Source organism: Aeromonas sp. FDAARGOS 1414, assembly GCF_019047065.1.
Classification (GTDB): Bacteria; Pseudomonadota; Gammaproteobacteria; order Enterobacterales; family Aeromonadaceae; genus Aeromonas; species Aeromonas veronii_A.
The window spans coordinates 1,896,433-2,357,805 of record NZ_CP077210.1; the positions used below are offsets into that span (position 1 = coordinate 1,896,433).

Annotated in this window: 399 protein-coding genes, 5 tRNA genes, 1 other RNA gene, 1 pseudogene and 3 riboswitches (2 of these 409 cut by a window edge); of the genes and pseudogenes, 171 read left to right on the forward strand and 235 right to left on the reverse strand. The window is 58.4% G+C overall.

What is annotated here, in order from left to right:
• The 11 genes from I6L44_RS08330 to I6L44_RS08380 all read right to left on the reverse strand — a co-directional run.
• Window positions 1–141, reverse strand: the 5' end (the start) of a protein-coding gene (locus I6L44_RS08330) for a methyltransferase domain-containing protein (protein WP_216953983.1). Its footprint begins 1,023 nt before the window's first position; 141 of the gene's 1,164 nt are visible here — the first part of the coding sequence; the start codon lies at window positions 139–141; the stop codon falls past the left edge of the window.
• Window positions 142–155: 14 nt separating this feature from the next.
• On the reverse strand, window positions 156–1,778 hold the full coding sequence (locus tag I6L44_RS08335; RefSeq protein ID WP_216953985.1) for a glycosyltransferase: 1,623 nt from the start codon (window positions 1,776–1,778) through the stop codon (window positions 156–158).
• Window positions 1,779–1,797: 19 nt separating this feature from the next.
• The gene (locus I6L44_RS08340; RefSeq protein WP_216953987.1) at window positions 1,798–4,158 is read right to left on the reverse strand and encodes an HAD family hydrolase; all 2,361 of its coding nucleotides are present in this window, start codon (window positions 4,156–4,158) and stop codon (window positions 1,798–1,800) included.
• Between the two features lie 112 nt (window positions 4,159–4,270).
• The gene (gene glf / locus I6L44_RS08345; protein WP_216953989.1) at window positions 4,271–5,452 is read right to left on the reverse strand and encodes a UDP-galactopyranose mutase; all 1,182 of its coding nucleotides are present in this window, start codon (window positions 5,450–5,452) and stop codon (window positions 4,271–4,273) included.
• On the reverse strand, window positions 5,449–6,420 hold the full coding sequence (locus I6L44_RS08350) for a glycosyltransferase (protein ID WP_227340783.1): 972 nt from the start codon (window positions 6,418–6,420) through the stop codon (window positions 5,449–5,451). Before I6L44_RS08350 ends, glf begins: the two co-directional genes overlap by 4 nt.
• 169 nt (window positions 6,421–6,589) lie before the next feature.
• Window positions 6,590–7,795: an acyl-CoA reductase gene (locus I6L44_RS08355; protein ID WP_216953991.1), complete on the reverse strand. Its 1,206-nt coding sequence runs from the start codon at window positions 7,793–7,795 to the stop codon at window positions 6,590–6,592.
• On the reverse strand, window positions 7,774–8,829 hold the full coding sequence (locus I6L44_RS08360) for an acyl-protein synthetase (RefSeq protein ID WP_216953993.1): 1,056 nt from the start codon (window positions 8,827–8,829) through the stop codon (window positions 7,774–7,776). The genes I6L44_RS08355 and I6L44_RS08360 overlap by 22 nt, the downstream gene beginning before the upstream one ends.
• Window positions 8,826–10,184 (reverse strand): AMP-binding protein, encoded by a 1,359-nt coding sequence (locus I6L44_RS08365; RefSeq protein WP_216953994.1) that lies wholly within the window; start codon window positions 10,182–10,184, stop codon window positions 8,826–8,828. Before I6L44_RS08365 ends, I6L44_RS08360 begins: the two co-directional genes overlap by 4 nt.
• Window positions 10,181–10,930, reverse strand: coding sequence for an SDR family NAD(P)-dependent oxidoreductase (locus I6L44_RS08370; RefSeq protein WP_216953996.1), 750 nt, complete (start codon window positions 10,928–10,930; stop codon window positions 10,181–10,183). Before I6L44_RS08370 ends, I6L44_RS08365 begins: the two co-directional genes overlap by 4 nt.
• Complete coding sequence (locus tag I6L44_RS08375; protein WP_139459750.1) at window positions 10,930–11,163, reverse strand: acyl carrier protein; 234 nt, start codon at window positions 11,161–11,163, stop codon at window positions 10,930–10,932. Before I6L44_RS08375 ends, I6L44_RS08370 begins: the two co-directional genes overlap by 1 nt.
• Window positions 11,160–11,696 carry a GNAT family N-acetyltransferase gene (locus I6L44_RS08380; protein WP_216953998.1) on the reverse strand — a complete coding sequence of 179 codons (537 nt, stop codon included), beginning with the start codon at window positions 11,694–11,696 and terminating at the stop codon, window positions 11,160–11,162. Before I6L44_RS08380 ends, I6L44_RS08375 begins: the two co-directional genes overlap by 4 nt.
• 173 nt (window positions 11,697–11,869) lie before the next feature.
• Here I6L44_RS08380 and pseF point away from each other — a divergent pair, with 173 nt between their 5' ends.
• The 6 genes from pseF to I6L44_RS08410 are packed head-to-tail and all read left to right on the forward strand — an operon-like array spanning window position 11,870 to window position 17,155.
• Window positions 11,870–12,565: a pseudaminic acid cytidylyltransferase gene (gene pseF, locus I6L44_RS08385; protein ID WP_216954001.1), complete on the forward strand. Its 696-nt coding sequence runs from the start codon at window positions 11,870–11,872 to the stop codon at window positions 12,563–12,565.
• Window positions 12,555–13,811 (forward strand): UDP-2,4-diacetamido-2,4,6-trideoxy-beta-L-altropyranose hydrolase, encoded by a 1,257-nt coding sequence (pseG, locus tag I6L44_RS08390; protein ID WP_216954003.1) that lies wholly within the window; start codon window positions 12,555–12,557, stop codon window positions 13,809–13,811. The genes pseF and pseG overlap by 11 nt, the downstream gene beginning before the upstream one ends.
• A 6-nt stretch (window positions 13,812–13,817) precedes the next feature.
• A complete protein-coding gene (gene pseI / locus I6L44_RS08395; RefSeq protein ID WP_216954005.1) occupies window positions 13,818–14,864 on the forward strand; it encodes a pseudaminic acid synthase in 1,047 nt (348 codons plus the stop codon).
• A complete protein-coding gene (locus I6L44_RS08400; protein WP_216954007.1) occupies window positions 14,857–16,152 on the forward strand; it encodes a motility associated factor glycosyltransferase family protein in 1,296 nt (431 codons plus the stop codon). Before pseI ends, I6L44_RS08400 begins: the two co-directional genes overlap by 8 nt.
• A complete protein-coding gene (locus tag I6L44_RS08405; RefSeq protein WP_010635733.1) occupies window positions 16,149–16,409 on the forward strand; it encodes a hypothetical protein in 261 nt (86 codons plus the stop codon). Before I6L44_RS08400 ends, I6L44_RS08405 begins: the two co-directional genes overlap by 4 nt.
• Window positions 16,409–17,155: a class I SAM-dependent methyltransferase gene (locus I6L44_RS08410; RefSeq protein ID WP_129503719.1), complete on the forward strand. Its 747-nt coding sequence runs from the start codon at window positions 16,409–16,411 to the stop codon at window positions 17,153–17,155. The genes I6L44_RS08405 and I6L44_RS08410 overlap by 1 nt, the downstream gene beginning before the upstream one ends.
• Here I6L44_RS08410 and I6L44_RS08415 read toward each other — a convergent pair.
• The 12 genes from I6L44_RS08415 to flaA all read right to left on the reverse strand — a co-directional run bounded on the left by I6L44_RS08415 (window position 17,137) and on the right by flaA (window position 28,738).
• Entirely contained in the window at window positions 17,137–18,498 is a 1,362-nt protein-coding gene (locus tag I6L44_RS08415) for a DUF4910 domain-containing protein (RefSeq protein ID WP_216954009.1), read from the reverse strand. The two genes, I6L44_RS08410 and I6L44_RS08415, sit on opposite strands and share 19 nt — an antisense overlap.
• Entirely contained in the window at window positions 18,495–18,899 is a 405-nt protein-coding gene (locus I6L44_RS08420) for a VOC family protein (protein WP_216954011.1), read from the reverse strand. Before I6L44_RS08420 ends, I6L44_RS08415 begins: the two co-directional genes overlap by 4 nt.
• Window positions 18,896–19,591: an AAC(3) family N-acetyltransferase gene (locus I6L44_RS08425; RefSeq protein WP_216954014.1), complete on the reverse strand. Its 696-nt coding sequence runs from the start codon at window positions 19,589–19,591 to the stop codon at window positions 18,896–18,898. Before I6L44_RS08425 ends, I6L44_RS08420 begins: the two co-directional genes overlap by 4 nt.
• Window positions 19,592–19,647: 56 nt before the next feature.
• On the reverse strand, window positions 19,648–19,881 hold the full coding sequence (locus I6L44_RS08430; RefSeq protein ID WP_216954016.1) for an acyl carrier protein: 234 nt from the start codon (window positions 19,879–19,881) through the stop codon (window positions 19,648–19,650).
• Window positions 19,874–21,493: an HAD family hydrolase gene (locus I6L44_RS08435; RefSeq protein WP_216954018.1), complete on the reverse strand. Its 1,620-nt coding sequence runs from the start codon at window positions 21,491–21,493 to the stop codon at window positions 19,874–19,876. Before I6L44_RS08435 ends, I6L44_RS08430 begins: the two co-directional genes overlap by 8 nt.
• An 85-nt stretch (window positions 21,494–21,578) precedes the next feature.
• Window positions 21,579–23,663 carry a 6-hydroxymethylpterin diphosphokinase MptE-like protein gene (locus tag I6L44_RS08440; protein WP_216954020.1) on the reverse strand — a complete coding sequence of 695 codons (2,085 nt, stop codon included), beginning with the start codon at window positions 23,661–23,663 and terminating at the stop codon, window positions 21,579–21,581.
• 6 nt (window positions 23,664–23,669) lie between these two features.
• A complete protein-coding gene (locus tag I6L44_RS08445; protein WP_129503714.1) occupies window positions 23,670–23,978 on the reverse strand; it encodes a hypothetical protein in 309 nt (102 codons plus the stop codon).
• Window positions 23,975–24,397, reverse strand: a complete 423-nt coding sequence (gene fliS / locus I6L44_RS08450) for a flagellar export chaperone FliS (protein WP_005346697.1) — start codon at window positions 24,395–24,397, stop codon at window positions 23,975–23,977. Before fliS ends, I6L44_RS08445 begins: the two co-directional genes overlap by 4 nt.
• Before the next feature lie 25 nt (window positions 24,398–24,422).
• Window positions 24,423–25,841 (reverse strand): flagellar filament capping protein FliD, encoded by a 1,419-nt coding sequence (fliD, locus tag I6L44_RS08455; protein ID WP_216954022.1) that lies wholly within the window; start codon window positions 25,839–25,841, stop codon window positions 24,423–24,425.
• A gap of 26 nt (window positions 25,842–25,867) precedes the next feature.
• A complete protein-coding gene (locus I6L44_RS08460; protein WP_129503712.1) occupies window positions 25,868–26,308 on the reverse strand; it encodes a flagellar protein FlaG in 441 nt (146 codons plus the stop codon).
• 33 nt (window positions 26,309–26,341) lie between these two features.
• Entirely contained in the window at window positions 26,342–27,247 is a 906-nt protein-coding gene (gene flaB / locus I6L44_RS08465) for a flagellin B (RefSeq protein ID WP_129503711.1), read from the reverse strand.
• A 579-nt stretch (window positions 27,248–27,826) separates the two neighbouring features.
• Window positions 27,827–28,738: a flagellin A gene (gene flaA, locus I6L44_RS08470; protein ID WP_129503710.1), complete on the reverse strand. Its 912-nt coding sequence runs from the start codon at window positions 28,736–28,738 to the stop codon at window positions 27,827–27,829.
• A gap of 382 nt (window positions 28,739–29,120) precedes the next feature.
• On the opposite strand from flaA, the gene I6L44_RS08475 reads away from it, so the two are divergent.
• Both I6L44_RS08475 and I6L44_RS08480 read left to right on the forward strand, forming a co-directional pair.
• Entirely contained in the window at window positions 29,121–29,753 is a 633-nt protein-coding gene (locus I6L44_RS08475) for a trimeric intracellular cation channel family protein (RefSeq protein WP_129503709.1), read from the forward strand.
• Between the two features lie 99 nt (window positions 29,754–29,852).
• Window positions 29,853–30,245, forward strand: coding sequence for a hypothetical protein (locus I6L44_RS08480; RefSeq protein WP_042053183.1), 393 nt, complete (start codon window positions 29,853–29,855; stop codon window positions 30,243–30,245).
• A gap of 72 nt (window positions 30,246–30,317) precedes the next feature.
• Here I6L44_RS08480 and thiI read toward each other — a convergent pair whose 3' ends face one another.
• Window positions 30,318–31,766 carry a tRNA uracil 4-sulfurtransferase ThiI gene (gene thiI / locus I6L44_RS08485; RefSeq protein WP_216954024.1) on the reverse strand — a complete coding sequence of 483 codons (1,449 nt, stop codon included), beginning with the start codon at window positions 31,764–31,766 and terminating at the stop codon, window positions 30,318–30,320.
• Between the two features lie 178 nt (window positions 31,767–31,944).
• Between thiI and I6L44_RS08490 the strand changes: the two genes are divergently transcribed.
• Window positions 31,945–32,910, forward strand: a complete 966-nt coding sequence (locus I6L44_RS08490) for a hypothetical protein (RefSeq protein WP_216954026.1) — start codon at window positions 31,945–31,947, stop codon at window positions 32,908–32,910.
• A gap of 425 nt (window positions 32,911–33,335) precedes the next feature.
• On the opposite strand, the gene pbpC is transcribed toward I6L44_RS08490, so the two are convergent.
• From pbpC to I6L44_RS08510, 4 genes are all read right to left on the reverse strand, one after another.
• Window positions 33,336–35,681, reverse strand: a complete 2,346-nt coding sequence (gene pbpC / locus I6L44_RS08495; RefSeq protein ID WP_254204293.1) for a penicillin-binding protein 1C — start codon at window positions 35,679–35,681, stop codon at window positions 33,336–33,338.
• 52 nt (window positions 35,682–35,733) lie between these two features.
• Window positions 35,734–40,617 carry an alpha-2-macroglobulin gene (locus I6L44_RS08500; RefSeq protein ID WP_254204276.1) on the reverse strand — a complete coding sequence of 1,628 codons (4,884 nt, stop codon included), beginning with the start codon at window positions 40,615–40,617 and terminating at the stop codon, window positions 35,734–35,736.
• 165 nt (window positions 40,618–40,782) lie between these two features.
• Window positions 40,783–41,442: a DedA family protein gene (locus I6L44_RS08505; RefSeq protein WP_005353037.1), complete on the reverse strand. Its 660-nt coding sequence runs from the start codon at window positions 41,440–41,442 to the stop codon at window positions 40,783–40,785.
• A gap of 214 nt (window positions 41,443–41,656) precedes the next feature.
• Complete coding sequence (locus I6L44_RS08510) at window positions 41,657–43,345, reverse strand: FAD-dependent oxidoreductase (protein WP_005344666.1); 1,689 nt, start codon at window positions 43,343–43,345, stop codon at window positions 41,657–41,659.
• 135 nt (window positions 43,346–43,480) lie between these two features.
• Here I6L44_RS08510 and I6L44_RS08515 point away from each other — a divergent pair, with 135 nt between their 5' ends.
• The 3 genes from I6L44_RS08515 to I6L44_RS08525 all read left to right on the forward strand — a co-directional run bounded on the left by I6L44_RS08515 (window position 43,481) and on the right by I6L44_RS08525 (window position 48,010).
• Window positions 43,481–46,417 carry an EAL domain-containing protein gene (locus tag I6L44_RS08515; RefSeq protein WP_216954029.1) on the forward strand — a complete coding sequence of 979 codons (2,937 nt, stop codon included), beginning with the start codon at window positions 43,481–43,483 and terminating at the stop codon, window positions 46,415–46,417.
• Window positions 46,418–46,482: 65 nt separating this feature from the next.
• The gene (gene pflA / locus I6L44_RS08520) at window positions 46,483–47,280 is read left to right on the forward strand and encodes a pyruvate formate lyase 1-activating protein (protein ID WP_005333994.1); all 798 of its coding nucleotides are present in this window, start codon (window positions 46,483–46,485) and stop codon (window positions 47,278–47,280) included.
• 88 nt (window positions 47,281–47,368) lie between these two features.
• Entirely contained in the window at window positions 47,369–48,010 is a 642-nt protein-coding gene (locus I6L44_RS08525) for an energy-coupling factor ABC transporter permease (protein ID WP_216954030.1), read from the forward strand.
• A gap of 84 nt (window positions 48,011–48,094) precedes the next feature.
• On the opposite strand, the gene I6L44_RS08530 is transcribed toward I6L44_RS08525, so the two are convergent.
• Window positions 48,095–49,387: an NAD(P)/FAD-dependent oxidoreductase gene (locus I6L44_RS08530; RefSeq protein WP_216954031.1), complete on the reverse strand. Its 1,293-nt coding sequence runs from the start codon at window positions 49,385–49,387 to the stop codon at window positions 48,095–48,097.
• A gap of 74 nt (window positions 49,388–49,461) precedes the next feature.
• Window positions 49,462–50,001, reverse strand: a complete 540-nt coding sequence (gene ycfP / locus I6L44_RS08535; RefSeq protein WP_005334000.1) for an alpha/beta hydrolase YcfP — start codon at window positions 49,999–50,001, stop codon at window positions 49,462–49,464.
• Between the two features lie 504 nt (window positions 50,002–50,505).
• Here ycfP and I6L44_RS08540 point away from each other — a divergent pair.
• Window positions 50,506–51,912: a nucleobase:cation symporter-2 family protein gene (locus tag I6L44_RS08540; protein WP_216954032.1), complete on the forward strand. Its 1,407-nt coding sequence runs from the start codon at window positions 50,506–50,508 to the stop codon at window positions 51,910–51,912.
• Window positions 51,913–51,975: 63 nt separating this feature from the next.
• Here the strand turns inward: I6L44_RS08540 and I6L44_RS08545 are convergent, their stop codons facing one another.
• The 3 genes from I6L44_RS08545 to I6L44_RS08555 form a co-directional block, all read right to left on the reverse strand.
• The gene (locus tag I6L44_RS08545; RefSeq protein ID WP_216954033.1) at window positions 51,976–53,772 is read right to left on the reverse strand and encodes a M3 family oligoendopeptidase; all 1,797 of its coding nucleotides are present in this window, start codon (window positions 53,770–53,772) and stop codon (window positions 51,976–51,978) included.
• 122 nt (window positions 53,773–53,894) lie between these two features.
• Complete coding sequence (locus tag I6L44_RS08550; RefSeq protein ID WP_216954034.1) at window positions 53,895–54,815, reverse strand: DUF808 domain-containing protein; 921 nt, start codon at window positions 54,813–54,815, stop codon at window positions 53,895–53,897.
• A gap of 1 nt (window position 54,816) precedes the next feature.
• Window positions 54,817–54,957 (reverse strand): hypothetical protein, encoded by a 141-nt coding sequence (locus I6L44_RS08555; RefSeq protein WP_167572119.1) that lies wholly within the window; start codon window positions 54,955–54,957, stop codon window positions 54,817–54,819.
• A 252-nt stretch (window positions 54,958–55,209) separates the two neighbouring features.
• Between I6L44_RS08555 and I6L44_RS08560 the strand changes: the two genes are divergently transcribed.
• Complete coding sequence (locus I6L44_RS08560) at window positions 55,210–55,812, forward strand: DUF924 family protein (protein WP_128814757.1); 603 nt, start codon at window positions 55,210–55,212, stop codon at window positions 55,810–55,812.
• Window positions 55,813–55,879: 67 nt separating this feature from the next.
• Here I6L44_RS08560 and I6L44_RS08565 read toward each other — a convergent pair whose 3' ends face one another.
• The 6 genes from I6L44_RS08565 to I6L44_RS08590 all read right to left on the reverse strand — a co-directional run bounded on the left by I6L44_RS08565 (window position 55,880) and on the right by I6L44_RS08590 (window position 62,277).
• A complete protein-coding gene (locus I6L44_RS08565; RefSeq protein WP_216954035.1) occupies window positions 55,880–57,499 on the reverse strand; it encodes a methyl-accepting chemotaxis protein in 1,620 nt (539 codons plus the stop codon).
• Window positions 57,500–57,603: 104 nt separating this feature from the next.
• Window positions 57,604–58,863 carry a dicarboxylate/amino acid:cation symporter gene (locus tag I6L44_RS08570; protein ID WP_005334018.1) on the reverse strand — a complete coding sequence of 420 codons (1,260 nt, stop codon included), beginning with the start codon at window positions 58,861–58,863 and terminating at the stop codon, window positions 57,604–57,606.
• A 204-nt stretch (window positions 58,864–59,067) separates the two neighbouring features.
• Window positions 59,068–59,499: a hypothetical protein gene (locus I6L44_RS08575; RefSeq protein ID WP_216954397.1), complete on the reverse strand. Its 432-nt coding sequence runs from the start codon at window positions 59,497–59,499 to the stop codon at window positions 59,068–59,070.
• Window positions 59,500–59,681: 182 nt separating this feature from the next.
• The gene (locus I6L44_RS08580; protein WP_216951944.1) at window positions 59,682–60,644 is read right to left on the reverse strand and encodes an IS1595 family transposase; all 963 of its coding nucleotides are present in this window, start codon (window positions 60,642–60,644) and stop codon (window positions 59,682–59,684) included.
• Window positions 60,645–60,744: 100 nt separating this feature from the next.
• Window positions 60,745–60,821 (reverse strand) — tRNA-Pro (locus I6L44_RS08585).
• A gap of 112 nt (window positions 60,822–60,933) precedes the next feature.
• Window positions 60,934–62,277, reverse strand: a complete 1,344-nt coding sequence (locus I6L44_RS08590; RefSeq protein WP_129503690.1) for a dihydroorotase — start codon at window positions 62,275–62,277, stop codon at window positions 60,934–60,936.
• A gap of 81 nt (window positions 62,278–62,358) precedes the next feature.
• On the opposite strand from I6L44_RS08590, the gene I6L44_RS08595 reads away from it, so the two are divergent.
• Complete coding sequence (locus I6L44_RS08595; RefSeq protein WP_167558073.1) at window positions 62,359–63,234, forward strand: 6-carboxytetrahydropterin synthase; 876 nt, start codon at window positions 62,359–62,361, stop codon at window positions 63,232–63,234.
• A gap of 69 nt (window positions 63,235–63,303) precedes the next feature.
• On the opposite strand, the gene I6L44_RS08600 is transcribed toward I6L44_RS08595, so the two are convergent.
• Window positions 63,304–65,316, reverse strand: a complete 2,013-nt coding sequence (locus I6L44_RS08600) for a methyl-accepting chemotaxis protein (RefSeq protein ID WP_167558072.1) — start codon at window positions 65,314–65,316, stop codon at window positions 63,304–63,306.
• A 249-nt stretch (window positions 65,317–65,565) separates the two neighbouring features.
• Here I6L44_RS08600 and hinT point away from each other — a divergent pair, with 249 nt between their 5' ends.
• The 12 genes from hinT to tyrA all read left to right on the forward strand — a co-directional run bounded on the left by hinT (window position 65,566) and on the right by tyrA (window position 77,973).
• Window positions 65,566–65,916, forward strand: a complete 351-nt coding sequence (gene hinT, locus I6L44_RS08605; RefSeq protein WP_167558071.1) for a purine nucleoside phosphoramidase — start codon at window positions 65,566–65,568, stop codon at window positions 65,914–65,916.
• Window positions 65,916–67,352 (forward strand): COG3014 family protein, encoded by a 1,437-nt coding sequence (locus tag I6L44_RS08610; protein ID WP_216954036.1) that lies wholly within the window; start codon window positions 65,916–65,918, stop codon window positions 67,350–67,352. The genes hinT and I6L44_RS08610 overlap by 1 nt, the downstream gene beginning before the upstream one ends.
• Before the next feature lie 82 nt (window positions 67,353–67,434).
• The gene (locus I6L44_RS08615) at window positions 67,435–67,833 is read left to right on the forward strand and encodes a YcfL family protein (protein ID WP_005334038.1); all 399 of its coding nucleotides are present in this window, start codon (window positions 67,435–67,437) and stop codon (window positions 67,831–67,833) included.
• Window positions 67,833–68,429: a penicillin-binding protein activator LpoB gene (gene lpoB / locus I6L44_RS08620; protein ID WP_005334041.1), complete on the forward strand. Its 597-nt coding sequence runs from the start codon at window positions 67,833–67,835 to the stop codon at window positions 68,427–68,429. Before I6L44_RS08615 ends, lpoB begins: the two co-directional genes overlap by 1 nt.
• A gap of 10 nt (window positions 68,430–68,439) precedes the next feature.
• Window positions 68,440–69,264 (forward strand): phosphotransferase, encoded by an 825-nt coding sequence (locus I6L44_RS08625; RefSeq protein ID WP_254204278.1) that lies wholly within the window; start codon window positions 68,440–68,442, stop codon window positions 69,262–69,264.
• Between the two features lie 3 nt (window positions 69,265–69,267).
• A complete protein-coding gene (locus tag I6L44_RS08630) occupies window positions 69,268–70,125 on the forward strand; it encodes a DUF6279 family lipoprotein (RefSeq protein WP_005361577.1) in 858 nt (285 codons plus the stop codon).
• A 95-nt stretch (window positions 70,126–70,220) separates the two neighbouring features.
• Window positions 70,221–70,655: a hypothetical protein gene (locus I6L44_RS08635; RefSeq protein WP_216954042.1), complete on the forward strand. Its 435-nt coding sequence runs from the start codon at window positions 70,221–70,223 to the stop codon at window positions 70,653–70,655.
• 158 nt (window positions 70,656–70,813) lie between these two features.
• A complete protein-coding gene (gene secD / locus I6L44_RS08640; protein ID WP_216954044.1) occupies window positions 70,814–72,616 on the forward strand; it encodes a protein translocase subunit SecD in 1,803 nt (600 codons plus the stop codon).
• Between the two features lie 150 nt (window positions 72,617–72,766).
• Window positions 72,767–73,684, forward strand: coding sequence for a protein translocase subunit SecF (gene secF / locus I6L44_RS08645; RefSeq protein ID WP_216954046.1), 918 nt, complete (start codon window positions 72,767–72,769; stop codon window positions 73,682–73,684).
• Window positions 73,685–73,973: 289 nt separating this feature from the next.
• Window positions 73,974–75,290, forward strand: coding sequence for a glucose-1-phosphate adenylyltransferase (gene glgC / locus I6L44_RS08650; RefSeq protein ID WP_216954048.1), 1,317 nt, complete (start codon window positions 73,974–73,976; stop codon window positions 75,288–75,290).
• A gap of 346 nt (window positions 75,291–75,636) precedes the next feature.
• Window positions 75,637–76,710: a 3-deoxy-7-phosphoheptulonate synthase gene (locus tag I6L44_RS08655; RefSeq protein WP_088869704.1), complete on the forward strand. Its 1,074-nt coding sequence runs from the start codon at window positions 75,637–75,639 to the stop codon at window positions 76,708–76,710.
• A 135-nt stretch (window positions 76,711–76,845) separates the two neighbouring features.
• Complete coding sequence (gene tyrA / locus I6L44_RS08660; protein ID WP_088869705.1) at window positions 76,846–77,973, forward strand: bifunctional chorismate mutase/prephenate dehydrogenase; 1,128 nt, start codon at window positions 76,846–76,848, stop codon at window positions 77,971–77,973.
• Window positions 77,974–78,605: 632 nt separating this feature from the next.
• Here the strand turns inward: tyrA and I6L44_RS08665 are convergent.
• Window positions 78,606–79,655: a porin gene (locus I6L44_RS08665; RefSeq protein ID WP_088869706.1), complete on the reverse strand. Its 1,050-nt coding sequence runs from the start codon at window positions 79,653–79,655 to the stop codon at window positions 78,606–78,608.
• A 395-nt stretch (window positions 79,656–80,050) separates the two neighbouring features.
• Here I6L44_RS08665 and dinG point away from each other — a divergent pair, with 395 nt between their 5' ends.
• The 3 genes from dinG (at window position 80,051) to I6L44_RS08680 (ending at window position 83,921) form a co-directional block, all read left to right on the forward strand.
• Window positions 80,051–82,123 (forward strand): ATP-dependent DNA helicase DinG, encoded by a 2,073-nt coding sequence (gene dinG, locus I6L44_RS08670; protein ID WP_216954050.1) that lies wholly within the window; start codon window positions 80,051–80,053, stop codon window positions 82,121–82,123.
• Window positions 82,124–82,265: 142 nt separating this feature from the next.
• On the forward strand, window positions 82,266–82,925 hold the full coding sequence (locus I6L44_RS08675) for a DUF2057 domain-containing protein (RefSeq protein WP_216954052.1): 660 nt from the start codon (window positions 82,266–82,268) through the stop codon (window positions 82,923–82,925).
• Between the two features lie 99 nt (window positions 82,926–83,024).
• On the forward strand, window positions 83,025–83,921 hold the full coding sequence (locus I6L44_RS08680; RefSeq protein WP_216954054.1) for a histone deacetylase: 897 nt from the start codon (window positions 83,025–83,027) through the stop codon (window positions 83,919–83,921).
• A 158-nt stretch (window positions 83,922–84,079) separates the two neighbouring features.
• Here I6L44_RS08680 and ylqF read toward each other — a convergent pair whose 3' ends face one another.
• The gene (gene ylqF, locus I6L44_RS08685) at window positions 84,080–85,030 is read right to left on the reverse strand and encodes a ribosome biogenesis GTPase YlqF (RefSeq protein ID WP_005334061.1); all 951 of its coding nucleotides are present in this window, start codon (window positions 85,028–85,030) and stop codon (window positions 84,080–84,082) included.
• A 323-nt stretch (window positions 85,031–85,353) separates the two neighbouring features.
• On the opposite strand from ylqF, the gene I6L44_RS08690 reads away from it, so the two are divergent.
• The 8 genes from I6L44_RS08690 (at window position 85,354) to I6L44_RS08725 (ending at window position 94,031) form a co-directional block, all read left to right on the forward strand.
• Window positions 85,354–86,751, forward strand: a complete 1,398-nt coding sequence (locus I6L44_RS08690) for an alkaline phosphatase (RefSeq protein ID WP_216954057.1) — start codon at window positions 85,354–85,356, stop codon at window positions 86,749–86,751.
• Between the two features lie 11 nt (window positions 86,752–86,762).
• Window positions 86,763–88,154 (forward strand): alkaline phosphatase, encoded by a 1,392-nt coding sequence (locus I6L44_RS08695; protein ID WP_216954059.1) that lies wholly within the window; start codon window positions 86,763–86,765, stop codon window positions 88,152–88,154.
• 72 nt (window positions 88,155–88,226) lie between these two features.
• Window positions 88,227–88,913 carry a hypothetical protein gene (locus I6L44_RS08700; RefSeq protein ID WP_005344606.1) on the forward strand — a complete coding sequence of 229 codons (687 nt, stop codon included), beginning with the start codon at window positions 88,227–88,229 and terminating at the stop codon, window positions 88,911–88,913.
• Window positions 88,914–88,995: 82 nt separating this feature from the next.
• Window positions 88,996–89,733, forward strand: coding sequence for an ABC transporter substrate-binding protein (locus I6L44_RS08705; protein WP_216954061.1), 738 nt, complete (start codon window positions 88,996–88,998; stop codon window positions 89,731–89,733).
• A 246-nt stretch (window positions 89,734–89,979) separates the two neighbouring features.
• Window positions 89,980–90,375, forward strand: a complete 396-nt coding sequence (gene rnk / locus I6L44_RS08710) for a nucleoside diphosphate kinase regulator (protein ID WP_005334070.1) — start codon at window positions 89,980–89,982, stop codon at window positions 90,373–90,375.
• A gap of 192 nt (window positions 90,376–90,567) precedes the next feature.
• Window positions 90,568–91,158, forward strand: coding sequence for a transcriptional regulator UhpA (gene uhpA / locus I6L44_RS08715; RefSeq protein WP_216954063.1), 591 nt, complete (start codon window positions 90,568–90,570; stop codon window positions 91,156–91,158).
• On the forward strand, window positions 91,155–92,675 hold the full coding sequence (gene uhpB / locus I6L44_RS08720) for a signal transduction histidine-protein kinase/phosphatase UhpB (RefSeq protein ID WP_019445271.1): 1,521 nt from the start codon (window positions 91,155–91,157) through the stop codon (window positions 92,673–92,675). The genes uhpA and uhpB overlap by 4 nt, the downstream gene beginning before the upstream one ends.
• A 21-nt stretch (window positions 92,676–92,696) precedes the next feature.
• On the forward strand, window positions 92,697–94,031 hold the full coding sequence (locus I6L44_RS08725) for an MFS transporter (protein WP_216954065.1): 1,335 nt from the start codon (window positions 92,697–92,699) through the stop codon (window positions 94,029–94,031).
• Window positions 94,032–94,049: 18 nt separating this feature from the next.
• Here I6L44_RS08725 and I6L44_RS08730 read toward each other — a convergent pair whose 3' ends face one another.
• Entirely contained in the window at window positions 94,050–95,186 is a 1,137-nt protein-coding gene (locus I6L44_RS08730) for a GGDEF domain-containing protein (protein ID WP_216954067.1), read from the reverse strand.
• A gap of 499 nt (window positions 95,187–95,685) precedes the next feature.
• On the opposite strand from I6L44_RS08730, the gene I6L44_RS08735 reads away from it, so the two are divergent.
• The 5 genes from I6L44_RS08735 (at window position 95,686) to I6L44_RS08745 (ending at window position 98,481) form a co-directional block, all read left to right on the forward strand.
• Complete coding sequence (locus I6L44_RS08735; protein WP_041209881.1) at window positions 95,686–96,486, forward strand: transporter substrate-binding domain-containing protein; 801 nt, start codon at window positions 95,686–95,688, stop codon at window positions 96,484–96,486.
• Between the two features lie 96 nt (window positions 96,487–96,582).
• Window positions 96,583–97,542 carry an amino acid ABC transporter permease gene (locus I6L44_RS08740; protein WP_216954069.1) on the forward strand — a complete coding sequence of 320 codons (960 nt, stop codon included), beginning with the start codon at window positions 96,583–96,585 and terminating at the stop codon, window positions 97,540–97,542.
• Entirely contained in the window at window positions 97,526–97,648 is a 123-nt protein-coding gene (locus tag I6L44_RS20570) for a hypothetical protein (RefSeq protein ID WP_265328643.1), read from the forward strand. The genes I6L44_RS08740 and I6L44_RS20570 overlap by 17 nt, the downstream gene beginning before the upstream one ends.
• Window positions 97,632–97,754 carry a hypothetical protein gene (locus I6L44_RS20575; RefSeq protein WP_265177235.1) on the forward strand — a complete coding sequence of 41 codons (123 nt, stop codon included), beginning with the start codon at window positions 97,632–97,634 and terminating at the stop codon, window positions 97,752–97,754. Before I6L44_RS20570 ends, I6L44_RS20575 begins: the two co-directional genes overlap by 17 nt.
• Window positions 97,738–98,481: an amino acid ABC transporter ATP-binding protein gene (locus I6L44_RS08745; RefSeq protein ID WP_254204279.1), complete on the forward strand. Its 744-nt coding sequence runs from the start codon at window positions 97,738–97,740 to the stop codon at window positions 98,479–98,481. The genes I6L44_RS20575 and I6L44_RS08745 overlap by 17 nt, the downstream gene beginning before the upstream one ends.
• Before the next feature lie 130 nt (window positions 98,482–98,611).
• Here the strand turns inward: I6L44_RS08745 and I6L44_RS08750 are convergent, their stop codons facing one another.
• Window positions 98,612–99,403 (reverse strand): ABC transporter substrate-binding protein, encoded by a 792-nt coding sequence (locus I6L44_RS08750; RefSeq protein ID WP_216954071.1) that lies wholly within the window; start codon window positions 99,401–99,403, stop codon window positions 98,612–98,614.
• Between the two features lie 168 nt (window positions 99,404–99,571).
• Between I6L44_RS08750 and I6L44_RS08755 the strand changes: the two genes are divergently transcribed.
• Window positions 99,572–100,411 carry a sterol desaturase family protein gene (locus tag I6L44_RS08755; protein ID WP_216954072.1) on the forward strand — a complete coding sequence of 280 codons (840 nt, stop codon included), beginning with the start codon at window positions 99,572–99,574 and terminating at the stop codon, window positions 100,409–100,411.
• Between the two features lie 83 nt (window positions 100,412–100,494).
• Here the strand turns inward: I6L44_RS08755 and I6L44_RS08760 are convergent, their stop codons facing one another.
• The 9 genes from I6L44_RS08760 to tadA form a co-directional block, all read right to left on the reverse strand.
• Window positions 100,495–101,910, reverse strand: coding sequence for a basic amino acid/polyamine antiporter (locus tag I6L44_RS08760; protein ID WP_216954074.1), 1,416 nt, complete (start codon window positions 101,908–101,910; stop codon window positions 100,495–100,497).
• Between the two features lie 9 nt (window positions 101,911–101,919).
• Window positions 101,920–102,822: a homocysteine S-methyltransferase family protein gene (locus tag I6L44_RS08765; protein ID WP_216954076.1), complete on the reverse strand. Its 903-nt coding sequence runs from the start codon at window positions 102,820–102,822 to the stop codon at window positions 101,920–101,922.
• Window positions 102,823–103,115: 293 nt separating this feature from the next.
• Window positions 103,116–103,658 carry a hypothetical protein gene (locus tag I6L44_RS08770; protein ID WP_069555291.1) on the reverse strand — a complete coding sequence of 181 codons (543 nt, stop codon included), beginning with the start codon at window positions 103,656–103,658 and terminating at the stop codon, window positions 103,116–103,118.
• 19 nt (window positions 103,659–103,677) lie between these two features.
• A complete protein-coding gene (locus I6L44_RS08775; protein ID WP_216954078.1) occupies window positions 103,678–104,997 on the reverse strand; it encodes a hemolysin family protein in 1,320 nt (439 codons plus the stop codon).
• A 190-nt stretch (window positions 104,998–105,187) separates the two neighbouring features.
• The gene (gene phoU / locus I6L44_RS08780) at window positions 105,188–105,898 is read right to left on the reverse strand and encodes a phosphate signaling complex protein PhoU (protein ID WP_005334097.1); all 711 of its coding nucleotides are present in this window, start codon (window positions 105,896–105,898) and stop codon (window positions 105,188–105,190) included.
• A 107-nt stretch (window positions 105,899–106,005) separates the two neighbouring features.
• The gene (gene pstB / locus I6L44_RS08785; protein ID WP_216954080.1) at window positions 106,006–106,824 is read right to left on the reverse strand and encodes a phosphate ABC transporter ATP-binding protein PstB; all 819 of its coding nucleotides are present in this window, start codon (window positions 106,822–106,824) and stop codon (window positions 106,006–106,008) included.
• Window positions 106,825–106,934: 110 nt separating this feature from the next.
• Window positions 106,935–108,584: a phosphate ABC transporter permease PstA gene (gene pstA, locus I6L44_RS08790; protein WP_042012620.1), complete on the reverse strand. Its 1,650-nt coding sequence runs from the start codon at window positions 108,582–108,584 to the stop codon at window positions 106,935–106,937.
• Between the two features lie 32 nt (window positions 108,585–108,616).
• Window positions 108,617–110,854 carry an ABC transporter permease subunit gene (locus tag I6L44_RS08795; RefSeq protein WP_216954083.1) on the reverse strand — a complete coding sequence of 746 codons (2,238 nt, stop codon included), beginning with the start codon at window positions 110,852–110,854 and terminating at the stop codon, window positions 108,617–108,619.
• A gap of 204 nt (window positions 110,855–111,058) precedes the next feature.
• Window positions 111,059–111,610 carry a tRNA adenosine(34) deaminase TadA gene (gene tadA / locus I6L44_RS08800; protein ID WP_216954085.1) on the reverse strand — a complete coding sequence of 184 codons (552 nt, stop codon included), beginning with the start codon at window positions 111,608–111,610 and terminating at the stop codon, window positions 111,059–111,061.
• 255 nt (window positions 111,611–111,865) lie between these two features.
• Between tadA and I6L44_RS08805 the strand changes: the two genes are divergently transcribed.
• The 4 genes from I6L44_RS08805 to aceA all read left to right on the forward strand — a co-directional run bounded on the left by I6L44_RS08805 (window position 111,866) and on the right by aceA (window position 115,989).
• Window positions 111,866–111,942: transfer RNA gene (locus I6L44_RS08805), tRNA-Pro, on the forward strand.
• Between the two features lie 223 nt (window positions 111,943–112,165).
• Entirely contained in the window at window positions 112,166–112,306 is a 141-nt protein-coding gene (locus I6L44_RS08810) for a hypothetical protein (protein ID WP_216954087.1), read from the forward strand.
• Between the two features lie 688 nt (window positions 112,307–112,994).
• Window positions 112,995–114,602 carry a malate synthase A gene (gene aceB, locus I6L44_RS08815; RefSeq protein WP_216954089.1) on the forward strand — a complete coding sequence of 536 codons (1,608 nt, stop codon included), beginning with the start codon at window positions 112,995–112,997 and terminating at the stop codon, window positions 114,600–114,602.
• A 73-nt stretch (window positions 114,603–114,675) separates the two neighbouring features.
• Window positions 114,676–115,989: an isocitrate lyase gene (gene aceA / locus I6L44_RS08820; RefSeq protein ID WP_005344572.1), complete on the forward strand. Its 1,314-nt coding sequence runs from the start codon at window positions 114,676–114,678 to the stop codon at window positions 115,987–115,989.
• 105 nt (window positions 115,990–116,094) lie between these two features.
• Here aceA and hda read toward each other — a convergent pair whose 3' ends face one another.
• The 3 genes from hda to upp all read right to left on the reverse strand — a co-directional run bounded on the left by hda (window position 116,095) and on the right by upp (window position 118,695).
• The gene (gene hda / locus I6L44_RS08825) at window positions 116,095–116,796 is read right to left on the reverse strand and encodes a DnaA inactivator Hda (RefSeq protein WP_013723920.1); all 702 of its coding nucleotides are present in this window, start codon (window positions 116,794–116,796) and stop codon (window positions 116,095–116,097) included.
• A 102-nt stretch (window positions 116,797–116,898) separates the two neighbouring features.
• A complete protein-coding gene (locus tag I6L44_RS08830; RefSeq protein WP_216954091.1) occupies window positions 116,899–117,918 on the reverse strand; it encodes a DUF2066 domain-containing protein in 1,020 nt (339 codons plus the stop codon).
• 150 nt (window positions 117,919–118,068) lie between these two features.
• Entirely contained in the window at window positions 118,069–118,695 is a 627-nt protein-coding gene (upp, locus tag I6L44_RS08835; protein WP_005334115.1) for a uracil phosphoribosyltransferase, read from the reverse strand.
• A gap of 176 nt (window positions 118,696–118,871) precedes the next feature.
• On the opposite strand from upp, the gene purM reads away from it, so the two are divergent.
• On the forward strand, window positions 118,872–119,909 hold the full coding sequence (gene purM / locus I6L44_RS08840) for a phosphoribosylformylglycinamidine cyclo-ligase (protein WP_042080181.1): 1,038 nt from the start codon (window positions 118,872–118,874) through the stop codon (window positions 119,907–119,909).
• The gene (purN, locus tag I6L44_RS08845; RefSeq protein ID WP_216954093.1) at window positions 119,906–120,544 is read left to right on the forward strand and encodes a phosphoribosylglycinamide formyltransferase; all 639 of its coding nucleotides are present in this window, start codon (window positions 119,906–119,908) and stop codon (window positions 120,542–120,544) included. Before purM ends, purN begins: the two co-directional genes overlap by 4 nt.
• Before the next feature lie 238 nt (window positions 120,545–120,782).
• On the opposite strand, the gene I6L44_RS08850 is transcribed toward purN, so the two are convergent.
• The 5 genes from I6L44_RS08850 to I6L44_RS08870 all read right to left on the reverse strand — a co-directional run bounded on the left by I6L44_RS08850 (window position 120,783) and on the right by I6L44_RS08870 (window position 126,815).
• Window positions 120,783–121,544 (reverse strand): Nif3-like dinuclear metal center hexameric protein, encoded by a 762-nt coding sequence (locus I6L44_RS08850; RefSeq protein ID WP_216954095.1) that lies wholly within the window; start codon window positions 121,542–121,544, stop codon window positions 120,783–120,785.
• A gap of 141 nt (window positions 121,545–121,685) precedes the next feature.
• The gene (locus I6L44_RS08855; protein ID WP_216954096.1) at window positions 121,686–123,029 is read right to left on the reverse strand and encodes a sigma-54 dependent transcriptional regulator; all 1,344 of its coding nucleotides are present in this window, start codon (window positions 123,027–123,029) and stop codon (window positions 121,686–121,688) included.
• Window positions 123,030–123,105: 76 nt separating this feature from the next.
• Window positions 123,106–124,140 (reverse strand): PAS domain-containing sensor histidine kinase, encoded by a 1,035-nt coding sequence (locus I6L44_RS08860; RefSeq protein ID WP_216954098.1) that lies wholly within the window; start codon window positions 124,138–124,140, stop codon window positions 123,106–123,108.
• 106 nt (window positions 124,141–124,246) lie between these two features.
• Window positions 124,247–125,668, reverse strand: coding sequence for a sigma-54 dependent transcriptional regulator (locus tag I6L44_RS08865; protein ID WP_216954401.1), 1,422 nt, complete (start codon window positions 125,666–125,668; stop codon window positions 124,247–124,249).
• A 268-nt stretch (window positions 125,669–125,936) separates the two neighbouring features.
• Window positions 125,937–126,815 carry a DUF2726 domain-containing protein gene (locus tag I6L44_RS08870; protein ID WP_216954100.1) on the reverse strand — a complete coding sequence of 293 codons (879 nt, stop codon included), beginning with the start codon at window positions 126,813–126,815 and terminating at the stop codon, window positions 125,937–125,939.
• A gap of 197 nt (window positions 126,816–127,012) precedes the next feature.
• Here I6L44_RS08870 and I6L44_RS08875 point away from each other — a divergent pair, with 197 nt between their 5' ends.
• The 3 genes from I6L44_RS08875 to ppx all read left to right on the forward strand — a co-directional run bounded on the left by I6L44_RS08875 (window position 127,013) and on the right by ppx (window position 131,152).
• Window positions 127,013–127,528, forward strand: a complete 516-nt coding sequence (locus tag I6L44_RS08875) for a glycine cleavage system protein R (protein ID WP_139463284.1) — start codon at window positions 127,013–127,015, stop codon at window positions 127,526–127,528.
• A gap of 74 nt (window positions 127,529–127,602) precedes the next feature.
• Window positions 127,603–129,672 (forward strand): polyphosphate kinase 1, encoded by a 2,070-nt coding sequence (gene ppk1 / locus I6L44_RS08880; protein WP_005350671.1) that lies wholly within the window; start codon window positions 127,603–127,605, stop codon window positions 129,670–129,672.
• Window positions 129,662–131,152 (forward strand): exopolyphosphatase, encoded by a 1,491-nt coding sequence (gene ppx, locus I6L44_RS08885; protein WP_139444045.1) that lies wholly within the window; start codon window positions 129,662–129,664, stop codon window positions 131,150–131,152. The genes ppk1 and ppx overlap by 11 nt, the downstream gene beginning before the upstream one ends.
• A 62-nt stretch (window positions 131,153–131,214) precedes the next feature.
• Here ppx and mgtE (I6L44_RS08890) read toward each other — a convergent pair whose 3' ends face one another.
• The 14 genes from mgtE (I6L44_RS08890) to I6L44_RS08955 form a co-directional block, all read right to left on the reverse strand.
• Window positions 131,215–132,558, reverse strand: a complete 1,344-nt coding sequence (mgtE, locus tag I6L44_RS08890; protein ID WP_216954102.1) for a magnesium transporter — start codon at window positions 132,556–132,558, stop codon at window positions 131,215–131,217.
• 120 nt (window positions 132,559–132,678) lie between these two features.
• Window positions 132,679–132,848, reverse strand: a riboswitch (M-box (ykoK) riboswitch).
• A gap of 176 nt (window positions 132,849–133,024) precedes the next feature.
• The gene (flgL, locus tag I6L44_RS08895) at window positions 133,025–134,233 is read right to left on the reverse strand and encodes a flagellar hook-associated protein FlgL (RefSeq protein ID WP_216954104.1); all 1,209 of its coding nucleotides are present in this window, start codon (window positions 134,231–134,233) and stop codon (window positions 133,025–133,027) included.
• Window positions 134,234–134,237: 4 nt separating this feature from the next.
• The gene (locus tag I6L44_RS08900; RefSeq protein ID WP_216954106.1) at window positions 134,238–136,241 is read right to left on the reverse strand and encodes a flagellar basal body rod C-terminal domain-containing protein; all 2,004 of its coding nucleotides are present in this window, start codon (window positions 136,239–136,241) and stop codon (window positions 134,238–134,240) included.
• Between the two features lie 3 nt (window positions 136,242–136,244).
• Window positions 136,245–137,318, reverse strand: coding sequence for a flagellar assembly peptidoglycan hydrolase FlgJ (flgJ, locus tag I6L44_RS08905; RefSeq protein ID WP_216954107.1), 1,074 nt, complete (start codon window positions 137,316–137,318; stop codon window positions 136,245–136,247).
• Window positions 137,319–137,361: 43 nt separating this feature from the next.
• Window positions 137,362–138,459, reverse strand: coding sequence for a flagellar basal body P-ring protein FlgI (locus I6L44_RS08910; protein WP_216954108.1), 1,098 nt, complete (start codon window positions 138,457–138,459; stop codon window positions 137,362–137,364).
• Window positions 138,460–138,467: 8 nt separating this feature from the next.
• Window positions 138,468–139,139: a flagellar basal body L-ring protein FlgH gene (gene flgH, locus I6L44_RS08915; RefSeq protein ID WP_216954403.1), complete on the reverse strand. Its 672-nt coding sequence runs from the start codon at window positions 139,137–139,139 to the stop codon at window positions 138,468–138,470.
• A gap of 14 nt (window positions 139,140–139,153) precedes the next feature.
• A complete protein-coding gene (gene flgG, locus I6L44_RS08920) occupies window positions 139,154–139,942 on the reverse strand; it encodes a flagellar basal-body rod protein FlgG (RefSeq protein WP_216954109.1) in 789 nt (262 codons plus the stop codon).
• Between the two features lie 14 nt (window positions 139,943–139,956).
• Window positions 139,957–140,703: a flagellar basal-body rod protein FlgF gene (gene flgF, locus I6L44_RS08925; RefSeq protein ID WP_005344530.1), complete on the reverse strand. Its 747-nt coding sequence runs from the start codon at window positions 140,701–140,703 to the stop codon at window positions 139,957–139,959.
• A gap of 137 nt (window positions 140,704–140,840) precedes the next feature.
• Entirely contained in the window at window positions 140,841–142,199 is a 1,359-nt protein-coding gene (gene flgE, locus I6L44_RS08930) for a flagellar hook protein FlgE (protein ID WP_216954110.1), read from the reverse strand.
• A 10-nt stretch (window positions 142,200–142,209) separates the two neighbouring features.
• Window positions 142,210–142,950 carry a flagellar hook assembly protein FlgD gene (locus tag I6L44_RS08935; protein ID WP_216954111.1) on the reverse strand — a complete coding sequence of 247 codons (741 nt, stop codon included), beginning with the start codon at window positions 142,948–142,950 and terminating at the stop codon, window positions 142,210–142,212.
• Window positions 142,951–142,965: 15 nt separating this feature from the next.
• Window positions 142,966–143,385 carry a flagellar basal body rod protein FlgC gene (flgC, locus tag I6L44_RS08940; RefSeq protein WP_005350658.1) on the reverse strand — a complete coding sequence of 140 codons (420 nt, stop codon included), beginning with the start codon at window positions 143,383–143,385 and terminating at the stop codon, window positions 142,966–142,968.
• Complete coding sequence (gene flgB / locus I6L44_RS08945) at window positions 143,385–143,783, reverse strand: flagellar basal body rod protein FlgB (protein WP_005344526.1); 399 nt, start codon at window positions 143,781–143,783, stop codon at window positions 143,385–143,387. The genes flgC and flgB overlap by 1 nt, the downstream gene beginning before the upstream one ends.
• A 260-nt stretch (window positions 143,784–144,043) precedes the next feature.
• Complete coding sequence (locus I6L44_RS08950; RefSeq protein ID WP_005344525.1) at window positions 144,044–144,868, reverse strand: protein-glutamate O-methyltransferase CheR; 825 nt, start codon at window positions 144,866–144,868, stop codon at window positions 144,044–144,046.
• 19 nt (window positions 144,869–144,887) lie between these two features.
• Window positions 144,888–145,799: a chemotaxis protein CheV gene (locus I6L44_RS08955; RefSeq protein ID WP_005344523.1), complete on the reverse strand. Its 912-nt coding sequence runs from the start codon at window positions 145,797–145,799 to the stop codon at window positions 144,888–144,890.
• Window positions 145,800–145,943: 144 nt separating this feature from the next.
• On the opposite strand from I6L44_RS08955, the gene flgA reads away from it, so the two are divergent.
• The 3 genes from flgA (at window position 145,944) to I6L44_RS08970 (ending at window position 147,453) form a co-directional block, all read left to right on the forward strand.
• Window positions 145,944–146,627 carry a flagellar basal body P-ring formation chaperone FlgA gene (gene flgA / locus I6L44_RS08960; protein ID WP_216954405.1) on the forward strand — a complete coding sequence of 228 codons (684 nt, stop codon included), beginning with the start codon at window positions 145,944–145,946 and terminating at the stop codon, window positions 146,625–146,627.
• Between the two features lie 92 nt (window positions 146,628–146,719).
• Window positions 146,720–147,040, forward strand: a complete 321-nt coding sequence (gene flgM / locus I6L44_RS08965) for a flagellar biosynthesis anti-sigma factor FlgM (protein WP_005344518.1) — start codon at window positions 146,720–146,722, stop codon at window positions 147,038–147,040.
• The gene (locus tag I6L44_RS08970) at window positions 147,037–147,453 is read left to right on the forward strand and encodes a flagella synthesis protein FlgN (RefSeq protein WP_040066163.1); all 417 of its coding nucleotides are present in this window, start codon (window positions 147,037–147,039) and stop codon (window positions 147,451–147,453) included. Before flgM ends, I6L44_RS08970 begins: the two co-directional genes overlap by 4 nt.
• A 36-nt stretch (window positions 147,454–147,489) precedes the next feature.
• Here I6L44_RS08970 and yfcE read toward each other — a convergent pair whose 3' ends face one another.
• Entirely contained in the window at window positions 147,490–148,032 is a 543-nt protein-coding gene (gene yfcE / locus I6L44_RS08975) for a phosphodiesterase (RefSeq protein ID WP_216954112.1), read from the reverse strand.
• Between the two features lie 10 nt (window positions 148,033–148,042).
• Complete coding sequence (locus I6L44_RS08980) at window positions 148,043–149,680, reverse strand: peptide ABC transporter substrate-binding protein (RefSeq protein ID WP_216954114.1); 1,638 nt, start codon at window positions 149,678–149,680, stop codon at window positions 148,043–148,045.
• Between the two features lie 156 nt (window positions 149,681–149,836).
• On the opposite strand from I6L44_RS08980, the gene I6L44_RS08985 reads away from it, so the two are divergent.
• A complete protein-coding gene (locus tag I6L44_RS08985; RefSeq protein WP_216954115.1) occupies window positions 149,837–150,736 on the forward strand; it encodes a DMT family transporter in 900 nt (299 codons plus the stop codon).
• Between the two features lie 19 nt (window positions 150,737–150,755).
• On the opposite strand, the gene rsuA is transcribed toward I6L44_RS08985, so the two are convergent.
• Window positions 150,756–151,448: a 16S rRNA pseudouridine(516) synthase RsuA gene (gene rsuA, locus I6L44_RS08990; protein ID WP_100646293.1), complete on the reverse strand. Its 693-nt coding sequence runs from the start codon at window positions 151,446–151,448 to the stop codon at window positions 150,756–150,758.
• Window positions 151,449–151,616: 168 nt separating this feature from the next.
• Between rsuA and I6L44_RS08995 the strand changes: the two genes are divergently transcribed.
• A complete protein-coding gene (locus tag I6L44_RS08995; RefSeq protein WP_216954117.1) occupies window positions 151,617–152,816 on the forward strand; it encodes an HD-GYP domain-containing protein in 1,200 nt (399 codons plus the stop codon).
• An 8-nt stretch (window positions 152,817–152,824) separates the two neighbouring features.
• Here the strand turns inward: I6L44_RS08995 and I6L44_RS09000 are convergent, their stop codons facing one another.
• Entirely contained in the window at window positions 152,825–153,004 is a 180-nt protein-coding gene (locus I6L44_RS09000) for a hypothetical protein (RefSeq protein ID WP_216954119.1), read from the reverse strand.
• A 125-nt stretch (window positions 153,005–153,129) separates the two neighbouring features.
• Entirely contained in the window at window positions 153,130–153,783 is a 654-nt protein-coding gene (gene fsa, locus I6L44_RS09005; protein WP_216954121.1) for a fructose-6-phosphate aldolase, read from the reverse strand.
• A 128-nt stretch (window positions 153,784–153,911) separates the two neighbouring features.
• Here fsa and I6L44_RS09010 point away from each other — a divergent pair, with 128 nt between their 5' ends.
• From I6L44_RS09010 to I6L44_RS09030, 5 genes are all read left to right on the forward strand, one after another.
• A complete protein-coding gene (locus tag I6L44_RS09010) occupies window positions 153,912–154,808 on the forward strand; it encodes a glycyl-radical enzyme activating protein (RefSeq protein ID WP_216954122.1) in 897 nt (298 codons plus the stop codon).
• Between the two features lie 4 nt (window positions 154,809–154,812).
• A complete protein-coding gene (locus I6L44_RS09015) occupies window positions 154,813–157,245 on the forward strand; it encodes a formate C-acetyltransferase/glycerol dehydratase family glycyl radical enzyme (RefSeq protein ID WP_216954123.1) in 2,433 nt (810 codons plus the stop codon).
• Between the two features lie 94 nt (window positions 157,246–157,339).
• Window positions 157,340–158,086 (forward strand): DNA-binding transcriptional regulator YciT, encoded by a 747-nt coding sequence (locus I6L44_RS09020; protein WP_216954124.1) that lies wholly within the window; start codon window positions 157,340–157,342, stop codon window positions 158,084–158,086.
• Between the two features lie 126 nt (window positions 158,087–158,212).
• Complete coding sequence (locus I6L44_RS09025) at window positions 158,213–159,106, forward strand: EamA family transporter (protein WP_216954125.1); 894 nt, start codon at window positions 158,213–158,215, stop codon at window positions 159,104–159,106.
• 129 nt (window positions 159,107–159,235) lie between these two features.
• Window positions 159,236–161,086 carry an extracellular solute-binding protein gene (locus tag I6L44_RS09030; protein WP_216954126.1) on the forward strand — a complete coding sequence of 617 codons (1,851 nt, stop codon included), beginning with the start codon at window positions 159,236–159,238 and terminating at the stop codon, window positions 161,084–161,086.
• 94 nt (window positions 161,087–161,180) lie between these two features.
• On the opposite strand, the gene I6L44_RS09035 is transcribed toward I6L44_RS09030, so the two are convergent.
• Complete coding sequence (locus I6L44_RS09035; protein ID WP_005334204.1) at window positions 161,181–161,573, reverse strand: DUF2750 domain-containing protein; 393 nt, start codon at window positions 161,571–161,573, stop codon at window positions 161,181–161,183.
• Window positions 161,574–161,732: 159 nt separating this feature from the next.
• Window positions 161,733–162,281, reverse strand: a complete 549-nt coding sequence (locus tag I6L44_RS09040; RefSeq protein WP_216954128.1) for a hypothetical protein — start codon at window positions 162,279–162,281, stop codon at window positions 161,733–161,735.
• Window positions 162,282–162,526: 245 nt separating this feature from the next.
• On the opposite strand from I6L44_RS09040, the gene I6L44_RS09045 reads away from it, so the two are divergent.
• Window positions 162,527–162,775 (forward strand): TIGR02647 family protein, encoded by a 249-nt coding sequence (locus I6L44_RS09045; protein WP_005334209.1) that lies wholly within the window; start codon window positions 162,527–162,529, stop codon window positions 162,773–162,775.
• Here I6L44_RS09045 and I6L44_RS09050 read toward each other — a convergent pair.
• From I6L44_RS09050 to I6L44_RS09100, 11 genes are all read right to left on the reverse strand, one after another.
• Entirely contained in the window at window positions 162,762–163,067 is a 306-nt protein-coding gene (locus tag I6L44_RS09050; RefSeq protein WP_021231075.1) for a hypothetical protein, read from the reverse strand. The two genes, I6L44_RS09045 and I6L44_RS09050, sit on opposite strands and share 14 nt — an antisense overlap.
• Before the next feature lie 90 nt (window positions 163,068–163,157).
• A complete protein-coding gene (locus I6L44_RS09055) occupies window positions 163,158–163,367 on the reverse strand; it encodes a cold-shock protein (RefSeq protein WP_005302803.1) in 210 nt (69 codons plus the stop codon).
• 208 nt (window positions 163,368–163,575) lie between these two features.
• Complete coding sequence (locus I6L44_RS09060) at window positions 163,576–164,676, reverse strand: dihydrolipoamide acetyltransferase family protein (protein WP_005359484.1); 1,101 nt, start codon at window positions 164,674–164,676, stop codon at window positions 163,576–163,578.
• Entirely contained in the window at window positions 164,673–165,659 is a 987-nt protein-coding gene (locus I6L44_RS09065; RefSeq protein WP_201903690.1) for an alpha-ketoacid dehydrogenase subunit beta, read from the reverse strand. Before I6L44_RS09065 ends, I6L44_RS09060 begins: the two co-directional genes overlap by 4 nt.
• Complete coding sequence (gene pdhA / locus I6L44_RS09070; RefSeq protein WP_216954130.1) at window positions 165,652–166,740, reverse strand: pyruvate dehydrogenase (acetyl-transferring) E1 component subunit alpha; 1,089 nt, start codon at window positions 166,738–166,740, stop codon at window positions 165,652–165,654. The genes I6L44_RS09065 and pdhA overlap by 8 nt, the downstream gene beginning before the upstream one ends.
• Before the next feature lie 286 nt (window positions 166,741–167,026).
• Window positions 167,027–167,896, reverse strand: coding sequence for a hypothetical protein (locus I6L44_RS09075; RefSeq protein ID WP_216954133.1), 870 nt, complete (start codon window positions 167,894–167,896; stop codon window positions 167,027–167,029).
• A complete protein-coding gene (locus tag I6L44_RS09080; protein ID WP_216954135.1) occupies window positions 167,893–171,882 on the reverse strand; it encodes a non-ribosomal peptide synthetase in 3,990 nt (1,329 codons plus the stop codon). The genes I6L44_RS09075 and I6L44_RS09080 overlap by 4 nt, the downstream gene beginning before the upstream one ends.
• A 125-nt stretch (window positions 171,883–172,007) precedes the next feature.
• Window positions 172,008–172,769, reverse strand: a complete 762-nt coding sequence (gene dhbA, locus I6L44_RS09085) for a 2,3-dihydro-2,3-dihydroxybenzoate dehydrogenase (protein WP_216954137.1) — start codon at window positions 172,767–172,769, stop codon at window positions 172,008–172,010.
• On the reverse strand, window positions 172,766–173,698 hold the full coding sequence (locus tag I6L44_RS09090) for an isochorismatase family protein (RefSeq protein ID WP_216954139.1): 933 nt from the start codon (window positions 173,696–173,698) through the stop codon (window positions 172,766–172,768). Before I6L44_RS09090 ends, dhbA begins: the two co-directional genes overlap by 4 nt.
• Window positions 173,695–175,341 (reverse strand): (2,3-dihydroxybenzoyl)adenylate synthase, encoded by a 1,647-nt coding sequence (locus I6L44_RS09095; RefSeq protein ID WP_216954141.1) that lies wholly within the window; start codon window positions 175,339–175,341, stop codon window positions 173,695–173,697. The genes I6L44_RS09090 and I6L44_RS09095 overlap by 4 nt, the downstream gene beginning before the upstream one ends.
• Window positions 175,338–176,486, reverse strand: coding sequence for an isochorismate synthase (locus tag I6L44_RS09100; protein ID WP_216954143.1), 1,149 nt, complete (start codon window positions 176,484–176,486; stop codon window positions 175,338–175,340). Before I6L44_RS09100 ends, I6L44_RS09095 begins: the two co-directional genes overlap by 4 nt.
• A 266-nt stretch (window positions 176,487–176,752) precedes the next feature.
• Here I6L44_RS09100 and I6L44_RS09105 point away from each other — a divergent pair, with 266 nt between their 5' ends.
• Entirely contained in the window at window positions 176,753–178,705 is a 1,953-nt protein-coding gene (locus tag I6L44_RS09105; protein ID WP_216954145.1) for a TonB-dependent receptor, read from the forward strand.
• Between the two features lie 125 nt (window positions 178,706–178,830).
• Complete coding sequence (locus I6L44_RS09110) at window positions 178,831–179,895, forward strand: 3-deoxy-7-phosphoheptulonate synthase (protein ID WP_216954147.1); 1,065 nt, start codon at window positions 178,831–178,833, stop codon at window positions 179,893–179,895.
• A 77-nt stretch (window positions 179,896–179,972) separates the two neighbouring features.
• Here the strand turns inward: I6L44_RS09110 and I6L44_RS09115 are convergent, their stop codons facing one another.
• From I6L44_RS09115 to I6L44_RS09125, 3 genes are all read right to left on the reverse strand, one after another.
• Entirely contained in the window at window positions 179,973–180,971 is a 999-nt protein-coding gene (locus tag I6L44_RS09115) for a LacI family DNA-binding transcriptional regulator (protein ID WP_005350588.1), read from the reverse strand.
• Window positions 180,972–181,148: 177 nt separating this feature from the next.
• Window positions 181,149–183,050, reverse strand: coding sequence for a transglycosylase SLT domain-containing protein (locus tag I6L44_RS09120; RefSeq protein ID WP_216954150.1), 1,902 nt, complete (start codon window positions 183,048–183,050; stop codon window positions 181,149–181,151).
• A gap of 99 nt (window positions 183,051–183,149) precedes the next feature.
• The gene (locus I6L44_RS09125) at window positions 183,150–185,654 is read right to left on the reverse strand and encodes a bifunctional diguanylate cyclase/phosphodiesterase (protein ID WP_040066125.1); all 2,505 of its coding nucleotides are present in this window, start codon (window positions 185,652–185,654) and stop codon (window positions 183,150–183,152) included.
• Window positions 185,655–186,022: 368 nt separating this feature from the next.
• Here I6L44_RS09125 and raiA point away from each other — a divergent pair, with 368 nt between their 5' ends.
• Window positions 186,023–186,361, forward strand: coding sequence for a ribosome-associated translation inhibitor RaiA (raiA, locus tag I6L44_RS09130; protein WP_005334257.1), 339 nt, complete (start codon window positions 186,023–186,025; stop codon window positions 186,359–186,361).
• Between the two features lie 110 nt (window positions 186,362–186,471).
• Here raiA and I6L44_RS09135 read toward each other — a convergent pair whose 3' ends face one another.
• Window positions 186,472–186,981: a VC2046/SO_2500 family protein gene (locus I6L44_RS09135; RefSeq protein ID WP_204483842.1), complete on the reverse strand. Its 510-nt coding sequence runs from the start codon at window positions 186,979–186,981 to the stop codon at window positions 186,472–186,474.
• 124 nt (window positions 186,982–187,105) lie between these two features.
• On the opposite strand from I6L44_RS09135, the gene I6L44_RS09140 reads away from it, so the two are divergent.
• Window positions 187,106–187,190 (forward strand) — tRNA-Tyr (locus I6L44_RS09140).
• Between the two features lie 34 nt (window positions 187,191–187,224).
• Window positions 187,225–187,309, forward strand: a tRNA-Tyr gene (locus I6L44_RS09145).
• Between the two features lie 171 nt (window positions 187,310–187,480).
• Here the strand turns inward: I6L44_RS09145 and I6L44_RS09150 are convergent.
• Both I6L44_RS09150 and I6L44_RS09155 read right to left on the reverse strand, forming a co-directional pair.
• Complete coding sequence (locus tag I6L44_RS09150) at window positions 187,481–191,281, reverse strand: translocation/assembly module TamB domain-containing protein (protein ID WP_216954151.1); 3,801 nt, start codon at window positions 191,279–191,281, stop codon at window positions 187,481–187,483.
• Between the two features lie 61 nt (window positions 191,282–191,342).
• Window positions 191,343–193,118: an autotransporter assembly complex family protein gene (locus I6L44_RS09155; protein ID WP_005334265.1), complete on the reverse strand. Its 1,776-nt coding sequence runs from the start codon at window positions 193,116–193,118 to the stop codon at window positions 191,343–191,345.
• A 514-nt stretch (window positions 193,119–193,632) separates the two neighbouring features.
• On the opposite strand from I6L44_RS09155, the gene I6L44_RS09160 reads away from it, so the two are divergent.
• The 10 genes from I6L44_RS09160 (at window position 193,633) to mltB (ending at window position 203,488) form a co-directional block, all read left to right on the forward strand.
• Window positions 193,633–194,007 carry a hypothetical protein gene (locus I6L44_RS09160; protein WP_139747493.1) on the forward strand — a complete coding sequence of 125 codons (375 nt, stop codon included), beginning with the start codon at window positions 193,633–193,635 and terminating at the stop codon, window positions 194,005–194,007.
• Window positions 194,008–194,138: 131 nt separating this feature from the next.
• A complete protein-coding gene (locus I6L44_RS09165; protein ID WP_033136755.1) occupies window positions 194,139–194,417 on the forward strand; it encodes a peptidylprolyl isomerase in 279 nt (92 codons plus the stop codon).
• Window positions 194,418–194,595: 178 nt separating this feature from the next.
• Complete coding sequence (locus tag I6L44_RS09170) at window positions 194,596–195,270, forward strand: DUF1499 domain-containing protein (RefSeq protein ID WP_139406362.1); 675 nt, start codon at window positions 194,596–194,598, stop codon at window positions 195,268–195,270.
• Between the two features lie 25 nt (window positions 195,271–195,295).
• Window positions 195,296–195,877: a carboxymuconolactone decarboxylase family protein gene (locus I6L44_RS09175; protein ID WP_005344442.1), complete on the forward strand. Its 582-nt coding sequence runs from the start codon at window positions 195,296–195,298 to the stop codon at window positions 195,875–195,877.
• Entirely contained in the window at window positions 195,877–198,030 is a 2,154-nt protein-coding gene (locus I6L44_RS09180) for an FAD-dependent oxidoreductase (protein WP_216954152.1), read from the forward strand. The genes I6L44_RS09175 and I6L44_RS09180 overlap by 1 nt, the downstream gene beginning before the upstream one ends.
• 17 nt (window positions 198,031–198,047) lie before the next feature.
• The gene (locus I6L44_RS09185) at window positions 198,048–199,247 is read left to right on the forward strand and encodes an ABC transporter substrate-binding protein (RefSeq protein WP_216954153.1); all 1,200 of its coding nucleotides are present in this window, start codon (window positions 198,048–198,050) and stop codon (window positions 199,245–199,247) included.
• Window positions 199,248–199,324: 77 nt separating this feature from the next.
• The gene (locus I6L44_RS09190; protein ID WP_216954154.1) at window positions 199,325–200,959 is read left to right on the forward strand and encodes an ABC transporter permease; all 1,635 of its coding nucleotides are present in this window, start codon (window positions 199,325–199,327) and stop codon (window positions 200,957–200,959) included.
• A 23-nt stretch (window positions 200,960–200,982) separates the two neighbouring features.
• Window positions 200,983–201,633 carry an ATP-binding cassette domain-containing protein gene (locus tag I6L44_RS09195; RefSeq protein WP_216954155.1) on the forward strand — a complete coding sequence of 217 codons (651 nt, stop codon included), beginning with the start codon at window positions 200,983–200,985 and terminating at the stop codon, window positions 201,631–201,633.
• Between the two features lie 16 nt (window positions 201,634–201,649).
• A complete protein-coding gene (locus I6L44_RS09200; RefSeq protein WP_216954156.1) occupies window positions 201,650–202,264 on the forward strand; it encodes a CDP-alcohol phosphatidyltransferase family protein in 615 nt (204 codons plus the stop codon).
• 132 nt (window positions 202,265–202,396) lie between these two features.
• Window positions 202,397–203,488, forward strand: coding sequence for a lytic murein transglycosylase B (gene mltB / locus I6L44_RS09205; RefSeq protein ID WP_058058116.1), 1,092 nt, complete (start codon window positions 202,397–202,399; stop codon window positions 203,486–203,488).
• Between the two features lie 48 nt (window positions 203,489–203,536).
• Here mltB and I6L44_RS09210 read toward each other — a convergent pair whose 3' ends face one another.
• Complete coding sequence (locus I6L44_RS09210) at window positions 203,537–204,019, reverse strand: MarR family winged helix-turn-helix transcriptional regulator (protein ID WP_123173377.1); 483 nt, start codon at window positions 204,017–204,019, stop codon at window positions 203,537–203,539.
• A 95-nt stretch (window positions 204,020–204,114) separates the two neighbouring features.
• Here I6L44_RS09210 and I6L44_RS09215 point away from each other — a divergent pair, with 95 nt between their 5' ends.
• Complete coding sequence (locus tag I6L44_RS09215; protein ID WP_127006826.1) at window positions 204,115–204,996, forward strand: DMT family transporter; 882 nt, start codon at window positions 204,115–204,117, stop codon at window positions 204,994–204,996.
• A gap of 86 nt (window positions 204,997–205,082) precedes the next feature.
• Here the strand turns inward: I6L44_RS09215 and pgm are convergent, their stop codons facing one another.
• Both pgm and seqA read right to left on the reverse strand, forming a co-directional pair.
• Entirely contained in the window at window positions 205,083–206,732 is a 1,650-nt protein-coding gene (pgm, locus tag I6L44_RS09220; protein WP_216954158.1) for a phosphoglucomutase (alpha-D-glucose-1,6-bisphosphate-dependent), read from the reverse strand.
• Window positions 206,733–206,790: 58 nt separating this feature from the next.
• Window positions 206,791–207,300: a replication initiation negative regulator SeqA gene (gene seqA / locus I6L44_RS09225; protein ID WP_216954159.1), complete on the reverse strand. Its 510-nt coding sequence runs from the start codon at window positions 207,298–207,300 to the stop codon at window positions 206,791–206,793.
• 274 nt (window positions 207,301–207,574) lie between these two features.
• Here seqA and I6L44_RS09230 point away from each other — a divergent pair, with 274 nt between their 5' ends.
• The 4 genes from I6L44_RS09230 to fldA are packed head-to-tail and all read left to right on the forward strand — an operon-like array spanning window position 207,575 to window position 209,515.
• The gene (locus tag I6L44_RS09230) at window positions 207,575–208,357 is read left to right on the forward strand and encodes an alpha/beta fold hydrolase (RefSeq protein WP_254204280.1); all 783 of its coding nucleotides are present in this window, start codon (window positions 207,575–207,577) and stop codon (window positions 208,355–208,357) included.
• Between the two features lie 55 nt (window positions 208,358–208,412).
• Complete coding sequence (locus I6L44_RS09235; protein WP_005334296.1) at window positions 208,413–208,634, forward strand: DUF2788 domain-containing protein; 222 nt, start codon at window positions 208,413–208,415, stop codon at window positions 208,632–208,634.
• Window positions 208,635–208,654: 20 nt separating this feature from the next.
• The gene (gene ybfE / locus I6L44_RS09240) at window positions 208,655–208,951 is read left to right on the forward strand and encodes a LexA regulated protein (protein WP_005334297.1); all 297 of its coding nucleotides are present in this window, start codon (window positions 208,655–208,657) and stop codon (window positions 208,949–208,951) included.
• A gap of 39 nt (window positions 208,952–208,990) precedes the next feature.
• Complete coding sequence (gene fldA, locus I6L44_RS09245) at window positions 208,991–209,515, forward strand: flavodoxin FldA (protein WP_005334298.1); 525 nt, start codon at window positions 208,991–208,993, stop codon at window positions 209,513–209,515.
• Between the two features lie 90 nt (window positions 209,516–209,605).
• Here fldA and I6L44_RS09250 read toward each other — a convergent pair whose 3' ends face one another.
• Window positions 209,606–210,079 carry a DUF4442 domain-containing protein gene (locus I6L44_RS09250; protein WP_005334300.1) on the reverse strand — a complete coding sequence of 158 codons (474 nt, stop codon included), beginning with the start codon at window positions 210,077–210,079 and terminating at the stop codon, window positions 209,606–209,608.
• 241 nt (window positions 210,080–210,320) lie between these two features.
• Between I6L44_RS09250 and fur the strand changes: the two genes are divergently transcribed.
• Window positions 210,321–210,749 carry a ferric iron uptake transcriptional regulator gene (gene fur, locus I6L44_RS09255; protein WP_005334301.1) on the forward strand — a complete coding sequence of 143 codons (429 nt, stop codon included), beginning with the start codon at window positions 210,321–210,323 and terminating at the stop codon, window positions 210,747–210,749.
• A gap of 114 nt (window positions 210,750–210,863) precedes the next feature.
• On the opposite strand, the gene glnS is transcribed toward fur, so the two are convergent.
• The 3 genes from glnS to nagE all read right to left on the reverse strand — a co-directional run bounded on the left by glnS (window position 210,864) and on the right by nagE (window position 217,144).
• Window positions 210,864–212,525, reverse strand: a complete 1,662-nt coding sequence (glnS, locus tag I6L44_RS09260) for a glutamine--tRNA ligase (protein WP_005334302.1) — start codon at window positions 212,523–212,525, stop codon at window positions 210,864–210,866.
• A 355-nt stretch (window positions 212,526–212,880) separates the two neighbouring features.
• Window positions 212,881–215,544 (reverse strand): beta-N-acetylhexosaminidase, encoded by a 2,664-nt coding sequence (locus I6L44_RS09265; RefSeq protein ID WP_042055544.1) that lies wholly within the window; start codon window positions 215,542–215,544, stop codon window positions 212,881–212,883.
• 121 nt (window positions 215,545–215,665) lie between these two features.
• Window positions 215,666–217,144: an N-acetylglucosamine-specific PTS transporter subunit IIBC gene (gene nagE / locus I6L44_RS09270; protein ID WP_043818489.1), complete on the reverse strand. Its 1,479-nt coding sequence runs from the start codon at window positions 217,142–217,144 to the stop codon at window positions 215,666–215,668.
• Window positions 217,145–217,417: 273 nt separating this feature from the next.
• On the opposite strand from nagE, the gene nagB reads away from it, so the two are divergent.
• Genes nagB through I6L44_RS09285 form a run of 3 tightly spaced genes read left to right on the forward strand, consistent with a single transcriptional unit; the run spans window position 217,418 to window position 220,592 of the window.
• Window positions 217,418–218,218 carry a glucosamine-6-phosphate deaminase gene (nagB, locus tag I6L44_RS09275; protein WP_005334308.1) on the forward strand — a complete coding sequence of 267 codons (801 nt, stop codon included), beginning with the start codon at window positions 217,418–217,420 and terminating at the stop codon, window positions 218,216–218,218.
• A gap of 9 nt (window positions 218,219–218,227) precedes the next feature.
• The gene (nagA, locus tag I6L44_RS09280; RefSeq protein ID WP_216954161.1) at window positions 218,228–219,373 is read left to right on the forward strand and encodes an N-acetylglucosamine-6-phosphate deacetylase; all 1,146 of its coding nucleotides are present in this window, start codon (window positions 218,228–218,230) and stop codon (window positions 219,371–219,373) included.
• Between the two features lie 4 nt (window positions 219,374–219,377).
• Window positions 219,378–220,592, forward strand: coding sequence for an ROK family protein (locus I6L44_RS09285; protein WP_216954163.1), 1,215 nt, complete (start codon window positions 219,378–219,380; stop codon window positions 220,590–220,592).
• Between the two features lie 71 nt (window positions 220,593–220,663).
• Here I6L44_RS09285 and I6L44_RS09290 read toward each other — a convergent pair whose 3' ends face one another.
• Complete coding sequence (locus tag I6L44_RS09290; RefSeq protein ID WP_216954166.1) at window positions 220,664–222,280, reverse strand: phosphoethanolamine transferase; 1,617 nt, start codon at window positions 222,278–222,280, stop codon at window positions 220,664–220,666.
• 230 nt (window positions 222,281–222,510) lie between these two features.
• On the opposite strand from I6L44_RS09290, the gene I6L44_RS09295 reads away from it, so the two are divergent.
• The 9 genes from I6L44_RS09295 to I6L44_RS09335 all read left to right on the forward strand — a co-directional run bounded on the left by I6L44_RS09295 (window position 222,511) and on the right by I6L44_RS09335 (window position 233,456).
• A complete protein-coding gene (locus tag I6L44_RS09295) occupies window positions 222,511–223,746 on the forward strand; it encodes an HD-GYP domain-containing protein (RefSeq protein ID WP_216954168.1) in 1,236 nt (411 codons plus the stop codon).
• Between the two features lie 353 nt (window positions 223,747–224,099).
• Window positions 224,100–225,770, forward strand: coding sequence for a sensor histidine kinase (locus tag I6L44_RS09300; protein WP_216954170.1), 1,671 nt, complete (start codon window positions 224,100–224,102; stop codon window positions 225,768–225,770).
• Window positions 225,767–226,471 carry a two-component system response regulator BtsR gene (btsR, locus tag I6L44_RS09305; protein ID WP_216954173.1) on the forward strand — a complete coding sequence of 235 codons (705 nt, stop codon included), beginning with the start codon at window positions 225,767–225,769 and terminating at the stop codon, window positions 226,469–226,471. Before I6L44_RS09300 ends, btsR begins: the two co-directional genes overlap by 4 nt.
• Window positions 226,472–226,611: 140 nt before the next feature.
• Window positions 226,612–228,033: a carbon starvation protein A gene (locus I6L44_RS09310; protein ID WP_216954174.1), complete on the forward strand. Its 1,422-nt coding sequence runs from the start codon at window positions 226,612–226,614 to the stop codon at window positions 228,031–228,033.
• A gap of 223 nt (window positions 228,034–228,256) precedes the next feature.
• Window positions 228,257–228,595, forward strand: coding sequence for a DUF3302 domain-containing protein (locus I6L44_RS09315; RefSeq protein ID WP_005337862.1), 339 nt, complete (start codon window positions 228,257–228,259; stop codon window positions 228,593–228,595).
• A 3-nt stretch (window positions 228,596–228,598) separates the two neighbouring features.
• Window positions 228,599–229,636: an HlyD family secretion protein gene (locus I6L44_RS09320; RefSeq protein ID WP_216954176.1), complete on the forward strand. Its 1,038-nt coding sequence runs from the start codon at window positions 228,599–228,601 to the stop codon at window positions 229,634–229,636.
• A gap of 115 nt (window positions 229,637–229,751) precedes the next feature.
• Window positions 229,752–231,512 (forward strand): DEAD/DEAH box helicase, encoded by a 1,761-nt coding sequence (locus I6L44_RS09325; RefSeq protein ID WP_216954178.1) that lies wholly within the window; start codon window positions 229,752–229,754, stop codon window positions 231,510–231,512.
• Window positions 231,513–231,625: 113 nt separating this feature from the next.
• On the forward strand, window positions 231,626–233,065 hold the full coding sequence (gene dacB / locus I6L44_RS09330) for a D-alanyl-D-alanine carboxypeptidase/D-alanyl-D-alanine-endopeptidase (RefSeq protein WP_005350510.1): 1,440 nt from the start codon (window positions 231,626–231,628) through the stop codon (window positions 233,063–233,065).
• A 127-nt stretch (window positions 233,066–233,192) separates the two neighbouring features.
• Window positions 233,193–233,456, forward strand: coding sequence for a GrxA family glutaredoxin (locus tag I6L44_RS09335; RefSeq protein WP_005337870.1), 264 nt, complete (start codon window positions 233,193–233,195; stop codon window positions 233,454–233,456).
• 105 nt (window positions 233,457–233,561) lie between these two features.
• On the opposite strand, the gene I6L44_RS09340 is transcribed toward I6L44_RS09335, so the two are convergent.
• Entirely contained in the window at window positions 233,562–234,407 is an 846-nt protein-coding gene (locus I6L44_RS09340) for an endonuclease/exonuclease/phosphatase family protein (protein ID WP_005337873.1), read from the reverse strand.
• 107 nt (window positions 234,408–234,514) lie between these two features.
• Here I6L44_RS09340 and I6L44_RS09345 point away from each other — a divergent pair, with 107 nt between their 5' ends.
• Window positions 234,515–234,739: a hypothetical protein gene (locus tag I6L44_RS09345; protein WP_216954179.1), complete on the forward strand. Its 225-nt coding sequence runs from the start codon at window positions 234,515–234,517 to the stop codon at window positions 234,737–234,739.
• On the opposite strand, the gene yciA is transcribed toward I6L44_RS09345, so the two are convergent.
• From yciA to I6L44_RS09380, 7 genes are all read right to left on the reverse strand, one after another.
• Entirely contained in the window at window positions 234,740–235,144 is a 405-nt protein-coding gene (gene yciA, locus I6L44_RS09350; protein WP_033113469.1) for an acyl-CoA thioester hydrolase YciA, read from the reverse strand. It lies immediately after the preceding gene.
• Between the two features lie 59 nt (window positions 235,145–235,203).
• Window positions 235,204–236,052, reverse strand: coding sequence for an NAD-dependent epimerase/dehydratase family protein (locus tag I6L44_RS09355; protein WP_216954180.1), 849 nt, complete (start codon window positions 236,050–236,052; stop codon window positions 235,204–235,206).
• A gap of 243 nt (window positions 236,053–236,295) precedes the next feature.
• On the reverse strand, window positions 236,296–236,919 hold the full coding sequence (locus tag I6L44_RS09360; protein ID WP_216954181.1) for a hypothetical protein: 624 nt from the start codon (window positions 236,917–236,919) through the stop codon (window positions 236,296–236,298).
• Between the two features lie 30 nt (window positions 236,920–236,949).
• Window positions 236,950–237,573: a hypothetical protein gene (locus I6L44_RS09365; protein WP_019445436.1), complete on the reverse strand. Its 624-nt coding sequence runs from the start codon at window positions 237,571–237,573 to the stop codon at window positions 236,950–236,952.
• 313 nt (window positions 237,574–237,886) lie between these two features.
• On the reverse strand, window positions 237,887–241,462 hold the full coding sequence (nifJ, locus tag I6L44_RS09370) for a pyruvate:ferredoxin (flavodoxin) oxidoreductase (protein ID WP_216954182.1): 3,576 nt from the start codon (window positions 241,460–241,462) through the stop codon (window positions 237,887–237,889).
• The gene (locus I6L44_RS09375; protein ID WP_216954183.1) at window positions 241,459–243,105 is read right to left on the reverse strand and encodes an NAD(P)-binding protein; all 1,647 of its coding nucleotides are present in this window, start codon (window positions 243,103–243,105) and stop codon (window positions 241,459–241,461) included. Before I6L44_RS09375 ends, nifJ begins: the two co-directional genes overlap by 4 nt.
• Before the next feature lie 176 nt (window positions 243,106–243,281).
• Complete coding sequence (locus I6L44_RS09380) at window positions 243,282–244,034, reverse strand: ABC transporter substrate-binding protein (protein ID WP_216954185.1); 753 nt, start codon at window positions 244,032–244,034, stop codon at window positions 243,282–243,284.
• A gap of 125 nt (window positions 244,035–244,159) precedes the next feature.
• On the opposite strand from I6L44_RS09380, the gene I6L44_RS09385 reads away from it, so the two are divergent.
• Both I6L44_RS09385 and I6L44_RS09390 read left to right on the forward strand, forming a co-directional pair.
• Window positions 244,160–245,962 (forward strand): MOSC N-terminal beta barrel domain-containing protein, encoded by a 1,803-nt coding sequence (locus tag I6L44_RS09385; protein WP_216954187.1) that lies wholly within the window; start codon window positions 244,160–244,162, stop codon window positions 245,960–245,962.
• Window positions 245,963–246,186: 224 nt separating this feature from the next.
• Complete coding sequence (locus I6L44_RS09390; RefSeq protein ID WP_216954189.1) at window positions 246,187–247,899, forward strand: methyl-accepting chemotaxis protein; 1,713 nt, start codon at window positions 246,187–246,189, stop codon at window positions 247,897–247,899.
• Window positions 247,900–247,974: 75 nt separating this feature from the next.
• Here I6L44_RS09390 and htpX read toward each other — a convergent pair whose 3' ends face one another.
• From htpX to bioB, 5 genes are all read right to left on the reverse strand, one after another.
• A complete protein-coding gene (htpX, locus tag I6L44_RS09395; protein ID WP_069527876.1) occupies window positions 247,975–248,847 on the reverse strand; it encodes a protease HtpX in 873 nt (290 codons plus the stop codon).
• Window positions 248,848–248,957: 110 nt separating this feature from the next.
• Window positions 248,958–249,635, reverse strand: a complete 678-nt coding sequence (gene bioD, locus I6L44_RS09400) for a dethiobiotin synthase (RefSeq protein WP_216954191.1) — start codon at window positions 249,633–249,635, stop codon at window positions 248,958–248,960.
• 59 nt (window positions 249,636–249,694) lie between these two features.
• Window positions 249,695–250,510 carry a malonyl-ACP O-methyltransferase BioC gene (gene bioC / locus I6L44_RS09405; protein WP_216954194.1) on the reverse strand — a complete coding sequence of 272 codons (816 nt, stop codon included), beginning with the start codon at window positions 250,508–250,510 and terminating at the stop codon, window positions 249,695–249,697.
• Window positions 250,503–251,699, reverse strand: coding sequence for an 8-amino-7-oxononanoate synthase (gene bioF, locus I6L44_RS09410; RefSeq protein ID WP_216954196.1), 1,197 nt, complete (start codon window positions 251,697–251,699; stop codon window positions 250,503–250,505). Before bioF ends, bioC begins: the two co-directional genes overlap by 8 nt.
• Window positions 251,696–252,784, reverse strand: a complete 1,089-nt coding sequence (bioB, locus tag I6L44_RS09415) for a biotin synthase BioB (RefSeq protein ID WP_216954198.1) — start codon at window positions 252,782–252,784, stop codon at window positions 251,696–251,698. The genes bioF and bioB overlap by 4 nt, the downstream gene beginning before the upstream one ends.
• 208 nt (window positions 252,785–252,992) lie before the next feature.
• Here bioB and bioA point away from each other — a divergent pair, with 208 nt between their 5' ends.
• Both bioA and I6L44_RS09425 read left to right on the forward strand, forming a co-directional pair.
• Window positions 252,993–254,267 (forward strand): adenosylmethionine--8-amino-7-oxononanoate transaminase, encoded by a 1,275-nt coding sequence (gene bioA / locus I6L44_RS09420; protein ID WP_216954200.1) that lies wholly within the window; start codon window positions 252,993–252,995, stop codon window positions 254,265–254,267.
• A gap of 176 nt (window positions 254,268–254,443) precedes the next feature.
• Window positions 254,444–255,256, forward strand: coding sequence for a HAMP domain-containing protein (locus I6L44_RS09425; RefSeq protein ID WP_005350472.1), 813 nt, complete (start codon window positions 254,444–254,446; stop codon window positions 255,254–255,256).
• 9 nt (window positions 255,257–255,265) lie between these two features.
• Here I6L44_RS09425 and I6L44_RS09430 read toward each other — a convergent pair whose 3' ends face one another.
• A complete protein-coding gene (locus I6L44_RS09430; protein ID WP_005359354.1) occupies window positions 255,266–255,610 on the reverse strand; it encodes a hypothetical protein in 345 nt (114 codons plus the stop codon).
• 200 nt (window positions 255,611–255,810) lie between these two features.
• On the opposite strand from I6L44_RS09430, the gene asnS reads away from it, so the two are divergent.
• The 4 genes from asnS (at window position 255,811) to I6L44_RS09450 (ending at window position 260,625) form a co-directional block, all read left to right on the forward strand.
• On the forward strand, window positions 255,811–257,211 hold the full coding sequence (gene asnS / locus I6L44_RS09435) for an asparagine--tRNA ligase (protein ID WP_216954202.1): 1,401 nt from the start codon (window positions 255,811–255,813) through the stop codon (window positions 257,209–257,211).
• Between the two features lie 110 nt (window positions 257,212–257,321).
• Window positions 257,322–258,077 carry an ABC transporter substrate-binding protein gene (locus tag I6L44_RS09440; RefSeq protein ID WP_216954204.1) on the forward strand — a complete coding sequence of 252 codons (756 nt, stop codon included), beginning with the start codon at window positions 257,322–257,324 and terminating at the stop codon, window positions 258,075–258,077.
• A gap of 374 nt (window positions 258,078–258,451) precedes the next feature.
• Window positions 258,452–259,795: an anaerobic C4-dicarboxylate transporter gene (locus I6L44_RS09445; protein WP_005337916.1), complete on the forward strand. Its 1,344-nt coding sequence runs from the start codon at window positions 258,452–258,454 to the stop codon at window positions 259,793–259,795.
• Window positions 259,796–259,968: 173 nt separating this feature from the next.
• Complete coding sequence (locus I6L44_RS09450; RefSeq protein WP_216954205.1) at window positions 259,969–260,625, forward strand: adenine nucleotide alpha hydrolase; 657 nt, start codon at window positions 259,969–259,971, stop codon at window positions 260,623–260,625.
• Between the two features lie 140 nt (window positions 260,626–260,765).
• On the opposite strand, the gene I6L44_RS09455 is transcribed toward I6L44_RS09450, so the two are convergent.
• Both I6L44_RS09455 and dcuC read right to left on the reverse strand, forming a co-directional pair.
• The gene (locus tag I6L44_RS09455) at window positions 260,766–261,905 is read right to left on the reverse strand and encodes a M20 family metallopeptidase (RefSeq protein ID WP_216954207.1); all 1,140 of its coding nucleotides are present in this window, start codon (window positions 261,903–261,905) and stop codon (window positions 260,766–260,768) included.
• An 84-nt stretch (window positions 261,906–261,989) separates the two neighbouring features.
• Complete coding sequence (gene dcuC / locus I6L44_RS09460; RefSeq protein ID WP_216954209.1) at window positions 261,990–263,366, reverse strand: C4-dicarboxylate transporter DcuC; 1,377 nt, start codon at window positions 263,364–263,366, stop codon at window positions 261,990–261,992.
• Window positions 263,367–263,651: 285 nt separating this feature from the next.
• On the opposite strand from dcuC, the gene I6L44_RS09465 reads away from it, so the two are divergent.
• The 8 genes from I6L44_RS09465 to I6L44_RS09500 all read left to right on the forward strand — a co-directional run bounded on the left by I6L44_RS09465 (window position 263,652) and on the right by I6L44_RS09500 (window position 271,128).
• The gene (locus I6L44_RS09465) at window positions 263,652–263,966 is read left to right on the forward strand and encodes a hypothetical protein (RefSeq protein WP_216954211.1); all 315 of its coding nucleotides are present in this window, start codon (window positions 263,652–263,654) and stop codon (window positions 263,964–263,966) included.
• A 318-nt stretch (window positions 263,967–264,284) separates the two neighbouring features.
• Window positions 264,285–264,635 carry an ArsC family reductase gene (locus I6L44_RS09470; RefSeq protein WP_005337930.1) on the forward strand — a complete coding sequence of 117 codons (351 nt, stop codon included), beginning with the start codon at window positions 264,285–264,287 and terminating at the stop codon, window positions 264,633–264,635.
• 19 nt (window positions 264,636–264,654) lie between these two features.
• Entirely contained in the window at window positions 264,655–265,782 is a 1,128-nt protein-coding gene (gene dapE, locus I6L44_RS09475) for a succinyl-diaminopimelate desuccinylase (RefSeq protein ID WP_216954214.1), read from the forward strand.
• The gene (locus tag I6L44_RS09480; protein WP_216954216.1) at window positions 265,779–266,468 is read left to right on the forward strand and encodes a M15 family metallopeptidase; all 690 of its coding nucleotides are present in this window, start codon (window positions 265,779–265,781) and stop codon (window positions 266,466–266,468) included. The genes dapE and I6L44_RS09480 overlap by 4 nt, the downstream gene beginning before the upstream one ends.
• Window positions 266,465–266,611 carry a hypothetical protein gene (locus tag I6L44_RS09485; protein WP_005337933.1) on the forward strand — a complete coding sequence of 49 codons (147 nt, stop codon included), beginning with the start codon at window positions 266,465–266,467 and terminating at the stop codon, window positions 266,609–266,611. The genes I6L44_RS09480 and I6L44_RS09485 overlap by 4 nt, the downstream gene beginning before the upstream one ends.
• Before the next feature lie 280 nt (window positions 266,612–266,891).
• Complete coding sequence (locus tag I6L44_RS09490) at window positions 266,892–268,619, forward strand: potassium/proton antiporter (protein ID WP_005359340.1); 1,728 nt, start codon at window positions 266,892–266,894, stop codon at window positions 268,617–268,619.
• Window positions 268,620–268,662: 43 nt separating this feature from the next.
• A complete protein-coding gene (locus I6L44_RS09495) occupies window positions 268,663–269,766 on the forward strand; it encodes a beta-N-acetylglucosaminidase domain-containing protein (RefSeq protein WP_216954218.1) in 1,104 nt (367 codons plus the stop codon).
• Between the two features lie 153 nt (window positions 269,767–269,919).
• Window positions 269,920–271,128, forward strand: coding sequence for a sodium:proton antiporter (locus I6L44_RS09500; RefSeq protein ID WP_216954221.1), 1,209 nt, complete (start codon window positions 269,920–269,922; stop codon window positions 271,126–271,128).
• Window positions 271,129–271,201: 73 nt separating this feature from the next.
• Here I6L44_RS09500 and I6L44_RS09505 read toward each other — a convergent pair whose 3' ends face one another.
• Window positions 271,202–271,834, reverse strand: a complete 633-nt coding sequence (locus I6L44_RS09505) for a LysE family translocator (RefSeq protein WP_216954223.1) — start codon at window positions 271,832–271,834, stop codon at window positions 271,202–271,204.
• A 232-nt stretch (window positions 271,835–272,066) separates the two neighbouring features.
• On the opposite strand from I6L44_RS09505, the gene I6L44_RS09510 reads away from it, so the two are divergent.
• From I6L44_RS09510 to I6L44_RS09520, 3 genes are all read left to right on the forward strand, one after another.
• Entirely contained in the window at window positions 272,067–273,689 is a 1,623-nt protein-coding gene (locus tag I6L44_RS09510; protein WP_216954225.1) for a methyl-accepting chemotaxis protein, read from the forward strand.
• A 175-nt stretch (window positions 273,690–273,864) separates the two neighbouring features.
• On the forward strand, window positions 273,865–274,395 hold the full coding sequence (locus I6L44_RS09515) for a DUF1523 family protein (RefSeq protein WP_005337948.1): 531 nt from the start codon (window positions 273,865–273,867) through the stop codon (window positions 274,393–274,395).
• A complete protein-coding gene (locus I6L44_RS09520; RefSeq protein WP_204827381.1) occupies window positions 274,395–274,688 on the forward strand; it encodes a helix-turn-helix domain-containing protein in 294 nt (97 codons plus the stop codon). The genes I6L44_RS09515 and I6L44_RS09520 overlap by 1 nt, the downstream gene beginning before the upstream one ends.
• A 186-nt stretch (window positions 274,689–274,874) precedes the next feature.
• Here the strand turns inward: I6L44_RS09520 and I6L44_RS09525 are convergent, their stop codons facing one another.
• Both I6L44_RS09525 and rihA read right to left on the reverse strand, forming a co-directional pair.
• Window positions 274,875–275,342 (reverse strand): hypothetical protein, encoded by a 468-nt coding sequence (locus I6L44_RS09525; protein ID WP_005337958.1) that lies wholly within the window; start codon window positions 275,340–275,342, stop codon window positions 274,875–274,877.
• Window positions 275,343–275,375: 33 nt separating this feature from the next.
• Window positions 275,376–276,311 (reverse strand): pyrimidine-specific ribonucleoside hydrolase RihA, encoded by a 936-nt coding sequence (gene rihA / locus I6L44_RS09530; protein WP_216954227.1) that lies wholly within the window; start codon window positions 276,309–276,311, stop codon window positions 275,376–275,378.
• 222 nt (window positions 276,312–276,533) lie between these two features.
• Here rihA and I6L44_RS09535 point away from each other — a divergent pair, with 222 nt between their 5' ends.
• Complete coding sequence (locus I6L44_RS09535; RefSeq protein WP_216954229.1) at window positions 276,534–277,262, forward strand: RluA family pseudouridine synthase; 729 nt, start codon at window positions 276,534–276,536, stop codon at window positions 277,260–277,262.
• Window positions 277,263–277,402: 140 nt separating this feature from the next.
• On the opposite strand, the gene udp is transcribed toward I6L44_RS09535, so the two are convergent.
• Window positions 277,403–278,158 (reverse strand): uridine phosphorylase, encoded by a 756-nt coding sequence (udp, locus tag I6L44_RS09540; RefSeq protein WP_005337975.1) that lies wholly within the window; start codon window positions 278,156–278,158, stop codon window positions 277,403–277,405.
• Between the two features lie 381 nt (window positions 278,159–278,539).
• Between udp and yiaY the strand changes: the two genes are divergently transcribed.
• From yiaY to I6L44_RS09555, 3 genes are all read left to right on the forward strand, one after another.
• Window positions 278,540–279,691, forward strand: coding sequence for an L-threonine dehydrogenase (gene yiaY / locus I6L44_RS09545; RefSeq protein ID WP_216954231.1), 1,152 nt, complete (start codon window positions 278,540–278,542; stop codon window positions 279,689–279,691).
• Window positions 279,692–279,828: 137 nt separating this feature from the next.
• Window positions 279,829–280,167, forward strand: coding sequence for an outer membrane protein assembly factor BamE (bamE, locus tag I6L44_RS09550; protein WP_216954232.1), 339 nt, complete (start codon window positions 279,829–279,831; stop codon window positions 280,165–280,167).
• Window positions 280,168–280,338: 171 nt separating this feature from the next.
• On the forward strand, window positions 280,339–280,968 hold the full coding sequence (locus I6L44_RS09555; RefSeq protein ID WP_216954234.1) for an NAD(P)H-binding protein: 630 nt from the start codon (window positions 280,339–280,341) through the stop codon (window positions 280,966–280,968).
• A gap of 146 nt (window positions 280,969–281,114) precedes the next feature.
• On the opposite strand, the gene I6L44_RS09560 is transcribed toward I6L44_RS09555, so the two are convergent.
• Window positions 281,115–282,809 (reverse strand): pyridoxal-dependent decarboxylase, encoded by a 1,695-nt coding sequence (locus I6L44_RS09560; protein WP_216954236.1) that lies wholly within the window; start codon window positions 282,807–282,809, stop codon window positions 281,115–281,117.
• A 218-nt stretch (window positions 282,810–283,027) separates the two neighbouring features.
• The gene (locus I6L44_RS09565) at window positions 283,028–284,044 is read right to left on the reverse strand and encodes a lipoate--protein ligase A (protein WP_216954238.1); all 1,017 of its coding nucleotides are present in this window, start codon (window positions 284,042–284,044) and stop codon (window positions 283,028–283,030) included.
• 430 nt (window positions 284,045–284,474) lie between these two features.
• Here I6L44_RS09565 and I6L44_RS09570 point away from each other — a divergent pair, with 430 nt between their 5' ends.
• The gene (locus tag I6L44_RS09570) at window positions 284,475–286,937 is read left to right on the forward strand and encodes a diguanylate cyclase (RefSeq protein ID WP_216954240.1); all 2,463 of its coding nucleotides are present in this window, start codon (window positions 284,475–284,477) and stop codon (window positions 286,935–286,937) included.
• Window positions 286,938–286,988: 51 nt separating this feature from the next.
• Here the strand turns inward: I6L44_RS09570 and I6L44_RS09575 are convergent, their stop codons facing one another.
• The 9 genes from I6L44_RS09575 to I6L44_RS09615 are packed head-to-tail and all read right to left on the reverse strand — an operon-like array spanning window position 286,989 to window position 296,702.
• Entirely contained in the window at window positions 286,989–288,188 is a 1,200-nt protein-coding gene (locus I6L44_RS09575; protein WP_216954242.1) for an ABC transporter permease, read from the reverse strand.
• On the reverse strand, window positions 288,188–289,402 hold the full coding sequence (locus I6L44_RS09580; RefSeq protein WP_216954244.1) for an ABC transporter permease: 1,215 nt from the start codon (window positions 289,400–289,402) through the stop codon (window positions 288,188–288,190). Before I6L44_RS09580 ends, I6L44_RS09575 begins: the two co-directional genes overlap by 1 nt.
• Entirely contained in the window at window positions 289,403–290,092 is a 690-nt protein-coding gene (locus I6L44_RS09585) for an ABC transporter ATP-binding protein (RefSeq protein WP_160881862.1), read from the reverse strand.
• Complete coding sequence (locus I6L44_RS09590; RefSeq protein WP_160881861.1) at window positions 290,085–291,224, reverse strand: efflux RND transporter periplasmic adaptor subunit; 1,140 nt, start codon at window positions 291,222–291,224, stop codon at window positions 290,085–290,087. Before I6L44_RS09590 ends, I6L44_RS09585 begins: the two co-directional genes overlap by 8 nt.
• Window positions 291,225–291,251: 27 nt before the next feature.
• Window positions 291,252–294,416 (reverse strand): efflux RND transporter permease subunit, encoded by a 3,165-nt coding sequence (locus tag I6L44_RS09595; RefSeq protein WP_216954246.1) that lies wholly within the window; start codon window positions 294,414–294,416, stop codon window positions 291,252–291,254.
• Window positions 294,409–295,449 (reverse strand): efflux RND transporter periplasmic adaptor subunit, encoded by a 1,041-nt coding sequence (locus tag I6L44_RS09600; RefSeq protein WP_216954409.1) that lies wholly within the window; start codon window positions 295,447–295,449, stop codon window positions 294,409–294,411. The genes I6L44_RS09595 and I6L44_RS09600 overlap by 8 nt, the downstream gene beginning before the upstream one ends.
• A gap of 41 nt (window positions 295,450–295,490) precedes the next feature.
• A complete protein-coding gene (locus tag I6L44_RS09605; protein ID WP_163128095.1) occupies window positions 295,491–295,961 on the reverse strand; it encodes a YeeE/YedE family protein in 471 nt (156 codons plus the stop codon).
• A 13-nt stretch (window positions 295,962–295,974) separates the two neighbouring features.
• Window positions 295,975–296,388 (reverse strand): YeeE/YedE family protein, encoded by a 414-nt coding sequence (locus I6L44_RS09610; protein ID WP_216954248.1) that lies wholly within the window; start codon window positions 296,386–296,388, stop codon window positions 295,975–295,977.
• Window positions 296,388–296,702 carry a helix-turn-helix transcriptional regulator gene (locus I6L44_RS09615; protein ID WP_182927555.1) on the reverse strand — a complete coding sequence of 105 codons (315 nt, stop codon included), beginning with the start codon at window positions 296,700–296,702 and terminating at the stop codon, window positions 296,388–296,390. Before I6L44_RS09615 ends, I6L44_RS09610 begins: the two co-directional genes overlap by 1 nt.
• Window positions 296,703–296,790: 88 nt before the next feature.
• On the opposite strand from I6L44_RS09615, the gene I6L44_RS09620 reads away from it, so the two are divergent.
• The 3 genes from I6L44_RS09620 (at window position 296,791) to I6L44_RS09630 (ending at window position 298,760) form a co-directional block, all read left to right on the forward strand.
• Window positions 296,791–296,976: a DUF2892 domain-containing protein gene (locus tag I6L44_RS09620; protein ID WP_201990468.1), complete on the forward strand. Its 186-nt coding sequence runs from the start codon at window positions 296,791–296,793 to the stop codon at window positions 296,974–296,976.
• A 422-nt stretch (window positions 296,977–297,398) separates the two neighbouring features.
• The gene (locus I6L44_RS09625; protein ID WP_201990470.1) at window positions 297,399–297,803 is read left to right on the forward strand and encodes a hypothetical protein; all 405 of its coding nucleotides are present in this window, start codon (window positions 297,399–297,401) and stop codon (window positions 297,801–297,803) included.
• A gap of 228 nt (window positions 297,804–298,031) precedes the next feature.
• Complete coding sequence (locus tag I6L44_RS09630) at window positions 298,032–298,760, forward strand: MgtC/SapB family protein (protein ID WP_201990472.1); 729 nt, start codon at window positions 298,032–298,034, stop codon at window positions 298,758–298,760.
• Window positions 298,761–298,851: 91 nt separating this feature from the next.
• On the opposite strand, the gene I6L44_RS09635 is transcribed toward I6L44_RS09630, so the two are convergent.
• The 5 genes from I6L44_RS09635 to I6L44_RS09655 all read right to left on the reverse strand — a co-directional run bounded on the left by I6L44_RS09635 (window position 298,852) and on the right by I6L44_RS09655 (window position 305,330).
• On the reverse strand, window positions 298,852–299,862 hold the full coding sequence (locus tag I6L44_RS09635) for a LacI family DNA-binding transcriptional regulator (RefSeq protein ID WP_201974204.1): 1,011 nt from the start codon (window positions 299,860–299,862) through the stop codon (window positions 298,852–298,854).
• A gap of 27 nt (window positions 299,863–299,889) precedes the next feature.
• Window positions 299,890–301,305 carry a sucrose-6-phosphate hydrolase gene (locus I6L44_RS09640; RefSeq protein WP_216954250.1) on the reverse strand — a complete coding sequence of 472 codons (1,416 nt, stop codon included), beginning with the start codon at window positions 301,303–301,305 and terminating at the stop codon, window positions 299,890–299,892.
• Window positions 301,305–302,669, reverse strand: a complete 1,365-nt coding sequence (locus I6L44_RS09645; RefSeq protein WP_216954251.1) for a sucrose-specific PTS transporter subunit IIBC — start codon at window positions 302,667–302,669, stop codon at window positions 301,305–301,307. The genes I6L44_RS09640 and I6L44_RS09645 overlap by 1 nt, the downstream gene beginning before the upstream one ends.
• A gap of 83 nt (window positions 302,670–302,752) precedes the next feature.
• Complete coding sequence (locus I6L44_RS09650; RefSeq protein ID WP_216954253.1) at window positions 302,753–303,709, reverse strand: aminoimidazole riboside kinase; 957 nt, start codon at window positions 303,707–303,709, stop codon at window positions 302,753–302,755.
• 115 nt (window positions 303,710–303,824) lie between these two features.
• Window positions 303,825–305,330 (reverse strand): carbohydrate porin, encoded by a 1,506-nt coding sequence (locus I6L44_RS09655; protein WP_216954255.1) that lies wholly within the window; start codon window positions 305,328–305,330, stop codon window positions 303,825–303,827.
• A 1,192-nt stretch (window positions 305,331–306,522) separates the two neighbouring features.
• Between I6L44_RS09655 and mgtE (I6L44_RS09660) the strand changes: the two genes are divergently transcribed.
• A complete protein-coding gene (gene mgtE / locus I6L44_RS09660) occupies window positions 306,523–307,902 on the forward strand; it encodes a magnesium transporter (RefSeq protein ID WP_216954257.1) in 1,380 nt (459 codons plus the stop codon).
• A gap of 117 nt (window positions 307,903–308,019) precedes the next feature.
• Here mgtE (I6L44_RS09660) and dnaJ read toward each other — a convergent pair whose 3' ends face one another.
• From dnaJ to grpE, 3 genes are all read right to left on the reverse strand, one after another.
• Window positions 308,020–309,162, reverse strand: a complete 1,143-nt coding sequence (gene dnaJ / locus I6L44_RS09665) for a molecular chaperone DnaJ (RefSeq protein WP_216954258.1) — start codon at window positions 309,160–309,162, stop codon at window positions 308,020–308,022.
• A 101-nt stretch (window positions 309,163–309,263) separates the two neighbouring features.
• A complete protein-coding gene (gene dnaK / locus I6L44_RS09670; protein WP_005338034.1) occupies window positions 309,264–311,192 on the reverse strand; it encodes a molecular chaperone DnaK in 1,929 nt (642 codons plus the stop codon).
• Between the two features lie 298 nt (window positions 311,193–311,490).
• A complete protein-coding gene (gene grpE, locus I6L44_RS09675; protein WP_005338036.1) occupies window positions 311,491–312,066 on the reverse strand; it encodes a nucleotide exchange factor GrpE in 576 nt (191 codons plus the stop codon).
• A gap of 291 nt (window positions 312,067–312,357) precedes the next feature.
• Here grpE and nadK point away from each other — a divergent pair, with 291 nt between their 5' ends.
• From nadK to I6L44_RS09705, 6 genes are all read left to right on the forward strand, one after another.
• Window positions 312,358–313,242, forward strand: coding sequence for an NAD(+) kinase (gene nadK / locus I6L44_RS09680; protein ID WP_005338038.1), 885 nt, complete (start codon window positions 312,358–312,360; stop codon window positions 313,240–313,242).
• A gap of 251 nt (window positions 313,243–313,493) precedes the next feature.
• The gene (gene recN / locus I6L44_RS09685; protein WP_216954260.1) at window positions 313,494–315,158 is read left to right on the forward strand and encodes a DNA repair protein RecN; all 1,665 of its coding nucleotides are present in this window, start codon (window positions 313,494–313,496) and stop codon (window positions 315,156–315,158) included.
• Between the two features lie 328 nt (window positions 315,159–315,486).
• Entirely contained in the window at window positions 315,487–316,377 is an 891-nt protein-coding gene (locus I6L44_RS09690; protein WP_216954262.1) for a manganese-dependent inorganic pyrophosphatase, read from the forward strand.
• Window positions 316,378–316,626: 249 nt separating this feature from the next.
• A complete protein-coding gene (macA, locus tag I6L44_RS09695) occupies window positions 316,627–317,790 on the forward strand; it encodes a macrolide transporter subunit MacA (RefSeq protein WP_047439138.1) in 1,164 nt (387 codons plus the stop codon).
• The gene (locus I6L44_RS09700; RefSeq protein WP_216954264.1) at window positions 317,787–319,760 is read left to right on the forward strand and encodes a MacB family efflux pump subunit; all 1,974 of its coding nucleotides are present in this window, start codon (window positions 317,787–317,789) and stop codon (window positions 319,758–319,760) included. The genes macA and I6L44_RS09700 overlap by 4 nt, the downstream gene beginning before the upstream one ends.
• 2 nt (window positions 319,761–319,762) lie before the next feature.
• A complete protein-coding gene (locus tag I6L44_RS09705) occupies window positions 319,763–321,127 on the forward strand; it encodes an efflux transporter outer membrane subunit (protein WP_216954266.1) in 1,365 nt (454 codons plus the stop codon).
• 535 nt (window positions 321,128–321,662) lie between these two features.
• Here I6L44_RS09705 and I6L44_RS09710 read toward each other — a convergent pair.
• The 27 genes from I6L44_RS09710 to I6L44_RS09840 all read right to left on the reverse strand — a co-directional run bounded on the left by I6L44_RS09710 (window position 321,663) and on the right by I6L44_RS09840 (window position 355,174).
• On the reverse strand, window positions 321,663–322,073 hold the full coding sequence (locus I6L44_RS09710) for an H-NS family nucleoid-associated regulatory protein (RefSeq protein WP_216954269.1): 411 nt from the start codon (window positions 322,071–322,073) through the stop codon (window positions 321,663–321,665).
• 462 nt (window positions 322,074–322,535) lie between these two features.
• Window positions 322,536–324,263 carry a PglL family O-oligosaccharyltransferase gene (locus tag I6L44_RS09715; RefSeq protein ID WP_216954271.1) on the reverse strand — a complete coding sequence of 576 codons (1,728 nt, stop codon included), beginning with the start codon at window positions 324,261–324,263 and terminating at the stop codon, window positions 322,536–322,538.
• 17 nt (window positions 324,264–324,280) lie between these two features.
• Window positions 324,281–325,561, reverse strand: a complete 1,281-nt coding sequence (locus I6L44_RS09720; protein ID WP_216954273.1) for a sugar transferase — start codon at window positions 325,559–325,561, stop codon at window positions 324,281–324,283.
• An 18-nt stretch (window positions 325,562–325,579) separates the two neighbouring features.
• Complete coding sequence (locus I6L44_RS09725) at window positions 325,580–326,713, reverse strand: glycosyltransferase family 4 protein (protein WP_216954275.1); 1,134 nt, start codon at window positions 326,711–326,713, stop codon at window positions 325,580–325,582.
• Window positions 326,710–327,804, reverse strand: coding sequence for a glycosyltransferase (locus tag I6L44_RS09730; protein ID WP_254204281.1), 1,095 nt, complete (start codon window positions 327,802–327,804; stop codon window positions 326,710–326,712). The genes I6L44_RS09725 and I6L44_RS09730 overlap by 4 nt, the downstream gene beginning before the upstream one ends.
• Window position 327,805: 1 nt before the next feature.
• Window positions 327,806–328,573 (reverse strand): glycosyltransferase family 2 protein, encoded by a 768-nt coding sequence (locus I6L44_RS09735; RefSeq protein ID WP_254204282.1) that lies wholly within the window; start codon window positions 328,571–328,573, stop codon window positions 327,806–327,808.
• Window positions 328,574–328,581: 8 nt separating this feature from the next.
• Window positions 328,582–329,838: a lipopolysaccharide biosynthesis protein gene (locus I6L44_RS09740; RefSeq protein WP_216954278.1), complete on the reverse strand. Its 1,257-nt coding sequence runs from the start codon at window positions 329,836–329,838 to the stop codon at window positions 328,582–328,584.
• Window positions 329,839–329,868: 30 nt separating this feature from the next.
• The gene (locus I6L44_RS09745) at window positions 329,869–331,854 is read right to left on the reverse strand and encodes a nucleoside-diphosphate sugar epimerase/dehydratase (RefSeq protein ID WP_216954280.1); all 1,986 of its coding nucleotides are present in this window, start codon (window positions 331,852–331,854) and stop codon (window positions 329,869–329,871) included.
• The gene (locus I6L44_RS09750; RefSeq protein WP_216954282.1) at window positions 331,851–332,876 is read right to left on the reverse strand and encodes a glycosyltransferase family 4 protein; all 1,026 of its coding nucleotides are present in this window, start codon (window positions 332,874–332,876) and stop codon (window positions 331,851–331,853) included. The genes I6L44_RS09745 and I6L44_RS09750 overlap by 4 nt, the downstream gene beginning before the upstream one ends.
• Window positions 332,876–333,826, reverse strand: a complete 951-nt coding sequence (locus tag I6L44_RS09755; protein ID WP_216954413.1) for an SDR family oxidoreductase — start codon at window positions 333,824–333,826, stop codon at window positions 332,876–332,878. The genes I6L44_RS09750 and I6L44_RS09755 overlap by 1 nt, the downstream gene beginning before the upstream one ends.
• 19 nt (window positions 333,827–333,845) lie before the next feature.
• A complete protein-coding gene (locus tag I6L44_RS09760; protein WP_216954284.1) occupies window positions 333,846–334,970 on the reverse strand; it encodes a glycosyltransferase family 4 protein in 1,125 nt (374 codons plus the stop codon).
• Entirely contained in the window at window positions 334,948–335,436 is a 489-nt protein-coding gene (locus I6L44_RS09765) for a GDP-mannose mannosyl hydrolase (RefSeq protein WP_216954285.1), read from the reverse strand. The genes I6L44_RS09760 and I6L44_RS09765 overlap by 23 nt, the downstream gene beginning before the upstream one ends.
• 16 nt (window positions 335,437–335,452) lie before the next feature.
• On the reverse strand, window positions 335,453–336,103 hold the full coding sequence (locus tag I6L44_RS09770) for an acetyltransferase (protein ID WP_254204284.1): 651 nt from the start codon (window positions 336,101–336,103) through the stop codon (window positions 335,453–335,455).
• Entirely contained in the window at window positions 336,075–337,715 is a 1,641-nt protein-coding gene (locus tag I6L44_RS09775; protein WP_216954290.1) for a glycosyltransferase, read from the reverse strand. The genes I6L44_RS09770 and I6L44_RS09775 overlap by 29 nt, the downstream gene beginning before the upstream one ends.
• A complete protein-coding gene (locus I6L44_RS09780; RefSeq protein ID WP_216954292.1) occupies window positions 337,706–339,991 on the reverse strand; it encodes a glycosyltransferase in 2,286 nt (761 codons plus the stop codon). Before I6L44_RS09780 ends, I6L44_RS09775 begins: the two co-directional genes overlap by 10 nt.
• Window positions 339,988–340,746 carry an ABC transporter ATP-binding protein gene (locus I6L44_RS09785; RefSeq protein WP_108539993.1) on the reverse strand — a complete coding sequence of 253 codons (759 nt, stop codon included), beginning with the start codon at window positions 340,744–340,746 and terminating at the stop codon, window positions 339,988–339,990. Before I6L44_RS09785 ends, I6L44_RS09780 begins: the two co-directional genes overlap by 4 nt.
• The gene (locus I6L44_RS09790; RefSeq protein WP_108539995.1) at window positions 340,743–341,528 is read right to left on the reverse strand and encodes an ABC transporter permease; all 786 of its coding nucleotides are present in this window, start codon (window positions 341,526–341,528) and stop codon (window positions 340,743–340,745) included. Before I6L44_RS09790 ends, I6L44_RS09785 begins: the two co-directional genes overlap by 4 nt.
• A gap of 63 nt (window positions 341,529–341,591) precedes the next feature.
• Window positions 341,592–342,680 (reverse strand): DegT/DnrJ/EryC1/StrS aminotransferase family protein, encoded by a 1,089-nt coding sequence (locus I6L44_RS09795; protein ID WP_302055987.1) that lies wholly within the window; start codon window positions 342,678–342,680, stop codon window positions 341,592–341,594.
• A 2-nt stretch (window positions 342,681–342,682) separates the two neighbouring features.
• Window positions 342,683–343,804: a GDP-mannose 4,6-dehydratase gene (gene gmd / locus I6L44_RS09800; RefSeq protein ID WP_108540000.1), complete on the reverse strand. Its 1,122-nt coding sequence runs from the start codon at window positions 343,802–343,804 to the stop codon at window positions 342,683–342,685.
• A 14-nt stretch (window positions 343,805–343,818) separates the two neighbouring features.
• Window positions 343,819–345,228 carry a phosphomannomutase CpsG gene (locus tag I6L44_RS09805; protein WP_302055988.1) on the reverse strand — a complete coding sequence of 470 codons (1,410 nt, stop codon included), beginning with the start codon at window positions 345,226–345,228 and terminating at the stop codon, window positions 343,819–343,821.
• Window positions 345,209–346,606, reverse strand: coding sequence for a mannose-1-phosphate guanylyltransferase/mannose-6-phosphate isomerase (locus tag I6L44_RS09810; RefSeq protein ID WP_108540002.1), 1,398 nt, complete (start codon window positions 346,604–346,606; stop codon window positions 345,209–345,211). Before I6L44_RS09810 ends, I6L44_RS09805 begins: the two co-directional genes overlap by 20 nt.
• 38 nt (window positions 346,607–346,644) lie before the next feature.
• Window positions 346,645–347,190 (reverse strand): dTDP-4-dehydrorhamnose 3,5-epimerase, encoded by a 546-nt coding sequence (gene rfbC, locus I6L44_RS09815; RefSeq protein WP_216954296.1) that lies wholly within the window; start codon window positions 347,188–347,190, stop codon window positions 346,645–346,647.
• Window positions 347,191–347,252: 62 nt separating this feature from the next.
• On the reverse strand, window positions 347,253–348,131 hold the full coding sequence (rfbA, locus tag I6L44_RS09820) for a glucose-1-phosphate thymidylyltransferase RfbA (RefSeq protein ID WP_216954298.1): 879 nt from the start codon (window positions 348,129–348,131) through the stop codon (window positions 347,253–347,255).
• Window positions 348,132–348,230: 99 nt separating this feature from the next.
• On the reverse strand, window positions 348,231–349,118 hold the full coding sequence (gene rfbD / locus I6L44_RS09825; protein ID WP_216954300.1) for a dTDP-4-dehydrorhamnose reductase: 888 nt from the start codon (window positions 349,116–349,118) through the stop codon (window positions 348,231–348,233).
• Window positions 349,118–350,224 carry a dTDP-glucose 4,6-dehydratase gene (gene rfbB / locus I6L44_RS09830; protein ID WP_216954302.1) on the reverse strand — a complete coding sequence of 369 codons (1,107 nt, stop codon included), beginning with the start codon at window positions 350,222–350,224 and terminating at the stop codon, window positions 349,118–349,120. The genes rfbD and rfbB overlap by 1 nt, the downstream gene beginning before the upstream one ends.
• A 589-nt stretch (window positions 350,225–350,813) precedes the next feature.
• Window positions 350,814–353,963, reverse strand: a complete 3,150-nt coding sequence (locus tag I6L44_RS09835) for an efflux RND transporter permease subunit (RefSeq protein WP_216951697.1) — start codon at window positions 353,961–353,963, stop codon at window positions 350,814–350,816.
• 17 nt (window positions 353,964–353,980) lie between these two features.
• Window positions 353,981–355,174, reverse strand: coding sequence for an efflux RND transporter periplasmic adaptor subunit (locus tag I6L44_RS09840; RefSeq protein ID WP_021231193.1), 1,194 nt, complete (start codon window positions 355,172–355,174; stop codon window positions 353,981–353,983).
• 140 nt (window positions 355,175–355,314) lie between these two features.
• Here I6L44_RS09840 and I6L44_RS09845 point away from each other — a divergent pair, with 140 nt between their 5' ends.
• The 6 genes from I6L44_RS09845 (at window position 355,315) to I6L44_RS09870 (ending at window position 359,339) form a co-directional block, all read left to right on the forward strand.
• On the forward strand, window positions 355,315–355,953 hold the full coding sequence (locus tag I6L44_RS09845; RefSeq protein ID WP_216951698.1) for a TetR family transcriptional regulator: 639 nt from the start codon (window positions 355,315–355,317) through the stop codon (window positions 355,951–355,953).
• Between the two features lie 105 nt (window positions 355,954–356,058).
• Window positions 356,059–356,622, forward strand: a complete 564-nt coding sequence (locus I6L44_RS09850) for a hypothetical protein (protein WP_216951699.1) — start codon at window positions 356,059–356,061, stop codon at window positions 356,620–356,622.
• Between the two features lie 192 nt (window positions 356,623–356,814).
• Window positions 356,815–357,996: a dicarboxylate/amino acid:cation symporter gene (locus I6L44_RS09855; protein WP_216951700.1), complete on the forward strand. Its 1,182-nt coding sequence runs from the start codon at window positions 356,815–356,817 to the stop codon at window positions 357,994–357,996.
• Between the two features lie 223 nt (window positions 357,997–358,219).
• Window positions 358,220–358,534 carry a DUF134 domain-containing protein gene (locus tag I6L44_RS09860; protein ID WP_216951701.1) on the forward strand — a complete coding sequence of 105 codons (315 nt, stop codon included), beginning with the start codon at window positions 358,220–358,222 and terminating at the stop codon, window positions 358,532–358,534.
• The gene (locus tag I6L44_RS09865; protein ID WP_254204209.1) at window positions 358,515–359,111 is read left to right on the forward strand and encodes a NifB/NifX family molybdenum-iron cluster-binding protein; all 597 of its coding nucleotides are present in this window, start codon (window positions 358,515–358,517) and stop codon (window positions 359,109–359,111) included. The genes I6L44_RS09860 and I6L44_RS09865 overlap by 20 nt, the downstream gene beginning before the upstream one ends.
• A 42-nt stretch (window positions 359,112–359,153) precedes the next feature.
• Complete coding sequence (locus tag I6L44_RS09870; protein ID WP_005338109.1) at window positions 359,154–359,339, forward strand: hypothetical protein; 186 nt, start codon at window positions 359,154–359,156, stop codon at window positions 359,337–359,339.
• 163 nt (window positions 359,340–359,502) lie between these two features.
• Here the strand turns inward: I6L44_RS09870 and I6L44_RS09875 are convergent, their stop codons facing one another.
• Window positions 359,503–360,627: an HD domain-containing phosphohydrolase gene (locus I6L44_RS09875; RefSeq protein ID WP_216951702.1), complete on the reverse strand. Its 1,125-nt coding sequence runs from the start codon at window positions 360,625–360,627 to the stop codon at window positions 359,503–359,505.
• A 293-nt stretch (window positions 360,628–360,920) separates the two neighbouring features.
• Here I6L44_RS09875 and rimO point away from each other — a divergent pair, with 293 nt between their 5' ends.
• Both rimO and I6L44_RS09885 read left to right on the forward strand, forming a co-directional pair.
• Window positions 360,921–362,249 carry a 30S ribosomal protein S12 methylthiotransferase RimO gene (gene rimO, locus I6L44_RS09880; protein WP_216951703.1) on the forward strand — a complete coding sequence of 443 codons (1,329 nt, stop codon included), beginning with the start codon at window positions 360,921–360,923 and terminating at the stop codon, window positions 362,247–362,249.
• A gap of 163 nt (window positions 362,250–362,412) precedes the next feature.
• On the forward strand, window positions 362,413–363,090 hold the full coding sequence (locus I6L44_RS09885; protein WP_216951704.1) for a Crp/Fnr family transcriptional regulator: 678 nt from the start codon (window positions 362,413–362,415) through the stop codon (window positions 363,088–363,090).
• Window positions 363,091–363,187: 97 nt separating this feature from the next.
• On the opposite strand, the gene tsgA is transcribed toward I6L44_RS09885, so the two are convergent.
• The 4 genes from tsgA to I6L44_RS09905 form a co-directional block, all read right to left on the reverse strand.
• The gene (tsgA, locus tag I6L44_RS09890) at window positions 363,188–364,351 is read right to left on the reverse strand and encodes an MFS transporter TsgA (RefSeq protein WP_216951705.1); all 1,164 of its coding nucleotides are present in this window, start codon (window positions 364,349–364,351) and stop codon (window positions 363,188–363,190) included.
• 53 nt (window positions 364,352–364,404) lie between these two features.
• Window positions 364,405–365,106: a purine-nucleoside phosphorylase gene (gene deoD, locus I6L44_RS09895; protein WP_216951706.1), complete on the reverse strand. Its 702-nt coding sequence runs from the start codon at window positions 365,104–365,106 to the stop codon at window positions 364,405–364,407.
• A gap of 327 nt (window positions 365,107–365,433) precedes the next feature.
• Window positions 365,434–366,015, reverse strand: coding sequence for a DUF1349 domain-containing protein (locus I6L44_RS09900; RefSeq protein WP_216951707.1), 582 nt, complete (start codon window positions 366,013–366,015; stop codon window positions 365,434–365,436).
• A 365-nt stretch (window positions 366,016–366,380) separates the two neighbouring features.
• Window positions 366,381–366,470: transfer RNA gene (locus I6L44_RS09905), tRNA-Ser, on the reverse strand.
• A gap of 391 nt (window positions 366,471–366,861) precedes the next feature.
• Here I6L44_RS09905 and I6L44_RS09910 point away from each other — a divergent pair.
• Together I6L44_RS09910 and I6L44_RS09915 are read left to right on the forward strand one after the other, a co-directional pair.
• Complete coding sequence (locus I6L44_RS09910; RefSeq protein ID WP_216951708.1) at window positions 366,862–367,818, forward strand: L,D-transpeptidase family protein; 957 nt, start codon at window positions 366,862–366,864, stop codon at window positions 367,816–367,818.
• A 39-nt stretch (window positions 367,819–367,857) separates the two neighbouring features.
• Window positions 367,858–368,847 carry a DUF481 domain-containing protein gene (locus I6L44_RS09915; RefSeq protein WP_216951709.1) on the forward strand — a complete coding sequence of 330 codons (990 nt, stop codon included), beginning with the start codon at window positions 367,858–367,860 and terminating at the stop codon, window positions 368,845–368,847.
• Between the two features lie 66 nt (window positions 368,848–368,913).
• Here I6L44_RS09915 and I6L44_RS09920 read toward each other — a convergent pair whose 3' ends face one another.
• The 4 genes from I6L44_RS09920 to I6L44_RS09935 all read right to left on the reverse strand — a co-directional run bounded on the left by I6L44_RS09920 (window position 368,914) and on the right by I6L44_RS09935 (window position 373,153).
• The gene (locus I6L44_RS09920; RefSeq protein ID WP_204481267.1) at window positions 368,914–370,329 is read right to left on the reverse strand and encodes a DASS family sodium-coupled anion symporter; all 1,416 of its coding nucleotides are present in this window, start codon (window positions 370,327–370,329) and stop codon (window positions 368,914–368,916) included.
• Between the two features lie 245 nt (window positions 370,330–370,574).
• Window positions 370,575–371,300, reverse strand: a complete 726-nt coding sequence (locus I6L44_RS09925; protein WP_204483864.1) for a MaoC family dehydratase — start codon at window positions 371,298–371,300, stop codon at window positions 370,575–370,577.
• A 244-nt stretch (window positions 371,301–371,544) separates the two neighbouring features.
• Window positions 371,545–372,516 carry a 23S rRNA (adenine(1618)-N(6))-methyltransferase RlmF gene (rlmF, locus tag I6L44_RS09930; RefSeq protein WP_216951710.1) on the reverse strand — a complete coding sequence of 324 codons (972 nt, stop codon included), beginning with the start codon at window positions 372,514–372,516 and terminating at the stop codon, window positions 371,545–371,547.
• Between the two features lie 148 nt (window positions 372,517–372,664).
• The gene (locus I6L44_RS09935; RefSeq protein WP_216951711.1) at window positions 372,665–373,153 is read right to left on the reverse strand and encodes a C40 family peptidase; all 489 of its coding nucleotides are present in this window, start codon (window positions 373,151–373,153) and stop codon (window positions 372,665–372,667) included.
• Window positions 373,154–373,428: 275 nt separating this feature from the next.
• On the opposite strand from I6L44_RS09935, the gene I6L44_RS09940 reads away from it, so the two are divergent.
• The gene (locus I6L44_RS09940; RefSeq protein ID WP_216951712.1) at window positions 373,429–374,151 is read left to right on the forward strand and encodes a 4'-phosphopantetheinyl transferase superfamily protein; all 723 of its coding nucleotides are present in this window, start codon (window positions 373,429–373,431) and stop codon (window positions 374,149–374,151) included.
• On the forward strand, window positions 374,148–374,996 hold the full coding sequence (locus I6L44_RS09945; protein ID WP_216951713.1) for a tetratricopeptide repeat protein: 849 nt from the start codon (window positions 374,148–374,150) through the stop codon (window positions 374,994–374,996). Before I6L44_RS09940 ends, I6L44_RS09945 begins: the two co-directional genes overlap by 4 nt.
• A gap of 172 nt (window positions 374,997–375,168) precedes the next feature.
• Here the strand turns inward: I6L44_RS09945 and I6L44_RS09950 are convergent, their stop codons facing one another.
• Together I6L44_RS09950 and ribB are read right to left on the reverse strand one after the other, a co-directional pair.
• The gene (locus I6L44_RS09950) at window positions 375,169–375,411 is read right to left on the reverse strand and encodes an Lpp/OprI family alanine-zipper lipoprotein (protein ID WP_005334342.1); all 243 of its coding nucleotides are present in this window, start codon (window positions 375,409–375,411) and stop codon (window positions 375,169–375,171) included.
• A 225-nt stretch (window positions 375,412–375,636) separates the two neighbouring features.
• A complete protein-coding gene (gene ribB / locus I6L44_RS09955) occupies window positions 375,637–376,290 on the reverse strand; it encodes a 3,4-dihydroxy-2-butanone-4-phosphate synthase (RefSeq protein ID WP_040065398.1) in 654 nt (217 codons plus the stop codon).
• A gap of 104 nt (window positions 376,291–376,394) precedes the next feature.
• Window positions 376,395–376,551, reverse strand: a riboswitch (FMN riboswitch).
• Between the two features lie 258 nt (window positions 376,552–376,809).
• Here ribB and purU point away from each other — a divergent pair.
• Window positions 376,810–377,646, forward strand: coding sequence for a formyltetrahydrofolate deformylase (gene purU, locus I6L44_RS09960; protein WP_005361738.1), 837 nt, complete (start codon window positions 376,810–376,812; stop codon window positions 377,644–377,646).
• Between the two features lie 79 nt (window positions 377,647–377,725).
• On the opposite strand, the gene I6L44_RS09965 is transcribed toward purU, so the two are convergent.
• Window positions 377,726–378,988: a DUF945 family protein gene (locus I6L44_RS09965; protein ID WP_216951714.1), complete on the reverse strand. Its 1,263-nt coding sequence runs from the start codon at window positions 378,986–378,988 to the stop codon at window positions 377,726–377,728.
• A gap of 107 nt (window positions 378,989–379,095) precedes the next feature.
• A complete protein-coding gene (gene cls / locus I6L44_RS09970; protein WP_216951715.1) occupies window positions 379,096–380,577 on the reverse strand; it encodes a cardiolipin synthase in 1,482 nt (493 codons plus the stop codon).
• A 95-nt stretch (window positions 380,578–380,672) separates the two neighbouring features.
• Here cls and I6L44_RS09975 point away from each other — a divergent pair, with 95 nt between their 5' ends.
• Entirely contained in the window at window positions 380,673–381,215 is a 543-nt protein-coding gene (locus I6L44_RS09975; protein ID WP_005344183.1) for a DUF1439 domain-containing protein, read from the forward strand.
• Window positions 381,216–381,220: 5 nt separating this feature from the next.
• Here the strand turns inward: I6L44_RS09975 and I6L44_RS09980 are convergent, their stop codons facing one another.
• The gene (locus tag I6L44_RS09980; RefSeq protein ID WP_216954417.1) at window positions 381,221–381,661 is read right to left on the reverse strand and encodes a GNAT family N-acetyltransferase; all 441 of its coding nucleotides are present in this window, start codon (window positions 381,659–381,661) and stop codon (window positions 381,221–381,223) included.
• A gap of 337 nt (window positions 381,662–381,998) precedes the next feature.
• Here I6L44_RS09980 and I6L44_RS09985 point away from each other — a divergent pair, with 337 nt between their 5' ends.
• Complete coding sequence (locus I6L44_RS09985; protein WP_216954420.1) at window positions 381,999–382,736, forward strand: lytic transglycosylase domain-containing protein; 738 nt, start codon at window positions 381,999–382,001, stop codon at window positions 382,734–382,736.
• Between the two features lie 92 nt (window positions 382,737–382,828).
• Here I6L44_RS09985 and aqpZ read toward each other — a convergent pair whose 3' ends face one another.
• Together aqpZ and I6L44_RS09995 are read right to left on the reverse strand one after the other, a co-directional pair.
• Complete coding sequence (gene aqpZ, locus I6L44_RS09990; protein ID WP_005334357.1) at window positions 382,829–383,518, reverse strand: aquaporin Z; 690 nt, start codon at window positions 383,516–383,518, stop codon at window positions 382,829–382,831.
• A gap of 270 nt (window positions 383,519–383,788) precedes the next feature.
• Complete coding sequence (locus I6L44_RS09995) at window positions 383,789–384,001, reverse strand: DUF1653 domain-containing protein (protein ID WP_005334366.1); 213 nt, start codon at window positions 383,999–384,001, stop codon at window positions 383,789–383,791.
• Between the two features lie 381 nt (window positions 384,002–384,382).
• Between I6L44_RS09995 and I6L44_RS10000 the strand changes: the two genes are divergently transcribed.
• Window positions 384,383–385,597: a pyridoxal phosphate-dependent aminotransferase gene (locus I6L44_RS10000; protein ID WP_042058000.1), complete on the forward strand. Its 1,215-nt coding sequence runs from the start codon at window positions 384,383–384,385 to the stop codon at window positions 385,595–385,597.
• 63 nt (window positions 385,598–385,660) lie between these two features.
• Here I6L44_RS10000 and I6L44_RS10005 read toward each other — a convergent pair whose 3' ends face one another.
• The 6 genes from I6L44_RS10005 to I6L44_RS10030 form a co-directional block, all read right to left on the reverse strand.
• A complete protein-coding gene (locus I6L44_RS10005) occupies window positions 385,661–387,136 on the reverse strand; it encodes a YfcC family protein (RefSeq protein WP_216951716.1) in 1,476 nt (491 codons plus the stop codon).
• 162 nt (window positions 387,137–387,298) lie between these two features.
• A complete protein-coding gene (gene fabV / locus I6L44_RS10010) occupies window positions 387,299–388,492 on the reverse strand; it encodes an enoyl-ACP reductase FabV (protein ID WP_005361765.1) in 1,194 nt (397 codons plus the stop codon).
• 150 nt (window positions 388,493–388,642) lie between these two features.
• Window positions 388,643–389,230 carry a histidine phosphatase family protein gene (locus tag I6L44_RS10015; RefSeq protein ID WP_216951717.1) on the reverse strand — a complete coding sequence of 196 codons (588 nt, stop codon included), beginning with the start codon at window positions 389,228–389,230 and terminating at the stop codon, window positions 388,643–388,645.
• 154 nt (window positions 389,231–389,384) lie between these two features.
• A complete protein-coding gene (locus I6L44_RS10020; protein WP_216951718.1) occupies window positions 389,385–390,038 on the reverse strand; it encodes a transcriptional regulator in 654 nt (217 codons plus the stop codon).
• Window positions 390,039–390,096: 58 nt separating this feature from the next.
• A complete protein-coding gene (locus tag I6L44_RS10025; protein ID WP_005299458.1) occupies window positions 390,097–391,386 on the reverse strand; it encodes a serine dehydratase subunit alpha family protein in 1,290 nt (429 codons plus the stop codon).
• A 22-nt stretch (window positions 391,387–391,408) separates the two neighbouring features.
• On the reverse strand, window positions 391,409–391,792 hold the full coding sequence (locus tag I6L44_RS10030) for a Rid family detoxifying hydrolase (RefSeq protein WP_216951719.1): 384 nt from the start codon (window positions 391,790–391,792) through the stop codon (window positions 391,409–391,411).
• Window positions 391,793–392,043: 251 nt separating this feature from the next.
• On the opposite strand from I6L44_RS10030, the gene I6L44_RS10035 reads away from it, so the two are divergent.
• The 3 genes from I6L44_RS10035 (at window position 392,044) to I6L44_RS10045 (ending at window position 396,099) form a co-directional block, all read left to right on the forward strand.
• Window positions 392,044–393,339, forward strand: coding sequence for an amino acid permease (locus I6L44_RS10035; RefSeq protein WP_021229327.1), 1,296 nt, complete (start codon window positions 392,044–392,046; stop codon window positions 393,337–393,339).
• Between the two features lie 192 nt (window positions 393,340–393,531).
• Window positions 393,532–395,538: a methyl-accepting chemotaxis protein gene (locus I6L44_RS10040; protein ID WP_216951720.1), complete on the forward strand. Its 2,007-nt coding sequence runs from the start codon at window positions 393,532–393,534 to the stop codon at window positions 395,536–395,538.
• A 267-nt stretch (window positions 395,539–395,805) separates the two neighbouring features.
• Window positions 395,806–396,099 (forward strand): hypothetical protein, encoded by a 294-nt coding sequence (locus I6L44_RS10045; protein ID WP_088869480.1) that lies wholly within the window; start codon window positions 395,806–395,808, stop codon window positions 396,097–396,099.
• A 74-nt stretch (window positions 396,100–396,173) separates the two neighbouring features.
• Here I6L44_RS10045 and I6L44_RS10050 read toward each other — a convergent pair whose 3' ends face one another.
• Together I6L44_RS10050 and speA are read right to left on the reverse strand one after the other, a co-directional pair.
• A complete protein-coding gene (locus I6L44_RS10050) occupies window positions 396,174–396,362 on the reverse strand; it encodes a hypothetical protein (protein ID WP_005334402.1) in 189 nt (62 codons plus the stop codon).
• Window positions 396,363–396,632: 270 nt separating this feature from the next.
• Window positions 396,633–398,534 carry a biosynthetic arginine decarboxylase gene (gene speA / locus I6L44_RS10055; protein ID WP_005344160.1) on the reverse strand — a complete coding sequence of 634 codons (1,902 nt, stop codon included), beginning with the start codon at window positions 398,532–398,534 and terminating at the stop codon, window positions 396,633–396,635.
• A 1,014-nt stretch (window positions 398,535–399,548) separates the two neighbouring features.
• On the opposite strand from speA, the gene pepT reads away from it, so the two are divergent.
• Window positions 399,549–400,772, forward strand: coding sequence for a peptidase T (gene pepT / locus I6L44_RS10060; protein ID WP_216951721.1), 1,224 nt, complete (start codon window positions 399,549–399,551; stop codon window positions 400,770–400,772).
• Window positions 400,773–400,985: 213 nt separating this feature from the next.
• Complete coding sequence (locus tag I6L44_RS10065; RefSeq protein WP_216951722.1) at window positions 400,986–402,695, forward strand: lysophospholipid acyltransferase family protein; 1,710 nt, start codon at window positions 400,986–400,988, stop codon at window positions 402,693–402,695.
• Window positions 402,696–402,809: 114 nt separating this feature from the next.
• Here the strand turns inward: I6L44_RS10065 and I6L44_RS10070 are convergent, their stop codons facing one another.
• The 4 genes from I6L44_RS10070 to I6L44_RS10085 all read right to left on the reverse strand — a co-directional run bounded on the left by I6L44_RS10070 (window position 402,810) and on the right by I6L44_RS10085 (window position 405,800).
• Window positions 402,810–403,118, reverse strand: a complete 309-nt coding sequence (locus tag I6L44_RS10070) for a SelT/SelW/SelH family protein (RefSeq protein WP_005344153.1) — start codon at window positions 403,116–403,118, stop codon at window positions 402,810–402,812.
• A 77-nt stretch (window positions 403,119–403,195) separates the two neighbouring features.
• On the reverse strand, window positions 403,196–404,320 hold the full coding sequence (locus I6L44_RS10075; protein WP_216951723.1) for an adenosylhomocysteinase: 1,125 nt from the start codon (window positions 404,318–404,320) through the stop codon (window positions 403,196–403,198).
• Between the two features lie 182 nt (window positions 404,321–404,502).
• A complete protein-coding gene (locus I6L44_RS10080) occupies window positions 404,503–405,240 on the reverse strand; it encodes a hypothetical protein (RefSeq protein WP_216951724.1) in 738 nt (245 codons plus the stop codon).
• The gene (locus tag I6L44_RS10085) at window positions 405,240–405,800 is read right to left on the reverse strand and encodes a YceI family protein (RefSeq protein ID WP_216951725.1); all 561 of its coding nucleotides are present in this window, start codon (window positions 405,798–405,800) and stop codon (window positions 405,240–405,242) included. Before I6L44_RS10085 ends, I6L44_RS10080 begins: the two co-directional genes overlap by 1 nt.
• Window positions 405,801–405,909: 109 nt before the next feature.
• On the opposite strand from I6L44_RS10085, the gene I6L44_RS10090 reads away from it, so the two are divergent.
• Complete coding sequence (locus tag I6L44_RS10090) at window positions 405,910–406,812, forward strand: LysR family transcriptional regulator (protein ID WP_216951726.1); 903 nt, start codon at window positions 405,910–405,912, stop codon at window positions 406,810–406,812.
• Between the two features lie 42 nt (window positions 406,813–406,854).
• Here I6L44_RS10090 and I6L44_RS10095 read toward each other — a convergent pair whose 3' ends face one another.
• Window positions 406,855–407,283, reverse strand: a complete 429-nt coding sequence (locus I6L44_RS10095) for a hypothetical protein (protein WP_216951727.1) — start codon at window positions 407,281–407,283, stop codon at window positions 406,855–406,857.
• A gap of 67 nt (window positions 407,284–407,350) precedes the next feature.
• Here I6L44_RS10095 and I6L44_RS10100 point away from each other — a divergent pair, with 67 nt between their 5' ends.
• Window positions 407,351–409,081: a formate--tetrahydrofolate ligase gene (locus I6L44_RS10100; RefSeq protein WP_216951728.1), complete on the forward strand. Its 1,731-nt coding sequence runs from the start codon at window positions 407,351–407,353 to the stop codon at window positions 409,079–409,081.
• A gap of 72 nt (window positions 409,082–409,153) precedes the next feature.
• Here I6L44_RS10100 and I6L44_RS10105 read toward each other — a convergent pair whose 3' ends face one another.
• On the reverse strand, window positions 409,154–410,809 hold the full coding sequence (locus I6L44_RS10105) for a methyl-accepting chemotaxis protein (RefSeq protein WP_216951729.1): 1,656 nt from the start codon (window positions 410,807–410,809) through the stop codon (window positions 409,154–409,156).
• Window positions 410,810–411,220: 411 nt separating this feature from the next.
• Entirely contained in the window at window positions 411,221–411,877 is a 657-nt protein-coding gene (gene folE / locus I6L44_RS10110) for a GTP cyclohydrolase I FolE (protein WP_139407106.1), read from the reverse strand.
• Between the two features lie 309 nt (window positions 411,878–412,186).
• Between folE and moeA the strand changes: the two genes are divergently transcribed.
• Entirely contained in the window at window positions 412,187–413,413 is a 1,227-nt protein-coding gene (gene moeA / locus I6L44_RS10115; protein WP_302055841.1) for a molybdopterin molybdotransferase MoeA, read from the forward strand.
• Window positions 413,410–414,165 (forward strand): molybdopterin-synthase adenylyltransferase MoeB, encoded by a 756-nt coding sequence (moeB, locus tag I6L44_RS10120; RefSeq protein ID WP_216951731.1) that lies wholly within the window; start codon window positions 413,410–413,412, stop codon window positions 414,163–414,165. Before moeA ends, moeB begins: the two co-directional genes overlap by 4 nt.
• 70 nt (window positions 414,166–414,235) lie before the next feature.
• On the opposite strand, the gene I6L44_RS10125 is transcribed toward moeB, so the two are convergent.
• From I6L44_RS10125 to moaA, 16 genes are all read right to left on the reverse strand, one after another.
• Entirely contained in the window at window positions 414,236–415,012 is a 777-nt protein-coding gene (locus tag I6L44_RS10125; protein ID WP_202003239.1) for an alpha/beta fold hydrolase, read from the reverse strand.
• A gap of 91 nt (window positions 415,013–415,103) precedes the next feature.
• Window positions 415,104–416,204: a molybdenum ABC transporter ATP-binding protein gene (gene modC / locus I6L44_RS10130; protein ID WP_216951732.1), complete on the reverse strand. Its 1,101-nt coding sequence runs from the start codon at window positions 416,202–416,204 to the stop codon at window positions 415,104–415,106.
• Window positions 416,201–416,881 carry a molybdate ABC transporter permease subunit gene (modB, locus tag I6L44_RS10135; RefSeq protein WP_005334429.1) on the reverse strand — a complete coding sequence of 227 codons (681 nt, stop codon included), beginning with the start codon at window positions 416,879–416,881 and terminating at the stop codon, window positions 416,201–416,203. The genes modC and modB overlap by 4 nt, the downstream gene beginning before the upstream one ends.
• Window positions 416,882–416,992: 111 nt before the next feature.
• Window positions 416,993–417,721, reverse strand: coding sequence for a molybdate ABC transporter substrate-binding protein (modA, locus tag I6L44_RS10140; RefSeq protein ID WP_216951733.1), 729 nt, complete (start codon window positions 417,719–417,721; stop codon window positions 416,993–416,995).
• Window positions 417,722–417,808: 87 nt separating this feature from the next.
• Window positions 417,809–418,282: a molybdopterin synthase catalytic subunit MoaE gene (gene moaE, locus I6L44_RS10145; RefSeq protein WP_139407100.1), complete on the reverse strand. Its 474-nt coding sequence runs from the start codon at window positions 418,280–418,282 to the stop codon at window positions 417,809–417,811.
• Window positions 418,283–418,284: 2 nt separating this feature from the next.
• Window positions 418,285–418,530 (reverse strand): molybdopterin synthase sulfur carrier subunit, encoded by a 246-nt coding sequence (moaD, locus tag I6L44_RS10150; protein WP_005353453.1) that lies wholly within the window; start codon window positions 418,528–418,530, stop codon window positions 418,285–418,287.
• Window positions 418,527–419,051: a cyclic pyranopterin monophosphate synthase MoaC gene (gene moaC / locus I6L44_RS10155; RefSeq protein ID WP_144715204.1), complete on the reverse strand. Its 525-nt coding sequence runs from the start codon at window positions 419,049–419,051 to the stop codon at window positions 418,527–418,529. The genes moaD and moaC overlap by 4 nt, the downstream gene beginning before the upstream one ends.
• A gap of 9 nt (window positions 419,052–419,060) precedes the next feature.
• The gene (moaB, locus tag I6L44_RS10160) at window positions 419,061–419,567 is read right to left on the reverse strand and encodes a molybdenum cofactor biosynthesis protein B (protein WP_120415734.1); all 507 of its coding nucleotides are present in this window, start codon (window positions 419,565–419,567) and stop codon (window positions 419,061–419,063) included.
• 242 nt (window positions 419,568–419,809) lie between these two features.
• Window positions 419,810–420,400 (reverse strand): cytochrome c3 family protein, encoded by a 591-nt coding sequence (locus tag I6L44_RS10165; protein ID WP_005353459.1) that lies wholly within the window; start codon window positions 420,398–420,400, stop codon window positions 419,810–419,812.
• 11 nt (window positions 420,401–420,411) lie between these two features.
• Window positions 420,412–420,867, reverse strand: coding sequence for a nitrate reductase cytochrome c-type subunit (locus I6L44_RS10170; protein WP_005334452.1), 456 nt, complete (start codon window positions 420,865–420,867; stop codon window positions 420,412–420,414).
• Window positions 420,867–421,742 carry a quinol dehydrogenase ferredoxin subunit NapH gene (napH, locus tag I6L44_RS10175; RefSeq protein WP_216951734.1) on the reverse strand — a complete coding sequence of 292 codons (876 nt, stop codon included), beginning with the start codon at window positions 421,740–421,742 and terminating at the stop codon, window positions 420,867–420,869. Before napH ends, I6L44_RS10170 begins: the two co-directional genes overlap by 1 nt.
• Window positions 421,739–422,485, reverse strand: a complete 747-nt coding sequence (gene napG / locus I6L44_RS10180; protein WP_216951735.1) for a ferredoxin-type protein NapG — start codon at window positions 422,483–422,485, stop codon at window positions 421,739–421,741. The genes napH and napG overlap by 4 nt, the downstream gene beginning before the upstream one ends.
• 16 nt (window positions 422,486–422,501) lie before the next feature.
• Window positions 422,502–424,991, reverse strand: coding sequence for a nitrate reductase catalytic subunit NapA (gene napA / locus I6L44_RS10185; RefSeq protein ID WP_047438503.1), 2,490 nt, complete (start codon window positions 424,989–424,991; stop codon window positions 422,502–422,504).
• A gap of 101 nt (window positions 424,992–425,092) precedes the next feature.
• Window positions 425,093–425,347 carry a chaperone NapD gene (locus I6L44_RS10190; RefSeq protein WP_031227438.1) on the reverse strand — a complete coding sequence of 85 codons (255 nt, stop codon included), beginning with the start codon at window positions 425,345–425,347 and terminating at the stop codon, window positions 425,093–425,095.
• A 29-nt stretch (window positions 425,348–425,376) separates the two neighbouring features.
• Window positions 425,377–425,919, reverse strand: a complete 543-nt coding sequence (napF, locus tag I6L44_RS10195) for a ferredoxin-type protein NapF (RefSeq protein ID WP_139410607.1) — start codon at window positions 425,917–425,919, stop codon at window positions 425,377–425,379.
• 238 nt (window positions 425,920–426,157) lie between these two features.
• The gene (gene moaA / locus I6L44_RS10200; RefSeq protein ID WP_041202199.1) at window positions 426,158–427,153 is read right to left on the reverse strand and encodes a GTP 3',8-cyclase MoaA; all 996 of its coding nucleotides are present in this window, start codon (window positions 427,151–427,153) and stop codon (window positions 426,158–426,160) included.
• A riboswitch (molybdenum cofactor riboswitch) is annotated at window positions 427,141–427,281 on the reverse strand. Its footprint overlaps the gene before it by 13 nt.
• Window positions 427,282–427,359: 78 nt before the next feature.
• Here moaA and narQ point away from each other — a divergent pair.
• From narQ to I6L44_RS10215, 3 genes are all read left to right on the forward strand, one after another.
• Window positions 427,360–429,072: a nitrate/nitrite two-component system sensor histidine kinase NarQ gene (gene narQ, locus I6L44_RS10205; RefSeq protein ID WP_201937096.1), complete on the forward strand. Its 1,713-nt coding sequence runs from the start codon at window positions 427,360–427,362 to the stop codon at window positions 429,070–429,072.
• Window positions 429,072–429,710: a two-component system response regulator NarL gene (gene narL / locus I6L44_RS10210; protein ID WP_005334471.1), complete on the forward strand. Its 639-nt coding sequence runs from the start codon at window positions 429,072–429,074 to the stop codon at window positions 429,708–429,710. The genes narQ and narL overlap by 1 nt, the downstream gene beginning before the upstream one ends.
• A gap of 103 nt (window positions 429,711–429,813) precedes the next feature.
• On the forward strand, window positions 429,814–430,389 hold the full coding sequence (locus I6L44_RS10215) for an LON peptidase substrate-binding domain-containing protein (protein WP_005334473.1): 576 nt from the start codon (window positions 429,814–429,816) through the stop codon (window positions 430,387–430,389).
• 249 nt (window positions 430,390–430,638) lie between these two features.
• Here I6L44_RS10215 and I6L44_RS10220 read toward each other — a convergent pair whose 3' ends face one another.
• Window positions 430,639–432,735, reverse strand: a complete 2,097-nt coding sequence (locus I6L44_RS10220) for an ATP-binding protein (RefSeq protein WP_216951736.1) — start codon at window positions 432,733–432,735, stop codon at window positions 430,639–430,641.
• A 31-nt stretch (window positions 432,736–432,766) separates the two neighbouring features.
• Window positions 432,767–433,951 (reverse strand): FIST signal transduction protein, encoded by a 1,185-nt coding sequence (locus I6L44_RS10225; RefSeq protein ID WP_216951737.1) that lies wholly within the window; start codon window positions 433,949–433,951, stop codon window positions 432,767–432,769.
• A gap of 113 nt (window positions 433,952–434,064) precedes the next feature.
• Between I6L44_RS10225 and yvcK the strand changes: the two genes are divergently transcribed.
• Entirely contained in the window at window positions 434,065–434,979 is a 915-nt protein-coding gene (gene yvcK, locus I6L44_RS10230) for a uridine diphosphate-N-acetylglucosamine-binding protein YvcK (protein ID WP_216951738.1), read from the forward strand.
• Window positions 434,980–435,018: 39 nt separating this feature from the next.
• On the opposite strand, the gene I6L44_RS10235 is transcribed toward yvcK, so the two are convergent.
• From I6L44_RS10235 to lpcA, 3 genes are all read right to left on the reverse strand, one after another.
• Entirely contained in the window at window positions 435,019–435,354 is a 336-nt protein-coding gene (locus tag I6L44_RS10235; protein ID WP_005353511.1) for an Hpt domain-containing protein, read from the reverse strand.
• A gap of 291 nt (window positions 435,355–435,645) precedes the next feature.
• Window positions 435,646–436,455: a class II glutamine amidotransferase gene (locus I6L44_RS10240; protein ID WP_005353514.1), complete on the reverse strand. Its 810-nt coding sequence runs from the start codon at window positions 436,453–436,455 to the stop codon at window positions 435,646–435,648.
• Window positions 436,456–436,619: 164 nt separating this feature from the next.
• Complete coding sequence (gene lpcA, locus I6L44_RS10245) at window positions 436,620–437,198, reverse strand: D-sedoheptulose 7-phosphate isomerase (protein WP_005353517.1); 579 nt, start codon at window positions 437,196–437,198, stop codon at window positions 436,620–436,622.
• A gap of 254 nt (window positions 437,199–437,452) precedes the next feature.
• Here lpcA and fadE point away from each other — a divergent pair, with 254 nt between their 5' ends.
• Together fadE and I6L44_RS10255 are read left to right on the forward strand one after the other, a co-directional pair.
• Window positions 437,453–439,909, forward strand: a complete 2,457-nt coding sequence (gene fadE / locus I6L44_RS10250) for an acyl-CoA dehydrogenase FadE (protein ID WP_216951739.1) — start codon at window positions 437,453–437,455, stop codon at window positions 439,907–439,909.
• Window positions 439,910–440,088: 179 nt separating this feature from the next.
• Window positions 440,089–441,363, forward strand: coding sequence for an amidohydrolase (locus I6L44_RS10255; protein WP_216951740.1), 1,275 nt, complete (start codon window positions 440,089–440,091; stop codon window positions 441,361–441,363).
• Between the two features lie 81 nt (window positions 441,364–441,444).
• Here the strand turns inward: I6L44_RS10255 and I6L44_RS10260 are convergent, their stop codons facing one another.
• Both I6L44_RS10260 and I6L44_RS10265 read right to left on the reverse strand, forming a co-directional pair.
• Window positions 441,445–441,792: an RnfH family protein gene (locus I6L44_RS10260; protein WP_058059898.1), complete on the reverse strand. Its 348-nt coding sequence runs from the start codon at window positions 441,790–441,792 to the stop codon at window positions 441,445–441,447.
• Window positions 441,785–442,219: an SRPBCC family protein gene (locus I6L44_RS10265; RefSeq protein WP_005334496.1), complete on the reverse strand. Its 435-nt coding sequence runs from the start codon at window positions 442,217–442,219 to the stop codon at window positions 441,785–441,787. The genes I6L44_RS10260 and I6L44_RS10265 overlap by 8 nt, the downstream gene beginning before the upstream one ends.
• A gap of 169 nt (window positions 442,220–442,388) precedes the next feature.
• Here I6L44_RS10265 and smpB point away from each other — a divergent pair, with 169 nt between their 5' ends.
• The 6 genes and pseudogenes from smpB (at window position 442,389) to I6L44_RS10295 (ending at window position 448,076) form a co-directional block, all read left to right on the forward strand.
• Window positions 442,389–442,877 (forward strand): SsrA-binding protein SmpB, encoded by a 489-nt coding sequence (gene smpB, locus I6L44_RS10270; RefSeq protein ID WP_005334498.1) that lies wholly within the window; start codon window positions 442,389–442,391, stop codon window positions 442,875–442,877.
• A 166-nt stretch (window positions 442,878–443,043) separates the two neighbouring features.
• Window positions 443,044–443,403: a transfer-messenger RNA gene (gene ssrA, locus I6L44_RS10275) on the forward strand.
• 194 nt (window positions 443,404–443,597) lie between these two features.
• Window positions 443,598–444,891, forward strand: a pseudogene (locus I6L44_RS10280) (integrase domain-containing protein).
• Window positions 444,892–445,123: 232 nt separating this feature from the next.
• A complete protein-coding gene (locus tag I6L44_RS10285) occupies window positions 445,124–445,396 on the forward strand; it encodes an AlpA family transcriptional regulator (RefSeq protein ID WP_139460606.1) in 273 nt (90 codons plus the stop codon).
• A gap of 2 nt (window positions 445,397–445,398) precedes the next feature.
• Window positions 445,399–446,292, forward strand: a complete 894-nt coding sequence (locus I6L44_RS10290; protein ID WP_254204210.1) for a toprim domain-containing protein — start codon at window positions 445,399–445,401, stop codon at window positions 446,290–446,292.
• 80 nt (window positions 446,293–446,372) lie between these two features.
• Window positions 446,373–448,076, forward strand: coding sequence for a DUF927 domain-containing protein (locus I6L44_RS10295; protein ID WP_216951742.1), 1,704 nt, complete (start codon window positions 446,373–446,375; stop codon window positions 448,074–448,076).
• A gap of 42 nt (window positions 448,077–448,118) precedes the next feature.
• Here I6L44_RS10295 and I6L44_RS10300 read toward each other — a convergent pair whose 3' ends face one another.
• From I6L44_RS10300 to umuD, 3 genes are all read right to left on the reverse strand, one after another.
• Complete coding sequence (locus tag I6L44_RS10300) at window positions 448,119–448,625, reverse strand: hypothetical protein (protein WP_216951743.1); 507 nt, start codon at window positions 448,623–448,625, stop codon at window positions 448,119–448,121.
• Window positions 448,626–449,143: 518 nt separating this feature from the next.
• A complete protein-coding gene (gene umuC, locus I6L44_RS10305; RefSeq protein ID WP_216951744.1) occupies window positions 449,144–450,403 on the reverse strand; it encodes a translesion error-prone DNA polymerase V subunit UmuC in 1,260 nt (419 codons plus the stop codon).
• The gene (umuD, locus tag I6L44_RS10310; RefSeq protein ID WP_216951745.1) at window positions 450,384–450,827 is read right to left on the reverse strand and encodes a translesion error-prone DNA polymerase V autoproteolytic subunit; all 444 of its coding nucleotides are present in this window, start codon (window positions 450,825–450,827) and stop codon (window positions 450,384–450,386) included. The genes umuC and umuD overlap by 20 nt, the downstream gene beginning before the upstream one ends.
• Window positions 450,828–450,942: 115 nt before the next feature.
• On the opposite strand from umuD, the gene I6L44_RS10315 reads away from it, so the two are divergent.
• Both I6L44_RS10315 and I6L44_RS10320 read left to right on the forward strand, forming a co-directional pair.
• Window positions 450,943–451,131 carry a DUF3283 family protein gene (locus I6L44_RS10315; protein ID WP_216951746.1) on the forward strand — a complete coding sequence of 63 codons (189 nt, stop codon included), beginning with the start codon at window positions 450,943–450,945 and terminating at the stop codon, window positions 451,129–451,131.
• A gap of 170 nt (window positions 451,132–451,301) precedes the next feature.
• On the forward strand, window positions 451,302–451,586 hold the full coding sequence (locus tag I6L44_RS10320; RefSeq protein WP_141108826.1) for an acyl-CoA synthetase: 285 nt from the start codon (window positions 451,302–451,304) through the stop codon (window positions 451,584–451,586).
• 54 nt (window positions 451,587–451,640) lie between these two features.
• On the opposite strand, the gene I6L44_RS10325 is transcribed toward I6L44_RS10320, so the two are convergent.
• The 5 genes from I6L44_RS10325 to I6L44_RS10345 all read right to left on the reverse strand — a co-directional run.
• Window positions 451,641–454,739 (reverse strand): type I restriction endonuclease subunit R, encoded by a 3,099-nt coding sequence (locus I6L44_RS10325; RefSeq protein ID WP_216951747.1) that lies wholly within the window; start codon window positions 454,737–454,739, stop codon window positions 451,641–451,643.
• A gap of 33 nt (window positions 454,740–454,772) precedes the next feature.
• Window positions 454,773–455,987, reverse strand: coding sequence for an McrC family protein (locus I6L44_RS10330; protein WP_254204211.1), 1,215 nt, complete (start codon window positions 455,985–455,987; stop codon window positions 454,773–454,775).
• Between the two features lie 110 nt (window positions 455,988–456,097).
• Window positions 456,098–458,518: an AAA family ATPase gene (locus I6L44_RS10335; protein ID WP_216951748.1), complete on the reverse strand. Its 2,421-nt coding sequence runs from the start codon at window positions 458,516–458,518 to the stop codon at window positions 456,098–456,100.
• Complete coding sequence (locus I6L44_RS10340) at window positions 458,515–459,849, reverse strand: restriction endonuclease subunit S (RefSeq protein WP_216951749.1); 1,335 nt, start codon at window positions 459,847–459,849, stop codon at window positions 458,515–458,517. Before I6L44_RS10340 ends, I6L44_RS10335 begins: the two co-directional genes overlap by 4 nt.
• Window positions 459,839–461,373, reverse strand: partial view of a class I SAM-dependent DNA methyltransferase gene (locus I6L44_RS10345; protein WP_216951750.1) — the 3' portion only. It continues 316 nt past the right edge of the window; only the last 1,535 of its 1,851 coding nucleotides appear in the window; the start codon falls outside the window, past its right edge; it ends in the stop codon at window positions 459,839–459,841. Before I6L44_RS10345 ends, I6L44_RS10340 begins: the two co-directional genes overlap by 11 nt.

Sequence of the window (461,373 nt, forward strand, 5' to 3'; positions counted from 1 at the left end):
AGAGATAATAGGAAGCTCACCCTTAAACTGACCATGTAAATTTTCGTTATTATCAGCAATAGCCAATATTGAAAATCGTTTAGGAAGTCTTTTTATAAATGAATCACAAACTTCACCAGCACCGAACAAGATAACATCCATATTCCGTCTCCGATTTATTTTTTATTAGTCAGTGCCAGTGTTTTTTCAGCAAGTATACGTGGTGAATAATGCTCACTCATCTTTTCCACCAAACCAACTGATGTTTTCTCTCCACTTCCCATTAATAATGACACTATCTTTTCAACCATCAAACCCCATTCCCCATAGGGAATCAAGTCACAAGAAAACTCTGTCAGTACAGTTTCTCTATTTCCTGGAATATCTGTCGCTACAACAGGACAACCAAGTGCCTGTGCTTCCAAAATAACATTAGACATTCCCTCATGACTGGAGGTGGAAATGAGCAGGCTGGCACAACTTAACCATTCAAAAATATTATCTTTCACACCCACGACATGAATGTTATCGCGGCACGGCTGCTGCGCAATGCAAGCAAGGACCTCTGAGCGCAATGGTCCATCACCGATTAAAATTGCATGGGTTTGAGGAAGTTTGGCAATGACAGAAGCGACAACCTCTATAAAGCGACATGGGGACTTTTCCGGAGACAGTCGCATTATCCCCATCAATATTGGGGCCGATAAATGAATATCTAACTGCTGTAAAGGCTCTTGTCCCTCAACCCGCTTGGCCATGACCGCATTTTTCACTACGGGGATGCTCGATTCAGGCAAATTTAGCCAGCGAGCATACGACTGCGCCCCTGCCATGGAGTTAACACTCAAAACGATTCCTGGCAACTCGGTCATCAGACGATAGTAAGCTGCCAACCTCGACTCATCATAAACGGCCAGGTATTCAGGAAACTCTGAGGGTGCAACACTCCTTCCAGAGATAATGATCTGTTCTACTCCCGCGAAAATTGCGGCCATAGAAGCAATGACATTACCGTCTTCTAGATAGGCGATAACCAGTTTGGGCTGAACACGTTGCATATAGTCATAGGCAGTGAGAATGCCGTGAAGCAGTCCGGGCTCAAAGAAGGGTGCCAATTGATTAGCCAACTGGTAGCTATTTTCCTCCTGCTCCAAGTTCGGCCAGCACTCACGGGCAGAAGGCACGAAGTAGAGCTCTACACCATGAGTACGCAAAAGCGCCTCCCAGTGATTAACCTCCAACCCCTTATTCTTCACCGAGATCAAATGCACTTCCCATCCCTGCTGGCGCAATCCGATGGCCAGCAATACCATCTGCCGCTCAGCACCGCCTTTGACCAAGGAGTGGATATATAGCACGACACGCTGCACTACTTGGGGCAGCCGATGTGCTCGACGCTCGCGGATCAACCGCTCAAGCTTTTGCTGCAACATCGCCGATGGCTGGCAGGTTGCCTCAACATAGGGAGTGATATAGGGATAGTCGCCATAATGACCTAGTTGCTCGATAATCTGCCCACCGAATTGCTGTAAATCTGAAAAGATGACAATGACCACCTCCTCTACTGGGTAATTATTAAGCAGTTCTGGCCCTACAATCGGAATGCCACAGGCGAACTGACCGACTTGAGGACCGTTAAGACCATCGATGATGGCGACGAATGGATAAGGGGATTGGAGCACATGATAATAAAGATTTCCCGCCACCCCCCAGGCAATCGCCTTGCGTTTCCCGGACAGCAGTTCCTGATGCAATAACGCATCAAAAGGCAGGGCATGTTTCATCGACAGATCCAGCATGTGTCGGTTTCCTTGGAATTCAATTCAATGACAATATGGTCACATCTTGGCTGGATATAGTCGCAAAGATGTCTCGTTTTATTTCGTCCACAAAGGAGGCGGACGCGACAATCAGTACAGAACCAGATGGAATTGAGCACTCGGATAATGATATAACGTCATATCCCATCACTTGGTAGTGTCCAAAGTTGGCTTTTTTATCGATCACGGTACGGATACGGATGCTTTTTTTAATCAGTTCAGGTGCCAGACACTCAAAGAATTCTCCCGCCCCATACACTATGACTTCGGTGGCATGTTGACTTTGCATCAATTCCAGAAGTCTATCGATCGCTTGGGCATGCTTATAACGTGCATCGCGTAAGCCGACAAAATCCATCATCAAATCAGGATCCAGCCGACTCAGGGAACCTTGTGGCCAAGCCAACCAACGCTCACCATAAGACATGTTTTTACTGAACTTGCGATAGAAGGTTTCTATTCCTTCTGAGTGGATCCGCGCCAACCCGGAGGAATTAATAACCTTGTAACTACGCTCCGAGCCAAAGTTGTCTTCATGAACCAGATTACCAAGATAGTGCACCTCGCTCGATACCGGACACTCGACCAGACGCTCCATCATGCGTAAAAAAGAGATGCGCTCACTCAAATCGGATTCGGCGATGCCCAGCGACTGGTCCCATAACTGATAGGCATTAACTCCAGCCTCAAAACTCCGGATATTTTGCTGATGCTGGACACTGTAGCGAACCTCTGCCTGTCGCGGCACAACTTTCCCTTCCGCTGTGCGCCGATACCCCAGTGTGCTCCCTTCCAAACCAACGAGAACAATTTCAAAAATCTCTGGTGAACGGGCAATCTTCTTGATCCCCTTTATGGTATCGTTACGCACCGGAATAAAGGCACTGATCGGCGTGATAACGGAGTTTTTGCTGCCTCTATGGTTACAGTAGAGCAACAGACTGCTCATTGGCTGTTGCAACATGGCCTTGCTAATTTGAGAGGGAATCGTCCCACCGCCACCCAAGTCGACTAGCAGATAGGGAGCATCTCCCGTCAAGCCAACAAAATAATCTCGCATGTCCAGCCTGCTTTGCTGAATACTGCTCTTGATCTGCTCGATATTTTGCTCAAACACTTCAGCCATCAGTTGCAGACCACCTTGCCCATCGATGGCAATTTGATCCAAAAGCGCCAGTGGCGTGTCAAGAAAGGATGCCAACCTGACATCCTGAACACCAAATTCATTGAAAAAGTCACGAACGGTGTAATTGCGGCGCATCAAGGTCTGGGAAACAGCCTCTTCCACTTGGCTATCATCTATCGCGGGCAAATAGGTTGCCTTGCGTGAGGCATAACAGGTCTGACAGCGTATATCTGGGTACTGCTGTGATTGAAAATCGACCTGGCGGTTGATACAGGCAGCAAAGATCCCGCCCTCTCGCATCAGCGACAAAATGTTTTTTACCTGCAGTCGTTTGGCTGACTGCAGAACCCACTTGGCAAATGCCGTCAGGACGGGTCCAAGGATGAAGGCGCCATATGTGTAGAAAAATTGCTCCTCCTCGGAAAGCTGTTGTGGCATCGACAGGACGGCCAGCTTCCTGGCATGTTGCATGGTCGATGGCACATTTACCCGATAAACTTTCTCGTTTTCCAACACCTCAGACAGATTCTCTGGGATATCAAAATGCAATGAAGCCAAACCATGTTGCCGTGCCGACTGCACATCAGCCCTGGGATTGTCACCGATATGCAAAACTTGCTCTGGTTTCAGCTTTATCTGAGTAATTACATGGCTAAAGAGAGCGCCACTCTGCTTGGTCAACCCAACACTTGATGAAACAAACAGATAATTATAAGAAATTTCAGGGCATTTTTCTGAAATACAGTCGCGCAAAAAAACTTCTGGCAAATACATGTCGGAAATAAAAACAATCAGTTTATTTTTACGTTGTGCACGTACCAAAACCTCTTGAATAATCGGGTCTGGATAAAGAACTTCTCGTTCTACTTTCAGCTCTTCAACTTTAAGCACCGCCTTAATTTCATCACTAAAAGGCAGCTGTTCAAAAATATCGTCAAAACTAATTTCTTCACCTGAAATTAGTTTGCGAGCACGAGCTTCAGCCTCGAGGCGGCAAAATCTATAATCTTCTGCCTCAATTGGCAGATTAAGACCTCTATTTAGCAACCGTCTCGCTGCTTCCTCAAAAACCCACGAGGGTTCATCACATGCACGACGCAATAATGTATCAAAAACATCCAATGAAATATGTGTTATTTTATCAATGCAAAGATACTGATCAAGAGCAGTTAGAAACTGGCTATTTTCTAGTAAATCACGCAACTCGGGAGACATCACCGCATAATGACTCATATATACCTACACATGCATCAAAATAAAAGAAATCACATAAAAGCATTCACACTCAAAAACTCGAATACTTTTGCGGAATGAAAATATCTATCTCTGCAATAGATTATATTCATTACTTATTTAAAACGGCAAAACAGGCATCGGAAACCAATCGAGAGAAATTGTTCAGCGCGTTATCCACTGCATCATCCATATCGAAATAGCGATACTCGGCAAGGCGGCCCAAAGCAATCAGTTGCGGGAACTCGGCCAATTCATCGCGGCAAGTCTGATAATGCTGTTTGGCTGCATCGGTAAACAGCGGGTAGTAAGGCTCCAGCCCCTGCCCGGCCACATAGGTGCAGGGGTATTCATAAACGATGCTGGTGCCGGGATGTTGCTGCCCCGTCAGATGCTTGAATTCAGTGATGCGGGTATAGGCCTCTTCATTCGGATAATTGACCGTGGTCACCGGCTGAAATTGAGCTTGCGGCAGATGACAGTGCTCAAAGCGCAGTGAACGGTACGGCAAGCCGTCGTGCCCCGCCGGCATCAGCTGATCCAGCATCCCCGTATAGACCAAGGGCCCGGCAAAGGGCACGCCATCCAGCAGTATCCGTTTCTGTTGCCAATCCAGACAGACGCGGGACCCCATGGGAATGGATAGCCTCACCTCAATCAAGGGGTTCGCCAAGATGCGCTCGAACATGGCGGTATAACCCTGCGCGGGCACCGCCTGCCAGGGATCAATAAAGTAACGGTCATCACGATTGACGACAACCGGCACGCGCGCAGTGACCTCGGGCGAGACCTGCTCTGGCGATACACCCCACTGCTTGCTGGTGTAGTTGACGAAGGCTCGCTCATAGATGAACTGGGCCAGCTCAGCCAGCAGAGGCTCAGCTTCCTGCCGCAGTGCCATGATGGGCACTCTGGCCCCCTCACCAAATCTGGCCTGAAGGGCCTCAATCATGGCCGCTGCCTTCTCCGCCGGAAAGCAGCGTTCAATGCTGGTCAGGTTGAACGGGATGGGCACCAACTGACCATCTATCCGTGACAGCACGCGATGCTCATAAGACAACCACTCGGTGAACTGCGACAGGTAATCCCAGACTTCCTGCTTGTCGGTATGGAACAGGTGTGGCCCATAACGATGGATCAGCACGCCGTGCTCGTCATACGCGTCGAAGCAGTTACCCCCGAGATGATCGCGCTGTTCCAGCACCAGCACCTTCCAGCCAAGCTGGCTGGCCATTCGTTCAGCCATGACGGCACCCGAAAGCCCAGCGCCGATGACGATCGCCTGATAGCTCACGCTCTATCTCCAAACAGTTGCTGCATGACACGCGCGGGATGGGCCCGCTCTGCCCATGCCAACTGATGTCGTTCGTCGAAGAACCAACCCGGGGCTAGCCTTGCCACAGCATCGACCGACTGCTCGATAAGCTGAGTGAAGCGCACGACATCATCCTGCCGCAAAAAGTAGAGCGCGGCAGAGTAGTAGTGATGGGCACGCCCCTGAGCAATGATCACGGGATCAGCACCGAATGCCGCCGCATTGTCACAGGCACGCAGCAAATCGCGCAGCGACTGTTCACGACGTTCAGCCGATTTGCGGGTTTGCCCGCCAAAGCTCTGGGTATGGAAGCGATAGCGGCCCAATAATTCGGGGATAAAATCCAGCGTCCCCGGATTGTGGGAGAGGTTCAAGATATGCCAGGGATAATCGAGGATGATCTTGCACCCCTCATCGATAGCGTTCTCCATCCCTTCATAACGGCGAAACATAATGGAACTGGCATTGACGAACACCCCGAAGCGGATTAATGCCTCCCGCGTCATCACTAGTTCGAGATAGCGAGCATTGTAATAATCGCGGGTGAAGAGCTTGATCCGAGCATCGGTCTCATCATCAAACATCTCCGCTTCGTGGTAGCAAAGGGTGCAACCGGAATGCGCGTCCAGATAATCGGCCTGACGCTGCAGCTTGCCCGGCAGGGCCAGATCATCCCCGTCGACATAGGCGATATATTCGCCGTTCGCCTCTCTCAACAAGCGTTTCTGGGTTTTAGCCAACCCCATATTTTGCGCGTTCTGTAGTGCCCGTAGCCGAGGCCACTGTAACGCCAACCGCTGCATAATGGCCCAGGAGTCATCGCTCGAGCCGTCATCAATGGCGATCACCTCGAATTCGAAATTCGTTTTTTGTTCCAGCAGGCTAAGTAGGCAAGGTTCAATGAAGCGCCCGAGGTTGTATACCGGCACCAGTACGCTGATTTTCATAAGGAAACCCAGGGTTTGAGTAAAAAAGAAGCAAAACAAAGAAAATGGACAAGGCTACCGCACGGTCTCTGTCAACCTTTCCTGCCCTTCATCACAATAATTACTGCAAGAGCTGTGCCTGACCAAGCTAATTGATTGATATGACTTGATTTATGTGACCTGGCATCCACTATTCAATGCGGGCAAGCCGACGGCTGCAGGCGGCTAGCATGTCGATGCCGTCCCAGAGCCATTCGAATGCCAGCGCCTGTCCCGGACTTGCCACCCTATCGATACGACAACCTGGCGATACCAGGAGCGCATGCTCAAGCTGCGTTTTATCCGGGCCAGCCCAGACACAGGTCTGCATATCCCAAGGCTGTAGCAGCAACTCATCAAGGTTATCGGCAACAAATTCGGCGACTGTACCTCCTCCGATGTGTGCAAGCCGCAAAGAGGCGGTGGGAGTCAATAAGGTGACGCCAGAAAAGGTGTCCAGCTGCATCTGGCCATCATGGGCGACATTTTGTTGACTATTGATAAGGCGTTCCATCATCAGGGAGGGATTATCTGCAAATGGGGCGAAGATCCCTTCGAGCAGACGACGGCGCAACGTGCTGGCGGGAGTGCCCAACCAGCAAATCGTAGTGGGTGAGGCGCAGGCTTGTTGATTGAAACGGGTAAAGTCTTGTTGCAAAGCCGCGACCACTTGCCGCCACGCAGCAGCATCCAGGTTGGCGAGCCATTGGCTATCCAACACCGCCATGGAGCGGCGATCCGGAAACACGATTTCCTGAGCGCGGGGTGAGAGCGGAATAGTCCGTACCCGGCTGATGGTTTCATCACCTCCCCAGATAATGCGAAGCCGACACCGGGCCGACAGCCAGGCGGTGATGCCCTCGTCGTGGTCATAGCGGATAAAACGGGTACGGGAGGCAATCTCTTGCCACTCGGGCAGAGAGAAGAGCTCGTTCAGGATGGCCAGCATGGCCTCTTGCACCGGGTCGATGCGCGATGAGAGACGTACCACGGACCCATTGCCCATCAGCAGCGCCATGATCCAGGAGTAGAACGCGACGGTCGGCACGTTGGAGGGTACCAGATGAAAAACCATCCCCAAGGGTGCACGCCCTGCCATGCGTTTGCGCTGTACCTCAATCTGGCGCGGCCGCAACCAAAAGCCAAAGGCGGCCAGATCCGGGTTCTCTCGCCCCTCCTTCAGCAGACGTGCAGAGAGCGCAGCCACAAAATCGCAGATGACGGGCGCAAAGCTTGGCAGTGGGTGAGTGACAAAACCTTGCCAGCCGCTGACGGGAGCCGCGAAAGCAACCTCTGGCCCCGCTTGCCAGATGGCATCTTCTACATCTGATCGGCTCACTGGAAAGTGTCGCTGCATCCCCTCACCTCGGCGCCTTGCTGACGTCCTGATACCTGAAAATAACGGCCACGACGGCCGCAGGGGCAATCATCCTCCCCCAGCAGCACGCCGAGATCCTCGGTCAGCAGGCTGTGGCCAGGATAACTTTGGGGAATGGCAGAGATCACCTGCAGCAAGCCGGGTTGGCCGACCCCGAGCGGTCGATGAGTCAGCGGATCCCGCACCAGCAGATCGGCAAAGAGGGGAGCATGAAGATGGCCATGCTCACACTCGACAAATACCGACCCCACCTGCTCCACCATGCCATAGAAGTTGTGCACCCGACTCAACCCCAACTGTTCATGGCAGCGCAGCTTGAAGGCAGGATTATCTACCGCGAGGTGTTGCAGTTTTTTCCAGCCACCGCTGTGAAAAAGCGTGCCCTGCGTGAGCGGCAGTTGCAGACCGCGCTCACGCAGCGGCTCCAGCAAACATTGCCAGACCATGAAGGTGAAGCCGAACAACAGAACCGGCTGGCCCGCATATTTGTCACAAAAGGCCTCGATGACAGGCCAGTTGGGCCGCATCTGCTCATCGAGGGCATAAGTATGGTCACGGCCAAGGAAGGAGAGCCCCAGCGCACCGGCTCCCCGAGCGGAAAAACCGCTGCGGTTTTGAATCAGGGCGGGTTGCTCCACCAGCAGCATAGGCAGCCGTTGCTTACCGACGAACTCTTGCAGGATCTTCACCAGCACCTTGCTCTGCAACGCGGCTGTATCCCGATCCAGCACAATGCGTGACGGCGTCCCCGTGGTGCCCGACGAGGTGAGCACCTTGAATACTTCTTCTTGCGGCACGCTCTGCCATTGGGCCAATTTGAACAGACGGGCGGCCAGATAGGGAAGCTCTTGGTAGGTCGAGGCCTGACCCCAGCCAAACGCCGACAGAATATTGGCAAAAGCTGGACACCCCTGCCCATGCCGCTGCGTCAATTCATTCAGGCGAGCAAGGAGCAGCCCACTTTTTTCCTGTTGGGGCAGCCCAAAAACCGGCGCATCAAACAGCTTGTTCATAGTTGCTCCAGCTCTGTTAACAGGGCCGGATAATCAATCTTCATATTGCTGCGTCGTGGCAAATGGTGTTGGTAGATACGCACGCTTGATGGTGGCACCATCAGCCAGCGGGCCAGCTCCAGCTGTAGTGCGTCACAGGGGCACGCGTCTGCCTCGATGGCTACCAGCAGGCGATCATCGCAGCCGGTCGCGGCGCAGGAATAGCCCCTCCCCTGCAACCAGGCTTCCACTTCAGCCAAGCTTACCCGTTTGCCAAACAGCTTCAGGAAACGGTTGAGTCGCCCGGTCAGATAGAAGCGGCCTGCCTCATCACAACGAGCCAGATCGCCGGTAAAGAGCGCATCCATATCACGTCCCCGAACCAGATCTTCAGGGCGCTCGGCATAGCCAAGCATCACGTTTGGCCCTTGGTAAACCAGCTCCCCCTCCCCATCGGGAAAGCCGGGCTCATGACGCAGAGAGAGATGCCCGCCCGGTACGGCACGGCCGATGGCATCGGGGGCAATCATCACTTCATCGTGTGCCAACCAGGCGATGCGCGGTGCCGCTTCGGTCTGGCCATACATCACGAAAAAACGGCGTCTCAGTGCAGCGGCCTGCTCGGCAAACTGTTTTGCCAGTGCTGGCTCAAGCCGTCCTCCAGCCTGGGTCAGTGTCATCAGACTGGGATAACGCGCCCAGTCAAAACGCAAGCGGTTAAGCATTTGAAAGGTAAAGGGTACCCCCGCCACGCTGGTGACCTGATGGCGATTGACCTCATCCCAGAAGTGGCGCTCAAGGGGGCTGGCAGTGCATGAAACCAGAGAGGCACCAGCCAAAAGATGGCTGTTGAGCACCGACATACCGAAGGAGTAAAAAAGTGGCAATGAGGTGATGGCTCGCTCACGCCCGTTCAGCGCCAGATATTCGGCGATGGCCGCGGCATTGGCATCAAGATTGGTTCGCGACAATCGCACCCATTTGCAGGAGCCGGTACTGCCCGATGTCGGCAGCAGCATGGCCAGCTCAGGGTGAAGCGAGGGCGCATCGCCAAGATGCGCAACTGCCCCATCCTCCAATACCCGCAGACTGACACTAAAGCGCTGGCACTGCTCATGGTGCAACCGGGCATCCTGTGCAGGATCGGCCAGCATGATGGCGTGGCCATCACGCAGGGCCAGCAAGTAGTGAAGCAGATGCAGGGTGGATGTCACAAATGGCAGGTAGACCAAATGGCGACCGGCAGGATAGATGGTGGCCAACTGCGCCACACGCCGGGCCAGTTCACCATAACTGAGCCACCCCTCTTGCGGGTCTCGCCAGGCTGGCTCGTCGTTACTTTCAACCAGATGTGTCAACAAATCAGGCGGGTTCAAATCACCATCCCCCCATCGACCCCAATCACCTGCCCGGTCACATAACTCGACAAGTCGGATGCGAGAAACAGGGCCACCTTGGCCACATCATCTGGCGTGCCAATCCGCCCCATTGCGATGATGGCCACCCGCTCGGCAAACTTATCTTGCGGGATGGAGTGGGCCATATCGGTATCGATAAAACCGGGAGCAATCGCATTGACCCGGATCTGGCTGACGGCAAGCTCCTTGGCCAGTGACTGGGTAATACCGATCACCGCAGCCTTGCTGCCGGCATAGCAGCTGAGTCCGGCAGCCCCCACCTGCCCCATCAGGGAGGCGAGATTGATGATGCTGCCGCCACCACTGCGCTGCATCAGGCGGACTGCATACTGGCTGCAATAGATCACGCTAAAGGTATTGTTGCTGAATGTCTTTTGCAGATGGGCCTGGCTTGCCATCCCCAATAACGCCTCTTCCAGCATGCCGGCATTGTTGACCAACACGTCCAGCTGACGAGTCTGAGCAAACAGCTGCTGAAAAGCCTGCTTGACCGCCGACGGATCAGCCACATCAAAACAGAGAGGCTGGCAGGGCACGCCAAACTCTGAACCGAGCGCGGTCGCCAGCTGGCTCATCGCCACCTCATCACGGCCTCCCAGCCACAGTTCAGCCCCCTGAGAGGCAAACTGACGGGCAATGGCAAGGCCGATGCCACGCCCGGCACCGGTGATCAACACCCGTTTGCCTTGCAGCAGCCCCGTCATCAGAAAGCGATCCCGTACTTGGCCAGGATCTCGCGCGCCTTGCCGACCGAACTCATGTCGATAATGTCATCGGTGTCGAGCAATACACCGTAGTTATCCTCCAACTGGGCAATCAGCCCCATGTGGGCGACGGAATCCCACTGCGGGATGCTATTGTAGGCCAGCCCATCGCTGACGCTGCCGATATCGATACCCAGCGCCTCGGCAAAAACTTGTTCCAATGCGATTGTCATCTGAAAAATCTCCGTAGCCGCTCACGGGCGGCATAATAATTCGCCGGCAGCAGTTCCAATGCAAAAAATCCATTCTCTTGCCCAACTTGGCGGTAACCCAGTTGTTCATTCAAGCGCAGGGCAGAGCGATTGTTCTCCCGAACCAGAGTGCGAATACAACCGATGTGCAACTCATCAAAACCCTGATCAAGCTGAGATAAGGCAGCAGCGACAGCCAGCATGGGATGCCGCACGGTTGAGTTGCCCAGATAGAGCCCCGCATCGGCGATCGCCTGACCCAGCAGCTCGCCCTGAGACTCACCTTTCAGATTGACGTAGCCCGCTCGCACGTCTTTGCACCAGAGCACCCAGTGCTGCTGATCCCGCCGCTCACGGGTGGCGGTGAACCATTGGCGCTGTTGCCGTGGCGAAATACGCGTCTGGGATACCATCTGCATTCGCACCTCATCCTGATTGCGCCAACGCCGCAAAGCGGGAAGATCCCACGGCGCTATCGGGCGTAGCTCAACGCCATAACTCATCTTCAACGCCATACAGTTTCCATGACTTCCATGACCTGTCTCTCTTATCGACCACACGGCCGCCATTCCGTAGCAAAAATCGATAATACAAGCAGAAAAACCAGTATAATATCAAAAATAATCAAAGAGTTGTCATCGATTATCCTGGCTTTGGCCAGTCATTAATCCAGCAGAGAGAACCCATCATGGCCATCGCCATTATCCCGGCCCGGGGTGGCAGCAAACGCATTCCACGCAAGAATATCCGCCCCTTTTGTGGCCAGCCCATGCTCGCCTATGCCATCCAAGCAGCGCAACAATCAGGCTGTTTCAACAAGGTGGTGGTCTCCACCGATGATGAGGAGATTGCCGAAGTTGCTCGTCAACTGGGCGCGGAAGTACCATTTCTGCGGCCAGCCAACCTCGCCGATGATCACACAGGTACCACCCCTGTGGTGATCGACACCATCCAGCGGCTCGACCAGCTCGGCATCCAGGCAGAGCACTACTGCTGCATCTATGCCACGGTCCCGCTTATTCAAGCCGATGACTTGAAGGCCGCCCATCAGCGACTGATCGCAAGTAATGCTCCCTTTGTCTATACCGTGGCCGAGTTTGGCTTCCCTATTCAGCGCGCCGTGCGCATGGACGAGCAGGGCCGGGTCACCCCCTTCTGGCCGGAGCAGATGGCGAAACGCTCTCAGGATCTGGAGCCTGCCTATCAGGATGCCGGCCAGTTCTACTGGGGCAGCCGTGCGGCCTGGCTGGGAGGGATCAGCCCGGTAGGGGGAGAAGGGATTGGCCATATTCTGCCAAGACACAGGGTGGTCGACATCGACACGCCGGAAGATTGGCTCCTGGCCGAACTGCTCTATCAAGTGCTGGCCCAAGATGACGTTTAAGGTTGCCTTCCGGCTCGACGCCGGCACCGAGATTGGGCTGGGTCATCTGATGCGCTGTCTGGCCATCGCCGATCGGCTGAAAACGGCTGGCGCCGAGTGCCACTTCCTCTGCCATCAGCTACCTATGCACCTGTTGCCACTGCTGCACTCCCACCAGCATCACGCTCTCTGTGATCTGGACGATGCAGGCCCCTTGCCCACCTTGCGCCCGGAGTGGCTGGTGTGTGATCACTACCAGATTGATCGGCAAATCGAGCAGACACTGGCAAGTCACTGTGGTCAGTTGCTGGTGATCGACGATCTGGCCGATCGCCCTCATCATGGTCAGTTGCTGCTGGATCAGGGGCCACAGCGCAGCACAGCCGATTACCAGTCACTCGTCCCTGCCGACTGTCGGCTGCTGCTGGGCACCGACTATGCCCTGCTGCGCCCTGCCTATCGCCAGCTAGCACGCCAAAAGGCCAGCCGGTGGCGACATGGCCTCATCTGCTTTGGTGGTGCCGATCCGGCCGGAGCCTGCCTCATCACCCTCAATACGCTGGCTCGACTGCCATGGGCTAAAACCGTCAGCTGGACTCTGGTAGCCGGTGGGGCCAATCCTTTCTGGCCCGAGCTGCAACAAAGGGTTGCCGAACTGCCCGATCTGCCGCTCACCTTGCTGCGTCAGAGCGACCAGATGGCCGACCTGATGAGCCGACACGACTTCGCCATTGGCGCTGCGGGCGGCATGACCTGGGAGCGAGCCTGTCTCGGCCTGCCGACCCTGGCGGTGCCCATCGTCGACAACCAACAGTTTAACGATGAGGTGATCGCCCGCTTTCAGCTGGCAGAGCGGCTGACCCTGAGCGAACTGGATGAGCCTGAGCGGCTGATGCATGCCCTGCAACAACTTGAATTGCAAGCAGATGACTATCGCCGCCGTGGCCAGCTGCAGGTGGACGGGCTGGGGCTGGATCGGCTCACCGCCCGGTTGCTGCAACAATCGGATTATCAGCTGTTACCAGATGGCCAACTGTGGCAACTACGCCATGATGGCAAACTGCTGCTCACCCTGACGCTGGACGGTCAGCACCTGACATGGCAGGCCACCCGGTCACTTCAGCCCACGGAGTGGCAAGAGCTGGCACATCGCTTGCAGACAATTTTCTCCCAATTTCCCCTCTATCTTGCCGAGCCACCGCAGATAGCGCCCCCTGCCCCTTGGCAGCCGGCGCCGCAAGGCTGGCAACTTGGCACAGGAATCTGAACACAGATGCAAATCGCCCATCAATCCATCGGCCCGGCGCAGGCTCCCTACGTGATCGCCGAGCTATCGGCCAACCACAACGGCAACCTGGAGCGTGCACTGGCCATCATGACCGCCGCCAGGGAGGCCGGGGCCAGCGCCGTCAAGCTGCAAACCTACCGCCCGGATACCATCACCCTCAAAAGTGATCGACCGGAATTTCAGATCCACGGCGGTTTGTGGGATGGCCATAGCCTCTATGACCTTTATGAGTGGGCGCACACCCCCTGGGAGTGGCACCAGGCGCTGTTTGCCAAAGGGCGCGAGCTGGGGCTGACTGTCTTTAGCAGCCCGTTCGATTTCAGTGCGGTGGACTTGCTTGAATCACTGGACTGCCCGGCCTACAAGATCGCCTCCTTCGAGCTGGTGGATCTGCCCCTCATTCGCTACGCCGCCCAGACCGGCAAGCCGCTCATCATGTCCACCGGCATGGCGAACGAGGCCGAGATCGCCGCCGCGGTCGAGATGGCACTCAAACACGGCAACGGCCAGCTGGCCCTGCTGCACTGTGTCAGCGGTTACCCGGCCCCCGCCGCCGAATACAACCTGCGCACCATCCCTATGTTGCGTCAGCGCTTCGGGGTCGAGGTGGGGCTCTCCGATCACACCCTGGGATCGGCCACGGCCATCGCCGCCACTGCGCTCGGGGCGACCCTCATCGAGAAACACTTTACCCTGGCTCGCGCCGACGGCGGGCCGGATTGCGCCTTCTCCATGGAACCGGCCGAACTCACCGAGCTGGTAGCCTCGGTCAATACCGCTCATGCCGCCCTCGGGGTGGCCGATTACCAGCTCACCGCCAGTGAACAGGGCAACCGCGCTTTTCGCCGCTCCCTCTATCTGGTCAAGGAGATGGCCGCCGGTGAGGTGCTCACCGCAGCGCATATCAAGTCGGTGCGCCCCGCCCTCGGCCTGCCCCCGGCCGATTACGATCGGCTCATCGGCAAGCGGGTCAACCGCAGCCTGAGCGCTAACCAACCACTGAGCTGGGAGTGGATAGACAACGATGAGTGATGATCTCTTCAACCAGCACGGCAGGCTCATCAGCCAGCGCTGGCCCGCCCTCTGGCCCCGCCTGCTGGCACAAGACGTGGAAAGCCTGCCGGCCGAGCTGACCGAGGGGCTCGGCTCCACCCTCAGCCTCCACGGCATCCAGCTCACCAGCCGACACGATCGGGTGAAAGAGGCCGAGCTGCAGGCCGCCAGCCTGCCAGAGCAGCCAGTGCTGCACCTCTACGGTACCGGACTCGGCGATCTGCCGCGCGCCCTGCTGGGGCGCAGTGGCCTCAAGCGGCTGGAAGTGAAGATCATGAATGGCGCCCTGTTTGCCCTTGTACTGCGGCTGCTAGACCAGCAGGACTGGCTGACGGACCCCAGGGTCGAGCTGATGATGGCCGGCGACGAAGGGGAGGTGCGGCTGCCCTTCTTCGCCCTGCCGCCCGAGCTGCTGCTGGTGGAAGATGCTGCCGCCCGCATCCGCGACCGGCTGGTGAGTGAAATCGATTTGCCGTTCGCCCGGGCCAGGTTCGACGCCGAGCACCCCGACATCACCCGGCGGCTGGCGGAAAACCGCGATCTGCTGGCCGGCGACGGCGATGTGGCCTCCCTGTTCGGTCTGGCTCAGGGCAAGCAGGCGCTGATCGTGGCGAGTGGCCCAACCCTGCAGCACAACCTGGCCACCCTGCAGGCCCAGTTGCAGCGCCGTCGGCAGGACTATCTTCTGATTAGCGTCGATACCGCGCTGGCGTTTTTGCTCAGCCACGGTATCCGGCCCGACATCGTCGTCACCATAGATGACGCCATCCACGGCAACCGGCTGCCCGCCGCCCAGTCGGCCCAGACCACCCTGGTCTATTACCCCACGGTTCCCACGGCAGCCCTGCTGGCCTGGCAGGGGCCACGCATGACCGCCTACTCCCGCAGCCCCATGTATCAGCAGCTGCGACAGACGCTCCCCAAGGGCGTGCTGCACTCGGGCGGCAGCGTCATTCATCCCGCGGTGGATCTCGCCGTGCAGATGGGTTGCCGCCAGGTCATCCTGCTGGGCACTGACTTCGCCTTTCCCGGCGAGCTCACCCACTCGGGCTGGGCCGACGGTGCGCTCGGCCCCAGCGCCGCGCTGGCCCTCAGCTGGGCCCTCGACGGCCATGGCCGGCGGGTCAAGACCAATCCAAACTTTTCCGCCTACCGCACCGAGCTCGAGCGCTACATAGCGCTCCACACCGATGTGCAGTTCTGGAACTGCAGCCGGGAAGGGGCGGAAATCGCCGGCTGCCGCTATCACCCGGAGTACGTGCAATGAAAAACGGCCAGATCACCCGCCTCACCGCCCTGGCGCACCAGTTTCGGCTGGGGCAGTCGGTTGCAGCGAGTCAGGCATTGCCGGAACTGCTGCAAGAGGTGCTCACCGAGCAGGGCAACCTGCCACCCGGACTGGTAGCCGCACTGCTGCAGTGCCAGGAACGGCAGGACTGGCTAGGGCTGGCCGACTACCTCGAATATGAAGTGGTGCACTGCCTGTCGACCCCGGCCGGCGACACCACCACAGGAGACCACTGATGATCAAGGCCATTTCCAACGCCTCCGAGAAAGAGCTGTCACGTCGCCAGGCCTTCAGCGAGTTGCTGCACGCCAGCCCGCTGCCCGCAGCCGAGCTGCAGAACAACCTGGGCCTCTACCTCAAGCGCCAGTCGCTCTCCCGCATCCTGTTCATGCACGAGCTGTATCAGAAGATCGTGCCGGTCCACGGCGTCATCATGGATTTCGGTACCCGCTGGGGTCAAAACCTAGCGCTTTTCTCCTCGTTTCGCGGCATGTATGAACCCTACAACTACAACCGCAAGCTGGTGGGATTCGATACCTTCAGCGGCTTCCCTTCCCACGCTCCGCAGGATGGCAGCGACGCCGCCATCCAGCCGGGTGCCTACGGGGTGACGCCGGGCTATGAGCAGCATCTGGCCCAACTGCTCGCCGCCCATGAGGCGGAAAGCCCGCTGGAGCATATCGTCAAGCATGAGTTAGTGAAGGGGGATGTGACCGAGACGCTGCCAGCTTATCTGGCTCGCCAGCCGGAGACCATGGTTGCGCTGGCCTATTTTGACTTTGATCTTTACGAGCCGACCCGCCGCTGCCTCGAGCTCATCAAGCCGCACCTGACCAAGGGATCCGTGCTGGCATTCGATGAGCTCAACTGGCCCGCCTTTCCGGGGGAGACCCTGGCCCTCAAGGAGGTGTTGGGGCTGGATCGCTACGCCATCCGCCGCACTCCGCACAACCCAGGGCCAGCCTATCTGGTGATCGAGTAGTCCGGTTGCGGGCTGATGCGACGCAGCAGCCCGGCATCCAGCAGCATCCGCGCCAGCGGCTCCACCCGCCAGAACGGCGTCCCTATGGTCTCGGCAATCTCGAATAGAGTCAGCTTGCCGTCGCTGTAGGCCAGCAGATTCATCATCTCCCGCACCTGCCAGCCCGAATAGCGGGTCGACAAATCCGGGTAGAGCCCCCGCTTGCCGAGCTGGGGTTCGCCCAGCACAGTAACCTCGCAGCGCTCGTCCAGCTCCAGACACTCGATGGCACGGCGCAGCGCCATGAAGCCGCCCGCCAGACCGGCCGGTGTCACCAGCGAGAGGTCATCGAGCGAGGTGTGGTACTCGGCATAACAGCCGTATCGGCTGCGCATCACCGAGGTGACCGGCAGATCGATGCCGGGCGCGCACAGCTGCCGCTCGTTGGAGCCCCGCTCCAGGAAGCTGTAGGCTTTGTAGCCCGGCGCAAGATGACCCAGCACATGGCGACCGATGCGATCCGCCAACGTGTTGCCTTGGCGTGAGGGCAGGAAGGAGTAGCTGCGGTCATCGCCAAGACAGGTCAGGTTGAAGCCGGCCAGGGTGCGCTGCTTGAGCTGGTCCAGATGGCGGGAGAGATAGACGATGGCCCCCAGGGTTTCAGGCACCAGCATCAGCCGGTAGCTGTAGCGACGTGTGGGCAGTGACGCAAGCCAGGCCATCAGGAATACACCGACACAGGGGCCGGAAAGCTCGTTGTTGGCCATGGAGGGGTGACAGGTGTAGCTCGACAGCAAGATCTCCTGCTCGCTCTCCCCCGGCAGCACCCAGTCACCATAGGTGAGCGAGCCCGGTGCCAGGGTGGCATCGATCACCACCTGATATTCCCCCTCCGGCAGCGCCTCTCGCAGCCGATGGGGCAGACAGAAGCCCCAGCGGCGCTTGTAGTAGGAGGTCACATAGGGAATGGCGTCCGGCTGCTCGGGCAGAGAGTGAAGATGGGGCTGCAGCTCGGCCAGTGAGAGGGTGCAGCGCACCGGCTCCGAGTAACCGACCAGATGCAGGTTGTGGTCCTGGAAATCGACCACCCTGCGTCCATCCGGCCCCACTATGTAGGCCTCCCGCACGTTCCACTCGTCAGGCACTGTCCAGTCGAAGCACTCGGTGCCGCTGGCCACTTCATGGATCTGCAGCCCGGGCAGGCAGTGCTCGCGCCACAGGGCCAGCGACTGCCGAACCCCGTCCCCGGTCAGGCTGCGATTGAGCGGAAACAGCAGGGTGAGCAGCCGATGCAGTTGCTCACCGACTTGTGCCTGGTCGTCCCAGTCGGTGGGCAGATAGCCACTCTTGGGTGAAAAACTCATGGGGTGGATGCCTCGATCAATTCGACAATGTGGCCAAGGGGGCTCAGGAAAAACTGGACATGGGCGCCGCCAAAGGCGATGGCAGGCTGGCTGGGCCCTAGGGGAAGATGACGCTGGGCCCGCAGTTTTTCGGCAGCCATTGCCAGGTCTGCCACCTCATAAGCCAGATGATTGAGCAGGTTATGACGGGTACGTAGCGCCTGACTGACGGGGCTATCATCACTGGCCGGTGCAATCAGTTCATAGCAAATCCCCGCATCATCATAAGCAAAACAGATATGCACCCGCTGCAACGGATCGAGCACCGGCTCGCTAAAGCGGGAAAGCCCGAGGGTCTCGCCGCAATAACGTACGCCAAGATCCAGTTCGGCCACCACCAGTCCAATATGGTGCAGTTTCATCTCCCCTCCCTGATAAGCGCATGGGGGTGGACAGCGATCAGCTCTTTTGCCACCGCGACAAAGTCGGCGCAGCGAACTGCCCAGACAGGTAACCGGCCAAATAACCCCTGGTGCCATTTGTCCTGATTTTTAAGGGCTTCAACCAGACGGGAAAGATCTATCTCGCTGGCCAGATCGAGTCTTCGCACAAAGTAGTCACAATACCAGGGGCGCACCATTCCCTGCTCGCGGACATCCCCCTCAAAACGTTTCATAAAGCGATAATCGACACCTAGTTGCTGCTCGACATAGTGGGTGAAGGTAATGCGATCGGGATGACAGGCAAAACCGGCAATCCAGCCATCGTGAGCCGCCAACCAGGCGAAGGGGCTCTCTTCACCAAAGCAGTCATGACCCCCTGCTGCAACCACCTGGTCACGCCCCGCTCCCCATACCGCAACGCTGAAGATAGGATCGCGGGTCCGCGCAACCCCTGGCAGAGTGCGAAACTGCTCCGTCATCAACCCGACTTCACTGGGGGATGTCGCCCTGTCGAAACAGCTCTGGCGAGTCAGGCTATACGTGAATGTTGGCACCAGCAGAGTGCCCTCGTTTCCAAGCCACTCCTGCATTCCGAGCCAAAAAGCATGTATGCCGGCTTCATTGCCCCGTCCTGGAAACTGGGCCACAGCCATGGCGTCAGAGTGAACCATTATAGCGCTCCCTCGCGCGATCCCAAGGGAGCCAAGAACATGAGAGAGAGCTTCAATCACAGCACAAGACCACGCCGCAACAGCGCCTCACGAATATCCTGAAGCTGTTTCATCGTCGCCAGCTCTTCAGGCTCGAAGCGTACCGAGAACGTCTGTTCAACCAGTAACAGAAAATTGAAATGGCCGAGCGAATCCCATTCCGGAAAGGCCCCAAGTCCCAACTGATAGTCGTCTCGCGTGACGGTTGCAGAAGGAAACTGCTGTTCCAACAGAGTGAAGAGATCAGTCATGGTGATAAAACTCCAAAAAAGGCAAATTCAGCTGTTCGAGCGCCAGACTATGGTAATGCTCATGGGAAAAACGGGCGGGATCCGGATTATCACAGGGGGTCAACGGCAGGGATGCCAACCATGTCAGCGCAGGTTCATTACGAGCACAACGGTTCGAGCCAATAACCAAGCGCTCGATCCCCGCCTCGCGCAATGCAGCCGAAACTCTATCCAGTAACCAATATTCGAGCCCTCTGGACAACACTCTGCAACTCAGAGCCAGCGTATCGAGCAATGCCAGTTTGGGCGTGAGGTTTATGATCAGCACCAAGCCAACCAAACCATGATCGGCAAAGCGATCCTGCAACGACACTAGCCAGCACCAGCCAGACTGCGCCAGCCGTTTGAGCTCGCTCGCCTCATATCGCTGACAGGAGAGATTAAACTGGTTGGTTTTATGGATGATCTGCTCGGCACGAGCAAGGTTATCCACCGCCAACGGCTGTATCGCCGCACGCAACGACAAAGAGGCGAGAAAATGTTGTTCACTGCCAACCTCGCTACGTAACCGGGCGGCATCTGCCAATGCCAGATAGGAGGCCTGACGAAGAGCGTCATCACCACTGAAGATGCGGGAGAACCCCCCATAAGTGAGCAAGGTTGTAGGCCATGCCCAAATATCTGCTGGTGGTTCAATGACATCGACTTGTGGCAGGGCATGGCGAACTTCAGCCCTTTCCAGGGGGGAATCATCCCAGAAGACCAAGGCCTCAAGCCCCAGATTGAGGCTGGCGGCAATATGTCGCAAACCTTGAGATTTCGAGCCCCAACCAATGGCAGATGCTGCAATATTTCGCCTTTTGAGTCTCATGGCGCCATGCTGCTCAAACACCAGCCAAACATCTGCAGGCTCGTTTTTAGAGCACAATGCCAACAACACGCCGCGCTGATACCAGTAAAGCGCCGCATCCTGAAACGACTGATAGAGTTTGCCGAGACCGTCCTGACCAAGGTAAAGGCCAGTCAACCCCTCTTCACCCACTACCCCCCCCCACAGGGTATTGTCACAATCGAGCACCAGCACCTTGCGTATTGGCGCCTGATCAAGCATCCAACGCGCGGCAATCCAGTCGGCAAGGCTGGTCAAGCCGTGCATCGAGAGAGGACAAGAAAGAAGGTAACGATTACGCTCGTCCACACAATGGGCTCGCCCCTGCTCAGAGAGCCAGCGACCCAGCCCCAAATCCCTAATGTGGTGACGTGCAAGCGCTCGGGTAAAGCAGACATCCAGCTGCATCATCCAGGGATGAAGAGCGCTACTCACACCACCGCCTTGCAGTGAACAGGCACCAAGATAAAGATGAGGGAGCCCCCGCAGTGGCGAGAGCAATGCTTCCAACCAGGTGTCGATGGTCTCGGACAATGCGGGTTCAGCCAAGGTGTACCAATGCTTGCATTCGCTGTCGGTCAGCAGTTGCTCCCAAAACCAGAGCACCAGATGTCCGTCACAAGCGGCCATCGGCTGCCATTGACCTTGAGGGCAAAATTGCAACTGTGCATGTCGGGCCAAAGGAACCCATGCCACATTACCGGGCATGAGAAATGCGGTGGATGCCAGGGAAAGGGTGGCCATATATGCACCTGAAAGGATTAAATACTTCTATATCATACTGTTAGGGAATGGAGATGAACAGAGTCATCCCCATCCGATTCAAGGACTAGCGCTTGAACACATCCAGGCCGGTAAAATAGGTGGTATCATGGCCATCGAACGCATCGGCATACATCACTTTGCTGTCCTCGAAAAATAACTCCAGGATTGCCTGCGCCTCTTTTATCTTGACCGCCAGTACCTCGGGTTCTGCTGTCACCTGCGACATCATCAGGCTGATGATATTGGCGTAGAAATAGTTCATTGAACCGATCAAGACCCGATAGAGATGGGATTCGCGGCTCATCAACAGATAAAGCAGATAGTCGTGATGGCGTTGCATCATGGCCAATACCGCATTGTGTTCACAGGCTACCTGGCGCCAGTCATCGCGCAACTTGTCTACCAGCTCAACGAACAGCGGCACCTGCAATGCAGCAGCGAAATCAACGCTGCTCATGTCAAAGGACTGGAAACAAGTGGCCATCACTTCATCCATGAGCGGGATTTTGTCGAGTACCGGCCATTCAGGTTGCAACGATTCAACACGACGAGGGATTGCCCCTTCTATATAAGCGCCGTCACTACTGTTGACGCACTGCATCTCGGGATAATCACGCAATACACTGGCCATATTGTGAATGGCTAGCCCAAACAGATGATTGATACGCACTTCGTCGCCAAAGTTACCCGGAGCCGGGAAAGTATCCTTTAAATTTTCCTCGTATTTCGCCTCTTGCTTGTCGTTGTAATAGAGACTCAGGCTGGAGTGATGCTGTCCGGCTGTTTTATAGCCATTGTCGATACCAAACAAATACACCTGCTTGAAACCAAGCAAGGCCGCATAATTGAGGCCGGTATTGCCGACGAACGGGTTGGAAAATTCAATGGTATCGTACTCAAATGCCTGACCAAACGCGCTAATCAGCATGGAGAACATCGGCTCGTTGGGCTTGAACGCCAACCCTGTTTTACGAAAGAAGCGCTTGCATTCAGGGTGAATGACATCAACGCTCAGAAACACGGTGTCCTTTATAAAGTCATCGGCATTGAGAATGCTCAGAAAATCGGCTGAGCTCTTGGTGCGCTCCACTGCAACGTAGATATCCGGTTTTACGCCAACTTTGTAGAGTGCACTGACCGCAGTACCGCAGGCGATAATGATTGCCTGCTGCTGATGCTGCCGGATGAACTCGATGCTCTGATCCAGCGAGGGGCCATTGCCAACCACAAAGACAGGGATCTGCTCGAAGGCACGGCTATCGCGCCACCGTTTCAGAAAGGGGGTGCCGTCTTGCAGATGGGTGTGGCTATGGGCAAGTGCATAGATGTTGTCATCAAAGAACCCCCACCCCGTTTTGAGCAGATAGAACTCCCTTTCCACCTGTGTTATCAAGGCGTGCAGCTTGGGGGAATGGTAATGACAGAACGAGAAATAGCTTGCCGACCAGAATGCCCCCTTGCGATGCAGCGCCTCCATCATGTCAGCGACCAGCAATCGCTCGTCAACACCGATAAAGAGGTGCAGACTGATCGACTCCTCCTCCATGTAGGCGAGCAGCTGATGCCAATCAAAACAGAAGAGCGAGGCGTAAAACATGTCAAGATCAGGCTCGAAAGCAAACAGATTCTTGATCTTGCACTGTTCATACAAGCAACCGAGCTGGTAGCCCAAACCAATGCCATACATCAGTGCCAGAGGAATATCGGTATGTAATGCTGCCTTTAGACGCAACCCTTCCAGAGCTGAGTTCTCTTTTAATTTGGAGATTTCATTGTTGTATTTGATATGGATTTGGCCATCGATATACCACTGGGGCACAAAATCGATGCACTGCAAGACACTGTGTTCAATGACCTCGGCAATCTGCGACTGAACCTCGCTAAATGGATCATCCCCATAAAGCGAGATACCCTCATCGAGCCACAGAATATTGGGAACGCCGTTTTCATTACAGAAGAAACGAAAAGGCCTGGCAGGCTGGTACTCCTTGAAAAAGTCATGAATGGCGGGCATGTATTTGGCAAACGCAGCCATATTGAGTTCATAACGAACGGGGAGTACTTCCAGCATGGCGGCCTCCTGCTGCTTTTGCAGAGCCAGGCGTGCCAGTTCACTTTCTACATCATGAATCTTGTGATGGATATCCATGTCAGACTAACCTGCATTCAGCTTGTAAAGACCGGATGCACGTCCGGCCTGGGAGAATTGTCGTAATTGTGCTTCAGCCTGCTGCTTTTCCTGACCCACCCAATCATAAATAAGCTGGAACTGCATCAGTGCCTGCCGCTGTTCCACATTGAGAGTCTCTCCCCAAGGCAGTGACCCGAATACCTCTTCAAGAGCATGCAGATAAAGTTCAGCCAGCTGTTCTGCTGCAACCAGCTCACCTTGCACCAGTAGAGACTGCAACTGCTCGCCCTGTCTCATCAAGGCAGACACAGAAGTACTATTGACCTCATTCATGCCGGTCTGCCTACCTTTTGCTGTGCCAGCGCCTTGTCTCGCTCATCGACAGGGATGGCATCCCAGCCGCTCTTGACCGTCAGCATCAGGTTCATCACTTCATCAATGGCGCCTACATCCATGTCACGGCTGGCATCCATCATGCGCACTTTCATATAGTCATAAAGTGCGAACAGGTCTTCGGGGACCTTGCCATAAGAGAGATCAAGTGAATCTTGCAGACCATTGATAATGGCCAGCGTCTTGGAGATAGATTGAGACTTACCCTCGAAATCGCGACGCTCGACTGCACCGCGAGCCTGAGCGAGACGTTCGAGACACCCTTGCATCAATAACTGGATCACGCGATAGGGATCCGCCACTGCCAGCTCAGACTGCAAACTCTGGGTTGTATAGGCCTTGATCGTTTTTCGATACATACGAGACTCAGCTCCTGACTACAAATTAACTGGTTTTGTTGTTGGTATTGAGCAGGTTGAGATAGGAGGCAGATTTGTTCATCTTGGCCAGCAAGGTATCCAGACTGCCGTAGCGTGCCCTCAACGTCTCTTCATACTTGGTGAGCTGCGCCGCGACATCTGCTTGTTTGCGGTTGACATCACGCAGATCAGAATTGAGTGTCTCTTCCCGCTTGGCAAGCAGTCCCCCTGTCTTGGAGTAGGTCTCAAGCTGGCTGGCCAACTTGCCAGCAACACCGTCCTTGCCACCAAATACAGCCACTACCTGGTCGAAGTTCTTCTCGACCGCTTCATCGAATTTCGTCGAATCAAGTGAGAGCACTCCCTTGTTGTCCATCTTGACCCCCAACTGAAAGATGGTAGAGAAGGTCGAAGAGTTGTTAGAAGGCTCGGTGACCGTGCCACTCATCAGGTTGGTCACAGCCTTGGTCGTCGCATCCCCCGCCAGGGCTCCACCATCATTCTGGCTGACACCGGCCACGATAGAGCTGCGTTTGCCCAGATCGGTGCTCTTCTTCACCAGAGCGTTATAGCCATCGATGAAGCTCTGCACCATGGTCTTGATGCCAGCCTTGTCTGTCGTCACATCCACTCTGTTTGGCTTGTAAGTGGTCGTCACGGTACCATCACTCGGGTTCGTGGTAGTGGTGCTCTCCGACTCTTTCAACACCGTAATCTTGAGACCCACAATGGTGCCATCAAAGGTGTTGGTCGCACTGGTCAATTTATTGCCATCCACGCTTATCTCGGCATCACGGGCTTGTTGCTTCTGGGTCAGCTTGGAGATGAAATTGTCAGTCAGTTCAGGTGTACTGCCGGTTATCTGCAGATCTTTACCTGTTCCACTGACACCGGAGTCAATCACAAGGGCCGCCTTGCCATCGGAGGTATTCATGATATTGACGCTAAGACCAAAGTTGTCACTATCATTGTTGATCCGCTTGCGAATGGACTGGAGTGAATCCCCTGCTTTAACATCCACATCAAAGGTCTTGTCACCTGCCTTGAATGTCAGGGTGCCATCTTGAGTGATCATGGGCGTGGTAGAAGAGGCGAAACTACCTTCAAATTTGCTGGTCTTCGCCAATTTTTCGACACTGATGTCATATTGCCCGTTGGAAGCGCCACTCTTGCTCTCCACCTTGAGAACCGGATTATCTTTATCCTGGGTGATGTTTATCGCACGTTTGTTAAACGCGTCATCCTTTGACATAGCCTGCAGAGTGGTGACAAAAGTCGCGATCGCTGACTTCAGCTGGCCTACCCCTGAGAGAGTGATCTGGGCGTTGGTCTTTTTGGTGGTAATTGGCTGCAACAGCTGCGCCTTTTTGGCATCAACGCTTGCAGCGATGACAGACTCCAAGTCCAGTCCAGAGCCCGCACCAGCAGACGTAATAGTAGCCATACTCACTCTCCTCGCAAACGTAACTATTAAATCTCTTTATCAAGCAATAACCCGACTCGAGAGCCACCGCCAATCACATCACCTTCGCGCAGAGCCTGGATTCGTTTGCTGATAGCCAGCAACTCTTCGCTTGGTATCTGACGGATCATTGATTTGGTATCGGCATCCATAACCTTGATAACAACCTGCTCCAGTTCCTTTTCAACACTGAAATTGACGGTCCATCCTTGCAACTGACTGAACTCTTGCAAGTTTTGTACCCCTTTCTCAATTTCCTTGTCTGAAATCTTCGGCTTGCCAGCCCTCTCCTGCTCAGGCAGCCCCTGTTGCTTTTCCATGTCCTTTGCCGTCCCCCGCTGCTCTTCTGCTGTGCCAGATAGCACTTGAGCGGCCGACTGGCCGCTCTTGCTACTTGACTGAAGAGAAGAAGGAGTGACCGATGACGGAATTCCAATTTCATTGGCCATATCGTCGCTCCTTTTTTATCTCATCACAGCCTGTTAACCCAGCAGGGACAGGGCTGATTGCGGTCTTTGGTTGGCTTGAGCCAGGATGCTGGAAGCAGCCTGTTGCAGAATGTTCTGCTTGGTCAGATTAGCGGTCTCGGTTGCAAAGTCTGCGTCACGAATACGAGAACGTGCTGCGCTAAGGTTTTCAGAGACGTTGGACTGGTTGCGAATGGTGGAGTCAAACCGGTTCTGCACCGCACCCAGCTCTGCCCGCTTGCTGTCTACCGCCTTGATCATGAAATCAAGGTTGGCCATGGCCAGCTGGGCGGCGCTGGCAGAGCTGATGCTGCTGACGCTGGTAGAGGTTACTGCAGATGTTCCCTTGGTCACGGTATAGGGCTCGCCAGAGGCACTGGTAGCAACGGTCGCGCTTCCCTTGGTTGATGCCGCAATCCCACTGATGGTAAAGGCGGAAGTCATCTTGAAGGTGATAGTCTGACCAGCATCCGCCCCCACCTGGAACGACCCCTTGTAGTTGCCATCCAGCAGCTTCTGGCCACCGAAAGTGGTGTCGTTGGAGATACGGTTGATCTCTGTAGTCAGTTGGTCAAACTCTTGCTGCAATGCAGTACGGTCATCGGTGTTGTTGGAACCGTTAGCAGATTGCTGTGCCAGCGTGCGCATACGCTGCAGCATACTGGTCACTTCATCCATGGCCCCTTCAGCCGTTTGAGCAACCGAGATACCATCGTTGGCGTTGCGGTTACCTTGATCCAAACCGTTGATCTGGGAAGTCAAACGGTTGGAGATCTGCAAACCGGCAGCATCATCTTTGGCAGTGTTGATACGAAGTCCCGATGCCAGTCTGGTGTAAGAGGTATCCAGAGACTTGTTGGTATTCATCAGGTTACGCTGGGCGTTCAGTGATGAAGTATTCGTGTTGATATACATGGCCATAAAATATTCTCCCGAAGAACATGCGACTGCGGGTTGCGCCGTCAAAGCGGCGTCCCACCGTTAGAAGAACAGGTTGAACGAGCCTGAGTCTTCTGGCGGGTGTCTGTTTGAACGGACAGGTCACCCGCAGTAGTGCAAACGTTGGATTCCGAACACCCCTCGATTGCTTCACCTTGTTTAACGGCAGTGCAGAGGCAAGCTTTAGGAAAATTGTTGCCTAACGCGGCAATTTTTCTCCGGTACATGGCAAGGAAAGCGAGATGGCAAACATAGTGCAAGACGTAATAGAGGGGTTGCAGGATGGTGTGACAGGATTATTTTTGTGGCACGATTTGTGCTTAGGTTGGGTAGAGTGACGTCGATTTGACGACACAATAAAAAGAGGCCGGTAAACCGGCCTAAAGATGAGCATATGCTCAGGAGAATATGACCAAGCGTGACAGAACTGAACAGCTGGACAACACTTGGCATTACTAGTAGAGAATTATATCTCTCCCGATAGAACAGAGTGCGAACCGAACACCCCTTTGTTCCATCTCTTGACCAGGGCGGCCTGAACAACCGCCCTGTTTTCTTTTGTTAGCCTTGCAGCAGCGAAAGAGCTGACTGGGGGCGCTGGTTCGCCTGGGCCAGTATGGTTGATGCGGCCTGTTGCAAGATATTCTGCTTGGTCAGGTTTGCAGTCTCGGTGGCGAAGTCTGCATCACGGATACGTGAGCGTGCAGCACTAACGTTTTCGGAGACGTTCGCCTGGTTGCGAATGGTCGAGTCAAACCGGTTTTGTACCGCCCCCAGTTCAGCACGCTTGCTGTCCACCACCTTTATCATGTAATCCAGGTTGGCCATAGCCGACTGGGCCGAGCTTGCAGCTGTAATGGTCGACATACTGGTAGATGTGACCGGCGTTCCTGCTGTCTTCGTGATGTTATACGGCTCGCCCGAGGTCGTGGTTGCCACTGTCGCACTACCACTGGTGGCAGAGGCCATGCCCGAGATAGTAAAGGCGGTCGTCATCCGGAAGGTGATGGTCTGCCCTGCGTCTGCCCCCACCTGGAAGGTGCCCACATAGCCGCCATTAAGCAGGTTCTGACCACCAAACGTGGTATCTTTGGCTACCCGGTCAATTTCAGTCATCAACTGGGTATACTCTTGCTGCAGCGCGGTACGGTCATCTGTGTTGTTGGAGCCGTTGGCTGACTGTTGAGCCAGCGTACGCATCCGTTGCAGCATGGAAGTAATTTCATCCATTGCCCCTTCGGCAGTTTGGGCAACAGAGATACCGTCATTGGCATTACGGTTACCTTGATCCAGACCGTTGATCTGGGAGGTCAAACGGTTGGCAATTTGCAGGCCGGCGGCATCGTCTTTGGCGCTGTTGATACGCAGACCGGATGCCAGTCGAGTGTAGGATGTATCCAGTGATTTGGTCGTGTTCATCAGGTTACGCTGAGCGTTGAGTGATGAAACGTTAGTGTTGATATAAAGGCCCATGACTATTCTCCTAAGCTATTAAATTTACTCTTCTATTTGCTCTGGCTTTATTATTTTCTGTGCCCGATGCGTCTTATTTAACGGCCCGTTTTTCGATGTCTTTAGCATTTTTTTCAACGCTTCATCACGTTAACGCCGCTTACCCTATATATCGACAGGTCGGGGATAAACTTAAGGAAAAAAACGCCCACTAAAACGTGGCAGAAACTCATCGCGCCCCTCCTCCAACAAGGAGGTAAACAGGCACACTCGAGCCCCTCCTTGTCCATGATGCGAGAAAAAAGCGGTGTCGACTCTCAATTTTGTCGAGCACAGTTGGCGATTGGGCTCTCCAGCCCCTAAAATCGCGGCCCCATCAACAATTTGGCGTGAGTTGTTTTCCATGCAGACACTGGTTGAGCAGATTGTTTACATCAGCGATATGTTTGGTACTGCGGTATTCGCGTTTTCAGGGGTTCTGGTGGCGGGCCGGCTCAGAATGGACGGATTTGGCGTCATGGTTTTGGCGGCAGTCACCGCCATCGGCGGTGGTACCATCCGCGACATGATCCTGGGAGCAACCCCGGTGTTCTGGGTTCGCGATCCTCTCTATATCTGGGTGGTCATTGCAACGGCGCTGATCGGGATGTGGATGGTCAAACTGCCCCGCAGAATGCCCTGGTATGTACTGCCCGTCGCGGATGCCTTCGGGTTGGCCCTCTTTACGGTGATTGGGGCGCAAAAAGCCCTCAACTTCGGTACCCCGGGACTGATCGCTGTGCTGATGGGGACCATGACAGGGGTAGCAGGCGGCATGATCCGTGATGTACTGGCTAGGGAAGTGCCTATGGTGTTGCAAAAAGAGATCTATGCAACAGCCTGCATTTTGGGCGGAATCCTCTACACCCTGGCACTGGAGGCGAATATGGACAGAGTAACCGCCATGCTCATCTGTATGACAGCCGTGTTCGGTTTGCGGGTAGCTGCTATCTACTGGCACCTGTCGCTACCAACCTTCTCGCTGCAACGCAACTGAAAGCACACCCGCAGTGGAATATGGCTCTGTGGGTTGTGCGTTGAACCAAATGGGCTTTTCTGTTGTCATAGAAGCAGTCGTTGTTAGCCGGATATTCTCATGCACAAAATCGGTATGCTTACCACTCTCCTCCTTGCGAACGTGACAGCAGCACATGCCGAAGCACAAGCCGTTTTTGGACGACTGGCATCGGCGCCAGTGCAGCAGTTCAACCAGCAGATACGTCAGGCGAACGAGCTACATCAGAAATGGGTCAATGACTACCGTGAGGTAGCACTTCGTTTTGTCGGTCATAGCGACATCCCCAGTCGCATCCATGCACAGCAACTGGATAATGATCTGGTACTCTCGGTTGCCCTCGATGGCAGCAAGAACGACATGCTCTATATCCTGACTCTCTATCGCAGCGATAACCTTTGGCAAATGAGGGGAGCGGAAATGGGTTGGCGTTGCCTGGGGGAGCACTCCTTCACTCCCGTTCCCTGTCCATAAATCCAAGCTCCGAGCTATAAAACAAAAATCCGGCACATTGGCCGGATTTTTTATGGGAGATTGAGCGTCAAATTACGGACGGTAAACTTTGACGTTGGCAAAGCCTTTCTCTTTCAGGTAAAGCGCCTGCAGCTTGCTCATCACGCCGCGATCGCAGTAGAGCAGGTAGGTCTTCTCTTTGGGCAGATCGCCAAAGGCGGTGGCCAGCTTGAAGAAGGGGATATGCAGTACTTCACGACCTTCCACCACCAGCGGCTTCTCGTCGTGTTCGTCGGCAGAGCGGATATCCAGGATCACCTCGTCAGCGCCCAGCACCTGGGTGGTTTCCACCTCTTGCACTTCAGCGGCAGTCTCTTCACCGATACGACGGATATCGAGGTAACGGGCCTCGGAGACCACCTTGTCCAGAATGGAGAAGTCAAAATTGGCCTCTTCCTCTTCAATGCGGGAGAGCTCGGCCTTCACAGTCGGCTTTTTGGAGATGACGCCACAATACTCCGGCATGGTCTCGGCAAACTCCAGAGTGCCGATGCGGCGGGCTTCACTGATGATGTCCGGCTTGTCCCAGGTGATAAGCGGGCGCAGGATCACCTTGTCGGTGACCCGGTCGATCACGTTCAGGTTGGTGAGGGTCTGGCTGGAAACCTGGCCCACACACTCGCCGGTCACCAGCGCCGGGATCTGGAACTCGTCAGCCACTTTGGCAGCCGCACGCATCATCATCCGCTTGAGCACCACGCCCATTTGACCGTTGTCGATCTTATCGAGGATCTCGGCAACCACCGGCTCGAAGTCCACAGCGGTGAAACGTACCCGGTGGGAGGAGCCGAAACGGTTCCACAGGTGGTAGGCCACCTGCTTGACGCCGATTTCGTGGGCAGCACCGCCCAGATTGAAGAAGCAGTAGTGCACCCGGCAGCCGCGCTTGATGAACTGGAACGACGCCACGCCGGAGTCAAAACCGCCGGAGATGAGGCTCAGCACATCTTCCTGAGTCGCGATGGGCATGCCGCTCAGGCCCTGATGGATGGCGCTGACGATGAAGAGCTCTTCGCCGTCGATCTCGAGGTTGATCTTCACATCCGGGTTCTTGAGGCGCACACCGTTGCTTTCGCAGTGCTGGTTCAAACCACCGCCCACATAGCGCTCAATCTCGAGAGAGGAGAACTCGTGCTTGCCGTGGCGCTTGGCGCGCACGCAGAAGGTTTTGCCCTTGAGCTGGTCGCCCCACACGGCCTTCACCTGCTCGAAGATGTCGTGCAGGTCGGTAAACTTGCTGGCCTGCACCTCGAGAAAGGCCTGAATGCCGGGAATGCAGGCCAAAGCTTCGATGGCCTGCTCGCGGAACTGGTCATTGCGGGAGCTCACAATCAGCTTGTCCCAATCCATCCGTACGCGGGCATCGTCGTCGAAGCGGCGCAGGACGTTGCGGATATTGCCCTGCAGGATCTTGATAAAGCGCTGGCGAACCGACTTGCTCTTGATGGTGATTTCCGGGAACAGCTTGATAATGAACTTCATGGTAATGACTCGGGTGACCTTGATTTAAGGGCGCGAATTATATCAGAACTTTGTGGCCAGCGCCTACTGGATGAGCGTTTGCTCACATTCCCCCACGCAGTGTTTGCCGTGCAGCGCCAATCTTGCGTATATTCCCGACCCTGCACCCCGGCACCACTTCTGGCGACAGACTGATACGATGAAGACCTATATCTACTACCCCGGCATGGAAGTGCGGGATGAACTGTGGCTCAAGTTTGCCCTGCTCTATCTGGAGCGGCTCGCCTTTGTCTTCACCGTCAGCGAAAAGAGCGGTCTCACCACTCTGCAGCAAACCCTCGAGCAGGAGACCGATCTGCTGGCCGAGCGACCCGATGCCACCTTCTTTGCCACCATCACTCCACAACTCGAAAGCCAGTTAAGCGGTTTGCTTGCCCCCGATTTTGTCCGCCACAAGGTGTTTGGCAACAAGGAGCTGGTCACCCGCTGGCGTCAGGGGGCCAACCACGACTGCTTCTGCCCGGATCAGGCGGGACTGGAACGACTGCACGGCTTTTGCCTGACTCACGGCTTTGCGACCCGGGATGAAGGGGGGATCAGAATGGCGCGGCGCTTTGCCAATCTGCTCTCCATGCGTCTCGCCCGTGAGTGGGCACTCGCCAATGACGGGGCGCTTATTACCGATCACGACTATCTGGATCGCCTGCTCCATCTGCTCGAATCCCGCTACCACAATCGCGGCGGTCAGGATTGCTTCCACCTCGAGATCCCGTTGCAAGTCCCCACTCACCTCGGCGAGATCTCTTTCGCCGAGCTTATCGCCCTGCGCGGGCGCAGCGGCTTTCGCCAGCAGTTGGCCGAATTTCATCTGGCCCTCGACAACCTGCTCACCATGCTGGGGAGCGGCTATGCCGACCCGGCGGCCCTGACCCGTTTCGAGCAGGCCCGGCAAGGGCTCAATCAACTGCTCGGCCCCGAGACCATCAGCATGCCACTCACCACCCTCGTCAGCACCAGCCTGCCCGCCGTGGCGATGCTCCATCAGTTAAAGGCGAGCTATCCCGAAAGCGACCTCATCTTCCATCCCATCAAAAAGAGCCACTTTCATCAGCGCAAGAGCCAGCACTTCTTCACCCGGCTCGGTCATCTGCGCCAACCGGGCTGAATTGGCTGAATGAAAAAGGGGTTGGCATCTGCCAACCCCTCTCGTTTTCTGCAGCCTACCAATCATCACCCCGGTGATTGGCCCGCTCTTGTGCGTCACGGCGCGCTTCCATCGCCCTTTCACGGCGGATATTGGCAGGGGTACAGGCAAACTGTTTCTGATAACAACGTACAAAACTCTCGGAAGCGGGTTCGAAAGGTGAATAGAACCCGGTACGTTCAGGAGAAACATGGTGATCAGCATGATTGGTAGTGGCACAGCCCGAACTCATCAGCACCAGCAAGGGACACAGAACACGCAGCAAAAGAGAACTCCCGATTGAATTTGAATGAACTCGCAATTATTCAAAAATTCATTCACCCAATCAAATGTTGTTGCATTTCAAATGGTTAATTACATTCGCTCAATGGCTGTCGGCAAAACGCTCAACGGGTGATGGTGCCAGCATCACTGTCAGGATGCACCATGCGAAACTCGATGCGATCGCTGTTGCCCGCCTCGTCCACCACCACCAACTGATAACGACCCGCCACGCTCAGCACCTGATCGCCATCCCAACGCAGCCGCTGGCCGTTGAGAAACCAGGCCGGCTTGCCGACACCGCCCAGCACCTTGGGCTGCAACCGATAGCGCTGGCTGCGGATAAGGTTGCCCTCCCCCAGCGCCACGATACGAATGGGGGCCTGCAGCTCGGCGCTCTGCCCCTCCCCAGCACAACCACTTGCCAGCAGCGCCTGACGCCGCTCGCCGGGGGACCGCCACGGCTCCAGCGACAATGGCCAGAGGGCCCGAAAGCCGGATTGCGCCGCATCTTGGCAGCGGGCCAAGGTCGGCTTGCCCTCGGCGGTCAGTGCGACCTGGCGCAGCGGCGAGGGCCAATCCATGGGATCCGGCAAGGTGGGGGGATCGCGCCCTTCCAGCAACCAGGCGCTCTGGCGCTGCAAACAGGCCTCTGGCAAGGTCGCGCTCATTTTACGCCCCAGCGGCCAGCAGATCTCGGCTTCGCTCACCGTGTTGGGTTGTGTCGGCAAGGGGCTGTTGTCAGCCAGCCGTGAGTAGACCGAGAGCAGCAGCGGCACCGCTGCACTCTGGCCGTAAAAACCGGGCATGGGGGTGCCGTCGGGGCGCCCAAGCCAGACGCCGATGGTCCAGCGACCGGAGACCCCCATCGCCCAGCTGTCGCGATAGCCGTAGCTGGTACCGGTCTTCCAAGCCAGCCGGTTGACCCGGCCGGTCGCCTCACTGGCAAAAGGCTGATCCGCCCGCCCCTGTGCGCTCAATATTTGCCAGATGATCCAGGCCGCACCCGGACTCAGCAAGGGGCGCGACACCGCCTGCTGCCCCGCCAGCCAGACCGGCATCGCCACCTGCCCCTGCCGAGTCAGTGCGCTGTAGAGCGCCACCAACTGCTCGAGCCGAATGCCCGCTGCCCCCAGCGCAATAGCCGGATTGGGCTTGTCGGAAAGGGCCAGCCTCACCCCGGCATTGTCGAGACGGCTGACCAGTTTGTCCGGCCCCAGCGCCTCCAGCACCTGCACCACCGGTACATTGAGGGATTGCTGCAGCGCCTGAGCCAGCGTCACCGGTCCCTGAAAGGCGCCGGAAAAGTTGGCGGGGCGGTACTCCGAGCCCAGCCTCGGCGCATCGGAAAGCAGGGAGGCCGAGTGCACCAATCCTTCGTCCATGGCCAGACCGTAAATGAAGGGTTTCAGCGTAGAGCCGGGGGAGCGGATCGCCTGCACCATGTCGAGGTAACCGTGGCGGCGCAGGTTGCCATATTCGGCGCTGCCTACATAGGCGCGCACCGCCATGGTTTTGTTGTCTACCAAGAGCAACGCCGCTGAGGTCTGCTCGGGGAAACGGCGGATATAGCTTGCCACCCGTCCCTCCAGCCAGCGCTGCAGATCGCCGTCGATGGTGGTGTGCACCAGCGCCCCGGCCTGATTATCGGCGGCAAGGCGGGCAAAGAGCGGCGCCTCCATCGGCGTGAAGTGACCGCGGGCCAGCACCGGCTCGATACGCCCCTCCAGCCACACCTGCTCGGGCCAGACCCCCTGAGCCACCAGCCGCTGCATTACCTTGTCACGGGCGACGCGGGCCCGCTCGGGATGCCGGTCCGGCCGGTTGCGGCTGGGAGCCTGCGGCAGCACCGCCAACAGCGCTGCCTCGGCATAGGTCAGCTTGGTGGCGCTCTTGCCAAGGTAGGCAAAACTTGCCGCCTGCACCCCCTCCAGATTGCCGCCAAACGGCGCCCGATTGAGGTAGACGGTGAGCAGGGTGCGCTTGTCGTAGTGCCACTCCAGTTGCAGCGCACGGGCCATCTGACGCAGTTTGCCGGGCACGCTCCTGTGGTAGGGCTCGATAAGGCGCGCCACCTGCATGGTGAGGGTCGAGCCGCCCGACACAGCCCGCCCATAGCGCAGCCACTGCCAGACCCCGCGCACCATGGCCACCGGATTAACCCCGGGATGACGCCAGAAGTAGCGATCCTCGTAACCCAGCAACGCCTCGATATAGCGGGGGGAGACCTGCTCCAGGGTCACGGGGTAACGCCACACGCCGCTGGTATCGGCAAAGGCGCGCAGCGGCCGCCCCTTCATGTCGAGCACCACCCGTGCGTAGGCAGGGTCGAGCGGTGGCGGCGGGAAGAGTCGATCCAGCGCCAGCAATGACAGGAGCAGTGCTACAACGCCCAGCACCGAGCAACGCAGCCAGCGTGGCAGGCGACCAAGCCAGCGCCAGCCAGCGCGGCCACTGCGAACTAATTTCAGCCAGCCACGCTGCCAGAAAGTGAGCGGGCGAACCCGCTCAAGGGAGGGAATGTTACTCAGAGATGATCACCTCATGGATATCCTCACCCACGGCACGCAGCTCGGGGCGGTACATATCCTCCACCTGGGTCGGCGGCACCTGATAGCGACCCGGCGTCACCGCCCGCATCAGGTAGACCAGCTGCTGGTTGCTCCCCTCGCTCAGATCCAGCGCCGCCGTGTAGCGGTCATCGCGAAACTCCTGATGCTTGAGATAGTCGTTCCACTCGCTCTGCCACGCCGGTTTCCCCTCAATGGAGAGCTCTTCCAGCTTGATGCTGTTGCCAAGGGCCGGGTTCTCCAGCTCGAAGCCGGCGGGCACCATCTCCACCAGTAGGGCATCGGGCACCGCCGACTCACTGCTGACGTTGAGCCGCACCACCACCAGATCGCCGACCTTCACCTTGGCGGGATCAAACGGCTGACCGTCGCTGTTGAACCAGCTGCGGGTCACGCTTATCCCCTGACTCAACCGGATAGGAGCCTGCTCGGGATAGCCGATGAGGGTGCGCTGCACATAGAGGGATCCCTTGCCCTCGTTGGTAACGGCGCTGGCCGCCAGTGCCTCGGGGGCACCCAGTTGCAACGGGGCCGAACCGTTCAGGGATTCATTGCCAAGAGGGGAAGTCACCTTGGCCTGCCAGTCGACGGCCGGGTCGAAGCGGGCGAGTCGCAGCAGGGCGAGCCGCTCCTGAGTGCTGAGCCACTGACGATGGGCCAGGGTATCGGCCACCTTGGCACTGAGGGCCGGCCAGCGCTCCACAGCCAACTTGTGCTGGCGCAGCAAGGAGAACTCAAGAGCTTCATCGCGCAGCGGTGAGCCGTAATCACCCAGATAGTCATCACCGCGCTCGGTCGCCAATGCCCGGCTGAGGGCCTTGGCGGCGTTCTGCTCATCCCCCATGGCCGAGAGGGCCAGCGAGAGGTGCAAGAGCGGCAAACCGGAGCGGGCGTGATCGGCCTGCTGCTCCCAGATAAGACGCAGGGTAGCGAGCGGTGCCTTGCCCACCCGGGCCAGCACATAGGCGCTGTAAGCCTGATAGGCCAGCCGGCTGTGCTCGGGGGCACTGCTCCAACGCTCGCCGTACTGGCTGTCGGTGAGATAGCTTTGCAGCCGGTTCAGCGCCTGATTGAGCATCGCCTCCGGCACGGCATCGCCCGCCTCCTTGCGCGCCAGCAGGTAGTCGGCGGCATAAGCGGTGAGCCACTGCTCCTCGTCGGAGCGACCATCCCACAGACCAAAGCCGCCGCTGGGCAGTTGCAACCGCTGCAGCCGTTGCAGCAGGGCGCGTTGCACATCCGCCTCACTCGCCGCTTTCTTGTCCTCTGCGGGTTTGTTCCAGGCGACCCGCTCACCCGCCGTGGTCAGCAAATAGGGCCAGGCGCGAGAGAGAGTCTGCTCCAGACAGGCGTAGGGGTAGTCAGCCAGCGCCAGCCACTGGGCTGCCGGATCCCAGGGGGGAGTGCCGGAGAGGCTGAGCAGCCCCTGCAGATTGGCGCGATCCAGCCCGGCCAGCTCTGCTGGCGCAAAGCTCATCTGCTGGCCGGGGGCCAGCATCTGGTAGCGCTGGCGAGTCTCGGCCGGCCAGGGAGAACGCAGCGGCAAATACCAGTCGCGGCTGATGGCAAAATCCTTGCCGCTGGCCGCCAACTGCAGGCTCGCCACACCGCTCGCCCCGGTCACGGTGAGCGGCAGGGTCAACCACTGCTCTTCGCCATTTTTAAGGGAAAGGTTGCCGGGCAGCTCGCCGTTTGCTTTCAGCCCGCCATTGAGGGTCCAGGCAAGGGAGAGGCTCTGATCCTCGCCGCTCATGTTGCGCAGCTGCACCAGCGCCCGGGTCTCATCCCCTCTGGCGCCAAAGCGCGGCCAGCCGATCTCTGCCACCAGCGGCGCCACTACCTTGACGGCGCGCTCAGCCTCCCCGACTTGCTGTTCGTTCCAGGCCAGCGCCATCAGCGCCAGTTCGCCGTTGAAGTTGGGCAAATCGAGCGGGATCACCGCCTTGCCCTGCTGGTCAAAACTCACCTCGCCGCTCCACAGTGCGGCTATCTCGACCCGGCTCTCCAGCGCGCCACCCTTTTTCAGCGGCGCCCGATCGCCGCCGTAATTGAGGCGGGCCAGCTTGCCATCCTGCGGCGGGATCACCTGGCCGTAGTTGTCGAACAAATCTTGGGCGAAGCGCTTGCGGCCAAAGAAGATCTCGAACGGATCGAGGGGCTGGTAGTCGCTGATATTGAGCACGCCCCGATCCACCGCCGCCAGCACCACACGGCCTTGGCTATTGGGGGTGGAGGTGGCGGTTACTTCCAGTCGGGTGAGCGGCACCGCTTTATCAGGCGCGCTCAGGGTAAGCGGCAGACGGCGCGCTTCCCGATCCAGGGTGAGCGGCACCAGCCCGACCGAGCGCAGGCTCTGTCCCTGCTGGCTGCTGACCGGTTTGGAGGCGCTGTCTGGCGCGGCGATCTGGGCCGAGATATGCAGATCGTGGCGCTGCCACTCGGGACTGACCGGGATCTCGAACTCGCCGCGGGCATCCTTGGCATCGCCACCGGCCCCCTTGAGCTCGATACGCTGCCACCAGCGCAGGCCGTCGCCATCTTCCACCAGCAGCAAGCCCTTGCCGGGGCGCGGGGCTACCAGAGTCACTTTGGCCTTGTCGCCCGCCTGATAGGCGCGTTTGTCGAGAGTGATGGCAATCTTGTCAGGCCGTGCCTGCTCGCCACCACCGCCCCAGGCGTAACTGCCTATCTCCACCCGCAGGCTGGATTGATGGCCCTGACTGTTCTCAACCTCCAACCGATACCAGCCCGCCGCCAGTTGCAGCGTGAGCGGGGTCGGCCCCTTGCCATCCAGCTGCAGGGTCTGCTCCTGTTCCAGATAGGGCTGGCTGTTGAACTCGTACTTCCACCCCTCACCATCGGCGTAGTGCCAGTAGTAGTCGCGGTACTCGTTGATAAGGCGCACTTTCACCGCCCCCGCCACCGGTTGGCCCTTGTCATCGAGGTTGAGGATCTGGAAGGGGAGCGGCTTGCCCCCCTCTACCCGATCAGCCACGAAATCGGCCTTGAGTGCCGGCCACTGGCTGCCTGCAGGCCAGCCATACTGGGTGCGGCTGCGATTGACGGCGCGGCCACCGGGCTCGGCGAGCGACACTCGATAGGCCACCTCCAGCGGCCCGAGGGCGCGCACCCCATCGAGCTCATCAGCTAACGAAAAAGTCCCCTGCCCCTGCGCATCGAGGGTGAGATTGAGAGGTTCGAGATCCTTTGCCTGCTCGGCAAGCAGCACGTCACCCAGAGTGAACTCCTGCCACTGGGTAAAGGGCATGGTGGCGCGGCTAATCTTGACCTCAGCCTTGGCCTTGGTGGCACTGGCCGGCGCGCCGTAGAGATAGTCCCCCTGCAGCGGCAGAGTGAGGGCGGCGTCCAGACTCGTCACTTCCCCATCCGGCCCCTTGCCAAGCTGCAGTTTGAGCCGCTCCGGCAAAAACTCCTCCACCAAAAAGGGCCACTCGAAACGACTACCAGCGGCGGTCTTGAGGTTAATGGTCCAGCGCCCGAGCGGCGCATCGTCCGGCAGGCGCAGACCGTAGTGGGCCGCGCCAAGATTGTCCGGTAGCAGCCGCTTTTGTTCGAGCAGCTGACCATCCGGCTGTTTCACCTCCAGCTCCACTGCCATACCGGGCAGCAGCTGGCCATCCTGCCCCTTGAGCAGGATCTCGCTGTCGAGCCGCTCGCCGGGGCGATAAAGGTCGCGCCCGCTAAAGAGATACAACTGCTGGGCCTGCCAGGGCTGGGTGCCGAGATCGAAGGTGGAGAGATCGAGTGCAGCCCCATCGAGGCGCAGCACCGCCAGATGGTTGCCCTGTTCGGCCAGCAGCAGGCGAGCCCCCTGCACCTGATCGAAGCGACGATGGCCCTGCGGATCGGTGGTTTGCACCTGCAGCCGGTTGCCTTTCTCGTCGAGCAGGGAGAGCTGCACATCCTTGAGCGGGTCGGCGCTGGCCAGGGAGCTGACAAACACCTCCAGCTGATCGCGGTAACGGCGGGCACTGAGCCCCATGTCGCTCACCGCGAAATAGGTGGTCTCCTTGCGCCAATCGTAGTTGCCAAGGGGCGACATCACCGCAAAGTAGACGCCAGCCTCAGCCAGCTGCGGCTCCTTCACATTGATGAGGCGGGTCTCGCGCCGGTTGGCATCAAGCTCCAGCGCATAGCGGCCACTGAATACCCGCTTGGCCCGCTGGGTGATCTGCTCAAGCTCCCAGTTGCCCATGCCGGCACCGGGGCGATACTCGGCCAGGAAACGGGGCAGATATTCCGCATCGACCCGAAAGAAGTCGATATTGACCTCATCCACATTGACCGCACTGATGGGCAGGCGCAGCTCTTGGCGCAGCGGCAATACCATACCGCTGGCGGTAAAGGAGGCCCCCGCCTCCAGCGGCCGGGTCTTGAGGGTCCAGCTCTGAGGGGATGGGCCCAGCCCCGCCTTGAGGCTCACCTCGTAGCTTTTATCGGGCTGAACGTTCGGAAAATAGAGGGTGCGGCCATCTTCGGCGAGGATCCACTCCCCCTGCACCTGCTTGCCCCCCTCACTGACCCCGAGCCAGCTCTGCCAATTGGCCTTGGGCGCCAGGGGGCCGGAGAAGACCAGCGCCAGTGCCGGCGCATCGCGATATTGGCGGGCATTGGCCTGCACTACAGAAGTTGGCGCCCCGGCCTCCTGCTGGGCAGTCGATTCTGTGGTCGGTACTTGGCTGGTGGGTTTGTCAGGGCCGCAGCCAGACAGCAAACCGACTACCCCGCAAAGCAGCAGGGTTGACCAGCGGCGGCGCAAAGCGTCGGTTCCAGCGGTAGAGCGGTGAGAAGCAGAGGGAGAGTCGAAGAGGCGCATAGGTTCCATCCCGAGTTGGAGCGCTGCAAACGCAGCGTGGCTGGAAACAGGATAAGGCATCCTGCTCACCCGACACAAAGCTCATTACCCGAATGGACACAATTCCGCCCCCCAGCAGCACGAGAACCCCCTTGCCCACCGATCCAGTGCGGCAAGGGTTGTCATCTAGTCGTGGCTGGTCTCGTTTTTTGCTCCGCCTTTGAACCAGCGAAACAGGATGGCCATGACGGCCGCCAGAAACAGCACCAGCGAGGTAATCAGCAGGGCCCGGGTCAACAGTTCGCTGTGGTGGAGGAAGAAGGGGGTATTCATCGCCAGTTTGCCCACCAAACTGAGGCAGAGCGCCCACATAAAGGCACTGGCAAAGCTGGCTACGCACATCCGCAGCACGCTCAGGCGGCCAATCCCCATCAGCATGGGGGTCAGCACCCGCACAAACGGGATAAAACGGGAGGAGAACATCGCCAGAAAACCGTACTTTTTCAGCAGCCGGGTCGCCTTGGGCAGGCTGTCGGGAGGCAACATCCGTTCGATATGATCCATAAAGCGGGTGCGCTGCAGTGCCCGTCCCTGCCAGTAGGCGAGCACGGAACCTATGCCAGCAGCCAACGGCAGATAGACAAGAGTCACTTCGGGGCCAAACACCCCCATGCCCACCAACCCACCGGCCAGCAGTACCAGGCTGTCCCCCGGCAGGGGCAGGAAGACGAATGCGGACTCCAGCAGCAGTACCAGCATCAGGCAACTGATCAGCAGGGGTACCGCCTGCATCTGAACCAGGGCGTCAAAATCCTGATGCCAAATGGCCATCAGCATATCCAGCATGTCACTCTCCCTACTACACGGTTCATCATGAACGAGGCTGGGGTTATAGCACCCATCCCCTGAACAAAACGTTAATTTTGTCCGGCACAGGAAATAAAGTGTGTCGAAATATTGCTGCAATTAGGGAATGCAAGGAGGGCGAAAAGCAGAAACAAAAAGCCCCTCATCTTGCACGCACAAGGGAGAGGGGCAAACAGGCACAGAAATAAAACGGTTACTCGGCGGTGGCCATCTGCCAGGTTTTGAAGCCGCCGGAGAGATTCTTCACTTTAAAGCCGTGTTGGCTCAGCAGGCGACAGGCGACATGGCCGCGCAGCCCGACCTGACAGCTGATCAGCAGCTCTTTCTCTTTGGGCAACTCATGGAGGCGACCACGCAACTCGTCGAGGGGGATATGCAGCGCCCCCGGAATCCGCCCCAGCTTGTCGAGCTCCGGGCCATTGCGCACATCCACCACCAGCTGATGGGGGTTACGAGCCTGCACCTCGGCCACGTGGCAGAGCAGGGTGTCCCCTTTCAGATGGTTGCTTGCCACAAAGCCCGCCATGTTGATCACATCCTTGGCCGATCCAAAGGGCGGCGCATAGGTGAGCTCCAGATCCTGCAGGTCAAACACGGTGAGACCGGCGCGCTGGGCCACCGCCAGCACGTCGATGCGCTTGTCGATGCCATCCTTGCCGATGGCCTGGGCACCGTAAATCTTGCCATCCGGGGCAAACAGCAGCTTGAGGCTGACCGGATGGGCACCCGGGTAGTAACCGGCGTGGCTGCCCGGATGGACATAGACCTTCTCGAACGGCAATCCCAGTTGCACCAGTCGCTTCTCGTTGAGGCCAGTGCTGGCCACCGCCAGATCGAACAGCTTGCAGATGGCGGTCCCTTGGGTCTTCTTGTAGGTTTCGCTTCGGCCCAGCATATTGTCGGCGGCGATGCGCCCCTGCCGGTTGGCCGGGCCCGCCAGCGGGATCAGCACAGATTCGCCGGTGACGAAGTCAATCTCTTCCACCGCATCCCCCACCGCATAGATGAAGGGATCCGAGGTACGCATCCCGGCATCCACCTTGATGCCGCCCCGTGGCCCCAGCTCCAGCCCCGCCTTGGCGGCGAGCAGTGTTTCCGGCTTGACGCCGATGGCGAGGATCAAGAGACCGGTATCAAGATGGGAACCGTCATTGAGGGTCAGGCGCAGGCCACCGCTTTTGGCTGTCGGTACGGCGGAGGTCTTCTCGGCAGGCAGATCCAGACTCTCGATGGCGGTGAGGCCGGTGCGCAGGCGCAGGTCGATCCCCTCTTCCCGGATGCGGGCATGGAGCATGTTGGCCATCTCCTTGTCCACCGGTGCCATCACCTGATCGGCCAGCTCCAGCAGGGTGACATCCAGCTTGCGCTGGTGCAGTGCCTCCATCATCTCCAGCCCGATAAAGCCGCCGCCCACCACGGTAACGTGGCGCGGCTGATCGTGATGCAGAGCCGCCAGAATGCGATCCATGTCCGGGATGTTGCGCAGGGTATAGACATGGGGGCTGTCGATACCGGGGAAGGGAGGACGGATCGGCGCCGCCCCCGGGCTCAGCAGCAGCACATCGTAATGCTCGCGCTGCTCTTCACCGGTTTGCAGGTTGCGCACCAGCAAGGTCTTGCCCGCCTTGTCGATCTCAATCACATCGTGGAAGACCCGCACATCGACGTTGAAACGGCGCTTGAAACTCTGGGGAGTCTGCAGCAGCAAGGCATCCCGGTCGGGGATATCGCCCCCGATGTGATAGGGCAGACCGCAGTTGGCGAAGCTGACAAACTCGCCCCGCTCGAACATCACGATCTCTGCCTCTTCACTCAAACGACGAGCACGAGCCGCCGCCGATGCGCCCCCCGCGACACCACCGATAATCAGGATCCGTTTCATCTGCAAGACTCCTCATACATGATAATGGGCAATAAATTAGACCTTTCTAATTTAGAATTCAATGAAATTTTGTTTCACACCATTTTGCAGTATTCTTGCAACCCCGACGGTTGCTTAACAGGATGTTGTTTGTTCATGTCGTCTACCGCACTCAGTCATCTACCTCCTGCCCTCCAGACGCCGCTCTTTTTCCGTCTGGATCTGCGCAGTCAACGGCTGGTCGCCCTGACCGACGTGATGCAAACCCCGCTCTACTGGCTCGACGAGCCGCGTGCCCCCTGGCCTGCCCAGCTGCCCGATGCCCTGCGCCTGCCCATCGAACAACTGCTGGCCAACGGCCATGGCGGCAAGATCACCGTGCGCTTTGCCAGCCAGCTCTGGCACATCGCCCTCGCTCACGAGCAGGATGGCTTCTGGCTCATCTGTCTGCAGAACCTTCGCCAGGAGCCCATCGCCGATCTGGCATTGCAACTGCCGCGCCTCAGCCAGATGGCGAGCCAGCAACAGTATGCGCCCCTGCTCGAGGCCCTTAAAGAGAGCTTGGGGGCCGATCGGCTCATTCTCTGGCACTATCAGGCCAATGGCGATCTCGGCAGCGAGCAACTCACCCCGGTGTTCACCCTGGGGGTCGAGGCGCTCTACCCCATTCGCGGTGACAGCCGCTATATCCGCGCCCTGCGTACCCGCAAAGCGTTGAGCTTCTCGGAGGCCGCCCACCAGCCGATGCTGAGCAATCACCTCTATCTGACCAGTGCCGGTGTGCGCTCACGCCTCGATGGTGCCCTGCTGGAGCAGGACAAGCTGTTCGGGGTGCTGAGTCTGGAGTATCTCGATCCCACCCCGCTTAGCGAGGAGATGTTGCAACTAGTGCGCAGCAGCGCCCAGCTGCTCGGCCACTGGCAACCACAGTGCGAAGAGCAGGAGGGGGAAGCAAGTTTGCCTGCCGAGCTAAGCCAACTGACCGGTATGAGTTACTGCAAGACGCTGATCCGCTGGGCCATGAGCCTTAGTGGTGCCCGCGCCGGCTGGCTCGGCGAGTTCCAGCCCCGCGGTCAGGAGCTCTGGATCATTCCCCGCTGCGTATTTAACGGGGAGCTCTTCTCCACCCTCAAACCCATCCAGCTAGAGCAAGGTCCCGCTTTGGAGCTGTTCCAGCACGGTCAGGCCATCTATGTCGAAAACCTGGCACTGCGTTACCCCAAGGCAACCCGGCTGCTGGCCCTCAAGGCCGACATTTATATCGGTATCCCGCTTCATGACCAGCACGGTACCGTCATGGGGCAGATCACCCTGCTGCTCGACGCTCCGCTGAAAAAGCCCGAGCTCCTGCTGGCTCTGTTGAGCAGCCAGCACGAGCGGGCCGCCATCGAGCTGCAACGCCTCGCCGCCGACGACGCCCTGCGGCTGGCGGAAGTGGCCTTCAATACCCACGATGGACTGATCGTGATGGATCACAACGGCATCATCCTCAAGGTCAACCACTCCTTCAGCCGGATCACCGGCTTTGGCGAGGTAGAGGTGCTCGGCCACTCCATTCGCAAGCTGCGCCCCACCTACTTCGGTGATCACCTCAAGGAGGATGTCAGTCGCGCCGTCAACGAGCAGGCGTTCTGGCTCGGGGAAGAGCGCTGTCTGCACAAGGATGGGCACCTCTTTCCGGTGCGCTTGATGGTGAACGGTGTCAAGGATGAGCAGGGAGAACTGAGCCACTTTATCTGCAGCTTCTACGACATCACCCGGGAGAAGGAAGCAGCCAGACACATCGAGCAGCTCGCCTATTACGACGATCTCTGTGGCCTGCACAACCGACGCAGTCTCAACCATATTCTGCAGCAGACCCTGAGCGAGCCAAACAGCCAATGGGGCGCCCTGCTGCTGGTGGATCTGGACAACTTCAAGTCGATCAACGACTCTCTCGGCCACGCCTGCGGCGATCTACTGCTGCAGGCCGTGGTACAGCGTTTCAGGGATCTGCCCCAGGACAATCTGGTACAAGCGCGCATCTCTGGGGATGAATTTGCCCTGCTCTTTACCCAGCTCGGACAAGGGGAAGTCACAGCCAAAATACTGGCAGAGCACTTCGCCCGCGAGCTGATGGGGCTGTTTCGCACCCCGTTCGACATCGGCGATCACAAGCTGCACTGCAGCGCTTCGGTGGGGATCAGTCTCTTTTCCGGTAACGGAATGGATCACCTCACCCTGATGCAACAGGCCGACACCGCCACCCACATGGCCAAGCGGGCCGGTCAGGGCCACTACGTCTTCTTTACCGAGGCAATGGCCCAGCAGGAGAAGAACCGCCTGACCCTTACCAATGAGCTGCGCGATGCCCTGCGTCATCACGAGCTGCAGTTGCATTATCAACCACAATACCGGGTCGACAATGGTTCACTGTCGGGTATCGAGGCGCTGCTGCGCTGGCAGCGCAGCGACGGCACCATGGTGCCACCCGGGGAGTTTATTCCCATCGCCGAAGAGACCAGCCTGATCCTCGAGATCGGCTACTGGGTGATGAAGACCGCCTGCGCCCAGTACAGCTTCTGGCTCAACCGTGGCCTGCAGATCCCCCATCTGTCGGTCAACGTCAGTGCCCGCCAGTTCCACACCCAGGGCTTCGTACAACAAGTGGAGTACATTCTGCGCGACACCGGTGTGCCCCCTTCCCGCCTGCTGCTGGAGGTAACCGAATCGGTAGTCTTGGAGAATCGGCAGGAGAGTATTGCCAGAATGCGCCAGCTCAAGGAGCTCGGCATCCTCATCTCCATCGACGACTTCGGCACCGGCTACTCGTCGCTGGCTTACCTGCGGGATCTGCCCGCCGACGAGGTGAAACTGGACAGAAGCTTCATTCAGACCCTGGTGCACAGCGAACAGGACAGGGCTATCGTCAAGGCTATCCTCGATCTGGCCCAGGTATTCCGCTTTACCGTCACTGCCGAAGGGGTGGAAGAGGAGGCGCAACTGGCCATCCTCAAAACCTTGGGATGCCAGCATTATCAAGGGTATCTCACCAGTCGGCCGCTCACCGTCAAGGGGCTGGAGCAGCTGCTTGGCAGCCGGGCGGCGGACTAAAGGTGTAGGATCAATAGGGGTTTATGTAATAAAATAACGGCCTGCTCGAATCGTTGGAGTTGTTTATGTCTGTCATTAATCGGATCCCTGCCGTTGAAATCAGCCAGCCAGCCGGAGCTCACGGCACCGTTGGCCGGATCCATTCCGTCGAAACCTGCGGCACTGTCGATGGTCCGGGGATACGCTTTATCGTATTCATGCAAGGCTGCCTGATGCGCTGCAAGTACTGCCACAACCGTGATACCTGGGATACCGAGGGTGGTCGCGAAGTGACCGTACCGGAGTTGATGAGTGACATCACCAGCTATCGCCACTTCATGAATGCCTCCGGTGGCGGTGTGACAGCGTCCGGCGGTGAAGCCATGCTGCAACCGGCCTTCATTACCGAACTCTTTACCGCCTGCAAAGAGAAAGGGATCCACACCTGTCTCGACACCAACGGCTTCGTCCGTCATCTCGACGAACAGGTGGACAAGCTGCTCGACCAGACCGATCTGGTGCTGCTCGATATCAAACAGATCAATGACGAGAAACACATTCCGCTGACCCACGTCAGCAACAGATATACCCTGGAGTTTGCCCGCTATCTGGCGGCCAAAGGCAAGACCATGTGGATCCGCTACGTGGTGGTGCCGACCTGGAGCGACGACGACGAGAGCGCCGAAGGGCTGGGCCAGTTTATCGCCGAGCTGGGCGAGAGCGTGGAGAAGGTGGAGCTGCTCCCCTACCATGAGCTCGGCAAACACAAGTGGGATGTGCTGGGCGACCCGTACGAGCTGAGCGGGATCAAGCCCCCCAGCAAGGAGACCATGGAACGGGTCAAGGGCATCCTCGGCAAGTACCACAACAACGTCAAATATTGATGGTAAAAGCAGGCTGATTCGTCAGCCTGCTCTGCTATGGGGCGGTCGGGAAGGCCACCCTGACTTTACTGCATGAATGGACGACAAGATGAGTGAAGGACAACTCGCCGCCCTCCTGATCTGGCTGGTACTGCTGGCGTTCAGCCTGCGCAGCTCCCTGTGGCAGACCCTCCATGACAACCCCCTCTATCAGCACCTGTTGCTGGGGAGTGCCATCGCGCTGGTGCCGCTCTGGTATCTAAGGGCCGGTCTGCATGAGGGGCTGGAGGTCCATTTTCTCGGGCTCACCACCCTCACCCTGCTGCTGGGCTGGCGGCTGGCACTGCTCGCCCCCTGTCTGACCCTGCTGGTGCTCGGTTACTTCGGTGTCACCAATATGGCCGATTTTGGCTGGCAGGCACTGGTGGGCATCGCCCTGCCGGTGGCCACCAGCTGGCTGCTGTTTCTGGCCAGCTGGGCCTGGCTGCCACGCCATCTCTTTGTCTATATCTTCGTGGCCGCCTTTCTCGGCGGCGCCCTCACCATCTCGGTCAAGGTGGTAGCCAGTGCGTTGCTGATGGGGCTGAGTCACAGCTACCCCTGGCACACCATCACGGCGGATTACCTCTCCATCTGGCCACTGCTGCTGTTCCCCGAAGCCCTGCTCAACGGCATGGCGATGACGGTGCTGGCCATCTACCGCCCTCACTGGGTCAATACCTTCTTCGACCGCACCTATCTGGGCAAGTAACGCTCTCTTTCCTGATCTGCGCCCATAAAAAAGGAGAGGCCATCGCCTCTCCTTTTGGTATTCAACATGGTGCCAAATCCCGGCTTAGTGCAGCTTCAGGGTCGGGCGCAGTACCCGGTTGATGCGACCCACCAGCATGATGAGGCCGGTCTTGACGTAGCCGTGCAGGGCGATCTGATGCATCCGGTAGAGGGAGATGTAAACCAGACGGGCAATGTAGCCTTCCACCATCATGGATCCGCGCATCAGGTTACCCATCAGGCTGCCCACGGTGGAGAAGCGGCTGAGGGAGACCAGCGAACCGTGGTCGTGGTAGAGGTAGGGCTTCATCTCGCCGCCGTTCATCTTGGCCAGAATGTTCTTGAATGCCTGGCTGGCCATCTGGTGGGCAGACTGGGCGCGCGGCGGCACGAACTTGCCATCCGGCTGCGGGCAGGCGGCGCAGTCACCGATAACGAAGATGTTCTCGTCACGGGTGGTCTGCAGAGTCTCTTTCACCACCAGCTGGTTGATACGGTTGGTCTCAAGACCGGCGATATCCTTCATAAAGTCAGGCGCCTTGATACCGGCCGCCCACACCATCAGGTCAGCTTCAATCAGCTCGCCATCCTTGGTGTGCAGACCATCGGCGGTCGCCTCGGTGATCATGGTGGCGGTACGCACGTCCACACCCAGCTTGACCAGCTCCTGATGGGCGGCGCCGCTGATGCGCTCCGGCAGAGCCGGCAGAATGCGCGGGCCCGCTTCCACCAGCGTCACCTTCAGACTGTCGGTGGTGAGGTTCTTGAAGCCGTAGGCATAGAGCTGCTCGACCGCGTTGTAGAGCTCGGCAGAGAGCTCGACGCCGGTGGCGCCGCCGCCAACGATGGCAATCTTCACCTTGTCGCCCGGCTTATATTCGGTGGCGAACTGCAGGAAGCGGTTCATCATGCTGTTGTGGAAGCGGTGCGCTTGGGAGGGGCTATCCAGGAAGATGCAGTGATCCTTGATGCCCTTGGTGTTGAAGTCATTGGAGACAGAACCGATGGCCATCACCAGATAGTCGTAGGGCAGCTCGCGCTCGTTGACCACGATGTCGCCATTGTCGTCGTGGATCGGGGCCAGCACGATGCGTTTCTCGTCGCGCTTGATGTCGGTCAGGGTGCCGAGCTGGAAGTCGAAACCGTGGTTCTTGGCGTGAGACTGGTAGCTCAGGGCATCGATGCCCGCATCCATGGATCCAGTGGCTACTTCGTGCAGCAAGGGTTTCCACAGGTGGGTGCGGTTGCGATCGACCAGAGTGATCTTGGCCTTGTTCTTTTTGCCAAGCTTGCGACCCAGACTGGTAGCAAGCTCCAGGCCACCGGCGCCGCCGCCTACAACGACAATATTCATCATGATGATTTTCCTCGGTTCCTCAAAACGAAAGGGAGCCATTGGCTCCCTAAAACGAAATCGGTCGACGTGATGGATCAGGCTTCTTTGAAGGCCTTCATCCGCTGTAGATGATGCGAGATATTTTTGAACTTATGAGTCTCGCGCTCATCCCACACGATGTCGTAATAGTTCTTCAATTCACGTTCAGTGTCCCGATTATCGCGCACTTCATCCTGAACGGAAAGGATACACAGGCAGTTTCCTGAATTTTTCTTACGAAATTCAGTTACACACTTGGTACCGATATCGTCATATTCTTCCGGCCGGTCGATCTTGCCCTGCATGTTCTCTTCTGGGTGCAGGTTGGGGTTGAAGATCACCTGGCGAATGCCGCACAGAAAGCCGATCCGTTCGCTCCAGTAGCCACCAAGTCCGACACCGCAGATCAGTGGTTTGGGATCGGTACTCATATCGAGCTGTTTTTTCACTTCCTTGAGCAGATGGCTCATATCATGACGGGGGTGAACCGTGCTGTAGTGCACGAAACGCACATCATCATCAATAAACTGCAACTGCAGCACTTTCTCGTGATTGCCGGGGCTGGTGGCATCAAAGCCATGCAGATAGATGATCATGGATAAGACCTCAGGAACTGTGTCGGTTTTATCGAAACTACCCCAGCGGCTGCCCCGCGCGCCACCAAAACATCCAACTTTCTTGCTTTGGATCACGCCCCCGCCCCCGATTGCGCCTTGTGACCCGCGAGCGCTGTCACATGCAGGGGGGCGCATTGCGAGCAACGCTCTGGTGCCTGGCTATCAAAGTGAGATCGCCAGACCGATAATGATAAATCCCTTACCAATCTGAGATGCCCCACCTCCTTCCCCTGCCAACAGCCGGACACTTATCTGGCCGGTATGTGACTCATCCCGCAAAAACAAGGCGTTATCGCCAAACGTTTTCGCTCATGAGCGGCATTGTGCATGTTTTGTGCACTGACCCGTGCTGCACCGGATCCCTCTCACCACTGCAAAGGGATCTGGCACGTCAGTCAATACACGAGATCAATGACCGGGAAAGCTGCGGCTTTCACTATCTTGCCTGTAGCAGTTGCGCGGGCTTCAAGGAGTGATCTGTTCATGAACGAGACCAACCCCCCCTCCCCCCGACCGGGCACGCGCAAGCGCCCGGTGGATGAAGTGGAGCGCATGCTCCCCATGGGCCAACTCTTTACCTTGGGCCTGCAACATGTGCTGGTGATGTACGCCGGCGCCGTGGCGGTGCCGTTGGTGATCGGCGGCAGTCTGGGGCTGCCCAAGGAGCAGATCTCCTACCTTATCAGTTCGGATCTCTTCTGCTGCGGTATCGTCACCCTGTTGCAATGTGTCGGGATTGGCCGCTTTGCCGGGATCCGGCTGCCGGTCATCATGTCGGTCACCTTTGCCGCCGTGATGCCGATGCTGGCCATCGGAGCCAACCCGGATCTGGGGCTGACGGGCATCTTCGGCGCCACCATCGCCGCCGGTATCATCTCGACCCTGCTAGTGCCGCTGATAGGTCGGCTGATGCCGCTCTTCCCCACCGTAGTGACCGGGGTGGTTATCACCTCCATCGGGATCAGCATCATGCAGGTGGGGATCGACTGGATGGCGGGGGGCAAGGGCAATCCGGAATATGGCAGCCTGCGCTACATCGGCACCAGCTTTGTGGTGCTCGTCTTTATCCTGCTGGTGACCCGCTTCACCAAGGGCTTTTTCAGCAATATTTCGGTGCTGCTCGGGATCATCTTCGGCTTCGTGGTGGCCATCGCCATGGGCGAAGTGAGCCTCGACGGCCTCGGCGAGGCAGCCTGGTTTGCCCCCATAGTACCGTTCGCCTTTGGTTGGCCCACCTTCGATCCCATCTCCATCGCCACTCTGACGGTGATCATGCTCATCACCTTTATCGAATCCATGGGGATGTTTCTGGCCCTTGGCGACATCGTCGGCCATCCGGCCAGGCGCGGTGATATCGTGCGCGGGCTGCGGGTGGATGGCATAGGCACCATTATTGGTGGGATCTTCAACAGCTTCCCCCACACATCGTTCTCCCAGAATATCGGTCTGGTGAGCGTGACCGGAGTATCGAGTCGCTGGGTCTGCGTGATGTCGGGGGGGATCCTGCTTGCCTTTGGCCTCATCCCCAAGATGTCGGTGCTGGTCGCCTCCATCCCGCCCTTCGTGCTGGGGGGCGCCGGTATCGTCATGTTCGGCATGGTGCTGGCAACCGGCATTCGCATCCTGGCGCGCACCGATTACAACAGCAACCGTCACAACCTCTATATCGTCGCCATCAGTCTTGGAATTGGCATGATCCCGACGGTCTCCGGGAATTTTTTCCAGCAGCTTCCGGCGCAGCTACAACCGCTTTTTCATAGCGGTATTCTGTTGGCCACCATCAGCTCGGTGCTGCTCAACCTCTTCTTCAACGGCTATCAGCCAGATCTGACTCACCAGACCCGTCCACTGTTCGTTGGTCCCATCAAACCGCAACAAAAGCAGGCATAACAAACAGGCCCCCGGACAGCGAGACTGTCCGGGGGCCTGTTGTTCATATCACCGCTGACCCAATCAGGCAGGCAACTGCGTGAAGCGCTCTACCGCCTGCGCTACTTGTGCCAGACTCCCCTGCCAGAAGGCGGCCTCACGGATATCCTGCCCCAGATGCTTGGCTACCAGATCTTCGGCACTCATCCGGCCAGTATCGCGCAGCAAGGCGCGATACGCCTCGGCCACGCCCTCTTCCCCCGCCGCCTTGCGGCTCATCAACTGCTGATAGACCCCGAGGCTGAACAGATAACCGAACAGATAGGGGTAATTGTAAAAGCCCAGCCCCGCGATGGAGAAGTGCGCCTTGGCCGCCCAGAACATGGGATGATAGCGGGTCAGGCTCCCCTCATACCAACGCCCCCACGCCTCGTCAGTCAACGCCTTGAGTCGCTCTGCCGACACATAACCCTGCGCCCGCTCGGCCACCAGCGCCCGCTCGAAATCGAAGCGGGCCGGAATATTGACCAGGAAGGTGGCTGCGCCATCGGCCTCCGCCCAGGCGATGGCCAACTGCTCTTCGGGACTTTCTGCCTGCTCGAACAGGGCGCTGCGCACCAGGGTTTCGGCGAAGATGGAGGCCGTTTCGGCCAGCGTCATGGGATAGCTGCGCTGACTCATCGGCAGATCGCGGATCACCCAGTTGTGCCAGGCGTGACCCAGCTCATGGGCCAGAGTGATGACGTTGTCCATGGTGCCGGCATAGGTGACGAAGACCCGCGGCTCGACCGGTTCGGCAAACTTGGTGCAGTAGGCGCCGGTGCGGCGATTTGGCGTGGGCGCCGCATCAATCCACCCCCTCTCGGCCATCATGCGGGCAAATGCCCCCATCTCGGGATCGAAACGGCTAAAGGCATCGGCAATCAACTCGATCGCCTCATCAAAAGGAATGTCGCGGCTGCTGGAAGCAGGCGGCGGCGCAAAGAGATCCTCCGGCCCCAGATCGTCGAGACCAAGGCGCTCGGCCATCAGCTCCAGCGCCCGCTGGCCCAACCCACGGGCTCGCCAGGTTTCGCTCATCAGGGCATCGAGGGTGGCACGCTCGATATGGCTCTGGTGGCAGGAGAGATCCAGCTCATCGAGCAAACGGGTGTTGCCACGCTGACGGGCCAGCTCCAGCCGCCAGCCGTTGATGGCATTGAGGATGGCGGCGACCGTCTCCTGCTCATCTTCCCAGCCAGCACTGATGGCATCAAACGCCTCAAGGCGCAATGCCCGCACCGGGCTGGAGAGCAGATTGCTCGCCTCGGCCAGCCCCATCTCGCGGCCATCAATGGTTAACCGGATCTTGCCCACCAGATCGTTGTAGAGGTTGCCCCAGGCGTGCAGGCCATCGGTGCCCAGACCGATCACCAGTTGCTCCGCCTCCACCGGCAGGCGCTGATCCTGCAAACGACGCTCGTGGCGCAGGCGGTACGCCTCCTCACCGAGCAGCGGATCCACCATCAGCGCGGCGAATTCCTCTTCCGGCAACGCCAGCATCAGATCTTCCACCGGCGCGAGCGTCTTGAACAGATCGGCATTAAGGGCGCGGGCACGGGACGCCAGCTGTTTGGCCTGCGGATCCCGCGCATCCTGACTGCCACGGCAGGCGGCCAGAATGGCGACGTTCCAGCCGATATGGCGAATATCACGGGCGCGCAGCCGCACTTCCCGCAAGAAATCCTGCAGCGCTGCGTCATCGCCGCGCACCCCGTCCAGACCCGCCATATAGCTGGCCAGCTCTTCCAGCGCGTGGCGGGCGGCGCGCATGTCCGCTTCCAGCTCTGGGCTGTCGAGGCCCGGGTAGATATGGTCATTATTCCACTGTTGTTGATACATAACTTCTCGCAAAGGCCTTTCTCGGGAGGCGCAGCAGACCTGCGGGCAGCAAGTCCGACACCGGGCAGCCCGAAGGCCAAAAAATGAAGAGAGGAAAAAGAGAAAATGGCCCGCAAGCTCGCTTATCCCTTGGCCGGAGCAAGACGGCTCACCAGCGTCATCACGGCAACCAGCAGCAGGCCCGCCACCACACCGGCCACGGCGTTGAGCAGCGTCGGCGTCACCGCCGCCAGTACGGCCCCTACTGTGGGCAGGGTGGCGACAACAGCGGCTGCCCCTTTAATCAGGTGATGAGCAAAAGGCCAGCCATGCACCAGAATGCCACCACCCACCATAAACATGGCAATGGTGCCGACCAGTGCCAGCAGGTGCATCAGACGAGGCGCCGTCACCAACAGTCCCTGCCCCACAGCGCGGCGCAAGGCGCTGCCATCGGGCTTTTGCAGCAGATGCAGACCGATGTCATCGAGCTTGACGATCAGCCCCACCAACCCGTAGACCCCAATGGTCATCAGCAGGGCGATGCCCGCCACTACCGAGAGCTGCAGCGCGAGGCTTGCTCCCTGTACCGTGCCAAGGGCGATGACGATGATCTCGGCAGAGAGAATAAAATCGGTGCGGATCGCTCCCTTCACCTTCTGCTGCTCAAACGCCACCAGATCATCGGGAATGGGGGCTGTGTGTGCCTCACCCTCACTCACTTCATGGGGCAGGAACTTGTGGGCCAGCTTCTCGGCCCCCTCAAAGCAGAGGTAGGCACCTCCCAGCATCAAGAGCGGCGTGATAAGCCAGGGCACCAGGGCACTGATGGCGATGGCGGCGGGCACCAGAATCAGCTTGTTGCGAAATGACCCCTTGGCCACCGCCCACACCACCGGCAGCTCCCGCTCGGCACGCACTCCGGAAACCTGCTCCGCGTTGAGGGCGAGATCGTCGCCCAACACCCCGGCGGTCTTCTTCGCCGCCATCTTGGTCATCAGCGCCACGTCATCAAGCACGCTGGCGATATCATCGAGCAGGGCCAACAAACTGGTTCCAGCCATATCAAAGATCCCTTATATCAGTGAGAAACGTCTTCCCGAAAAATGTCTCGCGCTTGTTCACCACGAACTTGGTCATCAGCGCCACATCATCAAGCACGCTGGCGATATCATCGAGCAGGGCCAACAAACTGGTTCCGGCCATATCAAAGATTCCTTATATCAGTGAGAACAGCCCCCGGGAGAGAGGTTTACGTCCCGATAACCACCTGGGTCAACAGGACCACCTCATGGCGATCGCAGGCCATCATCGGCCGAGCCAAGAATTCGGCGCTCGCCATCAGGGGGTTACGTCTTTCGGGCAAAAGATGGCACAGTGTAACGAGAAGCCGCCGTTTCGGCAGCACCCCTGAGCCATTTGTTCCTGGTTCCCTCTGAATCACCTCAAGGAGTTCCCATGCAACCCTGGCAACCTCTGCTCGATCTCTGGTTTGGCGACGAGGCCGATGACGTCCTGCGGGCCACACGGCAAGCCCCGCTCTGGTGGGGAAAAAGCAGCGAAACGGATGCCCTGCTGGCCAGCCGCTTTGGCGAGCTGGCAGAGGCCGCAGCCAAGGGCAGTCTCGCCCACTGGGCCGATCTCCCCAGCGGTAGGCTGGCGCTGATCCTGCTGCTCGACCAGCTGCCCCGCAATATCCATCGCGGCACGCCTGCGGCCTTTGCCCAGGATCCGCTGGCCAGGGATCTCTGCCTGAAAGGGCTATCCATCGGGGCGGATAAATCCCTCTCACCACTGGAGCGGGTCTTCTTCTATCTGCCGCTGGAACATGCTGAATCCCGCGAACAGCAGGCCAGAAGTGTGGCCCTGTTCGAGGCACTGGCTGCCGAGCAGGCTGGCACACCGGCGCAGGCGACCTTTGCCGGATTTGCCGACTTTGCCCGTCGTCATCAGGTGATCATCGAACGCTTTGGCCGCTTCCCCCACCGCAACGACATACTCGGTCGCACCAGCACACCGGAAGAGGCGGCATTTTTGCAGCAACCGGGCTCAGGCTTCTAAGCAGGCCATATAAAAAATTCCCGCCAGCTAGTTGGCGGGGATAGCGTATGGATAACAACCGTCGGCATTACTGAATGCGATAGCGGGATATCTGCTGGTGGATGCTCTCGGTGGTGACATTGAGCTCCTCGGCGGCGGCTGAGGTCTCTTCCGCTGTGCTGCTGGTCTGCTGCACGACCTGAGCAATCTGCTCCACCTGATGAGCGATCGACTCGGCGGCAGAGCTCTGCTCGCGGATGGCATTGGTGATCTCGCCCACCTGCTCCATCACCCGGTGCGACGCACTGCGGATCTCGGCAATAATGGCGCCACTTTCTGTCGCCATGGTGACCCCCTGACTCACCTTCTCCTCCACCAGATGCATGCGGGAGACCGTATTGTTCGACTCCTGCTGAATCGCCTCTACGGTGGCGGAGATCTCCTGGGTGGATTGGGCTGTGCGCTCAGCCAGTTTGCGCACCTCATCCGCCACCACCGCAAAGCCACGGCCGGACTCCCCGGCCCTCGCCGCTTCAATGGCCGCGTTCAAGGCCAGCAAGTTGGTCTGCCCCGCCACATCACGGATAACGTTGACCACACCGCCAATGCGCGAAATGCCCTCACCCAGCGCAATGACCTCGGCCGAGGCCTGCCGAATGGAGTCGGCGATCTCGTTGATGGCATGAACGGTGCGCTCGATGGTCCGGCCTCCCTCGGTCGCAAGTTGCCCCGACTCATTGGTGATACGGCTCGTCTCCTGAGTACGCTGGGAGATATCTGTGATGCTGACCGTCATCTCTTCCACACCAGCGGCGATCAGACTGGTGGCATCATTGGCCTGATTAGCCGAGCTGGCCAGGTGCTGCGCTGCCTGAGAGAGGGATTCGGCAGTGCTCTTGATCTGCAAGCTGCCAACGGAAAATTCGGTAAATGTCTGTTGCAGCGTATCGAGCAGCCGGTTGACCGCATTGAGGGTCAGGCCAATCTCATCCTGCTGTTTCACGTCTGCTCTCAGGGTAAAGTTGAGGTCACGCTGGATCCGGGTCAGGGTATTCATGGCGGTGCGAAGGGGATTGGCCACCTGATTGAACAACCAGACAAACAGCCCCATCGTCAGCACAATGGTGCCACCGGCGATAAACAGCAGGGTTTGCAGGCTGTTGTCGTAGTTCTCCTGGCCCTGCTTCTTGAGCGCCAGTCCCAAATCCATATTGAAGTTGACGTGAAGCTCGATTGCCTTGGCAAACTGCTGGAACACTCTGGTGGCTTCTCCCGCCAGCATGTCTCGCGCTTCATCGTTCTTGTTTTGTCTGGAGAGCTGCAGAACCTTGTCTATCTCCTGATAATATTGCGCGACAATACGTTGATCATCGTCGGTCAGGCGCCGATCTTCATCATTGGAGAGCATCTCAGCTTTGTATTTGTCGAGCAGTGAAGTGATCTGTCCCTGTATCTCGGTGATACCCGTTTCGATCTGCTGCATCTTGCCGGTGTCGGTATTGAGCACATGTGTCTGCACCAGCGAGTGCAATTCATAGAAATCGGCCTGCACTTGCTTAATCAGCGAAATACTGGGCACCGTATTGTCCGTCACATAGCCTAAATCCCGGTTGGCCGAATCGAGGCGGTTGATACTGAACCAACTGAGAAAAATGAGCGTCAGCATCACCAGCAGCGCGATCAGTTGCAGTCGACGAGCAATATTCATAACCGTACACTCCAGATGAAAACTATCTAGCAGTGTAGACGAGCCATAAACAACAACGGCCCGCATTGGCGGGCCGTTGTTGTTTATTTTTCATGGCGTTGTGGTCAGGCTTTGGCTGGCTCACTCTCGCCCAGCGCGACGGTTTCACCCAGACTGTCTTCGGTCTTGGCAACCACACTGGCGGCGATGGCATTGCCCAGCACGTTGGTGGCAGAGCGGCCCATGTCGAGGAAGTGGTCGATCCCCAACAGCAGCAGGATACCGGCTTCCGGAATATGGAACTGATTCAGGGTGGCGGCAATCACCACCAGAGAGGCGCGCGGTACCCCGGCCATCCCCTTGGAGGTGACCATCAGCAGCAGCAGCATGGTGATCTGCTGGGCCATGGAGAGCTCGATGCCATACGCCTGGGCAATGAACATCACCGCGAAGGTGCAGTACATCATGGAGCCGTCGAGGTTGAAGGAGTAACCCATCGGCAGCACGAAGCTGGCGATGCGCTTGTCACAGCCGAACTTCTCCAGACGATCTAGGGTCTTCGGATAGGCCGCTTCGGAGCTGGCGGTCGAGAAGGCGAGCAGGATGGGTTCGCGGATCATCGCCAGCAGTTTGATGACGCGACCACGCAGGAAGACGCTGCCCATGGCGATCAGCAGCAGCCAGAGGCAGGCCAGCGCGATATAGAACTGGGCCATAAAGCTGCCGTAGGTAACCAGAATACCCAGCCCCTCTTTGGCTACCATGGCGGCGATGGCACCAAACACCGCGAATGGCGCAAAGTTCATCACGTAGCCGGTCACTTTCAGCATGATCTCGGCAGCGCTGGCCATCAGCACCACTACCGGCTTGGCCAGATCGCCGAGCGCAGCGGCGGCCAGACCGAAGAAGAGGGAGAAGACCACGATCTGCAGGATCTCGTTGGTGGCCATTGCCTCTACCACGCTTTTGGGGATGGCGTGGGTCACGAAATCTTTCAGGGTAATGGCACCGGCAGCAATGCCCGAGCTGGCGGTGTCATTGGGCAGGGAGAGCGAAAGCCCCACACCCGGCTGCATCAGGGTAACCATCACCAGACCCAGGCTCAGGGACATCAGAGAAGCCAGCATAAACCAGCCGAGGGTCTTGGCACCGATACGCCCCACGGTGCGGGTGTCGCCCATCTTGGCGATACCGACCACCAGGGTGGTGAAGACCAGGGGAGCGATGATCATCTTGATCAGTCGCAGGAAGATATCGGTCAGGATCGTGATGTTATTGGCAAAATCCGCAGCCTGATCTGCGGCAAACATGCGATAGCCCTGGCCGGTGAGGATGCCAAACATCATGGAGATGAGGATGGCGACCGTCAGTTTATTCATTTTCATGGGGGAGTCCCGGTTTTGATTGGTGCAAGCCGTAAACGGTGGCATGGGAGCCACAACAGTCCGTTTTTGTGATCCGAGCCGTTGATTCCTGGCGGCTGGTATGCTGGGAGAATGCCTAAAAGCAGGGGGTAAATCTAGAGGGTTTATCCAGAATTTTATGCTGCTATTAGGTGTATGTGATATAGATCTTGCAAAAAGCCAATATTAATCGCTGTTTATTTTTATTTCAGCGAGATATTTCGCGGAAAGACTTCGCTCATCAACCGCTTGTTGCAACAGCGTAAACGTGAGTAGCGCCGAGATGGTGTGCTGCACCTGCATCTGGGACATAAAGAGATCCGGTTCATCCTCGTCAAAGCCGAAGATCGGCCGTGATGGGGTCACCCTGACGGCATCGCGGTTAATGGTCAGCTCATCGACTTTGAGCCAGGAGTACCCCTCTGCCAGTGCCAGCTCCCCTGCCCGCTTGAGCACATATTTGCGGGCGGTCTCCCTGTCCACCAGATCGTTGCCGACAAACTCCAGCTGCCACTTGTCCGGGCCAAGCCGGGTCTGGGAAAAACCGGTCTGGCCGTTCCAGAATGACTTTTCACTCTCGTAAGGGGTGGCGCAGCCCACCAGCAGCAGGGTGAGCATCAGCAGACAACAGGGTTTAGATAGGGATGCAGACACGAGAGGCCTCGACAGGCAAATGAGCAACAGAGTTGTTACTACAACATAAAGCGCGGTGGCTGCACAATCTGCTCACGCCAACAGCGACCAGCGTGCACCACCACTGACTTCACGCCTCTAGGGCAAATAGCAGGCAAAAGAAAAGGCTATGTCCCAATTACGTGTTGCATGGGGCGCCCCAGGGCCTCATACAAACACACTTTGATATTTACGCCTTTTCCGTAACGCTCCAACATCCTGCGCCAACCCAGGTAGTTCTTCAGGTAGTGCGTCGCCACTCCATTAAATCGCTCCATCCACTCTTTCAACCGATGGTGATATCCGTTCACATGCTGGATGTGATACGCACCGACTACCCGTTCGCCTTGACGATTGCGCACCACCTGATGGGTTATACCCTGTTCCTTGCTGAAACAGGCATACACACCCGCCCCATCGCTACACAGCACCGCATCCGGTGACACCAACGGCTTCAACACCGCGATGACCGTCTCGGCATCTATTTTCTCCAACTGGAAATCCGCATGGTGGCCTGCACGCTCTTGTACCACCATCACCGGGATGTAATCTGGCCCGGTTCCACGAGTTCGACCTTTACCACCGCGATGACGTGGTGGACGCGGCAGTCCCCGCTGCCCCTTGAACGATTCAAGGAAGAAGGTCTCATCAACCTCAACGATGCCCTCTTCCCGGGTGGCCTGATGGGTTGCCATCGCGCGCAAGAAGCGGTGACGCCAGAGGAACGCGGTGTTCTTGCTGACCCCACAGCGCCGCGCAGCCTGGCGGACAGTCAGTCCTTCGATGAGGGCTTGCGCGTAGTCTTCCCAGCACTGTGCTTTACGCAATCTGGCCAAGGGCGTCTTGGTCAGAACGGTGCTGGTGCGCAGACACAGTTTGCAACGGTAGCGGCGCAGTCCCCGACTCCATCCCCAAGGCGCCAGCTGGGTAACATCGGCCTGACAATGGGGGCAGCCACTGCATGCCGGTAACTGAGTATTGAGCGAGGTAATGGTGTGGGGTGCAGTGAGCTCCTGCTGAGCAACACGGCGCTGGCGCAGGGTTAACTGGGGAAAAAGGGACAACAGGTGTTGAAAGGCTGGGGTATCCATGATGGTAGACCTCAAGGTGATGGCCTACTTCAAGATTAGCCTTTCAACACGTAGCCAAAGAAAAGGCCTTGTCGTTTGACAAGGCCTTTACCGGGGAATTTGGTCGGTGTGAGAGGATTCGAACCTCCGACCCTCTACACCCCATGCAGATGCGCTACCTGGCTGCGCTACACACCGACGGAGTCAGCTCGGCTGACGGGGGCAGAGTTTATGGAGATGACCCTGCCCTGTCAACAGGGAAACGCCGCCAATTCCTCGGCCACGGTGCGTTCGCCTGCTTTGCGAACAATCAGCGGTTAAAGGTCAGCCGCTTGCCCAGGATCTGGTCAGTCACCTGCCCGTTTTGCCAGGCGATCTGGCCGTTCACCAGCGTCATCTCCACCGTGCTGTGGAAGCGGTAGCCGTTGAAGGGCGACCAGCCACAGTGGTAGAGGATGTTGTCATCGTTGACCACATAGGGCTTGCCCAGATCCAGCAGCACCAGATCGGCGAAATACCCCTCGCGGATATAACCGCGATCCTGCACCTGGAAGCGCTCGGCTACCGCGTGGGAGGTCTTCTTGACGATAGTCTCCAGGGTAAACACGCCGTTGTGGTAGAGCTCCAGCAGCGCCTGCAAAGAGTGCTGCACCAGCGGCACACCGGACGGCGCCTTGAAGTAGCTGTTCTGCTTCTCTTCCCAGGTGTGGGGAGCGTGGTCGGTGGCGATGATATCAAGCACGTCGTTACGTACCGCATCCAGCAGCGCCTGCTGGTCGGCGGCACTCTTCACCGCAGGGTTGCACTTGATCAGGCTGCCCTGGGTCTCGTAATCGGCTTCATTGAAGAAGAGGTGGTGAACGCACACCTCGGCGGTGATGTTCTTGTCCTTCAGCTCGCTCAGGTCGTGGCTGGCGGTAAACAGCGACAGCTCCTTGGCCGAGGTCAGATGCAGCACGTGCAGCTTGGCACCGTACTGCTTGGCCAACGCCACCGCCATGCTGGAGGATTTGTAGCACGCTTCGTCGCTGCGAATGCGGCCGTGCTCGCCCATCGGCACATTCTCGCCCCACTTGGCCCGTGCCGCCTCTTCCGCCTTGGCGATGGTCGGGGTGTCTTCGCAGTGGGTCACGATCATCACCGGGCTCTCGCGGAAGATGGCCGCCAGGGTCTCCTGATTGTCCACCAGCATGTTGCCGGTCGAGGAGCCCATAAACACCTTGACCCCGCAGGACTGCTTGGGGTCGAGACGCTTGATCTCTGCAAGGTTGTCGTTGGTGGCGCCGAGATAGAAGCTGTAGTTGGCGACGGAGGAGTTGGCGGCGATCTGGTATTTGGCTTCGAGGGCGTCGAGGGTGGTGGTCTGGGGATTGACGTTGGGCATTTCCATGAAACTGGTGGTGCCACCGGCGACGGCGGCACGGGATTCGCTGGCAATAGTCCCCTTGTGGGTCAATCCCGGCTCCCGGAAGTGGACCTGATCATCGATCATTCCGGGGATGAGATGACGACCTGCGGCATCGATAACCAGCGCATCGGGCGCCTCGATATCCGGGGCAATGCGGGCAATCCGTTCCCCCTCGATCAACACATCGGAGGCATAGATGCGGCCTTCGTTGACCAGGGTGGCATTTTTGATAAGCAGTTTGTTCATGGGGGGGTTCCAGTTCCTTTGCCGATAATCGCGGGTCATAATAGCGCAAAACTGCCCTTTCTCTGTAGCAAGGCCTGACTGATGAAGTTATTTGTAAGAGATTTGACCGTGATCGACTCCAGCTACCTGTGCGAACGCCGCGGCATGGTGGGCGAGAGCTGGCTGGTAGATATCGAAATGAGCGGTGAGCTGAACGAAATGAGCATGCTGCTGGACTTTGGCCGGGTAAAGAAGCTGATCAAGTCGATCATCGATGAAGAGGTGGACCACAAGCTGCTGGTACCGACAGAGTGCCCGCTGATCCACGTCGAGACACTGGATGGCGACGAAAGCACAGTGGATCTGCTGCGCCAGGGGCGCTCCATCCATCTGCGCTGCCCATCCCAGGGCTTCGCCTTTATCCCGGCACCGCAAGTTGATAAAGAGTCGGTGACCCGCTACCTGCTGGCGGTACTGGCCAAACGGCTACCGGGCAATATCAAGGATCTCTCCCTGACCCTGCGTCAGGAGGCGATCACCGGTGCCTTCTACCACTACAGCCACGGCCTGAAAAAGCACGATGGCAACTGCCAGCGCATCGCCCACGGCCACCGCTCCCCCATCGAGATCCACGTCGATGGTGAGCGCGACCAGGAGCTTGAGTTCAACTGGGCCGAACGCTGGGGCGATATCTACCTCGGCACCGAAGAGGACAAGGTGGCACTGACCGAGCTCACCTTGAGCCCCCGCGCCAATGCCCAGCTTGGCGAGCATCACACCGGCTTCAAATATATGGCGCCCCAGGGGCTGTTCCAGCTGGCCATCCCCACCGCCGAGGTAGAGATGATCGACACCGACACCACGGTCGAGCTGCTGGCCTGCTACATCGCCCGCGAAGTGAAGAAGATGGTGGGCGACAAGTTCGTCAAGATTGTCGCTTATGAAGGGGTCGGCAAGGGCGCCATCGCCTACGCGTAATTCCTGCGTTGACTACCGCAATAACAAGGCCCCGCATCTGCGGGGCCTTGTTATTTCAACTCTCGACCATCAGGCGCTGAGGCGGAAGCGCTTGACCAGGCTCTCCTGCTGCTCGGCAAGGGAGTCCAGCTGCTGGCTGGTCTCGGCTACCCGCTCAATCCCCTGATAGTTGAGATCCGAGATATCGGAGATGCGGTTGAGGTTGGTGGCAATGTCGGCGCTGGTGGCCTGCTGCTGCTCAGCGGCAGAGGCGATCTGGCTCGACATGTCGCTGATCAGCACCACAATCCCCTGCACCTCCTCCATGGCGTTGTTGGCGTGGGAGCTCTGTTCGACGCAACTGTCCATCTCGCGGGAGCACTCCTGCATCACGGTTACCGCCTTGGCGACCCCCTGCTGCAGGTTCTCGATCATGGTCTGGATCTCGCTTGTGGACTGGGCGGTGCGGCCCGCCAGACTGCGCACCTCATCCGCCACCACCGCAAATCCGCGCCCCTGATCGCCGGCCCGCGCCGCCTCAATGGCCGCGTTGAGAGCCAACAGGTTGGTCTGCTCGGCAATGCCGCGAATGACATCGAGGATGTTGCCTATCTGGCTGCTCATGGCGCTCACATCACCAATCACCTTGCCGGTCTGTTGCAGCTTGCCCGCCAGCTGATGGGTGGTGGTGATATTGCCCGCCATCACCTTGCGTCCCATCTCGGAGGCCTTCTCCACATCCATCACTCGCTCCAGAGTCTGGTTGGCGGCCTGCGCCACTTCCCGCACCGATGCCTCCATCTGGGTCATGGCGGCGGCGACCGAGGCGGTCTCCTGCCGCTGTTTCTCCAGATCCGCCCGCACCGATTCGGTGGTGCGACGGTTGCCGTGGGCGGCATCGTTAAGCTGGGCCGATGCTTGTGAAAGCTGCGCCAGTACCTCCCCCATCTGGGCGATCAGCAGGTTGATCTGGCTGCCCAGCTGACCAAATTCATTCTTGCTCTGAAAACCGATGCGCTGAGTCATGTCACCCTGGGTTACTTCGGTCAGCACCAGCAGCAACTCCCTGAGCGGACGGCGAATGGCCTTGCCCAGGGTATAAGCCACCAGCATGGCAATCAGGATGGCGACTACGATGCTGGCTCCCTGAGTCAGGGTGCTCTGGCTCTGTGCGGCTTTGGCATGCTGAATGCTCTGGTTCATCAGTTGCTGGCTCTGAGAGGTGACCCGCTCAAGCCGATCCTGAATTGCCACGATGAGCGCACTCGCCTGCTTGCTCTTCTCCCGCATCTGCTCCTGCTGTTGCATCAGCGTCAGATACTGGGCGAGTACACCTTCATTACCGGTCGTATCGCGCACGAAACCGTGGACGTAGTGACCCATGTTGTTGTCGAAATCCTTGAGCTCACCCTGCAGATCCTTGATGGTGCTGTTGAACCCCTCCATCTGCATCCTGTTGCGCTTGAGCGCGGCTTCAATGGGGGCCGGAATGCTCTGATTGAGGGCATCCATGGTGGAGAGTTCGATAGCGGAGAGCTTGGTGGTCAGGGTCTCGGAGAGCATCTTGATGAAGCTGTCGTCGATGGTGATCATCATGTCCCCCAGACTCTTCTTGAACTGGGGCAAGCTGACCTGAAACTGCCCCTTGGCCAGATTGACCTTGTGCAATCGGGTGAGCAGCGCCTCGTGTTCGCCCGGCAGGGTATCGGTCAGTTGCAGGTAGCTGTCGACCTGCTGGCTCAGAGTGCCCATCTCCCCTTGCAGTTCGGGGTGGTGGGCGACCTGCTGGCGCAAGGCATCGAGGCTCTTGCCCACCGCGGCCTTGGCCTGTTTCAGTTCGGCCACTTCGGCAGGCAGCTGTTTGGGGTCCTGCTCGGTGAGCACATCCCCCAGCCACTTGTTGGCACTGAGCAGGGTGATCTGGGTCTGGCTGCTGGCAATCACCAGCGGCATAGACTGCCGGGTCACCTGTTCCAGCGCTCCCCCAAGAGTATTCTGACTACGAAATGTGAGTAGTGAACTGGCCACCATCACGGCCACCAGGATCGCGAAGCCAAGGTAGACTCGCTGCAAGATGGAGAGATCCGACATTGTTTGTTTCATTATTGTCCCGCTGTATATGCAAAAGTCCCTTGCCTGAGTACCCCGTCCTTTTGATACCCTGCAGACCCCTGAACAGGCGCTGCAGATGACGTCCCTCTGGCTATCGGTATTCTTAACAATAACTGAAGGGAATGGGACATCAGCTGTGTCAAATCTCGGCTTGTGTCACACTTGACGCGCTGCTCGCCTTCTTTCGGGAGCCGCTTGGGATGCAAGTTCAATTTTCTTTTTCATATAAGGGAGTTAGCCATGGCGCAAGAAACCATTTTCAGCAAAATCATCCGTAAAGAGATCCCTGCCGACATCCTTTATCAAGACGATCTGGTCACCGCATTCCGGGATATCCAGCCCAAGGCCAAGACCCATATCCTGATCATCCCGAATGTGCTGATCCCCACCGTCAATGACGTGGAAGCCGAACATGAACTGGCCCTTGGCCGGATGTTCACCGTGGCCCGCAAGCTGGCAAGCGATGCGGGCATCGCCGAAGATGGCTACCGCCTCATCATGAACTGCAACCGCCACGGCGGGCAGGAGGTCTACCACATCCACATGCATCTGGTCGGCGGCGAGCCGTTGGGACCGCTGCTCAGCCTGTAATGAATCGCAACGCATCAACCTGCCGCAGCGCCCTGTTGCTCTGCGGCGCCCTGCTGTTGCTGGGGGGCTGCGCCTCCCGCTGGCAAGACATGTTCGTCTCCTACTCCGATCAGATGGTGCCGCTGCGCAACCAGCTGCTGCTGGGCCATGCCGCCGAAGCGCTGCCCGAGGTGCGCGACTCCACCCTCGGCGATGACACCTTTATCCTCGATCGCCTTGAACAGGGGCGTATCGCCTGGCTGGCGGGTCAGGATGCGGGCAGCAAGCAGGCGTTCACCGCCGCCGACAGCCGCCTTCAGTGGGAAGACAATCAGGCCGAATACCGGCTGAGCCACGGTCTGGATCAGGTGGGCAGTCTGCTCACTAACGATCAGTCGATGGCCTATCGTACTCCCGATTACGAACGCACCATGCTGCATCACTATCTGGCACTCAACTATCTGCAACGGGGTGATGCCAATGGCGCCCTGGTGGAGGTGCGTCGGGCCAATCAGGTGCAGGAACAGGCCCTGAAACGGCGAGCCGATGAGGTGCGCAAAGCGAAGGATGAGAGCGAAGAGGCCGAAGCAGAAGGCGAGATGCGCCAGCTGATGTCGCGCGGCGCACCGGATCTCGACCGGTTGATCGGCAAGGTCAAGAACGGTTTTCAGAACGCCTACACCTTCTACTTTTCTGCCGTGCTTTATGAGGCGGCCGGGGATCTCAACGATGCCTGGGTCGACTATCAGCGCGGCTACCAGATAGCGCCGGACAACCGCAGCCTGCAAGATGCCTTGTTGCGTCTGGCGCGGCTGCGTGGCTCACCGGACGAGATCCGCGAGACCGAGAAAAAGATAGGCCGCAAAGCGCCGCCGCTTGCAAAAGATCAAGGCCAACTGGTGGTGCTGTTTGAAGATGGTTTGATCCCGGCACGGCGAGAACTGTTCCTGCCGCTCCCCATTTCCACCTCCCGCGGCGATTTTCGCACCTTTACCGTCGCCATCCCCTATTACGATAATCGGGCCAGCGACACCGGCCCGCTGACGGTGGAAGTCGGCAAGCGGGTCGAGCAGACCAGCGAGCTGGTCAGGCTGGAAGCGCTGGCCGCCAAAGATCTGCAAGAGCGGCTGCCCGGCATGCTGACCCGCCAGGCGCTGCGACTGGTGGCCAAGGAGCAGATGCGCCGCACCGCCGCCAAAGAGGGAGGGGATGTGGGCAATATTCTGGTGGGGATCTTCAACACCCTCTCCGAGCGGGCCGATACCCGCAGCTGGCTGACGCTGCCAGCTCAGGCATCGAGCTGGCAGGGAATGGTGCCGGCCGGTGACATCAATCTCACCCTGGGCGCGGGGGCGGCGCAGCGGCAATTGCCGCTCACCATCCACAAGGGACGCACCACCCTGGTCTGGGTACAGCGCCTCGGCGCCGGTCTGACCACCCGGGTGATGCCGCTCTGAGCAGATGGCGAAGATAGATGAGCAAGACAATTAACCGGGCAGGCTCACACGCGGCCCCACTCACCCGATTAAGGAGAGCAAGATGAAAGCATACGGGTTGGCCCTCGGGCTCGCGCTGCTGCTGACCGGCTGCGCCACCAACACCTCCGGCGTGGCGCTCTATGGCCCGGCGGGCGGTGCACCCACGCTGGAGCAGCATCAAAACGTCAACGTCACCCTGACCGAGCTGAGCCGCCGCCAGCAAAATGGCCTGCTGCAGGTCAATGTGGCCGCCGCCAGCACCCAGCGCGGCGATAACAAGCTGCAATATATCTTCTATTGGTATGATGAGGCCGGTCAGGAGGTCGCCAGCGATGGCCGCGGCTGGACCCCCATCAAGCTGCATGGCTATCAGACCCGCACCCTCTCGGCCCTGGCGCCCAGCCCGGCGGCGCAGGGTTACCGGATTTACGTACGCGAAGTGATTGAGGAATCCTACTGATGAAAATGAATCATGCCCTGCTGATATTGACCTCTGCATTGCTCTTGGGCGGCTGCTCCAGCACCACGGTCAGCTATGGCGATCCCACTGAAACCGAAACCGTCACCGTCGATTACGGCTCAAGCGATCTGCAAGCCATCGCCGACAAGATGGCGGACTCCATGCTGGCGTCGCCAGCCACCAGCGAGATCACCGCTGGCGGTCGTCCGGTGATGTTTATGGACTCTATCCGCAACAAGACCTCCGAGCACATCGATACCGAAGCGATCACCGATACCATCCGCACCAAGCTGCTGCGGGCCGGCAAATTCCGCTTCGTCGACATGAGCAAGGTGGCCGCCGTCAAGCAGCAGCTCGAATACCAGCAGAGCAGCGGCATGGTGGATCCTGCCTCCATGGTGCGGCTTGGCAAACAGACCGGTGCCCGCTACATGGTCTATGGCAACCTCGCCAGCATCGTCAAGGACAATGGCAAGGTGAAGGATGTCTACTACCAGATGACCATGAACCTGATGGATCTGCAAAACGGCGAACTGCTGTGGGCCGATCAGAAAGAGATCCGCAAACAGGCGAAGAAATCCACCTTTGGCTGGTAACAGGCTCCCGGTGACAGGCAACTGTGATCCGCTACTGGCCAGCCTGCCCGCCCCCTGGCGGGAGGGGCAGCTGGAACCACTCGGGTTAGGCCTGACCAACTGCAACTATCGACTGCGCCTCCCCTCGGGGCGCAGTTACTTTTTGCGTCAGGGCCACTCCGACCCGGTGCGCCTTGGTATCGACCGTCCCACCGAGTGGCAGCTTTATCAGGGGGCGATAGCCGAAGGACTAGCGCTGCCTTGCCACTATGGCGATCCCGCCAGCGGTCTGATGCTGCTCGAATGGTGCGATGAGCCAAACTGGGTGCACGCGGCGCCACCGGCAGTCGATCAGCCCCGTCTGCTAGCTGAGGTGCTGCGCAAGCTCCATCGCCTGCCGCTACCTGCGGTGGTGATGGCGGTGCGAGCCCACGCGGCGGGCTATCGCGCCCGACTGGCACACATCCCCTCCTGGCTGCCCGCCCTGGAGCGGAGCTTGCTCGTCAGCAGTGAGCCAAATGATTGCTGGCGCCCTTGCCACCATGATCTCAATCCGGCTAACTTGTTGGGAAGCAAACCCTGGGTCATCGACTGGGAGTATGGCGCGGCAGGTCACCCCGGCTTTGAGCTCGCCAGCATCCAGCGCACCCATGAGTGGCCCGCCGAGCGGCGCGACGAGCTGGAAGCGCACTATCTGCAGGCCGTGCCGCGCCACCAGTGGCCCGATTTTCAGAGCGAGGCATTTTTACCCTGGGTCGACTATATCGGCCTACTCTGGGCCCTGCTGATGGCAGAGCAACAGCCCTCACTCGACTATGACACCCTGATCGCCATCAACCGGCAACGACTGGAGTAACAGATGATAAACAAGGTGCGCTGGCACAAGCCGAAAACCTGGGGTCTGCTGCTGATCGGCCTGCTGCTGACCGGCTGCTCCACCCGAGTGATCTACTACTGGCTCGATACCGCCATCATCTGGCAGCTGGATGACTACTTTGCCCTCTCCTATTCGCAGAAGGATCTGCTCAGCCGCGAAGTGAAGGGGCTGATGGCCTGGCACCGCCAGCACGAGCTGCCGCGCTACGCCAGGGATCTCGATGCACTGGCCAAGGCGGTGGCCAGCCCCATGACGCCGGAGCAGATCTCGACCAACCTAGATGCGGTGCAGCAGAGTCTGACCCGCACGCTGGAAAACACTATCCCCCGCGCGGTCAGGCTGGCGCGCACCCTGACCGACGAGCAGGTGGCCCGCTTCATGACCGATCGGGTCAAGCGGCAACAGGAGCGGCAAAAGGACTTTGCCACTGAGCCCAAAGAGCAGATGCTGGCGGAGTTTCGCGACAAGATGAACAAGCGGCTCGAGTTCTGGATTGGTGAGGTGAAACCGGCACAGGCGCCACTGGTGGCCCAGTGGGCCGAATGGCAATACGAGCTGATGCCCCCCTGGCTCGAGTTTCAGGAGTCCTGGACCCAGGAGCTGGACAGGCTGATGAAGCAGCGCCAAAGTCCCGACTTTACCCGCGAGCTGACTGACCTGCTGGCCGAGGGGGATGGGCTGATGGATGGCCGCTTTACCGGCTATACCGAGCAGTCGCGCCAGCGTACCGTCAACTGGCTGAGCGCCATGAGCCAGTCGCTGGATATCTCCCAGCGGGCCCATCTCTACTCCCTGCTCAAGGGTTATGCACGCGACTTCAAGCAGATGAGCGGCAGCTGACGAGCGGCACCGAATGGTGCCATGTGCCCGGGGCAACCTTGTTCAAACCGGGCGCTTATGGTAGTTTGCCCTTCCTATTTATCGGGAATTAACTTTTGCGCCTTATCGACAAAGTAAAACTGGTGCTGGTAACTCTGGTTATCGCCCTCACCCTGCTTTGTTCCATCGCCCGAATGGAAGGCCCGCTGCTACCCGCATCTCCCCACAGTGAACAGCAGCAGACTCAGGTGTTCAATCAGCTTAGCGACAGCGATGATGGCATCATCAAGTTTGTCGGCAGCCATCAGAATCACCTGCTGCGTCTCGAACAATCCCTGCGCAGTGACAACCAGCCCAAGAGTGTGGTCTACGAGCTGATCCAGAGCTGGTCGGCCCAGGCCATCCTGCTGTTACTGCTCGGCTGGCTGATGCTGGCCCCCGAGCTCTATCACAAACAGAGTTTTCGCGATCGCTTCGGTGCGATCCATCGGCGCCATCTACATCGCCAACATCTGCAATACCGCTTCACCCAGAGCTATCTGAACGCCTAACCCCGGAGGGGCTGGCACATCCACTGTTTGCTCATCTCCTCTTCCTGACGGATCCGGCAACTGCCTGATCCGCATCTGATGCATCCCATTTTTTGCGCCTTGCCGAGCCTTGTTGCTATCGGCCCGGGCACCATTCTCCTGACAGAGGCTTGTTTGCCATGAGAAAGAGCAATCGCACCGTTCTCAACCACATGAGCAAGTGGCAGTACGCACTGCTGCTGTTGATGCTGTTGACCTTTACCTTTTACTCCCTGCCCACCTTTTTTGGTGAGCAGCCCTCCCTCGGCCTGCACGGACAGCAGCGCCTGACCCCCCAGCAACAGATGTTGCTGAGCGACAAGCACCTGACCCCGATCAAGGTCATTGAGCAACCTGAGCGGGTCGAGCTGGTCTTTGCCAGCCAGGGCGAGCAGCAGCGCGCAAAGCAGTTGCTGGAGCAGCAAGGGGTCGACAGTGCCGCCCTCACCCTGGAGTTTCACTCCAACGCGCCGACCTGGATCACCCGCCTCGGCGCCGATCCCATCAAGCTGGGACTGGACCTGCGTGGCGGCTCCCAGCTGCTTATCGGGGTGGACGTGGACTTTGTCATCGACAATCAGACCAAGAATCTGGTGGATACCCTGCGCACCCGCTTCCGTGAAGCCAACCTGCGCGGCGCCAGCGTCACGCGCAGCGCACAGGGCGCCGTAGCCGTCACCCTGCCGGAGGTGGCCGAACAGGAGAGCTGGCTCGCCATCATCAAGGAGAGTGCCGGTACCCGTCAGGATCAGTGGAAGCTGACCCGCTCCGGCAATGATCTGAAACTGGTGCTGAGCGAGGCGGAGCGTACCCTGCTGGTCAACAACGCCGTGACCCAGAACCTGTCGATCCTGAAAAAACGGATCAACGAGCTCGGCATCGTCGAGGCCTCGGTGGTGCGTCAGGGGCAGGATGGTATCCGTATCGAACTGCCCGGGGTACATAACCCCAAGCAGGCAAAAGAGGTGATCGGGGCCACCGCCTCGCTGGCCTTCTACGAGGCCAAAGCCGACAGCCACTTCTACATCGCCGATCGCAACGGTCAGGCCGTCGGCATGGCGCGCAAGCCGGTACTCACCGGCGAGCACATCGTCGATGCCCGCGCCAATATGGGCGAGATGGGCCAGCCCCAGGTCAATATCGTGCTTGACACCCTGGGTGGCAGCAAGATGAACCAGTTCAGCCGCCTGCATGTGGGCAAGCCGATGGCGACCGTCTTCACCGAGTACAAGACCAATGCCCAGGGCAAACTGCGCGCCCAGAGCGAGGTGATCAACGTCGCCACCATCCAGACCGCCCTTGGCAACCAGTTCCGCATCACCGGCATTGGCAGTCTGCCGGAAGCACAAGAGCTGGCCATGCTGCTGCGCGCCGGTGCCCTCACCGCCCCTCTCAAGATCCTGGAAGAACGCAGCATAGGCCCGACGCTGGGGATGCAGAATATCGAGGCGGGTTTCACCGCGCTGGCCTTCGGCATGGCAGGCATGATGCTGTTTATGATGGCCTGGTACCGCAAATTCGGCTGGGTTGCCATCACGGCGCTGGTCGCCAACCTGTTGATGCAGGTCGGCATGCTGGCAGTGCTGCCGGGCGCCGTGCTGACCCTGCCGGGGATCGCCGGTCTGGTGCTGACGGTGGGCATGGCGGTGGATACCCATGTGCTGATCTTCGAGCGGATCAGGGACCGTCTGCGAGAAGGGGGCTCACTGGCCAACGCCATCGACTTTGGCTATCGCTCGGCCTTCCACACCATTTTCGATGCCAACATCACCACCCTCATCTGCGCCGTGGTGCTCTACTCCATCGGCTCCGGGCCGCTGCAGGGCTTCTCCATCACCCTCATTCTGGGTCTGCTCTCCAGCATGATCACCGGGATCTGGGGAACGCGCGCCATCATCAATCCCCTGTGGGGACGCAGCAACGAGCGCACGCTGAAGGTGTAACGGGACAGCAATCCCTCTGATGAGCGGCTTTGGTTGCGCCATCGGCCATGGATATGGCCGGAGCGGCCAAAGCAGAACACTATTTCCCGGCGTGTCGCGACACGTCGTGATGGGCCAACAGCCTGATGCTGGCTGGCCAAGGAGAGAATTATGTTGAGAATGATCGTTGCCATGGGGCTGACCCGTTGGCGTTATATCGGCCTGTGGGCTTCCATCCTGCTGACCGTGGCCAGCGTCGCCATCTTGCTGGTGAACGGCCTGACACTGGGGCTCGATTTTACCGGCGGGATCCTGCTGGAGTTTCATATCCAGACCCTGAAAGAGGCCCATGAGCTCAATGCCATGCTGGTCTCCCCGCTGGCGGGAGCCGTTGAGCTGAGCTCGGCCGGTATTCCCGGCGAGTGGCTGATCAAGTTGCCTCCCCACGAACTGCCCTGGCCCGCGGCAGATCTCGCCACCATGCTGACCCAACAGCTGGGGATGCCGGTCGAGTTGCTGCGCACCACCATCGTCGGTCCTCAGGTGGGTGCCGAGCTGTTCCAGCAGGGTATGCTGGCCGTGCTGGTCGCTTCGCTGGCGATGTCGGCCTATCTGGCGTTTCGCTTCGAGTGGCGTCAGGCCATCGGCATCCTGCTCTCGGTGGTCCATGACGCTATCGTAGCGCTGGGGCTGCTGTCACTCTTTCAGATCGAATTCGATCTGAACATCATCGCCGGTCTGATGGCGGTGATCGGCTACTCCCTCAACGACAGCATCGTCATCTCGGACAGGTTGCGGGATCTGCTGAGCTCGCGTACCCAGATGGGCATCCACGAATGCTCCGATGTGGCCATCAGGGCAACCTTCAGTCGCACCATGATCACCTCGGGCACCACCCTGTTTACCGTGGGCGCGCTGCTGCTGTTTGGCGGTGACGCTCTCTACGGCTTCTCCTTCACCCTGTTTGCCGGGATCCTGGTAGGCACCGTCTCCTCTATTACCGTTGCCTCGACCGTGCAGGAGCTGCTGGGCCTCACCCCGCAGGCCTATCAGAAAAAGAGCGAGGAGCCAGTGACCAACGCAGCCTGACCCTTGCTATCCAGAGTCGGCTAATCGAGCCTCTACCAACTATGCCCTTGCCAACCATTGGCAGGGGCTTTTTCTACCCTCCCCCGCCAATCCCCGTCGCTCCTGTTACTGGCCAAGTCGCCTCAATTGACAACTGACCATATTGAAAGCAATGACGGATCAATCCGTCATTTTTAATAACAAAAAGGTCATTTTATTACGTCAAAAACCCTGAAATGTGACTGAAAGCACTTTCTTGAGGGTTCAAAGGAGGCAACATTGTAGTGATTTATCTACAAAGGGATATGAGATGTTGTTACAACCTGCCAATACAGCAAAAGCCAGACAGTTGCTGAACGAGACCATGGCTCTGGTACTCGCAGGAGGGCGGGGTAGTCGCCTCAAACAGTTAACCGACAACCGTGCCAAGCCTGCCGTCCATTTCGGCGGCAAATTCCGCATTATCGATTTCGTGCTCTCCAACTGCATCAACTCCGGCATTCGTCGGGTCGGTGTCGTGACCCAGTACAAATCCCACAGCCTGTTGCGCCATCTCCAGTCCGGCTGGTCTTTCCTGCGCTACCAGATGAACGAATTTATCGATCTGCTCCCTGCCCAGCAGCGAGTGGATGAGGTGAACTGGTATCGGGGTACCGCCGATGCGGTCTACCAGAATCTGGATATCATCCGCGATCACGCCCCCAAATATGTGGTGGTGCTGGCAGGCGATCACATCTACAAGATGGATTACGCCGCCATGCTGCTCGACCACGTCAATATGGGTGCCAAGGTGACTGTAGCCTGCATAGAGGTGCCACGCAGTGAAGCAAGCGCCTTCGGGGTAATGGCTGTGGATGATGATCGCAAGATCAACGCCTTCGTCGAAAAGCCCGCCAACCCGCCTGCCATGCCGGGCAAGGCCGACACCGCGCTGGCCTCCATGGGCGTCTATATCTTTGATGCCGAATATCTCTACCAACTGCTGGAAGAGGACATTGCCAACGCGCAGTCCCATCATGATTTCGGCATGGACGTGATCCCCCGCGTGGTGAAAGAGGGCACCGCATTCGCTCACCCGTTTGGCATGTCCTGTGTCGGTTGCTGTCCGGATCGCCGTCCCTACTGGCGCGACGTGGGCACCGTGGACTCCTTCTGGGAAGCCAACATGGATCTCGCCTCCGTCACGCCGGAGCTGGATATCTACGATCAGGAGTGGCCCATCTGGACCAGCCAGAACATGACCCCTCCCGCCAAGTTCGTGCAGGACAGAAACGGTCAGCACGGCATGACCATCAACTCGATGTTTTCGGGCGGCACCATCGTCAGCGGCTCCTTCATCCTGAGCTCGGTGCTCTTCACCAATGTACGGGTCGACTCCTTCTGCACTCTGGATCAAGCCGTGATCTTCCCGGGTGTGGAGATCGGTGCCGGCTGCCGGCTGCGTCGGGTAGTGATCGACAAGGGGTGCAAGCTGCCGGAAGGGATGGTGATCGGTGAGAACGCCGATGAAGATGCCCGCCGCTTCCACCGATCCGAACAGGGGATCGTACTGGTCACCAAGCCCATGCTGGATGCACTGGCAAAAACGGCGCGCAAGCAGGCTGTAGAGCAGGCCGTACCGGCATAACTCTCCGACCAGCACTGTTATCGCGACAAAAAACGGGAGCCCTTACAGGCTCCCGTTTTTTATAGCCACTTGCCCCCCGCCATTCGACCTCCCCTTTTTAGACTGTAAATATATAATTACAGCAGTAGCTTTTCATGGACAAATTTGGCAGTTAATCCAAACCTTTGGCGATGAGCAGTACTTTCATATTGCCAAAAGGCTATTAAATTCCATATTCACACTTGAAAGTTGGCATTTACTTGGTATTGTGATGGCCATTCGTAACGAAAGTGGTACTTTCGTAAACTTAAAATTACAGCTGGTGGTATCAAAACCAGTGTGCTGACTCTGACGAGGCGAAGAGGCTATGCAACGAGATCCCCTGAACAATATACATATCCAGTCCGAACAAGTGATGATCACGCCTGCCCAGCTCAAGGAGAAGTTACCCATCTCCGACAAGGCGCTGGCATTCGTGCAAGGGGCCCGCAATACCATCGCCGATATCATTCACCGCCGCGATCACCGGCTGCTGGTGATCTGTGGTCCCTGCTCCATCCACGACATGGACGCCGCCAAAGAGTACGCAACCAGACTCAAAGCGCTGCATGATGCCTATCAGGACTCTCTCTACATTGTCATGCGGGTCTACTTTGAGAAGCCGCGCACCACGGTCGGCTGGAAAGGCTTTATCAACGACCCCAATCTGGATGGCACCTTCGATGTGGAACTGGGGCTGCACCGTGCCCGCGAGCTGCTCTGCTGGCTGGCGGAGCTGGAGTTGCCGCTGGCCACAGAAGCGCTCGACCCCATCAGCCCGCAATACCTGGCCGAGCTCTTCTCCTGGTCAGCCATCGGCGCCCGCACCACCGAATCCCAGACCCACAGGGAGATGGCGTCCGGCCTCTCCATGCCGGTCGGCTTCAAGAACGGCACCGACGGCAACTTGGGGACTGCCATTAATGCGTTGCAGGCGGCCTCCTCCCCTCACGCCTTTATGGGGATCAACCAGCAGGGCCAAGTTGCGCTGCTGCAGACCCAGGGCAACCCGGATGGCCACGTGATCCTGCGCGGCGGCAAACATCCCAACTACGACTCGGTCAACGTGTCGCTGGCGGAAGAGGCGCTGGAGAAAGCGGGCCTGCTGCCGAGCCTTGTGGTGGATTGCAGCCACGGCAACTCCAGCAAGGATCACCGTTTGCAGCCCAAGGTGGCCGACAACGTCATCCACCAGATCCAGGAGGGCAACCGCTCCATCATCGGGGTGATGCTCGAATCCAACCTGTTCGAGGGAAGCCAGTCCAGCGAGCAGCCCAAGGAGCAGATGCGCTACGGGGTCTCCATCACCGATGCCTGCATCGACTGGGACACCACCGCTACCCTGCTGGCCCGCTGCCACAACCAGCTGGCTGACCCTCTCAAGGGCAGAACTGCACGGTAAGCCGTGGTATCTTGTCGTAACCTATTGAACAATCGAGGTATCACCGCTGGTGGCATCAAGCCGCTCACGCCGTGATACCTTGTTGCATCTTGAATTTCAGGGCGCCGCCACTCGCGGCGCCAGCAGGGACTGGATATGGCTGAAGAGTTGAATGTACTCAGGGACAAGATAGATGCGGTGGACAAGCAGCTGATCGATCTGCTGGCCGCCCGTCTGGCCCTGGTAGGAGAAGTGGGTGAAGTAAAGAGCCGCCACGGCCTGCCCATCTATGCACCGGATCGGGAGGCAAGCATGCTGGCCCGCCGCCGCGCCGAGGCCGAGCAGTTGGGGGTGCCCGGCGATCTCATCGAAGACGTGCTGCGCCGTGTGATGCGCGAATCTTATGCTAGCGAGAAAGATACAGGCTTCAAATGCATCAAGCCGAACCTTGGCAAGGTGGTCATCATCGGCGGTCAGGGCCAGCTTGGTCGGCTGTTTGGTCATATGTTCAGCCTCTCAGGCTATCGGGTCGAGACGCTGGAACAAGCCGACTGGCCGCGCGCTGACGAGATCCTCGCCGGAGCCGGTCTGGTGATGGTAGCGGTGCCCATCGATATCACCTGCCAGATCATCGATCGCCTCGGCAACCTGCCCGCTCACTGCCTGCTGGTGGATGTCACCAGCGTGAAGGCGGCGCCGCTCGAACATATGCTGGCGGTGCATCAGGGGCCGGTACTGGGACTGCACCCCATGTTCGGGCCGGATGTGGCGAGCCTCGCCAAGCAGGTGATTGTCTGCTGTCAGGGTCGTGACCCCGCCGCCAGCCAATGGCTACTGGATCAGATGACCATCTGGGGCGCCCGCTTGCAACAGGTGGAAGCCAAGGCCCACGATGAGGCGATGACCCTCATTCAGGCACTGCGTCACTTCGCCACCTTTGCCTATGGCTGGCACCTCTCCCAGGAGCAGGCCAATCTGGATCGCCTGCTGAGTTTGAGCTCCCCCATCTACCGGCTGGAGCTCGCCATGGTGGGGCGGCTGTTTGCCCAGGATCCCCACCTCTATGCCGACATCATTTTGTCGTCACCGCAGAATCTGGCGATGATCCGTCGCTACTACCAAAACTTCGGCGAAGCGCTGGGGCTGCTGGAGCGAGGAGACAGGGACGGTTTCATCAACGCATTCTCGCAAGTTTCCGGTTTCTTCGGCGAGCATGCCGACCAGTTCCTGCGTGAAAGCCGCATGCTGCTCGCCCAGGCCAACGACCACCGCCAACACGGCTGATCCTGCAAAAGCAGGAACGCTCATATCACCAAAAAGGGAAGATACTCAGGCATCTTCCCTTTTGTTTGTTACTAATTTCAACGCTAACTCAGTCGAGAGCGGCGACACACCAAGCACCTACCGCTGATTGGCCTCACAATCCCCTCCCCCTGTGCAGCATCACATCCACCATGTATGCCCCCTCAATATCCGCACAATCCGCGCAAATAGCACCGCCCCTTGCAAGGGCAGCCAGATTCTCACGGTCAAACCAAGCTGCTGCGAGCAACGACTGTATGACGTAAAGGAGAGCAGTGCCCTCCCCATCAAAGAGATAAGCAGGAAGCAGGAAGCAGGAAGCAGGAAGCAGGAAGCAGGAAGCAGGAAGCAGGAAGCAGGAAGCAGGAAGCAGGAAGCAGGAAGCAGGAAGCAGGAAGCAGGAAGCAGGAAGCAGGAAGCAGGAAGCAGGAAGCAGGAAGCAGGAGAGATTAACCGAGACAAATGGTTTGCCAAAGATCACTTAACACAGCAATCCGGCGATTTATCATGGCGCCAATCCGCTGTCGCCAAAAAAGAAAATGGCCGAGAAATTATCTCGGCCATTTGTAGCCTGGTCAAAGACTCAAGCCTGGATATTACTCTTGTTCAACTTATTAGAAGTTGTACTGCAGAGCAACAGTCCACTCGTCGTCATGCTTCTCGATACCCTGGATCTTGTACTCGGTGTAAGCTTTCAGCTTCGGAGTGAAAGCGTACTGAACACCCAGCAGGGTCTCGTCAACCAGATCCTTGTAAGTAGAACCGGCAGCTTGAGCGTTGGCCTTGCCTTCTTTGAAGTTGTAACCAGCCAGGAAGGTCCAAGCATCTACGTTGTAAGAAGCAGCCAGCTCGTAACCACGGCCGTCATCTTTCAGACCCAGGCTCTTGTTCTTCACTTCGCCTTCAGTGTATACACCGGCAAAATAGAAGCCATTGATAGCGTAGTGCGCGCCAATAGCCCACTCGTCTTTCTTACCAGTCTGACCATTAACTTTGTTTTGCAGGTCGGAGTAGGCATAACCGGCGTTGAAGCCCAGGCCGAAGTCAAAATCGTAACCGGCGGCAACGGCATAAGCTTTCTTACGCTTAACGTCGGAACCAAAGATGGCATCTTCTTTGACCTTCTGACCAACGTCAGTGATCTTGACCGCTACGTCGTCATTGGTTTGGTAGGAAACTTTACCTTTGAAACCACCGAAGGTGTTGGAGTAGATAACCTGGCCTTCCTGACGACCGTCATAGAAGTTACCCGCATCGCCCCACTCGTTGAAAATATCGGTCGGCTCGAGTACGTCGTAGAAAGCAGTGTCGGTCTGACCGAAGATGATTTTACCGTACTGGGTGCCGTCAAAGCCTGCATAGATATGACGAGCATCGAACTTGCTAGACTTACCGTCACTGCCCTTGTCGGAGTTTTCAGCAGCAACTTGCCACTCGGTCTTGGCGATACCGGACCAGGTGTTGTTCAGAGCAACTTTACCGGACCAGCCCAGACGGGAAGAACCAATCAGCTCGCCATCGGTATCATCGTGCTCACCGTAGTAGTTAGCCTGTACACGGCCGTATACGTCGAAAGTGGTACCGTCTTTGTCATAGATCACTGCGGCGTTAGCGGCGGATGCAAACAGAGCCGGAATAGCAATAGCCAGAATTGTCTTTTTCATAGTTTCCAATGCCTACTGTAATTAAACACTAAGTTGTTGTTATTCCCTGTGTTAGCGATGTTCTTTGCATCACTATGCCGCCGAGACTAGCACCGGATTTTTTGAACCGCAATGAAAAAACTTGGAACTTTTTACGCAAACCATAGTCATGGAGGCAAAAATGTGAGCCAAGTCTCACCTGACGGCAAGGTAAAAGGAAAACGTTTACAATGAATCCTGCTGATTATTTGGACTCAAATAGTCTATTTTGCATGCAAATAACGCTAACTACCTGATAAACAACCAAAGTGGTCTGATCAGCGTAAAACTGCCGTGATAATGGCTGTTGCCTCGACCTCACCGAGGGGTTGCGGGTATCCTTGTCCTTCTATTGACCCCTAACTGGCCTTCTCTTCATGCTCTCTACTCGCCTCAAAGCAACCATTCGTCAAACCTATCGCCAGATTTCGGATGGATTACCCGGTTTTGTGCCGCGCAAAGAGCAGAACTTTCTGGTGGCCGAGATAGCCAAAACCCTGACCGGCGAGTACGACAAACAACGCCGTATTCTGGTTGCCGAAGCGGGCACCGGTATCGGCAAATCCCTCTCCTATGCGCAGGGCGCCATTCCGGTGGCGCGACTCACCCAGAAGAAGCTAGTGATCTCCACCGCCACAGTGGCCCTGCAAGAGCAGCTGATCCACAAAGACCTTCCTTTTTACCACCGCCACAGCGAGCTTCCGTTTCGCTTTATGCTGGTCAAGGGGCGTCAACGCTACTGTTGCGAGCATCTGCTGGAGCAGGCAACCAGTGGCGCCGAGATGGCCAACTTCGAGCTCGACTTTGGCAGTTTGAGCAAATCCAAACCATCGGACAGCGACAAGGATCGCTACCAGGCGCTGTGGCAGGCCTACACCAATGGCAAGTGGGACGGGGATCGGGACAACTGGCCGGAGCCCATTCCCGACACTTGCTGGGATCGCATCGCCGCAGACCGCCACACCTGCAACAAGGCGCTGAGCCATCACCAGCACTGCCCCTTTCATCGCGCCCGCAACGACATGGAGAGCGCCGATGTGCTGGTCGTCAACCATGCGCTACTGCTCTCCGATCTCACCATGGGCGGCGGCATCATTCTGCCGCCCCCTGATGAGTGCATCTATGTGCTGGATGAGGCCCATCACCTGCCCACCATCGCCCGGGATCACGGCGCAGCGTCGGCCAGCGTCAAAGGCTCGCGTCGCTGGCTGGAGAAGCTGGTACAAAGTGCAGGCAAGCTGGCGCGGACTCTTAATAAGGAGAGCCTGCTCGACCCCCAACTCAAACTGCAGGATGCACTGGCCACCATCCAGCCCGATCTGAAGGCGGTCGAGCAGTGGCTCAGCGCCAACGATCGGCTGTTTGGCACGGAACCCCACTACCGCTTCGCCGAAGGGGTATTGCCGGATCCCCTGCCCATGCTGGCAGAGAATCTCAAGGAGTCGAGCAAGAAGGCTCTGCGGGCGCTGGATCGGATGCAAGGGGCCATAGGTGAAGCGCTGAAAGATGGCGAGATCCGCCGCAAGGAGGCCGAACCTCTGCTGGCAGAGAGCGGTTTTCATCTGCAACGGCTGGAGAGTTTCTGCGCCCTCTGGGAGATGCTGGGGCGCCATGTGCCGACCGGTAAAACCCCGCTCGCCCGCTGGATGGCCAAGAGCGATGACGGCGATATCTGGCTGCACGCCTCACCGATTGAGGTGGGCTATCTGCTGGAGGAGTGGCTCTGGTCGAAATGTCTGGGAGCCGTACTGGTCTCCGCGACCCTCACAGCACTCTCTTCCTTTAGTTATTTTCGCCATCAGGTGGGGCTCAAGGAGCACGACGGTACCCGCTATCTGCGCCTGCGCTCCCCCTTTGACTACCAGAAAGCCGAGCTCTATCTGCCCAAGATGGAGCACGAACCCAACTCACCAGCCTTTACCAATGAACTCATCAGCGTGCTGCCACGTATTCTGGCGGGCAAGGAGGCGAGTCTGGTGCTCTTCTCCTCCTACCGCCAGATGAATGAGGTGGCCGTTGGCTTGCGAGCCAAGGGACTGTCACTGCTGGTGCAGGGGGAAGCCTCCCGCAATGCCCTGCTCACCCTGCACAAGCAGAAATGCGATGGCGGTCAAGCCAGCATCCTGTTTGGTACCGGCAGCTTCTCGGAGGGGCTGGATCTGCCGGGTCACTACCTCACCAATCTGGTGATCACCAAACTCCCCTTTGCGGTGCCCAACTCACCGGTCGAGGAGGCTACCGCCGAGTGGGTGGAGCAGCGAGGAGGCAACCCCTTTCTGCAACTGACGGTGCCGGAGGCATCGCGCAAACTGATCCAGGCCTGTGGCCGCCTCATCCGCAAAGAGGCCGATCGGGGACGGGTCACCATTCTGGACCGGCGTCTACTGACCAAACGTTATGGCAAGGGGTTACTTGATGCCCTCCCCCCGTTTACACGGCGGTTCGAATAAATAAGCATGCCGTTATTGATAAATGAACTGACAACTGCACGAACATACACCTCCAGAAAGAGCCATTGCCGCAGTAGACCAAACCTGTAAAAATGAGCCCCTGTTTTCAGTGGGCAATCGCCTGACTGTTCAAGGAGATGAAATGAAACTGACTGTTCTGGTACCGGCGCTGGCTGGTCTGTTGTGGGCCGGTAGCGCCTTGGCTGATGCCAAACTGGAAGTATCCACCCCTTACATCGTGCAGTTGATTGATGGCCAATCCATCAACCCCCAGCTGCTCGACAAAACCAGCACCTTCCCCCTCTCTGCCGGCAAGCACCAGTTGGTCGTCGCCTTTGAAGGCAACTACTCCAGCCGTAACGAAATCAAGCTGGTGACCGCCGAGCCGCTGGTGCTGAACTTCACTGCAGCCGACAATCAGCAGCTGGTGCTGGACTATAAAAAGCCCCGCAATGAAGCAGAAGCCAAACAGTTCCTGAAAGATCAGAAAGTGGCGCTGAAAGACAAGGTCACAGGACAGCAAGTGAGCAGTGAACAGTTCGTAATGCCGAAAGTAGAGGGCTTCCAGCTGACCCGTGACTATCAGCAAGAGCTGATCAACATGGGCAAAGCTTTCAACCAGCCCAAAACCGTTGCCGTCTCCTCTGCTGCCGTGATGGCTGCCGCCAGCGCACCGGCCCAAGCCGCGCCCAGCAAGGCGCAAAGCAATCCGGAAGCCCTGACCCAACTGCAAAACTGGTACAACAAGGCCGATGCGGAAACCCGCAAAGCCTTCCAGATCTGGGTTATCCAGCAGCAGTAATCCGGAAACATCATCCTGACCCGTCGGGAATGACAAGGGGAGCTTGGCTCCCCTTTTTCATATCCAGGTTCATCTCTGCATCGATGGAACAATGCCCTGATGTCACTGCATATTTTCTATCACCCCCTCTACTCCTCCCTGACCCTGCCCGAACGCCATCGCTTCCCGCTGGCCAAGTATCAGGGGCTGTTTGAGCGCTTGCAGGTGCAGGGTTACCCCCTTGGCGAAGCGCCGTCGGCCACCCGGGAGCAAATCTGTCGCATTCACGATGCTGATTATGTCGCGGCGGCCCTGAGTGGCCAGCTTGAAGAGCGCGCCATCCGCAAGATCGGTTTTCCCTGGTCACCCATGCTGATGGAGCGCACCTTGCGCTCGGTGGGTGCCACTATTGCCGCCAGCCGCTATGCACTTGAGCAGGGCTGCGGCTTGCAGATCTCCGGTGGCTACCACCACGCCCACCGGGATCACGGCAGCGGTTTTTGTCTGTTCAACGATCTGGTGATTGCGGCCCAGGCTTGCCTCGACGAGGGGCGCTGTGAACAGGTGCTGATCGTCGATCTCGATGTGCATCAGGGAGATGGCAGTGCGGCCCTGTGCGCTGGACGGCGCGATATCATCACCCTCTCCCTCCATGGGGAGCATAACTTTCCCCATCACAAAGCCGCCTCTCACCTCGACTTTCCGCTGCCAAGCGGCATGACGGATGATGCCTATCTCACCACACTGCAACAGGCGCTATCACTGGCACTGCAGCTCTATTCGCCGGATCTCATCCTCTATCAGGCGGGCGTCGATGTGCATCATGCCGACGAGCTTGGTTATCTCTCCCTGAGCGATGAAGGGGTTCGCCTGCGCGATGCCATGGTGTTTGACTGTGCACTGCTGCACGGCGTGCCCATCGCGGCAGTGCCCGGTGGCGGCTATCGCCGCGACTGGCAACAGCTGATCCCGCTTCATATGTCGCTGTTTGAAATAGCGCGCCACCGTTTTGGCTGATGGCATGGCTTTATAGCGCGGACACCCCATCAGAGTCGGGCGGGCACTTCACCAGATAAAACAGAAGAGGCGACCCCTGGGGTCGCCTCTTCGTGTTTCGTCCTCTCGGTCACACAAGCTCGCTCGTTGTCAGGCAAGCTCGGGACGCCTGAGGATAACTATTTCTGACGCTTGCGGGCGTACTTGCGACGGGCGCGGGCCTGACGCTCCTCTTCCCGCTCGGCCTTCTCTTTGGCTTTTTGCTCGGCTTCTGCCGCGGCTTCGACAATCTCGACGCTCACCATCTCCGGCGTCTCCAGCGAGATGCGGCCAAGCAAGCCGGAGCGGAACTCGTTAATCAGGATCTCGGACGCCTTGTGCAGGTCGGCCAGCCCCCCTTTGCGCATAAACGCCCGCTGGCGGGCGATCATCTCTAGCAGCTCGATCTCGGTCTCGGGCAACTCGTCAATCTGGTAACGCGCCTTGATCCGCTCCGGATAGGCCTTGATGAAGTAATCGGCGGCGAACATGGCGATATCGGCATAGTCGAAAACCGTGTCCTTGATGGCCGCAGTGATGGCCAGACGATAACCGCAGGAGGGCGGATTGAGCTTGGGCCAGAGAAAACCCGGGGTATCGGTCAGGATAACGTTGTTATCCAGCTTGATCCGCTGCTGGGACTTGGTCACCCCCGCCTCGTTGCCGGTACGGGCGATGATGCGCCCCGCCAGGGTATTGATCAGAGTGGACTTGCCCACGTTGGGGATCCCCATGATCATAGCCCGCACGCCGCGCAGCTCAAAATTGCGCTCCGGCAGCATCTCATGGCAGAGGGTCAGCAGTTGCTTGATCTTCTCCGGCTCTTGTTGCGTCAGCGGCAGCGCCTTGATCCCCTTCTCTTTTTCCATGTGCGCCACCCACAGATCGGTGATCGCCGGATCGGCCAGGTCCGCCTTGTTCAGCACCTTGATCACCGGGGTATCACCACGCAGCTCGGGCACCAGCGGGTTTTCGCTGGAGAAGGGGATGCGGGCATCGAGCATCTCGATGATCACATCGACCTGGGGCATGACCTCGGCAATCTCTTTGCGGGCCTTGTGCATGTGACCGGGGAACCAGTTGATGGACATATCCGTTACTCTCTGTGGGGGCTGCGGGCGCGCGCATGGAACAACAGGCGCTCTGCCGCGGGCATCGAACGAAGGGGGCGCATTTTACCTGCTGCGGGCACATTTTGACAGGTCATTCTAGCCATCACTTCATCAAATCAGCAAACCGCCGAGGCGGAGCAACCTTGCCGGAAGCGACCGGACCAACTGGCTCAATTGATAGATAACACATTGATATAGTGTAACATTTTCATCACTTTTTCACACAACCGTCACCGATAGTCAGTAAAAGTGTCATCTGCCCCCTCTAGGCTGCGCTCAGGTTTTACAAGGAGCGAACCCCAATGAGAAAAATGGCAGGACTTGCAGTGATAATCGGCGCCGCCCTGGCTGCCGGCTGCAAATCAGACAATGACACGGTGGCGACCAAGCCCGCAACCCAACCCACCAACGTCATCTTCTTCCTCGGTGACGGCATGGGCCTCAACACCCTGACGGCCGCCCGCATCTATGGTGTCGGCGAAGAGGGTGATCTCACCATCGATACCCTGCCAGAGACGGCCTTTATCAAGACCTTCTCCCACGATGCCCAGGTCACTGACTCGGCCCCCTCCATGGCGGCCTACATGACCGGGGTCAAGAGCAACAACGGTGTCATCAGCATGGACGGCGACGCCACCTATGAAAGCGACTGCAGCAAGAGCGCCGGCAAGCCGGTGACGACCCTGCTGGAGCTGGCCAAAGCCGATGGCCGCGGTACCGGTGTGGTAACCAGTACCCGGGTGACCCACGCCACCCCGGCGGCTACCTATGCCCATATCTGCAACCGGGATCTGGAGGCTGATATCGCCGTCCAGCTGGTACCGGGCGGCAAAGGCTACAACAGCGCCCTCAAGGAGGGGCTGGATGTGGTGCTCGGTGGCGGCAGCAGTTTCTTCCTGCCCAAAGCCGACAAGGGCAAGCGGGAGGATGGCCGTAACCTCATCAGCGAAATGCAGGCCAAGGGCTACCAGTTTGCCAGCAATCTGGATGAGCTGAACAAGGCCGATGCGGGCAAACCGCTGCTGGGTCTGTTTGGTTCCAGCCACATGAAATATGACCTGGACCGCCCTGCCAGCGAGCCGTCACTGGCCCAGATGACCCTGGCCGCCATCAAGCAGCTCAAGGGCAAAGAGAAGGGTTACTTCCTGATGGTGGAAGGGGGCCGCATCGACCACGCACTGCACGACACCAACGCCAAGCGGGCGCTGCAGGACACCATCGCCTTCGACAACGCCATAAAAGCCGCCATCGACGAGGTGAAAAAGAGCGACCCCGAGCTGAAAAACACCCTGATCGTGGTCACCGCCGATCACGACCACACGCTAGTGCTCAACGGCTATGCCAAGCGCACCGGCAAGACCACCGCCGACAACCCCGGCGTACTCGGGCTGGTGAAGAACTACGAGACTGGCGAGCCAAGCAAGGATAGCGAGGGTATGCCCTACACCATCATCGGTTTTGGCAACGGCTACAACCGGGTGGACGGGCCACGCAGCAGCGTCGCACCACTCGACGATGCCACTGTCTCCGCCAATGACTACCACCAGGAAGTGGTGGTCAAGGTAGGCGAAATCGGCAACGAGACCCACGGCGGCACCGATGTCTTCCTCGGCGCCATCGGCAAGGGGGCTGACAGCTTCCATGGCTCACTCGATAACACCGCCGTGTTCGGCAAGATCAAGGCTGCGGCCAAGCTGTAAGGAGCACTTTCATGAGCAAACAGATGAACACATCCATCAAGCACACGCTGGTCTGCGCCGCCCTGTTCAGTGCGCTGGGTGCAACCTCCCAGGCACAGGCCGGTGATGCCAAAAACGTCATTCTCTTTATCGGTGATGGCATGGGCCCCACCGTGCTCACCGCCACCCGCCTGTTCAAGGTGGGAGAAGAGGGCAATCTGGAGATGATGAAACTGCCGCGCAGTGCCCGCATCAAGACCTTCTCCAACGATGCCCAGACCACCGACTCGGCCCCCTCCATGGCGGCCTACACCACCGGGGTCAAGATGAACAACGAGGTGATCGCCATGAGCAGCGATACCAAAGCCGTCGCCCCCGGCAAAGACGTCAATGGCAACAAAACCGTCAACAATTGCAGTAGCGATAACGGCAAGCCAGTGCCCACCATCCTGGAGCTAGCCAAGGCGGCAGGCAAATCGGTCGGGGCCGTCACTACCACCGAGCTGACCCACGCGACCCCGGCGGCTACCTACGCCCACATCTGCCATCGGGATGCCGCTTATGACATCGCCGCACAGGCCGTTCCGGGAGGAACTGGTTTCAACCAGGCGCTGGGGGATGGGGTCGATGTGCTGATGGGCGGTGGTGCCAACCACTGGACCCCCTACAGCGCCAGCAACAAGGGCGGTCGCAATGACAACCGCGACCTGACCGCCGAGATGAAGGCGCAGGGATACAGCTATGTCACCACCCAAAGTGAACTGGCCAAGCTCACCAGCGGCAAGGTGCTCGGTCTGTTCAGCAGCAAATCCCACTTGGACTACGAGCTGGATCGGATCGCCAAAGGGGCTGCCAATACCCAGCCTTCCCTCTCCGAAATGACCGCCAAGGCGATCGACCTGCTGAGCCAGAACAGCCAGGGTTACTTCCTGATGGTAGAGGGTGGCCGTATCGATCACGCCCTGCACGGCACCAATGCCAAGCGCTCACTCACCGACGCGGTGGCTCTGGATGAGGCGGTCAAGACGGCGCTGGGTAAAGTGGATCTCAACAATACCCTGATCGTGGTCACCGCCGACCATGACCACACCATGACCATTAACGGCTACTCCGCCAAGGGCAATCCGGTGCTGGATCTGGTGAAAAATGGCGACGGCTCGACCCAGAACGACGTGGATGGCAAGCCCTTCACCACCCTGGTGTTCGGTAACGGCCCCAACCGCCCCGATGTACGCCCCGTCCTCACCAGCGATCAGGTGATGGCTAATGACTATCTGCAGGAGACCGGCGTCAAACTGACATCGGAAACCCACGGCGGCGGCGATGTGATGCTGTTTGCCGATGGCGCCGGCAGCAACCGCTTCAAGGGCACGCTGGATAACACCAAGGTGTTTGGCAAACTGCGGGAGGCGCTCGGCCTGTAAGCAGCAGGGGCCCGGGTGCATCTGAGCAATCGACTCAGCGGCCCGGGCCCCGGCTCTTTCGAGCGACAGATGATGATGCGACTTTTGCTTTCGTTATGGCTGCTTGGCAGCACCTTCGCCTTCCCCCTGCATGCTGACGACACGCCCCCGGATCTCGCCGCCCGGATCAGCTATCACGACCGGAACACCGGCAGCGATGGCATCGCCAGAGAGAGTGTCTGGCAAGAGAAGTGGCTGCGCGTGGGCAATCAGGTGTGGAGCCAGCGGCTCATTCCCCTCCCCCTTGCCCGTGCCTATCACGCCACTCACGATGCCACGCCCGGCCACAAGCACTTTACCCACCAGATGGCAGCCCGCTGGGTCAGTCGCAGTGATGAAGGTGAGTTGCAACTGCGTTATGCCGACAGCTGGCACAACCAGCTGGTTGAGGTGCCGGTGGAAGAGTATGGCCAGGTGGCCTTCAAACCCGACTGGCCACGGATCCGCCATCTCGTCAACCCGGCGCTGATCGAGGGGATGACCCCGCTGGATGAGGCCGCCCCCGAGCAGGCCCGCTGGTATGAGAAGCGCGAAGGGCAGCAACGAACCCGGATTCTCTGGTCGAGTCAGTGGCAGCTCCCGCTGGTGGTCGAATCGGCCAGTCTCGACGGCTATCGCAGCTACCGGATGGAGGTGACCTTGCGCAAGCTGCCTGCTCAGCTCCCCTGGCAGCAACTCGCTGATTACGAAGTGCGCGATCTGCGCGATTTCTTCGACTGAGATCCCAACCCCTCAGCGAGCCCAACGACAACGCAGGCAGGAATGTTACACTCTGCATATTCGACTCTGGCTCACGACCTTGATGCGCGCTCTCTGCCTGCCCTTTTTTGCACTGCTGTTGTTGCTGGTACACACCGGTGCCCAGGCTATTGTGCTGGTGGCGGCCGAGCTGCCCCCTTACGTCATTCGCTCCTCTCACGGCAAACCAAGCGGTGTCGCCATCGAGATCATGGAAGAGGCCGCGCGACGCCTTAAAGAACCGCTCACCATCGAGTTGATGCCGCTGGCCCGAGCCCTCACCCAAACCGCCCATCGCAAGGATGTACTGCTGATACCGCCAGTACGCAGCTCTCAACGGGAGCATCTCTACTACTGGGTTTCCCCCATCCTTGATGAAGAGTTCCTCATTGTCAGCAATCGCCACAAGCATCCCACCCCGCTCATGATAAACGCGCTTCCTTCACTCAAGGTGGGCACCTTGCGTCACTCCTTCGGCCAGTATCTGCTAAAGCAGAGGCTGAATCTCGCCAGCCAAACCGTCGCCACCGAAGACCTCAATGCCCTCAAACTGCAACGAGGACGCATCGATGCCTGGGTCGCAGCCTGGAACGTCATCCTCTACAACCAGCAGACGGGCGGATTTTCCATCGATGAGATAGTAGAAGGCGAATCCTTGATGCGTACCCAGTTATTTATCGCGGCCAGCAAGGATTTTCCCTTCACCGAAGGGCGTCGCTGGCAAGCCGTGATTGACGAGATGCGCCATGATGGCACACTGGCGCGGATCATCCGTCAGTACAACTATCAGGTTCCTGAGTAGTCACTCAATCACGGTTGCCAAGGCCGGCCAGAATGGTTATGGTAGCCCCATGAAAATACTCGCTATTTCCTCGCATTTGCTCACACCCTGCTGAGCCCCCCGCCTCGCTCCTTCGGCCGCGAGTCGCTTGGGGGCATGGCATTTTCAATCGATTGAACCTGTTGAATCCATTTTTGTAACACTTTGCGTGATGGCCAACCTGCACCCGCCGGTATGGGCCTATCCGCTATTGATAAGGAATATCTTATGAAACAACCTCATCTGGTTATCTCCAGCCTTGATCTGGACCGTATCGAACAACTGCTCGGCAACCACCCGCAGCATCTGGCCCTGCAAGAGGAGCTGGACCGCGCCGAGATCCGCGAACCGGCCGACATGCCGCCGGACGTGGTCACCATGAACAGCAAGGTACGCTTCAAGATGCAGAGCAGCGGCAACGAGTTCTGCCTCACCCTGGTCTATCCGCGCGATGCCAAGGGCGACGAGAGCAACATCTCGGTACTGGCGCCGGTAGGCAGCGCCCTGCTCGGCCTGAAAGTGGGCGACAGCATCGCCTGGCCGGGCCCGGCCGGTCGCACCATCGAGGTCGAAATTCTGGAAGTGGTCTATCAGCCGGAGCGCGCCGGCGAGCTGCACCGCTGAGTCCCCCGGGCTGGTCATCCCCTGTTGATCAGCCCACTTGCTCGCCCTTGCCAGCTGATCCCGATCAAGCTTTGTTCACCTTGCCCCCCGGTTTTTAGCCCCTTTTCCTGCTGCTGCTTGAGCCTGACTCGGGGGGCAGGTATCTTGTTGGCCGCGTCATGGTCATGACGCACCGAATTTCAGGCTGACATCATGATAAAAATTGCCCTCATCGACGATCACCAGATCGTCCGATCCGGTTTTGCCCAACTGCTCAATCTGGAGCCAGACCTGCTGGTGGTCGCCGAATTCGGCTCCGCCAGCGACGCCCTTGCCGGCCTGCCCGGCAGCGGGGCGCGGGTCTGCGTCTGCGACATCTCGATGCCCGACCAATCGGGGCTGGATCTGCTCAAGCAGCTCCCCTCCGGTCTGGCCGTGGTGATGCTCTCGGTGCATGACAGCCCGGCCCTCATCGAGCAGGCACTGCAAACCGGCGCCAAGGGATTTCTCTCCAAGCGTTGCAGCCCGGACGAGCTGATCGCCGCCGTGCGCACCGCCGCCCAGGGGGGGTGTTATCTGACGCCGGACATCGCCCAGAAACTGGCCAGCAGCAGCCGGGATCCCCTCACCAATCGGGAGCGGGAGATTGCCCAGTTGCTGGCGCAAGGGCTGGAGGTGAAGGCCATCGCCGAGCAGCTCGGTCTCTCCCCCAAAACGGTCCACGTCCATCGCGCCAACCTGATGGACAAGCTCAAGGTCAGCAACAACGTCGAGCTGGCCCACCGCATGCTGGATAGCTGGTGATCTCCCGTTTTGCCAGCTATGTCGCCATCGCGCTGGCGGCCTGCTTCATCTTTGCCGCCGGCTGGTTTTGCCTCTGGAGCATCAGCCTGCATCTGGCGGGTGGCCCGGCGCTGGCGGTGCTGCTGTTCCCTTTCGGTCTGCGCCTCGGCTTGCTGCTGCAAAGCCCGGGCCACTACTGGCCGCCGCTGTTGCTGTGCGAAGGGCTGCTGCTCTACTGGCTCAATCTGGAGGTAGGGCTGCCCCACTGGCCTTGGCTGGTCGCGGGCAGTCTGCTGACCCTGCTACCGCTGCTGATTGCCCGTCGCCAACAGGTGCGCAACGACTGGCAGCAACTGTTGCTGCTGCTCGCCACCGTCACGGCGGCGGCGCTGCTGCAAGCCCTGCTCTGGCATCTGGCGGGGGAAGATGGCCTCTCGGCACTGCTGCTCAGCCTCACCGGCGGGCTGACGCTGACCTCCACCTGCATGCTGATCTGGCACTACCTCACTCGCGCCACCTGGGTGCCGCTGGGGCCTGCGTTGGTGGATCAGCCGGTGGAGTGGCGCTTTCGCCATCTGGTCTGGTATCTGCTGCTGTTCGTGCTGAGCCTCTGGCTGCAACTGGGGTTGCCCAACTCGCTGGTGCGCTTTACCCCGTTTTGTCTGGCCATCCCCATCATCGCCATGGCGTGGCGCTACGGCTGGCAGGGGGCGCTGCTCGCCACCCTGATGAACACTATCGCCCTGCTGGCGAGCCAAGCCTGGCATGACCACCCCCTCGATCTGCTGCTCTCCCTGCTGGCCCAGAGTCTCACTGGCCTGCTGCTGGGTGCCGGGATCCAGCGCCAGCGCGAACTCAATCAGGCGCTGACGCGCCAGCTCGCCCACAATCGCCAGCTCACCGAGCGGCTGCTGGAGACCGAGGAGAGCATCCGCAAGGAGGTGGCGCGCGAGCTGCACGACGACATCGGCCAGACCATCACAGCCATTCGTACCCAGGCAGGGATCGTGCGCCGCCTTGCCCCCGATAATGCCGGGGTGGGCCAGAGCAGCGCCCTGATAGACACACTATCGCTCGGGATCTATGACGCTGTGCGCGGTCTGCTCGGGCGGCTGCGCCCGCGCCAGCTCGACGACATGACGCTGGAACAGGCGGTACGGGCACTGCTCAGAGAGCTGGAGCTGGAGCGTCACGGCATCGTCACCCGTCTGGAGTGGCAGCTGGCAGATGGGGATCTCTCGGATGCCCAGCGGGTCACCCTGTTTCGGGTCTGTCAGGAGGGGCTCAACAACGTGGTCAAACATGCCAACGCCCACTCGGTCACCATTCGCGCCCGGGCCAGCGGCGAGCAGTTGCAACTGGTGCTGGAAGATGATGGCCGCGGTTTGCCGGAAAGCCGCCCGCAACAGGGCTATGGCCTGCTCGGCATTCGCGAGCGGGTACAAGCGCTCGGTGGCAGTCTGCAACTCTCCTGCATCCACGGCACCCAGCTGACGGTCAACCTGCCCAGTCGCAGACGGGAGGAGAGTCATGGCTAATCACTACCAGAGGGCCAGCCAGTGCTGAGTTTTATGAGAAGCGCGCCGCCCCGGCCCCTTATCCGGGATCAGGCCGAGATCGACGCCACCTATCGCCACTGGCGGCTGCACCTGCTGCTGACCATGTATCTGGGCTACGCGGTCTTCTACTTCACCCGCAAGAGCTTCAACTTCGCCATGCCGGACATGCTGGCGAGCGGCATGCTGGACAAGTCCGATATCGGCATGCTGTGGACTCTGTTCTACATCACCTACGGCTGCTCCAAGTTCTTCTCCGGCATCATCAGTGACCGCGCCAACCCGCGCTACTTTATGGGTGTCGGACTGATGGCCACCGGCGTTATCAACATACTGTTCGGCCTCTCGTCGGCACTCTGGATGTTTGCCGCCCTCTGGGTCGCCAACGCCTTCTTCCAGGGCTGGGGCTGGCCCCCCTGCTCCAAGCTGCTCACAAGCTGGTATTCGCGTACCGAGCGCGGCGTCTGGTGGTCGGCCTGGAACACCGCCCACAACGTCGGCGGCGCGCTCATTCCCCTTATCGTCAGCACCATCGCCCTGCAACATGGCTGGCGCTACGGCATGATAGTGCCCGGCCTTATCGCCATCGTGGCGGGTTTGTTCCTCTGCTGGCGGCTGCGGGATACCCCGAGCGCCATGGGGCTGCCGACAGTAGGCGAGTGGCGCAAGGACGCCATGGAGCTGGCCCAGCAGACCCAGGATGCGGGGCTCTCCCATCGCCAGATCTTGCGCAAATATGTGCTGGGCAACCCCTATATCTGGTTGCTCGCCTGCTGCTACGTGCTGGTCTATGTGGTGCGCACCGCCATCAACGACTGGGGCAATCTCTACATGACCGAGCAGCGCGGCTTCAATCTGATGAGCGCCAACTCGGCCATCTCCATGTTCGAGGTGGGGGGCTTTATCGGCGCGCTGGTGGCGGGCTGGGGATCGGACAAGCTGTTCAACGGCAACCGTGGCCCAATGAACCTCATCTTTGCGGTGGGGATCCTGCTGGCGGTGGGGTCACTCTGGCTGATGCCCTTCTTCAGCTATGTGATGCAGGCGGCCTGCTTCTTTACCATCGGCTTCTTCGTGTTTGGCCCCCAGATGCTGATCGGCATGGCGGCGGCGGAGTGCTCCCACAAAAACTCGGCGGGAGCGGCTACCGGCTTTGTCGGCCTGTTTGCCTACATGGGGGCGGCGCTGTCGGGCTATCCGCTGGCCAAGGTGATGGAGATCTGGCACTGGAACGGCTTCTTCGTGGTGATCTCGGTGGCGGCGGGCATCTCAGCCCTGCTGCTGCTCCCCTTTCTCAAGGCGCAGGCACCACGCCCCCAACCTGCCGACACGATGTGATACCGGACTGAGCGGGAGTTACGCCTCCCGGCCAGCCTGACAGACCCGATTCTTGCCCTGCCGCTTGGCGCAATAGAGCGCATGGTCGGCCTGAGTGAACAGAGGATCAAAGTACCACTCCCCGTGCCAGTGGGAGAGCCCCATGCTGACCGTGATGGAGAGGCCGCCCATGTTGCGGTTCGCGACCGCCTCCAGCAATCCCTCGCAGCGCTGCAGCGCCAGCACACCGGGCTGCGAGAAGAGCAGCACAAACTCCTCGCCACCGAAACGGCTGCACACCAAATCGGGCTGGCTACCCAGATAGGCGCCGAGCTCGGCCAGCACCCGATCACCCACCTCGTGGCCATACTGGTCATTGATCTGCTTGAAATCATCGATGTCGAGTACGGCCAGCGCGCCGCCGTCACCCAACTTTTGCTGCTTCAGCTGCTCCATAAAGCCGCGCCGGTTGAGCAGGCCGGTGAGAGGGTCGTGACTCGCCTGCTGGTGCAGCGCCAGCGCCCGGTACTGGGTACAGAGCAGCAGCACCCCGAAGGTGGAGAGATAGCTTCCCATCAGCATGGAGAGGAAGGGCAGCACATTGACCCCGCTCTTATCCATCAGCATCTGCACGTTGTCCTGCCACAGGAACCAGAGCCGCATCAGGTAGAAGGCGTAGAGCAGGATGTTGACCACGGTAAAGACCATCACCGCCGGCAAATAGTCGGGATAGCCGTGACGCCAGACCAGATAGACGATCACCGCCCCCAGCACCATGTAGCTCAGGCAAGCCAGCATCACCCTAGACTCCATCCCCCCCTTCACGATGCACCAGCTCAGGATAATCAGATAGATCAGCATAAAGAGCACACCGGCACGCCAGTTCGGCGGCTGGCCGAAAAAGCGCTGCAGCGCCAGCGGCATCAGCGCGATGCAGAGCGTGATCAGGGTGTTGGCCAGCCAGATGCCGGATGGGCTGGGGAAAAATGCCTGCAACGAGAATAGCGTCTGGGCCACCAGCGCACAGAGTGCAGACCACCACCAGTAACCGATACCGGGGATCTCCCTGTGGGTAGACCAGATGATGGAGAGGGTGATAAAGCCAAGACTGTAGCCACCCAGCGCCATCAGCATCAGGGTAAAAACGTCCAGTTTCAGCAGCAGTGAGAGCGCCATACAAGAACCAGTTTCAGAAGGTAACTGAGTATATGAGAAGCGTTTGCCAAGACCCAGAGGGGGCTGACTGTTTTCACTATAAAAACATATTGTTTACTGTCTTTGTGACCTGCTTGTCCTGTCGGGATCGCACCACCGCAGGTACAGATAAAGTCAGAGTACAAAACAAGTCACAAGCGAACCCCATCATATGTAACAAAAGGTATTGAACACAATTTGGGCTTGAACCGGCCACGTTAGATAGATATGTTGTTTTCGTGTGATTTTATGAGTGAAGCGGTGAGCAAAAAGCGCCTCTAACCTATTGAGTATTCTGACACAATTGGTTTTTGGTACATTTTTCGCTCAATTTCGATTCATAGCATCCCATATGGGGCTTTCCCCCGACCCAAGACATTCATCCTGTCTTGCCTGTTGCCGGATGCAGCAGTCTCTTGTGCCACGGAGTCGCACGGGATCAGGTTCAAGGCCGAACACAACATCGACAGAGACGTCACCCATGATCAAAAAACTGATTCTTTCTACCCTGCTCTTCTGCGGGCTGGCGACCGCCGCCCCCGCCACTACCCCCACCTCAACCCTGGATGCCGTGCTGGAGCGCGGTGTGCTGCGGGTTGGCTTCGATGCTGGCTATCAACCTTTCGAGATGACCAACAAACAGGGCCAGTACATCGGCTTTGACGTCGATCTCGCCAAGATGGTCGCCAAGGAGATGGGCGTGAAGGTCGAGTTCGTCAATACCGCGTGGGACGGCATCATTCCCGCGCTCCTGACCAACAAGTTCGACGTCATCATGGGCGGCATGACCGTCACTCCCCAGCGCAACCTGCGGGTCAACTTTGCCGATCCCTACATCGTGGTCGGCCAGACCATCGTTGTGCGCAAGGACAAGGCTGCCGAGATCAAATCCTTCACCGACCTCAACGATCCGAAATACAAGATTGCGGTCAAGCTCGGCACCACCGGCGAGCAGGCGGTCAAGCGCCTCATCCCGAAAGCCACCCTGCTGCAGTTTGAAACCCAGGATGACGCCAAGCTGGAGGTGATCAACGGCAAGGTCGATGCCTTCGTCTACGACCTGCCCTACAACGCCATCTTCGCCTCCCAGAACAAGGGCGCCGTGGTACACCTCGACAAGCCGTTCACCTTCGAGCCGCTGGCCTGGGCCATCCGCAAAGGAGATCAGGACACCCTCAACTGGTTCAACAACTACCTGCGCCAAATCAAGGGCGACGGCAGCTACGACCGCCTCTACAAGAAGTGGTTCGAATCCAACGCCTGGCTGAGTCAGCTCAAATAACCTCAAAAGGGGGCGCCTTGCCGCCCCCTCTCGCAACACCCCACACAATAACGAGAAGAGGTTGTGACTGTGCACACACCCAAACCGACAAGACAGATGGAAAAACAGCCCAATCAGCTGCTCTGGCATGGGGTTTTCCTGCTGATGCTGCTGGTGGCCGTGTTCGGCATCTACAAGGCGGTGCAATCCGTTGACTACACCTGGCGCTGGGAACGCATTCCCCAGTACATCGCCTATCAGGCCGAGCAGAAGAATTACGCCGAGTTTGACGGCACCGTTGTGGCTGGCACCACGGCCGCAGAGAAAGGCAAACTGTTCCTGCAAAACGATCTCGACCCCAACCAGCGCCAGCCCATCGCGACCAGCGGTGTGCAGGTCAGCGAAGGGGATACCGTCTTTCGTGGCGATGCCCTCGATATCCAGCTGAGCTGGACCGCCGGCCCCATCGCCTGGGGCGTCTGGGTCACCATCAAGCTCTCGCTGGTGGCAGGCATCTTCGCCATTTTGCTCGGCACCCTGGCCGGGCTGGCCCGACTCTCCCCCAACCCGGCCCTGCGCAATCTGGCCGTCACCTATGTGGAGCTCATTCGCGGCACCCCGCTGCTGGTGCAGATCTTCATCGTCTACTTCTTTATCGGCACAGTGCTGAACCTCGATCGCTTCACTGCCGGGGTCGCGGCACTGGCCGTCTTTACCGGCGCCTATGTGGCGGAGATCGTGCGCGCCGGCATCAGCTCCATTCACAAGGGGCAGATGGAGGCGGGTCGCAGTCTGGGCCTCACCTCGGCCCAGACCATGCGCTACGTCATCCTGCCGCAGGCGTTCAAGCGGGTACTGCCGCCGCTGGCGGGTCAGTTCATCAACCTGATCAAGGACTCCTCGCTGGTGTCGGTCATCTCCATCACCGATCTGACCAAGGCCGGTCGCGAGGTAGTCAGCTCCACCTTCAGTCCGTTCGAGGTATGGTTTACCGTCGCCTTGCTCTATCTGGTGCTGACCGGCACCCTCTCTTTCTTGGTACGCCGTCTCGAGGTGAAATATGCACGCAGCAACTGATCCCATCATCAAGGTGCCACAGGCATCGAGAAGTGCAGCCATCACCGCCCCCCTCTTCGCCTTCCCGGTTCGTTTTCTGGAGGTGAAATATGCACGCAGTAACTGATCCCATCATCAAGGTGCAACGGGCGTCGAGAAGTGCAGCCATCACCGGCACCCCCTTCGCCTTCCCGGTTCGTTTTCTGGAGGCGAAATATGCGCGCAGCAACTGATCCCATCATCAAAGCGACCGGTGTCGAGAAGTTTTACGGCAGCGAAGTGCATGCCCTGAAAAATGTCAGCACCGAGGTCGCCGAAGGGGAAGTGGTGGTGATCGTCGGCCCCAGTGGCTCGGGCAAGTCCACCTTCCTGCGCACCCTCAACCAGCTGGAGACCATCAACGACGGCAACATAGTAGTCGACGGCATCAGCCTGACCGAGCCGGGCGATGTCAACAAGCTGCGGGAAGAGGTGGGCATGGTGTTCCAGTCCTTCAACCTCTTTCCCCACCTGACGGTGCTGGATAATATCTGCCTCGCTCCGCAGAAGGTGCGTGGCCTGTCGCGCCGTGAGGCCGAAGACAGAGCCAAGGCGCTGCTGCTGAAAGTGGGGCTGTCGGTGAAAGCAGCCAGCTATCCCTCCCAACTCTCCGGTGGTCAGCAACAGCGGGTAGCCATTGCCCGGGCGCTCGCCATGCAGCCGCGCATCATGCTGTTTGACGAGCCCACCAGTGCGCTGGACCCCGAAATGGTGGGGGAAGTGCTGGATGTGATGAAGGGGCTGGCCCGCGAAGGGATGACCATGGTGGTGGTGACCCACGAGATGGGCTTTGCCCGGGAAGTGGCGGATCGGGTGCTCTTTATGGAGAGCGGTGAACTGCTGGTGGATGAGAAGCCAACGGAGTTTTTCGACAATCCCCCCTCCCCGCGCCTGCGCCAGTTCCTGAGTCAGGTGCTGTAAACGCAGACCCACAGCCAGTTAAAATGGCCAGTAAAAAAGTGAGAGGAACCATGGTTCCTCTCACTTTTTCTTTGCGGATCGGATGAAACAACACCCACTCGCTGCTGAAGCCGCTCCCGCGGTTACCGGCTCAGCGCGGGGACTTTCCCAGATAGCGCTCGACGATGGGCTTGATCCCGTCGCGCTTTTTGAGCTGATAGAGCCCCTTGTCAAACTGCTCGATAAAGCTCCCCTTGTAGGGAAAATTCCCTTTACGACTGTAACCGAGAAAACCCTGCTCCCGACTGAGCACGGGCCCCTGTTTGAGTAGCGAGATATCGGTCACCGCCAGCTGCTCCCCCTTGATCATGGCGAGCAGTTCATAGAGCAGAGAGAGGCGATCGTTGATGGTGCAATCCACCCGCCCCCGCACAATCTTGAGCAGGTTCTCCCGGTTGCTCTTCACCTCCTCCACATCGATTTTCTTCTCCTTCACCGCCTGCCAGAAGGCATCGCCGCCGACCGAAAAACCGGCGTTCATGCCAAAACGCAAACCTTGATAGTCGAGCGGAAACCTGGCCTGCGGGGTATTGGCCGCCACACTGGCGCCGCACATCACCACCAGCTCTTCATCCAGCATCGGCTGGGAGTAGGGCCACATCCAGGGGCGACTGTCGGGCTGGTAGTAAGGCGGAAAGATGGCGAAGGCGCTGCCCTGCTCCACCATGCTCAGACCGCGCCGCCACGGCATCGGCTTGAGCACCACCTCATAACCACTCATGGGGGTGGTCACCTCGCGGATAATATCGGCATAGATCCCCCTGACCTCCTCCCCCTCCTGCCAGGAGTAGGGGGGATAGTTGGCATCGGCCAAAATTTCAACACGGGTTTTGGCGTGCGCCATCATGCACAACCCCAGCAACAAGCAACACCAGACGCGCATAAGCCAGCACCTCCTGAAAAAGCCTGGATCAAGCATAGCCATCCGCCGCACCTTCCTCTGCTGGCGCGCCATATTTCATGCCATCTCTTCGTTGGCAGAAAAATGTTAATGAAATATTAAAACCATCCTTTATGCTGGAGAGCAATTGCTCTGAATGGATGGCCACATATGGATGTGCAACTGCTTCTGCTCTACCTCTCCCCGGTTTTTCTGGCCTTTATCGGCTGGGAGATGCTCTACCTGCGCAAACATGGCGCGGCCTTTCCCACCGCCACCTACCAGTGGCGGGATCTGTTCGCCAACGCCGCCCTGGCCCTGATGCATCAGGGTGGCGATGCGCTGGCGGCCATCGCCATTGCTTATCTGTATGACACCCTCTGGGGCTGGCGACTGTTCGATATCGAGCTGAATCTCTGGAGTGTGCTACTGCTGTTCCTGTTGCAGGATCTCTGTTACTGGCTGTTCCACTTCACCAGCCACCATGTTCGCTGGCTGTGGGCCTCCCACGTGGTGCACCACAGCTCGGAGCGGCTCAACCTCTCCACCGCTTTTCGCCAGAGCCTGATGTACCCGATCTCCGGCATGTGGCTGTTCTGGATCCCGATGATTGTCATCGGCTTCCCGCCTGAGGCGGTGGTCGCCACCGTGCTGCTCAGCCTGGGTTTTCAGTTTTTCGTCCACACTCAGGTGGTGGGCAAACTCGGCTGGCTTGAGTGGGTCTTCAACACCCCCTCCCACCACAGGGTGCATCACGCCAGCAACGCCAAGTACATAGACCGCAACTTCGCCGGGATGCTGATCATCTGGGATAGGCTGTTCGGCACCTTTGTCGAGGAGGATCCTGCCGAGCCATGCCGCTTCGGCATCACCAAGCCGATCCACAGCTTTAACCCCCTCACCCTCACCTTCCACGAGTGGCGCGACATGCTGCGCGACGCCCGTGGCCTACCCTGGCGACAAAAACTCGCGGTGCTGTTTGGCAAACCGGCCGGACCTGCCAGCCGCTGAGCCTTCGTCCCGGATAGCAAGTCCCTGATAACAAGAGAGCGCCACGGTGGCGCTCTCTTTTATGGTCAGTCACATCTTCGATATCAGAGATGGGCGAACGACCAGACGGCGGGGATCAGGCTCAGCAAGGTCACTCCGGCCAATAGCCGCTCGCGGCCACTCAGGCAAAGATCTGTGCCCAGCTGACGGCGGCTGTAGAGAAACAGCAGCAGACCCGGCCCGTAGAGCAACAACGACAGCAGCAGATACTCCACCCCGGCGGCATAGAGCAGCCAGAAGCCGTAACCGCTCGCCACCAGCGCCACCGCCCGCATCAGACCGCGGCCCTGCCCGCTCTCCCCCTTTCTGCTGAACGAGAGCTTGAGCAGAAACAGGCCGATCAGCAGGTAGGGCACCAAAATCATCGAGGTAGAGATAAGCAGCAGGCTGGTGTAGCCCTTGCCGAGCAGCCACACCAGCAGCAGGCAAGTCTGCACCGTCAGGCTGGTGAGCCAGAGCGAGGCGATAGGCGTCCCATTGCGGTTCTGGCGCCGGAAGATGGCGGGAAACGCACCGTGGCGGGCTGCGCTGAACGGCACCTCGGCCGAGAAGAGGGTCCAGCTCACGTAGGAGGCAAGCACCGAGACGATAAGGCCGACGCTGATGAGCAGCTTGCCCCAGGAGCCGGTCATCTGGGCCATCAGCCCTGCCATGGAGGGGTTGGGCAGCGCTGCGAGCTCGGGCCGACTCAATATTCCGAGCGCCAGCACCGAGATAAGCACATAGAGCAGCAGCGCCAATAGCACCCCAAGCACGGTGGCCGTGCCCACATCCCGCCGGTTTCTGGCGCGGGCCGACAACACCGCCGCCCCCTCGATGCCGGTAAAGACCCAGAGAGTGATCAGCATGGTGTTGCGTACCTGCTCGGAGACCGGCACAGCCAGGGTGCTGCCCTGCTGATCCGCCGCGAAGGTAACAGGGTCGAACCAGTAGCAAGCAAACAGAATAAACAGCAGCAGTGGCAGGCTCTTGGCCAGGGTCGCCACCAGATTGAACAGCGCCGCCTGCTGCACACCACGGGCCACCAGCAGATGCACCGCCCAGAGGATGCAGGACTCGCCGACAAACGCCGCCAGAGTGTTGCCGTCACCAAACCAGATCTGCTCCGGGGTATCGACAAAGCTGCCCAGCGCCGCAAAGGCGATCACCAGATAACCCACCACGCCGATGGTGGCGCAGAGCCAGTAGCCCCAGGCGGAGAAAAAGCCCACCAGATCGCCAAAACCGGCGCGGGCGTAGCTGTAGATGCCGCCGTCGAGATCCGGCCTTAACCGCGACAGATAGAGAAAACTCATGGCGAGCGCAAGGATGCCCACCCCCGTCACACCCCAGCCGATCAGTACAGCGCGCGCTCCCGCCACCTCGGCCATGTTCTGGGGCAGGCTAAAAATTCCCGCCCCCACCATGGAGCTGAACACCAGCGCGGTGAGTGACCAGAGCCCAATCTTGCTCTCTTTCATGGAAGCTCCTTAGCGCAACCGGCGGCTCAGCGCCTGAATATGCTCGGGGCCGATACCGCAGCAACCGCCGATCAAGTTCGCCCCGGCTGCGCGCCAGCGCTCAGCCCAGCCAAGGTAATCCAGCGGCCCCAGATCGGCACGGATCTCGTCCAGTCCGTCGTTGGCGGTGGCCTCTTTGGGCTGCGGCGGGAAGGCGTTGGCATAGGCACCGAGCCGGATGTCGATGCGACCCAGCGCCTGCAATCGGGCGCGAGCAACCTCGAGGGCCCCCTCGATCACCTCGGGCTGACAGCAGTTGAACAGGATGGCATCGACTCCAGCCGCCACCAGCGAGGTCACCGCATCGGCCACCCGTTCGCCGGAACGTAGTCGCGGCTCGTTGCTCGGCGCCTCATCTTCCAGCGTGAAGGAGACCCAGAACGGCTTGCCATCGTCAGGCAACAGCGCTTTCAGGGCCAGTGGCTCGGCAATCAGGCTCATGGTCTCGGCCAGCCAGATATCCACATGAGGGGATAGCGCCCGGATAAGCGGCGTGGCCAGCTCGTTCACCCGGTCCGCCTTGAACAGGTCGGCACGATAGGAGCCAAAGAGCGGCGGCAGAGAGCCCGCCACCTGCACGGCACCCTTCTGCTCGTCAGCCACTTCGCGGGCCAGTTGACCAGCAAGCGCTGCCAGCCCCTCCCCTTCGGCAAAGAAACGCTCATCGCCGATATGAAACGGCACCAGCGCATAGCTGTTGGTGGTTATGACCCTGGCCCCGCTCGCCACATAGGCCTGATGCACATCACGCACCGTCTCTGGCGCCTCCATCAAGGCCAGCGCCGACCACTCTGGTTGACGAAACGGTGCCCCCCGCCGTGCCAACTCGCGCCCCATGCCCCCATCCAGCACCCACAATTCCCTGGTTTCCATCTGTCGTGTCTCTTTGTTATGTGCGTTGTTTATTTGCGTATTTATCTGTTTGTTTTGTTGATCTGCGGTTTCGCATCGAATCGCTGCAGATCGTCCTGCTTCATCCTGGGAAGCCCTTTTATTATGCAGCCATAAAAACATATAGATGTTTAGATGGCCAAAACAAGATAAAACAAAGTGCCACGGGCGGCAATCAGTATCAGCAGAAATCAGCGTGCAAACGGCGAGGCAAACGCAGAAATGCAAGAGGCCACCCGAAGGTGGCCTCATCACAATCTTGATCCGCTGGCGACTTAACGCCCGGCCAGCACTCGCTTAATCTGTTTGACCCAGTCGGAGACCCGACCCTGCTGCGGCAAACCGCGCCAGATCTGCTCCCACTGGGCAGGGCTGAGCGGACGACCGAGGCGACGCTGTACGCCTGCATAGAGGTAGTCATGGGCCGTGGTGGCCGCATGCTCGGAGGTGAGGAATTTGGAGACCGGATCGGTCAACCGCACATCCCGCATGCCGAGCAGCGGATAGTCGTTGTGCACCGCCGCCAGCATGGTCTCGCGCATAGCCGACTCGATGTAGCCACGGGCAAACAGGGCGGTCACCGACTCCAGCGACCCCTGATCCGGGCCATGGTACTGCTCATCAAAGACCGGGCTCGGCTCGGCCATGCCGCTTTGCACCACCGCATCGGGATCCGGCTGCGGCACGACCACCGCGGGCTTGGGGGCAACCGGCTTGGCTGCCACTGTGGCTTTGCGCGGCGCGCTCTGGCTACAGGCACCCAGTGCCAGGGCGAGCGCGACACAGGCCAGCGCACGGGAATGAGACTGCATCTTCATGACTTTTATGTCGCTCCTTTTACGATTCCTGAGCTGGCTTCTCGGCCACCACCGGCTCGACCCGGGTAACCAGCAGCTGATCGATCTTGTAACTGTCGATATCCACCACTTCGAACTTGTAACCGGCGTATTTGACCGAGTCAGTGCGCTTGGGGATCTTGCGCAGCATATACATGATGAAACCGGCGATGGTCTCGTAGTTCTGATCGTCCGGAAACTCTTCTATATCGAAGGCGCGCATCACGTCGGAGATGGGGGTGACCCCGTCCACCAGCCAGGAGTTCTCGTCGCGCTGGACGATCTGCTCTTCCACCACGTGGGTCGCCCACTCGCCCATGACGGTGCTCATCAGGTCGTTCATGGTGACGATCCCCACCACCAGCGCGTACTCGTTCATCACCACGGCAAAGTCGCCACGATGATTTTTGAAGTACTCCATCGCCTCATAGAGGTTCAGGGTATCGGGAATGATGATGACGTTTTGTACCAGCGAGCCGCTGTTGAGATCGATGCTCTGGCCGCTGATGACGCGGATCAGCAGCTCCTTGGCATCGACAAAGCCCTTGATGCTGTCGAGGTTGTGGTCACAGACCAGAAACTTGTTGTGGGGGTGTTCGGCGATCTTCGCCTTGATGTCCTCTTCATCCTCTTGCAGGGTGAAGTAGATGAGGCTCTCTCGAGCCGTCATGGCGGAGGTGACGCAGAGTGACTGCAGTTCGAACACGTTCTCGATGAGTTGATGCTCCTCGCGCTGGATAACTCCAGCCTCGGCACCGGCATCCATTACCGCATAGATATCATCGGAGGTGATCTCGTCGTTGCGCTCTGTAGAAATGCGCATCAGGCGAAACAGGGTATTGGCCAGACCATTGAAAATCCATACCAGCGGCATCAGCAGGGTGACGAAGAAGAGCATGGGGCGCACCACCACCACGGCAATCTGCTCGGGCATGATCATGGCCAGACGCTTGGGCATCAGATCGGCGATCAGGATAAACATACCGGTGACGAACACGAAGGACGCACCAGAGCTGATCTCGCCAAGCCAGGGTCCCTGGTAGAACTGGGAGACAATCCCCTTGATGGCGGGGTTGAGGGCAGACTCACCCAGGATACCGCCCAGAATGGCGACGGTATTGAGGCCAATCTGCACCACGGTGAAAAAGTTGCCCGGCTGGGCCTGCAGGGCCAGCACCTTTTCGGCCTGGCGATTACCTTCATCCGCCATCACCTGCAATTTGATTTTGCGAGACGCGGCGAGAGAGATCTCGGAGAGGGAGAAGAACACACTGCCGCCAACCAGCAGCATTAAAAAGAACAAACTATCGGCAAAACTCATGATTAACCTATTGCTACACCCGCCTTAGCACAAGACGGCAAACTGGGCCCGGGAGACCGGACCGTGAGCCCATCCGGGACTCACACAGGGGGAGTATTCTATCAGAAAACAGCCAGTTGGGGGCTTTATCTTACTCCGACCAGTTATGCAACAAAAAAGGCGCTTCACGCGCCTTTTTATTCACTTCCGGTTAGCCCTTGCCCAGCAAGGTGCCCAGATCGTCCGCCTTGGTGTGGCGTACATCCTTGCCTTTCACGTAGTAGACGATGTACTCGCAGATGTGCTGGCAGCGATCGCCGACCCGCTCGATGGCACGTGCCGCCCACAGGACGTTGAGCACCTGGGGGATGGTGCGGGGATCTTCCATCATATAGGTCATCAGCTCGCGGATGATGGACTCGTACTCGCGGTCTACCTTGTCATCTTCCTTGTAGACCGCCAGCGCCGCATCCAGATCCATGCGGGCGAAAGCGTCGAGCACATCGTGCAGCATCTTGATGGTACGACGGCCCATGTTCTCCAGCGACACCAGCGGCGGCTGCGGCTTGTTGGCGTTGTCGGTCAGCATGCGGGCGATCTTGTCGGCCACGTCGCCAATGCGCTCCAGATCGGTGATGGTCTTGATGATGGCCATCACCAGTCGCAGGTCGGAGGCGGTCGGCTGACGCTTGGCGATGATGCGGGTGCACTCCTCGTCGATCGCCACTTCCATCGCGTTGACCTTGTGGTCGTTGGCCACGATCTTGCGCGCCGCATCGAGATCCTGATCGTGGATCGCCGCAATGGCGTCGGTGAGCTGCTGCTCTACCAGACCGCCCATCACCAGCACCTGATTGCGCACGCTCTCTAGCTCGGCATTGAATTGACCGGAGATGTGTTTATTGAGGTTCATATTGTCCATACAAATAATCCTTGATGCTCCGAGTATGCCTTAGCCGTTGAACTGACCGGTAATCTGTTTATTGATGCTCATCATGTTCATATCCATAACCCTTGTTCAACCACGCCTTAGCCATAGCGACCTGTGATGTAATCCTCGGTCTTCTTCTTGGCCGGTGTAGTGAAGATGGTGTTGGTATCCGAGTACTCGATAAGCTCGCCCATGTACATGAAGGCGGTCTGATCCGACACCCGCGCGGCCTGTTGCATGTTGTGGGTCACAATCACCACGGTGAACTGGCTCTTGAGCTCGTTGATCAACTCCTCGATGGTGAGGGTGGAGATGGGGTCGAGCGCCGAGGTCGGTTCATCGAGCAGCAACACTTCCGGCTCGATGGCGATGGCGCGGGCGATCACCAGACGCTGCTGCTGACCCCCGGAGAGACCGAAGGCGTTGTCGTGCAGACGATCCTTCACCTCGTCCCACAGGGCCGCACCGCGCAGGGAGCGCTCGGCGGCCTCATCCAGAGTGCGGCGATCGTTGATCCCCTGCAGGCGCAGACCATAGACCACGTTCTCGTAAATAGACTTGGGGAACGGGTTCGGGCGCTGGAACACCATGCCCACCTGACGGCGCAGGGCGGAGACATCCACGCTCTTGTCATAGATGTTGTGGCCGTGCAGCAGGATCTCCCCGTCGATGCGGCAGATCTCCACCAGATCGTTCATCCGGTTGATGCAGCGCAGCAGGGTCGATTTGCCACAGCCTGACGGGCCGATAAAGGCGGTCACCTGCCCTTTGGGGATCTTCATGTTGACGTTGAACAACGCCTGCTTGCTGCCGTAGTACAGGTTGAGATCCTTCACCTCCAGCGCGGTCTGCTCCGGGCTCAGGTTAAGCAGGTCCAGCGCGGTGTGCTGGGTAGACGTGGTCGTTACGTTGATCATCTGTTACCTCAAAATCTGTCGGTGGCGGCGGGCAATCTCATCGCCCGCGGCCGGAACGCTTGGCTGGCAGGGAACCCTGTCCCCTGCCCGTCTCTGTGGTGGCTGGCCTATCAATGTTCCAGCGAGCGGAATTTCTCGCGCAAGTGGTTACGAATACCGATAGCGGTCAGGTTCAGACCCACGATCACCGTCACCAGCAGGAAGGAGGTGGCATAGACCAGCGGGCGGGCCGCCTCGACGTTGGGGCTCTGGAAGCCGACGTCATAGATGTGGAAGCCCAGGTGCATGAACTTGCGCTCCACATGCAGATACGGGAAGTTGCCATCCATCGGCAGGGTCGGTGCCAGTTTCACCACCCCCACCAGCATCAGTGGCGCCACTTCACCGGCTGCACGGGCAATCGCCAGAATAAGGCCGGTCATGATGGCCGGGCTCGCCATCGGCAGCACGATGCGCCACAGGGTCTCGGCCTGGGTGGCGCCCAGTGCCAACGAGCCCTGACGGATGGTGCTCGGGATCCGCGCCAGCCCCTCTTCGGTGGAGACGATCACCACCGGCAGGGTCAGGATGGCCAGGGTCAGCGCCGACCAGATCACGCCAGGTGAACCAAAGGTCGGGCTCGGCAGCGCTTCCGGGTAGAACAGCTGATCCAGCGAGCCACCGAGCGTGTAGACGAAGAAGCCCAGACCAAACACGCCGTAGACGATGGAGGGCACGCCCGCCAGATTGATCACCGCGATGCGGATGATCTTGGTCAGGCTGTTCTTGCCTGCGTACTCGTGCAGGTAGACCGCCGCCACCACGCCGAGCGGGGTCACGATGATCGCCATCAGGAACACCATGAAGACGGTGCCGAAGATGGCCGGGAAGACGCCGCCCTCGGTGTTCGCCTCACGGGGATCGTCGGATACAAACTTGCCGATCTGGTGGAACCAGTGACCCACCTTGGCCAGCAGGCTCATGTCGTTGGGCCATACCACATCCAGTACCCTGGACATGGGCATGGTCACCAGCTCGCCACGCATATCCTTGACGGTGATGCTGTCCCGGTCAGCCTGACTGCGCAGTGAGAAGAGCTCTTTTTCCAGCACCTGATAACGATCGTTAAGGGCCTGACGTTCACGCTCCAGCTGAGCTTTCAGCTGATCGGTCAGCTTCTCTTCCAGCTCGGCCTTGCGCTCTTTCAGGCGCAGCCGCTCCAGCTGATAGTTGATGCTGCCGATGTCCCCTTTTTGCAGATCGTTGGCCTGTTCGGAGAGGGCATTGGCTCTCGCCAGCACCCGCTGCAGGGCAGGATGCAGATCCGAAGTCAGCTCGCGGCCATCCTCTTTTACCCCGACGATATAACCGTAGAAGTTACCGTTGGTGGCACGCTCAACCATGGCCAGCTCGGCTGGCTGGCTCTGGGACTTGATGTCCGTCTCCAGTACCCAGCGAAAATCGAGGTCGACGAACTCACGGTTGCCGGTCTTGACCAGATAGCGGGTCAGCAGCTCGCGCTCTTCCCCCTCCAGCGGCAGACCTGCGGCGCGCAGTCGCTCCACCGGCACCAGCTCGCGATCGTTGATCTCGCCGATCAGCACGCTCTTGTTGCCGCTGGCGTCCTCCAGCTGCCACTCATAGATGGGGTGCGGCCAGAAGTAGACCAGACCACGCCATCCGATCAGCAGCAGCAGACCCAGTACCGCCACCAGACTCAGGCTGACGGCTCCGCCGGTCATCCAGATCCAGGGGGCCCCTGATTTAAACCACTTACCCATTGTCGATTCCTTGTCCATTACAGAGCCGCCCCTCACATCGAGCTGTATTTTTCACGCAACCGCTGACGGACAAACTCGGCCAGGGTGTTGAACATAAAGGTGAACACAAACAGGACGAAGGCCGCGAGGAACAATACCCGATAGTGGGAGCTGCCCACTTCCGACTCCGGCATCTCCACCGCAATGTTGGCGGCCAGAGTACGCAGCCCCTGGAACATGGAGAAGTCCATGATGGGGGTGTTGCCGGTAGCCATCAGTACGATCATGGTTTCGCCCACGGCACGGCCAAGGCCCATCATCACCGCCGAGAAGATGCCCGGGCTGGCAGTGAGGATCACCACCCGGCTCAGGGTCTGCCACGGGGTAGCCCCCAACGCCAGCGAGCCCTGGGTCAGGTGCTTGGGCACCGAGAAGACCGCATCTTCGGCGATGGAGAAGATGGTGGGGATGACCGCAAAGCCCATGGCGATACCGACCACCAGCGAATTGCGCTGGTCAAACTTGATACCCATTTCGTGGGTCAGCCAGATGCGCGAATCACCGTGCATAAAGGCATTCTCGATGAGCGGGCTCAGGGCGAAGGCCCCCCAGCCAATCAGCAGCAGCACTGGAATAAGCAGGATGGCGTGCCATCCCTCCGGCAGCCAGGACTTGCCTCGCTCCGGCAGATAGTTCCAGATAAGCGCAGTCAGCAGCATCCCCATCGGCAGCAGCACCAGCAGCAGGATCACCCCGGGCAGCGCCCCCTCTATGATGGGTGCCAGCCACAGACCCGCCAGGAAACCCAGGATAACGGTCGGCAGCGCCGCCATGATCTCGACCGTCGGCTTGACGTATTTGCGCAGCCCCGCCGACATGAAGTAGGCGGTATAGATGGCACCGGCCACGCCGAGCGGCACCGCAAACACCATGGCGTAGAAAGATGCCTTCAGAGTACCGAATACCAGTGGCACCAGGCTCAGCTTGGCTTCAAAGTCGTTGCTGGCGGAGGTGGATTGCCACACATACTGGGGCTCCGGATACCCTTCATACCATACCTTTTGCCACAGGGCCGACCAGGTCACCTCGGGGTGATCGTTCTCCACCGAGAAAAGCTTGAAGGTCTCCCCTTGCTGCATCAGCAACAGGTTGTGACGGGGGGAGATGGCCAGGGCAGAGAGTTCACCCCCTTCCACCGTCTCGGTCAGCAGCTTGGTCTCGCCAGTGGCGTGGAAGAAGCTGATGATGCCGTCCTTGTCGGCACTGATGAAGGCTTTGCGATAGTGCTCGGGGGTCAGAAGATCCACCGCGCCATCGCCCTTGAAGTCACGGATCTGGGTGAACTGGCGTTTGCCATCTTTTGCCACTTCAAACCACTGGGAGATGATGCCGTTGTCGTTGCCCACCAGCAGGGAGGAGGCACCGGAGAGCAGCTCGACCCGGGTCACGTTGGCATCTGGCGCATTGATCTCCAGCACATTGCGCACGGATATATTGCTCAGGTCATGAATGTCATAGACAGAGAGACGATTGCCTTCCCGCACAAAGAGGATCCGCAGATTGGGGGTCAAAAGCATCTGATCCACATGGCGCGGCAGGGACGGAATGGTGTAGTTCTCACTGCTCCACTCAATCTCGCCGGAGAGGAAGTTCTCCTCACCGCTCATCACCATCAGTACGCCACGACCATCTTCGGTCACGGCGGCGGTCGCCATCTTGTCCTTGGTGGCCTCAAATACCATGGCACGCAGCGCTTTGCCCTGCGGATCGACCACTACCGGCTCCTCGCCAAAGGGATATTGCAGACTGGGTTCGATCACCCGCACATCGTTGGGATAGGAGACCTTGAACGCAGGCTGGACGACCTGCGCCTTGCCATCGGCGAAACCGTAGGCGATCAGCTTCTGACCAGGGGACGGTGGCGCCACCGCAGTGACATCACCGGTGACCTCAGCATGACCAAGGGATTGCCCGACCTTGATCTTGTCATCTCCCTGCACCGCGAAGAAGTTGACCAGTCCTTTATCGCTGAAGCGATAGCCGATCTCGTTCTGCTCTTCCACGCCGAGCCAGGCGGTCTTCCCTGCGGCAGGCAGGGTAAATGAGGCAGTTGGCTCCATGGAGGCGCCATTGAAGATGGGTTTCACCACATAGAGCAGATAAAAGAAGATAAGCAGCAGCGCCACCAGTACCAGGGCTCCGCCTGTGGTGACGCCATATTTGGCCAATTTATCCTTGATCCGGCGTTTTCTACTGCCCGCCATGACCAGGTTTAACGATTCCGATGACATGCAAGACCTCAATGTAAGCTAGGCTTGGCGGCATTATATGGCGGTTGCATGACAGTTTTGTTACATCGAGAGCGCTTTAACCGAGGTTGCTAGTGGAAAAATGGGCGGGGGTCCTTTCGAGGGAAAGTGAACACAATATATTGTTTATAAAGAGATATTTGTGAGAATAATCAGCAAGGGCAGCCTGTGCTGCCCCCAAATCATTCAGGAAAGGGCATCGTTTGATTGTTGCAGCGCCAGTTTGACCGCCTTTTTCTCGGCGCGGCGACGCTTGAAGAAGGCCGACAACTGGGTCGAGCAGGCATCGGCCAGCACACCGCCGGTCAGCTCGACACTGTGGTTGTGGCGCGGGTCCTGCAAGATCTCGAACACCGACCCCGCAGCACCGGTCTTGAGATCACGTGCGCCGTAAACCACCCGCTTGACCCGGCTATGGATCAGCGCACCGGCACACATGCAGCAGGGTTCCAGCGTCACATAAAGTGTGGTGTCGAGCAGGCGGTAGTTCGCAAGCTGCTGGCCCGCTGCCCGAATTGCCATCACCTCGGCATGGGCACAGGCATCGTGTTCGCTGATGGAGCGGTTCCACCCCTCGCCCACCACCTGACCATCCAGCACCAGAACGGCACCGACCGGGATCTCGCCAATCCCTTCGGCCCGGGCGGCCAATGCCATAGCATGGCGCATCCACTGTTCATCCTGCGCGGTCTGACTCGGAGCCTGACCCAGTGTTTCTGGGACCTCTGATGGTTTCACGCCCATCCCCTCTTTATATTGTTCAATTGTGCTTTTTACATTCCAGCTATCCATACCTGTCAGATGATTCCATAGATAGCAGGCATGATAGCTAGCGGTGACAGGGCAGCGATTATGCCAAATCTGCACGTCAGACCCAAGCCGCATCCCGACTGAGCAATAAAGAAGCAATCGGCATCTCTATGATAAAAAAGGAGTTGCACCCGTTTGGCCATGCTATTAGACTTCCTCCCCGTCAGCCGAGTCTGACTCCGTCGGTGTGTAGCGCAGCCAGGTAGCGCATCTGCATGGGGTGTAGAGGGTCGGAGGTTCGAATCCTCTCACACCGACCATTTTCCCCGAGAATAGCCCAGTCAAACGACTGGGCTATTTTTTTGCTTCCGATTTATCCTTCTGACGATGCCAGCCCACCAAGAACAAAAAACACCCAGAACCACTTGAATCTTTTTGCCGAACTCATTAAGATGCGCAACTTTCCGCCGGTAGACAACACAGGGAGGTGGAAACACGAGTGAAGGGATCACTGTCCGGCTTGCGTGCAACACAGGACCAGGCATGAACCAGAACACCAATTTCGCACCCGCTATTGCGCTTTATTCCGTTCCTCACGATACCCCTTGCCATACCGAAAACGAAGATGAACAGGTCATCCAGCTGGATGTAATCGATCTTGCCGAACCGGATGATGACTATTGAGCCCGGCCAGATGGCCGCTCAATCACCGGCGCATCGCCTGTTCAACGCACTCCGTTTCATACCCTTGGCGAGAAATCTGCAAAAAACGACAAACTGCTAATTTTATCAAGGATGGCAGTATTATTGACTGATGTATCTCCCCCTTCCCTCCCCGGCATTCCCCCCGACAACTGATACAAACCTACGTTATTGCGCTTCACTTTCCATCGTTGCAACCGCTGGTGCCAACAGAGCCCGCATCACCATACCAAGTTTAAAACGCACGTTCACCAATCAGGTATAGCAATAGCAAAATGTTCATTGCCATATTCAAACGCACTTTATACGGCTGTTTTGGCAAAGCCTGGAGTTAGGTCGGGATTTGTTTTTGCATTTGTAATTTTATTACGTAATAAGCTACAAAACGAGGGGCAGGGTAACGGCCCAAATTAGCCGTTGTCCGATGGGAAAAAGCAGGAGCATAACCATCTGCGTAGAGCTTTTATACCAATCCAATAAAGCAATAAAAAACATCAACTTAACCATATCGAAAAAACGGGCGTTTAAAAAAAACTGTTGACGTACTCAACAATATTTCGCACCTTATCAATCGTGTTACCCCGTTGTTGCGGGAACGTTTCAGGAACAGGGATTCGACTTTAGTCGTAGTTAATAAGTTCAAAATGTAATTCTCAAAGGAGTGAACCTTATGTCGGCACCGGCTCAGACCCACTGCAGCGCCCGCCTTCGCATCCAGGGCGAGATGCTACCCGAATACGCGCAAATTCTGACGCCGGACGCGGTGGCTCTGGTCTCCGAACTGGTGGAACGTTTTGCTCCCCAAAGAGGGGAATTGCTGAAACAACGTGTGGCACGCCAGGCCCGTATCGATGGCGGCGAGCTGCCGGACTTCCTGCCGGAAACCGCCCACATCCGTGAAGGTGACTGGACCATTCGCGGTATTCCCACCGACCTGCAAGACCGCCGTGTGGAGATCACCGGCCCGGTCGAGCGCAAGATGGTGATCAACGCCCTCAACGCCAACGTCAAGGTGTTCATGGCGGATTTCGAGGATTCACTGGCTCCCGCCTGGAATAAGGTGATCGAGGGCCAAATCAACCTGCGAGATGCGGTCAACGGCACCATCTCTTACACCAGTCCGGAAGGAAAGGCCTACACCCTGACCCACAATCCGGCGGTGCTCATCTGCCGGGTGCGCGGTCTGCACCTGCCGGAAAAACATGTCACCTTCGATGGCGAGCCGATCCCCGGTGGCCTGTTCGATTTTGCTCTCTACTTCCTGCACAACTATCAGGCGCTGCTGGCCAAAGGCTCGGGCCCCTACTTCTACGTGCCCAAGTTGCAGAGCCATCTGGAAGGGCGCTGGTGGAGCGAAGTGTTCGCCTGGACCGAGGACAAGTTCGGTCTGCCCCGTGGCACCATCAAGGCCACCGTGCTGATTGAAACCCTGCCAGCCGTATTCGAGATGGATGAGCTGCTCTATCAGATGAAGGATCACATCGTTGCGCTGAACTGCGGCCGCTGGGACTACATCTTCAGCTATATCAAAACCTTGAAGAACCATCCGGATCGGGTACTGCCTGATCGTCAGGTGGTGACCATGGACAAGCCGTTCCTCTCCGCCTACTCGCGGCTGCTGATCAAGACCTGTCACAAGCGGTGTGCGCTGGCGATGGGTGGCATGGCCGCCTTTATTCCGGCCAAGGACGCTGCCGCCAACGAGCAGGTCTTCGCCAAGGTCAAGGCCGACAAGGAGCGCGAAGCCAACAACGGCCACGACGGTACCTGGGTCGCCCACCCTGGCCTCGCTGATACCGCCATGGCGGTGTTCAACGCCACCATTAAGGCTGGCGCCAAGAACCAGATCGGCGTGCTGCGCGAGCAGGATGCCCCCATCACTGCCGCCGACCTGCTGGCACCCTGTGAGGGCGAGCGCACCGAAGCTGGCATGCGTACAAATATCCGGGTTGCCCTGCAATATCTGGAGGCCTGGATCAACGGCAACGGCTGCGTGCCCATCTACGGTCTGATGGAAGATGCCGCCACCGCCGAGATCTCCCGCACCTCCATCTGGCAGTGGATCCGCCACGGCAAGAGCCTGTCGAACGGCAAGGTGGTGACCAAGGAGCTGTTCCGCCAGATGCTGGCCGAGGAGCTGGAGGTGGTCAAAGCCGAGGTGGGCGCCGCGCGCTGGCAGGCAGGACGCTTTGCCGAGGCAAGCGAACTGATGGAAGAGATCACCTGCGCCGATACCCTGATCGATTTTCTGACGCTGCCCGGTTACGAGCGGCTCTGAATCACGGGCCCCGGGCGGGGCTCGCCAATAACAAGTCAATGGAAACGTGAAATCAATGAAAGAGGGAACTGATATGGCACTGACCCGTGAGCAACAGATCCAGGCTATCGAGAAAGACTGGGCGGAAAACCCCCGCTGGAAAGGGATCAAGCGCGGCTACAGCGCCGAAGATGTGGTGAACCTGCGCGGCAGCTTGCAGCCGGTGCACACCCTGGCTCAGCGCGGTGCCGACAAGCTGTGGGGCCTGATCCACGGCGACGCCAAGAAAGGCTACGTCAACTGCCTCGGCGCCCTGACCGGCGGTCAGGCGGTGCAGCAGGCCAAGGCGGGGATCGAGGCGATCTACCTCTCCGGCTGGCAGGTGGCGGCGGACAACAACTTGTCCTCCACCATGTATCCGGATCAGTCCCTCTACCCGGCTAACTCGGTGCCATCCGTGGTGGAGCGCATCAACAACTCCTTCGCCCGTGCCGACCAGATCCAGTGGGCCAACAAGGTTGGGCCGCAGGATGAGGGCTTTATCGACTACTTCTTGCCGATCGTGGCGGATGCGGAAGCCGGTTTCGGTGGCGTGCTGAACGCCTTCGAACTGATGAAGGGAATGATTGAAGCGGGCGCCGCTGGCGTGCACTTCGAAGATCAGCTCGCGTCCGTCAAGAAGTGCGGTCATATGGGCGGCAAGGTGCTGGTACCGACTCAGGAAGCGGTGCAGAAGCTGGTTGCCGCCCGTCTGGCAGCCGATGTATGTGGCACCACCACCCTGGTGATCGCCCGTACCGACGCCAACGCCGCTGACCTGTTGACCACCGACGCCGACCCGTACGATGCAGACTTCCTGACTGGTGAGCGCACTGCTGAAGGATTCTACAAGGTGCGTGCCGGTATCGATCAGGCCATCGCTCGCGGTCTGGCTTACGCCCCCTACGCCGACATGGTGTGGTGTGAAACCGCCAAGCCGGATCTGGACGAAGCGCGTAAATTTGCCGAAGCAATCAAGGCCAAGTTCCCGGATCGCATCCTGGCCTACAACTGCTCCCCGAGCTTCAACTGGAAGAAAAATCTGGACGATGCCACCATCGCCCGCTTCCAGCAGGAGCTCTCCGACATGGGCTACAAGTATCAGTTCATCACCCTCGCGGGTATCCACAACATGTGGTTCCACATGTACGAACTGGCCTACCAGTACGCCCGTGGCGAAGGGATGAAGCACTACGTCGAGATGGTGCAGGAGCCGGAATTTGCTGCCGCCAGCCGTGGCTACACCTTCGTGGCCCACCAGCAGGAGGTCGGTACCGGTTACTTCGACAAGGTGACTACCGTGATTCAGGGTGGCCAATCCTCGGTGACCGCACTGACCGGCTCTACCGAAGAAGATCAGTTCCACTGATAGACAGAGCCCCTTGAGATAGCAAAACCCCGGCCTGATGTCGGGGTTTCTTTTTATCTGCCATTCAAACGAAAGTCAGGCCACAACCGCACACCGCAGAGAGGATCAGAGCTCGAGGATCTCTTTGACAAAGGGAATGGTGAGCTTGCGCTTGGCGCGAAATGAGGCGTTGTCGAGCTGATTGAGAGTGGTGAGCAGGGTTCGCATATCGCGGGAGAGTCGGTTGAGCAGGAAGCGGCCCACATCGATGGGCAATTTGAAGCCCCGCAGCTCGGCACGCAGCTGCAGGGCACTGAGCTTGCCTTCATCATCCAGCTCTTCGAGATGGAAACTGACACCCCAGTCGAGGCGCGAAGCGAGATCCGGCAGTTGCAGTCCCAGTTTACGCGGTGCGCTGCAGCCGGTGACCACCAGCGTCCCCTCGCCCTTCTCCTGCCAGCGGTTGTAGAAATCGAACAGCGCCCGCTCCCACACGGCATTGCCGGCGATCGCCTCGAGGCTGTCGAGACAGACCAGCGGCAGGCTTTCGAGGGCATCGAGCATGCTGGGATCGAGCTGTTCAAACTGATCGAGGGAGAGATAGGCCGCCGCCGCATCGCGGGCATTGACCTCGGCACAGGTGGCATGGAGCAGATGAGAGCGTCCGGATCCCTTGGCTCCCCAGAAATAGAGGAAAGGCGATCCCTGACCGATGGCCGCATTCTTGAGGGCGGTGATCAGATGAGCATTGTTGCCGGGATAAAAACTGACGAAGGTTTCATCATCCGGTAGTTGTACGGCTAAAGACAGTTGGGCCGGTTGCTTCACTCGTTGGGCTTTGACTGTGACATTTGTGGCTAAGTGTATCATCGCAAAGGCAGATAGAGAACCGCCCGGACAAGCCGGGCGGTCTACAAAAGCCTTATAAAATCAGGGCTGCGACCATTGGTAACGCAAACCGCTGCCATTATCGTCAACCTTGCGCAAACGACTCTCAAGTTGCAGCGCCCGTACCAGCTCGGCCTGATCCCCTTGCAGGGTAAAGTTGAAGGTGACCTGGTCCCCCTCCAGCTTGCCGATCGCCACCTTGCTGACGTTGGCCATCCCCTGCAGCATCTTCTGCACGGCGATCATGCTGTCCACTTCGGAGAGGCCATCTACCACCAGGGTCTGGCTGGTTGCCGGACCCGAGATACGGGCACCGTAGTTTTTCACCAGCCAGGCCGCTAGGGTATCAGCAAACCCTTGCGCCACTTCGGCCTGAGTGCCGGTGCTATTGCCACGGGTCAGCTCGGCCACTTCACCGGCCGCCTTGGGGCCGTAGAGTCCCCAATCGATGCTCCACTTGTCACCTTCTGGTGTCAGCTTGCCCAGCACCACCATCTCGGCGCCATAGCGCTGGCTTGCCTGCAAAATCGGGTCGGCAAAGCGTCCCCAGACGTCGGTGGCACTGACCGCCATGTTGTCATCGAGATCCATCAGCGGAATGCTGATGGGCAGCCCCAACGTCTGGGCCTGCTCGCGCAAGGCTTGCGCCCAACCATCGCTGGATTGATCCGCCAGCAGGCGACGCTCCCCCTGATCCACCACCAGCCAGATCGCCATCTGGGGACGCGCCGGGCCAAGCAGGGCAAACTGGCTCTCGGAGACCAGGCTGTTAACCTTGTCACTCTTGAACTCGGCTTTCAGATACTTGACGGAGTCCTGATCCTGATAACCATAGCTTTTGACATAGTCGCCCGGGGCCGCCAGCGCCTTGACCACCACAGGTTGGGTGAGGATGTCGCGTTTGCCGGTGACCTTGATCAGCACCTGACCCAGTGCCTGCCCTTGAGCGGCCACCATGTCGCCACTGGTCGGGGCCTTGCCCTGATAGAGGTCGGTCACCTGAGCGGCCGAGGCCATGAATGACAAGCCGCAGCAGAGGGCGATCACAACACGTTTGAACATGAACAGAGTCTCGAAATGGGAGAGTGTGCTTATGGTAGCGGCAAGGCGCATCCTGCGGCAAGGCTGGCACAAGCGGCCACAAACAGCAGAGCCGGCGATGCGCCGGCTCCGATCACCCCTTCCACATGGGAAGCGGGTCAAGGCATAAACTTATTTGGTACCGAAGATCTTGTCGCCTGCATCGCCCAGACCCGGCACGATGTAGCCTTTCTCGTTCAGCCCCTGGTCGACAGAAGCGCAGTAGAGCTCTACGTCAGGGTGAGCCGCTTCCAGCGCCTTGATCCCTTCCGGCGCGGCAACCAGTACCAGCACCTTGATGGATTGGCAGCCTTTCTTCTTCAGCAGATCGATGGTGGCGATCATGGAGCCGCCGGTGGCCAGCATCGGATCGATGACCAGCGCCAGACGCTCTTCGATGTTGCTGACGATCTTCTCGAAATAGGGAACCGGTTGCAGGGTCTCTTCATCGCGGTAGATACCGACCACGCTGACGCGGGCGCTCGGCATGTGCTCCAGCACGCCATCCATCATGCCAAGGCCAGCACGCAGGATGGGTACGACGGTTACCTTCTTGCCTTTGATCTGGTCAACTTCTACTGGCCCATTCCAGCCATCGATGATAACCTTCTCGGTTTCGAAGTCAGAGGTCGCTTCATAGGTCAACAAACTGCCCACTTCTTTGGCCAGTTCACGGAAACGCTTGGTGCTGATATCGCCTTCACGCATCAGACCGATCTTGTGTTTGACCAGGGGGTGTTTGACTTCAACGACTTTCATTATTATCTCCTCTAACCTGCCGCAAAAAAATCGCGGAATCATACAACAAAAGCCACCGCTTGTAGAGCATTTCCGCGCAAAAACGCGCAAACGATTTCCTTTCTGGTTTTTCACCGCCACTGTTAGAATACGCCCCGAATTTTACCCTCCACTTCTTTACATGACGGGGAATACTCGTGACTGACAAAACCTCACTGAGCTACAAGGATGCTGGCGTAGATATCGATGCCGGCAATGCACTGGTTGAACGTATCAAGGGCGTGTCAAAGCGCACTCGTCGTCCTGAAGTCCTTGGTGGTCTTGGCGGCTTTGGGGCCTTGTGTCAAATCCCTGCGGGCTACAAGGAGCCGGTACTGGTCTCCGGTACCGATGGTGTGGGCACCAAGCTGCGGCTGGCCATCGACCTGAAGAAGCACGACACCGTGGGCATCGATCTGGTGGCCATGTGCGTCAATGACCTGATCGTACAGGGCGCCGAGCCGCTGTTCTTCCTCGACTACTATGCAACCGGCAAGCTGGACGTGGACACCGCAGCCGCGGTGGTCACCGGGATCGGTGCCGGTTGCGAGCAATCAGGCTGTGCCCTGGTGGGCGGCGAGACCGCCGAGATGCCGGGTATGTATGAAGGGGAAGACTACGACATCGCCGGTTTCTGCGTCGGTGTGGTGGAGAAGAGCGAAATCATCGACGGCAGCAAGGTCGGTGAAGGGGATGCCCTGATCGCGCTGGCTGCCAGCGGCCCTCACTCCAACGGCTTCTCCCTGATCCGTAAAATTCTGGAAGTCTCCAAAGCCGACGTGCATCAGCCGCTGGGTGACCGCACCCTCGCAGATGCCTTGCTGGAGCCGACCCGCATCTATGTGAAACCTGTGCTCAAGCTCATCAAGGAGTGCGAGATCCACGCCCTCTCCCACATCACCGGCGGTGGCTTCTGGGAGAATATCCCCCGCGTATTGCCTGCCAATACTCAAGCGGTGATCGACGAGCAGAGCTGGCAGTGGCCGGCGGTGTTCAGCTGGCTGCAGCAGGCTGGCAACGTCACCCGTCACGAGATGTATCGCACCTTCAACTGCGGTGTCGGCATGATCATCGCCCTGCCCGCCAACCAGCTGGAGAAGGCGCTGACCCTGCTCAAGGCAGAAGGCGAGAACGCATGGCACATCGGTCATATCGCCAAGGCAGCAGACGGTGAGGAGCAGGTCGTCATCAAATGATGCGGATCCTCGTCCTAATCTCTGGCAGCGGCAGCAACCTGCAGGCGATCCTCGACCACTGCGCCAGCGGCAAGATTGCCGGTGAAGTGGCCGGCGTTATCAGCAACAAGGCCGATGCCTATGGTCTGGTTCGCGCCAAAGAAGCTGGCGTGGCGACCTCCATTCTGGCCCAGCAGCAGTTTGCCAGCCGGGAGGAGTATGACGCCGCCCTGCTGGCGCTGATGGCAGACTATAAGCCGGATCTGGTGGTGCTGGCCGGGTTTATGCGGATATTGAGCGGCGATCTGGTGCGCCATTTCGCCGGCAGGATGATCAATATCCACCCCTCCCTGCTGCCCAAGTATCAGGGCTTGCACACCCACCAGCGCGCCATAGATGCCGGTGACAGTGAACACGGCGCCAGTGTCCACTTCGTGACCGAAGAGCTGGATGGTGGCCCGGTTATCCTGCAGGCCCGCGTGCCCATCTTTGAAGGGGACACGGCGGACGAGGTAGCGGCACGGGTACAGGCGCAGGAGCACAGCATCTACCCGCTGGTGGTGCGCTGGTTCTGCGAAGGCAGGCTGCAGATGGTGGACGGCGCTGTGCAACTGGATGGCGCCCTGCTGGGCCCCGCGGGTTACGCCTGCGAGTAAACAGACGTCTTGTCGAAATGTGAAAAAGGAGGCCGATGGCCTCCTTTTTATTTCCTGAATTTTCCCACCACAGGCACAGGCTTAACCTGTTCACGACCTGCAGCGAGAAACCGTCAACAAGGTTACAAGCTGCCCAGGAACCGGAGCGTATGGACATACCTGAGCACTTTTTGCTGTATACATAAGCGAGCAGCACATGAGCCTTGATCACGGTTTCGTAGCCAGATCGTGGACAGGTTTAGACCGGATTGTCGATATCAATAAAGGTGACATCCAGCCCGTGCACGGTCGCCAGCCACTCCCCCAGCGCCTTGACGCCGTAACGCTCGGTGGCGTGATGGCCCGCGGCGTAGAAGTGCATCCCCATCTCGCGAGCGGTGTGAATGGTCTGCTCGGAGGCTTCACCGGAGATAAAGGCATCGATGCCCTGCTCCGCCGCCAGATTGATGTAGCTCTGACCGCCACCGGTGCACCAGGCCACGGAACGGATAAGCTCGGGGCCGCTGTCGCCACAATAGAGTGGTTCGCGGCCAAGGCGTTCGGCAATCAGCTTGGCAAAGTCGGCGCCACTCATCGGCTCTTCCAGCTTGCCCACCATGGCGACACTCTTGCTGTTCCACGGCTCCAGACCGCGGCGTACCTTGATGTCGAGCAGCTTGGCTAGCTGGGCGTTGTTACCCACCTCGGGATGGACATCCAGCGGCAAATGGTAGGCAAACAGGTTGATATCGTGGGTCAGCAGGGTCTTGAGCCGACGCTGCTTCATGCCGGTGATCTGGGCCGGTTCACCGCTCCAGAAGTAACCGTGATGGACCAGGATGGCATCGGCTTCGGCAGCCACCGCCGCGTCGATAAGCGCCTGACTGGCGGTGACACCGGTCACTACCTTGCGAATACGTTCGCGCCCCTCCACTTGCAAGCCGTTGGGGCAGTAATCCTTGATAGAGTGCGGTTCGAGCAGATGGTTCAGTACGGTTTCGAGTTTTCGATGAGAGATCATAGGGGTCCCTTATTAAGGCTCGGTCCCCTGCTTTACCAATAAAAACAGGGCCCAGGCTCAAAGCGCCAAGGGCCCCATGATAATCGAGCCGGGCCGTCAAGACCATGACAGCCCCCACACAGTGCGGCTTCCCTACATGCCTCAGGCTGGCAGGTCGATCCCCGCCTCCCGCATCTGGGCCAGCTTGTAGCGCAGAGTGCGCGGGCTGATGCCGAGTCGGTCGGCCACCGCCTTGCGGCTGCCGTTACAATCTTGCAGGGTGTCGAGGATGATCTGGTGCTCCTGCTGCTTGAGCTCGCTGCCGAGGCGATCGCCGCCATAGCTGCGATCCACGCTGACAAACTCCATCTCCTGCTCGTCCAGCTCCTCCAGAATGAGGTGGTCACAATCAATGATCCCGTCGGGGCTGAGGATGAGGGCGCGCTGTACCACGTTATCCAGCTCCCGCACATTGCCGGGCCAGGGGTGGGCCAGCAACCGCTCCCGCGAGGCATCTGTCAACTGTGGTGTCGGCAGCCCCTGCTGACTGGCATGAAGTGCCAGCAGGTGCTCCGCCAGCGGCAGAATGTCGCCGGGCCGCTCACAGAGGGCAGACCAGCGCAGCGGAAAGACGTTGAGGCGATAGTAGAGATCTTCGCGGAATAGGCCATCCTGCACTGCTTTTTTCAAATCCCGGTTGCTGGTAGCGATGACCCGCACATCCAGCGGGATCATCTTGCGACTGCCGAGCCGCTCCACCTCTTTCTCCTGCAACACCCGCAGCAATTTGGCTTGCAGCCCCTGATCCATCTCGGTGATCTCGTCAAGCAGCAGGGTGCCCCCCTGCGCCTGCTCGAACTTGCCCGGGCACCCCTGTACCGCACCGGTGAAAGCCCCCTTCTCGTAGCCAAACAGGGTCGCCTCCAGCATGTTTTCCGGAATGGCGGCGCAGTTGATGGCGACGAAAGGCTGCTCGGCGCGGCTGGAGTTGTCGTGAATGTAACGGGCCAGCACCTCTTTACCCGTCCCGCTCGGGCCGGTCACCATCACGGTCGCTTCGCTTCTGGCCACCCGGGTCGCCAGCTGGAACAGCTCGGCAGTTTTGGGATCCCCGTAGACCACGGCACGTTTTTCCACCTTCTGAGCAGGCACATAGCGGCTGACCTGATTGAGCAGCACCTCCGGCGAAAAGGGCTTGGCCAGATAGTCGATGGCCCCTTCGCGCATGGCGCGCACCGCGCCGTCGATATTGGCGTAGGCGGTCATCAGCAACACAGGTATCTGCGGATATTGCTGGCGGATGGTAGCCAGCAGGGTGAGGCCGTCCATTCCCCCCATCTGGATATCGGAGATCACCATGTCAAACGGCTGACGGGAGAGGGCCAGCAGAGCACGCTCGCCGCTGTCCGCTTCGCGGCACTCATAACCGCCGAGCAAAAGGGTATCCACCAGCGCTTCGCGCAGGCCATTGTCATCTTCTACAACCAGGATCCGGGCCTGAGTCATGCTACACCTCCCACGACAGCCAACCTGGCCGCATTGATATGGCTCCCTCTCGGCAGGCACAGCTCCTTAACAAGGCTCATGCTGCACCTCCAAGTTGCACCTGCTGCTGATGCAGGGGGAACGACAGAGTAAAACAGGTGCCTTCACCGGGAACCGAGGCCACACCGACCTCCCCCTGATGGGCACGCACGACGGATTGCACCACCGCCAGCCCGAGGCCAGTGCCTTGGGAGCGGGTGGTAAAGAAGGGTTCGAATACCTGACCAAGCAGGTGAGAAGGGATCCCCTTGCCATTGTCGATGACACGCATCTCCACCCGGACACCACTGCGCACCGCGCTGACCAAGAGTGACGTGGCCCCCGCCTGCTGGGCATTGGCGATCAGGTTGTTGATGGCGCCCGCCAGTGCGCTGCTGTTGGCCAGCAGGCAGAGATCGGGCTCCGGCGCCTCTATGTGCAGTTCGCAGCCCTGTTGCTGACAGAAAGCCTCGGCACCAGCCTGCACTTCAGCCAGCAAGCCCTGTACCGAGATGGGGGTGACCACCTGATTGTCGCCATTGCGGGCAAACAGCAGGATGTCGTTGATCTGCTTCTCCAGATCCTGGAGGCGGGCCATCAGCTTTTGCTGAAACTGGCTGCGGGACTCCGGCTTGAGGGTACGGTTGGCCAGGTTGGCGGCATAGAGCATGGCGGCGGAGAGCGGAGTGCGGATCTGGTGGGCGAGCGAAGCCGCCATATTGCCCAGCGCCGACAGCCGCTTCATGTGGTTGATGCGATCCTGAAGCTTGCGGGTTTCAGTGAGGTCATTGATAAAGACCAGCTGGCCGCTCTGATCCGGCAGCGGCTGGGTAGAAAGCTGGACCCGTCGTCCATCGCGCAGGGAGATCTCGTGGCCATCATCCTCACGTGGTTCAAAACAGCGGGCAATGATGCGGCGCCAGAGCTCTCCTTCCAACGGCTCCCCCAGCAGGGAGATGGCTGCCGGATTCGCGCGGGTGACCACCCCAGCCCCGTCAAGCAGCAACACCCCGGTGGGGAGCGCCTTGAAGATGGCATAGAGCTGGCTCACTTCGTGGGACTGGAGTGGCATGTCCTGCTGCTGGATCGTCATAAACCTGACCTCAAACTGGCTATTGGGTCAGGTCATTCAATTTCCATGCCACTAAAATATGTTAATTAAAACAATAGATTGCATGTTAACGTCAAGGCTTTGACCCTTAAACGTCCTTGCTCATCCCGTACTTTTTCATCTTCTCTACCAGGGTGGTACGGCGCATGCCGAGCAGATCGGCGGCGCGGGCCACCACCCCGTCCTGCGACTCCAGCGCCTGGCGGATCAGCTCCACTTCAAGGTCGGCCAGCATCTCCTTGAGATTGACCCCCTCCTCCGGCAGTTGCATGGTGCGGGCAGAGGCGAGGGGGTGATCCAGCTCCGGCGGCTCCTGGAACACCGCCGCCAGCGCATCCCGCTCATCCATCTCGGTCAGCCGCTCATCCCGCGGCTCGCTCGGCAACAGACGATAACGACTCGGCAGATCCGCCACATCGACGATCTGTTGCGGGTAGAGGATAAGCAGCCGCTCCAGCAGGTTGGAAAGCTCGCGCACATTGCCCGGCCAGGGGTACTGCATCAGCGACTCCAGCGCCCGCTGGGTCAGACGGATCACACTGTGGTGCTGCTCCGCGTGACGGTTGAGCAACTCCTGCAGCAGCAGCGGAATGTCATCGATGCGATCCCGCAGTGGCGGGGTCTCAATGGGGAAGACGTTGAGGCGGTAGTAGAGATCTTCACGAAAACCCTGACTGCGGATCAATGCCTCCAGATCTCGATGGGTCGCCGCAATGATGCGCACATCGGCCTGAATGGGCTTGCCGCCACCGACCCTGTCGAACAGCCGCTCCTGCAATACCCGCAGCAGTTTGACCTGCATCGGCATCGGCATGTCGCCAATCTCGTCGAGGAACAGAGTGCCCCCCTGCGCCAGCTCGAAACGACCGCGACGAGCTGCGATGGCGCCGGTAAAGGCTCCCTTCTCGTGACCGAACAGTTCGCTCTCAAGCAACTCGGCAGGAATGGCACCACAGTTGATAGGCACAAAGGGGCCACTACTGCGGGCCGAGAGTTCGTGAATGGCACGGGCCACCACTTCTTTGCCGGTTCCCGATTCACCAAGGATCAGCACGTTGGCATCGGTCTCGGCCACCTGGCTGATGAGGCGGCGAACCTCCTGGATCCCCTTCCCTTTGCCCACCAGCAAACGCAGCAACGTCTGCCCCTTGTCGTGGGTCTGTTGACGGGGATGGAGAGAGACAAAAGCCTGACAGAAGTGCAGGTGACGAGTCAGCGACTCATAGGTAAAGGGGGCCTGGGCAACACCGATAAAGTTGCTGTTGGGCAGTTCCGCCTCAACCAGCGAGATAAAGGGGGTACGAGGGAAAGCGGCAAGTAACTCGGGCAAGGTGCGACCTGCCAGTTCACCCACCAGCACCCCTTGCAGTGGGCCAGAAGATTCGATGGCGACATCCAGGTCCCCTTCTGCGACATCCTGCCACAGGATCCCCATAAACGTGAGCACGGTTCCCAACTGCTGGCGCCGCTGCGCATCGGCATCAACAATCAACACGCCCATCTCCACCATATCCATCCCTCGCGATATCCTGAACTAACTTATTGTTTTATTTAGTAATAAAACAGCTACTGACTGTCTTTTTGCAGGCACACAAAGTGCCAAAAAACCGACACATTGTCAAAAATTGTCGTATTCAGGCTAAGTGTATCGATAGAAACGGGAGATTAGATAAATTTTGCCGAGGAATTTTCTGCATTGGCGCCGCTAGCAAACGCCGCCAATGGCGGAAAGAAAACTGCCCTCGTCAGAGGGCAGCATGCAGCACGGTCAGATGAACTCAGTGGCTGTGGTGGTGATGCGGCGCCGCATAACGACACTCGGGAAAACGACTACAGGCCAGGAAGAGTCGACCGGCGTGGGGGCCTTTTTTCGCCTCCCGCTCCACCAGCGGCGCATCGCAACGGGGGCAATGCTGCACCTCGAGCTCCTCGTCCTCCTCTACATCGGCGAACAGTCCATCGACCAGCTCACCCTCACTCTGTGGTGTATCCACCATCCCCTTGGCCCGGATGGCAGGTTCGTGGAGCGACGAGGGCGAGACAGCCTCGGCTTGGGCAGTGCGGCCACGCATCCCGGCACCGACATCCACGCCGTCCAGCAGCAGAGGGTTGAACGTCGGCTCGCGGCGCGCCCCGTGCGGCAAATCGTCAATCAAGGGTTCGCTGGTTTTGACCAGCAGCGGCAGGATCTGTTCGCGCAGCTCTTCCACCAGATAGCTGGCACTTGCCGGGATCTGCAGCAACGGCAGACCGGCGCTGTCGCAGGCGGTTTTCAGAAAGAGATCCCGCGCCTTGCGCTTCTGGTGACGATGGGAGCTGTCATCGAGTTCGATGGCGCAGATAAAGGAGAGATCCGCGGGGTGGCAAAGCAGATAGTCGAAATGCTTGGCGCTGATCTTGTTGAAGTACTGCTGCCATTTGCTTTTGCCGATCCCGGCCTGCGGCGTCAGCACATCGGCCACCCGCACCTTGGCAAAGACCCGGGCCTTGTCACCCACCGCCAGATCCAGCACCCCGAGAAAGGATCGTTCGGCGGGAGTGAACAGGGTCTCCTGCATATCATAGGGCAGGCGCTTTTGCTGTCTGCCTCTGCTCCAGAAGATCGCCAGCACAAGCAGCGCCAGCAACAGCAATCCCGATAGGACAAGGGTATTCATGAGAGCACGATCCAGTTCACAACACGAAAGGGGCCCCACTTTACCACAGCCGCTACCGGGCGATGCAGCAGACAAGCTTATGGGAAGTGTAAAAGTCCCTGCTTTTTATCTATTTGCTCATGGGCGGGGGTTCATATGGCCTGCTACAGCAGGCACAATGGAGAGCAAGAGAGAAATCCCATTTCAAGGAGAGCAGGATGCAAAAACAATTGGTGGTCACCGTGATCGGTGCAGACAAACCGGGGATCGTCGAGAGTCTGGCTGCTGTCATCAGCCGCGAGCAGGGCAACTGGCTGGGCAGCGCCATGAGCGAACTGGCGGGCCAGTTTGCCGGTATCCTTCATGTCTCTGTCCCCGATGAGCACTATCGCAGCCTGTGTGAAGCACTGGCCCTGCTACCGGGTCTGACCATCAGCTTTGCCGAAGGGACACCGACCACCGAGCCAGCCCATCAAGTCATGATGACAGTGACCGGCAACGACCGCCCCGGTATCGTCCACGAAGTAGCCAGCATCCTGCGCCAGCTCGAGATCAACGTGGCCGATCTCACCACCGGCTGTGAACCAGCCCCCCACTCCGGCGCCCCGCTCTTCTACGCCCATGCACTGGTTGCCCTGCCCGACGGGCTCGCGATGGATACGCTTATCACCGCGCTGGAATCCCTCTCCGACGATCTGGTGGTCGACATCGACGAAGGGTTCAGCGAGCAGTAACAATACTGTCATTTATTTGTCATATAGTAACGCCATAACTGCCGCGCAGACGCGACCTGAAACAGAGGCACAAGATGAGCACCGACAAGCAGTATGAAGAGAAAGAGCTGAGCTGGCTCTCATTCAATGAACGGGTGTTGCAAGAGGCAATGGACAAGACGGTGCCCCTCATCGAGCGGGTTCGTTTTCTGGGGATTTTCTCCTCCAACCAGGATGAGTTCTTCAAGGTACGGGTATCGGACGTCAAGCGTCGCATCCTCATCAATGAAGTACATGGTGGCGACGATGAAGCGAAAGTGCTGCTGCGCGCCATCCAGCAAAAAGTGATGGCGCTCGGTGAAGCGTTCGACAACACCTATAAAGAGCTGTTGATTGCGCTGGCCCGCCACAACATCTTTCTGGTCAACGAGAACCAGCTCTCCGATGCCATTCAGAAGTGGCTGCGGGTCTTCTTCAAGGAGAAGGTGCTGCGTCACATCATCCCGATCCTGCTCAACAAAGAGGTCAATCCGGTCAAATTCCTCAAGGATGAGTACACCTATCTGGCCATCGAGATGAAGAAGAACGGTCAGGTGATCCAGTACGCCCTGGTGGAAGTGCCGACCGACGACCTGCCCCGCTTCTTCCAGCTGCCGCCGGAAGGGACCCGCCGCAAGAAGCAGATCATCATTCTGGATAACGTCATCCGCTTCTGCCTCGACGAGATCTTCAAGGGCTTCTTCGACTACGACGAGATTGCCGCCTATGCGGTGAAGCTGACCCGGGATGCAGAATATGATCTCTCCGACCAGCTGGACTTGAGCCTGGTGGACAAGATGAGTGACGGCTTGAAGCAGCGCCTCACCGCCATGCCGGTGCGCTTCGTCTACGAGCGGGAGATGCCTGCTGCCATGATAAGCTTCCTCAAGCTCAAGCTGCAGATCAGCTCCTACGATGCCATCATGCCGGGCGGGCGTTACCACAACTTCAAGGATTTCATCGGCTTCCCCAACGTGGGCCGTGACTATCTGGAAAACCCCAAGCTGCCGGCCCTCGATTGCCGCGATTTTGACGGCTTCGTCAACGCCTTCGATGCGATTACCAAGCAGGATATCCTGCTCTACTACCCGTACCACAAGTTCCACCATTTCACCGAGCTGGTGCGCCAGGCGGCGTTCGATCCGGCGGTCAGCGCCATTCGCATCAACATTTATCGGGTGGCCAAGAAGTCGCGGATCATCCACTCCCTCATCGATGCCGCCAACAACGGCAAGAAGGTGACCGTGGTGGTCGAGTTGCGCGCCCGTTTCGACGAAGCGGCCAACATAGACTGGGCCAATATTCTCACCGATGCCGGGGTCAAGGTGGTGTTCGGGGTGCCGAGCCTCAAGATCCACTCCAAGCTCTGCCTCATCACCCGCCACGAAAATGGCGAGGCGGTGCGCTACGCCCATATCGGCACCGGGAACTTCAACGAGAAGACCGCCAAGATCTATACCGACTTCTCGCTGCTGACCCGCAATCCGGATATCACCGCCGAAGTGGAAGGGGTGTTTGAATACATCGAGTACCCCTATAAGCGTTACAAATTCAATCACCTGCTGGTCTCCCCCATTAACAGCCGCCGTCAGCTCTATCGCCTCATCGACAACGAGCTCTCCAACGCCAAGGCGGGCCAGCCGAGCGGCATCATCCTCAAGATCAACAATCTGGTGGACAAGGATCTCATCAACCGTCTCTATGCCGCCGGACAGGCGGGAGTACCGATCCAGATGATCATCCGTGGCATGTGCGCCCTGCGTCCGGGCGTACCGGGCCTAAGTGACAACATCAAGGTGATCAGCATCATCGACCGCTTCCTCGAGCACCCGCGGGTGATGGTGTTCCACAACAAGGGCAACCCCCAGCTCTATATCTCCAGCGCCGACTGGATGAGCCGCAATATCGACGGCCGTATTGAGGTGGGCACCCCCATTTATGACGAGCGGCTCAAGCAGCGCATCATGGATATTCTCGAGCTACAACTGAGTGATACCTGCAAGGCGCGGGTCATTGATGCCGACCAGCAGAACGAATATGTGAAGCGGGGCAACCGCCGCAAGATCCGCTCTCAGGTGGCGATTTACGACTATCTCAAACGTATCGAGTCAAACAATGGACAATAGTCTCTATGCCGCCGTGGATCTCGGCTCCAACAGTTTTCATATGGTGATCGCCCATCTGAGCGAAGGGCGTTTTCGCATCGTCGATCGCATCAAGGAGCGGGTGCGGCTGGCGGAAGGGATGGATGAGCAAAAGCGCATGAGCCCGGAGGCGATGGAACGCGGCCTCGCCTGCCTGTCGCTGTTTGCCGAGCGGCTCACCAACATCAAACCGGATCAGATCCGCATCGCCGGTACCTACACATTGCGCCGTGCCAGCAACGCGCGCGAATTTGTGAGTGAAGCAGCCAAGGTGCTCAACCACCCCATCGAGATCATCAGCGGGCAGGAAGAAGCACGGCTCATCTATCAGGGGGTTGCCCATACCCAGCATATCGAGGGCCAGGTACTGGTGATCGATATCGGCGGCGGCAGCACCGAACTCATCATCGGTGAAGGCTTTGAACACAAGGCCCTCACCAGTCGCAAGATGGGCTGCGTCAGCTTTACCCAAAGCTTCTTCGCCAGCGGCAAGCTGAGCGACAAACACTTCACCAATGCCGTGCTAGAGGCGCAGCACCAACTCGCCCCCATCGTCAACCAGTACCGCAAGCTGGGCTGGCAGAGCTGCCTTGGCAGCTCAGGCTCCATTCGTACCGTGCGCGACGTGCTGCAGGGGGAAGGGCTGACTGACGGCAGCATTACGCTGGAGGGGCTGGAGCGGCTCAAGGCGCTGATGATTGAGCGCAAGCGAGTGGATAACCTCAAACTGGTCGGGCTTACCGAGGAGCGTCAGGAGGTGTTTGCCGCTGCGGTCGCCATCCTGCTCGGGCTGTTTACCTCGCTGCCCATAGAGCGGCTCGACTACTCCGATGGTGCCCTGCGTGAAGGGTTGCTTTATGAATTCGAGGAACGCTTGCAGCACCACGATATTCGCGAGCGTACCGCGCAGGCGCTCGGCACCCACTACCGGATGGACCGCAAACAAGCAGCCCGGGTTGAGCAGAGCGTGCTGACCCTGTTTGATGCCCTGCAAGAGCCCTGGCAGATGGAGATTGAGCCCTATCGCGCCATCCTCGGCTGGGCAGCGCGGCTGCACGAAATCGGCCTAGCCATCAACTACAGCGGCATTCATCGCCACTCCGCCTATATCCTGCAACACACAGACCTGCCTGGCTTCAACCAGGACGATCAGGCCCTGCTGGCAGCGCTGGTACGCTTCCAGCGCAAGGGGCTCAAGCTCTCCGAGCTGCCTCCCCTGCCCAACCACGACATGCAAACGGTGCTGCGTTGCATCCGCATCTTGCGCCTCGCAGTCGCCGCTCACCACAAGCGCCAGGACAACCTGCTGCCTGAGTGGAAAGTCGCGGTACAAGGGGATCAGCTGGTCGTGACCCTGCCGATCGACTGGTGCGAGGAGAACCGTCTCCTGATGCAGAATCTGGAGAAGGAGCATCGTTATTGCCAGGAGCAGGGCTGGCCACTGTTGTTCCAGCTCGGCTAAACCGGAAAAAGATAAATGCAAAAGGCAGCCCAATGGCTGCCTTTTGCATCTCAATCTCCCGGTTACTGCAACTCGGGCAGCAACAGCTTGGCCATCTCGAAGTAGATGATAAGGCCGGTACCATCCACCAGCGTCGCGATGAAGGGTGCAGAGACCACCGCCGGATCGATGCGGAAACGACGCAGCACCATGGGAATAATGGATGCGACCGTGGCACTCCAGAGCACGATGGCGATGATGGTAAAGGTCACCACCATGCCAATCTGGGGACCGACGCCGAGACTCCATGCCCGTACCCAGGCCGCCATGGCAATGGCCCCCGAGATGAGCAGACCGGTGGAGAGCTCCTTTTTCAGCACGGTGCCGAGATTGCGCAGACTCACCTCCCCGACCGCCATGGCACGTACTATGGTGGTGGTGATCTGGGTGCCGCTGTTACCGCCAGTACCGATCAGGAGCGGAATGAAGAAGGCCAGCGCGATGGCGGCTTCCAGCTGCTCCTCGAATGCCCGCAGCACGGTGCCGGTGTAAGCTTCCGCCACGAACAGGATAAGCAGCCAGCCCACCCGTTTGCGCCACAACTGCCAGGGGGTCGCCTGCAAGTAAGGGGTATCGAGCGGTGATGAGCCACCCTGCATCTCGGCATCCTCGGTAGATTCAAGCTCCAGGATGTCGGCGGCATCATCGACGTGGAAAATACCGACCAGTCGCCCCTGGTCCTCGACCGGCAATACCGACAGGTCGCGGTCGATCAGCAGGCGCGCCGCCAGCTCCTGATCAGCCCGAGCGTTGATCCGCACCGTCTCCCGGTCCATCAGGTTAGCGACACTGGCCTCGGGGTCAGCAATCAGCAAGCTCTTGAGCGAGATACTCCCCTGTAGACGGCCATCCACGTTGACCACATAGATGTGGCGGAACAGCTGGGCATTGTCCCAGGCATCGTGGATCAGCTGCTTGGCCTTGCCGACGGAATCCTGTTCGCTCACTGCCAGATACTCGTGGCGCATATTGGCCCCGACGGACTCAGGCGGCCAATCCAGCAGTGAGTAGTAGATGGCCTGCGCCTGGGTCGGGAAGCGAGCCAGCAACATGGTGCGATCCTGACGACTCAGTTTGCGCAGGATAGCCACCATTTCGCGACGGGGAATAGCCTCCTGCAACACGCTGACGATGCTGCCATGGAGCCGCAGCAAAAGGCGACCGGCACTCTCTGCGGAGAGAGAAGCGATCAGTTCTGCCCCTTCTGACGCAGGCAAGGTGTCAAAGATGCAGTTGAGCTCTTCCGGACGCAGGGTCAGCAGCTGATCGGCGCGCTGAACCGGATCCAGATTGTGTTCCAGCCAGCCTTGCAGGCTGGCGAGATCGAGCAGTTGATGACGGTTGAGAATGGTGTGTGTTTTCTTCATCACAAAGAACCTCATGTGATTTCAGGCAAGCCTGAGCGCGAGCGGAGACCGTTCGCTGTCTGAAAGAAAACAGCAATTTGATTGACGAGTAATAGGCAGGAAATGACGCCGTTCGGCGTGTCATCATCCCCACGTACCAGCTTTAGCACTGCATAACGTATCCGGCATGCCGGAAGCCACTTGGGTTTACACCTTAATCCGATGAAAACTGTCCTGATCTTGGGCGTCTCTGGACGTCGTGAGATCAGTGGCCTGTGTTTATACAGGAGCCTCGCCTAACGAGATGCTGCAAATAATATGCACAACCCTCTGTTGTGCGGGCGGCATGATTATCCAATCCCGCAGGGAGGTCAACCCCGCCTCAACCAGGAAACAGGGTATGGCAACAGCTTGTTACAATTGTCGGAACATATCAGGGGAACTCTGCCGGGGATGCATAGCAAAAAGGCCCCCTAGGGGCCTTTTCTTAGCGAATATAGTCAAATAGCGTCAGACGACTTATTTTGCTGAACGAGAGCTGCGAGGCACTCAATGCCGCATCCTCTTTTGACAGTGCTGAAATTACCTCATAGAGATCGGCTTCCGACACCTTGGCTCTCGCCTCGGCATTGAGGGTGCTCAACCCCTCGTTGGAACCCATCACCTGCTCCAGACTGTTCATCCGGCCACCCAGTTCACCCAGCCCATGATCAATGTTCAAACGGGCATTTTTCATATGAACGGTGGCATCGGCCACTTTTTGCTCAAAACTCTCGGCTGAAATATTGGGATCACGCAGAGCCGTAATGAAGTCTGACATCCCGTTCAACACGTTGTCATTCTTGGGAGGATTGAGAGCAAACTGCTGTGCTGCACCACCTGCAGGCTGATCCAGTGTCAGTTCGAGACCATTGAACGGTATTTTGGTACCGGGAGTGTAATTACCTGTCTGCAGGGTATTGCCACCCGCATCCTTGATATCATAGGTATCGGGCGGGCCAATTGTGGTGGAGACTGTGTAGGTGTTGCTGGGCAGTGCCGGGTCGTAACTGGATTTATAGAAATTATCAAAATCCCCCTGATCCCCGACCCCTACCTTGATATTCGCACTGGTGGCACTGGCGGTTCTTCTGGTTGCTACGATTTCAAACAGATCCTGTCCGGAGTCATTGGCAGCAATTTGCACTGTGGGCGATACCTGAATATTTCGCTGGCCAGGATCTCCCTGATAAATGTATTTACCGTTGGCATCTTTCACATAGGGCTGGGTCTTGCTCTGATTGCCCCCGAAAATAAATTCACCCGATGAGTTCTTGCTGTTCATCAGGTCAAACATTTGCTGCTGCAACCCTTCCAGTTCACTGGCAATGGCCTTTCGGTCATCCAGGCTAATGGCACCATTATTGGATTTCTGGATCAGGGTCTGGGCACTGAGCATCGCAGTATTGAGAGAGTCCAATACCGTCTCTTCATGCCCCAGACTGTTCTGCAGCAAACTGCCATTCACCCCGTACTGTTTAAACAGTTCAATCTCTTTGGTCAGCGCCATCTTCTGGCTCATGCCTGCCGGATCCTCACCGGCGCTCTGAAACTTGTTGCCGGTTTGCAGCTGCTGATAGGCCTTGTCCAGTCGCTCGTTGGTATTGGTGAGGGAGTAAAGATTCCGATCGTAGATCATGTTTGTAGTGATGCGCATGACGTTACCTCACGGACGAAAGCAGTGTATCGAAGATGGTTTTGGCCGTACTGACCACCTGCGCGGATGCCGCGTAAGATTGCTGGAAACGGATCAGATTGGCCGCTTCCTCCTCCAGATTGACCCCGGAGACGCTCTCGTAGATCCCGGTACTCTGGATCAGCTTGGATTCATTAGCCTTGAGCAGGGTTTTTGCCTGACTGGTATTGTTACCCACTTCCATCACCAACCCGGAGTAAGCCTGGTTAAAGGTCATCTTGTCGTTGGTGGTACCACCATTGGTGCTTTTGCGTACCAGATCCTTGTTCTGCAACTCAGCCATTGCCAGACCATTGCTGTTATCAGCAAAACCATTGGTGTTGTAACTAAGCTGGAAGCTGTCGGTTTGTTCTACCGTGCCGGTAATGCTGAACTCGTAGCCCGGGCTCTGTTTCGGGTTGCTGTAGACCGCAGGCCCACCCGGAAAGGGGTTTACTATCGAGGCCATCAAATTCTGCCCTTTGCTGGCTGCCGGCGCGACACCGATCAAGGTAGTGCCATCACCGGCATACACCTCATAATTGCCGTTATTGCCGATCTTGACGATCTGGGGAGCGGCGGGATCCAGGCTGTTGGTACCAAAACCGGAACCCGTTCCGGTATTGAAGATGCCATCGAGCTTGATGTCTGCACTGCCGATGTTGTTGGTAGTCTTCTGTACTTTGAGAGGTGCAGCCAAGGCCAGGTCTTCCGGCCGGTTGATCTGCTGAGCCAGCCCGGCGGCAGCCCCCTTGGTTGGTTGCAGCAGCAGCTTGTCTCCTGCCGCTGGCGTACCGGTGAGATCGATCGAGATCCCGTGGCCAGCCAGTTCAAACGTTGCTGGCGGCGTGGTGCCCGTCGCCACAGAGGTGCGATTACCAGATTTGTCCAGCGAGAACACTTCATATCCGGTCGCACTGCTAAAGCGCACTTCATAGTCGAAGGGGGTTACAGAGCTTCCTTTGCCAGGTACAAAGCTGACATTCGCTCCGACCGACCCTGTGTTGTCGCCATAAGGCAATCCCTTGCTGGTTGGCAGGGTGAAAATATCGCTGCCCAACTCGTTGTCCAGATCCATCCCGAGACGGTTTTGCTGGTTCATGGCATCCGCCATCGCAACGGCCAGCTGGCCCAGTTCACGCTTGGTCGGCTCCAGGTCGGTACGCGCCTTGAACAGCCCTCCCATGGCCCCCCCGAAGGTATCGTGATCGATGAGAGCCTGATTGTCGCCAAGAGTCAGCTGCAACTCCTGATCACGGGAATCGGGATCGCCCGCCACCACCTTGAACTGGGCAACGCCCCCATCCAGGATCAGCGAATGACCAGTGCTCATATTGACCAATACGCTGCCGTTAGCCTGGGTTACGGTACGGATATCCATCTTCTCGGAGAGCTGCCTGATCGCCTCGTCACGCTGATCAAACAGCATCAGGTTCTCTTCGGGAGACCCCTGAGTACGGATGATCGCCTGGTTGAGATCATTGATGCTGGTGAGCAGACTGTTGACCTGCTTGGTCTCATCTTCAATACGGGTGTTGAGGGTATCGCTCTGCTTGTCGAGCTGGGCCGAGAGTGTGTGAAAGCGGTTCACCATACCGCTCAGCTCCGTCATCACTACCTTGCGGCCACCGATCTCGGCGGGTGATTCATTTGCCGAATGAAAGGACTTGAAATAAGAGGTGATGGTCTCCCCTACGCTATTGCTGCTGTCTCCCAGCAGGCGATCCACGCCGGCCAACTGCTCGTAATGAGTCAGGGATGCGTAAAAGGCAGAGGTATCGCGACGCACTTCTCCCTGCATATAGCTGTTGATTACCCGCTCGGTCCTGATGTCACCGGTGCCAAGACCGATGGCATTGGTAAACACCAGCGTACGCTCACGCACATAGCCCTGGCTATTGACGTTTACGATATTGTTACTGGTGCTCTGCAGCAGGCGCTGCTGTGCCAGCACGCCCGATGTACCAATTCCAAGCAGATCGCTTGCCATATGTTACAGCTCCATCTCGTTGTATCGGGCAATGGCATCACTGCGCAATACCTGTTTCAGTTTTCTGGCATAGTGCGGGTCAGTGGCATAACCCGCCTGTTGCAGCGCCTCGAAGTAGCGATCCGGACTGTCCACTCTGGCCAGGGCCCCCTTGTAGCGGGAACCGGAGGTGAGAAAGTCCACATAGTCGTTGAAGCTCTCTTCAAACGAGCCATAGGAACGAAACGCCGCTTTCTGGCGGGACGCCACTCCCTCTTCATATTCCAGGGTGCTGACTACCGCCTTGGGCCCTTCCCAGCGAGGATCGGCCTTGATGCCAAACAGGTTATGGGTCATCTGCCCTTCACCATCCTTGATCACCCGTTTGCCCCAGCCGCTCTCCAATGCCGCCTGAGCGACCAGTACCGCCGGGCTTAACCCCAACTTGTCGGCCGCTTTCTTGGCCAGCGGCATCAGGCGATTAACGAACTCTTCCGGCGTATCGAACTCTTTGCCCCCACTACTGGCGGCACTGCCCTCTTCGCTGGCCATGCGTCCCATGGGCGGAATGCTGCGGTGCGGTCGACGGGGCATAGTGAGTGCGTGGCTCTCCTTGACCCCCTCGGTCATCTCTTTTTCAGCAAAATCTTTGCCAACTTTTGATGCCGAGATCAAATCAGTGGCAGCCGTCTTGGGTGGCTCGTAGGGTTTATAGACCCGTTCCGTCCGTTGCGGCATCTTGAGCACCCGGCCATCCTGATGGACAAATGTCGCCGGTGAGAGCTGCCTGGCCACCATGTCAGCCAATCCAAGCCCCCCCTTGCTGGACATGTCTGCCACTCGCTGTTCATCCAGCATCCCTTCATAGAACTGGGTATAGCTGCTGTTCATAGGGTTGTCCTGAGTCAACACCCCGTTGGCCTGACGCATGCTCTGAAACAACATCTGGGTAAAGATTGACTCGAACTGGCGCGCAGCCCCCTGCAGTGCCTCGGCCTGTCCCTCTTTGCTGTGGCTCATCTGGCGCAGACGGTCCAGGTTCTTGATATCCTGCACCACCCCGAGATTCATGCCGCTGTTGGTGTCAAACTCCGCCATTTTGCTTACCTCATTGCCACCCGTGGCAATCACTTGCCGCCAGTTACAATATGACCAGTTGCCCCTCGATGGCACCTGCCTGCTGCAGCGCCTCAAGGATAGCCATCAAATCACCGGGGGCGACCCCGACCTGATTGACCGCACGGACCAGATCGTCCAGAGTCGCACCGGTATCAAACTTGAACATCCGCCCGGGCTCCTGCTGGACATTGATGGTCGAGTTGTTGGTGACCGTGGTCTCGCCCCCTGCCAGCGGGTTGGGTTGAGAGACCTGCTGGTTTTCGGCTATGGTCACCGTCAGGCCTCCGTGGCTGATGGCCGCCGGTTTGAGCTTCACCTGACTGCCGATAACTATGGTGCCGGTGCGGGAGTTGACGATGATCTTGGCCGCCTCGTTGGCCGGATCCACCTCCAGGTTCTCGATAGTCGCCAGATAGGAGACCCGTTGACCCGGATCTCGTGGGGCATAAACCTTGACCGAAGTGGCATCGAGTGCCTGCGCAGTATTGGGCCCCACCAGATCGTTGACCACATCGGCCAACCGACGCGCGGTGGTAAAATCGGGGCGATTGAGATTGAAGGTGATGGTGTCACCCTGGCTGAAGGCATTGGGCACCTCTCGCTCTACAGTGGCACCATTGGCAATGCGGCCGACGGTCGGAGTATTGACCACCACCTTGGAGCCATCAGCCCCCTCGGCACCCAACCCGCCGACCACCAGGCTGCCCTGCGCGACTGCATAGACCCGCCCATCCAGCCCTTTCAGGAAACTCTGCAGCAGCGTACCACCGCGCAGGCTCTTGGCCTCACCGATGGCAGAAACAGTGACGTCTATGGTCTGGCCCGGCTTGGCAAACGGCGGCAAATCCGCATGGATTGCCACCGGCGCCACATCCTTGATCTTGGGTTTGATGTTGTCCGGTACCTTGATACCAAAGTTGTTGAGCATGGTGCGGAAGGTCTGTTCGGTAAAGGCGTTGTTCTTCTCGCCGGTACCGGGTAGACCCACGACCAGACCGTAGCCAATCAACTGGTTGCTACGCACCCCCTCTACCGAGCTGATGTCCTTTATCCGGGCGGCATTAGCCATCCCCAAAGGCAGCAGACAGCAGAGCAGAGTAACCAAACGGAGTGACTTCATAACATCTCCTAGAGCGGCCACCAGGGACCATTGAAAAAGCTGGTAAGCCATCCCTGTTCCTGGGTATTGGCAAGATCGCCGGTACCACCATAGTAGATACGGGCATTCGCCACTTTCTGGGATGACACGCTGTTATCCGAGGTGACATCCTCCGGTCTAATCAGACCTGTGATACGGATATACTCATTGCCATTGTTGAGCATGATCCACTTCTCGCCCCGTACCAGCAGATTGCCATTGGGCAGTACCTTGGCCACACTGACCGAAATATTGCCCTGCAGGCTGTTGCTCTGATCCGCCTTGGCCTGCCCCTTGAAGGCACTGTTTTGAGCGATGGATGCGGAGAGATCATAGGGGCTGGCAGTGACAGGCACGCCCCCCAGCGTCACCGGATCCAGATTGAACTTGTTATCCTTGCCACTCTGGGTATTTGCCTTCTTCGAGGCGGAAGTGGACTCAGCCAGCTCGATGGTGATGATGTCACCCACCTTGTGCGCCTTGATATCCGAATAGATGCCATTAACCTGATCCGGCTGAAAAATAGCACCCGTCGGTCTCACCGAGACTGGCTCCGACTCCCCGTATACGGGGGAAAACTCGGGGTCATCAGGCCTGGGTGTATTGGGAGTACTGCTACACCCCCCCAACACCAGCAACCCCAGCATCCATACGCTTTTCATCATGGCTCTCCCCATTAGGTCCTCTGGATCAGGAAGGACATCATGCCATCCACCGCAGAGAGGACTTTAGAGTTCATCTCGTAGACCCGCTGAGCCTGGATCAGATTCACCAGCTCTTCGGTGACGTTAACGTTGGAGCTTTCCAGCATCCCTTGCTTCAAGACCCCCATGCCATCCGCCCCGGCAGTTCCCTGAATGGCTGCACCGCTGGACTGGGTTTCCAGAAACATGTTCTCACCCATCGGCTGCAGACCACTGGCATTGACAAAGTCTGACAGGGTGATCTGTCCGACCACTTGAGAAGCACCATCCCCCTTCAGCTGTACCGAGACCTGACCATCAGTGCCGACAGTGACACTCTGGGCATTTTCCGGGATCTGGATTTCTGGCTGCAGGGGATAACCGTTACCCGGCGTCACTATGGTGCCTTCGCTGTTAAGGGTGAATTGCCCATTACGGGTATAGGCCAGGCTGCCGTCGGGCAATTGAATTTCAAAGTAGCCACGGCCACTGATCATCAGATCCAGCGAATTATCCGTAGTCTGTACGTTGCCCTGACTGTGGTTTTTCTGGGTAGCCACCACCTTGGCGCCCGCGCCAAGCATCAAGCCGGAGGGCAACTCGGTATCCGCCGACGAACGGCCGCCGGGCTGATTGATGTTTTGATAGAGCAGATCCTCGAAAATGGCCCGCGATTTCTTGAAACCAACGGTGCTGGCGTTCGCCAGGTTGTTCGAGGTGACCGAAATATTGGTCTGCTGAGCATCCAACCCGGTCTTGCTGATCCAGAGTGCAGGATTCATAGGTAACTCCTTGATTAGCTGATACGCAGCAACTGGGTTTGGGCCTCGTCATTCTCTTCGGCCGTTTTCATCATCTTGACCTGGGTTTCAAACTGTCGTTGTAACCGGATCAGGTTGGTCATCTCATCCACCACATTGACATTGCTCCCCTCCAGGGAGCCGGCGATCAGGCCAACGTTGGCAGAGGCAGGCTCATTCTGGCCATCTTTGCGCCGAAAAAGCCCATCCTGGCCCTTCTCTACCGCATCGGCGGCCGGGTTAACCAGTTTGATCCGCTGAAAATCTTCCGACAAATTCGCGGCGGCCCCTTCAGGACGGCCACTGATGGTGCCATCCCGGTTAATCTCCAGCTTCTCCATCGGCATTGGCAGCACGATGGGTTGACCACCGTCATCCACGACGTTCAAGCCGGTAGAGGTCTGTAGGTTGCCAGTCGCATTGACCTGCAGATTTCCCATACGGGTATAGGCCTCCCCCCCCTTCGGATCTTGCACCGCAATCCAGCCGGGACCATCCACCGCCACGTCAAGATCCCTCCCCGTGGTCATCAACATGCCATGCTGCAGGTTCTGGCCGGGACGTTCCGTCATGGCAAATACCCGACTGGGCAGCCCCTCACCAAAGGCCTGCATGCTGCGGGCCTGCTCGAAATCGGATTTAAAGCCGGTGGTATTGGCATTGGCGAGGTTATTACCGCGAACAGCCAGGCTGTTCATGTTCTCTTTGGCCCCGGACATGGCGATATAAAGCAGGTGATCCATGGGATTCTCCGTCAAACAGATGACTCTGACAGCAGAACTGCAATTTGGATGCCAACAGAAGGGGAATGCCACACCATTCGACAGTAGAGAACGATAAAAAAACGGGGCACCCAAGGTGCCCCGTCGCCTGAGAGGAATTAACGGATCTGCAAGATGGTCTGCTGCAGCGAACTGTTGACCTCCAGAGAGCGGGAGTTCGCCTGGAAGTTACGCTGGGCAGTGATCAGATCAACCAGTTCGGAGGTCAAATCTACGTTGGATTGCTCCAGCGCCGACGATTTGATGGTACCGAAGGTGCCTGAATTGGGCGTTCCCGGCAAAGCATCGCCGGAGAGCAGGGATTGCCGCCAGGAAGTATCACCCACCTGGGTCAGCCCTTGCGAGTTGGCAAATTTGGCCATGGCCACCATGGCTACCTTGATGGTGGTGGCATTGCTGTAGGTTGCAGAGACAATCCCATCCGGCGTGATCTCGACCTTGGTCAAACGGCCGACAGTGGAACCATCCTGTGACAACTTGTTGACTTCAAACGGTGAGGCATATTGGGTCACAGTGCCGAAAGTGATATCTACCTGCTGGGTAGGATCCGCACCATTGGTAATAATTCCCGCTCCTGCTGCACCCAACGGCTCCGTTTGGATGTTTGCCGGTGTGGTCGGAGTAATCATTTTACCATCGGCCCCAAAGGTAATTCGGGCACCGGCAGGTGCAGGATTCAACCCTGTGGCCATTGTTGGCGTCACCCCTCCGACGATATCGACCGGCTTGTCACCTTGATAAAGATACATGCGCCAAGCTGTCGGGCTGGCTGGCTTGGTCAGGTCTGCTGGATCTGCTTCTTTGACAAAATACTGGGTGATAGTGTGAGGTTCACCGAGCGAGTCATAAATCACCACTGAGGTGGATGAGGAGTAGGTTTTGGAATCCTTAGGGTCAAAGGTGGAGGCATCCCCCGCACCATTACCTGCAGGCAGGGGCGATGCGGTGGAAGGCAAGTTGAAACTTGCATCAATCTTGCTGGTTTTGATCGGCTCACCCGCCCGATCAGGGATCTGGATCGGCTTGGTCGCATTGATACTGACCGCCTTGGGTGTGCCATCGGCGTTGATCTCGTAGCCTTGCAGATAGTGGCCCTGATTGTTGACCATATAGCTGTTTTCATTGAGCTTGAATGCACCGGCACGGGTGTAGGTGCGATCCAGGTTGGTCAAACCATCAGAGGTGACAAAGAAGCCGTTCCCCTGAATGGCCAAATCCAGCGCGTTATTGGTAAATTGCAGCGCACCCTGATGGAACTGCTGGGCAACAGCACCGGTCGCCACACCGTTACCGACCTGAGTCTTGGCATTGACAAAGATGGAGTTGGCGTAGACATCCGCAAACTCGGCACGGGACTCTTTAAAGCCCATTGTATTGACGTTCGCAATGTTGTTAGCGGTGACGTTCAAGTCTTTTTGTGCCGCGTTGACACCGCTCAAGGCATTGTTAAATGACATATCCAGCTCCTTAGATCGATGCTGTCGACGTGGTTTTTGACGGAGTAGCCGTCTGGTTTGGATTGGTGCCTGATATTTGCAGGACGGAACTCAGCAGGGTGCTCCCCAGTCCCTTCAAATTAAGCATTGTGGGATTTGTTGCATTCCCCAGGGCAACGCTGTCGACCTTGCCATAAGCGTATGTGGGAATAGTTTCTGCCTTGCCATCCACACTGCCACTGGCCTTGATCACGTATTTGCCTGGCTTGACCCGGTTGCCCGCCTTGTCAGTGCCATCCCAGGCGATCTCCACATTGCCCTTCTGTTCTCCTTCCAGGCTAAATTCCTTGATGACCTGACCCGCCTCGTCTTCAACGATAATCTTGACACCCGCGTATTGATTGGTCGTGCCAACCTGAACGACACCGGAAACAGGGCCCTCCTTGTCCAGATAGCCCACATTGCTGGGCAAGAGTACATTCTGGCCAACCAGAGAAGATGCTTGCAGAGCCTGGCTGGAGATCATCTGCTCATTGAGCTTGCCCATCTGGGTAGACAGACTGCTGATCCCCTCCGAGGTAGACATGGAAGCCATCTGGGAGAGCATCTGGGCATTGTCCACCGGCTTGAAGGGATCCTGATATGATAGTTGCATGGTCAGCAGTTTCATAAACGAAGCCTGATCCAGCTCTTTCTTCGGCGTCGTTGTGGTGCCTGTGGTCTGGGTCGTGGTACGGCCAATGCCGTTCACACTGTTTGTGGTGTCGACCATGTTGCATCCCTCCTATCAGGATTTGCCAAGCTGGAGCGTCTGCTGCAGCATCTTCTTGGCCGAATCTGCAACCTGTACATTGGTCTGGTAGCTGCGCGAGGCATTGATCATGTCAGCCATCTCTTCAACCATGTTGACGTTCGGTTTGAAGATAAAGCCATCCTTGTCCGCCATCGGATGGTTGGGGTTGTACTCCTTGAGCAGTGGAGCCTTGCTCTCGACAATGCCCTTCACCTCAACGCCGACCGATCCCTGCTTGTCTGACATGGCCTGATCGAGCTGAGCGGCAAAAACTGGCCGCCTGGCGTGGTAAGTGTTTTCCACGCTGGAGCTTACGCTGTCCGCGTTGGCCATGTTGCTGGCAACTGTATTGAGGCGCACGGACTGCGCACTCATGGCCGAGCCGGCAATATCAAAGACCTTGAACAAACTCATCACTGCTCTCCTTTCAGGGCTTTAAGCAGGCCACTGATCTTGCGATTCATAAATTCCAGGGAGGTTTGGTACTCCAGACTGTTGCGCAAGAACTCGCTCCGTTCCTGCTGCACATCCACCGTGTTGCCATCACCCGTATCAGGCTGCAACGGATTGCGGTATTGAACAGTACCGGGGGCATCCATATTCAAGGCAAAGTGCTTTTCACTGGTTGTTACCAGGCCAAAACCCTGTTTATGCTGGGCATCCTGCAATGCCTGTGCAAAGTTGATATCCCTTGCTTTGAAACCTGGCGTGTCCGCATTGGCAATATTGCTGGACAACACCTCGGCACGCTTGGCGCGAACACCCAGCGTGTATTGATGGATACCAAATGCCTTGTCGAATGAAAAAGCCATAGCACACCTCCTGCTTGGTATATTTTGCCTGCAAGAGATGTGCCAGACGATTTTCAAAATGCTGCGGGCCGTCGAGCCTAGCTATAAAAGCCTTTAAACGGAGTGCAAGGATCTGCTGCGCGATAGATAGGAACATGGTGCAATGCCATCACGAATGGAGCTATAAGAATGGAGCCATAAAGAGAGAAGGAGGCACTGTGCCTCCTTCTCTTATAACAATGTCACCAATCACAACTCATTGAATACCATGGGCTGCAACGTTATTTGACCTTGTAAACAATTCCGGGATTGCACCGAATCATCTCGAATCGGTCAGTCAAACCCGCCAGCGATTCCGACGCTCCCAGCATCAGGTATCCACCAGGATTGAGGCTGGATGCAAACTGGTTGAGGATTTTTGACTTCACTTCCGGTGCAAAGTAGATAAGCACGTTACGGCAAAAAATGATGTCAAATTTACCGAGCAGACTATAACTCTCCAGCAGATTGAGCGGCCGAAAGGTGGTCAATTTTCTGACTCGCTCTACCACCCGCATTTTGTTGTCACCATAGGGCTCAAAAAACATCTTCTTGCGCTCTGGCGACAATCCGCGTGCCAAAGCCAGACTGTCATATACCCCTTCCTTGCACTGATTCAGCATGGTAGTCGATATGTCTGTCCCGACAATCTGCACTCCACCGGGCAAGGTACCCGGCTTCTTCATCTGCTGCTCCAGCGCCGTCATGGCGATAGAATATGGCTCCTGTCCCGAAGATGAGGCAGCAGACCAAATCTTGACAGGGCGACCACTTTTGCCCAATTCAGGAAAAATCTTGTCGGTCAGCAGCTGGAACGGATATGTATCACGAAACCAGAGGGTCTCGTTAGTGGTCATCGCATCAACAACCGCCATTTTCAGGTCACGCTCTCGTACACTCATTGCACGGGTGACCAGTTCAGACAGACTCTCGATGCCAAACTGTGCCATCAAAGGTGAAAGACGGCTCTTCACCAGATACTGTTTGTTATCACCCAGCACGATCCCGCTCTGAACCGCAAGAAAGTTGCTGAACTGTTTGTATAAGTCATCCGAAAGTGTCTTCATGCAGCTGTTCTTCTTTAAATTAGAGTGCGTTTTGTACGGCTTTGGCCAATTCATCAGGCTGGAACTTGGCAATAAAGTTGTTTGCACCAACTTTTTGCACCATAGCCTGGTTAAATACACCACTGAGCGAGGTATGCAGAATAACATGCAAATCTTTGAGATTGGGATTATTCCGGATCTCGGCAGTGAATGTATAGCCATCCATCTCGGGCATTTCGATATCGGAAATCACCAGCGCAATCTGATCCTTGATAGGGCCATTTTTGGTCATCTCCAGCAGCATGTTCAATGCTTCGCGGCCATCTTTTGCCAGCACGCATTCAACTCCGATCGCCTCCAGCGCACGCTGTACCTGTTTGCGCGCAACCGAAGAGTCGTCAGCAACCAATACGGGACGTCCCAAGGTCGGATGCTCGACACTGGCCTCCACCAGCTCCTGGCTGACCTCAGTAGAAACCGGAGATATTTCGTTGAGAATACGTTCAACGTCGAGGATCTCGACCAACTCGCCATCAACCTCGGTAACCGCCGTCATATAGTTGATGCGACCAGCCCCCTTGGGGGGAGGAAGGATAGATTCCCAGTTCATATTGATGATGCGCTCGACCGAGTGCACCAAAAAACCCTGAATGGAGCGGTTGTACTCGGAGATGATAATGAAGCACTTGCTCAAATCTTCAATGGGGCGCTTGCCCATTGCCATGCTGAGATCGATGACCGAGATAGTCTGGCCACGAATATGAGCCACTCCGCGAATACAGGAGTTCAACTTGGGCATCACGGTCAAGGGGGGGCACTGCAACACTTCACGCACTTTGAATACGTTGATGCCAAATCTTTGACGTCCATTGAGACGAAACAACAACAATTCCAGCCGGTTTTGCCCCACTAGCTGGGTACGTTGGTTGACCGAGTCCAGGATACTGGCCATAAACACTCCCTAAAAACGCTTGGCATTAATCATGCATGCGTGATGGATTGCGTCAGACTATCGATGTGACAACAAACAGATTCTGAAGCAATCATAGTTAAATATGGTGATATGCGTGAACAACTTATCGACCGACGAGCGAAAATGATTAACCGACTTTTACTCATCAGCCTCTTTTTTGGCAGCATATCCTCGAGCCATGCCTCGGATGTCACAACCTATCTGAGAGAGCAGGCACAAGAGTTCGTTTATGGTCAACTCGATCTGCCGCTGGATGCCAGAGCAGAGGTCACTGCCGCGACCCTTGATGAGAGACTCCCGCTAACCCGTTGCGATGATCTGTTGACCATCAGCTTGCCAGCAAAAATGGAAATTCGTCGTAATACAACTGTTTACATGAAGTGTGAGGAAGAAAAACCCTGGGATGTCTACTTACCGGTAAGGGTCAGTATTCAAAAACCCTTTGTTACTGTCACCGACCCCATTGCCAAAGGGGATCTGCTGAATGAAAGCAAGCTGGTAGTGGCGTTTCAGGATCAAACCCTGATCCGTGGTGACTATCTGACCAACCCGGCCCCTTTGATTGGGGTACGCAGCAAGCGGGAGATCAAACCGGGACAGCCCATCCGCTTGAGCCAGGTTTGCGTGATATGTAAAGGGGATCAGGTCACCCTGACAGCCGAAAACAGCAACTTCCAGATCAAAACCATGGCCCGAGCCTTGCAAGATGGCAGTTTCGGAGAGATCATCAAACTCGTCAATATTCGCTCCGGCAAAACGGTGGAAGGTAAAGTCACAGCAGTCGGTGCCGCATCAGTCACTTTTTGATATCTGGAGCCTGACAATTTTTTTTCTAAAGTTTTGACCTGCCGCACCGATAAACAGGTAAGCAAATCTTAAAGCAGACGAAGGTAACTAAAATGGCCATCAACAATATCAACAACTTGGCGAATAATCGGTTGCAAAATACCGCTAATAGCCAAGGGACAGGCAGCAAGTCAGTCACCTCATCGCCCGAAAACAAAGCGACCACTGTCAAGCTGGACTCCGTCTCCTTGACCAGTGAGGCGCAACAATTGCAAAAAATGCAACAGAACCTCAATACCGCCTCAACCGGCAACGAGAGCAAGGTTGAACGACTGAAAAAAGCCGTCGCGAGTGGCGAATATCAGGTTAACAGCGACGCTGTAGCCAAGAAGATGTTCAGTTTCGAGGCCAATCTGGACAAAGTTCTGGGATGATGGACTTACCTTCGTTACTGCACACCCAAGATGATTACCTTAGCCAGATGCAAGGCATTCTGGAAGAGGAGTTCAGCTTGCTCGAGCAGCATCAGGCACTGGCCCTGCCTGCACTGACCGAGCGCAAACAGCAATTGCTTGCTGCGATAGAAACTCTGGACAAGACACTGGCAGAGATGCCGGAACTGGCACTGCAGCTAGCAGCCTATCCCGACGAGATGGCGCAGCTTCGTGCAAAACTGGATGCCTGCCAGGCACAAAATGATATCAACGGTCGCTTGCTTGAATTGAGCATCGTCTCCAACCGTCGTCTGGCAACCTTTCTGAGTCAGTTGCGTGATCGCAACAGCCTGACCTATGACGCCAAAGGCAATACTCGCTCTGGCACCCGCTCCTACGGTATCAAGGCCTGACATCTCTTATCAGGCCTTGCATTTTTGCTCTCCGTTTTAAAGCACCAGTCGCAACAACTCTCGCCCGTCCTCACACGCATTGACGCGCAGTACTCCGTCCTCATAGCTCCCGTAACTGGCAGGCAACTCGCCGCGCGGGAAACAGATTGACCCCGGGTTCATCAAGATCCGTTCCCCCTGCCACTCCAGCACCGGCACATGGGTGTGGCCGCTCAGGAACAGACTACCCGGCGGTAGCTGTACCTCGTCCGGGCGATAAAGATGGCCATGGCTGACAAACCAGCGCCGCTCATCGACCAGCAACTGGTTGTAGGGGGCTGTGATGGGAAAGCGCAACAGCATCTGATCCACTTCGGAATCGCAATTGCCCCGCACCGCGATGATCTGTGGCGCCAGCTCGTTGAGCCGATCGGCCACAGCGGCCGGGTTATATCCCTCCGGCAGAGGATTACGCGGGCCATGGTTGAGCAGATCGCCGAGCAGCAGATAGTGATCCGGCTGCCAGGGCTCAAGTTGGGTCAGCACCCGCTCCAGCGCAATGATGCTGCCGTGGAGGTCGGAAATGATGGCAAGTTTCATGAAATGCTCCTCACTGCGGGCTGAAATAGAGATCCTTGGTGGCAATCGTCCCTTTCAAATTCTGGCTGGGCAGTCCCCGCAGCGCGGGATCGACCAGTCTCATCTGATTGTAATGATACACGGGGAAGATCGGCGCCTCCTCAAGCAGCAACTGTTCGGCATGCCGGTAGAGTTCAACCCGGCTCGCGCTGTCCAGCGTATTGGCAGCCTGCTCCAGCAACAGATCAAAGTCGGGATTGCAGTAGCCGCTCTCGTTGCGCAGATCCTGACAACGGAAGCTGCCCAGCATGGCAGACGGCTCCACGTAATCGCCAAACAGGAAGCTTCTGGCCACCTGGAAATCACCGCTATCCTTGGCCACCTGATAGGCGCCCCACTCCAGACTGTTGAGGGTGACCTGCACCCCCAGCTTCTGCCACATGGCAGCAATGGCCATCGCCATCTGCTTGTGGGTGTCGGCGCTGTTGTAGGTAATGCTCAGCTTGAGTGGATTGGCACTGTTATACCCGGCCGCTGACAGCAACGCTGCCGCTTTGGCCTGGCGGGTTGGCATATCTTCAAGCGCCACAGGCAATATCACCCGGGGGTAACCCGGCATCTCCGGCAACAGCGACCATGCCGCCTGTTCATCCTGCCCGCTCACCGATCCAATGAGCTGCTGTCGATCAACCGCCATAGAGAGCGCCTGACGCACCCGCACATCCTGCAGTTCCGGGCGTTTCAGATTGAACGCATAGAGATAGGTGCCAAACAGCGGCAAGCCCCAGAGCCGCTCCGGAGATTCGCGCTTCATCTTCTGGTAATAGCCGAGGGAGACCTTGTTGGTGAGCTGTATTTCACCAGCCTCATAGCGCAGCCGTTCGGCATGTTGCGAAGTGATAGGCAGATAGGTGACCCGTCCGATACGGGTGTGAAGGTCATCCCAGTAGTGGATATTGCGTTCGGCTTCGAGTCTCTCGTTAGGCACCCAACTAGCCAAACGATACGCCCCATTGCTCACCAGCTTGCCGGGCTCGGTCCACTGTTTGCCAAACTGGGCTATCACCTGCCGATTGACCGGTACAAAGGGACGCTGACTTATTAGCTGCAAAAAATAAGGAACCGGCCGCTCCAGGGTGACTTTCAGGATCTGATCGCTTTGCGCTTCAATGCCAAGATTGCCGAGCTCCAGCGCACCAGCATAGATGGATTGCGCATTGTTGATCCCCGTCGCCAGCAGCAATCCGGCAGAAGGGGAGTTGATGGCCGGATCGAGCAGACGGCGCCAGGCATAGACGAAATCAGCGGCCACCAGCGGCTCGCCATTGGACCATTTCAGTTGAGGGCGCAGGAAGAATCGCCACTCCAGCCCATCTTCACTCACCTCCCAGCGCTGTGCCTGAGCGGGGACGATATGCCCCTGACCATCTTCGCTGACCAGCCCTTCAAACAGATCGACCAGCACGGCCTCCCCCGGGAAACCGGAGCGCACCAGGGCCGGATCCAGTGACTCCGGCTCGGCACCGTTGCCCTTGACCAGGGTTTGCCGATCGGCAAGCAGAGGCTGCTGCTCAACGGTGGTGGCATGGGCCAGGGGCCCAGCCAGCACGGCAAGCAATAGCGGGGAGAGCCAGCGTTGCGCCAGCTTGGGGAAGAAACCATACCTCATGACAAAACCTCGAATAAAACCACTGCAGGAGGGGAAGGCCGACGGCGCGCCTGATGAATGCCTGATGCCGCTCTTGTTATCCCCGAAAACGCCCCGTATTGTATCGGGCTTGCCCGGGAGATGGAGTCTTTCGGGTTAATTTTTTCAGGAGTTTTTATGGGTTATGAGTGGCTGGCACTCGCGTCGGCCAGTTTATGGGCAATTGCAGCGCTAATTTCGGTCAAACCGGCCCGTCATCTCGGCGCATTTGCCTACAGCCGCTGGCGCATGTTTCTGGTCAGCCTGATGCTCGGCACCATGAGTCTGCTCACCGGTGGCTGGCAAACCCTCACCGCAAGCGCCCTGCCCCTGCTCGCCATCTCGGGGCTGGTCGGCATCTTCGTGGGCGATACCGCGCTGTTTGCCTGCATGAACCGGCTGGGGCCAAGACGCAGTGCCCTGCTCTTCTCCTGCCATGCGCTGTTTTCCGCCCTGCTTGGGATCTGGCTCTTTAATGAACAGCTGACGGGCTGGCGACTGCTGGGGGCCGTGCTGGTCTTTGCCGGCGTGATGCTGGCGATCCTGTTTGGCAGACGCAGTAGCAGCAACGAGTGGGAGCAGATCCGTGGCAATCTGGCGCTGGGAATTGGCCTTGGCCTGACGGCGGCATTGTGTCAGAGCGTGGGAGCCATCATCGCCAAGCCGGTGATGATGAGTGGTGAGGTGGATGCGGTGAGTGCATCGGGTATCCGGATGGGCAGTGCCCTGCTGGCCCACTGCGTCCTTCGGCTGGGGCGTTTGCCACTGGCCATGCCGCTCAAACCGGTCAATCGCCATATCCTCGCCATGATTGCCACCAACGGTTTTCTGGCGATGGGGCTGGGGATGACGCTGATCCTGATGGCGCTGCGGCAGGGCGAGGTGGGCATGGTGGCCATTCTCTCCTCCACCACGCCGGTACTGCTGCTGCCGCTGTTGTGGTGGCACTCGGGGGAGCGGCCATCCATTGCCGCCTGGGCGGGGGCACTGATTGCCACCCTGGGCACAGCACTGGTGCTGGGTTTCAGCACTCACTGACCCCCGGCACCATCCCTGATCAAAACAGGGCTATCTCCTCAACGGTCAGCTCACGGTATTCACCGGGTGCCAGCTCCTCATCTAGCGTCAAGCCGCCCACCCGCTCGCGATGCAAGCCAACGACCTTGTTGCCGATGGAGGCAAACATCCGCTTGACCTGGTGGTACTTGCCTTCGTGAATGGTCAGGCGTGCCTCGCACTCGCCGAGAATTTCCAGCTGGGCAGGACGGGTTTTATCGGTCTCGTTACGCAGGTAGACCCCTTCGGCGAACAGCTCGATTGCATCCGGGCTCACCGGATCGGCCAGCCAGACGTGATAGGTCTTGGCACACTCGTGGCGCGGCGAGGTGATGCGGTGGGACCATTGACCGTCATCGGTCACCAGCACCAGACCCGTGGTATCGAGGTCGAGGCGACCCACTACATGCAGCTTGCCCATCGCCGGTTCATCCATCAGGAAGAAGACAGTCGGGTGATCCGGATCCTCGTTGGAGCAGACATACCCTTCCGGCTTGTGCAGCATGAAATAGCGGTTGCGCTGCTCCAGCGTCAGCAGCACGCCGTCAAACTCGATCTGGCTCTGCTCATTGATATGAAAGGCGGGCTGCTTGACCACAATGCCATCCACCATGACCTCACCCTGACGGATCAGTTTGCCTGCCAGCGAGCGGGTCAAATCGGAACAATCGCACAGAAATTTATCAAGCCGCATTCACAACCTCGGAGTCCAACAAGTAAAGGGGCGTCATTATATCGGGCGGGGGCGACAACGCCACTGTTAAGGGGTTGCCAATTATGACGAACTGGTCATCCGATGTTACACTTCTCCGGTGTGACCCATCCGAACGATACTCATAATAATAAGAGTCAGGAAGCCCTCATGAAGTCTCAAGCATCCTATCCCGTCATTCCCGTCAACCAGCTGAAACCCGGCATGTATGTCATTGCTATCGCCAGCCAGACAGGTGGGATGGAGATCGCCCAGATGGGCTTGGTGACCAGCGTGGCGCAAATTGCCAATCTGGTGCGTCAGGGGGTGCTCACGGTACGCATCGATCTGGCCCGCAGCAAGCTGGGCAGTGCCGAGAGTGACGCCGTTACCTCCCCCGATCTCAATGCCAACAGCGCCCAGGTAGGGCGCCGGGCCAGTGCCAACGGCGAAGGACGGGAGCTTAAAATCCGCCGCCTCTATCAGGAAGCGCGCGAGCTGCAAGGCAAGTTCATTCGTCACCTCAAAGCGGGTGAACCCATCGACATCACCCCGCTGGCCGAAGTCGCCGAAGAGATGGTGGACACCATGTTCACCCACGGCGATGCCATGCTCTGTCTGGCCCGTATTCGCGCCAAGGATGCCTACCTGATGGAGCACTCCATGAACGTGGCCATTCTGCTGGCCAACTTCGGCCGTTATCTGGGGCTGGAGCGCAGCGTGCTCAAGGAGTTGACTCTGGGAGGGCTGTTGCACGACGTGGGCAAGATCATGACGCCGGACGAGGTGCTCAACAAACCGGGCAAGCTGACCGACGAGGAGTTTGCCATCATGCGCCAGCATGTGGTGCATAGCTACGACATTCTCCGCAATACCCCCGGCATCACCCCAACCATGCTGGAAGTAGCCGCCAACCACCACGAGCGGCTCGATGGTACTGGCTACCCGCAGCGGCTGAAGGGGGATGAACTCTCCCTCTATACCCGCATGAGCGGTATTGTCGATGTCTATGACGCAGTAACTGCCGACAGAGTCTACAAGGCTGGCATGCAACCCACCCAGGCCTTTCGCATTCTGCTAAAGGGAGTCAACCAGCACTTCGATGCCGAACTGGTCACCAAGTTCATCAAATGCATGGGGGTCTATCCGGTGGGAACGCTGGTACAGCTTTCAAACCAGCGGTTGGCCATCGTGATGCAGCGCAACGAGCAGCAGCCGCTCAAGCCGGTGGTCAAGGTGATCTATCACGCTTCCCAGCGCCACTACCTCGATGTGCAGTGGCTGGATCTGGCCAGATCGAGTGTGAAGGAGAGCATCGAGTGCACGGTCGACCCCAAAGAGTTTGGCATCAACCTCACCAACTTCTTCTAACTCTGTCCTCACGACTGGCGCTGGCTATCGAGCCAGTGCCGGATCAGAAACTCCTCATCCAACGGCGAGAGATCGAAACGCAGGCTGGCCTCTTCGATGGCGGCGATATCGTACTGGTGGTGCTCACTGAGCCAGCGCACCGCACGTCGCAGATCTTCACCATGGGGGAGCAGCAGATGGTCGCTCATGGGATACCTCCGGTAGATCGCAAGGCAGCCAGCGCATCTGACTGCCTATTACAAATCTAGTCGGTCAATCCCAATCCCCTCCTGCGTCTCCTCACCCTCCCCCATCTGTCACTGCAATCAGGCAATCAGCGACCGAAGGCGCGCTGCCAATCCTGATCAAACTTCGTCAATGCCGCATCCACCGCCGGCACGTTCAGCAACTGCTCGGCCACATCGAGCGGCAATGTGATGGATTGGCAACCGGCCAGCAGGCAGTCGAGCGCCTGACGGGGAGTGCGGAATGACGCCGCCAGCACCTTGCTGTTCGGCGCGTGCAGCGCAAGCAGCTGTTGCAGCTCCTGCACGGTGGCGATGCCATCGCCGCCCTGAGCATCCAGCCGGTTAACGTAGGGCGCGACATATTCCGCCCCCGCCACCGCCGCCAGCCAGCCCTGCAGCGGTGTATAGATCGCCGTGCCCAGGGTCGGCACCCCGTTGGCCGTCAGGGTCTTGATGGCTGCCAATCCCTCTTCACATACCGGGATCTTGATCACTAGGTCGCGGTCCAGTTCACGCAGGGCGAACGCCTCGCGCACCATCTCGGTTTCAGTTTTGGCCATCACCTGGGCAAACAGGCGCGCCTTGGGCCCCAGCACATCGCGCAAGGCGGGCAGCAGCTCACAGAGCGGCAATCCCCCGGCGGCGGTAATGGAAGGATTGGTGGTGACACCGGCCAACGGCAGGATCCGTGACCAGCGACGCACTGCCGCCACATCGGCGGTATCGAGATACAGCTCCATCTCTAACTCCTTAACGGGATGTTCAATATGTCGCCATTCTAGCGAGAAAACATCTGCAAACAGCTTGATCGAAATCAAATCAACTTTCGAATGAAAGCAAATAGAATGCAAATACAAAAGGAGGCGGTATGATTTTCGACCTGCAACGATATTCAACTCACGATGGCCCCGGCATTCGCACCCTGGTGTTTCTCAAGGGGTGCTCGCTGGCCTGTCGCTGGTGTCAAAACCCGGAAAGCCGCTCTCCCAAGCCGGACATACTACTCGACCGGCGCCAGTGCATCGAGGGATGCCAGCTCTGCAGCCAGGCTTGTCCGGCAATCTTACGTGACAGCGAGGGCATCCAGCTCAGCCGTTCTGCCCTCAAGGCCGATGATATGGAACGGCTGCGCGGCCTCTGCCCAAGCGAAGCGCTGCAGGTGTGCGGCCGCGATGAAACCCTGGATACCCTGATGGACACCATCTTGCGGGATCGCCCCTTCTTCGAGCGCAGCGGCGGTGGCGTCACCCTCTCAGGTGGCGAACCGTTTATGCAGCCCGAATTTGCTGCCAACCTGCTGGCCCGCTGCAAGGCCGAAGGGCTGCACACCGCGGTCGAGAGCTGCCTGCATGTGCCCTGGCACCAGATTGAGCAAAGCCTTCCCTCACTGGATCTGCTGCTGGCGGACCTCAAACACGTGGATAAAGAACGTTTCTTCCACTGGACCCGCGGCAAGGTGGAGTTGCCCATCGCGAACCTCAAGCGCCTCGCCGAGCGCGGCGTGCCCATGCAGATCCGGGTGCCACTCATTCCCGGCTTCAATGCCGACCACGCATCGATCGAAGCCATCACCGACACCGCTGCCAGCCTCGGCACGGTGCAGGAGATCCACTTCCTCCCCTACCACACGCTGGGGATGGGCAAATATGCCCTGCTGGATCTGCCCTATCAGGCGCCTGAGACACCGTTTGACGACCCCGATTTACTCCACTTTGCCCACGCATACGCCCAACGTCAGGGGCTGACCCCTGTGACCAGAGGATAAGATCATGACCCAGCTCGACCTCAATACCCTGAGCCCGCGGATCCGCGCCCACAAAGAGAGCCTGATCCACATCGTTCAGCCGCCGGTCTGTACCGAGCGGGCCCGCCACTATACCGAGGCCTATCAGACTCATCTCGCCCGGCCGCTGCCGGTGCGCCGCGCCCTGGCTCTGGCCCATCACCTCAAGGAACGCACCATCTGGATCAAGCACGACGAGCTGATCGTCGGCAATCAGGCCAGTCAGGTACGGGCGGCGCCGCTCTTTCCCGAATACACGGTGAGCTGGATTGAGAAGGAGGTCGACGAGCTGGCAGATCGCCCCGGCGCCGGTTTTGCAGTCAGCGAAACCGACAAGGCGATCATCCACGCCCTCACCCCCTTCTGGCGCGGCCAGACGGTGCAGGATCGCTGCTTCGGCCTCTTTACCGACGAGCAGAAAGCGCTGCTGGAGAGCGGCATCATCAAGGCCGAGGGCAACATGACCTCGGGGGATGCCCACCTCGCGGTCAACTATGAGGAGCTGCTCACGCTGGGGCTCGATGGCTTCAAGGCCAAGGTGGCCGAGCGCCGCAGTCGGCTGGATTTGGCGGATTGGGCCGATCTGCAGCGCGAGCAGTTCCTGCACGCCGTCGCCATCACTCTGGATGCGGTCAGCGCTCACATCTCGCGCTACGCCGCACTTGCCCATGATATGGCAGCACAAGAATCTCGCCCCGAGCGCCGAAACGAGCTTGAGACCATCGCGCTCAACTGCGCCCACATCGCCCACCAGCCCCCCGAGACCTTCTGGCAGGCGCTGCAGCTCTGCTACTTTATCCAGCTCCTCCTGCAGATCGAATCCAACGGTCACTCGGTGTCGTTTGGCCGGATGGATCAGTACCTCTACCCCTGGTATCGCCGCGAGGTGGAATTGTCGGAATCCCTGCCTCGGACGCGCGCCATCGAGCTGCTGCAAGGGTGCTGGCTCAAGTTGCTGGAGGTGAACAAGATCCGCTCCGGCACCCACTCCAAGGCATCCGCCGGCAGCCCGCTCTATCAAAACGTCACCATCGGCGGCCAGAACTGGCGGGATGGCAGTGCCCATGACGCGGTCAACGGCCTCTCCTACGCGATTCTGGAGTCCTGCGGCCAGCTGAGATCCACCCAGCCCAACCTCTCGGTGCGCTACCATGCCGGGATGAGCGAGGATTTCCTCGATGCCTGCATTCAGGTGATCCGCTGCGGCTTTGGCATGCCCGCCTTCAACAACGACGAGGTGGTGATCCCCGAGTTCATCAAGCTCGGGGTGAGCGTGGAGGATGCCCACCACTACGCCGCTATCGGTTGCATCGAGACAGCCGTGCCCGGCAAGTGGGGCTATCGCTGCACCGGCATGAGCTTTATCAACTTCGCCCGCATCCTGCTGGCCTCCCTTGATGGCGGCCGCGATGCCACCACCGGCAAGGTATTCCTGCCCCAGCCCCAGTCGCTGCGAGACGGGAGCTTTGGCAACTTTGACGAGGTGATGGCCCGCTGGGACGAGCAGGTGCGCTACTTCACCCGCAAATCCATCGAGATCGATTGTGTGGTCGACAGCGTGCTGGAGGCTCAGGCCCACGACATCCTCTGCAGCGCCCTGGTGGATGACTGCATCGAGCGCGGCAAGACCATCAAGGAGGGGGGCGCCGTCTATGACTGGGTCTCAGGTCTGCAGGTGGGGATCGCCAACCTCGGCAACAGTCTGGCGGCCCTGAAGAAACTGGTGTTCGAACAGGGGATAGTGGATCAGCAAGAGCTGGCCGAAGCACTCGAGCAAGATTTTTCAGGACTGGCGGGGGAGCAGCTGCGCCAGCGCCTCACCAATGCAGCCCCCAAATATGGCAACGATCTGGACGAGGTTGACCTGCTGCTGGTGCAGGCTTACCAGAGCTACATCGACGAGCTTAAGGGGTTGCACAACACCCGCTTCGGCCGTGGCCCCATCGGCGGCACCTACTATGCCGGCACCTCCTCCATCTCGGCCAACGTCCCCTTCGGTGCCGCCACCATGGCCACCCCGGATGGCCGCCACGCCCGCACGCCGCTGGCGGAAGGGGCCAGCCCCTCGTCGGGTTCGGATCGTCTCGGCCCGACGGCGGTGTTCAACTCCATCGGCAAGCTGCCCACGGCGGCCATCCTCGGCGGGGTGCTGCTCAACCAGAAGCTGAGTCCGGCGAGCCTTGAGAACGAGCGGGACAAGGCCAAGCTGATGAGCCTGCTGCGCACCTTCTTCGAGGTGCACAAGGGGTGGCACGTGCAGTACAACATCGTCTCGCGGGAAACCCTGCTGGCAGCCAAGGCCAATCCGGATCAGTACCGGGATCTGGTGGTACGGGTGGCGGGCTATTCAGCCTTCTTCACCGCCTTATCCCCGGATGCGCAAGATGATATCATCGCCCGCACCGAGCACAGTCTCTGACGGGGCGCTCCCCATGGCGCCTGTGACGTCATATGATTGGCAAGCCACCCTCGGGTGGCTTTCCGCTATCCACCACCTTGCATGCGAGCGCACCATGAATCCACGCCACCAACTGATCCTCACTCTGGTCCATCAGGCTCGCAAGATGAGCGTGAGTGAACTCTCCCGACACACAGGTGTGTCTGAGGTGACGGTGCGCAACGACCTCACCGCGCTGGAGAAACAGGGACTGCTCAGACGGGTACACGGCTCGGCCATGGCGCTGGAGACCGATGACCCCGATGCCCGGATGAACATCAACTACCTGCTCAAGGAGCGCCTCGCCGAGCGGGCCGCCCAGCTGGTGGAAGATGGCGAAACGGTCTTTATCGAAGGGGGCAGTGCCAACGCCATGCTGGCGCGCCATCTGGCCCTGCACAAACGGGTCACCATCATCACCATCAGCAGCTATATCGCCCATCTGCTCAAAGATACCCCGGCTCAGGTGGTGCTGCTCGGCGGGCTGTTCCAGCATCAGAGCGAGAGCGTGGTGGGGCCGCTCACGCGCCTCTGCATCGAGCAGGTGCACTTCTCCAAGGCCTTTATCGGGGTCGACGGTTTTCATCCCGAGATGGGCTTTACCGGCCGCGACATGATGCGGGCCGACGTGGTCAACAGCGTGCTGGCCAAGGGGATGACCAATGTGGTGATCACCGACAGCAGCAAATTTGGCGCCATCCACCCGAGCCAGCTTGGCGCGCCGGGCCAGATCAACGTGCTGGTTACCGACGATGCCCTGCCCGCCCCCATGCGGGCCACCCTGGCCGCACGCGGCATCACAGTGCACTGCGTCTCTGCCTGAATCGCACCTGGCCCCCGTTGCCGGGTTGCTCCCCCGCCGGTCGGCTTGACGGCGCCCACCCTGGCGGGGGTATGCTCGTCCTCTTTTGGCCTCTCATGGCAGAGGCCACAGACCGAAGGACACCGCATGCACACCAAAGACAAGTTTCTGGCCGCTCTGGTCATCCTCTGCTGGGGGCTTAACTTCGTGGCCATCAAGTGGGGGCTGGAGGGGATCCCCCCACTGCTGCTGGGTGCGCTGCGCTTTATCGGCGTGGTCTTCCCCGCCATCTTGCTGGTACCCAAACCCGCCATGCCCTGGCGCTGGCTGCTGGCCTATGGCGGCGCCATCAGCCTCGGTCAATTCGCATTTTTGTTCAGTGCCATGAAATTCGGCATGCCCGCAGGTATGGCCTCGCTGGTGCTGCAATCCCAGGTGGTGTTCACCCTGCTTTTTGCAATGATCTGGCTGGGGGAGCGCTGGCAATCCCACCACTGGGTGGCGCTGCCCTTGGCGGGATTCGGCCTCTATCTCATCGCCACTCACGGTGAAGGCAACCTGACCTTGCTCGGGTTTATCCTGACGCTGTGTGCCGCCGCCTGTTGGGGCCTTGGCAACGTCATCAATCGCCAGATTGGTCTGCGCTACCAGACCACGCTGCCGAGCCTGATCGCCTGGGGCGGTCTGGTGCCCATCCTGCCATTTTTCGCCCTCTCCTGGCTGTTCGAAGGGCCGGAGCTGATGGCCAGCAGCCTGCGCGACTTCAGCTGGCAGGGATTGCTGTGCGTGCTCTATCTCTCGTATGTCGCGACCTGGCTGGGTTACGGCCTGTGGGGACGACTGCTGATGCGCTATCCGGTGGCGCAGGTGGCACCGCTCTCCCTGCTGATCCCCTGTGTCGGCATGGTCACGGCAGCGCTGCTGCTCGATGAACATCCAACACCCTTGCAGTGGCTGGGCTCAGCTCTGGTGCTGCTCGGCTTTGTGGTCCATCTGCTGGGTAGCCGACTGCGCTGGTTCAAACCACAGAGAGCGACATGATGAGCGCCTGCCCATTTACGCTATTTCATTGACCTGACAGGATAAAATTTTCATGATGAGCCAGTCCCCATCGGGACTGACATCACCAGTGCGTGATCTGCAGGAAGCAGACTTCAGGAGAGCAAGGACATGCCATCGACCACCGCCGCCGGGGGGCGCCGCCTCCCCCCTATCATTCGCGCCACCGCCATCACCCTGACCCTGTGCTGGAGCCCGTTTGGCTGGAGTGCCACACTGCCCGCTGACTTGAAGTGGGAGAGCAACAACCAGGACCCTCTCTATGCCGATCCGGCCGCCAAACGCGGCGGCACCTTTCGCACCTTTATGACCAGCTTCCCCCTGACCCTGCGCAAATATGGCCCCGACTCCAACGGCGGCTTTGCCGGTTACGTGCGGGAAACCAACCTGCCACTGCTGAGCACTCATCCCGTCACCGGCAACCCCATGCCGATGCTGGCAAACGAGTGGGCCTTCGGCGCCGACAACAAGACCCTCTATTTTCGCATCAATCCCAAGGCACGCTGGTCAGATGGCCAACCGGTCACCGCCGATGACTGGCTCTTTACCCTCAAGATGATGCGCAGCAAGGAGATCAACGACCCCTGGTACAACAACTACTACAGCACCCAGATAGCAGACATAACCAAGTTTGATGATCACACCCTGGCCATCACCAGCGGCACCGAAAAGAGCCGCCAGGATCTGCTCGAATCGCTGCCCATCAGCCCGGAGCCGAGCCACGCCATCAAGCTCACCGCCAACTGGGTCAAGGAGTACAACTGGAAGGTGTTGCCGGTCACCGGTCCCTATCAGATCGATCAGGTGAAAAAGGGCAAATCGGTCACCTTCAAGCGGATTGAAAACTGGTGGGGGGATGACGAGCGCTACTTCCAGCATCGCTTCAATCCTGCGCGGATCGAGATCAAGGTGCTCAGGGATCTGAACATCGCCTGGCAGCACTTCCTGCGCGGCGATCTCGACACCTTCCCGCTGGTGATGCCCAACTGGTGGCACGACAAGACCAAAACCGCGGAGTTCGAGAAGGGTTATATCACGCGTACCTGGTTCTACAACCAGACCCCGCAATCGCCAATGGGGCTCTATCTCAACACCGCCGATCCGCTGCTGAATAATCTCGATGTGCGGCTCGGGATCCAGCATGCCCTCAACCTCGACAAGATGCTCACCACCCTGCTGCGGGGGGATTACCAGCGACTCAACAGTTATGGCTCAGGTCAGGGTGAGTTTACCAACAGCGAGATCAAGGCCCGTCCGTTCGATCCCAAACTGGCACGGGAATACTTTGCCAAGGCAGGCTTTAACAAAGTGGGGCCGCAGGGGATTTTGCAAAACGACAAGGGGCAGTCACTGACCCTCGCCATCACCTACACCACCGCAGAGCACGCCCAGCGGCTCACGCTGTTGCGGGAAGAGGCCAAGAAGGCGGGGCTTAATCTGGAGCTCAACCTGATGGATGCCTCGGCCGGGTTCAAATCGATGCTGGAGAAAAAACACCAGAGCGCCTGGATGGCCTGGGCGGGTAGCCGCTATCCCGCCTATTGGGAGTTCTTCCACAAGGTCAACGCCAACAAACCCCAGACCAACAACATCATGAACATCGATGATGACGCCATCACGGCCTTGGTGGAGCAGTATGACAAGGAGTTCGACTTTACCAAAAAGGCGGCCCTGTCACGGCAGATCCAGCAGCGGCTCTATGAGCTGGCAAGCTTCGTCCCCGCCTATCAGGTGCCCTACACCCGGGAAGGCGCCTGGCGCTGGATAAAACTGCCAAAAGTACCTGCAACGCCCAAGAGCGAGCAGCTCTACTGGCCCCTCGGTGGCGACAACAGCGGTTACAGCTATGGCGGTCTGCTGTGGATCGATGAAGAGCTAAAAACCGAGACCAAGGCAGCCATCAAGAGCGGCAAGACCTTCCCGGCCGAGCCCATCATCGACACCACCTATCGCCAGCCCTGATAGCGACAACTCGTTTGGCAAACTGACCAAAAACAAAGACCCCGCCAGATAGCGGGGGCTTTGTTGGCAACCGGTGTTGCGAATCGAGCGGTGATCAGCCGCGTTTGGCCTGCTTCTCGGCAATGGCGTCAGCCACGTCGGCCGGCTCCAGCACGATCCCTTCCTGATCCGGGGTCGGGAACACGGCAACACACAGCTCGTCCTGCTCCATACCGTCAACCCAGCGCTCCAGCCATACCTTGAGGGTGATAGACTGCGGCTTGCAATCGGCCCACTCACCTTCGGCCCACGCCTTGGCGTACTCCGGGTGCGGCCATACCGGGATGCAATCTTCATCGTCGGTGGTCAGCATCATGACGCCATGCTCGTCAGTCAGGACGAACAGCTCTTCATGCTCGACCAGCTTGCTGATGAAGTGATCGTAACGGTAATCAGCGTTCAGTTGCAGCGCGGCATTGCGCTCGGTGTCGCTCAGTTCATAGCTCATTGGCCAAGTCTCTCTCTCGATAAAGGGCGCCATGTTCACATCTTGTCGTCAGCTTGTCCAGCTTGCAGCCCCTTGGCACCGGATGGGGAGGACAATGACGCAAATAAGGATAGAGCAGCCTCCTCGATAGCGAGACCGCCAGCCATCATATCGCCCCTTTTACAACGCAGGGGTGATCAGCTCCACATCAGGCTGCTCGCTCAGCTTTTGCCGCAGCCAGTAGGCGGACTCCACCTCGACAAAGCAGAGCAGATCCTGGCCATTGGCCGCCATCGCCATCAGCTGCTCAAAACGCAGCTGTTGCTGTTGCTCCCAGGCGGCAGCGAGTTTGGCACCGTGGGCCTCATCCACCACTTCGCGGCGCAACTCGAACAGGTTATCGGTGATCGGGCTGTTGATCTTGGCGGCGGTGTGCCAGTACATCAGCAGGTTATCCATCATCTCGCTGTCGTAGTTGGCCAGTGCATCCAGCTCGGGTGAATCACCGCTGTCGCTGGCGGCAAAATCACACCAGCCCGCATCGAGTGACGCCAGCTCATGAGCCCCCTTGGCATGCTTGCGTAACAGCGCAATGTCGGCCCCCTTGCGTGCAGGTAACCATACCTCGCCCTGATGGGCATCCAGCAGGGACGTCAACGAAGCAGCGGGGTAAACCGGAAAGCGGGTACAAAGTGAATGCAGCAGGGATACCAGAGTGATCTTGACCATGAGCGATACCTTGAACAGGGCGAACAGCCACCAATAGACCGTCCGATATAAAGAAGTGCCCTATCCTACCACGTTTGGTCCGGCTCGGCCCTTGACGAAGCTGTCAGCCAACCATCTGATTACGCCGAAAAAAACAGCATTTGAAACGCAGCATCCAGCCAAAGATCAATAATTTGAGCCAGCGCCCACTAAAGTGGATCCGGGGATGCTAGTTTGCATACATCTTTAGCGTAAGGAGTAAATCCATGATTGGGATCGACCAGGTTTCTAACGAATTCGTGAACGATTTGAAAATACTGGCATGCTTTGATCCGGCCAACATGAGCCTGGGGATTAAATTACGCAGCGATATGTCTGAAGAGTTGTGCCAGGCGGCAGCCCGTCTGCATCAACAGGGGCTCATCAGCGCAGAAGATGGCGGCTATCTCACCCCGTTTGGCATGACCATGGTTGAACACCTGCAACATCTGTTGGTCGCACTCAAACCGCTTTGACCGGCTGTGGTGCCCAGAGCGAAAAGTTGAGTAGCTCCCAGCGCTCCCCTTGGTGAAGATGACAGGCAAACAGCAAAGGACCTTCGGGTCCTTTTACTTTGCCATCCACCAGCCACTCCCCCTCCCTTTCAGGCACCAGTCGCGCATTCACCTCATCAGGTTGCAGCGCAGCGCCTATTCGGACCTGGACAAATTGCTGGCAGATCACCTGCGCTTCCATCGCGGATTGAACCGGTACCGGCGCATCGGACGTCGGAGTCAAGGTGGCAGCAAGCAGGAGCGATAGCAACATGATTCAGCACATGGGAGTCAGTAGCAGAAGCCAGATAAACAAAAAGCCGTGGCACCAGAGGTACCACGGCTTTCTTAAATTCTGTAAGAATTACAGAGCGGTTACGTTCTCAGCCTGCGGGCCTTTCTGACCTTGGGTCACAGAGAACTGTACGCGCTGACCTTCAGCCAGGGTACGGAAACCGTTACCTTGAATGGCGCTGAAGTGAACGAAAACGTCCGGGCCGTTTTCTTGCTGGATGAAGCCAAAACCTTTGGTTTCGTTGAAAAACTTAACGGTACCGGTGATCATGTTAGACATATCTTTTAAACCTGTATTCAAAATAATTACTTATGCTTTTCAGCGGGTAAAGCTCAAAAAACGGGATTAACTTATGAACAACAGGACAAGATGTGAAACATCGTATTCATTGACATAACTATCGCCCTTTCAAGCTGGTTTGGATTATACGTGGCTTTGTAGATTACGCAAACAAATTTGTGCCCTGCCAATGACAGGGCACAACCCCTTATAAGGTGGCTGCTTCCAACGCTTCGACCAGCGCTCTGAGAAAACGAGCCGCCTCCCCGCCAGTGCAGGCTCTGTGGTCAAATGTCATCGACAGCGGCAATGCCCTGACGGGACGCGCTTCACCATGGATGAACACCACTTTTTCGAACAGTTTGCCTGCCCCTATGATGGCCACCTGCGGCGGCGTGACGATGGGGCTGGCATAGCGGCCTGCGATGGCACCGAAGTTGGTGAGCGTAATGGTCGCCCCCTGCAACATCTCGCGGGGCACGGCGCGCGCCTTCACATCGGCGATCATCCGATCCAGCCCTTGCCGGATATCTGCCCCCTCCCGCTCGGCCACGTTCTCCATCACCGGCACATAGAGGCCATGCTTTGAATCCACCGCGATGGCCACATTGACCTCTTTGAACAGCCGCCGTGACAGGGTGTCGCCATCAAACCAGGCATTCATCGAGGGCTCGGCGCGGCACGCCACGCCAATGGCCTTGATAAGGCGCACCGTCACATCCTCATCAGGCCGCCAGTGACGCAAATCCACCTCGTCGGTGATGCTGACCGGCACCACAGTCTGATGAGAGAGCTCCATCGCCTTGGCCATGGCCCGCCGCGACCCTTTGAGGAATTCGTTGCCACTGCTCTGCTGGGCCTCGAATGCCTGCTGCACATCCAGCTCGGTCACCATGCCGCCGCTGCCACTCCCCTTGATCCGCTCGATATCCAGACCCAGTTTTTGTGCCAGCAGGCGCACGGCAGGCATGGCTTGCACCAGCGATCCCCCCGGGGCAATGGCCCCCACCACGAAGTGATCCTCGATATGTTGCTGATGGGCGCTCACCTTGCCCACCACGGTGCCATCATCTTCGCCCCCCTCGAACTCCACCAGCGGTGCACCGATATGGAGGATATCCCCCTCGGCGCCGCAGAGACGGGCAATCACCCCGGCTACCGGAGAGGGTACATCCACCAGCGCCTTGGCCGTTTCCACCGACAACAGCACCTGATCGACCGCAACGGTATCACCGGCACTCACCTTCCACTCGACGATCTCGGCTTCGGCCAACCCTTCACCCAGATCCGGTAATTTGAAAAATTTCATAGCCACTGGTTCTCCATCAGCTGGTGAGCGGCATCGGCGATATCCTGCTCGGTGATGAGGTAATACGCCTCGTTGCGATAGTAGGGGACGGCGGCATCCACGCCGGTCAGCCGCTTGGGCGGCGCCTTGAGGCTGGGAAGCGCCTGCTCGGTCACCCGCGCCACGATTTCGGCTCCGACCCCGAAGCTGCCACACGCCTCGTGTACCACCAGCAAGCGGCCAGTCTTGCGCACCGAAGTGAGAATGGTCTCAATATCCAGCGGCTTGATGGTGGCCAGATCCAGCACCTCGCACTGGATATCCTGCTCGGCCAGCAGATTCGCTGCCCGCATCACCTCCTGAATGCAGGCCCCCCAGGCCACTACCGTGATATCGCGGCCAGGGCGCAGGGTGAAGCAGACATCCAGCGGCAGGCCGACACCGTCATCCACCACCTCGGATTTCATCGAACGGTAGATGCGATCGGGTTCGAAAAACATCACCGGATCCGGATCGCGGATGGCCGAGAGCAGCAGGCCATAGGCGCGTCTCGGGCTGGAGGGGATCACTACCCGTAGCCCAGGGATATGGGCAAACAGCGCCTCGACGCTCTCGCTGTGATGTTCAGGCGAATGAATGCCCGCGCCATACGGGGAGCGATAGACAAGGGGACAGGAGAGGCGGCCACGGGTGCGGTTTCGCATCCGCGCCGCCTGACAGATGATCTGCTCCATCCCGGGGAAGATGAAGCCCTGAAACTGGAACTCAGCCACCGGCTTGAGCCCCTGGGTCGCCATGCCGACCGCCACCCCGGCGATCAATCCCTCGGCCAGCGGCGTGTCGATCACCCGCTTGAAACCGAACTTGTCGCGCAGCCCTACGGTGGCGCGAAACACCCCGCCGTTGACCCCCACATCCTCGCCCAGTACCACCACATCCGGGTCGTGCTCCATCTCGTAGTGAAGGGCCATGTTGACCGCTTCCAGCAAACTGATCTCACTCATGGCCAACCTCCTGCTTCATCCCCTTGGCAATCACTCGCTCGCGCTGGGGCAAGAGTTCGGCGGGCAGGCTGGCGTAGTGATAATCGAGCATCGCCTCCGGCGGCTGGGGCGCCATCGCCTCATAACGGGAGACCGCCTGTTCGACCTCTCGGGTAGCCTCCGCCAGCAGGCTCTGCTCCTGCTCTTCATCCCACCAGCCCTGGCTGTGCATAAACTGGCGCAGCCGCTTGACCGGCTCTTTCGCCCAGGCGGCCTCGACCTCGGCCCCATCGCGATAGCGAGTGGCATCGTCGGCCGTGGTGTGATCGCCGAGGCGATAACTGACCGCCTCGATCAGGGTCGGCCCCTTGCCGCTGCGGGCCCGTTCGACGGCACTGCGGGCGGCATCGTAGACCGCCACCACATCGTTGCCATCCATCTGCAGGCTGCGCACCCCGGCGCCAATCCCCTTCTGGGCCAGCGTAGGAGCGCTCGATTGCAGCTTGCGCGGCACCGAGATAGCCCACTGGTTGTTGTTGACGATGATGACCATGGGTAGGTGCCAGACCCCGGCGCAGTTGAGCCCCTCTAGAAAATCCCCCTTGGAGGTGCCGCCGTCGCCGATGGTGACTACGGCAACGCGCGGTTGATTACGCAGTTTGAAAGCCGAGGCAATACCGCAGGCGTGGGTGATCTGGGTGGCGATGGGGACGCAGATAGGGAGATCTTCAGAGGGAGTCCCATCGGGTTTGAGAAAATAACTCCCCCGCTCGTCACCGCCCCAATATTGCAGGTTCTTCTCCATCGGTACGCCCCGCACATAGAGGGTGGGCATGTCCCGATAGTAGGGAACGTAGACATCCTGCGGCTGCATGGCCAGACCAATGCCAATCCCCACGGCTTCTGCGCCGAGATGGGAGGGAAAAGTACCGAGTTTGCCGGTTCGTTGCAGCGCAATCGCTTTTTTGTCATAGCTGCGCACCATCACCATATTGCGGTAGAAGGTGTGCAGTATCGCCTTGTCCAGCCAGGTCGGTAAGGTGGCGACCGGGCACCCTTCCGCATCGAGGTAACGAAGGAAAGGGATGTCGACATGGGTCATAACTGGCTCCTTGCCGTTGTGAGCGTCACCGATGCTGGTGACACCTAGATGTAAATACCTTGTTAAATAAAAAGCAAAGGAATTTACTCAGGTAAGACCAGTAGAAACTTCTTTAAAGTAGCGAAGGAGCTGAATTTTCGGCGATGAGTGGCAAGGTATGCCGTAAATGGTGCAACTTTGCAGCGCTGAATGCAGGATGCAAAATGTGAAAAAGGGGAGCCTTGCTCCCCCATTGAGTTACTTCAGTTAGCTGTTACTTCTTGTCAGGTGTTACTCCAACCAGCAGCTACGCCAGCCACTGTTGCAGCTGGCGGGCCATGCCAACTGGCAGCAAGTGAGCGCGACTCAACAAGCGGCTGCGCCAGGGCTCGGCCAGCAAGGTCGGGCAAATTCGCATCTCCCGTCCCCGGTCAACCACGCGCACCAGCCTGTCGATAAGAGTCTCCAGCGGCGGATGCGCCGGCCAGTGGGGATAGAGGTCAGCAGTGGTGATATCGGCCAACTCGCACACCCGCTCCTCTTTCTCATCTCCCTTCCCAGCAACCATTGGCCCGGGGTGAAGGACATGCAGCCAACCCGGCCGTGCCACCTCCAGCAACTGGCCCAGCGTCGGCTGCGCAAAGTGGGGATCCCCTGCGACTTTGAGCAGATGGCGCGCCCCTGCCAGCACCACCACGCCGCGGGGGGGAAGTGCGAGAAGATAGTCGGCCAGCGCCTGATCCCGCCCCCTGTTGTGTAGCTGCCACCGCTCCGGAGTCAACTCTTGCCACTCGAATGAAGGCTCGCAGAGATGCACCCGCAGCCGCATATGTTCGGGGCGCACCAGATTGCTCTGGCGCAGAGTGGTGAAGAGAGCAGGAAACTCGGGGGCCATCCAGGCGGGAAAGGCGCAAGAGTCGAGCCAGACCGGATAGAGCCGGGCCAGCGTCAGCGGCTCACCCTGCCAGCTCTCCTGCCCCGTCAGCCAGGCATCGAGCAAGCTCTGATGGCGGCGGTTGCCGCACTCCAGCACCAGATCAGTCATGACACCCCAGAGCGCCGGATCACAGAGCCAGGCGTGCTGGCGCCGGATAAAATCCGGGTGCCAGTGCGGCTCCCCCAGCCCCACCAGCTTGCCCGCCAGCAAGGCTTCCCGGATAGCGGCAACCGGGGTCATGCGTCCCCCTCCTGCCGGATGTGCGGTTGTTGCCAGACCCCATCGGCCCGCGCACCAATAAGGACACCGACCTTCGCCAGCCAGTCGGGATGCACCATCTCCTGATGCAGGCAGGGGAAGCGCTCATAGCGGATTTCCCCTTTTGTCAGCGGCTCCCAGCCACGCCCATCCAGCCAGGGCTGGCGGGAAGCTGATGCTTCGATAAAGATCACCTCCCCGTGGTAGCAGTAGTCGACCGGCTCACGGATCAGCCGGTTGTTGTGGCCCACCAGCTCAATCATGGCGCTCACCACCTGCTCGTCGAGCATGGCCAGCGCACTCCCCTCTGCACCCAGTCGGGCCACCACTTCATCGCGAGTGAGGGAATCGAGCGCCTCGTCCGCCACCGCAATCCCCCCCATCCGCAGCAACGCATCGAGCATCCGCTGCTCGTCGGGCAACGGCTGGGTCTGCCACTGCTGACAAGGGTAGGCATCGAGCAGCAGCACCATGGCCACCTCTTGTCCCTGCTCTTGCAGCATGGCGGCCATCCGGTGCACCAGCATCCCCCCGAGCGACCAGCCGAGCAGCCAGTAGGGCCCCTCGTTGTGCTGACGACGCAGCTCGGTCACATAGTCGAGGGCCAACTCGTCGAAGCTGACGGGCAGCGGGGCATCCGGCTGACAGAGCGCCCGCGCCTGCAGGGCATAGACCGCCATGTCGGTCGGCAGATGGGGCACCAGTGGCGCATAACACCAGCCGAGCCCCCCTGCGGGGTGGACGCAAAAGAGGGTGGGACACGATGTGCCAGACTGCGCACCGGGCGCCCGCAAGGGCAACAGCATGGGCATGGCCTCCCGCTCGCCGCCAAGACGACGCGCCAGCTGGGCGGGGCTCGGCGCTTCGAACAGACTGGCCAAAGTGAGAGTCTGTCCGGTCGACTCTTCAATACGCACCACCAACTGCGCCGCCAGCAGGGAGTGGCCGCCGAGGGCAAAGAAGTTATCGTCGGCGCCGACCCGCGCCAGCCCCAGTATCTCGGCGAAGAGGCGACAGAGCCGCTCCTCCAGCAGGGTTTTCGGCAGCGACTGACCCACCGCCGACGCCATATCGGGCAGCGGCAACCCCTTGCGATCCAGCTTGCCATTGGGGGTAAGCGGCAGCTCAGCCAGGTTTACCAAGAACCCCGGTACCATGTAATCGGGCAAGGCAGCGCCAAGGGCGGGTGCCAGCTCGGCCAGCGTCAGATCTGTGCTATCTGCCGTCACCACATAGGCCACCAGACGGCGATCGCCGGGGGCAAATTCGGGGGCCAGCACCACCGCCTGCGCCACCCGGGGATGGCGCAGCAGCACCTGCTCGATCTCCTCCAGTTCGATGCGCTGGCCGCGGATCTTCACCTGAAAATCGAGGCGCCCCAGATACTCGATGGCGCCATCCTCGCGCCAGGCGGCCAGATCGCCGCTGCGATAGAGCCGTCCCGCTCCGAAGGGGTTGGCAATAAAGCGCTCGGCGGTGAGCTCGGGCTGGCCAAAGTAGCCCTCCGCCACCTGTACGCCGCCGATCCAGAGCTCGCCTGCCACACCGGGGGGCACCGGCTGCAACAAGGGGTCGAGAATGTGGATGCTGGTATTCCAGACCGGATAGCCGATGGGCACGCTGGTCACCACCTCGTCTGCCCGGCAGGGATACCAGGTGACATCCACCGCCGCCTCGGTCGGGCCATAGAGGTTGTGCAGGGGGGCTGAGAATGTCCCATACCAGCGCTGCACCAGATCCGCGGGCAGCGCCTCGCCGGAGCAAAATACCTGCCGCAGGGCGCGGCAACGCGCAGGCTCGGCTTGTGCGACGAAGATCTGCAGCATGGCGGGGACAAAGTGCAAGGTGGTGATCCCTGCCTGCTCAATCAGCTCGGCAAGGTAGGCGGGATCCTTCTGGCCGCCCGGTTTGGCGAGCACCAGCCGCGCCCCGGTCATAAAGGGCCAGAAAAACTCCCAGATGGAGACATCGAAACCGGCCGGGGTCTTTTGCAGCACCCGATCCGCCGGGCCGATGGGATACATGTGCTGCATCCAGAGCAGCCGGTTGACGATGGCGCCATGGCTCACCACCACCCCTTTTGGCCGACCGGTCGAGCCGGAAGTGTAGATGATGTAGGCCGCATCTTCCGGTTTGGGGGCTGGCAGATCACAAGGTGCTATCCCCGCCACGTCTATTGTCGCCAGCTGCTCTGCCACACCGGGGGCATCGAGGCAGACAAGTGGCGCAGCCACATCGAGCGGCATCTGAAGCGTACAACTGGTCAGCACCAGCGCAGGATCGCTGCTGGCGAGAATGTAGCTGATCCGCTCCGCCGGATAGTCCGGATCAACGGGCACGTAGACCGCTCCCACCGCCATGATGGCCTGCTGGGCGAGAATAAGCTCGGGAGAGCGCGGGATCACCACCGCCACCCGACAACCGGGGCCCACGCCCCTTCCCGCCAGATAGCTGGCCAACTGACGGGTACGCTGGCGCAGCTCGGCAACACTCCAGCGCTCGGCGCCACACTCCAGCGCGATGGCGCTCTGATCTGCCGCCGCCAGCCCCTCGGCCAGCAGTGCGCTCAGAGTGGTAGTCGGCAACGGATGGTCGGTTTGGTTCCAGCGCGTCAGCTCAACCTGCTCGCAGGGCAGCAGCAGCGGCAAACGCACCGCCAGGGCCTCGTCATCCGCCTCACTCCAGGCCGCCAGATAAGCTACCAGCCGGTCCAGATGACGTTCACTCTCCTGTTGGCTGAAGCGCCCCTGATGTGCTTCGAGGGTCAGGGTCATAGCGCCTGCCTCCTCGGCAAAGTAGAAGGCGCACTCCTCCACCGGCCCCGCCGCCAGCACCTGCACCTCGCCACGAACCAGGTTGTGCCCTTCACCAAAGCTGAGGGTACGGGCAAAGGGCATCAGGTTGACCTGAGGGCCAAACAGCGGCTGGCCCGGCTGACGCTGTTGCAACCACTCCTGACGGCAGCCCTGATGACGGCGCAGGGCGGCAAATTGCCGCTCGACCTGTGCCAGCAACTCCCCTACCCGGCTGGTGCCGCTCAGCTCGATGCGCAGGGGCACCACATTGACCTTCATGCAGGGGGTATCGGCCGCCGCTGAGCCCAGCCGCCCCATCAGCGGAATACCCAGCACCACCTCGCCAGCGCCGCTCATCCGCTGCACATAGCTGGCCACCGCCGCCAGCAGCAGGCTGTAGGGGTGACAGGCCGTGCGACTCGCCCGTGCCACCAATGCCTGCCACTGGCGGCCAGCAAGCCGCTGCTCAAGACGATATGTGGAGCCCGGCCCTTGCGCCGGACGGCGGGAGAGCGACGCCGGGTTCTCCACCCCGGCCAGCTGCTGCACGAAGAAATCGCGATCCCGCGCGGCGCGCGGCGAATCCTGATAGGCCGCCTCCTCGGCCAACAACTCCTGCTGAGTCGCATAACGGCAGGTGGCAGGCTGCTCGCCGGCGCAGAGCACCTCATAACAGCTCACCACCCGCTGGCAGAGCAAACTCAGGCCAAAGCCGTCGATGGCGATATGGTGCACGGCAATAAACCAGGCCCACCGCCCCTCGCCCAGGCGATAGAGGGTGGTGGCAAACAGCGGCCCCTCGGCCAGATTGAAGGGGACGGCCAACTGCGCACGCATCTCGGCCTGCGCAGCGGCGAGCGGGTCGGCTTCGCTGCGCAGATCCCGCTCTGCCAGCTGCCAGCAAGCCGGGTTGGCCACCATCTGCGGGCCATCGGCAGTAGCCACAAAAGCGCAGTGCAGACCGGGGATCTCGTCGATGGTCTGGCGCACCGCACGGGTGAAGTGATGGGGAGCCAGCGCCCCTTCCAGCAGCCAGTATTCGCCGGTATTGCAGGCGGGGCTCTGCGGGTATTTTTGCTGGGCAAACCAGATGCCCGCCTGAGCCGTGGTAAGCGGCCAGCGCGGCAGCTCACCACGCTGGTGGGTGGCGCGCATCGCCATTGTCTGTTCCATGGGAATGTCCTTGCGCAAACATCGAGCGGGCAGCGGCTTGCCCCTGCCCGCATAGCTGAAAAGCGAGGAGGCCAAGCCTCCTCCATAAAGAGAGTGTCACGTCTGCCAGATCGGCAGCGCGCGGGCTAGACCCCCAGGGTGGCACCGCCATCGACCACCAGATCCTGCAGGGTGATATGGCTCGCGGCATCGGAGGCGAGAAACAGCACGCAGGCAGCCACCTCGTCGGGGGTTCCCAATTTGCCAAGGGGGATCCCCAGCTTGAACTGCCCGGGCAGGCCCGCGATGGTGCGCTGCTCCCCTGCGCGCTGTTCCCCCTCCTGCCACATGCCGTACAGCATCGGGGTACGGGTCGAGCCCGGCGACACCAGATTGCAGCGCACCCCATAGGGGGCAAGCTCCAACCCAGCCGTTTGGGTGAGGCTGGTCAGCGCCGCCTTGGAGGCGCCATAGATTCCCATCCCCACTCGCGGTACCCGACCGGCATTGGAAGAGACATTGACGATGGCGCCCCTGCGCCGCCCCTGAAACCAGGGGGTCAGGGCCCGCATCAGGTAGAAGGGAGCGAAAGTGTTGATGGCGAAGGTGCGCTGCAAGAGGGCGTCATCCACCTCATCGAGCCTGCCGGTCGCCAGTACGCCCGCGACATTGACCAGCACATCGGGCCCCAGCCCCTCATCCAGCAGCTGTTCGCAGCATCGGGTCACGGCCTCGCTGTCGCTGACATCGATCACCACCCTCTTCACGTTGCCGGGCAGTGCCTCGGCCAGTTGCAGATCGAACGCCACCACGCTGGCCCCCGCCTCGGCAAAGGTGCGCGCCACCGCATGGCCAATTCCCTGTGCCGCACCGGTTACCCAGACGGTTCTGCCTTGCCACTCGCTCATGGGGTGCACTCCGGTTCGCTGACGTGCTCTTCGTTGACCTGATAAGCCTTGGCCTGACTGACATTAAGCTGACGGGAGAGGAGCGCCCACCAGTGAGCCAGGGTCGGCGTGCGGGCCAGCTCGGCCAGCTCCACCACCAGCCCCTGCTGACGCCACTCTTCCACCAGCCCCATCACCGCCAGCGAGTCGAGACCGTAGTCGAGCAGGTTGTCATCCTCGGTGGGCTGCTCATGCTGCATCTCGGCGGGCAGCCGCGCCAACACCTGAGCACGCAGCGACTCCCGAGTCAGGTGGCGTTTGCTGGCCGCCATCACCTCGGCCACGGTAATCACCCGACCGGCATTGCGGCTGACGTAGGAGAGCGCCAGCAGATGATCCTCGCGGGAGAAGTCGGCGATGGCATCAGCCACCAGGAAAGGGCGAATATCGCGCATAAAGGCATCGACCGCCGTCTGCATCACCCCGATATGGCCGTAGATGCCACAGATCACCAGCTGATCCCGCCCCCATCCGGCCATCAGCTCGGCCAGCGGTGAGCGGCAAAAAGCGCTGTAGCGCCACTTGGTCAGCACCGTATCCTGCGGCTCGGGCGCCAGCGCCGGGACGATGGGTTGGCGCTCCGGCGCCCGGGTCAACCCCGGCCCCCACATGTCGTTGAGCAGCGCCCGATCGGCCTGACTCTGCTCGGCGGGCTGGGCGGTATAGACCACCGGCATGCCAAGAATACGCGCCTGACGGATCAGGGTGGCGATATGGTCGATGACCTGATTGATCAGCGGATTGCCCGCCCCGTAGAAATCGACGAAATAGTGCTGCATATCGTGGACCAGCAAGGCGGCACGGCCCGGTTCGAAGGGCCAGTTCACCCGCCCGGTTGGCAGCTCCTCAGCGGTAGGCAGCGGGTAGGCGGCGAGGGATTGAATGGTCATGCACACTCCTTGGCGAGCTGCTCGCGCAGCGTCTGTTTGTCTATCTTGCCGACCGGGGTGTGGGGCAGTTGCTCCACCAGCACCAGGCGATCGGGCAGTTTGTAATCGGCCACCCCCTGCTCGCGCAGGAAACGGCGCAAGCGGGGCAGATTGAGGGGCTCGCGGCACATCAAAAAGGCGCAGCTGCGCTCCCCTAGCATGGGATCCGGCATGGCGACCAGCGCCGCCTGCCGCACCTCCGGGTGGGTCAGCAACAGCTCTTCAATCTCGAGGGCGTCGATCTTCTCCCCACCCCGGTTGATCTGATCCTTGTTGCGCCCCACCACTATCAGATGACCGCCGGGCAAGCGGCAGACCAGATCGCCGGTGCAGTAGAAACCGTCCCGGTCGAAGGCACGCTGATTGTGGGCATCGGCCTTGAAGTAACCGCGAAAGGTGTAGGGGCCACGCGTCCAGAGCTCGCCGCACTCGCCATCAGGCAAGGGGTGCCCGTCGCTGTCTCGCACCTCCACCTCGTCGCCCGGGCTCATCGGACGGCCCTGGGTATTGACGATGTGCCACTGGTCATCCTCGATGCGGGTGTAGTTGACCAGCCCCTCTGCCATGCCAAACACCTGCTGCAAACGGCAACCAAGGCGGCTCGCCACCGCCTCGGCATGAGCCGGGCTGAGGCGCGCACCGCCCACCTGCACACACTCCAGAGAGGTCTGCGGATAGTGGCTGGCCGCCTCCAGCCAAAGCGCCAGAGCCGGTGGCACCAGTGCCGCCCAGTTGACCTGATGGCGCTGCACCAGCGGCAGACAGGTTGCTGCGGAAGGATCCTTTGCCAGCACCACGCAGCCACCGCCATAAAACACTCCGAGTGCCCCGGGGGAGCTCAGGGGAAAGTTGTGGGGCGCCGGCAGGGCGCAGAGATAGATCACCCGCTCATCCCAACCACACACCGCCACGCTCTGGCGCACGCTGTAGCCATAGTCATCGTGGGTACGGGGGATCAGTTTGGGAGTGCCGGTGCTGCCGCCGGAGAGCTGGAAAAAGGCGACCTGATCGGCTGGGGTAGGAGTTGGCGCGATGGCCGTCAGCGGCGAACCATCAGCACGAGCCACGGTTTCAGGCTGAAGCCATGCAAATCCTGACAGAAGATCGGAGCCTTCAGCCTGCTCGAACAGCAGTGTCTGGCAGGGGGGATATACCAGCTCATCAAGGGCCGCGAGGCTCCCCGCTTCACCGGCAAAGCCGGGATGGGAGGGGCTGAGTACCAGCAAGGCGGGCTCAATCTGGCGGGCAAAGGCCACCAGCTCGCGCCGCTGATGGCTGTAGAGGGCATGCACCGCCACTACGCCGCAGCGGATCAGGGCAAACCAGCAGATATAGAACTCGGCGCAGTTGGGCAACTGCACCAGCGCGGTATCGCCGTGGCCCAGCCCGCGCGCCGCCAGCCGCGCCGCCAGCGCATCAACCTCACGCTTTAACCGGCCATAACTGAGGGTGCGCTCGCCACAGATCAGGGCCGTGCGCTCGGGATACCGTTCTGCAGATTCATCGAGCAGGGCGGTGAGCGGTTGTCCGCGCCACCACCCTTGTGCCCGGTAGTGGGCTGCCAGCTCGGCGGGCCAGGGGGTAAAGGGCACCAGCGGCTTCATGCGGTTACCTCCGGCTCCCGGCTTTCGAGGCCGAAGGCACGCAACATGGTGCCGAGCTTGGCGGCGGTCTCCTGCCACTCCGCTTCCGGCGAAGAGCCCACCACCACCCCGGCGCCAGCATAGAGCCGCAGCTGTCTGCCGGCAAGCACGCCACAGCGAATGGTGACTACCCACTCGCCATTGCCGTCGGCATCCATCCAACCAACGGCGCCGCAGTAGAAGCGGCGATCGTACCCCTCAAGCCGGGCGATGGCCTGACGCGCTGCCGAGAGCGGCGTGCCGCACACCGCCGGTGTCGGGTGCAGTGCCAGCGCCAGAGCCAGCACGGGAGAGGGTTCATGGAGCCGTCCGGCGATGCGGGTCGAGAGGTGCCACATGGTAGGAGTGGCGATCACCTGCGGCTCCAGAGGGACGTCCAGCTCGCGGCAGAAGGGAGCGAGGGCCGCAGCGACTGCATCGGCCACCAGCGCATGTTCATAGCGATCCTTCTGCGCCCCCAGCAGTTCGGCACTGGCCGCCTGTTGATCGGAAAACGCGTGGCGCGGACGGGAGCCCGCCAGCGGATTGCTCACCACCGCCATCTCGCTGCGCGATACCAGCAGCTCGGGGCTCGCACCAAGCAGGGTCTCCCCCTCCGGCAGCGGGATCTGGAACACATAGGCGCCCGGATTCTGGGCCAACAGAGAGCCATAGGCGTGTGCGGGGGAGGTCTGCTCTGCGCTTTGCACATCGATGGCGCGCGACAACACCACTTTCTCGAGCGGCCCCTCGCTGAACTGCTGCAACGCCGCCCGTACCGCCCCCTGATAGTGGGCAGAACCCGTTACTTCGCTCACCTCGCCATGGAGCTGGCAACAGCTGGCAGGCAACAGCGCATCCCTTGCGACCCACTGCGATTGCGCCGGGATCACCAGATGCCAGGGGGATTGGGTATCAAACGGAATGGCGCCGATGGCGATGGGATTGACCATCCCCTGCTGGCGCAACTGACGCAGATGGACGAGCAGCGTCTCCGGCGGGATGCCGGTAAAACTGTCGTGGATACCGGAGGCGACCAGTACCCTGTCACCGCTGGCAAAACAGCACACTTTATCCAACCCGACCGCTGTGGCGGGCCACTCTCCTTCCAGTGCATGGTCACACATGACGGTGCTACTCCTTGGAATGAATCACTGCCTGACACGACTTAAAGTGAGTCATTTGACTCACCAGATATCAGGGTGAACGGCATCCTAACAAGGAGCAAAAAAACGATCAATACAAATGAGAATCAATTTCATTAACTTCTTTTTAGTCAAAAGAGGGTGACGAACGAAACTGAGCTTCGCCGATAAAAAAGAGTTGCGATCGGAGCAAATTCAACTTGATAATGATAACGCTTATCATTTGTATATTATGGAAGATGTAAATAATGAAATCCTCAACCTCCCGTTTTATTGCTCCCAGCCTGCTGGCCACCACCATCGTCACTCTGCTGACCCAGCAAGCCATCGCCGCCAGTAACGCCCCTCAAGCCGATGAGGTGATCACCGTCACCACAACGGCGCACAATACCCGCTCGGCACCGGCCTCTATCTCTGTCATCACGGCCGAACAGATCGCCGCCGCGCCCGTCAATGACCTTGCCGACCTGCTGCGCCACGAAGTGGGCATTCAGGCTGAAGCGGACACCAATGGCCGCAGCGATATCGGTATTCGTGGCATGTCCGGCAAGTACACCCTGGTACTGGTGGATGGCAAACGCCTCTCCTCCTCCAATGCCCTGTGGCGCGGCGGCAACTTCGACAACACCCCGGTCCCCCTTGGCATGATCCAGCGGGTCGAGGTGATCCGTGGTCCCATGTCAGCACTTTACGGCTCCGATGCCATCGGTGGTGTCATCAATATCATCACCAAACAGCCGGGCAAAACCTGGCAAGGGGCGGCTGATGCCGACTTCAAGGCCATCGAGGGCAAGGATGGCGGCGATCAGCACAGGACCAACCTGGGCTTTAGCGGCCCGCTGACCGACAACCTGCTGATCCGGATGAACGGCGAGGTGTATGACCGTCAAGCCTGGACCCCCACCGAAGCTGCTGACGGCATCCCCCTTATCGAAGCCAAACAGACCCGCAACTTCGCCTCTACCCTGAGCTGGCTGGTGGATGAGCAACAACGCTTCGAGCTGGATTACCTCTACAACCAGGATGAGCGGCCTCTCGATATCTTCCGCAAAACCGGCAACAAGGTGCACAGCCGCCAGCAGCAAAACGATCGCAACCTGTTTGGTCTGACCCACAAGGGGGACTGGAGCTGGGGTGACACCACCGTCATGGCCAACTATGAAAGCTCCCAGATCGACGACTTCAACACCAGCTACTCGGCCCCGCAGCAGCGGGAGCTGGAAGAGAACACCCTGACCCTCAAGGGCTATACCAACCTGGCGCTGGCCAACCACTACCTGACCCTGGGTGGTGAATATCTGGACCGGGAGCTGGTGGATGCGGTGAGCTACAAGGATATCGGCGGCAAAGAGAGTCACTCTCAGGAGGCGCTGTTCGCCCAGGATGAAATTGGCCTGACCGACAGCCTGACCTTCACGCTGGGCGGCCGTTACGATCACCACGAGATCTACGGCAGCCACTTCACCCCGCGCGGCTATCTGGTCTATGAGATGAACGATGTGGTGACAGTGAAAGGCGGTGTCAGCCAGGCCTTCAAGGCACCGGCGCCGCACCAGTACTCCAACGATTACAGCATCGAGAGCTGCGGCGGCAGCTGCCGCATCTATGGCAGCGACAAGGTCAAGCCGGAAACCAGCACCAACTACGAGCTGGGTGTCATCGCAGGAGAAGGGATCTGGGAAACCAGCGCCACCCTCTTCTACTCCGACATCGACGACATGCTCACCTTCAAGCAGTTGCCGAACTCCACTGACCGCACCTGGTACAACCTGGAGAAGGCCACCACCAAGGGGCTGGAGCTGACCGGCAAGCTCGATCTGACCGACGATATCAACCTTGGCGCCAACTACACCTACCTCAAGGCGGAAGGCGATCAGGGTCAGGCTCTGCCCGAGCGGCCGGAGCACAAGGCCAACGCCAAGATCACCTGGCAGGCCACCGAGCGGGTAAATGCCTTTGTCGGCACCACCTACACCGGCACCCAGTTTGCCGAGCAGACCGTCAACAAGGTTGTCGTACTGCACAAACTGCCCAGCTATCAAACCTTCGATCTCGGCACCGGCTTCAAGGTCACCGAGAACTTTGACCTGCGACTGGGGATCAACAACCTGACCGACGTGCGCCTGCAAGAGAAAGACACCCTCTTCCAGAACGTCGAACCGGGTCGCAGCTACTACGTCAGCGGCTCAGCCCGCTTCTAAAGTAGCCAAGGCCGATATAACAGAGCGCGGGCTCATGCCCGCGCTCTGTTAACCAAGAGAATAAGGGGAAGATCCCCACTGGACAGCAAAGAGCATGCAGATTTCCATTTTCATCAGGATCGCTCATGTTCACCTCACTTCTGAATGCTTCACCCCTTGCCACCCTGCCCACCCCTGACGAGATGTTAAAGGCCAGACCCTGTCCGGCACGGCTCGCTCGCCAGATCGCACGCAGCCGCCAGCAAGCCCGCCATATTCTGCAGGGAGAGGATGATCGCCTGCTGCTGGTGATCGGCCCCTGCTCCATTCACGATCCGGCAGCCGCCCGCGACTATGGTGGCCGGCTGGCTGAACTACAGGGCCAATACGGGGAGCAGCTGCAACTGGTGATGCGTACCTATTTCGAAAAGCCGCGCACGACGCTCGGCTGGAAAGGATTTATCTTCGATCCCGACCTCGATGGCAGCGATCGGCTGGAAAGGGGCCTATCCCAGGCCCGAGAGTTACTGCTGGCCCTTGGACAGGAAGGGCTCGCCTGTGCCACCGAATTTCTCGATCTCACCAGCATGCTCTATCTGGGGGATCTCATCAGCTGGGGCGCTATCGGTGCCCGCACCACCGAATCCCAGCTCCACCGCCAACTGGCCTCGGCCCTCCCCTGCCCCATCGGTTTTAAAAACGGCACCGACGGCAATATCCGGATCGCGGTCGAGGCGATCCTCGCCAGCCGGGCAGCCCACCTCTATACCCAGCCTTCCGGTGATGGCCAGCTGGCACTGGTGCGCAGCCATGGCAACCCCGACTGTCATCTGATCCTGCGCGGTGGCCGCCAACCCAACTATCAGAGCAATCATGTTACAGAGGCTGGCGACTTGCTGCGCCAACATCATCTGTCACCCCGGCTGATGATCGATTGCAGCCACGGCAACAGCCAGAAACAACATGCCCGCCAGCTGCTGGTTGCCCGTGACATTGCCGACCAGCTGGGTGCTGGTAGCCATGCCATCGCCGCCATCATGGTGGAAAGTTTTATCTGCGAAGGGCGTCAGGAGATTGGCAGCAAACCGCTGCGCTACGGCCAGTCGATCACCGATAGCTGCATCGGCTGGGAACAGACAAGGCAACTGCTCGATATGGTGGCAGAAGGGGTTGAGGCGCGCCGTCAGCAGCGGATCGCCCTGGCGGGATAAATGGCGGATTAGAGAGATAATGCAGAAAAGAGTGTGGCCCCGATGGGGCCACCTTGTTGTTCGCTGTTTGACACTCGTCAGGCGACTGACTCCCGCTCCACCAGCTGGGCTTCAAACTTGAGCGCCAGGCCGTCCACCGGCTTGTGATCGAGCAGACGCAGCGCCAGCTCGGCAGCGCGGCTGCCCATCTCCTCGATGGGGTAGCGCACCGTGGTGAGCTTGGGATAGATGTAGCGGGCGTAGGGGATATCGTCGAACCCCACCACCGACACCTGCTGCGGGATCTTGTAACCCCGCTCCAGCAGGCAAGAGATCGCCCCCGCCACCATACCGTCGTTGAAACCGAGCACGGCCGTGAACTCGACACCACGGGCCAACAGTTCACTCATCGCCACATAGCCGCCATTTTCGTCGGCATAGGCGCGGCTGACGAGTGCAGGATCAAAGGCGATCCCGGCTCTGGCCAGAGTTTGGGTGTAACCGGCCATCCGCTGCTGACCATCGACAAACTCTTCATCATCGGAGGTGATAAAGGCGATGTTGCGATGACCGGCATCCAGCAAGTGCTGGCACGCGGTGGTGATCCCCGCCTGGTTATCGAGCCAGACGCAGCGATCTTCGGCGCCCGGCACCTGACGGTTGATGAAAACGATGGGGGTAGAGCCTGCCGCCAGCTCGCTCAGCTCCTCGTCCGGAAGCGCCTTGCTGTGGAGGATCAGCGCATCGCACTGGCGCTGCAGCAGCGCCTGAATGGCGTGACGCTCGCGCGCGATATCGTGGTTGCCAGACATGACGATGGTGAACTTGTTGGCCTGATCGACCATGGTTTCGATGCCACGCATCATCTGGGCAAAGAAGGGGCCGCCGCAGAGGTCGCCAACCAGCACGCCAATGCAGTTGGAACGCTTGCTGACCAGAGCCTGGGCAAAACTGTTGGGTCGAAAATTCAGTTCCTTCATGGCCGCCAGTACGGCCTCACGCTTTTCCGGTGCTACCTGTGCCGTGTTGTTGATAACCCGCGACACGGTGGAGATAGACACATTTGCCAGCTGAGAAACGTCTTTAATCGTTGCCACTATCCATTCCTTTATTGTGGGGGAACCTGTCGGTGCCGACGCCTGAGTATACCCTGCGGCCTGATGCAATTCCCGGAGCCAGGTCACCAGGCATGTTTCCTTTGGTAACAAAACCTTACCCGATGATACCCGGCAGCAGGGAAATTTGAAAACAGGGGCCGGCTGGCGGCCCCCGACTCAATAGGCGTGATTGAGCTCCCGCTCTGACATGAAGCGCAGCGGCTGCTGCAGCTTGTGCTGATAAATGAGATCGAACGACAACACGTTTTGCACGTAGTTGCGGGTCTCCTTGTAGGGGATGCTCTCGACCCACACGTCCATCGGCTTGTTGTCACTCTGCTCTCGCCAGCGTTTTACCCGTCCCGGCCCGGCGTTGTAGGCGGCAGCCGCCAAGATCCGGTTGCCGTCATAGACATCCAGCAAGCGCTTGAGATAGGCGCTCCCCAGACGAATATTCATCGTCGGATCAAACAGTTGCTGCTCGTTGCGATAGGGCACCCCCAGCTTGCCGGCAGTCTCTTTGGCAGTAGCAGGCATCAGCTGCATCAGACCGCGCGCCCCCACCGGCGACTGGGCCAGCGGATAGAGGGCGCTCTCCTGACGGGAAATGGCATAGAGCAAACTGGTGTTCATGGTGCGCTCTTGCGCCATCTGGGAGAAGGTGCGCTTGAGCGGCAGCGGGAAGCGCAGGTCGAGGGCATCCCACGCTTCGGCGCGAATGCTGGCGAGAATGGCCAGCTCGTGCCACCCCTGATTGAGGGCGATATGACCAAACTCGATGCGCTGGGCCACCGGATTGCGATCCATGTTGTGGATCCACTCCGAGCGGGCCGCCGCAATCTCGTTCATCGAGAGCAATTCGCGCACCCGCAACAGGAAGGGCCAGCGCTGGCTGGCCGTGCGCCAGTCCGGTACATGCTTGACGCTCTGGTTCTTGATGCGATAGGGCACGCCGGTGCGCTGGGCGGCCATAAAGCCGTAGAAACCGCGCAGGTTGGCGGTCTCCAGATAGAGATCCCGCGCCGGTTTTTGCTGCCCCTGCACCTCAAGGGAGCGCGCCATCCAGTAGCGCCAGCGATCCTCTTTCTGACGGGCCATCGGCATCATCTTCACCCAGCCGGAGAGGCCACGCCAATCCTGCTCCCAGATGGCCAGTCGCGCCCGCAGCTCGGTGATGTCGGGATCCGCCAGCTTTTTCACCGTGCTGTCGACCCAGCTACGCTGGGCAATGGAGCGATCCAGCAGCAGGCGGCGGGCAATGGCACGCTCTACCGGTTTCACCTCGGCCTGGGTCAGGCCGAAACGGCTGCGAAACAGCGCAAGCTGGCGCAGCACCGACTCCGGCTCCTGATTGGCATAGCGGGTCAAACCGAGGGAGAGCAGCTTGCGGGAATAGGGGTTGCTGCTGAAATAGGCCGGGTTCATCGCCTTGGCTGGCTGCTCGAACAGGGTCACCATCTGATCGCCATAGCTCTGCAAGCCGCTACCCAGGGTCGCGCCAAGGTGGCGGATCAGATTGGGGTTTTCCGCCTCGAACGCCAGCGTCATCCGCTGCCAGATCTTCTCCTGGGTACGCTGACCGGATGCCTGCCACAGCTGAAATAGCGGGGAGCAGGCATCGGGACGGGATTGACCGCTCATCCAGATCTTGCCCGCCCCCTGCAACGCCTCTTTCGGCTTGCCGGTGTAATAGAGCGCCTGATAGTGCATGCAGAGCAGGTCGGTGGAGCTCGGCTTGGCCGGATAGAAGCGCAGGAACTGCGACCACTGCTGGCTCTGGGCCAGATAGGTCAGATAACTGCGCTCCAGCCGGTTGGACTGGGGGGTATCCCCATGCTGGCGGATAAAACGGGTCACATCGTTGTAATCCGCCGCCCCAGGACGAAAGGCGAGCTGATAGTAATCGAGGTAAGGGAGCAGGGGGTAATGGGTCAAACGGGCACGAATTTGCTGGAAACGGGCCTGATCATTGGCCCGTACGGCGTCATACGCCTGACGGTAGAGCGTCTGGTCGGCAGTCTGCGCCATCAGGGTCGGCACGAACAGCACCGACAAAACAATTCCCCATACAGCTTTCACTGAACATCTCCATTGAGGGCAATACACCGCCCGGTGGCGGTGGGTCTACTGCCTCTCATTCTACCCGTTGCTGGGCAGCGCTACAGCGGGGAGCAGGGACTATTTTTCTGCCTCGCTCAGCTGCATTTCACGCAGTTGCTCAGGTCTGGTCAGCCGCTGTACATATTTCTCCAGATAGGGCACCGGCAGCGGCTTGGAGGCGAGATAGCCCTGATAGAAACTGCACCCCTGCGCCTTGAGAAACTCCAGTTGCTGACGGGACTCCACCCCTTCCGCCGTGACGTTGAACCCCATATGTCGCGCCATGGCGATCACCGCCTCGACGATGGCCATGTTGTCACCATCTTTCGGGATGTCCTGAATGAAGGAGCGGTCGATCTTGAGCTCATCGGCAGGCAGCCGCTTGAGGTAGCTCAGGGAGGAGTAACCGGCGCCAAAATCGTCGATGGCAAAGCTGATGCCGAGCTCTTTGAGCTCGGTCATCTTGCTGATGGTGTCCTCGGCGTGGCCCAGCACCACGGATTCGGTGATCTCCAGATTGAGGCAGGCCGGATCCATGCCGGTTTGCGCCAACACATCGTGTATCCGCTCGACAAAGTCGGTGGCATGGAACTGTTTGGCACTGACGTTGACCGAGATCTGCGGAATGTGGATGCCGTTCTCCTCCCACAGCACATACTGGGCGCACGCCTCGTGCAGCACCCAGTTGCCGATATCGACAATCAGATCGGTCTCCTCGGCGATGGGGATAAATTCTGCTGGCGAGACCAGCGAGCGACCGGCCGGCTGCCAGCGAATGAGCGCCTCGACACCAATGATATCGCCGCCATCGACCATATGCTGGGGCTGATAGTAGAGGGTCAGCTCTTGCTGGCTGAGAGCGTTGCGCAGTTCGTTGTGAATAAGCAGACGGCGATCCGCCTGCTGCTGCATCGAGGCATCGAAGAAGCGACGGGTCTTGCGGCCAGCGGACTTGGCCTGATACATGGCGGTATCTGCCTGCTTGAGCAGATCATCGACACCCTGCTCCCGATCCGGAAACAGGGTAATGCCGACACTGGCGCCGATGTGCAGCACTTGCCCCACATAGGTATATGGAGCGGCAATCTCGGTGATGAGCCGTTCGGCAATGATATCGGCCTGCATCTCCGCCTGGGGCGGGCTGGCCGAGAGCGATGGCAGCAGCAACACAAACTCGTCACCGCCGAGACGGGCCAGACAATCCCCCTGTCGCACCAGCCGTTTGAGACGGGCGGCGACCTCCTTGAGCAACCAGTCACCGGTGGCGTGGCCGAGGGAGTCGTTGATGGTCTTGAAGTGATCGAGATCGATAAAGAGCAGCGCGCCAATCAAGCCATCGCGGGTCGCCTCGTTGAAGGTCTGCACCAGAGTCTCGTGGAGCTGACGGCGATTGGGCAATCCGGTCAGCTCGTCGTAATAGGCGAGATCCTGAATGCGTCGCTCGGCCGCCTTGCGCTCGGAAATATCTTCAAAACAGATGACAAAGTGGCTGATCACCCCTTTTTCATCCTGCACCGGTGTCACTATCTCCCACTGGGGATAGGTGTGACCATCGACATGGCGACGCTGGGTCTCCCCCTGCCAGCGGCTGAGGGTATTGAGCTCGTAACCGAGCCCCCCCAGATTTGGCCAGAGATCCTCTTCCAGATGCAGGCCCAGCACCGACTGGCTGTCGAAGCCGGTGATCTGGCTGAAGGCGTTGTTGACCCGCAGGATCTTGAACCCCGGATCCGTGATGATGATCCCTTCGTGGGTCTCGAATGCAACGGCAGAGAGGCGCATCTGGGCATCGGATTGCAGACGCTCCAGCTCGGCCACCATCCGTACCGAGAAGGTATTGAGCACCGAGGTGAGATTGCTGGTATCTGCCGGGGCCGAATAGAGCAGCGCCAGATGGCCCAGAAGTTGGCCTCTGGCATCAAACAGCGGCTGACCATAATAAGTCTGCCCGGCCGCCAGCCAGGGTTGATACTCCTGCGACTCGTCGATCACCTCGAAACAGATGGCCCCTTGCTTGTAGAGCTCCTGACAGGGGGAGCCCGCCAGCGGGTAGTCCTTCTGCGCCAGCCCGTCGGCGGCCAGCACTTTGACCCGGTCGGCACCGCACAGCTCACCCACCCAGACCGCATCCACCTTGAGAATATGAGCCAGCTGGCTGACCAGGGTATTGAAGAAATCGAGCCCGGTTCGGGCAGAGAGCGCCTGCGCCAACTGGGTGAGCAGGGTGGTTTGCAGCAACGGCAAAGAGAGGTTGAGAGAGGATACTGCACTGTTAGCGGTATCAAGAGGGGCCAGCCAGCCACAGCAGATCTGCTGGGTGGGCACAAACTGGCCGCTCCAGAGCACATGGTTGAGCTGCCCCTGATCATCTTTCAGATGACCGATGAACTGTTCAGGCAGATGTGATTCATGAAGCCGGACAAGAAAGTCGGCAAAGCCTGCCTCATCTTCCGGTAACAGGCGAGCGGCCCAGGGATGATTGCCCTCCCCTTGCCACTGCTGGTAGGCCCCCTGATCAGAGAGACTCCACTGATCATGTTGCCGATCGAAAAACCACATGACTTGCGTGGCCTGCTGCTTCATTTACCACTCCAACACAACAACCAACCACGTTTGATGTCCAATCAGGCATAGCAACGCCCCCTGCATCCGCTCATCAGATCAGAGGTTGCGAGGGAAGAGTACAAACATGCGATATCAAGCAGTGGAAACCGGACATGAGGTCGACACGAAGTGCTGCCAAGAAGGGACAGAAACGATCCTATTCCCGTCATACTGCCTGCCAGTTTCATGGAGCTCAAGCTGTTTTTGGCACGAAACCGGAAAAGATCACAATTTATAAGTTGCTGAATAGCCAAGGGAATGTTATGTGACATAGATCACATTTCAATCTTTACCAATGAGTAATCTGAAGGTGAAGACACAAGCAAGACGACCCGAAGGGGGCCAATATGAAAATCGAAATTACCAGCAAAATCATCGACATCACCCCGGCTATCCGCGAGCGCATCGAATCCCGTTTTGAAAAGCTCGAACGTCTTCAGGTGCCTCTCATCACACCCCATGTGATTGTTTCCAAAGAGCGTCTGATGTTCACTGTCGAAGCCAGTGCTGGCATCCCCAACGGCAAACTGTTTGCCCAGGCAGAGCATGAGGATCTCTACGCCGCCATCAACGAACTGGGGCAAAAACTGGAGCGCCAACTCAACCGTCACACCGAAAAGCCAATTGCCCGTCGTGCCAATGCCGCGCTCAAAGAGCAGCCGCAACCGGATGAAGCTGACGCTTGATAGCATGCCGCAAGGCTAAAATTCTAAAGAGCATAAAGGCGGGGTCACCCGCCTTTTTGTTGCCTGTGATTTGCCGACAAGCATCGCGTTACACCAGTGAACAGGCACCATCAACTGAGCCAGTGCAACCGGGTATCCACCCCCTCTTGCAAACGATCGAGGATCGGCAGCAATACCAGCGGATCCTCCTGGCGTGGCATATCGGCCAGCTTTCCTTGCAACCGCTCCCGCGCCAGCGGTGACAGGTTGTCGTAGACAGCCTCATCCAGCAGCGGCTGTTTGACCGCCAGCGGCGGTGTTTGCAGCGCCAGCCAGAGCCGCACATCCACCATGCTTCCCCCCTGCTGCAGCCGCTCATTGATGGCACTGCAGTCACTCCCAGCCCCTTCAGCCACCAGCACCTCTGCCGGTCTCAGCGCAAAGTGCAGACGCCAGTCACGGCTCTGGGGAGTGGCCGCCGGTTTGGCATCAAACCAGGGCTGCTCCTCCACCGCGTCGGTCAGCAGGGCCAGATGCAACCGGAAATCCGCCCGATCCCCATGCTGCAGGTCACGGTTGAGGCGCTGCCCCAACTGGCCCTCATCAACGAGCAGGTGATTACGGATTGAACTGGGCAGCATGAGATAACTCTCGAAAATGGCGATTTCACTGGTTATCGGCCACAAATCCAATTCTTTTAATGGAAAAATCCTGCTTGGGGGTTCACAAAACCGGAAGATCTGTTAGTATGCGCCTCGCACTTGTGGAGGGGTTCCCGAGCGGCCAAAGGGATCAGACTGTAAATCTGACGGCTCTGCCTTCGAAGGTTCGAATCCTTCTCCCTCCACCATTTCAAGTGCGACAATTTGAAAGCAATACCCCGTGGAGGGGTTCCCGAGTGGCCAAAGGGATCAGACTGTAAATCTGACGGCTCTGCCTTCGAAGGTTCGAATCCTTCTCCCTCCACCATCATTCAGAAAACCCGGCTTGGCGCCGGGTTTTCGCATTTCTGGTCTGCCAAATCCGTTATTCCTCTGCACTCCCTTATCGCCGGTGCCTACTGCCGATCGCGCAATAAAAAAACGGGAGGCCTGCGCCTCCCGTTTTACTCTCATCTCTGCACTGTCATTCGGTGTCGCGTTACAGGGTAAAGCGATAGAAGATATCGACCGCCTGAGCCACCCCGCTCATCGCTTGCAGATAGAGCCGTGGCAATACCTCATAGCGCAGCTTGAATTCGGCGATGGGGCTGAAAACCCCGACCCCGTACTGGAACTGCAAGCCCGGCAGCAGATAGGCCGACAGAGTCACCTGGGTGTTGTCGCCACTGCCCGCGGTATCGAGGGAGACATCGCTCATCCCCAGCGACTCGCCGATGCTCGACACCACGCCGTTGGCCTGACTCACCGCGCCGGCTACCAGCAGGCCGTTGAAACCGCCATCCTCACCGCCAGTCTGCAACCCTTTGCCACGCAGCAGATAGGAGAGCTGTTCCGACTGCGCCATCTGCGGCTCGGAGTAGACAGTGATCTCAGGCTTGCTGGCAGGGCCTGTCACCCGCACCCCGACCGTCACCTGACCCTCGATGGTATCGGGATCCCGGTTGGCTTCGATGTTGAGGAACGGCCGATCCAGCGGACCGGAGAAGAGGATCCGCCCCTCCTTGATGATGAGGTTCTGACTATAGGCCTTGAAGCGGCCGTTGGTCAGCACCAGCTGGCCGTTGCCTGCCAGCGGTTTCTCGGGATCCTGACGGATATTGAGACCGCCAGAGACATCGGTCTTCAGTCCCATGGCATCAAGTTTCACATCGTTGCCAAGGCGGATCGCCACCTTCATCGCCAGCGGCAGACTTGCCTGCTTGGGGGCCGGGGGCAGATCGTCATAGACCACAGTCACATCGTCGGAGACCGCCACCGCCGAATCCGGCAGGCTCTTGACCAGAATGCGCGCCCAGGGAATATCCACCTGACCGGTAATCCGGGTCTCCTCCCCCAGCGACACCGCGATATCGGGCGAGACTCTGACCCGGCCCATGCCCGGATATTGCGCCTCCAGATCCTTGCCCTGAATGGTGAGGCTGCCGCTGACCGGCATCTTGGCCCAGCTGAGCCAGCCCCCCAGTGCCAGCGGCCCCTTGCCAACCAGCATGGAACCATCCAGCTCGGCCCGGTTGCCTTCGATCTTGAGTCGGGTCACCAGCTTAGTCAGGGTCACCATGTCGGAGTGGGTCTGTACCTCGCCATCGCTCAGATTGAGCTGGCCAAACAGCAGGGGCGCCGCCAGGGTGCCGTCGAAGCGGGCATCGGCGGAGATGATCCCTTGCAGGGAGCGCACCTCAGGGATGAGCGGCGCAAAGGTATTGAGCTTGAGATCGTCAAACTTGAGCTGACCACCTAGCAGACCGCGACCGGCGGGCTCCCTGATCAGCAGATCGGTATCGATATTGCCGATCTGTTTGGAGGCAAAATCGAGGCGGATCGCCGCCTGCTGCCGCTCGAAATCAAGAGCCAGCGCCAGCTGCTGATAGTCGGTCTTGAGGCCATCGGCCACAAAGGTACCCGGCGTGGTGCGCACCACCGCATGCAGGGTTGGCTGATTGCCACGCCAGCTGGCGCGGCCATCGGCCGAGAGCATCGCCTGCCAGCGGAAGTTGTCCGGCAACCAGGGGCGCAGCCGCTTGAGATCAAACTCGCTCAGGGCAAACTCCAGAGTGCCCTGGGCAGCGGAGACCTGACTCCCCTTGACGCAGAGGCTGGCCCCCTGGGAGCCGAGGCAGAGATCCCCCATCGCCAGCCGCTGACGCGGCAGATCGAGATCCAGTGCCCAGGGGGAGCTCAAGTCCCAACGGCGCAGCGGGGTTTTCAGCCGCAACTCGGAGAGCGCCCCGCGCCAGTGATCCCCCCGCACACCGCCACCCAGTTTGAGGTTGGCGGCAACAGGGTCACCCTTCATGGTCAGGGTCAACAGATGCTGACTGATATCGCCGCTGAGGTTCAAGGCCAGCTGGCTGAGCTTGGTATCCCCCTGTTTCAGCTGCGCCACCAACAACGCGAGCTCACCGGCCGGTTTGGCACCGATCGCCACATTGCCCTTGAGGCTAATACCCTTCAGGTCGGTGCCGGCATAGTAGAGCCGGTCGGAGGCCAGATCCGCATCGATTTTTGGCGTCTGCTGATTGCCACTGACTTTCACCTGTCCCTTGATATCCCCTTTCAGGCCAGGATAGATGCCCCCCAGCTGGGGAGCCTGCAGGTTGGCATCGAGCTTCCACTGGGCGCTGCTGATACTGCCCTTGGCCTGCAACTGGTTGGGGCCACTTTGCAGCGAGAGCGCCGGGATCTGCCACTCCATCTTGTCGTTACCGCTGAGCTCCCCCTTGAGGGCCAACGGATACTGGTTGAGCTTGCCATCCACCTTGAGCTTGGGCAGTTTCAGCTCCCAGTGGCCCGCCTCGTTCATCACGAAACGGCTCTCCAGCTCACCGGCCAGCGTCCCTTTCAGCTCGGGCAGCAGCTCGGCCGGATTGATCCCCTTGAACAGGGTGGTTCCCTGCCACTCGATCCCCTTGTTCCAGGCGAGCTTGCCATCGAGCTTCAGCTCCCCCTTGAGGGCGTTGAGCTGCAAGGCGATCTTGCTGAGCCGCTCCAGATCCCCCTTGCCGTCCAGCGCAAGCTTGAAGGGGGGGACATCGGTCCCCTTGCCGGAGGTATTGAGGGCAAACTGGTAGCCGGAGAGCTTGCCCTTGGCAGTCAGGCTCCCTTTGTCCAGCCGATAGCTCGGCTCATCTTTGGCTGGCTTGTGAAGAGGCCAACCGAGGCTCTTCCAGTCGAGGGCCAGATCAAAAGGGAGATCCGGGTCGAGGGCGGCCAGCGAGCCCTTGAGATTGGCGGCAACCGGCCCCTTGGCCGACAACGCCAACCCCAGCTTGCCAACCGAACCGTTCAGCGCCAGCGTGGCCTGCTCACCCTGCAGCTCGCCATCCAGCAGCCCCTTGCGGGCCTTGGCATCCAGCGTCACCGCCAGCGGGTAGTCGTCACTGAGCTGGATGTGTCCCTTGAGCGCCAGATCGGCCATGGCGTGGCGCAGCGAGAGCTCGCGCACCTCGATGCGATCGTCGGCAGCAGTGGCCGACAGCAGCAGCTTGTCGAGCCCTTCGATCAGCTCGCCCTGCTTATATTGCACCCGGGTCGCACTGACCCCTTCCAGCTGGATGGGGAAAGGAAGGTGAATGGCGGGCAGGAGAATGGGGGCTGCCTTTGTCGTGTTCGCAGCAGGCGTCCCTTTACCCTGTTTGGCTGTCTCGGCGCTGGCCTTGTCGTTGCGCGCCACCGCAGTTCCGGCTTGCTTCTCGTTAGCGGCCGGCTGTTTGGCAGATTTGGCTGTGCTGGCGGGTGCCACGTCATCCAGCGTCACCGTCAGGTTATCGAGCACCGGGCCGCGTACAATCAGCCCCTTGCGGTTGAGGGTGGCGCCGATATCGAGGGACCCCAGGATCACGGCCACACCGGGCACTGCCAGATCGAGATCCGTGACCTTGAGGCTGTCGACCTGGATCTTGAGTGGCAGCGGGCGCCAGACAAAGGGTTCGGAAGGCTCTTCCGGTGCGGGCTCGGAATCGGCTACCTTGACCACCGGATGGGTCACCGCCAGGGATTTTATCCAGAACTTGCCCTGCAGCAACTTGCCGAGATCCCAGTCGAGCACGGCGCGATCCACAGTGACATCCACCAGCTCATCCTGCCAACCCGCCCCTTCCAGAGTCCAGCCATAGCCAAGCTGACCGGCCACCAGCTCCCCCTTGAGAGAAGGCAGCGCTCCCTTGGCCTGTTGCCACAACCACTTGTTGCCCTGATGGGTAAAACCCAGCAGGCTGACGCCGATGAGCAGCAGGAACACCAGCCCCATCAGCCAGAGAAAAATACGTTTTAGCCAGATCACAATGCAGACCCCCGCGCAAGATACAGCCGCAGCGGCCAAAGAAAAAAGCGTTTAGACAACATCATAATTCAGGCCCCAATGCGAAATGCAGCCGCAAGGGCTTGTCCTCCTCCGATACCCCGACCGCCAGATCCAGCCTGACCTGACCTATGGGGGTGACCCAGCGCACACCGACGCCGGTACCTATTTTCCAGGGTTCGCTGTAATCGGTGGTGGAGGTGCCGCCATCCACAAACATGGCCCCCAGCCACTTCTCGCTGAAGCGGTAGTTGTATTCCAGACTGGCCACGCTGGTGTAGCGGCCACCAGTCAGCTTGCCATCCGGCCCGGTGGGGGAGATGCTCTCGTAACCAAAGCCGCGCACCGTCTGATCGCCACCGGTAAAGAAGCGCAAGGACGGCGGCACCAGCGAGAAGCTGTCACCTATGATGGCCCCCTGCTCGGCCCGCATCAGGAATCTGTGGTTATCGCCGAGGGTTCGCAGCCACTTGCTGCGCCCCCACACCCGCATAAAGCTGATGTCGGAGCCCCATCTGGGATCGGAGAACTCCAGCGTCAGCTGCTGGCGATCACCCCAGTCGGGCACCAGAGTACCGCGCACCCGCAGTCGGGACCAGGAGACCCCGGGGATCAGCAGCAAGCTGTTCCCCTCGTCGGCGCCCTGGGTATAGATCTCGTTCTCCAGCCGGATAAAGACGTCCCGATCCCAGCTCTCCGGCCGCCGCGTCCAGCGGTGCACACCGATGGTAGTGAGATCGGAGCGGGTATCGTTGTTGTCCTTGTACTGGTAGCCGGTCTGGATGGAGTAGTAGTCCCGCAGCGGGTTGCCCACCGGGATCTGATAGTCGAAGCTGAGCTCTGCCTCCGGCGCCGACACCTTGGCGGTGGCAAACAGACGGTGGCCGTAGCGGTTGACCCAGGGCTTCTCCCAGGTGGCACTCATCCGCGGCCCTACGTCGGTGGCATAACCGATACCGGTCTCGATTTCGTGATCGACCCGGTTATCCAGCGTCACCGCGATGGGCACCCGATAGTTGCTCGCCTCGCTTAATACCGGCTTGATATCGACCTGACGGAACAGCTTGGTGGAGGAGACATCCTGCGACATTTCGGCCAGCCGGATGGCGAGATAGGGGTCACCGCTCTTGATGTTGATAAGCGGGCGAATAAGGTGAAGCGCTTCGGGGGTGGCATCGTAGCGGATCTCGCCAAAACGGTAGCGATGGCCCGATTCGAACAGAATAAAGATCTCCGCCGTCCCCTTGTCCGGGAACACCTTGACCTGACTCTTGCTCAGCTTGGCATCAAAGTAACCGCGGGCCAGCCCGAGGCTGCCCAGATCCGCCTTGATGGATTCATATTTGGCGTGATTGAGGGGCTCACCTTCTTTGAGGGGCAACTTGTCCAGCAGGGCGCTGTAGAGCTCGTCGCTGCCCGCATCCCCCTCCAGCAGAATATCGAGGCGGGAGACGATGACCGGCTCCCCTTTGTCCACCTCAATCACCACTTTGGACGGAGTCTTCTTGTCGCGACTCAGGGTGATCTTCGGCTGGTAATAGCCATAAACCTGCAGCGCCTTTTGCACGCTCTCGGTGATTTTGGCGCGGGCCGGGCGGTATTGCCGCTCCTGATAGACCGGCAGGGCATTGAGATAGGCTTCAACGTTATCCTTGTTCTCCCCTTTCAACCCCTTGACCTGATAGGTGAGCTTGGCGGCAAACGCGGGCGAAGCCAGCAGCGACAGCAACAGGCCCACCCCCAGTACCCGCAGGCCGCGGCGAAACGCAGGGCCGGACAGTGAACGCCCTGCCAGCAGGGATGAAATGCATCCTGTCAAAGGTCAATATTCCTGAATCTGTGGTGAAGGAAACCAGCGCCCTTTCGGGCCAACCCCGAATGCGGCGCAGCACGGCATGCAGGGCATGGCCGTGACACAAAAATGCGCGCCAGAAAAATGGCGAACCTTATCCTAACATAGGCATCGGCCAGCGACAGCGCAGCACCATTGGCAAATTCGCCATATCTTTTAAGAGGTTGACCACAAATCACACATTTTGGTGACAATGACGCCGCCCGCTTTCCCGATGGAAGCGAATTGACCTGCCCTCAATAAGGCTCACCCCACCATCAGGCACCATTTGTCACCTCTCCTCCTCTCTTTGCAACCAGAAACCCACCACGACAGAGTTTGTCGGCATAGCCCCACCCTCACCGTTTAACCAGCCCGGCACACGCCAAAGCCCGCCGTAGCGGGTGATTAAGAATTGCTCGTTCAGCGCAATCGAATTATCCCGCTGCCTTTGCGAACGTCCCTCCCTCACACTTGAACCATCAACTGAAGGAGACACATCATGCATGCACGTAGCGAACAGATGGCTGACTATATTGCCGATCGTCTCGAGTTCATCACCTTCCTCGCCTGTTGCAGCGCCCTGCTGGCCCTGCTGACCGGCATGAGTGGCCAACAGGCGCTGGCCTTTACCGCCCTGAACCTGCCGTTTGGCCTCGGCATTTTGCTGGGGATGGCGATGCTGGCCCCCCTGCCCGTCCACTGGCGGCTGCCGGGGCTCACCTTGCTGCTGGCAGGTTGCGCTCTGATGACCCTGCAACTGGGGGGAGAGTGGCTCAATCCGCTGGCCATCTGGAGCCTCTACGCCCTGCTCGGGCTGGAGATCATCTGGCAAGCGCGTCCCCGCGCCATGCTGGCCACCCGCGCTCGCCAGTAACAGGGCTGACGAACGCCGGTAAATGGCGGGGTGATGGCTGACGCCGGTGGCAAATTGGGGTACTCTTGCGCCCCCATTTGCTACCACTCTTGGCGTTAACAACCTTCGCCATCACTCCCAGGAGCGCCCCGATGAAAAAAGCCTGTGCCCAGCACATTCTGGTCAAGACCGAAAAACAGTGTCTGGAGATCAAGGAGAAGATCGAGAAGGGAGCCGACTTCGGCCAGATGGCCAAGCGCTTCTCCACCTGCGCCTCTTCAAAACGCAGCGGCGATCTGGGGGAGTTCAATAAAGGGGATATGGTCAAGCCCTTCGACGATGCGGTATTCAAAGGCGAACTGCTCAAGGTGCTGGGGCCGGTGCGCACCAAGTTCGGTTTTCATCTGATCAAAGTGCTCTATCGCAACTAAGTCATCGCAACTGACCATTCTCTCGGTGAAGCTCCCGTCAGGCGGGCTTCACCTCCCTCTGCATTCCCTCGCAAAACTGGCCAAAACCACGCCAAACTCTCATCAATTTACTAACGTTATCAGGCAATTAAGTTTATCCTTCTCGGCATTGTCCACATTCGACGATGGATCCCGTGCTATGCCCCGCTCTTGCTTGTGGCCCCTGCTGGCCTGGTTACTCCCGCTCGCTGGCGCCCTCGGCAGCCGCTTTCATCTCTGGCCCTGGTGGATAGGTTTTGCGATCTGTCTCATCGGAGCCCTTGTCTCCCTGATCTTGCTGGTACGCCTGCCCTGGAGCCGCAACCGCTATGCCAGCGGCCTTGGCGCCTTGCCACTGCTGCTACCGCTGACCTTTGTGCTGCAGGCGCTGCGCATGCCGCTGATCAACGATGTGAGCACAGATCCCTACAATCCCCCCCAGCTACGCTGGGCGGCAGAGCTGAGAACGGCGCAGGATCTGCCAATAAATAGCGCACCGCTGAAAGCAGTTGAGGCAAAACCCGGTCCTCTCTTTACCAGGGCCTCTCCTGCCGAAGTGCTGATTGAAGCCAACGAGCTGATGCAGGAGCTGGGCTGGCAGATACGACCCAGCCCGGATGGCCTGGATGCAGTGGTCACCACCGGCTGGTTCGGCTTTCAGGATGATGTGGCGCTGCGGGTCTTTGCCGGCCCCAAAGAGACCCGCATCGATATGCGATCAGCCTCCCGTCAGGGGCAAAGCGATCTGGGCACCAACCGGGCGCGGATCGAGGATTTCCTGACCCGCCTGAACGAGCGGTTGGGCCAAGCCTACAAACCCAATTTGAAACCGTAAGAGTGAAACAACAAGAAGGTAACTGATGCGCGTTGAGGTCAAACCCGACCGGGAATATGCCTGGTTTATCCGCCCCTTTTTCTGGCTGCAAAAGCGCAACTATGGTCAGGTGCTTATTCCGGGCAAGTGCTGGGGCCGCTCGCCGCGCCTCTTTGCCGCCGTCGCCACCCTCTACGGGGTCATCAACCGCAAGCGCTCCCCCATCGATCCCGTGCTGCGCTCGCTGGTGACGGTGCGGGTCTCCCAGCTCAACTGGTGTCGTTTTTGCGTCGACATCAACGCCATGACCCTGGTAAAGAGAGCCGGCTCCAGCGAGAAGGTGGAGGCGCTGGCCAACTGGCGCGAAAGCTCCTTGTTTGACGAGCGGGAAAAAGCGGTGCTCGACTACACCGAAGCGATGACTGGCCTCGATGGGGTGAGCGATGAACAGGCGGCCCGCCTCAAGCCCTGGTTCGATGACGATGCCATGGTGGAGCTGACCGGCCTTATCGCCTTCCAGAACATGTCGGCCAAGTTCAACGCCGCCCTCGATATCGCACCGCAGGGCTTCTGCCAGCTGCCTGTGCAACCGGAACGCCCTGCCCAGCCAGACAGCAAGGACGCCTGATGAACCGGACCCGCCTGCTGCTTGCACTGGTGATGGGGAGCCTTATCGGCACCTTTTTTGCCCTCGATCTTGGCCGTTACCTCACTCTGGACGCCTTGCAGGCCCAGCAGGCGGCAGTGGCGCAATGGGTCGACAGTCACTTTGTCTCGGCCAGCCTGCTGTTCGTGCTTATCTATGTGCTGAGCACCGCCCTCTCCCTGCCCGGCGCCAGCCTGCTCACCCTGGGTGGTAGCGCAGTGTTCGGCGTCGCCTGGGGGCTGCTGCTGGTCTCCTTTGCCAGCACCATAGGCGCAACCCTGGCCTTTCTCAGCGCTCGTTTTCTGCTGCGCGACTGGGTCACCGCCCGCTTTGGCGACAAGCTGGCCACCTTTCAGTCCGGCATGGCGAAGGAGGGGGCCTTCTATCTGCTGAGCCTGCGCCTCATCCCCATCTTCCCCTTCTTTCTGGTCAATCTGCTGATGGGGCTCACCCCCATCAGAGTCAGCACCTACTACTGGGTCAGCCAGCTTGGCATGTTGCCCGGCACCTTCGTCTATGTGCTGGCGGGCAGCGAGCTTGGCCAGTTAACCAGCACCGGCAATATTCTCTCCCCCGGCCTGATGGTCGCGTTGACCCTGCTGGGGCTGATGCCCTGGCTGGTCAAGAAATTGACCGACAAGCTCGCGCTGCGCCGCTTGCTCTCCCCCTACCGCAAACCCGCTCGCTACGACTACAACCTGCTGGTGATCGGTGCCGGTGCAGGTGGGCTGGTCACCAGCTATATCGCGGCAGCGGTGAAGGCCAAGGTGGCGCTCATCGAGAAACACAAGATGGGGGGCGATTGCCTCAACAGCGGTTGCGTCCCCTCCAAGGCGCTGATCCGAAGCGCCCGCTTTGCCGCAGAGCAGCGTAAAGCCGACGAGCTGGGCTTTAGCCCAAGCCACTCCCGCGCCGATTTTACCGCCGTGATGGAGCGGGTAGCGGAGGTTATCAAGGAGGTCGAGCCACACGACTCCATCGAACGCTATCAGGGGCTTGGAGTGGAATGCATCGAAGGGGAGGCGCGGCTGGTCTCTCCCTGGGAGGTGGAGGTGAACGGCCAGCGCCTTGCCAGCCGCCATATCGTTATCGCCACTGGCGCTCGGCCGCTGGTGCCCAAGCTGCCGGGGCTGGATCAGGTGCCTTACCTCACCTCGGATAGCCTCTGGCAGCTGCGCACCCCGCCGCGCCGCCTGCTGGTGCTGGGCGGCGGCCCCATCGGCTGCGAGCTGGCCCAGAGCTTCGCCCTGCTCGGCATTCCCGTGACCTTGGTGGAACTCTCGGAGCAACTGCTGCCCCGCGAAGAGAGAGAGGTAGCCGACGCCCTTGCCGGGCAAATGAGCCGAGATGGTGTGCAGCTACTCACCGGCTGGCGCGCCGAACGAGCCGACTATCTGCCCGCAGCCAAGGGGGATCTCCCCATCCGGCTGCAACTGCGCCGGGGCGATGAGACACAAGTGGTGGAAGGGGATCAACTGCTGCTGGCACTGGGTCGGGTCGCCAACGTCAGCGGCTTCGGGCTCGAAGCGTTGGGGGTCGAGCTGGCCCCCCGCGGCACCCTAGCGGTCGATGGCTTCCTTGCCACCAACTTCCCCAGCATACTGGCAGTGGGAGACGTAGCGGGCCCTTACCAGTTCACCCACTTTGCCGCCCATCAGGCCTGGTATGCGGCGGTCAATGCCCTGTTTGGCCAGTTCAAGCGCTTTCGGGCCGACTATCGGGTCATTCCGGCGGCCACCTACACCACGCCGGAGATTGCCCGGGTCGGCCTCAATCGCAAGGAGGCCGAAGCGCAGAGGATCCCCTTCGAGGCGACCCGCTTCGAGCTGGCCGAGCTGGACAGAGCCATCGCCGATGGGGAGCGCCACGGTTTTGTCGAGGTGCTGACCGTGCCGGGCAAGGATACTATCCTTGGCGCCACCATAGTGGGCACTCACGCCGGTGAGCGGATCGCCGAGTTCGTGCTCGCCATGCGTCACCGCCTCGGCCTTGGCAAGATCCTCGGCACCATTCACGCCTATCCCACCCTGATGGAGGGGAACAAATATGTGGCGGGTGAATGGAAAAGGGCCCACCAGCCCACCCGGGTACTGGCGTTGCTGGCCCGTTATCACCGCTGGCGCCGTGGCGCCTGACAACCAGAGAAACGTTTATGCTCAAGCCATTCTCACAACTCAACTCACAGCTCAAACAGCGGCTAAATGTCCTGCTGTGCGCCCTGCCACTGCTGGCCAGCGGCTCGCTGTTGGCGGCCAATCCAGACGGCAACTGGCAACAGACCCTTGAGGAGGCGAAGGGACAGACCGTCTACTTCAACGCCTGGGGCGGCAGCCCGGAGATCAACGCCTATCTGGTGTGGGCCGGGCAGGAGCTGGCGCGCGACTATCAGGTCAAGCTGGTGCAGGTGAAGGTGGATGATATCGCCCAGAGCGTCAGTCAACTGCTGGCCAACAAGCTGGCAGGCAAGCAAGCTGGCGGGCCCATCGATCTGCTCTGGGTCAACGGCGAGAACTTCAAGGTGCTCAAGGAGCAGGGGCTGCTCGGCGCTCCCTTTACCTCCGAGCTGCCCAACATGGCACTGGTCGACAGCAGCCTGCCGGTGAGTGAGGACTTCACCCTGCCGGTGGAAGGGCTGGAAGCCCCCTGGGGCATCGGCCAGCTCAATCTGATGGTCGACACCGAAGAGGTCGCCAGCCCGCCCACCTCGGCATCAGCCCTGCTGGCGTGGGCCAAGGCTCATCCCGGCCGCTTCACCTATCCCAAGCCGCCCCAGTTCCATGGCTCCAGTTTTCTCAAGCAGATCCTGCTGGAATTGACGCCAGACCCCGCCCCCCTCTATCGGGAGGCGACTGAGAGCAACTTTGCCAAGCTCACCGCCCCGCTCTGGGCCTGGCTCGATGAGCTTCATCCGGCGCTCTGGCGCAAGGGCAAACTGTTCCCCACCAGCGCCGCTGAGACCCGCCAGCTGCTCGATGATGGCGAACTGGCCATGGCTATCAGCTTCAATCCAAAGGAGGCGCAAAGCGCCGCCCAGATTGGCGCCCTGCCCCCCAGTGTGGAGGCGATTGCCATGGAGAAAGGGGCGCTCACCAACAGCCATTTTCTCGCCATCCCCTTCAACGCCAGTGCCCGTGCGGGAGCTAAAGTGGTGGCCAACTTTCTGTTAAGTCCGGCGGCGCAGGCGCGCAAGGCCAATCCGGCATTCTGGGGTGATCCCAGCGTGCTGCGGGCCGATGCCCTGCCTGACTCCGCCAAAGGGCAACCGGCACTGCGCTTCAAAGCGGTAGCCGAGCCTCACCCCAGCTGGCAGCTCAAACTGGAAGCGGCCTGGGCCGAGCGTTACGGTCACTGATGAGTGCCGCTGGTCACCCGCTTTCCCGCTCCCGACCGTGGCGCCGGTTGACACGCCACCCCAGTATGAGTACGGGGATGGCGGTCATTTATCTGGCGCTCTTCGTTATCCCTCTGCTGGCAGGGCTATGGCAACTGCTGGCGGAGGGGATGGCCACCTCTCATCTCGCCTTGCTGCTCGCCCAGCCTGGCCTGTGGCACTCAGCAGCGCTGAGTCTGTGGATTGGCGCCGCCTCCACCCTTGGCAGCCTGCTGATGACAGCCCTGCTGCTGGCCCACAGCGACAGCCGGGCTTTCGGGCTGCTCCGCCGTCTGCTCTCGCCCATGCTGGCAATGCCCCACGTCGCCTTTGCCATCGGCTTTGCCTTTCTGCTCGCCCCCTCCGGCTGGCTGCTGCGGCTCCTCTCGCCAGCTCTGACCGGGTTTGATCTTCCCCCCGATTGGCAGACCATTCGCGACCCTTGGGGGCTCGGGCTGATTGCACTGCTCGTTTTCAAGGAGACCCCCTTTCTGCTACTGATGGCGATGGCCGCACAGCAACCCATCCAGCTGGCACGCCAGCAGTGGCTGGGGGCAAGCCTCGGTTTCAGTGTCCCCCAGATCTGGTGGCGTCTGCTGCTACCGGCACTCTGGCCCGCCCTGCGCCTGCCCATCTATGCGGTGGCGGCCTACGGAGTGGCGGTGGTGGATCTCGCCCAGCTGCTCGGGCCCGATGCCCCCGCCCCGCTGGCGGTGCGGTTGTGGCTCTGGTATCAGGACCCGGATCTGCTCTGGCGCGGAGCCACCGCCAGCGGCGCCCTGCTTTTGCTCGCCATCACGGCGTTGCTCATCGCTCTGCTCAGATTACTGGAGTGGCTTCATAAAGAGATGGGCAAAGGCTGCTGGCTCGATGGCAAACGGGCGGCGCCCCACTTCTTTGCCAACCGGCTCGCAGCAGGCTTTGCCTTCACCCTGATCACCCTCAATCTGGCGGTGCTGGCGGCGCTGCTGCTCTGGTCGCTGGCGCGCCGCTGGCCCTTTCCCGCCCTCTGGCCCAGCCAGTGGAGCAGTCATTACTGGCTGGATCTGCTGCCAACCCTGCTGCCACTGCTGGTAACCAGCGCACTGCTGGCGCTGGTGAGCGGCTTGTTGGCACTGATGATGGCGGTGTGCAGTCTGGAGGCGCAAGCCGGGCGCCGCCCCTGGCCGCTCTGGCTTATCTGCCTGCCGCTGTTGCTGCCGCAGGCAAGCCTGCTGTTTGGCATCCGGCTCGGGTTGGACTGGCTTGCGCATGACTCGATAAGCAGCGGCATTGGCTGGGGCTGGGTGCTCTGGAGCCAGCTGTTGTTTGTCTTTCCCTATGTCTATCTCTGCCTGCACGGCCCCTATCGCCAGTTCGACCCGCGGATCACCCAGAGCGCCCTGCTGCTGGGGGCCACACCGTGGCAAGCCTGGTGGCAGGTCAAAGCGCCGCTGCTGGCGCGCCCGCTGCTGTTTGCCTTCGGCGTCGGGGCGGCGGTGAGTCTGGCCCAGTATCTGCCAACCCTGTTGTTTGGGGCTGGCAGAGTGGTCACCATCACCACCGAAGCGGTGGCCATCGGCAGCGGCCTCAACCGGCGGCTGGCGGGGCTCTACGGCCTGCTGCAACTGCTGTTGCCACTCGTTATCTATCTGCTGGCGCTCTGGCTGCCGGCGCGGCTCAATCCGGCGCTCAAGGGGGGCGGCTCACGATGAACTCTCACGATGGAAACAACCATATGCTGAGCACCACGCCTCTTCGGCTTTACCTTGATGAAAATCTGCTGCTTTCACTCCCTGCCCTGCAAGTGGCCCCCGGCGAGGTATTGACCCTGATGGGACCAAGCGGCTGCGGTAAAAGCTCCCTGCTGGCGGGGCTCGCCGGGGTACTGCCCGGCGCGCTGGCAGGAAATGGCCCGATCCGGCTGGAGGGGAAGATAAGGCTCGGCGAGCGGCTACTCAACACCTTGCCTGCGCAAGCACGGCGCATCGGCATGCTGTTTCAGGATGACCTGCTGTTCGACCATCTGACGGTGGCGGAGAACCTGATGTTCGGCATGCCTGCGATCATCAAGGGAAAACGCGCGCGGCGGGAAAAGGCGTTGGCCGCATTGGCGCAGGTCGCACTGGCAGATCAGGCTGACAAGCTGCCGCCGCTGCTGTCAGGGGGGCAGCGGGCGCGGGTCAGCCTGCTGCGGGCACTGTTGGCGGAACCCGACGCCCTGCTACTGGACGAGCCCTTCTCCCGCCTCGACAAGCCGCTGCGGGCCGCCTTTCGCGAACTGGTGTTCGCGCAGATCAAGGCGCTGGCCATCCCTGCCATCCTGGTGACCCACGATGCGGAAGACGCGCCGGGCACCATACTCAACCTCACCGAATGCCACTGTTAACCGAGGAATGTTCACCTTGTTTGATCGCCATCTGATCCCCGTGATCCGCAGCCCCCTCACCCAGCTTGCCAAACCGCTCTGCCGTGCGGGGATCAGTGCCAATCAGGTGAGCCTCACCGGCTTTGCCATCGGCATGCTGGCGCTGCCGCTGCTGGCCTTTGGCGGCTATCAGTGGGCACTCGCGGCCATCCTGCTCAACCGGCTGCTGGACGGGCTCGATGGCGCCGTGGCGCGGGAAACCGGCATCACCGACTGCGGCGGCTTTCTCGACATCACGCTCGACTTTATCTTCTACGCCGCCGTGGTGCTGGGCTTTGCCCTCGCCGCCCCCGCCAATGCGCTGCCCGCCGCCACCCTGCTATTTGCCTTTATGGGTACCGGCTCGAGCTTTCTGGCGTTTGCTATCATGGCGGGCAAGCGGGGGATCGATAATCCGGTCTACCACCATAAATCTCTCTACTATCTGGGCGGCCTCACCGAGGGGAGCGAGACCATCGCGCTCTTTGTGCTGATGTGCCTGTGGCCCGCCGCCTTCGCCCCGCTCGCCTACGGCTTTGCCCTGCTCTGCGCCATCACCACCCTGACCCGGCTCTGGAGCGGTTACCACACCCTGCGTCCCCCCGAGCGCTAACCAGCACAGCCCTCACAGAAGGGCTAATCCATCGCACGATGAATTGGCGGCAAACAAGGCGCACGGAACACTTGCACGGGGATGGCAATGTTTTACCATGACGACACTTTTATCAGTCTCTTTGAGAACCCTATGCGTCGCCTTGCCTCTCTTCTCACTCTGTCGTTATTCCCCCTGCTCGGTGGCTGCAGCAGCGCCCCCGCGCCAAAGCCCGTGGTCGTCCCCCAGCCCAAGAGCGCCTTTATCAATCAAGCTCCATCGAGCAAACCCGTTTATACACAAGGGGTTAGCAAGGGGGACTTCGCCAATCGCCCCAACGTGGATCGGTTCGTCCAGAAAATGGTCGAGAAGCACGGTTTTGACAACGCCCAGCTGCATCAGGTGCTGGCACAGGCAGAGCGTTACGACTGGATCATCCGCCTGATGGATGCCCAGGCGCCGACTACCGCCAAGCCCACCGGCCCGACCGGCGCCTGGAACCGCTATCGCGCCAAGTTCATCACCCCGGACAACGTACAGAATGGCGTCAACTTCTGGCGTGAATACGCAAGCGAGCTGAACCGAGCGGAGCAGATCTACGGGGTGCCGCCGGAGATCATCGTCGGCATTATCGGGGTGGAGACCCGCTGGGGCCGGGTGATGGGCAAGACCCGCATTCTGGATGCGCTGGCCACTCTGGCATTTGATTATCCGCGCCGCGCCGAGTTCTTCACCAGCGAGCTGGAAGCCTTCCTGGTGATGACCCGCGACGAGGGGATGGATCCCACCGAACCCAAGGGCTCCTATGCGGGCGCCATGGGCTACGGCCAGTTTATGCCCTCCAGCTTCCAGCGCTATGCGGTGGACTTTGATGGCAACGGCCACACCAACCTGTGGGATCCGGTAGATGCCATCGGCAGCGTCGCCAACTACTTCAAGGCCCACGGCTGGGAGAAAGGCCAACCGGTGGCGGTGCGCGGTCAGGGCCAACTGCCCGGCTATGAGCATGGCTTCCAGACCCGCTACCCGGTGGCCTCCCTGCGCCGCGCAGGGCTCACCCCCACCAGCAGCCTGGGCAACCACAGCGAAGCGAGCCTGCTGCGCCTCGATGTCGGCACCGGCTACCAATACTGGTACGGCCTGCCCAACTTCTACACCATCACCCGCTACAACCACAGCACCCACTACGCCATGGCGGTGTGGCAGCTGGGGCTGGCGGTGAAAGAGGCCAAAGGCGGTTACTGAGTCAAGCACTGATTTGCCAACAAAAACGGGCCTGCTGGCCCGTTTTTGTTATTCGTTTTGCAGCAACCAGCGTTTGAGCAGTGCCGCTAACTGAGCCTGCTCCGCCTCGGTCAGTGGCGCCAGCAGGCGACGCTCGTTGGCCACGTGCAGCTCAACCGCTCGGTCGATAAGCGCTTTGCCCGATTCGGTGAGGCAGACCAGCAGGCTGCGCCGATCGCTGGGCGCCGCTTGCCGCTCTATCAGTCCCCGCTCGGCCAGCTTGTCGAGCCGGGCCGTCATGGCACCAGAACTCAACATGGCCGATTGGTAGAGCACTGTCGGCGTCAGTGGCTCACCCGACCGACGCAGGGTCGCCAAAATGTCGAAGTCCGTGCCAAGCAAGCCGCACTCCTTGAGCTCTTCACTCACCTCACGACCGGCAATTGCCGCCATCCTGGCTACCCGACCCAGCACCCCCATAGGAGAACAGTCGAGATCCGGTCGCTGCCGGGCCCACTGAGCCAGCAGCAGGTCTACATGATCTGATTCCATCGCCAACTACTTATCTTCATATCGAGATACTTGATGATAAATCAATTTGGCGCTAATTTATCTTCACTTGAAGATACTTTTCAAAGAGATAAATAATGCCAATGCTGATCGCCTTGCTGGCTCCACTGCTTTGGGGCAGCACCTATGCTGTCGTCAGCCTCTACCTGACTGACTACTCACCCTACTGGGTTGCCGTATGGCGAGCACTGCCTGCCGGGCTGCTCTTGTTACTGTTACATCCGCGCATGCCGCCTCTGCCCTGGGGCAAGCAGTTCCTGTTGGCGTTTTGCAACATTGCCGCCTTCTTCGCTTTGCTGTTTGTGGCGGCCTTCCGGCTGCCGGGGGCAGTAGCAGGTACACTTGGTGCCACCCTACCGCTGGTGCTGATGCTACTGGCCTGGTTGCAAGATGGCACACGACCAAGCCTGAAATGGCTACTGCTGGGATTGATGGGGCTGGCTGGGGTATTACTGTTGCTCAACCCCTCTGCCAATCTGGATCCTGTCGGAGTTGCATGCGCCATGCTGGCCACAGTGCTGATCGGCCAATCCAGCCGTTGGATGCGCCACTGGCCGGTAAACGATCTGCTGGCGCTGACCGCTTGGCAATTGCTGCTTGGGGGCTTGATGCTGATCCCGCTCGCCTGGTGGCTGGCTGGCCCAATGCCGTTGCCGGATCCGGCCAGTGCGCCGGGATTGCTCTGGTTGATCCTGCTCAACACCGCGCTGGGCTACTGGGCCTGGTTGTGGGGATTAAAGCACCACGGCCCGGAGGTGATGGGCATGCTGGCCCTCACCAATCCCATGATGGCTGTGTCGCTTGGGGTATTGATGGTGGGTGAAACCCTGGATGTCAGCCAGTGGATCGGCATCGGGGTGATCTTGCTCTCCCTGTTCCTGATGAAGCTGCCAGCACGCCCCTTTTTCAAACGTTGGCAAGCTCGCCGAGCGAGTACAGGGATCTGTAACGAGGCGTAAACACCAGAACACCTCAACCCGCGCATAAAAAAGAGGAGCCACTTCGGCTCCTCTTTTTTGTCAACGGTCAGCGACTGGAAGGTGGCTTATACACCTGCTTTGGCCAGCGCAGCAGAGACGATCTGCTGAGCCTCTTGCTGGATGAGGTCGAGGTGCGTGTCGCCCTTGAAGCTCTCCATGTAGATCTTGTAGATGGACTCAGTGCCAGAGGGGCGCGCCGCGAACCAGCCGTTCTCGGTCACCACCTTGAGGCCGCCGATGGCGGCATCGTTGCCCGGCGCCTTGGTCAGCTTGGCGATGATGGGCTCACCCGCCAAAGTTGAGGCTTCCACCAGAGCAGGATCCAGCTTGGAGAGCACCGCTTTCTGGGCACTGTTGGCCGGTGCGTCGATACGGCGGTAGCTGGAGCGGCCGAACTTGGCTTCCAGCGCGTCGTAGTGGGCCTGCGGATCCTTGCCGGTGACCGCCAGAATTTCCGCTGCCAGCAGCGCCAGAATGAAGCCATCCTTGTCGGTGGTCCAGACGGTGCCATCTTTGCGCAGGAAGGAGGCGCCCGCGCTCTCTTCACCACCAAAACCGAACTCGCCGCTGTAGAGGCCATCCACGAACCACTTGAAGCCGACCGGCACCTCTTTGAGGGTACGGCCAATCTCGCCGGCCACCCGGTCGATCATGGACGAGGAGACCAGCGTCTTGCCAACGGCCGCATCGGCAGACCAGCCGGTGCGATGGGTAAACAGATACTGGATTGCCACCGCCAGATAGTGGTTCGGGTTCATCAGGCCGGACTTGGTGACAATGCCGTGACGGTCGTAGTCAGGGTCGTTGCCAAGGGCGATGTCGAACTTGTCTTTGAGGGCAATCAGGCTCGCCATGGCGAACGGGCTGGAGCAGTCCATCCGGATCTTGCCGTCTTTATCCAGGGTCATGAAGGAGAAGGTCGGATCGACCTTGTAGTTCACCACCTCGATGTTCAGACCATAGGTCTTGGCGATGACGTCCCAGTAGGCGACGCCGGATCCGCCCAGCGGATCGACACCGATCTTGATGCCCGCGTTCTTGATGGCATCCATGTCCAGCACGTTCTTCAGATCATCCACATAGGGGGTGACATAGTCGTGCTCGACCACGAACGGGCTCTTGAGCGCCTCGGCGAACGGCATCCGTTTCACGCCAGCAAGACCCGCTTCCAGAATGGCGTTGGCACGGTCCTCCACCCACTTGGTGATCTCCCCTTCGGCAGGGCCACCGTGGGGCGGGTTGTACTTGAAGCCACCATCTTCCGGCGGGTTGTGGGACGGGGTGATCACCACACCGTCGGCGCGCGCGGCAGGCTTGCCCGCGTTATGGCGCAGGATGGCGTGAGAGATGACCGGGGTCGGGGTAAAACCGAGGCCAGCCTGAATGCGGGTCTCGACGCCGTTGGCCGCCAGCACTTCGACGGCGCTGGCAAAAGCGGATTCGGACAGGGCGTGGGTATCCATGCCGACAAACAGCGGGCCCGTAATGCCGGCTTGCTGGCGATACTCCACCAGCGCCTGGGTCACCGCCAGAATATGGGATTCGGTAAAGGCGCTGTGCAAGGCGCTGCCACGGTGGCCGGAGGTACCAAAGGCCACCCGCTGCTCGGGGCGGCTCATGTCCGGCTTGTTAAGGTAGTAGGCGCTGACCAGACGGGGAATATTGGTCAGGTCGCTTAAACGGGCCGGCTGACCGGCGTGGGAATGCTGAGCCATGGCGTTTTCCTTGCGTAATGGCGGCCTTGCCGGGCAAGGCCTGAGTCTTGAAGAATCGTTAAATTGCGCCACACACCTGCGCGATCACCTCTTCGCCATAGCCCATGCTGGCCATCAGCTGGGCCACCATATTCTGCTTGCGGCTGGTGTTGGTGTTGGTGATCACCCAGAACGGGGTCTCCGGTACCGGCTTGGGCTTGGTGGTGCTGCCACTGGCACGCAGAGCCTCGGGATCCTGCGAGAAATAGACGCGCTTGCGCCCCTTGATTTCGGTGGCCTGGGTAAAGCCTTCCGGGTTATCCCGGTAGAGGGTACTCAGCACCAGCATAAAGCGGTTGATGGACTTCTCTTCTTTTTGCAGTTCACCGGAATCGAGCAGGGCTTGCAGCCCTTGTCGGGTGGCTACCGCACTGGGCTGCGCGACGGTAACGGGCTCGGCAACCGGCACACCTTGGTGAGCAGGCTGTTCCAGCAGACGGCGCAGGATATCGGAGGCACTCTCACCAATGTGCCGGGTCTGGCTGGCGATATAGAAGTAGAGATCGTCATCAAGCTCGATGGTTTTCATAGGGATGCGCTGGACTCGTCGAAATTCGGATGCGGCGATTATACATAGGCAAACCCGACAGCCCAAGCAAGGGGCTGGCAGATGTACATGAATCTCATCGAGAATACGGCATAATAGCGGGCCAAGTGTGTGATCAGCCGCACTGATAGCCGATCCGGACAGGATTTTTTAGAAAAAAAACCACATAAAATCCCAATCCATTGGACGAAATCCTTTTCTTTCCAGTGCGTTAAATAAAACAGCGATACGCACCCACGACCGACAAGGTGTCATTTTGCAACAAAACAGCATATTGAACTTCAAGGAGCAGGGTCAGGGCCCGGCGGTCATTCTGATCCACGGCCTGTTTGGCAGCCTCGACAACCTCGGCCTGCTGGCCCGAGCCCTATGCGAACAGTACCGGGTCATCAGCGTCGATCTGCGCAACCACGGCGCCTCCTTTCATAGCAGCGAGATGAGCTATCCGGCACAAGCGGCCGATATCCTCACCCTGATGGATCGGCTGGAGATTGCCGAAGCGACCCTGATTGGCCACTCGATGGGCGGCAAGGTGGCGATGCAGGTCGCCAAGCTGGCGCCTGAGCGGGTGACCAAGCTGGTGGTGGCCGACATGGCGCCGGTCGCCTATCCCCACTCCCGCCACCAGAATGTGTTCGCCGGACTCAACGCCACACTGCGCACGCCGCCGCAAAGCCGCAGTAAAGCGGAAGCCATGCTGGCGCAGCACATCGAGATCGCCGGGGTACGCCAGTTCCTGCTCAAATCCTTCGCCAAAGGCGAGCATGGCTGGGGTTGGCGCTTCAATGTGCCCGCCCTTGAGCAAAACTACGCCAACATCATGGGCTGGCCAGCGGATAAACGCCGCTTCGAGGGGCCGGTGCTCTTTATCAAAGGGGGGGATTCTGACTATATGCAGCCCCAATACAGCGAGACGGCACTGGCCCAATTCCCGGCGGCAAAGGTGCGTGTCATCGCGGGTACCGGCCACTGGCTGCATGCGGAAAAACCGGCTCTGTTCAACAAATTGGTTGTGGATTTCCTGTCGACAGGCGGTTAACAGTTTCAAATCCTTTGTGATATAGTGCGCCCGTCATAAGGAGTGTGCGCAATCCATGCTAAGTGAACATATCGACCTGATCGAAAGTTTGGGCCTCAAGTTATTCTTTGTGGCCATTTTCATATTGATTGGCCTGGCCATTCAGGACGTGCTCAAGCGCGGCAACGTGCCCCGTTTCGGTCGTTTTATCGTCTGGTTGGTACTGTTTCTGGGTTGTGCGGGTTTTGTCGCCAAGGGGCTGATCGAACTGGGCTGGGAAGGCTCAGGACTCGGCTAACTTATTTTCATCTGTGATGTATGGCCAAACAGCAAACTGATCGAACAACACTGGATCTGTTCGCAAATGAGAAGCGCCCCGGCAGGCCAAAGACCAATCCACTCCCCCGCGAGACCCAGCTCAAGATCAACAAGCGTAACCAGCTTAAGCGCGATCGGGAAAATGGGCTGAAGCGGGTAGAGTTAAAGGTGGAGGCCGAGTTGCTGGAGCGCCTGAACCAACTTGCGTTACAACAGAACATCAGCCGAGCCGAGCTGATCCAATCTATCCTGAAACAACAGATTGAGTCCGCCTTTGCGGTGGACATTGCAGTCTGAGCGTTGAGCATTAACACCAAATACGGGTAACTAAACACTATGGCAAGTGTAGGTCTGTTTTTTGGCAGCGATACCGGTAACACCGAAGCTGTCGCCAAGATGATCCAGAAAGAGCTGGGCAAAAACCTGATTGAAGTCCGTGACATCGCCAAGAGCAGCAAGGCCGACATTGAGAGCTTTGATCTGCTGATGTTCGGCATCCCGACTTGGTACTACGGCGAAGCCCAGGCCGACTGGGACGACTTCTTCCCCGATCTGGGCGAAATCGACTTCACCAACAAGCTGGTCGCCATCTTCGGTTGCGGTGATCAGGAAGACTATTCCGAGTACTTCCTCGACGCCATGGGCACCCTGCGCGACATCGTCGAAGCAAAAGGCGCCATCATCATCGGTCACTGGCCGACTGCCGGCTACGAGTTCGAAGCCTCCAAGGCACTGGTCGATGACAAGCACTTTGTCGGTCTGGGTATCGATGAAGATCGCCAGCCGGAGCTGACCGCCGAGCGCGTCAAGGGCTGGTGCAAGCAGCTGCACGAAGAGATGTGCCTGGGCGAGCTGGAGTAATCCGCTTCCCCTCATACCTCTGACAACAAGGGCCCCGACGGGGCCCTTGTTGTATCTGCAAGTGGCGATGCTTGCCTTTATTCTCCCTTGTTATTCACCTCTGTGCTCCGGTTTGGCTCGCACATAGAGGGTGCGCTTGACCTGCGCCACCAGCTCGCCGCTCTTGTCCTGTACCGTGACCTCGAATTCGGGGAAGTGCTTGTTGCCACCTTCAGTCGCCGCCACGATTTCGGCCAGCTTGCCCTCGGTCAGGTTGAACTCGGCCACCAGCTTGCCCTTGCCCGGCTTGATATAGTTGATGCTGCCCGCCTTGTCCCAGACGTAGTAGCGATTCTTGAAGTAGCCCATCAGCATCAGAGGATAGATGGGGTCAGTCATGGCAAACATGCTGCCGCCAAACTGGGTGCGGTTGGCATTCTTGTTCCACCAGCGGGATTTCAGGGTAACCCGACAGTAGCGAAAGTCATCGCTCAGGGTCTCTATCTTGATACCGGCGCCCCAGAAAGGGGGCCAGGCGTTGAGTGCGCGGCGCACCCAGGCCGCATTGTCAAAAAGCCAATCCATGGATCTCATCCGACCAGAATATGAAAGTTACATCTTATCAACATCTGCCATGCCAGCAAGTCGGACGACACGATTGATTATTTCAATCCAACCGGCCATTTATGGCTAAACCCCTTGAATTGCTGGGTTTATTTTTAGGGAGGCTACGACCTATAATGACAGGCCAAGCGAGTTCAAGGTTGCCATTCCTGCGGCAGTCCATCAGAATAACCCCACCTTCGAGAATGCGAATAAGTAGAATATGGCAGACAACAACCAAGCGTTAAAAAAGGCCGGGCTCAAGATCACCTTGCCCCGGGTCAAAATCCTGGAAATCCTGCAACAGCCGGACTGCCAGCACACCAGCGCCGAAGATCTCTATAAACGACTGATCGACCTGGGTGAAGAGATTGGTCTCGCTACCGTCTATCGCGTTCTCAACCAGTTTGATGATGCCGGTATCGTTACCCGTCACCACTTCGAAGGTGGCAAGTCGGTATTCGAGCTGGCCACTCAGGAGCACCACGACCACCTGGTTTGCCTTGACTGCGGCAAGGTGATCGAGTTCTCCGACGAAGTGATCGAACAGCGCCAGCGCGAGATCGCCAAGAAATTCAATATCCGTCTCACCAACCACAGCCTCTACCTCTACGGTCACTGTGCAACAGGTGAGTGCAAGCACGACGAATAAGTCGCCCGTGACTTGCAGATAACGGACAATAAAAAGCCAGCATCAGCTGGCTTTTTATTGTCCGGCGCAGGCCGTTGGCATCGCACAGGGCAGGGTCTCCCCTGCCCCATCGGCTTAGCCTTCGACTTTGCCCCAGGAGTCACGCAGGGCAACGGTGCGGTTGAACACCAGATGCTCCGGGCTGGAGAGCTTGTTGTCGGCGCAGAAGTAACCTTCACGCTCGAACTGGTAAGCCTGCTCCGGCTTGGCGTTCTTCAGGGATGCCTCGACACGGGCCCCCTCGATGATCACCAGGGATTCCGGGTTCAGCGCAGCTTCAAAGTCATCCTCGGCGCCCGGGTTCGGCACCTTGAACAGACGGTCGTAAAGACGCACTTCCGCTGGCAGGGAGTGAGTGGCGCTGACCCAGTGGATCACCCCTTTCACCTTGCGGCCATCGGCCGGATCCTTGCCCAGAGTCTCGGGGTCGTAGGAGCAGTAGATGCAGGTGACCTTGCCATCGGCATCTTTCTCGATGCGCTCGGCCTTGATCACATAGGCATTGCGCAGACGCACTTCCTTGCCCAGCACCAGACGCTTGAACTGCTTGTTCGCCTCTTCTTTGAAGTCCGCTTCATCGATGAAGATCTCGCGTGTGAAGTTCAGCTCGCGGGTACCCATCTCGGCATTGCTCGGGTGGGCCGGGGCTGTCAGCACTTCGTCGGCAGCCAGGTTCTCGATGACCACTTTCACCGGATGCAGCACGGCCATGGCGCGCGGCGCATGCTCGTTGAGGTCTTCGCGGATGCAGGCTTCCAGCATGCTCATCTCGACGATGTTGTCCTGCTTGGTGACGCCGATGCGCTTGCAGAACTCGCGGATGGAGGCCGGGGTGTAACCACGACGACGCAGACCGGAGACGGTCAGCATGCGCGGGTCATCCCAACCATCGACGTGCTTCTCGGTCACCAGCAGGTTCAGCTTGCGCTTGGACATGACGGTGTATTCGAGGTTCAGACGAGAGAACTCGTACTGACGCGGATGGCAGTCGATGGTGATGTTGTCCAGCACCCAGTCGTACAGGCGACGGTTGTCCTGGAACTCCAGGGTACAGATGGAGTGGGTGATCCCTTCCAGCGCGTCCGAGATGCAGTGGGTGAAGTCATACATCGGGTAGATGCACCACTTGTCACCGGTCTGGTGGTGGTGGGCAAACTTGATGCGGTAGATAACCGGATCGCGCATCACCATGAAGGGGGATGCCATGTCGATCTTGGCGCGCAGGCAGGCGGTGCCTTCGGCGAACTCGCCGTTCTTCATCTTGGCAAACAGCGCCAGGTTCTCTTCCACGCTGCGATCTCGGAACGGGCTGTTCTTGCCAGCTTCAGTCAGGGTGCCACGGTACTCGCGCATCTGCTCGGGCGTCAGCTCGTCCACATAGGCCAGACCCTTTTCAATCAGCTCGATGGCGTAGCCGTGCAGCTTGTCGAAATAGTCGGAGGAGTAGCAGATCTCGCCGTTCCACTGGAAGCCGAGCCACTGTACGTCCTGCTTGATGGACTCTACGTACTCGATATCTTCCTTCACCGGGTTGGTGTCATCGAAACGCAGGTTGCACTGGCCCTGATAGTCGCGGGCGATGCCGAAGTTCAGGCAGATTGATTTGGCGTGGCCGATATGGAGATAACCGTTCGGCTCGGGCGGAAAACGGGTATGCACGCTGCTGTGCTTACCGCTGGCCAGATCTTCATCAATGATCTGACGAATAAAGTTAGTTGGGCTGTTCGCCTGACTCATGGCTCACCTCAAAAAAGCGTCACTGGCGGAAGTTGTGCCGGCTGGCACCCTCATCCCCCCGCCGTCAAGCCGGATATGATCCCTTATTACGGGCGCTGTCTCAACCTGAATTTGGCACTTCCGGGCCATTTCCCGGCCATTGCGCCGCTAAAAACGGCGTGGCTTGGCACATTGCACCCCAAATGCATAAAAAAGCCCCGCACTAGGCGGGGCTGAAAGTGATGAAAAACACAAAACAGACAATTACACACAACAAAGGCTCACACGCACAGTCAACCTTTCCCAAATCCGATGCGCCATCGCCCTTGGGAAAGGCGGGTCTTGCGACCCACCTCATGTTAACGGTTGACTGCTATCAGTTCAGTTCGGTGACGCGGCTGGTGCGCTTGCCATCGAAGCTGGTGGTACGCAGGTAGACCTTGCCATTCACGCTCGGCTTGGCCGCGGCGTCATAGGCACTCCAGTTGGTACCGTCCAGGCTGTACTGGATGGGCAGACCCGGCAGATCCACGTTCGCTTCCAGCACACCGTTCACTACCTTGGCACCCGGTACGGAGAGGCGGTATTCAACACCGGCCTGATCCAGTTTCGGCAACACGCGCTGACCCAGTACGTTGGCAAACTGGTTCCACTCTTTGTTGAGGGTGGCCTTGTTGACGAACTTGGTCTCGCCGGAGAACTCGCGGTTCTTCACGTAATCCAGCTCGAAGCCACCTTTGTGCCAGGCACGCTCGGCCACAGAGAAGATACGCGGGTAGACCATGTACTCGTACTGAGCATCGGTACGCACGGTTTCACTCCACTGCTGACCGGAGATCCCCTTGAACTTGACCGGATCCTGGTCACCCTTGGCCACGAAGGCGTTGCCGTCGCGGTCAACCGAAGTCTCGGCGTTCTGCGGCAGGTTTTCCGGGGCGAAGGCAAATACCTTGCGGGTGTCGTTGAAACGGGTTGCCCAGTAGTAGCCACGCTCAGCCGGGTGTACTTCGTTCGGGAAGTCGAAGTAGAGGTAATCCGGGTTGGACAGCACCACTTGGTAACCCTTGTGGGCCCACTTCATCGCTTCGTTGAAGCCACCCCAGTAGAGGGTTTCCCAGAAGTTGACACGGGTGTTGTCGGTGGCGAAATCCTTGGCACCGCTGGCGTACTTCAGACCATCTTCCCACGCCTGCAGGGTAGAGAAGCCGCGGTCTTTGACCATCTGGCCCACTTCCTTGGCGAAGTAAACCGGCAGCTCGCCCACTTCCTTGATCTTGCCTTCATCGATCATCTTCTGGCACATCGGGGACTTGCCAAACGGCTTGTCCTGCTTGCTGGAGTCGACGTTACCTTTCCAGGCGACCAGCTCTTCTTTCTTGGTGACGGCCGGATCCTGATAGCCACCGCCCTGCATGATGTTCTTCGCCTCATCACCACCGTAGTGCCATGCGGTCAGCGGCTGACCGGCGGCCTGGTGCATCTGGGCAACTTCATCCATTACCTTGGCCACGAAGGTGGCAGCACCCGGCTGGCAAGGGTTGATGAAGGACATCTTGTCGTAGAACTGGACCGAGGTGACGTTGGAGGTGTCAGCCGGATCAGTCAGACGGAACTGGTTGGCTTCCGCTTCTTTGCCTTCCGCCATCAGACGCTTGTAGCGCGCTTCCATGGATACCACGGCAGCACGGGCGTGGGCCGGCATGTTGATCTCGGGGATCACGGTCACACCGCGGGCCTTGGCATAACGCACCAGATCCACGTAGTCAGACTTGCTGTAGAAACCGGAACCCTGGTTGTCGCTGGTCGGGCCGGAACCCAGTTGCGGCATCAGGCACTTGGTTTCGGACTCGTCGTGGCAACGCTGGCTACCGACCTGGGTCAGCTCCGGCAGACCCGGGATCTCCAGACGCCAGCCTTCATCGTTGGTCAGGCCAAGGTGCAGCACGTTGAGCTTCATGGCAGACATCTGGTCAACCAGCTTCTTCATGGTATCCAGACTGCGGAAGTGGCGGGCCACGTCGGTCTGCATGCCACGGTATTCAAAGCGCGGCGCATCCTCGACGGTCATCGGGCTCACCAGCTTGTCATCAACACCCAGCAGGGAGATCAGGGATTGTGCACCCCAGAATGCCCCGTCGATGTCGCGCCCCTGGATCACTGTGCCCTTCTGACCGATGGTCATGTCATAGCCTTCAGCCTGCTTGAGCTTGCTGCCGAGCTTGATGGTCACCGGGTAGCCGGTGTCGGAGAGGGTAACACCCAGCTTGGTCAGTTGAGCCTTCAGGGCCTCGGCGCGATCGCTCGGCAAGTCCAGGGCATTTAGCTTGATGGTAGAGAAGTCAACCTGCGGACCAGCCTTGACCACTTGCTTCATCGGGGTCGGCAGGATCTGGTTGTCAATCTTGCCAGCCGGCAGCAGGGTGCTGGTCTGGTTGGCCGCGAAACGGGTTTCGCTGTTCATCAGGATGTTCTTGTCATCCTTGGTGCGCTTCCAGCCATCGGCCGGCATCGGCTTCTCGTAGGTGCTGGCATCATTGATGTTGCTCATGCTGGCCAGTACTTTCGGCTCGGCACCTTCGCTGGCGACATACCAGTTCGGCATGATGTCAGATTCGAACAGTACCCAGTATTCCACCACCAGCGGCACTTCGACCGTAGCATCCTTGGCAAAGCCCTGGAACTTCTCGGTTGGCGTCAAACGATAGAGATCGCCGGTCAGGTGAGTGATGGTGAACTGGTCGTTATCCACACGCTGGATACGACGGATGGAGGAGACGTAGATGCTCCAGTCTTTGGAGGTGACGTCCGCACCGGTATTGGTCAGGTGCAGCTTGGCAACGCCACAGCTCGCCCACTCGGAACCGAGTGCCTGGCAATCGAGGCCGGCACCGGCACCGTCGTTGGTGACCACTTCATACTTGACCACCAGGTTGTTGGCGAGGGAGTCGACCACAGCCTGCTTGGCGGCATCGGCTGCCTGGACCTGGCTGACAAAAACGGTAGACATGGCAATGGCTAACAGAGAATGTTTCAAGTTCATAACTGCTGCTCTCATTTGAAGTAAAGGTTGGATTTTCTTGGCTTTTTTATATGGGGCCCCTGAGCGGGGCCCTTAGTTATGTCAACAATGGACTTAGACTTGAGGTGAGCGAGTCGCTCGATTAACGCAGGGCTTTCATCTCACCGGCGATGATTTCGGCCAATGGGCCCAGAATCACCTGCAGGTTCTGCTCACCGAGTTTGACCACACCGGCCGCGCCCAGGGCTTTCAGCTTGCGCTCATCGACGATGCTGCGGTCTTTCAGAGTCAGACGCAGACGGGTGATGCAGGCATCGATGGAGACCAGGTTCTCTTGACCACCCAGCACTTCCAGGTATTGCTTGGCCAGCTCGGTACGGTTGGTAGATTGAGCGGCAGCCGGAGCAGTATCTTCGTCATCTTCACGACCCGGGGTTTTCAGGTTCAGCTTGGCAATCACTACGCGGAACACGGTGTAGTAGAGGCCGAAGAAGACCAGACCCTGAGGGATCAGCATGTACCAGTTGGTCGCCAGCGGGTTACGGCTGGAGAGCACCATATCCACCAGACCGGCACTGAAACCGAAACCGGCCATCCACTGCATGGAGGCAGCGATGAACACGGAGATACCGGTCAGTACGGCGTGGATGACATACAGTACCGGCGCCACGAACATGAAGGAGAACTCGAGCGGCTCGGTGACACCGGTGAAGAAGGAGGCAAAGGCAGCTGCGATCATGATGGAGGCAACTTTCTCTTTGTTCTCTTTCTTGGCGGAGTGGTAGATGGCCAGAGCGGCACCCGGCAGACCGAACATCATGATGGGGAAGAAGCCAGCCTGGTACATACCGACTACGCCTTTCACCTGATCCAGGCTCTTGCCAGCGGCCAGAGCGGCATCGATGGTAGCCTGACCACCCAGGAAGTTCGGGATGTCGTTGATACCGGCCACGTTGAACCAGAACACGGAGTTCAGGGCGTGGTGCAGACCGATCGGGATCAGCAGACGGTTGAAGAAGGCGTAGATACCGGCACCGGTAGAGCCCAGGCTCACGATGGACTCACCGAAGGAGACCAGACCACCGTAGATTGCCGGCCATACGGCCATCAGGATGAAGGATACGACGATCATCACCACGGAGGTTACGATCGGTACCAGACGACGACCGGAGAAGAAGGAGAGTGCCTTGTGCAGCTCGACGCTGCTGAAGCGGTTGTACAGCTCAGCGGCGATAACACCACACAGGATACCCACGAACTGGTTGCTGATCTTGGCAAACGCGGCAGGAACCTGCTCCACCGGGATGCTCTTGATCTGGGCCACAGCGCCCGGGCTCAGCAGGGTGGTAACGACCAGGAAGCCGACCAGACCTGCCAGAGCAGCAGAACCGTCTTTATCCTTGGACATACCGTAAGCGACACCGACTGCGAACAGTACGGACATGTTATCGATAATGGCTGCGCCCGCTTTAATCAGGAAGGCAGCCAGCGCACTGTCACCACCCCAACCATTCGGGTCAATCCAGTAGCCAACCCCCATCAGGATCGCTGCGGCAGGCAATACCGCTACCGGCACCATCAGGGCACGGCCGATCTTTTGCAAATAACCGAGAATGTTCACGGTTCCTCTCCTTAGTTAATGTTTTTCTAGAAATTAAGTGCTTATCACGTTTGACGCATAAGCCATCAAGGCTTGATTGGCAGTCTAGGGCTTTTATTTCGCTGCGCAAATTAATAAACCGATAATCGTGATCGTTATCACCCAAACAAGATAAAGGTGGTGGATAGATGTGGCTTAGTTCGCAATCTTTATTTACGCTATAAAACAACTTGAATCCGTCTTAGCCAATTGCCACCGCCAAACCGGTCGCAACCCGACACAGAGGTATCCCATATGCGCCTGATCCCGTTGAAATCTGCCAGCCAAGTAGGCCTGTGGTCTGCTCGTTACATCGTTGACCGCATCAACGCGTTCAAGCCAACCAGCGATCGCCCTTTCGTACTGGGCCTGCCCACCGGTGGCACGCCGCTCAATACCTACAAGCGCCTGATCGAGTTGCACAAAGCCGGTGAAGTGAGCTTCCAGAACGTGGTCACCTTCAACATGGACGAGTACGTCGGCCTGCCGGAAGATCACCCGGAGAGCTACCACAGCTTCATGCACAACAACTTCTTCAGTCACATCGACATTCGTCCCGAAAACATCAACATCCTCAACGGCAATGCCGAGGATCTGGTGGCCGAGTGCAAGCGCTACGAAGACAAGATCAAGTCCTACGGCAAGATCCACCTGTTTATGGGTGGTGTGGGCAACGACGGCCACATCGCGTTCAACGAGCCGGCCTCTTCCCTCTCTTCCCGCACCCGGGTCAAGACCCTGACCGAAGACACCCGCATCGCCAACTCCCGCTTCTTCGGTGGCGACATGGAGCAGGTGCCCAAGCTGGCCCTGACCGTGGGTGTCGGCACCCTGATGGATGCGGAAGAGATCATGATCTTGGTCACCGGTCACGGCAAGGCACTGGCCCTGCAGGCCGCAGTGGAAGGCAGCGTCAACCACATGTGGACCATCTCTACCCTGCAACTGCATCCGAAGGGAATGATGGTGTGCGACGAGCCCTCCACCATGGAGCTCAAGGTCAAGACCGTTCGCTACTTCCAGCAACTGGAAGCCGCCAACATCGGCCGTCTGTAAGGAGTCGTCATGTACGCATTGACCAACTGCACCCTCTACACCAGCAGCTGCGTGCTAACCGGTTACGGGGTGCTTATCGAGGGCGACAAGATTGTCGCCATCTCTCACCAGGCCGAACTGCCTGCGGGCATCGAGCAGATTGACCTCAAGGGCGCCAACCTGACCGCCGGTTTTATCGACGTGCAGCTCAACGGCTGTGGCGGGGTGATGTTCAACACCGACATCACGGTCGAGACCCTGGCAACCATGCAGGCGGCCAACCTCAAATCCGGTACCACCAGCTTCCTGCCGACCCTGATCACCAGTCCGGATGCCGACATGAAGCAGGCCGTTGCGGTGACCCGTGACTACATGGCTGCACACCCCAACGAGGTGCTGGGCGTCCATCTGGAAGGGCCTTACACCAACCTCAAGCGCAAGGGGATCCACCCTGCCGCGCAAATTCGTCAGCCAGCGGACGAGATGATCGACTTCTTCTGCGCCAACGCGGATGCCATCACCAAAATCACCCTGGCACCGGAACGCAACGAGCCGGCCCATATCCGCCGTCTGGTGGAAGCGGGCATTCTGGTCTCGGCCGGTCACACTGCCGCCAGTTACGATCAGGCCATGGCCGGGTTTGATAACGGTATTCGCTTTGCGACCCACCTCTACAACGCCATGACCCCGACCCTCAACGGTCGCGAGCCGGGCGTCGTAGGCGCCATCTACGATCGCAAGGATGTCTACGCGGGCATCATCGTCGATGGCCACCATGTGCACTGGGCCAACGTGCGTCTGGCTCACAAGGCGCTGGGGGAGCGACTGGTGCTGGTCACCGATGCCACCGCAGCAGCCGGAGCGCCGGAAGGCTTTGAGAAATTTGATTTTTGTGGCACCACCGTATTTTTACGCGATGGTCAGTGTGTCGACGAGAATGGTACACTCGGCGGTTCCTCCCTCACCATGATTGAGGGGGTGGAAAATCTGGTCAAGCAGGTCGGATTACCGCTCGATGAAGCACTGAGAATGGCCAGCCTCTACCCCGCTCGCGCCATTGGATGGGACTCACGTCTCGGTAGTATCCAGGTCGGTAAAGTAGCCAACCTCACTGTCTTCGATCAGGACTTCACGGTCCGTGGGACCGTGGTTAACGGACACTACACACAACAGTGACATCATGACTGGCGGACAAATAGCAAACGTAGATCTTATCAAGCAGGTCAACAGTGCAGCCGTGTATCGGCTCATCGACTTGCAAGGCCCCATCTCCCGGGTCAAGATTGCCGAGTTGAGTCAGCTGGCCCCGGCCAGCGTGACCAAAATAACCCGGCAACTGATCGAGCATGGCCTGATTAAGGAGACCTCTCCGCAAGCCTCAACCGGCGGGCGGCGTGCCATCTCCCTGACCACCATCAAACATCGCTTTCAGTTTGTCTCTGCCAAGCTGGGCCGCGGCTACCTGCAACTGAGTCTCTATGACCTCGATGGCAAGGAGCTCGACCAGCACGTCATTCAGGTGACCGAGATCGATCAGCAACCCGTGGTCGACATGCTACTGCGGGAGATTGGCGCCTTCATCGATGCCAACAGCGAACGCTGTCGCAACCTCATCAGCATCGCGCTGACCATGCCGGGTCTGGTCAACCCGGAATCCGGTATGGTCATCTACACCCCCAAGTACCAGATCCGCAATCTGGGGCTGGCGAAGCTGCTTGAGAACCACTTCAACCTTCCCTGCTACGTGGGTAACGACACCCGTTCCCTCGCGCTGGCCGAACACTTCTTCGGTGAGTCCCGCGACTGCATGGACTCCATTCTGGTGAGTGTTCACCAGGGGACGGGCTCGGGGATCATCACCAAGGGTCAGGTGTTCCTCGGTCAGAACCGCAACGTCGGCGAGATCGGCCATATCCAGGTCGAACCGCTCGGCAAGCGCTGCCACTGCGGCAACTTCGGCTGTCTCGAGACCATCGCCTCCAACGAGGCCATTGTCGACAAGGTGAAGGAGCTTATCAGCCGCGGTCACCAGAGCGTGCTGCAAGAGAAGCACATCACCATTCAGGAGGTGTGCAAGGCGGCGCTGGCGGGCGATGAACTGGCCCGCAGCGTCATCGAGAACGTGGGTGAGCATCTGGGACGGGCGGTGGCGATTACGGTCAACCTGTTCAACCCGCAGAAGGTGCTGATCGCCGGAGAAATCACCGCCGCCGAAGAGCTCCTCTTCCCGGCCATTCGTCGCTGTGTCGAGCATCAATCCCTGCCGAGCTTCCACCGTGGCCTGCCCATCGTGAAGGCCCGCTTCCAGAACCAGCCGACCTATGGCGGCTTTGCGCTGGTCAAGCGCGCCCTGCTGGAGGGAGATCTGCTGCAGATCATCATGGAGCAGAAGTAAGACACTGATCTTGCTAGATAACAAAACGGCAGCCAGTGGCTGCCGTTTTCTATTGTGTGCTTGCTAGCGGTTTAGCCCGCCCGACATGGCTTGAACAGATCCAGCTTGTTGTCGTAAACACTCGTCTGCACATCCATGATCCCCAGCATGGAGTGAAAGAGGTTGTCATGGGAGAAGCGCTGACTGCTCGCCTCCGCCGCCAGGCAACCCATATCAAGCTGGCGATCGGCCTGTAACTGGGGCGAGAACCAGGTCAGCAGCGGCACCCGGGTCTGATCATCCGGCGCAAACTTGTAGGGCGTGCCGTGCAGATAGAGCCCCATAGCCCCAAGGGATTCGCCGTGATCGGAGAGATAGACCAGTCCCACATCGTACTGGCTCTCCAGCGACTTGAGCTTGTCTATCAGCAGCCCCACCACCTTGTCGGTGTAGCGGATGGTGTTGTCATAGGTGTTGACCAGCTCTTCGTTGCTGCAGTTTTCGATGTCGCTGCGCGGGCAGTCGGGCACGAATACCCGATCAGTGGCAGGATAGCGGCGATAGTAGGTCGGGCCATGGCTACCCATCAGGTGAAAAGCCACCAGCTTGTTGCCCTTCATGCCGGCAATCTGCTGATCCAGCCCCTCCAGCAGCACCTCGTCATAGCAGGACTCCCCCTGACAGAGCGCAGGATAGGATTTGGGGAGGATCTCGATGGTCGGTACATTGCGGCACACCCCTTTGCAGCCGCCATCGTTCTCTTTCCACAGCACAGATACACCGGCATGTTGCAGCACATCGAGCAGGCCGTCACGGGAGCTGGCAAGCTGTTCATCGTAACCGCGGCGAGTGAGGTTGGAGAACATGCAGGGCACCGAGACCGCAGTGGCCGTACCGCAGGAACGCACATCTCTGAACGACACCACCCCCTGCTCTTTTGCCGTAAAGCTGTTGGTCGCCTTGCCATACCCGTTAAGGGAGTAGTTCTGGCTGCGCGCCGTCTCACCCACCACCAGGAACATCAAAGTCGGCTTGCTTCCCCGTGCCACCACCCTGGCATCTGTCCCCAAATACTGGTAGGGGATCGGCGTGGCAAACAGCACATCCCGCCCATACTTGTAGAGGCCGTGCACATAGTTGGCTGGCACAATCTCTTTGGCCAGCGACTTGTTGTTGCGCCCGACCGAGGCGTAATCCTGATAGTAAAGTGACGCGACGCCCCCGATAAACAGCAGAGAGATAGCCAGTGCCCCCGTCCGCAACGCCAACCCCTGATACCAGCGAGCCGGATAGCGGATCCGCAGTGACCAGAGCACCAGAACAGGCAGCAGCCCGGTCAGCAGAAACCAGAGCGCAACCGAACCATTCAAATAGGCCCCCGCCTCACCGCTGTTAGTCTCTACTATGTTCTGGATCATGCCGGCATCAAAGATGACGCCGTATTTGAGCATGGCGTAACTGACGATGGAGCCACTCAGGATCAGCACGGTAAAAAACGGCTTGAGCACAAACCGGAACGTGAAGGGAATAAACACTGTATTTAGCGCCGCAATCAGCACCAGCGGGATCGAAATGACAAATCCGGCTTTGACGTGACTCAGCTCACTGAGCGCCGTGTAAAAGTGCAACAGGATTGGCCAGTTGAGAACCAGCGCGAAAAAGAGAACAAGCAGCAGATTGGTCTGCAGCACACCGAGGGTTACACGCATAAACAACTCCTACATACCGGCCTGCAGCGCAGCGGGCCGGCCAAGCCAACAAAAACGACGGGGCCAGCGTAGGAAGTAAAACTTAAGCGCGAATTAAGAGGAGAAGCACGGCGCTCGTGCGCCCCATCACAGCACGGGGTGCTCCGTAGCCCCGAAATGGATTTTTAGTTGTCTATCCATCGGATTTTGCTAGCTTGTTGAGTAGGCATTCCAGAAATGCAGGTTAACCGATGGCACTGATCCAAGCCTCCATAGAACAGTTGCGGGTAGGCCACTATATCCATCTCCCCACCGGATGGACCAACCACCCGTTTATGTTCAATGCCTTCAAAATCAAAGATCAGCAGCAGCTGGATATCATCCGCCACCTTGATCTGAGCCTGATGATGGTGGATCCGGACAAGAGCGATCTGCCTATCGAGCCACTGTTGCGTGGCGATATCCCCGATGCCGGGCCCGATCTCGAAGAGCTGGAGTCCCTGATTGATGCCGGCCCGCCCCCTTTTGACGAAAAAGCCTTTCGCCGCTCCATGCGCGCCGCCGACAAGGCCTTTGGCCAGTCCATGAGCGAGCTGCGCGATGCGCTCGGGGCACTCAACCTCAAACCGGATGAAGGGCTGGCCAATACCGCCCAGATCGTCCGCAATGCCGCCTTCACCCTCAGTCAGCACGAGGGCCCCCTCGGGCTCCACCTGATCCGTAGTCCCCACACCGATGTCCTGCTGCAGCACAGTCTCAACGTGGCTTTCATTGCCATGTTGATGGCGCGCGAACTGGGGATGAATCCCATCGAGCTGGAAGAGACCGGGCTTGCGGGACTTATCCACGATATAGGTGAACTGAAAATTCCCAGCCAGATCACCCAAAAGCGTGGTGAGCTAAACAAGGCTGAGCAGAACTTCCTCAAGATGCATCCCCAGTACGGATTTGACATGCTGAACCAACTCAATGCCTTTGAGCCCAAAATTCGTCAGGTAGCCCATCTGCACCACGAACGGCTCGACGGTAGCGGTTATCCGCTGGGGATCAAGGGGGGGGAGATCCCGCCGCTGGCGCGGCTGATCGGACTGGTCGACTTCTACGACGAGCTGCTTCATCCCCGCAACAGCGGCACGCCGGCGGCACCGAGTCAGGCCATCAGCCAGCTCTACAAGTTATCCCAGAAGAAGTTCGACCAGAATCTGGTCAAGTTGCTGGTCAAGGTGCTGGGGGTCTACCCGCCGGGATCCCTGGTGAAACTCTCCGACGAGAGCATTGCGCTGGTACTCTCTACCGAACCCACCATGCCCCTCAAGCCGAAGATCCTGCCCTATATCAAGGCCCAGCGGCCGGAAGCGGTCGCCATGATCGATCTGCGGGAAGATGAACGCACCATCAGTGCCTTTATCAAACAGGAGGAGCTGGATGAGGGACAGCGGCAGTTCTTCAATCTGACCCGCCGCTTCTGTTACTACTTTGCATTCTGAGTTATCCCCAGAAGCTGGGGATAACTCATTGGACAAACCGGAATAATTGCACGAATCCCCACCAACAGGTTGCCATCTGACCATGTATAAAAAACGCCCAGCCAGGGGGCCGGGCGGAGCATGCCACTTCCATGTGGCGTATCCGACGGATACATTCATGCTCTATCCATCAATAGCAATCTGTCGCCTCTTACACAAATATCAATTTAACATGCTGATTTAATGTAGTTTTATCCATTTGTTCTGGCAAACTGGCGGTCCGTTGCGACCCGCAGGGCCAACCGAACAAGATCTTGATCACACTTATTCACGGGCTGGTTGTTTTTTAGGCTGGCTGATGAGGCGCGTTTTTTATGCAGTTGGTTCTCTCTTTGTTACAGCAGATGAGCGTCAGCCTGGTGATCGCCTATCTCTTCTCGAAAAGCCCGCTGCTTCGCCCGCTTGCCAACTATTCAGTGAGGATTCCTCACAAGGTACTGATATACATAATATTTTCATGTTTTTGCATCCTCGGAACCTATGTGGGCCTCGATATCGACGATGCCATCGCCAACACCCGGGCTGTCGGCGCCGTCTTGGGGGGATTATTGGGGGGACCGCTGGTGGGCTTTCTGGTGGGGCTGACCGGCGGTCTGCACCGCTATACGCTGGGGGGATTTACCGATCTCGCCTGCGCCATCTCCACCACCTGCGAGGGGTTGCTCGGGGGCATAGTGCACTGGCGACTGATGCGCTCGGGGCGAACGGATGCCCTGTTTGAACCACGCATCGCCTTCTTTACCACTCTCTATGCCGAGATCATGCAGATGGTCATCATCCTGCTGGTGGCGACCCCGTTCGACAAATCCCTGCTGTTGGTACGCACCATCGCCACCCCGATGATTCTGGCCAACTCCTGTGGCGCGGCGCTCTTTATCAGCATGATCCGCGACCAGCAGCGGATGTATGAGAAGTTCTCCCGGGTCTTCTCCGCCAAGGCGCTCAATATCGCCAACCGTACAGTGGGGATCATGAGTCAGGGCTTTACCCCACAGGCAAGCAACAAGATTGCCCGCATCATTCAGGAGGAGACCGGCGTTGGGGCGGTCGCCATCACGGACACCGAGCAGATCCTCGCCTTTATCGGCACCGGCGAAGATCACCATCTGCCGGGCACCCCCATCGCGTCAGCCATCACCATGCAGGCCATCGCCCAGAACAAGGTGCTGTTTGCCGATGGCAACAGCCAGCCCTATCGCTGCAGCCTCTCCTCCGCCTGCCAGCTGGGCTCGGTGCTGGTGATCCCGCTGCAGGGGGACAAGGGGGTGATCGGCACCATCAAGCTCTACGAGCCGAAGAAGCGGCTGTTTCTCAAGATCAACCACACCCTGGGGGAAGGGATTGCCAACCTGCTGTCACAGCAGTTGCTGGCCGGTCGGCTGGAGCAGCATCAGCGGCTGCTGGTGCAGTCCGAACTCAAGCTGATCCAAGCCCAGATCAACCCCCACTTTCTGTTCAACACCCTCAACACCATCAGTGCCATCACCCGGCGCGATCCGGACAAGGCGCGGGATCTGCTGCTGCATCTGTCGCTGTTCTTTCGCAAGAACCTCAAACGCCAAAGCGGCCTTGCGACTCTGCAGGAGGAGCAGGAGCACTGCCAATCCTATCTGGAGATCGAGCTGGCCCGTTTTGGCGATCGGCTGACGGTGATAAACGAGATCCCGCCCCATCTGGCCACACTGCGACTGCCCAGCTTCACCCTGCAACCGTTGATCGAGAATGCCATCAAGCACGGCATCTCGACTCTGCTGGAGCAGGGGCGCATTCGCCTCTGGACCGATGAGCATCCCACCAGCGTCACCATCCATGTGGAAGATAATGCAGGCACCTGGCAAGCACATCCCGCTGGCGACGGTCTGGGCATGACCATCGTAGACCGGCGACTGAAAAGCGCCTTTGGCGAGCGCTATGGCGTGACTATTGCGTGCGAGCCGGAACAGTGGACCCGGGTGTCGTTCACCATCCCCAAGGAGCAACCATGATCCGCACTCTGATAGTCGATGACGAACACTACGCCCGCGAAGAGCTGAGGCAGCAGCTGGCCTGCGATCCTGCCATCGAGATCGTGGGGGAAGCGGCCAACGCCATCGAGGCGCTGCCGCTTATTCAGCGCCTCAAGCCCGACGTGGTGTTCCTCGATATCCAGATGCCCAAGCTGAGCGGCATGGAGCTGGTCGCCATGCTCGACCCCCTGCCCCGCATCGTCTTTGTCACCGCCTTTGACGAATATGCCATTCAGGCCTTTGAAGAGAACGCCTTCGACTACCTGCTCAAGCCGGTGGAGCCTGCCCGGCTCGCCAAGACGCTGGCTCGCCTCAAGCAGGATATCTCCCCGCAGCCCATCGAGCGGCTGGCCCCCACCATCGCACACATTCCGGGCTATCTGCACAATCGGGTCAGGCTGCTGCCCATCGAGCAGGTGGAGTATGCCTTCTCCGATCTTGGCGGGGTCCATGTAGCTTGTCAGGGTGAGCTGTTCCACACCCAGCTCACCCTCAAATCGCTGGAAGAAAAGAGTCCGCTGCTGCGCTGCCACCGCCAGTATCTGGTCTCCCCCAACGCCATCTTCGAGATCCGGCTGCTGGATAACCAGCTGGCAGAGATTGTCACCCCGAGCGGCGCCCGGGTTCCGGTCAGTCGTCGCTATCTCAAGGAGCTCAAAGATCAACTGGGGCTGGACTGAGCCGCGGAGTGTGCGCCTGATCACAGCCGCCGACCGCTCGGCGCGCCAAAGCGCCGCTCGGGGAGTTTCACCTGCCAGTCAGGTGCAACCGTTTTAGACTCGCGCTGCACACTAAAAAATAACAATGCAGGAGCGTAGCAATGATCTGGTTCTTCCTCTGTGTCGGCTTACTTGTGGCCGGCTACTTCATATACGGCAAATTCATCGAACGGATATTCAGCCCGAAACCCGAGCTGAAAACCCCCGCCATCACCATGGCTGACGGGGTGGACTATGTCCCGATGTCGGACAAGAAAGTCTATCTGGTTCAACTGCTCAACATCGCAGGCGTTGGTCCCATCTTCGGCCCCATCCTGGGTGCCCTCTACGGCCCGGTCGCCATGCTCTGGATCGTCTTTGGCTGCATCTTCGCCGGTGCGGTTCACGACTACTTCTCCGGCATGCTGTCGGTACGCGCCAAGGGGGCCTCGGTGCCAACCGTGGTCGGTGAGCATCTGGGCACCGCCGCCAAGCACTTCATGAACCTGTTTGCCGTGGTGCTGCTGATGCTGGTGGGCGTGGTATTCGTGCTGAGCCCGGCAGGGCTGCTCGCCAACCTCACCTCCACCGATCTGGTCTACTGGATCGTGGCAATCTTTGCCTACTACATCCTCGCGACCATAGTCCCCATCGACAAGATCATCGGCCGCTTCTACCCCATCTTCGGCGCCCTGCTGGTCTTCATGTCGGTCGGCCTCATCGTTGGCCTGATCGCCTCCGGCAAAGGCTTCTACAACACCGGGATGGACTTCTCCAACCTGCACCCGACCGAACTGCCGCTCTGGCCGCTGCTGTTCATCACCATCGCCTGTGGCGCGGTATCAGGCTTCCACGCCACCCAGTCACCGCTGATGGCGCGCTGCATGCAGAACGAAAAATCCGGCCGCTTCATCTTCTACGGCGCAATGATCGGTGAAGGGATCATCGCCCTTATCTGGTGCACCCTGGGTCTCTCCTTCTACGACAGCACCGAAGCGCTCAACGCTACCATGGCCAACGGCGGCCCGGCAGCCGTGGTACACGAAGTCTCCACCAGCCTGCTCGGCACCGTGGGCGGCATTCTGGCCATCCTCGGCGTGGTGATCCTGCCCATCACCTCCGGTGACACCGCGTTTCGCAGTGCTCGCCTGATCGTGGCGGACTTCCTGAAGATGACCCAGAAGCCGCTGGCCAAGCGTCTGCTGATCGCCATCCCCATGTTTATCCTTGGCTTCATCATCTCCAAGGCTGAATTCGGGGTGATCTGGCGCTACTTTGGCTGGGCCAACCAGACCACCGCTGTCATCATGCTGTGGGCTGCGGCTGCCTACCTCATCAAAGAGGGCAAGCTGCACTGGGTCTGCACCATTCCCGCCATGTTCATGACTGCTGTCGTGATCACCTATCTGGCCAACGCCCCCATCGGGTTCGGGCTGGAGATGGGAACCTCCACCATCATCGGCCTGACGGCAACGGCGGCCATTACCGTGGCCTTCCTGATGAAGTTCCGCCAGCCCTTGGTCAGCAGTACCAGCGAAGGGTAAAACAGCAAAAAATTGCTGCGAAAGCAGCACAAAAAAGGCGCCTGATGGCGCCTTTTTTAATGACAAAAAGACTAATAAGACAACTGTCGAACGGCTTCAGCTTTAATACAGCGAATAGCTTTAAGATTCCGGGCAAACTGACGATAAATGTGTGATTCTTAATTGCTTTAGTGCTTGTTGGAACCAATGATTAAGCTGTGCGTCATGCCAGTGGAGGTTATAAATGGCCCTTGATTATTTTGCCCTTGGTCTGCTCGTCTTTGTCGGGCTGGTCATTTTTTATGGAGTCATCGTTATCCACGATATTCCTTACGAGATTGCCAAACATCGGAATCACCCTCATCAGGATGCCATTCACGTGGCAGGTTGGGTCAGCCTGTTTACCCTGCATGTGCTGTGGCCCTTCCTCTGGATCTGGGCAACCATCTATCGCCCCGATCGCGGCTGGGGCTTTAGCCAGCGGCTGCAAAAAGATGAAGAGGAGCTGGCGGCCCTCAAGCAGGAGTTGGCGGATCTGAAGAGCCGTATCAACACTATCGAACAGAGTGAGCAACAGGGATAAACCATGGACCTGCTACTGATCCTGACCTACACGGCGCTGTGTGTCGCCATATTCAAAATCTTCCGCATCCCGCTCAACAAGTGGACCGTCCCCACCGCAGCACTTGGTGGCGTGCTGCTCATCGGCACCCTGATCATGCTGATGAACTACAACCACCCCTACTCCGAGATGGCGCGCAACTACTACGTCTCCACCCCCATAGTGCCGCTGGTCAAGGGCCGGGTCGTTGAGGTTCCGGTGCAGGCCAATCAGCCGGTGAAGAAAGGAGATGTGCTGTTTCGCCTCGATGATGAGCCGTTCCGCCTCAAGGTGGATAGCCTCACCGCACGGGTCGAATCCAACCGCGAGCACCTCAAGTCCATCGAGGCGAGACTGCGCTCAGCCAAGCTGGATCGGGATCGCGCCAGCGACCTGATGCGCCGTGGCGTGGGCAAGCAGCGCGACCTCGACGTCACCCAGGCCAACGTGGACGATATCGTGGCCCAGATTGACCAGCAGAAAGCCACCCTGAACGATCTGCAAGCCCAGCTGATGGAAGCCAAGTACCAGCAGTCCCAAACCGTGGTCTATGCCCCGAGCGATGGTCATGTGGTGCAGCTGGCCCTGCGCCCCGGCATGATCGCCACCCCCTTCATGTATCGTCCGGTGATGACCTTCATCCACAAGGATGACACCGCCTACGTCGGCTGGTTCTGGCAGAACAGCATGCAGCGACTGGCGGTGGGCGATGAGGCCGAAGTGGTGATCGATGGCGTACCCGGCAAGATCTTCAAAGGCAAGGTAACCGCCGTGGTTCCGGCCATTGCCGCCGGTAACGTGCAGGCCAACGCCGGTCTGCTGGATCAAACCACTGCGGTGCGCCCGGGTCGTCTGCCGGTGGTTATCTCCATCACCGACCCCGAGTGGGCCAAGTATCAGGTAATAGCAGGCTCCAGCGGGCAGGCTGCCATCTATACCCACTACTTCCACCATGTATCTGTGATGCGCAAAGTACTGCTGCGCATGGCAAGCTGGATGAACTACATCTTCCCGTTCCATTGATCAGCACCCAAGCACCCTGCGGGCCGGCATCATGCCGGCCCGCTGTTTTTGTGACGGCAAGCACCCTATAATGGCGCCATCCTGCACCACCCCACATCGACACACCCAAGCCTGCATGTTCGTTCTCAGACCCTATCAGACCGATGCCGTCAACGCCGTGATCAGCCACTTTCGCAAACACCCGGATCCCGCCGTGGTAGTGCTGCCCACCGGTGCCGGCAAGAGTCTGGTGATCGCCGAGCTGGCCCGCAAGGCGCGCGGCCGGGTGCTGGTGCTGGCCCACGTCAAGGAGCTGGTGGAGCAGAACCATGCCAAGTACGAGGCGTGGGGGCTCAAGGCCGATATCTTCGCTGCCGGTCTGGATCGCAAGGAGGCGAGCGCCCAGGTGGTGTTCGGCTCGGTGCAGTCGGTTGCCCGCAATCTGGATGCATTTGACGGAGCGTTTTCGCTGCTGATCATCGATGAGTGCCATCGGGTCTCGCTCGATGATGACAGCCAGTACCATCAGGTTATCGACCACCTCAAGGCCGCCAATCCGGCCCTCAAGATCCTCGGTCTCACCGCCACTCCCTATCGGCTCGGGCTGGGCTGGATCTACCGGCGCCACTATCACGGCATGGTCAAGAGCCACGGCGAGCGGCTGTTTGGCGACTGCGTGTTCGAGCTGCCCTTGCGTTTTATGGTCAAAAACGGCTACCTGACCCCACCGCGCATGGTGGATGCTCCCATAGTCCACTACGACTTCAGCAAGCTGGTGGCGCGGGAGAACGGCCTCTTCAGCGAGGCGGATCTCAACGGCGAGCTCAAGCGCCAGCAGCGGGTCACCCCCCATATCCTGAGTCAGGTGCTGGAGTATGCTGCCGACCGGCAGGGGGTGATGATCTTTGCCGCCACCGTCGAGCACGCCCGCGAAATTCACGGCCTGCTTGGCGCCCGAGGCCAGCAGGCAGCTCTTATCACCGGCGAGACGCCGGGGCCGGAGCGCGATGCCCTCATCAGCGCCTTCAAGGCGCGGGAGCTCAAGTTTCTGGTCAACGTGGCGGTGCTCACCACCGGCTTCGATGCCCCCCATGTCGATCTTATCGTGATGCTGCGCCCCACCGAGTCGGTCTCGCTCTATCAGCAGATCGTCGGGCGGGGCCTGCGCCTCTCGCCGGGCAAGGAGGATTGTCTGGTGCTCGACTATGCGGGCAACAACTTCAACCTGTTCGCCCCCGAAGTGGGGGAGCCCCGCCCCCATGCCGGTACCGAGCCGGTACAGGTGCCCTGCCCCGCCTGCGGTTTTGCCAACACCTTCTGGGGCAAGACCGACGAGGATGGCAAGGTGATCGAGCACTACGGACGCCGCTGTCAGGGGCTGTTTGAAGATGACGAGGGCAACCGCGAAGAGTGTGACTACCGCTTTCGCGCCAAGATCTGCCCCGGCTGCGGTGCGGAGAATGACATCGCCGCCCGCAGCTGCCAGAGCTGCGATCAGCTGCTGGTGGACCCTGACGACAAGCTCAAAGAGGCGCTCAATCTCAAGGATTGCATGGTGATCCGCTGTGCGGGGCTAACCCTCACAGCCGGGCGCGGCAAACAGGGGGAGCGGCTGGAGGTGACCTACCACGATGAGGATGGGTTGACCCTCAGCGAATACTTCAGATTTCACTCCTCGGGCGCACGGCGCTTGTTTCAACAGCACTTTGTGCGTCATCATTGGCCCGCCCCGGGGCTGGAGCCCGAATTTGCCACCCTGGCGAGCGTGCTGGCCGCGCAAAGCCAGTTCCGTCATCCGGATTTTGTTATCGCCCGCAAATCGGGTCGCTTCTGGCAGATAAAAGAGAAAATTTTTGATTATGAGGGTCGCTATCGTACCGCCAACTCGATGGCATGATGGCGACCGGCATACATGGCATGAATTGCATTACCCCCGTCGATCCCGCATCGGCTGGTTGAATTATCAGGGTCGGCACCACTGCCGGGCCCTTCGTCACGTTAGAGGATGTTATGCAGCGGCTGTTGATTGGTTTTTGTGCTCTCTTTTCTTCTCTGGCGGCTCATGCCGCCCCGCTGACGCCCCCTCAGGGTGGCCAGTACGCCATCATGGTGCAGGGCAATAACGGCGTCGAGTTCGCCCGCCACGCGGATCAAATGATCGCTCCAGCTTCCACCATGAAGGTGCTCACCGCGCTGGCGGCCCGCCTCGAGCTGGGTGCCGACTTCCGCTTCGCCACCGACATTCAGGCCCAACCCGGTGCCAAACAGGGTGACACCATCAACGGCGATATCTGGATCAACTTCGTCGGCGACCCCACCCTCTCCCGCATGGATCTGCTCGCCCTGTTCAAACAGCTCGGCGTCACCAGCATCAAGGGCAACGTCTACGTCAACACCGGCGCCTACAACGGCTACGAGCGCGGCAACGGCTGGTCGTGGGGGGATCAGACCCTCTGCTTCGCCGCGCCCGTCTCCTCGGTCATCATCGACAAGAACTGCGCCTACGGCACCATCACTGCCACCCAGATTGGCAAACCGGCGGTCGGCAACGTGGCCACAGGCGTCCCCATCGGCATCGGTGCCGACAACGTGGAGGTGATGAGCTATGGCGACATGGCGCGCCAGTTCTGCGCACTGGAAGTGGACATGGCCAAGGGCAACTTCTACGAGCTCAAGGGCTGCATCACCCCGAACAAGGAGCCGCAGGGACTGCGTTTCGCCATTCACGACGTGGAAGCCTGGGGCTGGGACAACATCCGCTGGGCGATGAACCGGGCCGGTATCAAGCATGATGGCCTGCTGCGGGTCACCCACAAGGCCCCTGAAGGGGCAGAGACCCTCGGCACCCACTACTCGGTCTCCCTGCCGGTGATGCTCGCCAAGATGCTGAAGAAATCGGACAACCTCTATGCCGATACCTTCCTCAAAACCGTGGGCCGTCACTACTACAACAAGCCGGGCAGCTATCGCAGCGGCACCATGGCGGTGCGCGCCATCCTGACCAAGAACGGCATCGATCTGGGCAATGCCACTCTGGCTGACGGCTCCGGTCTCTCCGCTCACAATCTCATTAGCGCCCGTCAGATGATGTCGGTGCTGAACTTCATCCAGAAAAATGATGCCGAACTTGGCCTGATCAAGCTGCTGCCAAGCTCCCAGGTGGATGGCACCCTGGCGTGGCGCCGCAGCGTCACCGCTCCCATGATGAAGAACAAGGTCCACGCCAAGACCGGCACCATCACCGGCACCTCCAATCTGGTGGGCTTTATCGACACGGCAGGCGGCCAGCGCAAGGCGTTCGTGATGTTCCAGCGCGGCCTGTCCCAAGATCCGGCCACCCATGAGCGCTACCGCGCCAGCAAGGCGCCGTGGCCCTGGACTGTGTTCGAGAAGGGGGTGCTGGAGAGCATCTATCAGCAGCAGCCGATCCAGATCGCCGATGAGAGCTGAGCCAATAGGCCCACTCGAATCACGGTATCGATAATTTCGGCTTCAAGTCGCCACGAGGCAGGGCTATGCTGTTGCCTGTCTCATATCAACGGCCATACAAAAACGGCTTAAAAAACGGAGAGAAAATATGTTTGCAGTGATTTTTGGTCGCCCGGGTTGCCCCTACTGTGTCCGTGCCGTACAGATCGCCGAGCAGCTGACCGAACAGCGCGATGACTTCAAATTCCGCTACGTGGATATCCATGCCGAAGGCATCACCAAAGAAGATCTGGCCAAGAGCGCCGGCAAGCCGGTCAATACCGTGCCGCAGATCTTCCTGGATGAGCAGCACATCGGTGGCTGCACCGATTTCGAAGCCTACGCCAAAGCGAATCTGGGTCTCTACCAGTAATGTGCCTGCGGGTCATCCCGAGAGGGTTGACCGCCAGAGCGTAAAAAATCCGGCGCTATCAGGCGCCGGATTTTTTTATGGGCAACACGCGCACATCATCCCCGATCAGGGGGTCACCGACTGGGCGGCAAAGCGCGCAATGATGGGGTTGTGATCCGAGCTGTCGGTGGCCGGTGAACTCACCTCGACCAGATCCAGATTGCGGTAGTAGAGATGATCCAGTGGGCGACCGAAGGCGGTACGGCGCAGGTCAGGCACCGGCACGGCCTCTTGCAGACCCAGCTCGTCCACCAATTTATTCAGCCAGAACTGGCGCTTGTCGCTCCAGGTATTGAAATCACCGGCCAGGATCACCGGCCCCTGATGGCGGCGCACCAAGGCAGTCAAATCGTTGAGCTGCTCGCGGAAGGTAGCCATCCCCAGCTCGAAATTGACCGCATGGATATTGATGACCATAACGCCGTCAGGATCGCCCTGCAGCGGATAGAGGCTCACCAGCCCGGATTTGGGGATGCGCAGCAAGGGCTCGGGGGAGCGCACGCCACAGACGAACGCCTGCGGGGTCTTGGCCACCGTCATTACCCCGAACGACACGCCGCCCTGGGTGAAGGCTTGCAGCTGTTGCCACTGGAAATCACCGGCGCGCAGCCAGTCGAGCATATCGGGACGGGTAGCCGACTCTTGCAACAGCACCAGATCCTGCCCCTTGGCATAACTGTCCATCCCTTCACGCCAGTTCTTGCGCTGGCCCTTGTAGAGATTCCACACCGTCACCCCGAATTCACGGGGCAGCGCCGTGGTCGCCAACGCTACCAGCGGCGGACGTTGGCAGTCGAGTCCCGGCACAATCCCTTGAGCTGTGACCAGATGGTTCTGATCCGGCACCTCAAAACAGCCTACCAACCCCAGGGTCAGCAGGGAGGTGCCAAGAATGCGATAACTATTTTTCATTGGCTAACAACCGCCCGCCTTTGCTTTTTGTTGCGACCATCACAAACGTCATCCACGCCGACTAAGCTGATAGTCCCTGTTCCACCCAACCAGAAGGACGCTGTCTCATGGCAAAAGAACTTCGGTACAACGTGACGTTTTATGATCAACAAGGAAATTGTCATCAAGTGGAGCTGTCCACCGTCTATCAGATAAGACGGGACCCTCAATGCGATCTCTGCCTGTTTGACACCCTGCAATATGTGGGCTCGGAAGAGATGCTGGAACGCATGATACGGCAAAAAACCGGGTTTGAGCAGGAAATATCCATCATCAATGCCCGGCTGATTTAATCAGGCACTCACCGGAACCGGGCGGGATTTGCCATGTTCGTCGATGGCGACATAGGTGAAGATCCCCTCGGTCACACAGTAACGCTGGGCATCGTTTTCCCGCAGTACCGGCTTGACCCACACCTCCAGCTTGAGCTTCATGGAGCTGCGCCCGATCTTCATGCAGCGGCCGTAGCAGCAGACCACATCGCCCACCTTGACCGGACTGTGAAAGGTCATGCCTTCGACGGATACGGTACAAATACGTCCTTTTGCCAGCTCCTTGGCCATAATGCCCCCACCTATATCCATCTGGGACATGATCCAGCCACCAAAGATGTCGCCATTGGGGTTGGTATCGGCTGGCATTGCCAGGGTTCTCAGCAACAACTCCCCATCGGGGTGACGTTTTGTATCTACCATCATTACCGCCTCTCTCTCATGGATGGCGGCATGATAGGGGGCGATCACCCCCTTGGCAAACCTCAATTGCCCGAGGCGGCGAGCTCGGCAAACCAGTGGGCCGGATCGGGCCAGCGATAGTTGAATCCCATCTGCTGGCAAATCAGCTGACCGTCGATGGGCTGAAATTCACCGGCAGGCTCGATAAAGACCGGAACTGGCAGCCCCTGCTGACGCGCCGCAAAGGGGTAGAACTGCTCGCGGCGCGGATGCACCGGCGCGCTCAGGTTGAAAACATCCCCATCCTTGCCCCGCTCCAGCAGCAGCATGCAAGCCGCCACCACATCGTCCAGATGGACCAGATTGACCGACTGAGCGCCGCCATCCAGCGTTTTGCCCGCAAGGAAACGGCCGGGATGGCGATCCGGGCCATATAGGCCGGAGGGGCGCACTATCATCACCGTCTCGAAACCGGCCGCCAGCACCGCCTGCTCCGCCGCAAGCATCCGCTCGCCACGGGCATGGCGGGGTTGGGGCTGTTCACCTTCTTCTTGACCCGCACCCCATACCGAGGTGGCGCTGACAAACAGCACCCGCCGGGTGCCATTCGCTTTGGCAAGCTGACAGGCCTTTGCCACCGCTTGCGGATAGTCATCGGTCTTGCTGGGCGGTACGCAAATAACCAACGATTCGCAGGGGATGGGCCACGGCGCTTGTTGATCAGCAACGGGCATCCCGGCAGAGCCCATGTTGGCAGAGATGGTCAGCGGATGGGCAGCGATCCCCTCCCCCTGCAGACGGGCCGCCTTCTCGGCGCTGCTGACCGTCACCACCACCGGCTTGCCTGCCGCCAGCAGGGCCCGCGCCAGCGGCAGCCCGAGCCAACCCGCCCCCAGAATACCGATCGTCCCGGCGATATGTTGTTCTGTCATCGTCCCTTCTCCTGCTTGACGCTATTTGCCCCGCAGCTTACCTGCCTTGGTCGGAAAAGGAAGTCTTGGCCAACTCTCCTAGAGCCTACAGATAGACAAATGCCGCCAAGACGGCGGTATCTGTCTATCTGCTAACAACACCCAGATTCATATTTACCCCCACATCACTTCCCTCGCTCGGTCAGCCTGAGGGACAGAGAAAAGAGTAAAGGCTACAATCACAGAACTTAACTCAGAAAATTGTTAGAGATTATTTGATATCGGAGGCATACAAATTGCTCTTTTTTCTGCCAACTTCAATATTTCACGTTGCAGTGGCAGCCGACCAGATAATACAACAGACTGCATACAAGCTAAAATAGCCAGTCCATTTGCATTTTTTAGCACATCATGAATTAGCTTTACTGGATATCCTTCACTATGTCTTCGAATAGGATGGATACCTGCATGTACATAAGAGTTTAAAGCTTTCCATGAATGATCTTTGAAGCGAGAAAGAGCCTTGAATGCTTCTATAGGAGCATCCTTTGCTAGTGCATCCATCATTAGTGACATTTGTGGAATGTTTTTCGCTGCTTGTTCCGACTCTAAAGTCAATTCAACACTCAGCTTTGCTAACTGAGCATCTGAAGCGCTATATAGTAACCAAATGGAACGAACTATCGATTCAAATTGCGATCTATGAACGACAAGAGCAGAAGGTAAATAGCCAAGCTCTAAAGTTACTCTTATTGAATGCCAATGTTCCAATGATAAGCTACATGCCACATCACTAATCACAACGCGTGCTGAATTATCACAAAGCGGACAATTAATAACTTTATACAGCTCTTCCGACAATTTTGTCGACTGTGTAAATATATCCATATATTATTACTCTCCATTATTAACCTAACTCTAAAGATAGACAGCAGACATGCCAACAAATACAACCAAAACAAAATACTGAACAATTAGCATTACGCTCTGCCAAAAGTAATTTACAATCATCCTTTTATGATGAAAGTTCCGATTTTCTTTTGCCTTGCTCATTGATCTGCTCAACGCCAGCTTCATATACCATGGACATAAGTTTTGGAAAGATGAAATGCTTTTCATTAAGTCAAACTCAGATTTTATATCCAGACCATTTCTTTCTGCCATTTTCTCTATGTTTTGAACATGCTGCTCATAATTATCAATTATTGGAATCAAACGTTCTCTTACTTCGATTGAAGTAGAAATGCTAAGCGAACACAACATTGCGTAATATTTTTGAAACAATGAGAATAATAATGAGACAGCTAAACAAGAAAATAGGAACTTAAGTTCAGATTGCTCATAAAAATTAGCCATTTTATCGACATTAGTTACTGATAACCCTGCAACAGCCGCACTACCTGCCGCAGCCCAAGTTGATAATTTATCTATAATTGGACTTGTTGAGACTGTTGCCTCAGCCAAAGCACCTACTGAGTCATAATGAACATTCTCATCAGTGATTACTTTCCAATTTTCTAAAGACTTCTCGAACTCTGTCATTTACAGCACTCCTATTTATTATAAATGCCTATATCACACAAGATGAAATTCTTATATATTTTTCCAAGCTCGTTCTAAATCACCAACCACATCATTACCTAGTCTAACACCAAATTGTTAGTTAACTTGAACTTTCTTACATAGAGAATATGACCAACGTACCTTATTTACATATGAAATGTATGTCTTATTAACACCACACATTTATACATCTACAACAAATAAATATATGTGTAAAAATATATATTAACCTTGATAGCCAGATAAAAAGCGGGCCAATGGCCCGCTTGGTTATATTTCACTCACACAATCCTCACACCGGCGGATGGAAATGGCTGGCTTCGCGGGTGGCCATCTCCTCGTAGGTGGCCCACTTCTGCCACGCCACTTGTTGCGCCACCTGCATCAGCCGCTCGGCCTCCTCCGGATGGCTCTGGGCCAGCACCCGATAACGGGTCTCCTCCTGCCGATATTCAGCAAGGGGGATAGAGGGGCGCAGGCTGTCGAGGCTAAAGGGGTTCTGCCCCGCACTGCGCAATACCGGGTTGTAGCGCATCAGCGGCCAGTGACCGGAGGCCACGGCCCGTTTTTGCTGGGTCAGGCCAAACTCCATATCGATGCCGTGGGCGATGCAGTGGCTGTAGGCGATGATCAGCGACGGGCCCGGATAGGCTTCGGCCTCACGCAACGCTTGCAGCGCCTGCTGCGGGTTGGCACCAAAGGCGATGCGGGCAACATAGACGTTGCCGTAGGAGATGGCCTGCAACGCCACATCCTTCTTGGCCAGCGTCTTGCCTCCCGCCGCGAATTTGGCGACGGCACCGAGCGGGGTCGATTTCGACATCTGGCCGCCGGTGTTGGAGTAGACCTCGGTATCCATCACCAGCACGTTCACATCGCGCCCGGAGGCGAGCACATGATCGAGCCCCGCCGAGCCGATGTCATAGGCCCAGCCATCGCCGCCGATGATCCAGACCGAGCGGCGCACCAGCTGATCGATAAGCGACAGCAGCTCGCGGGCCTTGCCGGACTTTACCTCTTCCAGCCGCTCGCGCACTTGCGCGACCCGGGTGCGCTGGGCGCGGATCTCCGACTCCAGCCGCTGCGGGGCGCTAATCAGGGTATCGACCAGCTCGGCGCCCAGCTCCCCCTTCATCGCTTCGAGGGCTGCCACCGCCTGACCGTGATGCTGATCGGCGGTGAGACGAAAACCAAAGCCAAACTCGGCGTTGTCCTCGAACAGGGAGTTGGACCAGGCTGGCCCCTTCCCTTCGCCATTCTTGGCCCACGGCGTGGTCGGCAGGTTGCCACCATAGATGGAGGAGCAACCGGTAGCGTTGGCTACCAGCATGCGATCGCCAAACAGCTGGGTCAGCAGCTTGAGATAGGGGGTCTCGCCACAGCCGGCGCAGGCACCGGAGAACTCGAACAGGGGTTCGAGGAACTGGGCACCGCGCACCGTGGAGAAATCCACCCGCTCGCGGGCAGGCCACGGCAGACTCTCGAACCAGCGCAGCGCCTGTTTCTGGCCAGCCAGATGGGGCGCCTTGTCCATCATGGTGATGGCGCGCTCGCCCTCGTGTTCCTCATCGGCCCCGACCCGCACCGGACAGGCCTGCACGCACTGACCGCAGCCGGTGCAATCCTCCGGATAGAGTTGCAGGGTGTAGCGGCTGTCGGGGAAGCCCTTGGCGGTAACGGGCACCGACTGGGCTGCCTCGGGGGCGGTCGCCAGCCAGTCCTGATAGTAGAACTTGGCCCGCAGCGCCGCGTGGGGGCAGACAAAGACACAGTTGCCGCACTGGATGCAGATATCGGAGTGCCAGATCGGGATCTCGCGGGCGATATCCCGCTTCTCGAAGCGACTGGTGGCGGTGGGGTAAGTGCCATCCACCGGCAACATGGAGACCGGAATAAGATCGCCACGCCCCGCCAGCATCTCGCCGGTGACCCGCTGGACAAACTCGCTGCCACCCGGTGCCAGCGGTAGCGGATAGTCGCTGATCTGCTCCTCACCGGCCGGGATGGCCACCTGATGGAGATGAGCCAGAGTGTCATCCACCGCCGCGAAGTTGCGCTCAACCACTTCGGGCCCCTTGCGGGCATAACTCTTCTCGATGCTCTCCTTGATCAGCGCAATGGCCTCATCCCGCGGCAAGACTCCGGCCAGCGCGAAAAAGCAGGTCTGCATAATGGTGTTTATGCGATTGCCCATGCCGTTTTGCTCGGCCACCCGATCCCCATCGATGCAGTAGAGGCGGATATCGAGGGCGCGAATGCGGGCACGCAGCCGCTCGGGCAGCTGGCCCCACACCTTGTCAGCCTCGTAGGGGGCATTGAGCAGCAGGGTCGCCCCTTCGGCGGCGTGCTCCAGCAGATCGACCGATTCGACAAAGCCCCACTGATGGCAGCCGATAAAGCTCGCCTGCTCGATAAGCCAGGGGGCGTCGATGGGCTCGGGGCCAAAGCGCAGGTGGGAGACGGTGCGCGAGCCCGACTTTTTGGAGTCGTAGACGAAGTAGCCCTGGGCGTGGAAGCCCTCCAGCTCACCGATGATCTTGATGCTGTTCTTGTTGGCGCCCACCGTGCCGTCGGCACCGAGGCCGAAGAAGAGCGCCCGCACCCGGCTGGCAGGCTCCAGATCGCCGATGGGGTGCCAGGCCAGACTGAGGCCCGACACATCATCCACAATCCCCACCGTAAAGCGGGGGCGCGGCGCATCGGATGCCAACTCCTCGAACACCGCCGCGCACATGGCGGGGGTGAACTCTTTGGAAGAGAGGCCATAGCGACCGCCGCTCAGCCAGGGCAGCCGCTTGATAAGGCCGCGCTGCAAACCGTCGATAAGGGCGCTCTGCACATCCAGCAGCAGCGGCTCGCCGCCCGCCCCCGGCTCCTTGGTGCGATCCAGCACCGCCATGCGCCGCACGCTCTGCGGTAGCGCATCGAGCAGCGCCTGTACCGGGAAGGGGCGATAGAGGCGCACAACCAAGACCCCGGTCTTGCGATCCTGTTGATTGAGCCAATCCACAGTCGTGCGGGCGGTGGCCGCTCCCGAGCCCATCAGTACGATGACGTCGGTGGCATCGGGCGCGCCGTGGTACTCCACCAGCCGGTAGTGGCGGCCGGTCAGCTCGCCGAGATTGTCCATGCACTGCTGCACCCGCGCCGGTACCGCTTCGTAGAAGGGGTTGACGCTCTCGCGGGACTGGAAATAGGTATCCGGGTTCTGGGCGGTACCGCGCATCACCGGATGATCCGGGTTGAGGGCCCGCGCACGGTGGGCGCGTACCCAATCGTTGTCGATCAGCGCCCGGATCTCATCCCGATGCAGGGCGGTGATCTTGTTCACCTCGTGGGAGGTACGAAAGCCGTCGAAAAAGTGGATAAAGGGCACCCGGCACTGCAGGGTGACGCTGTGGGCGACCAAGGCCAGGTCCTGCGCCTCCTGCACCGAGCCGGAGGCGAGCATGGCAAAGCCGGTGCTGCGCGCCGCCATCACGTCCTGATGGTCACCAAAAATCGACAGCCCCTGCGCCGCCAGCGAGCGGGCCGCCACATGGAACACCGCCGAAGTCAATTCACCGGCGATCTTGTACATGTTGGGCAGCATCAGCATCAGCCCTTGACTGGCGGTGAAGGTGGTGGCGAGCGCCCCCGCCTGCAGGGCGCCGTGTACCGTGCCGGCCGCCCCCCCTTCACTCTGCATCTCCACCACGGTGGGGATGTTGCCCCACAGGTTGGTCTGCCCTTCTGCCGCCCAGGCATCGGCCAGTTCGGCCATAGTCGAGCTCGGGGTGATGGGGTAGATGGCACACACTTCACTCAGCTGGTACGCCACCCGAGCCGCGGCTTCGTTACCGTCGACCATGATCAATTCATGTTTCATAGGGACTCCTCCGGTTGGCGCAGCTCGATGGCGTGACAAGGGCACTGATCATGACAGGCACCGCAGCCGGTGCAGCGCTCCGCATCCACCTGATACCCCTTGCCCGGCCCCAGCTTGGCTATGGCCTGCTCGGGGCAACTGCCATAGCAGCCGTCGCACTCGAAGCAGTTGCCGCAGGAGTAGCAGCGCGCCGCCTCGTAGCGGGCGGCCACCTCATCCAGCCCGCCGATGATCTCGCCAAAGTCATCCCGCGCCCACGCCGGTTTGACCGGCTGACTGCTGGCCGGAGCGTGGGTCTGGAACCAGAGCTGCAACTGCTCTGGCCCCACCAGCGGGTAGGAGACCATCTTTTGGTAGTGGCGACCGCGCAGCCAGGCATCCATATGGCGCGCCGCCTTCTTGCCATGGCCGGTGGCGATGGTGACGGTGCGCTCGGAGGGCACCATGTCGCCGCCCGCAAACAGACCCGGCACATCCGTCATCAGGTTGCCAGCCACCTGTACGACCCCCTCCTTGTTGACCCGCACGCCGGGCATGCTCTCCAGCACAGAGAGATCGACCTCCTGACCGAGCGCCAGAATAAGGGAGTCCGCTTCGAGGGTTTCAAACTTGCCGGTGGGCACCGGCTTGCCATCGGCATCCAGCGCCATCACCTCCACCTCGATATTGGTGCTATCGAGCTGGCGGATGCTGCGCAGCCAGTTGATCTTGATCCCCTCCTCCTCGGCCTCGTCGGCTTCAAAGGCGTGAGCAGGCATATGGTCCCGGTCGCGGCGGTAGATGATCATTGCCTCTTCAACGCCCAAACGGCGGGCGGTACGGGCCGCATCCATGGCGGTATTGCCACCCCCATAAATCGCTACCCGCCGTCCCAGTTTGGGGGGCGGCAAGCCCTGCTCTTCGGCCAGACTGGCCTGCTCTAGGAAACTCACCGCATCGAGGATCTTGCCCGCTTCCCGGGCCGGAATATCGACCCGCTTGGCCAGATGGGCGCCGATGGCCATAAAGACGGCATCAAAGCCCCCCTCGTCGCGCTCGCGCAGCACATCCTCCACCTTGTGGTTGAGGGTCAGGGTGACACCAGCAGCCACGATGCGGGCCACCTCCCGATCCAGCACGTCGCGGGGCAGACGGTAGGCGGGAATGCCAAAGCGCAGCATGCCGCCAGCAAGCGGCCCCGCTTCGCGGATCTCCACCTGATGACCGAGCCGGTTGAGGTGCCAGGCGCAGGAGAGACCTGAGGGACCAGCGCCTATGACCAGCACCTTCTTGCCGCTGGCAGGGGCAGGTGGCGCAGGCTGCCAACCACGGGCCAGCGCTTCGTCGCCGAGGAAGCGTTCGATGGCGTGGATAGAGACGGATTCATCCACCTGACCGCGGTTGCAGGCGCTCTCGCAGGGGTGATAGCAGACCCGGCCATGGATGGCGGGCAAGGGGTTCTCTTCGATCAGGGTCTGCCAGGCCGCCTCAAAACGGCCGGCCTGCGCCAAAGAGAGCCAGGCCTGGATATTTTCTCCGGCCGGGCAGGCGTGATTGCAGGGTGGCAGGGCCGGCCGCCAAACGGGTAGCCGGGTACGCACCGGGCCTGTTCCCGTTTTCAGGGAGAGATCCGGCAATGGGGTCATGTCCAGTTGTTTGCTCATACATTGCTTTCTTCTTTTTGTGTGACAGGCCCCACCCGATGGCGCTTGATACCGTGTAGCCGAAGCGGACGGTGGCCGGATGGGGAAGAAGCGAAAGCGTTAGAAACTGGGAACTGAGTCGATAATGGCCGCTTTTTTGTACTGATTAGCGAATCAGGATCAAAAAATGTTGCACTTTATGGTTCATAGAGACCAGAACGTGACTCAAGTAACATCTTCTCCAGCTGACCGCTGGCTTTCAGTTTGGCGAGCCCCCGATTGAAGGTTTTGATCAGCTCGTCAGCGTTGGCACGCTTGCGGCTGATCAGCAGGTGGCCTTCAACTTTCATCACGGGTTTTGAATGGGTTGCAAAGAGATCGACCGTGCTGGCCGGGTAGAACTGACGCAGGGAGTAGTAGCCGACATCGATGTTCTCCAGGGTCAGGTCGGCGCGGCCGGAGAGCAGCAGATCAAAGCTCTGGCGCAGCCGGGTGACGAACTGCACCTGCAGCGGCACCTGCGCGATGGCTGCAAAAAAATCTGCATTGTAGGTATAGCCACTGACCGCAGCCAGCTTGCGATCCGCCAGATCCTGATAGCCACGCCATTCCAGCGGGTTTGATTTGAGATAGAACCAGACGTAGGTTTCGCTCAGGATGGGATCGCTGTAGAGATGGGTTTTGCGCCGCTCGCTCGACTCATACCAGTGGACAGTGCCATCCACCACTCCCTCCTCCGACAAGCGAAAGGCCCGCTTCCAGGGCAGAAACTGGAACTTGACGCTCACCCCTTCACTCCTGAATGCCTCGCTCACCACATGGGGGATAAGCCCCTGATATTTCAGCGTCTCGGAGCAGTAAGGGGGATACTCTCCCGTGGTCAGGGTCAGCTCCTGCGCCCAGAGCCCGTGGCAAAAAAGGCTCCCCGCCAGCAACCAGCTTATTTTCATCCCGATGCCCTCTTGTTCTCTTTTCCCAACTATAGACCGCCCCCTTGAAAGGATTGCCGGATCGCCGGGGAACCGTTATGTTCCCCTTTTTCTAGGCGATCGCGCCGCGTCACAAGGATATGAAGATGCCCAGGCTAGACAGCATTCACCTCTACCCCATCAAATCGACTGCAGGTATGCCGCTGGCTCGCGCCCGGGTGACCGAAGAGGGACTGGCAGGGGATCGCCGCTACATGGTGGTCAAACCGGACGGCACCTTTATCACCGCCCGTACCCATCCCCAGCTGCAACAGGTCGTGGCCACCCCCATCGAAGGAGGCTTGCAACTGCGCTATCCGGGCTTTGAACCGCTCACCCTGCAAGAGGCCGACTTCAGCTGCGCCCCGCAAGCTACCGGAGTCTGGAGCGACCGTTTCACCGCCCTGCACACCGACCCCAAAGCCGATGGGTGGCTGAGCCGGGTGGCAGGGGAAACGGTGCAACTGCTCTGGCTGGGTGAGACCTCTGATCGCTTTCGCGAGAAGACCGGCACCCGGGTCAGCTTTGCCGACGGTTATCCGCTGCTGCTGATAAGCCAGGCTTCCCTTGAGGATCTCAATCTGCGCTCCGATGCGCTGCACCAGATGAGCCAGTTCCGCACCAATCTGGTGGCAAGCAATACCCAGCCCTTCGAGGAGGACAGCTGGGTGCGCATCCGCATCGGCGAAGTGGAATTTAAAGTGGTCAAGCCCTGCAGCCGCTGCATCATGACCACGGTGGAAGCGGGCACCGATCGTTTCAACGCCCTGAAAGAGCCGCTGGCCACCCTTACCCGCTACCGCCGTGGCGAGGATGGCGAGGTCTACTTCGGCCAGAATCTGGTGGCGCTGAACGAGGGCTGGATTGAGGCAGGCAGCGAGATAGAAGTGCTGGAGCGCACCCGTCCGGTGGTCTATCCCGCCGCCGCGCCGAAGAAGCGGGAGCTGGTCTGCATGGCCCGCGAACCGCTGGCGCGGGCTCTGGAGACCTTCTGGTTCGAAGCAGCCGATGGCGAGCCGCTGCCCGACTACCTGCCGGGCCAGCATCTGCCCATCAGCCTCGATATCAAAAATGAACGGATCCAGCGGCGCTATACCCTGAGCTCCACGCCGGATCACCCGGAGCGTTACGGCATCAGCGTCAAGAAGGTGGAGGGTGGCCGCATCTCCCACTGGCTGCACCAGCAGTTGCAGGTGGGTGATCGGCTGCTGGCCGCCAACCCCGCTGGCGATTTTCACCTAGGCCGCGAGCGCAACCTCCTGTTGCTCTCCGCAGGCTCCGGCGTCACCCCCATGCTGGCGATAGCCCGCACCCTGGCGCTACGCGGGGAGCTGGAAGAGGTTCACTTTATGCACCTGTGCCGCAGTGAAGCGGACATTCCCGCCGCCAGCGAACTGTACGCCATGGCGCAGCAGGGCATGACCCTCACCATTATCCTGAGCCAGCCGGACAATCACTGGCAGGGGCTGCAAGGGCGACTCAATGATGAGCATCTGCGACTGGTCAAAGGGTTGGCCGAAAAAGAGGTCTTTATCTGCGGCCCCCACGGTTTTATGGCCGATGCTGCCGCCAAAGTTGCGGCCCTCGGCGTTCCGGCCGCACGGATCAAACAGGAGAGTTTTGGCGGCGCCATTCTCTCGGTGGCCCGCCCCCATCAGGCGGTACAACTGCGTATCGGCGCCCAAGCCTTTACCGGCAACAATCAGGGCACTGTGCTGGATCAGGCCAACAAGCAAGGCGTAGAGCTGCCCTGGAGCTGCCGCGCCGGGATCTGCGGCAGTTGCAAACAGACGCTGATCTCGGGCGAGGTGGATCACCCCGACGCCCCCGCCATCAGTGCCGCCGAGCGGGCAGAGGGCAAAATCCTCACCTGCTGCGCCGTACCGCTCACAGACATCGTCATCAAATAAGGTGATCGAGCCACGAAAAGGCTGGCTGGGCCCCGATCCTGGCCGACCTTTTCCCCCCTGTCGACCCGCGGTTCCTCCATTCTCGTCTCTTTCTCGCCCCGCCTGCGCAACCATGCCGACGATGACTTCTATACTCACAGCAATAACAACAAAACCCCTCCGACGTAGCGGCCTTTGCCGTCTGACCAAGGGGGTTACCCGGTGAGAATAAGGACGCTCAAACCATGGAACAGAACAAACCCGCCTTTCAACTCAACCTCTTGCTCTCCGTGATCACCCTGATCCTGCTGTCACTGGTGTTTTTCGCCTACAGCTGGGCGGGTAAACAACTGGAAGAGAGTTATCGACAACAATATCTCTCCTACCTGCTGGCCGACGAGCTGCGCCAATCCTCCGATGACCTGACCCGACTCGGTCGCACCTACGTCATCACCAAGGATCCAGCCTACGAGCAGCAGTACATGCGGATACTGGCCATTCGCAACGGCGAACAGCCGAGACCGGATGGCTACAACCGTATCTATTGGGATTTTGTCGCGGCCAACGGCCAGAATCCTCGCCCCGACAGCAATGTTCGCCGCGGCCTGATCGATCTGATGAAGGATGCCGGTTTCACCGATGCTGAACTCGCCAAGCTCAACGAGGCCAAGAACAACTCGGATGCACTGGTCAACACCGAGGTGGCTGCCTTCAAACTGGTGCAGCAGACGGACGGTGATCTGGCCGCCAACCAGCAGAAGGCCATCGCCATGATGCATGACAAGGCCTATCACCAGAACAAGGGTCGCATCATGTCACCCATCGACGATTTCTACGTGATGATGGAGGGACGCAACCAGGAGGCGGTCGAGAGTGCCACCGCCAATACCGACATGCTGCGCTACCTTTTTATCGCTCTGGGCCTGGTATTGATGTTCTTCCTCTGGCGCACCTATCGCTCCCTGCTCGATCTGGTGGGCACCTCGGTCGAACAGCTCAAGACCGATCTCCATCTGCTGGCGGAAGGGGATTTCTCCCGCCCCATCAAGGTGCCCCAAGGCTCGAAAGAGAGTCTTATCGGCCTGCTTGGCACCACACAGAGCACCCTCAAGGGGATCATCGGCAAGGTATCCCACTCCACCGAGGAGTTGTCCAATTCGGCCGACAGCATCGCCCAGATAGCGGAGCAGACCGCCCAGTTCGCCACCGATCAGCAAACCAGTACCCAGACCATGGCCGCCGCCATCGAAGAGCTGGTGGTGAGCATCAGCCACCTCTCCGACAATGCCAGCCATGCAGACGAGCTCAGCAAGGTCTCAGCCGACACGCTGGAGGAGGGCTCCGGGGTCATCAAGGAGACGCTTGGCAGTATCGAGAATATCTCCACCACGGTCGGTGAAGCAGCCAGCACCATCGCAGAACTCAACAGCCATACCCAGCAGATCTCGGAGATCATCGGCGTTATCCGCGGCATCGCCGATCAGACCAACCTGCTGGCCCTCAACGCGGCTATCGAGGCGGCGCGGGCCGGTGAGCAGGGACGTGGCTTTGCGGTGGTGGCCGACGAGGTGCGCAATCTGGCCAGCCGCTCGGCGGCCTCGACCCAGCAGATCACCGGGATGATCAGCAAGATCCAGAGCGGGGCGGATGCCTCTATCCGCAGCATGGAGAACACGGTCAACAACGTCTCCCGCGGTGTCACGCTGGCCAACCAGACCGGCGAGGCGATCGCCAGCATCCAGAGCCACGCCTCCAACCTCACCGGCCTGATGGGGGAGATCAGCCACACCCTGCGCGAGCAGTCCACCGCCGCCAACGAGGTGGTCTCTACCGTCGGCAACATCACCTCTCTCTCCGAGCAATCGGGGGATGCCGCCCGTCACGTATCTCAAGAGGCGGCCAAGCTCAAGCAGCTGTCACGGGTACTGCGCCAGGAGATGGGACACTTCAAGCTTTAAAGAACGCTGAAAAGCAAAACGGCTGCCCGAAGGCAGCCGTTTTTTATTCGGGGTATCCCCGTCATTCAGTATCTATCAACCACGCAGGGCGGCGATACGCTGCTCGATGGGCGGGTGGCTCATGAACAGCTCGCTCATGGAGCGCTTGCCGTTGATGCCAAAAGCCATCATGGAGCCTTCCAGCTGCGGCTCGGCACCGCGGGAGAGGCGCTCAAGGGCGGCAATCATCTTGTCGCGACCGGCCAGCTTGGCGGCACCGGCATCGGCACGGAACTCGCGCTGACGGCTGAACCACATGACGATGATGGAGGCCAGAATGCCGAACAACATCTCCAGCACAAACACGGTGATCATGTAGGCAAAACCACCGGTGCTGCTGCTCTCTTCCTCGTTGTTGGAACTGAAGAAGTTGCTGATGACGCCAGCCACGATGCGGGCGAAGAACATCACGAAGGTGTTCACCACCCCCTGGATCAGGGTCAGGGTCACCATGTCGCCGTTGGCAACGTGGCTCACCTCGTGGGCCAGTACCGCTTCCGCCTCGTCACGGCTCATGCTGTAGAGCAGGCCGGAGGAGACCGCCACCAGCGAATCATCTCGGCGGGCGCCGGTCGCAAAGGCGTTCATCTCGGGAGAGTCGTAGATCCCCACTTCCGGCATCTTGATACCCGCTTCGCGGGCCTGACGGGCAACAGTGCTCACCAGCCAGTGCTCGGTCTCGTTACGAGGTTGCTCGATGACCTGGACGCCATAGCTGCGCTTGGCCATCCACTTGGACATCAGCAAGGAGATAAAGGAACCCCCAAAACCGAACACGGCACAGAACATCAACAGCCCGGAAATGCTGGACTTGTTGATCCCCAGAACCGAGAACAGGATATTGAGTACCACCCCCAGCACCAGCATGACGGCCAGGTTGGTCACCAGGAATAGCATAATTCGCTTCATATAGACTCCTTGTGAGAATTAAAGACACGGAGATAGATCACTCGACCTCCCTATCTCCATGTTATGGATGAATTTTAGGGAGACTCGATGAATGTTCGCTGAATGTGACGTCACAAGAGCGGAGAGATATCAAGCCGCCCTTGCAAATCAGCCTCAAATGGATTGTTTATAAAGGGAATTTCCCCCAGAAACGGGGCCGGTAACATCCCCCTCAGGGTGTCCAGATTTTCCTGATAGTGGCTCATGGCACTGTGAAGGCGATTAATAACCCATCCCGCCACTGGCAACCGATCGTTGCGAATGGCAGCAAAGGTGAGCAGTGCATGGTTGAGACAGCCCAGTTTGGCCCCCACCACCAAAATCACCGGCATGTTCTCCTGCTTCACCCAATCCGACAGCAGATGCTTGCGATCCAGCGGCAGATACCAGCCCCCCGCCCCTTCCACTACTGCAAGCTCGGCCCCTGCCTGTTCAATCTTGCGCAGCCCCTCGCTCAGCCCCTGCATGGTAATGGGCTGGCGCGCCTCGCTGGCAGCGATATGGGGCGCAATCGGCGGCTCATAGGCAAAGGGATTGACCACCTCATAGGGCAACGGCAGACTCGCCGCCTCCTGCAACAGAACGGCATCCAGGTTGCGCAGCCCGTCCGGAGTGCGGGCACATCCGGCCGAGACCGGCTTGTAACCCGCGCACTTGATCCCCTGTGCGCTGAATTCACGCAACAGGGTACGCGCCACCAGCGTCTTGCCCACATCGGTATCGGTGCCGGTGATAAAGAATGATTTCATACGGTTCTCTCCTTGGCAGGGCCCATTGACTACCCTGCACACAATACGATTCCCGGCGCTCAACGAGGCTTGCTAAGACGGCCGAGGCACACCCGATAACTGGCGACCAGCCTGCCATCGGGCTGGCGAAACGCCTCATACGCCTGAGCCAGCTGCTGCAATCTGGCGCGACCGCTCAGACCGGCCGGGGCGGCACTCCCCTGATTGTCATTGATCTGATTGGCCCCAATACCCTTGAGATCGCGCAACAACTGCGGCAATTCAAGATAGGCGAGATCCCAGGTGATACAACGCAGCTCGGGAGCAGATACCCCGGCGCTAGCCAGCGCCTGCTCCAATTGTGGCAGGCTGAGGAAGCGATTGACATGGGCGCGACCATCAAGCCGCTGCCAGGCGGCTCGCAACTGCCAGAGCGACTCATCGAGCAGGGTCGAGAAAAAGATCTGGCCGCCCGGTTTGACCACCCGCAGCAGCTCGCCAAAAGCCTGGGCCGGACGCTCGCACCACTGCAGCGCCAGACTGGAGAAAACCCAGTCGAACGAGTTATCGGCGAAAGGAAGCTGCTCCGCATCGCCGCAGAGCAGGCGGGCGCCGCTGTCACGCAAGGCAGCCTGCGCCAGCATGCCGGGGGCGAGATCCAGCCCCACCAGCTGGTGACAACGGTTCGCCAGTTGGGGCAAGAAAAAGCCGGTGCCGCAGCCCAGATCCAGCCCGCTCACCGTCAGATCAGTGCCAACCGGCCTGCTCGGCATCCATTCCAACAGCGCCTGACCCACCTCCTGCTGAAAGCGGGCGTGGGCATCGTAATGACGAGCGGCGGCGCCGAAACGGCGAGCAAGCTGCGCCTTGTCGACCGTTTGAAAACGCTCAGTCATAGTGAGCCTCCCCAAGCGTTGTAACTGCAGGGCAGACCCCCAAGGCATCGAGCAAGCGATCCACATCCTGCTCGCGGTGAGCCGCGCTCAGGGTAATGCGCAGCCGGGCCGTACCGACTGGCACAGTAGGCGGGCGGATGGCGCTCACCCAGACGCCGCGCTCCCGCAGCCGTTCAGCCAGTTGCAGGGCAACACTGCTCTCCCCCACCAGCAGCGGCTGGATCGGGGTATCGCTCGCGCCAAGCTGCCAACCCTGATCCTTTGCCCCTTGCCGGAAGCGAGCGTTCAGCTGGCCAAGATGGGCGCGGGCATCCTCGGCGGCGCGCACCAGCTCGATACTCTTGCTGACTGCGCAAGCCTGCGCCGCCGGCATATGGGTGCTGTAGACATAGTGGCGGGCGAAGTTGACCAGATACTCTACCAGCTCACGACTGCCGCCGACAAAAGCACCGGCGACGCCAAGCGCCTTGCCAAAGGTGCCCATCTGGATGTGTACGCTGGCCGGGTTAACTCCCTGCGCCGCCAGGGTGCCGCGCCCCTCTGGCCCCAGCACGCCGAGACCATGGGCATCGTCGATCATCAGCCAGTTGCCGCTCCGGGCTGCCAATACCGCGAGTTCCCCCCAGGGGGCCTGATCCCCGTCCATGCTGAACACCCCTTCCGAAACAATCAGTCCGCGATTTGGCTCAAGCTGCCGTTCAAGGGCAGCCATATCGTTGTGACCAAAGCGCTTCATCTTGCAGGGGAGCTGGCTGCCCATCTCCTGCAGGGAGGCGTGGTTGAGTTTGTCCTGCCACAGCAGGTGTTCCTTGCCGAGCAGCGCTTTGAGCACCGCCTGATTGGCCGAAAAACCGCAGTTGAAGAGCAGCACCGCCTCCACCCCGAGCCACTCGGCCAGGGTCTCCTCAAGCTCTTGGTGGGCACGGCTGTAACCGGTCACCAGCGGCGAGGCGCCGGCGCCCGCGCCATAGCGCTCAATCCCCGCTTTGAAGGCAGTTTTGATGGCGGGATGATCCGCCAGACCCAGATAGTCGTTGGCGGAAAAGTTGAGGTAGTCGCGCCCCGCGACCCTGAGCCGCCCGCCACTCGCCCCATCGGTCGCGATGCGGTTGCGCAGCAGGCCCGCCTGCTCGCGCTTGGCCAGCGCTGCGCCCAATGCAAAAGGGCCTGTTACTGCTGGGCCAGTCATGACCGCGCAGTCTCTGCACGGGGGCGGGTAGCGTCATAAAACATCTCGGCAGGTTCGCTCTGGCGGCTCACCTCGGCCAGCAACTCCTCTTCTTGTACCTGATCCGGCTTCTGGGCCCGCTGGGCGGGACGAATGCCGAGCCGCTTGAACAGCTGCATATCGCTGTTTTCGTCCGGGTTGGGGGTGGTCAGCAGCTTGCAGCCATAGAAGATGGAGTTGGCCCCAGCCATAAAGCACATCGCCTGCATCTGCTCGTTCATCTTCTCCCGCCCGGCGGAGAGGCGTACATGGGAGGCCGGCATCATGATCCGCGCCACGGCGATGGTGCGGATAAATTCGAACGGATCGAGGTTCTCCTGATCCTCCAGCGGCGTCCCCTTCACCTTGACCAGCATGTTGATGGGCACACTCTCCGGGTGGCGCGGCAGGTTGGCCAGCGCCATCAAGAGGCCCGCCCGATCTTTCGCCTGCTCACCCATGCCGACGATGCCACCGGAGCAGACCTTCATGCCAGCACTGCGTACATGTTCCAGGGTATCGAGCCGGTCCTGATAGGTACGGGTCGAGATGATCTCGCCGTAAAACTCCGGCGAGGTGTCGAGGTTGTGGTTGTAGTAATCGAGCCCCGCAGCCCCCAGACGCGCCGCCTGATCGGCGGTGAGCATCCCCAGCGTCATGCAGGTCTCCATCCCCAGCCCGCGCACCTCCTCGATCATCCGGATGATGTAGGGCATGTCCTTCTCTTTGGGGTTGCGCCAGGCGGCCCCCATGCAGAAACGGGACGAGCCGTTGGCCTTGGCTTCGCGGGCCCGCTCCAGCACCTTCTCCACCTCCATCAGCCGTTCGGCCTCAAGGCCGGTGTGATAACGGGCACTCTGGGGGCAGTATTTGCAATCCTCCGGGCAGGCGCCGGTCTTGATGGAGAGCAGGGTGCTCACCTGCACTTCGTTCGGGTCAAAGTGGGCGCGGTGGACACTCTGGGCCTGAAACAGCAGATCGTTGAATGGCAGGGCAAACAGGGCCTGAACCTCGGCGAGGGTCCAGTCATGACGAAGGGCGTGACCGCCCGTGGTGAGAGCATTCATACATGGCTTCCGGTTGTTATTGGTGGGATCCTGCGCCCGCCATCCTTGCAAAAGGTTTTTGCAAGAGCGTGAGCGTAAAACCCGCCGCCGGGCCCGCGCGCTCAAGGTGATGCGCAGTGCCAAGTGGCTGAAATTGTTGGCTAGTGTAGAGAGCACGCGTAGACTGTCAACACCGACCAGATAAAACCAATTGACAACAGAACAACAAATGACCAACCAAGAATTCGACCTGCACCACATCTGGCACCCCTATACCTCCCTCACTCACCCCCTGCCCTGCTATGAAGTGGCCAGCGCCAAAGGGGTGACCATCACCCTCAGCGACGGCCGTGAACTGGTGGATGGCATGAGCTCCTGGTGGGCTTGCGTGCACGGCTATCAGGTGCCGGAACTGGACGCCGCCGCCACCGCCCAGCTCGGCAAGATGTCTCACGTGATGTTTGGCGGCCTAACCCACGCTCCGGCGGTCGAGCTCTGCCGCAAGCTGGTGGAGATCACTCCGAAGGGGCTTGATCGGGTCTTTCTGGCCGATTCCGGCTCGGTAGCGGTGGAAGTAGCACTCAAGATGGCGCAGCAATACTGGCACGCCAAGGGGACGCCCAGAGCCAAGTTTGTCGCCCTGCGCAGCGGCTATCACGGCGACACCTTTGGCGCCATGAGCGTCTGCGATCCCGATGGCGGCATGCATGAGCTCTACAAGGGATTCCTGCCGGAGCACCATTTTGTCGATGCGCCCAGCTGTCGCTTCCACGCCGAGTGGGACGAGCAGTGCGTGGTGGAGCTGGCCACACTCATGGCCGATAACCACGAGGAGATCGCCGCCATCGTGCTTGAGCCCATCGTGCAAGGCGCTGGCGGCATGCGCTTCTATCACCCCCGCTATCTGCAGTGGGTACGCGCCCTGTGCGACGAGTTCGGCGTGCTGCTGATTGCCGACGAGATTGCCACCGGCTTTGGCCGCACCGGCCAGCTGTTTGCCTGCGACTGGGCGGGGATCACCCCCGACATCATGTGTCTGGGCAAGGCGCTGACCGGCGGCTACCTCACCCTCTCGGCGACCCTGACCACCGAGCATGTCGCCCGCACCATCTGTGACGGCAAGGCGGGGGTCTTTATGCACGGCCCCACTTTTATGGGCAACCCGCTCGCCTGCGCGGTGGCCAACGCCTCCATCGAGTTGCTGCTGGCCTCACCGTGGCAGGAGCGGGTGCGCACCATCGAGCATCAGCTGCGAACAGAACTGGTAGAGCTGACCCTGCACCCGGCGGTCGCGGATGTGCGAGTGCTCGGCGCCATCGGGGTGGTGGAGATGAAAGAGCGGGTGGATGTAGCGCGCATCCAGCGCAAGTTTGTCGAACTGGGCGCCTGGATCCGCCCCTTTGGCAAGCTGGTCTACCTGATGCCCCCGTTCGTCATCACCCCTGAAGAGCTGCGGGTATTGACCGGCGCCATCCGTCAGGCCATTTCCGAAGGCGAGTTTTAAGGCATGCAGCGGGCGGCCATCGCAGCCGCCCGTTTGACTACCGGCATTTGATATATAAAGAGGGCAACTTTATCCACTTCAGTGCAGTTTCACTTGCCGTAATGTGAGCAAAACACCAGACCTGAGGCCCCAAGAGGGGTAAACTGCTGCGGTTTTACCATCAAGAAAGACTGCTCATGCGCCTCTCCATTGCTGCCAAAATCAACTTTTTCCTGCTCTTCATCTTCTCCATGGTACTGGTCTTCTCCGCAGCCTATCAGGCGGTGCGCGAGCGCGATCTCATCCTGACGCTCATCAAGGAGCAGAGCCGCGAGCAGACCGAAGCCTATTTCGACGGCCTCAACATGCTGATGCTGACCGGCAAGATGGATGCCCGCGATACCCTGCGCGGCAAGTTTCTCGACCACGCCCATGTGGAGGATGCACGCATCGTTCGTGGCGACGCGGTGAGCAAACAGTTCGGGCCGGGACGGGAGACAGAACAGGTAAAAGATGAGTTTGATGAGCTGGCACTGGCGGGCAAAGGGAGCCTGGAGGTGGTGCACAACGGCATGCACAGCCGTCTGGTGGTCACCCGACCGCTGCTGGCCAAGAAGGATTTTCGCGGCACCGACTGCACCAGCTGTCATCTGGTGCCGGAGAACACCGTGCTTGGTGCGGTGCGCTTTGACTACTCCCTCGATTCGCTGTTTACCCGGGTCGAGCAGAATATTCTCACCTCGGCGCTCATTCTCACCGGCATCTTCGGGATGGGACTGCTGCTGACCCTCTGGGTCATCCGCACCTGGATCGTGCGCCCTCTCAACCAGTTGACCCGCTCCATGGAAGAGGCCACCGACCTGCACGACTTCGGCCACCGGCTGGAGGGAGATGACGGCGACGAGATTGGCCGGGTGGCGGTGGCCTACAACCAGATGCTCGACAGTGTGGAGCGCCAGCTCGGCAAGCGCACCAAGGCCAGCAGGCAGGAGCCGGATCAGCCCCGCTGAGGCGGGCGCTTAACCGACGTAGTAGAAGAGCAAGCTGGCGATCAGCACCAATAGCAGGATGGCCAGATTGACATGCCGGGAGTCATCCTGACGGCGGCTGCGCTTGCGCTCCAGCAGCAACACCGCCAGCGTCAGGGCGCAGCAGCTCCAGAGCCCGTAGACCAGCCAGGGGGTAAGGGCCGGGTCCCAATAATCGCGCACCTCGATCCCGCCATAGACCAGAAAACCGTAGGCAATTTCGGGACGGGCATAGTGGTAAAGGGAGAGCAGCACGATAAAGCCGCCCCAGCAGAGCATCACCAGCCCCTGCAACACCCGTGTCAGCCAATCTGGCCCATGCCGCCGATCTTTCACCCACCTCTCCTGCGCCCGTGACACTCTTGTTGAGTGAACCATGCCGAAAACCCCACCAGAGTCCGACATTTTTGCTTGTTTATCAAACCCGCGCGGGTAAGATTGACGGCTTAGTCTGCCATGGTGGGCCATCTGTGCCCGGGCCAGACTCCCTAGTGTTGCAAATAGCGCTGCAAGAACAAGCTGGAGACAATATTTCGATGACGCACGCATCCGTAGTAGATGTGCTGGCCGGTAAGTATCCGGTCGGCACCACCCAAACTGTCAAAGGGTGGATCCGGACTCGCCGTGATTCCAAGGCGGGGATCTCATTTTTGGCCATTTCCGATGGCTCCTGTTTCCATCCGGTACAGGCAGTTGTCCCCAATACCTTGGCCAATTACGAGAATGAAGTGCTGCGTCTGACCACTGCCTGCTCCGTGGAAGTGACCGGCGTGGTTGCCGCCTCTCAGGGCAGCGGCCAGGCTTTCGAACTGCAGGCGACCGAGGTGAAGGTAGTCGGTTGGGTCGAAGATCCGGACACCTACCCGATGGCTGCCAAGCGCCACAGCATCGAATACCTGCGTGAACAGGCCCACCTGCGCCCGCGCACCAACATCGTTGGCGCCGTGACCCGCGTTCGTCACTGCCTGGCGCAAGCCATCCACCGCTTCTTCCACGAAGAGGGTTTCCTCTGGGTTGCGACCCCGCTCATCACCGCTTCTGACACCGAAGGTGCCGGCGAGATGTTCCGCGTCTCCACTCTGGATCTGGAAAACCTGCCGCGCACCGACGCCGGCAAGGTGGACTACAACGAAGATTTCTTTGGCAAAGAGGCTTTCCTGACCGTATCCGGCCAGCTGAACGCCGAAACCTATGCCTGCGCCCTCTCCAAGGTCTACACCTTCGGCCCGACCTTCCGCGCTGAAAACTCCAACACCAGCCGCCACCTGGCCGAGTTCTGGATGGTTGAGCCGGAAGTGGCCTTCAACGATCTGGAAGATAACGCCGCACTGGCCGAAGCCATGCTGAAGTATGTCTTCAACGCCGTACTGACCGAGCGTCGCGACGATCTGGAGTTCTTCGCCCAGCACGTGGACAAGGATGCCATCGGCCGTCTGGAGCGTTTCGTCTCCTCCGACTTCGCCCAGATCGACTACACCGACGCCATCGAAGTGCTGAAAAACTGCGGCAAAAAGTTCGAGTTCCCGGTCTCCTGGGGTATCGATCTCTCCTCCGAGCACGAGCGCTATCTGGCCGAGGAGCACTTCAAGTCTCCGGTGGTGGTAAAGAACTACCCGAAAGATATCAAGGCCTTCTACATGCGCCTCAACGACGACGGCAAGACCGTTGCCGCGATGGACGTACTGGCACCGGGCATCGGCGAGATCATCGGTGGTTCCCAGCGTGAAGAGCGTCTGGACGTGCTGGATGCCCGTCTGGCCGAGATGGGCCTGAACAAGGAAGATTACTGGTGGTATCGCGACCTGCGTCGCTACGGCACAGTCCCGCACTCCGGCTTCGGTCTGGGCTTCGAGCGTCTGGTGGTTTACGTGACCGGTATGGGCAACGTCCGCGACGTGATCCCGTTCCCGCGAACTCCGCGTACCGCCGAGTTCTGATCAGCGGCATATTGCCACTACATTGCAAAAGCCGTCCTCAGGGTCGGCTTTTTTATTACCCCCGTTATGGGTAATACTCAGAACCAATCGACACAAGGAATGGGTCGTTCATGGGATATCGTCGGCTTCTGACACTCTTGCTGCTCTGGCTCCCCCTGCAATTGCGGGCAGAACCCGTGCACCTGACCACCCTGGAGTGGCCCCCCTATACCAGCCAGCATCTCCCTGATGGTGGCCTTACCGGCCATATCGTCAAGCGTGCATTTGCCGAAGCGGGGCTGGAGGTTCAGTTTGACTTCTACCCCTGGCATCGAGCCATGTTGCTGGCATCCGATCCCGCCCAGCACTACAGCGGCTACTTCCCCAAATACTTCGCCGATGATCTGGATAAACGGTGGCATATTTCCACCAGCGTGGGCAGTAGTGTGCTGGGCATGGCGCAGCAAGCCGGCCCCCCTATCCACTGGCAGCGACTCGAAGATCTCGCTTCCTACCGGATTGGGGTCGTCGCAGGTTATATCAATACCCGTGAATTTGATGCCCTGATGGCCAGCAAGCTCCTCAACACCTTTGCCGTGGACGACGATCACCTCAACCTGCGAAAATTGCAGCGCGACCGGCTCGATCTGGCCGTGATCGACCGGGATGTTTTCTACTGGCTCACCTATCACGATGACAAACTCCACCCCGAACAGCTGCAGTTCAACCCGAAGATCCTCGGGTACAAGAGCCTGCACATCATGTTCCGTCCCGATCAACAGCAACTGCAACAGCGAGTGAACAATGCGCTAGCCAGACTCGATATCAAGCAGCTGAGCGAACAGTATCAGCGTCGCTATCTGCTATCAGCACCCGCCCCCCGATGAGCAGAGTCGCAGAACACCCCATTTGTCAAAAAAGATATCTTTAACCCGTGTTTTTACAGCCTCTTCTCCCCTGACCCGGGCCTTTTTCCACAACTTCCTTACCAACGCATTCCCCATCACAACGCCTCTGGTTGCACTCTGATGGGCTGGCCCCGAGTGATACCACTTGGTGACAAAAATGATGTTTTTGTTAGTACGTGGTTTTTAAGTGGTTTAATCAAAAATTCATCGAGTTATTGAAGTAACTCAATTTTTTCACTTTTTCAGGGGAGCAGAATAGCAACTAACCCTTTCGGGCTAAATAAAACAGACAATGACAATTCATGGTTCAGGCTACCCGCGGCAATATGGGTTGAATCACACGAGGTAACGGAATGATCTTGATGGAATTTTTAGTGGTACTCGGCTGCTTGCTGCTGGGTACCCGCTTTGGGGGCATGGGACTCGGTCTCATCAGTGGTATCGGTCTCTTCCTGCTGACCTTCGTCTTCGGCCTAGTGCCGGGCGAACCGCCTGTTCAGGTAATGCTGACCATTCTGGCGGTGATCGGCTGTGCCGCCACCCTGCAGACTGCCGGTGGCCTTAACCTGATGATGCAAGTGGCCGAGCGTCTGCTGCGCCGTCACCCGCAATACATCACTATCCTGGCGCCGCTCACCACCTGGACCCTCACCTTCCTGTGCGGTACCGGCCACGTGGTCTACACCATGTTCCCCATCATCGCTGACATCGCGCTGCAAAAGAACATCCGTCCCGAGCGCCCGATGGCTGTCGCCTCCGTTGCCTCCCAGATGGCCATCTGCGCCTCCCCGGTCTCCGTTGCTGTGGTCTCCATGGTCTCCATTCTGGCGGCTGGTCACGGTATCGGTCAGGCTTACGGCCTGCTCGACATCCTGATGATCGCCATCCCCTCCTCCCTGACCGGTGTCATCGTGGCAGCCCTGTGGAGCCTGCGTCGCGGCAAGGATCTGGACAAGGACGAAGAGTTCCAGGCCAAGATCAAAGACCCAGAGCAGCGCGCCTTCATCTACGGCGGTGGTGAAACCCTGCTCAACACCAAGTTCCCGAAAGAGGCCTACTGGTCTACCTGGATCTTCTTCGCCGCCATCGCCGCCGTGGTATTGCTCGGTGCCAACGAAGGTCTGCGTCCGGTGTTCACCATCAAGGACAAAACTGGCCCGCTCTCCATGAACCTGGTGATCCAGATGATGATGCTGATCGCCGGTGCCATCATACTGATGCGCTGCAAGGTCAAGCCGGGCGAGATCGCCAACGGTGCCGTCTTCAAGGCGGGTATGGTCGCCATCTTCTCCGTATTCGGGGTGGCATGGATGAGTGAGACCTTCTTCCAGGCTCACATGCCGCTGCTCAAAGAAACCCTGGCCCACGTGGTACAGGCCCAGCCCTGGACCTACGCCCTGGTGCTGTTCCTCATCTCCAAGCTGGTGAACAGCCAAGCCGCAGCCCTCACCGCTATCGCCCCCATGGGTCTGGCGCTGGGTGTCGAGCCCAAGCTGCTGATTGCCTTCCTGCCAGCGAGCTACGGCTACTTCGTGCTGCCGACCTACCCGAGCGATCTGGCCTGTATCGGTTTCGACCGCTCCGGCACCACCCGCATCGGCAAGTTCATCATCAACCACAGCTTCATCATTCCAGGGCTGATCGGGGTGGTGACCTCCTGCTCGCTGGGCTTTATCCTCACCAGCATCCTGCTCTAATCGCAGCGGTGTTTACCACGCTATTGCAATACAGGCCCCCGCTTCGGGGGCCTGCTTTTTTCCCGCTCTGTGACCCCAACCATTTCCCCGCCGCCATTTCCGGACACTATGCCTTTACCTCTGCCCCCGCCGCTGGGTAGCATGCCCCCTCGTTCACCACCGGAATCTCATCCATGTCTCGCGTCATCCTGCTCTGGAGCGGTGGCAAAGATGCCATGCTGGCTCTCTGTCATGCCCGTCAAGCGGGCCATCAGGTGGTGGCACTGGCCACCTTTGCGCCGCCAGAGCCCCGATTTCTCGCTCACCCCTTGCCGCTGGTGCGCCGTCAGGCGGAAGCCCTCGGGCTGCCCCATCTGCTGGTCACCATCGAAGCGCCGTTCGAGCAGAGCTATGAGACGGCGCTGAGCCACTTGCAGCAGGAGTGGAACCTCGACGGGGTAGTGACCGGCGATATCGACAGCGTGGGGGGCGCACCAAACTGGATCCGCGAACGCTGCCGCCCGCTCGGGCTCACCGTCCATACCCCGCTCTGGCAGCAATCTCGCCAAGCCTTGCTGGCGGATATGCTGGCCCGCGGCATCGTCGCCCACCTCTCCTGCATCGATACCCGGGTGCTGGCCCCCGAGTGGACTGGACGCCCCCTCGATGCCGCCACCCTCTGCGAGCTACAACAACTGGCCGAGCGCGAGGGCTTCGATGCCTGCGGCGAGCAGGGGGAGTACCACACCATGGTGACTGACGGCCCGGGCTTTGCCGCCCCGCTGCGCCTCGATGGCTGGCAGGTAGCACGGCAGGATCATCTGGCCTATCTGGCTGAGCCACAGGGGTAACGGCCTCAAGCCATCTGGCGCGCTCGTTCAGGGACGCGCGAAAAATCGAGATAAAAAAAGGGAGGCAACAGCCTCCCGTTTGGAGTGGAGCGGACCAATTTTGAGCGGGCCATGATGACCCGAACAAGGGATAAACCGGCTTATTTCGCCAGCTTGCCCAGCACCCGCTGCAGCAGGCGGATGCGCGGCTCGATGCTGTCCAGCAGCAGGAATTCCGCCTCCGAGTGAAAACCGCCCCCCATGGGGCCGAAACCATCGAGGGACGGCACCCCCGCGGCGGCGGTAAAGTTGGCATCCGAACCGCCACCGGCCTCCAGCCAGTTGAAGGAGATCCCCTCCTCTTTCGCAGCCGCCTCCACCAGCGCCATCACAGCTTCTGTATCGCCGCTCGGGCGCATCGCCGGCTTGAAGGTCTGGCGATCCACCTCGACCCGACAGCCCGCAAGGAAGGGGTTGTTGGCCATAAAGGTGAGCCGCTCGTGCACCGCAGCGGCCTCTTCGTTACTCCAGAAACGCAGATCGACGATTGCCTCGGCAAAGTCGGGCACCACGTTAACGCCGGTGCCGCCCTGTACCACGCCGACGTTCATGGTGGTGCCCGTGGTCATGTTGACCTGCTCGTTAATGGCCAGCACCCAATGAGCGAGTTCTGTGATGGCAGAGACCCCTTCGGTCAGAGCCGAACCGGCATGGGACGCCTTGCCGTGAAAGGTGATGCGGTACTTGGCATTGCCCTTGCGGGCGCTGATGAGATCCCCGTTGGGGCGCGCCGCTTCGGCCACCAGCACGCAGCCGCTCTGTTTGGCCTTCTCCACCAGCCAATCTTTCGACCAAGGGGAGCCAATCTCTTCGTCGCAGTTGCAGCAGACCAGCACCTTGAGCTTGGCCAGCTGCACCGGATCCATCTCTTTAAGTGCATACCAGATAGAGAGCAGGCCACTCTTCATGTCCGAGACACCGGGGCCAAAGGCTTGATTGCCTTCGATTTTCAACGGGCGCTTGGCCGCTGTTCCCTCGGGGAAGACGGTGTCCATGTGGCCCACCAGCATCACGTCGTAGTGAGCGGCACCCGGTGCATTGGTTGCCTCGAGGCAGGGGCCGCACTCGGCAGCAAACTGGTGGCGGGTCACCTGCCAGCCGATGGCCTCATATTTCTCGGTCATGATGTCGGCCACTTTGGCCACCCCGGCCGGGGTGCGAGTACCGCAATCGAGGTTGATGAGCGGGGCCAGATCTGCCAGGTAGGCATCCAGAGAAAAAGCGTTGCGAGAGTCTGTCATTGTCATCTCCTAGGACGGGAGGGCAGGCCTCCCGTCCGACAGCCGAGTGAAAGGGGCGGACAGCTCGTGCCGTCCGCCACCCGCTTACATAAACAGCAGATAGTTGAGGGTCAGCGCCGTCACCAGCGCCCCCGCCATCGGCACGCTGGTGCGTTTGACCACGGTAAAGGGCGACACCTTGGCAATCCCCGCACAAGCGATCAGCACCGCCGCGATGGGAGAGATGGTGCGGCCGATACTGGAAGCGAGCTGCATCGGCAGCAACATGGTCACCGCAGGCACGCCAAACTTGGCCGCCACCGCCGGTGCCAGGGTCGAGAAGCTCAGGAACGCCGCGTTGCCGGAGCCCATGATGACCGCCGCCACCATGATGAGGCCCACCATCACCAGGGTCATCAGGCCGCTGCCGATACCGGCATTGCTGGCAGAGTGCAGCAGGGTATCGATGGCGCCGATGGCCTTGAGAGATTCGGCAAACAGCTCGGCACAGACGATGAGCGCCACCACAGGGCCAAACACCTTGCCCATGCCATCGAGGAAGCTCGACAGCCCCGCGAATGCGGTTCGCACCGAGCGGCTACGCAGCAGCTCGCACAGCATGCCGATAAAGACCGACAGCAGCATGGCCACCTCCACGCTCATCTTGATGTCGCTCACCAGCAGCTTGGAGAAGGTCATCATCAGCACGAAGGGGATTATCGGCAGCAGGGCATACCAGGTGGGCGCCTGCACGCTCTCGGTGCCCTGCTCGTCCAGCTCGGCGTGATCGCCGCGATGGAGCGCAGGATCCCAGCCATCCTTGCGATCGCAGTGACGCTGCCAGAAGAAGTGCAGCACCATGGTCACCAGCAGCATGGGGGCCACCAGCCAGATCTGGTAGTCGACGAAATAGCTGGTCGGATCCATGCCGGATTGACCGGCGGAGAAGATGGCGTTGGTCTGGGTCGGGCCAATTTCAAACGCCTGGGAGGTGGCGATGACACCACAGGCGGAGGCCGGGCTGATGCCGAGGTTGCGCATCACCGGATACATGGTGACCATCAACAACAGGCCAAGGCCGGTGGCGGAGGTGACGAACAGGGAGACAAAGACCGCCACCAGATAACAGATGGCGAGCATCAGGTAGCTGGACTGGATGCCCGCCACCGGCTTGACCGCCACCCGCACCAGCGCCTGAGAGGCCCCGATATGGGACATGTAAGTGGCAAAACCCGCCACCGCCATGATGGTGAGGCCGAGGCCCGCCGCGCGGTAGGAGAAGATCCCCTTGAACACTTCGAACAGGTCGAACAGGGCGAAGCCGGTGCTCTTGTCAGCGGGGAGAATGGGGTGCAGCCCCAACCAGTAGGCCACTGCAAAAATGGCCATGCCCGCCAGCGCCAGCACCGCCTGCGGGTTGTAATCCTTGATGATGCCGTAGACCACGGCGACCAGAACGAGCAAGACGAATAAAAGTTCCAATATTCACTCCTGATAAATTTATCGAGGAGCGAAATCTAGTGATCTGACTACTGTTTGCCTTTGATCCCCATCAATAAAGGTGACGACATTGGGCTTTGACAGCACAATATGTTAGCAAAGTGCCAAATTTTCGTTTTTTCACCCACAGAAAAACCTTTACCATTCTCGGAAAGAGAATTGTCTGACGCGACTCCCCTCTTTTTTGCGTTGGATCAACATACGACAGCGCCGAAGTGGCGAAGATGCGCTTCGACATATAGCGACCATTTCGCGCCGGAGAGAGTTATGACAAGCCAAGCCACCGCAGGTGTCTCGACCTGCGACTACAAGCTGTGGGACATCCTCGTCGAGTCTGCAAAGGAACGCACTACCATTCGTTATTCCAAACTGGCCAAGCAGGCCGGGCTGGAGCAGTGCCAGGATGAACTGCGCACCCTGCTGCAACGCATCCGCATGTACTGCACCGAAAACAACCTGCCGATCCTCTCCGCCATCGTGGTGGACGACGTGGGCAAATACACTGGCCTCTCTTCCAGCCTGCCTGATGCACCCTGGGAACGGGCCCGGGTCTTTGACCATGAGTGGACCCCCCTGCACTGATTGAGGTACTTGATGATGCCGACCAAAACGCGCCCACTGGCGCGTTTTGGCTATCTGGCGTTTGCCCCCTTCTCTTTTTCTCCTGCAATAGTCGATCTTCTCCCGCAATACCCAACCCCATCGGGCACGCCAGCCCCACTGCTTCTGACTTTGTGCTCAAAATCGCCGTTCAGGTGTGACCAGTTCCGGTAAAACCCGCGAGCCGGACCATCGGCGTTGCCATGGGATTGCCACAATGCCAGAATCGGGCCCTTGCACTCTGTTGATTCGGATTTTCGGGCGCGGCCACGGCCAGCGCCCACAAGAGAAGGACTCCCCATGGCCATCACCCTCTATGGCATCAAGAACTGCGACACCATCAAGAAAGCCCGCAAGTGGCTGGATGAGGCCGGTATCGACTACCGCTTTCACGACCACCGCGCCGACGGCCTGAACCCGGACGATCTGGACAGCTGGCTGGCAAAACTCGGCTGGGAAGCCCTGCTCAACAGCCGCGGCACCACCTTCCGCGCCCTGCCGGATGAGGCCAAACAGGGGCTCGACACCGCCAAGGCGCGCGCCCTGCTGCTGGAACATCCGGCCATGATCAAGCGCCCGCTGCTCGACCGTGACGGCGAACTGACCCTGGGTTTCAAGGCTGATCACTACCAATCCCTCTTTTCCCGTTAAGGACAACTAAGGACAACTGATGTCGGATGTCATCGCACTGGCCAAGGATCTGATCCGCCGCCCCTCCGTTACCCCCCTCGATGAAGGGTGCCAGACCCTGATGGCGGAGCGCCTCGCCAAGCTCGGGTTTGTCATCGAGCCCATGGTGTTTGAGGACACCACCAACCTCTGGGCCCGTCGTGGCAGCGAGGGGCCACTGTTCTGCTTCGCCGGTCACACCGACGTGGTGCCCGCCGGGCCGCTGGACAAATGGCACACCCCGCCGTTCGAGCCGACCATCAAGGATGGCGTGCTCTACGGACGCGGCGCCGCCGACATGAAGGGCTCGCTGGCTGCCATGGTGGTGGCGGTAGAGCGCTTCGTGGCCGAGCATCCGGATCACACCGGGTCCATCGCCTTTCTCATCACCTCCGATGAGGAGGGGCCCTTTATCAATGGCACCACCCGGGTGATCGACACCCTGGAGGCCCGCAACGAGAAGATCCGCTGGTGCATCGTCGGCGAGCCCTCCTCTACCGCCGTGGTAGGGGATGTAGTGAAGAACGGCCGCCGCGGCTCCATCACCGGCGATCTGCTGGTACGCGGGGTGCAGGGCCATGTGGCTTATCCCCATCTGGCTGACAACCCGATCCACAAGGCGGCGCCAGCGCTGGCCGAACTTGCCGCCACCGTGTGGGATGAGGGCAACGCCTACTTCCCCCCCACCAGCTTCCAGATTGCCAACATCTCGGCCGGCACCGGCGCTTCCAACGTCATTCCGGGCGAATTGCAGGTGCAGTTTAACTTCCGCTTCAGCACCGAACTGACCGACCTGGATATCCGCGAGCGGGTCGAGGCGCTGCTGGATAAACATGGCCTCGATTATCAGCTGAGCTGGACCCTCTCCGGCCAACCTTTCCTCACCGATACCGGCGCGCTGCTTGATGCGGCCGTGGCGGCCATCGAGGCGGTGAACGGTCAGCGACCGGCCCTGCTCACCACTGGTGGCACCTCCGACGGGCGCTTTATCGCCCCCACCGGCGCCGAGGTGATTGAGCTCGGGCCGGTCAACGCCACCATTCACAAGGTGAACGAGTGCGTGAAGGCGGACGATCTGGATCTGCTGGCCGACATGTACCAAGGGGTGCTCGAGAGATTGCTGGCATGACGCAGGAACAACTGCTGGGGCTCGACGAGAGCCACCTTATTCTGGTGGGGCGCGGCCCCCATCGGCTGACCGCCGCCACCGCGGCGGCCTTCAACGACATGCAGGTGGCGGCCGCCTACGAGGGGTTCAACCTGCAGGCGGCCTCCAGCTGGCGCAGCTTCGAGCGCCAACTCGCCATCTGGAATGGCAAGTGGCGCGGCGAACGGCCACTGCTCGATGCCCACAGCCAGCCCATCGACGCCCTGCAACTGAGCGACGAGGAGCGCCTCCACGCTATCCTGCGCTGGAGCGCCCTGCCCGGCACCAGCCGTCACCACTGGGGGACCGATCTCGATATCTACGACCCGGACTGCCTGCCCGCCAATACCAAACTGGCACTGGAGCCGTGGGAGTATGAAGCCGGGGGCTGGTTTGCAGGCTTGAGCGAGTGGCTCAGCGACCATATGAGCGACTTCGGCTTCTTCCTCCCTTATGCCAAGCCGGTCGGGGCAGAGAGCGGGGTCGCCTACGAGCCCTGGCATATTAGCTTCTCGCTGGAGTCCGACGAGCAGCGACTTGATCCCGCGGCACTGGCGCTTTGCCTGCAACAGGCGGATATTGAAGGCAAGTCGACCATATTGGCCAACCTTGATGAAATTTTGGCCTGTTATGTCACCACCTGTCCTGACGAAAGGAAAATCCCATGAATCTCTGGCTGTGGATAGGGTTGCCGCTGCTGTTCCTGCTCGGGCTGTTTCTCAATGCCATCAAAGACATGAAACGGCTGGAGAAGCAGTTGCCCAACTACAAGGACAAGATCCGCGAAGTAAAGGATGACGAGGACGACTGAATCCCGCCCCCATCCCGTGGGGAGCGCCCTTGTGCTCCCCTCTCCCTCTGCTGTGCCGTTTCGCTTTTCCCCGCCCTCTCCTCCCTGCGCATCCTGAAATCGACGCTCCTTTGACTCCGCTTTCGTTAACCCCGTCACAGTCAGAATATGGCGCGGCCATGCTGAAAAAAGGGATGAAAAATGTAAGAAAGTGAAAATTGATGCACAAATAAGCCACACAAGGGGTGCCTAACTGCATATAATGTGCCTACTTTGCACATTACCAGGAAGGAGTTCGCCCTTGGATGCCGCTACCATCAACAGTTTCTTTTTTGTCGCTGCCCTGTTGGTGGGAGCCAGCGTACTGTTGAGCGCCCTCTCTTCCCGCCTCGGTATTCCCATTCTGGTTATCTTCCTCGCCGTCGGCATGCTGGCCGGTGAGGATGGCCCTGGTGGCATCCACTTCGCCGACTACTCCATCGCCTATCTGGTGGGCAACCTGGCGCTTGCCATCATTCTGCTCGACGGTGGCATGCGCACCCGGGTCTCCTCGTTTCGGGTTGCACTCTGGCCTGCCTTGTCGCTGGCGACAGTCGGGGTGGCTATCACCACCGGCCTGACGGGGCTTGCCGCAGCCTGGCTGTTTGACCTCAACCTGATGCAGGGGATGCTGATCGGCGCCATCGTCGGCTCCACCGATGCGGCAGCGGTTTTCTCCCTGCTTGGCGGGCGCAGCCTCAACGAGCGGGTGAGCGCGACGCTGGAGATAGAGTCGGGCAGCAACGATCCTATGGCAGTGTTTCTTACCGTCACCCTGATCGAGGTGCTCGCCACCGCCCAGCAAGGGCTGGATGGGGGCTTCCTGCTGCTGCAACTGGTCAAGCAGTTTGGTCTTGGCGCCGGGATCGGCCTTGGCGGCGGCTGGCTGCTGTGGCGCCTCATCAACACAGCCCGCTTGGCGCCGGGGCTCTATCCGCTGCTCACCGTCAGCGGCGGTCTGCTGATCTTCGCCCTCACCACGGCGGTCGGTGGCAGCGGCATTCTCGCCATCTATCTCACCGGTCTGTTGCTCGGTAACCTCGCCCTGCGCAGCCGCAGCACCACATTGTCGGTGCTGGACGGTCTGACCTGGCTCAGCCAAATCGGCATGTTTCTGGTGCTGGGGCTGCTTGCCTCCCCCCACAAGCTGCTGCCCATCGCCCTGCCCGCGCTGGCGCTGGCGATGTGGATGATCCTGTTTGCCCGCCCGGTGTCGGTCTGGATCGGGCTGCTACCGTTCAAGAACTTCGCCCCCCGCGAGCGCTGGTTTATCTCCTGGGTTGGCCTGCGCGGCGCCGTGCCCATCATTCTGGCGGTGTTCCCCATGATGGCGGGGCTGCCCAACGCCCAGCTCTACTTCAACGTCGCCTTCTTTGTAGTACTGGTCTCGCTGATTTTGCAGGGCAGCTCGCTACCGCTGGCCTCAAAACTGGCGCGGGTGGAGGTACCGGCACCGCCGTCGCCCATCAACCGCTCCGGGCTCGAAATCGATCTCGACAGCCAGTGGGAGACCTTCGTCTACCAGCTGGGGGAAGAGAAGTGGTGCATCGGCTCGCCACTGCGGGATCTGCAGATGCCCACCGGCACCCGGATCTGCGCCCTGTTTCGTGGCCGCGAGCTGCTCCACCCCTCGGGTAGTACCTGTCTGCAGGCCGATGACATCCTCTGCGTCATCGGTCACGAACGTGACCTCCCCGCCCTCGGTCAGCTCTTTAGTCAGGCACCGGAGCAAGATCTCGGCCCCCGCTTCTTCGGTGACTTCCTGCTGGAAGCGGCGGCACGGCTGGTGGATCTCGCCCCTCTTTACGGGCTGGATGTGAGCGAGGTGGCGGATCAGACACTGGGCGATTTTATTGCCAGTCAGTTGGGCGATAATCTGGTGGTCGGTGACAACATCGAATGGCAGGGCCTGATCTGGACCGTGGCCGAAATGGACGAGAGCGTGCCGAGCAAGATCGGGGTGCGCTTTCAGGAAGAGGACCCGGTCTGACTGACCGTCCCGTATCAAGTCCCCAGCAAGAAGGGAGAGAGTTATGCCATATCAAAGTTTGCTGTCCGGCCCCCTGCCCCCCGCTGCCAATCTGGGGGTCATTGAAGGCTTTTTTGGCAAGGGATGGAGCTGGCAGGCCCGCGCCCGCTACGCCCAGTGGCTGCCACGCCACGGTTACGGTTTCTATATCTATGCACCGAAAGAGGATGGCTATCTGCGCAAGCACTGGGCCCTCCCCTGGCCCGAGCAGCAGCTGGCGGATCTCGCCGAACTGGCGCGCCAGTGCCGCGCCAACGGCCTCGCCTTCGGGGTGGGCTTGAGCCCCATGGGGGCTCATCACGACTACGATCGCAAACGCTCGGCGCTGCTTGAGAAAGTGCGCCTCATCGACGAGATGCTGCAGCCTGACATTCTGGCAGTGCTGTTTGACGACATGAAGGGGGATACCCCGGATCTGGCGCACCATCAGCTCATCATCGCCCACGACATCGCGGCTCACAGCAAGGCGACCCGCCTCATCTTCTGCCCCAGCTACTACTCGACCGATCCGGTGCTGGAGAAGGTGTTTGGCGCCATGCCTCCCCACTATCTGGAGGAGCTTGGCGAGCGGCTCGATCGCCGTTTCGAGATCTTCTGGACCGGCCCCAAGGTCTGCTCCAGCGAATATCCGGCCAGCCACCTCAAGCAGGTGACCGAACTGCTCGGCCGCAAGCCCTTCCTGTGGGACAACTACCCGGTCAACGATGGCAGCAAGGCGAGCAGCTACCTGCACCTGCGCGCCTTCGAGAATCGCCCTGCCGAGCTGGCAGAGCTGGTCTCTGGCCACGCGGTCAACCCGATGAAACAGGCGGCGCTGTCGACCCTACCCCTCGCCACCCTGCCGATGAGCTACCGCCTCGGCAAGCAGTACGACCCCGACAAGGCGCAGCATGCCGCCCTCAACGCCACCTGCGGCCCACAGATCTCGGCGATGATCGAGGCCGACCTGCCGCTGTTTCAGGACATAGGGATGGCCCAGCTGACCCCTGAGCAGGTGGCCCATCTCAAGGCCCGCTACCTGCCGTTTCGTGACCAATCCTGCGTCGACGAAATCGTGCGCTGGCTGGATGGGGAGTATGTGTTCGACCCCGACTGCCTGACCGATTGATCTGCCTCGGCAGGCGTGATGGGCACAGCCACTCTGGACAAGGTGTGCGCACAGTTACGGCAACAAAGAGTTAATCACTGAGAATATCGGGCATAACCCGGGGCCAGGATGGCAGTTAAACAGCCCTGACAAGATGGTTTCAAGGGAGCTTGTATGGATACACATCTGCTTTACCAGAATCTGGCGGTGATCGCTGCCTTCTTGCTGATCTACAGCCTGATCGCGGGGCGCTTCGAATCAAAGCTGGTCAACGGCCCCCTGCTCTTTCTGCTGACCGGCTGGTTGCTGGGGCCTGGCGGGCTGGAGCTGCTCTCCCTCTCTATCGACAGCGCCGGCATCAAGCTGCTGGCCGAGCTGACTCTGGTTATCGTTCTGTTCAACGATGCCGCCAATACCAACTGGCAAGTATTGCTGGCCAACCGGCAGCTCCCCATCCGGCTGCTAATGATCGGCCTGCCACTGACGCTCATCGCCGGAGCCCTGTTTGGTCACTGGATCTTCCCCGACCTGCCACTGCTGGAGATGGCCATCCTCTCCACCATTCTTGCCCCCACGGATGCGGCGCTCGGCAAGGCGGTGGTGAGCAACCCGGCCGTACCGGCGCCACTGCGCGAAGGGCTCAATCAGGAGAGCGGCCTCAACGACGGCATCTGTGTGCCTGTGCTGCTTCTGCTGCTGGCCCTTATCGCCCCCACAGAGCAGCACGCAGGCACAGCCACGCTGGCCATCACCCTGATGCTGGAGGAGATCGGCATTGGCCTCCTGGTCGCTTTTGTACTGACCAGCCTAACCATACGGCTGCTGAAAATCTCCTATCTCAACGGCTGGCAACTGCCGCTCTGGCGCCAGCTCACCATGCCGGGACTGGCCCTGCTCTGCTTTGCGCTGGCCCAGAGTCTGGGGGGGAGCGGCTTTATCGCCGCCTTTGTCGGCGGTCTCTTTATCGGGCGCAGACTCGGTGAACACAAGCACGCCTATATGGACAGTTGCGAAGGCTACGGCGACCTGCTCTCCGTGGTGATCTGGATGGTGTTTGGCGCAACTCTGCTCCCCATGTTGTCGGAGCTGATGCACTGGCAATACTGGCTCTATGCCATTGCCAGCCTCACCCTGCTGCGGATGGTGCCGGTCTGGCTGAGCCTGCTCGGCTCCGGCCTCAAGCCAGAGCTCAAGCTCTTTATCGGCTGGTTCGGCCCGCGGGGCCTTGCCAGTATCGTCTTTGCAGTGATGGTGCTGCAAAACCAGCCAGCCCTGATTGGCCAGCGCCCCATCATCGCCACTGTGCTCTGCACCATCATATTGAGCGTGCTGCTGCATGGCATCACCGCCAACCCCTGGGTCACACGTTTCAAACCCCGCTGAACCACTTGGCACTCATAAAAAATGCCACCGACCGGTGGCATTTTTCTTGTCTGGTGGGGGTCACTAACAGCGCTTAACCAAGCGCCAGCCAGACTCCCACCCCCAGCATCAGAGTACCGGCGATGCGGTTCATCAGGGTGACGTTGCCGCTCTTGGCGAGGAAGTGGCGCAGAGTTCGGCCACCACTGGCGTAGAGCAGCAGGCAGGAGAATTCGATGACCAGAATAAGCGCCACCAGCGCAGTGATCTGCGGCACCATCGGCTTGCTGGCCGAAATGAACGGTGGCAGTAGGGAGATCATGAAGGCCCACCCCTTGGGGTTGGCAATGGCGGTGACGAAACCCTGCACCGCCAGTCCCATGGCGCTGGTCTGCTGACCGGACGAAAGATCCGCCGGAATGGCCATCTTCCCCTTGGCCTGCCACATCTGGATACCGAGCCAAACCAGATAGGCGCCCCCCACATATTTGAAGGCGGCAAAGATCCCCGGATAGTTGAGCATGATGGCAGCCACCCCGATCACCGACAGCACCGAGACCAACCCGACTCCGATCAGCTCCCCCCACATCATGTGCAGGGTACGGCGCACCCCCAGGCTCATCCCCAACGTCATCGACAGGGTCATGCACATGCCGGGGGTCACCGAGACAAAGAAAAAGGTCGGGATAAACAGAGCCAGAATGGCCGGATCGATCCAGCTGGACACTACACACCTCCATACGCCAAGAGCGGGGAATCACGAAAACGGGACAGGATTGACTCAATCCGGCCAGTTGTACCACATATTCAGGGGATCAAGCGTTCAATCATGCATATATGGCGCCTTTTTCACAAGGAAAAACCTTTTCTTCAGCAAATTTCAGCAATAAAAGCCTGTGACAGCTCCTGACGTAGGTGTGTAATATGTCGGCTCCTCCCATTTCGGATTAGAGCCATTTATGTCATTGAATAATCTATCAATACGTGTCCAGGTCCTGATACCGCTGCTGCTGGCCAGCCTGCTGATGATGGTGATGATTGCCATCAGTAAACAGGGGCTGGATGAAGCCATCAATGACATAGATGAGACGACCCAGAGCGTGGTCCAGCACAAGGACGATATTGCCAAACTGATCCACGCCACCTACCGGCTGCGCACCAGCGCCATCTATGGCCTCTACGATGCCAAGCTGTTTGCCGCACTACCTGCGAACCTCAACAGCGCCGAGCAGGAGATCAACACCATTCTCGGCCGTCTGGTGCTCCCCGGTGCCGAGCAGGATAACCGGCAGGTCGCTGCCGCCCTGCAGGCCTACCTCAGCCATACCCGCAGCAACATGCTGCCGCTGCTGGCGCAAAAACATCAGGGTGGCGGCGATCCGGTCGCCTACGAGGCGGCCCGCCTCCATTTCCGCGAGCTGGGTGAACAGCTGATCAAACAGATCGACAGCATGTCGGCCCACATCAACCAGCTGATCCAGCAAGAGCTGGCCGACGAGCAGGCTCACTACGACGCAACCCTGCTGCGTACCCTGCTGCTCACCGCCGGTACCCTACTGGCGGCGCTGATCTGTGGCTGGGTCCTCTCCGGTCGCATCGTCAGCCCCATCGGTCAGTTGCAAGAGGTGATGCACGCCGTGGCGCAAGGGCGCTTCAACGTGCGCGCCAAAGCGGATGGCAACAACGAGCTGACCCGTCTGGCCAAAGATATCAACCTCACTCTGGGGCAACTTGGTAGCACCATCGAGAACCTGACCGGGATCAGCAACAGCGTCGCCTCCGCCGCCACCGAGCTGGCCGCCGTGATGACCCAGGCTGAAGCCAACGCCCAGCAGCAGCACAGCGAGATCGAACAGGTCGCCTCCGCCGTGACCGAACTCTCCAGCACAGCAGACAACGTCAACCACAACGCCGCCATCGCCGACGAGCTGGCGCGGGATGCCAATGGCCGGGTCGAACAGGGGCTCGCCCTCTTTACCGAAAGCATCGCCGCCAACAGCCGGATGGCAGGCAGTCTGGAAGATGCTGCCGCCATCGTGGCTCAGCTCAAATCCCAGTCCGAGCAGATCGGCAAGGTAATTGAAGTGATCCAGGGGATCTCCGAGCAGACCAACCTGCTGGCGCTCAATGCCGCCATCGAAGCGGCCCGTGCCGGCGAAACGGGTCGTGGTTTTGCGGTGGTGGCCGACGAGGTGAGAATGCTGGCAGCCCGTACCCAGGACTCCACCAAGGAGATCCAGGCCATCATCGAGCGGCTGCAGAGCCAGTCCCAATCCGCCAACAACGGCGTGCAGGAGACCCTGGAGATCCTCGGTCATAACCAACGCCTGTCAGCTCAGGTGCAGGATCTGCTGAGTGGCATTACCGGTGCCGTACGCCAGATCAACGACGCCAACGCCCAGGTCGCCACCGCAGCCGAGGAGCAGTCCTGCGTCACTGCCGACATCAACCGCAACATCACCAATATTCACGAGATCGTGAGCCAGAGCTCCGCCGGCATCAGCCAGAGCGCCAGTGCCAGCAACGAACTCTCCCAGCTCGCCGAGCAGCAACGCAAGCAGCTGGCCCAATTCCAGCTGTAAGCGCACAAAGTGAACCAGACAAAAAGGCCCGCAAGGGCCTTTCTTGTTGATGGATCAATGGCTTTGTATCTGTTTTAAACGCCATTTTTTGGCTTGTGGCGCCATAAGGGGCTGGGCTGCCCTGTCAAATATCGGTATGGTAGAGGCACGTTACTCCCCCTCACGTGAGCACACCATGAGCCTGAGATTCAAGAAACCCGCTTTTATCGCCTTGGGGCTCATCGCCCTCATTTCCGCCGCCTGGCTCGACTACTACCTGCCGGAGCACACCATCGCTACCATCACCGGGGTCGAGGTGAAGCGCACCGACAAGGATGGCCCCATCAGCCAGAAAAACCCGGCTGACGGCCCCACCACCGACGTCTATTACATCTACACCGAGCGCCCCGGCGAGAAGATCCGGGTGTTTCGCAATGAAGATACCGAGTGGGGCTGGCCCTTCTACTTTAAGTTCAACGCCGCCGACGTCCAGGCCAAGGCCAAGTCGATGGAGTTCGAGAAACGCCTAGCCATCATCACCTCCTACGGCTGGCGCGTGAACATGTTCTCCATGTTCCCCAACGTCACCAAGATCGAGAGCACAGAGCCTGACGCCTCCACCTGGAGCTTCTTCCGCTGGTTCTGGTTCGGCCTCTGGGCACTGGTGATGGGCAAAGCCGCCATCGCAACCTGGCGCTACTTCGATCGTCTTGAGGATGAGATCTGATGGAGCCGAGCAAGACCCGCACCAGTTTCTACCGGCGGCTCTACGTGGCCTGGCTGATCAGCCAAGGCACGGATACGGTGCCCGCCATCATGGAGGCAACCGGCATGCCGCGCCGCACCGCGCAAGATACCCTGAGCGCGCTGGCCGAGCTCGACATCAGCTGCGCCTTCGAGCAGACCGAGGGGGCTCGCCACCTGCAGGGACACTACCGCATCAGCGACTGGGGCCCCATCAATCCGGCATGGATCAAGGCTCAACTGCCGCTTATCAAAGAGACGTTGAGCTATCCCTGAAATGATGTCGAGTCAGGCCTGCGACTGGGGAACCTATTGCAATCCGGCATGGATCAAGGCTCAACTGCCGCTTATCAAGGAGACGTTGAGCTATCCCTGATCAGGGCGCTAAGCAACAATAAAAAAGAGGGGCCAGCCGACAAGGCTGGCCCCTCTTTTTTCAGGCCGATGGCCTAACAGGTGGCTCTACTCGGGCATGGCCGAATCTTCAAGCTCCCCGTCTGACTCACCGCGGGTGCAGTCGATGATGGAGCGCTTGGGGTTGTTGGGATCGCGCAGCAATAGGGGCGCCAACCCCTCGTCATGCTTCTGCTCGTCACCAAACTCGCTGCCGTAGGCGTTGTGGGTCAACCGGCGGGCATTGGCGATGGGGGTATCGACAAAGAGGGCATGCACTTCGAAGCTGGAAGCGGGCACGATAAAACCGACCACCGGCAAGCCGTGCAGCTCCTCGTGCACCTTGTACCAGGCAAAGCCGTCGCTCACCTTGTAGGGGGTGTAGTTGGCCAATTGTAGATTGGCGGGCCTGCCCGTCTCATCCACATAGAGATCGGTAAATTCACAGGTCGCCAGCCCCTGCCACATCCGCTCGAATGGCGTCGCACAGCCTGTCAGTTGCAACCCGGCCAGCAGCACCAAGCCTCTCTTCCACATTCCCCGCCCCTTCTTGCAAAAATGAACCGGCGCTCAGTCAAACGCCCGCAGCCGCGTCACCAGCAGATCGATAAAGCCCGGACGATCCAGCCCCAACAATACCAGCGCATTGGCTGGCTTGCCGGTCAGACCATAACGATCCACCACCGTCATCCCCACGGTATGCTCCCCCCGGGTCTCGATATCGACCCGGCACTCGACCCCGTGAAACAACTCGGGAGCCAGCAACCAGGCAATGGTACAGGGGTCGTGGAGCGGCGCACCAGCAAATCCCCACTTGGGATCCCGATGGTAGATCATGAAAAAGTCGAGCAACCCGGCCACACACTGGGCCACCGGGTTGGTGATGGCGCGCACCCGTTCGATATCCTCATCCATCACCTGCGCCTCGTGGGTCACATCGAGGCCACACATGATGATGGGGATGCCCGACTTGAACACCATATCGGCCGCTTCCGGATCGACATAAATATTGAATTCCGCCGCCGGCGTCCAGTTGCCAGCCCCTGCGGCGCCCCCCATCAATACGATGCGGGCAATCTTGGGTTTGAGCTCGGGGTGTGCTGCCAGCAGCAGGGCGATATTGGTGAGCGGGCCGGTCGGCACCAGAGTCACAGGCTGCTGGCTCTCGCGCAGACATTTGGCCATCAGCTCGATCCCCGTCATCCTCTGCGGTGCAAAGGCGGGATCCGGCAACTTGGGGCCATCGAGGCCCGATTCGCCATGGACGTTGTCGGCGATAATCAACTCGCGGGCCAGCGGTTTCGGCGCCCCGGCCGCCACCGGAATATCGTCCCGCCCCAGCAAGGTGAGGATGCGCAGGGCATTGTTGAGGGTCTTGTCCGGTGTCTGGTTGCCCGCGCTGGTGGTAACTGCCAACACGTCAAGTTCAGGGCTGGCCAGCGCCAGAATCAGGGCGATGGCGTCGTCGTGGCCGGGATCACAATCGAGAATAACGGGCAGTGCCATGGGATGAGTCCTTACAACATAACAGGGAGCCATACCTTAACAAGCAAGCCTCGGATGAACTCGGGAAGGGGTCACAAAACGGGGCCTTGTTGCTGACCTGGGCGGTTTGCACGGCACGCAACCTCGCTCAACACGGCTCATTATCAAAAGGTTGCATGGCGTCATGCCGTTCATTTTCCGAGGCTGCGCACCACCCATTCGCCCGGCCGCGCCGGTTCGGGTATGATCGTCCCCCGTTTCCAGCCCGTGTGCCCTATGTCTGTTATCGTCGACACCTTTATCGCCCCGCCCTGCAGTGCCGCCATCGAGATCCTGTTTGAGGATGAGCATCTGCTGCTCATCAACAAGCCGAGCGGCCTGCTGAGCCTCTCGGGCAAAAATCCGCAGAACCTCGACTCGGTTCACTATCGACTGGTGCAGGATTTCCCCGGCTGCACCCTGGTGCATCGCCTAGATTTTGGCACCTCAGGCATCATGGTGGTCGCCAGAAAAAAGGCCATCAATGCCCTGCTCTGCCAGCAGTTCAGCCAGCGGGCGGTGAGCAAAGCCTACAGCGCCCTGCTCTGCGGTCATCTGATTGACGACGAAGGAGTTATCGACGCCCCTATCGCCAAGGATCCAGCCCTCTTTCCGCTGATGAAGATCTGCGCCGCCAGCGGCAAACCCGCCCGCTCCCGCTATCAAGTGATCGAGCGGCTGGAGCAGCAGATTCAGGGGCAGACCGTACCTTTGACCCTGGTACGACTGGTGCCGGAGACCGGCCGCACCCATCAGCTGCGCATCCACAGTCAGCTGCTGGGTCACCCCATCCTCGGCTGCGATCTCTATGGTGGCCTGCTGCCAGCCAGCTGCGAACAGGCGCCGCGGCTGATGCTGCACGCCAGCGAGCTGGATTTTACTCATCCGATGAGCGGCGAGCCGATGCAGATCCGCTGTGCGGCGCCTTTTTAGGGGCAATAGGTAGAGGCAGCCAGCGCAAGTGCGACGGGATCAGTGAAAGGCGTGACGGGAGAGGAAAAGCGGTAAACGGCGGATAAAGATAGGGGCCGCGCTTTCGCAACGGCCCCCACCCCCCACTCTTTGTGGTGCTATCAGATCAGCTTGCGGGCAGCGCCCAGTACGATCTTGATGGCATCAGATTCGGTCTTCGCCATGGTCTCGGCGTTCGGGATCTCTTGCTGGGTGCGGTTGACGATAACGCCAGCCACCATACCGGCACGCAGGCCCTGGCTGGAGCACATGGTCAGCAGGGTTGCAGATTCCATTTCATAGTTCAGCACGCCCATGGCTTGCCACTCTTTCATGGAACCCTGGAAACGGCTCACTACGCGGCCGGATACGGTATCGTAACGCTCCTGACCCGGGTAGAAGGTGTCAGAGGAGGCAGTCACACCGATGTGCAGCTTGGAGCCCATCTCTTTGGCGGTGTTGACCAGCGCGGTGGTGCAGTCGAAGTCGGCAACAGCCGGGAACTCCATCGGTGCGAAGTGCAGGCTGGCACCGTCGAGGCGCACGGAACCGGTGGTCACGATCACGTCACCCACGTTCAGGTGCGGCTGGATGGCGCCGGTGGTGCCGATACGCAGGAAGGTGCGGATGCCCAGCTGGGCCAGCTCTTCCACTGCAATGGAGGTGGACGGGCCACCGATACCGGTAGAGCAGATGATCACGGCCTTGCCGTCCATCTCGCCGCGCCAGGTAGTAAATTCACGATGGCTGGCCAGGTGCACCGGGTTATCCAACAGCTCTGCGATACGCTTCACGCGCTCGGGGTCACCGGGGACGATCGCCAGGGTGGCGCCTTGCAGATCCGCTTTCTTCAAACCCAAGTGAAATACATCAGACATATTGGACTCCTGGTTGCCCCCTGCCAGCATGGTCAGGGCACAAGTTAAGATGATTCTTTATGATACTTTCAAGCCTTTACCCCCTCTTCGGGGAGGCGCCAACTATGGTCGAAAGCGCTTTCCAATTCCTTGAAGCGCCTCACACTTCCACGCATTGACAGTGACAAACATTGCGCAAAACGTTTGCTAACTCAATGAAATAATTGACAAACGTTTTTCTGCAAATCGAGTCAGATGCGGGAAAGTCAAGCCTGGTTCAGCGCTTAATTAACGACTCGTGATCGACCCCGTAAAGTTGTAAACAAGATGCTTTTGTATCCCTTTCTAGATGGTAGCCTAGCTCTCAACTACCACTTAATGGCTAACTATAGGAAGTCCATCATGGCTACATTCAAATTCTATATTCCCGCAATCAACCTGATGGGTGCCGGCTGTCTGCAAGAGGCTGCCGCCGATATCAAGGGTTACGGCTATCGCAAGGCGCTGATCGTCACCGACAAAATCCTCAACCAGATCGGTGTGGTTGCCAAGCTCACCACCCTGCTGGCTGAACATGGCATTGAAAGCGCTGTTTTCGATGAGACCAAACCCAACCCCACCACCAGCAACGTCGAAGCGGGTCTGGCCATGATCAAGGCCAACGGCTGTGATTGCGTCATCTCGCTGGGTGGCGGCTCGCCTCACGACTGTGCCAAGGGCATCGCGCTGGTCGCCGCCAACGGTGGCAACATCAAGGATTACGAAGGGGTGGATCGCTCCGCCAAGCCGCAACTGCCGCTTGTCGCCATCAACACCACTGCCGGTACCGCCTCCGAGATGACCCGCTTCTGCATCATCACCGACGAAGCGCGCCACGTGAAAATGGCCATCATCGACAAGCACGTTACCCCGCTGATGTCAGTCAACGATCCCGAGCTAATGTTGGCCAAGCCGGCTGGTCTCACCGCCGCCACCGGCATGGATGCCCTGACCCACGCCATCGAAGCCTATGTCTCCACCATCGCCACCCCGGTGACCGATGCCAGCGCCGTGATGGCCATCGAGCTGATTGCCAAGCACCTGCGCACCGCAGTTCACCACGGCGATGACCTGCATGCCCGCGAGCAGATGGCCTACGCCCAGTTCCTGGCCGGCATGGCCTTCAACAACGCAAGCCTCGGCTATGTGCACGCCATGGCCCACCAGCTGGGCGGTTTCTATGACCTGCCCCATGGTGTCTGCAACGCCGTGCTGCTACCCCATGTTCAGGCGTTCAACGCCCAGGTGAGCGCGGCTCGTCTGAAGGATGTGGCCCGCTACATGGGGGTAGACGTGAGCGCCATGAGCGACGAACAGGGCGCCGCCGCTGCCATTGCCGCCATCAAGCAGCTGGCGCTGGATGTGAAGATCCCGGCCGGTCTGGAGCAACTCGGCGTCAAGGCCGATGACTTCGATACCCTGGCCAGCAACGCCCTGAAAGATGCCTGCGGCTTCACCAACCCGAAACAGGCGAGCCACGACGAGATCGTCGCCATCTTCCGCGCGGCGATGTAAAGGCCACCGGATTGCCAGAAAGGGTCGCAGTGCGGCCCTTTTTATTGGCTGATGGATCAATGGCTTTTTACTTCCGTGGAGGGAGTCGGTATGATTTGCCGAGCCAAAAAAGACTGTATGGATGATCTGAACTCGATATGCGGATGAAACACCTGATTGCCGCGGCTTTGACCGCCCTCACCCTCTCCGGTTGCAGCCTGGTCTATCGTATCGATATTCCCCAGGGCAACTATGTGGAACAAAAACAGGTCGACAAACTGCGCCAGGGGATGACCCGCGAGCAGGTCAGCTATGTGCTGGGGACCCCCATGCTGCGTGACAGCTTTGACCCCAACACCTGGTACTACCTCTATGAATTCCAGCCGGGCCACGGCGACAAGGAGCGCAAAGAGCTCACCGTCACCTTTGCCAATGACAGGCTTACCACAGTGACGGGTGACTTCCCGCTGCCAGCAGCTTTCAATACCCCGCTCTGATATCCCGCAAAACCGGCCTCGCGCCGGTTTTGTTTTATCCAGCCCCACGTAGTTCATCCTGCCCGACAACACTGAGTCATTTCTCCCCATTGCAGCTGCTCGCAAATTGCCTGATGCTGATGAGCAGCCACCATGGCATCAACACCATCGAATGACACAGGGAGAATCCCCATGAGCCGGATCCTGATTGCCGGAGCCAGCGGCCTGATCGGTCGCGAACTGGTGCAGCAACTGCCTGCCGAACATGAACTGACCCTGCTCTGTCGCAAGCCGGGCAAGGAGGCGCACCACTGGCTGCCGGTCAATTTTGATGATCTGGCCAGCGTCACCCTCTCCCGCCCGGTCGATATCGCCTTCTGTGCCCTCGGCACCACCCGCAAGGAGGCCGGTTCTGCCGAGGCGTTTCGCCGGGTCGATCTCGACTATGTGGTCGCCTTTGCCGAGCTGGCCCGGCGCCACGGTTGTCAGCGGTTGATCGTGGTCTCGAGCATGGGGGCCAACGCAAGATCCCCGGCCCTCTATCCGCGTACTAAGGGCGAGATGGAGCAGGCCCTGCTGACCCAATCCTGGCCACGGCTCGCCATCGTGCGGCCCGCCATGCTGCTCGGGGATCGCCAGCCACCGCGCCTCTCCGAGCAGATCTTTCAGACCATCTACCCGCTGTTTCGGCCGCTGCTGGTGGGCAAGCTCGCCCGCTGGCGCGCCATCGAGGCCCGTCAGGTGGCCCGCGCCATGATCGCCCTCTCGAAACTGCCCGCCGGGTGTGAGATTGTCGAGAACGAGCAACTGCTGGCCCTCTGAACCCGGCCTTTTCCACCGCTTTCGCATTCAGTCGTTAAAACAAAAGGGCAAACCAGCCGGCTTGCCCTTCTTTTATCTGTTGGCGTGATACACCCCGACCACCACTGGCCACTATTGGCCGCCATCGGTGGTCAGAACGAACGCCATCAACCGCGAATATGGTCGATAAAGGCGTCGATCTGCTCGCGAGTGCAAGCCGGATTCATAAAGACCGCTTTCTCTCCGGCGATATAGGAGTATTTCCCGCGGGCGTCATAGTCGGAGTGGGCCACCGCCTCCACCCAGTTGGTATAGAGACCCACCTTGCCGCGCCCCTTGAACAGGCTGCGGTGATAGTCGGTATTGCGCTGCAACCGCGCCTTGTAGGCAGGATCGCTGGAGCGGGCCAGCTCGAAGGCGAACTCGGCCTCCGGATCGCTCACCCACTCGGGGTTGTAGATCTTGAAGCCGACGCTCGGCCCCTGATTCTCCTGCGCCACCAGCTTGACGTTGCCAAGCTGGCTCAGGCGATAGCGGAAGTAGTTGGCATTTTGCAGGCAGTGGGCCAGCACGATGCGATACCCCTCGACCCCCATATAGTTGAGCGCCGCATAGGCACCAAACAGACCGCTCGCGCCGCGGGAACACTCGATGGTGGATTGCAGGTGGGTCTGGCCCTGAATGTCCCGCTCGAAGTAGGAGAAGTTCTCCGGGTCATTCTCCATCGCCTTGAGGGCATCCTGCTCCTTGATCATCACCAAGCTGGAGGTGTAGGGCACATAGCCCCACTTCTGGAAGTCGACAGTGAAGGAGTCGGCATATTTCAGCTCGGCAAAGCGTGCCACGTTGCGCTCGATCCCCGCCAGAGTCGCGCTGTTGATGGCGAGCGGGTTGGCGGCAAAGTCGTAACCCAAGAAGAAGATCATCGACCAGCCGATGGCGGCATCGACGTGGATATGGGGCTTGACCGCCACTTCAAACTGCTCGCAGAGGCGATTGCGCAGCTCAAACACGGGTTTCACCTGATCCACCCCGAAGGTGTCGGTGGTGCCCATGGTGAGCATGATGGTGGGCACCACGTGTTTCAGGGCAAAACAGGCGGTCAGGGTGCGCTCGAGATGGTCGAGATCGATGTCGTTGTTCTCGCCGACCTGAATGCGGATGGTCTTGTTCTCGATGTCGACCCCGAGCAGGGAGAGGTTGGTGATGTTGGAGTAGTGACCGCCCTGGGAGTTGATGATGCGGTAATCCTGATAGTGGCCGAGCCCCTTGTGCTTGGCCTCGGGCAGGCTTTTGCGAATGCCGAGCAGGTAGCCGTAGAGGTTACAGAAGGTCCCCCCCTGGGTGAAGATGCCGGTGGCGCACTCGGGATCATAGCCTGCCAGCAGCGCAATCTGGCGCACCACCTTCTTCTCCAGCTCCTCGGCCACTCCGGCATATTCGGAGTAGACCAGATTGGGGTTGGCCAAAATCCCCATCTGGGCGCCGTAGATAGCGGGATCCGCCGACATGGTGATGACGTTCTCGACGCTGGAGGGGTTTTCCCAATCCTTCGACAGGGCGGCGGCAAACAACAGCTCGGCCATCGGCTCGCCCGGAGTGCGCATGGTGGCGGGCACCGGCATGGTCTCGCAGAGATCGGCCAGGCGGGCACGGCCATCAGGCCAGGCGTTCAGGCGGGCATCCGGCGCCAGGCCACGGGCCCGAAATTCGTTGAGGGTGGCAAATCCGGGTTCGCGAAAAACGGGCCAGAGATCGGGATTGCGCGAGAAAAAGTTGGCTTTGACGGTGGCGAAACGGGCGGAGAAATCGGGGTGGACGGCATTGACGCTGTCGTCTTTAAGATAAACTAAGTCACTCATTTTTATACCATTAGTACAGCAAATGTGCGGCCGTTATACCCCTGTGTCAGCGGGGCCAACAGTGACAATATCTAATGGCCTACCCTACTTTTTGTCATGTATCAGCCATCACAAGGGCTGGCAAAAAGGCGCCTTTGAGGCGCCTCTTTATATTTCGTGATCTTGCTCCCATCCTGGCTGACAGCGCCCTCACTACCGGACCGCCATCAGCGCAGCCCTCAACGCAGGGAGGCCAACAGCCACTCGGCAAACTCCGTCAGCTCACTCTGCTGCTGCGGAAAGGCCGCCAGCCAGGGCTGCAGGCGCGCGGAAACAGCCTCCGCTCGATAGCCGCAACCCGCCAGTTCGGCCGCCAGCCGATCAAACGGGGCCGGCTCCAGAGTATCGCTAAAGAGCTGCGCCTGGGTGATGACCCCTTTCTCCACATCAAAGTGCAGCTCCACCCCGCCCCAGCTGAACCGCTCCTCCAGCAGATGGGTGAAGGCGGGCGCGTGGCCATAGTTCCACTCCCAACTGCGCTGGCGAGCGAAGGTCTCGGCAAAGCCCGGCAGATCCGGCATCTGCTCCGGGGAGATATGCTCGGGCTCAACTCGCGCGCCGTAATGATGGAAAAAGGCCTCCTGCAGCGCCTCGCTCACCTGTTGATGGTCAATCCCCGGCTGCAGTTCGCACAGATTGGCCACCCGGCTGCGCACCGAGGTGATCCCCTTGGCCGCCAGCTTCTTGGGGTCGGGGTTGAGGTAGTTGGCAAGGCGGCCGAGATCGGCATCCAGCAGCAGGGTGCCGTGGTGGAACCCGCGATCCAGAGTCTCCCGATAGGCCGACCCCGATACCTTGCGCTCCCCGTCCGGGGTCGCCACCAGCAGATCGTTGCGACCGGAGGCAAACGCCTCGATCCCCAATCGCTTAAGCCCATCCAGCACGATGGCGGTGGAGACGCTCTTGTCATACTCCGGCTTGCCCGCCATGAAGGTGAAGCAGCTGTTGCCAAGGTCGTGGAACACGGCGCCGCCACCGCTGCTGCGACGCGCCAGGGTCACCCCGTCCTCTTCCATGCGGCGGGTATTGCACTCCTTCCACGGATTCTGGGCACGACCGATCACCACGGTATTGGCGTTGCGCCAGAGGAACAGCACCCGCTGGCCGGGGTCCATCTGGCGGAAGATGCACTCCTCAACGGCCAGATTGAACAGGGGATCGTGAGAGTCGGAGACAAGCAGACGCAAGCGGGACATAAAAAGACCTTATCCGGAACTGGGGACAGCATGATAACACTGACGGGGTACCATCACTGAGCCGTTGCACATTAACCGGTGCGCAGCAGCCGCGATACATTTGCGTCACACCTGACTGCCCCATAAAAGTATCTATTGATATAACGACACAGCTTGACGTGCAACCACGAAAAAAATGCAGTCAAGCCACAATGACAACGATAAAAACGGGAAAAAGTGGCTAGAATGCGACCACTTCGATAGGCCATATGACTCTCTTATTGGTCACATAACTTGCAAAAAAACGGCATGTATCCATCCCGTGTGATGAACGACACAAAAATGACTTCCCAACCCCCCTATACCCCATTGCAAACGCCTTTTCTCCCCTTGCAGGTGACACAAAATTGCTTGAATCTAGCCTAGACACCGCTCCCGAGAGAAACGTTGTATGACGGAGAACGCAGCCCCCCGCCAGCCCCTCAGCTGGTTTATGCCAATGCTGGTCAGTATGGTCATCGCGACCCTGACCTCTCCCCCCGTGCGAGCCGGCGAGCAGGTCATCGTCCAGTTGCCGTGGCAACACCAGTTCCAGTTTGCCGGTTACTATGCGGCCATCGCCAAAGGGTTTTATCGGGAGGCCGGTCTGCATGTCACCCTGCGCGAAGCGGACTCCCGCACCGATGTGGTCAGCGAGGTGATCTCGGGAAAGGCCCAGTTTGGCATCAGCGGCAGTGATCTGCTGCTGGATCGGGCTGCCGGTCGTCCGGTGGTGGTGCTCGCCGCCCTGCTGCAGCACTCGCCGCTGGTTCTGCTCACGCTGGATCGGCCAGATATTCGCAACCCGGCCGACCTGGCCAACAAGCGACTGATGCTGGAGCCTGGCTCCAACGAGCTGCTGACCTACCTTTCCTACCATACCCGCAGCCGCGACTGGGTCACCCTTCCCTACAAACAGGGGATAGAGGCACTGCTGGCGGGCAAGGTGGATGCCATCAGCGCCTACAGCACTACCGAGCCCTTCTATCTGCAACAAAAAGGGATCCCCTATCGGGTCTTCAGTCCGCGCACCATCGACTTCGACTTCTACGGCGACAACCTGTTTACCTCCGAGCGGGAGCTGATCACCCGACAGGATCGGGTCTACGCCTTCCAGCAGGCCAGCCTCAAGGGGTGGCGCTATGCGATGGACCACCCCGAAGAGATGATCAACCTGATCATGGAGCAGTACCCGACCGGGGCTGGCCGTGAACAGCTGGAGTTCGAGGCGCGCGAAACCAGAGAGCTGATGCAGCCGGATCTGATCGAACCTGGCTACATGCAGCAGGAGCGCTGGCTGCAGATCGCCAAAACCTATCTGGAGGCGGGCATGCTCACGGTATTGCCCAACCTCGACCGCTTTATCTACGACCCGGCGCAGGAGCGGCTGCGCCAGCAACGGCAACTGCTCGACAAGAGCGTGGCGGTGGCCATGCTCATCACCTTTACCCTGATGACCCTGCTCGGCATCTTCTTGCACCTCTATCTGCGCCTGCGCCAGGAGGCGCGGGATCGCCAGCGGCTGACCCGTGAATTGGCCCAGAGCGAGCAGCACTATCGCTTCGTGGCGGAGAACAGCGCCGATGTGATCTGGACCATGGATGCCGCCAGCTTGCGCTTTCGCTATGTCAGCCCGGCCATCACTCCTCTGAGCGGCTACGAGGCTCCAGAGCTGTTTGCCCTGCCCCTCAAACAGCTGCTGCCGGATGCCTCAAGGCAGCTGCTGCGTGAGGAGATCTCCGCCACCCTGGAGGCCTGGCAGCGGGGAGAGCATGACCAGACTCGCCGGGTCATTCGCACCCAGCTGCGCCACAAGGATGGCCATCTGGTAGCGACCGAGACCATCACCACCCTCCATGGCAACCACAATGCCCAGCCGGAGGCGATCCTCGGGGTCACCCGGGATATCACCGAGCGGGCAGCGCGAGAGGAGATGATGCGCCGCCTCGCCTTCTATGACCCCCTTACCGGGCTGCCCAATCGCCGCTTGCTACAGCAACGGCTCAAGGAGCTGATGGAACAGGAGACGCCCCGTCCGCTGGCATTGATGTTTATCGATCTCGATCACTTCAAGCCGATCAACGACACCTTCGGCCATGAGACCGGGGATATTCTGCTCAATATGGTGGCCGAGCGGATGAGCCACTGCGTGCGCAAACAGGATCTGGTGGCACGGCTGGGGGGCGATGAGTTCGTTATCTTGCTGCCGGAGAGTGGCGACGAAGTGCTGGCGGTGGCCGACAAGCTGCACCAGCATCTGCGCCATCCGTTCCAGCTGGAGGGGCAGGAGCTGCTCATCTCCAGCAGTATCGGGCTGGCGCTCTATCCCGAGCACGGGGAGGATGCCAAAACCCTGATGCACCACGCCGATCAGGCCATGTATCAGGCGAAGAATCGCGGCCGCGGCCGGGTCTGCCTCTTTACCGAGGGCCTTGATCCCGAGCAGGGCGCACTGCTGTGGCAACCAGGCCACGAGTGCGGTCACCCGCGCATCGATGCCGAGCATCGCCAGCTCTTCGTATTGACCAACCGGCTGCTGGAGCGGATGAAAGATCAGCACGAGGATCCGGCCCCGTTTCTGGAGAGTCTGGAGAGCCTGTTCGACATGGCCCGCCATCACTTCGCCTTTGAAGAGCAGATGCTGGCGGAGATCGACTATCGGGAGCTCGTCAGCCACCGTCAGGATCACCAGCGCCTGCTCAACAAAGCGAGCCAACTGCTGCACGCCGCCAAAGCGGGGACATTGGGCAACGACGAGCTGCTCAACTTCATCATTCAGGAGCTGGTAGTCGGCCACATGAGTCAGGCGGATCGCCGCTACTTCCCCCTGTTCAGATCTGAGCGCAGCCTGTCGGTTGCGGAGGTGGTCGCCTAGTCCCCCTCTGCTAAGACCCGAGCGTAATGCGCCTCTTGCGAAAGGGGCGACCTAGTCACCGCGCAGGGCAACTACTGGGTCGAGACGCACTGCCCGCAGCGCAGGAGCGACCCCGGCCAGCAGACCAACCAAGGCGCTGCAACCGAGCGCCAGCAGCAGATAGAGAGGATGGAGGGTGAGCGGCAAGCCAGCCGCCAGCAGGGTGAGCAGCAGCTTGAGCCCGCCGAGCAGGGCCAGCCCCATGGCTCCGCCCAGCAGCGCCAGCACCACGGCTTCGAGCAGGAACAGCAATAGAATGCGCCGCCGTGGACAACCCAACGCCATCAGCAAGCCCACTTCGGGGATCCGCTCCTGCTGGGCGATGCTCATGATGCTGAAGATGCCGACCGCCCCGATCAGCAGCGAGATAATGCCGAGCCCGCCAACCGCCAGCTTGATGATAGAGAGGATCTTGTCGAGGCTGGTCAGCATGTCCTGCTGGGAGGTGAGGGTGAAATCCTCGGCGCCGTGGCGGGCGATCAGCACGCGCCTGATCTGGGCGGTGATGTCGGCCTCCCTCTGCCCGGCGCGATAGATGACGTCGATCTCCTGCAACCCCTCCTTGTTGAACAGCGCCTGGGCGTGAGCGGCGGGCAGATAGATCATGTCGTCCAGATCAAAGCCGAGAAATTGCCCCTTGGGCGCCAGCACCCCGGCCACCCGAAAACGGCGATCACCGGCGCGCAATAGACTCCCAGGCGCATCGCCACCGGGAAACAACTCAGCCGCCACCTTGGCCCCCAGCACCGCATAGGCGCGGGGCATGGCACTGTCGTCCGCGGGCAGAAAACGCCCCTGCACCAGGGTGAGTCGCCAGCCTGAGAGCGCCGCCGAGCCTGTGCCCAAAATAGCGGTGCTGCGGGTGAGCCCGCGGCTGCGCACCTCCCCCTGCCCCTGCACCACAGGGAGCGCCGCCTCTACCCCTGCCAATCTGGCGAGGGCATCGGCATCCTCCAGCAGCAGGGGACGGCTGCTGGAGAGGATGCCGGGCGGGCCGCCGGCGGTTTCGGTCTTGCCCGGGGTCACGGCGATCAGCCGGGTGCCAAATTGGGAGAAGCTGTCGAGCAGATAGAGCCTGAGCCCCTCGCCGATGCCGGTGAGCAGGGTCACCGAAGCGATCCCGATGGCGATGCCGAGCGCCGACAGCAGGCTGCGACTGCGCCCCGCCAGCAAGGCGCGCCAGAGCCAGAACAGCAGATCCGCGGCGCGCATCAGCCACCGCTCCACTGCCCGCTGCGCAGGCTGCTGACCGGATCTTGCCGTGCCGCCCGGGAGGCGGGCAGCCAGCTAAAAAACAGCCCGGTCAGCAGGGCCGCCGGTATGGTGCAGAAAGTAGCAAGCAAGGGGACCGCCGCCGGAAATCCGGGCCAAATCACTCCGGCGAGGCCAACCAGGGCATAGCCCAAGACCGTGCCAAACAGCGCGCCACTGCCGCTCAACAGCAGCGCCTCCCACAAAAACAGCTGGCGGACCTGGCGACTGTCGGCCCCCAGCGCCTTGAGCAGGCCGATCTCGCCGGTGCGCTGGCGGGTGCTGATCAGCGCCAGATTCATCATCATGATACCGGAGACCAGCAGGCTGATGGCGCCAATGCCGGCAACGGCCAGGGTGAGGGTCGAGAGAATGGTGGAGAAGGTGGCCAGCATGGCGTCACGGCGCACCACGGTCACATCGAGCATCCCGTGGCGCGCCTGCATCAGCTGCTCCAGTCGCTTGACCAGCGGCGGCACGGCTTGCCCCGCCAGCGGCTGGATCAGCAGCCGAAACAGCCCCTCGGTATTGAACAGCCGCATGGCGCTACCGACCGGGATCAGCGCGGCCTCGGCCATGTCCATCCCCAGATTGCTGCTCTGGCTGGTGAAGACCCCCACCACCCGAAAGCGACGATTGTCAAAACGCAGCCACTGGCCGACCGGGTCGGCCTGACCGAACAGCTCACGGGCCACCTTGGCCCCGAGCAGGACGGCCGGTCGATCCTCTGCGGCATCCCCCGGCAGCCAGCGGCCGGAGAGCAGCTCCAGCCCGTGGGTATCGCGCAGCCCGTTGCTGCTGCCAAGCAGCATGGTCTGGCGCAGCCGCGCCCCCTGTTTGGCCTCGGCAAAGCCCATCACCAGCGGCACCAGCCGCACGTTTGGCTGGTGCTGGCCAAGGTAGTGCATGTCATCGAGTGTGATCTGCCGCAGACTGTTGCCGGTGACCGGCGGCAGCCCGCCGGTGGTCTCCTTGCGGCCGGGGAACATCACCAGCAGATCCTTGCCAAGGGAGCTGAACTGGTCGGCCACATAGCGCCTCGCCCCCTCCCCCAGCGCGGTGAGCAGCAGCACCGAGGTGACGCTCAAACTCACCGCCAGGATCAAGACCAGCGCCCGTGAGCGCTGGCGCAGCAGGGCCACGGCGGCAAAGCGGATCACATCGGGGCGCCGCATTCAGCTACCGCCGCTATCAATGTTGATACGGCCATCGTTCATCAGGATCCGCCTGCCCGCCCGCTCACCGAGGCGCGGGTCGTGAGTCACCACCACCAGCGTGATCCCCTGCTCCCGGTTGAGCCCCTCCAGCAGGGTAATCACCTCCTCCCCGGAGCGGGAGTCGAGATTGCCAGTGGGTTCATCGGCCAGGATCAGCCGCGGCGCCATCGCCATGGCCCGGGCGATGGCTACCCGCTGACGCTGACCACCGGAGAGTTCGGCTGGGCGGTGTCCGGCCCGGTTCTCCAGCCCCAGCTCTCCCAGCAACTGCTGGCTGCGGCGATGGCGCTCGACGGGGGCGATCCCGCACAGCATCAGCGGCAGCTCGACATTTTCACGGGCGGTGAGGCGGGAGATAAGGTGAAACGACTGGAACACGAAGCCGATGCGATGGCCGCGCAGCTGGGCCAGCGCCGGCTCTGACAGGGTGGCGGTATCCTCCCCTCCCAGCCAGTAACGCCCCTCGTCGGGCCGATCCAGCAGCCCCAGCACATTGAGCAGAGTCGATTTGCCGGAGCCCGAGGGGCCCATCACCGCCAGATACTCCCCCTCGGCAACCCGCAGGGATACGCGATCGAGGGCGGCCACTTCGCTCCCCCCCAGAGTGAAACGACGGCTGACGGCATCAAGGCGAATGAGATCACTCATCCGTCTGCTCCGTGGCGGCGCTGAAAGGGCCCTCCCCGACAATCTGTCCGGGCTGGGCTGCCAGCCGATCACCGGCGGCGAGCCCCTCGGCCACCTCAATCCAGTTCCAGTTCTCCACGCCCCAACGGGGCACCACCCGCACCAGCTTATCCCCTTCCAGCCGCAGCACACTGCCATCGTCGGCCCGGCTGCTGGCCGCCACCCGCAGCACATCGGTGGCGCGGGTCACCTCGACCTCAAGGTCGGCACTGTAGCCAATGAGCAGGGGGACATCGGTGGGCAGGGCAGTGAGCGCCGCCTCCACCTCCACGGTACGAGCCTGCTTCTCCAGCTCCTTCACATAGGGGGCGATACGGGTGACGGTGGCGGCAAAATCGCGCCCGGGCATGGCGTCGAGCAGTACCCGGGCAGACTGCCCCACCTTGAGGCGGGCGGCATCCACCTCATCGATGGGGGCTGAGACATACAGACAGCGATCGTCGATGAGATCGATCACCGGAGGCATGGCTACTCCGGGCGGTGAGGGGGTCATGTATTCGCCCAGCTTGCTGTTGACCTCCGCCACCACTCCGGCAAACGGCGCCAGCAGGCGACGCTCGCTCAAGCGGGCATCCACCTGGGCGACCTGCGCCTCGTCAACCCGCTCCTGCTGACGGGATGCCTGACAGACATAGCGGCGGGTATCGGCCAGATTCTGGGCCTGCTCGGCGAGGGTGCGGGAAGTGAGGTTTTTGGCCAGCAAGGTGGCCAGCCGGTTGGCCTCCCGCTCGTAGTAGGCCGCCTCGCTGCAACGCTCCTCGCGCTGGGTCTTGCCAAGGGCCTGCTGGGCGCGGGCCCGGGCGAGATCGGCGTGAATATCGTCACTCCAGAGGGTCAGCAGCAGATCTCCCCGGGCTACCCGCTCCCCGGCCTTGACGGCGATCTGCTCCACCACGCCGCCACCGGGCAGACTGAGTCCGGCTCGCTGACACGACTTGATGGTGCCGGCCCGGGTATTGACCACGGTGACCAGCACATCCCCCCGCCCGACCTCTGCCAGCCTGATCGGCGTCGGCTGCGGTCGCCACCACCATGCCAGAGCAGCCACCGCTACCACGGCGCCACTTCCCCACCACAACCAACCTCTCTTCATCGCGCATCCTTTCGCTAGTGACTCCCGTCATGAGCGTCGGGAGAGTAGGGCATAATAGAGCAAGGGTATCACCACCAGGGTGAGCAAAGTGGAGACCAGGATCCCGAAAATCAGGCTGATGGCCAGTCCGTTGAAGATGGGATCATCGAGGATAAACAGGGCTCCGATCATCGCCGCCAGCGCCGTCAGCATGATGGGCTTGGCCCGCACCTGCGCCGCTTCGATCACCGCCAGCTCGAACGCTACTCCGGCGCTGTGCTGCTGCTCGATAAAGTCCACCAACAGGATGCTGTTGCGTACGATGATCCCGGCCAGGGCGATCATCCCGATCATCGAGGTGGCGGTAAACTGGGCTCCCAGCAGGGCGTGGCCCGGCATCACCCCTATGATGGTGAGCGGAATGGGAGCCATGATGATGAGCGGCACCAGATAGGAGCGAAACTGGGCTACCACCAGCAGATAGATGAGGATCATCCCCACGGCGTAGGCTAGCCCCATGTCGCGGAAGGTCTCGTAGGTGATCTTCCACTCCCCGTCCCACAACAGCGCCACCTCCCCCAGCTTGTCGGGCTGCTGCACGTAATATTGGGGCAGGTCGATATCAGCACCGGCGGCAAACATGCCGTAGAGCGGGCTGTCGGTATGGCCGCCCATGTCGGCCACCACCATCACCATGGGCTGCATGTTCTTGTGCATGATATAGCTGGGGGCCACCTCATCACGGCGACTCACCAGCTCGGAGACCCGCACCAGCTGACCGCTCTGGCTGCGCACCTTGAGGGCCAGCACACCCGCCAGATCCCGTTTGTCACCGGGGGCCAGTTCGATGCGGATCGACACCGGATACTTGGCGCCGTGACCCTGCAGCCAGCTGGCATCCTGATAACCCACCCCGCCATTGAGGGTGTTCACCAGGTCGCCGAGATCGACCCCGAGCAGGGCCGCCTTGCTGCGATCCACCACCAGCCGCCACTTGGGCTGCGGGTCGGTCAGATAGATATCCACATCCACCAGATCCGCCGTGGCCACAAAACGGGCCTGTACAGCGCGAGCGGCCGCTTCGCGGGCGGCCTGAGTCGGGCCATAGATTTCGGCAACGATGGGGGACCAGACCGGCGGGCCGGGGGGCACCTCAACGACTTTCAGGTTGCCCCCTGCCGCACTGGCGATGGCCTGCAGCGGCTCCCGAACCGACTGGGCAATCTGGTGGCTGCTGCGATCCCGCTCATGCTTGTCCACCAGATTGACCTGAATATCCCCCACGTTGGCGCCGCTGCGGATAAAGTAGTGACGAACCAGGCCGTTGAAATTGATGGGGGCGGCGGTGCCGGCATAGATCTGGTAATCCTTCACCTCTTCCACCTTGGCAAGCTCCCGCCCGACCGCCAGCAGGGTGCGCTCGGTCTGCTCCAGGGTCGCCCCCTCCGGCATATCGAGCACCAGCTGAAATTCCGACTTGTTGTCAAAGGGGAGCATCTTGAGCACCACCCACTGCACCACCGGCATGGCGGTGGCGGCCCCGACCAGCAGCAACACCACCAGCCAGAGTTTGCGTCTGGCGCGCTTGGCGCCATCACCGATCAGGAAAGGAGTCATCAGCCGGTGAAAAAGACCCGCCTTGGCCTCGCCGTGGGCACCGTGCACCGAATCCTTGAGCAAATGGCTCGCCAGCCAGGGTGAGAAGATAAAGGCCACCAGCAGGGAGATAAGCATCCCCATACTGGCATTGATGGGGATGGGGCTCATGTAGGGGCCCATCAGGCCACTGACAAAGGCCATCGGCAGCAGGGCCGCAATGACGGTCAGGGTCGCCAGTATGGTCGGCCCTCCCACCTCGTCCACCGCCCCCGGAATCAGATCCTTGAGCGCCCCCTTGCCCAAACCGCGATGGCGGTGGATGTTCTCCACCACGACTATGGCGTCATCCACCAGAATGCCGATGGAGAAGATCAGCGCAAACAGCGACACCCGGTTGAGGGTAAAGCCCCAGGCCCAGCTGGCAAACAGGGTCAGTGCCAGGGTGATGACGATGGCAACCCCCACCACCAGCGCCTCACGCCAGCCCATGCTCACCAGCACCAGCAGCACCACCGCCGTGGTGGCAAAAATCAGCTTGCCGATCAGGGTGTTGGATTTGGTCTCGGCGGTGACGCCGTAGTCCCGGGTCACCGTCACCTCGACCCCGGCAGGGATGAGCCGGTTCTGCAAACTCTCGACCCGCGCCTCCACCCGCTTGGCCACATCGACCGCGTTCTGGCCCGGCTGCTTGCCGATGGCCAGGGTCACCGCCGGATAACTGGCATGTCCCAATCCCATCCAGCTGCGTTTGGTCGGAGTCTCCTGACCCAGAGAGACCCTGGCCACCTCCCCCAGATAGACCGGCTTGCCGTCGTGCAGCCCCACTACCAGTTCTCTAGCCTCCTGCTCACTTTGCAGGAACTGCCCCACCTGCACCTTAATCTCACTGTTGTCTTGCTCGATGGCCTGTGTGGTGCCCACCTGATTGGCGGCCGCAAGGCGCTGACTCAGCTCGCCCCAGCTGATGCCGTGGGCGCTGAGGGCCGCCGGATCCGGCATCACCCGCAACACTGCGCTCTGGCTGCCCAGCGTGTAAATATCGCGGGTACCGGGAATGCGCTTGAGTTCGGTCTCCAGCTCATGGGCGACCCGGGTCAACTCGGGAGCCCCCAGTTGCTTGCTCCCCTCTTTGCTCCATAAGGTCAAACTGACGATAGGGACATCATCGATCCCCCGGGGTTTTACCAGCGGCTGACCGACCCCGATCCCCTGTGGCAACCAGTCGCGGTTGGAGTCGAGCTGGTTGTTGAGATCGACGATGGCCTGCTCGCGGCTTACCCCCACCTTGAACACCACCACCAGCAGGGCGCCATCGGGTTGGGAAAAAGAGTAGAGAGTATCGATCCCCTTTATCTGGGAGACCACCTGCTCGGCAGGGGTGGTAACGAGAGAGGCCACTTCAGCCGGAGTGGCTCCCGGGAAGGGAATGTAGACATCGGCGAAGGTGACATCGATCTGCGGCTCCTCCTCCTTGGGAGTCACCAGCACTGCAAACAGGCCGAGCAACAGCCCTACCAGCGCCAGCAGCGGGGTGATGGCCGAGCCCTGAAACAGCGCAGCCAGCCGACCGGCAGGCCCCAGCCTCTCCTTGTTGCCGTTCAGCTCGCTACTCATGGGCCACCTCCTGCTGCTGCGCCCAGGCATCGGGGGCCAGCTTGTCACCGGCTTGCAGACCGGCCAGGATCTCGCACTGCCCCTCTACGCAATGGCCGACCCGCACCGGCGTCAGGGCCCAGCCAGAGGGCTGCTGCAGATAGACGCCGTTGAACTCCCCTTGCCGCAGCAGGGCGCGATCCGGCACCTGCAACACCTGACGTTCACCCTGCTTGAGCTGCACCTTGAGCCACATGCCGGGCAATACCCCGGCGGTTTGCGGCGGCAAGTCGAGGCGCAACCTGAAGGCGTGGCTCTGGCTGTCGGCATAGTTGAAGCGGGTCAATTTGACCGGGGTAACGGCCCTGCCATCAGGCAGCAGCACTTGCATATCCGCAGGCTCACGAGCGAGCGAAAGGGCGGATTGGGGCAACTCCACCTCCACCCGCAAGGTGTCGAGGGAGAAGCCGGAGAGCAGCGGGGTACCGGGGGCGACAGTCTCCCCCAACTCCACCAGCCGTTTGGTCACCACTCCGGCGTAGGGAGCCAGAATGCGGGTATAACCGTAGGCCTCGCGGGCCTGAGTGAGAGCCGCATCGGCAGCGTTCACCTCGGCGCGGGCGGCGCGATCCGTCGCCTGGGCATTATCGAGCTGGGCGCGGGTGATCACCCCCTTGGCAATCAGCGCCTGAAAGCGGGCGAGCTGGCGCTCGGCTTCCACTTGCTGGGCCTGCGCCCGCGCCAGCCGCGCCTCGGCCCCCGTGACGGCGGCAAACTGCTCCTTGCCGCTGATCTCCAGCAGCGGCTGCCCCGCCTGCACCTGATCGTTCACATCCACCAGCATACGGGAGACCCGGCCGCTGGTCTGGGCCGCCACCGTCCCCTGATTGATGGCACTGACGGTGCCATCCAGCGTCAGCCAGTCGGTCACCGGCTGTGGCGCCACTGTCAACAAGGGCTCTGGCTCCCCGTCCGCGGCAAAGGCCCGGGGGGATGTCATGGCCTGCGATGTCATCACCAACAAGGTGATCCCCAGCAACCGGATCTTTTCCATCATTACTCTCCTTCCCTGGCGTAATCTGTCACTTCACGGGATCAGGCGGTATGGGACTGGCGCACCTTATCCACTCCCGGAACTGGCGCCTTGGTCAGCACCCTGGCCAGCCCTCTGTCAAACAGCAAGATCCCGGCCACCATGGCCGCTATAAACAACATTATCATGGGCTGCCCGCTGGAAATGAGACTCAGAGCAGGCCCCGGGCAGATGCCCACCAATCCCCAGCCGATGCCAAACAGCGCCGCCCCGCCGATCAGCCGGCGATCCAGCCTGGGGGCCGGTACGGCAGCGATGGGCTCCCCCAGCACACTCTGGCGACGGGGTTTCACCAGCAGAAAGTAACCCGGCATAAAGACCAGCAGGGCGCCCCCCATCACAAAGGCGAGGCTGGGATCCCAGGCCCCGGCCAGATCGAGAAAACCGGTGACCCGGGCGGGATCCATCATGCCGGAGATGGCCATCCCCAGTCCGAACAACACACCCGCAAACAAACTTGTCAGCAACTTCATGGCAATCAGCCCCTTACAGCAGATGATGAGTGACGAAGACGGTGATAAAGCCAGCCGCCATAAAGGTGAGGGTGGCGACGATGGAGCGCAGGGAGAGCCGCCCCATGCCACAGATGCCGTGGCCGCTGGTGCAGCCATTGCCAAGACGGGTACCGATGCCGACCAGCAGACCGGCCAGCAGCACTACAAGCCAGCCGGGCAAGGTGGTGAATGCGGGCATGGTGGCCCAACCCAGAGTCAGCGCCAACCAGGCGCCCGCCCCGAGCCCCAGCAGAAACAGCACCCGCCACGGTGCACGGTGTTGCAGCGCACCAGCCAGAATGCCGCTGATCCCGGCCACCCGGCCGTTGAACAACATCAGGATCAGGGCCGACAGCCCCGCCAGCATGCCACCGCCCAAAGAGAGCAGCCATTGGCTTTCCATCATCAAGATTCCTTATTTTCCGAGTGACAAAAATGGGTTTGCAACGCTCCCAGTACATCGGCCGCCACCTCGCTCACCAGCGAGTAGTAGATCTGCTGGGAGACCTTGCGCGAACGGATCAGGCCGTAGCGCTTGAGCACCGACAACTGCTGGGAAAACGCCGACTGCCCGAGTTGGCTATGGGCCAGCAGCTCCCCGACCCCCTTCTCCCCCTCCACCAGCTGGCAGAGCACCATCAGGCGTTCGGGATGAGCCAACGCCTTGAGCAGGGAGGCGGCGGCTGTCGCATGTCTGTTCATCTCGTCGAATTGGCTCATAAGAGTAAATTAGCAATTGCTGATATTTGTTCTATTGTATAAAACAACACTAAATTAGCAATATCTAAAGTAGATAAGGAGAAAGACCATGACAGTAGATAACGGAGTCAGAATCGTCGCGGGTTGCATGTTGCTGCTCTCGCTTATCCTTACCACCTGGGTTCATCCGGGCTTTGTCTGGTTGAGTGCCTTTGTCGGGGTCAACCTGATCCAGAGCGCATTCACCGGTTTCTGCCCGGCCGCCATGCTCCTCAAGCGCCTGGGGCTGAAGTAACAGGTCGCGCAAGACAGGGGCGGTCCTGCTAGCGGGGCGTCATCGCGCGGCGATGGCTATCGTCGCTCCCTGATGCTTATGGAGGTAGCCAGTCGGCCCCATTATTGACAAACTTGTATCTAAATGTTGCTGGAAGGTCGATAAGGCTTTACCTCACCGCTCTGGATGAGTACCATTTTGCCGTTCTTAACACAGCGGAGACCATCAGTGGGCAACTCATCAAGTGACAGTTGTAGACCGACCCTCATCGTCGGTACCAAGGTCGCGAGCTAGCCGCAGGTCTTTCTCTGCCGCATGCTCGCAACCCTGCGAGAAGCGGAAATCCACTCCCCTCTTCTCTTTTTTCACACTTGACGTCAGGTGATCTGGCTTTGCCATGACACCTTGCCTGCATAGTTTCTGCTTCCCACAAGGAGGCTGCTATGCGTTTTATCTCAATCAAACCGGCTGCGGATCGCGTGGTCGCAACAGGTTCTGTTGCACCCCGGGCTCACCCCCTGCTGAGCAAGCTGGGGCGCGGCATATTGCCACGCTGGCTGGGCGGCAAACCGCGCCAGCACCACTATAGGCTGCAGATCCGTTGCGAGGATCGCGCCGATATGGAGCAAGTGCTGGATATGGTGAGCCACACCCTGCAACCGGCCGGACTGCAACCGATGCAATCGATGAAACCGGGTCGCAGCGGCGGGCGAGAGCTGGTGCTCAATGTGCACTGCACTCCACCCCAGCGCCGCTATCTGGTGCAGTTTGTTCATCAGGTCGGAGTAGCGCATCCGGTGCGCTGGGAGCTGCGTCCGCGCATCGACACGGCTCCCGAACTCAACTGACGCGCATCCTGCTGCACTAACGACCGTTCAGGGGGCCAGCCACGCTGGCCCCACTTGTTGCGTCCTCTCCGAGCGTCAGGGCATCTGATGATGCTCGCGCCCCGGAAGCTAAACCCGGGACGCTGCGTTTTTCTGCTGGCCATCCGCTCAATCCCCCTCTGATCCATCCGCCACCCGGCGTTTCATCATGGATTGTGCCAAGCCAGCGTTCATAAGAAGGAGTACGCCATGAAGATGTGGCAACAACTAGACATGCTCTCACTGCTCGACACTCTGGCTAGCCTGCTGCTCGCCTTTGTGCTCGGCAGTCTGGTCGGGCTGGAGCGCCAGTACCGCCAACGTACCGCGGGCCTGCGCACCAACGTGCTGGTCGCCGTGGGAGCCGCCCTGTTCGTCAGTCTGGCCCAGCGAATCTATGACCTGCACGGCGGCAACTACAACGTGGTCCATGTGGTGGCCTATATTGTCTCCGGCATCGGCTTTCTCGGCGCCGGCGTCATCATGCGCGAGTCGGGCAATATCCGTGGCATCAACACCGCCGCCACCCTGTGGGGTGTAGCTGCGGTCGGCGCCGCCTGTGGCGCCGGGCTCGCCATGGAGGCCATTCTGGGTGCCCTGTTCGTGCTGGCCGCCAACACCCTGCTGAGACCGCTGGTCAACCAGATCAACCGTCGCCCGGTAGACAATCTGGACACAGAAGTTACCTACAAGGTGACTGCCCTGACCCCGCGCGAGCATCAGAAGGAGGTGCTGCACTGGCTCGAGGAGATGCTGGAGCAGGCCAACTATCCCATGAGCGAGCTCGACATCGAGCCGTTTGGCGAGAGGGATCTGGAGATCTCTGCGGTGCTGCTGGCTACCTCCATCGATGGCGACGAGCTGGATGCCCTGATGGTGAAACTCGGCATTCATCCCCATATCAAGCAGATATTCTGGCGCGCCAGCACCACGGATTGAGTTGTCGATCAGAGTCATGGCTCCATCCACCAACGGCAAAAAGCCCCGCCAGCAATGGCGGGGCTTTTTCATATAGATGGGCGAAGAGTGGCTAGCGGCGACTGCGCCAGCGCACCCTGGGGGTGATCACCTGGGCAGTCTGCGCCGGGGGATTGCCCGCAATCAGTTGCTGCATCAGCTCGAAAGCGGCGTGGGCCAGCGCCGGACAATCCTGCGCCACCGAGTCGATACGCATGGGGATGCAGTCGAGCAGGTCGTGATCGTCGAAGGTGCACAGCCGCATCCCTGTCTCCATCAACCCCGCCTCGTTGAGGTAGCGCAGCACCCCTTCCAGCAGGGTAAAGGAGGCGGTAAAGAGCCCCCTTGGGGGCGCCCCCAGCTCGGCCACCAGCTCGGCCATCAGCTGATAACCGGAGCTCGGCTGATAGTCGCGATGGCGCACCCGGGCTGCATCGGCTTCAAAACCGGCGCGATGGAGCCCCAGCTCATAGCCCGCCAGCCGGTGACGGCTGGGGGAGAGATCCAGCAAACCGCCGAAGTAGTAGATCTCCTCGCCGCACTCGCTGGCCATGTCCCGCACCAGCTCGGCGGTGGCCTTGCAGGCATCGGAGATCACCATGGGCAGGCGCGACTCGCCAATATGGCGGTCGAGCTGCACCACCGGCAGGCGGTCGTGGATGCGGGCATAGATGTCATCGCTGTGGCCGCTGGAGGCGACAATCAGCCCATCCACCTGGCGGCTGATGAGGTTGTCCACCACCCGCTGCTCGAGGGCGGGATCATCCTCGGAGCAGGCGATCAGCAGCTGGATGCCCGCCTCCCGGCAGTGGGCCTCGAGGGCGCGGGCGATGCGGGCAAAACCGAAGTTGGTGAGATCGGGGATCACCAGCCCCCAAGTGTAGCTGCGGGTCTCGCGCAGGGAGCGGGCGTGAAAGCTCGGCAGGTAGTGACACTCCTCCGCCACCGCCTGAATGCGCTTGCGGGTATCGTCGGCAATGCGGTACTCCGCACTCTTCCCGTTGAGCACCAGACTGGCGGTCGCCTTGGACACCCCCGCCAGTTCGGCGATCTGGGCAATCGTGATCCGTTTCTTCTTCTCCACCTGGCCTCCCGGCTGACTAGAACCGGGCTATTGTACTAGGCACGCCGACAGCGGCCAGTGATTGAGGCAAATTTTGCAGCCATCATCGCCGTTACCTGATGAAAGTTGCGGTTTTTCCCCAGGAAAGTAGCGCGCAGACAGGCTGTGCCGCCCTTCATCGATGAAACACTCCAGACTGGAGCGATCACACAGCACGGTGATCCGCCCGCCAGCCCATGGGCTGCTGCGGGTCTCCCACACCCCGCTCTGCCAGTTCTGGCGCCGCAAGGTGATGCGCCCCGGCTGCCACACCAGCTCGGCCACGGCACCGAACCAGAGACTCCCCTCACCGCAGAGATCCAGATCGAGCCAGGCCGAGTCGATGGCCAGCCCCGGAAACTCGCCAAGCGTCCCCTCGAAGCGGGTCAGTTCTCCCTTGAGCGCCGCAAGCTCCGCCACTGGCCGCTGGCAGAGCCACTCATCCTGCCAGAACAGCTCCCGCGGGCAGCTCATCTGGTGGATCCAGCCGTGAGCGATCGTAGGCTGGCTCATCTCGTTCTCCTCCGGCAGCCCCAGCCAGCCGAACAGGAGGCGGCGCCCCTGACTGTCTCGGGTGGTTTGCGGCGCATAGAACTCGAAGCCCCGATCCAGCTCGTGGAAAGCCCCGTGGGCGAAGCGCTCGCCATCAAAATCGCCCGCCAGCCAGCCGCACTGGTAGAGGTTGCGATAATCCTCGCCCGCCGGGGCAATCCCCTGCGGGCAGCTGATCAGCACATGGCGTTCCCCCAGCGGGAAGAGATCCGGGCACTCCCACATATAGCCAAACTCACCCAGCTCCCCTCGCCCGCTACCGGCGATGGGGCCCACCCGCTGCCAGCTTTGCAGGGTCTCGCCGCGATAGAGCAGCACTTCCCCCTTGTCATCCAGGGTGCGGGCTCCCAGCACCATCAGCCACTGTTTGCCGTCGTGCCACACCTTGGGGTCGCGCACGTGGCCGCTGTAGCCTGCGGGTAGATCCAGCACCGGCCCCAGCTTGGCAAAACCACCCTCACCGTCGGCGCGGGCCAGACACTGATAGGCGGTGCGGCTGCCATCCGGGTATTTGACATTGCCGGTGTAGATAAGGGTCAGACGCCCCTGCTCGTCGCTCACCGCAGAGCCCGAATAGCAGCCGTGGCTCTCATAGGCTTCGGTGGGCAACAGCGCCACCGGCTCGTGCTGCCAATGCAGCAGATCGGTGGAGGTGACATGGCCCCAGCCCTTGTTGCGGTGCTCGCAGCCCAGCGGATTCCACTGGTAGAAGAGGTGGTAGCGCCCGTCGTGCTCGATAAAGCCGTTGGGATCGTTGAGCAGCCCCACCGGGGCTGCCAGATGCCAGCGGGGCCGATGGGGATCGGCCGCCGCCTTGAGCTGTCCGGCCAGCAGCGACCGGACAATCTGGTTGAGAAGATCGCTTTCCTTCATCACTCCACCTTGTATTTGAGCAGGTAGGAAGCGGCGAAGGCGGCACCAAAGGCGATCACCAGCCCGATGATGTAGTGAATAAGGCTCATGGGCTGGACGATGGCCATGCCGGGAATACCGGTCAGCCCTACCGCCGTCATCCCCACCTTGGCCGCCACCACGTAGGCGCCGCCGCAGGCCCCGCCAAACAGACCGGCAAGGAAAGGTTTGATATAGCGCAGGTTCACCCCGAAGATGGCAGCCTCGGTGATGCCCAGCAGGCAGGACATGGCAGCCGGCACGGTAATGGCCTTGATCTTCACATCACGAGTCTTGAAGTAGACCGCGAGGCAAGCCCCACCCTGTGCCACGTTGGCCATGGCCCAGATGGGCAGCAGGAAGTTGACGCCAATTTGCGGATTGGCCAACAACCCCGCCTCGATGGCATGGAAGCTGTGGTGGATGCCGGTGATGACGATAAGCGAGTAAGTGCCGCCAAACACCAGCCCCGCCAGCCAGCCCGCCTGCTCATAGAGGGCACTCAGACCGAACGAGATGCCATCCCCCAATACCCGACCCGCCGGGCCGATAAAGAGCAGCGCCACGAAACCGGTGATGATGACGGTCAGGAACGGGGTGAGGATCAGATCCAGCGCATCCGGGATGCGCTTGCGCAGCTGTTTCTCCAGATGGGACATAAACCAGACCGCCAAGAGCACCGGGAAGACGGTGCCCTGATAGCCGATCATGGCCACATCCAGCCCGAAGAAATCCATGGTCTTGAAGCCACCGGCCACGCCCCAGGCGTTGGTCAGCGCCGGGTGGGTGAGGATGCCGCCAAGGGTCGCCCCGAGGTACAGATTGCCGCCAAACTCCCGCGCCGCCGTAAAGCCGATGAGGATCGGCAGTATGATAAAGGCCGCCGAGCTGAACATGTCGAGCATCACAAACAGGGCGCTGTCGGCATTGACCCAACCGTAGGTGCGCACCATGCCCAGCAGCCCCATCAGCAAGCCCGAGGCGACGATGGCCGGAATGATCGGCACGAAGATGTTGGAAAGGGTTCGCGCCAACCGCTGGGCCACGTTGAGCTTGGCCGCCGCCATGTCGGTCAGCTCAGCCTTGCTGGCGGTGCCGGTACCGGTCAGCGCCACAAACTCCGCATAGACCTTGTTGACCAGACCGGTGCCGAAGATCACCTGAATTTGGCCCGCGTTGCTAAAGCACCCCTTGACCCCCTCCAGCTTGTCGATGGCGGCCTTGTTTACCTTGCTGTCATCGGCCAGCACCAACCGCAGCCGGGTGGCGCAGTGGGCAGCACTGACGATATTCTCCTTGCCCCCGAGCAGGGGCACCAGATCCTTGGCTATCGCACTGATATTCATATTCTTCCTCTTATGACCCGCCACGCTGGCGGGCCCTAGTCACATGAGAGTAGGGGCTGTCGAGCCGGGCTTCTAACCTCAGCTCAACAGCCGCTTGCGCCTGATCGCAAAAAGGCATCCAGTTCGGTGCGGGTCGGCAGCGCAGTCATCGCCCCCTTGGCGGTGGTGGCGAGCGCCCCGCAGCCGTGGGCCTGAGCCAGGATGGCGGGTAGCTCGGCCATGGTTGGCAGCGACGAGCGCCCGGCCAGCGCCGCCAGCAGCCCGGCGACGAAGGCATCCCCCGCCCCCGTGGTGTCGATGGGGGTCACTCTCTGCCCCACCCACTCCAGCAACTCGCCATCAAGGCGAGCCACCACCCCGGCCGCACCCTGGGTCACCAGCACCAGCGCCGGGCCAGAGAGAGTGGCAAGCCCAGCGACCAGTTCATCCTCTCCACTCAGCAGTTGCAGCTCCTCGATGGAGAGCTTGACCACATCCGCCTGTGCAATTGCCTGACGCACCAGCGGCAGCATCTCGGCAGGGTTGCCCCATACCTCGGGGCGCAGGTTGGGGTCGAAGCAGACCCGCCCGCCTGCCGCCTTGATGTCCGCCATGGCCTGCAGGCAGCTGGTGCGTACCGGCTCGTTGGCGAGCGCGATGGAGCAGGTGAGCAGCCACTGACCGGCCTTGAAGCGGGGCAACTCATTTGGGGTGAGGAACTGGTCGGCGCTGGGGCGCACCATAAAGGTGAAGCTGCGCTCCCCCTCGTCATCCAGTTCTACCAGCACGGTAGAGGTGCGATGGTCAGGATCGAGCCGCAGCGCACCGATATCCACCCCCTCCCCACTCAGGATATCGGCCATAAAGCGGCCGAACGGATCGGCTCCGACCCGGCCGATAAAGGCCGCATCGCCACCCAGCCGTGCCACACCAACCGCCACATTGGCGGGCGCGCCACCCGGACACTGGAGGTAGTGCAACGCCCCTTCCGGGATCAAGTCCACCACCGCATCCCCCATTACCCACACACGATTCGTCACCTTGCTACTCCACTGCTGCATCGGATCCACGGTCAAACCCGAACTCTGTTCTGTTGGCTGGCATTATCAGCTAAACCGTTTTAGCTAACCAACAGATCTCGGCACCGGTTGCCATTTTTGTGATCGGGATAACGAACTAGAACCAGGTTTCCATCTGCACACCAAAGTTCCACTCGCCACCGGCGGTGAAGTTGCTCTGGCCCATGGCATCGTCGCTGGCGTAGTTGTCGAGCTCGGAGGACCAGTCCATCCAGCTGGCGAACACCCTAAGCTCGGGACGTTCGAAGAAACCGGCGGTTTGCGCCTTGAAGGTGGGGGCGAAGGTGAGCTTGGTGAAGTTGCCGTTCACCGCCTGGCGTCCCTTGTAGCCCTTGGGATCGAGATCCATGTACTGCCAGGCCGCCTCGTAGACCAGCTCGACGTTCTGGCTCAGCACCTGCGCCACCCGAGTATTGAAGGTGAGCCAGCGGTACTCGTCCCCTTTCACGTAGCGATCCTGACTCTGCTCGGCCAGCAGGGCCGGGGCAAAACGCCAGCGCGGATTAAGATCGGTAGCGCCAAACACGGCGACCCGCACCGCATCGGCGTCCGGCAACAGCTCGCTGTCAGAGCCCAGCCCCTTGACCTCGGCCCCCAGCCCATGACCGTACAGCACCGCCGCCTTGGCAAAACCGGGGTTGAGGCCAAAGAAGCTCTCGCCGTGGTAGGCCAGCAGGGTGTGTGCCCCCTTGTCCGCCGCCTCGCTGCCCGCCCCCTTGTCATTGATGCGGGCGTCATTGTCCTTTGCCGAGAGACCGTTCACCATCCACTGCCAGTTACCGACGCGGTTGTTCATGGTGAGGATGTAGCTCTCGATATCGGAGAGACCGCTGGCGCTGATGTCGCCGTAATCGCGGCCATAGAGAGAGAAGTTGGCCTTCCAGCTATCGGCCAGCTGCACGTCGTAGACACCGCCGCCGGTACCGGCTAGGAACACCACGTCGGAATCGAGCCAGTGGATGTCAAAGTTGTCGCGATCAAAGCGCTTGCCCGCCCACAGCACCGCATTCTTGAAGGGGCCGTCGAAGCTCGCCAGATTGCCGATCTCGGCAAACACCTGACGGGTATTGAGGCTCGAATCGCTGGCGGTCCAGTCGTTGCTGGTCTCCACCCCGTCTGCCAGCATCAGCTTGTAGCGGGCCCAGCTGCCATCCTCGAAGGTCTGGGTTTTCAGCAGGTTGGCCTCCATATAGGTGTCATCCTCATTGCCAAGGCGACCGACGGCCCCGCCCACCGAACCGGCTGGCGTGATGTAGGGGCCGCCGCGCCCGCCGTTGCCATTGCCGTTGACCAACAGGCCCGAGCGGGCGTAGCCGTGAAACTCGAAGCCCTGGGCACCTGCTGTCTTCTCATCCATCTTCTGGCTGCGGTTGTCGGCCGCCTGCGCCTGCTCACTCGCCGCGCTCGCCTTCACTTCCGCCTGACTGGCACGGCTCTCTGCCGCCTCGGCTCTCGCTTCGGCTGCCTGTACCCGCGCCTCCAGCGCCGCCAATCTGGCCTCGACACTCTCACCTGCAATACTCGCCTGCGCCGCCCACAGCGGGCTGCTCATCCCCAATCCCAGCGCTACCGCCAGCGCCAACTTGCTCTTGAACATCATCATCTTCCTCACCTGTCATCTGTGGCCCGGACGGGCGCTGTTGTTATCGACAGCCAGAGCATAGCTAAACCAATTTAGCCAACTCAATATGACAACTAAACCGTTTCAGCAACAGTGTGAGCGGGATAACATTTGTACAGCAGGAATTGGCGGGAGTTGTGAGGAGGATCCCTCATCAGGATCCACTCAATAAGGCGGATCCCGATTCTGCGAGCAGCGACCCTGACAATGTGAATAGGAAGGGGGGCACCTCACCACCAACCGGATCAGGGTGCTGGCGATGGGTCTGCCAGGTATCGGCATACCCTATGCGTCATTCTGTTGGTGGAGATTGTTACACGCATTACACCATCAGGTTCGGCTACAAAGCAGCGTAAATAATACCGATCACGCATGCGATATGGCTGAATACGCGACATTCCTGTCGTTCAATTACCAAAATATCAATAAAGATGTTTCTAAATGTTTCTGGCGGTGGATTAATTATTTACCAATAAGAACCATTCCAGTAGCATCGCAGCATTGATTAATAACGGAGACCATCAGTGGGCAATTCATCAGATGACAGTAGGTTGTTGAGCTCGTCAGCCAATACCTGAGTCGCGAGATCCCCGCAGATTGTTCTGCCGCTATCTCGCACTATGCGGAGAGCGGTTTATTTGCACCTGAGTGCAATTCCTTCCCTGTATTCACTCGATGTCTGTTACTGACGCCATCCAATGCTACAGACTGGATGCGTAAATAATGCCTGCATGGGTCTTCTCCTGATATCAGGGTCACCATGTCATTACCACTGTTACCTCATCACGCCATGTTTTTCCGCCTCTGGCGTGCGTCAACGATGGCGAGCCTCTATCGCTGCAGGTCAGTAACCACAAGGCTTTTGACAAGGTGGCATGGGAGATGGCAACAGCCGCTAGCCGGGCGACGACCGTCCCGCGATCCGCTCCACCTTCATTTACTTGTGCCGAGTGCAACACCTGTTCATTCCCCATGCGTGGCTATTGACGGGTAAGCATATGACGATTCTTTACATCAATCAGGAGGTGTGTCATGGACCCTGACCCTGGAGCCGGTATCGGCGACTAGTCCGGATTAATTTTCGGGCGTTATTTCCTTATCTATTTTTGCTGATGTGATGTCAGTCGGAATTATATTTTCTATTTTCCAGGCTGATGTATTAAAGGATATATAAATGCAATACCAAGATATTCACCAACAACTGTATGTACTGCTGCAAAACAAGGATCGTATGGGGATCCAGAGCCTCAGCCTGAATATTCATGAGGTCGATCTGGCACAAGCGATAAACCGCCTGACAGATAAACATATTCATACCTTTCTCAATCTGGTTCCTGCATTGCGTGCCGCACGCATCTTCCGCCATCTGCCCAGCGATATTCAGGCCAGCCTGGTACGTTCCATGGCCAAGCCCCAATTGGAGGAGTTGTGTACCCGCCTATCCCCCGATGACAGAGCCGATCTCTACAATCGTCTGCCCGCAGCCTTGCGCCAGACCCTGCTCGATGCGATGACAGATGAAGAACGTGAGGATACGCAACGGTTGGCCTCTTACCCGGAAAACCTCGTCGGCTCCATCATGAGCTCGGATTGTGCCAGCCTGACGGCTGACATCACTGTGGGAGAGGGGCTGCAACGGCTGCGCAGCACTGCTGCCGACAGGGAGAGCATCTATACCCTGTATGTCGTGGATGAAATGCGCCGCCTCATCGGGGTTGTCTCCCTGCGCGAACTGTTTCTCGCCGACAGCAAAACCCCCATCTCGGCCATTATGCAGCGCGAGCTGGTGAGTATTCAGGCCGATGCCCCCAAAGGCGAAGCCGCGGAGATGATCGCCCGTTACAACCTGCTGGCCCTCCCCGTATTGAATCAGGATCAGCAGTTGCTCGGCATGGTGACCGTGGATGATGCAATGGATGTTGCCGAAGAGGAAGATGCCAACCGGATTGCCCGCTTCGGTGGTACGGCTGCGCTGGGAGGTCCCGAACTTGATCTTCGCGCATCCAGCACCTTTAACATGTTCAGCGCCCGATTCTTCTGGCTGGCGGTCTTGACCGTATTCGGCATACTGACCAGCAATCTGGTCGCCGCTCAGGAAGAACTCATCAGCGAAGTACTGATCCTCGCAGCCTTTATTGCCCCTATTATCGACATGGGGGGCAACTCGGGCAGCCAGTCGGCCACCTTGGTGATCCGGGCAATGGGCATGGGTCAGATCAAGCTGAGCATGCGTGACTTCTTTTTCGTGCTGCGGCGCGATCTGCCCGTCGCAATGGCTCTGGGGCTGGGTGTCGCCCTGCTGGAAGGGGTGATGGCATTCTGGAGCAAGAGCATCGGCTGGGACATCGTCATGATTGTCAGCCTCTCTGCCATGACGGTGACTGTGGTTGGCAGCCTGCTTGGTCTGGTCCTGCCGTTTGCCGCACGGAAGATGGGGACTGATCCGGCAACCCTCAGCTCCCCCATGCTCACCTCGATCATGGATCTGTTGGGCGTGCTGATCTATTTTGGTTTCGCCTATGCCTTCCTCGGTGGGTCACTGGCTGCTGCCTGACAGCGCACAGCAGATGGGGGCAGCCAAACCACCGCCATCTCCGATAGTTCAAGATAAGAGAGAGAGAGGGAGGCATCACGCCTCCCTCTCTCTTTATATCGACACGGGTCTATGCCATCACTTGGTCAGATCGTCGAAGAAGCGTTTCACCCCTTCGAAGAAGCCTTCCGATTTCGGCTTGTGGGTCTTGGCAGCGGCGCCGCTGAAGGATTCGTCCAGCTGGCGCAACAGCTCTTTCTGCTGCTCGGTGAGGTTGACCGGAGTCTCGATCACCACCTTGCACATCAGATCCCCTACCTGGCCGGAGCGCACGGACTTCACGCCCTTGCCGCGCATGCGGAACATCTTGCCGGTCTGGGTCTCCGGAGTGACCTTGAGCTTGACGCGGCCATCCAGGGTCGGCACTTCGATCTCGCCACCCAGGGCAGCTGCGGTGAAGCTGATGGGCACTTCGCAGTAGAGGTTGTTGCCGTCACGCACGAAAATTTCGTGCTCTTTGACGTGCACCTGTACGTAGAGATCCCCTGCCGGAGCCCCTGCCTCCCCCGCTTCCCCTTCACCGGAGAGACGGATGCGATCGCCGGTATCGACGCCCGCCGGAATTTTCACCGACAGGGTCTTGGTGCGCTGGTAGCGACCTTCACCGTGGCACTTGCGGCACGGATCTTTGATGATCTTGCCGCGACCGTGACAGTGCGGACACGCCTGCTGCACCGCGAAGAAGCCCTGACGCATCTGCACCTGGCCGGAGCCGTGGCAGGTCGGGCAGGTCTGGGCACTGCTGCCGGTGTGGGCACCGGAGCCGTTACAGACTTCACAGTGAACCAGGGTCGGCACCTTGATCTCCTTGGAGACCCCGCGCACCGCCTCTTCCAGCGTCAGCTCCATGGTGTAACGCAGGTCGGAGCCACGGGCCGGGCCACGACGGGCACCACCACGGCCACCGCCGAAGATGTCACCGAATACGTCACCAAACATGTCGGCGAAGTCGGCACCGCCGCCAAAGCCACCGTGGCCACCGCCACCCTGGCTCGGGTCGACACCTGCATGGCCGTACTGGTCGTAACGGGCACGCAGGTTGGCATCGGTCAGGACCTCGTAGGCTTCCTTGACCTCTTTGAACTTCTCTTCGGATGCGGCATCACCCTGGTTACGATCCGGGTGATACTTCATGGCCAGGCGCTTGTACGCCTTCTTGATCTCGCGATCGTCGGCATCTTTCGCCACACCCAGTACTTCGTAGAAATCGCGCTTCGACATACTCATCCTGTGGTTACGCAGACGGGCGTTGGTTACCCAACGCCCGTGAATTCATTGACCAAGCCGATGGGCGAAGCGGACTCCGCCCATCTGGGTAGGGCTTACTTCTTGTCGTCTTTCACTTCTTCGAACTCGGCGTCGACTACATCGTCGTCAGCCTTGGCAGAAGAGGAGGACTGACCGGCATCAGCACCGGCTGCACCCTGGGCCTGAGCCTGCTGCTGGGCAATTTCCATCAGCTTCTGGGACGCTTCCAGCAGAGCCTGCTGTTTGGCTTCGATAGCAGCCTTGTCGTCACCCTTGATGGCCGCTTCCAGCTCGCTCAGAGCAGCTTCGATCTTGGTCTTGTCGTCGGCAGGCAGGGCTTCACCGGCTTCGGTGATCTGCTTGCGTACGGAGTGGACCAGACCATCAGCCTGGTTGCGAGCCTGTACCAGCTCTTCAAACTTCTTGTCCTCGGCCGCGTTGGCTTCGGCTTCGCGTACCATGCGCTCGATCTCGTCATCAGACAGACCAGAGGAGGCCTGGATGGTGATCTTCTGCTCTTTGTTGGTCTCTTTGTCTTTCGCAGAGACGTGCAGAATACCGTTGGCATCGATGTCGAAGGTCACTTCGATCTGCGGCAGACCACGCGGTGCCGGACGGATACCTTCCAGGTTGAACTGGCCCAGAGACTTGTTGTCGCTGGCGCGCTTGCGCTCACCCTGCAGCACGTGAATGGTCACGGCAGACTGGTTGTCTTCGGCAGTGGAGAACACCTGGGACTTCTTGGTCGGAATGGTGGTGTTCTTCTCGATCAGCGCAGTCATCACGCTACCCATGGTTTCGATACCCAGGGAGAGCGGGGTAACGTCCAGCAGCAGTACGTCGGTCTTGTCACCGGACAGTACGGCGCCCTGGATGGCAGCACCCATGGCCACGGCTTCGTCCGGGTTGACGTCTTTACGCGGCTCTTTGCCAAAGAACTCGGCAACGGTCTTCTGAACCAGCGGCATACGGGTCTGACCACCGACCAGAATCACGTCGTCGATCTCGCCAACTGCCAGACCGGAGTCTTTCAGGGCGACACGAACCGGCTCCAGAGAGTCTTTCACCATGTCTTCTACCAGGGATTCCAGCTTGGCGCGGGTCACCTTGATGTTCATGTGCTTCGGACCGGTGGCATCTGCAGTGATGTACGGCAGGTTGACGTCGGTCTGCTGGGCAGAAGAGAGCTCGATTTTGGCTTTCTCGGCGGCATCTTTCAGACGCTGCAGAGCCAGCTGGTCGTTGCGCAGGTCGATGCCCTGCTCACGCTTGAACTCGTCTACCAGATAGTTGATGACGCGGTTGTCGAAGTCTTCACCACCCAGGTGGGTGTTACCGTTGGTCGCCAGAACTTCGAAGGTGGTTTCGCCTTCCACTTCATCGATCTCGATGATGGAGATATCGAAAGTACCGCCACCCAAGTCATATACGGCAACCTTGCGCTCGCCCTTGACCTTGTTCACGCCGTAAGCGAATGCAGCAGCAGTCGGTTCGTTGATGATGCGTTTTACATCCAGACCGGCGATGCGACCGGCATCCTTGGTAGCCTGACGCTGGGCGTCGTTGAAGTAGGCCGGAACAGTGATAACGGCTTCGGTTACCGGCTCGCCCAGGTAGTCTTCGGCGGTCTTCTTCATCTTCTTCAGCACTTCGGCAGAGATCTGCGGCGGTGCCATTTTCTTGCCCTTCACTTCAACCCAGGCGTCGCCGTTGTCAGCTTTGGCGATGGCGTACGGCATGATTTTCAGGTCACGCTGCACTTCTTCATCTTCAAAACGACGACCGATCAGACGCTTGATGGCGAACAGGGTGTTTTTCGGGTTGGTGATGGCCTGACGCTTGGCCGGCTGACCAACCAGGATCTCGCCATCATCGGCATAGGCAATGATGGACGGAGTAGTACGATCGCCTTCTGCGTTCTCGATCACGCGAGCAGTGTCGCCATCCAGAATAGCGACGCAGGAGTTGGTAGTACCCAGGTCAATACCGATGATTTTACCCATTTGACGAATCTCCAAATACTTTGAATAAACTGGCGAGGAACTCGCCTTAATGCGTTAACGGCTAGGTGGGGGCTGCCAATCTGGCTTTCAAGCTCCCGGCATCAAATTTTTTGTGCCGCCGCGGCCTTGCTACCTATATGGGGTCGCCAGACGCAGCTTCAAGCCCCACCCCTAAAAAACCACACCCTTTGTCATGGTTGCGCGGTCACATTGAGCCGTAAAACCGGGCAAGATGAGCAGGGGCTGCACTGCGAAACAAAAAGCCCGCCACAGGGCGGGCTCGGGCACCCACAGCCAATCAGTCGACCGCTTTGGCGATCATCACCATGGCCGGACGGATCACCCGACCGTTGAGGTCATAGCCCTTCTGCATTACGGCGATGACAGTGTTCGGGGCCACATCGGCACTCGGCACCATGCTCATCGCCTGATGAGCATTGGGGTCAAACGGCTGGTTGATCGGGTCGAGCGCCACCAGACCAAACTTGGCCACGCCGCTCTGCATGGATTTCAGGGTCAGCTCGACACCTTCGATCATCGGCTTGAGGGCTTCGTTCTCCTTGTCGGCCAGTTCGATGGCTCGCTCAAGGTTGTCCAGCACCGGCAGCAGTTCATTGGCGAACTTCTCCAGAGCGAATTTGTGCGCCTTCTCCACATCCAGCTCGGTACGACGACGCAGGTTCTCCATCTCGGCGGCGGTACGCAGGGCGCGTTCACGCTCTTCCGCTGCTTTTTGGATGGCGGTTTCCAGCTGCGCTTCCAGTTCGGCAATGCGGGCCTGTTCGGCTGTCACTTCACTGTCTACATCGGTCGGCTCGACTGGCTGGGCTTCCACTTGCTCCATCGCTTCAACCTTTTGCTCTTCGTGGTTCATGACATCTCCAATTCCGGGGTTACTTATGAGGGCCCTGACGTCTGGTTGAGCGACCGGACGACAACAGACCGACTATGTTGGCGCTATTATGGGGATGCATCCCCGGCTTTCAAGGGGTAAAGGGCAATCTGGGTTGCTGAATAGCCGCAACCGTCGGTTTATCCGGGTTACCGCTCACCGTTTAACCAGTAGCCTCAAGGGGATAGCCAGCCCCATCACACGGGAGAGCGTCACAAGCGGAGCAAAGCACTGTATACTGGCCCGCAATACCCATCCCAGATCTGACTGACTATGGATTCTCCGTTCAAAACCATCGCCCTGATTGGCAAACCCCACCATGAGGGGGCCAACCAGACGCTGACCGGCCTGCATCAATACCTGACCGCCCGCGGCTTTCGGGTACTGGTGGAGAGCCGGGTCGCCCAGACCCTGAGCATCCTCGATGAAAACGTGATGGATCTGGTGCAACTGGGCCAGCAGGCCGATCTCGCCATCGTGGTCGGCGGTGACGGCAACATGCTGGGGGCGGCACGGGTGCTGTCGCGTTTCGATGTGGCGGTGATCGGGGTGAACCGGGGCAACCTCGGTTTTCTGACCGACCTCTCGCCGCAGGATTATCTGCTGCCGCTGGAGCAGGTGCTCTCCGGTCACTACAAGAGCGAACACCGCTTCCTGCTGGAAGCCTCGGTCTATCGCCACGGCGAGCGCAAGTCGAGCAATCTGGCGGTGAATGAAGCAGTGCTGCACCCGGGCAAGATCGCCCATATGATCGAGTTCGAGGTCTATATCGATGGCAGCTTTATGTATAGCCAGCGCTCGGACGGCATCATAGTGGCCACCCCGACCGGCTCGACCGCCTACTCCTTGTCGGCAGGTGGCGCCATCCTCACCCCCAAGCTCAACGCCATCACGCTGGTGCCCATGTTCCCGCATACCCTCAGCAGTCGCCCCATCGTGCTCGATGCCGACAGCGAAGTGCGGCTGCTGGTCTCGCCGGACAATCAGGACGATGCCATGCAGGTGAGCTGTGACGGCCAGGTGACGCTGGCGGTCCACCCGGGGGATGAGATCCTCATCAAGAAGAGCCACCACCAGCTTCATCTGGTGCATCCCCTCGACTACAGCTACTTCCACGTGCTGCGCAACAAGCTCGGCTGGGGCAGCAAGCTGTTTTAATCGGCGCTGACCGACAACGGCATTGCCAGAGAAGGGCGCCTGAATTGGCGTCCTTCTCTTTTCTTTCGTAGCAACGTCCCCTGCACTCTCATATCCGTACCGCGCGTCAATGGTCCGTACCGCATTCTTATAGCCATAGCGCACTGGCGCGGCTTTCCTTTGTTAAAAATGACGGAGCCCTCTTTACTGTATATAAGACCAGTATATACTGGATACATACACAGTAATGTTGACCTATACAGGATGAGACCATGCTGACCCAGCTGACCGTCAACAACTTCGCCATCGTCAAGTTTCTCGAACTCGATCTGCAACCGGGCATGACCTGCATCACAGGTGAGACCGGCGCCGGTAAATCCATCGCCATCGATGCTCTCGGTCTCTGCCTTGGAGAGCGGGCCGAAGCCGGCATGGTACGACCCGATAGCGACAAAAGCGAGGTCAGCGCCCGCTTCCTGCTGGACAACAACCCGGCCGCCCGCGCCTGGCTCGCCACCAACGAGCTGGAAAACGAAGGTGAGTGTATCGTCCGGCGAGTCATCTCCGCCGAGGGCCGCTCACGCAGCTATATCAACGGCGTGCCCGTCCCCCTCACCCAGCTCAAGAATCTGGGCCAGCTGCTGGTCAACGTGCACGGTCAACATGCCCACCAGATGCTGCTCAAACCCGACTACCAGCTCGCTCTGCTCGACGGTTATGCAGGTCACCATCTGCTGCTCGACGAGGTGCGCCAGCACTATCAGCAGTGGCGCCAACTGCAAAACGAGCTGAACCGCCTCAAAGCCGAGCAGCAGCAGCGGGAGGCCCGTCGCCAACTGATCGAGTATCAGGTGCAGGAGCTGGACGAATTCGCCCTGCAGCCGGGGGAGTTTGAAGAGATAGAGGAGGAGCACCAGCGTCTCGCCAACGGCACAGAACTGATGCAAGAGTGTGGGGCTTGCCTCGACCTGCTCTATGACAACGAAGAGACCACTATCGCAGGGCTGCTGCAATCGGCCGTCGATCGGGCCGAGGGGCTGGTCAGCATGGACAGCCGCCTCACCCCGGTACTGGAGATGCTGAACGAAGCGCTGATCGGGGTGCAGGAGAGTCACAGCGAACTGCGCAGCTACCTCGATCGGCTGGAGCTGGATCCCGAGCGTTTCAACGAGCTGGAGGCCCGCCTCTCCAAGGCGATCAATCTGGCCCGCAAGCACCATGTCAAACCGGCAGATCTGGCCCAACACCATCAGGAGCTTGCCTCGGATCTCGCCCGCCTCAACTCTGACGAAGAGCGGTTAGAGGGGATGGAAGATGAACTGGCCGAAGCCCGTCAGGCTTTTGTCCAGGCCGCCGAAGCCCTGAGTCAGAGCCGTCAGCGTTATGCCGAGGAGCTGGGCGCCAAGGTGACCAGCAGCATGCACGAACTGGCGATGCCCGATGGCCGTTTCGCCATCGAGGTGCGCCCCGACGCCCAGAGCAGCCTGTCACCACTGGGTATCGATCGGGTGGAATTTATGGTCACCACCAACCCGGGCCAACCGATCCAACCGCTTGGCAAGGTGGCCTCAGGCGGTGAACTGTCGCGCATCAGTCTCGCCATCGTGGTGATCAGCGCCCGCAAGGTCTCCACCCCGACCCTGATTTTCGATGAGGTGGATGTGGGGATCAGCGGCCCGACTGCCGCCGTGGTAGGTCGCCTGCTGCGCCAGCTCGGGGAGTCGACTCAGGTTATGGTGGTCACTCACTTGCCTCAGGTGGCAGGCAACGGCCACCAGCATATGGTGGTTAGCAAGCATACCGATGGCAAAACCACCGAAACCCAAATGAGAGCCCTTGATGAGGCTGCCCGTCTCAATGAATTGGCACGGCTGCTCGGTGGCGACCAGATCACCGACAACACTTTGGCCAATGCCCGCGAGCTGCTGCGTCGATGAATCAGGTGATAAAGCCGATTTGCAGCGATGGCGACTGATAGCGCTGACCGAACATGCTGACTGCGCAGGCACAGGCGAGATCTATGGCCTGCGCAGCCAGTAATAGCCAATAGCCAATAGCCAATAGCCAATAGCCAATAGCCAATAGCCAATAGCCAATAGCCAACTGTGATAACTGAACTCGCGTCAGGATTACCGACCCAGATCAATAAAATGGCGAGTTAGGCGAAGCTGGCAGCAACATGGGCGTGGATCCGGTTGCCTTCATGTGGCGGATTTCGCATAGTGTTGCCCCCCTTTATGGGTATCCAATTGTGAGGCTTTGTCTATGATCCACGTTTTTGGTCACAAGAATCCTGATAGCGACAGTATCTGCAGTGCGCTGGTTATCACCGACTGGCTCAATGGCCAGGGCCGTCAGGCCACCCCATGGCGTCTGGGTGACCTGCGCACCGAAACCCGTTTTATTCTGGAGCAGGCTGGCGTCAGCGAACCCAAGTTGCTGACCAAAGATCTGACCGGTGAAGATGTCTGGCTGGTGGATTTCAGTGATCTGGAACAGGGCCCTGCCACACTGGCACAGGCCAATGTACTGGGTCTGGTGGATCACCACCGTCTCGGCACTCTGGTCACCCAGTCTCCGCTGGATGCCTGGATCCGGGCCGTCGGCTGCACCTGCACCATCGCCTTCGATCTGCTGAGCCAGCAAGGCACTGTGACCCGCAGCCAGGCTCGCCTGATGCTGGGCGCCATCATGAGCGACACCCTCTGTCTCACCTCGCCGACCACCACCGAGCAGGACAAGATCGCCTGTGAGCGTCTGGCACCGCTGGCCGAAGTATCGCTGACCGAATTCGGCCAACAGCTGCTGATGGCGAAAACCGACCTGAGCGGCCTGACCCCAGCTCAACTGCTGCAGCAGGATGAGAAAGCGTTCCAGGCGGAAGGTTGCAGTTTCATCATGAGCCAGATCGAAGTGGGCAGCGAGCAACAGCTGGCCGAGCACCTGCCAGCCCTGCAGCAGGAGATGGCCCAGCGCGTGGCGAGCGAAGGGCTCGACTTCTTCGTGCTGATGGTGACTGACCTGACTGCGGCTGCCAGCCGTATCTACTTTACCGAGCACGCCAAAGTACCGGCAGAGTCCAGCTACCACCCGGGCTTTGTCAGCCGCAAGAAGCAGGGTCTGCCCTGGGTGATGGATCTGCTGGCCAAGGCCTGATCTTCCCTCGCCATCACCTATTCCAAAGCCCTGCCTCTGCGCAGGGCTTTTTCATCGCCACCGCCAGCCGCACTCCCCCCCCTCTTGCTGATCATGTTGCTCACGACTGCGGCCTCTCGCTTACTCCTTTCTCGGCTTATTGACAGTTAACGCCATAACTTTGCTTACATATTTGCGGCTGTTATTTATCAGGGCTTTGCTGCAGGATAATCGCCGCGCACAACCTTTCCGTTTCCATTCAGGTGATCGATGAACATAACCCCCAAGCAGAGAACCCTGGCCATCACCATGTTGATCGCCGTGGTGCTCCTCGGCTGGCTGCTCTGGCCCAGTCAACCCCCCAAGGCGATGCTGACCGCTCAGGTGACCCGCGAGGATATTGCCCAGACCGTTCTGGCCAGTGGCGTGCTGCAGGCCGTGGAGCAGGTGGATGTGGGGGCACAAGTCTCCGGTCAGGTTACCAAGCTGGCCGTCGAGGCCGGTGATCAGGTCAAGCAGGGAGACCTGCTGGCCGAGATCGATCCCCTGATTGCCCAGAACAACCTCAAGACGGCCGAGGCGGAACTTGCCAGCAACCGCGCCCAGCTCAAGATCAAGCAGGCACAACTCAAACAGAACGAGCTCGCCTGGCGGCGCCAGCAGCAGATGTTCAAGCAGGAGGCGAGCTCACGGGCCGATCTGGAGAGTGCCGAGGCACTGCTGGCGGTCACCCGCGCCGAACTGCAAAACAGCCAGGCCAATATCGACAACGCCCTGATCAAAGTTGATCGGGCCAAGACCGAGTTGGGCTACACCAAGATCCTGGCGCCGATGGATGGCACCGTCATCAGCATTGTGACCCGTCAGGGCCAGACCCTGGCTGCCAGCCAGACGGTGCCGACCGTGCTCAAGCTGGCCAACCTCGAGACTATGACGGTCAAGGCGCAGATCTCCGAAGCCGATGTCACCAAGGTCAAAGCCGGCATGCCAGTCTACTTCACCCTCATTGGCGATCCGGATACCCGCTATCAGGGTACGCTTCGCGCCGTGGAGTTAGCGCCTACCAACATCAATGATCAGGCCACCACAGGCACCACCACCAATAATGCGGCCGTTTACTACTACGCCCTGTTCGATGTGCCCAATCCCGATCATACCCTGCGAGTGGCAATGACCACCCAGGTGACCATAGTGCTCGGCGAGCGCAAGCAGGTGCTCACTGTGCCGCAAACCGCCCTCGGCAAGTCGCTGGGTGACAACGAGTATGAAGTCACCGTGATCAAGGACGATGAGACAACCGAAACCCGCCATATCAAGACCGGTATGAAGGATGAGATCCGCATTGAGGTGATCAGCGGGCTGAGCGAGAAGGAGGAGGTGCAGCTCAATCACGGAGCCCCCGCCGACAATGATGAGATGGCGGTGATGCTATGAGTGAGCCCCTGAACCAGCTGCCGTTGATCCAGCTGAAAGGGGTCGAGCGACGCTACCAGAGCGGCGACAGCGAAGTCACCGTGCTCCACCCTCTTGATCTCACCATCACGGCAGGAGAGATGATCGCCATTGTCGGCGCGTCCGGCTCCGGCAAGTCGACCCTGATGAACCTGCTGGGTTGTCTCGATAGCCCGAGCAGCGGCCAGTATCTGTTTCGCGGTCAGGACACCGCGACCATGGATGCGTTGGCGCTGGCCCGGCTGCGCTGCCACCACTTCGGTTTTATCTTTCAGCGCTACCACCTGCTGCCCCATCTCGATGCCGCCGCCAACGTGGAGATCCCGGCCGTCTATGCCGGTACCAGCCGCCCGGATCGCCAGGCGCGCGCGCGTCAGCTGCTGGACAGACTGGGGCTGGCCGATCGCAGCCACCATACCCCGGGCCAGCTCTCCGGTGGTCAGCAGCAGCGGGTCAGTATCGCCCGGGCGCTGGCCAATGGCGGCGAAGTAATCCTCGCCGATGAACCGACCGGCGCACTGGATAGCCAGAGCGGCAAGGAGGTGATGGCGATCCTCAAGGAGCTGCACGCTCAGGGCCACACCATCATTCTGGTCACCCACGATATGAACGTGGCCAGCCATGCCGACCGGATCATCACTCTCAAAGATGGTCGGATTGAACAAGATAGCGGCCCCAGCCAAACGGCCGTGTTGGCTCCAGCCACCGCCACAACCCATCAAAAAATAGTGCCCACTAAAGGCGCCATGGGTCACGACTGGGATCGCTATCGGGAAGCGGGACGGATGGCGATGCATGCCATGCTCGCCCACCGGATGCGCACCTTCCTCACCATGCTCGGCATCATCATCGGCATCGCCGCCGTGGTGAGCGTGGTCGCTCTTGGTCAGGGGGCGCGCGCCAAGGTGATCGACCAGATCAATGCGATGGGCACCAACACCATCGAAATCTTCCCGGGCAAGGGATGGGGCGATGAGAAGATGGCCAGCATCCAGACCCTCAACAAGGGGGATCTCGATGCTCTGCTGGGACAACCCTATCTTGCGGGCGCCAGCCCCGAGATCGGCAGCTCAGGGCAGTTGCGCTATCGCAACAAGACCAACAGCGGCAATGTGACCGGGGTCGGTAACGACTATTTCAAGGTAAAGGGGATGACGCTGGTCAGTGGTCGCTTACTGGAGTGGCAAGATATCCAGCAGCGTGCCGCCGTTGCCGTAGTTGACAAGAAGAGCATCACCAGCCTGCTTGGCAAAGAAGAACCGGTCGGCAAGGTGGTACTGGTCGGCACCTTGCCGGTGAGGATTGTCGGTGTGGTTTCGCAGGAGACCGGCTTCGGCCCCACCAGCCAGTCGGTCAATATCTGGCTGCCCTACAGCGCGGTGATGAGTCGTCTCATCTCGCAGCACCACTTCAGCCAGATCACCATCCGGGTCAAAGACGGGGTACAACCGGCACTGGCCGAGCAGGCGGTGATCGAGCTGATCACCAAGCGCCACGGGGTGAAGGATTTCTTCACCTTCAGCAGCGACAGCATCATCAAATCGGTGGAGAAAACCACCGCTACCATGACCCTGATGGTCTCGGCCATCGCAGTGATCTCGCTGATCGTCGGTGGGGTGGGCGTGATGAACATCATGCTGGTGTCGGTGGTGGAGCGCACCCGCGAGATCGGCATTCGCATGGCAGTAGGCGCCCGCCAGTCGGATATTTTGCAGCAGTTCCTGATTGAAGCCGTGATGGTGAGCCTGCTGGGGGGGATCTTCGGCGTCGGCCTCTCGCTCGGTATTGGCGCGCTCTTTTCACTGCTGGTGGACTCCATCAAGATGCAGTTCTCGCTCTTCTCCATCCTGATGGCCTTTGGCTGCTCGTCACTCATCGGGATCCTGTTTGGTTACCTGCCGGCACGCAATGCGGCGCGGCTCGACCCTGTTGTCGCACTGGCGAGGGAATAACAATGCACAAACTCTCCTGGCTGGCTCTCTGCATGGCTCTCAGCGGCTGCAGTCAGCACAGCACCTATCAAAGACCCGAACTGGCGATCGCCCCCACATGGCAACAGGCAGAGGGCTCCCAACTGGCTACGCAGGCAGGCCCCTGGTGGCGGGAATTTCATGATCCCCAACTCGACAAATTGGTCGAGGCGGTACTGGCCGCCAACCCGGACATGCATGTGGCGGCCCTCAAGCTCAAAAGCGCCAGACTGGGCGCCGAGCAGGCCGATACCAACCTCACCCCCTCGGTCAATGGCACTATCGCAGCCAGTGGCAACAAGGATCTGAAAACCGGCAAAGACACCAACAGTCTGGGTCCCTCGCTGAGCCTCAGTTACGAAGTGGATTTGTGGGGCAAGCTTGCCTCGGTGCGGGATCAGGCAAGCTGGGAGGCGGCGGCAAGCGAGCAGGATCTGGCCAGCACCCGACTGCTGCTGATCGGCAATACCCTGGAGCAGTATTGGCAGCTCGGCTATCTCGGCTCTGCCATCACCCTTGGGGAACAGCAGCTGGCCAACCTGTCCCGAACCGAGCAGCTGACCCAGACCAAATACCAGGCTGGCGCCATTACTCGGCTCGATCTGGCGCAGGCACGCCAACTGTTGGCAGGAAAACAGGCTGAGCTGGCTTCCCTCAAAGCGCAGCAGGAGCAGGCTCGCAATGCCCTGCGTCTGTTGCTGGGCCGCAGCAGCGGGCCGCTGGAGTATGCACCCGCTTCCCTTTCAACCCAGACCATTCCAGAACTTGCGGTGGGTATTCCGGACGATGTACTGGCTCGCCGCCCCGATGTCAAAGCGGCCGAATTGCGGCTGCGCAAGACGCTGGCAAAAGGGGACGAGATCCGCACCAGCTTCTACCCCAGTCTGACCCTAACCGGCAGTGCCAGCACCGCATCTGATAGATTGGCGCAGGTGCTGCAAAATCCGGTTGGTACGCTGGGAGCCAGCCTCGCCCTTCCCTTCCTTGAATACAACCGCACCCAGCTTGCCATCGAAAGCTCAGAGCTGGATTACCAGATCGCTGAAACCGAGTTTCGCAAACAGCTCTACACCGCACTGGTGGAGGTGGAAGACAATCTGGCCGCCCGCCACTATGGCCAGCAGCGACTCGATTATCTGCAGGAGCAGCTGAGTTATGCCCGGGAGGCCGAACGACTGGCCAAGGCTCGCTTCCAGGCGGGTGCGACCGGCGTGCAAGCTTGGCTTGATGAGCAGAACCGACTGTGGGATGCCCAGCAGAGCCTGCTGGCACAGCAAAAAGAGCAGCTCACCACCACAGCCAAAATCTATCGCGCCCTGGGTGGCAGCGATAGCGTGACGCCCCGATAGCGCTTCACCTGGCTATCCCCCACTCTGCCTACAGAGTGGGGAATATCATCGCCATAGACCATACAGAATTTCCTCTCCCACACTGCAGCCGAACTTCATTGCCCATTATCAGGGGCAGTCATGGCAGCGCAGCCAATTACATGCATCGGCGACCCTGAATATACCGGCCATACCTTGCGGCTCTCTCTATACCTAACGCCCCCTGACCGGAGATAACGATTACCGGATATTTCATCTGCAGAGGGCTTTCTCTCTTGCCGAACGACGCACCGTGAATCGTGAGAAACATATCCGAAGCTCGTATCAGCACAACGCATACAAATAGCGATATCGCGTTGGTGAGCCACAGGACAAAATTAATCGTAAACAACGAATGATATTGAGTAAAGGAACTGCGGGTAAGGCGAGAGAGAAAGGATACAAACGAGGAATGCAGATAACAATGAGGTGGAAATACTGGTTGGATAACCACGAGTAAAACGGCAAAAATAATGCCGCCCGAGGGCGGCATTATTCAATCTCTGAACCTGACGAATTAGATCAGGAAATCGTTCAGGTCTTTACCCAGTGCTACTTGAGCAGCAATGGCTTTCGGCATACGGCCTTGACCGGTCCAGGTTTTTTCCTGGCCATCTTCTTCGTACTTGTATTTAGCCGGACGCGGAGCACGCTTGCTCTTGGCTGCGCCAGTCGCAGCAGCCGGAGCAGCGGCAGTCGCCAACAGCTCGCGAGGATCAATACCAGCCTGCTGCAGCATTTCGGTGAATTCATTCAGCTTGCGCTGACGCTCTTCCTGTTCAGCACGCTCCTGTTCCACAGAATCGGCGCGCTCTTGGTAAACCAGGTCAAACTTCTCTTTAGCTTCCAGCAGTTGCTCAAACGGCAGCTCACGAACAGCCGCACGCAGACTGCGAATGTTCAGCAGAACTTTCAGAAACTCGTTCATTATTTCCTCACAAAAAGTCGGTCACAGGGATTACCGTGTCAGAATAGCATGGACAATTGATAACAACATACCGTTTTCTGTATTTACACTCCTTTTTTTTTATTTTTCACTCACCATACTCTCTTGACGCGAAGCGTGATAACAAATCAATGCTCAGTTGTGATTGCTATACAATCTGACAGATGATGATCTCAGATATTACAGGGCTCATTAATATCCCACTACATGCAGTCAGAAGATTCTCTTTATAGTGACACCCGATATGCCCTCCCCCCCGCCCAGTTACCCATCAAGCAAGGTGAAATAAAAAAGCCACAAAGCAATTCCTCAGCAACGACGACTTAAAAGGTCATAATTTTTATCCATAAAAATCATGAACTTACAACATCAACCTATATATCTAAAGACAAATAAACAATCTGTTTTTTAACATAACCGATCTTACCCGGTTGTTAAATTACGCTAATTTGCGCGAGCATTACTTTGTGCCGATTGATCAACACCACTGATCACCGGTATAGCTACAGAGCCACTCAGCAGAGGTTCCGCAGGATAGAGTCTGAGCGCTTCCAGACGCATCGCATCGGCTGCCTCTTTGCGACCCAGAGCGTTAAGTGCTGTCACCATATTGGCGTATATATTAGCTCGTGGTGTATGAAGTACGAAGGCCTGCCCCCACTCCAGATAAGCTTCCAGTTCATCCTTGTTGTTTGTCTGCAAACCGACCATCAGACGAACCGAGTTCACATCAAATTCAACTCGTGTCAGCCATGCCATAGGATTGATAATCTCCAGCAAGAGCGTCGGCTCCTTATAACCTCCCCGCTCGTATTTGGTGACGACCCAGGCAGTATGAAGGGCTGTCAACATAAATGGGACAACCAATAGAGGGATAGCTATTGCCATAAATCGGAGCAACAACCAGGGGCGATACTCAATGTCCAACCACGATGGGCTACCGCAACTCACGAAACGGGTTTCTTCAATCTCGGTGTCAACGACATAGATCAGCGTCAGCAACAACCACCACAACACGATTGCATGGTAAAGGGGATATTCCGTCTGAGTATGGAGCAATATCGGTGTCACCAGGGCAAGCAGTGCCATGGCATTTACCCAACGCACCTTCGTCAGGCGCCACAATAATGCGCACCCCATAATCACCATACCAACCATGGGAGCCACCCCTCCCTCAACAGCCCAATAAAGGAATTCGTTGTGGGGATGGTCAAGATTGTACTCAATCTGCACCATAGATGGATTCAGCGCCTTATCAGCCATGTAGTGATGGAGAAAAACAGATTCAAAACTGCCGTATCCCCAACCACTCCATGGTGCTTCGGCAATCAGCTTGGCTGCATAAGGCCAATAAATAGATCGCATACCACCAGATTGATAAATCTCCAACCCGCGCTTTGCGCCTGCCATCCAGTACTGTGATAGCAGGCCAAGGGCCACCGCAAAAATAACCAGCGCCAACATACGCCATAGCAATCGATGGCGATGGAGTTGCGGTATCAATAAAAACAGAGCTAGCAGACCGCCAAGTTGACCCACTCGGGATTGCAAAACAACCAGCAACAGTGTTGCTGATAGAATGACGCCATAGCGCAGAGCCATCAGCAAACGACCACCCTCTCGGCGTAATTCCAGCCAAATAGCAAGGGCAAGACCAGTTGCCATAAAGGTTGCCATCACGTTTGGCTGTTGAAAGATCCCGTAAGGACGATTGGTTTTAGTGTCGTAGCCAATCCAGTTACCGGGTGTCAACAGATAGAACTGTATCAGACCGAGTAAAGCCTCCATCGCGATCGCTATCAGGACGATATAGAGCAAGCGATCACGCTGCAACCGATTGAAGCGCCATTGATAGAGCCCGAATAAAAACAGCAGACCAGCAAAAAGCCCCAATAATCTGGGAATGGCATAATCCCTGAGTGCAAAACCTGGATAGAACATCGGCAGCAGTAGCAAGAGTGCCCCTATCCATAAGCCCGCTTGTAATGGAGAAAAGAGCAGACGCTGGCGTAACGTCACTTGCCACAATCCTAATCCAATAGCCAGCGAGGCAAACACCCATCCCCATGCGTTAAAGGGCAGATATAGCCCTGCTCCTCCCGGGTTGTGCATAAAAAAATGCACTCCAAGTAACCAGTATAATGAAGATAAAATCCAATACAAGCTGCTCATATATTATTTCCGTATACTCAACGAGCCCCAAACCCTGTCAGCATTGTTTTAATAGTTTTGATTACTATTAATAGATCAAGCCAAAGCGAAAAATTTCTAATATAATAAAAATCATATTCTAATTTTATACGAGTACTATCTGTATCAGCTGAGTAGCCATGCATCACCTGAGCCCATCCACTTATACCAGGACGAACCATATGACGATACATATAGAATGGTAATTCAGACTCAAACCTCTCCACAAAAAAACGCTGTTCAGGCCGTGGACCAATCAAGCTCATATCCCCTTTAAGAACATTAAAGAATTGCGGGAGCTCATCAATTCTATATTTACGAATAAAATTACCAACACGAGTAATCCGTTTGTCAACCTCCTGAGCAAAATATGCATTGTCTGATGATGAACTGTCATGCATACTACGAAATTTATATATTACAAAATCTTTATTACCCAGCCCAACTCTCTTTTGCTTAAAGAAAACAGGGCCAGGGCTTTCCAGCTTTATTAATATTGCTGTTATAAGTAACACCGGCATAAAAAAGGGGAGTGCCATTATAACAACCAAAAGATCAGCTAGTCTTTTTAAAAAGAAATAAAACAACGAGGGAATAGCGGAACCCAAGTCATTTTCATATAATTGCTCAACGCTCACTCGGCCTGTTAATGATGCATATATAGTTTTGCTGTGATAGATTGGTATCCCTAACAAAACGAAATCAGTTAATAACCTTTGCCATTCACTCGTCAAATCAGACGAGTGAAAGTCAGCAACTACGGCATTACCACAAAACAGAGAGAAATCTGGTTTGTGAAGAATATTCCATTCAACAGCAGTCAAGGCACACAGTTTCTGATAATTACCAACCGGGATGATAGAATACTTAACCTTGCCAGATCGTGCCCCTAAGTAATAAATAAGCCAGCAAGATACTAAAACCAATATATACGAGCTTATAATTACTGGCCTACTATACTCAAGACGAAACAGCAGCAACACACCAAATAATATTCCATACACAGCGGTTACTGTTGGAATCATATAAGATAAAGCATTAACTCCAGGATAGCAAAGCACTCGACTCAGGAAAAAACCAGCAGTAATACATGTTATAAAGATTCCTAAAAGTGAATTTATTTTTACATCATCAAGGAAATTCCAAAAGTCCTCGCCCCAAAACAAAAATGCAGGTAATAATGTTGATACCAAGGATGTAAAAAAGAACATTATTGTATAATTAAACCGTACAAGGTCATACCAACGACCACCATATGGATAATAGCTATTATTTATCATGAAAAACTCATTTAGTTATCAACCACAGGGCTGAGCGCCATCGATATGCTGAGCCAATATGTCAAAATATATGCCAATGATTTTTTTCTCATCGAATCTGGCACTAACTAATTGCCTCCCAGCATTACCCATCAAGGTTCTTTGAGCTGTAGTCATTCGTATGAATGTCATCATCGCATCAGCCAATGATGAAACATTTCTAGCTTGACAGAGTAACCCGGTTTTCTCATGTAGCAGTACATCTCTACATCCAGGAACATCGGTAACAATAATTGGCTTTGCCATTGCAGCAGCTTCGATCATAGTTCTTGGCAATCCTTCGCGATAAGAAGGTAACACAATACAATCACTTTCCATTATGATAGGCCTAACATCATGTGTAGTACCGAGATATTCCAGCACACCGTCATTGATCCATTCATGCAACTGTGCATATCCGATCGCTCGTGGGTTATCAGCCTGAACATCGCCTAGCAATTTAAACTTTATGTTTGGATGACGAATATGAATCTGCTTTGCGGCTGCTACATATTCTCCAATCCCCTTATCCCATAACAACCGCGCAATGAGCAAAAAACTAACCGAGTCATCTTCAGTAAATTTTTCTGAAGGATAAAAAAAACTCAAATCAACGCCCTCGCCAGGCAGTAACAGAGTCTTTCTTTCATCTACCAACTGTCTTGATACAAATTCAAGGCGATCATCTTCATTTAAGAAAATGACTAGCTTAGGATATTTAAAAGCGAATTTATAAAGCAACCTTACTACTTTGGGCACCCAACCATCATTCATAAAGGCATATCCTAACCCAGTGGTTATAGCCAAGGCAGGTGTGCGACAAAAATGTGCAGCAAAAGAACCATATATATTTGGTTTTACCGTATAATGGATAATTAAATCCGCATTAATTTTTCTATATATTCTTACGAAATCAAATATTAATTTTAGTTCAACAATTGGGTTGACTCCTTTAGGGGATAGTGCCAACGGTATAAATGAACACCCCAAATCACAGAGCGAAAAAACTGTATTATCAGGTGGAGCAACAATGGTTATGCGATATCCATGTTGTATAAGTGCAGATAATAATCCGCGGCGAAAATTCCACATTGACCACGCTGTATTGCTCACCATACAAAGATGTTTGCTCATGTGTAGTCCTGGTACAAATTTAACCAACGCAGACAGATAGTCTCTATTGAATAATGGCTAATAACCCGAATCCGAGCCTCCCTAGTCATCACCTCTCTCTCAAGCGGCGAAAGCATCATAGCCTGCTCAATCGCGGTAAATAGCTGCTGACTATTTTTAGAGGGGACAAGCAATCCAGCAGAGCCAACCACTTCCCTCACTCCACCACAATCGGTGGCAACCACTACCCGCTCAGTAGCCATAGCCTCAGCCACAACTAAACCAAACCCCTCCCAAGCTGATGACAACACAAATATATCTGCTGCACTCATCCAATCTTCAACATCATAGCGCAGCCCCAAGAAATGAACTCGCTCGCTAATCCCTTGTGCGCTAGCGATTGTGGTTAAGTATTCTTTTTCCTCACCCTCACCTATGATGACCAACTTAACATTATTGGATCTCGAAGATAACATCGCAAATGCAACAAGCAAATTTGTATAGTCCTTGGCAGCGGTCAGTCTGCCTACTGAAATTAACAATATGTTATTGTCATCAATCCCAAGCTGAGAGCGTAATTTATTTCTGACTTTGGCGTTAAAATAAAAACGCTCCGTATCAATACCATTATACATGACTTTCATTCGCCCGGCAGATACCGCACCTTGTTTAATAAAAGCCTCAACTGCTTCTTGGCTTACGTTTGTGTTAAGATCACATAACCTTTCGGTAAGCCGGTATGCCAATATCCGCCACCCTCTTCCCTCATTAACACTATGTGCAGAGCAGATAAGTTTCGGAAATGATACAAACAATCGTAATAACCGAGCAAAAATATTAGCATGCACCATATGGCTATGCACCACATCCGGTTTATATTGATTAAGTAACCTGATCGCCTGCCAGTATGCTTTGAAAACACTAAATGGAGTTTTCCTCATCTGCAGTGAAACGATGTCTGCTGCAGTCGAATGTGGGCGATTTTTAATTTCACCGGTCATCGAGATAATTAATATATGGTGGCCCAACCTAATAAATTGATCTGCCAAATCGCACACTTGTCGTTCAGCGCCCCCCATACCAAGGCCTGTGATTACCATCGCAATTTTCATGCTATCTCTTCAACCAATAGTAAAGAATACACTGGAGACTTCTGACACATGCTTTGACCTTGCCGAACAATCGAGTATCTCGGATCACCTGGTCTCGATAAAACAAACCGAAACCACATGGATTACTTCTTAGATTTTTTTTAAAATTTGAGGTGTAGCCATCAGGAAGATATTCACACAAGTATATTACTTGGTCTACATAAAAAACTATCTTACCTATATCGGCAATTTTATTCCATATATATAACTCTGGTACAAACTTTTCGCCCGGAAACTCAGGAAAAGGACACTCACGCATAACATTAGTGCGAAAAACATAAGCCAAGTCACCTTTTAATACATGCCCTGCCATGATGGGCTGCATTACTATTGACTTGCTCCATGCGGTGTCGGAGATACCAATTATGTGACCAGATAATGTTGATCTTCTAAAACACATCCCAACAAATTCCGAGCCAATACGATTCATAACATCATATAGCTTGGCAACAGCATCACCAGTTAATAAGTCATCACTATCCACAATGATAATCCAATCACCGGTCGCATGAACCACACCTTCATTTATAGCGCGATGCTTCCCTCCATTTTCTTTATAAAAATAATTGATGGAAAAGTCAGATTTAACTCTATAATCAAAAATAAGCTCGGCGGTACCATCAGTGCTACCGTCATCGATTACGAGCCATTCAAAGTCCTGCCTTGTCTGCTGACACAAACTGTCATACAACCTTGGTAAAACATATGCTCTGTTATAAGTTGGCGTCATTATTGTTATCATTGCACGACCTTACACACGCAACCTTTATATTGATGAATGAAGTATATCGACATCGTCGCAGCCATCATCAAAAAAGCATTAGTTATGTAAACGATGTAAATGTCACCGGAACGAAATACTTTTAGCAACAGCCAATAGTTGAATATGCTTATAATTAATAGAAAGAACCACTTGCACATTATCAAAAAATATTTTTTGTCACGGTATAATCGTTGCATTAAAACGCTATCCACAGCGAAAAAAGAAAGCGCAGGCAACATCATAATAGCTAATTCTGCTGCTAAGTCATAATCTTTTCCAAATATAAAATAGACAATTTCATGTAGCCATAACCAACCCATTAATTGCAAGATACATGCAACTAATAACAGCCCTAAACAGACCATATGTATTTTTTTTACTCTGCGCCCATATAACATCATTGGGGCTATAGACTGCACAACTATACCAAGTACAAGTACGCCCTGCTCTAGCATTTGACTAGCTACACCATACATGGCTAGTTGTTCATACCCTAAGTAATGCTCGATAAAAAAGCGATCAATTCTCATATAAATCAGCATCAGCATTAATGGGACCCAGAGCGCCCCACCTCGACTTAACATTACCACTGCCACTTTTTTATGCCAGTCCCAGATGCCACCTCTAAAATAAATAACACAACTCAGTGACATAGCTAAAAACATTGCTTCTATTGCCCTGCTTGAATAGATGATGAAATAAGATGAAAGTAAAAGAGCGAGGCTTACCAAAAGCACCCTTAATAATAAAATTGCAAGACGAATCGCTACAACAACACCTATATTTGTGGTGGCTTGATAGTAGTTGGCTATTACTGAAAATGGTTCATTAAAAATGAGCGCCAGTGCCAATAGCATCAGCATTAATCTTACATCTTGATCTGCGACAATAAAATTTGCGTAGACTAATGTGACAAGCAAAGCAACCAAAGCGAAAAGTAGACGGAAAACAAATACTGAAGATAGTATCTTCCAACGCAAATGAGGATGCCGAACTAATGCCGGAACAACAACTTCCGAGCCGGCAATCAATGTAACTGATGACAATAAAATGACGGCATTGAGCGAATATAGCCATTTCCCATATAATGACACACCGAGTAGATGACTAATTACCCCCTCGCAAAAAAAAACCAACCCAATGGTCACCATTTTTTCAAATAATAGAATACTAACATTAGTAATAATTGCGGCATATTCTCGATAAAATGCCACAACCAAGCCTAATCGCATCCAAGTTGCCTCATTATAGAAACAGGTAACTCAATTTCTAGCCAGCAAAAAATTAACATTGTATACTGGTAGCTTCACGATGTTCTCCGTTATTGTATGCTGCTGCTTCGCTAGCCACACCAGATCACAGATACCATCCGTCGGTTCGAATGCAGCAGGAGCATGCATCAGGATCTCGCGCACTTGCTGTTGATCAAAACGGTGACAAGCATCATCCAGCGAGGCCAGCAAGGGGCGCAGTCGGGACCAGGGCAGCCAGCTCTCTTGTGCCACCATGATCCTGGGGTGTTCGGTTCCTCTGGCATCATCACCAATCAGTAACTCTTCGTAGAGCTTTTCGCCCGGCCGCAACCCCGTCACCTCTATGGCGATATCACCATCGGGACGCTGCTCATCACGCAGTGTCAGGCCGCTGAGGCGTATCATGCGCTTGGCCAGCTCCATGATCCGTACCGGTTGCCCCATATCGAGCACAAAGACGTCGCCCCCCTCCCCCATGGCGCCGGCCTGGATCACCAACTGGGCAGCCTCAGGTATCGTCATGAAGTAACGGATGATATCGGGGTGAGTCAGGGTGATAGGCCCCCCCTTATCTATCTGCTGTCTGAATAACGGCACCACTGAGCCGGAAGATCCAAGAACATTGCCAAAGCGCACCATACAAAAACGGGTGCTGTGCTTCTCGCGGGTCAAGGCTTGCAAGATCAATTCGGCCAGACGCTTGCTGGCGCCCATGGTATTGGTTGGCCGCACGGCTTTATCGGTAGAGATCAGCACGAATGTTTCCACCCCTGCCTCAATGGCCGCCTGTGCCGCATAAAGAGTGCCGAATACGTTGTTACGTACTCCTTCAATGATATTGAACTCGACCAGCGGGACATGTTTGTAAGCCGCGGTATGGTAGACGGTCTGGATCCTGAAGCTCTGCATCACCGTTTTTAGACGATGCTGGCGCTGTACTGAACCCAATAACGGCACCAGCTCTGTTTCGATCTGCTCGCGCTGACACTGTTCACGCAGATTCTTATTTAAGGCATAGAGAGCATATTCAGATAGCTCGAACAGAACCAAGGTGGACGGTCGGCACCGCAAGATCTGGCGACATAACTCAGAACCAATGGAGCCACCGGCACCGGTTACCATGACCGCTTTGCCTGTGATATTGGCTTCCATTAATTTTGTCACCGGCTCTACCGGATCTCTGCCCAACAGATCGTCGATGGAAACCTCATTGAGCTGATCTATGCGAGCCGAGCCATTGACCAGATCGGCCATTCCCGGGATAGAGAGTACTTCGCAAGAGAGGGGCTCAAGTGCATTGATCACCTCCTGACGACGCGCTCTGGTGCTGCTCGGCATAGCCAGCAAGATCTTCTGTACCCCATGGTGGTCAATCAGGGCTGGCAACTGAGCACTGTGATAAACGGTACAGCCCTGGATCACGCATCCCTGTTTGGCGGGATCGTCATCAATAAAGGCGACGGGATAAAACTCATTACCTTGCAACAAGGCCATTTGAAGCTGTCGACCCGAAGAACCCGCGCCATAGATCAACACCTGGGTACGAGCCAGACGGGTGGTATTGAGCAGCGCCCGGAAAAACAGCCGCACACCACCAACCAGCAGCACCAAAAAGGAGAGATAGATAACAGATACCGTTCTGGGCAGAAAGATATCAAAGTAAAATGCAGAGAGAACAAAGAAACAGGTTGAAAGAAATGCGCCTAGCGAGATTGTCCATAAAACCCGAAAGCTGACATATCGGAGTACTGCGCGATAGAGCCCCAGCCGTACAAACAAACTGATGCTGACAACGATAATTGCGCCAAGGAGTGCCCAGTGATGAGGGCTATCGATGGGCCAGTTATGTTCAAGCCGGATCCAGTACGCTCCCCAATAGGTCATGGTGATCAAGAGCATATCAACGGCGACAGAGATGACACGCTTACTGGCTCGTGATAGGGAGCCCAGGCAACTCAGTAGCCAGCCCCCTCCGGGTAAAAGCTCATTTCTCATTCTGGTACTCCTGCATTCAGGTGATACGCAAGAAAGGCTAACGGCAAGTAGGCAATGACCAGACCGATCACACCATCGAGCTGGCCCAATACAATCATGACAGCGATCGGCGCAAGCCAGAGGCTATTTAAAACAAGCACAGCCAAGGTCACGTTTCGATGACTTTGCCAACGTCTCGCCAGATATTGATAGCCATGAGTACGATGCGCCTCACTCAGACGACATTTCAGACGATAGCGATTCAGTAACGTCCAGGTCGCATCAACCACAAAGACTCCGAGCATGACGAGCCATGCCCACAGGAATTGAGGCGCAGAAGCGGCATCCAGCAGCATCAGGGAAGCCAGCATCAAGCCAAGAAAACCGCTGCCACCATCCCCCATAAAGATCCTGGCGGGCGGAAAATTCCAGCACAAGAAGCCAGCCGCCGAAATCCCCAGTAGCAGGATCAAACTGGCAGACGACCACTCCCCCCCAACCAGATAGTGAAATAACGTCATGAACAGACAGACGACAACGGCTTCACCTGCCGCCAAGCCATCGATGCCATCCATAAAGTTGTAGAGATTGATAAACCAGATCACCCCCAGCCAGACCAGCAGGTAACCAAACCAGGCCAGATCGAGCTGCCAACCAAAGAAGGTCAGCGCTGGCAAACCATTAACCGCAGAAACCACCAAAGCGGCCGCCATGCTCTGCACAATCAGGCGGGTTCGAGGCTTGAGAGAGATGTGGTCATCGATAAAACCAACCAATGCAATGCCCAGCGCCGCAGCCCATATCAATGCAAAGCTGCTCTGGGATATGCCGGCGGGCAGTGGGATCAGGGTAACAAACAACGGGGCTGCCAGCAGAAAGGTCGCCACGATAGCCATGCCACCGCCTCTCGGGGTAGGCACCTGATGCGAACTGCGATGATTGGGTTGGTCAAGCAAGCGGGTCTGGGCGTAGCGCCTGAGCAGGCCGGTCATGGTAATTGAAAGAAAAAGACAAAATATCGACAACAAAACAAATGCCAGCATCAAGACGACTCACTATGGATTGACGCCATCAGAGATAAGGTCTGAGAGAGCGAATAGGGTGCCGACCATTGTAATCGGCTCTGAGCCTTGCGGGTATTCATTTCCAGAGAGCCATAAATCCGTTGTAGCTTGGCATCAATCCCCAAACAGCGTCCAAGCCCTCTTATTACTCCTGGTGGGAGATAAAAGAGCCGACAGCTAACGCCTTCTGCTTCTGCAATCGCCGCCAACAACTGAGACGTCGACACTGCGACAGGATCTGCGACTAAAAAGACCTGATTCACTGCAGCCGGGTGCGCCATCGCATGGGCAATAAAGTCACACAGATTAGGTAACGCCAACAGGCTACGCGCATTGGTCAAACGGGCAAAAGGGAGCGGGATCCCTTTGCGCACCCAGGTCATCATGCTGGCAAAGTTAGCCTTCACTCCTTCTCCATAGATAAGAGGAGGACGAATGATGGTTACAGCCATACCACACTCTTTCGCGAGTGCCATCAGCCCCTGTTCCGCCTCATACTTCGAGCGTCCATAGGGATCTTCTGGCGGACTTTGCACATTCTCATCAAATGGCTTGCCAGGCTCGGTCTGCTCGCCATTCACTTTTATCGAACTGATAAAGATGAAGCGCTTCACCCCTGCCTCAGCCGCTTGTCGAGCAAGAGCGAGGGTGCCCTCTGTATTCACCGCTCGAAAAGCCGCCAAAGGATCTGTCGCGGTTTCCGACATCACATGCACCCTGGCTGCACAGTGAACAACCACATCCACCTGTTGCAATTGGGCTGTCCAGTTTGCATCGGCAGTCAGAGAGGGAGCCTGAACATGGTAAGAAGCCAGCGGGTGACTTCGCACCGCTCCTTTAACATTCGCCCCCAGCGCCAGCAAGTGTTCACAGACCGCCTTGCCTACAAATCCGTTGGCACCTGTGACAAGAATTCTAGGTATGGACATACAGTTTGAGATAGGCATTTCAAGATGAATAATAATTTGAGATAACCTTTTCATATAACGTCATATATTTATCAATCATGACGTCGGCAGTAAAGTTATGTTCAAATCTAGCCTTTGCATTTTTCCCCATACGCTCAGCTTCATCTTGATCATCCCATAACTTTTTCATTGCAGATGAGAGAGCCTCACTATTTGCTGGCTCAACTGCCAAGCCGGTTTCACCATGCAGATTTATATATGTAGTGCCTGTACCAATTTCGCAAGTAATCATTGGCTTACCATACATTGATGCCTCTAACAAAGTCATACCAAACGCTTCAGAACGCAGATGAGATGGAAATACCACAGCGTAACATAACTCCAGTAAAATATTTTTTTCAGCGTCACTTACTGGACCAACAAACAACGTATTTTTTAATCCTAACTTATCCGCCTGAGACTTCAACTCCTTTTCACATGGGCCTTCACCAATTATTATCAAAGGATAATCAAGTCCACGCATAGCATCAAGGACAAATGACAACCCCTTATAATATCGTAAAAATCCGATAAAAAGAAAAAAACGCCCTTTTATTTTATCATTCCATTTATTCGATAACGATAGTTCTGCATAACTTGGAGATACCTTTTCCAGACCGAATGGTATCACCTCAACATCCTTTTTTAGGCTAGAGAGAACAGGGCTGGTCTTGACATAATTGGGTGAAGAAGCGACCACAGCATCAACTTTATTTAGAAAAGACATCATCAATGGCTTATAAAGTTGTAGCAGGTATTTTTGTTTGACAATGTCAGAATGGTAACTGACCACCGTCGGCTTTTTAGGATTAACCCAAAAATGAACGAGATCCATATAGGGCCACGGAAAATGATAATGAATAATATCAGCTTTCTCAGCCAGTCGCCTGAATTCGACAATCGCAGACCATGAAAAACCAGTCGAAGCTATATAAAAATCTTCTTTTGCAGCATGCACACTATGATTAGCGATGTTAAAATTTCGACCAGCATTATCAGCACTTAAACATAATACATCAACCTCATGCCCTCTTTTTACTGCACCTTCCGCAAGCTGATATATGACTTGTTGCACACCACCGTAAGCATCTGGATAATATGTTTTAAAAAAATGAAGAATTTTCATTATCTTCCAAGCCCTTATCTAAAAAATAGTTCTTTGTGTATTGATGAACATCTGGTGATGCAAGAAGGTCTACTATATCAAACCATTTATACTTTGAATGCTGAGCAACAGAGAATGAATTTATATCATGGTCTAGTTCTATTGAATACGCTAAAACAACATAGTGAGTTGGAGTCATAACGTCATAAAAAGAATCTTTATAAAAATGCTCGTAGACTCCAATAAATTTAGCTTTCGAACTCTGTAACGTCATACCAAGCTCATTCTCAGCAACTCTTTTAAAGGCATCTAATATAGCTTCTCCCTTTTTTATCCTGCCCCCCAAAACAAACCAATGATCGGCTGCAGGTCTATTTCTTCTGAGACCGAGAAGATATCGCCCTGAACTATCAGAAATCACCAGATCAATCGAGATTAAGGGGGTGTTTTTTATTGTTTTTAAAAAATCATCATCCGTAAGATGCATATCTCGCCCCAAGATGTTATTTATATTTCTTTGCTGGCACACCCACATAAATTCCGGGCTGATCTATAGTGTTTACAACACACGCACCGGCACCAACAGTAATCTCGTCGCGAACAGTAATATTGTTGATTATAGTCGCGCCAGCACCTATAAAACATAACGTCCCAATATTAACTGAACCTGCCACTGTACTGTTGACCGATACATGCGTAAATTCATCAACACAGACGTCATGTTCAATTATTGCACCTGAATTGATAATGCATCCCTCACCAATTTTAACTGAAGGACCAATGTGCCCATGATGACCGACGAATGTTCCTTTACCTATGATAGAGTTAATACCAATCGTGGCTGTGGCAGAAATCAAGGTGGCAACTTGCCACCCCATTTTCCCCAATATCTCTAACTGTAACTTTCTTTTATGATTATCACCTACTGCAGAAAAAAAAATCCACTCATCGGGAGAGATTACATCCCATGAAGGAAAAACTGGATAACCCAAAATACTCTCGCCAGGTTTTGCATTATCATCAATAAAGCATAACGTTGAAAATCCTAACGACAATGCTACATCAGCCACACTTCTTGCATGTCCACCACATCCTAAAATGGCCAACTTCTTTGAATCTACCACATTATTTCTCCAAGCAACTAATACGCTCAAGTATATCGATATGCTCATTTACAACATCAGACCATGTACGCATTGATAACTGATCGTATATCTGCAACTGTTTTCGTAGTAAGATGTCCTTATGGTGGAGTGCCCATTCTATTCTCTTAGCCATATCTCTCCAATCATATGGATCAAAAAATGTCATTTCCTGTAACTCAGGGTCAGTAAGAATTTCTTCAGTTACAGGAATACGAGCCATAACAACTGGTGTATTAACAGATAACGCCTCAGTAAATGTAAATGGACACCCACCTTCACTTAGACTTGGATTAACTGCCAAACTTGCCAATTTATAACAAGCTGCGAGCTCTTGCATTGTTAGTCCATGCAGAAATAAAATTTCGTGTTGCAGATTGTGACTAATAACAAATTCTTTTACTTCAGGCATAACACTAACACTGCCGGTAACGATCAGTTTGTACTGAACGAATTTTTTTCGTAAAAGATACTCATACGCTTTGAATAAACTTATTATGTTTTTATTTGGCCTGATCTGGCTAGCATAAAAAACAAACTCTACATCTTTATTTTTAAATATTGAAACATAATTCTGCTCATTCGATTTGCGAATAGCGGACATGAGTAACGACTTGGCATAATGGGTAGTTGCCTCTTCATTATCTGGTAGACCAGTAATATTAATGAAGCTATCAACTTTATTAGCGGCGTGATGTACTACAGACACCTTGTCCATTGATACTTGATAGCCATCAATAAGTGTATTCCATTTTACCACTTCACTATAAGTTACAAAGTGATCCCCTGTTCTGATAGCCTCTTCTAACAATTTAAACGTCGATAGAGTTCTATCACCACCAATTTGAGAAAAGGCCACGGGAAACTCTCGTAAAACAACATCAGGTACACACATTAATCGAGGGGCATCGATCTTGTTAAACTCAGGCCAATAGGCTGTTGGACAATACCATGCAGATATATCATGCATACTATCGATTAATGCGCTTATACGCTTCCCTTCCACCAACTCCATGTTACGGTAGAGACGCAATACAAATCCATCATCTTTAGGCGAGTAAATCATTTTCATGAAACGGCCTATGTACTTGGAAAACCTGCCCAGCACAATTAGTTTCAATCTACGAATAAAAAAGAACGCCAATAAAAAAGGAAACGAAAAAATAAAAAATAATGGGAAAATGATTAAAGCCAGCAGAAATAACAAACACCCTTCAATGCCTAAAAGGATCAGATCCAATTTTGTGTATGCATTTAACAAACGCTTTTCCACATAATGGAAAATATTTTCCTTCAAGCTAGCAACCAACTCCAGTAAAAACGATTTGAGTGTTTTTCTTTTTTGTCTTTTCGTTTTACGGTTAATGTACCAATGGTAAAGATCCAGTAAAAGTGGTCTTTTATCTGGCGAGCGAATCGAAAAACTGTCATGTGGTACATTCTCACTATCAAAAAGGTCATATAGATCTTTCGTAGACCAACTAGGACAAACCAAGGTAAACTTTACATCATCACGTGCTGCAGCACCTTTAAGAAAGGCAGCCAAGTAACGACCAAGTCCCTCCTTTCGTAAATCAACAGATGGGGCATAGCAAAGATAAATTCCAAATTTTCTCACAGACATTCGCGTATTACCCCCCAATAATGCTTAGCCAGATTTTGCACTCGTTGTTCTTTCAGTATATCTTTACTAGGCAAATTTTTTCGAAGATGCAAAGCTTGCTCTTCTATATATTTTAGCTGCCAAGCCATTTGCTCCGGCGAGTTTGCATCAGACCATGTTAAATTAAGTGAAAACTGTCTATCTATTTCACGCATTGCCGGATAATCAGAGGAGAGTGCAGGTATATTCAGATAGGCAGCCTCAATAACCGAAAAAGTACCATTATCAATGCGCGCAGGATGCCATATAAATGCTGCTTTTTTTAGTGCTTTTTTATATTCTAAATCGGATAACTCACCACATAATTTTATCTTACGTTTCAACGACTTACTATTATCAACAGTTCTCACAAACTCGCTCAAATATGAAAGTTTACTTTCCATTATACTCTGAGTATTAACTCCAGTAATAAAGCATGTAAGAGAACCGGCTAGCTGATTATAATAAATTTCTAATGCTTTGACAGCATTGAGATGATTCTTATGTGGACTGAGATTAGTTGTCCAAATGAAATAATCGCCAACATCTTTTTGCTGCTCATCTGAAAACGAAAAGTCAGGTGCCAACATAGGTAACCTAGCAATTCTGTCAGACTCAATACCAGCATATTGTTGCGCATCTCGGCAAGTAAACTCAGTAGTAACCAAGACTCGCTCAGCTTGTGTTGCTGCTTTCAAGTAGGGATGATCAGCACCTCCTTGCAAAATTGAAACATATCGCTGCAAATAATCGTATACCATCAATACTATCGGTCTTACTGGAAGCAGCGTTTTGTCCAGCCTGTCGGAAACGAAAACCCAAATATCACAATCATAGAAATTACTGATGCTGTCATTGGGCACCATATATGATTCATCTACGGCACACCAGCCATCATGACCAGCATACTGCATAGCACGTGTAGCATCATCTTTAGAAAGATGTTGCCAATAGAAGCTTCTCCTTTGAATTTTTGGATTTAAATCCCGCAATTCATTAGCATGCTCTAATTCATCAATTGTTGGATGCGCAAAAACGACCTCACATTCTTCATTAGCCTGTTGACTACCAAGTAATATGGCATCAGCTAAAAGCTTAGCGCCTCGCAGACTCCCCCCTCGATACTCAATCGGAACAATTACACCAATTCGCTTTTTTCTAGTGATATATGTAGGGCGAGCTTTCTGCTGGAGGCGATGCTCTTTTAATCCATCAACGACAAGGCTAAAGTTTCTTTTCCATATTGAAGCACAATACTCTGGCATCATTTGCTCAAGAAGCACATGCTGTGTTTTTCTAATATCATTGATTAACTGTTCATCGCCATTTAAAATTTTTCTAATCTTAGCCTTAGCCTCTGCAATTGTTTCACATCTGCCAGGTAAATCCCCGCCACCCATCAAATCCAGCATTCCCCCAGCCATATATATTAATGGCATACCAGCTTGTATAGCTTCAAAGGGATGATAATGTATATGATTTAGTTCAGTGGAATGATAAAACATAACGCTGCATTGTTGCATGTTATCAGAGTGCTCTTCTTTAGATACAAAGCCGAGTACTTTCTTATCATTAACAGCTATTGGCTGCGCACCACCAATGATATAATCAAACTCTTTAAAATCACGAACAAAGGATTCATAAATACTTTTAAAGTATGGAGATGTTCCTATTCTAGGACAGACAAATAGTATCGTCTTTCTTTTTCCAGTCCAATTATCAGGTTGATATTTACCTTTTAAACCAACAGGCAAATAGCATGAGCGCTTTGCTAAATATGGCATTTCTACATCGGAAATATGCTCATAGCCACAACCAAACCAGAATCTTTTCCCCATCGATTTAATCGTTGATACTACATTATCTCCACACTCACTTCTTAGTAAAGAAGAATAATTGTATCCCTTAGATAATCCAAATACACGAAGAATGACGGCACCATTAAAATTTTTAATGGTTGACTTAATTTGCTTTGGGAAGAAGCCAATTATCGCATAATCAAAATATTTATTGACAATATCCCAAGCGTTTTTACTGGGCGACTCATACCAATTTTGTTCATTTAAAATATCAAGTTCATGCCTAGGGATAGTCAATTTATCGTCAAAATCGAATGTAATACTTGCCGATAAATTTCCCTCATCATATGGAAACTTTTTTGGAAGATATATTTCTTCAATACCAAACTCTATTAGCTGAGGTATTTCAAAGTTTCTTAATGTTGAATGGTTAAGCAGCCACAACACTCGATTTTTCATGCTAAATCCAGATTATTGACTCGTTTATAGGCAATGATCGCATCATCAATGGGGCCATCAAAAATGTATTCACCATGATGAAATACAATCCCTCTTGAACAAATATTTTTCAATGCGCTGAAATCATGTGATGCTAAAACTAGTATTTCAGCATTCTCAATCAAACTCATTATTCTGCTTTTAGCCTTTGCCATAAACTGAGCATCACCAGCACCAATCACTTCATCTAGGAGCAAAATATCGCCACCAACTGCTGTGGATATAGCAAATGCTAGTCTTACCTGCATGCCTGCAGAGTAAGTTTTAATTGGATAATCAATAAACTCACCCAAACCAGCAAACTCAACGATCTCATTTTCTTTCTCTTTCATAAAAGTCGGAGAGAGGCCAAGCAGAAGACCACGATAGAGAATATTCTCTCGGCCTGTTGCATCAGGTTCAAAACCTAGACTCAAATCAAAAAGAGAACGAACTTGCCCTTCAACAATTAATTTACCACTAGATATAGGATAGAGACCTGCCACCGTTTTAAGAAATGTACTTTTTCCTGCACCATTATGCCCTAAGAGCCCGACCCTCTCTCCATTATTTATTTCTAGCGTAATATTTTTTAATGCATGAATATCAGAGACAGAACGCTCTGCTTTTCCTTTTTTAAAAGCAGCAGAGAAAAGAGACTTTAGTGACCGCTCTTTGTAAGCTACTGATGCATAATGAAGGTTAACATTCTCAAGTTTAATTTTATTCTTTTTCATAGGTAGAAGATCACTTTTTTCTCTGCATTTCGGCCAATCAGCCACGCAAGCAAAAATAGGAAAGCAGCAGTTATCAGACTAAATGTATAGTTCTCCAGACTCGGCCACTCACCTTTTAGTAGTGGTGCTCTTATAATTTGCAATACATGATACACAGGATTGTAATCGACTAGCCAATCCAATCCGCCAGAACGGAACATACGTTCTTCGAAATATACCGGAGAGATAAACCATATCGCTTGCATGACTAATCCCATCGCATGTGGTACATCTCTAAATCTAACCCCGATATAGGCTAGTAATGTTGATAATGGCCATGCAATAAGTGCCAATATTGGGAAAACAGTTAAGGTGGCTAGCCAGGTTATATTTATATTTTGTGGCAATACAACTATTGACCAAGCAAATAGAGCCAAACTGGCAAGTGCAAGTACTATAATGCTGCTCAAGACAGTTCGTAATGTATATATTGCTAATGGATGCTTGCATTGTTTAATGTAGGCATCTGCTTGCACAAACGCAAGTGAACCACCAATGGTATTGGCTACTACAAAATCCCAGACTATAATTCCTGACAAAATATAGGGTGCATACGTCACTATGTCCGTATTAAACATTTTACTAAAAACTATAGATATTAATAATGTCATACCTAAAGGTTGAATAAATGACCATAATACACCGAAAAAAGACCGCCGCCAACGAGAGCGTAGATCCGATAAAGCGAGATGCTGCCAAAAATATCTAGCATCCCAAATACCCCTAACATAATAAAGACTCATAGAACTCCCACCAACTTAAAATAACCCTTCACCAACGAAAGATGAAGGGTTATTTATTTAACATTACTTATTTAAATAAAAATCAGAAATTACGTTGCAGATATAATCAACATCTTTTTCCAATAATTCAGGGTAGCTTGGTAAATTCATTCCTCTTGAGCTGATATTTTCAGCAACAGGAAATTTATGTTCTGTAAATACATGTGGCATCGTATTAGCTAAAGGAAACAATGGCCTTGTCTCAACATCATGACTCTTTAGAACAGTTCTGAGCAAGTCTCTATCTTGTGCATTCTCGACTAGGATCGAGCACATCCAAAATGAATGCCTGGTATTCTCAATCTCTTTGTGGAATGTTATCGGCAAATGGTTTAATCGACGCTGATACCAACTGGCAATCTCTCTTTTTTTTGCAATTATCTCGTCTGCTTGCTCTAATTGTGCCAGGCCAATCGCAGCACATATATTTGTCATGCGATAATTAAATGCCAACGCATCATGCCAATACTCTTTAACCTTCGAAACACCTTGGCTCTTCAAGTGGCATGCCAAGTCATGGACATTTTTATCCTTTGAAACAACCATGCCACCTTCGCCGGTAGTTATTGTCTTATTTCCAAAGAAACTGAATGTTGCCACATCACCAAATGTACCAACATGCTTATTCTTATAAAGAGTACCGAACGCCTCCGCACAGTCTTCTATCAAAAACAAGTTATGTTTCTTACAAACATCGACTAACGCATCCATATCACATGGTAAACCATAAAGATGCACAGCCATGACAGCCTTGGTCTTTGTTGTGATTTTTGCTATTACATCATTGACATCGATGTTCCATGTATCTGGTAGCGAGTCAACATAGACTGCTTTTGCACCGGTCTGAATGATTGTATTCACTGAGGCAATATATGTGAATGAAGGAACAATAACCTCATCACCAGGACCAATACCTAAAGCAGCCAACGCCAAATGAAGTGCTACAGTACCATTACTCACTGTTGTACAATTTTCTGCACCAATATACTTTGAAAATGCTGATTCAAATCTGTTAATAAACTCACCTTTTGAAGAGATCCATGTTGAATCAAGGCATTCATTAACATATTTTTTTTCATTACCAGATAATCTTGGTTGATATACTGGAATCATAGTCACTCCACACTGACATTAACATCAAAGCCATGAGATTTCAGCAAGGCATGCTGGCGAGCTTGCTGCAAATCATATGCAACCATCTCACTTACCATTTCTGCGAGTGTCGTTTCCGGCTCCCAACCCAGCTTATTTTTTGCATTAGATGGATCACCAAGAAGAGTCTCTACCTCGGCCGGTCTGAAATAACGTGGATCAACACATACGATAATATCACCAACCTTCAATGCCGGCGCCTTATCTCCATAAATCGCCGAAACGACAGCTTTTTCCTCGACGCCGCTTCCAACAAAGTTCAATTCAATACCTAACTCAGCAGCGGCCATTTTTATAAATTCACGGACACTATATTGCACTCCAGTTGCAATGACAAAGTCCTCTGGCTGCTCTTGTTGCAACATCATCCATTGCATCTTGACATAGTCTCTTGCATGTCCCCAATCACGCAATGAGTCCATGTTTCCCATATACAGGCACTTTTCGAGGCCTTGAGCAATATTTGACAAACCTCGAGTAATTTTTCTAGTAACAAATGTTTCTCCACGACGGGGTGACTCATGATTAAACAAAATACCATTACAAGCATACATACCATATGCCTCACGATAATTCACCGTAATCCAGTACGCATACATTTTTGCAACAGCATAAGGGCTGCGCGGATAAAAAGGTGTTGTCTCTCGCTGCGGAATTTCTTGCACGAGGCCGTATAGTTCGGATGTCGATGCCTGATAAAAACGAGTTTTTTTTGTCAGTCCCAAGAAACGAATAGCTTCCAATAAGCGTAAAGTACCTATCGCATCAACATCCGCAGTATATTCTGGGGAATCAAAACTAACAGCGACATGAGATTGAGCACCAAGATTATAAACTTCATCTGGTTGAACTTCGGCTATAATTCTCGTTAGATTTGATGAATCCGTTAAGTCACCATAATGTAGTTTAAAATCAACGTTCTCTTCATGAGGGTCTTTATAAATGTGGTCTACACGTTGTGTATTAAACTGAGATGCACGGCGCTTAATACCATGGACTTCATACCCCTTCTCTAATAGAAACTCAGCCAGATATGAACCATCCTGACCAGTCACCCCAGTAATTAACGCTACTTTCTTGGACATTTTCAGAACTCTCCTTATAAGTTGTTGATCATTTTATGTAATGAATTCAAACCAGACGTTAACTTGCTTATATCGTTTTTGCTTTCAACATTAAGCCTTAGTAATGGTTCTGTGTTTGAAATGCGAACATTAAATCGCCAATCATTCATTTCAATACTAAGACCATCTACATATTCTACTTTGACAGCAAGTGGCGCATAGACCTCTTCCAGCTTCTTTATTATCTCAAGAGCATTATCAACTCTATAATTTATCTCACCACTGCATGGATAGGCTTTAACACGTTCAGCAACTAAACTAGACAATGTGGATTTTTTTAGTGATAGCAAGTTAATTACTAGTAACCAAGGAATCATACCGCTATCACAGTAGCCAAAGTCACGGAAATAGTGATGGGCACTCATTTCACCACCATATATTGCATTCTCACTGCGCATCCGTTCTTTAATAAAGGCGTGACCAGTTTTGCTTTGTACTGGTGTACCACCAGACTTTTCAACGATATCAATAGTATTCCATGTCAAGCGTGGATCATGAATGATTTTCTCATGAGGATTATCTACTAAAAATGCCTCTGCTAATAATCCAACAATATAGTATCCTTCGATGAAATCACCATTTTCATCAAACAGAAAACAGCGATCAAAATCACCATCCCAAGCAATACCCATATCAGCATGATAGAACTTTACCGCTTCCGATGTAGCACTTCTATTTTCAGGAAGCAATGGGTTAGGAATACCATTGGGAAAGTTACCATCTTCCTCATGATGAATTTTTATAAACTCAACAGGAACATTGAGGGTATTGAAACGTCGCTCGATAACATCAAGCACATGCCCTGCTGCCCCGTTACCGGCATTCACAACTAGCTTGAGTGGACGTAATTGATGCGGCTTTATATACGTCAGCAAATGATCGACATAAGCATCTAGTATCGATTTTTTAATCAATGTTCCTTGCCGGGAGGATGCAATAAAGTCACCCTTTTCAGCCAATGCTCGAATATCATTCAAACCACTATCACCACTAATTGGACAAGCATCACGACCAACCAGTTTCATGCCATTGTAATCCATAGGATTATGACTGGCCGTCACTTCTATAGCACCATCAATGTCTAACGTAAATGCTGCAAAATAGGTTTCTTCAGTCCCCGTAGTCCCTAAGTCGATGACATCACAACCGGCATCAAGAATCCCTCTTGCAAGTGCTTGCTTTAGGCTTTCGCTCGTGAGTCTAACATCGCCTCCAACAGCAATTGTCGTTGCATTTAGATACTGTGCAGTTGCACGGCCAATACGGTATGCAATCTCAGTGTTCAGCTCATCACCCAGTTTGCCGCGAATATCGTAAGCTTTAAAACAAGTAAGATTCATGATGCCCCCTAAATTAAATTCCTTTTCAATAATCAATGATGTCATCTTCACCTAAATATTCACCCGTTTGCACCTCTAGCATAACTAAATCGATGAGACCTGGATTTTTTAATTGGTGACGATGCCCAGCAGGAATATATGTAGATTGGTTAGCAGTTAGCAAGGCAATTTGATCTTCATAGAAAACCTCTGCAACACCAGATAATACCACCCAGTGTTCATTTCTATGATGATGCATTTGCATCGTTAAGCTAGCCCCAGGTTTAACTTCAAGTCTTTTTATTTTAAAACGCTCTCCCACCTCAAGTAACGTATAACGTCCCCATGGACAATAGACTGTACGATGTATTTTATATGCATCATTGTTTATCGTCTTAAGGTGATTATAAATTAATTTTACATCCTGACTACTTTCTTTGTGAGCGACCAATAGAGCATCAGCAGTATCAACAATTACTAGGTTTTCTACACCTACAGCACCAATAACCCGATCCTCGCTCGAAATATAACAATTTGAGGTAGCATGTAAAATTGCATGTCCCTGAACGGTGTTTCCATCGTCATCAGCTTGATGTAGTTCACTTATTGCAGCCCAAGACCCAATATCACTCCAGCCTATGTCACATGGAACTACTGAAACATTTCCTGATTTCTCCATCACGGCATAATCTATCGAGATGTCTGGAACATGGATAAATGTGTCAGGGTCCAGATCAATATGCTTGACCTTTTTACTTTGAACCGAATCGGACTTGTCAAGGCAAGCTTTTGTTGCTATCAATACTTCCGGACAATGCAAGTCCATTTCTGCAATCATTGTACTTGCTTTAAAGCAAAACATACCTGAATTCCAGAAGAAGCGACCGCTTTCAACGTACTCAATTGCCTTATCCAATGTTGGCTTTTCAACAAAGCGCAAAACCTCTGTACCAAGAGCTTCAATGTAACCATAACCTGTTTCAGGTATTGTGGGTTTAATACCAAATGTGACTAACCGCCCTGCTTTTGCCAATTCAATAGCGCAGGAAACAGCATCATCGAATGCAACTTGCTCTGTGATCAAGTGATCAGCAGCCAAGACCAACAAGACCGCATCATCGCCATATGTATCGCGAGCATAAATTGCTGCAGATGCTACTGCTGCTGCAGTGTTACGGCCATAAGGTTCAAGAATAAATGAAGTCTGAATTTCATTACTATTAACTTCTTTAAATGAATCTAGTGTTTTGAAATAAAGGTCTCGATTAGTAATAGTTAATACTTCACTGACATCTGATAATTTTGCTCCACGTAAAAATGCTTTTTGTAAAAAACTTTGATTATCCGATAGTTTAATGAATGGCTTGGGATGTTGTTCACGTGAAACAGGCCATAATCTTGAACCGCTTCCACCACACATAATAGCAGGAATTAAGACAGTCATAGATACACCATAATGTATTTAATGTGTTGATATGATTTTCAGAAATGTTTAGCTGCCATAAATGGCTTTGCATTTTTATCTTTAAGAGATAATATAGGGAGCATATCACTCTCCCACTCTATTCCTAGTTGCTGGTCATTCCAACATATTGTATGTTCAAAGTCAGGTCTATAATAATTGGTTGCTTTATATAAAACTTCTGCTGTTTCTGTTCTAGTTATAAAACCATGGGCAAACCCTTTCGGAATCCACAATTGTCGCTTATTCTCAGCTGATAGATGAACACCGACCCATTTGCCAAAGGTCGGCGAATTTTCACGAATATCCACTGCTACATCAAATACTTCTCCCACAACACATCGCACCAGCTTTCCCTGGGCGTGTGGTGATGATTGATAATGCAGTCCACGCAACACGTTTTTCGAAGATTTAGAATGATTATCTTGAACAAAAGTAACAGGGTATCCTACTGCTTCCTCGAACAGTTTATGGTTGAAACTCTCAAAGAAAAAGCCACGCTCATCACCAAATATTTTTGGCTCAAAAATAAGTACATCAGGTATCGTGGTCTCGATTACATTCATCTTCATATCCATATTTTATTTAGTTTATTTTGCAGGAACGGGTGCACACCCTTAACTCCAACTCATACTTTCGAAACCATCTTTAACAGGTATTGTCCATAAGCATTTTTCGCAAGTGGTGTCGCCAACGTTTTTACTTGCTCTGCATCAATGAATTTCTTGCGATAGGCGATCTCTTCAGGACAAGCGACTTTCAACCCCTGACGGGTCTCGATGGTCTGAATAAAGTTGCTCGCTTCAATCATGCTCTCGTGGGTACCGGTATCAAGCCAAGCATAACCACGGCCCATCATGGCCACCGACAGATTACCTTGTTCCAGGTAGATACGGTTTACATCGGTTATCTCCAGCTCGCCACGGGGCGACGGCGTCAGACTCTTGGCGATCTTGACCACGCTGTTGTCGTAGAAATAGAGGCCGGTTACCGCATAGTTGCTCTTGGGCTCCAGTGGCTTCTCCTCCAGAGAGATCGCGGTGCCCTCTTTATCAAACTCAACCACCCCATAACGCTCGGGGTCATGCACATGGTAGGCAAAGACGGTAGCACCGCTCTCTTTGGCCACTGCCGCCTCCAACTGTTTCTGCAAGTCGTGGCCGTAGAAGATGTTGTCCCCCAACACCAGTGCACAGGGGTCTGAACCGATAAACTCTGCACCCAGAATAAAGGCTTGTGCCAACCCGTCCGGGCTTGGTTGAACCTTGTATTGCAAACTCAGGCCCCACTGACTGCCATCACCTAGCAATTGCTCAAAACGGGGGGTATCTTGCGGCGTGCTGATGATCAAAATATCGCGAATTCCCGCCAGCATCAGGGTGCTGAGAGGATAGTAGATCATCGGCTTGTCATAGATAGGCAACAGCTGCTTGCTCACTGCCATGGTTACCGGATAGAGACGGGTGCCTGAGCCGCCGGCCAGAATAATGCCTTTACGTTTGGTCATGATGCTTGTTTCTTATATAGAGGAAGCATGGCTTTAGGCCACCTTTCCGTTTTATCCCTGCCAGCTAGGGAGGCAGTCACTACATCCCTGGCCAGTAATTTACTTGCCAAGGATCTCGGTCAACATCCGCTCCACACCGACTGTCCACTCCGGCAGCACCAGATCGAAGGTGCGCTGGAATTTGCCGGTATCCATGCGGGAGTTATGGGGGCGTTTGGCCGGGGTAGGGAAGGCGCTGGTCGGCACCGCATTGAGTTGTGTCACCGCCAGTTCAACGCCAGCCTCTCTGGCTTTGGCAAACACCAGCTGGGCGTAGTCAAACCAGGTGGTGGTACCGGAGGCAATCAGATGGTACAGCCCGGCGACCTCGGGTTTGCGCTGCGCCACGCGGAGAGCATGGGCGGTGCAATCGGCCAGCAACTCGGCGCCGGTCGGAGCGCCAAACTGGTCATTGATCACTGACATCTCGCTACGCTCTTTGCCAAAGCGCAGCATGGTCTTGGCAAAATTGGCTCCGCGGGCGGCGTAAACCCAGCTGGTGCGGAAGATCAGGTGACGGGAACAAAGTGCGGCCCCTTGCTCACCCGCAAGCTTGGTTTCGCCATAGACGTTGAGCGGGGCGGTTGCATCGGTTTCCCCCCAGGGGCGCTCACCGCTGCCATCAAATACATAGTCGGTGGAGTAATGCACCAACCAGGCACCCAATGCTTCCGCTTCTTTGGCTATCGCTGCCACGCTGGTCGCGTTGAGCAGCTCGGCAAATTCACGCTCGCTCTCCGCCTTGTCGACTGCGGTGTGGGCCGCAGCGTTGACAATCACATCCGGCTTGACCAGACGTACAGTGTCGGCCACCCCTGCCGGGTTGCTGAAATCGCCGCAATAGTCGGTGGAGTCAAAATCAACGGCAGTGATGCGCCCCAGCGGCGCCAGTGCGCGTTGCAGCTCCCAGCCTACCTGGCCGTTTTTGCCAAACAGCAGAATATGCATCAGGCACGCTCCCCATCATTCTGTTCAATCGAGGAATAGTGTTGCTCAATCCAGGACTGGTAGGCACCGCTCTTGACGTTGCTGACCCACTGCTGGTTATCCAGATACCACTGCACAGTTTTGCGAATACCGGATTCAAAGGTCTCTTGCGGTTGCCAATCCAGCTCTGCGCTCATCTTGGTCGCATCGATGGCATAGCGGCGATCGTGGCCAGGGCGATCCGCCACATAGGTGATTTGCTCACGATAAGAGCCCACCTTCGGCACCATCTCGTCCAGCAGATCGCAGATGGTGTGTACCACCTCCAGATTCTGCTTCTCGTTATGACCGCCGATGTTGTAGGTCTCACCGACCACGCCTGTGGTCGCTACCTTGTAGAGCGCACGCGCGTGATCTTCCACGTAGAGCCAGTCACGGACCTGGTCGCCCTTGCCATAGACAGGTAACGGCTTGCCATCCAGCGCGTTAAGAATGACCAACGGGATCAGCTTCTCGGGGAAGTGGTACGGGCCGTAGTTGTTGGAGCAGTTGGTGACGATGGTCGGCAGACCGTAGGTGCGGCGCCAAGCGCGCACCAGATGGTCGCTGGAAGCCTTGGAGGCAGAATAGGGGCTGCTGGGGGCGTAGGGGGTGGTCTCGGTAAAGAGCGGCAATGGTTCACCGGCAGCCACTTCATCCGGATGAGGCAGATCACCATACACCTCGTCGGTGGAGATATGGTGGAAGCGGAAGGCCGCCTTGCGTACCTCGTCCAGACCGTTCCAGTAAGCGCGAGCCGCTTCCAGCAACATATAGGTGCCGACGATATTGGTCTCGATAAAGTCAGCCGGCCCTGTAATGGAGCGGTCAACATGGCTCTCGGCGGCCAGATGCATCACGGCATCCGGCTGGTGCAAGGCAAACACCCGATCCAGCTCGGCGCGATTGCAAATATCCACCTGCTCAAACACATAACGCTCGCTTGACGATACATCGGCCAAGGATTCCAGATTGCCGGCATAGGTGAGTTTATCGAGATTGATAACGGAATCTTGGGTATCACGGATAATATGGCGCACCACGGCAGAGCCGATAAAGCCGGCACCACCGGTCACGAGGATTTTCATAAATATGTATCTCTTGCGAGGCGTTGATATGACATCAGAGAGAGGCTGGCTATCCACTAATGCGTTATTGAAACACCCAATAGACTGCAATTTAACCAGCGCCAACAGCAGCAAAACAATAAATGAACATTATTTGTGCAAATCGCTGAATAATCTCAAGGCTACCGCCCTTGGGTTACAGCCCCCAGTTTGCTGCTTTTAACCAAATTAGGTCTGCTGTTGGTCATCATGTCCTCCAGCATTTTGCTGTCTTGATGGTGTGTAGCACAGCTTTATGGCCCAAGACCAAGAAAGAGCGGACACTACCTATCCAACCCTATAAGACGCAGATTCTATCTTGTTTCCAGCCGAGCTGCACAGCAGAAACTGACTTGCCCCTCACCTCTGAAAAGGAGTCGATAGAAAACCACCTCACGGCGACATAATTTCTCGAAAAGAAGCAGTATTAACTTAATAATTACGCTTAAGTTACCGTTTTTACGGAAAAAAAATAGAGCGACTTTCCAAGTCGCTCTATTTATTACTCAGTCATACCTGATGTATTTGTCTTATTGTAATCTGCCACCCAGAACTTCAGGGGTTACTTTGCTCAGTCACCTTTTGACTCAACTGCTGCAACCATGCGCGCCTCTTTACTTTTGTGGCTAGTGAAGTAACGCATCACCAGCACGAAGAAGAGCGGGACGAAGAAGATGGCCAGCACGGTGGCGCTGATCATCCCCCCCATTACGCCGGTACCGATTGCATTACGGCTGCTGGCACCGGCGCCGGAGCTGATCACCAGCGGCAGCACCCCGAGGATAAAGGCGAGCGAGGTCATCAGGATCGGACGCAGACGCAGGCGTGCCGCCTCCACCACAGCCTCACCCAACCCCATCCCCTTGTCGTAGAGCTCTTTGGCAAATTCCACGATCAAAATCGCGTTTTTCGCCGACAAGCCTATGGTGGTGAGCAGGCCTACCTGGAAGTAGACGTCGTTCTCCAGCCCACGCAGGGTGGCGGCCACAATGGCTCCCAGTACCCCGAGCGGCACCACCAGCATCACCGAGAACGGAATGCTCCAGCTCTCGTAGAGGGCCGCCAGACAGAGGAACACCACCAACAAGGAGATGGCGTAGAGCGCAGGAGCCTGTGAACCGGCCTGACGCTCCTGGAAGGAGAGCCCGGTCCACTCGATGCCCACCCCTTCCGGCAGCTGTTTCACCATCTGCTCGATCGCAGCCATCGCATCACCGGTACTCTTGCCGGGCGCAGCCTCACCGACGATCTCCATCGCCGGCACGCCGTTGTAACGCTCCAGACGCGGTGAGCCGAAGCTCCACTCGGTGCTGGCAAAGGCGGAGAAGGGCACCATCTGACCGGCACTGTTGCGCACATACCAGAGCTTGAGATCTTCCGGGTTCATCCGGAAGGGGGCATCCGCCTGCATGTAGACCTTCTTGATCCGGCCCCGGTCAACGAAGTCATTGACGTAGGACGAGCCCCAGGCGGTAGCCAGGGTGTTGTTGATGTCCGCGATGGAGAGCCCCTGCGCCAGCGCCTTCTCGTAGTCGATCTTGATATCGAGCTGCGGCGTATCTTCCATCCCGTTCGGGCGTACCCGCACCAAGGTGGGATCCTGCGCCGCCATGCCGAGCAGCTGGTTACGCGCCGCCATCAGCTTGTCGTGACCGATACCGCCACGATCCTGCAGGAAGAAGTCAAAACCGGTCGCCGTACCCAATTCAGGAATAGATGGCAAGTTGAAGGCGAACACTTGCGCCTCCTTGATGCTGAACAGATAGCCCATGGCGCGACCGATAATGGCGTTGGCACTGCGATCAGGACTCTTGCGCTCGCTCCAGTCCCTGAGTTTGATAAAGGCCATACCCGCGTTCTGGCCACTACCGGCAAAACTGAAGCCCGATACAGTCAATACGGCATCCACGTTATCCTTCTCGTTGTCCAGGAAGTAGTCACGCATCTGGGCCAGCACCACCTCGGTGCGCTGCTTGGTAGCTCCGACCGGCAGTTGCACCATGGACATGATGACCCCCTGATCCTCTTCCGGCAGGAAGGAGGTGGGCATCCGCATAAAGAGCACTGCCAGTACCGCCAGCATGGCGCCGTAGATCAGGCTGTAGCGCACGCCCTGCTTGATCACCTTGCGCACGCCGCTCTGATAGCGATTGGTACCCGCATCAAAGGCGCGGTTGAACCAGCCAAAGAAGCCGCGCTTGGCTCCAAACTCGCCATGTTTCATCGGCTTGAGCAGGGTGGCACAGAGCGCCGGAGTCAGGATCAACGCCACCAGCACCGACAGCACCATGGCCGAGACGATGGTCAGCGAGAACTGGCGATAGATGGCGCCGGTCGAGCCGCCGAAGAAGGCCATCGGCACGAACACGGCGGAGAGCACCAGGGCGATCCCCACCAGTGCGCCGGTGATCTGGGTCATCGACTTGCGGGTGGCTTCCAGCGGGGAGAGATCCTCCTCGCTCATCAGACGCTCCACGTTCTCCACCACAACGATGGCGTCATCCACCAGCAGGCCGATGGCGAGCACCATACCGAACATGGTGAGGGTGTTGATGGAGAAGCCGAACGCCGCCATCACCCCGAAGGTACCGAGCAGCACCACAGGCACCGCAATGGTCGGGATCAGGGTGGCGCGGAAGTTCTGCAGGAACAGATACATGACGCAGAACACCAGGAAGATCGCCTCGATCAGGGTCTGCACCACCTCCTCGATGGAGATCTTCACAAACGGCGTGGTGTCGTAGGGGTAGACGATCTCCATGTTGGCCGGGAAGTAATCCGACAGCTCATTGAGCTTGGCACGCACCTTCTCGGCGGTATCCAGCGCGTTGGCGCCGGTCGCCAGCTTGATGGCAACCGCGGCGGTAGACTGGCCGTTGTAGAGCGCATCGGCGTCATAGCTTTCGCCCGCCAGCTCGACCCGGGCCACATCTTTCAGTCGTACCTTGGAGCCATCCTGATTCACCCGCAGCAGGATATCGTTGAACTGCTCCACGGTAGAGAGACGGGTCTGCCCCATGATGGTGGCGGTGAACTGCTGATCTTCCACCGACGGAGTACCGCCCAGCTTGCCGAAGGCCACCTGGGCGTTCTGCGCCTTGATGGCCGCCTGCACATCCCCCGGGGTCATCTGCACCCGGTTGAGTTTGTTGGGATCGAGCCACACCCGCATGGAATACTGGCTACCGAACAAGGTGATATCCCCTACCCCGTCCAGACGGCTCAGGGGCTCCTTGATATTGGAGACCACATAGTCCGCTAGGTCGTCGTTGTTCATGCTGCCATCGCTGGAAATGAACGCCGCGACCATCAGGAAGCTGCTGGAGGTCTTCTGTACCCGGATCCCCTGCTGCTGCACCTCTTGCGGCAGCAGCGACATCGCTTGTTGCAGCTTGTTCTGCACCTGTACCTGGGCGATATCGGGATCGGTCCCCGGCTGGAAGGTGAGGGTCACCGACACCCGCCCCGCGGAGTCAGACTGGGAGGACATGTAGAGCAGGTGATCCAGCCCGGTCATGTTCTGTTCGATGATCTGGGTCACCGAGTCTTCCACCGTTTTGGCGGATGCGCCCGGATAGCTGGCAGAAATACCGACAGCAGGCGGCGCAATGCTCGGGTACTGGGCGACCGGCAATTTGATGATGGCCAGGCTGCCCGCCAGCATGATCACCAGCGCGATCACCCAGGCAAAAATGGGTCTGTCTATAAAAAATCGAGCCATGAAGCGACTACTCCATCCTACTTGTTGGCCGGGGTGTTGGACGCAGCTTGAGCAGACGGTGCATCAGCACCCTGCTCGGCGGGATTGACCACGGCGCCCGGTCGTACTTTCTGCAAGCCAGCCACGATCACCCGCTCGCCGGAGGTGAGCCCTGACTCCACCACCCAGTTGCTGCCGACGACCCGGCTCAGCTGCACGTTGCGCAGCTCCACCTTGTTGTCAGCGGTTACCACCATCACGGTGGCGCCGCCATTGGGGGTGCGAGTCACCGCAGTTTGCGGCACCAGCAGTCCTTGTGCCCGCTCTCCCTCTTGCAGGGTGGCGCGCATAAACATGCCGGGCAGCAGCAGCTGGTGAGGGTTGGGCACAATCACCCGCAGGGTCACCATGCCGGAGGTCTCATCCACGGTCACATCGGAGAACTGCAGCGAGCCCTCTTCGCCATAGGTGCTGCCATCTTCCAACTGGAAGGTCACCTTGGCTCCCTTCTGCTCGTCCTGGGTCAACTTGCCCTCGGCGACCAGTCGCTTGAGGCGCAGCAGATCGGCGGTGGATTGACGCACATCCACATACATGGGATCGAGCTGCTGGATGGCGGTCAGGCTGTCAGCCTGCTGGGCGGTCACCAGCGCCCCCTCGGTCACCGCGGATTTACCGATGCGGCCACTGATGGGGGCGGTGATGCGGGTGTAACCGAGATTGATCTCTGCAGTGCGCAAGGCCGCCTTGCTCGCCATGATCTCGGCCTTGGCCTGCTTCCAGCTGGCGTCGGCGTCGTCATAGTCCTGACGGCTAATGGATTTGACCTTTAGCAGCTCCTGATAGCGCTGTGCCTTGAGACGGGCACTCTGCTCGTTGGCCTCTGCCTTGGCCAGATTGGCCTTGGCGCTGGCAACCGCCGCCTGATAGACAGCCGGATCGATCTGATAGAGCAGGTCGCCCGCCTTCACATCGCTCCCCTCGGTAAAGAGGCGCTTGAGGATGATGCCGCTCACCTGCGGACGCACTTCAGCCACCCGCAACGGGGCGCTGCGGCCGGTCAACTCGGTGGTCAACATCAACGGGCCGCTCTGCAGGGTCACCACGTTGACCGCCGCGGGGGGCATGCCGCCCTGCCCCTGGGGTGCGCCCCCCTTGTCACCACAACCTGCCAGCAAGCCTGTAGCCAGCAAGGCAAGACCAACTGAACGAGCAAGAATATGTTTATGCATGAAACACCTGAGCCTTTGCCAGTCAATGAACAATCAGGGCCGCATGGGCCCTGTTGGTAAATAGTCGAAAGATGAGGCAATATACATACATTCATAAATGTATGTAAGTGACTTTTTGCTTGCATGAGGCACAAATTTCGATGGCCAGACGAACCAAAGAAGAGGCGCAGCAAACCCGCTGCCACATCATGAGCACGGCGCTGGATCTGTTCTGCTCTCAGGGCCTGGCCAAGACCAGCCTGACCGACATCGCCAGGGCGGCAGACCTGACCCGCGGGGCCATCTATTGGCACTTCAAGAACAAGGATGAACTCTTCATTTCGCTCTGGCAGGAACTCTGCAGCCCCCTCGCCCACCAGCTCGATGCCTGCCTCAACCCAGATGAGCCCGATCCGCTGGGACAACTGCGCCTCTTCTTCGAAGGGGTGCTCCACAGCTTCATTCACAATCCGGCCCAGCGGCAGATGTTCACCATACTGTTCAATCTCGAATCGCTGGAGGGGGAAGCCATTTCCCTGCGCGAGCATATCCGCAGCGAGTCAGCCAACTTTTTCCGGGACCTGGAGACCACCCTAGCCAACGCGGTACGCCGGGGGCAGCTGCCTGCCAACCTCAACCTGCAGCGTGCAGCCACCCTGCTCCACTGTACCCTGGATGGCTACATCATAAACTGGCTCCACTTTCCGGAGCGGATCGACCTGCAGAGCGAATCAGCCTTCCTGATAGAGAGCATGTTTACCATGCTGGCCCACCCCCACGGACCTGCCTGCGGCCGCTAACAGGCTCCGGCAACGTCCTCACATCCAAATCGGGGACTGACCGCGCGTTTTGGCAGTCAGGCCCCGATTTGTTACCCTGTGCGCCCCCTGCTTGAGGTAACCCCTGTGCCACACTCTGACGCCATCCCCGCTTCCCGGCCATTTAACGACCAGCACGCCCACGTTCGAGCTGCCTTTGTGGCGCACCTCAAACCCGGCGCTCACCTGCTCAATGGTCAGTGCGGTATGGGGGAGGATCTGTGCTGGCTGCGTGCAGAAGGGTATGTGGTCACCGCCTGTGAAGCGGTACTGGCTGACGCCAAAGTAGCCTCACAGCAATCCGGGCAAGCTGTGCGGGTCTGCCCGCTGGCGAAGATGCACTCGGTGCTCCCTTACGATGGCATCTGGCTGAGCCGCCCGCTTGATAGCGACGTGGCCACTCTTGTCCCCCTGTTGCAACAGCTGGCGACCCTGCTCAAAGCGGGCGCTCCGCTCTGTTTCCCCCTACAGCCAAGCGGCGAAATGAGCCACGACCAGCAGCTCCCGCATCTTCAGCAAATCGTCACCTCATCCGGGGTAGCGCTGCAACTGGCTTCGATGGAAGCCGTATCAGCCAGCACCTCAGACTCCGCAAGTCAATATGCCAACCAGTACGTCATGTTGCTGCGCGGCGATCATCAGGCCACCTAACGGGCTAATTCATCACGGATTTTCCCATTCAATGCCAAGCCGGCTGCTAGTCGGCGATCTTGGCTATCGACAATATTTAACTCGGCATTAACGCATAAAAGGCAGACATAACACGGCTTACGTGTTAAAAAGTTCGATTAATATCAAAATTTAATAACAAAACAGACAATACAACCAACTCCGGATTTCCTTATGAAACTTGTCCTGAAACTCATTGCTGGCATCCTTGCCGGTCTCTTGCTCGGTCTCTACGCCCCTGAGTGGGTGGCGCGCGTGCTGTTTACGGCCAAGACAGTGATAGGTCAGCTCATCACCTTCACGATTCCGCTCATCATTCTGTTCTTCATCATGAGCGGCATCGCCAGCCTGCCGAAAAACTCCGGCAAGCTGCTGGGCAAAACCGTGGCCCTCTCCTACTGCTCTACCATTCTGGCGGGGCTGTTCGCCTTTACCGTGGCGAGCCACCTGATCCCGCAGTTCACCACCGCCGCCGAGCCCACCACGGCCACAGCCATCAAGCTCGCCTCCTATGTCAATCTCGAGATCCCGCCGCTGTTTGGCGTGATGTCGGCACTGGCTGCCGCCTTCGTGTTCGGCATCGGCATCAGCGCCACCCAGGCCACCGATCTGCGCCGTGTCGCCGATCAGGGCCGTGACATCATCGACCGCCTGCTGGCCAAGGTGATCATCCCGCTGCTGCCGTTCTATATCGCGGGTGTCTTTGTCGAGATGACGGTAGAAGGCACCGTATTCGCTACCCTGAAAACCTTCGGCGTGGTGCTGGTGATGGCCATCCTGATGCACTGGATCTGGCTCTCCGTACTGTTTATCGGCACAGGTCTGGCTCTTGGCCGCTCACCGGCCCAGCTCATCAAGAACATGCTGCCCGCCTACTTCACCGCACTGGGGACCATGTCGAGCGCCGCCACCATTCCGGTCGCCCTGCAATCGAGCAAGAACAACGGGGTGAGCGACAGCATCGCCAACTTCACCGTACCGCTGTGCGCCACCATTCACCTGTGTGGCTCCACCATTACCCTGGTCACCTGCGCCACCGCGGTGATGTTCCTCTCCGAGCATCTGGCCATTCCGGGCATCGAAACCATGCTCCCCTTCATCATGATGCTGGGGGTGATCATGATCGCCGCCCCGGGCGCACCGGGTGGTGGCGTAATGTCGGCGCTGGGCCTGCTCACCTCCATGCTCGGCTTTGGTGAAGCCTCCATCGCCCTGATGATCGCCCTCTATCTGGCGCAGGACAGCTTCGGCACCGCCTGCAACGTCACCGGTGACGGCGTGATTGCCCTGTGGGCGGATCGCTTCGCCAACGGTAGCGAGAGCGCAGCTCCAGTGGCCGAGGCCGAACAGGCGTAAGCTCGCCGGGATAGCCCGACCATCCTCTGCAAAACCGCAGGCCCGAACCATGTTCGGGCCTGCGTCGTTTCTGTCCCCTTCACTGCTTTTGTTAGTATTCCTCCTCCCCCTCTTTACCCCTCTCTGCCGTGAACAGCACTGGCGCTACCCTCTGCATCAGACAAAATTATTGGCATATGCTACATATGAGCGTATAAATAGCTTATGCCAATTAGGAGCCACCATGCCAAGACCCAAGATTGCCCGCCAGATCTGTGGCCGCCCCGCCAACAGCTGCTTCAAACCCAACGGCCGCCCCATGCATCAGCTGGAACAGGTCACGCTGGCCCCTGACGAGTTCGAGGCACTGCGCCTCGTCGACCTTCAAGGAATGCAGCAGCAGGAGGCCGCCCTGATGATGGGGGTTTCCCGCCAGACCCTGGCCAATATCCTGAAAAAAGGGCGCTACAAGGTGGTGGAGTGTCTGAGTCTGGGCAAAGCATTGATGATGCAACCCGCCGAGCCCGACCACCCAACCAGTGGAGAAGAGCCGACATGAATGCTGTCACAACCATGACCACCAACCCCAGCAACAGCGCCCTGATGCTGAGTCAGGGGCTGCTGGCTGGCCACTTTACCCGTGCCGAGCAGCTGCAATTCTTAACCCCGAAGGGAACGTTATCGCCACCCTGACCAACCCGGCCACCGCCGAAGGCTGCCACGGCAAGCAAGCGCTGCTCGACGCCCTTGCCCATCATCAGGTGGGTCAGGTAGTGGTGCGCAATATCGGCGAGCGGATGCTGGGTCGCCTGCTGGCGGCAAATATCCGGGTGCTGCAGTGCCTCTCTGCCCGCCTGCCGCTGCCCGCGCTGTTGGCCCCCACCAATTTGCAACCTCTTACCGAGGCAAGTCAGGGGCGTCCGTCTCGCCGTCATCAGAGCAAATCTGCGATCCGTGCCATCCAGCCAGTCGGCGCAGGCCAGAGTCATAGCCATTGTCATGGTGGTTGCAACAGTGGCTCCGATCACTGTTGCGCCAGTAGTGGCAATCAGGCAGAGAGCCCACTGCAAGGCCATACTTGTTGCCACGGCAGTGAAGGCGCCAACCAGCAGGGCGGTTGCTGCCATAATCACTGATGCCATCGCCGTGTATGTCATCACCATCAAGGAGAAGAGATCATGTCCATCTGGTTGTTGAGCCTGCTCGCCTCGTTCGTACTGATCCTGGCCATGGGCACCATCATCTGGTGGCGCCAATACCAGCTTGCCCAGAAGCGGGAAGATAAAGAGGTGCGCCCCTGTGGCTGCTCCAGCGCCTGCGCGGATCACCTCTACCAGATCAGCGAGCCGACGCCCAAAAAGTAACCTGAGCGCAAACGCCATAGCCGCAGATACAAGGTCGGCAAAATAAGGGCGCGTGAAATCGAGAAGAGCATAAAAGAGAGGGGGCACCTGCTGGTGCCCCCTCTCTATTTATTCCTCGTCATGCTTGAACCGCCTCTTTCCCCCTTACGCTCATCACACGCGCTCAACCCGGCTCTGCGCCACTGGCCGCCACACCGGATGAACTGGCGGGATCCTGATACTGCTGATAGATGGCATAAAACTCGGCCTTGTTGTGCAGGGCCGCAGCGACACAGGTGGGATCAAACTGGCTGCCGGCATGCTCCTCCAGATAGGCAAACGCCGTCTCGAACGGCCAGGCCTGCTTGTAGGGGCGCTCGCTGGTCAGGGCATCAAACACATCAGCCACCGTCACGATACGCGCCGCCAGCGGGATCGCCTCCCCCGCCAGGCCCAGCGGATAACCGGTGCCATCAAAACGCTCATGATGGCCTGCGATGATGTTGGTCAGCATATCGGTGTGGTGAATGCCATCGAGGCCAAACTCATTGATCATCAGGCTGATCATCTCTCGCCCCTTGCTGGTGTGAACCTTCATGATCTCGAACTCTTCCGGGGTCAGCTTGCCCGGCTTGAGTAAAATGGCATCCGGCACCGCGATCTTGCCGATGTCGTGCAGCTCGGAGAAGAGGTAGACAAACTCCACCTCCTCGTCGCTCAGCCCGCAAGTCGGGGCCAGCGTCTTGGCGATCAGTCGGGAGTAGGCCGACATCCGATGCAGATGGTTGGCGGTCTCCTCATCCCGATAGCGACTGAACTCCCGTGCCGTGGTCAGCGCGCCGCCGAGGGTCTGAATAGAGAAGAACTCCACCGCAATGATGGCGGACAACATCTGGGCATAGGCCGACAGCTCGCTTTGGATCGACTCATCGAAATAGCCCGGCTCCATGGCATCGCAAAACAGAAAACCAAACAGCTTGCTGTTGAACAACAGCGGCTCGGTATAGCTGGAGGCATAGCCCGCCTCCAGCAGCTTGCGGCTGTGTTCCGACGCGGAACCACGCAGGGCATCGAGATTGCCAAGCACCCGGGGGTGCTTGTGCTCCGCCAGATAGCGCAAGGAGGGAACATCGCTCAGCTTCACCTCATACTGCACCAGCGGCGAGGGCCCCTCGGTGCTGTGGGCGAAGGTCTTGAGCTGATCGGTATGGGGATCGTAAATCGCAATGGCCACCCGACTCAGCTTGTCAAAACGCTCGCGTAGCGTAGCGTGCAGATTCTGCATTCTTTCGCCAAATGAACTTTCCATTGCCTTCTCCACCGGATCACCATGATGGGAGTATAGGGGCACCCGTGACAGGGTTCCCAGCCACAGACCGCGAAATTGACTAATAAGTCAGCAATGCATATTGCCAGCCACAAACCTGTGCAGCAGGGACTGCGCGCCAGTCAGGGCTCCACCATCAGCCGCTATTCGCACGGCCCAATCCTGCCCACTCGGAGATATTGTTAGGTTCTGCCATGCTGGCTGTATAGTTTTTGGTTAACCATTCCGGTAAAATCCGCGCCCTTAAAGAAGAGCCACCTAAGAGTGATTGAGCGATGTCCAACACAAAACAGGCCCCCAAAGTAGGATTCGTCTCCTTGGGTTGCCCCAAAAACCTGGTCGATTCAGAACGCATCCTGACCCAGCTGCGTACCGAAGGGTACGATGTGGTGCCCAGCTATGACGATGCCGAGCTGGTCGTCGTCAACACCTGCGGCTTTATCGACAGCGCGGTGCAAGAGTCGCTGGAAGCGATCGGCGAAGCACTAGCCGAGAACGGCAAGGTGATCGTCACCGGCTGCCTGGGTGCCAAAGAGAACCAGATCCGCGAGATCCACCCCAAGGTGCTCGAGATCACCGGCCCCCACGCCTATGAAGAGGTGCTGGGTCACGTCCACAAATATGTGGAGAAGCCGCAGCACAACCCCTTCACCAGTCTGGTACCGGCCCACGGCGTCAAGCTGACCCCGCGCCACTACGCCTATCTGAAGATTTCCGAAGGCTGCAACCACCGCTGCACCTTCTGCATCATCCCCTCCATGCGCGGGGATTTGGTGAGCCGCCCCATCGGCGACGTGCTGGCCGAAGCCAAGCGTCTGAAAGAGGCCGGCGTGAAGGAGCTGCTGGTGATCTCCCAGGACACCTCCGCCTACGGCGTCGATGTGAAGCACCGCACCGGTTTCTACGACGGCATGCCGGTCAAGACCAGCATGGTCGCCCTGTGCGAAGAGTTGGCCAAGCTCGATATCTGGGTACGTCTGCACTACGTCTACCCCTACCCGCACGTGGATGACGTCATCCCGCTGATGCGTGATGGCAAGATCCTGCCCTACCTCGACATCCCGCTGCAGCACGCCAGCCCGCGCATCCTCAAACTGATGAAGCGCCCGGGTTCGGTCGAGCGCACCCTGGAGCGGATCCAGAAGTGGCGCGAGATCTGCCCGCAGATCACCCTGCGCTCCACCTTTATCGTCGGCTTCCCGGGCGAGACCGAGGAAGATTTCCAGATGCTGCTGGACTTTATCGACAAGGCGGAGCTGGATCGGGTCGGTTGCTTCAAATACAGCCCGGTCGAAGGGGCGCTGGCCAACGAGCTGCCGGATCCGGTACCGGAAGCGATTCAGGAAGAGCGCTTCCAGCGCTTTATGGAGCTGCAACAGCAGGTCTCCATCCGCAAGCTGGCCCGCAAAGTGGGTCAGGAGATGACCGTCATCATCGACGAAGTGGATGAAGAGGGTGCCACTGGCCGCTCCTTCGCCGATGCGCCGGAGATCGACGGTCTGGTCTACCTCAACGGCGAAACCGGCCTCAAGCCGGGCGATATGGTCAAGGTGCGGATCGATGAATCCGACGAATATGACCTGTGGGCCAGCCTGATTAGCTAACCCTTGCTGACCACCGCTCAATGAAAAAGCGCCTTCGGGCGCTTTTTTATGCTTCCAGATTGCACTTCTACACCAGTAAGCCCCACTTTGCGGTACAAAACTGGTATATCCGTATGCAAGGGTGTGTAATAGTCGTTTCTGTTTGGCGACGACTCGAAATCCCATGCAACTCAAACCCCTTCTCAAGGGACGCTTTCAGCCCCACTGGCAGGCCAGTCATGATCTTATCGTGCAGGTAGTGCAATCCTGCATCACGGAGCAGCATCTGATCCCCGAGGGGGAGCCCCTGATGCGTCAGGGGGAGCTATTGCGGGATCTGGTGCTGGTACCGGGCGGCCGCATCGCCATGGGCCACACCGCCATGAATGGCCGCCGCTTTCAGCTCGGCACCCTGGAGTGCGACAACCAGCTGTTTGGCGAGATGGAGTTCTTCACCGGCTACCGCTGCCAGCTCGACATCATCGCCGAGGAGCCGCTGGAAGTGGCCCGCATCGACGGCGAGCAGCTGGAGCAGGCGCTGGTCGCCCACCCCAAGGTGGCGCTCTTCTTTGCCACCGCCATTGCCATCGACTATCAGGACACGGTGGATATCTTCACCTGCCGCATGCTCTACCCCATCAGCTACAACATCGCCCTCGACCTCTATCACAGCCACTGCCACCACAACCCGGTGAGCGGCTTTCGCAAGGGGTATCAGGAGGCGGAACGCTTCGGCACGACCGACCGGGTCTACCGGCGGGCGGTGAAAGAGCTGATGGAGAAGGGACTGGTGGAGCGCGGCGAAGAGGGATTGCAGATCCGCGATCTGGCGGGGCTCAAGGCCTTTCTGGAGCAGCCATAAGTCGCAGGCCTCAGTTGCCGACTGAGCAGCAACAAGCGGAACAGCAACAAAAAAGAGGGGCGGTTTATACCGCCCCTCTTGCTGTTTACTCCCCCGCTCAGGCGAGACAGGGCTGAGGCCGGGCCATGCGCAGCGAGGCTACCAGCATGGCGAGGATCACGGCGTAGATAAGCGGGATGGCGTACATCACCGCCTGCAGGCCGATCACCTGCTCGAACAGGGCGCTGATGGCCGGGCTGAACATGGCCCCCGCGCTGCCGCTGATGAGAATATAGGAGACGTTCTTGCTCGATGCCTGGCGCACAAACGACACCCCGTAGGCGATAAAGGCGTTGTAGAGCGCGGCGCAGACAAAGCCGTAACCGTAGGTGAGGTATGGCAGCTGGCTCAGGTTGTCGGTGGTGACGATAAGCGCCGTCATCCCCATCGCCAGAGTGATGATCACCAACAGGAAGGTGCGGATCGCAATGCGGGTCACGATGGCGGTCGACACCAGCGCGCCGAGCAGGGCCGCCGTCCAGTACTGGGTGATGATGTTGCCCGCCTCCTCGAAGGGGATGCCGAACTTGTTCTTCACGAACATGGGCGCCCAAGTGAGGAAGGTGTAGAGCGCCAGCATGCCCAGAAAAAGCCCCAGCCCACCGCTGATGATGCCAAGGTTCCACTCCGAGTGCTCGTTGCCGGCGCTCTCGCCGCCCGCCTCACAGCTGCGGAAGTTGGTCAGCACCGCCACCAGCATGGTCGCCAGTGCCACCACGCCCACCGCCAGATAGCTCCAGCTCCACGCCATGGCGTGAGTGAGCGTATAGGTGGTGACAAGCGGGAAGACCACCCCGGCCACGTTGAAGGTGGCATCCTGCACCACCAGCATGGTGCTCTGCATCCGCGCCTGCCAGACGCTCACCACTAGAGTCCCCGCAATGCAGAGTCCCACCCCACCGCACAGGCCAATCACCGTCATGGCCGCCATCACCACATAGAGCGAGCCGGTCAGATGAAGCGAAGCCGCCGCCAGCGCGATCAGGCCGTAGCAGAGCAGCGTCATCCGCTTGAGGCCCACCTTCTCGATGAGGAAGAAGGCGGCAATGGTGCCCGCCAGCGCCCCGCCGTTGAGCAGGGAGAAGATGGAGGCCACCTGATTGACGTCGGCGCCGAACTTGGCGGCGATGGGGTCGATCAGCATGCCGAACTGGGTCGCAAAACCGGCCATCACGAAGTTGGCCAGGAAGCTGATGGCAGTGAGGGAGAGCTTATTGTTCATATTGGATCTCTCTTGGGGTCAGGGTGCGTGCAGGGTTGGGCGGGCCGCGGCGCTTACAGCGCGGTGTGCAGCGCCAGCTCGATCATCTGGTTGAAGGAGAGTTGCCGCTCCTCGGCAGTGGTCTCTTCACCGGTCAGGCAGTGGTCGGAGACGGTCAGGATGGCGAGCGCCTCGATCCCCTGCTGATGGGCCAGCCCGTAGAGACCGGCCACCTCCATGTCGATGCCGAGCACGCCGAACTTCTCCAGCGCCGGAATGAGGTTTTCATCCGGATCGTAATAGAGGTCGCCGGTGAAGATATTGCCCACCTTGACCGGAATGCCCTTCTCCTGCGCCTGGGTGTACGCCTTGTGCAGCAGGGCAAAGTCGGCCGAGGTCGCCATCTGGTAACCGGCGCTGCGCTTGGCATTGGTCGGGGAATCTGTGCCCGCCGCCTGCGCCAGAATGACGTCGCGCATCTGCACGTGGCGCTGGGTCGCTCCCAGACTGCCGATGCGGATGATCCGCTTGACCCCGAAGTCGTTCACCAGCTCGTGGGCGTAGAGCACCATGGAGGGGATCCCCATGCCGTGGCCCATCACCGAGATACGCTGGCCGTTGTAATAGCCGGTGTAGCCCAGCATATTGCGCACATTGGTCACCTCGCGTGCATTGGTCAGAAAGGTCTCGGCGATATAGCGGGCCCGCAGCGGGTCCCCCGGCATAATGACGGTCTCGGCGAAATCGCCCGGGTTGGCATTGATATGAGCGGTCATGGTTGTTGTGCTCCAGTTTGACTCGTTTTATTGTTTTGATGTGGCCATCCTAGCCGCCACCCCACCTCCCCTTGCAGGACAAAAGTCCTGTTGTCCCGATCGAGATCCCAGTTCCGGTAACTTGTTGTCTGCTACATCGCATACCGCATGCTTTTCGACGTTGCTTGCCAAGGCTTGCCCATCACAGCCACCCGCCATTCCCGACCTACCGGTGTAAAAAAGCGGGAGGGCAACGCCCCTCCCGCTCGGTAGGCCCTGCGAATGACGCTACAGGCCGACGGCATTGTTCACTCTGCCGGTTGACACGCAATGCCAGCCATGGGCTGGCTAGCTCAAATCATGCAGTGCCTTGCCAAGGGGCGGCGTGAGGCGCAGATCCGAAAAACGCACCACCAACCCCTGTCGCTCGGGGGTGCAGCACATCACTCCGATAAAGCAGCGCTCGCCTGGCGGGAACGGAGCGAGCCGCAGCAGTGGCCACACCTCGCCATCGGTGGAGTATTGCAGACGCAGACAATCGGCCAGCCGGGTCAGGCGCAGCCAGAAACGGCGCGGATTGCCGCTGAAAATACCGGTGGCCCAGTCAGATCGCAGATTGGTGAGCACGCTGCCGATCATCGGTTGGGCATCGTTGTACTCTATCCCCGCTTTGAGCCAGTGCGCCTCGTCTTGCAGCAACATCAACCCCGCCTGATCGTAGAGGGTGGTGAACTCCCCTTCGACACAGACCTGAAAGGTAAATTCACCCTCGACCTCACAGCCATAGAGATGCCCACTGTGGCGCTCGAAACCATACCAGGTGCTGCGCCAAAAATCGGTCTGCTTGTCCGTTACCACCAGCAAGCCGTCGCTTGTTTTGTGCCATTCGGCCGGTTCATTGAGCCAGCACCATTCAAGCCCTTCCCTCATCCTCTTTTGCTCCTGTTCTCGCCATGTTTCCCGTTGTCACCGGCCCATAACACTCGGGCGCGCTCATACTATCGCTGGCCATTCGGCCACGAGCCCCAGCTGCGAGCGGCCAACCAAAGGGACTCCATTGTGTCGCCATCATGACTGGCGAGCAAGCCGTTGGGGCCAACCTTGCAACCGATAGGCGATCGGGCAAGTAAAAGGGGGCCCCTATTGCACGACGATAAGACATCTCGATATGGGCTCGAGTCGACTAACAGGTGGTCGATAGAGGGGACGCTTCAAGCCAGCCAACATCAGATGGCATATCAGGCATCACACGAAACGAAAAAGCCCAAGCAATCTAATTGCTTGGGCTTGGTATGTGGCGGAGAGACAGGGATTCGAACCCTGGGTGGCATTGCTGCCACAATTGATTTCGAGTCAATCCCGTTCGGCCACTCCGGCATCTCTCCGTGGGGAGAGAGTTTTACCCAAGCTGGGCCGAGGATGCAACAAAAATTTCTTATATATCAAATGGCTGAATCAGCTATCTGAGAGCAGGCTCACAATGCTTCACGCACGGCCTGCGTTGCGAGGCCACTCTTGTATGGCTCTGTATCCACCCGCTCGCACACCCGGCCATTATCCACGTCGTGATATTCCCCCATTGCCATGAGTCGCCTCTTTTTCCTGCTTGGCGATCAAGTTTATGGGTGATGCCGATTTTGGCAGGTTTCCTATGTATCCCCAAATCATTGCGGGTGCGCGGCAAGCTGGTAATCATGGGCTGATTGAGGAACAATCGCGCCATCCTGGCGGCTGTGTTGATGATGTTCCGCCCCGATTGAACTGATGGATCTCCTTATGCGATTGCCGAAACTCATGCCCCTCTACATAACGCCCGCCCTTTCCCTGCTGCTGGCAGCGATCCTGCTCTGCGCCACGCCGGCAGAGGCCAAACGCTACCCGCTGCCACCTGCCGGGAGTCGCCTAATCGGTGAGCTGGAGGATTACATCATCCAGCAGAATGAACATCTGGAGCTGGTTGGCAAAAATACACAAATTGGATTTTTGGCGCTGCTTGAAGCAAATCCGGGTGTAGACCCCTATTTACCCAAGCCGGGCACCCGCTTGACGCTGCCCACCCAGATGCTGCTGCCTGATGTGCCTCGCGAGGGGATCGTCATCAATCTGCCCGAACTGCGCCTCTACTACTTCCCCAAAGGGAAGAGCGAGGTCATCGTGCTGCCCATCGGGATTGGCGATATCGGCCGCGAAACACCCGAGATGACCACCACCGTCATCGAGAAGAATCCCAACCCGACCTGGGTACCCGGCCCCATGGTGCGCAAATCCTGGCTGGAGCAAAAAGGGATCACCCTGCCCGCCGTGGTGCCCCCCGGCCCGGAGAATCCCCTCGGCAAGTTCGCCATGCGCCTTGGCTATGGCAAGCGCGACTACCTGATCCACGGCACCAACAAGGATTTTGGCGTTGGCCTGCGGGTAAGTGCAGGCTGCATCCGGCTGCGACCTGACGATATTGAGGCCCTGTTCAAGATTGTGCCGATCGGCACGCCGGTACGGGTCATCAATCAACCGGTCAAGGTCGCCATCGAACCGGATGGTCGGCGCTGGCTGGAGGTGCACTCCCCGCTCTCCCGCACCGAAGAGGAGCTTGAAAATGGCGCCCCGCTGGTGCTATCTCCGGCCATAGAGAGCTTTATCAGTGCACCTGACGTGATGCAGGATGAGGTGACGGCGGCGCTGGAGAGCAAAAATGGCCTGCCCCACCCCATCAGCAGCCAACTTGTCAGTGGTTAAGTCACCAGCGCCCGAGTCGCACCGGAGTCACCTTACCTCATGAAATTCCTGCCCCTCCTGCTCCTGTTGGTCTGTCACTCCTTGTGGGCCAAGGACATTCTCTGGATGAACAATGGCGATCGTCTGACCGGCAACATCGAGGAGGTGACCGAACAGTCGGTGCGCATCGCCCTGCCCTACAGCGGCGCAGTCACCGTCCAGCGAGAGGCCATCAAACGCTGGCGTATCGATAAAGAGGACAAACCCAAGGCGACGGCAAAGGGTGGGCTCAAGCTGTTCGAGGATGACCAGGATGAACGCAACGCCTGGCTCTGGACCGGCAGCGGCGATCTCAATGTCAAACTCAAACAGAATGACAAGCAGACCAACAACGTCAACCTCAAGTGGAAAAGCGAGCTGGCCAATCTGGACTGGCGTTACAGCTTCTCCGGTGAATATACCTATGAGACCGCTGACAACGTCACCGACAGCCATGATTATCAGCTCAACCCTACGCTGGACTACTTCTTCAACCAGCAGTGGTTCTTGCGTACCTCACTCGATGCCGAATATGACATGCTGGATAAAGATCGCTATCTCTACATGGACTATGGCTCGGGACCTGGCTATCGCTTCTGGAACGACAAACGCCGCCGACTGGAGCTGATGGTCCAAGGGGGGCTAAGCCGGCTCTACTTCCGTGAAGATAGCAAGATCACCGGCGTTTTTCTGGGTGAACGGGTCATTGACTACCCCTTCGCTGGCCTGAACTGGGATTATCGCCAACCTTTCTCCCTCTGGCAGGAGAAAATGGAACTGTTCAGCCAGGGGCGCTATCTGAAATATCTGGCACAACCCTCCCCCTATGTCACCCGTAATCAGGACCTGAAAGGCAGCATAGGGTTGCGCTACTACTTCAATGACCATCTGCGCCTCTCCTGGTCGAGTGAGCTGAATTGGGAAGATGCTGACATCCTTGTCGACACAGGCAGCCCAGAACCCCGGGAGAGCGAATTAAGACACCTGCTCAGCCTTGGCGTCAGTTTCTAGCCCCGGATCCCCAACACTCAAAGAGGAGCCAATTCGGCTCCTCTTTGCTTTAGGCAGACAGGCTCGCTAGATCAGCCCCCAAGCGGCAATCTGGTAGATCCACACCATCGCCAGCAGTGTGCCGACCAATCCCATGATGACGCCGATGCGCACCATCTGGTGGCTCTCCACCAGACCGGTGGCGTGGGCCAGCGCATTGGGCGGGGTACTGATGGGCAGCGACATCCCGAGCGAAACCGAAATGGTGACCGCCAGGATCAAGGTGTGGCTGCCGCCCCACTCTGCCAGCTCCGGCATGCTGACCGCCAGTGCCGCCACCAGTGGCAGCAACAGATTGGCGGTTGCGGTGTTGGACATGAAGTTGGCCATCACCACTGCCAGCAGACAGGCACCAATCAGCACCGCCAGCGTGGAGTATTCGTGGAACGGAATGTGGGTGATGAGCCGCTCGGCCAACCCGGAGTCCTCCAGCGCCAGCCCCAGCGCGATACCACCCGAGACCAGCCAGAGCACATCGAGGGAGATCTTGTGCAGATCGTCCTTGGTGATGATGCCGGTGGTCAGGAACACTGCCACCGGGATCATGGCGACCACGTAGGAGCTCATGCCGTGCAGATCCCCCAGCAGCCAGAGTACTATGGTGGTGATAAAGGTGAGGTAGACCACCCAGGCGCGGGGGGTCTGCATAAAGCGCCCCTCAATCTTGAGATCCATCCGCTTGAGGGAACTCGGGAAGAAGCGCCCCAGCAGGAACCAGCCAAGCAGCAACAGCAACACCACAAAGGGCACCGCAAATCCCATCCACTGACCGAACGAGATGGCATGCTCGCCGGTCAGGTATTTGAGGGCCACTGCGTTGGGCGGAGTGCCGATGGGAGTGCCGATCCCGCCGAGGTTGGCCGCCAGCGGAATAGCCAGCACAAAGCCGATTTTGGCCGGGTCCTTGTCGGGAAATGCCGCCAGCACAGGGGTAAGGATGGCCAGCATCATGGCGGTGGTGGCGGTATTGCTCATAAACATGGAGAAGGTGGCGGTGATCAACATCAGCCCCAGCATGACGATCCGGGGATCCTGACCGAACGGGCGCAGCAACACCCGCGCCAGATTGACGTCCAGATGGTATTTGGTCGCCGCAATAGCGAGGAAAAAACCGCCGAGAAACAGCATGATGACCGGCGAGGCAAAGGTCGCCATCACCTCGGTGGACTTGAGCAGCTCACCAAACCCCGGTTCAGCCTTGTCGGCGGTCATGAACCAGAGCCCCTTGTCGGAGAGCAACAGCAGCTCCAGCACGATGATCAGCACCGAGGTGGCGAAGATGGGGATGGGCTCCAGGATCCAGCAGAGGGCAGCCAGCACGAAAATAGCCACGACCCGCTGCTCGATGACGGTGATCCCCTCCAGCGGGATCCAGTGGGTCGGGATCAGCAGGATGGTGAGGCTCAGCAGCAGTGGCAGAATAATCTTGTTATTGATGGGCACTATTGTCTCCAGGATCGGGAGTAAGAAGCCAATAGTGGCATAATATGCTATCGCCTCACGCGGCTATCTCGCCAAAATGAGAGCTGGCTAACTGCACGGCGCACCGTTTTGTGAGTCATATCAAGCTGGGGTCGGCGCGCTATGGCTGACGCCTCAACCCTTGCAACAAACAGGCAAAAAAACGGGCCCGCTGTTCGTTGCACACGACAGCGGGCCCGTTTCACCATTCATGCCGATGAGGGTGCTCAGAAGTAGATGCGGGTCACCGACTCGATGACGCAACCCGGGCGGCGGATCCCTTCGATCTCCACCTTGATCTCTTTGAGCAGCTCCAGCCCACCCTTGATGGGGGTGACCCGGGCCAGCTTGGTGCGGGCGCGGATGTTGCTGTCCACCTTGATGGGGTACGGGAAACGTACCTGATCCAGCCCGAAGTTCACCACCATGCGGGCGGTCGGGAACTCGGGGGTGGCCTCATCGACCGAGCCGGTCAACTGCGGCAGCAGCGCCAGGGTCAGGAATCCGTGGGCGATGGTGGTCTTGAAAGGCGACTCGGCGGCCGCACGCTCCGGATCGGTGTGGATCCACTGGTGATCCCCGGTCACTGCAGCAAACTGATCGATCATCTGCTGGCTGACGTGGAGCCACTCGCCGACATGGGTCTCTTCACCAATGCGGGCTTGCAGGGCGGCATAGAGCTCGGCCGCCTCGGCCCCCAGCTCAACTGCGGGTTCCTGAGCGACGGCAGGCTGACCGTTGGCAACCCGAGCCACGGTTGCTGCATCCTGTTGCTGCTCGCTCTGGGTCTCGGTTTGCAAGTCCAGTACACGACCCAGCAAAGGGTGAAGATGTGCCTTTTGCTGAAACTCACGCCAGTAGTCGCGGATCGCCGGTGAGAGCCAATCCTTGAGCTCAAAGGGGTGCTGCGCCAGAATTTCGCGCTTGCGCTTCAGAAAATCGACAACTTTCATGTTCCGATCCCTATGTGATTCATTGCCTGTAAAGAGGTCTAACCAGTCCTATTTTATTAAAGTTTCAGCTGTAAGTGCAAAAAAATCTCGGCGTACACCTGTACCAAGGCGGAAGTAACTACTTACACAATGTAAACCAGCACGATCTGCCAATGAGGAAAACGATTACCAGAGATGCCGCCAGCAGGGGAAATTCATCGGGGTCGTTATGAAAAAAGGCCCTCGTCGGGCCTTGTGGTGTAGGTCAGCGCGCGCTCGACCAGCCGCTACGCAATCCCTCTTCATCCAGAAAGGACCAGGCGAGGATCCGGCTCACCTTGTTGCCCTGCGCCATGTCGATCACCCGTACCTGACGCGCCCCCACCCGGTTCAACGCCTTTTTCGCCCCCGGCAGATTCTCTTTTTTCGACACCAGCGAGCTGAACCAGAGGCACTGAGTGGCAAACTCCTTGCTCTGGGCGATCATGTTGGCCAGAAACGCCGCCTCGCCCCCTTCACACCAGAGCTCGGCCTTCTGGCCGCCGAAGTTGAGCACAGGGGCGCCTGTCACCTCCTTGCCCAGATTGCGCAGCTTGCGCTCCGTCCCCTTGCTCGCCTCTTCCAGCGACGCATGGAACGGCGGATTGCACAGCGTCAGGGCAAAGCGCTCCTTTGGCCCTATGATGCCGCGAAACACATGGTTGGGGTTGCCCTGCAGGCGACACTCAATCTGATTGCCGAGCCCGTTGCTCTTGGCCAGCAGGGTGGCCGCCTTGACCGAGACCGGATCGATATCCGATCCGACAAAACGCCAGCCATATTCGCGGCAGCCTAGCAGCGGATAGATGCAGTTTGCCCCCACCCCAATATCCAGCACTCTCACCCCCTTGCCGGTAGGGAGCTGGCCTGCGCTCTCGGCCAACAGATCGGCCGCCCAGTGCAGGTAGTCCACCCGTCCCGGGATAGGCGGGCAGAGGTAACCGGTAGGCAAGTCCCAGTGGGCAATCCCGTAGTGATGGGCCAGCAGGGCGCGATTGAGGGACTTCACTGCATCGGGATTGGCAAAATCGATGGTGCGGGTACCGTAGTCATTGATAAATACGTGGACGGCCAACTCGGGAGTTCGCAGGCAGAGCGCCTCAAAGTCGTAACCCGCCTCATGGCGATTACGGGAGTGAAGTCCGGATTTACGGTCGCCCGACTTGGGGCCACCAGCTGATGGGATGCGGGGTTTCATGCTGAGCCTGCCGAAGAAAACGGGCCCACACTATAGTGATTTGACTCGGGAAAGTCTAAACGAGGGCAATAAAAAACCGGGCTATCGAGCCCGGTTCAAGTGAGGTTGGAAAAACAGTCCGTACTGCGAGCCGTTTGTCCAGCCTGACTCAGATATCGATCCGGCGAGCTTGCCAGAACTTGCTGCGCCAGTATTGGCTGTCCAGCTTGGAGCGGGTCACACCGGCTCGAGTCGAGGCGTGAATGAATTCGCCATTCCCGACATAGATACCAACGTGGTTGAGACGACGATTGATTTTGAAGAAGACCAGATCACCTTCGACCAGATCCTGCTTGGAAACGCGCGTCCCTTCGTGAACTTGGGAGCGGGTATCGCGGGGAAGTTCAATACCGACCGCATTGCGAAACACTTCACGGGCGAAGGCGGAACAATCGATACCACGTTCGGTTGTACCACCGTAGCGGTAAGGGGTACCGCGCCACTCTCTGTATACTGTCAGGATTTCATTCACATCGGGTGTCTGCGAAGCTTCCGGTTCAATAACGGGTTCCATCATGGAAACTTCGATCTTGCTCGCGACCTCGGGTTGGGGTGCCGAGGCACAACCCACCATTCCGAGCGCGACCAGCAGTAGCATCAGGTGGCGCAATCCTTTATCCCCGCTAAATAGTAAATCTTGTTAAAATACGGCCCCAAAGGGCAATTTATAAGGCAACAGCACCCGACTATATCCAAGAATTCTATCGAGGCAAGTGAAAATCCCTATCAAGCTCACATTTTTGCAAGGAAATGCACGATTTTTCATAATTAATGTGATCATGCCCAAACAATATACAATCGCAAAAAGAGCCTTGGGCCTCATAGATAACTGGCTTTTATCCCTGCTTCAGCACCTTTTTAAAGTGAAAAATCATGATCGAAACCGATCTTTTTTTGTTAAAACCGGCCAGGGTATGCCAGGACCTGCTTGCTCAATTGCCTGAATGGCTGTCAACCGATGAGCAGCATATCTGGCAAGCCATGACCCATCCTGAACGGCGTCAGGAATATCTGGTAAGCCGCGCCCTGCTGCGCCAGCTATTGGCCGAGCGGCTGCAACGCCCTGCTGCCAGGCTGCAATTTTGCAACGGCCCCCAAGGCAAGCCCCAACTACATGATGATGCTTGGCAGTTCAATCTGAGCCACAGTGGCAGCTGGCTGGTGTTGGCGCTCTGCCCGCATGGACCGCTTGGGGTGGATATCGAACTGGGCAAACGGCAGCATCATCCCCTCCCCCTGGCCCGCCGGTTTTATGCACAGAGTGAATATGAGTGGCTCTGCGCACTGCCTGCCCAAGAGCAGGAGAGCGCCTTCTACCGGCTCTGGTCACGCAAGGAGGCGATACTGAAAGCCCACGGTGGCGGCATAGCGGCGGGACTGGAGAAGGTGCGGTTTCTCCCGGAGGAAGGGTGGCGACTCGACAACCGGCTCGATGACACCCCTTATCAGGTACAGGATTGGCCCTTTGCCAGCGGCTGGCTCAGCCTCGCGGCGGCGGCAACCCCCGTGGCCTTTTACCGGCTGGATGAGCGCTTGAATTGCCACTCGCTTAACCCCATGTTACTCAACACCCTTTCTGAAGAGTCCAACTCATGATCGTCGACATTACTCCCCAGAATTTTCACGCTGAACTTATCGATGCGTCCATGAAGAAGCCGGTCGTCATCTATTTCCATGCTCCGCAGATGCCGGAGTGCCAGGGGATGACACCGCTGATCGAATCACTGGTTGGGCCCGCCAATGAGCAGGTCACCCTGGCCAAGGTGGATATGAACGATCCCCAGCTGCAACCGCTGGCCAGCCAGCTCGGCCTGCGCGCCCTGCCGGCGCTGGTGCTGTTCCATCAGGGTCGCCCTGACGAACAGGGGATCATCGAAGGGCCGCAGGATGAAGCCACCCTGCGCCAGTATTTCGCCGCCTTCGCCCCCAAAGAAGAGGAAGAGTTGCTGGCCAAGGGACAACAGGCGCTGGCTGACGAGCAGCCCAGCATCGCCTATGCACATCTGACCAAGGCACACCAGCTGGCCCCTGAACGCCACGACATCAGCCTGTGGCTCATTCAAGCTGCGCTCGACCTCAATCTGCTGGATGAAGCGCAGGAGCGCCTCGGCACCATCCCGATGGCGGCGCAGGATGGTCACTTCCATACCCTGAGCTCACGGCTGGCGCTGGCCCTGCAAGCGGCAGACAGCCCGGAGCTGCGCGCGCTGGAAGCCCGTCATGCAAAACAGCCTGATGATTTTGCCCTGACTCAGGAGCTAGCGGTGCAATACAACCAGGCTGGTCGTCAGGAAGAGGCGTTGGGACTGCTGCTGGAGATCCTCAAGCGGGATTTGGCATTCGGCGATGCCAGAAAGACCTATCTCGATATTCTGGCGACCATGGGCAGCACTCCGGCGGCACAGAGCTACCGTCGCAAACTCTATAGTCTGCTCTACTGATCGGAATCGAACTGGCTGGTAATGATGGGGGAGTGCCGGGAGACCGGCATGACCTCATGGGTCAAGTACGAAGAAGGTATTGTGGGAATAAGGTGCTCTGGGAATAGTGGAGATACTGTGAATTTCAGGCAAAAAAAAATGGCGCAAAACTGCGCCATTTTTTTCGCATGGATTACTTCTTGTAGGAAGTAGCCATGTTGTCGATGCGCTGGTTAGCACGCATAGCTTCTTGCTTGGCTTCGGCAACATCAGCAGCGATTTTGGACTGATCAGCACGAACTGCGCTAACATCTTGAGCCAGTTGGTCAACTTTGTTAGACAGATTCTGAACGGAAGTTTCCAGTTCGCTGGTGTTTGCACAACCGCCCAGCAGAGCGGACAGACCAACAACACCTACCAACAACAATTTTTTCATTTTTAAAGCTCCCTTGAACTCGCCAGACGTTTAGCAAGCGGCGTGATTATGGCACAAAAAAATCCTACTTTGCATAGTCCCCACCACAGATAAATGCATTAAAACCCTCATTTTTTTTTGAATGAACAGTTTTTGTCCAGGTTCGTCTAAAAAATGAGTGCCGTGTGGTGAGGGCACGGACAAAGGTTAACCAAATTTTTGCCTTATTACAATTTCGTATGAGGCTCAGGCTGTACGTTCTGACAACAATTGACGATATTGCACCAGATCCTCGATGGTCAGCACCGGCATCTGGTGCTTGCGACCGAACGCAACCAGGTCTGGCAGACGCGCCATCGAGCCATCTTCTTTGGTCAATTCACACAACACACCAAACGGTTTGAGGCCAGCCAGCTGCATCAGATCGACCGTCGCTTCGGTATGACCACGGCGGGTAAGCACCCCACCGGTTCGCGCCCGCAGCGGGAAAACATGGCCCGGGCGATGCAGATCACCCGGTTTGGCGCCGTCAGCGATAGCCGCGCGGATGGTGGTGATGCGATCAGCCGCCGAGACACCGGTCGTGACCCCCTGCGCCGCTTCGATGGTCACGGTAAAGGCGGTCTGGTAGTGACTGGAGTTGGCCTCCACCATCATTGGCAGTTCCAGCTGGCGAACCCGCTCCTCGGGCAGGCAGAGGCAGACGATGCCGGAGCACTCGCGGATCATCAGCGCCATCTGTTCATTGGTCATGGATTCGGCGGCGAAAATGAGGTCGCCCTCGTTCTCCCGATCTTCATCGTCGGCCACCAGCACGCCGCCTCCGGCACGCAAGGCAGACAGGGCCGCTTCGACACGGGCAACGGGATCACCGAATTCACTGAGTAGAGACTGATTCATGGTAAAACTCCTAAACAAGACAAGGACCAGAATCAGGGCATGGAAAGGCAGACAGAGACGGGCATGCAGCGGCCAGCCCACAAGGGCCAAAACGGCAAGGTCTGTCTTATCCTCTTTCATCCGGACTATGACCGTCGGCTCCGGCATCTCACCGGATCTGCTGACCCCGACCTGGCAATCAGCCAAGTCGGGCGCTCGCGGGCTCCCCGAGTCAATCGGGATACCGCCGGTGGGGAATTGCACCCCGCCCTGAGAATAAGCGCAGACAGCCTAAAGAAAAACGGTTGCAGATACCAGCCAAAATCCCCCGCAGGCTGAAAAGCGTTTCAACATTGCGCCCGGGATCCCGCTCTGCGGCCCGCTCGCCAGCGTGCGAGGCCATGACTGGCGAATTTCTTTATGGCTCGGATCGGTTTATGGCATAGTGCCTGAAACCAAAAACAGTGCCCGAAAAGAGAGCCTGAACAACGCTGCCGGCGCAGACAGCAGCGCCAACACCACAAACGGAAAATGACAGAGATGGAAAAGAAAATACTGCTCACGGATTGCCCGGATGCCAAAGGGCTCATCGCCAAGATCACCAACATCTGCTACAAGCACCAGCTCAACATCATCAAGAACGATGAGTTTGTGGATCACGAGAATGGCCGCTTCTTTATGCGTACCGAGCTGGAGGGGCGCTTCAACGACGAGACCCTGCTGGCGGATCTGGATGATGCCCTGCCCACCGGCGCCCAGCGCCGTCTGGTCAAGGCGGGCAAGAAGCGCATCGTCATTCTGGTGACCAAAGAGACCCACTGCCTCGGCGATATTCTGATGAAGAACTACGCGGGCGCGCTGGATATGGATATCGTCGCGGTGATCGGCAACTACGACACCCTGGCCGAGCTCACCGGCAAGTTCGATATCCCGTTCCACACCGTCAGTCACGAGGATCTGAGCCGGACCGAACATGAAGAGCAGGTACGCGCCATCATCGACAGCTATGAGCCTGACTATGTGATCCTGGCAAAGTACATGCGGGTGCTGACCCCGAGCTTCGTCGAGGCCTATCCGCGCAAGATCCTCAACATCCACCACTCCTTCCTGCCCGCCTTCATCGGTGCCCGCCCCTACCGGCAGGCGTTCGACCGTGGCGTCAAGCTGATCGGCGCCACCGCCCACTTCGTGACCGACGATCTGGATGAAGGCCCCATCGTCGAACAGGACGTGATCCACGTCGGTCACGCCTTCAGTGCGGACGACATGGCCAAGGCGGGTCGGGATGTGGAGAAATCGGTGCTGAGCCGCGCGCTGGAGCTGGTACTGAACGAGCGGGTGTTCGTCTACGGCAACAAGACCGTAGTCTTCAAGTAATCCGCCCACACGGCCCATATGCAAACGCCAGAAACAACAACGGCTCCCATGGGAGCCGTTGTTGTTTCTGCGCCGAGTGTCAGAGCGGCAGATCGTTTACCGTCAACGCGCCCTTCTCCAGCTTCAGCTCGGAGGTCAGCGCTTGCTTGTCGGCCTTCAGATAACCCATCAGGGTCAGCTGATCGAGCATGGGGGCCAGTTGCGGCACCGCCTTGCCCAGCTTGTCGCTGAGGCTGGCATGCAGCACGCCGGAGAGGGCCTGCATCCCCGCGTCGCTGTTAAACAGCTGCTCCAGCGAGGTGGAGGCCAGCTTCACGTCCCCCTTCATGGTCACCGCCTCACCGTTGAGCTTGGCGCTGAGATCGGCCAGTTCAAGAGTCGCGCCACGTTTGAGCATCTTATCCAGCGCCTGCTGGATGGCGGCATCTTCAACCCCCTTGCCACCGGCGGCCTGCAGCCCCTGATACCCTTCCAGATCCAGACCGTTGAGGTTGAGCGCCAACTTGCTGTCGGTCACCGCCAGGGTGTCGGTCTCGTTCTCCAGATCCAGCTTGGCAATTTTCATCTGATAGCTGCTGGAGAGGGTCTGGGCATCATCACCAGTCAGCTGAGTCTCGGTTGTCATCCCCTGCAGGGCGACCTTGACGCTGTCAGGCAGTTGTATCGTGAGGGCCGAGAGGGTCATCTCGCTCTGGGGCGAGAGGATCACACCGCTGATCTCGGCAATGTCGGCACTCCCTTTCAGGTCGGCCAGCACCAAGTCCATCTTGCTCTGCTCTTCATGGACCGTCATCCCCTGCCAGGTCATAGTGAGGTGACCATTCCCCTCCAGATTGCCGTGGAACTCACCGCTCAGGGGCAGGAAACTGAACTCGTCCAGCCCCTGTTTGATCTTGAATTCATTGGCCCAGAAACGGCTGCTGTTACCCTGGGTCCAGAGACTGGTGACCGACTCCAGACCAAGTTGCCACTGCTCCATGCCCAGTGCGGTGAAAACTGGCGCCAGGGTGCCATTATGGGTATCAAGCTGGAAGTGGCTCTTGATATAGAGCGGCAGGATCCGGCTCTTGACCAGCAGTTGTAACTCGATGGGCTGGCTGCCTTCCAGCTCGCTGTCGATGGAGGCCAGCTCCTCGGGCGTGATCACCACCTTCAGGATGCCATCACGGGTAAAGAGGTTACTGCTGCCCGGCAGCCACTGCATGTCGATGCCGGTTTCGTCCTCCACCTTGGCGATCTGCTCCGCCATGATGTTGTCGAAACTGCTGCCCGTGTACCAGCACGCGGCCAGACCACCACCAACCAGTGCCGCACCCACGGCGAGGGCCACTATCTTTTTCATATATCCATGTGTCTCCAGGGAGTTGTCACTGCACTCTACGGGGCGGACTCGGGGCTAGGCAAGTCCAATCAGATGGCGAGTCCACTTTCTTGCGGCTCGCCACAACATCACAGCAAGGGGCTGAAGAGATAGAAGATGTTCTCCATCGCCTTCTTGTACCAGGGGCGGGCCTGCCATTGGGCCAGGGTCATCGGGGTGGCTTCTGCCATATACCCCTGCACCAGCCGGGTCATCTGGGCCACGAAAGAAGGGTTGTCCACCAGCAAGGTCACCTCGAAGTTGAGCCAGAGGCTGCGCCGGTCGAGATTGACCGTGCCCACCAAAGCAAAGTCGTCATCTACCAGCACGCTCTTGGTATGGAGCAGGCCGGCATCGTAGCGATAGATCTCCACTCCCGCTTCCAGCAGCTCCTCCATAAAAGCGTTGCAGGCATAGTTGGCCATGATGGAGTCGTTACGTGCCGGCAATACCAGCTGCACCTGCACCCCACGGGCCGCAGCCGAACTGAGTGCGGCGGCCAGCGGATCGTCCGGGACAAAATAGGGGGTCGTCAGCACCAGATGGCTGCGCGCCTGGTAGATGGCCAGCAGCAGGCTCTGCTGAATACAGTCACCACCAACGAAAGGGCCTGACGGGATCAACTGGGCGCGGTAGTTGGTCTGGGGCCAGGCTTCCGGCTCATGCTGCAGACTGTCGAGCAGCCGCTCGCCGGTCTCCACCTCCCAGTCCCAGACGAAGATCGACCACATCAGCGGTACCATGGGACCTTGCACCCGGATCATGATGTCGACCCACTGGCCAACACCGGCATCCTGCTTGAAGAAACGCGGATCAACCATGTTCATGGAGCCGGTATAGCCCACCTTGTCGTCGATCACCACCAGCTTGCGGTGCATCCGTAAATCCTGCCGCTGGAACGGGATGCGCCAGGCGCCGACCGGCAGCACCTCCACCAGCTTGACCCCCGCCTTGCGCAGCTTTTTCGGCCACCCGGAGCGGAAGAAGTGCTTGCTACCCACCGAATCGAGCAACAAACGACAATCCACGCCGCGTAGCGCGACGTCCATTAGTGCCTCGCACACCTCGTCGGCATCACCGCCGGGGTGCCAGATATAGAACTCCAGATAGCAGGAGAGGGTAGAACGGCGAATATCCTGGGCAATCTCATGCAGGACCTGGTCAGGTTGGCTGAGCAGAGTCATCCGGTTACCGGAGAGCATGGGCATGGCCAACCGCCCCTGGATCAGATCGTGCAATGGTTGGGCCTTTTCCCCCACCTCGCAGCAATGCTGTGGGAAAAGGCGGGCCAACTGACGAATCCAGATAGCGTAAGGGCGATACATGGCCTGTGCCCGCTCGGCGCGGCGGCGCCCCAACTTGATTTCACCAAACAGCAAGTAAAAGCCGACGCCGGCAAACGGAATGGCGTAGATCAGCGCCAGCCAGGCCAGCGACACCCCGATGGGGCGGCGTTTCATCACTACCCGAAACGACACACCCGCGACGATAACGGTATGAAAAAGCAGTAGCAGCCAGCCCAGAAAGCGGGAGAACAGCAGGTGGAGATCATGTTCCAGACCGTTTAGCAACGGTAACTCCTTTTCATCAACAAACAGTGGTCGGCAGATCCTGCCAGTCAGGAATGGTATGCTGTAAGGCAAATCCATTCTATCAGGTTGCCCCCATGATTCTGCAATCCATGCTGCTCAGCCTGGCCATGCTAGGTCAAGGCTCATATGACATCAATGAGCAGCAGATCAATCAGTACCTGCAATCCCAGGTGCAAGTCGACAAACAGCTGGAGCTGCCCGGCATCATAAAGGCCCATGTGAAGCTGGAGCAGAGCGATGTCCAGATTGGCCGTCAACAGCCAGACACCGCCCGAGTCTATGGCAAGGGCAAGCTCAAGATCGCCCTGCCCGACAATACCGAATATGACGCCCGCCTGCAGATGACCTATGAGGCAAGACCCCGCTATGACAAGAGCCAGAGCGCGCTGTTTCTCGACAACATGAAACTGGTGGAGTACAAGCTGGAACCGGAGGCGGCAGAGAGAAAGTTCGGCATGATGCTCGGTATGCTGCTGCAGAGCATGGAGAAGCGTCTTGAGAGCAAACCGGTTTACCGACTGGATGACAAGGATCCGCAACAAGCCTGGCTGAAAGAAAACCTGCTGGGGCTGGAGCTGTCACCAGGCAAAATCCACCTGCTGACCAGACCCCGCTAGCCCGCTCAATTCAGGAGGGGCTGGGTGGTATCCCGTACCAGCAGCTCCACCTGATAACCCTGCTGCTGCTGTTGCTCATAAAGGGAGAAGAGTGACCCGCTCAATTGGTTGAGGGAGATATCGGCAAAACCGGCCTTGAGATAGAAGGGTTTCTCGAAAGGCAGTACCTGACAGACTACCGGTTTGTCCTCCAGACCGTGACAGGCGTGCTGCAACAGCCGTGAACCCAATCCCAGCGACTGGTAGTGAGGCAACAGACGAAAGCCGCACAGATGATAAAACTCCTCCTCGTCCCGCAACCGAACCGCCCCCACCAGCCAGTGAGCATCACGTACGACAAAGACCCGCTCTGCCAGATCCGGCACATAGTGGGAAAAAGTCGTCTCGTAATAATCCTTGATGAGAGAGAGATCGGCGTCACAGTACTCCTCGAAGATGAGTTCCATCGCCAGCATTCCTGACACAAAAAATTCCTTTATAATCAGTAGATAAGATAGATTGAAACTAACTAGCCAGACCAGCTTACACCAGCAAGATAGCATGCCTTTTATTAACAAAAAAGCGAGCATGCTGGAGCACTTCCCTAAGACGCTTATGACCATTAGCTACCGGAAAATTCCACCTTTTGGCGCCTCTCCTGGCCATACTCCGGCATCCCCCCGTCCCTCGGTCAAATCCCCCCTCCACTTCACAACTCCCTGTTTGTACGCTTGTTCTGCACTCGCCATGGTGCTTTACTCAACATGATGATCTAGGGAAGGAGTGTGACGGTTGAAAGCATGGATGCTGGCAGGCCAGATGGTGTTGATCCCCTTGAGTGGATGGAGCCAGACGCCCCCTCCCGCGGAGGTGGTCTTCCTGACCGCAGCCCCCTCTCCCTTGCGCCCGGTCAATCATGCTGCGCCCGCCCCACAACCCGAAACCGCTCAAACGGCGGCAACCGCCGCTGGCGGCAAGAAGCAGATCCAGGTCTATAAATCGGTGCAGCAAAACGGGGTGGTACGCTACTCCGACATGGCGCCCGAACAGGGCCATTACGAGCTGCTGCTGTTCAACGACTGCTTCGCCTGCGACCCCAAATCCAGCGTCAACTGGCAGACCACAGGGCTGTTTCTCTATGACTATGCCAGCACCATCAAGGCGGCCGCCAAAACCTATCAGGTTGAGCCTGCGCTGATCAGAGCCCTGATCCATGCGGAATCCGCTTTCAATCCGCTGGCGGTCTCCCGCAAGGGGGCGATGGGGCTGACCCAGCTGATGCCCGCCACAGCGCGGGAGCTGGGGGTCGGCAATGCCCTGCTGGCGGAACAGAATATTTTCGGCGGGGTGAAATACCTAGCGGGACTGCTCAAGCAGTATGACGGCAACATTGCGCTGGCGACCGCGGCCTACAACGCCGGGGCGGGCGCCGTACAAAAACATGGCGGCATCCCACCCTATGCGGAAACGCGCGCTTATGTGGAGCGCGTCCAGTTGCTCCACCTGCGCTACAAAGAGATGCTACAGGCTAAAGGGCTCTGAGGTTAGCCTCGGCTAATGCTCTTTTCTCGCCCCTCCAGAAACAAAAAACACGCCCGCAGGCGTGTCGATACCACACTTTGTTTCGCAAATGATTACTTCTGCTCAGTCGCCACCAAGCGATAAGCCAACGCACCCAGAATGGCACCGACAATCGGGGCAACCCAGAACAGCCACAGCTGGCTGATAGCCCAGTCACCGACAAACAGCGCAACACCGGTACTGCGAGCCGGGTTGACCGAGGTATTGGTCACCGGAATGCTGACGAGGTGGATCAGGGTCAGGCACAGACCGATGGCGATCGGTGCGAAACCGGCAGGCGCACGGCTATCGGTGGCGCCCATGATGACGAACAGGAAGAAACCGGTCATCACCATTTCGCATACGAGTGCGGCAGTCAGACTGTAACCACCCGGAGAGTGCTCACCGTAGCCGTTGGAAGCAAAACCGGCAGAGAGATCAAACCCGGCCTGACCGCTGGCAATCACGTAAAGCACGGCAGCGGCGGCAATGCCACCCAGCACTTGCGCCACGATATAAGGCAGTACACCGGATGCAGGAAAACGACCACCCGCCCACAGACCGACGGTGACGGCCGGATTGAGGTGGCAACCGGAGATATGGCCGATGGCAAACGCCATGGTCAGCACGGTCAGACCGAAAGCCAGCGAGACCCCCAGCAGACCAATCCCGACGTGAGGGAAGGCTGCAGCCAGCACGGCACTGCCGCACCCGCCCAATACCAGCCAGAAAGTGCCCATAAACTCAGCAGCAACAGGTTTCACATTATTTCTCCCATTTGAGATAACACCGAACAAGACCCGAGAAGGGCCCATGCTTGAACAAGCGCAGCATTATGGGAGTGTGAGTCCAGATTGCGAACCCGGCAGGCAGGGCTCACTGAATGTGATGTTCGTCACAATTAGTTGATTAGATAAGAGATTTATCATTAAGACAGCTGACTGCACATCTCATGCCCAAGGGCGTCATGCGACAACTTGTGACACCATTTAGCTCGAGTGCTCATCCCTTGAACGATAAAAACGGAGGCGTGGTCAGTCTCCTGCAGGGGCAAAACGGCTGACAACCTGCCCCTGATGCTCAATCCACTCCATAAACATGGCGACGGGACGGGCATAGACCTGACCATCCTGCTCGGATTGATAAATGACCAGCTGCTCCTGGGTTTCGGTATGCAAAGCCAGGGCAAGCACTTGATAGTAACCCCCCTTGAAGTGGCGATAGCGGCCTGGAACGGGTGCTTGCATGGGAAAACCTCGCAGAAGTGAACACCGATGAGCGAACCACATAAAGATGACACCATGAGTGCCAGTCAACTCATCGAAAAGGGGGACAAAGACGATTTTTTACACAAGCCAATCGTGCCACAGGATCCGGATATTGCAACACAGTCAAGCAGCTTTGTTAATTCGTTCCCCATGTTTCACTAGTTAACCTTGGTTGGCACCAAAGATTGTGCTGAATTTAACGTTCTAGCAACCCTGTTTTAGGGCTAAAAATCAGGGAATTCTTCTAAAAAGAGGATTGTTCTAGCATTCAATTCTGTGAAGAATAGGGGAAAAGAAATTTGATACTAAAAATCGCCTTTTTCGCCAACGCGTCCCTGTGGGGAAGGAATCACACTCACCATGTTCACAATCGACAAGTCGCACAAGCTCGACGATGTCTGCTATGACATCCGCGGCCCGGTGCATAAAGAGGCTCGCCGTCTCGAAGACGAAGGCCACCGCATTCTCAAGCTCAACATCGGCAACCCGGCCCCGTTCGGCTTTGATGCGCCAGAAGAGATCATCAAGGATGTGATCCTCAACATGCCGCTGAGCCAGGGCTACTGCGACTCCAAGGGGCTCTTCTCTGCCCGTAAAGCGGTGATGCAGTACTACCAGCAAAAAGGGATGCGCAAGGTCGATATCGACGACATCTACATCGGCAATGGCGCCAGCGAGCTGATCGTGATGGCGATGCAGGCGCTGCTCAACAATGGCGACGAGATGCTGGTGCCCTCCCCTGACTATCCGCTCTGGACCGCCGCCGTCACCCTCTCCGGTGGCCATGCAGTGCACTACCGCTGCGACGAGGGGGCTGACTGGTATCCGGATCTCGACGATATCCGCGCCCGCATTACCCCGCGCACCCGCGGCCTGGTGCTGATCAACCCCAACAACCCGACCGGTGCTGTCTACGGCAGCGAGTTCCTGCTGGAAGTGATCGAGATCGCCCGCCAGCACAACCTCATCATCTTCGCCGACGAGATCTACGACAAGATCCTCTACGACGATATCTCCCACACCAGCGTCTGCACCCTGTGCGACGATGTGATGGTGGTGACCTTCAACGGCCTCTCCAAGGCCTACCGTGCCTGCGGCTTCCGTCAGGGCTGGATGGTCATCACCGGTCCCAAGGGCCGTGCCCGCGGTTACATTGAAGGGCTGGAGATGCTGGCCTCCATGCGGCTGTGTGCCAACGTGCCGATGCAGCACGCCATCCAGACTGCGCTTGGCGGCTACCAGAGCATCAACGAGCTGATCCTGCCGGGTGGCCGCCTGCGCAAGCAGCGGGACAAGGCATGGGAGCTCTTGAACGAGATCCCCGGGGTATCCTGCGTCAAACCAAGGGGGGCGCTCTACATGTTCCCCCGCCTTGACCCCAAGGTGTATGACATCCGCGACGACCAGAAGATGGTGTTCGATCTGCTGCAGCAAGAAAAATTGCTACTGGTGCAGGGCACCGGCTTCAACTGGCCGGCGCCGGATCACTTCCGGCTGGTGTTCCTGCCCCGCGAAGAGGAGCTGGAGGATGCCATCGGTCGCCTCGCCCGCTTCCTCAAGGGCTACAAGCAGTAAGCAAGGCTCATGAAAAAGGCTCCCGCGGGAGCCTTTTGGTTATCTGTGGTTTTATCCGCGCCATCAGCCGTGCAGCAGGGCGCCAGCCACCAGCACCGCCATGGTGATGAGAGCGACCCCGATGATGAAGGGCAGCACCCAGCGCACGAAACGATCGTAGGGGATCTTGGCGAGCGCCAGCCCCGCCACCAGATGGGCGGCGGTGGGGGCAAACAGGTTGATCCAGCCGGAGGCAGACTGATAGGCCGTGATCACCAGATCCCGCGAGATGCCGGAGAAGTCAGCCAGCGGCCCCATCAGCGGCATGGAGACAGTCGCCAGCCCCGAGGTGGAGGGGATGAAGAAGCTCAGAATGATGTGCACCAGATAGGCCATCAGGATGAATACCGACGACGACAGTCCACTTACCAGCCCCTCGGCCCAGTGCAAAATGGTGTCGATGATGACGCCCTGCTCCATCACCACATAGATGCCGCGCGCCACCGCCACCACCAGTGCCACCCCGATGAGATCCCGAGCGCCGCTCAGGAAAGTCGCCACATAGTTGGACTCCGGCATCCGGTTGATCAGCGCAATCAGGATAGAGGCACTGAAGAACAGGGTGGAGAGCTCGTCAAACCACCAGCCAAAGGTGGGCAGCACGTCGATCCCTAAATCCGACCAGGGAACCACCGCATAGATCATCAGCAGGAAGGTGCCGAAGAAGACCAGCATGGTGAGCTTCTGCTTTCCGGTAAAGGCGAGGTTGCAGCTCTTCATCTGGGAGAACTCGTCGTCATAGACAATATCGGCCAGCACGGAGCGGGACTTGTCCTGCTGCACCTGCTTGGCGTAACGCATCACGAACCAGGAGGCGAAGATCACCAGCAGCAGCCACTGCACAACCCTAAGGCCAATCCCCTCACCGATGGGGATACCGGCAAAGCCCGAGGCGATACCGGTGGCAAACGGGTTGACGGTGGAGGCGAGCACCCCGACCCCGGAGCCAAGCAGGATGATCCCTGCCGCCACCATGCGATCGAAGCCCGCCGCCATCATCACCGGCACGATGAGTGCCCAGAAGGCCACCGTCTCCTCCGCCATGCCGAAGGTGGAGCCGCCGAGGGCAAACAGGGCGATCAGCACAGGAATTAGCAGCCGCTCACGCCCGGCAAAGCCGCGCACAATGGCCCCCACCCCGGCATCGAGCGCACCGCTTTGCATGGTCACCGCGAGAAAACCGCCGATGATGAGCACGAACAGCGCCACGTCGGCCGCCTTGTGAAAGCCCTGAATGGGGGCCTTGAGCACCTCGAATACCCCTTGCGGGTGGGCGGGTAACTCGGTGTAGCTGCCAGGCACCGGCAACAGCCGCTCGTCGCCGCTGTAATCGGCCACGGCCGCTGCCGCCACCGGCTGCTGGGTCTTGGCGGTGACATAGTCATATTTGCCCGCTGGCAGCACCCAGGTGAGGGCGGCCATCAGGGCGATGATGATAAAAAGCAGGGTATAGACAGTGGGAAGTTGGCGCTTCTTGGGCGCCTCGTTTGGAGTGGTCATAGCTTCCGTACCTCGGCAATGCCGTCTGTGATCCGATCAGCGCAAGACTAGCGGGTTTGATATGGGAAAAAGGTGATCGCTGATAATAAAATTCCGCAAACTAGCGGAATTTTTGCCAAAAAAACAGGGCCCCGCGGGGCCCTATTTTCACTTGAGTCAGACTCAGAGCTCGACCACGTCGAATTTCACGTCCGGATTTACATCCGCATCGTAATCGACCTCATCCAGACCAAAACCAAACAGGCGCAGGAACTCCTGTTTGTAGCCGGTGTAATCAGTCAGCTCGGAGAGATTCTCGCTGGTGATGGACGGCCACAGGTCGCGGCAGGTCTGCTGCACGTCTTCGCGCAGTTCCCAGTCATCCATGCGGATGCGAGCCTGATCGTCCAGCGCCATGTCGGACGCGTAGAGACGGGTGCGCATCATGCGATCTACCTGCTCCATGCAACCCTCGTGAATGCCCTTCTCCTTCATGATCTTGAAAGCCATGGAGATATAGAGCGGCATCACCGGAATGGCGGAAGAGGCCTGGGTCACCACGGATTTGAGCACGGCCACGTGAGCGGTGCCGCCCTTGGCAGCCAGATCGCCACGGATGGCGGCAGCGGCGCGGTCCAGATCTTCCTTGGCGCGGCCCAGAGTGCCATGCCAGTAGATTGGCCAGGTCAGATCGGTACCGATGTAGGAGTAGGCCACGGACTTGGCGCCGTCAGCCAGCACGCCGGCATCACGCAGGGCAGCCATCCACAGCTCCCAATCCTGACCGCCCATGACGGTGATGGTGTTCTGGATCTCTTCCTCGTTCGCCGGCTCGACGGTAGCGGTGATGATCTGATCCTTGTTGGTATCGATGGCGGTGGTGGTGTAGACCTCACCGATCGGTTTGAGGGCAGAGCGCACCACTTCGCCGGTTTCCGGCATCTTGCGCACCGGAGAGGCCAGGGAGTAGACAACCAGATCGATTTGACCCAGATCCTGCTTGATAAGCTCGATCACCTTGGCGCGGCACTCGTTGGAAAAGGCATCGCCGTTGACGCTCTTGGCGTAGAGGCCCGCCTCTTTGGCTGCCTTGTCGAAGGCGGCAGAGTTGTACCAGCCAGCGGTACCAGTCTTGGACTCGGTGCCCGCTTTTTCAAAGAAGACGCCGAGGGTGGCGGCGCCGCTACCGAAGGCAGCCGCAATCCGGGAGGCCAGGCCATAACCGGTGGAAGCGCCGATCACCAGCACCTTCTTGGGGCCATTCTCGATGGTGCCCTTGGCCTTGGTGTAAGCAATCTGGCGACGAACATTGGCTTCACAACCGACCGGATGAGTGGTGGTGCAGATAAAGCCGCGAACCTTGGGTTTGATGATCATATGGGGTCTCGGATCCGTTTAATGGATGAAATCGGGGCATAAGATACATCATCTTGCCGCGATAAGGTGCTCTGATGTGTTGAACTGCGGCAAAAATGGGCATCCGAAGGTGGCCATCATGGTCCATGCCATGGTGCCACCTCACGGCAACTAGCAGGCAATGCGGGTAATGTGGCCATCCTGCAGCTTATAGAAGGCATCTTGCGGCAACTCCTGTGACCAGGTCGCCTCATAGCCGAGATCGGCATAGACGCCGCGCAACATGGCACCGAGCAGACCGTGGGAGATAACGATGGCCCGCTCGGCGATCGCGGGATCCTGCAACCACAGGTGCGCCCGGCGCTGAATACTCTCGAAGCTCTCGGCCCCCGGTGCCTGCAGATACCAGTCCCCCTTGCCGGTATCGAGCTCGGGATGAGCGAGCCGCAGCGCCGGGATCTGGCAGCTCTCCCACTCCCCCATCCCCAGCTCCATCAAGCGATCGTCCCAGACAATGCGATCCGCCGTCAGCCCCAACTGCTCGCACACCAGCAGCGCAGTCTGACGGGCGCGACCGAGCGGGCTGGCATAGACGGTCCAGCGGGCGGGATCCGCCAACTCGTCGGCAAGCCGCCGCCCCATGGCAATAGCTTGCGCCTCACCCTTGTCGGTCAGATCGGAGTTGCAACGCCCCTGCAGACGCTGCTCGGCATTGAAGCGAGTCTGGCCATGGCGCAGCAGATAGATGAGTCGGGACATGATTTCTCCAGCACGTTCAGAGAGATAGAAAAACAAAGGGGGAAGATGATAGCAGATGAGCCCGAAGGATGGCCCAAACAGAGAGGCTAAAGCAGGCGTAAAAAACGGGTCAAGGCTGACCCGTTTGCTGCCAATTTGGCCAGAGTGTATCGGCTCAGCCCTTCTTGATCTCCCGCAGATAGCGGTAGATAGAGTGGACCGAGATCCCGAGCTGGCGCGCCGCAATCTGGGCACTGTCTTTTAACTCGAAGATCCCCATATCGTGCAGCTGGTTGACGATGACCCGTGTCTTCTGGGACGGGGGCACCGCCTCATTGCCACGCACCTCGGCACTGACGGTGTCGATAGTGCTGTTGAGCGCTTCGTCGATGTTGCGGGCAAACACCTCCGGGGTGGCATGACCATCGTGGCCGTGCAGGCACTCCGGCATCATGGTGCGCAGCACGGATTGCAGCGGGGCGTCCATGTCGGTGTTGATGCAGAGCAGACCGATGGCCTGCCCCTCGCCATTGCGAATGACGGTGGTGAGCGAGCGCAGCGTCTTGCCGGTGGCGCACTTGGTCATGTAGGGGCTGGAGATATCCTGCCCGCTCTTGAGTTTCATCATCGCCAGGTTGGTGATGGGGGCTCCGACGCTGCGCCCCGTGATATGGCCGTTGGCAATCTTGATGATCGACGGATTGCGCGCATCCAGGCTGTGCAGCAGCACCTCGGTGTGCTGACCATACATGGCGGCGATGCCGTCCACGATGATCTCCATCGCCTTGAGGATCTCGAAATCGGTCTGACTCAGCTCTTGCAGCTTCACATTGAAACCTTATAAAAGGGCCGCCGACCCGGGCAAGGGCGGCAGCCGACAGGGACACTCAGGCGGACATGATATCAATAATGGTGCTGTCTGTGGCAGACATGCCGTCTTTGACCATCTGGCCCACGTTGCGAATGGTCTGCTCCACGTTGCCCGCCACAATCCCCTGCCCCGACACAGCATGGCTGTTGAGCGCCATCAGGAAGCCGCGCACCGCCGCCCCGGAGGAGGTGCTCACCTTCATGGCGCAGGAGGCCTTGGCGCCATCGCACACCATGCCGGCGCTGTCGCTCAGCACGTTCTGGATGGCGTGGCAGGATTGCTCGAAACTGCCGCCCGCCAGATAGACCATGGCCATGGCGGCCGCCGCGCTGGTGACCGTGTTGCCACAAAAGGCCGACAGCGGCGGATAGTGGGACTTGATGTAGATGGCCCCCAGGTGGCTCATGATGAGGGCGCGGGCCAGCTGCTCTTCGCTGGCGCCAAAGCGCTCGGCGATGACCACCACCGGGATGGTGGCGGCGATGCCCTGGTTGCCGCTGCCAAAGTTGCTCATGGCCGGCAGGCTGGCGCCCCCCATGCGGGCATCGGAGGCCGCCGCGGTGCGCATCACGATGCGGTTCATCACGTCCTCGCCGATGAGGCCGGCCTGGATGTTCTGCTGCATGGTGCGGCCGATCTCGAGGCCGTAGGGGTTGTTCATCCCCTCGTCGGAGAGTTTGCCGTTGAGCTCGGAGGCCTGCAGGATAAAGCGGATCTGCTCGAACTCCACCTGGGTGGCGAACTCATGAATGGCGGCGATGCTGATGTCGACCCCGTCGCAGATGGCGCCGGTGGCGCCGCCCTGGCCCTGCTCGGCCGTGAAAGTCACTTCATCATTGCGGCGCTGCTCGACGATGCGGGTATGGCCGCCGCACAGGGTCACCTCGGCGCTGTGCTCGGTGCCCTCTGCATCAAGGCCCAGCAAGCGGACCCGGCAATAGATGAACTCGGGGGCCGAGGTGCGGCTCACCTGCACCTGGCCTGCATCGATCAACGCCTGCGCCTCTGCAACCTGAGCCGGCGTGATGGCGGCCAGCACCTCCAGCCCGGCCTCGGCGTTGCCGCCGATGGCGCCGGCGGCAGCGGCAATGGCCAGCCCGATCTTGCCGGTGCCCGGTACATAGACCCCCATGGAGTTCTTGTAGAGGTTGTCCGAGACCACCACCTCCAGCCGGACGGGCTTGCAGCCCAGTTGCCGGGCGGCGACGGCGGCGGCATAAGCGGCGGCGATGGGCTCGGTACAACCCAGCGCCGGTTTGACAACCTGTTGAATAATCTGCAGATACTGCTGCCACGCTTGCTTCATCAGAACACCCTTTCTATCAACATTAACCAGCGATGTGAGCGATCGCTTCCACTTCAACCCTGACACCCATCGGCAGATCCTTCACGGCAAAGCAGCTGCGGGCCGGACAATCTTTCAGGAAATAGCGTTTATAAACCTCGTTGAACGCGGCAAAATCACTGATCTCGGCGAGATAGCAGGTGGTCTTGAGCACGGTATCCAGGTTGCCGCCAGCGGCCTCCAAGACATGCTTGAGGTTCTCCAGCGCCTGACGGCTCTGGGCCTCGATGCCCCCTTCCACCACGCCGCCCTGCTGTTTGCACACCGGCAGCTGGCCAGAGGTAAAGATGAGGTCGCCATAGGCTGTGCCATGGCTGTAGGGACCGATAGCGTCAGGTGCCGCTGCTGCTGTGATGATGCGTTTCATATAGCCACTCCTGTTTGTGCAATTTTTTTTGCAATCATGAATCTCATTCCGTTCAACATTATTTGCTTTTTATTTTATCCGTTCAACAAAAAGATACAAAAATGGCGTTTAAAGGCACCTTTCGGCCTCAATATAAACCGTGATCACCATCCTGATTTGAACAAAAGTACTCTTATGGGCATTGTTTATGACAGTTTCATTCAACTATATTTGCGCCGCTTTCCCACATCCCTACAAAAAAGAAGGTTTTAATGGACGCGCATAGCACTACACTCGCCAGCCCCGTGATGGGCACGCTGGAATGGAAAGAAGCGGTTCGCTTCGACAGCACCGACTGGGGCTGGATCATCATGAGCATCGGCATGGCCATCGGCGCAGGGATCGTCTTCCTGCCGGTACAGGTGGGTCTGATGGGCTTGTGGGTCTTTCTGCTCTCGGCGGTGATCGGCTACCCCGCCATGTATATGTTCCAGCGCCTCTTTATCAACACCCTGGCCACCTCGCCGGAGTGCAAGGATTACCCCAGCGTCATCACCGGCTACCTTGGCAAGAACTGGGGTGTGCTGCTCGGCGCCCTCTACTTCGTGATGCTGGTGATCTGGGTCTTCGTCTACTCCACCGCCATCACCAATGACAGCGCCTCCTTCCTGCAGAGCTTCGGCGTCACCGACGGCCTGCTCTCCGAAAACCCGCTCTACGGTCTGGTGCTGATCTGCGGTCTGGTGGCACTGGCCTCGCGCGGCGAGAACCTGCTGTTCAAGATCTCCACCTTTATGGTGCTGACCAAGATCAGCGTGGTGGCGGTGCTCGGCCTGATGATGGTGGACAAGTGGGATGCGGCCAACATCACCGCCATGCCCGCTGCCGGTGACTGGATGAAGGATGCCATCATCATGCTCCCCTTCACCCTCACCTCCATCCTCTTTATCCAGAGCCTGAGCCCCATGGTGATCTCCTATCGCTCGAGGGAAAAGTCGCTGGAAGTGGCTCGCTTCAAGGCGATGCGCGCCATGAATATCGCCTTCGGCATCCTGTTCGTGGTGGTGTTCTTCTACGCGGTCTCCTTCACTCTTGCCATGGGCCACGATCAGGCGGTTAAAGCCTCCGAGGAGAACATCTCTGCGCTGGCCATGGTGGCGCAGGGGATGCCCGGCCAGACCCTCAAGCTCCTGAGCCTCACCCTCAACATCTTCGCGGTGATGACCGCCTACTTCGGCGTTTACCTCGGTTTCCGTGAAGCCTGTCAGGGTCTGGCGATGAACCTGCTGCGCCGGGTGCTGCCGGAAAACCGCATCAACAAGGGATTGGTGGGTAAGGGCATCATGGTGTTTACCGTCATGCTCTCCTGGGGTGCCATCGTGCTCAACGCACCTGTACTGAGCTTCACCTCCATCTGCAGCCCCATCTTCGGCATGGTGGGCTGTCTCATCCCGGCCTATCTGGTCTATCAGGTGCCGGCGCTGCACAAGTACAAGGGCACCTCCCTCTACATCATCATCGTCACCGGCCTGCTGCTCTGTGTCTCGCCCTTCCTGGCGTTCAACTGATCGGTTTCCCCTTATCGACCACGGGTCACCTTCGGGTGGCCCGTTTTCTATTGGTGCGGCTGACGGCGCCCCGCCCGGAAGTAAAAAGCCAAGGGGATCACAACTTGCAACCGGCCATCACCCAAGAGAGGCCGCTCGGAGTACTATTCAGGCAACACGACTCACGCCCGCACTCAGGTATCGAGGCTTAACATGAAATGGATTTTCAACCCCGCCATCCGGCTGGGCAATCAGCTCTCCTTCAAATACAAATTCCTGCTCTGGTCCTGCCTGATGCTGCTGCCACTAGCCTACAGTATGGCCAATCTGCTGGGGCGGCTGCAGGATGACAACGTCCAGGCCAACCGCGAGCTGGCGGGAGTGATCAATCTCGCCCCCGTGCCCGCTATCGAGCAGGCCCTGATCACCCATCGCAATCTGGTGACCCGTCACGCCCATGAGGTGGATCCGGTCGGTGATGATCAGGTCAAGGCTGCCGCACAAGCCGTTGATCAGAGCCTGCAAGCCTTTGCCGACACCCGCCAGAACAACCCCTCCTTTGAGGTGATCCAGCAGGGCTGGGCCGCCCTGCAGAGTGAAGCGGGCAAGCTGGAGGTGGAGCAGAGCAACCTGCGCCACGACAAGCTGCTGACCGAGGTGCGCCACCTCTACAAGCACATCACAGCCAGCAGCAGCCTGATCCAGGATCCGGCGCTCGGTACCTACTACATGGTGATCCTCGCCAGTGAGCGGTTGCCGCAGCTGCGCGACCTGCTGGCTCAGGTGCGGGATCGCGCCGCCACCATCGCCGATTTCGGCCTGTTTCAGGCAGAGGGCTACAGCGGCCTGCGTTTTCGTCTTGATCTTATCAGCGCCACCCTGCAGGAGCTGGAGGCCGATCTGACCCTGCTCTACCAGATTGAACCGGCCTACCGCGCCGAGCTGGGTCAGCAGACCGATGCTCTGATACAGCTGGTGCGTCAGGGGGTCGAGACCATGGAAAACAAGATGATGAAGGATCAGCTGGTACAGCTCTCCACCAAGGAGGTGCAGGCACTGGGGGATAAACTGGACGAGGCCATCACCGCGCTGGCAGGCCAGGTACGCCAGCGGCTGGAGGCCGACCTGCATCAGCGGCTAGCCGCCAACCAACGCCACTTCTGGTGGGTCACAGCGCCGCTGACCGCCAGCTTGCTGCTCTACCTCTACCTGATGATCGGCGCCTATCTCTCCCTGCACGACACCGTAGGGCGGGTGCGTGATATCGCTGCCCGGGTCAACGCCCAGGATCTCAGCCAGCATATCGAGATCGTTGGTCAGGACGAGTTGGCGGCCATCAGCCGGGATTACAACGTGACCCTGGAGACCCTGCGCACCCTGATGCTGCGGGTGCGGGAAAATGGCGTCACCGTGGTGGAGAGCGCCACCGAGATCGAAGCGCGCACCTGCCGCTCGCAGGAGGTGATTGCCGATCAACAAGGGGAGACCCATCAGGTCGCTACCGCCATCAAGGAGCTGGCCGCCACCTCACAAGACATGGCGGGCAACGCCCTGCAAGCCGCCCGCATGACCCAGGAGGCACAGAACGTGGTCGGTCAGGGCGAGGATGTGGTGGAGCGCACCATCAAGGCCATCGACCATATCAACCGCGAAGTGCTGCGCACCGCCGACACCATCGGCCAACTGGAGCAGCAGTGCAGCCAGATTGGCGGCGTCATCAGCGTGATCCGCGGCATCGCCGAACAGACCAACCTGCTGGCCCTCAACGCCGCCATCGAAGCGGCCCGGGCCGGTGAGCAGGGTCGCGGCTTTGCGGTGGTGGCCGACGAGGTGCGATCTCTTGCCAACCGCACCCAAGGGGCTACCGTCGAGATCCAGCAGATGATTGAACAGCTGCAATCCGGCGCCCGCGCCTCGGTCACCGCCATGTCGGCGGCCAGCCATGAAGCGCAGGAGGGGGTCGGGCTGGCGCAGGAGGCAAAGCAGGCTTTTGGCGCCATCACCGAGAAGGTGGATCGAATGGTCGATACCAACGCCATCATCGCCAGCGCCATCGAGCAGCAGGGCGCAGTGGTCAACGAGATCGAACGCAACGTGGTGCGCATCTCCGATGGCAGCGACGAGGCGTTGCAAGTGGCCAACGCCGCCCGCGATGCCGCCCGCCAGATCCACCAGCTCACCGAACAGCTGCGCGCCATGGTACAGAGCTTCGTGCTGTAACAGAGCGCTGACAAGCCGGGCTCAACGTGAGCCCGGCATTATCCCGGTCTCGCATCTCCCGACAACATCTAGGTTGAGCGGATCATTCAGAAAATCGCAGCTCCCACTTGCCGGGCAAACGCCAACAAAGTAGTCTCGAACGAAAACAAAATGCGGCATTCCCGACACGCACTCTCGATGATGTCGAGGGAAACCAAGCCACCTGCGAGCCACAGATTAAAACCAGCGTCACGTCATCTATCACCCGCTTCAAGCGAGGATTTACCCATGGCCAGATACCAGTTTTTTACCATTCCGGCGTCCAATCGGCAGCAATACACCTTTATCGACATGGCATCTCCGACTTTTCTGAGTGAAAAGGCGGCACTGCTGACCCAAGGATTCGAGGTGGAGGAGGACTTTATTGACGCGACCAGTCCACGGGAGGCCGTCGAGAAGTACCAATCCAATTTTCTCTATGTGGCGGATGAGATAGGCAAGTCCGATAGCAGCTACGCCGCGGCCGTCGCCATGCTGGAGATTGGCAAGGGGTTATTTGGCAATAAAACCCGCCGAGATTAGGTGCAGCGGTAAAGAGTGGTGGCCATCGTGGCAACGCGCCCGATGGCCATATGGCAAGACATCAATTCGGTAAGTCAGAAGCGCCCCAGCTGCTGGAGCATCTCGATCAGCTCCTCTTCGCTGCTCGGCTCATAGGCCAGCTGAAGGCTCGGCGCGGCGCCTCCCATCAGCATGTAGACGTTGGTGCTGCAGTGGTCGTAGTGATACCACTTACCGTCGATACAGACGTCGGTATAGCATCTCGGGTCCCTTTTCAGTTCCATATACACATCCTTTTGTTACATCCCATCAACATCACTTCTGACCGTAAAATAACCACCGAGGTTCACGCTTGATGCAGATCAAGGGAAGCGACTGAAAGGGACAGATATCAGCCAGATCTGTGGCCTGCGGATGCCCCGAGCCACCATAGTTATCCGAATGAAGACAGGCCGAGTGCCCCGTCATATCGCCGGATGATCCCCGGTAACAAAAACGGCGCCCGCAGGCGCCGTTTTTCATTTTCCCTCAAAAGCGAGGGGCAAACATAAGGCTTATTCGTCTTCCAGATAGGCGTAGCCTTGCAGGCCCAGCTCCAGCTCGTCGAGCAGGGCTTTGCGAGTGGCATCGTCCAGCGCCGGGTGAGCGGCGATCCGCTGGTAGTTTTCGCGGATCACGGACGGGTCGATGTTGACGTAACGCAGCAGCTGGTCGACGGTGTCGCCACGCACCACGTTGCGAATGTCCATCTTGCCCTCTTCGTCCAGCCACACTTCCGCGCAGTGGGTGTCACCGAACAGGTTGTGCAGATCGCCGAGGATCTCCTGATAGGCACCGACCAGGAAGAAGCCGACGTGGCACTCTTCGTTTTCGCCATAAACCGGCATCGGCAGGGTGCTCTCGACCCCCAGACCGTCAACATAGTGCTCGACCTGACCGTCGGAGTCACAGGTAATATCCATCAGGATACCGCGACGGCTAAGCGGACGATCGAGGCCGGCCAGCGGCATCACCGGGAATACCTGACCGATACCCCAGGCATCCGGCAGGGACTGGAACAGAGAGAAGTTGGCAAAGCACTTGTCCGCAAGCTTTTCACTCAGTTCGTCAGCCAGCGCACGGTGGTTGCGGTTGACCGGGTTGAGCATCTCTTTGAGCGCCAGACAGGTGTTCTGGTGCAGCATCTCGGCCCAGGCACGCTGTTCAAGGTTCAAGAGGCCCATGGTGTACTGGGTATTCACGTCACCCAGATCGGCAACCGAGTCGTGGAAGATCTCCAGCAGGGAGGGATCTTCGCTGCGCAGATCCAGCCAGCCTTTCCACATGTTCTGCAGAATGGTCGGAGCATCTTCGTCCGGCGCGCTGATGTCGTTCATCTCCACACCTTCGGCACCAATGATATTGGTGACCAGCACGGCGTGGTGGGCAGTCAGGGCACGGCCGGACTCGCTGATGATGGTCGGGTGCGGCAGATCGAACTCGCGGCAGACATCGCCGATGCCCCATACCACGTTATTGGCGTACTCGGAGAGGCTGTAGTTGGCGGAGCAGTGGCTCTGGGAACGGGTTCCCTCGTAGTCCACCCCCAGGCCACCACCGACGTCCACGACTTCGATGTTGGCACCGAGGCGACGCAGTTCAGCGTAGAAACGGCCGCACTCGCGGATGCCGCCCTGAATGTCGCGGATATTGGCGATCTGGGAACCCAGATGGAAGTGCAGCAGTTGCAGGCAATCCAGCTTGCCCAGCCCGCGCAGACGCTCGATCAGCGCCAGGATCTGGGAGGCGGAGAGACCAAATTTGGACATGGAGCCACCGCTCGATTCCCACATGCCGGAGCCGGTGGAGGCGAGCTTGGCACGCACCCCGATGTTGGGCTTGATGTTGAGACGAGCTGACTCGTCCAGCACCATTTCCAGCTCGGAGGGCTTCTCCACCACGATGTAGACCTTGTGGCCCATCAGGTTGCCCAAGAGGGCGTGGCGGATATATTCGCGGTCTTTGTAACCGTTGCAGACGATCACCGAGCCTTGCTCATGGTGATGGGACAGCACGGCAAGCAGTTCCGGTTTGGAACCAGCTTCCAGGCCAAGCCGGGGCTTGTCGCTGTAGGACTGGCTGATGGTCTCGATGACACGACGCTGCTGGTTTACCTTGATCGGGTAAACGCAGAGGTAGTCCCCTTCATAGCCAGACTTCTCGATGGCCTGACCAAAGGCGTTGAACAGCGCATCGACCCGACTCTTGAGGATGTCAGGGAAGCGCAGCAACACGGGGGTGGTCAGCCCGGACTGACGCAACTGTTCGATGGCGTCAGAGAGCACGATATGCGCGTCAGGGCGTGATTTGTCGGGGGCGACGGTCACATGACCGGCGTCATTGATATTGAAAAAACCCGCACCCCAGTAGGGAACGTTGTAGACCTTCAAGGAGTCCTTGCTGGACCAGTTAGTCATGGGCTATGCCTCGCAAATGAGCGACCCAAAGTCGCCTTCGTTACCCTCAATCACATCCAGACCATCTAGTGCAGAGTACGGCGAGCGCTGCTATCACGAGACGCAGCCACCCAAACCAACCCTTTGCACATCGCGGCAAGCCAGAGGCTGCCTGGTGGATCTTGGGGAAGTAACGAGTCTTGATGTGGGGCTGGTGGCTTTACATCAAGCTCAACGGTATGCGGTGCCACTATGCCGTAGCGCCGCGGTACTTTGATGACAGACGACATCAGCCACGCCGTCAGTTCATCATTCGGCAGCGATCCCGACAGAAGGAGAGGGTTCCAAGGAAGAGAAGCGAAGGCGCCAGCACGCATGCGTGTTGATAGACGACAACAACCACAGCCCACCTCACCATCAGTGACCGCCCATGACAAGGGAAGATGATGAGCCGGTGGCCCACTCGGTCAAATGAAGGATGAGAGTCTGTTGTTCTCCCTGATACCGGAGCCTAACCGGTATTAAAGAAACCATTCCCCAGCAGTGTCTGTCGTTTCTGCGTGCCTCGCCCTATAGGCGTATGATCGGTCGGGTTTCTGGCGGCTCTGCCTGCTTCAGGGTTGCCCTTGGATCGGCGCGGAGTGTACACACTTACCGCGGGCAGTGACAATAAAAAATAGTGTTCAAAATCCCCTTTTAATAAGTCGATCAAATCTTGCTGGCGGGCAGGCGGGCTCTGGGATGGCGCAGGTTATGCGACAGCCCGGTTTCCCCTTGAAAAGTATGTGAAAACGCCATGATTGGGCTGACGCCTTGCTGTGCGGTCGCTGAGGGGAATTTGGTCGCCACCGCCAGCGCCTAAATATCGCAATAAATGCCACATTTATGCGATCTCCCTCCCGGACGTTGCCCCGCGCGCCGCACATTCGCCGCTCTTCCCTTGCGTCAAAAAATGGGAAAAACCTGCGCTGACGCAATGAGTGCCCCGCACGGATTGGCCACAATGACCGCTCACAATCGGTTAGAGGCTGACTAATGGATACCCTGCTTGAGCGTTTTCTGCGTTACGTAACTTTTCATACCCGCTCCGATGAGACCAATCCAGCCTGCCCCAGCAGCGAAGGCCAACTGATCTTTGCCCGTGCCCTGCAAGAAGAGATGAAGGCGCTGGGGCTAACCCGGGTCACCCTGGATGAGCACGGCTACCTCACCGGCTGCCTGCCGGGCAACCAGCCGGACGCCCCCGCTATCGGCCTGATTGCCCACATGGACACCGCCGACTACGAGGCGGAGCACGTAGTACCGCAAATCATCGAAAACTATCAGGGCGGCGACATCTGCCTTGGCAAGGGTGACGAGGTGCTCGCCATTCGTGACTACCGCTTCCTGAAAAACTACCTGGGTCAGGATCTCATCACCACCGACGGCACCACCCTGCTTGGTGCCGACGACAAGGCGGGCATCGCCGAGATCCTCACTACCATCGACCACCTGCAGGCCCACCCCGAGATCCCCCGCGGCGATATTTGGGTCGGCTTTACTCCGGATGAGGAGATTGGCCGTGGCGCCAACCTGTTCCCGCTGGAGAGATTCCCGGTCAAGTGGGCCTATACCGTGGATGGCGGCGAACTGGGCGAGCTGGAGTATGAAAATTTCAACGCCGCCAGCGCCACGGTTCGTTTTATCGGCAATAACGTCCACCCCGGCACCGCCAAGGGGAGCATGATCAACAGCCAAACCCTGGCCGCCCGCTTCCACGCCGCCATGCCAGCCGACGAGACCCCGGAGTGCACCGACGGGTATGAGGGCTTCTTCCATCTGGCCCAGATGAGCGGCACCGTGGAGGAGAGCACCCTGCACTACATCATCCGTGACTTCGACGACGAGCACTTCGCCGCGCGCAAAGCCGAGATGCAGAACCGGGTGGCCGCCCTGCAGGCCGAGTATCCGAAGGCCCGCATCGAGCTGACCCTGACCGACAGCTACCGTAACATGCGCAGCCAGATCGAGCCGCACATGCATATCGTCGAGCTCGCCAAGGCCGCCATGGAGGCCGCCGACGTGGTGCCGAAGATCAAGCCCATTCGCGGCGGTACCGATGGCGCCCGTCTCTCCTTTATGGGTCTGCCCTGCCCCAACCTCTTCACCGGAGGCCACAACTTCCACGGCAAGCACGAGTTCATCCCGCTGCAATCCATGGAGAAATCGGTCGCCACCCTGGTGGAGCTGGTGCGCCTCACCGCGGCTTGGCGCGGCTAATCGAGTCGCTATCCTTACCACGACCACCGAGGGGGGGAGCCGGTTAACCGGCTCCCCCCTTGCTATCTGGCCATCACCCATCAAGAAAGGGAAACCGGGGAGGGTCGCTCAGGAGCAACTGGCCGCCGCTGCCATCAAACTGTCATCCCGCTGACATGTCGCGGGAACAGTGTCACATCATGCTGGGAGCAACGGATCGCCGGAGCCCCCCAGATGTTCACTATCGATACCCTGCTGACCCAGCACTTCCCCCGCCTGCTTGGCTACCCCCTGCTCACCCCGCTGTTAAAGCGGCTGCTGGGCTGGCTGCTCAACGAACGTGCCTTTGCCGACTTTGCCGCCCGCTACCCGCACCTGCGCGGCCTCGACTTTGTCGAGCAGGCGCTGACCCAGCTCGATTTCGACTATCGGGTCAGCGAGGCGCAGCTGGAGCATATTCCCGCCAGCGGCCGGGTCATTCTAGTCGCCAACCACCCCATCGGCTCGCTGGACGGACTGGCGCTGCTGCAACTGCTCGGCCGCATCCGCCCCGATGTGAAGATCGTCGCCAACCAGCTGCTGGCCCAGCTCGCGCCGCTGCGCCCTTTGCTATTGCCGGTGGACAATATGGAGGGCAAGACCGATCGACAGGCCATCCTCGCCATGAACGAACACCTCGCCCATGAAGGGGCACTGGTGATCTTCCCCGCAGGCGAAGTCTCGCGGCTTGGCCTCAAGGGGGTGAAAGATGGCCCCTGGCAGGCAGGCTTTATCAAGCTGGCCCAGCGCACCCGCACCCCGCTGGTGCCCATCCATCTGGGAGGGCGCAACAGCCTCTGGTTCTATCTCGCCTCCTGGCTCAACAAGCCCGCCTCCGCCCTATTGCTGGTGCGCCAGCTGTTTCGCCAGCAGGGGCAGACCCTGCCGGTGACCATAGGAGCGCGCATTCCGCTCGGCAGTTTTCAGGAGCTGCCCGCCAAGACGGCGGCGCGGCTGGTGCGCAACCACCTCTACCGGATTGGCCGTGGCAAGGCGGGACGGCTGCAGACCGAGGCCCCCATCGCCCTGCCGGGGGATCGCCGCCAGCTCAAACAGGCCATCGAAAGCTGCGAACAGCTCGGCACCACCCCGGATGGTCAGGGGATCTACCTCTACCGCCGCCACGAACTGAGCCACTCGGTGATCCTGCGCGAGCTGGGGCGACTGCGGGAGATCGCCTTTCGCGCAGTGGGGGAAGGGTCTGGCAAGCGGCGGGATCTCGATGGTTTTGACAACGACTATCACCACCTGATCCTCTGGGATCCGGCCCGACTCGACATTATCGGCGCCTACCGCTTTGCCCCGGTGGCGGAGCTGCTGGCCAGCAAGGGGAAGGATGGCCTCTACAGCCACACCCTGTTCGGCTTTGAGGATAAGTTGCTGCCCCGGCTGGAGCAGGCTATCGAGCTTGGCCGCAGCTTTATCCAGCCCGCCTACTGGGGCAAGCGGGGGCTCGATTATCTCTGGTTCGGCATCGGTGCCTATCTGGCCCGCTATCCCCGCTACCGCTACCTGTTTGGCCCGGTGTCGCTCTCCGGCAGCCTGCCGCCGGCGGCCAAGGATCTGCTGGTGAGCTTCTACCGCCAGCACTTTGCCCCCGAGCTGGCGCTGGCCCCCTCCCGCCGTCCCTACCCCGAGACGCAGCCTCTGTTCGAAGGGGTGGATTACGGCGCCGATCTCAAAGCACTCAAGGCCCGTCTCGACAATCTGGGCTGCGCCATCCCCACCCTCTACAAGCAGTACTCCGAGCTGTGCGAGCCGGGCGGGGTGCAATTTATGGACTTTGGTATCGACCCCGACTTCAACCACTGCATCGATGGCCTGGTGTGGGTCGATGTGAGCCGCATCAAGCCCCACAAGCGGGCCCGCTATATCGGCAGTCATCTGGCCGAGCCGCGCTCATAGCCCTGCAGGCGCCAGGCAAACAGCCAAAGGCAAAAAAGGAGAGAGAGGCCATCGCCTCCCTCTCCTTTAGCTCTCATGCTCAGCACCTTTTCGAGGCGCTCGGCCCATCTGGCGTTACTCGGCAGCCTTGCGATCCGAGTGGCCGAGATCCCGCTCAGGGGCGATAACATCGCGCACCCGCTGCTTGATCTCCTTGGCCTCGGGGAAGCCGTCATCGACCACCCGATCCCACACCTGCACCCCGTTCACCAGAATGCGGAACTCCCCCTTGCTGGCCGGCACCAGCGCCACCTCCCCCAGATCGCTGTCAAAGGTGGAAAGCAGCTCCTGCGCCAGCCAGGCGGCGCGCAGCATCCAGCGACAGAGGGTGCAGTAGCGGATTTCGATGCGGGGTTTGCTGATCAGGGTTTCAGACTCGGTCATGAGTGACTCCATAAAAAAGCGGCCAATGGCGGGAAATGGCGTACCGCCACCCAATGGCCAATCCCGGTTCGGTCAAATCAGCGCTGATCAACCCCATGAAAATCGGCCAGCCAATGGCGGGCAATGGTACGCATCGCCGATTCTGGCAGCTCGAACAGGCCGGGAGCAAGAGGGCCTGCCGCCAGCATCCGGATCCCTTCCATGATCTCCGCCAGCACCAGATAGACATATTCGCCAATCACGGCGCCATGGACGAAGTTGACCGCCTCGCCCCGGTTGAGCAGGTAGATCTGGGTACCATCCGGCCGGTTGAGGGCCAGCACATGGGGGCACACCTCTTCGCTCGGCCACGGCAACTGGGCCAGCGAGAAGGCAAACTCGTCATCGGCCGAGGTGACCGAGGCGACCATGGTGCCGGGGCGCAGCGCCTGCAGATCCGCCAAATCCAGTGAGCCGTTGCCGGTAGAGCAGATCACCAGCTCGGCGCGGCTCAAGGCTTCAGCCTTGGTGATCAAGCGAAAACCGTGAGAGAGCGCTTCGACCTGTCGCAGCACATCGGTCTCCACCAGCCCGAGATGGAGGTTGCGACAGCGCAGGTCGCGGGCGATGCTGCGCCCCACCTTGCCATAGCCAAACAGCACGGCTTCGCAGACGTTGAAAGTACGGTTGAGGTTACGAGCCAGCGACTCCGCGGAGTAGACCACGCTCAAACCAATCTGGATATCCTCGGCCTGCTTGAGGGGGCTGCGCGCCACCGACACCACCGGAGTCGCCAGCACCTCCTGTTCATAGCGTTGATGGCCGTTCTCGGTCATCTCCACCACCCCGAGGAAACGGGGGCCGAAGTATTCACTCAAGATCACCTGGGTTTTGGCAAAGTAACCGCCTATATCGAGGATCAGCAACCGCTCGTGGGGGGCCACCAGCGGCGCAATTTGCTGGATGAGACTGTCGGGTTCATTGGTCCAGCGCCGGTTGAGGGGCAGCACCGGATAGTGCTGGGATACCCACTCCAGGGTCGGACCGTGTACCGATTTCGGTTTGGGCAAAATGGCACCAATCCGTCCAATCTGACCGAGAGCGTCTATAAAACGGGGGCGATCGGGAAGCAGGTGAGTGACCAGCAGAATGCAGAGACCATCGATACGTCCCTGTCCGGTGAAATGGCGAAAAAACAGATGCTCAGATCCTTGACTGCGCAACTGTGGCCTCCTTATGTGCCGCAAAGCAGGCAAACAGAACCCGGCGCGGCCGGGTTCTGTGTGTGTCCAAATAAAATGAAAATCCTTTTTATCTGAAACACATAGGGGGCTCAATCATTATCTACCAAGAGTATGAGCGAGTATGCAAAAATGGCGCCATTTGACCATTTTCCACACAAGTATCAGTACAAAGAAGCAGCAGGCCACACCCACCATAGGCTGAGCCCGGTTCCCGCGGCAGCGAGCAGGATCAGCCCACTCCAACGCACTGGCCAGGGTTTGTCACGTAACGCCCACTCCAGCAGCGGCAGCAACCAGACCGGCAGCAACACCACCAGCGGCACCTCCACATATTGCCAGGCCAGCATCTGGACGAAGGCGAGGGCCAGCGCCAGACCGGCTGGGGCTACCTTGATGCCAACAAAGGTGGCAAGCAGGGCGCGAAAACCGGCGAAAGCGGCCAGCGCACCGGCCAACTGGGCAATCAGCAGGCTACCATCGATGCCGATCACCAGCGCCAGCCAGATAAAGCCGAGGGCAAACCCGAGCCCTTCGCGGCTGTCACAGCGCAAGGTGCTCCAGCCAAACCAGAGGATGGCGGGCAGTAGCGCCAGCCAGATCCCGGGTTCGCTCGCCAGTACCGAGGCCAATCCCTGCCACCACACCAGCGCACTGAACACCGCAAAGAGCAGCAGTGAACCGCGCAGATCGTTCACCTGAGCCGCAATGGCGGGCACCAGCAGGGTCAGCGGCAGCCACTGCCACGCCTTGGCCGGAATACCATAGAGACCGCCGAGCAATGAGCCCACCAGCCAGAGCGCCAGCGCGCCCCACAGATAACCCAGTCGCGGCCAGCGCCACGATAGCAAAGCGGCTCCCAGAGGAGCCGCCAGGGTTTGCAGCAGAAGTTCCGCGCCCATTACTTGCGCACGCCTTCGACAAACAGGTTGATGTTCATCTCGTCCGGAATGCCGGGCAGCATGTAGCTCACGCCAAAGTCACTGCGCTTGATGGTGGTGGAGGCGTTGAAGCCGCTGCGGTAGCCGCCCCAGGGATCCTTGCCCTCACCGATCTTGACCAGATCGAAGGCCACTTCCTTGGAGACGCCGTGCAGAGTCAGGGTCCCTTTCAGCACGCCTTTATCCTTGGTGCCCTCGTAAGCGGAGCTGACGAAGGTCATCTTGGGATACTGCTTCACGTCGAGGAAGTCCGGACTGCGCAGGTGCTTGTCGCGGGCCTCGTGATTGGAGTCGACGCTGGCGGCATCCACTTCAAAGCTCGCCTTGGCGGCCGCCGGGTTGGCGTCATCCATGCTGAAGGTGCCGCTGAAGGTGTTGAAGCGACCCACCAGCTCGGAGAAGCCCAGGTGACCCACCTTGAACTGCACCGTGGTGTGCGCCGCATCCACATCGTAATCCGCCGCCATCAGAGGGGTAACCATAAACAGGCAGGAGGCCAGCAGAGCCTTGGTCATTTTCATCCGTTCGTTCCTTCATCTTGGGGTTCACATCAGTGGTTAAAATGCTAACCTCGTTCTGAAGATGAATAATCAGTGATTTATTAAATTCATTATTTACTGAGGATGGAAAATGGACCAGATCGCCGCCATGCGTACCTTTATCAAGGTGGTGGAGTGCCAGAGCTTTACCAAGGCCGCCAACCAGCTCGGCATCTCGGTCGCCATGGCCTCCAAGCTAATGCAGCAGCTGGAGGAGTCCCTCGCCACCCGGCTGCTGTCGCGCACCACCCGTCAGGTCAATCCCACCGAAGCGGGCCAGTTCTACTACCAGCGCTCCCTCGCCCTGCTGGCGGAGTTGGAAGAGACCCACAGCCAGCTGACCCACCACAACCAGCAGCCGAACGGTACCCTCAAGCTCTCGGTGCCGATGGATTTTGGCTATCTGCACCTCTCCCCCGCCCTGCCGCTGTTTCGCCAGCGCTTTCCCGATCTCAAGCTCGATATCGAGTACAGCGACCGGCGGGTCGCGCTGGTGGAAGAGGGGTTCGATCTGGCGCTGCGGATCGGCCACCTCGGCGACTCCTCGCTGGTGGCGCGCCAGCTTGCCACCATTCGGGTCGAGCTTTGCGCCAGCCCCGCCTATCTTGCGCGCAAGGGCAGACCGGAAAAACCCGAGGATCTCAAGCAGCACGACTGTCTGATCTACACCCTGACCCAGCCGGAGTGGCACTTCAAACGGGGAAGCGAGCAGCAGAGCATCCGGCCACAGGGGCCACTGCGGGCCAACAACGGGGTGGCGCTGACCCGCGCCGCTTGTGATGATCAGGGCATCATATTGCAGCCCACCTTTATCGTGGGGGAGGCGCTACGGTCAGGGCAGCTGGTCAGCCTGCTGCCGGAGTGGGACAAGGGAGAGGTGGGACTTTATGCGGTCTATCCGCACCGCCGCTTCGTCTCGGCCAAGGTGCGCTGCTTTATCGAGTTCGTGCAGGAGCGCTATCTCGCCCCGCAGCAGTGGGATGCGCCGACCTGATTGCCAGAGCAGAGGGTACGGCCTGCTGGTCCGGCTTGAAACCTAACGCTGGCCGGATGCGGTGGTGGATGCGGCAACAGGGGTGAGCTTGGCTAGCAGACGCTCCTGCTCGGGGTGCAACTGCCAGCGTGGCAAACGGGTGCGGACAACCGACAACTGCTGCTCACTGAGGGCATAGGGGAGCGCCACTTCAATCTCGGGGCAGTCAAACATGGCGGCCAGCTGCAGGATCAAAATGAGGTTTGCCTCGTCGGTCTTGTGCTTGTTGACCCGTTTGCGGATCTCGTGGCGCAGCTGGGTTTCGGGGTCCTGGGTCATCGCCTGCCAGCCGAAACCGAACAACGGCACCAGCGCGCTGACAATCCCCAGCGCCGTCATCGGCTGCTTGGGGGGATGATAGAGTGCGTTGAGATCCAGCAGAACAGGATTCTGACGAACCTCACCATCACCAAATAAAATCGTTTTCGTCATTGGATTACCCGTTATATTCCACTAGACTGCGCCGCATATTTTACCCCGATATGCCAACGAGGTGCTGATGCTAAGCGATATCGAGATCTCCCGCCAGTCCCCCCGTCTCTCAATCCACGCGCTGGCCGAACGCCTCGCCATCCCCCAACACCTGCTCAGCCCTCATGGCCACTACAAAGGCAAACTCAGCATCGACCTGCTCACGTCTCAACCCACACAGCGCGGCAAGCTGGTACTGGTGAGCGCTATCACCCCGACCCCGCTCGGAGAAGGGAAAACGGTGACCACCCTTGGCCTCTCCATGGGGCTCAACCATATCGGCCAGCCCAGCATCGCCACTATCCGCCAGCCGAGCCTCGGGCCGGTATTCGGGGTCAAGGGGGGCGCTGCCGGTGGCGGCCACGCTCAGGTGGTGCCGATGGAGGAGATGAACCTCCACCTCACCGGCGATTTTCACGCTCTGACGGCGGCTCACAATCTGGCGGCAGCAGCCCTCGATGCCCGGCTGTTCCATGAGCGCAAACTCGGCGACCAGTTCACCGCCAAAACCGGCCTGCCGCGGCTCGATATCGATGCTGACAACATCCTCTGGCCGCGCACCCTCGACATGAATGACCGCGCCCTGCGCCACCTCACGATTGGACAGGGGGGCGCTGCCGATGGTGTGGAACGCAGCGATCGTTTCGTCATCACCGCCGCTTCCGAGCTGATGGCCATTCTGGCGCTGGCGAGCGATCTGAAAGACCTGCGTCAGCGCATCGGCCGCATCCAGCTGGCCCGCGATATCCACGGCAAGCCCATCACTGCCGAGCAGCTGGAAGTGGCGGGCGCCATGACGGTGCTGCTGAAAGACGCGCTGCAGCCGACCCTGATGCAAACCACCGAGCAGACGCCGGTGCTGGTGCACGCTGGTCCCTTTGCCAATATCGCCCACGGCAACTCCTCGGTGATCGCCGATCGCATCGCCCTTGGCCTGACCGACTATGTGGTGACCGAGGCGGGTTTTGGCTCCGACATGGGGCTGGAGAAGTTCTTCAACATCAAGAGCCGCCAATCCGGTATTACCCCCGCCTGCGTGGTGCTGGTGGCCACGGTGCGCGGCCTCAAAGCCAACAGCGGTCTGATCGATATCCGACCGGGCCAGCCACTGCCAGCCAGCCTGCAGGGGGAAGATCTGCCAACCCTCAAGCAAGGCTGCGCCAACCTCGCCTGGCATATCCGGAACGCCCGCCGCTACGGGATGCCGGTGGTGGTCGCCATCAACCGCTTCCCCACCGACAGCGAGGCCGAACTGGCGCTGCTGGCCCATGAAGCCCAGCAAGCCGGTGCCTGTGGCGCGGCCATCTCCAACGCCTTCACCCAGGGTGGTGCCGGTGCCAGCGAGCTGGCCCGCGCCGTGGTCACCGCCTGCGAGCAACCAGGTAAGGTGAAACTGCTCTACCCCGACGAGGCGAGCCTCGACGCCAAGCTGGCGACCCTGGTGGAGTGCGGCTACGGCGGTCGCGGGGTGCAGATCTCCGATAAAGCCCGCCAGCAGCTGGCCCAACTCTCTGCCGAAGGGTGGGATCACTTGCCCATCTGCGTGGCCAAGACGCCGCTCTCCATCAGCCACGACCCCGCCCTCAAAGGGGTGCCGACCGATTTCGAGGTGCCCATCGACGAGGTGAAGCTCTGCGCCGGTGCAGGCTTCGTCTATGCGCTGGCGGGCCCCATCATGACCATGCCGGGGCTGGGCAGTTTGCCTGCCTATCGCCATATCGATATCGATGAGAACGGCGAGATAGTCGGACTGAGCTGAGCCCTTCCACAACGACAGAAACAACAAGGCCCCGCCAATTGGCGGGGCCTTCTGTTACCCATGCATCAACCCTTAGAGGGTGAAGCGCTGGGTCATATGGTGCAGGGTGTTGGCCAGCTTGCTCAGCTCGACGCAAGCCTGGGCGATCTGATGAGCGCCCTGGGCATTCTCGTCAGCGGCATTGTGAATGTTGACGATGCTGCGGTTGAGCTCTTCGGTCACCGCGTTCTGCTCTTCGGTGGCGGTGGCGATCAGGGTGTTCATGTCGGTGATGCGCACCACGGCACCATTGATGGTCTCGATACTGGTACCGGCATCCCGCGCCAGACCGACGCTCTCCTGCATCTGGTGACGACTCAGCTGCATGGCGTTGCCCGCCTCGGCGGCGCGGCTCTGCAAGAGCTCGATCATCTTGCTGATCTCGGCGGTGGAGTCCTGGGTACGCTGGGCCAATGAACGCACTTCATCCGCAACGACCGCAAAACCACGACCCTGCTCACCGGCACGGGCCGCTTCGATGGCTGCGTTAAGGGCCAGCAGGTTGGTCTGACCGGCGATATCGCGGATCACATCCAGCACCACGCTGATGTTGGCGCTGTCGGCCTCCAGCTGCTGCACCACTGTGCCCGCCTGTTCAATCTTGACCGACACCTCTTCGATGCTGGCAATGGAGCTGCGTACCACTTCGCTGCCGGCAGCGGAGGTGCGGGAGGCATCCTTGGCGGCGCTCATGGCATCCGTGGTGTTGCGGGCCACTTCATTGACGGTGGACTGCATCTCATTCATGGCAGTCGCCACCTGGGAGACTTCGTTCTGCTGGATAGCCATGCCGCTGGCAGACTGGCTGGAGATGGCGCTCACCTCCTCCACCGCACTGCTGAGTTGGCTCACGGAGCCAGCGATCTCGCTCACCAGATCGGAGAGGGAGCCCTGCATCCGGTTGATGGCGGAACCCAGCTGACCCAGTTCGTCGCGGTTGAAGCGGCTGTCACGGATCCACTGCTGCAGTTCGCCCTGACCCAGATCGCCATTGGCAATGCGCTGGGCCTGACGGGCCAGCATGATCAGCGGGTCGCGAATTTGGCGGGTCAGTACCACGGAGAGCACCACCACAAGGATCAGACCGAGCACCAGTGCGATGGTGACGCTCAGGTTGGCGGATTGGTAAGAGGCGACAATGTCACTGCGGGATTCAGACGCATAACCATGGTTAATCTGGATCAGGGAGGCCACTGACTTGCTCAGCGCGGTGTAAAGGGGAACCCCCTCCTCAAGGAAGATGCGTTGGGCTTCGGCAAGCTGATCGCTGTCTTGCAGCTGTTTGACTCGCTGGTGCAGGGCGACGTAACGATCCCAGTCAGATTTCACCGTATCGAAGGTACGGCGCTCCGCCACATCCTCAGGCCAGATCGTCTTGTCATGGGCAATCAGCTGCTGCGCGATCGAGTTAAGCTGCTGACTGGCAATATTCCGATATTCAGCCCTTTTCAGCGGCTCGGCGGCCACCACGAAATAACCCAGCTCATAACGACGCAACTCACCGAGAGAATCCCCGATCGCGCTGGTGCGATTGACCGCAGGCAAGATGCTGTCGGTAAACCGGATGGCAACATCATTCATGTTGCCAAACTGGACAAGGGAAAAACCGCCGATAAAGGCGACCATCAAACCGAGCACGGCAAAGCCGGCGGTGAGTTTTTTACCTATGGTCATGGAACTGGTATTCATGGGATATCCTGGTGGTCGTTAAATTCGTAGCACTCGTCCGGTTCACGCCCTCCTGACATGAACTATCTGGCCACCTGTTCAGTGGCGCACCATCCAACCTTGATGAATATCTCTGAATTCCATGAGCGGCAGCGAGAGCCGTGAGGGGGCGCTAGAGTAACCGGATTGTGACGGTTCGGAAAGAGTCTGCCCGGTTACTTTTTGTAAGGTGAAAACGAGGTTTTTTTCGTGTTCGATTAAATATACCGCTCAGATGAATAAATCGGAAAAATGCATAACGTTTGCATGAGGCAAGCCACGCGAGTCAAGCCGTTGCAGGCCGCCACTCTCATCCGGAACCAATGAAAAACGCCAGCAATAGCTGCTGGCGTCTCGTTTATTCAGCATTGCGGTTACAAAATAACCGCCATCTTATCCGCGCAGGCCGCCCAGAAATTCGGCCCGGGTATCGGGCTGGGTCTTGAACACACCGCCGAGGGAGGTGGTGGTGGTATAGGAGGTGGAGTCCATCACTCCGCGCGCCTTGACACAGTAGTGGGTCGCCTTGATGCTGATGGCCACATCCTTGGTGCCGAGCAGGGTCTGCAACGCCAGCAGGATCTGCTGAGTCAGCCGCTCCTGCACCTGGGGACGGCGGGCGAAGAACTGCACGATACGGTTGATCTTCGACAGGCCAATCACCTTGCCACGAGGGATATAGGCCACATGGGCCATGCCGTCGATGGTGACGAAGTGGTGTTCGCAGGTGCTGGTGAGGCTGATGTCCCGCACCATGATCATCTCGTCCACCTGCATCTTGTTCTCGATCACCGTCACCTTGGGGAAGGTGGCATAATCGAGGCCTGAGAAGATCTCGTTGACGTACATCTTGGCGATGCGGTGCGGTGTCTCGGCCAGACTGTCATCGGTCAGATCCAGCCCCAGCGTCTCCATGATGGAGCGCATATGGCCTTCGATCTTCTCCCGCTTCTGCTGGCTGTTAAGCTCGTTGGTGACCAGGGGGGTTTCCAGTCCCTGGGCTTCGAGGGCAGCCCTGACCAGCAAGGCTTCCGGACTTAAGGTTGTCATTATCTTCTCTCCCACGCTCAGGGACTGTGAGGGCAGCTCAAGGAGCAACCCCTTATGTTATTGCGGCGTACAAGGCCGACGGTATCGCTGTAATGGCCCCCACTCGGGATGTGACGGCCATCTGTTATGGCGGCATAGTAAACGGCCATTGCCGCCAAGATTCAAGTCAACTTGTGCGTCACCTCATACTTTATGGCCATCTCACCCCGTTTCAGCGCCGATTACCCCGAGATTCCCTTGAGATAACCTGCCCATCCCCGGGGATTTTTGTGATAATCCCGCCTTCAATCATAGAAAGAGGTCATGACGATGGGATTTGATACCAGCGGACTACTCCCCTTAAGCAATGCCCTGCAAGGGATGCTGGAACAACTCGCCTGCTGCTGCGACAGCGAGCAGCAGCCCCTGCCAGAGGCCCTTGGCCGGGTTCTTGCCAGCGACATCGCCTCTCCCCTCGCCGTGCCCCCCTTCGACAACTCCGCCATGGACGGTTATGCCGTGCGCCTTGCGGATCTCGCTAGCGGCACCCCGCTCATCATGGCGGGCAAGGCGTTTGCCGGTCAGCCCTATCAGGGCGAATGGCCCGCCGGCCACTGCGTGCGGATCATGACCGGCGCCCCGGTACCCGCAGGCACCGATGCGGTGGTGATGCAGGAAGAAACGCAGGCCGACGGCGATCGGATCACTTTTCTGGCACAACCCGAACCGGGCCAGAATATCCGCCGCGCCGGCAGCGATATCGGCAAAGGCGCCTGCGTGCTGCCAGCCGGTACTCGCCTCACCCCGCGCGAAATGCCACTGCTGGCCTCCCTCGGCGTGGCTACCGTCACGGTGCGCCGACCGCTGAAAGTAGCTATCTTCAGCACCGGCGACGAGCTCAAGCCGGTTGGTACCCCGCTCGCCCACGGCGATATCTATGACTCCAACCGCTACGGCGTGCGGGCCATGCTGGCGCGCATGGGCTGCGACTGCCTCGACCTTGGCATCATCCCGGATGAGCCCGCCCAACTGCGCGCCGCCTTTATCCGCGCCGATGAAGAGGCCGATGTGCTCATCACTACCGGCGGCGTCTCGGTGGGGGAAGCGGACTTCACCAAACAACTGCTGGACGAGCTCGGCGAGATTGGCTTCTGGAAGCTGGCCATCAAGCCGGGCAAGCCGTTTGCCTTTGGCCGTCTGCCCCGCGCCTGGTTCTTCGGCCTGCCGGGCAACCCCGTCTCCGCCATGGTCACCTTCGATCAGCTGGTGCAACCGGCGCTGGCCAAGCTGGCAGGTCAGCACTTCGAGCGCCCGCTCCAGCTGCAAGCCATTGCGGCCGAGCCACTCAAAAAGAGCCCGGGCCGACTCGACTTCCAGCGCGGCATCCTGAGTCAGGGGCCAAACGGCCTCGAGGTGCGCAGCACCGGCTCGCAGGACTCCGCCGTGTTCAGCTCCCTGTCGCAAGCCAACTGCTACATCGTTCTTGAACGTGAACGGGGCCGCGTCGCCGTGGGCGAGACGGTGACCGTGGAGCCATTCGGGGGATTACTGCTGTGAGCGAGATCCTGAGCGACGCCGAACTGCTGCGTTACAACCGCCAGATCATCCTCAAATCCTTCGATTTCGAGGGGCAGGAGGCGCTCAAACAAGCCCGTGTGCTGGTGATCGGTGCCGGTGGCCTTGGCTGCGCCGCCAGCCAGTATCTGGCGGTGGCCGGGGTTGGCCGACTCACCTTGGTCGATTTCGACAAGGTGGAGCTCTCCAACCTGCAGCGTCAGGTGCTGCACAACGATGAGCGCATCGGTCACTACAAAGTAGACTCTGCCGCCCAGTCGCTGCGCGCGCTCAATCCCTGGCTCAACGTCGAGACCCACGCGGCCGTGGCCGACGAGGCGCTGCTCGATACCCTGTTGCCCCAACACCAGCTGGTATTGGATTGCACTGACAACCTGGCCATTCGCAACCTGCTCAACCAAAAGGCACGCCAGCATGGCGTGCCACTGGTCAGCGGCGCCGCCATCCGGCTGGAGGGTCAGCTCTGCAGCTTCACCTGGCAGGAAGATGAGCCCTGCTACGCCTGCCTCAGCGCCCTGTTTGGCGAGCAGGCACTCACCTGCGTCGAGGCGGGCGTGCTCGCCCCCGTGGTGGGTCTGGTGGGCAGCCTGCAGGCACTGGAAGCCATCAAGCTGCTGGCGGGCACAGGAAAAAACTACTGCGGCCGCCTGCTGATGATCGACGGCCTGAGCGGCACCTTCCGCGAGATGAAGCTGCCCAAGCGCCCCGACTGCCCCGTCTGTTCCCATCCTTGACACAAACGGGATCAAAAAAGCCGAACCCTGTGGTTCGGCTTTTTGGTACCTGCACCTAACAACCCCTTCCTCAATGGGTCGTGAGGATCCGTTGCAACAGGTGATTAAAGCCCGAGGGGTCTTCCGCAGGCCAGGCGTGGTGGCCGTTGGGGGTGTGGATGGTGGCGTTGGGCAGGGCGGCAAACTGCTCTACCCGTTTGGCCAGCGGCAGGTAGTCGTGACTGGTGGAGATGATGGCCACCGGCTGCCAGATGGCGCCGAGCCGGGCGCGTACCGACCAGCCGGGTAGTGCCTCCAGCAGCGCCTTGTAGGTTTTCTTTTTATTGCGCACGAAACGCAGCCGGAAGGTGTGGCGCACCTGTGCCAGATCCGGGCCCGGGAAGAGCTCGCGTCCCAGCCACCAGGCGAGCGGGCGCATGCCAAACCAGCGCAGCCACTTGAGGCGCTGGGCGTAACGCTCCTGCTCTTTGGGTGTTTCCAGCAGAAACTCGCTAAAACCGTTGACCAGCACCAGCCCCTGCACCTTGTGGGGCAGTTGCAGCGCCAGCTCCAGCGCGACCATGGCCCCCAGCGACAATCCCACGACCCAGGCGGGTTCAGGCTGTGCATCGAGCCAGTTCACCACATCGGCTGCCAGGGTCGCCACATCGAACGGCCCCTCCTGCATGCTCTGGCCGTGGCCGCGCAAGTCCAGCGCTACCACCCGGTACTGTTCGGAAAACCGTTCGATCTGCGCCTGCCAGTCGAGGCTGGAGGAGCCCAGCCCGTGCAGCAGCAACAGCAAGGGGCCCTCCCCCGCACTGCGCAGGGCAAGACCGTTGAATTTCATCACCTGATTGCGGCGCATCAGTGTATTGCCTCTCGACTCATCACCTGAACCATCTCTTGTTGTTATGTTGCCCGTGGCTATCCTGCCACGTTATCAGCACGGCGCCCAATCAGCCTTCGCTGACCAGACTCACCGCCTTGATATAAGCGTAGATCTGCTGCTCCGGCGCCAGCGCCAGCCGTCTGGCGGAGCGGCTGGTGATCCGGGCCAGCAGTATCTGCTCACCCAGCACCAACTGCAACAGGGTCTGGCCGGGGCGCACCTCGCGCACCGCCAGCAGACGGGTGACGAGACAGTTGGAGAGACTGGAGTGCTCGATGGGGGCGGTGGCAATCACCACATCCCGCCCCGCCACCTTGATTTGCAAGGGGCCGATCTCATCCGGCACATGGGTCATGGTGACCCGCAACTGCTGCTCACCAAGCTGCAGGGTCGCCATCTGCTCCTCTTCATCGTAGTGAGAGAGGGTCGCATCCAGCATCACCCCTGCATCGTCACGGCTGGCCAGCGAGAGATCGGTTCGGGCGAAGATCTCGCTCGGCCTGCCTTGCGCCTCGACCCTGCCACTTTCCAGCAACACCAGCTGATCGCAGAGCAGGCTCACCTCCTCCATGGCGTGACTGACGAAGATCATCGGGATGCCGCTCTCCTGCTGCAAGCCCTTGAGCACATGGGCCTGATGGATGCGGCTGCGCCGATCGAGCGCCGAGAAAGGTTCATCGAGCAGCAGCAGATCAGGCTCGGCCAGCAGCGCCCGCCCCAGCGCTACCCGCTGGCGTTGACCGCCAGAGAGGGCATGGGCAGGCAGCCCCAGCAGATCGGCAAAACCGAGCCGAGCCGCCAGCGCTTCGGGCTGCCAGCGTCCTCGCCCCTTGCGGGCCGCCAGTTGCAGATTGCCGAGCACCGTCAGATGGGGAAAGAGGCGCGCGTCCTGAAACACCAGCCCGATCCGGCGCGCTTCGGGCAGCAGTTGAGCATACTCCCGATCGCGCCACAGCAAGCGATCCCCGTTTTGGCGATCGAGCCCGGCGATGATGCGCAGCAGGGTGCTCTTGCCACAGCCTGAGGGGCCAAACAGGCCGAGGATCCCCCCCAGCTCGAGGGTCAGTGCACAATCGAGGGTAAAGGGGCCAAACTCGCGCCGGGCATGGAGGTTCAAGGCATGGCGGTGCGGCACGTTCACAGGCGGCATAGTAGCGGGCTGGTTCATCCAAACACTCTCCGCTGTCGGCGCTGCAACACCCCGTAGACCAGCACCAGCATCACCAGCGAGAAGGCCATCAGGCCGCCCGCCAGATAGTGGGCTTGTCGGTAATCCATCGCCTCCACATGATCAAACAGGGCGATGGAGAGCACCTGGGTTTCGCCAGGGATATTGCCGCCAATCATCAGCACCACGCCAAACTCCCCCAAGGTGTGGGCAAAGCCCAGCGCCGCCGCCATCACAAAGCTGGGTAGGGTCATCGGCAAGATGATGTGGAAGAAGCGCTCCAGCGGGCCAAGCCCCAGGGTAGCGGCAGCCTCCAGCTCCTTGTTGCCCATGTTGACGAAAGCGGAGGTGAGCGGCTGCACCACGAACGGCAGCGAATAGAGGATGGAGGCAAACAGCAGGCCGAGAAAGCTGAAGGCAAGAGGGGCACCAAAGGTGTCGCGCCACCAGGCGCCGAAGCCATATTCGGGGGAGAAGGCGAGCAGCAGATAAAAACCCAGTACCGTGGGAGGCAGCACCAACGGCAGTGCCACCAGCGCCTCCACCAGCGGCCGCAGGCGGTTCTGACTGCGCGACAGCCACCAGGCCAGCGGCGGTGCCAGCAACAGCAAAATCGCTGTGGTGCAGGCCGCAAGCTTCAGGGTGAGCCAGACCGCCAGCAGATCCCCTTCACTCATTGCCGACCTCCCGATTGATAAATGCCCCCAACAGCATGGTATCTATCCTTATTGCAAAGAGTGGCCGACCCGAAGGCCGACCACTCAGGGTATCACATCAGGCCCATCCCCTTATTGGGGCAGGGCATAACCAGCTGCCTTGATCTGCGCCTGACCCGGCCCCTTGAGCCAGGCGACCAGTGCCTCGACCGCACTCCCTTTCTTCAATACCAGCCCCTGCTGTTCGATGGGGGGATAGAAGTCAGCCGGTACGGCCCAGGCTTCACCGGTCTTGTCCGCTTCCACCAGATTGGCCCAGGCGACAAAGCCCAGTTCGGCATTGCCGGTGTCGACAAATTGCCAGGTCTGGCCGATGTTGGCGCCGGTCAGCAGCCGGTACTGCTTGGGATCGATTTTGAGATGGGTGAGGGTCGCCATGGCGGCAGCACCATAGGGAGCTGTGCGGGCATTGGCGATGGCGAGGTTGCCCTTCCAATTGCGCAGGGTCGCCTCGTCAGGGGCTGGCCCCCCCTTCTTCCACACCCCCAGCTGGCCGATGGCGTAGGTGAAGCGATCGCTCCCCTTGCCCTCTTTTTCCAGCTTCTCGGGGGTCGCCGCATCGGCGGAGAGGAAGAGATCGAACGGTGCGCCGTGACTGATCTGGGTGTAGAGCACCCCGGTGGCGGCAGACGAGATGGCCAGGGTGTGGCCGGTCTTGGCGGTGAACGCCTTACCGATACGCTCGATGGTTCCCTTGAAGTTGGCGGCCACGGCCACTTTCACTTCATCGGCCTGCACGACACCGGTATGCAAGGTGGCGGCGCAGACACCGGCGATGACAACAGATAACAACGGTTTCATTCCCTTTCTCCTGATGGGGCCCGCACATCCGCGCCCCTTGGCGGGGCCGTGGTTCCCGTTGAACCTGCGCCCCTCGTGATGAACAGGTCAGGCTTGCCAGCGGGCAGCGGCGGCGTTGTCGCTCTCCTTGGCCTCGACCCAGCGTTGCACACCCTCGGCGGTCAGCTCTTTTTTCCAGAACGGCGCCCGGGTTTTCAAGAAATCCATGATGAAGTGACAGGCGTCAAAGGCGGCGTCGCGGTGGGCACTGCTCACCGCCACCAGCACGATCTGATCGCCAAGCCACAACTCGCCGATACGATGAATGAGGGTACACTCCTGCAGCGGCCAGCGGCGACGGGCCTCCTGCACGATATCGGCCAGCGCCTTCTCGGTCATGCCGGGGTAGTGCTCGAGGGCCAACCCCTTCACCTCCTCCCCCTGATTGAAGTCGCGAACCTTGCCAACGAAGGTGACGATGGCGCCACTGTCGGGGCGGGTGGCGAGACGGGCATATTCGTCCGCCAGCGAGAAATCCTCCCGCTGGACCATAATGCGATCGGTCATGGTTGCCTCGCTCATCCTTAACCTCCGGTCACCGGCGGGAAGAAGGCCACCTCATCGCCATCATTGATGGGGGTATCGAGGGGCACCAAGGTCTGATTGACCGCGACCAAGAGCTTGCCTGCTTCCAGCGCCAGCGCCCACTTGTCGCCACGCTCACAGAGCGCCGCGCGCAGTTGTTCGGCGGTGGCGTAGTCGCACGGCAGGCTCAGCTCATCGCAGGCCACCAGCTCTCTTACTTGCGCAAAAAACAGTACCTTGATCATGCTTGCTCCCCGCTATTTGACCCCAGCTGAAAATGGCCGGACTTGCCGCCCTTTTTCTCTACCAGCCGCACCTGTTCGATCACCATGTCCTTTTGTACCGCCTTGCACATGTCGTAGATGGTCAGCGCCGCTACCGACGCTGCGGTCAGTGCCTCCATCTCGACACCAGTCTTGCCGGAGAGTTTGCAGAGGGTGCGGATATGCACCTTTTGCTGCTCGGGCAGCGGCACTATCTCCACCTCAACTCGGGTCAGGGCCAGCGGATGGCAGAGGGGGATGAGATCGGAGGTCTTCTTGGCGGCCATGATACCGGCGATGCGGGCGGTGGCGAACACGTCCCCCTTGTGGTGCTGGCCGCTCAGGATCAGCGCCAGGGTCTCGGGGGCCATGGCAACAAACGCTTCGGCACGGGCTTCACGCTCGGTCACCTGCTTGTCGGTCACATCCACCATATGGGCTTCGCCGCTCTGGTTCAGATGCGTCAGGTTGGGCTGGGTCTGCTTGGGATCGGTCTGGTTCATCGTTTGCTCTCAGAGGTGGGAGACAAAGTTGCACGGCTTGGTGCGGGCATCGAGCTGATCGCGGATCAGTTGCTCCCAACCCAGCCGACAGGCGCCGGTGGAGCCCGGCAGACAGCAGATCAGGGTGCGATTGGCGAGTCCCGCCAGTGCACGGCTCTGCATGGCGGAGCCTTTAATCTCGGCAAAAGAGAGTTGACGGAACATCTCGCCAAAACCCTGTACGGTGCGCTCGAACAGCACACCGACCGCTTCCGGTACCCGGTTCTGTTCATTGAAGCCGGTACCGCCGTTAATCAGCACCACCTGCACCCCCTCATCGGCGATCCACTCGCTCACCCGCGCGCGGATGCGAAACAGGTTGTCCGGGCAGAGCGCCCGATCGGCCAGCTGATGGCCCGCGTCGGTAAGGGCCGAGACCAGATAGTCGCCCGAGCTGTCATCGGCGGCGGTGCGGCTGTCGGAGACCGTCAACACGGCGATCTTGAGGGGAATAAATGCGTTGTGTTTCTGTCCCATCGGGCAGCTCCTTGTGGCTATGGGCCGTCAACGAGGCAGGAAGAGAAGGGGTATGAGAGGCCAGCTGTCAGGGCGCAAAAACGGACGCAGACAGGGGTGACCAACTTGCTCAAGCGTGTGACGGCGGGCTGATTCTATCAAAGGTTTCACGAGATATGGGATTTAAAAGACACACAAATCTGATGCTTGTCCCATATATGAACAAAACGCAGGCCGGGCAAACCCGGCCTGTCGTCGTAGGATCAGAACCCTTTCACCCCGGTCATGTCGGGCAGCTGGTGAGCTATCCCCTTGTGACAGTCGATGCAGGTACTTTCACCACTGGCCAGATTGGTAGAGTGCATCTTGGCGGCACGCTGCCCCTGCAGGGAGAAGTCCATGTACTCGAAGTTGTGGCAGTTGCGGCACTCGCGCGAATCGGTCTCTTTCATTCGTTGCCACTCCCGCTCCGCCATCTCGCGCCGGTGCGACTCGAACTTCTCACGGGTATCCACCTTGCCGGTGATCATGCCCCACAGCTCCTTGGAAGCCTGCACCTTGCGGATGATCTTGTAGGTCCACTCATGCGGTACATGGCAATCCGGGCAGCTGGCCCGCACGCCGGAGCGGTTGGCGTAGTGGATGGTGTCGCGGTACTCCTCGAACACGTTGTCCTTCATCTCGTGACAGCTGGTGCAGAAGGCCTCGGTGTTGGATGCTTCCATGGCGGTGTTGAAGCCACCCCAGAAAATCACGCCACCAAAGAAGCCCATCAGCAAGATGACCCAGAGAGCCGCCTTCGACGGTGACTTGAAGGTGGTCCACAGACGCTGGATAAAGCCGGGTAATTTCATCTATGGATTCCTCAGTTCAGCGCTTCAACCGGTTTAAAGGTATTTTCCACAAGCGGCTTGGCATCCGCTTGCGGCACATGGCACTGCAGGCAGAAGTAGCGACGCGGCGACACTTCACCCAGGGTCAGGCCGTCGCGGGTCTCGAAGTGAGTCGGGCTGATCTTGGGAGCCTTCATGGCGCTGGCATTCTTGAAGCTGTGGCAAGCCAGGCACTTGTTGACCTTGGTGTCCACCTCGTAGTTGCGAATGTCGTGGGGGATCAGCGGCGGCTGATGCATGTACTGGCGATCGTAGGGCGCGCCATCCTTGCGGAAGTTTTTCAGGGGCGCGGCGGTGGCATCGGTCACCAGATCGGTGGCGCCACGCTCGGACTTGAGGCCACCGGTACTGTTGGTGATCTCGGGGGCCGCTGCCATCAAGGATCCCGCCATCAGGCAGGCCAGCATTGCTCCAATCAGCTTTTTCATTATTTGTTCTCCGACGTTTTTTCTGCCTTGACGGCAAAACCTACAGTGATTTCAAAAACTTGTTCCGCGCAGACATCGATGCAGCGGCCACAGTTGGTACACTCCTGAGCCGCAATTAAGGGCCCGTGACCGCGCTTGGCACCGTGAACAGGCCCGCGCAGGATGGGACGCTCCGGGCAAACCGCATAACAATCCATGCAGTTGTTGCACCGCTCGCGCCCCTTGGCAGAAATCTTGATAAATCCGACCCGGTTGACCAGGGCATAGAAGGCCCCCACCGGACAGAGATGACCGCACCAACCCCGCTCAACCACGAAGAGATCGAACAGGAATAGCGCTGCAAGCAGGGCCCAGCCAGCCCCCATGCCAAACAGCAGGCCGCGCATGGCGAGTGACACCGGATTGACCAGCTCCCACACCATCACGCCGACCACAGCAGGCACCACCAGCACCATGGCCAACAGCCAGTAGCGGGTCGCACGGCTGAACTGGCCATTGCCCTTGAGGCCAAGGCGCACCCTGAGCCAGGCTGCAGCATCCGTGATGAGGTTGACCGGACAGACCCAGGAGCAGAACACCCTCCCCCCGACCAGCCAGTAACCGGCCAGCACAATGGCAGCCCCCAGCCAGAGAGTGGTGATGGGCCAGTGACCCGCCGCCAGCGACTGCAACAGCGTGAGGGGATCGGTCAGCGGCACCGTCTCCAGCAACAGCGAGCTGGAGAGGTTGCCCTTGAGGATCCAGATGCCCGCCAGCGGCCCCAGCAAAAACAGCCCGAGCACGCTGAACTGACTCAGCCGACGCAGCAGCAGGAAGCGGTGGGAACGCCACCACCCCAGCTTGATGCTAGCCTCTTCCCCCGGATAACGACTCATAACCCCTCCGGTTTGCGGGTGGGCAGGGTGAGTCTGTCGCCGATGAGCGACTTGTTCCCCGCCTTGGCCTTCTCTTCCCAGCCGAGCCGGTAGTGATGACCCAGCTCACCTTTGGCGAGCTGGCGTGGCACCACCTTGATGGCCGCTTCCTCCAGCACGCAGGCATGCTCGCACTTGCCACAGCCGGTACAGACATCGCTGTGTACCGTGGGCAGGAACATGGCGTGTTTGCCGGTACGCTGGTTATGCTGCAGCTCAAGAGTGATCGCCTTGTCAATCAGCGGGCAGACCCGATAACAGACATCGCAGCGCAGCCCCAGATAGTTGAGGCAGGTCTCGTGATCGATGAGCACTGCCACCCCCATCCGGGCCTGATCGATGTCGGTCATCTGCTGATCCAGCGCCCCGCTCGGACAGGCCACCACACAAGGGATGTCATCACACATCTCGCAGGGCACGGCACGCGCCTTGAAATAGGGGGTGCCGGTGGTCACAGGGTCAAACAGCCGGGCGAGCTTGAGGGTGTCGTAGGGGCAGGCCTCGACGCAGAGCCCGCAACGCACGCAGGCGCCGAGAAACTCTGCTTCATCGAGGGCGGCAGGCGGGCGCAGCGCCTGGGCAGGCACAGCTTGTGCCTGCTGGCGTGCCATGCCGCCGAGCCCCACGCCAAGCAGGCCCACACCGCAGGCCCCTTTTGCCAGAGAGGCCATGTCGGCCAGAAACTGGCGACGACTACGACTCATCTCGTACTCCCCCGCCTTAAGCCTTCATCACCTTGACGGCGCACTTCTTGTAATCGGTCTCTTTCGAGAGCGGATCGGTGGCGTCCAGGGTCAGCTTGTTGACCAGCTGGCTCGCATCAAAGAAGGGCATGAAGACCAGTCCTTTCGGCGGACGGTTGCGACCACGGGTCTCGACCCGGGTCTTCACCTCGCCACGGCGGGAGGAGACGATCACCTCTTCACCACGACGCACGCCGCGAGCCTTGGCATCATCCGGGTGCATGAAGAGCACCGCATCCGGGAAGGCGCGATAGAGCTCGGGCACCCGACGGGTCATGGTGCCGGTGTGCCAGTGCTCCAGCACGCGGCCGGTGGAGAGCCACAGATCGTACTCTTTATCCGGCGACTCGGCAGCGGGCTCGAACGGCAGGGCGAAGATGACCGCCTTGCCATCGGGCTTGCCATAAAAACGCACCCCCTCGCCCGCTTTCACATAGGGGTCAAACCCTTCGCGATAGCGCCACAGGGTCTCTTTGCCATCTACCACAGGCCAGCGCAGACCGCGCGCTTCGTGGTACTGATCGAACGGTGCCAGATCGTGACCGTGGCCACGACCGAAGGTGGCGTACTCCTCGAACAAGCCCTTCTGGACGTAGAACCCGAAGTGCTCGGCTTCGTCGTTCAGCATCCCCTTGCTCTGCTCTTTCGGGAACTGGTTGACCTGACCGTTGGCATAGAGCACATCAAACAGGGTTTTACCCTTCACTTCCGGCATCTTGGCAATCAGTTCAGCCGGCCACACTTCCTCGACTTTGAAGCGCTTGGAGAACTCCATCAGCTGCCACAAGTCGGACTTGGCCCCTTCCGGCGCTTTCACCTGCTGGTGCCAGAACTGGGTGCGGCGCTCGGCGTTGCCATAGGCCCCCTCTTTCTCCACCCACATGGCGGTGGGCAGAATGAGGTCAGCGGCCTGGGCAGTGACGGTAGGGTAAGGGTCGGAGACCACGATGAAGTTGCGCGGGTCGCGATAGCCAGGCAGGCGATCGGTATTCATGTTGGGGCCGGCCTGCATGTTGTTGTTGCACATCACCCAGTAGGCGTTGAGCTTGCCATCTTTGAGCATGCGATCCTGCAGCACGGCGTGGAAACCCACCTTGTCGGGAATGGTCCCCTCCGGCAGTTTCCAGATCTGCTCGGCAATGGCGCGGTGCTTGGGCTCGGTCACCACCATGTCGGCAGGCAGACGGTGGGCAAAGGTACCCACTTCACGCGCGGTGCCACAGGCAGAGGGCTGGCCGGTCAGTGAGAAAGGACCATTGCCCGGCTCGGAGATTTTGCCGGTCAGCAGGTGGATGTTGTAGCAGAGGTTGTTGGCCCAGACGCCACGGGTATGCTGGTTGAAGCCCATGGTCCAGTAAGAGACCACCTTCTTGCTCGGATCGGCATAGAGCTTGGCCAGCTTTTCCAGCTTCTCTTTGGAGACGCCGGAGAGCTTGGAGACCGACTCCACATCGTAATCCGCCACGAACTTGGCAAACTCCTCGAAGGTCATCGGCGTGGCATCGCCGCTGTCCGGGTTCTTCGCTTTCTGCTGCAGCGGATCGGTCGGGCGCAGGCCGTAACCGATATCGGTGACCCCCTTCTTGAACACGGTGTGCTTGTTGACGAAGTCCCAGTTCACCTTGTCGTTCTGGATGATGTAGTTGGCAACATAGTTGAGGATCGCCAGATCGGTCTGCGGGGTGAACACCATGCCGTTGTCCGCCAGCTCGAAGCTGCGGTGCTCGAAGGTCGAGAGCACGTGCACCTGCACATCCGGGTTGGAGAGACGGCGATCGGACATCCGCGACCAGAGGATGGGGTGCATCTCGGCCATGTTGGAGCCCCACAGCACGAACGCATCGGCCTGCTCGATATCGTCGTAACAGCCCATCGGCTCATCCATACCGAAAGTACGCATGAAGCCAACGACCGCAGAGGCCATGCAGTGACGGGCATTGGGGTCGATGTTGTTAGAGCGGAAACCAGCCTTCATCAGCTTGGCGGCAGCGTAACCTTCCCAGACGGTCCACTGGCCGGAGCCGAACATGCCGACAGCGGTCGGCCCCTTCTCTTTCAGAGTTGCCTTGAACTTCTCGGCCATGATGTCGAACGCCTGATCCCAGCTGATGGGGGCAAAGTCGCCATCCTTATCGAACTGGCCGTTCTTCATCCGCAGCATCGGCTGGGTCAGCCGATCCTGGCCGTACATGATCTTGGAGAGGAAGTAGCCCTTGATGCAGTTGAGGCCACGGTTGACCGGTGCATCGGGGTCGCCCTGAGTCGCCACGACCCGACCATCCTGAGAGCCTACCAGCACGGAGCAGCCGGTACCGCAGAAGCGGCAGGGAGCCTTATCCCAATGGATGGCCGTCTTGTCGGTACTGGTGATGAGATTGGCTGCCAGCGTGGGGGCACTGACACCGGCCACGGCAGCGGCAGCTGCCACCGCGTTGGCCTTCATAAAGTCGCGTCGACTCAGCTTCATGGCATATCCTCACATTGCTTATCGCGTAATAGTTGTCGAATCTGTCGAACGGGAGCCAGCCATCAGCGGCAGAGGGCACGCCCGGCATCCCATCACTCTTTTCAGTGACCGCCCAGTTCATCGAACTGGTGGTAAATCAGGGCGGCAGATAGCACACCCGGCATCGCCTGTATCGCATCAATGGCCGCCATGATCGGCCGCTGGCTCGGACCTTCCAGGGTCACGACCAGCTTGCCCTCGTCACTGACGGCGTGGATCTCGGCCCCTTCAAGGGCGCCAATCTGCTCGGCGAGCTGATGGCGCAAGGGGGGCTGGGTCAGCACCACCAGACTCGATACATGGAACTCCTGATCCATTGTGGCTTCTGTGTCACACGGCTTCTGACTCATTCTGACTCCTGCTTGAGGGTGGACTGGCTCGTAACACCGGATGGGGCGGCTCGCCCATCGACCTTGATGCTGCCAACCGGACAATCCTGCACGCAGGCGCCGCAGCCATTACAGCGATCCGGCTCGACCGTCGGGGTGGGCACACGCCCCAGCACCGGAATAAAGCGAATGGCATTGGGCTCGCAGCTGTCCTGACAGCGCTGGCAAAACACCTGACCATTGGCCAGACAGTTGGCCTCGATATGGGCCTTGTAGTGCCAGGGGGACTCGCTGGTCGGGCGAAACAGCGGCACCTTGCAGACCGTGACGCACTCGGTGCAGAAGGTGCATTCGCCACGCTGGAAATCGACCACCGGAAAACCGCCCTCGCCATTCACCAGGATCTGCTCCGGACAGGCGGCCAGACAGTCCCCGCAGCGGGTACAGTCGGCGACAAATGCCGACCAGTTGACTGACCAGGGCAACTGCACCGGCGGTTCGGCGGTTCTCAGCCGCCCCCGGAACAGGCCGCGGCGGGCAAGATCGATCTCATCCGGCATGTTGACTCCTGTTCTGGTGAAAAAGGGGACAGTGCGAGTCCATGATTGGCATTCTTGATACCAATTATAAGAGTGGGTGTATATTGCGGCCCTGACAAGGTAAGGGATATACCACCAGGGAGATAAACAGGGGGGATTCTTGCGCCAGATCAAAGCCTTGCAGCGCAATAAAAAAGGAGGTGTCGGTTAAAATACCTCCATGTGAGGATTGCTATTTAATCGTTGGCGATTTTTGCGGTTATCCGCCGATCGAGGCGAGATGAGGGGTGATACCGGCATTGCCCTCATGGAGACGATGGGTGGCACTCTTGCCCGCCAGTGCCGCGCGAATACGCTGTTGCAGCTCATCAGATTGCCCATCTGCGCCGAGCAGATCCCGCAAGTCGATGCCGTTGTCGCCAAACAGGCACAGATGCAGCTTACCCAGCGAGGAGACCCGCAGCCGGTTGCAACCGGCACAGAAATCCTTGCTGTAGGGCATGATAAGCCCCACCCCGCCCTGCGAATCGGGGTGCATAAAGACCTGCGCCGGACCGTCATCCGTGCCCCGCAACTGCTGCACCCAGCCACTCTCCAGCAAGCGCTGTTTGATCTGCTCCCCGCTGACATGGTGGTCACGAAACAGGGTATCCATCTCGCCGGTCTGCATCAGCTCGATAAAGCGCAGCTCGATGGGCTTGTGCCTGATCCAGCCCAGAAAGGCATCGAGCTGGTAGTCGTTGAGCCCCTTGAGCAGCACAGCATTGATCTTCACCGATTTGAAACCGGCGGCCAGTGCTGCTTCGATCCCCTCCATCACCTCGGCCAGCTTGTTCTCACCGGTGATCTGGTGAAACTGGCGCGGGTCGAGACTGTCGACACTGACATTCAGCGCGTTGAGTCCGGCATCAAACCACTCCTGAGCCCGCTCCTTGAGGCGATAGCCGTTGGTAGTCATGGCGACCTTCTCGATACCCGGGGTGGTGGCAATCACCTTGACGATCTCGGTGAAATCGCGGCGCAGGGAGGGCTCGCCCCCCGTGATGCGCACCTTGCGAGTACCCATGGCGGCAAAACCGCTGACCACGCGGCGGATCTCGTCAATCGAGAGAAAGGGTTGACGCCCCGCTTTGTGACCTTCCGGGGGACGATAACCGTCAGGCAGGCAATAGGTGCAACGGAAATTGCACACATCGGTCACTGACAGACGCAAATAGTAAAAACGACGGGAAAAACCATCTTCAAGTGGCAACATAAACACCTTTCCAAATACGGGAGGCCAGGGCATTTCTTTCCTGACCCTTACAGCTCGAACGTCGGCTGACGGCTGGTTTTCCCCTATCGCTAGGACTTAGGCAAAACCGCTCGGAGTTCATCTAGTTTTTCGATGCTAACACAAGTTGGAGTACACTCCCACGCATCTTGCGGGGTCCTTATCACTATTCAGAGGTGCGCATCAGTATGGGAAAACGGTTCAGGGTCCATTCGGTCAGCAGTGCCATTGGCCGCGCCATGGTGTTGATCCTCTTCATGGCCAGCCTGATCGCGCTGGTCGCCATGGTCACCCTCTTCTACTCGGTACCCGATGCCAAGGCGATCAACCTCTCCGGTTCGCTGCGGATGCAGGCCTACCGGATGGCCTACGAAATCGAGCGGGGCGACAGCGTGCTGGGGCGCCTCTCCCAGTTTGAAGAGACCCTGCACGCCGAAGAGCTGCAGGAGACCCAGCGCTGGATCACTCCTGCCTCCCTGCGTCGCACCTATGGCGAGGTGCTCGGCCAGTGGCAGGTGATGCGCCAGCACATCGAGGATCGTACCCCCAGACGGTACACCGATAACACCGAGCAGTTTGTGGCGGCCATCGACAATTTCGTCAATCAGATGCAGTACCACGTGGAATTCAAGGTGCGGATGCTGGCGCTTGCGGAGGGGCTCGGCCTGCTGGCCATCATCACCATCGCCTGGTTCACGGTGCGCTTCACCCGTCAGCAGGTGGTCGCCCCCCTCAACCAGCTGGTCTACTGTGCCCGCCAGATCCAGCGGCAGGATTTCGATCTTAAGCTGCCCGCCCACGGCGAAAACGAACTGGGGGAGCTATCGCGCGCCTTCGTCACCATGGCCGATGAGCTGGGCAAACTCTATCGGGAGCTGGAAAACAAGGTGGAAGAGAAAACCGCCAAGCTGCAACAGGCCAACGACACCCTCTCGTTTCTCTACTCGACCGCCCAGAAGCTGCACGCCGCCCCGCTCAGTACCCGTACCCTCATCAAACTGCTGGACCGCGCCGCCGCCCACCAGCATATCGACCATATCCGGCTGACCCGCTTCGAACACAACGCCATGCCGGTCTACATCTCGGGACGCACCGGCTGGCCCGGCGATCTCGATGCGGTCGCCAGCTTTTATCTGCAGATGGATGAGCAGGAGTTCGGCCGCCTCGACATCATCAGCCAGCACCCCATCGATGAGCGGTTGATTAAAAACTTCACCATGCTGCTGGCTCAGGTGCTGCACAAAGACCAGACCCTGCTGCAACAGCAGCGACTGCTGCTGATGGAGGAGCGGGCGGTGATCGCCCGCGAGCTGCACGACTCGCTGGCGCAAGCCCTCTCCTATCTCAAGATCCAGTCCACCCTGCTCAAGCGCTCTTACGCCAAGGGGCAGCATGACAAGGCGCAGGAGGCGATGCAGCAGATCGACGAGGGGCTTAGCAATGCCTATACCCAGTTGCGCGAACTGCTCGGTACCTTCCGTCTCACCATTGGCGATGCCAATCTGGGGGAAGCGATCCGCGTCATGCTTGATCAACTGCAGCCTCAGACCCAGGCCGAAATCCGGTTCCATTACGGACTGGCCGACAACGACTTGGAGGCGGGCCAGCATATCCACATTTTGCAGTTGATCCGTGAGGCAGTGCTCAATGCCATCAAACATGCCAACGCGCAAGTGATTGATGTTAGCTGTGAGACCCTCGCCAGTGGTAACATTGAGGTTCAGATTTCAGATGACGGTGTCGGGATCGGACTCGCCAGCTCGGCGATCAACCATTACGGGTTGAGCATCATGAACGAGCGCGCCAGCAAACTGCACGGTCTGCTGACCATCAACGAGCAGCAACCACAAGGCACCTGCGTGCATCTGACCTTTCCCACCAGTCTAACGAGAGACGCCTGATGGACGAGATGAAATACACAGTTCTGGTCGTAGATGACCATCCCCTCATGCGCAAAGGGATTGTGCAGCTGCTGGCTCTGGAAGAGAACATGGAGGTGACCGGTGAAGCCTCCAACGGCACAGATGCCGTGGCGCTGGCCAAAGAGTCCGAGCCGGATCTGATCCTGCTCGATCTCAACATGAAGGGGCTCTCCGGCCTCGATACCCTCAAGGCGCTGCGCGCCGAGGAGATCACCTCCCGGGTAGTGATCCTCACCGTCTCCGATGCCCGTCAGGATGTGGTGGCTTTGCTCAAGGCCGGTGCCGACGGCTACCTGCTCAAGGATACCGAGCCTGATCTGCTGCTGGCCCAGCTGGCCGACGTGATGACCGGCAAGCAGATCCTGAGCGAACCGCTGCGCCCCTATCTCGAAAACATCTACGAGCTGGATCACCTGCAGCAGAAGCTGGAAAGCTTAACGCGTCGCGAAATGCAAATCCTGCGCGAAATTGCAAAAGGCCTCTCCAACAAACAGGTCGCCTCGGTACTCCATATCTCCGAGGGAACGGTCAAGGTTCACGTGAAGAGCCTGCTGAAGAAACTCGAGGCGCAAAGCCGCGTGGAAGCGGCTGTCATGTATCTGGAGCAGCGCAACTAAGCGCTCTCAACCGCCCGAAAAGCCACCCTCCGGTGGCTTTTTTCATTCTCTGGCACAGTCGCTGCATTGTCATATTCAGCAACTACTCAATGGAGGATGGAACATGAAACTACAACCTTTGGCACTGTTCCCCTTGCCTTCCCACATACTGCCGGGCGGCAAGCTTCCTCTGCGTCTGTTCGAGCCACGCCACCTGCAGATGCTCAAGGAGTCATTCATCAACGATCAGGGCTTTGGCATCGTGATGGAAGAGTCGACCACCTCGGGACAATCCGGCCGCATTCTGCCGGTGGGCACCCGGGTCAAGGTGACCGACTTCTATACCCTCAATGATGGCCTGCTGGGTGTGACGGTGTTGGGACTGGAGCGCTTCTGTATCCACGAGATGGAAACAGACGAGATGGGCCTGCGCCGGGCCAAGGTGGAGATGCTGCCCAACTGGCCGAGCACCCACTCCGATTTCAACGACAAGCTGCTGGTCAATCGCCTGCGGGAAGTATTCGAGCAGTATCCGGAGCTTGATGAGCTCTATCCGGACAAGCGCTTTGAAGATGCCGCCTGGCTCTGCCAACGATGGCTCGAGATATTGCCGATGCCGATTTATGAAAAGCAGATGCTGATTGCCAAACAAAACAGCGAAGCGGCCCGTAAATTTCTGCATCGCCTGATTTCACAATGACAAAAACAGCATTGCAAAATGCAATTATTCCAACAATGAAAATGTGAAATTCGCATTTTGCGAGTGAGTAGGAACGCAAAACGCCATAACAAGAGAGAGCCGCTGCGCTAAACGGCCAAGATTGAACACAAAAGAGTCCCAAAAAAGTTGGCACAGATTTTTCATATAGATTGATACAACCCGATTTATCCCGTGCTCTCTTCAGTATTTGCTGAAGAACTGGTCAACCCACAAAGTTGACCATTTTTTTTATCCGCGCGTCGGCAACCGCTGACCAAAGTGACGCTGCAAACACTCTCTCAACCGTGACAAGGTGATGGGCTTGGCGAGAAAGTCATCCATCCCCTGCGCCAGACAGCAGGCCTTGTCCTCCGCCATCGCATTGGCCGTCAGGGCAACGATTGGCATAGTGCATCCCAACTCACGCAAGCGCCGGGTGGCTTCCAGTCCGTCCATCAGGGGCATCCGCATATCCATCAGGATCAGATCCGGGAGCTGCTCATCCACCTGCGCCAGAGCCTCCAGACCATTGGCTGCCAGCCGTACCTTGCCCACCAGTTTTTGCAGCATCAGCGACACCACCAACTGGTTCACCGGGCTGTCCTCCACCACCAGCACATCCAGTGGCAGCAGTGCCGAAGCCCCCTCCTCCCGCTGCGGCTGGCTATGGCAGGGTAGCGCCATGCCGGGCAGTTCGAACCAGAAACAGCTTCCCTTGCCCGGCTCGCTCTTCAGGTGGATCTCTCCCCCCATAAGCGTCACCAGACGCTTGCTGATGGCAAGACCGAGGCCGGTACCGGAAAAACGCCGGGTGGCCGAGTTGTCGACCTGGGAGAAGGGTTCAAACAGCAGCGCCTGATCAGCATCGGCGATCCCGATCCCGGTGTCGGAGACCGAGATCAGCAGCTTCTCATCCTGCCAACCCAGGTGCAGTGTCACCTGCCCCTGCTCGGTAAATTTGAGGGCGTTGTCCAGCAAATTGCCCATCACCTGTGACAAACGCATCGGATCCCCCTGCAACTCCCGGGGCACAGACTCATCGACCCGATAAACCAGCGCGATCCCCTTGGCGGTGGCACGGGTTTGCAGCGGCTCGACCAGGGATTGGCAAAGCTGGACGGGTTGCAGGGTCTCGCAGTGAAACACCAGGGTTTGCGACTCGATTTTCGAAAAATCGAGCACGTCGTCGATGATGGTTTGCAGCAACCTGGCCGAATGGGTGGCATGGTGCAGCAGGCTCTGTTGCTCCGGCGCCAGCTCGGCATGCTGCACCAGATCGAGCATCCCCAACACCGCATTCATGGGCGAGCGGATCTCGTGGGTCATCATGGCGAGAAACTGGGACTTGGCACGGTTGGCCGCTTCGGCCTCATCCCGTGCCCTCGCCAGCTCCTCTTCCCGGCGGATCTGGTTGCTGATATCCCGGGCAGTGCCGCGATAACCGATAAACAGGCCATCATGGTCAAAGCAGGGCTCAGCGCTCACCTCCATCCAGCAGGGGCCGTGTTGCAGCGCAACCTGCATCCGCACCCCTCGCACCGGCTGGCGCAGCGCCAAAAGCTGCAGGTATTTCTGGGCATCGCAGCTCTGCTTGTTGCAGACGTAGTCATAGAGGGTCGGCCGGGTCGCCTGCGGGGTCATCTCATCCAGATAACCCGGCTCTGAGGCGTAACTAAGGCGATGCTCGGCATCTGTCTCCCAGAACCAGTCTGAAGCCATGGCGGCGAAGCTGCGAAAACGGCGTTCGCTGGCCTGCAGCGCTTCGGTTTTTACCGCGACCTGCTCCTGCAAGCGGGCCCGATAGGTGATGTTGACCAGCGCCTGGGCGATAAGCGGGCGGCAACGCTCCATGGCGGCCTTGCTGGTGAGATCGAAGGTGCCCGCCCGAGCGTGGCGGCAGATGAGGGTAGCGGTAAAGCCGGGGGCCTGCAGCCCGGTCAGCATCACGCTGGCCCAGCCCGGCTCGCTCGCCAGCGGCGCAAGCTCAGGCAGCTGGGCGGGATCGTAAATCACCAAGGTTTCACCCGAAATGGCGCGGGCAAATGCCGGGGTCATGCGCCAGCTGCGGGCTGATAGCATTGGCTCGGTACTGAGGTGGGTACTCCCCTGCTCCCCTTCCCAGGCCACTACATCCGCGTGCTCAAAGCCGATAAAGGGTTTAAGCACCTGGATAAGGCTCTCCAGCACCTGCTCCAGCGTCTTGGCATCGGCGAGGGTGGCAACGCCCCCCAGCAGAGTCTGAGACTCGTGGCGATACTTGGCCTCGCGCTCGCGGCAACGCATAAGGTCGACCAGCGTGGTCTGCAATTTGTCGCCGAGGGCTTCCAGTTCACTGTTGCCAATCATCTTGTTGCCTGCTCTGTTATGTTCTGCCGACTCAACGGGTCAGGAAAATCACGCTCGATACCATCAGGTTGCCGTGGGCCAGCTCGCCATTGGGCAGCCGCCCCTGCTCGCCGAAGGTAAAGGGGGTGATAAAGGGGATCTTGCCGAGGCGAGCCTGGCTCTGCTCGACAAATTGGCACAACATATCACCTAGCGCCAAACGACAACCAGCACAAAAGATGATGAGCGCGCCGATGGGCTGCAATTCCACGTCGACCCCATACCCTGGCTCGATACGCATGGCATTGAGGCTGCGCTGCAGCAACCCTTCCTGACTGCTGTACATCAACAGCAGACGCTCCCCTTGCACCACATCGGTAAAGAGCCGCAGCCCGCCCTGTTCGGTCACAGCTTCGGGGTGGGAGAGTTTGTAGTAAGGAATGCCATCCAGCGCTCCCACCTGACGGGCCAGCGGGGTGAGCGTGGTCTCCCGCAAAATCGCTCCCACCGGCCAGGGCTGCTCGCGCCCGCACCAGCGGGCATAGACCTCGGCAGCAGGCTGGTGATCGATGGTGAGTACCTCTCGCCCGTTGCAGGCGGTGATCTCACCACTGAATTCGGCAGGCACATAACCGGAGTGAAACTGAAAAGCCAGCTGGCAATCGGGATAGAGCACCGCCAGACCGATGCCATCCTGACTCACCGCCTCATCCCAGCAGAGCTGCCAGTCACCGCTGACGCTACTATCAGCCGCGGATCCACCGACCACCGGCACCGAGGCACCGAGTTCGGCCTCGATACCGGCCAGCAGCCCCTCCTCCTTGCCGGGACTGGCATGAAACAGGATCAGCTGGGGCAGCTCGCCCGGTCGACCACAGTCGCTCATGGCTCGGCGCAGCAACTGCCGCACATCCACCCCGTCACCGCTGGCACCGGCTACCCCGAATGCCCCTTTCTCATCGTACAGAGCAGCAACCGCCAGCCCATATCCGTCTCGGGCGTGGTGTCCCATATCGGTCATGACACCACCGCAAGAGCTGCACCCAAGCAGGCGGGTCGTCGGGAACTGGCATTTGAGCGCGTCGCGCAGTATCGCCCCCTCATGGGCTTGGGTAAAATAGAGCAACAGCAGGGAGGGGGCCTGATCGGCATGGTGGCGCAGCTGCGCGCAGATATCTTGGGCCGCCAGCGATGAATTCTGGGCGAGGGAGTGAACGGTCAGAAATTTCAACACCATCTCCTTGTTTTATCGAATGGCAGCCTCAAGCAAAAATCATACCTTTATCAAACAATTATCTCGCTTCGCTTGCTAACATAGCGGTCAACTGAGACCAATGACAGGACGCCCATATGTGGCAAAAAAACATCAATGACTTCGATCGGGTCGTTGCCATCGGTGGTGGCCATGGCATGGGACGAGTGCTTTCGTCCCTCTCGTTTCTCGGTCAACGGCTCACCGGCATCGTCACCACCACAGATGATGGCGGCTCGACCGGACGCCTGCGCAAGAGTCAGGAGTGCATCGCCTGGGGCGATCTGCGCAACTGCCTGAACCAGCTGGTCACCGATCCCAGCATCGGCAGCCTGTTGTTCGAATACCGCTTTGCCGGCAAAGGCGAGCTGGCGGGCCACAACCTTGGCAACCTGATGCTGCTGGCGCTCGATAATCTCTGTGTCCGTCCTCTTGATGCTATCAAGCTGATCAGTGACATGCTCAAAATAGAGTCACAATTGCTACCCATGTCTGAATTTCCCACCGATCTCTGCGCCCATATGGAGTGTGGCACCCAGATCCTGGGAGAGGTATCCATCGATCAACTGGCAACACCACCCCTCTCCCTCGGCCTGATGCCGGAGGTGCAAGCGACCCGCGAAGCGGTGCTGGCATTGCAGCAGGCGGACATGATCATTCTGGGGCCGGGCAGTTTCCTCACCTCCATCATGCCGCCATTGCTGCTGGCCGAGATCGCCCAGGCCATCAACGAGAGCAGCGCCATGCTGGTTTTCGTCTGTAATCTGGTGGCGGAAAACGGCCCTGCCAGCCAGCTGGATCTGATGAGTCAGTGTCGCTGGCTGGAATCCCGGGTCGGTCAGGGTCGGCTGGATGCCATCCTGGCCCCACAGGGCTCGAGTGATGCGGGGGGCTGGCAAGGGCGTGTGATCGAAGCCGAGCTGGGCGAGCTTGAGCTGCCCCATCGGCACGATCGATTGAAGCTTAAACTGGCGCTGGACCGGATCATCCAGCAACTGCTCAACCAGCGTTAGGCAACGGTCACTGCGCCCCGGCCCCCCTGCATGGCGCCGTTACTGATAATCGGCAAGAAACGCGAGCACTTGGGGCAAGGAGGCCTCCAACAGTTGCAACTGGCGCTCTGCCTCTGCCACATCGGCCTGCTTGCTGGCCATCTCAAGTGCCATCACCTGCTGATAACTCGGCATGGCGCCATAGCTGCCACAGGATGATTTCATGCTGTGCGCCACCCGAGCCAGCGCCTCCCACTCTCCCTGTTCATAGAGGGGTCTGAGCTGACTCAGCTGCTCGCCCACCTCTTCAATAAAGACTGCGATGACCACGGGCAGCATATCCGGACCGATATCCTCTGCCAGCTGCTGCAACACCTTGCGATCCACCCACTCCATGCGAGGCTCCTCCTGAACGGTATTCAAACAGACCATACTATAGATAGTTTTCGATGTCGTGGCTCACGGCCAGGCAGTGATGAAGCACCCGATTGGATGGCTCAGGGAATAAAGTGGCAAAAAATGTGATCAGTATCGAAATAGCGATGCTGAAATGCACGTCAAGACAACAACTTGATTGCCACAGATTAACAATTGATCAACACTCAATGCCGTCAGAGTGATGATGCTCAGCAACACCTCTCATCCCTTTTGCCTTTTATGGCTGCTGCGAAGAACCAGGGTAGGTATCTACCCTGGTATTTTTTTATCTTGCTCAAGCGCGACCTGGTTGGTCGCCACCCGCTCCCCCATGCGAAACAGATTGAATTCACCGGGCGCCATTTTGACCCAATTCTCATTGCCGGTCAGCGGACGGGTGGTGATCAGGGTGACTACATCGTTGGGGGTGGTCTCCCTTTGAAAGTCGATCACCACCTCCTCATCCAGCAGGCTCGCCTCGCCAAAGGGCGCACAGCGGGTCAGCCAGTGCAGGTTGTTGCTGCAGTAGCTCATCACATACTCCCCGTCCGAGAGCAGCATGTTGAACACTCCGAACGCTCTGAGCTCGTCACACAGGGTAGCGAGATAGCGAAACATGGCGGGAAAGTTGGCCGGACGCTTGGGATATTTTTGCTCCAGCCGATCGAGCAGCCAGCAGAAGGCGTGCTCGCTGTCGGTATCCCCCACCGGCCGGTGGCGACCGGTTGGCAGCTTCTTGTAGCCGGTCAACTGACCGTTGTGGGCGAAGGTCCAGTAACGGCCCCACAGCTCACGGGTAAAGGGGTGGGTATTTTCCAGCGACACGCAGCCACGGTTGGCTTGCCGAATGTGGCTGACTACGGCGCAGCTCTTGATGGGCAGCGCTTGTACCAGTCTGGCGATGGGAGATTGGGCGCTGGGCTCGGGATCCTTGAAGGTGCGAAAGCCCTTCCCTTCGTAAAAGGTGATCCCCCAGCCATCCTTGTGGGGCCCGGTCTTGCCGCCGCGCAGCATCAACCCGGTAAAGCTGAAGCAGATATCGGTCGGCACATTGGCACTCATGCCGAGCAGTTCGCACATATCCGGCAGACTCCTTTCATGATTTGGCTTGTGTCATGTTCGACCAGCACGCTGGTTCGACAGACAGCAGGGGAAGGCGCAATCCCTTCCCCTGTGACTGGCAACAACCGGCAGATGGCGAACCATGCTACCGGCGCAGCCCTTATCTGGTAGTTATGGCCTGATTACTTGACCATCTCTTTTTCGACCAGCTGGATCAGGATGTGGATCACCTTGATGTGCACTTCCTGAATACGGTCGGCATAGCCAAAGTGCGGCACGCGGATCTCGACATCCGCCAGACCCGCCATCTTGCCGCCATCCTTGCCGGTCAGGGCGATCACTTTCATCCCTTTGGCGCGGGCAGCCTCGATGGCTTTCAAGATATTGCCGGAGTTGCCGCTGGTGGAGATGCCAAGCAGCACGTCGCCACGGCGGCCGACCGCTTCTACGTAGCGGGAGAATACATAGTCATAGCCAAAGTCGTTGGAGACGCAGGAGAGGTGGCTCGGATCGGAGATGGCGATACCGGCATAACCCGGGCGGTTCTCGCGGTAACGACCGGTCAGCTCTTCGGCGAAGTGCATGGCGTCACAGTGGGAGCCACCGTTGCCACAGGAGAGCACCTTGCCCTCTTCCTTGAAAGAGTCAGCCAGCAGTTTGGCGGCCGCTTCGATGTTTTTCAGGTTCTGCTCATCAGCCAGGAAGGCCTGCAGCACGCTGGCAGCTTCGGTCAGTTCATTGCGGATCAATTCTTGGTACATGATGTCTCTTCCACTGTTTTTAGTGTGCGTGTAGATCGCGGCTATTCTCGCACAAGCGAATCGCACAGTCGCCCCCCTGCGAGCCACAGCGCTGGCGGCGCGTGAGCGTTATGGGGATCACAGAGAGAAGGTAATGAAGATGTAAACAGCTTGATAACTTTGTGCGTATGAATTACAACAGGGGCCATATCCAACAGGTCAGACCTCTGGATCAGTTACACCACGTTGGCAATCTTTCAAGCAAGGAGCACGCAATGACGACGACCCTCACTCTGCTCGGGGTGATCCTGGTTATCGGAGCCCTGGCCTATCGCCGGGCATCCCTGTTCATCTCCACCCTGGTCACCGGCGCCGCCCTGGTGCTTGGCGCCATCTATGGTCATGTGCCCTTGCTGGTATGGGCGCTGTTCGCGGTGATCGCCATCCCGCTCAATCTGGTGGAATTTCGCCGCAATCAAATAACCAAGCCGCTGTTCAAGATCTACAAATCGATCATGCCGGAGATGTCCCGCACCGAGAAAGAGGCGATTGAAGCGGGCACCACCTGGTGGGAAGCCGATCTGTTCGCGGGCAACCCGGACTGGAAAAAACTGCACGCCATCCCGGTCAGCGCCCTCTCTGCCGAAGAGCAGGCCTTTATGGATGGCCCGGTCGAGGAAGTGTGCCGCATGGTGAGCGACTGGGAAGTGACCCACGAGCGCGCGGATCTCTCCCCCGAGGTGTGGCAATACCTGAAGGACAACAAGTTCTTCGCCATGATCATCAAGAAGAAATATGGCGGTCTGGAGTTCTCGGCCTACGCCCAGTCCTGCGTCCTGCAAAAACTGTGCGGCGCCAGCGCAGTGCTCGCCTCCACCGTCGGCGTCCCCAACTCGCTGGGCCCGGGCGAACTGCTGCAGCACTACGGCACTGACGAACAGAAAGATTACTACCTGCCCCGCCTGGCGGTAGGTAAAGAGATCCCCTGCTTCGCCCTGACCAGCCCGGAAGCGGGTTCTGATGCCGGTTCCATCCCCGACTTCGGTATCGTCTGCAAGGGCGAGTGGGAAGGCAAAGAGGTGCTCGGTATGCGCCTCACCTGGAACAAGCGCTACATCACGCTCGCCCCTATCGCCACCGTCTTGGGTCTCGCCTTCAAACTGCGTGATCCCGAGCACCTGCTGGGTGAAGAGGAAGAGCTCGGCATCACCTGCGCCCTCATTCCCACTCACATCAAGGGGGTTGGCATTGGCCGTCGCCACTTCCCGCTCAACGTGCCGTTCCAGAACGGCCCGACCCAGGGCAAGGATGTGTTCGTCCCGCTCGATTTCATCATCGGTGGCCCGGCCATGGCCGGTCAGGGCTGGCGCATGCTGGTCGAGTGTCTGTCAGTCGGTCGCGGCATCACCTTGCCCTCCAACAGCACAGGTGGCGTCAAGATGCTGGCCCTGGCGAGCGGCGCATATAGCCGCATCCGTCGCCAGTTCAAGCTGCCCATCGGCAAGATGGAAGGGATTGAAGAGCCGCTGGCCCGCATCGGCGGCAACGCCTACATCATGGGCGCCGCAGCCAACCTGACCGTGACCGGTATCGACCTTGGCGAGAAGCCCTCGGTCATCTCCGCCATCGTCAAATACCACCTCACCGACCGTGCCCAGAAGTGCATCATCGATGCCATGGACATCCACGGCGGCAAGGCCATCTGCATGGGCCCCAACAACTATCTGGCCCGCGGCTATCAGGGTGCCCCCATCGCCGTGACGGTGGAAGGGGCCAACATCCTGACCCGCAGCATGATCATCTACGGTCAGGGCGCTATCCGCTGCCACCCGTATGTACTGCCGGAGATGCTGGCCGCCAGCCATCCCGACAAGGAGCAGGCGCTGAAAGATTTCGACAAGGCGGTATTCAGCCACGTCGGCTTTGCCATCAGCAACCTGGTACGCAGCTTCTGGCTCGGTATCACCGGCGCCCGCTTTGCCGCGGCCCCTTACAAGGATCAGACCAAGGGCTACTACCAGCAGCTCTCCCGCCTCTCGGCCAACCTGGCGTTCCTGTCAGACATGGCGATGGGCACCCTGGGTGGCGAGCTCAAGCGCAAGGAGCGGGTCTCCGCCCGCCTTGGCGACGTATTGAGCCAGCTTTATCTGGCCTCCAGCGCCCTCAAGCGCTATCAGGACGAGGGACGCCAGCAGGCCGACCTGCCGCTGCTGCACTGGGCACTGCAAGATGCCATGTTCAAAGCACAAGAAGCGATCGACGAGCTGCTGCGCAACTTCCCGAACCGCTGGATTGGCCTTGCCCTGCGCGCCGTGGTATTGCCGCTGGGTCGTGACCTGAACCGTCCGTGCGACAAGCTGGACCAGCAAGTGGCCCGTCTGCTGCAAACCCCGAGCGAGACCCGCAGCCGCCTGGCCAAGGGCCAATACCTGACTCGCGAAGAGGGCAACCCCTTCGGTCTGCTGGAGCAAGCGCTCGATGACGTGCTGGCCGCCGAGCCGCTGTTCGAGAAAGTCTGCAAGAGCGATGGTATCAAGCGTCCCTTCATGGCGCTGGACAAGGTGGCCGACATGGGTCTGGCCGCTGGCGTACTGACCCAGAGCGAAGCCGAGCTGCTGCACCGCGCCGAGGTAAGTCGCCTGCGCACCATCAACGTCGATGATTTTGACCCCATCGATCTGGTGGCCAACAAGAAGCTGTTTGAAGCCTCCGCTTACCATCACGCGGCCTGATAACCAGCTATCGACAACGCCTCCCTTGTGGAGGCGTTTTTTATGGGCGCTCACCACTATTCACGGCCCGAACAGCCACCACTTGCACTCACAGCTCCCCCGACCAGCTGCAGCCCCCGTGTGGTCAGCCGGGAAAAAAGGCACAATAGCCGACAAATCGAATCACCAAGGAAGCCAAGATGACCCTTGAGCACCTGATCCTGTGGCGCCGCGACCTGCACCGCCTGCCGGAAGCCGCCTGGAAAGAGTTTCGCACCACCAGCCTGATTGCCCACCACCTGAGCGAGCTCGGTTATCGCATTGTGCTCGGCGACAAACTGCTGGCCAGCAATCTGATGATGGGGCGTGATGTGGATGTGGCGGCCGAGAAGGCTCGTGCCCGCCGTCAGGGAGCCCATCCCGACTGGCTGGAGCGGATCGGCGATGTCACCGGGCTGATGGGGGAGCTGGATACCGGCCGTCCCGGCCCGACCCTGGCCTTTCGCTTCGATATCGACGCGGTGGAGGTGGAAGAGTCCGATGCCGAACAGCACCAGCCGCAGCAGGAGGGTTTTGCCTCCCACAACAAGGGGTGGATGCACGCCTGCGCCCACGATGGCCACACCGCCATCGGCATGGGGCTGGCCAGCAGCCTGATGGCGATGAAGGAGCAGCTGTGCGGCCGCATCAAGCTCTTCTTCCAGCCCGCCGAAGAGGGGTGCCGCGGTGGCAAGGCGCTGGCCGCCGGGGGGGCACTCGATGACGTGGATGCCCTGCTCTCGCTCCATATCGGTATTCACGCTGGCAGCGGCGAGCTGGTGATCAACCCCACCGAGTTCCTCTGCTCCACCAAGTTCGACGTCCACTTTATGGGCTCCGCCGCCCACGCAGGGCTCGAACCCAACGCTGGCAGCAATGCGCTGGCAGCCGCCTGCATGGCCACCACCGCCATGCTCGGCATTCCCCGCCACCGCGACGGCATGACCCGTATCAACGTCGGCCAGCTCCACGCTGGCAGCGGCCGCAACGTCATCCCCGATCACGCCGAGCTGCGCGGTGAGACCCGCGGCGCCGACAGCACGCTCAACGACTATATGTTCAGTCAGGTACAGCGCATCGTCGAAGGGACTGCCCTCGCCCACGGCGTCACCTACCGCATCATCAAACAGGGCGAGGCTATTGCCCTCGACAACAGCCCGGCACTGCAGGCCGAGCTGGCGGTGCTGGCCCGCAAGCAAGGGCTCGCCACCATCCAGACTCGCCGCTTTGGCGCCAGCGAAGATGCCGGTTTTCTGATGGAGCGGGTGCAAAAGCAGGGGGGCGAAGCGGCTTACCTCATCCTGGGGGCCGATCTGGCGGCGCCGCACCATCACAACGAATTCGATTTCGATGAGCGGGTGATGCAAAGCGGGGTCGAGCTGCTGGCCGCCTGGGCACGCGCACGGCTGGGTGTGGCAGAAGCAGCCCTCTCTTGATATCCCCTCGGCCAGCTCACCGGCTAACGGGATCAAAAAAAGGCGCCTCGGCGCCTTTTTTCTGCAAGAAAAACCTGAGCGCTACTCGCGGAGTTTGCGATGCACATCGGGGCGACCACCGGTCACGCTATCGGCTCGCCCCTCCTCTTTGGCCTTCTCGGCCCGCTTTTTGCGCATCTCGCGGGGATCGGCGATGAGTGGACGGTAGATCTCGATGCGATCGCCGTCGTGCAGCGGCTCGCTCCCTTTCACCGGGCGGCTGTAGATACCGAACTTGTTGACCGACAAGTCAATCTCGGGGTGCTTTTGCACGATGCCGGACTGCTCGATGGCCGCCAGCACGCAAGTCTCGGGCGCCACCCGCAGGGCAATCACCGTCTGCTGCTGCGGCAAGGCATAGACAACCTCGATATTGAGCTGGTCAGACACCGTAGACCTCCTTCGCCCGGTTGGAGAAGGCGGAGACCATGGAGCTCACCAGATCGCGGAATACTTGACCAAATGCCACCTCGATAAGCTTGGAGGTAAACTCGAAATCGAGATCAAACTCCACCTTGCAGGCGTCGACATCGAGCGGGGTAAAGGTCCACCAGCCCGCCAGCTTGCGGAACGGGCCATCCACCAGCTCCATCCTGATCTGGCGGTTCACATCCAGCTGATTGCGGGTGGTAAAGGTCTTGGCAATCCCCGCCTTGGCCACATCGACCGACGCCATCATGTAGTCATCGCCAGCCTCGTGGACACGGCTGCCAACACAGCCGGGCAAAAACTGCGGATAGGCATCCACATCGTTAACCAACTTGAACATCTGTTCTGCACTGAACATCACCAGGGCACTGCGCGTAATTCGGGGCATGGCTTTTCCTCATCCAATCGGCGCGATTTTATCACCATGTTTGGGGTTGTGGAGGTAAAACCTCAGCCAAACCGCTCAGAAAGCCACCACTTGACCTGCTGCGCGTTTTACAGCCGCCCCTGCCTACGTATAATACGAGCCTCCTAGTCATTGCCGGAAATCGCCCGTCATGAGCAAAAAAAACAGTAAAAACAAAGCCGGGTCCAGCACCATTGCACTCAACAGAACCGCGCGCCACGAATACTTCATCGAAGAGAAGATCGAAGCGGGTCTGTCCCTGCAAGGGTGGGAAGTCAAATCCCTGCGGGCGGGCAAGGCCAACATCAGCGAAGCCTATGTCATCTTCCGCGATGGCGAGGCCTATCTGTTCGGCTCCAGCTTCCTGCCACTGCAAGCGGCCTCCAGCCACGTGGTATGTGACCCGACCCGCACCCGCAAACTGCTGCTGAGCCGTCGTGAACTCGACAAGCTCGAAAGCCTGATTGCCCGTCAGGGCTACACCATAGTTCCCCTCGCCCTCTACTGGAAACAGTGCTGGGTCAAGGTCGAGATCGGCCTGGTGAAGGGCAAGAAAGAGCACGACAAGCGCGAAGATACCAAGGCCCGCGAGTGGGATCGGGAAAAAGCCCGCATCATGAAGAACAAGCATCGCGGCTAACCTGCTACTGGCAGGATCAGGACGTCAGTTCACCTTCCCCCAGCGCAGCTGGCTCTTCAGGTTCAGCTGCGTACAATAAATCGGCAAACAGACTGGCTGCCAGAGGGAATGGGTATCAACGCCTTGCTATGACAGCATTTTTGCGTACAATCGCAATTAACAACTTGGGGCTGATTCTGGATTCGACAAGATTCACGAAACCCAAGGTGCATGCCGAGGTGCGGTAGGCCTCGTTAATAAACCGCAAAAAAATAGTCGCAAACGACGAAAACTACGCACTAGCAGCTTAATAACCTGCATAGAGCCCTTCTACCCTAGCTTGCCTGTGTCCTAGGGAATCGGAAGGTCATCCTTCACAGGATCGTGTGGAAGTCCTGCTCGGGGCGGAAGCATTAAAACCAATCGAGCTAGTCAATTCGTGGCGTGTCTCTCCGCAGCGGGTTGGCGAATGTAAAGAGTGACTAAGCATGTAGTGCCAAGGATGTAGTAATTTTGGACGGGGGTTCAAATCCCCCCAGCTCCACCAAATAATGTTCCGGCCGGGAACGAAGAAGTACAGAAACCCGCAGAGCGTAAGGCTTTGCGGGTTTTTTGTTGTCCGGAGAAGTTCGGGGGAGTTCGACGAAATCCGTATAGGTAGGTACCATTGATGGTACCAATGAGCATTAGGTGCCATTTTTCCATTGGTACCAGACCTGTACTTGTATCAAGGAGGATACAATGACTAAAGATCGGTTGAGCGACACCAAGATCAAAGCAGCCCAACCCAAAGAGAAAGAGTACACCTTAGCTGACGGTGAAGGGCTGCAGCTTCGGGTCACCCAGCAAGGTTCTAAACTTTGGGTATTCAAGTACTACCGTCCTGTTAGCAAAGCTCGGACCAATATCGGACTGGGAACCTATCCAGAGATCACCCTCGCCAAAGCTAGAGAGTTGCGACATGAAGCTCGCTCTCTCCTTGCTCAAGGCATAGACCCGAAAACTCACCGAGAGGAACGAGCCCGAGCCGCAGCAGCACAACTTGCTGCCGAGATGGCCACCTTTGAGCACATGGCGGCAAAGTGGCTGGAGCTCAAACGGCATTCGGTTACCCCGGCCTACGCGACTGATACATGGCGGTCTCTGCAACTTTATGTACTCCCCTATATCGGCCGAGTCCCAATCGAGCAGATCAAAGCACCGCAAGTCATCGAGACGCTGCGACCTTTAGAAGCTGATGGTAAGCATGAAACTGTGCGTCGTTTGTGCCAGAGAATTAACGAAATTCTCGACTACTGCGTTAACCATGGCTTGCTTACAGCTAACCCTTGCTCAGCGATTCGCAAAGTCTTCAAGCAGCCAAGCAAAAAGCACATGCCAACAATCCAACCATCCGAGCTCCCACTGCTCATGGCCGATATCTACGATGGCAGGCTCGCTCATGAGACCCGCCGCCAAATCGAATGGAGTCTTCATACACTGGTACGGCCGAGTGAATCGGCCGGTACTCGCTGGGATGAGATCGATTTCGACACCAAGGTATGGACCATCTCGGCTGAACGGATGAAGATGTCGAGGCCACATAGGGTGCCGTTAACCGAGCAGGCCCTTGCAATACTTGAGTGCATGAAGCCCATCAGTGGCCATCGCCCATTCGTGTTTCCTGGTTATCGAAAGCCTCTTGGACACATCAACCCACAGACGGCAAATGCGGCGCTTAGGCGACTTGGCTATGGGGGACGCTTGGTTGCTCATGGTATGCGCTCCCTCGGGAGTACCATACTGAACGAGCAGGGGTTCAACCCAGATGCCATTGAAGCCGCCTTGTCACATGCCGATGAAAACGAGATACGCCGCGCTTATAACCGCTCAGATTACCTCGAACAGAGGATCCCGATGATGAAGTGGTGGAGCGAACATATTGAGCAAGCAAAGCTCGGTCCTTTCCGTATCTAGCCACCAGAGTGCCGTGAGTCTTGTAGGGAGCGAACCAGCACCAGTTCCCCCTACCTTCCAATGCCAGTCATCAACTTGACTGGCATTTTTTATTCCTCCCTTTATGACTGAGCATCTCGCTGGATGCCTTCTTGCTGGCTTCGTCGATACATTCCAAAAACAAATCAAATATCAACATTCAATGAAAATAATTCATGTAAAAGTGGTGTTCTAGTAGGACGATAGCATTTGCGGGTCGATGGTTTACTGAGCGCACTGTACGGCCCCGGACCATGCCGTACCTTGACGAACCGCTACGCAAGGAGCTCAGTATGAAAACTAAAAGCACTCGTTCGACTCATATCAAAGAGGCCGAGCACCTCCACGCAGCCCCACATGCCAAGCCGCTCTCATCCACTGAACCCTCCTTTCGCTTCTTGGATATCAAAGAAGTGCTGGCTTTAATCCCTGTCAGCAAGACAACGTGGTATGACGGTATTCGGAAGGGAATCTACCCGAAAAAGTGCAGCCTCGGTGGTCGCCGCGTCGCTTGGCGCAGCTGTGATATCGAGGACTTGATGCAGAAGTTGGTCGGGGGGATGTAACCATGACCACCGCCCTCTCCTTGGAGGACTCAATGATTGCCATGGGCGTGAAGCCATCACGCTCATTGAGCCCTACTCCTGGTCAGGTCCTCCGCTTTCATATTCAAGGGGACCGCCCAGGTACACGCAATGGTTGGTTGATCACCGACGAGTTGGGTAATCACGCCGCTTTTGGCTCGTGGAAGACGGGAATAAAGTGCGTATGGCGGCCAATCGGACCCGCAATACCAAGCTATATACGTGCCCAACTCACTCAGCAGGCAAAAGCTGCTGAGGCAAATCGGCTTGCCGAGGCCCAAGCAAAGGCGCTCAAGGAAGCCAAAGAGATCTGGGGGGCAGCCGAGCCCCCATACCAACACGCTTACCTTGCACGCAAACAAATCTCAGGGGTCGGTGCTCGTCAGTTTGGTAACCGGTTGATAGTACCGGTCTTCAATGCACGCTCCCAGTTGTTGAGCTTGCAAGACATTGATGAAAGCGGGAATAAGCGCTTCCATCGGGGTTTGTCACTCAAGGGCGGGTTCTTACTCCTTGGCCCTTCACCCAAGTCCGACGCCCCCATATTGCTTTGCGAAGGCTATGCAACCGGGGCCACGCTGTTTGAGAACCTCGGCATACCGGTCGCCATTGCATTTTCTGCCGGTAACCTGCTCGAGGTCGGCCGTATCATTCGCACGCTCTATAGCAGCAGCAAGCTGTGGGTGTGTGCAGACAACGATCATGCCACTGCTGGCAACCCCGGACTAACCAAAGCGCGTACAGCAGCATATCAACTGCACGGCCGCTTGATTGTGCCACCGACCATCCCCGGTATAACCGACTTCAATGACCTCTTCTGCCTTAACGGCAAAGCCGCACTGTTCGCGAGTGTTGAGGCCGCTCCTCCAGCCCATTAAATCCGGTGTCACGGCGTCACTGTGTCACAAACACCAACGAGACCGGATCGTTCAACCAACTTTATACAAAGGAATATCTCATGAATACAAGGCGTTACGAGCTGAAGGTTGAGCCCTTCCAGTTAGGTCCCATTGAGTTTCAAGATGGACTCTACTGTGTCACCACTGACAAAGGTCAAGACGATGTGTGGAGCAGGATCGGTGCTCCACTCTGGGTAATCGCCAGCGGGAGCGACACTGCGGGTCTAGGCTGGGGCATACAGGTCAACTGGTATAGCCCGGATGGCCGGCCGCAGGAGGCGTTTATTCGAGATGTTCACCTGCTGTCTGACGGACGCGAAGCGTTGATGAAGCTGATGGACGGAGGCTATCGCTTCAACTTGGGTATGAAGAGACAGCTGATTGACTATCTCAACTCGAAGCCCACTGACAACACGCGTATTCGGCATGACCGGCTAGGCTGGATCCCGGATACCCACATCTTCATGTTTGGAGATGGGGCTGTGGGATATGCCAATGCGGTCAAGTATATCTATACCGGTCATACCCCAATACAATCCGACGTGGCAGGCACCTTGGACGAATGGCGTGATGAAGTTGCGGCGCTGTGCCTTGGCAACAGCCGCTTGCTATTAAGTACATCGCTTGCTTTCGCTGGCCCCTTGCTGCGCTTGACCAATCAGAGCAGCTTTGGCGTCCATCTGGTGGGGCCATCCTCAATCGGCAAGAGCACCGCCATGCTGGTTGCAGCCAGCGTGCTCGGCAAGCCTGCCAACAAGATCCAGACATGGAATGCCACCAAGGTGGGATTGGAAACCACCGCGGACTTGTGCAACGACAGCACCCTCTTTCTGGACGAGATCGGGCAGGCAGACCCTCATGTTCTGGGCGACACCATCTACATGCTGGCCAACGGTGAAGGACGAGCTCGTGCCAATGCCGATCTGTCGCGCCGTGCCAAACTGCAATGGCGAACAACCTTCCTCAGCAACGGGGAAGTTGACTTGGAGCACAGCCTTGCCTCGGTCGGTAAGCGTCACAAAGCTGGCCATGATGTCCGCATGATCAATATTGAGGCCGATACCGACCGGCATGGCATCTTCGAAGAGTTGCATGGCCATCCGAGTGGTGCCTCCCTCTCCAAGACCCTCGCAGAACGTACTACCCGGTATCATGGCGTTGCCTTCCGCTCTTTTGTTGAAGAGCTGACCTTGGACATCGATGGTGCTCAGGCATTCGTTGACGAGCATCGCGCTGACATGATGCGACGGCTTGGAGCCAAAGAGTGTGATGGCCAAGTGCAAAGGGTGGCCGATGCATTCGGATTGATATCGGCTGCTGGTGAGTTGGCCAACCGCTTCGGGATCACAGGTTGGCCTGCGGGTAGTGTAGCTGCCGTTGTCGAGCAACTATTCCGTAAGTGGCTCGCAAGGCGTGGTACAAGCGGCTCCCTTGAAGAAGCAAACATTATCGAGCAGTTGGTCGAGCTACTCGAACGCCGCAGAGGGCAGTTCCTTGCCGATGGGCCGAATGTAACGAAGCAGGGAGAGACTTACGGCTACACGACCTCTCTCGAACTGCACCTCTATGTGGATGGGTTTAAACAAACCTTCATCGGTTTTAACGCCAACTATGTCCATAAGGTGTTGCGTAAACACGGCATCCTCACACATGGCACCGGCCGCGACCTGCCCCGACACAAGAAATCCAGGGTGTATCAATTGTCGTTGGACAAGATAGCGGACGCCCACGACAGGCTGTTGTCGGAACAAGGAGGAGAGTAAACAACAGGGGCCGCAGAACGCGGCCCCTTTTCTTGTTTGTGGTTAGTGCAGAGGTGATTGTGGTTCGTCAGCCCCCTCCTCTTCAAGCCAATGCTGCCGCTTGTGTGTCAGCTGAGCGACCAGCTCTTCCTGCGACCATACTCTCTCTCGCAGGTCGGTCTCGACTCGCCCCCGCAGTTGCTCAAAGAAATGTTCATCCGCGATGGCCATCAGATAGGCCAGCTCCAACACCTCATCACCGTTGAGCGAGACACGACGAGCCTTTCGCTTGGCACTCACGCTCACCTTCTCTTCCCGCTGGGTGTGGCTAACATGGAGCCCAAGGAGAGACGGGTTCAGACCGGAGATGATGCGCTCGCTCAATCCCCACTTGATGCTATCCATCAACGGCTTGCCCAGAACACCCCCTGTTGCCACCGTCAGTGACGCGACAAACAGGCTGAAGTCCAACAACTCCTCCTTGGTCAGCTGACCGTTATCCAGCATCCGCTGGATCGACCGACCCGACTTGCCAAAGAGTCGCTCTATGAGATCGAGATTCACTTTCATGATGGTGTCCTTTGGTTTTGGCACTATTGCCGCCCCAAGATTTAAGTCCCCCTTTAGGGGGACAAACGGCCACCAAATACAATTGATATTTATTCCCATTAAGTTGGGTGTAACTTCATAAGTTCATGACAGATATTGGGCCACAGGTCGATTGATGCGGCCCTGCTCGACGGGATCTCGAATGCACTTCCCCTCCTCTAGGTCATGCCAAAGATGGGGTTCGTTTCCTATTATAGGAAACGAACATTCGAGCAATTTCAATTGGTTACCATACCTAACAGCGGTCATAACAGCACACTCACCCGCAAAGGATGAGTCGAGGGTGAGTGTGGCTATCGGTTGCACAAGGGAGAAAAACCGGTACCGACGAGGTGGGGGGGGGGATCAAATCAAGATGGGGGGGCGGGAGGTGACCCCGCCGCCGCGCATGTGGAATGTGTCACCGAGACCCGTCTACATTCGCAGCACTTTTCCAAAACGTCCTATTGTGGCCAAGTAGCGGCCTCATTGTGCCTTGGTTACCTCGCCACCGGCAGGTCCTCCCAGCGGGTGGTGTAGCAGGGGCTCAGGTGCTCTTGTCGCATCATCCACTCAGGCGACCCCGTGCCTTGGCTGGCAAAGCCTACGCGCCCCAATCCCTTGGCTTTGATCTGGTCCATCACTGCCATCAGCGCATCTGATTGAGCGGAAGACGGGGCAAACAGATCGGCCTGTTGCTGCCCCTTGGGGGTGAACTCACTCAGCATGACTCCCCCCTTCTGATAACGGTAACCGTCGCGCCAAATCTGCGGTAGCAGCACGTTCACTTGCTGCAGCAGCAACCGGGTGTCATCGCTAGGGCAGACCAGCCGGACGCCAGCCTGCTCACTGTAGTAAGGCGCTCGTTCGTCAAAGGGGCTGGTTCGCACGAACAGGTGCACCCGCTGGCAACACATCCCCTCGGCCCGCAGCTTCTCGGCTGCGCGAGCCATAAAGCCTGACAACGCTTGGGCCATTTCTCCACGGTCAGTCACGCGCTCACCAAAGGAACGGCTCGAGAGGATCTGCTGCTTCGCCACCGGTTCAACGGTCAGCTCCGCGCAAGGCAGGCCACGCAGCTCCTGTACGATCCGCTCGACCACCACGCCGTATTGGGCGCGCAACCCTTTGGCATCACTGGCCACCAGGTCTGCCACGGTGTTGATGCCTTGTGCCACCAACTTGGCCCCCAAGCGCCGCCCGATGCCCCACACCTCATCCACCGGGGTGATGGCCATCAGCCGGGTGCGTCGCGGCTCGTCACGCAAGTCCACGACACCACCTGTGGCAGGCCACTTCTTGGCGGCATAGTTGGCCAGCTTGGCGAGGGTCTTGGTTGGGCCAATCCCGACCCCTACCGTTAGGCCGGTCCACTGCCACACTCGCTGCCGGATCTGTTGCCCATAGGCTGTCAGGTCCCCGGCAAACGACTCCGACAACGCCATGAACGCTTCATCGATGGAGTAGACCTCAAGCTCAGGGGCCATGGTCTCCAACGTGCTCATCACCCGGCCCGACATATCGCCATAGAGCGCGTAGTTGGAGCTGAATGCCACACCGCCATGCGCCTCGAACTGCTCGCGGATCTTGAAGTAGGGCCCGGCCATCTTGATACCCAGCGCCTTGGCTTCGGGGCTGCGCGACACCACGCATCCATCGTTGTTGGAGAGCACCACGATCGGGCGGCCACGCAACTCAGGGCGAAACAGCCGCTCACAGCTGGCGTAGAAGTTGTTTACATCAACGAGCGCTATAGCCATCACGCTGCCTCAGATTGCCAATCACATGGGTGACCACTCCGAACAACTCCAGGGAGAGGCTCATACAAGGGTCGATAGGCGCGAACGCCGGATTGGCTGGCAACAGCCGCAACCTTGGCTTGAGCTGCAAGGTCTTTACCGTGAAGCCGCCATCGAGTAGTGCAATCACCACATCACCATGGCGCGGGGTGAGGCTCCTATCGACCACCAGCAAGTCACCGGGAAAGATACCGACCCCGGTCATGCTCTCCCCCTCGGCACGCAGATAGAAGGTTGCTGCAGGGTGCGCCACGCAGTGGGTGTTGAGGTCCAACTTCCCTTCCAGATAGTCACTGGCTGGGCTGGGAAAGCCGCAAGAGGCGCGGTGCAAGAACAGCGGGATGGTCACCTCGGCGGGTGATGGGTCTGGGGTTAACAGCTTCATGGCAAAACACCTGTATTTATATACAGCCATTATAGCGCACCACCTTTGAACCAGCGCAAGTCCCGCATGCCAGTGATGGCGTACCATGGCGCCAACAAATAACAAAGAGGTCAGTATGAATCACAATCTGTGTGCCCTACCGAAAGAGCAGCAAGAACGGGTCGAGGTCGAGAAGGCCGCCGCATATGCGGTATGGAAGGAGCGCAACGGTCACTTGGCCAGCGCAGAAAGCGAAGCGAACCAACATCAAGGTGAACTGGGTCGCTACTTCCTTGAAAAGGTCACCTACTTCAAGTCTCGCTGACCCTATCAACACGTTCATCGGTGGCTGTGCAGGTCACTAGCAACAAACCGCATTCCAAACAACTTAACGAGGTACGTATTGTGACGGCATTGGTAGTCAACTTGGTTGAGACCTACTCCAGCCGAGGTGCTTACAAGGGCGCCATTAGCGCTTGGCGGGTTTCAAGTGATATGGCCAACAAAATCTCCACCGTCATTGGGGTTTACAAGTCTCAAGTCGTGGTTGTCATCGAAGGCTGCCAGCTGAAACTCTCGACACCTGATGTCAATGAACTACACGATGACGGGTGTGATGGTCGTTACTTCGTGGTCGGTGGAGACGTTTACGAAGACACCAAAGCTTGGCTAAAGCCGCATCCGTGGTTATTCAAGTCACTGGCCAGCGTACAAGGCCCACGCTACCTGAGCCTCGAAGAGGCCAACCAGATACCTTCAGGCAGCGTCATACTGAAGTAAGCCATATCTACACATCTTGATAGATAAGGTGAGGGAGGCTCGCGCCTCCCCCACTTAACACCACACCTCACACAAGCTCTCAGCCTGTGCCAGCACCAGCTGGGCAGCCTCTTCCTGCTGGTCTGGCGGGTACTTGTACTTGCGCAGGATGCGCTTGACCAACAGACGTAACCGGGCCCTGACGCTCTCTCGGCTACTCCAGTCAACGGTCACGCTGCGACGCAGGCTGGCAGTCAGCTCGTGGGCTATCTTGGCCAGTATCTCGTCACCCAGCTCACGCACCGACGCCTCATTGTTGGCAAGGGCATCATAGAAGGCGAGCTCGTCATCGTTGAGGCCCAAGGCCTGCCCCCGCTTGCTTACAGCGGCAAACTTCTTGGCCATGTCGATCAGCTCCTCGATGACCTGCGCGGTCTCGATGGAGCGGTTCTGATAGCGCTGGATGACCTTGGTCAGCATCTCCGAGAACTTCTTTTCCTGGGAGAGGTTGGTCGCAAACTTCGCCTTGATCTCCCCCTCCAGCAACCGCTCGAGCAGCTCCACGGCGAGATTGCGCTCCGGCAGGTTGCGTACCTCGGCCAGAAACTCATCATCGAGCAGACCGATGTTGGGCTTGTCGAGGCCGACCGCTTCAAACACATCGACCACATCGCCCGATACCACGGCATTGCCGATGATCTGGCGAATAGCCAGGTCGCGCTCTTCGTCGGTTTTCTTCTTCCGGGTGACATCTTTTTTGGTCAGCATCACCTTGACCGCTTGCAAGAAGGCCACTTCCTCTCGTACCGCCTTGGCCTCATCAAGGGTGCAGCAGAGGGTGAATGCCTTGCTCATCGCCAGCGCGTTGTCGGCAAAGCGCTTCTTGCCATCTTCAAGACCAAGGATGAAGTTGGCGGCCCCTGCCAGCAGCTTGTGCCCACCCGTGAGGTAGTCGCTGTAATCGAATCCGTGCAACATGGAGCGCAGTACATCCAGCTTCTCCTCCAACACCGCATAGGCCTCATGGGCATCGACCGTAGGGCGACCACGGCCACGGCTGGCGGTGTACTCCTTGATGGCGCTCTTGAGCTCGTTGGCGATACCGATGTAATCGACCACCAACCCACCTTGTTTGTCCTTGAACACCCGGTTCACCCGCGCAATGGCCTGCATCAGGTTGTGGCCCTTCATCGGCTTGTCCACATAAAGGGTATGTACGCAGGGCGCGTCGAAGCCGGTAAGCCACATGTCTCGCACGATGACCAACTTGAGCGGGTCACTCGGGTCTTTGAACCGCTTCTCAAGCCGTTTCTTCACTTGGGTGGCATGGATGTGGGGCCGCAGCAATGCCTTGTCAGAAGCGCTGCCGGTCATCACGATCTTGATGGCCCCCTTGTCGGGGTCCTGGTCATGCCATTCGGGGCGAAGAGCCACGATGGCATCATACAAGTGCACGCAAATCTCGCGGCTCATGGCGACCACCATGGCCTTGCCATGCTGCGCCTGATTGCGCTCTTCGAAGTGGGCCACCAGATCGGCGGCAACCCGCTCAATTCTTGGCTTGCTGCCAACCACCTTCTCCAAGGCTGCCCACCGTGACTTAAGCTTGGCCTGCTCGCTCTCTTCCTCATCCTCGGCCAGCTCATCCACTTCGTCGTCGATGTGGGGAAGCTCTTCGTTATTAAGTGACAACTTGGCCAAGCGTGACTCGTAGTAGATAGCAACCGTGGCACCATCGTCCTTGGCCTGCTGCATGTCGTAGACGTGGATGTAGTCGCCAAAGACGGCGCGAGTGTCGCGGTCTTCCGCTGATACGGGCGTACCGGTAAAGGCCACGAACGTCGCGTTGGGCAGCGCGTCGCGCAAGTGCTGGGCATACCCGACCTGATAGCGCGCAGCCCCTTCTGCAACCTTGCCTGGCGCTTTGAGCGAGGCGCTGAAACCGTATTGGGTTCGATGTGCTTCATCCGCGATGACCACGATGTTGGCACGGTCGCTGAGCACCGGAAACGAGTCCTCATCCTCGCCGGGCATGAACTTCTGGATGGTCGTGAACACGATGCCGCCGGAGGGCCTGTTGCCAAGCTTGTCACGCAGGTCACCTCGCGAACTCACTTGCACCGGCTGCTCGCGCAGCAGATCTTGCGAGAGTGAGAAGACCCCGAACAGCTGGCCATCAAGGTCATTGCGGTCAGTGATGACGACGATGGTCGGGTTCTCCATCGCGGCGTCTCGCATCACTCGCGCCGCAAAGCAGGTCATGGTGATGCTCTTGCCACTGCCCTGGGTGTGCCACACCACCCCGCCCTTGTGGCTACCGTCTGGACGCGACGCCAGCACCACCTGCTCAATGGCCGCCCTGACCGCATGGAACTGATGGTAACCGGCGATCTTCTTGACCAACCGGCCATCGTCTTCAAACAGCACGAAGAAGCGCAGGTAATCGAGCAACATGGCCGGGATCAGAATGCCGCGCACCATGGTCTCCAGCTCGCCAAACTCGCCGTAGGGGTCGAGGTTGACCCCATCCACCGTGCGCCACTGCATAAAGCGTTCGGCATCCGCAGACAGCGACCCCATCCGCGCCTCGCTACCATCGGAGGCAATCATGATCTCGTTGTACTGGAACAGGTCGGGGATCTGCTCCTTGTAAGTCTGCAGTTGGTCGAATGCCTTCCAGATGTCGGCATGCACGTCGGCCGGGTTCTTGAGCTCCAGCACAACCAGCGGCAACCCGTTGACGAAGAGGATGATGTCTGGGCGTCGGGTGTGCTTGGGCCCTTTGATGGTGAACTGATTGATGGCCAACCACTCGTTGCCGGTAGGGTTCTCGAAGTCAACGAGGCGGACAAAGTCCCCCACCGTCTCGCCATCCCGCTGGTACTGGACTGGGACCCCATTCACCAGCAGGCGGTGAAACGCCCGGTTGGCCGACAGTTGCGCCGGGGTATCGAGATTGACCACCTGCGCCAGCGCGTCTTCACGCGCTACCATCGGCACAGACGGATTAAGGCGTGCTATAGCGCCTCTCAACTGGTCGAGCAACAGCACCTGATTGAAGTTCGCACGCCACGGGTTATCAGAATCGGGGGCAACGTCGTAGCCACACACCACACGATAGCCCACCTCGGCCAACCACCCCAGCACCTCTTGTTCCAACTGATCTTCGGTCATGCACCATCACTCATCAACAGGGAGAAACGCCCGTCAGGCGGGCTCGGTGGGTCTCAGTGGCAAGCGCAGTTCGCACGCAGAATCCGCCCCCGGCTGGCAAGGCAATATCAGCCGGTGGGACGAACTGGCAGCCAAGTCAAACGGCAAGACCCACAACGTCAGGCGGGCATCATAACAAAAAGGTTCGAGTGGAACTTTGAGCTGGCTCCATGATGGATAAATCAATACCAGATGACCATCATCTTGCTCGGTCAGGTACTTGTGGCCGTAGGCAAACAGTTGGTAGAGGTCACCCTGGCTGATGCCGTACTTGCCGTCACGGTCGCTGCTATCGAGCCGCTTCCACTTCACATCCATCACCCAACGCTTGTTGCTGTGCTGCAACAAGAGGTCCGGCTGTAACCGGAACATCTGCTTGCCTTGCTGGGTGCAAAGGTACTGACTGGCCACCTGTGCCTTGAGGTTGGCATCGGGCAACAGCTGCTCGCGCAAGCACGACTCTACATAGCGCTCGAACAGCTTCTCCATGGGGAACAGCAGGCTGATGCCGCGCCACTCACCATTCAGGGCACTCGGCATGGCACGATAGAAGATGAGCTCACACCACGGCCGAGCCCCTTGATAGTGAGCCATCAAGCGGTCATGTCGCCACAGTCTGAAATCCCCTTCCACATCGCGGCTGGCAGGCACATCCACCAGCAAGTGGCGCAGCTCCTGTGCCAACCGCCAGTTGTCCGGGTGCTGAGTCGCATTAGCGACGGTCTCCAGCGCCCGCTTGAGCAGCCGGTTCTCGGCCCGGTCGGGCAAGAAGAGGTCGTAACGTAACGCAAAGTGGTGGCCCCGGCCCGGTGGCTGGCGCATCTGCCGGGCGACATCCAGCTGACCACGCAAGAACGGCTCGGTCGCCTCAAGACGCTGATAGTCACTGCGCACGCCACGTTTGACCAGCTGATCGAGCTCGGCCAGAAAGCGCGCGATAACCCACTCGTTGAGCGGCATATCAAAGCGTTCCAGCGACGCCTCCGCCGTTTCACGGGGTGGCAGATCCAGGGCTCGCTCCAGCATCCGGCGGATCAACTCACGACCATCCTCGAGTGGATCATCCTCATTGGCGGTCTTGGGCAGGATCTCGATCACCTGCCCGGTGGGGGTCTCTATCACCCCCACGTAGTTGTCCAGTTGCAAGGTCCGGCTATCTTCCACCTGCGCAAGAGCGGGTGCATGGCTTACCTTGTAGCGCTGGCTCAACCGACATAACCAATCGAAATCAACCGAGTCTATATGGGCAAGCGTCAGCGTATTAACAGTGTTATCTCTAACAGCTAGCCGACCATACTCACGAACCGTGATGGGAGCCTTCACTGCGCCCCCTTGTCACCCTCGACGGTCAAGGCATATGCCTCAATACGCGTAAACGCCTTCTCATTGATGCTCCAACGTTGGCGTTGTCCCCCAACCGCTATATCACCAAGCAGGGTCTTAAGTTCGAGCTTGGGCGCCTCGAGGAACATCGCCTCAGCCTTGCTCTTGCGATGATCATTTAGCACCCAAGCGATGCGCTGCCAGTCCTCAAAGAAGTACTCCTGCAATAGCGGCAGGATCTGATGCTGGAAGATGTATCCCAACTGCGCCAAGGTTGGCTTTGCAGTCGCTTTGAGCGGCATAAAGTAGGCATGACCGAGGCAATGGTCGCGGTCCAACAGCACCTCGATGCGCTGGTTCAGCGTGTGCAGCAAGCGGCCTACGTCTACCTTGTGCTCCTCATCCTCGATGACCACGCCATTAAGCAGCTCGGCCCTGGGCGGCATCTCTTCAAACACAAAACGGCGACGCAGCGCGATATCGAGTCCGGCCAAGGAGCGGTCAGCGGTGTTCATGGTGCCGATAAGGTAGAGGTTGTCCGGTACGCTAAAGGGGCGTTTGGAGTAAGGCAGAGTAGTGGTCAGCGCCTCGCTTGCCCCAGCTCGCTTGCTGGGTTCTATCAGGGTGATCAGCTCACCGAAGATACGCGAAACATTGCCCCGGTTGATCTCGTCGATGATCAATACGCGTTTGTTTGATGGCGTGACGCCAGGTTCACTCTGCGACCCAGCTTGTGATGCTGTGGCATTGACCAGAGCAAGCAGCTTCTCCGGGATCAAGGTCGGAGCCTTCAATTCATAGAGCGTCATCTGGCTAAAGCGGCCGTTGATCAGCTCGCTACTAGGTAAAGATGGGGTGAACTGGCACAGCCACTTGACAGGGCGAACCTGAGCGTAACTCTTGCCGTACTCGGGGTGCGGCTTGCATTGGTAGTCTCCAATGATTTCGCCAATGGCTCGGAACTTGAGATTACCGTCGGTGACTACGACCAAATCGCCCCGTTTCATGCGGGTGACCAAGGTCAGCACGCTGGTAACGTTGTAGTCATATGCGTTGTCAATCTTGCCAAGCGATTGCTCCAGCAGCGCCTGCACCTCTTCACGGTTATTGCACTTGCTGTAATCATGTTCGCCACCATACCCCAGACGGATCACCCCCTCCTCAATGCAATCATCAAAGATGTGGGCATCATCCCCTTTGGTATTGCCAAGCGACATCTTCCAGACCCGACGTCCCTCCAGCGTCATCGCCTCATGACTGTCGCTGCGCGTGACTTTGGCGGCCACCGCGTCACACATGCGCTTGAAGACGCCATCAACCACGTCATAGGTCAGTTGACCACTGTCTCCGTCACTCTCGGCACGGATCCCCTCCACAAAGTCTTCATAACTGAAGCTCTGGTGGAAGGTCACAAAGTCGATACGTCCCTCCTTGACCAGCTCGTCAAAGCGCGTTTTAAGCGCCTTGCGGGCCTCTGGGCTCTCATCATCGCCGTGTTGCGCCAGACAGTCGGGGTCGAGAATGGCCAGCGCCTTGTTGATGGTGTTATAGGTTTTGCCAGTACCGGGCGGGCCGTAGAGGATCTGGTTCAACGGTGCGTTTGTCTTGGGCATCACCGGGTTGTCGTTTGCTTCGCTCATGGTGTCATCCTCATCATCACTCCCGCTATCGTCCTTGTCTGCCTTTGGTGGTGCCAGTCCCAACGACTCGTCATACAGGCCCAACATAAAGCCATATGGGGTCAATTCAGGTAACGACTCGCGGGCCAGGTCGTAATAGCGCATCAGCCGCTGCATACGCGCCATCGGCTGGTGCTTAGCGGGGATATCCTCCTTCGGCCACCCCAACACCGTCAGAAAGTGCCCAAGATGCTCACACGACGAGATGGGCAGCATCCGCTTGGGGTGATAGCAGGTCACCAGCCGCAGCTTGCGGCCATGCCCCATGGTGACACGCGGCTCGACCCCGGCCTGCTTGTAAAGTGCCTCGTCATTATCAATCCAGCTCAGGTCGCCATCAGGGTCGGCGGCGGCTACGCAGTGCTGCACCTTAAGGGTGTAACGCAGCGCCCCTTCATCACCCAACTCGACCAAGCGCTGGTGCTTGTAGACGGTGCCATCTTTCTGGAAGTAGAGCAGGTGACCACGGGAAGTACCGGGCATATAGCGGGCCAGCACGGGTTGCAGACCACGCTCAATCCACCAACAGAACGAGTTGCCATCCCCCTTGCCTACGCAGTACTCATCAAGGGTCAAGTTAGGCAACGAGTCGAGCGGGAACAGCTCTATAAATTGGCGATAGAGCTCGCTCTGTGCGCTGTCGAAGTGGGCTCTGTCGCCCATCGTCTTGAGCTGAGCCAACAAGCGCGGGAAGTGTTCATTGGTAAAGGCAGTGGCGTTTACAACAGCGGCCGTCATACAGCGAGGTCCTTCAGTTGTTGTTCGGCATCCGGCAAGCGCAGTTGGCCGGAGATCAGGCGGGGTAGCAGGGTGTCGCGCAAGTTGGCGAGGGTTTGGGCTTGCCGATGGTTTTCGGTAATCTTCTGTTGGAGAGGGGAGATGACATCGTTAAATGCCATTGCCACCTTTTCGCTAGGCACGGTGACAAGATAACGACCCAATACGTCATTTTGCACACGCTGACGCCCACTCGTACCAGACATACTTTGGATTGCGTGCTCACGAAATGCCGGGTGACGAGCTAAGAGGTAGCCATGATAGGTCGGTAATGGAGCCTTCGGGCGTAACACCACAAACTCGGTAGACCCCCATCCAGTTTGCTCTTGGGCTAGGAAGTCAACAAACGCTGTTTTGCCATTTTCAAGGCAAGGTGTGATCCGAGCCAGCAAGGTATCACCGTTGATAAACTTGGTGCCAGAACCCATTTCGCGGTCTGCCACCCCAGCTACGGTATGCCCACTCGTCGCAACACTTGCCATATCCAGATAAGGAGCCATCTCCCCTTTCTTCAGCTTTCGTGTTGGATTGATTTCATAGGCCTCGCTCAATGGTGATAGGCTCCACCCCTTCGGCACCATGCCAAGGTCTGGCTCTTCGAAGCAGTCGGGGAACAGGGCCGCAACCTCGGGGGCCAGACCTGCTAGTTGTTCGCCACGAGCGCGTGCATGAACAGGCTCAAAGTCAACAAACCACGACTTGAACAGCGCCTGCGCGATGGCCTCCAACGTGGCATTAGTCTCGCGCAGTAGTCTCTCTCTTTGATTTAACATGTTCAAAATGCATGAAATCTGGTGACTTTCCCGATAGGTAATATTTGGGCAAGGGACTGATTCAATAGTCGCTGAACTGATGTTTACCTGATTGGCACTGCCGGTTGCATTGGAAACTAAAAACTCTTGGCTTGTTTTCTGAGTAAGCACATAAAAGAGAAAATCTTTATCAATAGCCTGGCCTTCCTTAAGGACCAGCTTGCCAACGCGTTGGTTGATTAAAGCTGTAGGCTCGGACTCCCAAACTCTAGCCACTCGGCCAACCAGCGACTCCGGCGCGCTAGGACCTGAGCCAGTCATGGAAATAAGAATGTCACCATAACTAGTACGCCATTTTTCACATGCAAGCGCGATATCCATGTTGACATAGGCACAGTCACTATATTCAACATAACCATGGCGAACATTTTTAATTTTAAGTACTGGTAAGTACCCACTCTGCTGAAAGTCTTTGCTTTTGAATGCATAACCCCCTTGAACAGTTGCATATTGTCCAATTGTTGTTAGCTCAAAATACATAACCCAGCCCCCCCAGCTTCTGCTTAATCAACTGGTCCAGCTCGGCGCCCTTGGTCATCTGGTCACCGAGTTGTTTGGTTAGGCGAGCCATCTTGTCGGCGAAGGCCTCATCGTCCTCCTCCACCTCTTCGGCGCCCACATAGCGGCCGGGAGTCAATACATGACTATGTTCCGCAATCTCGGCCAACGTCACGCTACGGCAGAAGCCCGCAACATCTTCGTAAGGCTGATCGCACTCTCCATCCCCTTTCCACGCGTGGAAGGTATCGGCGATACGGGCAATCGCGCTCTCATCGAGTTCGCACTGCACCCGGCTGATCATGGTGCCCAGCTTGCGGGCATCGATAAACAGCACCTCGCCCTTGCGGTGGGGCTTGTTCTTAGCGAGGAACCAGAGGCAGGCCGGGATCTGGGTGTTAGTGAAGAGCTGACCCGGCAGGGCCACCATACACTCCACCACGTCCGCCTCCACCATGGCACGGCGAATGTCGCCCTCGCTATTCTGGCTAGAGCTCATGGAACCGTTGGCCAACACGATACCGGCGCGGCCATTGGGCTTGAGGTGGTAGAGCATATGCTGCAGCCACGCATAGTTGGCGTTGCCCGCAGGCGGCGTACCGTAGACCCAGCGTGGATCCCCCTCGAGGCTGCCATGCCACCAGTCGCTGATATTGAACGGCGGGTTAGCCAGCACGAAGTCTGCACGCAAGTCAGGATGCTGATTGCGGGTGAAGGTATCCCCGTTTTCGCGCCCGAGGTTGTAGTCCATCCCCTGGATGGCGAGGTTCATCGCCGCCAGACGCCAAGTGGTCGGGTTCGACTCTTGACCGTAGATAGAGACGTCACCCAGCTTGCCGCCATGGGCTTCGATAAACCTCTCCGACTGCACGAACATGCCGCCTGAACCGCAGCAGGGGTCGTAGACCTGACCATGATGGGGAGCAAGCACCGCCACCAGCGTTTTGACGATGCTGGCAGGCGTGTAGAACTGCCCCCCCTTCTTGCCCTCGGCACTGGCAAACTCGCCTAGGAAGTACTCGTAGACCTGCCCCAGGATGTCGCGCGCTTCACCGACATCACTGCCAAAGCCAATCTTGGAAACCAGATCCACCAGCTCGCCAAGCTTGCCATCGGGCAACTGGGCACGGGCGTAGCGCTTGTCGAGGATGCCCTTGAGGCGCGGGTTCTCCTGCTCGATCAGGGTCAGCGCATCGTCAATGCGCTTGCCGATATCGGCCTGCTTGGCATGGGCCCGCAGCCCTTCCCAACGCGCGCCTTCCGGTACCCAGAAGGCATTCACCTCACGGTAGTAATCACGGTCTTCCAGCTCCTCGGCCAGCAGATCATCGTCACAATCGTAGAGGAAGTACTCGTCGCTCTCATCGGCAAAGCGGCGGGTCAGCTCGGCGCGACGGGCGGCGAAGGAGTCGGAGATGTACTTGAGGAAGATAAGGCCCAGCACGATGTGCTTGTACTCGGCGGCGTCCATGTCGGCACGCAGCTTGTCTGCGGCAGCCCACAGGG

Bases quoted from the DNA above. Each gene is read 5' to 3' on its own strand.
- I6L44_RS08335 (WP_216953985.1), bottom strand. From the start codon at position 1,778: ATGCTGGATCTGTCGATGAAACATGCCCTGCCTTTTGATGCGTTATTG.
- I6L44_RS08340 (WP_216953987.1), bottom strand. From the start codon at position 4,158: ATGAGTCATTATGCGGTGATGTCTCCCGAGTTGCGTGATTTACTAGAA.
- I6L44_RS08350 (WP_227340783.1), bottom strand. From the start codon at position 6,420: ATGAAAATCAGCGTACTGGTGCCGGTATACAACCTCGGGCGCTTCATT.
- I6L44_RS08355 (WP_216953991.1), bottom strand. From the start codon at position 7,795: ATGCAGCGACACTTTCCAGTGAGCCGATCAGATGTAGAAGATGCCATC.
- I6L44_RS08360 (WP_216953993.1), bottom strand. From the start codon at position 8,829: ATGAACAAGCTGTTTGATGCGCCGGTTTTTGGGCTGCCCCAACAGGAA.
- I6L44_RS08370 (WP_216953996.1), bottom strand. From the start codon at position 10,930: ATGACGGGGCTGCTGCAAGGCAAACGGGTGTTGATCACCGGTGCCGGG.
- I6L44_RS08375 (WP_139459750.1), bottom strand. From the start codon at position 11,163: ATGACAATCGCATTGGAACAAGTTTTTGCCGAGGCGCTGGGTATCGAT.
- I6L44_RS08380 (WP_216953998.1), bottom strand. From the start codon at position 11,696: ATGGCGTTGAAGATGAGTTATGGCGTTGAGCTACGCCCGATAGCGCCG.
- pseF (WP_216954001.1), top strand. From the start codon at position 11,870: ATGGCCATCGCCATTATCCCGGCCCGGGGTGGCAGCAAACGCATTCCA.
- pseG (WP_216954003.1), top strand. From the start codon at position 12,555: ATGACGTTTAAGGTTGCCTTCCGGCTCGACGCCGGCACCGAGATTGGG.
- pseI (WP_216954005.1), top strand. From the start codon at position 13,818: ATGCAAATCGCCCATCAATCCATCGGCCCGGCGCAGGCTCCCTACGTG.
- I6L44_RS08400 (WP_216954007.1), top strand. From the start codon at position 14,857: ATGAGTGATGATCTCTTCAACCAGCACGGCAGGCTCATCAGCCAGCGC.
- I6L44_RS08405 (WP_010635733.1), top strand. From the start codon at position 16,149: ATGAAAAACGGCCAGATCACCCGCCTCACCGCCCTGGCGCACCAGTTT.
- I6L44_RS08410 (WP_129503719.1), top strand. From the start codon at position 16,409: ATGATCAAGGCCATTTCCAACGCCTCCGAGAAAGAGCTGTCACGTCGC.
- I6L44_RS08415 (WP_216954009.1), bottom strand. From the start codon at position 18,498: ATGAGTTTTTCACCCAAGAGTGGCTATCTGCCCACCGACTGGGACGAC.
- I6L44_RS08420 (WP_216954011.1), bottom strand. From the start codon at position 18,899: ATGAAACTGCACCATATTGGACTGGTGGTGGCCGAACTGGATCTTGGC.
- I6L44_RS08425 (WP_216954014.1), bottom strand. From the start codon at position 19,591: ATGGTTCACTCTGACGCCATGGCTGTGGCCCAGTTTCCAGGACGGGGC.
- I6L44_RS08430 (WP_216954016.1), bottom strand. From the start codon at position 19,881: ATGACTGATCTCTTCACTCTGTTGGAACAGCAGTTTCCTTCTGCAACC.
- I6L44_RS08435 (WP_216954018.1), bottom strand. From the start codon at position 21,493: ATGGCCACCCTTTCCCTGGCATCCACCGCATTTCTCATGCCCGGTAAT.
- I6L44_RS08440 (WP_216954020.1), bottom strand. From the start codon at position 23,663: ATGGATATCCATCACAAGATTCATGATGTAGAAAGTGAACTGGCACGC.
- I6L44_RS08445 (WP_129503714.1), bottom strand. From the start codon at position 23,978: ATGAATGAGGTCAATAGTACTTCTGTGTCTGCCTTGATGAGACAGGGC.
- fliS (WP_005346697.1), bottom strand. From the start codon at position 24,397: ATGTATCGAAAAACGATCAAGGCCTATACAACCCAGAGTTTGCAGTCT.
- fliD (WP_216954022.1), bottom strand. From the start codon at position 25,841: ATGGCTACTATTACGTCTGCTGGTGCGGGCTCTGGACTGGACTTGGAG.
- I6L44_RS08460 (WP_129503712.1), bottom strand. From the start codon at position 26,308: ATGGCCAATGAAATTGGAATTCCGTCATCGGTCACTCCTTCTTCTCTT.
- flaB (WP_129503711.1), bottom strand. From the start codon at position 27,247: ATGGCCATGTATATCAACACGAATACTTCATCACTGAACGCCCAGCGT.
- flaA (WP_129503710.1), bottom strand. From the start codon at position 28,738: ATGGGCCTTTATATCAACACTAACGTTTCATCACTCAACGCTCAGCGT.
- I6L44_RS08475 (WP_129503709.1), top strand. From the start codon at position 29,121: ATGCAGACACTGGTTGAGCAGATTGTTTACATCAGCGATATGTTTGGT.
- I6L44_RS08480 (WP_042053183.1), top strand. From the start codon at position 29,853: ATGCACAAAATCGGTATGCTTACCACTCTCCTCCTTGCGAACGTGACA.
- thiI (WP_216954024.1), bottom strand. From the start codon at position 31,766: ATGAAGTTCATTATCAAGCTGTTCCCGGAAATCACCATCAAGAGCAAG.
- I6L44_RS08490 (WP_216954026.1), top strand. From the start codon at position 31,945: ATGAAGACCTATATCTACTACCCCGGCATGGAAGTGCGGGATGAACTG.
- I6L44_RS08500 (WP_254204276.1), bottom strand. From the start codon at position 40,617: ATGCGCCTCTTCGACTCTCCCTCTGCTTCTCACCGCTCTACCGCTGGA.
- I6L44_RS08505 (WP_005353037.1), bottom strand. From the start codon at position 41,442: ATGCTGGATATGCTGATGGCCATTTGGCATCAGGATTTTGACGCCCTG.
- I6L44_RS08510 (WP_005344666.1), bottom strand. From the start codon at position 43,345: ATGAAACGGATCCTGATTATCGGTGGTGTCGCGGGGGGCGCATCGGCG.
- I6L44_RS08515 (WP_216954029.1), top strand. From the start codon at position 43,481: ATGTCGTCTACCGCACTCAGTCATCTACCTCCTGCCCTCCAGACGCCG.
- pflA (WP_005333994.1), top strand. From the start codon at position 46,483: ATGTCTGTCATTAATCGGATCCCTGCCGTTGAAATCAGCCAGCCAGCC.
- I6L44_RS08525 (WP_216954030.1), top strand. From the start codon at position 47,369: ATGAGTGAAGGACAACTCGCCGCCCTCCTGATCTGGCTGGTACTGCTG.
- I6L44_RS08530 (WP_216954031.1), bottom strand. From the start codon at position 49,387: ATGATGAATATTGTCGTTGTAGGCGGCGGCGCCGGTGGCCTGGAGCTT.
- ycfP (WP_005334000.1), bottom strand. From the start codon at position 50,001: ATGATCATCTATCTGCATGGCTTTGATGCCACCAGCCCCGGCAATCAC.
- I6L44_RS08540 (WP_216954032.1), top strand. From the start codon at position 50,506: ATGAACGAGACCAACCCCCCCTCCCCCCGACCGGGCACGCGCAAGCGC.
- I6L44_RS08545 (WP_216954033.1), bottom strand. From the start codon at position 53,772: ATGTATCAACAACAGTGGAATAATGACCATATCTACCCGGGCCTCGAC.
- I6L44_RS08550 (WP_216954034.1), bottom strand. From the start codon at position 54,815: ATGGCTGGAACCAGTTTGTTGGCCCTGCTCGATGATATCGCCAGCGTG.
- I6L44_RS08555 (WP_167572119.1), bottom strand. From the start codon at position 54,957: ATGGCCGGAACCAGTTTGTTGGCCCTGCTCGATGATATCGCCAGCGTG.
- I6L44_RS08560 (WP_128814757.1), top strand. From the start codon at position 55,210: ATGCAACCCTGGCAACCTCTGCTCGATCTCTGGTTTGGCGACGAGGCC.
- I6L44_RS08565 (WP_216954035.1), bottom strand. From the start codon at position 57,499: ATGAATATTGCTCGTCGACTGCAACTGATCGCGCTGCTGGTGATGCTG.
- I6L44_RS08570 (WP_005334018.1), bottom strand. From the start codon at position 58,863: ATGAAAATGAATAAACTGACGGTCGCCATCCTCATCTCCATGATGTTT.
- I6L44_RS08575 (WP_216954397.1), bottom strand. From the start codon at position 59,499: ATGCTCACCCTGCTGCTGGTGGGCTGCGCCACCCCTTACGAGAGTGAA.
- I6L44_RS08580 (WP_216951944.1), bottom strand. From the start codon at position 60,644: ATGGATACCCCAGCCTTTCAACACCTGTTGTCCCTTTTTCCCCAGTTA.
- I6L44_RS08590 (WP_129503690.1), bottom strand. From the start codon at position 62,277: ATGAACAAACTGCTTATCAAAAATGCCACCCTGGTCAACGAAGGCCGC.
- I6L44_RS08595 (WP_167558073.1), top strand. From the start codon at position 62,359: ATGAAGTTATTTGTAAGAGATTTGACCGTGATCGACTCCAGCTACCTG.
- I6L44_RS08600 (WP_167558072.1), bottom strand. From the start codon at position 65,316: ATGAAACAAACAATGTCGGATCTCTCCATCTTGCAGCGAGTCTACCTT.
- hinT (WP_167558071.1), top strand. From the start codon at position 65,566: ATGGCGCAAGAAACCATTTTCAGCAAAATCATCCGTAAAGAGATCCCT.
- I6L44_RS08610 (WP_216954036.1), top strand. From the start codon at position 65,916: ATGAATCGCAACGCATCAACCTGCCGCAGCGCCCTGTTGCTCTGCGGC.
- I6L44_RS08615 (WP_005334038.1), top strand. From the start codon at position 67,435: ATGAAAGCATACGGGTTGGCCCTCGGGCTCGCGCTGCTGCTGACCGGC.
- lpoB (WP_005334041.1), top strand. From the start codon at position 67,833: ATGAAAATGAATCATGCCCTGCTGATATTGACCTCTGCATTGCTCTTG.
- I6L44_RS08630 (WP_005361577.1), top strand. From the start codon at position 69,268: ATGATAAACAAGGTGCGCTGGCACAAGCCGAAAACCTGGGGTCTGCTG.
- secD (WP_216954044.1), top strand. From the start codon at position 70,814: ATGAGAAAGAGCAATCGCACCGTTCTCAACCACATGAGCAAGTGGCAG.
- secF (WP_216954046.1), top strand. From the start codon at position 72,767: ATGTTGAGAATGATCGTTGCCATGGGGCTGACCCGTTGGCGTTATATC.
- glgC (WP_216954048.1), top strand. From the start codon at position 73,974: ATGTTGTTACAACCTGCCAATACAGCAAAAGCCAGACAGTTGCTGAAC.
- I6L44_RS08655 (WP_088869704.1), top strand. From the start codon at position 75,637: ATGCAACGAGATCCCCTGAACAATATACATATCCAGTCCGAACAAGTG.
- tyrA (WP_088869705.1), top strand. From the start codon at position 76,846: ATGGCTGAAGAGTTGAATGTACTCAGGGACAAGATAGATGCGGTGGAC.
- I6L44_RS08665 (WP_088869706.1), bottom strand. From the start codon at position 79,655: ATGAAAAAGACAATTCTGGCTATTGCTATTCCGGCTCTGTTTGCATCC.
- dinG (WP_216954050.1), top strand. From the start codon at position 80,051: ATGCTCTCTACTCGCCTCAAAGCAACCATTCGTCAAACCTATCGCCAG.
- I6L44_RS08675 (WP_216954052.1), top strand. From the start codon at position 82,266: ATGAAACTGACTGTTCTGGTACCGGCGCTGGCTGGTCTGTTGTGGGCC.
- I6L44_RS08680 (WP_216954054.1), top strand. From the start codon at position 83,025: ATGTCACTGCATATTTTCTATCACCCCCTCTACTCCTCCCTGACCCTG.
- ylqF (WP_005334061.1), bottom strand. From the start codon at position 85,030: ATGTCCATCAACTGGTTCCCCGGTCACATGCACAAGGCCCGCAAAGAG.
- I6L44_RS08690 (WP_216954057.1), top strand. From the start codon at position 85,354: ATGAGAAAAATGGCAGGACTTGCAGTGATAATCGGCGCCGCCCTGGCT.
- I6L44_RS08695 (WP_216954059.1), top strand. From the start codon at position 86,763: ATGAGCAAACAGATGAACACATCCATCAAGCACACGCTGGTCTGCGCC.
- I6L44_RS08700 (WP_005344606.1), top strand. From the start codon at position 88,227: ATGATGCGACTTTTGCTTTCGTTATGGCTGCTTGGCAGCACCTTCGCC.
- I6L44_RS08705 (WP_216954061.1), top strand. From the start codon at position 88,996: ATGCGCGCTCTCTGCCTGCCCTTTTTTGCACTGCTGTTGTTGCTGGTA.
- rnk (WP_005334070.1), top strand. From the start codon at position 89,980: ATGAAACAACCTCATCTGGTTATCTCCAGCCTTGATCTGGACCGTATC.
- uhpA (WP_216954063.1), top strand. From the start codon at position 90,568: ATGATAAAAATTGCCCTCATCGACGATCACCAGATCGTCCGATCCGGT.
- I6L44_RS08730 (WP_216954067.1), bottom strand. From the start codon at position 95,186: ATGGCGCTCTCACTGCTGCTGAAACTGGACGTTTTTACCCTGATGCTG.
- I6L44_RS08735 (WP_041209881.1), top strand. From the start codon at position 95,686: ATGATCAAAAAACTGATTCTTTCTACCCTGCTCTTCTGCGGGCTGGCG.
- I6L44_RS08740 (WP_216954069.1), top strand. From the start codon at position 96,583: ATGGAAAAACAGCCCAATCAGCTGCTCTGGCATGGGGTTTTCCTGCTG.
- I6L44_RS20570 (WP_265328643.1), top strand. From the start codon at position 97,526: ATGCACGCAGCAACTGATCCCATCATCAAGGTGCCACAGGCATCGAGA.
- I6L44_RS20575 (WP_265177235.1), top strand. From the start codon at position 97,632: ATGCACGCAGTAACTGATCCCATCATCAAGGTGCAACGGGCGTCGAGA.
- I6L44_RS08745 (WP_254204279.1), top strand. From the start codon at position 97,738: ATGCGCGCAGCAACTGATCCCATCATCAAAGCGACCGGTGTCGAGAAG.
- I6L44_RS08750 (WP_216954071.1), bottom strand. From the start codon at position 99,403: ATGCGCGTCTGGTGTTGCTTGTTGCTGGGGTTGTGCATGATGGCGCAC.
- I6L44_RS08755 (WP_216954072.1), top strand. From the start codon at position 99,572: ATGGATGTGCAACTGCTTCTGCTCTACCTCTCCCCGGTTTTTCTGGCC.
- I6L44_RS08760 (WP_216954074.1), bottom strand. From the start codon at position 101,910: ATGAAAGAGAGCAAGATTGGGCTCTGGTCACTCACCGCGCTGGTGTTC.
- I6L44_RS08765 (WP_216954076.1), bottom strand. From the start codon at position 102,822: ATGGAAACCAGGGAATTGTGGGTGCTGGATGGGGGCATGGGGCGCGAG.
- I6L44_RS08770 (WP_069555291.1), bottom strand. From the start codon at position 103,658: ATGAAGATGCAGTCTCATTCCCGTGCGCTGGCCTGTGTCGCGCTCGCC.
- I6L44_RS08775 (WP_216954078.1), bottom strand. From the start codon at position 104,997: ATGAGTTTTGCCGATAGTTTGTTCTTTTTAATGCTGCTGGTTGGCGGC.
- phoU (WP_005334097.1), bottom strand. From the start codon at position 105,898: ATGGACAATATGAACCTCAATAAACACATCTCCGGTCAATTCAATGCC.
- pstB (WP_216954080.1), bottom strand. From the start codon at position 106,824: ATGATCAACGTAACGACCACGTCTACCCAGCACACCGCGCTGGACCTG.
- pstA (WP_042012620.1), bottom strand. From the start codon at position 108,584: ATGGGTAAGTGGTTTAAATCAGGGGCCCCCTGGATCTGGATGACCGGC.
- I6L44_RS08795 (WP_216954083.1), bottom strand. From the start codon at position 110,854: ATGTCATCGGAATCGTTAAACCTGGTCATGGCGGGCAGTAGAAAACGC.
- I6L44_RS08810 (WP_216954087.1), top strand. From the start codon at position 112,166: ATGAACCAGAACACCAATTTCGCACCCGCTATTGCGCTTTATTCCGTT.
- aceB (WP_216954089.1), top strand. From the start codon at position 112,995: ATGTCGGCACCGGCTCAGACCCACTGCAGCGCCCGCCTTCGCATCCAG.
- aceA (WP_005344572.1), top strand. From the start codon at position 114,676: ATGGCACTGACCCGTGAGCAACAGATCCAGGCTATCGAGAAAGACTGG.
- I6L44_RS08830 (WP_216954091.1), bottom strand. From the start codon at position 117,918: ATGTTCAAACGTGTTGTGATCGCCCTCTGCTGCGGCTTGTCATTCATG.
- upp (WP_005334115.1), bottom strand. From the start codon at position 118,695: ATGAAAGTCGTTGAAGTCAAACACCCCCTGGTCAAACACAAGATCGGT.
- purN (WP_216954093.1), top strand. From the start codon at position 119,906: ATGATGCGGATCCTCGTCCTAATCTCTGGCAGCGGCAGCAACCTGCAG.
- I6L44_RS08850 (WP_216954095.1), bottom strand. From the start codon at position 121,544: ATGATCTCTCATCGAAAACTCGAAACCGTACTGAACCATCTGCTCGAA.
- I6L44_RS08855 (WP_216954096.1), bottom strand. From the start codon at position 123,029: ATGACTCAGGCCCGGATCCTGGTTGTAGAAGATGACAATGGCCTGCGC.
- I6L44_RS08860 (WP_216954098.1), bottom strand. From the start codon at position 124,140: ATGACGATCCAGCAGCAGGACATGCCACTCCAGTCCCACGAAGTGAGC.
- I6L44_RS08865 (WP_216954401.1), bottom strand. From the start codon at position 125,668: ATGGTGGAGATGGGCGTGTTGATTGTTGATGCCGATGCGCAGCGGCGC.
- I6L44_RS08870 (WP_216954100.1), bottom strand. From the start codon at position 126,815: ATGAATACCCTTGTCCTATCGGGATTGCTGTTGCTGGCGCTGCTTGTG.
- I6L44_RS08875 (WP_139463284.1), top strand. From the start codon at position 127,013: ATGCAAAAACAATTGGTGGTCACCGTGATCGGTGCAGACAAACCGGGG.
- ppk1 (WP_005350671.1), top strand. From the start codon at position 127,603: ATGAGCACCGACAAGCAGTATGAAGAGAAAGAGCTGAGCTGGCTCTCA.
- ppx (WP_139444045.1), top strand. From the start codon at position 129,662: ATGGACAATAGTCTCTATGCCGCCGTGGATCTCGGCTCCAACAGTTTT.
- mgtE (WP_216954102.1), bottom strand. From the start codon at position 132,558: ATGAAGAAAACACACACCATTCTCAACCGTCATCAACTGCTCGATCTC.
- flgL (WP_216954104.1), bottom strand. From the start codon at position 134,233: ATGCGCATCACTACAAACATGATCTACGATCGGAATCTTTACTCCCTC.
- I6L44_RS08900 (WP_216954106.1), bottom strand. From the start codon at position 136,241: ATGGCAAGCGATCTGCTTGGAATTGGTACATCGGGCGTGCTGGCACAG.
- flgJ (WP_216954107.1), bottom strand. From the start codon at position 137,318: ATGGCGGAGTTTGACACCAACAGCGGCATGAATCTCGGGGTGGTGCAG.
- I6L44_RS08910 (WP_216954108.1), bottom strand. From the start codon at position 138,459: ATGAAGTCACTCCGTTTGGTTACTCTGCTCTGCTGTCTGCTGCCTTTG.
- flgH (WP_216954403.1), bottom strand. From the start codon at position 139,139: ATGAAAAGCGTATGGATGCTGGGGTTGCTGGTGTTGGGGGGGTGTAGC.
- flgG (WP_216954109.1), bottom strand. From the start codon at position 139,942: ATGAATCCTGCACTCTGGATCAGCAAGACCGGGTTGGATGCTCAGCAG.
- flgF (WP_005344530.1), bottom strand. From the start codon at position 140,703: ATGGATCACCTGCTTTATATCGCCATGTCCGGGGCCAAAGAGAACATG.
- flgE (WP_216954110.1), bottom strand. From the start codon at position 142,199: ATGTCATTTAACAATGCCTTGAGCGGTGTCAACGCGGCACAAAAAGAC.
- I6L44_RS08935 (WP_216954111.1), bottom strand. From the start codon at position 142,950: ATGGTCGACACCACAAACAGTGTGAACGGCATTGGCCGTACCACGACC.
- flgC (WP_005350658.1), bottom strand. From the start codon at position 143,385: ATGAGTTTGTTCAAGGTCTTTGATATTGCCGGCTCGGCCATGAGTGCG.
- flgB (WP_005344526.1), bottom strand. From the start codon at position 143,783: ATGGCTTTTTCATTCGACAAGGCATTTGGTATCCATCAATACACGCTG.
- I6L44_RS08950 (WP_005344525.1), bottom strand. From the start codon at position 144,868: ATGAAGACACTTTCGGATGACTTATACAAACAGTTCAGCAACTTTCTT.
- I6L44_RS08955 (WP_005344523.1), bottom strand. From the start codon at position 145,799: ATGGCCAGTATCCTGGACTCGGTCAACCAACGTACCCAGCTAGTGGGG.
- flgA (WP_216954405.1), top strand. From the start codon at position 145,944: ATGATTAACCGACTTTTACTCATCAGCCTCTTTTTTGGCAGCATATCC.
- flgM (WP_005344518.1), top strand. From the start codon at position 146,720: ATGGCCATCAACAATATCAACAACTTGGCGAATAATCGGTTGCAAAAT.
- I6L44_RS08970 (WP_040066163.1), top strand. From the start codon at position 147,037: ATGATGGACTTACCTTCGTTACTGCACACCCAAGATGATTACCTTAGC.
- yfcE (WP_216954112.1), bottom strand. From the start codon at position 148,032: ATGAAACTTGCCATCATTTCCGACCTCCACGGCAGCATCATTGCGCTG.
- I6L44_RS08980 (WP_216954114.1), bottom strand. From the start codon at position 149,680: ATGAGGTATGGTTTCTTCCCCAAGCTGGCGCAACGCTGGCTCTCCCCG.
- I6L44_RS08985 (WP_216954115.1), top strand. From the start codon at position 149,837: ATGGGTTATGAGTGGCTGGCACTCGCGTCGGCCAGTTTATGGGCAATT.
- rsuA (WP_100646293.1), bottom strand. From the start codon at position 151,448: ATGCGGCTTGATAAATTTCTGTGCGATTGTTCCGATTTGACCCGCTCG.
- I6L44_RS08995 (WP_216954117.1), top strand. From the start codon at position 151,617: ATGAAGTCTCAAGCATCCTATCCCGTCATTCCCGTCAACCAGCTGAAA.
- I6L44_RS09000 (WP_216954119.1), bottom strand. From the start codon at position 153,004: ATGAGCGACCATCTGCTGCTCCCCCATGGTGAAGATCTGCGACGTGCG.
- fsa (WP_216954121.1), bottom strand. From the start codon at position 153,783: ATGGAGCTGTATCTCGATACCGCCGATGTGGCGGCAGTGCGTCGCTGG.
- I6L44_RS09010 (WP_216954122.1), top strand. From the start codon at position 153,912: ATGATTTTCGACCTGCAACGATATTCAACTCACGATGGCCCCGGCATT.
- I6L44_RS09015 (WP_216954123.1), top strand. From the start codon at position 154,813: ATGACCCAGCTCGACCTCAATACCCTGAGCCCGCGGATCCGCGCCCAC.
- I6L44_RS09020 (WP_216954124.1), top strand. From the start codon at position 157,340: ATGAATCCACGCCACCAACTGATCCTCACTCTGGTCCATCAGGCTCGC.
- I6L44_RS09025 (WP_216954125.1), top strand. From the start codon at position 158,213: ATGCACACCAAAGACAAGTTTCTGGCCGCTCTGGTCATCCTCTGCTGG.
- I6L44_RS09030 (WP_216954126.1), top strand. From the start codon at position 159,236: ATGCCATCGACCACCGCCGCCGGGGGGCGCCGCCTCCCCCCTATCATT.
- I6L44_RS09035 (WP_005334204.1), bottom strand. From the start codon at position 161,573: ATGAGCTATGAACTGAGCGACACCGAGCGCAATGCCGCGCTGCAACTG.
- I6L44_RS09040 (WP_216954128.1), bottom strand. From the start codon at position 162,281: ATGGTCAAGATCACTCTGGTATCCCTGCTGCATTCACTTTGTACCCGC.
- I6L44_RS09045 (WP_005334209.1), top strand. From the start codon at position 162,527: ATGATTGGGATCGACCAGGTTTCTAACGAATTCGTGAACGATTTGAAA.
- I6L44_RS09050 (WP_021231075.1), bottom strand. From the start codon at position 163,067: ATGTTGCTATCGCTCCTGCTTGCTGCCACCTTGACTCCGACGTCCGAT.
- I6L44_RS09055 (WP_005302803.1), bottom strand. From the start codon at position 163,367: ATGTCTAACATGATCACCGGTACCGTTAAGTTTTTCAACGAAACCAAA.
- I6L44_RS09060 (WP_005359484.1), bottom strand. From the start codon at position 164,676: ATGAAATTTTTCAAATTACCGGATCTGGGTGAAGGGTTGGCCGAAGCC.
- I6L44_RS09065 (WP_201903690.1), bottom strand. From the start codon at position 165,659: ATGAGTGAGATCAGTTTGCTGGAAGCGGTCAACATGGCCCTTCACTAC.
- pdhA (WP_216954130.1), bottom strand. From the start codon at position 166,740: ATGACCCATGTCGACATCCCTTTCCTTCGTTACCTCGATGCGGAAGGG.
- I6L44_RS09075 (WP_216954133.1), bottom strand. From the start codon at position 167,896: ATGACCCCGGTTGCCGCTATCCGGGAAGCCTTGCTGGCGGGCAAGCTG.
- I6L44_RS09080 (WP_216954135.1), bottom strand. From the start codon at position 171,882: ATGGAACAGACAATGGCGATGCGCGCCACCCACCAGCGTGGTGAGCTG.
- dhbA (WP_216954137.1), bottom strand. From the start codon at position 172,769: ATGAGCGAGTGGCAAGGCAGAACCGTCTGGGTAACCGGTGCGGCACAG.
- I6L44_RS09090 (WP_216954139.1), bottom strand. From the start codon at position 173,698: ATGACCATTCAATCCCTCGCCGCCTACCCGCTGCCTACCGCTGAGGAG.
- I6L44_RS09095 (WP_216954141.1), bottom strand. From the start codon at position 175,341: ATGAAGCCGCTGGTGCCCTTTACCCCCTGGCCCGCCGAGCTGGCAGCC.
- I6L44_RS09100 (WP_216954143.1), bottom strand. From the start codon at position 176,486: ATGTGTGACCATGCACTGGAAGGAGAGTGGCCCGCCACAGCGGTCGGG.
- I6L44_RS09105 (WP_216954145.1), top strand. From the start codon at position 176,753: ATGAAATCCTCAACCTCCCGTTTTATTGCTCCCAGCCTGCTGGCCACC.
- I6L44_RS09110 (WP_216954147.1), top strand. From the start codon at position 178,831: ATGTTCACCTCACTTCTGAATGCTTCACCCCTTGCCACCCTGCCCACC.
- I6L44_RS09125 (WP_040066125.1), bottom strand. From the start codon at position 185,654: ATGAAGCAGCAGGCCACGCAAGTCATGTGGTTTTTCGATCGGCAACAT.
- raiA (WP_005334257.1), top strand. From the start codon at position 186,023: ATGAAAATCGAAATTACCAGCAAAATCATCGACATCACCCCGGCTATC.
- I6L44_RS09135 (WP_204483842.1), bottom strand. From the start codon at position 186,981: ATGCTGCCCAGTTCAATCCGTAATCACCTGCTCGTTGATGAGGGCCAG.
- I6L44_RS09160 (WP_139747493.1), top strand. From the start codon at position 193,633: ATGCATGCACGTAGCGAACAGATGGCTGACTATATTGCCGATCGTCTC.
- I6L44_RS09165 (WP_033136755.1), top strand. From the start codon at position 194,139: ATGAAAAAAGCCTGTGCCCAGCACATTCTGGTCAAGACCGAAAAACAG.
- I6L44_RS09170 (WP_139406362.1), top strand. From the start codon at position 194,596: ATGCCCCGCTCTTGCTTGTGGCCCCTGCTGGCCTGGTTACTCCCGCTC.
- I6L44_RS09175 (WP_005344442.1), top strand. From the start codon at position 195,296: ATGCGCGTTGAGGTCAAACCCGACCGGGAATATGCCTGGTTTATCCGC.
- I6L44_RS09180 (WP_216954152.1), top strand. From the start codon at position 195,877: ATGAACCGGACCCGCCTGCTGCTTGCACTGGTGATGGGGAGCCTTATC.
- I6L44_RS09185 (WP_216954153.1), top strand. From the start codon at position 198,048: ATGCTCAAGCCATTCTCACAACTCAACTCACAGCTCAAACAGCGGCTA.
- I6L44_RS09190 (WP_216954154.1), top strand. From the start codon at position 199,325: ATGGCGGTCATTTATCTGGCGCTCTTCGTTATCCCTCTGCTGGCAGGG.
- I6L44_RS09195 (WP_216954155.1), top strand. From the start codon at position 200,983: ATGCTGAGCACCACGCCTCTTCGGCTTTACCTTGATGAAAATCTGCTG.
- mltB (WP_058058116.1), top strand. From the start codon at position 202,397: ATGCGTCGCCTTGCCTCTCTTCTCACTCTGTCGTTATTCCCCCTGCTC.
- I6L44_RS09210 (WP_123173377.1), bottom strand. From the start codon at position 204,019: ATGGAATCAGATCATGTAGACCTGCTGCTGGCTCAGTGGGCCCGGCAG.
- I6L44_RS09215 (WP_127006826.1), top strand. From the start codon at position 204,115: ATGCCAATGCTGATCGCCTTGCTGGCTCCACTGCTTTGGGGCAGCACC.
- pgm (WP_216954158.1), bottom strand. From the start codon at position 206,732: ATGGCTCAGCATTCCCACGCCGGTCAGCCGGCCCGTTTAAGCGACCTG.
- seqA (WP_216954159.1), bottom strand. From the start codon at position 207,300: ATGAAAACCATCGAGCTTGATGACGATCTCTACTTCTATATCGCCAGC.
- I6L44_RS09235 (WP_005334296.1), top strand. From the start codon at position 208,413: ATGCTAAGTGAACATATCGACCTGATCGAAAGTTTGGGCCTCAAGTTA.
- ybfE (WP_005334297.1), top strand. From the start codon at position 208,655: ATGGCCAAACAGCAAACTGATCGAACAACACTGGATCTGTTCGCAAAT.
- fldA (WP_005334298.1), top strand. From the start codon at position 208,991: ATGGCAAGTGTAGGTCTGTTTTTTGGCAGCGATACCGGTAACACCGAA.
- I6L44_RS09250 (WP_005334300.1), bottom strand. From the start codon at position 210,079: ATGGATTGGCTTTTTGACAATGCGGCCTGGGTGCGCCGCGCACTCAAC.
- fur (WP_005334301.1), top strand. From the start codon at position 210,321: ATGGCAGACAACAACCAAGCGTTAAAAAAGGCCGGGCTCAAGATCACC.
- glnS (WP_005334302.1), bottom strand. From the start codon at position 212,525: ATGAGTCAGGCGAACAGCCCAACTAACTTTATTCGTCAGATCATTGAT.
- I6L44_RS09265 (WP_042055544.1), bottom strand. From the start codon at position 215,544: ATGAACTTGAAACATTCTCTGTTAGCCATTGCCATGTCTACCGTTTTT.
- nagB (WP_005334308.1), top strand. From the start codon at position 217,418: ATGCGCCTGATCCCGTTGAAATCTGCCAGCCAAGTAGGCCTGTGGTCT.
- nagA (WP_216954161.1), top strand. From the start codon at position 218,228: ATGTACGCATTGACCAACTGCACCCTCTACACCAGCAGCTGCGTGCTA.
- I6L44_RS09285 (WP_216954163.1), top strand. From the start codon at position 219,378: ATGACTGGCGGACAAATAGCAAACGTAGATCTTATCAAGCAGGTCAAC.
- I6L44_RS09290 (WP_216954166.1), bottom strand. From the start codon at position 222,280: ATGCGTGTAACCCTCGGTGTGCTGCAGACCAATCTGCTGCTTGTTCTC.
- I6L44_RS09295 (WP_216954168.1), top strand. From the start codon at position 222,511: ATGGCACTGATCCAAGCCTCCATAGAACAGTTGCGGGTAGGCCACTAT.
- I6L44_RS09300 (WP_216954170.1), top strand. From the start codon at position 224,100: ATGCAGTTGGTTCTCTCTTTGTTACAGCAGATGAGCGTCAGCCTGGTG.
- btsR (WP_216954173.1), top strand. From the start codon at position 225,767: ATGATCCGCACTCTGATAGTCGATGACGAACACTACGCCCGCGAAGAG.
- I6L44_RS09310 (WP_216954174.1), top strand. From the start codon at position 226,612: ATGATCTGGTTCTTCCTCTGTGTCGGCTTACTTGTGGCCGGCTACTTC.
- I6L44_RS09315 (WP_005337862.1), top strand. From the start codon at position 228,257: ATGGCCCTTGATTATTTTGCCCTTGGTCTGCTCGTCTTTGTCGGGCTG.
- I6L44_RS09320 (WP_216954176.1), top strand. From the start codon at position 228,599: ATGGACCTGCTACTGATCCTGACCTACACGGCGCTGTGTGTCGCCATA.
- I6L44_RS09325 (WP_216954178.1), top strand. From the start codon at position 229,752: ATGTTCGTTCTCAGACCCTATCAGACCGATGCCGTCAACGCCGTGATC.
- dacB (WP_005350510.1), top strand. From the start codon at position 231,626: ATGCAGCGGCTGTTGATTGGTTTTTGTGCTCTCTTTTCTTCTCTGGCG.
- I6L44_RS09335 (WP_005337870.1), top strand. From the start codon at position 233,193: ATGTTTGCAGTGATTTTTGGTCGCCCGGGTTGCCCCTACTGTGTCCGT.
- I6L44_RS09340 (WP_005337873.1), bottom strand. From the start codon at position 234,407: ATGAAAAATAGTTATCGCATTCTTGGCACCTCCCTGCTGACCCTGGGG.
- I6L44_RS09345 (WP_216954179.1), top strand. From the start codon at position 234,515: ATGGCAAAAGAACTTCGGTACAACGTGACGTTTTATGATCAACAAGGA.
- yciA (WP_033113469.1), bottom strand. From the start codon at position 235,144: ATGATGGTAGATACAAAACGTCACCCCGATGGGGAGTTGTTGCTGAGA.
- I6L44_RS09355 (WP_216954180.1), bottom strand. From the start codon at position 236,052: ATGACAGAACAACATATCGCCGGGACGATCGGTATTCTGGGGGCGGGT.
- I6L44_RS09360 (WP_216954181.1), bottom strand. From the start codon at position 236,919: ATGGATATATTTACACAGTCGACAAAATTGTCGGAAGAGCTGTATAAA.
- I6L44_RS09365 (WP_019445436.1), bottom strand. From the start codon at position 237,573: ATGACAGAGTTCGAGAAGTCTTTAGAAAATTGGAAAGTAATCACTGAT.
- nifJ (WP_216954182.1), bottom strand. From the start codon at position 241,462: ATGAAACATGAATTGATCATGGTCGACGGTAACGAAGCCGCGGCTCGG.
- I6L44_RS09375 (WP_216954183.1), bottom strand. From the start codon at position 243,105: ATGAGCAAACAACTGGACATGACCCCATTGCCGGATCTCTCCCTGAAA.
- I6L44_RS09380 (WP_216954185.1), bottom strand. From the start codon at position 244,034: ATGAAAATAAGCTGGTTGCTGGCGGGGAGCCTTTTTTGCCACGGGCTC.
- I6L44_RS09385 (WP_216954187.1), top strand. From the start codon at position 244,160: ATGCCCAGGCTAGACAGCATTCACCTCTACCCCATCAAATCGACTGCA.
- I6L44_RS09390 (WP_216954189.1), top strand. From the start codon at position 246,187: ATGGAACAGAACAAACCCGCCTTTCAACTCAACCTCTTGCTCTCCGTG.
- htpX (WP_069527876.1), bottom strand. From the start codon at position 248,847: ATGAAGCGAATTATGCTATTCCTGGTGACCAACCTGGCCGTCATGCTG.
- bioD (WP_216954191.1), bottom strand. From the start codon at position 249,635: ATGAAATCATTCTTTATCACCGGCACCGATACCGATGTGGGCAAGACG.
- bioC (WP_216954194.1), bottom strand. From the start codon at position 250,510: ATGACTGAGCGTTTTCAAACGGTCGACAAGGCGCAGCTTGCTCGCCGT.
- bioF (WP_216954196.1), bottom strand. From the start codon at position 251,699: ATGACTGGCCCAGCAGTAACAGGCCCTTTTGCATTGGGCGCAGCGCTG.
- bioB (WP_216954198.1), bottom strand. From the start codon at position 252,784: ATGAATGCTCTCACCACGGGCGGTCACGCCCTTCGTCATGACTGGACC.
- bioA (WP_216954200.1), top strand. From the start codon at position 252,993: ATGACCAACCAAGAATTCGACCTGCACCACATCTGGCACCCCTATACC.
- I6L44_RS09425 (WP_005350472.1), top strand. From the start codon at position 254,444: ATGCGCCTCTCCATTGCTGCCAAAATCAACTTTTTCCTGCTCTTCATC.
- asnS (WP_216954202.1), top strand. From the start codon at position 255,811: ATGACGCACGCATCCGTAGTAGATGTGCTGGCCGGTAAGTATCCGGTC.
- I6L44_RS09440 (WP_216954204.1), top strand. From the start codon at position 257,322: ATGGGATATCGTCGGCTTCTGACACTCTTGCTGCTCTGGCTCCCCCTG.
- I6L44_RS09445 (WP_005337916.1), top strand. From the start codon at position 258,452: ATGATCTTGATGGAATTTTTAGTGGTACTCGGCTGCTTGCTGCTGGGT.
- I6L44_RS09450 (WP_216954205.1), top strand. From the start codon at position 259,969: ATGTCTCGCGTCATCCTGCTCTGGAGCGGTGGCAAAGATGCCATGCTG.
- I6L44_RS09455 (WP_216954207.1), bottom strand. From the start codon at position 261,905: ATGACAGACTCTCGCAACGCTTTTTCTCTGGATGCCTACCTGGCAGAT.
- I6L44_RS09465 (WP_216954211.1), top strand. From the start codon at position 263,652: ATGACAAGCCAAGCCACCGCAGGTGTCTCGACCTGCGACTACAAGCTG.
- I6L44_RS09470 (WP_005337930.1), top strand. From the start codon at position 264,285: ATGGCCATCACCCTCTATGGCATCAAGAACTGCGACACCATCAAGAAA.
- dapE (WP_216954214.1), top strand. From the start codon at position 264,655: ATGTCGGATGTCATCGCACTGGCCAAGGATCTGATCCGCCGCCCCTCC.
- I6L44_RS09480 (WP_216954216.1), top strand. From the start codon at position 265,779: ATGACGCAGGAACAACTGCTGGGGCTCGACGAGAGCCACCTTATTCTG.
- I6L44_RS09485 (WP_005337933.1), top strand. From the start codon at position 266,465: ATGAATCTCTGGCTGTGGATAGGGTTGCCGCTGCTGTTCCTGCTCGGG.
- I6L44_RS09495 (WP_216954218.1), top strand. From the start codon at position 268,663: ATGCCATATCAAAGTTTGCTGTCCGGCCCCCTGCCCCCCGCTGCCAAT.
- I6L44_RS09500 (WP_216954221.1), top strand. From the start codon at position 269,920: ATGGATACACATCTGCTTTACCAGAATCTGGCGGTGATCGCTGCCTTC.
- I6L44_RS09510 (WP_216954225.1), top strand. From the start codon at position 272,067: ATGTCATTGAATAATCTATCAATACGTGTCCAGGTCCTGATACCGCTG.
- I6L44_RS09515 (WP_005337948.1), top strand. From the start codon at position 273,865: ATGAGCCTGAGATTCAAGAAACCCGCTTTTATCGCCTTGGGGCTCATC.
- I6L44_RS09520 (WP_204827381.1), top strand. From the start codon at position 274,395: ATGGAGCCGAGCAAGACCCGCACCAGTTTCTACCGGCGGCTCTACGTG.
- I6L44_RS09525 (WP_005337958.1), bottom strand. From the start codon at position 275,342: ATGTGGAAGAGAGGCTTGGTGCTGCTGGCCGGGTTGCAACTGACAGGC.
- rihA (WP_216954227.1), bottom strand. From the start codon at position 276,311: ATGGCACTGCCCGTTATTCTCGATTGTGATCCCGGCCACGACGACGCC.
- I6L44_RS09535 (WP_216954229.1), top strand. From the start codon at position 276,534: ATGATCGTCCCCCGTTTCCAGCCCGTGTGCCCTATGTCTGTTATCGTC.
- udp (WP_005337975.1), bottom strand. From the start codon at position 278,158: ATGTCTGATGTATTTCACTTGGGTTTGAAGAAAGCGGATCTGCAAGGC.
- yiaY (WP_216954231.1), top strand. From the start codon at position 278,540: ATGGCTACATTCAAATTCTATATTCCCGCAATCAACCTGATGGGTGCC.
- bamE (WP_216954232.1), top strand. From the start codon at position 279,829: ATGCGGATGAAACACCTGATTGCCGCGGCTTTGACCGCCCTCACCCTC.
- I6L44_RS09555 (WP_216954234.1), top strand. From the start codon at position 280,339: ATGAGCCGGATCCTGATTGCCGGAGCCAGCGGCCTGATCGGTCGCGAA.
- I6L44_RS09560 (WP_216954236.1), bottom strand. From the start codon at position 282,809: ATGAGTGACTTAGTTTATCTTAAAGACGACAGCGTCAATGCCGTCCAC.
- I6L44_RS09565 (WP_216954238.1), bottom strand. From the start codon at position 284,044: ATGTCCCGCTTGCGTCTGCTTGTCTCCGACTCTCACGATCCCCTGTTC.
- I6L44_RS09570 (WP_216954240.1), top strand. From the start codon at position 284,475: ATGACGGAGAACGCAGCCCCCCGCCAGCCCCTCAGCTGGTTTATGCCA.
- I6L44_RS09575 (WP_216954242.1), bottom strand. From the start codon at position 288,188: ATGCGCGCCGCGGATCTGCTGTTCTGGCTCTGGCGCGCCTTGCTGGCG.
- I6L44_RS09580 (WP_216954244.1), bottom strand. From the start codon at position 289,402: ATGCGGCGCCCCGATGTGATCCGCTTTGCCGCCGTGGCCCTGCTGCGC.
- I6L44_RS09585 (WP_160881862.1), bottom strand. From the start codon at position 290,092: ATGAGTGATCTCATTCGCCTTGATGCCGTCAGCCGTCGTTTCACTCTG.
- I6L44_RS09590 (WP_160881861.1), bottom strand. From the start codon at position 291,224: ATGAAGAGAGGTTGGTTGTGGTGGGGAAGTGGCGCCGTGGTAGCGGTG.
- I6L44_RS09595 (WP_216954246.1), bottom strand. From the start codon at position 294,416: ATGAGTAGCGAGCTGAACGGCAACAAGGAGAGGCTGGGGCCTGCCGGT.
- I6L44_RS09600 (WP_216954409.1), bottom strand. From the start codon at position 295,449: ATGGAAAAGATCCGGTTGCTGGGGATCACCTTGTTGGTGATGACATCG.
- I6L44_RS09605 (WP_163128095.1), bottom strand. From the start codon at position 295,961: ATGAAGTTGCTGACAAGTTTGTTTGCGGGTGTGTTGTTCGGACTGGGG.
- I6L44_RS09610 (WP_216954248.1), bottom strand. From the start codon at position 296,388: ATGATGGAAAGCCAATGGCTGCTCTCTTTGGGCGGTGGCATGCTGGCG.
- I6L44_RS09615 (WP_182927555.1), bottom strand. From the start codon at position 296,702: ATGAGCCAATTCGACGAGATGAACAGACATGCGACAGCCGCCGCCTCC.
- I6L44_RS09620 (WP_201990468.1), top strand. From the start codon at position 296,791: ATGACAGTAGATAACGGAGTCAGAATCGTCGCGGGTTGCATGTTGCTG.
- I6L44_RS09625 (WP_201990470.1), top strand. From the start codon at position 297,399: ATGCGTTTTATCTCAATCAAACCGGCTGCGGATCGCGTGGTCGCAACA.
- I6L44_RS09630 (WP_201990472.1), top strand. From the start codon at position 298,032: ATGAAGATGTGGCAACAACTAGACATGCTCTCACTGCTCGACACTCTG.
- I6L44_RS09640 (WP_216954250.1), bottom strand. From the start codon at position 301,305: ATGAAGGAAAGCGATCTTCTCAACCAGATTGTCCGGTCGCTGCTGGCC.
- I6L44_RS09645 (WP_216954251.1), bottom strand. From the start codon at position 302,669: ATGAATATCAGTGCGATAGCCAAGGATCTGGTGCCCCTGCTCGGGGGC.
- I6L44_RS09650 (WP_216954253.1), bottom strand. From the start codon at position 303,709: ATGCAGCAGTGGAGTAGCAAGGTGACGAATCGTGTGTGGGTAATGGGG.
- I6L44_RS09655 (WP_216954255.1), bottom strand. From the start codon at position 305,330: ATGATGATGTTCAAGAGCAAGTTGGCGCTGGCGGTAGCGCTGGGATTG.
- mgtE (WP_216954257.1), top strand. From the start codon at position 306,523: ATGCAATACCAAGATATTCACCAACAACTGTATGTACTGCTGCAAAAC.
- dnaJ (WP_216954258.1), bottom strand. From the start codon at position 309,162: ATGTCGAAGCGCGATTTCTACGAAGTACTGGGTGTGGCGAAAGATGCC.
- dnaK (WP_005338034.1), bottom strand. From the start codon at position 311,192: ATGGGTAAAATCATCGGTATTGACCTGGGTACTACCAACTCCTGCGTC.
- grpE (WP_005338036.1), bottom strand. From the start codon at position 312,066: ATGAACCACGAAGAGCAAAAGGTTGAAGCGATGGAGCAAGTGGAAGCC.
- nadK (WP_005338038.1), top strand. From the start codon at position 312,358: ATGGATTCTCCGTTCAAAACCATCGCCCTGATTGGCAAACCCCACCAT.
- recN (WP_216954260.1), top strand. From the start codon at position 313,494: ATGCTGACCCAGCTGACCGTCAACAACTTCGCCATCGTCAAGTTTCTC.
- I6L44_RS09690 (WP_216954262.1), top strand. From the start codon at position 315,487: ATGATCCACGTTTTTGGTCACAAGAATCCTGATAGCGACAGTATCTGC.
- macA (WP_047439138.1), top strand. From the start codon at position 316,627: ATGAACATAACCCCCAAGCAGAGAACCCTGGCCATCACCATGTTGATC.
- I6L44_RS09700 (WP_216954264.1), top strand. From the start codon at position 317,787: ATGAGTGAGCCCCTGAACCAGCTGCCGTTGATCCAGCTGAAAGGGGTC.
- I6L44_RS09705 (WP_216954266.1), top strand. From the start codon at position 319,763: ATGCACAAACTCTCCTGGCTGGCTCTCTGCATGGCTCTCAGCGGCTGC.
- I6L44_RS09710 (WP_216954269.1), bottom strand. From the start codon at position 322,073: ATGAACGAGTTTCTGAAAGTTCTGCTGAACATTCGCAGTCTGCGTGCG.
- I6L44_RS09715 (WP_216954271.1), bottom strand. From the start codon at position 324,263: ATGAGCAGCTTGTATTGGATTTTATCTTCATTATACTGGTTACTTGGA.
- I6L44_RS09720 (WP_216954273.1), bottom strand. From the start codon at position 325,561: ATGATAAATAATAGCTATTATCCATATGGTGGTCGTTGGTATGACCTT.
- I6L44_RS09725 (WP_216954275.1), bottom strand. From the start codon at position 326,713: ATGAGCAAACATCTTTGTATGGTGAGCAATACAGCGTGGTCAATGTGG.
- I6L44_RS09730 (WP_254204281.1), bottom strand. From the start codon at position 327,804: ATGAAAATTGCGATGGTAATCACAGGCCTTGGTATGGGGGGCGCTGAA.
- I6L44_RS09735 (WP_254204282.1), bottom strand. From the start codon at position 328,573: ATGACGCCAACTTATAACAGAGCATATGTTTTACCAAGGTTGTATGAC.
- I6L44_RS09740 (WP_216954278.1), bottom strand. From the start codon at position 329,838: ATGCGATTAGGCTTGGTTGTGGCATTTTATCGAGAATATGCCGCAATT.
- I6L44_RS09745 (WP_216954280.1), bottom strand. From the start codon at position 331,854: ATGAGAAATGAGCTTTTACCCGGAGGGGGCTGGCTACTGAGTTGCCTG.
- I6L44_RS09750 (WP_216954282.1), bottom strand. From the start codon at position 332,876: ATGCTGGCATTTGTTTTGTTGTCGATATTTTGTCTTTTTCTTTCAATT.
- I6L44_RS09755 (WP_216954413.1), bottom strand. From the start codon at position 333,826: ATGTCCATACCTAGAATTCTTGTCACAGGTGCCAACGGATTTGTAGGC.
- I6L44_RS09760 (WP_216954284.1), bottom strand. From the start codon at position 334,970: ATGAAAATTCTTCATTTTTTTAAAACATATTATCCAGATGCTTACGGT.
- I6L44_RS09765 (WP_216954285.1), bottom strand. From the start codon at position 335,436: ATGCATCTTACGGATGATGATTTTTTAAAAACAATAAAAAACACCCCC.
- I6L44_RS09775 (WP_216954290.1), bottom strand. From the start codon at position 337,715: ATGTCTGTGAGAAAATTTGGAATTTATCTTTGCTATGCCCCATCTGTT.
- I6L44_RS09780 (WP_216954292.1), bottom strand. From the start codon at position 339,991: ATGAAAAATCGAGTGTTGTGGCTGCTTAACCATTCAACATTAAGAAAC.
- I6L44_RS09785 (WP_108539993.1), bottom strand. From the start codon at position 340,746: ATGAAAAAGAATAAAATTAAACTTGAGAATGTTAACCTTCATTATGCA.
- I6L44_RS09790 (WP_108539995.1), bottom strand. From the start codon at position 341,528: ATGAGTCTTTATTATGTTAGGGGTATTTGGGATGCTAGATATTTTTGG.
- I6L44_RS09795 (WP_302055987.1), bottom strand. From the start codon at position 342,680: ATGATTCCAGTATATCAACCAAGATTATCTGGTAATGAAAAAAAATAT.
- gmd (WP_108540000.1), bottom strand. From the start codon at position 343,804: ATGTCCAAGAAAGTAGCGTTAATTACTGGGGTGACTGGTCAGGATGGT.
- I6L44_RS09805 (WP_302055988.1), bottom strand. From the start codon at position 345,228: ATGACATCATTGATTATTGAAAAGGAATTTAATTTAGGGGGCATCATG.
- I6L44_RS09810 (WP_108540002.1), bottom strand. From the start codon at position 346,606: ATGACTGTCTTAATTCCTGCTATTATGTGTGGTGGAAGCGGTTCAAGA.
- rfbC (WP_216954296.1), bottom strand. From the start codon at position 347,190: ATGAATGTAATCGAGACCACGATACCTGATGTACTTATTTTTGAGCCA.
- rfbA (WP_216954298.1), bottom strand. From the start codon at position 348,131: ATGACCAAACGTAAAGGCATTATTCTGGCCGGCGGCTCAGGCACCCGT.
- rfbD (WP_216954300.1), bottom strand. From the start codon at position 349,118: ATGCATATTCTGCTGTTTGGCAAAAACGGCCAGGTAGGCTGGGAGCTG.
- rfbB (WP_216954302.1), bottom strand. From the start codon at position 350,224: ATGAAAATCCTCGTGACCGGTGGTGCCGGCTTTATCGGCTCTGCCGTG.
- I6L44_RS09835 (WP_216951697.1), bottom strand. From the start codon at position 353,963: ATGGCTCGATTTTTTATAGACAGACCCATTTTTGCCTGGGTGATCGCG.
- I6L44_RS09840 (WP_021231193.1), bottom strand. From the start codon at position 355,174: ATGCATAAACATATTCTTGCTCGTTCAGTTGGTCTTGCCTTGCTGGCT.
- I6L44_RS09845 (WP_216951698.1), top strand. From the start codon at position 355,315: ATGGCCAGACGAACCAAAGAAGAGGCGCAGCAAACCCGCTGCCACATC.
- I6L44_RS09855 (WP_216951700.1), top strand. From the start codon at position 356,815: ATGAAACTTGTCCTGAAACTCATTGCTGGCATCCTTGCCGGTCTCTTG.
- I6L44_RS09860 (WP_216951701.1), top strand. From the start codon at position 358,220: ATGCCAAGACCCAAGATTGCCCGCCAGATCTGTGGCCGCCCCGCCAAC.
- I6L44_RS09870 (WP_005338109.1), top strand. From the start codon at position 359,154: ATGTCCATCTGGTTGTTGAGCCTGCTCGCCTCGTTCGTACTGATCCTG.
- I6L44_RS09875 (WP_216951702.1), bottom strand. From the start codon at position 360,627: ATGGAAAGTTCATTTGGCGAAAGAATGCAGAATCTGCACGCTACGCTA.
- rimO (WP_216951703.1), top strand. From the start codon at position 360,921: ATGTCCAACACAAAACAGGCCCCCAAAGTAGGATTCGTCTCCTTGGGT.
- I6L44_RS09885 (WP_216951704.1), top strand. From the start codon at position 362,413: ATGCAACTCAAACCCCTTCTCAAGGGACGCTTTCAGCCCCACTGGCAG.
- tsgA (WP_216951705.1), bottom strand. From the start codon at position 364,351: ATGAACAATAAGCTCTCCCTCACTGCCATCAGCTTCCTGGCCAACTTC.
- deoD (WP_216951706.1), bottom strand. From the start codon at position 365,106: ATGACCGCTCATATCAATGCCAACCCGGGCGATTTCGCCGAGACCGTC.
- I6L44_RS09900 (WP_216951707.1), bottom strand. From the start codon at position 366,015: ATGAGGGAAGGGCTTGAATGGTGCTGGCTCAATGAACCGGCCGAATGG.
- I6L44_RS09910 (WP_216951708.1), top strand. From the start codon at position 366,862: ATGCGATTGCCGAAACTCATGCCCCTCTACATAACGCCCGCCCTTTCC.
- I6L44_RS09915 (WP_216951709.1), top strand. From the start codon at position 367,858: ATGAAATTCCTGCCCCTCCTGCTCCTGTTGGTCTGTCACTCCTTGTGG.
- I6L44_RS09925 (WP_204483864.1), bottom strand. From the start codon at position 371,300: ATGAAAGTTGTCGATTTTCTGAAGCGCAAGCGCGAAATTCTGGCGCAG.
- rlmF (WP_216951710.1), bottom strand. From the start codon at position 372,516: ATGAAACCCCGCATCCCATCAGCTGGTGGCCCCAAGTCGGGCGACCGT.
- I6L44_RS09935 (WP_216951711.1), bottom strand. From the start codon at position 373,153: ATGCTACTGCTGGTCGCGCTCGGAATGGTGGGTTGTGCCTCGGCACCC.
- I6L44_RS09940 (WP_216951712.1), top strand. From the start codon at position 373,429: ATGATCGAAACCGATCTTTTTTTGTTAAAACCGGCCAGGGTATGCCAG.
- I6L44_RS09945 (WP_216951713.1), top strand. From the start codon at position 374,148: ATGATCGTCGACATTACTCCCCAGAATTTTCACGCTGAACTTATCGAT.
- I6L44_RS09950 (WP_005334342.1), bottom strand. From the start codon at position 375,411: ATGAAAAAATTGTTGTTGGTAGGTGTTGTTGGTCTGTCCGCTCTGCTG.
- ribB (WP_040065398.1), bottom strand. From the start codon at position 376,290: ATGAATCAGTCTCTACTCAGTGAATTCGGTGATCCCGTTGCCCGTGTC.
- purU (WP_005361738.1), top strand. From the start codon at position 376,810: ATGGAAAAGAAAATACTGCTCACGGATTGCCCGGATGCCAAAGGGCTC.
- I6L44_RS09965 (WP_216951714.1), bottom strand. From the start codon at position 378,988: ATGAAAAAGATAGTGGCCCTCGCCGTGGGTGCGGCACTGGTTGGTGGT.
- I6L44_RS09975 (WP_005344183.1), top strand. From the start codon at position 380,673: ATGATTCTGCAATCCATGCTGCTCAGCCTGGCCATGCTAGGTCAAGGC.
- I6L44_RS09980 (WP_216954417.1), bottom strand. From the start codon at position 381,661: ATGGAACTCATCTTCGAGGAGTACTGTGACGCCGATCTCTCTCTCATC.
- I6L44_RS09985 (WP_216954420.1), top strand. From the start codon at position 381,999: ATGCTGGCAGGCCAGATGGTGTTGATCCCCTTGAGTGGATGGAGCCAG.
- I6L44_RS09995 (WP_005334366.1), bottom strand. From the start codon at position 384,001: ATGCAAGCACCCGTTCCAGGCCGCTATCGCCACTTCAAGGGGGGTTAC.
- I6L44_RS10000 (WP_042058000.1), top strand. From the start codon at position 384,383: ATGTTCACAATCGACAAGTCGCACAAGCTCGACGATGTCTGCTATGAC.
- I6L44_RS10005 (WP_216951716.1), bottom strand. From the start codon at position 387,136: ATGACCACTCCAAACGAGGCGCCCAAGAAGCGCCAACTTCCCACTGTC.
- fabV (WP_005361765.1), bottom strand. From the start codon at position 388,492: ATGATCATCAAACCCAAGGTTCGCGGCTTTATCTGCACCACCACTCAT.
- I6L44_RS10015 (WP_216951717.1), bottom strand. From the start codon at position 389,230: ATGTCCCGACTCATCTATCTGCTGCGCCATGGCCAGACTCGCTTCAAT.
- I6L44_RS10025 (WP_005299458.1), bottom strand. From the start codon at position 391,386: ATGAAGCAAGCGTGGCAGCAGTATCTGCAGATTATTCAACAGGTTGTC.
- I6L44_RS10030 (WP_216951719.1), bottom strand. From the start codon at position 391,792: ATGAAACGCATCATCACAGCAGCAGCGGCACCTGACGCTATCGGTCCC.
- I6L44_RS10035 (WP_021229327.1), top strand. From the start codon at position 392,044: ATGGACGCGCATAGCACTACACTCGCCAGCCCCGTGATGGGCACGCTG.
- I6L44_RS10040 (WP_216951720.1), top strand. From the start codon at position 393,532: ATGAAATGGATTTTCAACCCCGCCATCCGGCTGGGCAATCAGCTCTCC.
- I6L44_RS10045 (WP_088869480.1), top strand. From the start codon at position 395,806: ATGGCCAGATACCAGTTTTTTACCATTCCGGCGTCCAATCGGCAGCAA.
- I6L44_RS10050 (WP_005334402.1), bottom strand. From the start codon at position 396,362: ATGGAACTGAAAAGGGACCCGAGATGCTATACCGACGTCTGTATCGAC.
- speA (WP_005344160.1), bottom strand. From the start codon at position 398,534: ATGACTAACTGGTCCAGCAAGGACTCCTTGAAGGTCTACAACGTTCCC.
- pepT (WP_216951721.1), top strand. From the start codon at position 399,549: ATGGATACCCTGCTTGAGCGTTTTCTGCGTTACGTAACTTTTCATACC.
- I6L44_RS10065 (WP_216951722.1), top strand. From the start codon at position 400,986: ATGTTCACTATCGATACCCTGCTGACCCAGCACTTCCCCCGCCTGCTT.
- I6L44_RS10070 (WP_005344153.1), bottom strand. From the start codon at position 403,118: ATGACCGAGTCTGAAACCCTGATCAGCAAACCCCGCATCGAAATCCGC.
- I6L44_RS10080 (WP_216951724.1), bottom strand. From the start codon at position 405,240: ATGGGCGCGGAACTTCTGCTGCAAACCCTGGCGGCTCCTCTGGGAGCC.
- I6L44_RS10085 (WP_216951725.1), bottom strand. From the start codon at position 405,800: ATGAAAATGACCAAGGCTCTGCTGGCCTCCTGCCTGTTTATGGTTACC.
- I6L44_RS10090 (WP_216951726.1), top strand. From the start codon at position 405,910: ATGGACCAGATCGCCGCCATGCGTACCTTTATCAAGGTGGTGGAGTGC.
- I6L44_RS10095 (WP_216951727.1), bottom strand. From the start codon at position 407,283: ATGACGAAAACGATTTTATTTGGTGATGGTGAGGTTCGTCAGAATCCT.
- I6L44_RS10100 (WP_216951728.1), top strand. From the start codon at position 407,351: ATGCTAAGCGATATCGAGATCTCCCGCCAGTCCCCCCGTCTCTCAATC.
- I6L44_RS10105 (WP_216951729.1), bottom strand. From the start codon at position 410,809: ATGAATACCAGTTCCATGACCATAGGTAAAAAACTCACCGCCGGCTTT.
- folE (WP_139407106.1), bottom strand. From the start codon at position 411,877: ATGACAACCTTAAGTCCGGAAGCCTTGCTGGTCAGGGCTGCCCTCGAA.
- moeA (WP_302055841.1), top strand. From the start codon at position 412,187: ATGGGATTTGATACCAGCGGACTACTCCCCTTAAGCAATGCCCTGCAA.
- I6L44_RS10125 (WP_202003239.1), bottom strand. From the start codon at position 415,012: ATGCGCCGCAATCAGGTGATGAAATTCAACGGTCTTGCCCTGCGCAGT.
- modC (WP_216951732.1), bottom strand. From the start codon at position 416,204: ATGAACCAGCCCGCTACTATGCCGCCTGTGAACGTGCCGCACCGCCAT.
- modB (WP_005334429.1), bottom strand. From the start codon at position 416,881: ATGAGTGAAGGGGATCTGCTGGCGGTCTGGCTCACCCTGAAGCTTGCG.
- modA (WP_216951733.1), bottom strand. From the start codon at position 417,721: ATGAAACCGTTGTTATCTGTTGTCATCGCCGGTGTCTGCGCCGCCACC.
- moaE (WP_139407100.1), bottom strand. From the start codon at position 418,282: ATGAGCGAGGCAACCATGACCGATCGCATTATGGTCCAGCGGGAGGAT.
- moaD (WP_005353453.1), bottom strand. From the start codon at position 418,530: ATGATCAAGGTACTGTTTTTTGCGCAAGTAAGAGAGCTGGTGGCCTGC.
- moaC (WP_144715204.1), bottom strand. From the start codon at position 419,051: ATGAACCAGACCGATCCCAAGCAGACCCAGCCCAACCTGACGCATCTG.
- moaB (WP_120415734.1), bottom strand. From the start codon at position 419,567: ATGGGACAGAAACACAACGCATTTATTCCCCTCAAGATCGCCGTGTTG.
- I6L44_RS10165 (WP_005353459.1), bottom strand. From the start codon at position 420,400: ATGAAATTACCCGGCTTTATCCAGCGTCTGTGGACCACCTTCAAGTCA.
- I6L44_RS10170 (WP_005334452.1), bottom strand. From the start codon at position 420,867: ATGAAAAAGCTGATTGGAGCAATGCTGGCCTGCCTGATGGCGGGATCC.
- napH (WP_216951734.1), bottom strand. From the start codon at position 421,742: ATGAGTCGTTATCCGGGGGAAGAGGCTAGCATCAAGCTGGGGTGGTGG.
- napG (WP_216951735.1), bottom strand. From the start codon at position 422,485: ATGAGTCGTAGTCGTCGCCAGTTTCTGGCCGACATGGCCTCTCTGGCA.
- napA (WP_047438503.1), bottom strand. From the start codon at position 424,991: ATGAAGCTGAGTCGACGCGACTTTATGAAGGCCAACGCGGTGGCAGCT.
- I6L44_RS10190 (WP_031227438.1), bottom strand. From the start codon at position 425,347: ATGGATCAGGAGTTCCATGTATCGAGTCTGGTGGTGCTGACCCAGCCC.
- napF (WP_139410607.1), bottom strand. From the start codon at position 425,919: ATGCCGGATGAGATCGATCTTGCCCGCCGCGGCCTGTTCCGGGGGCGG.
- moaA (WP_041202199.1), bottom strand. From the start codon at position 427,153: ATGTTGCCACTTGAAGATGGTTTTTCCCGTCGTTTTTACTATTTGCGT.
- narQ (WP_201937096.1), top strand. From the start codon at position 427,360: ATGGGAAAACGGTTCAGGGTCCATTCGGTCAGCAGTGCCATTGGCCGC.
- narL (WP_005334471.1), top strand. From the start codon at position 429,072: ATGGACGAGATGAAATACACAGTTCTGGTCGTAGATGACCATCCCCTC.
- I6L44_RS10215 (WP_005334473.1), top strand. From the start codon at position 429,814: ATGAAACTACAACCTTTGGCACTGTTCCCCTTGCCTTCCCACATACTG.
- I6L44_RS10220 (WP_216951736.1), bottom strand. From the start codon at position 432,735: ATGATTGGCAACAGTGAACTGGAAGCCCTCGGCGACAAATTGCAGACC.
- I6L44_RS10225 (WP_216951737.1), bottom strand. From the start codon at position 433,951: ATGGTGTTGAAATTTCTGACCGTTCACTCCCTCGCCCAGAATTCATCG.
- yvcK (WP_216951738.1), top strand. From the start codon at position 434,065: ATGTGGCAAAAAAACATCAATGACTTCGATCGGGTCGTTGCCATCGGT.
- I6L44_RS10235 (WP_005353511.1), bottom strand. From the start codon at position 435,354: ATGGAGTGGGTGGATCGCAAGGTGTTGCAGCAGCTGGCAGAGGATATC.
- I6L44_RS10240 (WP_005353514.1), bottom strand. From the start codon at position 436,455: ATGTGCGAACTGCTCGGCATGAGTGCCAATGTGCCGACCGATATCTGC.
- lpcA (WP_005353517.1), bottom strand. From the start codon at position 437,198: ATGTACCAAGAATTGATCCGCAATGAACTGACCGAAGCTGCCAGCGTG.
- fadE (WP_216951739.1), top strand. From the start codon at position 437,453: ATGACGACGACCCTCACTCTGCTCGGGGTGATCCTGGTTATCGGAGCC.
- I6L44_RS10255 (WP_216951740.1), top strand. From the start codon at position 440,089: ATGACCCTTGAGCACCTGATCCTGTGGCGCCGCGACCTGCACCGCCTG.
- I6L44_RS10265 (WP_005334496.1), bottom strand. From the start codon at position 442,219: ATGCCCCGAATTACGCGCAGTGCCCTGGTGATGTTCAGTGCAGAACAG.
- smpB (WP_005334498.1), top strand. From the start codon at position 442,389: ATGAGCAAAAAAAACAGTAAAAACAAAGCCGGGTCCAGCACCATTGCA.
- I6L44_RS10285 (WP_139460606.1), top strand. From the start codon at position 445,124: ATGAAAACTAAAAGCACTCGTTCGACTCATATCAAAGAGGCCGAGCAC.
- I6L44_RS10290 (WP_254204210.1), top strand. From the start codon at position 445,399: ATGACCACCGCCCTCTCCTTGGAGGACTCAATGATTGCCATGGGCGTG.
- I6L44_RS10295 (WP_216951742.1), top strand. From the start codon at position 446,373: ATGAATACAAGGCGTTACGAGCTGAAGGTTGAGCCCTTCCAGTTAGGT.
- I6L44_RS10300 (WP_216951743.1), bottom strand. From the start codon at position 448,625: ATGAAAGTGAATCTCGATCTCATAGAGCGACTCTTTGGCAAGTCGGGT.
- umuC (WP_216951744.1), bottom strand. From the start codon at position 450,403: ATGGCTATAGCGCTCGTTGATGTAAACAACTTCTACGCCAGCTGTGAG.
- umuD (WP_216951745.1), bottom strand. From the start codon at position 450,827: ATGAAGCTGTTAACCCCAGACCCATCACCCGCCGAGGTGACCATCCCG.
- I6L44_RS10315 (WP_216951746.1), top strand. From the start codon at position 450,943: ATGAATCACAATCTGTGTGCCCTACCGAAAGAGCAGCAAGAACGGGTC.
- I6L44_RS10320 (WP_141108826.1), top strand. From the start codon at position 451,302: ATGGCCAACAAAATCTCCACCGTCATTGGGGTTTACAAGTCTCAAGTC.
- I6L44_RS10325 (WP_216951747.1), bottom strand. From the start codon at position 454,739: ATGACCGAAGATCAGTTGGAACAAGAGGTGCTGGGGTGGTTGGCCGAG.
- I6L44_RS10335 (WP_216951748.1), bottom strand. From the start codon at position 458,518: ATGACGGCCGCTGTTGTAAACGCCACTGCCTTTACCAATGAACACTTC.
- I6L44_RS10340 (WP_216951749.1), bottom strand. From the start codon at position 459,849: ATGTATTTTGAGCTAACAACAATTGGACAATATGCAACTGTTCAAGGG.